Source organism: Micromonospora narathiwatensis (genome assembly GCF_900089605.1).
Classification (GTDB): domain Bacteria; phylum Actinomycetota; class Actinomycetes; order Mycobacteriales; family Micromonosporaceae; genus Micromonospora; species Micromonospora narathiwatensis.
The window spans coordinates 6195839-6611957 of the sequence record NZ_LT594324.1; the positions used below are offsets into that span (position 1 = coordinate 6195839).

Consider the following 416119-nt stretch of genomic DNA (forward strand, 5'->3'; position numbering starts at 1 on the left):
TGGGCTCTCGGTGGCGGTGATCGACGCGTTGCCCGAGCCGGGCGGCCAGGTGGCCGCCATGTACCCGGAGAAGCTCATCCTGGACGTCGCCGGATTTCCCGCGATCAAGGGCCGGGAACTGGTGGCGAACCTGGTCGCACAGGCCGCCCCGTTCCACCCCGAGTATCTGCTCGGCACCCGGGCGGAGAAGCTCGCCTACCTCGACGGGCGGCCGGTGCTCGGCCTGGCCGGGGGCGAGCAACTGCACTGCGGGGCGGTGCTGGTGACGGGCGGGCTGGGCAGCTTCACACCCCGGCCGCTGCCGGTGGCCGACGGATTCCTGGGCGCCGGCATCGTCTACTTCGTACCGCAGCCGGCCGAGCTGGCTGGCCAGGACGTGGTCATCGTGGGCGGCGGAGATTCGGCCTTCGACTGGGCGGTCACGCTCCAGCCGATCGCCCGGTCGGTGACCCTGGTGCACCGGCGGGAGAAGTTCCGCGCCCACGCCTCGACCGTCGCCCGGGTGCGGTCGCTGCCCGTCCGGGTGGTGGTCAACGCCGAGGTGACCCGCCTGTACGGCGAGGACCAGGTCACCGGCGCCGAGCTGACCGTACGCGGCGGCGTGGCGGAGAAGGTGCCGGCGAGCACCGTGGTCGCCGCGCTCGGCTTCACCGCCGACCTCGGGCCGCTCGCCGAGTGGGGGCTGACCCTGGACCGGCGGCACATCGTGGTGGACAGCACGATGGCGACCAACCTGCCCCGGATCTTCGCGGCCGGGGACATCACCGAATACCCGGGCAAGGTCCGGCTGATCGCCACCGGGTTCGGCGAGGCCGCCACGGCGGTGAACAACGCGGCCGTGACGATCGACCCGACCGCCCACCTCTTCCCGGGGCACTCCTCCGACGCCGGTTGATGCCGGATCCCCGCCGGGGCGTGGCCCGATCGAGACCGGCCGTCGCCACAGTGGACCGATGCAACGCTCGGACCCGCCCGTGCCGGACGCTGCCCGGGTCGCGCTGGCCTGGCTGGGTCATCCGCTGACGGTGCTCGCGCTGGTCGTCCTGGTGCTCAACGACCACGTGTTCAAGGCCGCCCAGCCCGGCTGGCTCACCGGCAAACTGAGCGACGTCGCCGGCCTGGTGCTCGCCCCGCCGCTCGTCGCGGCGCTCACCGCGCTGATCCTGCCCCGCCTTCCGGCCAGGGCCGCCGCCGGGCTCGGGCTGGGTCTGGTCGGCATCGGCTTCACCCTGGTCAAGACCAGCGGGTACGCCGCGGCAGCCGCCTCGGCGGCGTGGAGCGTGGTCAGCGGGCCGTCGCTGGTCCGGGCCGACCGTACCGACCTGCTGGCCCTGCCGGCACTGGCCCTGGCCGGCTGGAGCTGGTTTCGGGCCCGGCGCGATCCGGTGGAGCGCCGGTCGGCCCGGCTGGTCCGGCTGCTGGTGCTGCTGCCGGCGGCAACGCTCGCGGTGGCCGCGACCAGCGCGGTCTGGTACCACGACGCGGTCGGCGCGACGCTGGTCGACGGCCGGCTGGCCGCCGGCATCGGCGAGAGTTGGGGCGCGGACCTTCGTTCGTTCGCCCCGAGGTGGCGGGTGAGCGACGACGGCGGCGTGACGTGGCGTGATCCGACTGCTGATGAGAAGCAGGTCCTGGTTCCGCAGGTCCCGTCGCCGTCCGGGTCGCCCGTTGCCCCGTCGCCGTCCGCTCTCCCGTCCACGCCGACCCGGGAGGACTGCTCGGTCGCGACGCCGCAGCGCTGCTACCGGTTGGTAGCCGGGCGGATCCGGGTGGAGGAGAGCGACGACGCCGGCCGGACCTGGCGACTGGCCTGGGAGGTGACCGAGGAGCAGCGGGCGATCCTCAGCCGGCTGCACCAGGAGGCCGGGCCGCACGGGGGGCGGATCACCGGCCAGGAGTTGGCCGTCCTGGACGTCGACGGTGGACGGCACGTGGTGCTGGTGGCGAACGGCCGGGACGGCTTCGCCGTGCGCGGGCCTGACGGCGACTGGCGGCGGATCGGGTTCGCCGGCGCCTATTCCGCCGAGGACAGCCCTCCGCCGCTTGGCGCGAGTTCGCCCGCGGAGCGCCACTCGGATCCGCTTCGGGCCGTACTGCTGGCACTCGCCCTGGCCGCAGTGGTGCTCATCGTCTCCGGTGCGCGGGCCGGGATGAAGGTCGGGCGCGGCAGCTGGTTGCCGATCCTGCTCGGTACGCTCACGTTCGTCACCGCGCTGGTGCTGGTCGTGATCTGGGCCCTCGACGACTCCATTCTCCTCCTGGTAGCGGTCCCCGCCGGTGTCGCCCTGCTGCTCGGCACGCCGTGGCTCGCCCTGATCCCGATCTGGTTGAGGGACGCGCCGGGCCGGTGGACCCTTGAGGCGCTGTTGGCGGCCGGGCTCACGCTGGTGCTGGCCGGGCTGCCGCTGGCCGGGTGGCTCTACGGCCGTCCGGCGTACACCTCGACCGCGCTGGCGCTGGCCGGGTTGGCCACGGTGCCGGGGTTGCTGCTCGGCTGGCGGGCGGCCCGGCTGGTCGGGCCGTTCGAACCGCTCGTCGACCCGTCCTATCCGCTGCTGCCGCCGGTCGAGCCGCACGCTCCGCTGCCCGACCCGTCGCGTCCGGTGCCTGACCCGTCGGGTCCGCTCCGGCCAGGGGTGCCGGACGAACCGGGCCGTTGAGGTTCAGGGCAGGCCGATGAGGTCGGCCATCAGGGTGGTCTGGTGGTCGAAGTACTCGTCGCGATGCGGGACGGCCGGGTCCAGCCGGCCGAACAGGTCGAAGCTGATCAACCCGAAGAGCTGGGTCCAGCCGGCCATCCCCCGGGCCATCAGCGCCTCGGGCAGCCCGGGGAAGAACCCGGCGGCCAGCTCCGCGAGGTCGGCGCGGACCGGCTCGGGCAGGTCGTCCTCGGGCGGGCTGAGCCGGCCGTCGGCGAGACCGTCGCGCAGGATGCCGACCAGGACCAGCGGGGGCCGCGACGCCGGCGCGACGGTGTCCTCCGGGGCCGCGTACCCGGGGACGGGGCTGCCGTAGAGCAGCGCGTACTCGGCGGGGTGGGCCAGCGCCCAGGACCGGGCGGCCCGGCACACCGCGTGCCAGCGCCCGCGCAGGTCGGCCGGGTCGGCGGCGGCGTCGGCCGCCTCCACCACGTCGCCGAGCGCCTCGTACGCCTCCAGGATCAGCGCGGTGAGCAGGTCGTCGCGGCTGGGGAAGTAGCGGTAGATCGCGGAGGAGACCATGCCCATGTCCCGGGCGACCGCGCGCAGCGAGAGGTTCGCGCCGTCGGTGGCCAGGTGGCGGCGGGCCACCGCCTTGATCTCTTCGATCATTCCGGCGCGGACCCGGGCGCGGAGCGAGGGAGCGACCATGCCCCCACTCTGCCACGAATCGGTGCGCTGATTCAAATAGAGAGCACTGCTCTTGACGGTGAGCGGTGCAGGAGTCATGCTGGTGATGTCACCGCGAGAGCGCTGCTCTCGATATGGATCCCCGCTTCGAAGGGTGGCCCACCATGGCCCTGCACGTGATCGTCGGCGCCGGACCCGTCGGCACCGCCACCGCCCGCCTGCTCGCCGAGCGCGGCGACCGGGTGCGGGTGGTGACCCGCCGCGGCACCGGACCCGAGCACCCGGCCGTCGAGCGGATCGCCGCCGACGCCGCCGACGCGGCCCGGCTCACCGCGTTGACCGAGGGCGCGGTGGCGCTGCACAACTGCGCCAACCCGGCGTACCACCGGTGGCCGGTCGACTGGCCGCCGCTGGCCGCCGCGCTGCTCACCGCCGCCGAGCGGACCGGGGCGGTGCTCGCGACCGTCGGCAACCTCTACGGGTACGGGCCGGTCGACGCCCCGATGACCGAGGCGACCCCGCTCGCCGCGACCGGCGCCAAGGGGCGGGTGCGGAACCGGATGTGGGCCGACGCGCTCGCCGCGCACCGGGCCGGCCGAATCCGGATGACCGAGGTACGTGGCTCCGACTACGTCGGCGTCGGCGGCACCTCGCTGGCGATGATGGTGCTCCCCCGGGTGCTCGCCGGGCAACGGGTGTTCCTGCCGGTGGACTGGGACGCGCCGCACACCTGGACGTACATCCCGGATGTCGCCCGTACCCTGGTCGCCGCCGCGACCGACGAGCGGGCCCGGGGACGGGCCTGGCACGTGCCCAGCGCGCCCGCCGTGCCGATGCGGGACCTGGCCGCCCGCGCGGCGGCCGTGGTCGGCGCACCGGCGCCGAGGTTGAGCCGGATGCCCTACCCGGTGCTCTGGCTCGGCGGACTCGCCAACCCGATGGCCCGTGAGCTGCGGGAGACCGCCCACCAGTTCCACCGGCCGTTCGTGATGGACTCGACCGCCGCCACCGCCACCCTCGGCATCGAGCCGACCCCGCTGGACCAGGCGATCAAGGAGACGGTGGCGGGGCTGCGCGCCTGAGGAGTCAGCGGCGCGGCGGGCCGAGCGCCGCGACGAGGACCGCGACCAGGGTCAGTGCCGCACCGACCAGGGTGGTCGGGCCGGGGTGCGAGGCGGCGGTCGGCAGCAGCACGTCCAGCAGGACGGCCCCGACGACCTGCCCGGCGATGGTGGCCAGGCCGAGCAGCAGCACCCCGGTGAAGCGGACGATCGCGGCGGCCAACGCGATGAACACGATGCCGATCGGGCCGCCCAGGTAGAGCCACGGCTCGCTCGGGAAGCCGCCGGCCGGGCGGCCCCGGATCGCCACCTCCACGGCGAGGGTGGCGAGCAGCGCCAGCGTACCGACGGTGAAGTTGACCAGGGTGGCGGTCAGGGCACTGCCGGCCGCTCCCCGTACCCGGCCGTTCACCGCCTGCTGCCAGGCGATGCCCACCCCGGCCGCCAGCGGCAGCAGGGCCAGCGCCAGCGCACCCGGGTCGCCGAGCCGGTCGCTCACCGCCAGCAGCACGGCCAGCACGGTCAGCGCCGCGCCGACCAGGCGGTACGGGGTGACCGGCTGCCGCCCGGTCGGGCCGATGCCGGCCCGGTCGACCAGCAGGCTGCTGCCGGACTGCCCGGCCACCACGGCGACGGTGAACACGGCCACGCCGAGCGTGCCGATGGTCAGCCCCTGGGTGGCGACCAGGAGGGCGCCGCACACCCCGCCGAGGCACTGCCACGGCCGCAGCGAGCCCTCCCGCAACGCCGCCCGGAGGGCGGCCAGGCCCCGCCGGCCGCCCGGGGTGGCGGGGACCAGCACCAGCAGCACCAGCAGGCCCAGGCCGAACGAGACCACCGCGGCGGCGATCCCGTCGGCCAGTCGTACGCCCAGTTCGCCGTTGATCCGGGACTGTACGGCCACCGCGACCCCTGAGGCGGTGGCCAGCCCGACGCCGGCGACCCGCCGCCCGGTCGGCAGCGTGGGGGTTGTCGCCGTCGCGGTCGCGGTCACTCCTGCTCGGCCAGGGGCCGGCCGTCGAAGTCGACCGCCGAGTAGAGGGCGAGTTTCTCCAGCCGGTGGTACGAGTCGATCACCCGGATCGTGCCGCTCTTGGAGCGCATCACGATCGACTGGGTGTACGCCCCGCCGGCCCGGTAGCGCACGCCGCGCAGCAGGTCGCCGGAGGTGACCCCGGTCGCCACGAAGAAGCAGTTGTCCCCGGTGACCAGGTCGTCGGTGAACAGCACCCGGTCCAGGTCGTGCCCGGCCGCCAGCGCCTTCTCCCGCTCCTCGGCGTCCTTCGGCCAGAGCTTGGCCTGCATCATCCCGCCCATGCACTTGAGGGCGCAGGCGGCGGTGATGCCCTCCGGGGTGCCGCCGACGCCCATCAGCACGTCGACGTCGGACTCGCCGCGGGCCGCCGCGATGGCGCCGGCGATGTCGCCGTCCGAGATGAACCGGATGCCCGCGCCGGTACGCCGGATCTGGTTCACCAGGTCGTCGTGCCGGGGCCGGTCCAGCACGCAGACCGTCACCTCGGCGACGTCGGATCCCTTGATCTTGGCGATCCGGCGGATGTTCTCGGCCACCCCGGCGTTGATGTCGACCACGTCGGCGTACATCGGGCCGACGGCGAGCTTCTCCATGTAGAAGACGGCGCTCGGGTCGAACATCGCGCCGCGCTCGGCCACCGCGAGCACCGCGAGGGCGTTCGGCATGCCCTTGCTCATCAGTGTGGTGCCGTCGATCGGGTCGACCGCCACGTCCACCTCGGGACCGCTCCCGTCACCGACCTCCTCGCCGTTGAAGAGCATCGGGGCGTTGTCCTTCTCGCCCTCGCCGATCACCACGACACCGCGCATCGGAATCGAGTTGATCAGCTTGCGCATGGCGTCGACGGCTGCGCCGTCGCCGCCCTCCTTGTCGCCCCGGCCGACCCAACGGCCGGCGGCCATCGCCGCGGCCTCGGTGACCCGGACCAGGTCGAGGGCGAGGTTGCGGTCGAGGTTCTGTGGCGTCCGCGTCCTGGTGGTTGTCATGACGGGTTCCTCCTCGCGACGTTGCGGGGTGGACCGGCGGGATGCGGCCGTCGCCGCCGCCGGCTCTGTCGCTGATCCTCACACGATGGCGGCTCCCGCGCCGGGGCGGGGCGGAGGAGGCCCGGATGACGTCACCCGGACGGCTGCGACAATGGGCAGGTGGAAGCCGCACAGCCTGCCGACCGCGTACCCACCGACGCCACCCCGCCCGACGGCCAGCCGCCCGTCCGGACGACCGCCGGTCCGACCCCGCAGGCCGGGGAACCGGCGCTGGTCGAATCGGCCGGCGCCGCGCCGCTGGCCGATTCGGGCGAGCCGGCCCGCCACCCGGCCGCGCCCGCCGGCGGGGCCCGGGCGCGCTCCGAGCGGTCGCCGAAGGACATGGCGCTCTCGCTGCTGGTGCTGCTGGTCCCGATCGCGCTGCTGCTCGCCTTCTACCGGGGGTTCCTCGGTGGTGAGGAGCCGACCACCGTCGACCCGACGACCGCCGTCGAGCAGGCCCGGGAGGAGGCCGCGTTCCCGGTCAGCCAGCCTGAGGGGTTGGGCTCGGACTGGCGTACGGTGAGCGCCCGCTACCGGGCCGAGCCGGGCGGCGCGACGCTGCGGATCGGCTACCTGACCCCGGAGGGGCGCGGAGCGCAGCTCGTGGAGAGCAACGTGCCCGCCGACAAGCTGCTCCCGGCCGAGCTGAGCGGCGGCCAGCCGCAGGGGCCGGCCGCCCTGCCGGGCGGAAGCTGGCAGCGGTACACCGCCCGGAGCAACGAGCACGCCCTCGTCCTGCTGGAACCGACCCGTACGGTGATCGTGATCGGTGACGCCGGGGAGAACGAGCTGCGCGAGCTGGCCACCGCGCTGCGCTGAGCAGCGCACTTTCCCCGGCGGCCGAATGTCGGGCCGGTCGGTTAGGCTGCCCCGATTCGACAACCGGCACGACCGAAGTGTCCGGAAAGCAACTGGAAAAGAGATCGACGTGAACATTCGACGGTGGAGCGCCGGCGTCCTCGCCGCTGCCCTGTTCGTCCCGGGTCTGGCCGCCTGCAAGTCCGAGGCCGACTCGCCGGCCGCCGGCAGTTCGGCCGCGGCCGAGAAGCCGGCGGACCCGAAGGAGGCGCTGGCCGCTTCCACCAAGGAGCTCCAGAAGGGCAACTTCACCTTCGCGATCAAGGGTGGGGAGCTCAACGGCAGCGGTACCGTTCACCTGCCGTCCAAGAGCGCCGAGATGAAGATGGAGACCGGCCAGGCCGCCGAGGACCTGTCGATGTCCATGCACCTGGTCTTCATCGACAACGACAGCTGGGTGAAGCTGGAGCTCGGTGGGCCGATGGCCGACTCCGTCCCGGCCTTCAAGGCGATGAAGGGCAAGTACCAGCACCTGGACCGGAGCAAGCTCGACGGGGTCAAGGAGCTGAACTTCGACTTCGCCGACGTCGACCCGGCCGGTGCCGAGAAGATGATCAACGCGATCACCGACGTCAAGCAGACCGGTGAGGGCGCGTACGCGGGCACGATCGACGCCACCAAGGCGACCGACTCCGACCTGCTCGACGCCGACACCGTCAAGGCCCTGGGTGCCGGGGCCAGCGCTGTGCCGTTCACCGCGAAGGTCGACGCGCAGGGCCGGCTGACCGAGTTCGCCGTCGAGGTGCCCGCCGCCGACAGCGGCAAGGCGCAGACCCTGACCGTCACGTACGCCGACTACGGCTCGGCCGCCGCCGTCAAGGCGCCGCCGGCCGGTGAGGTCGTCGAGGCGTCCGACCAGCTCTACGAGATCTTCAAGGGCTGATACCGAGGCCGGTCGGGAACGGCGTACCCCGTTCCCGACCGGCATCCGGGCGCGGGAGACCATCCGCGAACCGGACGGGGATTGCGCAACGCCGCTTCAGGGAACAGAGGAGGGCACGAGCCCGCCGGGGCCGCCCCGCCGGCCGGACGGGGCTCGTGCGCCCGCAGCCGGGGGAGAGCTGCGGCGCCCCGCCTCCGGCGCCCTCGTGCGCCGGACGACCCACCTGGAGTGGTTCACGTGAAGATTCGACGCTTCAGCGCGGCGGCCTTCGCCGCGGCGCTGCTCAGCCCCGGCCTGGCCGCCTGCGACGACAACGGGACCGGCGAGGCGGGGGCCTCCGCGTCCCCGGCCGCCTCCGGCAGCATCGCCCCGAGCGGTACGTCCGACACCGGCGACGCCAAGCAGGCCCTGCTCAACTCCACCAACGCGATCCGCGACGGGAACTTCCGGTTCACCATCTCCGGGGCGGGCTCGACCGCCGAGGGACAGGTGCACGAGCCGAGCCAGAGCGCAGAGATGCGGATGACGATCGGCGACCCGTCGTCCGACCTGATGATGAAGCTGGACCTGATCCACTACAAGCCGGACAGCTGGGTGAAGCTGGAGCTGGGCGGCAGGGCCGCCGCCGGCGTACCCGGGGTGCGGCAGCTCAACCTCGGCAAGTACCAGCACCTCGACCAGACCCGGATCAAGGGCAACCGGGCGCTGGGCTTCGACTTCGACCAGCTCGACCCGGCCGGCAGCGCCGTGCTGACCCAGGGCGTCACCGAGGTCCGCCGGACCGGCGACGGCACCTACGAGGGCACGCTCGACGTGTCGAAGGCGGCCGAGGCCGGCTCGCTCGACCCGGCGCTGATCACCGCGCTCGGGACGCAGGCGAAGTCGGTGCCGTTCACCGCCGGCGTCGACCCGCAGGGTCGGCTCAGCGAGCTGGTGATGCGGGTGCCGGCCGCCGGCCAGAACGCCGCGCAGGAGATCAAAATCACGTACGCCGACTACGGCAACGCCACCGCCGCGCAGAAGCCCCCGGCCGACCAGGTCGTCGAGGCACCGGCGGAGTTCTACCACCTGTTCAACTGAGCACGACGACTCGACGGGACGGCCACGGCCGTCCCGTCGACCCGTTGCGGGGTTGGCCGGGCCCGGCCCGCAGAGCGCTCCGGCAGGGTCAGGCGTCGGTGCCCTGGCGGGCGGCGTCGATACGCGCCCGCGCGCCGTCCAGCCAGCGCTGGCAGGTCTCGGCGAGCTGCTCGCCGCGCTCCCAGAGCGCCAACGACTCCTCCAGCGAGGTGCCGCCGGCCTCCAACCGCTCGACCACGGTGGCCAACTCGGCGCGGGCCTGCTCGTAGCTGAGCCGCTCGTCCTTCTTCTCGTCAGTCATCGCACCCATCCTTGTGCAGAACCGTCAGCCGTCGACCGTCGCGGTCAGCTCGCCCTCGGCGAGGCGTACCCGCAGCGGGTCGCCCTTGGTCACGTCGCCGGCGGCGCGAACCACCTGGCCGTCGGCGCGCTGGACGATCGCGTACCCCCGGTCGAGGGTGGCCGCGGGGGAGAGGGCGCGCAGCCGGGCCAGGGTGTGTCGCAGGTCGTCGGCGGCGGCCCCGAGCCGGTGGTCCAGGCAGCGGCCCGTACGGTCGCGCAGGGCGGCGACGTCGGCGGCCCGCTGGTCGACCATCACCTGCGGGCGGGCCAGCACCGGACGGGAGCGGAGCAGGTCGAGGCGGTGCTGCTCCCGGTCGACCAGGTTGCGGACCGCCCGCTCCAGCCGGGACCGGGCCTGGCCGATGAGACGTATCTCCTCGGTGAGGTCGGGGACGATCCGCTTCGCCGCGTCGGTCGGCGTCGACGCGCGGACGTCGGCGACGTAGTCCAGCAGGGGCGCGTCCGTCTCGTGGCCGATCGCGCTGACCACCGGCGTACGGCAGGCGAAAACCGCCCGGCAGAGCGCCTCGTCGGAGAAGGGCAGCAGGTCCTCGATGCTGCCGCCACCCCGGGCAATGATGATCACGTCGATGGTCGGGTCGGCGTCGAGCACCTTCAGCGCGTCAACGATCTGCGGCACCGCGCTCGGGCCCTGCACCGCGACGTTGACCGTCCGGAACTCCACCGCCGGCCAGCGCCGCCGGGTGTTGGTCAGCACGTCCCGCTCGGCGGCCGAGGCGCGGCCGGTGATCAGCCCGATCCGCCCGGGCAGGAACGGCGGGCGACGCTTGCGGGCCCGGTCGAAGAGCCCCTCGGCGGCGAGCAGCTTCTTGAGCTTCTCCAGCCGGGCCAGCAGCTCGCCGAGCCCGACCTGGCGGATCTCGTCGGCCCGCAGGCTGAGCGTGCCCCGGGCGGCGTAGAACTCGGGCTTGGCGCGCAGCACCACCCGGGCACCCTCGCGCAGCTCCGGCGCGCCCGCGTCGAGCACGTCCCGGTTTGTGGTGACGGTCAGGCTGAGATCGGCCGACGGGTCACGCAGGGTGAGGAAGACCGTGGTCGCGCCGGGCCGGCGGCTGATCTGAGCGACCTGCCCGTCCACCCAGACCCAGCCCAGCCGCGCGATCCAGGCGCCGATCTTCTGGCTGACCACCCGGACCGGCCACGGCTCCTCGGACGTGCTCCGCCCCGCGTCGCTGCCGCCCTGCCCCGCCTCACTCACCCGCCCACCCTACGGCCCACCCCTGACGATCAAGAGATTTGCGTCCGGCGGCGGGCGTTTCCAGACACGAACCTCTTGATCAACGCGATCAGGCGAGGGCGGGGAGGGTTTGGGCGGTACCCGCCCGCGCCATCAGCTCGGGAGAAACCGGGCACGTACGATGGTCGGGTGACTGATGCTGAGACGACTCCCCGGACCGGCAAGCGCGTGCTCCTGGCCAAGCCCCGCGGCTACTGCGCGGGCGTGGACCGGGCGGTGCAGACCGTCGAGGAGGCGTTGAGGCTCTACGGCGCCCCGATCTACGTCCGCAAGCAGATCGTGCACAACAAGCACGTGGTGCGGACCCTGGAGGCCAAGGGCGCGATCTTCGTGGAGGAGAACGAGGAGGTGCCCGAGGGCGCCACCGTCATCTTCTCCGCGCACGGTGTCGCCCCCGAGGTGTACGAGCAGGCGAAGGCGCGCTCGCTCAAGGCGATCGACGCGACCTGCCCGCTGGTCACCAAGGTGCACCAGGAGGCCCGGCGGTTCGCGGCCGAGGACTACGACATCCTGCTGATCGGCCACGAGGGGCACGAGGAGGTCATCGGCACCGCCGGCGAGGCCCCCGCGCACATCCAGCTCGTGGACGGCCCGGACGGCGTCGACAAGGTAACCGTGCGTGACCCGAACAAGGTCGTCTGGCTCTCCCAGACCACCCTCTCGGTCGACGAGACCCTGGAGACCGTGGGCCGGCTCAAGCAGAAGCTGCCGCTGCTCCAGTCGCCGCCCAGCGACGACATCTGCTACGCCACCTCCAACCGGCAGCACGTGGTGAAGGAGATCGCCCCGGACTGCGACGTGGTGATCGTGGTCGGCTCGCGCAACTCGTCCAACTCGGTACGCCTGGTCGAGGTGGCCCTGGACGCGGGCGCCAACGCCGGGCACCTGGTCGACTTCGCCCACGAGATCGACGACGCCTGGCTGGCCGACGCCCGTACGGTCGGCGTCACCTCCGGTGCCAGCGTGCCGGACGAACTGGTCCAGCAGGTGCTCGCGCACCTGGCCGAGCGGGGCTTCACCGACGTCGAGGAGATCACCACCGCCAACGAGCGGCTGACCTTCTCGCTGCCGCAGGAACTCAAGCGGGACCTGAAGGCCGCCGCGGCCGCACGCGGCTGACGAGCCGGAACGAATCGCCCGCCTGGCACGTCCAACCACTCATGAAGACTCCGCGGATGGCGTTCGTCGCCCTGCTCGCCTGCGCCGCGCTGGGCGCCTGCGCCGGCCCGGGCACCGAGCCCGCCAGTTCCGGCCCGACGGGAGGCCCGGTGACCAGCACGCCCAGCCCCGATCCCAGCGCCACCCCGAGTGACCCGACCGCGCCGACCGGTCCGGTGTCGGCGTCGCCCGGCGCCACCACCCTCACCGGTACGGTGCAGGCCGGCGTGGAGCCGAACTGCCTGCTGCTGGACGGCAACCTGCTGGTCGGTGGGCCGCGTGACGTGCTGAAGGCGGGCACCCGGGTGACCGTCACCGGTCATCCCCAGCCGGATCTGATGACCACCTGCCAGCAGGGCACCCCCTTCGTCGTGGAGTCCGCGAAGCCGGCCTGAACGGCGACCGCGAAGCCGGCGCCGATACGGCGGGAGGCCCGCCCCCACGCGGGGACGGGCCTCCTGTCTTCTTCGCCGGACCGTCAGCCGACGTTCCTTACCACCACGTCACCGCTGCCGATCAGCAGGTTCGTGTCGGTCCGGACCTGCACCGTGCCGTAGAGCACCCGACCGCTGCCCGGCGCGGCGTTCGCCGTCACCGAACCGGGCACCGTCCACGAGCTGCCGCTGGGCCGCGACGCGTTCGTGTCCGTCACCGCGAGGGTGCCGAAGGCCGGGTTGGTGAAGACGTCGACATAGTTGTAGCTGGTCGAGCCGGAGGGCACCGAGTAGCCGTCGACGCGTACCTTCCAGGCGCCCGGCGCCGGGTTGTTGATGGTCACCGACTCCTCGGAGCTGCCGCCCGCGCTGCGGCCGGCCTCCACGCAGGTGCCCGACGTGCAGTTGAGCACGAACAGGTCCAGGTCGGCGGCCGGGTCGGAGGTGCCACCGATGGTGGCCCGCAGCTGGGTCGAGCCCGGGGTCACCGTCAGGTCGTAATCCTGGACCGCGCGGTTGCCGATGGTGAACGGACCCTGCCGGGCGCTACCCAGCGTGCCGCCGACCGCCCGGCCGCTGAACGAGCCGAGGGTGCTGGTCAGCGAGTACGACCGGGACACCGGCACGCCCGCCGTGGCGGAGTCGATCACGTCGGGGTTCGGGGAGACCGTCGCGCCGAGGACCGAGGCGGTCAGCGTGAACTTGGTCCACTCCGCGTCGGAGGTACGCCGGGCGTCCACCGTGACCTCCCACACCCCGGGAAGGGGGCTGCCGGTCGTCCGGCTGTTCGGCGAGCCGGTGGCGCAGGCGCCCGCGGCCGGGACGAAGCAGGACGTGGACGCGTTGTCGTCGATGTTGACGCCGTACGGGTGGTAGCGCAGGAAGCGCGCCTGCCCGGTGCCCGGCTCACCGGTCGGGCCGGTGAAGTCCACCTTCAGCGCCGGCGTGCCCGCCGGAACCTGGAAGAAGTAGCGCAGCGCCTGGTTACGGCCGACCTTGTCGTTGATCGTCACCTGGAAGTTGTCCGCCGCCCGGAAGGTGTACGGGACGACCACCAGGTTCATCGTCTGGTAGTCGACGCCGGTGGTCGCCGGGTCGTCCAGCCGCAGGATCGCCGAGTGCGCGCCCGGGGTCGCCGGGTCGATCGCCACGGTCACGTCGACCGGCTTGTTCAGCGGAAGGGCCACCGACGTGCCGGACGAGAAGGTGCCGTCGTTGCCCACCCACGACAGGTCGTAGGTGATCGCCTTCGACCCACCGGTGGTGCGGGTGAAGGTGTAGGTGCGGGTGTACCTCCGACCCGCCGTGACACCCTCACGGTCGTGGATGCCGACGCCGACGCCGGGGGTGGCGAGGTAGCCGGCGAGCACCGTGTTCACCGGCACCGACGAGGTGATGCCGACGGTCTTGATGTTCTGGCGCAGCAGCGCGTACGCCGCCTTGACGTCGATCAGGCCGGCGCCCTGCTCGAACGCCCCGACGCCGTCGAGGAACCGGGCCGAGGACATCATGGCCTGCCGGATCTGGTCCGGCTTGCGCTGGAAGCCCTCCGCCTTGGCGGCGCTGACCAGCAGCGCCCCGGCGCCCGCCGCCTGCGGCGAGGCCATCGAGGTGCCGTTGAGCATGGAGTAGCCCGGCGGCAGCGGGTACGTGCCGGCGACCGGCCCGCCCGACTGCCAGGTCGGCGTGGTGGAGATGGCCGAACCGGGGGCGACGACGTTGGGCTTGAAGCCGCCGTCCTCGCGCGGCCCACGGGAGCTGAAGTAGTGCAGGTTCTCCTGGTACGGCGAGCTGGAGCCGTAGTTCGCCCGCCAGGTGGCGTCGGTGATGTACGAGCCGACGCTCATCACCTTCTCGGCCACGGACGGGTCGCCGACGGTGTTGGTGCCCGGCCCGCTGTTCCCCGCGGAGATGAACATCTGCACCTTGTACTGCTCGATGAGGCGGTTGTAGAGCAGCGCGCGGGTGTTGTTGCCGTCGTTGAGCGACGGGAGACCGCCGATCGACATGTTGATGACGTCCACGTTCGCCTGCTTGGCGGCGTAGATCATGCCCTCGATGAGGGCGTGCGCGGTGCAGCCGCCGGCGAACATGCAGACCCGTACGGAGACCAGCTTGGCGCCCGGGGCGACGCCGGTCATCTTGCCGCCGAACAGCCCGTTGCCGGCGGTGATGCCGGCGACGTGCGTGCCGTGCTGGCCGGAGACGATGCCGATGTTGACGAACTTGTTCTTGCCGTCGATCTGCACGACGAACGGCATCGCCTCGACCACCGGGGTCGCCGGGTTGTCGGTGCCGAAGGTGCCGACGTCGTAGCGGACCTTGTAGTCGGTCATCGGGGTCTCGTCGGCGAAGGAGCCGTTCTGGTTGGTGTCGACCCAGACGGTCTTGTCGCCGTCCCACAGGACACCGAAGAGCCCGCTGCTGCCGGCCCGGTTGCCGTCGCGGTTGACGTCGTTGCCGACCTCGCCGCCGAGGCTCGCGGCCCGCTCGTTGAAGACGCCGAAGCGGTAGGAGCCCGAGCGCGGCGCGGTCCAGGTGCGGCTGTCGACGGTGAACGTGGCGCCCGACACCTTGGTCGCCATGCTGATCCAGGTCGGATCGCCGTCGTCGGTCGGCGAGGTCGCGGTGACCCAGTCGACGATCTTGCGCTCGCCGGTCGTGGTGGTCCGCAGCGCCGGGTGCGCCAGGTCGACGCCGGTGTCGATGATGCCGATGGTGACGCCGCGCCCGTCGAGTGTGGGGTGTTCGGCCACGAACTGCGCCGCGTTCATGTCCTGGATCGGCATGTACGGGTTGGCGGCGGGGGTGGCCGCGCCGGGTGCCGGCTGGGGTGCCGGCGACTCGCTGGCGTCCGGACGCGGGTCGGGCACGGCGAGCGCCGCGTCGATCTCGACCGTCTCCACGCCGCTCAGCTCGGCGATGCGGTCGGCCCGGTCGGTGGCCACGCTGGCACGCAGGTAGCCGAGGCTGTCGTCGCGGTAGTCGACGCTCGCGCCGAGCGCCGCGAGACGGTCGGCGACGGCGCTGGCCTGGCCGTCCTGCGCGCCGACCAGAACGTCGACGGTCTGCTGGCCCTCGGCCTCCGCCTGAGCCAGTCGATCCTGGTCGGTCGGGCTCCAGCCGGCCTTGGGAATGTCGGGGGACGACCCGGCGAGGGCCGGGGTGCCGGCGGACGCCAGGGTCAGTGCGCCGGCCGTGAGGGCGGACGCGACGAACCCGGCCGAGGCACGCCGGATCCAGGTTGGGGGCTTCTTCACGTTCTCTTCCTCCGATGAGAGAAAGCCGCCCAGAGGGGTCCAGGGCGAGTAGGAAGCGATCCTGTATGTGGAATCGGAGGCTGTCACTAGCATGCGGCCGGTTGTGACCCGCCTGTGATATGTCCGATCGGTGATGTAACAAAGGCGTGGCCAGCGGCGCTACAGCGCCGGAGAAGTGTCGCCTCCGGCCAGCTCCGGCGCCTGCGGCTGCCTCGGTGCCAGCTCCACCTGGGGCGGGGCCGGCAGCTCCTGGTCGGAGACGCCCAGCTCGGCCAGCTTGCGGGCGCTGACCAGCACTCGCGCCTCCAGCGAACCGACCGCCCGGTTGTACGCGGTCACCGCCCCGCCCAGCGACGCGCCCAGCTTGCCGACGTGGTCGCCGAGGGTGGACAGTCGCCCGTACAGCTCGCGGGCCAGCGTGTGCACGCTGGCGGCGTTGCGCGCCAACGCCTCCTGCCGCCACGAGTACGCCACGGTGCGCAGCAGCGCCACCAAAGTGGCAGGCGTGGCCAGCACCACGTTGCGGGCGAACGCGTGCTCCAGCAGCGTCGGGTCGCGCTGCAACGCCACGTCGAGGAACGGATCCGCCGGCACGAAGAGCACCACGAACTCGGGCGACTGGTCGAACGCGGCCCAGTAGGACTTGGCGGCCAGTGAGTCCACGTGTGCCCGCAGGTGCCGCGCGTGCGCGTCGAGGTGGGTGTCCCGCCCCCGCTCGTCGCGCGCCTCCATCGCGGTCAGGTACGCGTCGAAGGGCGCCTTGGCGTCGACCACCACCGTCCGGCCGCCGTGCAGCCGGACCACCAGGTCGGGGCGTACCCCCTGGTGGTCGGTGGCGGCGGTGACCTGCTCGTTGAAGTCGCAGTGCTCCAGCATGCCGGCCGCCTCGACGATCCGACGCAGTTGGTGCTCGCCCCAGCGGCCCCGGACCTGCGGGGCGCGCAGCGCCGCGACGAGCTGCTTGGTCTCGGTGCGCAGCTCGCCGGAGACCGTGCTCATCGCCCGCACCTGCTCACGCAGCTCGGCGTACGCGTCGACCCGGTCGCGTTCCAGCTCGGTGACGCGCTGCTCGTAACGCCGGAGGGTCTCGTGCAGCGGGGCCACCGCCCGCGCGACGGCCTCCTGGGACTGCGCGGTCGCCTCGTAGCTGAGCGCCCGCATCGACTGCTCCAGCCGCCCCTCACCCGCCCGGGCGGCGGCGAGGGTCGCCTCCAGTCGGGCGACCTCGGCGGCCGACCGGGCCCGGGCGGCCAGCCAACCCAGCGCGCCGCCCGCGCCGAGACAGACGATCACCACGGCCAGCGTTGCGAAGCTCGTCACCCTCCGAAGCTTGCCAAACGGGTGCGACGTGACCCCGATGGGTACCGTCGAGTCATGAAAGTTTTGCTGTGCCTCGTTCTGGTGCTGATGCTCGGAGGTGCGCTGGTGTTCTGGAGGTCGGGAAGCAGGTCGCGGCGGGCCACGGAGCTGGCCGATGCCCGCGCCGAGGCGCAGCGCTGGTACGAGCGGCTCGGCGGGCAGTTGATGAACCTGCACGGCGACGCCCCGGCGGTACGCCAGGCGCTCGCCGACGCGGGTGAGCGGTACAACGCGGCCGGCTCCCAACTGGAGCAGGCGCGCACCCCGCACCAGTTCGCGCTGGCCCGGGAGACCTCGCTCGAGGGGTTGGCGTACATCCGGGCGGCGCGGACCGCGATGGGCATCGACCCGGGGCCGGAGCTGCCGGCGCTGGCCGCCGCCCGGGGCGCCGGGATGCTGACCAAGGAGCGCGAGGTCAACGTGCAGGGGCAGACCTACCGGGCCGGGCCGCAGCCGGGCAACCAGACGCCGTACTACTACCCCGGCGGCAGCTGGCAGGGGCGGCGGGTGCCGGCCGGCTGGTACTCGACGCCGTGGTGGAAGACCGCGCTCGGTGCCGGCGCCGGAGTGATCGGCGGCATGCTCATCGCCGACGCGCTCTTCTCGCCGGCCTTCGCCGACCCGGGCCACGGCTACGACGCCGGCTACCAGGAGGGCTTCCAGGACGGCTTCGGCGACGGCCAGGACTACGGCGACCACGCCGGCAACGACTTCGGCGGCGACCAGTTCGCCGGCAACGACATCGCCGGCAATGATTTCGGCGGTGGCCAGTTCGCCGGTGGCCAGGGCGGCGGCGACTTCTCCGGCGGCGATTTCGGCGGCTTCGGCGGTGGGGACCTCGGCGGGGGCGACTTCGGCGGGGACTTCGGCGGCGGCGACTGGTGAGGCCCGGCCGCGCCCGGCGCGGTTGTCGACAGGGCCCCCTGCCACGCGAAATGCGTTGGCCGGGGGCCCTTTCCTACTCTCAGCCGGTGTTGCGCATGCCGGCGGCGATGCCGTTGACGGTGGTGAGCAGCGCCCGCTCCAGCGCCGTACCGTCGTTGGGGCCGCGTCGCCCGCCCGGCGCGGTCGCGACCGCTCGGCCGGCGGCACCGGAGTCGCGGTACTGGCGCAGTAGCGCCACCTGGAGGTGGTGCAGCGGCTCCAGGTAGGTGTCCCGTACGGCCAGGGTGCGCTGGAGCACGGGCGAGTTCTCCAGCAGGGCCGGCGAGGCGGTGACCGCCAGCACCTCCTGCTTGGTCAGCTCGTACTCCTGCCGGATCTCGTCGAAGATCGGGTGCAGCTTCTTCGGGACGAGCGTCTCCACGTACCGCTGGGCGATGCTCAGGTCGGTCTTGGTGAGCATCATCTCCACGTTCGACAGGAACGTGCGGAAGAAGTGCCAGTTGCGGTGCATCTCGGCGAGCACGTCCTGCAAACCGGCGGCCCGCGCGGCGGCCAGGCCGGAGCCCACGCCGAACCAGCCGGGCACGATCTGCCGGGTCTGGGTCCAGCCGAACACCCACGGGATGGCCCGCAGGCCGGCCAGGCCGGCGCCGGTGTTCGGCCGCTTCGCCGGCCGGGAGCCGATGTTGAGCGCCCCCAGCAACTCCGTCGGGGTGGAGGCCCAGAAGTATGCCGGCAGGTCCGGGTCCTCGACCAGCGACCGGTACGACCGGAACGCCGCCTCGGAAACCACGTCCATGGTGGCGTCCCAGCGTTCCAGCATCTCGGCCGGCTGTCGGGGCGCGGTGTGCAGCAGCGTCGCCTGGAGCACCGCCGCGACGGTCAGCTCCAGGTTCTCGCGGGCCAGCGCGGGCAGTGTGTACTTGTCGGAGATGACCTCACCCTGCTCGGTCACCTTGATCGCGCCGTCCAGGGTGCCGTACGGCTGGGCCAGGATCGCGTCGTGGGTGGGGCCGCCGCCCCGGCCCACCGTGCCGCCCCGACCGTGGAACAGCCGCAGGTGCACGCCGTGCCGGGCGGCCACGTCGCGCAGCGCGCGCTGGGCCCGGTGGATCGACCACTGGCTGGTGGTGATGCCGGCCTCCTTGTTGGAGTCGGAGTAGCCCAGCATCACCTCCTGCACGTCGCCCCGCGCCGCGACCAGCGCCCGGTAGGCGGGCAGCGACAGCAGCTCGTCCAGCAGCTCCCCGCCACTGTTCAGCTCGGCCGGCGTCTCCAGCAGCGGGACGAAGCCGATCCGGGCCCGGCCGCTGTGTACGTCGATCAGGCCGGCCTCGCGGGCCAGCACCACCGCGGCGAGCACGTCGTCCACGCCGAGGGTCATCGAGATGATGTACGACTCGATCACCTCGGCGCCGAACCGGTCCTGCACCTCGCGGATCGCCGTGAACACGTCGAACGTCTTCTGCGCGCCCTCGGTGAGCGGGCTGTCCAGGGTGGAGAGCGGCCGGCGGCCGGCCAACTCGTCGGCGAGCAGCTTGGTGCGCTCCAGCCGGGTCAGCGACGGGTAGTCGGACACCTCCCCGACCGCGCCGTAGAGCTGGGCGAGGACCGCGTGGTGCGCCTCGGCGTGCTCGCGGACGTCCATGGTCGCCAGGTGCAGCCCGAACGCGGACACCGTACGGATCGTCGAGGCGAGCCGGCCCACGGCGGTGAGCTGCCCGGAGTTGCGGGCCAGCGAGGCGCGCAGCAGCTCCAGGTCGGCGATCAGCTCGGCCGAGCCACGGTAGTCCCGCCCCGGCACGTGTGCGGTGCCGGTACGCAGCCGCTCCCGGGTGTTGGCCAGCTTCGCCTTCACGCAGCGCGCCTTGAGCCGGTAGGGCTCCTCGGCGTTGACCCGGCGGAACCGGGGCGCCACCTCGGGCAGCGCGTCCAGGTCGGCGGCGAGGCTGGCGGAGAGGTCCAGCGAGACCGCGCGCAGCCGGCGGGAGACGGAGACCTCGCTGATGAGCGCGTCCATCGCCTTCTCGGTGGCCTCGATGCCGTGCTCGTGCTGGATCCGCAGCACCTCCCGGGTGACCGCCGGGGTGACGAAGGGGTTGCCGTCCCGGTCGCCGCCGATCCAGGTGCCGAAGGTCAGCGGGCGGGCGGTCGGCGAGGTCTCCACCCCCAGGGTGCGCAGCGTGTCGGCGAGGTCGTCGAGGACCTGCGGAGCGGCCTCGGCATGGAGGTCGCGCAGGTAGTAGATGGCGTTGCGGGCCTCGTCGGTCGGGTCCGGCCGGTCCAGCCGCAGCTCGTCGGTCTGCCACATCAGGTCCAGCAGCTCGGCCAGCCGCCGGTTGGCCGGGCCCTCGTCGCTGGCCCCGTAGAGGATGGCGTTGGCGGTCTCGGCGTCCAGCTCGTCGGCCACGGCGCGCAGCTTGGACAGGATCGACCGGCGGGCCGCCTCGGTCGGGTGGGCGGTGAAGACGGGGCGTACCGCGAGCCGGCGGGCCACCGCGGCGATCTCCTCGGCCGGCACCCCCCGCTCGGCGATCATCCTGGCCGCCTGGTCCAGCCAGCCGCCGTGCACGGCCCGGCGCCGGCGCAGGTCACGGGCCCGGTGCACCTGCTCGGTGATGTTGGCCAGGTGGAAGTAGGTGGAGAAGGCGCGGGCCAGCTTGGTGCCGGTGGTGACGTCGAGCCCGGCGAGGCGCTGGGCGGCGGCCGGGGCGTCGGATCGGACCTGGGCGCGGATCTCCTCGACCAGGTCGAGCAGCGGTCGGCCCTCCTGCCGGGCGAGGGTCTGCCCGAGCAGCGTGCCGAGGCGGCGGATGTCGGCCCGCAGCGCGGCGTCCGGGCCGTCGTGGTCGTGCTGGTCGGTCACGGGTGCGCTCCTTACGAGAGTACGAAGGACAGCGCTGTCCGACTCCCTGGATCGTATCCGCGCGGGGCCGCCCGAGAGCAGGGGGACCGCGTGATGATCTGCACTCTGGGACAGGCGCGCCGGCTCAGCGTATTAACCCGCCATGCCGGGGATGAGTGCTTTCCGGGGCGGAAATCGCTGGTCCGACCGGATAGCGTCCGATCATGAGCAACCCCAGCTACCCGCCCAAGCCCCGGCCGGGCGACCGGGTCGCGGTCGTGTCGCCCTCCGCCGGCCTGCCCGGCCTCTTCCCCCACGTGTACGAGCTGGGCCTGCGCCGGCTCCGCGAGGAGTTCGGGCTGGAACCGGTGGAGTATCCGACCACCCGGCGGATGGGCGCCGACCCGCGGGACCGGGCAAGGGACCTGACCGCCGCCTTCGCCGACCCGACGATCACCGCCGTGCTCGCCACGGTCGGCGGGGACGACCTGATCACGGTCACCCCGTATCTGGACGACGAGGTGCTGCGGGCCAACCCGAAGCCGTACTACGGCTACTCGGACAACACCAACATCCTCAACCACCTGTACCGGCTGGGCCTGGTGGCGTACCACGGCGGGTCGGTGCTGGTGCACCTCGGCCGGCCCGGCAAGCCGCACCCGCTGACCTTCGACTCGCTGCGCGCCGCCCTGTTCACCTCCGGCTGGTACGAGCTGACCCCCGCGCCCGAGTGGGGTGACCAGCCGAACGACTGGCGGGACCCGTCCACGCTGGCGTACGAGCCGGTGATGTTCCCCGGCGAGGGCTGGCGGTGGCACGGGCCGGCCACCGTGGTGCAGGGCCGCACCTGGGGCGGGAACCTGGAGATCCTGCACTGGCTGATGGCCACCGGCCGGGTGCCGTCGGCGGCGGAACTGGCCGGGTCGGTGCTGGTCGTCGAGACGTCGCAGGAACTGCCCACCGCCCAGGAGGTCTTCCGGATCGTGCGGAACATGGGGGAGCGGGGCCTGCTCGCGGCCTTCCCGGCGATCGTGGTCGGTCGCCCGAAGGCGTGGGACTTCGACCGCCCGCACACGCCGGAGCAGCGGCGGGAGTGGGGCGGGGCGCAGCGGGAGGCGGTCACCCGGGCGCTCGCGGACTACGCCGACGACCCCGTGGTGGTCTTCGACGTCGACCTCGGCCACACCGACCCGCAGTTGATCATCCCGTACGGCGGGGAGGTCCGGGTCGACGCGGTCGAGCGGCGCATCTCGGTGCGCTACTGACCCTGGCCCACGCGCGTATCTGGAGTGGGCCGGCCTAGCCGTCGACGGCGGCGAAGGCGCGGACCGGGAAGGTGCCCATGCCGGCCACCATCGGCGGCACGGCGGTGAACCGGAACCCCTCCGGAGGCAGGTCGCCCAGGCCGGTCAGGTGTTCCACGATCGGGATGCCGGCGGCGAGCAGGGCACTGTGCGCCGGGCGCTCGCCGGCGGCGGCCGGGGTCATGTCGTCGATGTTGATCGAGTCGATGCCGACCAGGGTCGCACCCGCCTCGACCAGCAGGTCCGCGCCGTCCCCGGTCAGGTAGGGGGCATCGGGGGCGGCGTACCGGTCGGTGCCGAAGTGTCGGTCCCAACCGGTGTGCAACAGCACCGCCCGCCCGGAGACGTCGTACGGCGCCAGCATCGACCGATCCACCGCCCGGGTGCCGGCGGGCACCCGGACCACCAGCCCGGGCAGGTCGGCGAGGCGGTCCAGCGGCACACCGGTGAGGTCCGGCCCGTCGGCCCACCGGTGCGAGGGGGTGTCCAGGTAGGTGCCGGTGTTGGCGATCATGTCGATCCGGCCGACGTGGAACTCGACGCCCGGGGCGTACCTCGGTCGGGACTCCTCGCGGGTGAGCCAGTCGGTGATCCGGGGCGGCTGCCAGCCGGGCAGGGTGGTCATCCCGTCGGTGATCACATGGCTCAACTCGACGAACCGCGTCCGATGCTGCCCCGTCACGCTCTCAGCGCACCACGCCGGGCGGCCAGCGGTCAAGATCCGCGCGTCGGACCCGGTGCCGACGACCGGCCGGGAAGGCGGGCGGTGAGGTGCCGTACTGGGGGGAGCACGGCACCTCGGCGGGGCACGCCGAGAGGCGAGCCGCCAGGAGGTCCGGTAACGGGGGTCGGACCTCCCCGAACAGGCCCGCGTTCCCCTGCTCCGGCTCCCCCTCTCCCCGGCGGCCAGAGCCCGGACTGACGGAATCCATCCTCGGGGCGTGGCCGGCCCGGTTCTTGAAGAATCTTGCGCGGTTCGGGTGACCCGCGCTGCTCAGGCAGCGTCGGAGCCGGTGTCGTGGGCGGCGAACAGCCGGCGCAGCCGGGCCGGCGGGTGACCGACCTGCTCCCGGACCACCCGGGTCAGGTGGGCCTGGTCGGCGAAGCCGTGCGTGGCGGCGACCTCGCCCAGCGGAGGCCCGTCCCCGTCGGCCAGCACGGTCAGCACCGACCGCACCCGCAGCCGGTTCCGGTACGCGGTGAGGCTGTGGCCGGTCACCCGCTGGAACACCCGGCTCAGGTGGTGCGGCGAGCAACCCACCTGCTCGGCGACCTCGGTCAGCCCGATCCGGAAGTCGGAGGCGACCAGCACCTCGCGGGCCCGGTCGGCGAGCCGCCGGTGGGCGGCCAGGGTGGCCGGCCGCCGGCCGACGGCCCGCTCGATCTCCGCGCCCGGCTCGCCGACGCCCAGCGGCGTCCGGCTCAACAGCCGGCCCAGGAACCGGTGCAGCCGTTCGGCCACCTCGAACTGGTCGATGCCGCGCCGGCAGTGCGCCGCGAGCATCCGGTGTTCGAGATCCAGCCGCCCGTCGACGCTGCCCCACCAGCCGCGTCGGTGCAGCCACTGTTCGGTGTCCGGGCGCTCGGCGAGGACCTCCGGGGCGAGTTCCAGACAGCTGTAGACGTCGCCGTCACCGTACGGGTGGCTGCTGGCCATCTCGTCGCCCGGCCGGGTCAGCCAGATCGTGGTGGCGTCGGTGAGGATGAGCCGGTCGTTGAGCCGCACCTGGGCGCTACCCGCGCGGCCGAGGAAGAGTCGGTGGCCGACCTCGGGCGTCGGCCCGTGCCAGCCGGGGTCCTCGACGATGCACTTGACCTGATAGAACAACATGCCCCGCGGGGCGCCCAGCACCTGCCACCGTCCGGGTGTGGTCCGTCTCCTGGGATCACTACCGACCCGTTCCGGCATCGTTCCTCCCCTGTGCGCCGTACGCGGCGCCACCCGGATTGTCCCCGCCGGGGGATAGTCTCGACAGGTGCACCCCCCGTCCGGCTGGACGAGGGGCCCATCGCCGTGCGCCGACCCTGCACTGGAAGTGATCACAGATGCTCACCGGACTCTTCTCCGCCGCCCTGGCCGACCCCGGGCTGGCCCGGGCGCGTGACCTGGCGCGCTCCGGTGCCGCCCAGGTCGACGGACTCGACATCACCGCCCCGGCCGCGCTGCGCCCGTTCGCCGTCGCCGCCGTCGCCGCCGACGAGCCGGCCGGCGGCGCGGGACGCCCGGTGCTGGCGGTGACGGCGACCACCCGCGAGGCGGACGACCTCGCCTCCGCGCTGGGCAGCCTGCTGCCGCCGGAGCAGGTGGCCGTCTTCCCCTCCTGGGAGACGCTGCCGCACGAGCGGCTCTCGCCGCGTTCCGACACGGTCGGCCGGCGACTGGCCGTGCTGCGCCGCCTGGCGCATCCGGAGTCCGCCGACGCGCACGGGCGTACCGGGCCGGTGCGGGTGGTCGTGGCGCCCGTCCGGTCACTGCTCCAACCGCAGCTCAAGGGGCTCGGCGATCTGGAGCCGGTGCAGCTTGCCGCCGGCGACGAGGCGGACCTGGAGGAGGTCGCCCGCCGGCTCACCGACATGGCGTACGCCCGGGTGGACCTGGTCACCAAGCGGGGCGAGTACGCCGTGCGCGGCGGCATCCTCGACGTCTTCCCGCCCACCGACGAGCACCCGTCGCGGGTCGAGTTCTGGGGCGACGAGGTGGAGGAGATCCGCACCTTCGCCGTCGCCGACCAGCGCACCATCGAGCAGGTCGCCCAGCTCTGGGCCCCGCCCTGCCGCGAGCTGCTGCTCACCCCGACCGTGCGGAGGCGGGCCGCCGCGCTCGCCCAGGAGCACCCGGAGCTGGCCGAGATCCTCGACAAGCTCGCCGAGGGCATCCCGGTCGAGGGCATGGAGTCGCTCGCCCCGGCCTTGATCGGGCCTGCGCACGCGCCGACTCGCGGCGGGCCGCCCGAGGTGGCGGCCGCGCCAAGCGACTCGCCGCATGCGTCGATGGAGCTGCTGCTGGACTGCATGCCGGCCGGCACCCACGTCGTACTCTGCGACCCGGAGCGGATCCGCACCCGGGCGCACGACCTGGTGCGTACCTCGGAGGAGTTCCTCCAGGCGAGCTGGGCCGCGGCCGCCGTCGGGGGCCAGGCCCCGGTCGACCTCGGCGCCGCCGCCTTCCGCACCCTGGCCGACGTACGCGCGGCCGCCCGCGCCCTGCGCCAGCCCTGGTGGACCCTCGCGCCGTTCGGCCTGCGGGAGGCGGACGCCGCCCCGGCCCGGCAGCCGTGGGAGGATGCGCCGACCGAGGTCGACGTCACCCCCGACGACGCGATCGCGGTGACCCTGGCCGCCCAGCCGGCCCCGCTCTACCACGGCGAGACCGCCCGGTTGGTCGACGACCTCAAGCGCTGGGCCGGCGAGGGCTGGTCGATGGCGCTGGTCTTCGAGGGCCACGGCCCCGCCCAGCGGGCCGTCGAGGTGCTCCGCGACGCCGGCCTCGGCGCCCGGCTCACCGAGGAGGTGCCGACCGCGCCCGCCCCCGGCGAGCTGCTGGTCTCCTGCGGCTGCCTGACCGCCGGCTTCGTCGACGAGGCGTCCCGGTTCGTGCTGCTCACCGGCGAGGACGTGACCGGCGGCCGGGGCACCTCCACCCGGGACATGCGCCGGATGCCCAGCCGGCGGCGCAACACCATCGACCCGCTGGAGCTGAAGGCGGGCGACCACGTGGTGCACGAGCAGCACGGCATCGGCCGGTACGTCGAGCTGGTGCAGCGCACGGTGAACGGCGCGAGCCGGGAATACCTGGTCATCGAGTACGCCCCGAGCAAGCGCGGCCAGCCCGGCGACCGGCTCTTCGTCCCCACCGACCAGCTCGACCAGCTCTCCCGGTACGTCGGCGGGGAGCAGCCCACCCTGCACAAGATGGGCGGCTCCGACTGGCAGAAGTCCAAGGCGCGGGCCCGTAAGGCGGTCCGCGAGATCGCCGCCCAGCTCATCCAGCTCTACGCCGCCCGTAAGGCGTCCAAGGGGCACAACTTCGGTGCGGACACCCCGTGGCAGCGGGAGCTGGAGGACGCCTTCCCCTGGCAGGAGACGCCGGACCAGCTCGCCGCGATCGAAGAGGTCAAGCGGGACATGGAGCAGACCGTCCCGATGGACCGGCTGATCTGCGGCGACGTCGGTTACGGCAAGACCGAGATCGCGGTCCGCGCGGCGTTCAAGGCGGTGCAGGACGGCAAGCAGGTGGCCGTGCTGGTGCCCACCACCCTGCTGGTGCAGCAGCACTACAACACCTTCGCCGAGCGGATGAGCCAGTTCCCGGTCACCATCCGGCAGCTCTCCCGGTTCCAGACGCCGAAGGAGACCGAGCAGACCCTGACGATGGTCGCCGACGGCACCGTCGACATCGTCATCGGCACCCACCGGCTGCTCCAGGCGTCCACCCGGTTCAAGCAGCTCGGGCTGGTCATCATCGACGAGGAGCAGCGCTTCGGCGTCGAGCACAAGGAGCACCTGAAGACGCTGCGCGCCTCGGTCGACGTGCTGGCCATGTCGGCCACCCCGATCCCGCGCACGCTGGAGATGGCGATCACCGGCATCCGGGAGATGTCCACCATCGCCACCCCGCCCGAGGAGCGGCACCCGGTGCTCACCTTCGTCGGGGCGTACGACGACAAGCAGGTGGCGGCGGCGATCCACCGCGAGCTGCTCCGCGACGGGCAGGTGTTCTACCTGCACAACCGGGTGGAGTCGATCGAGAAGGCGGCCCGCCGGATCCGTGAGCTGGTGCCCGAGGCCCGGGTCGCGGTGGCGCACGGCCAGATGAGCGAGGAGGCGCTCGAGAAGGTGATGGTCGGCTTCTGGGAGAAGGAGTTCGACGTCCTGGTCTGCACCACGATCGTGGAGTCCGGCATCGACATCCCGAACGCCAACACGCTGATCGTGGAGCGGGCCGACCTGCTCGGCCTGGCCCAGCTGCACCAGATCCGGGGTCGGGTCGGCCGCGGTCGGGAGCGGGCGTACGCGTACTTCCTCTATCCGTCGGACCGGCCGCTGACCGAGAACGCGCACGAGCGGCTGGCCACCATCGCCCAGCACACCGAGCTGGGCGCCGGCATGTACGTGGCGATGAAGGACCTGGAGATCCGGGGCGCGGGCAACCTGCTCGGCGGCGAGCAGTCCGGGCACATCGAAGGCGTCGGTTTCGACCTGTACATCCGGATGGTCGGCGAGGCGGTCTCCGCCTTCAAGGGCGAGCAGCCGGAGGAGGAGTCCGAGGTCAAGGTGGATCTCCCGGTCGACGCGCACCTGCCGCACGACTACGTCGGGGTGGAGCGGCTGCGCCTGGAGATGTACCGCAAGCTGGCCGAGGCCCGCGACGAGGAGCGGCTGCGCGAGGTGGTGGCCGAGATGACCGACCGTTACGGCGAGCCGCCCGCGCCGGTGCAGAACCTGGTCGCGGTGGCCCGGTTCCGGCTGCTGGCCCGCCGGTACGGCCTCACCGACGTCTCGATGCAGGGCAAGCACATCCGGTTCGGCCCGCTGCCGTTGCCCGACTCGAAGCAGCTGCGACTCAAGCGCTACCACCCGGACTCGGTCTACAAGCAGGCGCTCGACCAGGTCAGCGTGCCTCGGCCGAGCACCCGTCGGGTCGGCGGCGAGCCGCTGCGCGACCAGGCGTTGCTGGAGTGGTGCGCCCAGCTCCTCTCCGACGTGCTGGGCGAGCCCGCGGCGCTGGCCGGGGCGGGGGCGCGGTGAGTCAGGCCGGGTGGGCGGCGTCACAGCCTCGTACGGGGCGTGAGAGAGTGGCCGACATGCGTGCACGCCGTCTCACCGCCGCCGCCAGCGTCGCGGCCCTCGCTGTCCTCTCCCTCGCCGCCTGCGGCCGGTCCGCGCCGGGCGTCGCCGCCTACGTGGGGGACCGGACGTTCTCCGTCGACCGGGTCAACGAGATCTACGACGACGCCCAGACGCAGTACGCCGACGCCGTCCGCAGCCAGCAGGAGCAGATGGGCGCCACGCCGGCGCCGGAGGAACTGCGCTCCTCGGTGACCCGGCAGGACGTGGTGAACCTGCTGGTCAGCGTCGAGCTGGGCAAGCGCCTGGCGGACGAGAAGGGGATCGAGATCCCCGACATGCTCACCCCGGAGCAGCTCCAGCAGCAGCTCCAGCTGCCGGCCAGCACCGAGTACGTCCAGCTCTGGGGCGAGTGGGTGGACATCTCCGATGCGCTCCAGAAGCAGCTGCCGCCGGCCGAGCTGAGCGACGACGCGGTGATGGCCGTCTACCAGGCCATCGCGCAGACCGGCGCGATCCGCGCGGGGCTGTCGGTCGCCGAGGTCCGGCAGGCGTTCGGCGAGGGCGGCTTCGTCCGTAGCGCCACCGCGCTCAGCTCGGCGCTGCGTGAGGAGGCCGAGAAGTCGGGCGCCTCGATCAACCCGAAGTACGGGCCGATCGGCGTGCCGTCGGTGGTCAGCACCGGCCAGTCGTTGGTCTTCTACTCGCTGCCCTTCATCAACCACGACGGCCCGGTCACCGACATCTCGACCCCCGAGGCCCCGGAGACCGGCGACCCGGTCACCCACTGAGCATGACCGCACGGATCGTCCTGCTGGTCACCTCGCCGCGGCTGCCGGCCGGCCTGCTGACCGCGCCCGCCTGGGACGTCGTACGTTCCGGGCCGGTGCTGGCCGGCACGGAGAGCGAGCTGGCCAGGGCGGTCGGGGCGGCGGGCGCCGAGGTCACGGTGGTGGCCGAGGGCGCCACCCAGGCGTTGCTCGACGAGGTGGCGGCGCACGGCACGGCGGTCTGGCTGGCCGGGCCGACCGGCGACGAGGCGCTGGCCCGGGAGCTGGGGCTGCGGCTGGCTCGCGAGCCGGGCCTGGCCGAGCTGGAGCTGATGTACGGCTCGTGGGACCCGCCGGGTGCCCGACTGCTCGACGCGGTCGAGGTGATGGATCGGCTCGCCTCCCCCGGCGGTGACCCGTGGAAGCGGGCGCAGACCCACCGCAGCCTCGCCGGCTTCCTGCTGGAGGAGTGCTACGAGGCGTACGACGCGATCAGCGCCGACGACACCGACGCGCTCCGCGAGGAGCTGGGCGACGTGCTGCTCCAGGTGCTGCTGCACGCCCGGCTCGCCGAGGAACTGCCGGAGGGCGAGCGGTGGACCGTCGACGACGTGGCCGGTGGCCTGGTCGACAAGATGGTCCGGCGCAACCCGCACGTCTTCGGCGGGGCCGAGGCCGGCTCGATCGAGGAGATCGAGGCGAACTGGGAGCGGATCAAGCGGGCCGAGAAGACCCGCGAGTCGGTGCTGGACGGCATCGCGTTGAGCCAACCGGCGCTGGCCCTGGCCGCGAAGATCCTGGACCGGGCCGGCCGGATCGGCCTGGCGGTGCCGCCGCCGCTGGCCGAGTCCCAGGTGGACCCGGAAGCGAGACTCGGCGCCAGCCTCCTGGCCACCGTCGCCGCGGCCCGGGAGGCGGGAATCGACCCCGAGGCCGCCCTCCGCCGCGCCACCCTGGCGTACGCCGACGCCGTGCGCGCCGCCGAACGCGCCGCCCGTCCCGCCCCCGACCCGGCGAGTTGATCAAGACATTCGCGTCCGGCTCACGCCGCTCGGCCGACGCGAACTCCTTGATCAACCGGAAGGTCGGGGGAGATCGGTAGGGTCGTCGGCATGGAATCGTTCGTGCCGCTGGCGGAGCGGATCGTCGAGGCGTTGCTGGAGAGCCGGCCGGGGCTGGCCACGTCGGCCGGGGACCACCGGTACGACGACCGGCTGCCCGACCTCTCCGCCGACGCCCTCGCGGCCGACCAGGCGATGCTGCGGGACGCGGCCGACGCGCTCTCCGAGATCGACCCGGACTCGCTCGACGTCGAGGAACGGGTCGACCACGCGCTGCTCAGCAGCATGGTCGACCAGGGGCTGTTCGAGCTGACCGAGATCCGCGCGCACGAGTGGGACCCGCTGCGGCACAACCCGGGCCCGCTGCTGCACGCCCTGCTGGCCCGCCCGTACGCGCCCGTCGAGGAGCGGCTGACCCAGCTCACCGGGCGGCTGGCGGCCGTACCGGATGCCCTGGCGACCGCGCGCGCGACGCTGCGGGACATGCCACGGATCCACGCGGAGACGGCGGTCGGGCAGTTCACCGGCACGGCGGCGCTGATCCGCGACGAGGTGCCGGCGCTGCTCGCCCAGGCACCGGCGCTGCACGACCGGGTGGAGCCGGCGGTGACCGCCGCGATCGCCGCGCTGGAGGAGTTCGTGGCGTGGCTGCGGATCGGGCTGGCCGCCGACGCCGGCCCGGGGCGCGACCCCCGGCTGGGCCGGCGGCGCTGGGAGGCGCGACTCTGGCACACCCTGGACACCGAGCTGAGCGCCGCCGAGATCCAGCGCCGCGCCTGGGAGAACCTGGACCGGGTGACCGCGGAGATCCGCGAGGCGGCCGTCGAGCTGGTCGGCGGCCCGGCCGACGACGAGACGGTACGCCGGGCGCTGGACCTGCTCGCCGCCGAGCACCCCGACGACGCCACGATCGTGGATCTCGCCTCGGTGACGCTCGACGAGGCGACCGACTTCGTCCGCGCGCACGACGTGGTCAGCCTGGTCGACGACCCGTGCGTGATCCAGGAGATGCCGGAGTTCGCCCGGGGCGTGGCGGTGGCCTACTGCGACTCGCCCGGCCCACTGGAGACGGCGGACGTGCCGACCTTCTACTGCATCGCGCCCACGCCGGTGGACTGGCCGGCGCAGCGGGTCGAGTCGTTCTACCGGGAATACAACGACCACATGATCCGGAACCTGAGCGTGCACGAGGCGATGCCCGGTCACTTCCTCCAGCTCGCCCACGCCCGCCGGTACGCCGGCCCGACCCGGGTCCGCGCGCTCACCGAGTCCGGGGTGTTCGTCGAGGGCTGGGCGGTCTATGCCGAGGAGGTGATGGCCGGCCTCGGCTTCGGCGGCCTGCCGGTCCGGCTACAGCAGCTCAAGATGCAGCTGCGGATGACCATCAACGCGCTGCTCGACCAGCTCGTGCACTGCGAGGGGATGCCCGAGGCGGAGGCGATGGCGCTGATGACCGGGCGCGGCTTCCAGGAGGAGGGCGAGGCGGCCGGCAAGTGGCGCCGGGCGCTGCTCACCTCCACCCAGCTCTCCACGTACTTCGTCGGGTACAGCGAGATGGCCGACATCGCCCGCGCCCGCCCCGACGGGGTGTCGGTCCGCGAGTGGCACGACGCGATGCTGTCGCACGACTGCCCACCGCCCCGGCACCTGCGTACCCTGCTGGGGATCTGACCGGGGTCCGCGCGGGTTCAGCGCCGCGCGCGGGCGGCGACGCCGTCGATCAGCCAGCGCGAGATGGAGTACGCCGGAGGCAGCTCCGCCGGCAGCGCGTCCACCGGGAACCAGCGCGCCTCGGTGACCTCCCGCGCGTCCACCACCGGCTCGGCGTCCGGGTCCGAGACGGTGGCGGTGAAGCCGGCGAGCAGGGTGCCCGGCCCGGAGATCGCCCAGGGCTGGCTGTCGACGTACGTGGGCCGCCCGATGGTCAGCCCGACCTCCTCGCCGACCTCCCGGTGCGCGGTCGCCTCCAGCGATTCGCCCGCCTCGACGAACCCGGCCACCAGTGCCCACAGCTCCGTCGGCCCGTACGCGTGCCGGACCAGGAGCAGCTCGTCGGGGCCGCCGGCCCGGCCGGGGCGGGTGATCGCCACCAGCACCGCTACGGAGAGCGGCACGAACACGGTCAGGCCGCAGTCGGGGCAGCGGCGGGCGGTCTCGTCCGGCACGTCGGTCAGCTCCGTCCGGCACGCCCCGCACCAGCGGTGCGTACGCCGCCAGGTGACCACCGCGAGCGCCCGCCCGGCGAGGGTGGCCAGCGGTTCCGGCAGCTCGGCGGCGATCCCCCGCCAGCTCCGCCAGCGTCCGGGCAGCGCCTCGGCGTCGGTCGGCTCGGCCGCCCAGGCCGGCGTACCGTCCAGCGTCCCGATCGGCACCCAGTCGAGGTCGGCGGGCAGCTCGCCGATCCGGTGCAACCGCCCGTCCGGCCCGGTCAGCAGCCTGCGTCCGGCCACCGGCACGGCCAGGTCGCCGGGCGCGGGCGGTCGGCTCCGGTCGGCGCCCGGGACGAATCCGCCCAGGCCGGTCGGCGCGGCGGGGATCACGACGTCGCCGTGCGGTTGTCCACCACCTTGGCCTCGGCCGGCACGTCGAAGGCGGTCGCCTCGACCGTGTCGGTGTACCGGCTCAGCGTGATCTCCGCCGGCTTGCCGTCCAGGGCCCCGGTGAAGCTGGCCAGCACGCCCTCGGTGGTGACGCAGGCGGTGAAGCGTTCCCCCGCGCGGGTGACGTCGACGCAGGTGGCGTGGTGCCCGGCCAGGGTGGTGTCGCTCTGTTCGATGCTCGCCTCGCGGTCGAGCGCGGCGTTTGTCAGCAGCCGGATCACCGCCGGCGGGGTGACCAGGTTGTGCTTGCGGGCCTCGGTGTAGACCACCACCGACGGCCTGCCGGCGGTCAGCACCGGTGGCGACACGACGCAGGAGGACCGCCCGTCGCTGGTGGTCTCACAGCGCGTCACCGCCTGCTGGGTCACCGTGATCTTGCCTTCCGGCCAGGTGTACGCGGAGCGGAGCGGCTCCATCGTCTGGGCGATCGAGGCGGTCCGGCCGCCCGGCAGTTGGTAGTCGGCGGCCCAGGTCTGCTCCAGGGCCCGGTCCATCCGGGCGGCGAGGTCGTTGACCAGGTCGGCCCGCCCGAGCGCGACCCCGGCGTCGTCGAGGGCCTGGCAGCCGGTGACCGTGAGCGACGCGATGACCGAGGCGGTGAACACGCGGAGAGTCGTCGAGGCGGCAGGCATGCGCCCCAGCCTTGTCGATCGGGTCAACCTCTCGCAAACCCGATGCCGGTTGACGCCCGAGAAACCGGGAATGTCCGTCCAACTCTCCGTAGGGTGCGGGTCCCGGCCCGGGATCCGTACCCCTGCTTGGCGCCGGGTGGAGGCGTGCGGCCGGGCGTCGCCCGATACGCTGCGTTCAACACCTGCCTCAGCCGCACCGTCGCGGCCCATCCGGACCGGAACACACAATCGAGGAGCGACTCAGTGGCAACCATCGAGGGAATCGTCGCCCGGGAGATCCTGGACTCGCGGGGCAACCCGACGGTCGAGGTCGAGGTCGGGCTCGACGACGGCACGATCGCCCGCGCCGCGGTGCCGTCCGGCGCCTCCACCGGCGCCTTCGAGGCGATCGAGCTGCGCGACGGTGACAAGGACCGCTACCTGGGCAAGGGTGTCGAGAAGGCGGTCGCCAACATCGAGGACAAGATCGTCGACCAGCTCATCGGCTACGAGGCCAGCGAGCAGCGGCTGATCGACCAGAAGATGCTCGACCTCGACGGCACCGACAACAAGGCCGAGCTGGGCGCCAACGCGATCCTCGGCGTCTCGCTGGCGGTGGCGAAGGCCGCCGCGGGCAGCGCCGAGCTGAGCCTCTTCCGCTACCTGGGCGGCCCGAACGCGCACCTGCTCCCGGTGCCGATGATGAACATCCTCAACGGTGGCGCGCACGCCGACTCCAACGTCGACATCCAGGAATTCATGATCGCGCCGATCGGCGCGCCCACCTTCCGTGACGCGCTGCGCTCCGGCGCCGAGGTCTACCACGCGCTGAAGTCGGTGCTGAAGAAGAAGGACCTGTCGACCGGGCTCGGCGACGAGGGCGGCTTCGCCCCGAACCTGCCGACCAACGCCGCCGCGCTGGACCTGATCGCCGAGGCCGTCGAGAAGGCCGGCTACCGGCTCGGCACCGACATCGTCTTCGCCCTCGACGTGGCCGCCACCGAGTTCTTCGACAACGGTACGTACACGTTCGAGGGCAGCGCGAAGACCGCCGAGGAGATGAGCAACTACTACACCAAGCTCGTCGGCGACTACCCGATCGTGTCCATCGAGGACCCGCTGTCGGAGGACGACTGGAGCGGCTGGGCCACCCTGACCGCGGCGCTCGGCGACCGGATCCAGATCGTCGGCGACGACCTCTTCGTCACCAACCCGCAGCGGATCGCCCGCGGCATCACCGAGAAGGCCGCCAACGCCGTGCTGGTGAAGGTCAACCAGATCGGCTCGCTGACCGAGACGCTGGACGCGGTGGACCTGGCCCACCGGGCCGGCTTCAAGTGCATGATGAGCCACCGCTCCGGCGAGACCGAGGACACCACCATCGCCGACCTGGCGGTCGCCCTCGGCTGCGGCCAGATCAAGACCGGCGCCCCGGCCCGGTCCGACCGGGTCGCCAAGTACAACCAGCTCCTGCGGATCGAGGAGGAGCTGGCCGACGCGGCGCGGTACGCCGGCGTCGGCGCGTTCCCGCGCTACCGTTCGGCCTGAGCCGCAAGCTCCGGGGAGGGGTGTGACGATGCAGCAGCGCCGCACACCGGGTGGTCAGCGTCCCGCCCATCGGCCGGGTCAGGCCGGTCGGGCGGGCGGGGCCCGGGTCCGGTCGTCGGTCCGCGACGGTGGCGTCCGCGCCGAGCCGCGCGCCGCCGGCCGGTCGCCCGGCGGCACCCGCGGCGCCGACGGCGTACGCTCCGCGAGCCGTCCCGCGGCCGCGCGGCGTACGGCGGCCGGCGGGGCGGTCAAGCGCCTCACCGCACCCCAACCCCGGCGCTTCACCGGGCGCGCCACCGTGCTCTTCGCGGTGCTGATCGCGCTCGCCCTCGCCTACACCTACCCGGTCCGGGTCTATCTGGACCAGCAGGCGGACATCGCGCGGATGGAGGCGTCCCAGGCCGATCAGCGCGAGCTGATCGAGGGCCTGTCGGCTGAGGCGGCCAAGTGGCAGGACCCGGCGTACATCGAGACGCAGGCCCGGCAGCGGTTCTTCATGGTCCGGTCGGGAGAGACCCCCCTGGTGGTGCTCTCCGACCCGGAGGGGGCCGCGAAGGACGCCGGCAAGGGGAAGCCGGGGCCGCCGAAGCAGCCCGACCGCTGGTACGACACCCTGTGGTCGAGCGTGCAGGCGGCCAACGCCGAGCGCCCCGCCAAGTGAGCAGCAACCCCAGCGCGAGGAGCGAGCCGGTTCTGCGAGCCCCGCAGTCGCGAACGAAAGGCGAGCCCGTGAGCGCGAGGAGCGAGCCGGTTCTGCGAGCCCCGCAGTCGCGAACGAAAGGCGAGCCCGTGAGCGCGAGGAGCGAGCCGGTTCTGCGAGCCCCGCAGTCGCGAACGAAAGGCGAGCCCGTGAGCGTCGTACCACCGCAGGATCCGGCGGCGGATTCCGTACCCCTGCCGGAGCGGCAACCGGCCACCGAGGCCGACCTGGCCGCGGTGGCCGCGCAGCTCGGACGCCCGCCCCGGGGCACCCGGGCGGTGGCCCACCGCTGCCCGTGCGGCCTGCCCGACGTGGTGGAGACGACGCCCCGGCTGGCCGACGGCACCCCCTTCCCGACGCTGTTCTATCTGACCTGCCCGCGTGCGACGGCGGCGTGCAGCCGGCTGGAGTCGGCCGGGCTGATGAAGGAGATGGCCGAGCGGCTCGCCGAGGATCCCGAGCTGGCCGCCCGCTACCGGGCCGCGCACGAGGACTACCTGGCCCGTCGGGAGGCGATCGGCCAGGTGCCGGAGATCGCCGGCATTTCGGCCGGCGGCATGCCCGGGCGGGTGAAGTGCCTGCACGTGCACCTCGGGCATGCGCTCGCCGCCGGGCCGGGGGTCAACCCGTTCGGCGACGAGACCCTGGCGCTGGTGGAGAAGTGGTGGGCCACCGGTCCGTGTGTGGACGTCCCGGCGGCGGAGTGAGATGACGGCCGACGAGATCGTGGTCCGTCGGGCCCGTACCTCGGACGTACGCGGCATCCGGCGGCTGGTCGACACCTACACCGACGATCGGCGGCTGTTGAGCAAGGCCACCGTCACGCTCTACGAGGACGTCCAGGAGTTCCGGGTGGCGGTGGCGCCGGACGGCGCCGTGGTCGGCTGCGGGGCGCTGCACGTGATGTGGGAGGACCTGGCCGAGATCCGTACGGTGGCGGTGGACCCGGTGTGCCGGGGGCACCGGATCGGGCAGCGGATCGTCGGTGAGCTGATCGACGCGGCCCGGGAGCTGGGGGTGGCCCGGATCTTCGTGCTGACCTTCGAGACCGGGTTCTTCGGCTCGTTCGGGTTCCGGGAGATCGACGGCGCACCGGTGCCGCATCCGGTCTACGAGCAGCTGCTCCGCTCGTACGACGAGGGCGTGGCCGAGTTCCTCGACCTGGAACGGGTCAAGCCGAACACCCTCGGCAACACCCGGATGCTGCTGCGCCTCTGACGACCGCTTGACCGGCTCGGGCATGCTGTCTGGATGCGGATCTTGGGGTGGGTCGGCCGGGGCGCGGGCGCGCTGGTGTCGCTCGCCGCCCTGATCGGGGTGGTCCGCCTCGTCGCGCCGGCCATCGCCGCCGGACCGAGCGGATCGCCGCCCGGGGTGAGCCGGCAGCTCACCTTCCTCCGCGCCGAGCTGGACCGGGGTGCGGGGGAGGACGCCCAGGCCCTGTTCCCCGAGGGGTGGTTCTTCGCGCACGTCCTCTACGGCCTGGCCCGGGTGGAGAGCGGCATGCGGCTGCCGGCGGGCGAGCGGGGCGAGGCCGTCCGGGAGGCACGCTGGGCGCTGGAGCGGCTGGAGTCGCCGGCCGGCCGGGCGCCGTTCAGTCCCGACCTCACCCCCGCCTACGGGGTCTTCTACCAGGGCTGGACGAACTGGTTGCGCGGCGGCGTGCTCGCCCTCCAGGCGCCCGAGCGGCGCGATCCGGCCGAGGTACGCCGCTTCGCCGACGTCTCGGCCGGCCTCGCCGCCGCCTTCGACGCCTCGGCCTCGCCGTACCTGGCGGCGTACCCCGGGCAGGCGTGGCCGGTGGACTCGACGGTGGCGGTCGCCTCGCTGCGGCTGCACGACACGTTGCTGCCGCCCCGCTTCGCGCCCACGGTACGGCGCTGGCTGGACGGCGTACGCCAGCGGTTGGACCCCCGGACCGGGCTGATGCCGCACCGCGTCGAACTAACCACCGGGGCGCCGGCCGAGGTGGCCCGGGCGACCTCGCAGAGCGTGATCCACCGTTTCCTCGGCGAGGTCGACCCGGCCTTCGCCCACGCCCAGTACCTGCGGTTCCGTTCGCTGTACGTGGTCACGCCGCTGGGCCTCGGCCCAGCCGTCCGCGAATATCCGCGCGGGATGGACGGCCCGGCCGACGTGGACTCCGGGCCGCTGCCGCTCGGGGTGAGCTTCTCCGCCACCGTGGTCACTCTCGGCGCGGCACAGGTACGCGGGGACGCGGCGCTGGCCGGAGCGCTGGCGAACTACGGCGAACTGGTCGGCCTGCCGCTGAACACCCCGCACACCAAGCGGTACGCCCTGGGCCTGCTCCCGGTCGGCGACGCCTTCCTGGTCTGGTCGAAGACCGCTCGCCCGTGGGTGGCGCCGACGCCCGACCCGCCCCCGCCGACCGTGTCCTGGTGGTGGCGGCTGCCGTTGCTGTCGCTGCTGGTGCTGGCAGGTGCGCTGCCCTGGTTGCCGTTCGCCCTGGCCCGATTCCGTCGCCGGTCCTAGCTCCCCCGGGCGCGCCTGTTGCGGCGCTGCCTGGCCGGCATGCCGCGGCGTGCGCCACGTCGCCGGTCCGGCGTGGTCGGAGCGGTCGGGATGCCGCGAGGTGGGCGACGTGCGGGCGCGGGCTTTCGGACCGCCACCGCCTCGGGGAGGGCCCGGCCTGCCGTAGGGTTGCTGCCGTGACGACGCGCGTGGCCGCCATCGACTGCGGGACCAATTCGATCCGACTGCTGGTCGCCGACCTGCCCGAGCCGGCGGCCGGCCCGCAGGCGCCGCTGGTGGACCTGTGCCGCCGGATGGAGATCGTCCGGCTGGGCCAGGGCGTCGACCGGACCGGCCGGCTCGCGCCGGAGGCGATCGAGCGGACCCGGGTGGCGCTCGCCGACTACGCGGCCGAGATCGAGAAGTTCGGTGCGGAGCGGGTCCGGATGTGCGCCACGTCGGCGACCCGGGACGCCAGCAACGCCGCCGACTTCCGGGCGATGGTCGAGCAGACCCTCGGCGTGCCGCCCGAGGTGGTCACCGGCGACGAGGAGGCCCGGCTCTCGTTCACCGGCGCGGTGCGCGGGCTGCCCGCCGACGCCAAGGCGCCGTACCTGGTGGTCGACATCGGCGGCGGCTCGACCGAGTTCGTGGTCGGCACCCGCGAGGGCGGGGTCCAGGCGGCCGTGTCGATGGACATCGGCTGTGTCCGGATGACCGAGCGGCACCTGCACGGCGATCCGCCCAGCCTCGACCAGGTCGCCGCCGCGCAGGCCGACATCGCCGTGGCGGTGGACCGGGCGCTGGAGGTGGTGCCGGGGCGCGAGGCGGCCACGCTGGTCGGCCTCGCCGGGTCGGTCACCACCGTCGTCGCCGTCGCCCAAGGGCTCCAGGCGTACGACCCGGAGCGCATCCACCACGCCCGGGTGTCGTACCAGCAGGTCGCGGAGGTCACCGCCGACCTGCTGGCGAAGACCCGCGAGCAGCGGCTGGCCATCCCGGTGATGCATCCCGGCCGGGCCGACGTGATCGGGGCGGGCGCGCTGGTGCTGCGGGTCATCATGGAGCGCGCCGGGATGCCCTCCGTCGTCGCCTCCGAGCACGACATCCTCGACGGTATCGCCTGGAGCCTCGCCTAGCCATCGGGACGGCATCGTCGGGAAGCATCGTGGGTGGTGCTGGGGTGCCCGGCGGTGGGACGACCGAGCACCCCTTGGGGACGCTGAGCTGTCAGCGGCTCTGGCGCGGCCAGTCCGACGATCGCTTGGGCCGGTCGCCGGAACCGCCCGACGACAGGGAGCCGGCCCAGTCCGAAGTGCTGGTCCAGTCCGAACTACCGGACCCGCTCGAAGTGCCGGCCCGAACCAACTCCGGCTCGGGGGTCCCGCTCGGTGTGCCCGGGCCGAGACCGTCCGCGCCCAGCGGGCGATCCCGTTGCGTTGTGGGCGAGAGGATCTCGTCTGGTTCCAGCGCCGCGGTATTGTCGGCCACGGGCTGCGGCCACCGCTGCCACCGGCGGACGCTGACCACCGCGACGAGCAACAGCGAGCCCACCAGCAGGGTCGTCCCGCTCCGGACCGGGGCTGCCAGGTCGACCTGCTGGCCGGCCAGGGTCGGTTTGTGGTTCACGAGCTTCATCAACGAGGTCGGGCTGAACAGCAGGCCCAGGTAGCTGGCCGAGTAGAAGAGGCCGGTCAGTGCCGCGCCCAGCGGCGAGAACCGGAGCGTGGCGATGATTCCGAGCAGGATCCCAGCAGCCGCCAGCACCAGCGCGGGGCGGACGAAGTCGCCGCTGTCCAGGACACCGCCGTCTTGTGCGTCCGCGAACGCCTGCGCTGACCGATCCTGGCCGAGGGCGAAGAGGACCCAGGCCAGCGGGCCCACGATGGCTGCGGCGATCACGGTTCCGATGTGTCGCATCGGGGCAAGGTACCGATCATCCTCGTGGATCAGCGGGCCCATAAGCGAAATTTAAGGGCCGGCACAGAACCGATCCGTCCGCGACCCGAGCGGCGCGGCCGTCGACGTGACCCAGCGCCACGAGTGAGCGAACTCAGGCGCTCTCCGCGGCGAGGCGGGCGCCGAAGCCGAGCAGGGCCACCCCGGTCAGCCCGTCGAGCCAGCGCCGCACCCGTCGCCGGGACAGCACCAGGCGGACCCGGTTCAGCGCCGTGACCAGCACCATCAGGTACGTCAGGCTGAGCACCGCGTGGCTGAACGCGAAGGCGAGCAGCACCTCCAGGGGCGCCGACGGGCCGACGAACTGCGGCAGCACGGCCAGATAGAACGCCAGCACCTTGGGGTTGGTGATGTTGGACAGGAAGCCCTGCCGGAAGCCGGTGAGCGCCTGTCCGGGCGTATCCGCCGCCTTGCCGGCCAACGGGGGGTAGCTGCCGCGCCAGGCCGAGCGCCACGCCTGCACCCCGAGGTAGAGCAGGTACGCCACCCCGGCCCAGCGGATCGTCTCGAACAGCGGCTGGGAGCGGACGACGAGCGCGCCCAGCCCGGCCGCCGCGGTGCCGCCCTGTACGGCGTTCGAGCTGGCCACCCCGATCGCGCTCCACCTGCCACGCCGGCGTCCGGCGGCCAGGGTGTTGCGGGTCACCACGGCGAAATCCGGTCCCGGGATCAGGACCAGCACCAGGGCGAAGACCAGGAACGAGGCGTAGCTGCTCCATGACATGCCCTCAACGTACGGCCGGTCCGGCGGAGAACTACTGTTTTCTTGACGGTACTCCGCAATCCACAGTACTGTGCCAGACGTGGATACGACGCAGCTCCTCAAGGGCGTGCTCGACCTGGCCGTTCTCGCCGTGCTCAGGGACGAGGACGGCTACGGTTACGACATCCTCCGCCGGCTGCGCGAGGCCGGCCTGGAGGAGGTCGGCGACGCCTCGGTCTACGGCACCCTGCGCCGGCTCTTCGCCGCCGGCCTGCTCACCACCTACGTGGTGCCGAGCGAGTCCGGCCCGCACCGCAAGTACTACGCGCTCAACGCCGCCGGCCGGGACCAGCTAGCCCGCTCCGGCAAGACCTGGCGCTCGTTCGCCACCACCATGGACGCACTGCTCGACGATCGGGGGATGGCGGCATGACCGTCACTGGGCAGGAGATCGCGGACTACGTCGACCGGGTGCGGGCCGCCCTCGCCGATCTACCACCCGCCGTCCGCGACGAGTTGACCGAGGACCTGCCGGAACACCTGGCCGAGGTGGCCGCGGAGGCCGACGGCACGCTGGTCGACCGGCTGGGCACCCCGGAGGCGTACGCGGCCGAACTGCGCGCCGCCGCCGGCGCCGACGGCGAGCGTGGACGCTCGTCGCTCGACCGGCGGTACAGCGCCCTCCGGAAGCGGCTCGCCGCCCTGTTGCTCGGCCTGGACACCCGGCTCGGCCCACTGCTCGGGTACGCCTCGGCGAGCGAGTTCCTCCGGCCGCTGCGCCCGGCCTGGTGGCTGGTTCGCGGCTGGCTGGCCGCGCTGCTGATCTCCGCCCTGCTCGGGGAGCCGTCCGGGCTGCTGCCCCGGCTCAGCGGCAACGTGCTGGCCGGCCTGTTCCTGCTCGCCGGCACGGTCCTCGCCTCGGTCTGGCTGGGGCACCGCTCCGGCGGCCTGCGGGGCTGGCCACGGCGGCTGCTGCGCGTCGGCACGGCCGCTCTGCTGCTCTTCGCCGTCGCCGCGTTGCTGAACGTGGACCAGCACGCCAGCTCGGACGAGTTCCGCAGCTACCACGAGGTCTCGGTGGGCAACCCGTACGACTCGATCCAGGACGTCTTCGTCTACGACGAGCATGGTCGACTGGTGCCCAACGCCCGGTTGTTCGACCAGAACGGCGTACCGATCCGGCTCGGCTATCCAACCTGCGACGACCCGCGCTGGCAGGCGGCGCCGCCGCGGAACGTCTACCCGTACTGCCCGGAGCAGGCTCCCTTCGCGCTGCCCATGCCGAGCGAGAGCGCCCCGCCCGCGCCGACCGACAGCCCGCCGGCCGAGAGCGCGCCGACCGACAGCGCGTCGCCCACGCCGACGCCGAGCGGAAGCGCGCCGGCGACGCCGACCGACAGCGCCCCGGCCGCGCCGACCGCGAGCGCGCCGACCGGGGCGCCGGAGCGGACTCCGCCGGAGCCGATCCCGACCCGCTGAGCCCGCCCGAGGGCGTCCGCCGACCGGCGGGCGCCCTCGCTGCGTCCACCATGGACAGAACGGGTGGGGTGGTGTGGCGGGGCCCGGAGTCGGTCGCTACGGTGGCGTCTGCTCCATCGACTCCCACGAAGGGACCGCCCGTGTCTGAGCAGGTTGCCCTCGCGCCCGAACCGCCGGAGATCGACGACGCCCCCGCGCCGCCCCCGCCGTCCCGCCTCGGTGCCGTGCTCGGGGTGGTGGTACTCCTGCTGGGCGTCGCGGCGGCCATGCTGGTGGGGCTGCTGATCCGGGTCGGGCCGGGCGGCGACCTGCGCGACGTGTTCGCCGGCGGCGACGGCACGGCCGAGGCGAAGGCCGGCGACTGCGTCGCGGAACTGCCCCGGGTGGCCGGCGTGGAGGCGAAGCCGGCCGACGACGCCCGGGTGGTCCCCTGCGGCTCCGCCGACGCCGCGTACAAGGTGGTCGGCCGGGTGCAGGACCCGGCGGCGGCGCGGAGCCGCTCGGCGAACGCGTGCGAGCCGTACTTCCGGCCGGGTGACGACGGGTACGTCCTCTACCGGGTCGGCGACGACGGCGACGGTTACCTGCTCTGTCTCGTCCACAAGACGAACGCGAGGTGAATGCCACTCTGCGCGCGTCTTCCGCGCGCCGGTCAGCGCGTGGCAGGCTACCCGCACGTAACACCCACTGTGCGACCAGCCGACGATGACTGACCGCTAGGAGGACGGGTCGATGGGCGAGATGGTGAGCTTCACCGGCAACGGAGGGACGAGCGAGGGGTATCTCGCGATACCCTCCGACGGTGCGGCCAGCCCGGCGGTCATCGTCATCCAGGACTGGTGGGGCCTGGTGCCCCACGTCCGGGCCGTGGTGGACCGCTTCGCGGAGGCCGGCTTCGTCGCCCTCGCGCCGGACTTCCGGCACGGCGGCCCGGCCAGCCGGCCGAGTGAGCCCCGGCAGATGCTGAACAGCACGCAGATGGACGAGGCGGCCACGGACATCGCCGCCGCCGCGGAATACCTCGCGGGCCGTCCCGAGGTCGCCGGCAGGATCGGGTGTGCCGGGTTCTGCGCCGGTGCCAGCCTGGCCCTCTGGTCCGGCGTGTTCTCGAAGCGGATCGTCGCGACCGCGGGCTTCTATCCGCGCCTGCCCTGGGAGGGCATGCGGACCGACTGGGCCGACTACGCGGGCAAGGCCGCCCTCATCCACTGCTCCGAAGCGGACGGCACCTCCGTCGCCGACGGGGTGCAGAGCGTACGCGGGGCCATCGAGGCCGCCGGAGGCGCCTGCCAGACGTACGACTACCCGGGCACCGCGCACGCGTTCTTCAACGAGGACCGTCCGGAGCACTTCGACCAACGGGCCGCGGCCACCGCCTGGGCCCGTACGCTGGAACTCTTCCGGGCCAGGCTTGGCTGAGCCGCGTACCCCGCAGGACGTGGTCGCCCGCGCCGCGCGGGCGACCGACCTGGCCGACCTCGACGGCGCGGTGAGCAACTGTTTCGCCTGCCCGCGCCTGGTCTCCTGGCGGGAGGAGGTCGCCCGGACGAAGCGGGCGGCCTTCCGTGACCAGGAGTACTGGGGGAGGCCGGTGCCGGGCTTCGGCGCGCCGGACGCGCGGATCGCGATCCTCGGTCTGGCGCCGGCCGCGCACGGCGGCAACCGCACCGGCCGGATCTTCACCGGTGACCGCTCCGGGGACGTGCTCTTCGCCGCGTTGCACCGCGCCGGGCTCGCCAACCAGCCGACCAGCGTCGCCGTCGACGACGGCCTCACCCTGCGCGAGACCCGCATCTTCGCCGCCGTGCGCTGCGCCCCGCCGGACAACAAACCCACCCCGGTCGAGCGGGACACCTGCGCGCCCTGGCTGCACCGCGAGGTCACGCTCATCCGGCCCACCCTGCGGGTCGTGGTCGCGCTGGGCGCGTTCGCCTGGGCCGCGTGGTGGCCACTGCTGCGCGATGTGTACGGTCAGCGCCCGCCCACACCTCGCCCCGCATTCGGCCATGGGGCACACTGGTCCGGCACGTCCGCACCGGCGCTGCTCGGCTGCTACCACGTCAGCCAGCAGAACACGTTCACCGGGCGGCTGACACCAACGATGTTGGACGACGTGTTCGCCCGGGCGAAACGGCTGGCGGGGGTGGACTGAGGAATGCGTGGGGCGGTGGGATGGACCTCGGCGTGCTGCGCAGGTGGTGGCCGGTCGCGGCGGTGACCCTGCTGCTGGCCGGCACCGCGCTGGCCGCCGGGCACTCCACGATCGGGGCGAGCCGGATCCCGCCCGCCGCGGACAACATCCCGTACGTGCCGGAATACCCCACCGCCGAGCCCGCGCCCTCGATCCCCGTCGAGCCACGGGACGTGGGCGAGCCCACCTCCGGCGGGATTCCCCAGTGGATACTCACCGCCGCGCTGGTCGTGCTGGGCCTGGCCATGCTGGTCGCCCTCGCGTACGCGATCTGGACGGTGGTCGGCGGGGTGCTGCGGCGGACCACCCGGGCCCTCCCGACGAAGCGGACCCGGCGTACCGCCGAGGGCACCGCACGGGAGGTGGTGGCCGCCCTGGACGCCGGCCTGGAGGAGCTGGACGACCGGTCCACCGACCCCCGGACCGCCGTGATCGCCTGCTGGGTCCGCCTCGAGGAGGCCGCCGAGGAGGCCGGGGTGCCGCGACTCGCCGAGGACACCTCCACCGACCTGGTCAGCCGGCTGTTGCGCGGCGACCCGGCGGCCGGCGTCCCGGCTATCGCCAGTGCCGACGTGCTGGACGGTTTCGCGCACGTCTACCGCGAGGCCCGGTACGCCACCCACACCGTCGACGAGCGGATGCGCGACCAGGCCCGGGCCGCGCTGCGCCGGCTGCGCGGCGAACTGACCAGCCTGGCCGGGGCCGGCGAGGAGCCGCGATGAACGAGCGAACCGGCAGGCTCGGCGCCGTGGGGACGACGGCGTGAGCACCAGCATCGACGACCTGCTGTCGTCCGAGGAGTACGCCGAGGAGCCGGCCCGGGAGCGGCGCGGCCGGCTGCGCTGGCTGCCGCGTGCGCTCCTGAGCACCGCGGCGATCGTGGCGGTGGTCGTGGTCGGCCTGCGCGCGGTGGGCCTCCAGGTCTCGCTCTGGATCATCGTGGCGGGCGTGCTCGCCCTGCTCGCCGTACGCCGGTTCACCGCCGCGCTGGCACCCCCGCCGCCGCCCCGGGCCGGCGGCCGGGCCCCGGCCGGCGAGGAGCCGGGCACCTGGAACTGGGGAGCCCGGGACGCGCTGCGCGCCGCGATCAACGGTTGGGAAACCCCGCTGGACTGGTCCGCCACCCGGCCCGAGCGGTTCACCAAGGTGATCCTGCCCCGGCTCGGTGAGTTGGCCGACGAGCGGCTGCGCCAACGGCACGGCGTCACCCGCGAGTCCGACCCGACCCGCGCCCGCGCTCTGCTGGGCGAGCCGCTGTGGACGTTCCTCAACACGACCCCCCGCCGCCGCCCCCCGTCGCCGCGCGACCTCGCGGCGATCGTCGCCGAACTGGAGAAGCTGTGATGAACGACGTGGACCGGAGCATGCCCCCCGCCGAGGTGGGCCGGCTGGCCCGGGCGGTGCTGGACGCGGTCGGCACGGTCGTGGTCGGCAAGCGGGAGGCCCTGGAGTTGGTTCTCGCCGGCATCCTGGCCGGCGGCCACGTGCTGCTGGAGGACCTGCCCGGCCTGGGCAAGACGCTGACCGCGCGCTCGTTCGCGCAGGCCCTCGGGCTGGACTTCCGCCGCCTCCAGTTCACGCCGGACCTGCTGCCCGCCGACGTCACCGGCTCCTTCCTCTACGACCAACGCAGCGGCGACTTCTCCTTCCGCGCCGGGCCGGTCTTCACCAACCTGCTGCTCGCCGACGAGATCAACCGGACCCCGCCGAAGACCCAGTCGGCGCTGCTGGAGGCGATGCAGGAGAAGCAGGTCTCGGTCGAGGGCGTGACGTACCGGCTGGACGAACCGTTCCACGTGCTCGCCACCGCCAACCCGATCGAGTACGAGGGGACGTACCCGCTGCCCGAGGCGCAGCTCGACCGGTTCCTGCTCCGGGTGTCGTTCGGCTACCCCGACCACGAGGAGGAGTGGGAGGTGCTGCGCCGGCGGATCGCCCGCCGCCGCGAGGAGGCCGAGATCAAGCCGGTGGTGGACGCCGCCACGGTGCGCGCCATGCAGGCCGCGCTGGAGGACGTGGTCGTCGAGGACTCCATCGGCCGGTACATCGTGGCGGTCACCGCCGCCACCCGCGAGCACCCCTCCGTGCTGGTCGGCGCCTCGCCGCGCGGCTCGCTGGCGCTGCTGCTGCTCGCCCGGGTCCGGGCGGTGCTCGCCAACCGCGACTACGTGGTGCCGGAGGACGTCAAGGCGGTGGCGGCGCCCGCGCTGGCCCACCGGATCACCCTGCGTCCGGAGATGTGGCTGCGTCGGGTCGACCCGTCCTTCGTCGTCGGCGAGGTCCTGTCGTCCACGTCGGCCCCGGCCAGCGGCGCGCTGCCCAGTTACGCGGCCGGGCCCGCCGGGCGCTGATGGCCGACCGTCACGAGCCGGCGAGCGGCTGGGCGCCCACCCGGGCGCTCGGCCGGGCCGTGCTGCTCACCGGGCTGCTGCTGGTCGCGGCCGTGCTGCTCGGCCGGATCGACCTGGTCGTGCTGGCCACCCCGTTCGCCCTGGGCACCGCGTACGGGCTGCGCCGCCGTCCCACCGCGCTGCCCGAGCTGGAGATCGCCACCGGGGAGGCGCACCTGGTCGAGGGCACGCCGATGACCGCCGCGGTCGCCGTCGCCAACCCGGACACCGTGTCGTACGACCTGGCGGTGGTGCGGACCCGGATGTCGCGCTGGCTGCGGGTCGAGAAGGCCGGCTTCGGCGGGGCCGGGGTGGACGTGAGCCGGTCCGGCGGGGCCGACCGGCCCTTCGCCACCTCGGTGCCGTCCGGCCGGGCGATCGACCTGGAGCTGACCGGGACGGCGCTGCGCTGGGGCCGGCACCCGATCGGCCCGGCCGGGGCACGGGTCGCCGCCGCCGACGGGCTGCTGGTCTCGCGGGCCGTGATCACCGATCCGGTCCGGATGCGGGTCTATCCGATGACCGAGCCGTTCGAGGCGGTGGAGGCGATGCCCCGGGCCGCCGGGCTGGTCGGCGCGCACCGCTCCCGACGGCCGGGGGAGGGCGGCGAGCTGGCCGGCGTACGGGTCTTCGCCCCCGGCGACCGGCTGCGCCGGATCGACTGGCGGGTGTCGCTGCGGGCCCGGCAGCTGCACGTGGCGGCCACCCTCTCGGACCGGGACGCCGAGGTGGTGGTGCTGCTCGACGTGCTGGCCGAGGCGGGCCGCTCCGGTGGCATCCGTGGCCCGGCCTCCGTGCTGGACACCACGGTCCGGGCCGCCGCCGCGATCGCCGAGCACTACCTGCACCGGGGCGACCGGGTGGCGTTGCTGGAGTACGGCCCGGCCGCGCGGCGGCTACGACCGGCCACCGGCCGCCGGCAGTACCTGACCGTGCTGGAGTGGCTGCTCGACGTGCGGGCCGAGTCCTCCCCGCACGAGCCGTACGACCAGGTCTTCGGTCACCAGGTGCTCTCCTCGGACGCGCTGGTGGTGGTGCTCACCCCGCTGCTCGACGAGCGGTCCGCCCAGATGCTGGCCCGGATGGCACGGGGCGGGCGGTTCGTGGTGGCGGTGGACACCCTGCCGGCCGACCTGCCGATGCCCCGGGAGCGGGGCTGGGCCGAGGTGGCGTACCGGCTGTGGCGGCTGGACCGGGACACGATGATCGGGCAGCTCCGCGAGCACGGCGTACCGGTGGTGCGCTGGGCCGGCGCCGGCAGCCTCGACCAGGTGCTGCGGGACGTGGCCCGGCTGGCCACGGCGCCCCGGGTCGGTGGCCGGTGAGCGCGGGCGAAGGCGGACACGCATGAACGAACTGGTCGAAGGGCTGCACGAGCGGGTCCGGGCGATGCGGTACGCGGTCAACCGGATCAGCCTCATCCCGCTCCTGGTGCGGGCCGGCATCTTCCTGACCGTGCTGGTCGGTCTCCTGGTCGCGTACCCGGCGCAGACGTTCACCCCACGGTCGCTGGTGGCGTTCGCGGTGGTGGCGGTGCTGCCGGCGGTCGGGCCGCGCCGGGTGTGGCCGACCTTCGCGGCGCTGGTCACGGTCGGCGGCTGGCTGCTCGCCACGCTGGGCTTCGGCCGGCCACCGGCGCTGTGGCGGCTGCTCGCCGTGGCGGCCCTGCTCTATCTGGCGCACACGCTCTGCGCGCTGGCCGCGCTGCTGCCGTTCGACGCGGTGGTCGACCCGGAACTGGTGGTCCGCTGGTTGGTCCGGGCCGGCGGGGTGGTGCTGGCCAGTGCGGTGCTCGGCGTCGTGCTGGCCTGGCTCGGCGGGGTCGGCGGGGACCGCGGCTTCCAGGCGGTGACCCTGGCCGGTCTGCTCGTCGCGGTGGCGCTCAGCGCGCTGCTCGGCTGGCTGCTGCGTCGCAGATAGCGGAACGTCTCGGGACGTTGCGCAGGTCACAAGGGTTGTGCTCCGTCACAGAACGGGGTCTCGAAAGGGATTAGCCGAGCCGCCCGGGGAAAGATGGATAGCGTGAATCCGAAGCGGATCCTTGTCGTGGGTGCCGGGCACGTCGGCCTGTACGCCGCGCTGCGCCTGTCCAAGAAGCTGAAGTCTCGTGAGGCTGAGGTCATCGTCGTCGACCCGCAGCCGCACATGACGTACCAGCCGTTCCTCCCCGAGGCGTCCGCGGGCAACATCTCGCCGCGGCACGCCGTGGTGCCCCTGCGCCGGGAGTTGCGCAGGTGCAAGGTCCTGGCCGGTACGGTCACCCGGATCGACCACGACCGCAAGACCGCCCTCGTGCAGCCGATCAGCGGCCCCACCCGGGAGGTGCGGTACGACCACGTGGTGGTCGCCCCGGGTTCGGTCTCCCGCACGCTGCCGATTCCCGGCCTGCATGAGCACGGTATCGGGTTCAAGACCATCGGCGAGGCGATTTTCCTCCGAAACCACGTGCTGGACCGGCTCGACGTGGCGGCGGCCACGACCGACCCGGAGGTCCGTCGGCGCGCGCTGACCTTCGTCTTCGTCGGTGGTGGCTACGCCGGCATCGAGGCGCTCGCCGAGATGGAGGACATGGCCCGGGACGCGCTGCGCTACTACCCGGAGCTCAAGCCGGAGGACATGCGCTGGGTCCTGGTCGAGGCCACCCAGCGGGTGCTGCCCGAGGTCGATCGGGACATGGGCGCCTACACGGTGCAGCAGCTGCTCAAGCGGAACATGGACATCCGCCTGGACACCCGGCTGGAATCCTGCGTCGACGGGATCGTGAAGCTCTCCGACGGCGACAGCTTCCCCACCGACACCATCGTCTGGACGGCCGGGGTCAAGCCGTCGCCGATGCTGGACGCGACGAACTTCCCGCGTGACGAGCGTCGCCGGGTCACCTGCCTGCCCACCCTCCAGATCGTCGACGGCGACCGGGTGGTCGAGGGCGCCTGGAGCGCGGGCGACTGCGCCGCGGTGCCGGACCTGACCAAGGAGCCGGGCAACTACTGCTCGCCGAGCGCGCAGCACGCGGTACGGCAGGCCGCCCGGATGGCCGACAACATCGTGAACGTGGTTCGCGGGCGGGAGCCGGTCAACTACAAGCACAAGCACGCCGGCAGTGTGGCCAGCCTCGGCCTGCACAAGGGCGTGGCGCAGGTCTACGGCGTGAAGATGACCGGCTGGCCGGCCTGGTTCATGCACCGCACGTACCACATGTCGCGGATCCCGTCGGTCAACCGCAAGGTCCGGGTCGTGGTCGACTGGACGCTGGCGTTCTTCCTCAAGCGTGAGGTGGTCGCGCTCGGCCAGCTGCACGACCCGCGCGAGGAGTTCGCCGAGGCGTCCCAGCCGGTCAGCACCCGCTGACTTCGTCGGCCGAAGGGCCCTTCCCGGACGGGAAGGGCCCTTCGGCGTATCCGTCTCCGGTCAGAAGCGCCAGGTCCAGGCGTCGGCGACCCGGGTACCCGGGCCGAAGAGCGCCTCCAGCGTCCGGCGCAGGGGCTCCGCGTGCGGCGCGTCGTCGGTCAGCGCCACGCAGGAGGCGCCCCAGAAGCGGATGTCCCGGGCGGCCTGCCGGCGCTGCTCGGCGCCGATCGCCGCCGGCACCCCCCGGGAGGCGACCTCGGTCAGCAGGGCCGAGGTGGGCCGCTGGTAGGTGCCGACGGACGCGGCGCCGTCGTTGCCGTACGGGCCGATGAAGAAGCCCTCCGGTATGCCGAACGCGGCGTTCGCGGCGGTGGCCCAGCGCATCGGCCAGGGGTCGGTCGGGCTGGCCGCCGGCACCGGGACCAGCACCCCGCCGGGGCGTACGCACTGCCGCCAGTGTCCGGCGGTCACGAACTCGGGCAGCGCCGGCCGGGGTGTGGTCGGCAGCGGCGCGGGAAAGACGCTGAGCAGACCCACGCCGACGGCCAGCGGCACCAGCCGCCGGGCCCGGCCGCGCCCCGCCAGGGCCCGGTCCACGGCGAGGGTCAGGATCGTTCCGGCCAGTGGCAGCACCGCCAGGCCGAACCGGGTGGGCAGCGCGTTGTCCAGCACCGGCAGCCCGACCAGCGGCGCGTACGGGGCGGGCAGCCCGCTCCGTACGCCGGAGACCAGCACCTCGGGGCCGAGCGACAGGGCGCCCATGACCACGGCGGCGGCCGTGCAGGCGACCGCCACCGGACGGCGACCGAGCCAGCCGGCGCAGCCGACGGTGACCAGCAGCAGGGGCCAGCCGAGGAAGGTGTTGAACTCGGCCGGGCCGGTGGTCAGCCGGGACGCGTCGCCGCCCAGCACGGAGAGCGGGGAGAACGTCACCCAGCTGGTCAGGTCGGCGGCGTAGTGGTGCGGGTCGAACAGCGCCCCGGAGACGGCCTGCGGACCGGCGAACTGGTACCAAATCGGGTACGCGAGCACGAACCCGGCCAGACCGGCGGCCAGTATCAGCCCACCGCCGAACGCGGGCAGCGCCCGCCGGAGCCGGGCCCGGTCGGCCAACCCGTACGCCGGTGCCATCACCAGCAGGGTGACCCCGGTCAGGAGGAGTACCTCCTCACCGATGAAGAGCTGGGCGGTGACCGCCGTGGCCAGCCCGACCGCCGAGGCGGCCACCCGCCGGCGGTCCGGCCCGCCCGTGCGTCCGGCCGGGTCGGCGGCCCGAAGCATCCTGACCACCAGCCACACGAGCACCGGGACCAGCCACTGCGCGGTCATGTGCAGGTGCGCGTTGCTCTGCGAGACCATGGCCGGGCCGAAGCCGCAGAGCGCGGCGCCGAGGCCGGCGGCGAGCGGGTGGGCGCGCAGCGTCCGGGTGAACAGCAGGTACCAGGCGACCGCCGTGCCGGCCAGATTGCCGGCGGCCAGCAGGGCGAAGGTGACCGGCGCGCCGAACGCGAACGTGACCGGGGCGAGCAGCACGCCGAGCGCGATCACCGTGGTGTTGGCCAGCAGGTTGACCCCGTCCGGTGCGTTGAGCCGGTCGGTGAGCAGACCGAAGTCGCCCAGCAGGGCGCGCGAGTCGACGGCCAGGAACCATTCGTAGAGGGTCTGGTCCGCCGGGTTGAGCGCGAGCACCCGCTGCCCCGGTGCCGGCCACAGGCCGTGGGTGAGCCATCCGGCGAGCACGGCGAAGAGGAGTCCGGCCAGCAGCCCCGCGCGGTGCCGGGCCACGGTGGCCAGCAGCCGGGCCGTGCGGGTCGGGCGGGCGACCGCCGGGCCGAGGCGGCCGGCCGGGCCGAGGGCCGTACGGGCGGCGCTGGTCACGGCTTCGACCATAACGGCGGGGCCCCGCCGGGTACGCCAGCTCGCCGCGCAACGGCTACGGTGAGACCTGCACCGCCGCGCGTCGAGGCGCGGGTGTCACCCGCCCGGGTGGTGGAACGGCAGACACGGCCGCCTTAAAAGCGGCTGCCGCGAGGCGTGCGGGTTCGAGCCCCGCCCCGGGCACCCAGACTCTCAGGTTTCCCACAGCTTCACTCCCGGCGCGGGGGTGCACGTCCCGTTTACCCTGGAGGGGCGCGTTCGCGTGCATCGACCCCCTGAGGGAGGCCTGAAAGTGAAGACCTCGAACCCGGTGCTCTCGCGGTTCGGCCAGGCGGCCGAACGCGAGCGGGCGGCCGGGTACGCCCAGCCCGGGCCGTACGGTCAGCCCGGATACCCGCAGCAGTACCAGCCGCACCCGCAGCAGCAGTACGCGACCGGTTACGACTCCCCGGTGACTCCGGCCACCGCGGCCCCGATGACCCTGGACGACGTCGTCGTCAAGACGGTCACCATGCTGGCGATCCTCGGCGGCGCGGCGGCGGCCACCTGGGTCCTCGTCCCGGACCAGCTGCTCGGGGCGGCCTGGCTCGGCGGCGCGGTGATCGGCCTGGTGCTCGGCCTGGTCATCTCGTTCTCCCGGATGGCGAACCCGGCCCTGGTGGTGGCGTACTCGATCATCGAGGGTGTCTTCGTCGGCGCGGTGAGCAAGTTCTTCGACAACCGCTACCCCGGCATCGTGCTCCAGGCCGTGGTGGCGACCTTCGGCGTCTTCTTCGTGATGACGATGCTCTACAAGGCGCGCGTCATCCGGGCCACCCCGAAATTCACCAAGATCATGGTCGCGATCATGGGCGGCCTCTTCGCCGCCATGCTGATCAACCTGGTGCTCTCGCTCTTCGGCGTCAACACCCACCTGCGCGACGGCAGCGGGCTGGCCATCGTCTTCAGCCTGGTCTGCATCGTGGTCGCCTCGCTGAGCTTCGTGCTCAACTTCGCGAACATCGAAGAGGGCGTCCGGATGGGCCTTCCGCAGCGCTACGCCTGGACGGCCGCCTTCGGCATCGTGGTCGGCCTGGTCTGGCTCTACCTCGAGGTGCTGCGCCTGCTCAGCTACTTCCAGGGCGACGACTGACCGTCGTTTGACCTCCGACGCCCGCCTGCCGCGACCGCGGCGGCGGGCGTCGTCGTTTTCCCGCCGTCGCCGAGCCGCCCGAGGCACAGTGAGGGCGGGTACGTCGGCGAGGAGGTCGCGGTGCGGAGTGCCAACCCGGTGCTGACCCGACTCGACGACGTCGGCCGGACCGAGCGTCAGGTGCTCGGCGCCGCCGACACGATGACCGTGACCGACGTGGTCAGCCGTACGGTCGGCCTGCTGCTGCTCACCGGGGCCACCGCGGCGGTCGCCTGGGTGGTCGTACCGCAGGCGGCGTGGATCCCGGCGGCGCTGGCCGGCAGTTCCCTGGCCAGCCTGGCGCTGGTGCTGTTCATCTCGCTGAGGCAGATCACCAACCCGCCGCTCATCGTCGGGTACGCGGTGCTCCAGGGGGTGTTGCTCGGGGTGGCCAGCCGGGCCTTCGAGCTGGTGTACCCGGGCATCGTGGTGCAGGCGGTGATCGGCACCTTCGGCGTCTTCCTCGGCATGGCGCTGCTCTACCGGGCCCGGGTGGTCCGCGCCACCCCGCGGATGGCCCGGCTGGTCGCCGGCACGCTGCTCGGGATCCTGGTGCTGAGCCTGGTCAACCTGGTCACGTACCTGTTCACCGGGCGGCAGGGGCTGGCGGTCTACAGCCTGACCGCGCGGGTGGGCTGGCTGCCGTACGTCTTCTCGGTCGTGGCGATCATCGCCGGCGCGTTCAGCTTCATCCTCGACTTCGACCTGGTCGAGCGGTCGGTGCGGGCCGGCCTGCCCCGCCGATACGCCTGGTACTGCGCGTTCGGGCTGCTGGTCGGCTTGATCTTCCTGTACTGGCAGATCCTCCGGCTGCTCGGCTACGCCCGGCGCTGACCGTTTGACAGCGCCAGCTCGGCGCGTCTGCAACCCCGCCACGACCTGGAGCCGTCGTAGACTCGCCGCGATGAGCGCAGCGGAACTGGACCGGGCGGTGGAGCTGCTGGTCCGTCGGGTCGGGCACTGGCAGCAGCCGCGCTGGTCGGCGACGGCCGAGGGCGGCAACGTCTCCCGGGCCGACCTGGTGCACAAGCTGGTGCAGGAGATCGCCAACCTGGCGGCGGACGCGGAGGGAGGGCCGCGCCGGGAGGTGCCCCGGCTCGCCGGCGACCTGGTGCTGCCCGACCAGCTCCGGGTGGTCGCCGCCGACCTGGTGGCGGCCGGTCCACCGGAGTCGGTGCTGGCCGAGGCCGCCACCGCGGTCGCCCGGACCCGCTCCGCGCTGTAGCCGGCGTCCGGGGCGCGGCCGGCCGGTGTGGCCGCTCCGCGCGCCCGGACGGGCCGTCGAGTCGGCTCAGCTCAGCCGTTCGAGCACCATGGCCATGCCCTGGCCGCCGCCGACGCACATGGTCTCCAGGCCGATGGTCCCGTCGTGCCACTGCAGGGCGTTGAGCAGGGTGCCGGTGATCCGGGCCCCGGTCATGCCGAACGGGTGCCCGACGGCGATCGCGCCGCCCATCACGTTCAGCTTCTCCTCGGGGATGCCGAGCTGCCGGTACGACGGGATCACCTGGGCGGCGAACGCCTCGTTGATCTCGACCAGGTCGACGTCGTCGATGGTCATGCCGGCCCGCCGGAGCGCCTGCTTCGACGCCTCCACCGGACCGAGTCCCATGATCTCCGGGGACAGCGCGGTCACACCGGTGGAGAGGATCCGGGCCAGCGGGGTGAGGCCGAGGTCCTTCGCCCGCTGGGCGCTCATCACGATCACGGCGGCGGCGCCGTCGTTGAGCGGGCAGCAGTTGCCGGCGGTGATCCGGCCGTCCGGGCGGAACACCGGCTTCAGGCCGGCGACGCCCGCCAGGGTCACCCCCGCACGCGGGCCGTCGTCGGCGCTGACCACGGTGCCGTCCGGCGTGGTCACCGGCGTGATTTCGCGGGCCCAGAAGCCGTCCGCGATCGCCTTCTCGGCCAGGTTCTGGCTGCGTACGCCGAAGGCGTCCATCTCCTTGCGGGTGATGTCGTAGACCTGGGCGAGGTTCTCCGCGGTCTGCCCCATGGCCAGGTAGATGTCGGGGAGCTGGCCGGCCTCTCGCGGGTCGGTCCACACCTCGGCGCCGCCCTGGGCGCGGGCCGCCGAGCGCGCCCGCGCCGCCGCGAAGCGGGCGTTCTCCCAGCCGCCGCCGACCGGCGCCTGCGCCTCGGGCGGCAGGGCGTCCGAGTTGCCGCGGGCGTACCGGGAGACGGTCTCGACGCCGGCGGAGATGAAGACGTCGCCCTCGCCCGCCCGGATCGCGTGCATGGCCATCCGGGTGGTCTGCAGCGAGGAGGCGCAGTATCGGGTGAGCGTGGCGCCGGGCAGGCCGTCCAGGCCCAGCAGGGTGGCGACCACCCGGGCCAGGTTGAAACCCTGCTCGCCGCCGGGCAGGCCGCAGCCCAGGTAGAGATCGTCGATCGTGGTGGGGTCGAGCGCCGGCACCTCGTCGAGGGCGGCCTGGACGATGGTGGCGGCGAGGTCGTCCGGGCGGACGTCCTTCAGGGATCCCTTGACCGCGCGACCGATGGGGGACCGGGCGGTGGCGACGATGACGGCGTCGCGGGGCGACTCAATCGGCATGACGCAACGTTAACTCGCGGGTAACTTGTGGCGGAAGCCGGCCACCGGGCGGGAAATGTCACGCCCGGCGTCGGGTCAGTGGTGTCGGGAGGCGACCGTCGCCGCCGCCTCGACCGCCGGCAGCAGGGCGTGCGCCCAGACCCGGTAGCCGTCGGCGGAGGGGTGGTAGCCGTCGTGGCAGAGCGTCCCCGCGTCCGCCCGGAACACCGGGCCGGTCTCGACGGCCAGGTCGACCACGGTGCCGCCGGCGTCCAGGACGGCCGAGGTCTGGGCCCGGGCGACCCGCCGCCCCGACCAGGCGAGCAGTTGCCGCAGCGGGGACGCGACCGCGCGTACCGCGCCGAGGTCGGGGCAGGTGCCCACGACCACCTCGACGTGGGCCTCGCGCAGCCGGCGTACCGCCGAGGCGAGGTATGCCGCGGCGTCCGTGGGCCGGGCCAGCGCGGTGGCGTCGTTGGCCCCGATCAGGATCACCGCCACGTCGGGGCGCTCACCGAGCAGGGCCCGGGCCACCTGGGTGGCCAGGTCGGTGGAGCGGGAACCGGAGACGCCCACGCTGGACAGCTGCACCCGCCGGCCGGCCGGCCCCTCGGCGAGCAGGTGGGCCAACTGGCCACCGATGGTCTCCTCGAAGCGTTCCACGCCGACGCCGAGCGCCGACGAGTCGCCGAGCAGCACCAGGCGCAGCGGCGGAGCGCCCGCCCGGCCGACCGTGGCGCGCAGTGCGAGGCCAAGCTCGGGCTGGGCGTACTGACGGCTGCGGGCGACGATGGCCTGGCCGGCGAGGATGGCCGCCCCGCCCACCGTGCCGGCGACCAGGGAGAGGGCCGCGGCCCGACCCAGCCGGACCACGAGCTCGTTACGCCCAGTCATGGCGACACCTCCCCGGGGCCGGCGCAGGGGCCGGCCAGCTTGCGAGGCGCGCTCATGTCGCGCCTGCGTTGTGCCTGATGATGCCCCTGCCACCCGCCCTCATGCCAGTCCCTCCAGGGTCGGAGAATCGGCGGTGGGCTCCGGGTGCGGCACCGGGCCGACACCGAAGAAGGCACGCCGCCGAAGCTGCGCCCAGCGACCACCGGGACCCCGGTCGCGCCCCCGAACCTGGGTGCCGCTGACCTCGGTGCCAGCGTGCCGGGCCGCCTCGTGGGCCGCCTCCGGGAGCGACCGTACGCCGGCCCGACCGGCGAGCGGGGCCCGGCGCTCCTGGCCGAGGCCCAGTGCGGAGAGCATGGTGGGCAGCAGGGCCGCCGCGGCGACCGCGTAGCCCTCGGCGGACGGGTGGAACCGGTCCCAGGCGAACATCCGGGCCGGCTCCGCGGCGAACCGGGGACCGAGCAGGTCGCCGAGGGAGACCGTCCAGCCGCCCGCCTCGACCACGGCCACCGTCTGGGCGGCGGCAAGCTGACGGCTCCAGCGGCGGGCCAGCCACCGCAGCGGCGGATGGATGGGCTGGATCGCCCCCAGGTCGGGGCAGGTGCCGACGACCACCTCGCAGCCCGCCGCGCGCAGCGTGCGTACGGCGTCGACCAGATAGCGCACCGCCACCGAGGGTGACGTGCGGTTGGTGACGTCGTTGCCGCCGATCAGGATGACCGCGATGTCCGGCTCGACCTCCAGGGCCGACTCGACCTGCGGCCTCAGCCCCGCCGACAGGGCGCCCACCACGGCGAACCGGTGCAGCCGCACCGGGCGGTGCAGCCGGCGGGACAGCCCGGTGGCCAGCAGCGCGCCCGGTGTCTCGCGGCGGCGGTGCACGCCGTAGCCGGCCGCGGAGGAGTCGCCGAGGAGGACCATGGTGACCGGCGGGCCGGGGAGCTTCGCGGCGTACACGCCGTCGCAGCGCGGCGGGGGCGCCTCGGCCATCGGGATGGTGCGGCGGGCCTGCCGGGCCTGGCCGAGCAGCACGCCGCCGGTCGCGACGGTGGCCGCCACGGTGGCACCCGTGCCGATCGCCGCCAGGCGGGCGATCCGCCGGACATCCCGCCAACCGGCCGGTGCGACGGAACCAGCGTCCCCCATGAACTGACATTATCGCGCCGCACCGACACCCCGCTCTCCCGCGATCGTGCGGCTGGGGAACCACGGTTCCGGGTACGTATGCCGACAGCGGCGCACACTTGCGCCGGGACCGCACGCTGGTGGCGGAAAGGGGCGACGAGAATGGCGAAGACGTTGAAGCGGAGCGCGGCGTTCGCCGCGCTGGCCCGGGCGCTGATGGTGGGGGCGCGGAGCGGCCCGTCGGTGGGTACGCGGTTGGCGGCCCTGCCGCGGATGATCCGGGCCACCGCGAAGGGCGAGTACGACGGCGGCCTGCGGCTGGCCCTGATGACCGCGGCCACGGCGTACATCGTCTCGCCGATCGACCTGATCCCGGAGTTCCCGCTGGGGATCTTCGGGCTGGCCGACGACGCCGTGATGGTGAGCTGGCTGGCCGGCAGCGTGCTCGCCGAGACCGAGCGGTTCCTGGAGTGGGAGGCACGTCGCAGCTCGGTCATCCCAGGGCATGTGGTGCCCTGACGACACGTACCCTGGGCGACGAACAGACGTCCGCCCGGCCCCCGGCGCCGGTGCCGCAACGAAGGGCACAACGAGGTGCAGTACTACGACAACGTCGTCGAGCTGATCGGCAACACCCCGCTGGTACGCCTGCGCAACGTCACCGAGGGCATCCAGGCGACCGTGCTGGCGAAGGTGGAGTACGTCAACCCGGGCGGTTCGGTGAAGGACCGGATCGCGCTGCGGATGGTGGAGGACGCCGAGAGGGCGGGGATCCTCAAGCCGGGCGGCACCATCGTCGAGCCGACCAGCGGCAACACCGGCATCGGGCTGGCCCTGGTGGCCCAGCTCAAGGGCTACAAGTGCGTCTTCGTCTGCCCGGACAAGGTCAGCCAGGACAAGCAGGACGTGCTGCGCGCGTACGGCGCCGAGGTGGTGGTCTGCCCGACCGCGGTCGCGCCGGAGGACCCGCGTTCCTACTACAACGTCTCCGACCGGCTGGCCCGGGAGATCCCCGGCGCCTGGAAGCCCAACCAGTACAGCAACCCGGCCAACCCCCGCTCCCACTACGAGACCACCGGTCCGGAGCTGTGGAAGCAGACCGAGGGGCGGATGACCCACTTCGTCGCGGGCGTCGGCACCGGCGGCACCATCTCCGGCATCGGCCGCTACCTCAAGGAGGCGTCCGACGGGCGGATCAAGGTCGTCGGCGCGGACCCGGAGGGCTCGGTCTACTCCGGCGGCACCGGGCGTCCCTACCTGGTCGAGGGGGTCGGCGAGGACTTCTGGCCGGAGACGTACGACCGGACCGTCGCCGACGAGATCGTCGAGGTGTCGGACAAGCAGTCCTTCGAGATGACCCGGCGGCTGGCCCGCGAGGAGGGGCTGCTGGTCGGCGGCTCCTGCGGCATGGCCGTGGTCGCGGCCCTGGAGGTGGCCCGCAAGGCCGGCCCGGACGACGTGATCGTGGTGCTGCTGCCGGACGGCGGCCGGGGCTACCTGTCGAAGATCTTCAACGACAGGTGGATGGCCCGGTACGGCTTCCTGGACAACGCGGGCGCCGAGCCGACCGTTGCCGACGCGCTCGCCAGCAAGCCGGGCGGTCTGCCCGAGCTGGTGCACGTCCACCCGACGGAGACGGTGCGCGACGCCATCGACTACATGCGCGAGTACGGCGTCTCCCAGCTTCCGGTGCTCAAGGCCGAGCCGCCGGTGGTGACCGGTGAGGTGGCCGGCTCGATCGCCGAGAAGGATCTGCTCGACGCGCTCTTCACCGGGCAGGCCCACCTGCACGACACGATCGAGCGGCACATGGCCGAGCCGCTGCCGATGATCGGCGGCGGGCAGCCGGTCAGCGAGGCGGTCGCCATGCTGGAGAAGGCCGACGCCGCGCTGGTGCTGGTCGACGGCAAGCCCAAGGGCGTGCTGACCCGACAGGACCTGCTCGCCCACCTCGGCGCGCGCTGACCTGGCGGCGGGGCCCCGGGCCGGGGTCCCGCCTCACAGCAGGCGGGTGTAGCGGAGCTGGGGGACCAGCGCCGAGCCGATGTGTTCGTCGCGTACCAGACCGGTGGCGGTCCAGCCGCCGCCCTCGTAGAAGCGGCGGGCGGGCCCGTTCTCCCGGAGCACCCACAGCGCCGCGCGGGACCAGCCGCGCGCCCGCATCGCGGCCAGGGCGTCGACCATCAGCGCCCGGCCGGTGCCCCGGCCCCGCTCCGCCGGCTCCAGGTGGATGGCGTTGAGCAGCCCGGTATCCGGGTCGTCGGCGTCGTCCGGCCCGAGGTAGCTGAAGCCGACCAGCCGGTCGTCGCGTACGGCCACCGTCATCCGGTGCTCCGCGCCCTCCCAGATCAGCCGCTCCACCCAGTACCGGCCCATCTCCTCCGGCGCCGGTCGGGCCAGCGCCTCCGCCGGCAGGAACGACGAGTACGCCGCCACCCGGGACCGCTGGTGCAGCGCACCGACCGCCATCAGGTCGGCCTCGGTGGCGGCGCGCAGCGTGATCGTCACCGGTCCGAGGCTACCCGTCGGGGCGGCACCGGCACGGTCATCAGGTCCTCGGCGATCACCAGCTCACCGGTGAAGTGCTGCCGGGCCTCGTCGGCGAAGCGGCGCGGGTCGGCGTACCGCTGGGAGAAGTGGGTCAGCACGAGCGTGCGTACCGCCGACTCGGCCGCCACCCGCGCGGCCTGCGCGGCGGTGAGGTGGCCGACCTCGGCGGCGAGCGCGGCCTCCGACTCCAGGAACGTCGACTCGATGACCAGCAGGTCGGCGTGCTCGGCCAGGGCCCACACCCCGTCGCAGAGCCCGGTGTCCATCACGAACGCGAACCGCTGCCCCGGCCGGGTCACGCTCACCTCGTCCCGGGTGACGCGACGTCCGTCCAGGTCCAGGTGGCCGTCGCGGAGCAACTCGCCGACCGCCGGACCGGCGATGCCGTACGCGGCCAGCTTCTCCGGCAGCATCCGGCAGCCGTCCGGCTCGACCAGGCGGTAACCGTACGTCTCGATCGGGTGCCGCAGCCGGCGGGCCTCCAGCGTGCCGATCCCCAGGGTGATCCGCTGCCCGTCGGCCCCGATCGGCTCGACGGCCAGCTCGGCGGTCTCGTAGAAGCTCGCCGCGTGGCGCAGCCGGGCGAAGTAGTCCGCGCCGCCGGCGGGGAAGTGGACGGCCACCGGGTGCGGCACCCGGTCGAGCGAGAGCCGCTGGATCACGCCGGGCAGCCCGAGGCAGTGGTCGCCGTGGAAGTGGGTGACGCAGATCCGGGTGAGGTCGGTGGCGGAGATCCCGGTGTGCAGCATCTGCCGCTGGCTGCCCTCGCCCGGGTCGAAGAGGAGCACCTCGTCGTCCCAGCGCAGCAGGTAGCCGTTGTGGTTGCGCTGTCGGGTGGGGGCCTGACTGGCCGTCCCGAGCACCACCAGCTCGCGCATCGACACGGCTCCTCCTGCCGCTGGCATGAAGCGACCCCCGGGGCTTCCGCGCTCGCGCGGGCCGGCTGGACTGGGCCGGCACCCCGGGGGTCGGGTGGCTGTCGTAGATTCGCCGCACCGCTGCCACACGGTCTCGACGATGGTGCCTGTGCCCGCCTCGCGGCGGACGGGATTACTGTCGAGGACAGCGGCTAGCGGACAGCCACCTCACGAGTCCGATTGCTATACAAAGCTGGACCACCTCCTTTCCCGTGTACCGTCACGCTATCCACTACCGCGTGACCCCGGCAACGGATTTGAATCACAGGATGCCGCGACCCGCCCGGACGTCGTGTGGGGCCGGTGAGGCGGGTCTGGCGGGTCTCCGCTCATCGGATGCCGCCCGCACCGGCCGGCGACCAGAGCCGCCGCGGCGCCCGGGTGCCGGGGAAGAGCAGGTCGACGAAGCGTTCGGCGGTCGGCTGCGGTTCGTGGTTGGCCAGCCCGGGCCGCTCGTTCGCCTCGACGAAGACGTGCTCCGGCCGGTCGGGGGCGGGCAACAGCAGGTCGAGCCCCGTGACCGGGATGTCCAGCGCCCGGCTGGCCGTCACGCACGCCGTGGCGATCGCCGGGTGCAGCTCGGCGGTCACGTCGTGGATGGTGCCGCCGGTGTGCAGGTTGGCGGTCCGGCGTACGGCCAGCACCTGCCCCTCGGGGAGCACGTCGTGCATCCGGTGGCCGGCCTCGGCCACCACCTCGCGGGTCATGTCGTCGACCGGGATCCGCGACTCGCCCCCGGTGGCGGCGGCCCGGCGCCGGCTCTGCCGCTCGATCAGCTCGGTGACGTCGTGCACCCCGTCCCCGGTGATCTGCGCCGGCCGGCGGACCGCCGCGGCCACCACCTCGTGGTCGATCACGATCACCCGCAGGTCCTCGCCCGCGCAGCGCTCCTCGATCAGCACGTCCGGGCAGCATCGCCGGGCCAGCTCGACCGCCGCCGTCAGCCCCTCCGGCGTACGCACCCCGACGGTGATGCCTCTGCCCTGCTCGCCCCGGGCCGGCTTGACCACCACCGGGCCGACGTCGGCCAGAAAGGCCAGGTCGTCGGCGTCGCCGGTGGCGGTCCGGCCGCGCGGCACGGGAAGCCCCGCCTCGGTGAGGACCCGCCGGGTCACCCGCTTGTCGTCGCAGCGGCTCATCGCCACCGCCGAGGTCAGCTCCGACAGCGACTCCCGGGTGTGGATGGTGCGGCCGCCGTTGACCAGGCGCAGCTCACCCCAGTCGGGATCGGTGACCTCCACCCGGATGCCGCGCCGCATCGCCTCGTCGGCGACGATCCTCGCGTACGGGTTGAGCTGGTCGTAGCCGGGCGGGGTGGCGGGGAGGAAGAGCCGCTCGTTGATCGGGTTCTTCCGCTTCACGCACAGCGCGCCGGTGCGGTGGAAGCCCAGCCGTTCGTAGAGCCGGATCGCGCCGGAGTTCTCGGCCAGCACCGACAGGTCCACGTACGCGCGGCCCCGCGCGTCGAGCCGGTCGGCCAGCGCGGTGAGCAGGGCCTGGCCGGTACCGGGCGGCGCGGTGTTGAAGTCCACGGTCAGGCACCAGAGGCTGGCCCCGTTCTCCGGGTCGGCGAAGACCGCGGCGTGGTCCACCCCGGTGATGGTGCCGACCACCTCGCCGGTGCTGTCCTCGGCGACCAGGTGCAGGAACCTGTCGCCGCCCGCGTTGTCGACCAGCACCCGTACCGGGGCGGTGACCATGCCGTTGCGGGCGTAGATCCGGTTCACCGCGTCCGCGTCGTCGGCGTCGCGCAGCGGTCGGATGCTCAGGCCGGGGACGTCGTCGCCCTCGCTGGCGGTCGGCCGGCGCTCGCCGAGCGGCAGCCGGTAGGTCAGCGACGGGTCGATGAACAGCTCGTCCGGCAGCCGGGAGACCAGCACGTGCGGGTCGCGCAGGTAGACGCAGATGTCCCGGGCGCCGGCCGCCTCCGAGCGCAGCACGTCGGCGACGGCGGTCTGCTCGGTGAAGGTCTGCCCGAAGACCAGCCGGCCCCAGCCGCAGTCCAGCACCACGCCGGCACCGGCGGACGGCCGCCGGCCGGGCTCGGGTCCGCCCGGCGCGACCGGGTCGCCGCCCGGGCCGACGCGTTCCCGGCGACTGCCCGACATCCATTCCCGGTCGAGGCGAGCCGTGCCGATGGCGAGGGTGTCGGTCATCCTCAGTCGATTCCGTGGCTCTGGAGCCACATTTCCAGGAGTCCGAGTTGCCACAGCTTGTTTCCGTTCAACGGGGTCAGTTCGGCGTTCGGGTCGGCGAGCAGCGCGTCGACGTACTCGGTGCGGAACAGGTCGCGGCGGCGGGCCCCGGGCGCGGTGAGGGCGTCGCGTACCCGGTCGAGGAGCTTGCCCTCCAGATGGGTGAGGCCCGGCACCGGGAAGTAGCCCTTCGGCCGGTCGATCACCTGGTGCGGCAGGACCCGGCGGCCGATCTCCTTGAGCACGCCCTTGCCGCCCTGGGCCAGCTTCAGCTCCGGCGGGCAGCTCGCGGCCAACTCCACGAACTCGTGGTCGAGGAACGGCACCCGGGCCTCCAGCCCGTGCGCCATGGTCATGTTGTCCACCCGCTTGACCGGGTCGTCGGTCAGCATCACCTCGGTGTCGATCCGCAGGCCGGCGTCGACCGCGGTCCGCGCCCCGGGCCGGGCCAGGTGCGCGGCCAGGAACTCCCGGGCCGGGTCGCCGTCGGCCAGCCACGCCGGGTTGAGCACCCGGGCCAGGCCGGCCGCGTCGCGGTCGAGGAAGGCTTCCGCGTACGTATCCAGCGCGCGCTCCCGGTCGACCTCGGCCAGCGGGGGATACCAGTGGTAGCCGCCCAGGATCTCGTCCGCGCCCTGGCCGGACTGGACCACCTTCACGTGCCGGACGACCTCCTGGCTGAGCAGCCAGAACGCCACACAGTCGTGGCTGACCATCGGCTCGCTCATCGCCGCGACGGCGGCCTCCAGCGGCGGCAGCAGGTCGCCGGTGGGCACCCTGATCCGGTGGTGGTCGGTGCCGAAGGTCTTGGCGACCAGGTCGGAGTAGCCGAACTCGTCGCCCGCCCGGCCGCCGACGGAGTCGAAGCCGATGGAGAACGTGGACAGACCCGACTGTCCCTCCCCGGCCAGCAGGGCGACGATCAGGCTGGAGTCGAGCCCGCCGGAGAGCAGTACGCCGACCGGCACGTCGGCCACCGTCCGGCGGCGTACGGCGGTGGTCAGCGACTCCAGCAGCGCGTCCTGCCAGTCCCGCTCGGTCCAGTCGGCCCGCTCGGCGGCACGGCTGAAGGACGGCTGCCAGTAGACCCGTTCCCGGGTCGAGCCGTCCGGCTCGTACACCCGGATCGTGGCCGGGGGGAGCTTGGCGACGCCGCGCAGGATGGTCCGCGGCGGCGGCACGATGCTGTGGAAGCTCAGGTAGTGGGCGAGTCCCACCGGGTCGATCGTCGTGTCGACGCCGCCACCGGCCAGCAGCGCCGGCAGCGTGCTGGCGAAGCGGACCACGCCCGGCGTCTCGGTCAGGTAGAGCGGCTTGATGCCGAGCCGGTCCCGGGCCAGTACCAGCCGGCCGGTGTCGCGTTCGCTGATCGCCACGGCGAACATGCCGGTCAGGTGGTCGACGAAGTCGAGCCCCCACTCGGCGTACGCCTTGACCACGACCTCGCTGTCCCCGGCGGAGAAGAAGTGGTGGCCCCTGGCCTGCAACTCCGCGCGCAGATCCCGATAGTTGTAGATGCAACCGTTGAAGACGGCGGTGAGGCCGGCGGCGGCGTCGACGATCGGCTGGCCGCTGGCCGCGGAAAGGTCGATGATCTTCAGGCGTCGGTGTCCCAGGGCGATCGGGCCCTGTGACCACACCCCGCTGTCGTCCGGTCCTCGGTCACTCATGGTGGCCGCCATGCGCTCCACTGCCGCCACGTCGGCGCGTGAACCGTCACGGCGGAACTCCCCAGCCAGTCCGCACATGCCGGCCCATGCTGCCAGAGGTCATCGCGGCTCGCCTGTTGAGCCGATGACGATCGGTGGCGGGGTTGCTAGAATGCCCGGCCGTTCCCTTTCAACGCTGCTCGGGCGCCGACGTTTCGTGTCCCGCCCGCTCGGGTGACCAGAATGGTCCGGGCCTGCGTTGTGACAAACACCGCAGGCCCGGAAACGGACATCGAGTCGGTCAGCCGGCGGTACGGGCCACGCCGACCGGGCAGCTCAACCCGTTCGGGCCGTGGTTGCAGTACCCGTTCGGGTTCTTGGTCGGCGCGAGGTACTGCTGGTGGTAGTCCTCGGCGAAGTAGTAGTCACCGAGCCGGGCGATCTCCGTGGTGATCTCGCCCTTGCCGGCCCGCGCCACGATCGGCGCGAACGCGTCCCGGGACGCCTGCGCGGTGGCGAGCTGCTCGTCGGTGCTGGCGTAGATCGCCGAGCGGTACTGCGTGCCGACGTCGTTGCCCTGGCGCATGCCCTGGGTCGGGTCGTGGTTCTCCCAGAAGACCTTGAGCAGGTCCTCGTAGCTGATCCGGGTGGGGTCGTAGACCACCTGGACCACCTCGGCGTGCCCGGTCATCCCCGAGCAGACCTCCTCATAGGTCGGGTTCGGGGTGATGCCACCCGCGTAGCCGGCCGAGGTGGTGATCACGCCGGGGAGGGTCCAGAACAGGCGCTCGGCGCCCCAGAAACAGCCCAACCCGAAGACGGCGACCTGCGAGCCCTCCGGGAACGGGCCCTTCAGCGAGGACGGCAGCACCTCGTGCCGGTCGGAGATCGGCATCGCGATCGACCGGCCCGGCAGGGCCTGGTCGGGGGTGGGCAGCTCGGCCTTCGTACGGCGAAGGAACACGGTGGGACTCCTCTCTTGCCTCTCCCAGCGTGCAACACCGCCGGTCCCCGCTTCCTTACCCGCCCGTGCCGCGCTCAGGCCAGCGCGGCGGCGATCCGGCGGGCGAAGCCCGTCGCCTCGGCGTCGTCGGTGTAGCGGGTACGCGGCCAGAAGAAGCCGCGCAGCCCGTCGCCCTTCGTACGGGGCACCACGTGGGTGTGCAGGTGCGGGACGGACTGGGACACCTTGTTGTTCACCGCCACGAACGTCCCGCCGGACCCCAGGCCGGTCTCCACCGCCACGATGATCTGCTGTACCAGCCGGAAGTAGCCGGGCAGCACCTCGGCCGGCAGCGTGTCCAGGGTGACCAGGTGGGTCCGTGGCACCACCAGCACGTGCCCTTTGAAGACCGGCCGGGTGTCCAGGAAGGCCACCCCGTCCGGCTCGTCGGCGACGACGAACGCGGGCACCTCGCCCGCCACGATCCCGCAGAACACGCACCCGCTCACCGAGCCAGGTTAGTACCGCCAGACGGATGCCTCTTACCGCCGACTCACTGCGCGTCGAGATAGGTGTCCCACTCCTCTTCCAGTGGTGGCCCGACCGGCCCGGTTTCGCCACTTGCCAGGCGGCGTCGGATGTCCGACTCCCACCGCAACGCCCAGCTCCGCAGCCCGTTGATGTCCAGCCAGCTCAGGCCATAGAAGCGGAAGGTGCGATTGTCACGTTCCACCACCGCGCCGAGGCGGTCGGCCAGCTCATCGAGGGAGAACCCCGCCGTGTGTCGTGCGCCGAGCGACTCCAGCTCGATCCAGCTGAGCCGCTCGTTGGCTGCGTGGATGTCGATGAAGTCCCGATGGGCGGCCCGGTCGTGCAGGGCGCGCACCTTGAGCCCGACCGCGTCCTCGAAGGCCAGGACCGGACCGATGCTCATCCGTGCGGGCGGCCCCAGCGCTTCCTTGAGGAGATCAATCTCGCAGGACGCCGCGTCGTCCGACACAAGCATCCGAGCCATGCGCGGAGTGGCCTCGATCACCTGGGCAGAGAACCCGGCACGGCCGTAGGCGTCGGAGAGCCGTTGGACCACCGTTGCAAGTGGCAGTGCGGTCGCTGTGGCGAAGTCAATGTCCTGCGACGGTCGGCTTACCAGCTCGTGGGCGCACATGGCGTATCCACCGGCGAGCACCAGCCCGAGATCGTCGCCTGCGGCGAACCCGATCTCGAGAAGGCGGCGATGCAGCGGGTCCATTCAGGCGGCGGACAGGTCGGGCAGGCGACGTTCCCAGAGAGCGACGACTCGGCGAGCCGTCAGGCGTCGGATGCGGGGCCAGTCCCGCCGCAGCAGCGTGGCGTTGACGTACCGGACGACGTCCTCGCGCTGCCCGCAGTCAAGCAGCAGGCAGTAGAGCGTGAGACGTTCACCTGGGTCGCTGACGTTGAAGGCCGTCGGTCCGGACCAGGCGAGGCGCAGTGGCAGACTCACGCTGCCGTGATCGGGGCCGGTCAGCTGCGCGAGCGAGGCCGGAATGCGCTCGGCCACGCCGATCAGGCGGGACGGCAGCGAAACGGTCGGGGTCACCCGGGAAGTATGGCCCAGCGGTACGACCGATGCCGGGTGCGACCCGGGTCGGGTTCCAACCCGCGGCGACAGCCGGGCCGACTAACGTCTCGGGCATGAGTCACGGCTTCGAGACGCTCGCCATCCACGCCGGCCAGGACCCCGAGGCCCGCACCGGCGCGGTGATCCCACCGATCTACCAGACCAGCACCTATGCCCAGGACGCGGTCGGCGCGCCCCGGCAGGGCTACGAATACAGCCGCTCCGGCAACCCCACGCGGGACGCGCTCCAGGAGTGCCTGGCCGCCCTGGAGGGCGGGCCGGTGGCACTCGCCTTCGCCAGCGGCCTGGCCGCCGAGGACACCCTGCTGCGTACGGTCTGCAAGCCGGGCGACCACGTGGTCATCCCCGACGACGCGTACGGCGGCACCTACCGGCTGTTCGCCAAGGTCGCCGAGCGGTGGGGCCTGGACTACACGCCGGCGAAGGTCTCCGACCCGGCCGCCGTACGGGCCGCGATCCGGCCCGGCACCACGAGGATCGTCTGGGTGGAGACGCCGACCAACCCGCTGCTCGGCATCGCCGACATCGCCGCCCTGGCCGCCGTCGCGCACGAGGCCGACGCGCTGCTGGTGGTCGACAACACCTTCGCCTCGCCGTACCTGCAGCAGCCGATCGCGTTCGGCGCGGACGTGGTGGTCCATTCCACCACCAAGTACGTCGGCGGACACTCCGACGTGGTCGGTGGCGCCCTGATCGCCGCCGACCGGGCGCTGGGCGAGGAGCTGCGCTACCACCAGAACGCGATGGGCGCGGTCAACGGGCCGTTCGACGCCTGGCTCACCCTGCGCGGCATCAAGACCCTCGGCGTACGCATGGACCGGCACTGCGACAACGCCGAGCGGATCGCGGCCTACCTGGACGGTCACGCCAAGGTCGGCCAGGTGCTCTACCCGGGCCTGCCGTCGCACCCGGGGCACGAGGTGGCCGCCAAGCAGATGCGCCGGTTCGGCGGGATGATCTCCTTCCGGGCCGCGGGCGGCGAGGAGCACGCCGTGGAGATCTGCAACCGGGCCAAGCTCTTCGTGCTCGCCGAGTCCCTCGGCGGCGTCGAATCCCTGATCGAGCACCCGGGACGGATGACACACGCAAGCGCTGCCGGCTCGCCGCTTGAAGTTCCCGGCGATCTCGTGCGACTGTCTGTCGGCATCGAGACGGTCGACGACCTGCTCGCCGATCTGGAGCAGGCGCTGGGCTGACCGCTGGCTGGGGAGGGTGGCCGTGCCGGACATCATGCCGACGACCTGGGTGGGGGCGACCGCCAAACAGATCGCCCGGGGCGTACGCCGGGGTGACGTCTCGGCCACCCAGGTCGTGGCCGACCACCTGGATCACGTCGCGCACGCGGACGCCGACCTCGCCGCGTTCCGGACGGTACGCGGCGGGGCGGCGATCACCGAGGCGGAGAAGGTCGACGAGCAGGAGGACCTGGCCAACCTGCCCCTCGCCGGGGTGCCGGTCGCGGTCAAGGAGAACACCCCGGTCGCCGGGCTGCCCACCTGGAACGGCTCGGCCGCGGTGCGTACGCCGGTGGCGGAGGCCGACCACGAGGTGGTCCGGCGGCTGCGCGGCGCGGGCGCGGTGATCCTCGGGGTGACCCGGATGCCGGAGCTCGGCCTCTGGGCGCTCACCGACGACGAGACCGGCGTCACCCGCAACCCCTGGGACCTGTCGCGTACCCCCGGCGGCTCCTCGGGCGGCGCGGCCGCCGCGGTGGCCGCCGGGCTGGTGCCGATGGCGCACGGCAACGACGGCCTCGGCTCGATCCGTATTCCGGCCGCGTGCTGCGGTCTGGTCGGGCTCAAGCCCGGCCGGGGGGTGATCCCCTACCAGCTCGGCGCGGACGACTGGTTCGGCCTCGCCGAGCACGGCGTGCTCACCGGCACGGTGGCCGACGCGGTGGTCGGCTTCTCGGTGCTGGCCGGGCGCCGCCCCGACAAGCTGGAGCAGCCGTCGCGGCTGCGGGTCGGGGTCTCGCTGCGCTCCCCGGTGCGTGGCGTCTCGCCGGACGCGCCCAACCGGGACGCGGTGGCCGCCGCCGGGCGGCTGCTCGCCGCCGCCGGGCACGACACCGTCCCCGCCGACCCGGTCTATCCGACCCGGCTGGGCCTGCAGGGGGTCGCCACCTGGTTCGCCGCGGCCGCCGCCGACGTGCGGGCCGCCGGGGTCCAGCGGCGCGGCCTCCAGCGGCGCAGCCGCCGGCACGTCGCGCTCGGCGACTGGGCGCAGCGCCGGGGGTACGTCCGGGAGGCCGACCGGAGCGCCTGGCGCGAGCGGTCGGTGGCCTTTTTCACCGACCACTCGATCGACCTGCTGCTCACCCCGGCGCTGGCCGGGCCGCCGCCGGAGGCCGCCGGCTGGTCCGGCCGGTCCTGGCTGGCGAACATGAGGGCCAACATCGGGTACGCCCCGTACGCCGCGCCGTGGAACATCGCCGGGCTGCCGGCGATCGTGGTGCCGGTCGGCCGCCGTCCGGACGGCCTGCCGGTCGGCGTGCAGTTCGTCGGCCCGCCCGGCTCCGAGCTGCTGCTGCTCGGCGTCGCCGGCCAGTTCGAGTTGCAGGCCCCCTGGCAGCGGCATGCTCCCGGCTATCCCCGGGTCGGCACGGGGTCGCCGGCCACTGCGTGATCGCCCAGCGTGTGCGCGCACCCGCGCGCCCTGGACGGTCCTCATGCCGGCCCGCCCGCCGGATCTGCCCGCCGTACCCGGCGCAGCCCGTCACCGGGCCGTCGCCGCAGGTGGCGACCGATGCGACGGGGACGTCGCCGCAGGTTTCCGCCGAGGCGGGTGGCACGATCGGGGCATGACGGAACTGGTCGGCCTCGCCGACGTACGGGCCGCGCGGGAACTGCTCGCCGGCGTCACCCGCACCACCCCGCTGGAACCCTCCCGGCCGCTCAGCGCGGCCCTCGGCGGGCCGGCGTGGCTGAAATGCGAGAACGTGCAACGCGCCGGGTCGTACAAGGTGCGCGGGGCGTACGTGCGGATCTCCCGGCTGTCGGCCGAGGAGCGGGCCCGCGGCGTGGTCGCGGCGAGCGCCGGCAACCACGCGCAGGGGGTGGCGCTCGCCGCCGGCCTGGTCGGTGCCCACGCCACCGTCTTCATGCCGGTCAACGCCCCGCTGCCGAAGGTGGCCGCGACCAAGGGGTACGGCGCGAGCGTCGAGCTGGTCGGCAACACCGTGGACGAGTCGCTGGTCGCGGCGCAGACCTTCGCCGAGCGGAGCGGCGCGGTGTTCATCCACCCGTTCGACCACCGGGACGTCATCGCCGGTCAGGGCACCGTCGCGCTGGAGATCCTCGAACAGTGCCCGGAAGTGAAGACCATCGTCACCGGGGTGGGCGGCGGTGGCCTGATCTCCGGCATGGCGGTGGCCGCCAAGGCCCTGCGTCCCGACGTACGGGTGATCGGGGTGCAGGCGGCGAGCGCCGCCGCCTTTCCGCCCTCGCTCAAGGCCGGCGCCCCGGTACGCCTGTCGTCGTTCTCGACCATCGCCGACGGCATCGCGGTGGGACGTCCCGGCGAGTTGACCTTCACCCACGTCCGCGAGCTGGTCGACGAGATCGTCACGGTGTCGGAGGAGGACATCTCCCGGGCGCTGCTGATGCTGCTGGAACGCGGCAAGCAGGTGGTGGAGCCGGCCGGCGCGGTCGGGGTGGCCGCGTTGCTGGCCGGGGCGGTCGAGGTCGAGGCGCCGGTGGTGGCGGTGCTCTCCGGCGGGAACATCGACCCGCTGCTCATGCTCCGGGTGATCGAGCACGGCCTCGCGGCGGCCGGCCGCTATCTGCGGGTCACCGTGCGCTGCTCGGATCGGCCGGGTCAGCTCGCCTCGCTGCTCAGCGAGATCGCCGAGCACCGGGCCAACGTGGTCGACGTGGAGCACCAGCGGGCCAACCCGCACCTGCGCCTCGGTGAGGTGGAGGTGGCGCTCTCGGTGGAGACCCGCGGCGTGGAGCACTCGGACACGCTGATCAGCGCCCTGCGGGCCAGCGGCTACCAGGTGGTGTTCGCCGGCGAGGCGTGATCCGGGCCGATACGACGCGACCGCCCCGGCCGGTGGGCCGGGGCGGTCGCGGGTGGCTCGGGTCCGACCGGCCTGTCAGCCCCGGTCGGGTGGTCGAACCCGGCCGGTGGTCGGGCGCGGAGCCCGTTTCTGGGCTCAGCCGGAGAACGGCTCGAACTTGACGATGGTCACCTTGATGTCGGCGCCGCTGGGCGCCGTGTAGGTGCAGTGCTGGCCCGCCTTGCCGCCGAGGATCGCCTTGCCGAGCGCGGACTCGGGGCTGTAGACGGTCAGGTCGGTGGTGGAGGCGATCTCCCGAGAGCCGAGCAGGAAGGTGTCGGTGTCGTCGGGGTCGTCGTCGAAGTAGATCGTGACGACCATGCCGGGCGACACCGCGTCGGCCGTCGGCGCCTCGCCGACCTTGGCCGTGCGGAGCAGTTCCTTCAGGTAGAGGATGCGGCCCTCCGCCTTGCCCTGCTCCTCGCGGGCGGCGTGGTAACCGCCGTTCTCCCGCAGGTCGCCCTCCTCGCGCCGGGCGTTGATCTCGGCGGCGATGACTGGACGGTTGGCGATCAGCTCGTCGAGCTCGGCCTGCAGACGGTCGTGCGCGTCCTGGGACAGCCAGGTGGCGGGCGCCTCGTTGTCATTGGTGGACACAGGCGTTCTCCTTGGTCGTGCGGTACCGGCTGACAGGTGAACCACCAAGTTACCAGTGCCGGACCTCTCCGGGTGCCGTAGATCACCCGGGGTACTGGCGGCGGGACCCCGGGTAGGCGTTCCGGCAGGTCGCGGTGGCCGCGCCCGGGCGACTCGCCCGCCGAGTCGCAGTGGTCGCGCTCAGTCGGCCGGCCGGAGAGCCCCCGTGGCGGCGCTCAGTCGGCCGGCCGGCAGCGCAGCACCTCGCCGATGAACGGGCGGGCGGTCGTGGGCACCTCGTGCCGGACGGTCACGTGCCGCTCGCCGGGCCGGGTGGTCACCGCGACCTCGGCGTGGCCCACCTCCGCGCCGTCGTGGGCGCGGGCGCGCAGCAGGCAGGTCGCCGAGCCGCCCGGCGGCAGGGTGACCCGGAAGTCGACCACCACCCGGGAGTCGGTGATCCCGGTGTAGGTGATCACGTCGGCCTGGTAGTCGGGGTCGCCGTACTGGGTGTAGAGCCTGGCGGCGACCAGACCCATGGCCGCCAGCAGGACGGCCACCAGGAGCGCCCGCAGGACAGGGCGACGGCGCCCCGGCTCCCGGCGTCGGCCGTAGCGGCCGGGTGGGAAGACCGGCGTACCCGGTGCGATTGTGGCGTGCGTCTCGCTCACCGGCGGGTATCTCCTGGCGTTGTTGTCGGCGGCATCGGCAAGAATGGCAAAGTCCATCTTCCCAGCCCGGCGCTGAGTCAAGGATGGCAGGTCGGCCCCGCCGCCGATCGGCCAGCACGGGGGCTTCACGGGCGCGGGGGAGGATTCCGGCAGGTCAGCCGGTTGGTCCCGGGTGGGCCCGGCCGGCGGGCACACACGAGGAGCGCCGAAGGTGGCAGAGCAACTGCGTCTCATGGCCGTGCACGCCCATCCCGACGACGAGTCGAGCAAGGGCGCCGCGACCACGGCGAAATATGTCGCCGAGGGGGTGGATGTCCTGGTGGTGACTTGCACCGGCGGCGAGCGCGGCAGCGTGCTCAACCCGAAGATGGACCGCCCGGACGTCTGGGCCAACATGGCCGACATCCGCCGTGCCGAGATGGACGCGGCCCGCGCGATCCTCGGCATCGAGCAGGCCTGGCTCGGCTTCGTCGACTCCGGGCTGCCCGAGGGCGACCCGCTGCCGCCGCTGCCGGAGGGCTGCTTCGCCCTCCAGGACGTGGCCGGCGCCGCCGTCCCGCTGGTGCGGCTGATGCGGCAGTTCCGCCCGCACGTCGTCACCACCTACGACGAGGAGGGCGGCTACCCGCACCCGGACCACATCATGACCCACAAGGTGACCGTCGCCGCCTTCGAGGCCGCCGGCGACCCGGCGCGTCACCCGGAGCTGGGCGAGCCGTGGCAGCCGCTGAAGCTCTACTACGACGTCGGCTTCTCCAAGGGCAAGATCATGGCCCTGCACGAGGCCATGCTCGCCGCCGACCTCGAGTCGCCGTACCAGGACTGGCTCAAGCGCTGGGACGACCGTCCCGACAAAGGCCCGCGGATCACCACCCGGGTCGAGTGCGCGGACTACTTCCCGGTCCGCGACGACGCCCTGCGCGCCCACGCCACCCAGATCGACCCGGACGGCTTCTGGTTCCACGTGCCGATGGAGTTGCAGAAGCGCGCGTGGCCGACCGAGGATTACCAACTCGCCCGGTCGCTGGTGGACAGCCCGCTGCCGGAGTCCGACCTCTTCGCCGGGGTCCGCGAGACGTGCCATGCCCGCTGATTACCCGGCGGGCTACGCTGGTCGGCAACCGCACATCGGAGGAACACCATGCTGACCACCGCCCAGGTGCTCGCGGAGAACAACTTCGGTGACACCCGCACGGGTGGTCTGGCCGGCCCGATGGGCCTCTTCCTCATCGTGCTGCTGGCCACCGCCACCATCCTGCTGATCCGTAACATGAACGCCCGGCTGCGTCGGTTGCCGGACCAGTTCCCGCGCCAGACGGGTCAGGCCGACCAGAATCGGGTCGAGACGACCGTCGTCGATCCGACAGACGGGATCGTGCCGCAGGAATCACGCACGAACGCTCCCAACGGCTCCCAGCAGCGCCGGAACGGGTAGTCGGCACGTGAATCACGTCGAACCCGGTGGTCGCCCCCTGTTGCGGCCACCGGCTTTGGCTTAGCCTTCCGCCGGGGGACCACTAGTCCTCGAGCCGTGCGCGGGAGGGGGCGTCGATGTCCGTGGCAGCAGTGGCCACCCGCCGTGCCCGCGGACCGTCGACGGGCAGGGTGGGCCCGTGACGCCCGGCAGGGGCGGCCACCCTCCCGATCGGCTGGGCCTGCGTGGCACGCCGACCGGGGTACTTCTGCTGACCTTCGCCGTCGCGGTCACCGCGCTGGTGGCCGCCGTGCTCGGCCTCACCGTCACGGCGTCCCTCCCGCCGGACGACCCGCTGCCGGCGCCCGCCCGCTTCGGCATCGCGGTCGCCACGTTCGCCGTGGCCCAGCTCGCCCGGCTGCGTTTCCGGACCGCGTCCGGGATGGTCAGCATCACCTGGGGCGAGGCCGCTCTCATCGTCTGCCTCTATCTCGTACCGGCCGGCTGGCTGCCGGGCGCGGCCCTGCTCGGCGTCGGGGCCGCCTGGGCCGCGATGTCCCTGCTCGCCGACCGGCAGCCCGTGCTGGAACTGGTCCGGATCACCGGTTCGCTGACCGCCGCCACCGCGCTTGCCGTTGCGGTCGCCAGCGCGCTCGGCCGGCCGATGCTCGCCGCGCCGACCCCCGAACTCGCCCTCGCGCTGATCGCGGGCTCGGTGACCTACCTGCTCACCACCGCCTGGCTCGGCGGTGCCAGCCTCGCCCTGCGGCACGGGATCCCGATCGGGCCGCCGCTGCTCGCCGCGATCCGCGGCAAGCTGCTCATGTTCGTCGGCAACGTGGCCGTCGGCCTGGTGGTGGTCACGCTGCTGGAGCTCGACATCCGCTGGCTGCTGCTCCTCCCGCCGCCGCTGTGGCTGCTCCAACAGACCTACCGGCACCGGCTCCGGGCCGACCAGGAACGGCGCACCTGGCGGGCGTTCGCCGAGGCCACCGCCGCGCTCAACCAGCTCGACGAGCGGGGTGTGGCGACCGCCGCGGTGACCGGGGCGCTCACCCTCTTCGGCGCCGAACTGGTCGAGGTGGACGTCGCCCGGGGCGACGGCCGGTGGCGGCGCTACCGGGGCGACACCGGCGGCCAGGTACGCGACCGCGAGGTGAAGTCGCCGGCGCGTACCGAGTCGGGTGAGCAGGAGCTGGTCCGGCCGTTGACCGTCGGCAGCACGGAGGTGGGCCAGCTGCGGGTCCACTTTCCCCGGTCCGCCCCGCCGACCGCCCGGGAACGGGACGGCGTCGCCGCCTTCGGCGACGCCCTGGCCGCCGCCCTGCACGACGCCGCGACCCACCGGGAGTTGCGGCTGGTCACCGCCCGTTCGTCGTACGAGGCGGTGCACGACCAGCTCACCGGGCTGCTCAACCGGGCCGCCATGCTCAGCAAGGGTGACCAGGCGCTGCGGCAGCTCGCCCACGACCACCCGGTGGCGCTGCTGCTGCTCGACATCAACCAGTTCAAAGAGGTCAACGACACGCTGGGGCACGCGGCCGGCGACCAGCTGCTGCGGCTGACCGGGAACCGGCTGGCCGCCCTGATCCGTCCGGGCGACCTGCTCGGGCGGCTCGGCGGCGACGAGTTCGCCCTGCTGCTGACCGCGGTCCCGGTGGTCGAGGACCGGGCCGCCCCCCTGGCGTACGCGCTGCGCCAGGCCCGGGAGATCGCCGAGCGGCTCGCCGCACCGACGGAGGTGGCGGGCGTACGGATGTCCGTCGAGGTGGCGGTCGGGGTGGTGGTCGCCGACGCGGGCACCGCCGACCTGACCGAGCTGCTGCGCCGGGCCGACATCGCCATGTACCAGGCCAAGGAGGGCGGCGGCAGCGTCGCCGCGTACGACAGCTCCCGGGACGCGGCGAGCACCGACCACCTGGCGTTGCTCGCGGAGCTGCGGGAGGCCCTGGCGGCCGACGACCAGCTGGTCCTGGCGTTGCAGCCGGCGGTCGACCTGGCCACCGGCGCCCCGACCGGGGTGGAGGCGCTGATCCGCTGGCGGCACCCGCGGCGGGGCTGGCTCGGGCCGGCCGACTTCATCCGTCCCGTGGAGAACAGCGAGCAGCTCGGCAGCTTCACCCGGTATGTGCTGGACAAGGCGCTCGGCGTGGCGGCCGGGTGGGCCCGCGAGGGGTTGGACCTGCCGATCTCGGTGAACCTGTCGGCGCGCAGCCTGCTCGACCCGCGGCTGCCGGCGGAGATCGGTGAGGCGTTGCGCCGGCACCAGGTGCCGCCGCACCGGCTGGTCCTGGAGATCACCGAGACGGTGGTGATGAGCGAGCTGGAGGTCATCGACGAGGTGCTCGCCACCCTGCGGTCGATGGGGGTGCAGCTCGCCGTCGACGACTTCGGGACCGGCTTCTCGTCGTTGACCTTCCTGACCCGGATCGCCGTCGACGAGCTGAAGGTCGACCGCTCCTTCGTGATCCGGATGGCCGACTCGCCGGAGGCGGCGGCGATCGTCCGGACCACCGTCGGGCTCGCCCACGAGTTGGGCCTGCGGGTGGTGGCCGAGGGGGTGGAGACCGCCGAGCAGCGGACCGCCCTGGCCGAGCTGGGCTGCACCGCCGCCCAGGGTTACCACTTCTTCAAGCCGATGCCGGCGGACAAGATCGGGGCGGTGCTGGGGTCGCTGTTGGACAGCGCCCCCGGCAACGTGTTCCCGCTGCGCGCCGACGGCGCCTCCTGATCGGAGCCGGGGCCGGCAAACCAGGAGCAGGCAGTGCGCCGGTCGGTCCGCTCCCGCAGCGCCGCCGTGCGCCTGCTGGATATGGTCGTCGGGTGAACCGACTCGCCAACGCCACGTCGCCCTATCTGCTTCAGCACGCCGACAACCCGGTCGACTGGTGGCCCTGGTGCGAGGAGGCGTTCGCCGAGGCGAAACGGCGCGACGTCCCGGTGATCATCTCGGTCGGGTACGCGGCCTGCCACTGGTGTCACGTGATGGCGCACGAGTCGTTCGAGAACGAGGCCGTCGCCCGGATGATGAACGAGGACTTCGTCCCGATCAAGGTGGACCGGGAGGAACGGCCCGACGTCGACGCCGTCTACATGACCGCCACCCAGGCGATGACCGGCCAGGGCGGCTGGCCGATGACCGTCTTCGCCGCCCCGGACGGCACCCCCTTCTTCTGCGGCACGTACTTCCCGCGGCCGAACTTCATCCGCCTGCTCGGCTCCGTCGCCACCGCCTGGCGGGACCAGCGGGAGGCGGTGCTGCGTCAGGGCGCCGCCGTGGTCGAGGCGATCGGCGGCGCCCAGGCCGTGGGCGGCCGGAGCACCCCGCTCACCGCCGAACTGCTGGACGCCGCCGCGGATCAGCTCTCCGGGGAGTACGACGAGGCCAACGGCGGCTTCGGCGGGGCGCCGAAGTTCCCGCCGCACATGAACCTGCTCTTCCTGCTCCGGCACCACCAGCGCACCGGCTCGACCCGGAGCCTGGAGATCGTCCGGCACACCGGTGAGGCGATGGCCCGGGGCGGCATCTACGACCAGCTCGCCGGCGGGTTCGCCCGCTATTCGGTGGACGGCCACTGGACCGTGCCGCACTTCGAGAAGATGCTCTACGACAACGCGCTGCTGCTGCGGGTCTACGCCCAGCTCTGGCGGCTCACCGGCGACCCGCTGGCCCGCCGGGTGGCCCGGGACGTCGCCCGGTTCCTCGCCGACGAACTGCACCGGTCCGGCGAGGGCTTCGCGTCCGCGCTGGACGCGGACACCCAGGGCGTCGAGGGCCTCACCTACGTCTGGACCCCGGCCCAGCTGGTCGAGGTGCTGGGGGAGGAGGACGGCCGCTGGGCCGCCGACCTGTTCGCGGTGACCGAGCAGGGCACCTTTGAGCACGGCACGAGTGTGCTCAAGCTGGCCCGGGACGTGGACGATGCGGACCCGGAGATCCGGGCCCGTTGGCAGGACGTGGTGGCGCGGCTGCTCGCCGCCCGGGACGCCCGCCCGCAGCCGCCCCGCGACGACAAGGTGGTGGCCGCCTGGAACGGGCTGGCGATCACCGCGATCGCCGAGTTCCAGCAGGTCGCCGCGCTCTACGCGAACCCGGACGACGAGGACGCGAACCTGATGGAGGGCGTCAGCATCGTGTCCGACGGCGCGATGCGCGACGCCGCCGAGCACCTGGCGACCGTGCACGTCGTGGACGGGCGGCTGCGCCGGGTCTCCCGGGACGGGGTGGTCGGCGAGCCGGCCGGCGTGCTGGAGGACTACGGTTGCGTGGCCGAGGCGTTCTGCGCGATGCACCAGGTCACCGGCGAGGGGCGTTGGCTGGCGCTGGCCGGTCAGCTCCTGGACGTGGCGCTGGCCCGGTTCGCCGCCCCGGACGGCGGCTTCTACGACACCGCCGACGACGCCGAACGGCTGGTCACCCGGCCGGCCGACCCGACCGACAACGCCACCCCGTCCGGCCGGTCGGCGATCGTCGCGGCGCTGGTCGCGTACGCGGCGTTGAGCGGTGAGACGCGGTACCGGGAGGCCGCCGAGGCCGCCCTGTCCACGGTCGCGCCGATCGTGGGGCGGCACGCCCGGTTCACCGGGTACGCGGCCACGGTCGGCGAGGCGCTGCTCTCCGGCCCGTACGAGATCGCGGTGGTGACCGACGACCCGACGGGCGACCCGCTGGTGGCGGCCGCCCACCGGCACGCCCCGCCCGGCGCGGTGGTGGTGGCGGGCCGCGCCGACCAGCCGGGCGTCCCGCTGCTGGCCGGGCGGCCGGCGCTGGACGGGCGCTCCACCGCGTATGTCTGCCGGGGGTTCGTCTGCGATCGGCCGGTCACCTCGGTCGACGACCTGGCCGCCCGGCTCGGCGGCTGAGTCACTCCGGCGGCCGGCCCGCTTCGCCCGCCAGGCTCTCGTCGCCGCCGCCTCGTCCGGGAGCGCGGCGGCGACCGGCAGGTGGCGGCCGAAGAGCACCGTGAGCAGCAGCGGGAACCGGATGTTCTGCTCCGCCGGTGGCTTCGCCGCCCATTCGGCGAACGGCGCCCGGGGCGGCCCGGCCGGGCGGCTCCGGCGTCCGCCCGGATAGGCTGGCGGCGCTATGGATTCCCGTACCGAACTGCCTGTCGTCGGCATGGTGGGCGGAGGGCAGCTGGCCCGGATGACCCACCAGGCCGCCATCGCCCTCGGCCAGTCGCTGCGCGTGCTGGCGCTCGCCCCGGACGACGGCGCGGCCCTGGTCGCCGCCGACGTCCAGTACGGCGACCACACCGACCTCGCCGCCCTGCGCACCTTCGCCAAGGGCTGTGACGTGGTCACCTTCGACCACGAGCACGTGCCCACCGCGCACATCCGCACCCTGGCCGGCGAGGGCGTGAAGCTCTTCCCGCCGGCCGAGGCGCTGCTGCACGCGCAGGACAAGCGGGTGATGCGCGAGCGGCTCGGCGAGCTGGGTGCGCCGAACCCGGCCTGGCGTCCGGTCGAGGCGCCCGCCGACCTGGTCGCCTTCGGCGCGGAGGTCGGCTGGCCCGTGGTGCTGAAGGCGGCCCGGGGCGGCTACGACGGTCGGGGCGTCTGGCTGGTGGAGGACGCCACCCGGGCCGGCGAACTGGCCACGACCCTGCTCGCCGGGGGCACTCCGCTGATCGTGGAGGAGCGGGTCGCGCTGCGCCGGGAGCTGGCCGTGCAGGTGGCCCGCTCGCCGTTCGGGCAGGTCGCCGCGTACCCGGTGGTGGAGACGGTGCAGCGGGACGGCATCTGCGTTGAGGTGCTCGCGCCGGCGCCGGGCCTGCCGGAGGAGCTGGCGGTCGCCGCCCAGCAGCTCGCCATCGACCTGGCCACCGCGCTCGGCGTGGTCGGCCTGCTCGCCGTGGAACTCTTCGAGACGGCCGCCGGCCTGGTCGTCAACGAGCTGGCCATGCGACCGCACAACTCCGGGCACTGGACCATCGAGGGCGCCCGTACCTCCCAGTTCGAGCAGCACCTGCGGGCGGTGCTCGACTACCCGATGGGCGACACCTCGCTCACCGCGCCGGTCGTCGTGATGGCCAACGTGTTGGGCGGGGAGCCGGGCGGGATGCCCATCGACGAGCGGCTGCACCACCTGTTCGCCGCCGAGCCGGGGGCCAAGGTCCACCTGTACGGCAAGCAGGTGCGCCCCGGCCGCAAGATCGGGCACGTCACGGTGCTCGGACACGACCTGGACGACGTACGGGCCAGGGCGGCGCGCGCCGTCCGCTGGCTGCGGGAGGGACGCGGGTGAGCGCGAGGAGTGAGCTTGCGAGCCCCGCAGTCGCGAACGAAGGGCAGGCCAGAGTGAGCACCGTCGGGCTGATCATGGGCAGCGACTCGGACTGGCCGACCATGCGGGCAGCCGGCGAGGCGCTCGACGAGTTCGGGGTGGCGTACGAGGTCGGCGTGGTGTCGGCGCACCGCACCCCGGGCAAGATGATCGAGTACGGACGGTCCGCCGCCGACCGGGGGCTCAAGGTGATCATCGCCGGCGCGGGCGGGGCGGCTCACCTGCCCGGCATGGTCGCCTCGGTCACCCCACTCCCGGTGATCGGCGTGCCGGTGCCGCTCAAGCACCTGGACGGGATGGACTCGCTGCTCTCCATCGTGCAGATGCCGGCCGGTGTGCCGGTGGCCACCGTGTCGATCGGCAACGCCCGCAACGCCGGCCTGCTCGCCGTCCGGATCCTGGCCGCCTCGGACGCGGTCCTGCGGCAGCGGATGGCCGACTTCCAGCAGAGCCTGGAGACCCTGGTGGCCGAGAAGGAAGCCGCCCTCCGCGCCACCCTCTCCTGACCCGTTTCATCTCATGCCGCGCAGGGCGGTCTGCAACCGCTCCTGGGCCCGGCGGCGGCGCTCGTTGCTCGCGCCGAGCGCCAGCAGGATGATGCCGACCGGGATCAGCACCAGCCACGGTCCGAGGCTGATCAACGCGTGCACCGCGGCCACCGCCGTGACCGTGGCGCCCACGATCACCGGTGCCTGCTGCCGGCTCATCGAGCCGAAGATCAGCACCGCCACGGCGCCGAGCAGCAGCAGTACCTGCCGCAGCATGCTGGTGTCGGTGGCCAGCACGATCGCCAGCGTCGGCAGGAACGCGGCGACCAGCGCCGGCCCGTACGCCACCCAGCTCGACTGGTCCGGCCGGTGCCGCAGTTCCAGCACCCCCACCAGCAGGGCGAGCGCCGCGAACGGCAGGGTGTACGCCTCGGGCAGCGCCACGTCGGCCGCCCGCATCAGGATCCACCAGGCGGTGATCTCGCAGCCCACCACCGACCAGAACAGGATCCGCCGCTCCACCGGCCGTCGGCCCGGGCGCCCGGCCGCCACCCCGAGTACGGCACCCCAGGCGGCCAGCAGCGCGGCGATGTGCCGGGGCGAGTCGTACGCCAGGGCCAGCGCGATGAGGGCGGCGGCGTAGCCGCTCCACTCCACGGTGGCCGCCTCCCGGTACGCCTCGGGCCGACGCAGCCGGGGGAGGGTGGCGGCGAAGACCTGGAGCGCCGCCCCGACCGCCAGCACCCCGAACGCCGACCAGACCGCGGCGAGCCCGGCGACCAGGCCGAGGGTGAGCACGAACAGTTCGGCCATGAGCGAGGCGAACAGCCAGCCGAGGATGCGGGCCCGCTGGGTGGTGCCGAAGAGCGCGGCGACCACGCCCACGCCGACCGCGCCGCCCAGGGTGAACAGGGTCAGCTCCCGGGTGGCGAGGCTGCCGGCCAACCCGGCGCCCCCGGCGGCCAGCCCGATCGCGAACACCAGTACCCGCGCGACCCGCAGCGAACGAGCCGGCTCGGCCAGCGACGGGGGCGGGGTCAGCGCCAGCCCCAGCATGGCGAGGGTGAAGACCGCCAACCCGGCCAGCGCGCTCTCCGGCCATCCGTGGCCGAGCGCCACCGGCGTGATCAGCAGGGTGACCGCCGCGCCGGGTAGCACCACCGGTACGGCCCGGGAGCGCCGGCCCCCGCTGAACCCGGTGGCGGCGAGCGCCGCCGTCGCGGTGAGCAGCAGCGCGGTCAGCACGTGGGTCGGATCGACGGCCTCGGCGGGCGGGGTGAGCAGTTCGGGTGGCGCGCCCCGCCAGATCCGCGGCAGCACCCGGAACGGCTCGACCAGGGCAACCAGCAGCGGCGTTGCCAGGCTGGCCAGGGCCAGCGCGGTCGGCGCCACGGCCGCCGCGAGCGCTCCGGCGGCGGGGGAGACCCGCCAGCGCAGCTCGGTGCCGTCGTCCGGCAGCCGGCGCATTGCCCCGTCGAGCAGCACCGACCAGCGGCGTACCGGTCGGGCCGAGTCGACCGGCGGGGTGGTGGCGGCCCGGACCAGTTCCGCGAGCACGCCGAGCAGCGCCGCCGCCGCGGCGTACACCCCGGAGGGCAGGTGGGTGAGCACCGCCACGACCGCGCTGAGGGTCGCGCCGCCCACCACGGCCACGCTGGCGTACGGGAGGTACTGCGGCACCTGCCGGCGGACCGCCGCCATCGCGGCGAGGCCGATGCTGGACGCGGCCAGCGCGGCGGTGAGCACCACCTGCGGTGAGCGGCCGAACTCGGCGGCCAGCGCGGCGACCGCCCCGGGCAGGGCGAGCAGGGCCGCGCCGGCCGCCGCGCCGCCCACCTGCACCAGATGTGGCGGCATCCCCTCGGTGCGGACGTCCTCGACGAACGTCGGCGCGAGCGCCCGGGCCAGGGCGGCCACCGCCACCCCGATCAGCGCGATGCTGCCCAGCGCCAGCGCGGTGGTCCACGGGCGGACCAGCCCGGCGCCGGCGGCGTGCAGGGCGATCACCCCGGCCACGACGGCCCGGGACAGCGCGGCCCGGGGGTCCACCGTGGCGACCGCCGCCATCCCGAAGATCGTGGCGGCCACCGCGCCCACCAGCACCGGTGACCACCAGGGCAGGTCGAAGGCGGCCGGGGTGCCGATGGTGGCGAGCACGGCGGCGGCACCGGCGACGTCGTACCGCCAGGGCGGCGGCAGCAGGATGCCGGCGGCCAACGCCAGCAGCGCCAGCGCGACGGGCGCCTGCCAGGCCGATCCGCCGGTCGGCGCGGCCGGCCAGCCGCTCAGGTCGCCGGCCCAGATCGGGCCGGGCGTGGCCAGGACGCCGACCCCGCCGCGCAGCGCGCTCCAGGCGGCGATCAGGCCGACCAGCGTGCCGCCGAGCGCGAGGCCGAGGACCGGCCCGCGCCGCCACTCCTCGGGCATCGCCCGGGCGGCGACGGCGACCAACAGGACCAGCCCGGCCGCCACCACGAGCTGGCCCCCGGGCGCGAGCACGGCGGCGATGCGGACCATGGTGGCGATCAGCGCCGCCGTGGTGGCGGCGAGCGCGAGGTCCGAACCGTCGAGGGACAGGTCGGAACGGCGGCCCGCGTCGACCCGTGGGGCCAGCGCCAACAGCGCGGCGGCGAGCAGCAGCAGCCCACCCACCCAGGCGTCGGCGGCGGTGGCGCCGGGTGCCCCGAAGCCGGCCGCGGCGACCGCCACCGCCCCGAGCACGGTGCCGACCGCGTGCGGCCCGCTGAGGTGCCGCTGCGCGACCTGGACGACGGCGGCATAGCCGAGGGTGACGCAGACGCCGAGGAAGCTCGCCGCGAGGATCGGGACGGTGACCTCGCGCAGGCTCGCCGGCGTCGGGGCCGGGTCGGTCGGCACGGTCGCCGCGACGAACGCGGCCACCGCTCCGGGCAGGGCGAACGCCGCGCCGCCGGCCGCCCAGCCGCAGACCGTGTCGGCCGCGGCGGCGGCGATCCGGACCCGGGGTGCCAGCGACACCAGCGCGCCGGCCAGGCAGAGGGTGGTCAGCGCGGCGGCGGTGAGCGCCGGCCGGGCGAGCGAGGCTCCGGCACCGATCAGGCCCAGCCCGGCGGCGGTGACCGCGTGGACCACGGCGGACCGTCCGGTGGCCGCGGTGAGCCCGAGTATGCCGATCCCCACCGCGGTCAGCAGCATCGGCCAGCAGGCCGCCGCCCAGCCCAGCCCGAGGGAGGCCGGCACGGCGAGCGCGGTCAGCGCGGCTCCGACCACCGCGAACTCGCGCCGGATCTCCGGGGGCAGGGCGACCACCGCGGCGATCGTGAGCAGCAGCGCGCTCGCCGCGAGCTGCCAGCCGCTCGGCCCGACCGCCGCGGCCAGTTCGGTTGGCCACCGGCTCAGGTCGGCCGACCAGGCGGGCAGCGCCGCGCGGACCGGTGCCAGCCCGGCCCGCAGCGCGCCCCCGGCCACCACCAGGCCGCTGACCGTCAGGGCCACCGCCGAGGCGAGCTGCGGACCGCGCCGGGCCGCCTCGGGTACGCCGCGGACGGCGAACCCGGTCACGGCGATGACCGCGGCGATGAGCAGCAGCGACCGGCCGGGAAAGGCGACCGAGGCGACCCGGCCCAGCGCGCCGATCACCGCGAGGGTGACGATGCCGGCGCCGACGTCGGGCAGCGGCGGCCGGCGCAGCGCCAGGCACCCGGCCAGCCCGACCAGCGCGGCGAGCAGCAGTACCGCGCCCCCGCCGGCGGCGGCCGGGACCGTCGCGGCGCGCAGCAGCGCGGTGACCGCGTACGCCAGGGCGACGACGATCGCCGCACCGTGCAGCGTCCAGGTCAGCTCCGGCAGCCAGGGCACCGGACGGGCGGGCGGGGTGTTCGGAGCGTCTCCGGGCGCGGCGAGCACCTCGGCGGACTCCTCGGGATCCGTCTCGGGTCGGCCGTCGGCGGCGGATTGCCCGGGCGGGGCGGGTACGGGCGGCGGGGTGGGCAGGTCCCGCCGGACCGGCCGTTCGACGACCACCGCCGAGCGGGCCAGGGCCAGGTCGACGACGGCCACCACGGCCAGCACCAGCGCCCAGCCGGCCGGCCCGGTGATCCGCTCGTACGCCAGCAGCGGCAGCACCGGTTGGGCGGCCAGCACGGTGGCGAAGCGCGGTGCCCGCAGCCCGGTCCACAACGCGTACCCGAAGGCGACGACGGTGGTGACCAGGAAGATCGACCCGGCGAAGGCCGAGCCGGAGGCGCCGCCACCGATCCGGTCCACGGCCCAGAGCGCGTACCCGGCCAGCGGCACCAGCAGCAGACCCACCGCGGCGATCGTCTCGGCGGTCGAGGTGAGCCCCCGGCGGGCCAGCACCGGCGGGGCGAGCAGCATCAGCACCGTCGCCACCAGCAGGACGGCGAGCCGGGCCAGCGCGTCCATCGAGCTGGTGGCGACCGCGGCGAAGACCACCGCGGCGACGCCGAGCAGCAGCGCGCCGAGCCCGAGCGGGATGTTCTGCACCTCCCGGGAGGACGCCTCCGGCGGGTGCTCCGGGTCGTCCACGTCGAGCCAGTGCGGCCTGGCCCGGGGCGGGAGGTCGTCGGGGCCGGGCGGCGGGGTGCCCTGCCGGGGGACCCGCGGCGGCGCGCCCGTGGTGGCCGTGGGCGGGCGGCGGCCCGGCTGCCGGCGGAGCACCCGGCGTGGCCGGCCGGCCTGCTTCTGCCGCTGCTCACCGGCGTGCGCGAGGATGTCCCGCTGGAAGAGCGCGGCCTGCATCTTGGCGGCGATCTGCCGCTGTTCGCGGGCGATCTCGGCGTCGCGTGCCTTCATCTCCGCGATGGAGCGTTCGATCTCCGTGAGGTGATCCGCCCACTGTGGCTGGTCGGCCCCGCAGTGCGGGCAGACGACGGCCGGCTTGATCTCCCGCCCGCACGAGGCGCACCTGAAGTCCTGCACCACACCCCTCCGTCCGGCCGGCCCACACTGTGGACCTCCACTGTCGCAGCATGCCTTGACCGGGCGCGGATTTCGACAGTTGCCGGCGCGTTCCGGGGCGACAAAAAACCGGCCGGCCGTGGAGCGGATCCACGGCCGGCCGGTCGACTGGTCCCGGGGCGTGGCGCGGCGCCAGTCGCGCCGAGCCGGAACGGTCAGTTGATCAGGGGCGGCCCATGCCGCGGTAGGCCCAGCCCGCCTGCGTCCACAGTGTGGAGTCGAGGCAGTTGCGCCCGTCGACCACCTTGCGCCCGTTGACCAGTTCGCCCAGGGCGACCGGGTCGGCGTTGCGGAACTCGGCCCACTCGGTGAGGACGCAGACCAGGTCGGCGTCGCGGACGGCGTCGTTCATGGTCGCCTCGTACGTCAGCTCGGGCACCGCCCGGCGCGCGTTCTCCATGCCCTGCGGGTCGAACACGTGCACGTCGGCGCCGGCCTTGCCGAGCAGCGCGGCGACCGCGAGCGCCGGGGCGTCCCGCACGTCGTCGGTGTTCGGCTTGAAGGTGGCGCCGAGCACCGCGATCCGGGTGCCGGAGAGGTCCGGACCGGCCGGCCCGGACCGGCGGCCGAGCAGGTCGGCGGCGACCTGCACCACCCGGGTACGCCGACGCAGGTTGATCAGGTCGACCTCGTGCAGGAAACGCAGCGCCTCGCCGGCGCCGAGTTCCTGGGCGCGGGCCTGGAACGCCCGGATGTCCTTGGGCAGGCAGGCGCCGCCGAAGCCGAGGCCGGCCTGGAGGAAGCGGTTGCCGATCCGGGGGTCGTACCCGATGGAACGGGCGAGCTGGGTGACGTCGCCGCCGGCGGCCTCGCAGACCTCGGCCATCGCGTTGATGAAGGAGATCTTGGTGGCCAGGAAGGCGTTCGCGGCGACCTTGACCAGCTCGGCGGTGGCGAAGTCGGTGACCACCAGCGGCACCTCACGGTCCTCGGTGGCGGCCAGGTCGAAGACGCCCTTGTGGGCGGCGTAGAGCATGCCGTTGGCCCACTCGCTCTTGACCCCGACCACGATCCGGTTGGGGCGCAGCACGTCGTCGACGGCGAAGCCCTCCTGGAGGAACTCCGGGCTCCACGCCACCTCGACGCCCAGGTCGGCCGGGGTGTGCTTGCCGACCAGCTGCTCCACCCACTCGGCGGTGCCCACCGGGACGGTGGACTTGCCGACGATCAGCGCCTTGCGGGTCAGGTGCTGGGCGAGGCTGGTCACCGACGCCTCGACGTACGACAGGTCGGCGCCCATGCCGTCGGCCCGCTGGGGGGTGCCGACGCAGATGAAGTGCACGTCGCCGAAGTCGGCGGTCTCCTGGATGTCGGTGCTGAACCGCAGCCGGCCGGCGGCCAGGTTGCGCCGGAGCAGCTCGTCCAGGCCGGGTTCGTGGATCGGCACCTCGCCGGCGTTCAGCTTGGCGATCTTGTCCGCGTCGACGTCGAAGCCGAGCACCTCATAGCCCAGCTCGGCGTAGCAGATGGCGTACGTCGCGCCGAGGTAGCCGGTGCCGAGGAAGGTCACCCGGGGCCGGGCCGCGCCCGAGGGCGGGGTCACCGCGGCGATGGCCGGCATCGGCTGGGTGTTCGGGTACGGGATGGTCACGCCTGTCTTCTCCGCTCGCACTGGCGGCGCTTCCTTGCGTCGCATTTGGCTGCGGCGCCTGGCCGGGCACCGGTGGGGGACTTTTTGCTGTGGTTCTGTGGTCGCTGGTCGGCTTCGACGCCCATCACGCACGAGCCTACGCGGCGGTAAGGAGCACCAGTTCCCAGGTCGCTATCCTTCACCTTGCGCGGCCGGCGGTGGTAAGGCACTCGGACTGCGCATTTTAGCGTTGAAGGGGAGGGGCCGACATGGCCGCAGAACAGTCGTTCGACGTTTACCGGTTGCCGGAGGAGCACGAGGCGGTCCGGGAAGCGGTCCGTGAGGTCTGTACGGCGAAGGTGGCCCCGCACGCCGCCGAGGCGGACGAGACCGGCGAGTTCCCCAAGGCGTCGTACGACGCGCTGCGCGCGGCCGACTTCCACGCCCCGCACATCCCCGTCGAGTACGGCGGCGCCGGCGCGGACGCGCTGGCCACGGCCATCGTGATCGAGGAGGTGGCCCGTGCCTGCGCGGCCTCCTCGCTGATCCCGGCGGTGAACAAGCTGGGCACCATGCCGCTGATCCTGGCCGGCTCGGCGGAGTTGAAGCGGAAGTACCTGACCCCGGTCGCCACCGGCGAGGCGATGTTCTCGTACTGCCTCTCGGAGCCGGAGGCGGGCAGCGACGCCGCCTCGATGACCACGAAGGCGGTCCGGGACGGCGACCACTGGGTGCTCAACGGCGTGAAGCGGTGGATCACCAACGCGGGCGTCTCCGAGTACTACACCGTCTTCGCTGTGACCGATCCCACAGCCCGCTCCAAGGGCATCTCGGCCTTCGTGGTGGAGAAGTCCGACCCCGGGGTCAGCTTCGGCGCGCCGGAGAAGAAGCTCGGCATCAAGGGCTCGCCCACCCGCGAGGTGTACTTCGACAACGTCCGGATCCCGGCGGACCGCATGATCGGCGCCGAGGGCACCGGCTTCGCCACCGCCATGCGCACCCTGGACCACACCCGGGTCACCATCGCCGCCCAGGCGCTCGGCATCGCGCAGGGTGCGCTGGACTACGCCAAGGGGTACGTCCAGGAGCGCAAGCAGTTCGGCAAGCCGGTGGCCGAATTCCAGGGCGTCCAGTTCATGCTCGCCGACATGGGCATGAAGCTGGAGGCGGCCCGGCAGCTCACGTACGCCGCCGCCGGGAAGTCCGAGCGGGGCGACGCGGACCTGACCTACTTCGGCGCCGCCGCCAAGTGCTTCGCCTCCGACGCCGCCATGGAGATCACCACCGACGCCGTCCAGTTGCTCGGCGGTTACGGCTACACCCGCGACTACCCGGTCGAGCGGATGATGCGGGACGCCAAGATCACCCAGATCTACGAGGGCACCAACCAGGTGCAGCGGATCGTGATGGCGCGCCAGCTCCTCAAGGGCTGAGCGGCCGGGCTGCGACGATCGGGCGGGCGGGCCGGGGTTCCGGCCCGCCCGCGGTCGTCATCGGGTTTCTGCGGTGCCCTCCGGTCGGGCCGTCGTACGCGGGGGCGCGGACCACGGCGACTCGCCGCCGACGCGGCGGGGCAGGGGTTCGGTGGGGGTGGTGTCGGAATAGCCCAGCGTGAGCGGGGCGGTGTCCCTGTCGTTCAGGTCGGACGGGGGCCAGTCGCCGAGCGGGTGGGTCTGCTCGGTCGGCTGGTCGGCCGGGGGCAGCTCCGTCTCGGCCGCCGGCTTCCCGGGCCACCGCCGCCACCGCTGCCCGCTGAACACGGCCATCAGCAGCAGCATGCCGATCAGGAACAGCGTGCCGTTCTCCAGCGGCTCGCGCAGTGGCAGCGGGTCCCCGAGCACCTTCCAGCCGTCCGGGATCTGGTCACGTACGGTGAACGGCGCGACGAACAGGCCGAGGTAGGGCACGACCAGCAGCAGCCCGGCCACGAGCGGCCCGAGCGGTGAGAAGCGCAGCGTGCCGAGCAGGCCGAGCAGGACGCCGGCGACGCCGAGGTAAACGGCCGGCTCGATCAGGTTGGGTGTGCTGTATGTACCGATCTCCACCCAGCGGTGCACGGTGCGTCCAGACCCGTCCTGACCGAGGGTGACGAGCACCCAGGTGACGGGCGCCACCACCAACCCGGCGAGGAAGCTCCACAGATGTCGCATCCGCGCACCGTACCGTTTCCGGCATGACAGATCATCCCTCCACCGGGCCGGCCGGCAAGCCGACCTCGTACTCGCGGGTCACGTTGAGCCGGATCATGACCGCTGTCGATGTCAATCTGTACGGGACCGTGCACGGTGGGGTACTGATGAAGTTCGTCGACGACGTCGCCGGGGCGGCGGCGGCCCGGCACAGCGGCGGCACCGCGGTCACCGCCTCGATCGACGAGATCGTCTTCTCCGAGCCGGTCCGGGTGGGCGACCTGGTGCACGCGCACGCCCAGGTCAACTGGACCGGGCACACCTCGATGGAGGTGGGCGTGAGGGTGATCGCCGAACGCTGGGACTCGGCCGAGGACGAGCCGGTCCGGGTCGCCACGGCGTACCTCGTCTTCGTGGGCGTGGACGTCGGCGGCGCGCCTCGCCCGGTCCGGCCGGTGCTGCCGGAGACCCTGGAGGACGAGCGGCGCTACCGGGAGGCGGAGATCCGTCGGGCCCACCGGCTGGCCCGCCGCCGGGCCATCCAGGCCCACCGCGCGGGCTGACCGTCCCCCGGCTCCCCGTGCTGACCGGCGGGTCGTACCGGCCGGGGATGGTCCGGCCGCGCCGCACGGCGGGTACCTTGGGCCGGTCCACATGCCGCGCGACGAGGACATGTGGGCCGGCCACGCGCCGTCTCCGGTGAACGGTGCGGACAATGGCCTCGCGAGGTAGGGCAAGATGGCGCCACGGCCCATGCACAGTGTCGTGACCGGGCCTGAGGAGGGTGGAGCAGTGGGTGACGTGCTGTGGACGCCGCCGGCCGACGTACGCGAGCGGTCCCGGATCGGCGACTACCTGCGCTGGCTGGCCGAGCACCGGGGGCTGGAGTTCGCCGACTACGACGCGCTGTGGCGCTGGTCGGTGACCGACCTCGACGCCTTCTGGCGCTCGATCTGGGACTACTTCGAGGTGGTCGCGCACACCCCGCCGACCGCGACGCTGGGTGAGCGGAACATGCCCGGCGCCCGCTGGTTCCCCGGGGTGACGCTCAACTACGCCGAGAACGTGCTGCGGATGCCCGGCCGGGCCGACGACGACCCGGTGGTGATCGCGTACGGGCAGACCCGCGCGCCCGAGACGCTGGCCGCCGCGCAACTGCGCGAGCAGGTCCGCCGGGTGGCGGCCGGGCTGCGCCGGCTCGGCGTCGGCCCGGGCGACCGGGTGGCGGCGTACGCGCCGAACATCCCGGAGACGTTCGTGCTGCTGCTGGCCACCGCCAGCCTCGGCGCGATCTTCTCGTCCTGCGCGCCCGAGTTCGGCACCCGCAGCGTCACCGACCGGTGGCAGCAGATCGAGCCGAAGGTCCTGGTGGCCGTCGACGGTTACCGGTACGGCGACAAGCCCGTGGACCGGCGGGGCGAGGTGGCCGCGATCCGGGCCGCCCTGCCGTCGGTGGCGTACACGGTCGGCATCGCGTACCTCGATCCGGCCGGCGAGCTGCCGGGCGCGATCTCCTGGGCCGAGCTGGCGGCGGAGACCGACGAGCCGCTGACCTTCACCCCGGTGCCGTTCGACCACCCGCTCTACGTGCTCTACTCCTCGGGCACCACCGGCCTGCCCAAGCCGATCGTGCACGGCCACGGCGGCATCCTGCTGGAGCACCTGAAGATGCTGGCCCTGCACCACGACCTGGGCCCGGCGGACCGCTTCTTCTGGTTCACCACCACCGGCTGGATGATGTGGAACTTCCTGGTCTCCGGGCCGGCGGTGGGCGCGACGATCGTGCTCTTCGACGGCAACCCGGGCCATCCGGACCTGGGCGCGCTGTGGCGGCTGGCGGAGCGGACCGGCACCACGTACTTCGGCACCTCCGCGCCGTTCCTGCTGGCCTGCCGCAAGGCCGGCCTGGTCCCGCGGGAGATCGCCGGCCTGTCCGCGCTGCGCGGCCTCGGCTCGACCGGCGCGCCGCTGCCCGCCGAGGGCTTCACCTGGGTGTACGAGAACGTCGGCGCCGACCTCCAGCTCCAGTCGCTCTCCGGCGGCACGGACGTCTGCACCGGCTTCGTCGGCGGGGTGGCGCTGCTGCCGGTGCACGCCGGGGAGATCACCTGTCGGGCGCTCGGCGCGAAGGTGGAGGCCCGCTCCGCCGACGGCACCCCGGTGATCGGGCAGCTCGGCGAGCTGGTCATCACCGAGCCGATGCCGAGCATGCCGGTCGGCTTCTGGAACGACCCGGACGGTGCGCGCTACCGCGAGGCGTACTTCGAGGTCTATCCCGGGGTGTGGCGGCACGGGGACTGGATCACGATCAACGAGCGGGGCGGCTGCGTGATCACCGGCCGTTCGGACGCCACCCTGAACCGGGGCGGCGTACGGCTCGGCACCGCCGAGTTCTACTCGGTGGTCGAGGGGCTGGACGAGGTCGTCGACTCGGTTGTGGTGCACCTGGAGGACGACCAGGGCGGCGCGGGTGAGCTGCTGCTCTTCGTGGTCCTCGCCGAGGGGCTGGAGCTGGACGACGAGCTGCGGAAAAAGATCTGCCGCGAGCTGCGCAACGCCCTGTCCCCCCGGCACGTGCCCGACGAGATCCACCAGGTGCGGGCGGTGCCCCGTACCCTCTCGGCGAAGAAGCTGGAGGTCCCGGTCAAGAAGATCCTCACCGGCACCCCAGTCGACAACGCCGCCGCCAAGGGCGCCCTGGCAAACCCCGAATCCCTCACCGCCTTCGCCACCTTCGCCCAACAACGCCGCACCCCCACCACCCACCCCACCCCAGCCTGACCCCCCCGTCCCCACCCCCCGCCCCGGCGATCTTGCAGTTGTGGTCCCCGTGAAAGGGGCACCAGGCCCCAAATCGGCGACCCGAACTGCAAGATCGCCGGGGTGGGGGCGGGGGTGGGGTGGGGTGGGTTAGGGGAGGGTGTGGGTGATTTTTTCGGAGGCTGTGCGGGAGTTGAGGCGGGACTCGTCGAGGTTGGCGCAGGGGACCAGGGTGGCGCCGGCCGTGAGCGGGGCGAGGAGCCAGTCGACCGGGTCCGGATGGCGTGTCACGTCGACCAGCAGGCGGTCGCCGAGGGTGAGGCAGAGCTCCGCGGCGCGGGCCTCCGCGCGGGCCAGCAGCTCCGCGTCCCCCTCGCCACCCTGGGGGTACGGGGTGAAGTGATCGCCGTGCCCGCGCACCGTCGAGACGAAGTCGGTGAACCCGGCCGGCACCTCGCGCATCGGCAGGGCGAACGGGTCGAGGGCGAGGGCGTAACGCTCGCCGGCCGACCAGGCCGCCGCCGCGTCGATCCCGCCGGCGGCGGCAAAGAGCACGTCCACGTCCCCTGGAACGTCGACCACGGTCAGCTTCGCCGACCAGCAGCCGAGCAGCACGGCGGCGGTCTGCCAGTGCGGGGGCAGCAGCGTGGCGGCCGTGTCGCCGGGGCCGAGGGCGGCCTCGTCGACCAGCATGTTGGCCGTCTTGGCCACCCAGTTCGCGAGCGTCGCGCCGGACAGTTCGGTGCGCTCGCCGGTGGCGTCGTCGTACCAGGTCAGCAGGGGTCGGGTGGGGTCGGTCGCGATCGCGTCGGCGAAGACCCGGGCAATGTTGTCGGCCATCGGCGCGAACGATACGCGTCCCGGTGCCGTACTCGATGACAACGACAAGTCGGCGTACCGTCGGGTCGCAGTCAACGCCGGGACCCGGGCCCGGCGTAGGCTTGCCGACAGTGTTGTTCCCCACAGATCGACAGCCTGAGGAGTCGCCCCGTGACCGCCGGTCGCCCGCCCCGCGTGCTCATCGACGCCACGAGTGTCCCCGCCGACCGTGGCGGCGTCGGTAGATACGTCGATGGCCTGCTCGGCGCCCTCGGCCGGGTCTGCGGCTCCGGCGTGGACCTGGTCGTGGTGAGCCTCCGCACCGACCTGGAGCGCTACACCCGGATGCTGCCCGGGGCCGAGGTGATCCCCGCCCCGGCGGCGGTCGCGCACCGTCCGGCCCGGCTCGCCTGGGAGCAGACCGGCCTGCCGCTGCTCGCCCAGCAGGTGGGCGCGGAGGTGCTGCACTCACCCTTCTACACCTGCCCGCTGCGGGCCGGCTGCCCGGTGACGGTCACCGTGCACGACGCGACCTTCTTCACCGAGCCGGAGCACTACGACAAGTCGCGCCGGACGTTCTTCCGCAGCGCGATCAAGACGTCGCTGCGCCGCGCCGACCGGGTGATCGTGCCGAGCAAGGCCACCCGGGACGAGCTGATCCGCCTCCTGGACGCCGACCCGACCCGGATCGACGTGGCTTACCACGGGGTCGACCAGGCCGCCTTCCACGCCCCCGGCGAGGAGGAGAAGGCCCGGGTACGCGCCCGCCTCGGGCTGGGCAGCAGCAGCTACATCGCCTTCCTCGGGGCCAAGGAGCCGCGCAAGAACGTACCCAATCTGATCCGCGGCTGGGCCCGGGCGGTAGCCGACCGGGAGGACCCGCCGGCGCTGGTCATTGCCGGCGGCCAGGGGCACGACGACGACATCGACCGCGCGGTGGCCGAGGTCCCGTCGCACCTGCGGCTGCTCCGCCCGGGTTACCTTCGCTACGCCGACCTGCCCGGCTTCCTCGGTGGCGCGCTGGTCGCCGCCTACCCGTCGTACGGCGAGGGTTTCGGCCTGCCGATCCTGGAGGCGATGGCGTGCGCGGCGCCGGTGTTGACCACGCCACGGCTCTCGTTGCCCGAGGTCGGCGGCGACGCGGTGGCGTACACCAGCGAGGCCCCGGACCAGATCGCCACCGACCTGGCCGCCCTGCTCGACGACGAGCAGCGCCGGCTCTCGCTGGCCAAGGCCGGTTTCGACCGGGCCAAGGAGTTCACCTGGGAGTCCAGCGCGGAGGTGCACATCGCCGCGTGGGGCCGGGCCCGGTCCTGAGCGGGGCGTCCCGGGTACCGCCGACCCCCCGTCCCAAGGGGGACGGTTCGGGCATGATGTGCTGATGTTCTACGCCGTCATTCCGGCAGGTGGCAGTGGCACACGGTTGTGGCCGCTGTCCCGGGCCGGCCATCCCAAGTTCCTCCACCCGTTGACCGGCACGCCGGCATCGCTGCTCCAGGCGACGGTGGACCGACTGTCACCGCTGACCACCCCCGAGCGGACGCTGGTGGTCACCGGTGCCGCGCACGTCGCGGCGGTGGCCCGGCAACTGACCGGCCTGCCGGAGGAGAACATCCTGGTCGAGCCGTCGCCGCGCGACTCGTGCGCGGCGATCGCGCTGGCCGCGGCGGTGATCGCGGAACGTGCCCCGGCAGCGGTGATGGGCTCGTTCGCGGCCGACCACCTGATCGGCGATCCGGCGCGCTGGGCCGAGACCGTACGCCAGGCGATCCGCGGCGCGGAACAAGGCTCGCTGATGACGGTGGGCATCACCCCGACCCGGCCGGAGACCGGCTACGGCTACCTGGAGACCGGCGAACCGACCGGCGACGGCCCGCTGCGCCCGGTGATCGAGTTCAAGGAGAAGCCGGCCGCCGAGGTGGCCGAGGGCTACGTCCGCTCCGGACGGCACCTCTGGAACGCCAGCATGTTCGTCTGGCGGGTGGACGTGTTCCTGGCCGAGCTGGCCCGGCAGCAGCCGGCCCTGCACGCGGGGATCACCGCGATCGCGGCGGCGTGGGGCACCCCCGAGCAGGATGACGTCCTCGGCACGGTCTGGCCGACCCTGCCGAAGATCTCGGTGGACTACGCGGTGATGGAGGGGGCGGCGACCGCCGGCCGGGTGGCGACCGTTCCGGGCGACTTCGGCTGGAACGATGTCGGCGACTTCCACACCCTCGGCGAGGTGCTCCCCGCCGACGGGGCCGGCAACGTGGTGCTGGGCGCGGACGCCAAGCCGGGTGTGCTGCTGCGGGACAGCGCCGGCCTGGTGGTGGTGCCGCACTCGGGCCGGCTGGTGGCGGCCCTCGGCGTACGCGACCTGATCGTGGTGGACACCCCGGACGCGTTGCTGGTCTGCCCCCGCGAGCGGGCCCAGGACGTCAAGAAGCTGGTCGACGAACTCAAGGAGCGCGGCGAGGAGGGCCTGGTCTGACCGGGCCGCGTCGGCCGGTCCGTCGTGCCCCGGCTCAGCCGGCGGCGCGGCGGGCCAGGGCGGCGAGGGCCGGCGCGACGAGCTGTTCGGTGGCGTGAGCCAGCGGCTCGGGCAGCCGGTCAGGCGGGAACCAGCCCAGCGCCTCGGACTCGGCGCTGACCCGCTCGCTGGCCCCGGCCGGGGCGAGTACGGCGAACCGTACGTCGTAGTGCAGCGAGTCGCCCTGGCAGGCGACCGGGTGGATGTCCACGTCGATCGGTTCCGGGTCGACGACCAGCCCGGCGATCCCGGACTCCTCGGTGGCCTCGCGCAGCGCGGCGGCGGCCAGGGCCCGGTCGCCGGGCTCGCAGTGCCCGCCGAGCTGCACCCACTTGCGGAACTTGCCGTGCAGGCAGAGCAGCACCCGCCGGCCGGTCGCGTCGAGCACCAGCGCGCTCGCGGTGACGTGCCCGGCGCGGTGGCCGCGACCCATCGCGACCGGCCCGGCGGTCAGTAGCTCCAGGGTTCGGTCCCGGGCCACGGCGGCGGCCGGGCTGGTCGGCGTCCAGCGGTTCAACAGCGCGGTGGCGTCGGCGTGCAGCTCGGCGTACGCCGGCAGGCCGGTGTGGGTGTCGGGCACTCCGACACTCTACGAGCGGGGTGGGACGACCGGATGGCACCTCTACGGCGAGTGCCGCAGACCCTCGTTGGTGTCGCCCGGCCGTCCGCGTCCCCCCGAACCCCCGTTCGCCCCGGCCCGGCCGTACGGCACACCGGACCCGACAGGCAACGGAAGTCTCGCCGACCGACCCGCTCGCCGTCGAGACCTTTCAGTCCACGCTTAAAGATGGAGATTAGTGCCGCCAGGTACAGTGCCAACGGTGGTGGGCGTTCCTGCCGTCCGCCCCAGGAGCGCACCATGCTGAAGGTCATTTTCACGAGCGAGGACATCCTGCGGACCAGGGTGGCCCCAACCGCGGATCCGGTCTGGGAGCTGGTCCTCAGCCTGCACCTGCTTCAGGGCCGCCGGAATGAGCCGCTGCTGACCGAGTGGCGCCGCAGCACGGCCCGCACCCTGCGGAAGGACAGCGCCGCCGAGCGGTTCCGCCTTCTCCTCGCCCTCAACCCGCCGCGCGGCTACTTCCCCGACTTCCTCACCCCGTACGCCAGCCGGGAGGGTTTCCAGGCGGGGCTGGCGGCCGTCCGGGGCACCCCCGTCGACATGCTGCACCGGGACCTGACCCGGCTCGCCGAGGAGAACCGGCTGCCCACCCCGGCCGCCGCGCTGGCCCGGGGCGAGCCCGAGGCGCTGCGCCACCTCACCGACTCGATGGCCCGCTACCACTCGCTCGCCGTCACGCCGTACTGGCCTCGGATCCAGGCGGCGGTGGAGGCCGACCGGGCGCGGCGGGCACGGGCGATGCTCGACGGCGGGCCCGAGGGCCTGCTGGCGAGCCTCCGGCCCGGCATGCGGTACGCGGGCGGGGTGCTGGAGGTCCTGGACTACCCGGACAGCCGGGAACTGCACCTGGACGGCCGGGGCCTGCTGCTGGTCCCGTCGTTCTTCTGCGCGCCGACCCCGGTCGCTCTGCTCGACCCGACGCTGCCGCCGGTGCTGGTCTATCCCGTGGACCGGCTCGGTGGCCTCGTCCCGAGGACGGGGCCGGGCGCCGGGCGGAACCCGGACGGCACCCGCGAGGCCCTCGGTGCCCTGCTCGGCCGTACCCGCGCCGCCGTGCTGGAAGCCGCCGACGACGGTTGCACCACCGGGGAGATGGCCCGCCGGCTGCGAATCTCCGCCGCCGCGGCCAGCCAGCACACCACCGTGCTGCGCAATGCCGGCCTGTTGGTCAGCCACCGGGACCGCAACACCGTGCTGCACACCCTCACCCCCCTCGGCCGCGCGGTCCTCGACGCCTGACCACCGCCGGCGTGCCGAGAAAGGGTCAGACGGCCAGGGCGGCGCTCGCCGTGCTGCCGGCCGGTGGCGACAGCAGTGCCGAGGAGATGCCCTCGGCGGCCAGGGCGGTCCGCAGGCGTTGCAGGTCGGCGCCGAAACGCACCAGATCCGCGGGGTCGACCGGGACCGGCGGGGTCCCGAGGACGAGCCCCCCGGCCGGCGCGGGCCAGCCGGGCACGGTGGCGATCAGGCCGGCGCGTACCGCCTCGTCGGTGACGTGGGTGAAGACCGTGCCGGGCGCCACCACCTCGGCGACCGCGGCGATCGCCCGGTCGACGGCGGCCGGGTCGGCCGGCGTCGGTCCCGGGCCGTCGGGCAGGACGGCGGCCTCCCGCAGCCCGACCGCCCTCGCCTCGGCGGTGCCGAGCGAGAACAGGTCCAGTTCGGCGTCGCGGATCAGCGCCCGTGCCCCCTGACCGTCGACGGCCCGCTCGACGCCCAGGTAGCCGCGGACGACGGCCACCGGCACCTGGTCGCACTTGCCCTTGATCAGCTCGGCGGCGCCGGCCAGCTCGTCCACCACCGCCATCTGGGTGAGCTGGAGCTCGTTGCCGTACGGGTCGATCTCGCCCCGGTGGTCGCGGATCGCCGGCATCCCGGCCACCCCGAGCGCGACGTCGGTGAGCCCGTTGCGCCACGGCCGGCCCATGGTGTCGCTGACGATGACCGCGACGTCCAGGTGGTAGTGCTCGCGCAGCGCCGCCCGGAGCGCCTCGGCGGACCCGTCCGGGTCCGTCGGCAGCAGCACCAGTCGGGTCTTGTCCACGTTCGACGCGTCGATGCCGGCGGAGGCCATTACGAAGCCGTGGTGGGTCTGCACGATCCGGGTCGCCCCGCGGGTGGCCACCACCCGGGCGGTCTCCGCGGCGAGCATCTCGTCCCGGGCGGCCAGCCGCTCGGGCCCGTCGGCGGGCACGTCGACCAGCCGGCCCTCCGCCTTCGACACGATCTTGCTGGTCACCACCAGCACGTCGCCGTCGCGCAGCCACGGCGCCGCGGTGGCGATCAGCGCCGCCAGGTCGTCGCCCTCGGTCACGTCGCCGATGCCCAGCACCGGCAGGATCTCCAGCTTCACATCAGCTCCAACGCGGCCCGGACCATCGCGGCCGTCGCCGCCTCGTCGGTCATCCGCAACGGTGCGGACCGTACGGTCACCTCCGGCACCAGCGTTCCCTCGTCCTCCGGCGCGACCAGCCAGCCGTCGAGCAGGCCACCGGCCGAGCGGCCACCGTAGAGGCCACCGACCCCGGCCGCGCTGCACTCCACGCCGAGCACGGCGAGGCAGCGGTCGGCCATGCCGCGTACCGGGGCGCCGCCGATGATCGGGGACACGCCCACCACGGGGGCCGGCCCGTCGGTGACCGCGTCACGCAGCCCCGGCACGGCCAGGATCGGCGCGACGCTCACCACCGGGTTGCTCGGCGCGACCAGCACCACGTCGGCCGAGCCGATCGCCGCCAGCACGCCCGGCGCCGGTTTCGCCGTCTCCGCGCCGACGAAGACGAACCGGTGCGTCGGGAGATCCGCCCGGTACCGCACCCACCACTCCTGGAAGTGGATCGCCCGCTGGCCGCCGTCCAGATCGACCACCACGTGCGTCTCCAGGCGGTCGTCGGTGGCCGGCAGCAGGCGTACGCCGGGCTGCCAGCGGGTGGCGAGCGCCTCGGTCACCTGGGACAGCGGATACCCGGCGTTGAGCATCGTCGTCCGGACCAGGTGGGTGGCGAGGTCCTTGTCGCCCAGACCGAACCAGCTCGGCTCGGCCCCGTACGCGGCCAGCTCCGACTTGACCGTCCAGCTCTCACCGACCCGGCCCCAGCCCCGCTCCGGGTCGGCGCCGCCGCCCAGGGTGTACAGCACGCTGTCCAGGTCCGGGCACACCTTGAGCCCGTGCAGCAGCAGATCGTCGCCGACGTTGACCACGGCGGTCACCTCGGCCCCCACCTCCCGGGCGTAGGCCCGGACGCCGAGCAGGAACCGGGCGCCCCCGATTCCGCCGGTCAGAACCACGATGCGCATGGTGTCCATCCTTCCGCACGCGCAGCCGTCGGTCGGCCGGTGGCCGGGGAGACTAGGCTCACGTCGGCAACTGTCCGCTTTCGTCCCCAAGGGGGAGTCCGTGACCAGCCCCGCCGAGCCCGCGTCCGGCGACGCCACGCAGGCCAGCCAGGTGACCAAGCCACTGCGCGAACTGGCCGCGCTCGTCCTGCTCGGCGCGAACGCCGTGCTGCTCTTCGTCGGCCTGCTGCGCCTGCTGGTGCCGATGGACGCCTACAGCACCATCGGCGGCCGGGCGGGCAGCACGTTCTTCGTGTTCGTCGGCGTCGAGTCGGCGGTGCTGCCGGTGCTGGCCGTCCTGCTCGCCACCCACGTACGGCCGGCGCTGCCCAAGGCCAAGCTGATCACCCAGGCGGCCCTCGGCGAGTACGCCTTCGCCGCGCTGTTCGGCGCGCTGACCTTCCTGATCTGGCTGGTCGGCCGGCTCGCCGAGGCCGAGGTGCTGGACGCCTTCCTCGGCCTGCTGACCCGCCTGGCCTGGGTGGCGATCTTCGGGGTGGCCGCGTTCGTCGTGTACCGGATCTGGCGCGCCCTCTTCTACGTGCCCAAGCCGAAGCCGCAGCCGGGCGTCTACGGCCAGGCCCAGCCGGGCTGGCCGCAGCAGCCGGGCGGCTACCCCGCGCCCGGCCAGCCCGGCGGATACCCGGCCCCGGGCCAGTACGGCCAGCCCGCGCCCCCGTTCAACACCGCCCCGCCGCACGCCCCGCAGGCCGCGCCCCCGTTCGGTGCCCCGCAGGCGGCTCCCCCGTTCGGTGCCCCGCAGGCGGCTCCCCCGTTCGGTGCTCCGCAGCCGGCGCCGCCGTTCAGCGCCCCGCAGTCCGCGCCCCAGTTCGGCGCCCCGCACCCGGCGCCGCCCTTCGGCCAGCCCCCGTCGGCCGACCCGACGCAGGCCATTCCGCGGCAGCCGGTCGAGCCCGGCCAGCCGGCCGCGGAGGACAGCGACCGCACCCAGCGCCTCGACCGGGACGACCCGAACCACCCGCGCTGATCGCCCGGCCGGGCTGATTCGGACCGGCCCGTGTGCCGGACGCGCGACAGTTGCCGGAAAGAGTGGCTTCCCCCTCCGGGGAGCCACTCTTTCGGCGCGTCTGCCGGCCCGACCGGCACGGTGTCCACGCCCGGGGCTCGGTCGTCGGCCGGTCGGCGGCACGCCCCCACCGTGCGGGGCCGGGCGGCGGCGGGCCACGCAGCGCATAGGCTGAGTGGATGGTTGATCGCAGGGAGTCCGTGCCGACCGAGGCGACCGTGCGGCGGGCCCTGAGCCGGGCCGCGACCGGCCGGGCGCTGGACGTCGACGAGGCGAGCGCCCTGTTGACCGCACGCGGGGCCGCGCTCGACGAGCTGCTGCGGATCGCCGGCGAGGTGCGCGACGCCGGGCTGCGGGAGGCCGGCCGCCCGGGGGTGGTCACCTTCTCCAAGAAGGTCTTCATCCCGCTGACCCGGCTCTGCCGGGACCGCTGCCACTACTGCACGTTCGCCACCGTGCCGCACCGGCTCCCGGCCGCGTACCTGGAGCGGGACGAGGTCCTCGCGATCGCCCGGGAGGGCGCGGCGCAGGGCTGCAAGGAGGCGCTGTTCACCCTCGGCGACCGGCCGGAGGAGCGCTGGCCGGCGGCTCGCCGGTGGCTGGACGAGCGCGGCTACGACTCCACCCTGGACTACCTGCGGGCCTGTGCGGTGGCGGTGCTGGAGGAGACGGGCCTGCTGCCGCATCTCAACCCGGGCGTGCTGTCCTGGTCGGAGCTGCAACGGCTCAAGCCGGTCGCGCCGAGCATGGGCATGATGCTGGAGACCACGGCGACCCGGCTCTGGTCGGAGCCGGGCGGCCCGCACTACGGCTCGCCGGACAAGGAGCCGGCCGTCCGGCTCCGGGTGCTCGACGACGCCGGCCGGGTCGGGGTGCCGTTCACCACCGGCCTCCTGATCGGCATCGGGGAGACCCTGGCCGAGCGGGTCGACGCGCTCTTCGCGATCCGCCGCACCCAGCGGGAGTACGGCCACCTCCAGGAGGTGATCGTGCAGAACTTCCGCGCCAAGCCGGACACCGCGATGCGCGGCATGCCGGACGCGGAGCTGCACGACCTGGCCGCCACGGTGGCGGTGGCCCGGGTGCTGCTCGGTCCGAAGGCCCGTGTCCAGGCCCCGCCGAACCTCATCGAGGGCGAGTACGACCTGCTGCTGCGCGCCGGCATCGACGACTGGGGCGGGGTGTCGCCGGTCACCCCGGACCACGTCAACCCGGAGCGCCCCTGGCCGCAGCTCGACGAGCTGGCCCGGCACACCGCGCGGGCCGGCTTCACCCTGCGCGAGCGGCTGACCATCTACCCCGAGTACGTCCGGGCGGGCGACCCGTGGCTGGATCCGCGCCTGCTGCCGCACGTCGCCGCCCTCGCCGACCCGGAGACGGGCCTGGCGGTCGAGGCGGCCCGACCGGTCGGCCGGCCCTGGCAGGAGCCGGACGAGGTCTTCGGCGGGCGTACCGACCTGCACGCCACCATCGACACCACCGGGCGGACCGGGGACCGGCGGGGCGACTTCGACAGCGTCTACGGCGACTGGGCCGAGGTCGCCGGCAAGGTGACCGCCGGGGGCGTACCGGTCGGGGTGGGTGACCTGGCGACCGGCCTGCGGCTGGCCGCGAACGACCCGGCGGCGCTGCTGGAGCCCCGGCACACCGACGCGGCGCTGGCGCTGTTCGCCGCCGACGGGCCGGCGCTGGACGAGTTGTGCCGGATCGCCGACGACGTGCGCCGGGACGCGGTCGGTGACGACGTCACGTACGTGGTCAACCGCAACATCAACTTCAGCAACGTCTGCTACGTCGGTTGCCGGTTCTGCGCCTTCGCCCAGCGGGAGAGCGACGCCGACGCGTACCGGCTCTCGGTGGAGCAGGTCGCCGACCGGGCCGAGGAGGCGTGGGCGGCCGGGGCGAGTGAGGTCTGCCTCCAGGGCGGCATCGACCCGAAGATGCCGGTCACCGGTTACGCCGACATCGTGCGGGCGATCAAGGCCCGGGTGCCGGGCATGCACGTGCACGCATTCTCGCCGATGGAGATCGTCACCGCGGCGGCGAAGGCCGGGGTGCCGGTGAAGGAGTGGCTGCGCCAGCTCCGCGACGCCGGCCTGGACACCATCCCGGGCACCGCCGCGGAGATCCTCGACGACGAGGTCCGCTGGGTGCTCACCAAGGGCAAGCTCCCGGCCGCCGCCTGGGTCGAGGTGGTGAGCACGGCCCACGAGCTGGGCATCCGGTCCAGCTCCACGATGATGTACGGCCACGTCGACCATCCCGGCCAGTGGCTCGCCCATTTCCGGGTGCTGGCCGGCGTGCAGGACCGCACGGGCGGCTTCACCGAGTTCGTGGCCCTGCCGTTCGTGCACACCAACGCGCCGATCTACCTGGCCGGCATCGCCCGCCCCGGGCCGACCTGGCGGGAGAACCGGGCGGTGCACGCGATGGCCCGGCTGCTGCTGCACGGGCGGATCGCCAACATCCAGTGCTCCTGGGTGAAGCTCGGCGACGAGGGCACGGTGGCGATGCTCCAGGGCGGCTGCAACGATCTGGGCGGCACGCTGATGGAGGAGACGATCTCCCGGATGGCCGGCTCGGGCAACGGTTCGGCCCGGACCGAGGAGCAGCTCAGGGCGATCGCGGCGGCGGCGGGCCGGCCGGCCCGCAAGCGGACGACGGCGTACGGTCACGCCGGCGCGTAGCGCCGAACCTTTCCCGATTCGCGTCGACAACGGCGGCGACGGTCATCGGCTTGTCACCAATCGTTTCGAATTCACCACCGGGATCACGAATCCGAGCAGTTTCCGCTGCGCGGTCCACTTCGGCCGGAGAACGGTCGCCATACCGTCTGGTGGGACGAGTGGACGGTTGCGACTCGATCGCGCGAGCACGCTCCCGGTCGCGTCGCGTCCATCATGTGGACGGATGTGCTCGGCGTCCGCCGGCTCGACGGGCGGTGCCGCGCCGGGCGGGTTAACCTTTTCCCCACCACAATGCTGATCTTGGACGGTGTCGCGACGGCCGCCCAGGTGCGGCCCGCCGGAGCCTCCGCCGGGGGTGTCCGCGCCGGTGCGCCACGGCAGAAAACTCGGGCAACTCGCCGGAGAGGGCGTTACCCGTCCGGGGTCTGAATCGATATGGCAGGTTGCGAGGCTCGGGCGGTGGAGATGACCGTCCGGAACGTGTCGGGAGGGCGACTCCATTATCAAGTTTGGCTTGACGGCGCACGCATTACACGCGTGTAATTTGAATGGGGTTGTTCGCTCGGAACGCAACAAATTGTGACCGGACGGACAAGCACGCCTTTCGCGTGGGGGGTTGCAGCGGCGATGACGCCGGTGCGCGACAAGGAGGCATTTGATGGACGGCCAGCTCGAGGTGGCCGACCTGCTCGGAAACGCGCCGGAGTGGCAGGAGCGGGCGCTCTGCTCGCAGACCGACCCGGAGGCGTTCTTTCCCGAGAAGGGCGGCTCGACCCGCGAGGCGAAGCGGATCTGCTCGCGGTGTGAGGTCAAGACGGAGTGCCTGGAGTACGCCCTCGGGCACGACGAGCGGTTCGGAATCTGGGGCGGGCTCTCCGAGCGGGAGCGGCGGAAGCTGAAGCGGCGGGTCGCCGCCTGATGCGGGACCGGGCCGGGGCGGTGGGGGCCGCCCGGCTCGGCCCGACCGCCCGGCCGGCGACGTGCGGCCGGAGGCGGCGGCGGGCGACCGGCTCAGGCCAGCTCGTCGGGATCGACCCCGAGCAGGTTCGCCACCTGCTCGATGATCACGTCGTGTACGAGATCCGCGAGGTCCTCGCGGTCCATGGCACGGAACTCCAGCGGTCGCCGGTAGAGCACGATCCGCGGTGGCACCTCCTGCCGGCCCGGGCGCCCCGGCAGCAGCCGGGCGAGCGGCACCTCGCCGTCCTCCAGCACGTCCGAGTCGTAGACGTTCAGATCCGGCGGTACGTCCTCGACGGCGAACTCGACGCCCGCCAGCTCCTTGGCGAAGCGGCGCTCCAGCGTCTCGACCGTGTCCAGCACCAGGTCGTCGAAGACCTCGGCCTTGGTCCGGGCCAGCGGTACGGTGGCCGGCACCAGCCGCCCCCGCAGCCCCCGCCCGTGCCGGTCGCGGTGGGTGCGCCGGCCGGAGCCGGGGCGGCGGTGTTCCGGGCTCGTCATGAGGCACAGGGTAGCCCCCACAACCGGGTCGCCCGCCGTTGCGCCACTGGTACGGCGTGCCGGTGATCCGATCGGACGAATTGTGATCACCATGACGGGCGTGTCGCAACGCGAAGCGGTGCGCCGGAGCCGGTAATGGAGATACCCTGCCGCCGTGAGGTCACCACGGCGCTGCTCCCGTAACGGCTGCCCCCGGCAAGCGGTCGCCACATTGACTTATGTCTACAACGAGTCGACCGCCGTGGTGGGCCCGTTGGCGGCCTTCGCCGAGCCGCACACGTACGACCTCTGCGAGCCGCACGCCCGCAGCCTGACCGCGCCGCGGGGCTGGGACGTGGTCCGGCACGAGGGCGAGTTCGAGCCCCCGCCGCCCACCACCGACGATCTGGTCGCCCTGGCCGAGGCGGTCCGCGAGGCCGCCCGCCCGGCGCCTCCGCGCCCCCCGGAGGACGACCACGCCGCCCCTCAGCACCCCCAGCAGACCGGCCGCCGGGGCCACCTCCGCGTCATCCCCCCCAACCACTGACCCGCGCCACCCACCACCCTGCCCCGGGGCAGGGGTCAGTGGCCGAGGAAGCGGGAGAAGGCGGCGGCGCGGCGGGAGGGACGCCCGGTGCGGAGTTCGGCCTCGTCGGCGGAGAACATCACCCGCAGGCCGGCGTTGACCGCCAGCCAACGCAGCGGCTCGGGCTCCCACCTCGGGGAGCGGTGGTTGACCCAGGGCAGCGCGGTCAGGTCGCTCGCCGCGCCCCGGATCAGGTCGGCCAGCGTACGCCCGGCCAGGTTGCTGCTGCCGACGCCGTCGCCGACGTAGCCGCCGGCCCAGGCCAGCCCCGTCGTCCGGTCCAGCCCGACCGAGGCGGACCAGTCCCGGGCCACGCCGAGCGGCCCGCCCCAGGTGTGGCTCACCGGCACCTCCGGCCCGATCATCGGGAAGAGCTCACCGAGCACCCGACGCAGCGCGGCGAACACCCGGGGCTCCCGGTCGTAGTCGGGGCGGACCCGGGAGCCGAAGTGGTAGGGCGCGCCCCGGCCGCCGAAGGCGAGCCGGCCGTCGGCGGTGCGCTGGCCGTAGATGATGACGTGCCGGTAGTCGGAGAAGGTCTCCCGCTCGGCCAGCCCGATCTCCGCCCAGGTCGCCTCGGAAAGCGGCTCGGTGGCGACCATCAGCGAGTAGACCGGTGCGACGGTGCGTCGCTGCCCCGGCAGGGCGGGCGTGAAGCCCTCGGTCGCCCGGACCACCACCGGGGCGCGGACCACCCCGGCGGGGGTCTCCGCGGCACCGGAACGCACCGCCGTGACCGGGGTCCGCTCGAAGATCCGTACGCCCCGGCGTTCCACCGCCCGGGCCAGGCCGCGGACCAGCCTCGCGGGGTGCACCGCGGCGCAGTGCGGGGTGTACGTGCCCCCGCGTACCCCGTCGGCGTGGCAGCGGGCGGCGGCCTCGGCGGCGTCCAGCAGCACCAGGTCCTCGTCGGCCAGTCCGTACTCCCGGGCCTCGGCCACGGCGGCCCGGGCCCGGCCGAGCTGGACCTCGCTGCGGGCCAGCACCACCGTCCCGCCGGCCCGCCAGTCGCAGTCGATCCCCTCGTCGGCGACCACGCGTCCCACCTCGCGGACGGTCTCCTGCATGGCCCGCTGCATGTCCAACGCCCGGTCCCGGCCGTGCCGGCGGGACAGCGCGGGCAGTGAGGTGGGCAGCAGCGCCGAGCACCAGCCGCCGTTGCGGCCGGACGCGCCGTACCCGGCGATCTCCTTCTCCAGTACGACGATCCGCAGCGACGGATCCGCGACCGCCAGGTAGTACGCCGTCCACAGGCCGGTGTAGCCGGCACCGACGATCACCACGTCCGCGTCGGCGTCGCCGGGCAGCCCGGGGCGCGGGGCAAGCGGCTCGTCCACGCTGGACAGCCAGTAAGACAGCTCCTGGTAGCGCATCATCACTCCGGCGGGGGCAGGTCGTGACGCAGCCGCGGATCGGGCTGCGGGGTCGGGTCGGTGCCAATGGTGCGGGGCCGGTCCCCGCCGTCGCGAGTCCCGGCCCCGTCCGAAGGTGAGCCGCTGCTCAGAGCCGCGCCCACGCCTCGGTGAGCACGGCACGCAGGATCTGCTCGATCTCGTCGAACTGCTGCTGCTCGGCGATCAGCGGCGGGGCGAGCTGCACCACCGGGTCGCCCCGGTCGTCGGCGCGGCAGTAGAGCCCGGCCTGGAAGAGCGCGCTGGAGAGGAAGCCGCGCAGCAGCCGCTCCGACTCGGCCTCGTCGAAGGTCTCCCGGGTGGTCTTGTCCTTGACCAGCTCGATGCCGTAGAAGTAGCCGTCGCCCCGGACGTCGCCGACGATCGGCAGGTCGTTGAGCTTCTCCAGGGTGGACCGGAACGCGCCCTCGTTGGCCCGGACGTGACCGACCAGGTCCTCGCGGGCGAAGACCTCCAGGTTGGCCAGGGCCACCGCGCAGGAGACCGGGTGGCCGCCGAAGGTCACCCCGTGGGCGAACATGCCGGTCTCGGTGAGGAACGGCTCCATCAGCCGGTCGCTGGCGATCATCGCGCCGAGCGGGGCGTACCCGGAGGTGATGCCCTTGGCGGTGGTGATGATGTCAGGCTGGTAGCCGTACCGGACGGCGCCGAAGTATTCGCCGAGCCGGCCCCACGAGCAGATCACCTCGTCGGAGACGAGCAGCACGTCGTACGCGTCGCAGATCTCCCGGACCCGCTCGAAGTAGCCGGGCGGCGGCGGGAAGCAGCCGCCCGAGTTCTGCACCGGCTCCAGGAAGACCGCGGCCACGGTGTCCGGCCCTTCCCGCTCGATGGCGCGGCCGATCTCCTCGGCGGCCCAGCGGCCGAACGCCTCCGGGGAGTCGCCGTGCTCGGGGGCGCGGTAGAAGTTGGTGTTCGGCACCTTGATGCCACCGGGCACCAGCGGCTCGAAGTCGCTCTTGATGCCGGGCAGGCCGGTGATCGACAGCGCGCCCATCGAGGTGCCGTGGTAGGCGATGTAGCGGCTGACCACCTTGTGCTTGTTCGGCTGGCCGGTGCGCTTGAAGTAGGCCCGGGCCAGCTTCCACGCCGCCTCGACGGCCTCCGAGCCGCCGGTGGTGAAGAAGACCCGGTTCAGGTCACCGGGGGTCAGCGAGGCGACCTTCTCGGCCAGTTCGACGGCCTTCGGGTGGGCGTACGACCACAGTGGGAAGTAGGCCAGCTCGCCGGCCTGCTTGGCGGCAGCCTCGGCGAGTTCGGTCCGGCCGTGGCCGGCGTTGACGACGAAGAGCCCGGCGAGTCCGTCCAGGTAGCGGCGTCCCTGCGAGTCCCAGACGTACGCGCCTTCGCCGCGCACGATCGTCGGTACCTCGCCGGCGGAGTAGCTGGCCATCCGGGTGAAGTGCATCCAGAGGTGGTCGGTGGCGTTGGCCATGTCAGCCCCATCGGGTCTCGGGCCGGTCAGGGGTGACACCGGCCGCTCTGCCCACGGTTATCCCACAGTCAGTGTCGATAACGCAAGCATCAGCCGTCCGGCGCAACGGATTCAGCGAGTGATGTTTGCAACCGCAACGGATTCCGCAGAGTCATCGTCTGGGTGGCTCTAGGTGGTCCAGGCCCTTTGGAGCTGACTCGTTCGCGATATCGCTCGCACCATGGGTGCCCCGAGGCGGGCTGACGGGACAGGTCCAGGGCCTTCGGCCGATGCTCCGTGGCACACCGGACTGGCCGGGCCGTTCATGCTCGCCCGGCTGCCCGGCTGCCCGGCTGCCCGGCTGCCCGGCTGCCCGGCTGCCCGGCTGCACGGAGGTGGCGTACCTGGACAACCAGCTCCGCGGTGAGATCGTGAGCGACCCTCTGGACATTGCTAGCCTGAGGCGCAGGTGGGAGGGCGTCGCCGGTGAGGCGTTCCCCCGCCGCCGGTCGATCGAGCTGATCAGGGAAGTGGCGACCACATGGAGACCGACGCCCGCTGGCGTACCGCCACCCGCAGCAGCAACAACGGCGGCGACTGCGTCGAGGTGGCCGACAACCTGCCCGGCCGGGTGCTGGTGCGGGACAGCAAGGACCGCGACGGTGGCACCCTCGATTTCGCCCCGGCCGCCTGGCGCGCCTTCGTCGACCTGACCAAGCGCTCCGCCTGATCCGGTCGCCGCCGCCTGACCCGGCCGCGTCGGCCCGGTCAGACCGCCGGTCCGGTCAGGCTGTGCCCCAGCTGTAGGTCTGCTTGCGCAGCTTGAGGTAGACGAACGCCTCGGTGGACACCACGCCGGGGACCGTACGCAGCCTCTGGAGGATCTCCAGCAGGTGCGCGTCGTTGCGGCAGACCACCTCGGCCAGCAGGTCGAACGAGCCGGCCGTGATCACCACGTAGTCGATCTCCTCGAATTCGGCGAGCCGGTCCGCCACGGACTCCAGGTCCCCGTCGGTACGCAGGCCGATCATGGCCTGGCGGGGGAAGCCGAGCTGGAGCGGATCGGTCACCGCGACGATCTGCATGACCCCCGCGTCGAGCAGTCGCTGCACCCGCTGCCGGACCGCCGCCTCGGAGAGGCCGACCGCCTTGCCGATGGTCGCGTACGGGCGTCGGCCGTCCTCCTGGAGCTGCTCGATGATCTGCTTGGCAACATCATCGAGCAGTGCGTGACTGGCACCTTCACGCACGGTGACCCGGCGTGCCCCGTTGCCGCTCTCCAGTTGCCGGTTGACCATCATGCGCTCCCCATGTCCGAATTCCTCGCGCTGAGCGTAGTGCCCGCCGCAGTCTGGCGTATTTCGTGGTCCATTGCTATTCCCGCAACGGAATCCCTTGTAAGGGAGGTCACCTCATGTCAGGATCAGTCGTCCATCGCCATTGACCCTCCCGTTGGCAGGCCCCCGTTCCCCCGCCGACGTCGCCCCCTTAGGAGTCGTCACATGCGTAGTCCCCTCCGGCCCCTCACCCGGCGTGGTCTGCTCACCGGCACCCTTGGCTCGGCCGCGCTGCTCGCGACGGCGGGCACCCTGGCCGGCTGCGGCACCAAGGGCGCTCAGCAGACCGAGGCTGGCTGTAAGAGCGAGGACCTCTCCGCGACGGAGAAGAAGCTGGCGTTCTCGAACTGGCCGCAATACATCGACGTCGACGAGAAGAACGCGGCCAAACGGCCCACCGTGGACGCGTTCGTCGCCAAGACCGGCATTCAGGTCACCTACACCGAGGACGTCAACGACAACAACGAGTTCTTCGGCAAGGTGCAGAACCAGCTCGCCGGCTGCCAGCCGACCGGGCGCGACCTCATGGTCCTCACCGACTGGATGGCCAGCCGGATGATCCGGCTCGGCTGGATCCAGAAGCTGGACAAGTCGAAGCTGCCGAACGTCGAGGCCAACCTGCTGCCGTCGCTGCGCAACGTGTCCTTCGACCCGGACCGTCAGCTCTCCGTCCCGTGGCAGTCCGGCCTCTCCGCACTCGCGTACAACGCCAAGGTGACCAAGGAGATCCGCACGGTCGACGAGCTGCTCACCCGCCCGGACCTCAAGGGCAAGGTGACCGCGTTGTCCGAGATGCGGGACACCATGGGCCTGCTGCTCCAGTCCAACGGCCACGACCCGTCGAACTTCACCACCGCGCAGTTCGACGACGCGCTGGCCAAGCTGAAACGGGCCGTCGACTCCGGGCAGATCCGCAAGTTCACCGGCAACGACTACTCCCAGGACCTCAACAAGGGCGACATCGCCGCCTGCATCTGCTGGTCCGGCGACGTGATCCAGCTCGGCTTCGAGAACGAGAACATCAAGTTCGTGGCCCCGGACTCCGGCGTGATGCTCTGGTCGGACAACATGCTGGTCCCGAACAAGGCCACCCACAAGGCGAACGCCGAAGAGCTGATCAACTACTACTACGACCCGGTGGTGGCCGCGAAGCTCGCGGCGTACGTCAACTACATCTGCCCGGTCAAGGGCGCGCAGGCCGAGATGGAGAAGATCGACCCGGACCTGGCCAAGAATCCGCTGATCTTCCCCGACGAGGCGATGCTGTCGAAGGCCAAGCCGTTCATGGCCCTGGACGAGAAGCAGGAGCGGGACTTCGAGGCCAAGTTCCAGAAGGTTATCGGGGCGTGAGAACGATGGGACACGAGACACCGGCCGGCGACCTGCGCCTGGCCAACCTGACCAAGCGGTTCGGCGTCTTCACCGCGGTGGACGACCTCAGTCTGACCATCCCGCAGGGCTCGTTCTTCGCCCTGCTCGGGGCGTCCGGCTGCGGCAAGACCACCACCCTACGGATGATCGCCGGGCTGGAGGAGCCGACCAGCGGGCAGGTGCTGCTCGGTGACCGGGACATCGCCGGGCTGCGACCGTACAAGCGGCCGGTGAACACCGTGTTCCAGAGCTACGCGCTCTTCCCGCACCTCGACATCCACGAGAACGTGGCCTTCGGGCTGCGTCGGCGCGGCATCCGCAAGGTGACCGAACAGGTCGAGCAGATGCTCGCGCTGGTGCAACTCGAAGGCTACGGCCGCCGCAAGCCGGCCCAGCTCTCCGGCGGCCAGCAGCAGCGGGTCGCGCTGGCCCGCGCGTTGATCAACCACCCGCAGGTGCTGCTGCTGGACGAGCCGCTCGGCGCGCTCGACCTGAAGCTGCGCCGGCAGATGCAGATCGAGCTGAAGCGGATCCAGACGGAGGTCGGGATCACCTTCGTGCACGTCACCCACGACCAGGAGGAGGCCATGACCATGGCCGACACCGTCGCGGTGATGAACGCGGGCCGGATCGAGCAGCTCGGCGCCCCCGCCGAGATCTACGAGTACCCGGCCAGCGCGTTCGTGGCGAACTTCCTGGGCCAGTCCAACCTGCTCGCGGGCGAGGCCGCCGGGCGTAGCGGGGACGAAGTGCTGGTCACCGCGCACGGCGCGCGCTTCTCGGTGCCCGCCGGCCGGGCCCGCGTCGAGCAGGGACCGGTCTTCCTCGGGGTACGCCCCGAGAAACTGCACCTGGTCGAGCACTCCGGCGCGGTCCCGGTCAACCACCAGCACATCGGCGGCGTCATCACCGACGCCTCCTACGTCGGCGTGAGCACGCAGTACCTGGTGCGGACGGCGTGGGGCAGCGAGTTGTCCGCGTTCGCCGCGAACAGTGGGGTCGACAGGTGGCTCCCGGTCGGCACGCCCGTGGTCGCGCACTGGGATCCCAGGCACGCCTTCCTGCTGCACCGCGAGGCCGGCGAGGACGACCAGACCACTCCGCTGCTCGACGAGCCGCCGGTGGGCGTGGCGTCATGACCGCCCTCGCTCACGTGCCGACCGGCTCGGGGCAGTCGGCCGCGCCGCCGGCGGCCCGCCGAGGGCGCTCCCGGCTGCTGCCGTACCTGCTGCTGCTCCCGGGCGCCGCCTGGCTGTTCGTCTTCTTCGCCCTGCCGCTGCTGCAACTCGCTGCGGCCAGCCTCTACGACCCGAGCGGATCACTGTCGACCGGGTACGCGATGACCTGGGCCTTCGGCAACTATCCGGAGGCGTTGCAGGCGTACTGGCCGCAGTTCGTCCGGTCGTTCGTCTACTCGGCGATCGCGCTGGTGCTGGCCCTGCTGATGGGCTACCCGCTGGCGTACGCGATCGCCCAGAAGGCCGGCCGCTGGAAGAACCTGCTGCTGGTCGCGGTGGTCGCGCCGATGTTCACCAGCTTCCTGGTCCGTACGCTGGCCTGGAAGACCATCCTGTCGGACAACGGCTGGGTGGTCGGTGTGCTACGCGACGTACACCTGCTCGGGCCGGACGGCCGGCTGCTGGCCACCCCGGTCGCGGTGGTGCTCGGCCTGACGTACAACTTCCTGCCCTTCCTGGTGCTGCCGCTGTACGCGAACCTGGAGCGGCTGGACCCCCGGCTGCTGGAGGCGGCGAGCGACCTGTACGCGAGCCCGCTGCGGGCGTTCCAGAAGGTCACCCTGCCGCTGTCGATGCCCGGGCTGATCGCCGGCACTCTGCTGTTCTTCATCCCGGCCACCGGTGACTACATCAACGCCGAACTGCTCGGCACGCCGAACGAATACATGATCGGCAACGTCATCGACTCGGCGTTCCTGGTCCGGCTGGACTACCCGCAGGGCGCGGCCCTGTCGTTCCTGCTGATGGCGGCGATCCTCGCGATCGTCTTCGTCTATCTGCGCAAGGCCGGTACGGAGGAGGTCCTGTGAGCGGGAGGAGTGCAGCGAAGCGGAGCCCCGCAGTCGCGAACGGAGGGCGGGCACTGTGAGACTGTCCCGTTGGCTGGCCGACCGCTGGGTGATGGGCGCCGCCCTGCTGGTCCTCGGCTACCTGTCGCTGCCGATCCTGGTGGTCGCCGGGCTCTCCTTCAACCGGCCGGCGAGCAAGCTGTCCTACGACTTCAACGAGTTCACCCTGGACAACTGGAAGCAGCCCTGCGCCACCGCCGACATGTGCGACGCGGTGGGCCGGAGCATGCTGATCGGCCTGATCGCCACGTTGGTCGCCACCGTCCTCGGCACGCTGATGGCGTTCGCCCTGGTCCGGCACGGTTTCAAGGGCCGGGCCGGGATCAACGGGCTGATCTTCCTGCCGATGGCGACCCCGGAGCTGGTGATGGGCACCTCGCTGCTCGCCCTCTTCGTCGCGGCCGGGGTGCCGCAGGGCTTCTGGACCATCGTCATCGCGCACGTGATGTTCTGCGTGTCGTTCGTGGTGGTCACCGTGAAGGCCCGGCTCGCCGGCATGGACCGGCGGCTGGAGGAGGCCGCCATGGACCTGTACGCCAGCGAGTGGCAGACCTTCCGGCGGATCACCCTGCCCCTGGTGCTGCCCGGCATCCTGGCCGCCGCGCTGCTCTCCTTCTCGCTCAGCTTCGACGACTTCATCATCACGAACTTCAACGCCGGCACCACCGTCACCTTTCCGATGTACGTCTGGGGCGCCGCCCAGCGGGGCATCCCGCCGCAGGTCAACGTCATCGGCACGGCGATGTTCGCGATCGCGCTGCTGCTCGTGGGGGCCAGCTCGTTGCAGGGCCGGCGGGCCCGACGCGCCGCCCTCGCGGCCACCGTCGCCGCCCGGCCGACGGCGAAGAGCGGATCATGAAACTCCCGCATACCGGCCGGGCGCTGGCCGACGCCGCGCCCGTCCCGTACTGGCTGGACCGACCGGAACGCCCCGACCCGCTGCCGCCGCTGACCGGTACGCACGAAGCCGACCTGCTGGTGGTCGGTGGCGGGTACTCGGGGCTCTGGACCGCGCTGCTGGCCAAGGCGGCCGAGCCCGACCGGGATGTGCTCCTGGTCGAGGCGGGCACCTGCGGCTGGGCGGCGTCCGGGCGTAACGGCGGGTTCTGCGCCGCCTCGCTCACCCACGGCCTGGCCAACGGCGTCGACCGGTTCCCCGGCGAGATCGACGAGTTGGAACGGCTCGGCCGGGAGAACCTGGACGCCATCGCCGCCACGATCGACCGGCACGGCATCGACTGCGACTTCGAGCGCACCGGCGAGCTGGCGGTGGCCGTCGAGCCGTACCAGCTCGCCGGGCTCGCCGAGGACGCCGAGCTGGCCGGCCGGTACGGCCACGACGTGCGCCTGCTCGACCGGGACGAGGTACGCGCCGAGGTGGACTCACCGACGTACCTCGGCGGGATGTGGGACCGGGACCGGGTGGCCCTGCTCGACCCGGCGAGGCTCGCCTGGGGGCTGCGCCGCGCCGCCCTCGACCTGGGCGTACGCCTGCACGAGCACACCCGGGTCACCGGCCTGCACCGCGACGGCACGGCGCTGCGGGCGGCCACCACCGGCGGCGCGGCGGCCACGCCCGGCAGCGTGCGAGCCCGGCGGGTGGTGCTCGGCACCAACGCGTTCCCGCCGCTGCTGCGCCGGCTGCGCGCCTGGCTGGTGCCGGTCTACGACTACGCGCTGATGACCGAGCCGCTGTCGGAGGAGCAGCGCAAGGCCGTCGGCTGGGCGAACCGGCAGGGGCTGGCCGACCTCGGCAACCAGTTCCACTACTACCGGATCACCGCCGACGGCCGGATCCTCTTCGGCGGCTACGACGCGATCTACCACTACGGCAACCGGATGGCCCCCGAACTGGAGCAGCGGGAGGCCACCTTCACCGCCCTGGCTCGGCACTTCTTCACCACGTTCCCCCAGCTTGAGGGCCTTCGGTTCAGCCACCGGTGGGGTGGCGTCATCGACACCTGCACCCGGTTCTGCCCGTTCTTCGGCACCGCGTACGACGGAAGGCTGGCGTACGCGGCCGGGTTCACCGGGCTCGGCGTCGGGGCGACCCGGTTCGGCGCCCGGGTGATGCTCGACCTGCTCGGCGGTGAGCAGACCCCGCTGACCCGGCTCGACCTGGTACGCGGCAAACCGCTGCCGTTCCCGCCGGAGCCGTTCCGGGCCACCGGCATCAATCTCACCCGCTGGTCGCTGGCCCGCGCCGACGCGCGCGAGGGTCGGCGCAACCTGTGGCTGCGTACGCTCGATCGTTTTGGTTTGGGGTTCGATTCCTGATGCGTATCCTGCTCGTCGGCGCCGGCGGGGTCGGCTCCGCCGCCGTCGCCATCGCCGCCCGCCGTTCCTTCTTCGAGACCATGGTGGTCGCCGACCACGACCTCGGCCGCGCCGAGCGGGCCGTGGCCGGGCACGGTGACCGGTTCGTCGCCGCCGCGCTCGACGCCTCCACGGCGGACGCGGTCACCGCGCTCTGCCGCGAGCACCGGATCACCCACGTGCTCAACGCGGTCGACCCACGCTTCGTCATGCCGATCTTCGACGGCGCGTTCGCCGCCGGGGCCGACTACCTGGACATGGCGATGTCGCTGTCCCACCCGCACCCGACCGTGCCCTACGCGGAGACCGGCGTGAAGCTCGGCGACGACCAGTTCGCCGTTTCTGAACAGTGGTCCGCCGCCGGCCGCCTCGCGCTCTGCGGTGTCGGCGTCGAGCCCGGCCTCTCCGACGTCTTCGCCCGCTACGCCGCCGACGAACTCTTCGCCGAGATCGACGAAGTCGGGGTACGCGACGGCGCCAACCTCACCGTCGACGGCTACGACTTCGCCCCGTCGTTCTCCATCTGGACCACCATCGAGGAGTGCCTGAACCCGCCGGTGATCTGGGAGGCCGACCGGGGCTGGTACACCACCCCGCCGTTCTCCGAGCCGGAGGTCTTCGAGTTCCCGGCGGGGATCGGCCCGGTCGAGTGCGTCAACGTGGAGCACGAGGAGGTGCTGCTCATCCCGCGCTGGGTGAAGGCACGGCGGGTCACCTTCAAGTACGGCCTCGGCGACGAGTTCATCGAGGTGCTCAAGACCCTGCACAAGCTGGGCCTCGACTCGACCCGGCCGGTGCGCGTACGCGGCGTCGAGGTCTCCCCGCGCGACGTGGTGGCCGCCTGCCTGCCCGACCCGGCCACGCTCGGCGACCGGATGCGGGGCAAGACCTGCGCCGGCACGTACGTGACCGGCACCGGCGTCGACGGCCGGCCGCGGCGGGTCTACCTCTACCACGTGGTCGACAACGAGTGGTCGATGCGGGAGTACGGCCACCAGGCGGTGGTCTGGCAGACCGCCGTCAACCCGATCGTCGCGCTGGAGCTGCTGGCCACCGGCGCCTGGTCCGGCACCGGCGTGCTCGGCCCGGAGGCGCTGCCGCCGAGGCCCTTCCTCGACCTGCTGACCGGCTACGGCTCGCCGTGGGGGATGGAGGAGCGGTGACCCGCTACGGTCCGATGTTCGGCCCCGACGTGACGTTCCTCGGGGTGCCGCCGTGCACCCTCGACGAGCCGGACACCTACGCGGACGCGGACGTGGTGATCGTCGGCGCGCCCTTCGACGGCGGCACCTCGCACCGGCCGGGCACCCGGTTCGGCCCGTCCGCCATCCGGCAGGCCTGCTACCTGCCGCACGACGGCTCCCGCCCGTCCCTGGCGCTGCGCGTGGACGGCCTGCGGGACCTGCGCGTCTACGACGCCGGCGACGTGGAGATGTTCTCCGGCGACATCGAACGGTCGCTGACCTCACTGGAGACCGCCGTGCACGCGGTCGCGTCCGCCGGTGCGATCCCGATCGTCCTCGGCGGGGACCACTCCATCGCCCTGCCCGACGCCACCGGCGTGGCCCGCCACCATGGGCTCGGCCGGGTGTCGTTGGTGCACTTCGACGCGCACGCCGACACCGGTGACATCGAGTTCGGCTCGCTGCACGGGCACGGCCAGCCGATGCGCCGACTCATCGAGTCCGGCGCGGTACGCGGCGACCGCTTCCTCCAGATCGGTCTGCGCGGTTACTGGCCCGGCCCGGAGACCCTGACGTGGATGGCCGGGCAGCGGATGCGCTCGTACGAGATGACCGAGGTGGTGGCGCGCGGGCTCGACGAGTGCCTGACCGAGGCGTTCGGGATCGCGGTGGACGAGTGCGAGGGCGTGTTCCTCTCCGTCGACGTGGACGTGGTCGACCCGGGCATGGCCCCCGGCACCGGCACCCCGGAACCCGGCGGGCTGACCTCCCGGCAGCTCCTCGACGCGGTCCGCCGCTGCTGCTACGAGCTGCCGATCGTCGGGGTGGACGTGGTCGAGGTGGCCCCGCCGTACGACCACGCCGACATCACCGCCTACCTCGGCAACCGAGTGGTCCTGGAAGCCCTGTCCGCGATCGCCCGCCGCCGCCACGACGCCGCCGGCGCCCCACCCTGGAACCCCCACCAACCCCTCCTAGACGCCCGCTAACCCCTCCCCGCCCTCCCCGCCCACCCTCCCTCCCCTCCCTCCCTCCCCACCCTCCCCACCCCTATCCGCGCGATCTTGCAGTTAGTGTCCTGGCATACCGTCACTAATCGGGCATGTAGCCGGCGCCAACTGCAAGATCGCGCGCGGAGGGTGGGGGCTAGCACGGGGGAGGGGGTGGGGTGGGGTTGTCCACAGGGGAGGTTGTTGTCCACAGGGGGTGGGGGTGGTGGGGCGGGGGCAGGTGTTGCGGGGCGCAGGGTGGGGGGATGTCTACCCAGTTGTGGCGGACCCGGGAACTGATGCGCGTCCTGACCGTACGGCGGATCCGAACCCAGGTGGACCGCGAAGAACTCGTACGGGTGCGGCGGGGCGTCTACGCGCCGTACGTGTGCGACGACGAGGACGAGCTGCGTGCCCTGCTGATGTGTCTGCCGGAGGGCGCCATGCTCGCGATGCAGAGCGCCGCCCGCCGTCACGGATTCGGCGTACTGCGCGAGGCGCTCGTACACGTCCAGCTCCCGCCGCAGATAGCCAAGCCCAGGCTCCCCGGTCTGGTCGTCCACCACTCGGTACTGCCGGCGCGTCCGGTGCTGATCGGTGGGCTGCCCTGCGTACCCGCCGCGCAGTGTGCCGTCGACCTGGCCCGTAGCGTTCGGCGGACGGACGCGCTGCCGGTGCTCGACGCCGCGCTCCGCTCGGGTGCCGTCACTCAGGACGACCTCCTGGTCGAGTTGGCCCTGCACCGGGCGCTGCGCGGTGTACGCCAAGCACGCGATCTGGTGCCGCGCGCGGATGGGCGCTCGGAGTGCCGCCAGGAGAGCCAGCTCAGGCTGCTCCTGCTCGACGCAGGGCTGCCGGTGCCCGAACCGCAGATGTGGGTGTACGACGAGTACGGCGTTCCACGCTTCCGCATCGATCTCGGGTACCGCGAACGGAGGGTCGGCATCGAGTACGACGGCCTGTCCCACCTTGACCGGGACCGGCTCCGCCATGATCGCGATCGGATCAACTGGTTGGACGCCAACGGCTGGCGGATGCGCTATTTCACCGACCGCGACCTCTACCGCCGCCCCTCCCACATCCTCACCACCATCCGAACCGCCCTAACCCCCTAACCCCCCACCCCCACCCCCGCCCCCCACCCCCTCGGCGATCTTGCACTTCCTTGCGGTGCAGAAGGCGTAAATGCGACATCAAGGCGACCCAAAGTGCAAGATCGCCGAGGAGAGGGCGGGGAGGGTGGGGAGGGTGGGGAGGGTGGGTGGGGAGGGAGGGTGGGTGGGGAGGGTTGGGGGAGGTGGGAGCGGGTGAGGAAGCGGAGGCCCTCGGGGGCTTCCAGGGAGAAGCCGCTGCCACGCCCCGGCACCACGTCGACCGTCAGCCTCGTGTGCTTCCACAGCTCCCACTGGGCGGCAGAGATCCAGAACTCCACGGGCTCGTCGACGCCGTCCACGGAGAGCGAGGCCAGCAGGACGTCGGAGGAGCCGGTGCGGAACTCGCCGGCCGGGTAGCACATCGGGGCGCTGCCGTCGCAGCAGCCGCCGGACTGGTGGAACATGAGTGGGCCGTGCTGCCCCCGCAGCGACCGGATCAGCTCGGCCGCCGCGGGGGTGAGGGTCACCAGGTCGCCCATCAGAAGAAGCCCAGCTTCTTCGGCGAGTAACTGACCAGCAGGTTCTTTGTCTGCTGGTAGTGCTCCAGCATCATCTTGTGGTTCTCCCGGCCGATGCCGGACTGCTTGTAGCCGCCGAACGCGGCGTGCGCCGGGTACGCGTGGTAGCAGTTGGTCCAGACCCGGCCGGCCTGGATCGCCCGTCCGGCCCGGTACGCGGTGTTGATGTCCCGGGTCCAGACGCCGGCACCGAGGCCGTACAGGGTGTCGTTGGCGATCTTGACGGCGTCGTCCAGGTCGGCGAAGGAGGTCACCGAGACCACCGGGCCGAAGATCTCCTCCTGGAAGATCCGCATCGAGTTGTCGCCCTCGAAGATGGTCGGTTCAACGTAGTATCCGCCCGACAGGTCGCCACCCAGGTCGGCCCGGGATCCTCCGGTCAGTACCCGGGCGCCCTCCTGCCGGCCGATGTCCAGGTAGGACAGGATCTTCTCCAGTTGGTCGTTCGACGCCTGCGCCCCGATCATCGTCTCGGTGTCCAGCGGGTGGCCCTGGCGTACCTGACGGGTCCGGTCGACCGCGGCGGCGAGGAAGTCCGCGTAGTGGCCCTGCTGGATCAGCGCCCGGGACGGGCAGGTGCAGACCTCGCCCTGGTTCAGGGCGAACATGGTGAAGCCTTCGAGGGCCTTGTCCAGGAAGTCGTCGGAAACCGCGCTGACGTCGTCGAAGAAGATGTTCGGGCTCTTGCCGCCCAGTTCCAGGGTGACCGGCCTGATGTTCTCGCTGGCGTACTGCATGATCAGCCGCCCGGTGGTGGTCTCGCCGGTGAACGCCACCTTGGCCACCCGTGGTGAGGACGCCAGTGGCTTGCCCGCCTCGACGCCGAAGCCGTTGACCACGTTGACCACGCCCGGCGGGAGCAGGTCAGCGACGAGCGAGAGCAGGTAGTGGATCGACGCCGGGGTCTGCTCGGCGGGCTTGAGCACCACCGCGTTGCCGGCGGCGAGCGCCGGGGCGAGCTTCCAGGTCGCCATGAGCAGCGGGAAGTTCCACGGGATGATCTGCCCGACCACGCCGAGCGGCTCGTGGAAGTGGTACGCCACGGTGTCGTCGTCGAGTTCGCCGAGCGAGCCTTCCTGGGCCCGGATCGCCCCGGCGAAGTACCGGAAGTGGTCGATGGCCAGGGGGATGTCGGCGGCCAGGGTCTCCCGTACCGGCTTGCCGTTCTCCCAGGTCTCGGCGACGGCCAGGGACTCCAGGTTCTCCTGCATCCGGTCGGCGATCCGGTTCAGGATCAGCGCCCGTTCGGCGACCGGGGTGCGGCCCCACGCGTCGGCCGCGCCGTGCGCGGCGTCGAGGGCCTTCTCGACGTCCTCGGAGGTGCCCCGGGCCACCTCGCAGAAGGTCTGCCCGGTCACCGGGGTCGGGTTCTCGAAGTACCGGCCGCCGTGCGGCTTCACGTACTCGCCGCCGATGAAGTGGTCGTAGCGGGACTGCCAGTGGGTGGGCGCGTCGTAGCGCGTCATGGGTACCTCCGCCGTCCGTTGGTGGTGGATGGCGGGACGTTAGTTTCCGCGACGTTGCAGGGACGTTGCGCGTGGCAGGTCGTACTCCTGGGCGAGCTGGCGGGCGCGGGCGACGGCGAGCGGCCGGCGGGGCGTGCCCGGCGGCAACGCCCGCGCCAGGGCCTGCCAGGCGGTGAGGTCGTCGGCGCCGGCGGGCGTCGCGGTCCACGCCGTGAGCAGCGCCGGGTCCGCGGCGGCCAGCACGGCCGCGCGGAGCTGACCGTCGAGCAGCTGGCGCAGTCGCGCCACTCCCGGCGCGTCGGAGGCGGGCAGCAACGACCCGGGGTACGCCTGGAGCGCCCCCGCCGGGTCGCCACGTTCCAGCAGCTCGGCGACGGTACGGAAGTCGGCGCGCACGGTGCCGCGCAGCCGGTACGGGCGGGAGTCGAGCAGTTCCTCGCCGAGCGCCCGGCGCAGCCGGGACAGTTCGGCGCGCAGGGTGACCGGGTGCAGCCGGTCGTCGCCGTAGAGGTCGAGGCCGAGCTGCTCGCCGGTGCGCCCCTCGGGATGGTGGAGCAGCAGCACCAGCAGTTCGCTGTGTCGTCGGCCGAGCCGGACACGCCGGCCACCGACCCGTAGCTCCGCCTCGTCGCGGCCGAGCGCGGCGACGTGCACCACGTCGGGCTCGGCGGGCGCGGCGTTGGCCAGGAACGCCTCGGCGGCCCGGGCGGTGGCCCGGACCAGGGCGAGGCTCTGCGGGTTGGCCAGGTGGTCGCCGCCGGTGATGTCGACCGCGCCGAGCAGCCGGCCCGTGGTCGGGTCGTGGATCGGGGCGGCGGCGCAGGTCCAGCGCTGCACCGGCCGGACGAAGTGTTCGGTGGCGAAGATCTGCACGCTGTGGTCGACGGCGAGCGCGGTGCCGGGGGCGTTGGTGCCGGCGTGCGTCTCGTCCCAGCGGGCGCCGGGGACGAAGTTCATCCGCGCGGCGTGCCGGAGCACCCCCGGGTGGCCCTCCACCCAGAGCAGCCGCCCGTACGCGTCGCAGACCGCCATCAGGTGCGCGCCGTCCTGGGCGATTCCGCCGAGCAGGTCGCGGAAGAGCGGCAGCACCCGGGCGAGGGGGTGCACGGCCCGGTAGCTCTCCAGCGCGTCGTCGGTGAGGTCGACCGGGGCGGTGGCCTCCGGGTCGAGCAGCGCGGACCGTTCCCACGACCGCCGTACCACCTCGCGGACGCGGTCCGGTGTCGCGCCGCCGGTGAGGAACGCCTCGTGGGCGGCACCGACCTGTGCGATCCGTTCCGCCGGATCGGCACCGAATTCCAGGGCGAGCCACGGGTCAGCCACCACCGACCTCCTCCCGCCCATGGTGACCCACCTCACCCGGATGAAGGAAGGCTCGGCTTGGCGGTTCCGGCTGACGGCCCGGCTGCGGGTCGACCGGCCCGGGCGGGGCGCACCTCCACCACCCGGGACGGTCGTCGGGGCGTTCGGCCCGGCCCGTCGACCGGTGGTTCCGCTCGCCGCGCTCCGCCGTCGGCCGAGGATCCGTGGCGGGCCGCCGGAGTCCATCAGACAGGGTAAACGGGCGATAAGCGGATAAAACTCGGATTTCTCCCCCCGGTTGGGCAACCCCCGCCTGAGGGATGGGTGGAACACCGCGGGTGCGATCGGGGGGATCGACGCCCGCGGTGTTCCACGATCAGGGGCCGACCACGGTCAGCCGAAGGCCGCGTCCAGGATGTCCAGGCCGCGCTTGAGGTCGTCGTCGGAGATGACCAGCGGGGGCAGGAAGCGCAGCACGTTGCCGTAGGTGCCACAGGTCAGGGTGAGCAGGCCGGCGGCGTGGCAGGCCGCCGAGACAGCCGCCGTGGCGGCCGGGTCCGGGGTCAGCGTGCCCGGCTGCACGATCTCCACGGCGAGCATCGCGCCACGGCCGCGTACCTCGGCGATCCGCGCGTCGCGGGCGGCGATCGCCCGCAGCCGGTCGCCCATGGTCGCGCCGATCCGTCGGGCGGCGGCGGCCAGGTCCAGCTCGTGCATGGTCTCGATGGCGGCCAGCGCGGCGGCGCAGGCGATCGGGTTGCCGCCGTACGTGCCGCCGAGGCCGCCCACGTGCACCGCGTCCATCAGCTCCGCCCGCCCGGTCACCGCCGCGAGGGGCAGCCCACCGGCGATGCCCTTGGCCAGGGTGATCAGGTCCGGTTCGACGCCCTCGTGCTGGCAGGCGAACCAGTCCCCGGTCCGGCAGAAGCCGGTCTGGATCTCGTCGGCGACGAAGACCACCCCGGCCGCCGTCGCCCACTCGCGCAGCGCCGGCAGGAACCCCTCCGCCGGTACGACGAAACCGCCCTCGCCCTGGATCGGCTCGATCAGCAGCGCGGCCACGTTCTCCGCGCCGACCTGCTTCTCCACCAGCTCGATCGCCCGGGCGGCGGCGGTCGCCCCGTCGAGCCCGCCGTCCCGCAGCGGGTACGACATCGGCACCCGGTAGACCTCCCCGGCGAACGGCCCGAACCGGTGCTTGTACGGCATGTTCTTCGCGGTCAGCGCCATGGTCAGGTTGGTCCGGCCGTGGTACGCGTGGTCGAAGACCACCACCGCCGGCCGCCCGGTGGCGTGGCGGGCGATCTTGACGGCGTTCTCCACCGCCTCGGCGCCCGAGTTGAACAGCGCCGAGCGCTTCTCGAAGCTGCCCGGGGTCAGCGCGTTGAGCTGCTCGCAGACGGCCACGTACGACTCGTACGGCGCGACCATGAAGCAGGTGTGGGTGAAGCGTTCGACCTGCGCCTGCACCGCCGCCACGACGCGAGGGGCGGAGTTGCCCACGTTGGTGACCGCGATGCCGGCGGCGAAGTCGATCCACTCCCGGCCGTCGACGTCGGTGATGGTGCCGCCGCCCGCGCGGTCCACGTACGCCGGGATGACGCTGCCCACGCCGCGGGCGACCGCCGCGCCCCGTCGCTTGTGCAGCTCGTCGGAAGAAGTCATCGGTAATCAGCCCTCGATGTTGTGCATGACGTGTTTGATCCTGGTGTAGTCCTCCAGGCTGTAGACCGAGAGGTCCTTGCCGTGCCCGGAGTGCTTGAAGCCGCCGTGCGGCATTTCCGAGATGAACGGGATGTGGGTGTTCACCCAGACGCAGCCGAAGTCGAGCCGGCGGGTCATCCGCATCGCCCGGCCGTGGTCCCTGGTCCAGACCGAGGCGGACAGGCCGTAGTCCACACCGTTGGCCCAACGCACCGCCTCGTCCTCGTCCGAGAAGCGCTGCACGGTGATGACCGGCCCGAACACCTCCTGCTGGATCACCTCGTCGGCCTGCCGCACGCCGGAGACCACGGTCGGGGCGTAGAAGTAGCCGCGCTCGCCGACCTGCGATCCGCCGGCCTCGACGTTCGCGTGGTCCGGCAGCCGGTCCACGAAACCGCGTACCCGGGCGAGCTGGTTGGCGTTGTTCAACGGGCCGTAGAGCACGTCCTCGTCGTCCGGCGCGCCGGTCTTCGTGTTGCGGGCCTGCTCGGTGAGGGCGGCGACGAAGTCGTCGTAGACGCCGGGGCCGGCGAGCACCCGGGTGGCCGCGGTGCAGTCCTGGCCGGCGTTGAAGTAGCCGCCCACCGCGATCGCCTCGGCCGCCGCCGCGATGTCGGCGTCGTCGAAGATCACCACCGGGGCCTTGCCGCCCAGCTCCAGGTGGGTCCGCTTCAGGTCCGGGGCCGCCGCCGCGGCGACCTCCATGCCGGCCCGCGTCGAGCCGGTGATCGACACCAACTGCGGGGTGGGGTGGGCGACGAGGGCACGTCCGGTGTCCCGGTCGCCGCAGACGACGTTGAACACGCCCGGCGGGAAGCACTCGGACGCGATCTCGGCCAGCAGCAACGTCGACACCGGCGTGGTGTCCGACGGCTTGAGCACCACCGTGTTGCCGGCCGCGAGGGCCGGGGCGATCTTCCAGACCGCCATCATCAGCGGGTAGTTCCACGGGGTGACCTGGGCGCAGACGCCGATCGGCTCGCGCCGCACGTACGAGGTGTGGCCCGCCATGTACTCGCCGGCCGACCGGCCCTCCAACAGCCGGGCGGCACCGGCGAAGAAGCGGAACTCGTCGACGGCCGGCGGCAGCTCCTCGTCGGCGGTGAGCTGGCGGGGCTTACCGGTGTTGCGCACCTCGGCGTCGACCAGATCGGCCGCGCGGGCCTCCACCGCGTCGGCGAGCTTGAGCAGGGCTTTCTGCCGCTCGGCCGGGGTGGTGTCGCGCCACGTCTCGAACGCCGTGGCGGCGGCCCGCATCGCCGCGTCCACATCCGCCGCGCTGGAGACCGGCGCCTGGGCGAAGACCTCGCCCGTGCACGGGTCGATGAGGTCGGCGTAGCCGCCGTCCACCGGGTCGACGTACTCGCCGTTGACGAAGTTGCGCAGCTGCTGCTGATCGCTCATCAGAAGTCTCCGAGGGATGGCCGGGGGGAAGGTCTGCGGAGGTTATCGCAATCTGACTGCCATCTTGGCTACTGAATCCGTAACAGACAAGGGCCAAGGCAACTGTTTCCGCGCGAGCCTGGCGTCGTCTACGCTGCCGATCGTGGAGCCGAGAGCCTTCTTTGTCGCCGGCCGCCCCGTCCACGGCGAGGGCGAGCTGACCGTCACCCACCCGTACGACGGCCGCGTGGTGGGGCGTACCACCGTCGCCACGCCCGACCAGGTCGAAGCCGCCGTCGCGGCAGCCGCCGGCGTGGCCGCGGCAGCCGCGGCCCTGCCCGCGCACGCCCGGGCGGCGGCCCTCGACCACGTCTCCCGGCGGCTCGCCGAACGCGCCGACGAGGTCGCGGCCCTGATCACCGCCGAGAACGGCAAGCCGGTCAAGTGGGCGAAGGCCGAGGTGGGCCGGGCCGTCTCCACGTTCCGGTGGGCGGCCGAGGAAGCCCGACGCTTCTCCGGCGAACTGCAACGCCTGGACACCGACCCGGCGGCCACCGGGCGGATCGCGTTGGTCCGGCGGGTGCCTCGCGGCCCCGTCCTCGGCATCGCGCCGTTCAACTTCCCGCTCAACCTGGTCGCGCACAAGGTCGCCCCGGCCATCGCCGTCGGTACGCCGATCGTCGTCAAGCCGGCCCCCGCCACCCCACTGTCGGCGCTGCTGCTCGGCGAGATCCTCGCCGAGACGGAACTGCCCGAGGGAATGTTCTCGGTGCTGCCGCTGCCCAACGAGCGCGCCGCCGAACTGGTCGCCGACCCCCGGCTGCCGGTGGTGTCGTTCACCGGCTCCGGGCCGGTCGGCGCCGCCATCCGGCGGGCCGCCCCCGAGAAGCACGTCACCCTGGAACTGGGCGGCAACGCGGCCGCCGTGATCTGCGAAGACTGGTCGTCGGACGAGGACCTCACCTTCGCGGCGCACCGGATCGCCACCTTCGCCAACTACCAGGCCGGGCAGTCGTGCATCGCCGTGCAGCGGGTGTACGTGCACGAATGGCTCTACGACGGCTTCCTGCCCCGGCTCGTCGCCGCCGTACAGGAACTACGAACCGGGGACCCGACCTCGGAGCTGACCGACGTCGGGCCGCTGGTCTCCGTCGAGGCGGCCGAGCGCGTCGAGGCGTGGGTGGACGAGGCGGTCGCCGCCGGCGCGACCATCGAATTCGGCGGCCGACGGGAGGGCGCCACCTACCCGCCGACGGTGCTGTCCGGCGTGCCGTCGTCCGCCAAGGTCTGCCGGGAGGAGATCTTCGGGCCGGTGCTGGTGGTCACCCCGATCGAGAACGACCAGGCCGCGTTCGCCGCGGTCAACGACTCCGCGTACGGGTTGCAGGCGGGGATCTTCACCCACAACCTGCAGACCGCCTTTCTGGCGTCCCGCACACTGGAGGTCGGTGGCGTGATCGTCGGGGACGTGCCGTCGTACCGCGCCGACCAGATGCCGTACGGCGGGGTGAAGGGTTCCGGCGTCGGGCGGGAGGGCCTGCGCAGCGCGATGGAGGACTACACCGAACCGCGCGTCATGGTGCTGACCGGGCTGGCGCTGTAGCACCCCGGCGCGCCCGGCCCGCGTCAGCGGCGTGGGGCTTCCCGGGGCAGGCCCCGTGCCCGCCCCGGGGCGGTCACCAGGTGCCGTCGTCGCGTACCCGGGCGGGGGCGCGGCCGAGCAGGAGGGTGGTCAGGGCGGCGTCGATGTCCGGGCCGAGGAACCACTCGCCGGCCTGGTCGAGCGCGAAGATCCGCCCGTGCTCGTCCACCGCGATGATGCTCTCCTGACGCTCCGTCCCGAGCGGAAAGAGTCGTACGCCGAGCACCGCACCGAAGTCGGCGAGCGTGTCGGCGCTATGCGCGCCGCGAAGCGGATTCGTGGTGAACCGGCTGATCCACACCTCCTGACCTGGCCCGCGTCGCCGGCTCAGAACTGCGGGAAACGCGGTCAGGGCCTGCACGGCTGCCGCGAAGACCTGATGTTCGTGGCGTCGGCCTGCGATCTCGCGTGTTTCCGCTATGGCGCCCAGCGCGAGCGCTTCGTTGAACATGCTGTCCTTCCAGCCGGCATCGACGAGCGCCTCAGCCACGCCGTCGGGGAAGCGCCCGGGTCGGATGAGGGACTGGGGTGGCGGGAGCCAATCCTCGCAGTGGGCGAGGTCGGACCACGGGAGCACGTTGAAGTGCACCAGAAAGTTGATGCAGGAATCGCAGGGCAGCTCCGCCGGTCCGCCTGCGGGGTCTCCGGATTCCCGTACGCGGAAGAACTCGGTCCGAGCGCTGCCCAGGATGGTTCTCGTCTCCTCGAGGGTCAGCAGGGGGAGGCCGTCGTTCGCTCGCCGGTGGTCGTGTTCGTGCAGTACGTCGGAGACGACGATCATCTCGGCGTGTCGCTCGCCGCCCCGAACCAGATGGCCGGGCGGCAGTTCGTCCAGATAGGACTCAACCAGCGGATGGTGGTGTAGTTCGACGTCTCCCTTCGCCCCGTGGGCAACATGGACGCGGCCGTCGAGGGTGAGATGCGCCACGCCCCCGGGCGTGGGCAGCCGGGTGATCTCGCGAAGCAGTTGGCTGGCTGGGTCCACCGTGCGCGGCGCGTGCGGCTCGGGCGACCGGCGCTGCCGGAACATCTGCGCGACGGCGGGGAAGGGCAGCCGTGGCCAGGTCGACACCTCGCCGGTCTCCCGGTCGATGATGGTGGTCGGCAGGTCGCCCGGTAGGGCGCGAGCGTCGGTGGAGACCGTGGACGTGATCAGGTAGCCCAGGTCGAACTCCTCGATCAGCGGCGTGCACGGGAATCCCAATCGCTCGGAATCCCGCTGCGCCCAGACGGCGGCGAGCTGCTCGGCCTGTTGTCGCTCGATCACAGCCTGAAACTACCGGACCCCACGGATCCGTGGCGCCCGGTATGGTCGGCCCTACTGACCGTGACGGTGACGGGGAGGGTGACGGTGGCCGAGAGCGCGGATCGGGACGCCAACCATGCGCTGCGTGCGCGCTTCGACGAGGTGTACGGCCAGTACCAGCGACTTCGGTCCGGATTGGACGAACTCCGGGGCAAGCTCGCCGAGCTGCGGGTGACCGAGCGCTCCGACGACGGCCAGGTCACCGCCGTGGCCGGGGCCCGGGGCGAGCTGATCGCCGTGGAGGTCGCGCCCTCGGTCTTTCACGACCGGGATGCCAAGGCGTTGAGCAGGAAGATCACCGCAACCGTGCTGCGGGCGTCCGCCACCGCGGTCGCCGCGACCCAGGAACTGGTCGCCGGATATCTGCCGCCCGGCGCACCGTCGGTGGAGTTCCTGCGTACGAATGACTTCGGCGCGCTGCTCGGCCGGGCGGACGCCGTCCTCTCGCGCGGCGAGTGACCACAATGGCCGATGGGCAGATCTGGCTCGACCCGGACCGCGCCCGCCGTGGCGGCGCCGATCTGACCCTGGCAGGGGAGGCGGTCAGCGCCTCCCGGCGCGGGGTCGGCGGTGAGATCGCGGCGGCGAGCGGGCAGCGGCCGTGGGGCCGGGACGACATCGGTGCCGCCTTCGACAAGCACTATCGCGGTTACGAGGAGACGCTGCTGGATGTCTGGGCGGCCCTGGGCCGCTCCCTCGAAGGGCTGGGCTCCGACGTGGTCCGGTCCGTGGCCGCGACCGTCGAGACCGACGAGACCAACGCTCGCCAGCTCGGCGAGATCCCGCATCGGCAACACACCCCGCATCGGCACCGGCGCTGACCTCCGGAGGATCCGCGCGTGAGCATGCTGCCCAGCCCGATCCCGCACCCGCTCGAATACTGCCCCTGGGACGTGCCCGGCTGGATCTACGAGGCGCTGGACTGGGTCGTCGGCGTGGAGTGGCCGGACGGGAACGAGCGTGCCGTCTGGAACCTCGCCGACCAGTGGTACGGCGTCGCCGACGTCCTCGCCGGCCCGCGTACCGACGCGACCGCCGCCGCCGGTGAGGTGCGCAGTGGCTACGGTGGTGTCGGCCTGGTGGCCGAGGCGTTCGATACCGCGTGGCACAAGGTGGCCGAGGGGCCGGATTCCCCGCTGTCCGTCCTGCTCGCCGTCACCGGCGAGCTGGGCAAGCTGGTCGACTCCTGTGGCTGTGACATCGAGGGCGCCAAGCTGGAGGCCTGGATCGAGCTGGGCATCCTGGTCATCGAACTGCTCTCGTTGGCGGTGGCGGCCGTGCTCACCGCCGGTGCCGCCTCACCGGCGGCAGGGGCGGCTATCGCCGCCAGCCGGGTCGCCGTGCAGCAGATCTTCAAGCGGCTCGTGGCGCAGCTGGCCCGCAAGGCTCTCAGGGAGGGGCTGAAGGAGGCCGGCGAGCGGGCCGCGAAGGAGATCGGCAAAAGCGGCGTACGAAAGCTCGCCCGACGTTCCGCGATCGGCGGTCTCGTCGAGGCCGGGCAGGAGGCGGGCACCAGCCTGGCGACCCAGGCGTACCAGAACTCCACCGGGCGCCGGGACGGTCTGGACCTGGCCGACGTGGGCATGTCGGGGCTCGGTGGCTTCGCCGGCGGCGCTGTAGCGCCGCTCGCCGGGATCGGGCGGCACGCCGACGGGCGTCTCGCGCAGGTCGGGGAGCACCTCGGGCGGGAGATGGTTGGCGAGACCCTGGCCGAGAGCGCCGCGAGGGTGGCCACCGGGCAGAACATCTCACTGGAGGACCTGGCCCGGGCGGCGGCCTCCGGTGTCAGCGGCTCCACCACCGGGCAGGCCGACGCGGCTCTGCACCACCGACTCGACGGGAAGCTGACCGGCCTGTCGTCCGCACCGATGGACCTGGCCCTTCCACCGCCCCCGGACACGAGCAGCGTCGTGCCAGCCCAGCGCGCGCCCGAACCGGTCGGGTCGATGCCCGCCCCGCCCATCGAGACCCTTGCGTCCGTGACCGGCGCGAACACTGTTCTTCACCCCGATGCCACGGACCCTGGTGTCGCGGGCACGGTTGGATCCCGGCGGCTGGACGATGGAGTTTCGGCGGCGCACCTCACCTCACCTGTGCACCCCCAGCAGTCGGCGGATGTCGCCGGGCGACCGGTGCACTCCGTTGACGAGGCCGATGCGAACCGGCCGTACCCCGAGGTGGCGGCCCGCCCCACGCTCTCCTCTGTGGTCGTCGACGCGCCGGTCGCGGGCGCTCACCCGGTCGCCACCGAGCCGAGGCCCGGGCCGGTCGCGGGAGCCGACGTCGCCACGCCGAGTCAGGCGGCGCCGGCGCAGGCGAGCGTGGCACCGACGGTGGCGAGCGGATCTCCGTCAGTCGGGGCGCACGCCCTGTCACCGCTCCCCGCCGACCGTCACTCGACCGGCACCCTGGCCCCGCACCCCGGACCTTCGAACACGCCACCGCCCAACCGACTCGCAGCAGATCCGATGGCCGGGCCAACGGTCACCGGCCCGGACACCCGGCCGATGCCGAACCCGCGTTTCCCGCTGCTGGAGGCGCTGGCCCCGGCCCCGCGCCAGCCCGCCAACAATCCGCCGCCGGCCCTACCGGGTCCCTTCGATCCGCTTCCACCTCGCCGGAACGTACCCACGCCCGAGGAGTTGGCAGCCCGGCGGGTTGCCGATCGGGAAGCGCTCGACCGACGTCGATACCAGGGCTACCTCAATTCCCAGCGGGAGTTGTACGAGGAAAACCGACGTCATGGCCGGGTGAAGGAACTACGCGAAACGGCGGAGCAGCATTACGAAGCCACGCGGTGGCTCCTCGGACGGGCTGATGAGCTTCGCGCGGTGGGGCAGCATGACCTCGCCGAGCAACACGTGCGAGAGGGACGGTTCAGGGACCGTCTCCACCACAAGGCTCTTGACGACGCCGAAGCGGTACTGAACGGCGAGTTGGTTCCGGCAGAGGTGATGGTCGAGAACGACGCCGACTTCTACCGGATCAACGACGACGTCGCCGACCTCGCACCCGGTGCCGTGGAAACGCCGGACCGATCCGCCCTCACCGGTGACGGTCGCCCCCCGCCGATCGACCGCTCCCGCCGCTATGGCGTACGTGGTGGGCTGCGTCCGCCGCTCGCGCTGCACCAGAGCGACCTGGAGCGGCAGATGCCCCGCAATCCGGACGGCACCGTGGTGCGTACCGCCGATCCCCGGTCTGGTGGCTGGTTCCGACTCGCCAACGACGGTGGACCGGAGGCGGACGCCACCCGAGGAATCAACTGTCTCGACTGCACCCTGTCGCTCTACGAGACCTGGATGCACGGCCGGCCGCGGGTCTCCGCGCCGCGTACCTTCGACGGCTACCTTCAGGGGGACGTCCGCAGCCCCGTCGACGGCGAGGAGGACGGGCCGCGCCGGGTTGAGGAGGTCACCGGCGGACGGTTCCAGAAGCTGTGCCCCGACGTCCCGCCCGCGACCGACCTCGGGGCGCGGCGGATGGTCGAACACGGCTATCAGGACCTGCACGGGCAACTGCTGGCGGGTGGCCACGGCAGCTACGCCTTCCTCATCACCAGTTGGCAGGGTGGGGGATCGCATGCCTGGGTGGCGCTGAACCAGAACGGTACGGTGCTCTACCTCGACCCACAGTCGGGCTTTGTGGCGGATCGTCCGCTCTACACCCACAGCGGCGTTTCGCAGAGCACCAACGCGGTCGGGATCGATGCCCTGGTGCTCGGACCGGACGGCCGGCCGATGCCGCTCGCCGGTCGGCTGCCCGGCGACTTCAACGTCCTGCCGGAGCCGGTGGATAGACCCGACCCGCCACGGCTGCCCGATCCGCCACCGCAGCTTCGCGGCGCGGACGACGTGCCGGACTTCAACCATGTCCATCTGCTCGGGGAGTCGACCACGTTCCACCGAGCGGACGACGCGTCGCTTCCCGGCAGCACACCGGCGCCGGACCTGGACGCCGTGCGGCAGGCACACCTCGACGCCCACAGCGAGCGGATCTCGGCCGGCTTGTTCGTCCGGGACGCGATCGCCGCGAGTACGAGCCTTGACGGGGTCTTCGCCGCCGGGGTCACCCCGGTCGAACTGGCGCAGCACCTGGACGGGCCGACGCTGCGCCGGCTGATGCCGGAACTGGACGAGGCCGCGGCCGGCGACGTGACGCGACTGCTCGATGATCCACGGGTCCGGCAGATGTTCGACCAGACGTGGGAGGCGCCGCCGCGCGGTGAACCGCTGCTGGGCGAACGGCTGCTACAGCAGCTGGCACAGCGCCCCGACCTGGTCCGGATGATCCTGGCAACGCCGGAACTGGCCAACTCGCTGACCGCGAGGCCGCTCACGCTGCATCACCTCGCCAGCCACCAGCAGGCGATCGACGTGCTCGGCGACGTTCTGGACGACATCGCCGAGCGCGGTCCGGATGCGCCTATCGAGGCGGAAGCGACGACACCGCGTACGACGCCCTTGACGGATGAGCAGTGCGGGCTCGGCGCTGAGGTGGCGGCCCGGAGGCAGGACAATCGACAACTTGGGTTCGATCGCACCCGACGAGACGACGAGGGCTATCGCCTCGCGTATGTGGAGAACCTCTATGCTGAGGCCGCACTGGTACAGCCGGAGTTGAACCGTATTGCAATCGACGTTGCGGGAGAGTGCGGGCGGCCAGATTGGCGGAGCCAACCAAAGGACCGCGAACGGGTGCTGGACAAACTCGTGGAGTATGGGAACGACGCATCGCGGCTGAAGGATCTTGCCGCGGCCAAGGTGGAGTTCGGCCAGCTCGACGACGTCTACCAGGCACTCGGTGGGCTGTCAGCTGACCCACGAGTGGTCATGCTTGACATCAAGGATCGGTTCCTGTCCCCGCAGAGCAGCGGATACCGTGACGTACTGCTCAACCTGAGCATGGCAAACGGACACGTCGTTGAGCTTCGACTGCAACTCGCCCCGCTTGAGTCCGTGGCGAAGTGGGAGCATGCGCTGTACGAGGTCCGACGAGATCTGGATGCACTGGCCGAGTCCGGCGGACGGGCGCTGACGAGGGCGGAGAGGGCGATCCGGGATGGCCTGCTGGTGCGCGTACAAGACATTTACTGGGCGGCGCTATCCGAAGGACTCCAAGAGGTGTCGCAACGATGACGCAGCTTAGAGGCTTGGTACTGCCGAAGTTCTTCATCTACTACGACTCACCCGTGAAGTTGGTGGAAACGCAAGACGGCGGGGTTGCCGGGTGGCGGATGTCAGCAGACACCGGCGGCTGGCAACCGGCCAACGATCTGATAGACAAATTGCTTTTTGTAGGCGGCGACGAGATTCACCAGATATCACGCGACGAGTTTGTCTGGCGAACGGAGCAGGACCGTGGCCGCAATCTGACCGGGGAGGAAGCGGTCTACGCGCTCTACGAGACCGTGCGGGCGCTTGAGGAGACCATCCGCCAGGAGCGCCGTTATCCGACGCCGCATGAGCAGGCGCTGATCGCGGGTATCCGACGGAGGACGTTCGTGCTGTTCGAGGAGCAGTTGCGGCAGGCCGGAGACCCGGGCGCCGACCCGACCATCGCGACCTCCTGACTGCGGTACGGCGTAAATGCGTTGCGGGCCGAGGGGCGGCGGGCGAGGGTCCGGGCATGGCTGACGCGCGTACGAGCACTGAGAACGGCCAGGCCGACCCCCAGTTCGCCTGGTCGAACATGTTCGTCCATCCCGACGCGGACCCGCGCTCCGACGGTGGCTTCGAGGGCGAGCGCGAGACTCTCGTCGGGTATCTGCGGGATCAGCGTCTCACCCTCGAACTCAAGTGTGCCGACCTCGACGCCGAGCAGATGGCCCGGCGGTCGGTGCCGCCGTCGAAGATGTCGCTGCTCGGTCTGGTGCGGCATCTGGCGGAGGTGGAGCGCGGCTGGTTCCGCCGGGTGATGGCGGGCCAGGACGCGCCCAAGCACTACTCACCGCCGGACGAGCGCGACGGTGCCTTCGACGGCGCGGTCGCGGACCCGGCGGTGGTGGCGGAGGCGTGGTCCACCTGGCGGGCGGAGGTCGCCTTCGCCGAGGAGTTGGTGGCCGCGACCGCGGATCTGGGCACCCGGGGCCGGATGTCCGACGGGGCGGAGATCTCCCTGCGTGAACTGCTGGTGCACATGATCGAGGAGTACGCCCGGCACAACGGGCACGCCGACCTGTTGCGCGAACGCATCGACGGCCGGGTGGGTCAGTAGGCGACGGCAGCGACGACAGGGCGGCCGTGGGCGGGTGCGCCGAGGAGGCCGGGCCGGCCGGGGGCCGATCGGCTGGCTACGGTGACGTGGTGACGAGGCCACCGGGCAGCGGGGGAATCCGGTACGAGCCGCCGGCCGACGTGGCGGAGGCGCTGCGCGTACAGGAGGAACTGCGGTCGCGGGTGGACCTGGTCGGGCCGGGTCCGGCCGCGCCCGCGACGGTGGCCGGGCTAGACGTCGCGTACGCGGAGAGCGGCGACCGGCTCGCGGCGGCCGTCACGGTGCTGGACGCCGCCACCCTGGCCGTGGTCGACGAGGCGGTCAGCGTGGGCCGGCCCGCCTTCGAGTACGTGCCGGGGCTGTTCGCGTTCCGTGAGCTGCCGGCGCTGCTGGCCGCCCTGGACCGGCTGACCGTGCGTCCCGAACTGCTGGTCTGCGACGGGCACGGGTTGGCGCACCCGCGCCGGTTCGGGCTGGCCTGCCATCTCGGCCTGGTCACCGGGCTGTCCGCGATCGGGGTGGGGAAGACGCCGCTGGTCGGCGAGTGGGCGGAGCCGGGACCGGAGCGGGGTGCCTGGACGCCGCTGCGCGACAGCGGTGAGGTGGTCGGCCGGGTGCTGCGTACCCGGGACGGGGTGAGGCCGGTGTTCGTCAGCGTCGGCCATCGGATGAGCCTGGCCAACGCCACCCGCCGGGTGCTGGCGTTGACGCCCCGGTATCGGCTGCCGGAGACCACCCGGACGGCCGACCGGCTGTGTCGTCGGGCACTGGCCGCCGCGCCCGCCTGACCTTCCGGCGTGTCGCGGCGCACATGCCGGCCGCTCGATGGGCGGGCGCCACCCCGAGCCGGTAGTAGCCTGACCCGGCGGACCCCCGGGCGGGGTGGAAAAGGTGAGGTGGAGATGTCGGTGAGACGGCACGCGGCGCGGCTGGCCACGGTCGGCGTGATGCTGGGCGGCCTGGTGGCCGTCGGGGCGTCTCCGGCGTTGGCCGACGACGACCGGGTGAATGTTCGTTCGGCCCGCAGCTTCTCCGCCGGCGGGTCACCGCAAACTGTCGCGGTCGAGGTGCGCAAGCGTACCGACGGGTGCGTGCACCTGCGTACCGTGGTGGGGCTGCGGCTCGACGGCGTCCGGCCCGATCAGGTCCAGGTGGAGGTCAACACCGGTGGAGAGTGGCACCCCGTCGGGGTCTCCGGCGGGAACGGCGGGGTGGCGACGGCCCCCGTCTCGCCCGACAAGCCGGAACTCTGCAAGGGCAAGGAGCGGACGGTCCGCTACCGGGTCGCTTTCGTGGCCGGCGCGCCGGGCGGTCGGCTGACCGTGCTCGGCGTCGCGAGCACCGCCTCCGGTCGGCTCCTCGGGCAGGGCGACGCCTCGGCCCGGGTGGTGGGCGCGGCGAGGGCGAGCTCATCGCCGACGCCGTCGCGGACGCCGTCGCCGACTCCGAGCGCCGAGGCCGTCCCGTCGCCGAGCGACGCCGACCCCCCGCCGTCCGTGGCCGCCTCGGTCGGTCCGGCGGTCGAGTCCCGCGCCGCCGCCGACTCGTCCTCGGGGAGTTCTCCCATCATGTGGTTCGGTATCGGCCTGGTGGTCGTCGGCGCCGCCCTGATCGCGCTGCTGGTCCGGCGTAACCGCGCCGAAAAGGGCGAGGAGCCGGTTGCCCATCCGCAGGTCCCGCTGCCCCGTGCGGCGGGTGGCAACACGTACCGCTCCGGGGGCCCGGCCGGACAGGTGTACGGGCAGCAGCCGGCCGCCCCGACCGTCTACGGCGGCTCCTCGTCGCCCCGTCCGGCCGGCAACGTGTACGGCGCTCCCGGGGCCAACCGGCCGACCGGTGAGCCGCCGGTGCCTCCGGGCGGCGACGCGACCAGCGTGCTGCCGCACGTGCCCCGCTGAGCCGGGGCCCGGCCGCCCGTCGAGGGTTACGGTGACGGTGTGTGGTGTCGACCTGACCGAGGTCGGTGCCACGGTGGCCGGTGGGCATCGACGGGTCGGGATGATCTCGCTCCGCGGCACGGTGTCCGTACCGGTTCGCCGATAAGATCGCGCGTGCGCCGGACGGCACCGCCGACCGGTGAGACCGCATACGTGGAAGGAGCCGCGCCGTGGCCCTGGACCCGCAGTTGCTCGAGATCCTCGCCTGCCCGGACACACACCACGCCCCGCTCGACTACGACCCGCAGGCGCAGACGCTGACCTGCACCGAATGCGGCCGGATCTTCGAGGTCCGGGACGACGTGCCGGTACTGCTGCTGGACGAGGCACGCGGTGGCCCCGCGGCGGACGACGCGCGCGGTGGCTCGGCGGCGCAGCGGTGATGGAGGGTACGGCCGGGGTCAGTGGGCACCGGCACGCCGACGAGTCGCTGCTCGACGACTCCGACCAGCTGGCCGAGCGGGACCCGGGCGGGATGCTCCGGTTCACCGCCTCCGGCGGTGCCCAGGTACGCGAGTCGGCCGCGCTGGCCGCCGAGGCGAACCTGAGCGTGCTCGCCGACGAGGGTCGGCCGCGGGCGGTGGTCATCGCCGGTATCGGCACCGCCGGGCGTACCGGGGACGTGCTGGCCACGGTGGCCGGGCCGCGTTGCCCGGTGCCGGTGATCCCGCACCGCAGCGCCGGGGTGCCGGGCTGGGTGGGTGCGGCCGATGTGGTGATCGCGGTCAGCGCCTCCGGTCGTAGCCCCGAGGCGCTGGGCGCCGCCGAGGCGGCGCACCGCCGGGGTGCCCGCCTGGTCGCCGTCGGCGCCCCGGACTCGCAGCTCCAGTCGGTGGCCGAGCGGGCCCGGGCGCCGTTCATCCCGGTGCCCCGGCGGGCCCCGGCCCGGGCCAGCCTCTGGGCGCTTACCGTGCCGGTGCTGCTCGCCGCCCGTACGCTCGGGCTGGTGAAGGTCAACGAGGCGGACCTGGCCGAGACCGCGGCCCGGCTGGACGCGGACGCCGACCGGTGCCGTCCCACCGCCGAGTCCTTCGTCAACCCGGCCAAGTCGCTGGCCCTGGGGCTGGCCGGGTCGATCCCGATCGTCTGGGGTTCGTCCCCGCTGGCCACCGTGGCCGCCCGCCGGTTCGGTGACACGCTCTCGGCGAACGCCCGCTACCCGGTGGTGACCGGGGCGCTGGGTGAGGCCGGCCGGGGTCGGGTCGGCCTGCTCGACGGGGTGTTCGGCGGGCTGGTCGAGGGGGAGCGGGACATCTTCGCCGACCCGGACGAGACGGTCGCGGACGCCACGCGGCTGCGGCTGGTGCTGCTGCGCGACGGTGGGCTCAACGCGGAGGAAGACACCGACGAGCCCCTCGCGGTGGAGGAGCGGCGGGCCGACGCGGTGCAGACCCTGGCCGAGCGGCGCGGGGTGCGCTGCGACGTGGTGACCGCCGAGGGTGGTTCCGCGTTGGAGCGGCTCGCCTCGCTGATGGCGGTCCCGGACTTCGCCTCGGTCTACCTCGCTCTGGCGCACGGGTTGGATCCGATGGCCGTTCCGGCCATCACGGAGATGAAGGAGCTGGCGAACCAGTGAGCGAGCGGAGCGAGCGAGCCAGGTGGCTCAGCAGCGGGGCGGCGGCGTGAGCGCCAACGGCGGGACGAGGGCGATCGTCGCCGCTCTCGCGGCCAACATCGGCATCGCCATCACCAAGTTCGTCGCGTTTCTGCTGACCGGCTCCTCGTCGATGCTGGCTGAGGCGATCCACTCGGTCGCCGACTCGGGCAACCAGGGTCTGCTGCTGCTCGGCGGCCGGCGGGCCAAGCGGGAGGCGACCCCGCAGCACCCGTTCGGCTACGGCCGCGAGCGCTACATCTACGCGTTCATCGTGGCGATCGTGCTGTTCAGCCTGGGCGGTCTGTTCGCGCTCTACGAGGGGTACCACAAGTTTTCGCACCCGGTGCCGATCACGAGCTGGCAGTGGGTGCCGGTGGGCGTGCTGGTGGCCGCGATCCTCATGGAGGGCTTCTCGTTCCGTACCGCGATCAAGGAGTCCAACCTGATCCGGGGCCGGCAGTCGTGGGTGCGGTTCATCCGGCGGGCGAAGGCGCCCGAGCTGCCGGTGGTGCTGCTGGAGGATTTCGGCGCGCTGGTCGGTCTGGTGTTCGCACTGTTCGGCGTGGGGATGACGCTGGCCACCGGCAACGGCAAGTGGGACGCGCTCGGCACCGCGATGATCGGTGTGCTGCTGGTGACCATCGCGATCATCCTCGCCGTCGAGACCAAGAGCCTGCTGCTCGGGGAGGGCGCCGAGCCGAAGGACGTGGCCGCGATCGAGCGGGCGGTCGCCGGTGGCCCGGAGGTCGAGCGGATCATCCACATGAAGACCCTCTACCTGGGTCCGGAGGAGCTGATGGTGGCCGCGAAGATCGCCGTGCCGCCGTGCGAGACGGCCGAGGAACTGGCCCGGGGCATCAACGCGGTCGAGGCGCGGATCCGCAGCGCGGTGCCGATCGCCCGGGTGATCTATCTGGAGCCGGACATCTACCGTGCGGCCGCCGACCGGGCGGGCGCGGAGTCGGAGCCGGCGGTGCGGTCGGATGCCCGGCCCGACGAGGTGGCCGGGCCCGGGAGCTGACCGTGGAGCTGTTGCAGGGCCGGATCCGGGACTACGCCTGGGGCTCCCGCACCGCGATCGCGCGGTTGCAGGGGCGTCCGGTGCCGAGTGACGGGCCGGAGGCGGAGCTGTGGCTGGGCGCCCATCCGGGCGCCCCGGCCACGGTGGACCGGGACGGCAGCCCGGTCAGCCTCACCGAGTTGTTGACCGCCGAGCCGGACCACTGGTTGGGCGAGCGGCTGGTCGGTCGGTTCGGGATCCGGTTGCCGTTCCTGCTGAAGGTGCTGGCCGCGGACGCCCCGTTGAGCCTGCAGGCCCATCCGGACGCCGAGCAGGCGCGGGTGGGGCACGCGGCCGACGCGGACCGGGTCAACTACGTGGACCCGTATCACAAGCCGGAGCTGCTGGTCGCGTTGTCGGAGTTCGACGCGCTCTGCGGGTTCCGCGACCCGGCCGAGTCGGCGGCGGCGATCGACGCGTTCGGCGTACCGGCGTTGGGGCCGGTGGTGGCGGCGCTGCGTGGCGGGCCGGCGGGGCTGCGCGAGGCCGTACGCCTGCTGTTGAGCTGGCCGGCGGCGGAGCGGTCCGGGCTGGTGGCGGACGTGCTGGCGGCGGAGGCCGCCGGCCCGGACGCGGCGCTGGCCCGTGGCCTGGCGGTGGACTACCCGGCCGACCCGGGGGTGCTGGTGGCGTTGCTGCTGCATCATGTGCGGCTGGCGCCGGGCGAGGCGATCTGGATGCCGGCCGGCAACCTGCACGCCTACCTGCGGGGCACCGGCGTGGAGATCATGGCGGCTAGCGACAACGTGCTGCGCGGCGGCCTCACGCCCAAGCGGGTCGACGTGGACGAACTGCTGCGGGTGCTGCGGTTCGAGGTGCTCGACGAGCCGGTGGTCGCGCCGGTCCCGGTGGGGCCCGGGGTGGTGACCTGGCCGGTGCCGGTCGACGACTTCGCGCTGCACCGGGTGGAGTTGGCGGCCGGCGGTCCGGGGGTGCGGCTGGCGCTGCCGGGGCCGCGCGTGGTGCTCTGCCGGGTCGGTGGTCTCACCGTCGATGACGGGGTGGGCACGGTCACGCTCGCGCCGGGGCAGGCGGCGGTGGGCGCCGCGTCCGCCGGCCCGCTGGTCATCGGCGGCGAGGGCGAGGCGTACGTGGCCACCTGCGGCCTGCGCTGACTCCGCTGTTCCGCCGCAGCCGTCGGGACGAGTCCGACTTTCCCGGAATAGCTTGACGAGCCCCTTGCTCGGTGTGACTCTATGGGTACGCAGCGTTGTCGCGACGAAGGTCTCGGTGACGCGCGGGGAACCAAACCGGGGGGATGCACGGGGCGGCCGGGCCGTGGGCGGAGAGTCCGTTCACGACCGACCGCCCCGTGCGCTGTCCGCCGACCGGGCCGTCCGTCGTCGGCCAACCGGGCCCGGCCGACGGGCTCCACGCGCGTAAGGTGGAAGGCTGCGCAGCACTTCGTTCGACAGGAGCTTCCATGACCAGCACCCTCCCGGCAGCCCCCAGCGGCGCGTCGTCCGGAGCCCGGCCGAGCACCCTCGCCGAGGGCGACTACAAGGTGGCGGATCTGTCGCTCGCCGAGTTCGGGCGCAAGGAGATCCGGCTCGCCGAGCACGAGATGCCCGGACTGATGGCGATCCGACGCGAGTTCGCCGACGCGCAGCCGCTCGCCGGCGCGCGCATCACCGGCTCGCTGCACATGACCATCCAGACCGCCGTCCTCATCGAGACCCTGGTCGCGCTCGGCGCGCAGGTCCGTTGGGCGTCCTGCAACATCTTCTCCACCCAGGACCACGCCGCCGCCGCGATCGTCGTCGGCCCGACCGGCACCCCCGAGGCCCCCGCCGGCGTCCCGGTGTACGCCTGGAAGGGCGAGAGCCTGGAGGAATACTGGTGGTGCACCGAGCAGGTGCTGACCTGGCCCGACGGGCAGGGTCCCAACATGATCCTGGACGACGGCGGTGACGCCACCCTGCTCGTGCACAAGGGCGCCGAGTTCGAGAAGGCCGGTGTCGTGCCGCCGGTCGAGTCCGCCGACTCCGAGGAGTACGCGGTCATCCTCGGGCTGCTGCACCGTTCGCTCGCCGAGGACGGCCAGCGCTGGACCCGGATCGCCGCCAGCATCAAGGGCGTCACCGAGGAGACCACCACCGGCGTGCACCGGCTCTACGAGATGCACCGCAACGGCACCCTGCTCTTCCCGGCCATCAACGTCAACGACTCGGTGACCAAGAGCAAGTTCGACAACAAGTACGGCTGCCGCCACTCGCTCATCGACGGCATCAACCGGGCCACGGACGTGCTGATCGGCGGCAAGATGGCCGTCGTCCTCGGCTACGGCGACGTGGGCAAGGGCTGCGCCGAGTCGCTGCGCGGCCAGGGCGCCCGGGTCGTGGTGACCGAGGTCGACCCGATCTGCGCGCTCCAGGCGGCGATGGACGGCTACCAGGTCGCCACCCTGGACGACGTGGTCGAGCAGGCCGACATCTTCGTCACCGCCACCGGCTGCTTCGACGTCATCACCAACGAGCACATGGCCCGGATGAAGCACCAGGCCATCGTCGGCAACATCGGCCACTTCGACAACGAGATCGACATGGCCGGCCTGGCGAAGCGCTCGGACGTCACCCGGGAGAACATCAAGCCGCAGGTCGACCTCTGGAAGTTCGACGACGGTCACGCCATCATCGTGCTCTCCGAGGGCCGCCTGCTGAACCTGGGCAACGCCACCGGCCACCCGAGCTTTGTGATGTCCAACTCGTTCGCCAACCAGACGATCGCCCAGATCGAGCTCTACACCAAGACGGACGAATACCCGATCGGCGTGTACGTGCTCCCCAAGCACCTGGACGAGAAGGTCGCCCGGCTGCACCTGGACGCGCTCGGCGCCAGGCTGACCACCCTCAGCAAGGAGCAGGCCGCCTACCTCGGCGTGTCCCAGGAGGGCCCGTTCAAGCCGGAGCACTACCGCTACTGAGCCACGCCCGGAAGGGACCGGGGTCGGCCGCCGCGCGGCCGTCCCGGTCCCTTCCGCGTACGCGGACACCCGCCTCCACCGGCGCTGCGCGCCGGCTCCCGCCAGCCGGGTGGGGCCGAACGACCCTGGTGACCCGTGCCACCTGCGGGAGAAGCTGGGGCGTCCGTCAGCCGCCGGACCGGGTGACGTTGTCGTGAACGACTTGACGCGATCCCTCATCAGGAGGAAGGTATGGCTGCCCTAAGTTAACTGAGGCGTGCCTAACCGACGACGGAGTACCGATGTTCGCCACGTACCTGATCGGCCTGCGGGAGGGCCTGGAAGCGACCCTGGTGGTCAGCATCCTGGTCGCGTTCCTGGTCAAGTCGAATCGCCGCAACCGACTGCCGCACGTGTGGCTCGGGGTCGGCCTGGCCGTGGCCCTGTCGGTGTTCTTCGGCTGGCTGATCGAGTACACCTCGACCGCGCTGCTCAACACCTCGAAGCAGCGCGAACTCTTCGACGCGATCACCTCCGTCGCCGCCGTGGTCTTCGTCACCTTCATGATCTTCTGGATGCGCAAGGCCGCCCGGAGCATCGCCGGTGAGCTGCGAGGCAAGCTCAGCGACGCGCTCGCCGTCGGCGCGTTCGCGGTGACCGGGATGGCCTTCCTCGCGGTCATCCGCGAGGGCCTGGAGACCGCGCTGATCTTCTACTCCGCCGCCGAGAGCGCGGCCGGCGGCGCGGGCCGCGGCCCGCTGCTCGCGATGATCGGCGGCATCGCCACCTCCGTGGTGATCGGCTTCCTGCTCTACCGCAGCGCCCTCAAGCTCAACCTGGGCAAGTTTTTCACCTGGACCGGCGCGCTGCTGATCCTGGTCGCCGCCGGCATCTTCAAGTACGGCGTGCACGACTTCCAGGAGGCCGGCCTGGTGCCCGGCCTGAACAACCACGCCTTCGACATCTCCTCGGTGCTCGACCCGAGCAGCTGGTACGCGACCCTGCTGAGCGGCATGTTCAACATCACCCCGACGCCGAGCATCCTCGAAATGGTCGCCTGGGTGGCGTACGCGGTGCCGGTGATGGCGCTCTTCCTGCGCAAGCCGGGCAAGCCGACCGCCCCGGCCAAGCCGGCCGCGACCGACGTTCCCGCCCCCGCCCCCCAGCGCGCCTGACCGCCCCGCTCACCTGTCCTGAGGAGACACCACACCGATGCGTACCAGTCGACTCGTCGCGCCCGCCGCCGCCGGGGTGCTCGCCGTCGCCGGCCTGGCCGGTTGCAGCGGCGACAAGAAGGACGCGAAGGCGGGCGGGCCGATCGTGGTCAAGGCCACCGACACCGCCTGCGAGGTCGGCGAGACCGAGATCGAGGCCGGTCAGGTGACCTTCTCGATCACCAATTCCGGGTCCAAGGTCAACGAGTTCTACGTCTACGCCGCCGGTGACCGGGTGATGGGCGAGGTGGAGAACATCGCTCCCGGGCTGAGCCGTGAGCTGCGCGTCGAGCTGACCGCCGGCACGTACGAGACGGCCTGCAAGCCCGGGATGAGCGGCCGGGGCATCCGGGGCGCGCTGAAGGTCAGCGGCACCGCCGCGTCCGTCGCGCCCGACGCCGCGTTGAGCCAGGCCACCGCCGACTACCAGCGGTACGTCAACAGCCAGACCGCCGCGCTGCTGGCCAAGACCGAGGAGTTCGCGGCCGCGGTCAAGGCCGGCGATGTGGCGAAGGCCAAGGCGCTGTACCCGGTGGCCCGCACCTACTTCGAGCGGATCGAGCCGGTCGCGGCGAGCTTCGGCGACCTGGACCCGAAGATCGACGGCCGGGAGGAGGTCATCGAGGAGGGCATGGAGTGGACCGGCTACCACCGGCTTGAGAAGGACCTCTGGACCACCGGCGACATCAGCAAGGACGGCCCGATCGCCGACCAACTGGTCACCGACGTCAAGGCGCTGGTGGAGAAGGCCAACGCCGAGAAGCTCACCCCGCTCCAGCTCGCCAACGGCGCCAAGGCGCTCCTCGACGAGGTCGCCAGCGGCAAGATCACCGGCGAGGAGGAGCGCTACTCGCACACCGACCTATGGGACTTCAGCGCCAACCTGGAGGGCTCCAAGGCGGCCATCGCCGCGCTGCGCCCGGCGCTGGAGAAGCGTTCGCCCGAGCTGATCTCCCAGCTCGACACCGAGTTCGCCAACGTCGAGAACACCCTCGGCAAGCACCGGGTGGGCGACGGCTGGAAGCTGCACACCCAGCTCAGCAAAGCCGAGCTGAAGGAACTCTCGGACAGCATCAACGCGCTGGCCGAGCCGGTCAGCAAGGTGGCCGCGGTCGTCGCCCGGTGACGACCCGTGGAGGTGGGGCGATGAGCGAGCGCAGCGAGGTGGCGGCATGAGCGAGCAGCGCAGCGAGGCGGTACCCGCCGAGGCGCCGCGAGGGGGCACCCTGTCCCGGCGGCGGGCGATCACCCTGGCCGGGGTCGGGGCGGCCGGCGTGGCCGGGGTGGCGGTCGGCGCGGGCGCGCTGGCGCGCGGCGGCGACCACGCGGCGGCCAGCGACACGGCCGCCGGGGCGGTGCCGTTCCACGGCGAGCACCAGGCCGGCATCACCACTCCGGCCCAGGACCGGCTGCACTTCGTCGCGTTCGACGTGATCACCAAGGACCGGGCGAAGCTGGTCGCGCTGTTGCAGGAGTGGACCGCGGCGGCGGCGCGGATGACCGCCGGCAAGGACGCCGGGCTGCTCGGCGCGGTCGGCGGCGTGCCGGAGGCCCCGCCGGACGACACCGGCGAGGCGCTCGGGCTGCCCCCGTCGCAGCTCACCCTCACCATCGGCTTCGGCCCGACGCTGTTCCGGGACGCTCAGGGCACGGACCGCTTCGGCATCGCCGACCGGCGCCCCGCCGCGCTGGCGGACCTGCCGCACTTCTCCGGCGACGCGCTCAAACCGGAGATCTCCGGCGGCGACATCTGCGTCCAGGCCTGCGCCAACGACCCGCAGGTGGCGGTGCACGCCATCCGCAACCTGGCCCGCATCGGCATGGGCGTGGTCAGCGTCCGCTGGTCACAGCTCGGCTTCGGGCGTACGTCGTCGACGTCGCGGGACCAGGCCACCCCGCGCAACCTGTTCGGCTTCAAGGACGGCACCGCCAACCTCAAGGCCGAGGACGCCAACCTGCTCCGCGAGCAGCTCTGGGCCCAGACCGGCGACGGGCCGGACTGGATGACCGGCGGGTCGTACCTGGTCAGCCGCAAGATCCGGATGCAGATCGAGACCTGGGACCGTAGCTCCCTGGCGGAGCAGGAGCAGATCGTCGGCCGGACCAAGGGCAGCGGCGCGCCGCTCGGCAAGGCCCGCGAGTTCGACGAGCCGGACTTCGCCGCCAAGGGCGACGACGGGCAGCCGGTGATCGCCGAGACGTCGCACGTCCGGCTCGCCCACCCCGGGCAGAACAACGGGGCGCACCTGCTGCGGCGCGGCTACAACTTCGTCGACGGCTCGGACGGGCTGGGCCGGCTCGACGCCGGACTCTTCTTCATCGCCTACCAGCGCGACCCGCGTAAGCAGTTCGTGCCGATCCAGACCCGGCTCGCCCGGCACGACGCGATGAACGAGTACTTGCGGCACGTCTCCAGCGGGCTGTTCGCCTGCCCGCCGGGCGTCCGCGACGCCGCCGACTGGTGGGGTCGCGCGCTCTTCTCCTGACGCCCCACACCCGGCACCGGCTCGGTCGGGGCGGTGCTCCGCGTCGACGAGGGGTCGGCCGGGGTGTCCGCGCGCCAGGTTTTGGCTCAGCCGGGCAGGCGCTCCGTGTTGATCGGGGCGGGGTGTCCGCGTACCGGATCGGGCTGGACGGGGACGGCGCGTGCCGGCGCGGCGGGCCGCAGCGCGATCGCGGCCGGCGCCGGCCGAGCGTGCGGCACCAGGGCGAGCGGCGGGGCCAGTTCCGGCCAGAGCGTCGCGGTGACCGCCCGGGTACGCCCCAGCCGGTACGCCGCCCGCCGGCCCCGCTCGGCCAGCACGGCGGCCAGGTACGCCGGCGCCGGCGCGACCCACGGCGGAGGCGGCGAGGTGACCGCCGCTACCTCGGCCCACAGCTCCCGCCCCAGCCGGGTCCGGTCCGGCTCGGCGAGCTGGTGCACCCGGCCGAGGTACTGCCGCACGGCCAGCGCCAACCCGTCGTCCAGCCGGGTCAGGTCGAGCGTCCCCGCCCAGCCGAGCAGCGGCGGTACGGCCGGCGGGGCGGGCCGCCAGATCCCGGCGCCCCGGGTGTGCACCACCAGGGTGCCCGCCACCAGGTCGCCCAGCCGCCGCCCGCGCGGGTCGGTCAGCATCACCGTCACGCTCGCCGCCCAGCTCAGCAGCGGCAGCACCAGCCCCGGCCACTCCACCGCGACGCCCACCAGAGCCCGGGTGAGCGACTGGCCGACCCCCACCGGACCGCCGTCGGCCCGGACCACCCGCAGCCCCACGGCCAGTTTGCCCAGCGTCCGGCCCCCGAGGAACCGCTCCATCAGCACCGGATAGCCGACCAGCACGAGGATCACCAGCACGGTCTGCGACGCGCCGAACAGGGCGCCGTCCACGACGTCGCCGAAGCTGAGCAGCGCCAGCGACAACCCCGCGCCGAGCAGCAGCGCCGCCACCAACTGGGACACCAGGTCGATCAGCAGGGCGAGCACCCGGGAACCCAGGCGGGCCGCCCGGACGTCCAGCTCGACGGCCTCGCCGCTGACCAGACCGGCGTCGGCCCATCCGGACGGTGGGGGAGGTTGCGCGCGCACTCCGACAGTGAACACTTTGGCATTATCCCCGCGCTATATAGGCGTGGGTTCCCGTGGTCGCCCTTGGGTTTCCTGCTTCACCGCCGGTCGCCTCGTCCGGGAGGACTCCCGTTGAGGTCTTACACCAGCTCCACAGGCAGACACCGCCAGCCCGGCGGCCGAAAGGTTGCGAGCCGCGTTGACGTCCCGGTCGTGGACCGCGCCGCACCGGCACGTCCACGACCGCACGGTCAGCGGCAGGTTCTCGGCCAGCGTGCCGCAGGCCGAGCACAGCTTGGAGGACGGGAACCAGCGGTCGGCAGCGATCACCTCGCGGCCGTACCAGTCGGCCTTGTACTCCAACATCGCGCGGAACTGCCGCCACGCCGCATCCGAGATGGCGCGGGCCAACGTGTGGTTCTTGACCATGTTCCGTAGGCTCAGATCCTCGATCACGATCGTTTGGTTGTCACGAACGAGACGAGTGGACAGCTTGTGCAGATAATCCCGTCGCCGGTCAGCGATCCGGGCATAAACCCGCGCCACCTTCAGGCGGGCCTTGGCCCGGTTCGCGGAGCCCTTCTCCTTGCGGAACAGGTCCCGCTGGGCGCGGGCCAGCCGCGCCCGGTCGGCGCGTTCGTGCCGCGGGTTGACGATCTTCTCCCCGGTGGAGAGGGTGAGCAGACTTTCCAGCCCCGCATCGACCCCGACAGCGGTGTTCACCGCCGCAGCGGCGGGGATTACGTCCTCGCACAGCAGGGACACGAACCACCGCCCTGCCGCGTCCTGCGAAACGGTCACCGTGGACGGCGTCGCTCCCTCCGGCAGCGGCCGAGACCACACGATATTCAACGGCTCAGCCATCTTCGCCAACGTGAGCTGGCCGTCACGCCATCGGAACGCGCTGGTGGTGTACTCTGCCGACCGCCGCGACTTCTTCTTCGACTTGAAGGTGGGGTAGCGGGCCCGCCTGGCAAAGAAGTTCGTAAGCGCCACCTGCAAGTGCCGCAGCGTCTGCTGCAACGGCACCGACGACACCTCGTTGAGAAACGCCAGCTCGTCGGCTTTCTTCCACGCGGTCAGCATCGCCGAGGTCGCGTTATAGGTGATCCGTTCCTGTCGCACTGTCCATGCCTCGGTACGCGCGGCCAAGGCCAGGTTTTAGACCTTCCAGACACACCCGCGTGCGCGAAAGTTCAGCCGACTGCGTGCCAGTCGGGTAGAAGCGGTACTTGAACGCCCGCTTCACCGCCCTGGCCATGACTCACATACTGGTATGCCAGCCAGTGAACCTTGGGGCGAGACGCGGGCAGACGCCGGCCCGCGCTGGCGACAGATCGGTTACCGTGACCCTCCTCCACAAGGGCTCTGTGCCCCATCCGGCCCGAAGGCCAGGCTATCCACGGAGGAATCTGATGAGCGCCGGACGGGGGATGGCGAGTGGATCTCGACGCGTACGTGGCGGCGCACGGCGCCGAGTGGCGGCGGCTGGAGCAGTTGACCGGCCGACGCCGGCTCGACGCGGCCGAGGTCGACGAGCTGGTCGCCCTCTATCAGCGGTCCGCCACCCACCTCAGCGCGCTGCGTAGCCGCTCACCCGACCCGGTGCTGGTGAACCGGCTCTCCCAGTTGGTGCTCGCGGCCCGGGCCCGGATCACCGGCCGGCCGCGGCCGTCCTGGGCGGCGGTGGGACGGTTCGTCGTCGCCGACCTGCCGGCCGCGCTCTACCGGGCGTGGCCCTGGTGGTGCGCGGTGGCCACCGGGTTCACCGTGCTGAGCGTCTTCCTCATGTGGTTCGTCGCCGGTCACCCGGACTCCGCCGCCGCGTTCGTCGGCGAGGACGCCGCGAAGGAACTCGTCGACTCGGGCTTCGCCGGCTACTACACCGAGTTCTCCGCGCCGACCTTCGCCTTCCACCTGTGGACGCACAACGCCTGGCTCGCCGCGCAGTGCCTGGCGTCCGGGGTGCTGGTGGTGCCGGTGTTCTGGCTGCTGTGGCAGAACGCGTTGAACATCGGCGTGGTCGGCGGCGTGATGATCTCGTACGGCCGGGCCGACGTGTTCTTCGGTCTGATCACCCCGCACGGGCTGCTCGAACTGACCGGGATCTTCGTGGCGGCCGGGGTCGGGCTGCGTACCGCGTGGGCGTGGATCGCGCCGCCGGCCCACCTGAGCCGAGGGCGGGCGGTCGCCGAGGCGGGCCGCTCGGCGATCGTGGTCGCCGCTGGCCTGGTCGGGCTGTTCGCGGTCTCCGCGCTGCTGGAGGCGTTCGTGACCCCGGCGCCGGTGCCGGTCGCCGTCCGCGTCGCCGTCGGCGCCACGGTCTGGCTGGCCTTCCTGTCGTACGCCCTGTTCCTCGGCCGCCGCGCCGCCGGTTCCACCCCCGCGCCCCCAGCGTCCTGAGGCGGGCGTCAGAGCTGGCCGAGGGACTTGAGGCGCAGGTAGGTGTCGGCGATCGCCGGGGCGAGGCGGTCGGCGGGGGCGTCCACCACGGTCACGCCGTGCCGGGACAGTGCGGCCCGGACGCGGTCCCGTTCGGCGAGCGCCCGCCAGGCCGCCGCGGCGGCGTACACGTCGTCCGGCCCGGTCGGCGGGGTGGTGGTGAGCCCGGTGAGCACCGGGTCGTGGGTCGCCGCGATCACCACCCGGTGCCGGGCGGCCAGCCGGGGCAGCACCGGTAGCAGGCCCTCGCCGAGCGGGCCCGCCTCCAGGGCGGTGAAGAGCACCACCAGGCTGCGCCGTCGCTCCCGGCGTAGCACCTCGCCGGCGATCAGCTCGAAGTCGGTCTCCACCAGCGCCGGCTGGAGTGGGGCGAGCGCGTCCACCAGCCGGGTGAGCAGGGTGGGGCGACCGCTGCCGGTCACCGCCGCCCGGACCGCGCTGTCGGCGGCGAGCAGGTCGACCCGGTCACCGGCCCGGGCGGCGAGGGCGGTGAGCAGCAACGCCGCGTCGATCGCGGTGTCCAGCCGGGGCTCGTCGCCGACCCGTACGGCGGAGGTGCGGCCGGTGTCCAGCACGCAGACCAGCCGCCGGTCCCGCTCCGGCCGCCAGGTACGCACCAGCACGTCCGAGTGGCGCGCGCTGGCCCGCCAGTCGATCGAGCGCACGTCGTCGCCGACCACGTACTCGCGCAGGGTGTCGAACTCGGTGCCCTGGCCGCGTCCCCGGGTCACCTGGACGCCGTCGATGATCCGCAGTTTCGCCAGCTTCTCGGGCAGATGCCGCCGAGAGTCGAAGCGGGGCAGCACGCGCAGCGTCCAGGGCGGCGTGGCGGGACGGCCGGTACGCTGCCGGAACGCCAGCCGCAGCGGCCCGAAGGAGCGTACGGTCAGCGCCGCCGCGGGGCGGTCGCCGCGCCGGGCCGGGGTGAGGCGGACCGGCAGTTCGGCCGTGTCGCCGGGCTCGACGGTCAGCACCTGTCCCGGCGGTACGTCCGGCCGGGCCCCCGCCGACGGCACCCACGCGTCGCGTACCCGGGCGCGCAGCGTACGACCGGAGGTGTTGGCCAGGTGCAGGGTGACCGTGGCGGTGCCGCCCAACCGGACCGTCCGGTCGCCGGTGCGGGTGGCGGTGAGCGCGTGCGGCGGCGCCGCGAGGGCCCAGTCGACGGCGGCGAGCAGCAGCACCGCGCCGGTCATCACGGCGACGCCGAGAAACGGCGCCGGCCAGGCCGGCAGGGTGGCCGCGCCCGCCGCGAGCAGCAGCGCCGCCCGCCAGGTCATCGGGGCGTCGGCACGGTGGCCAGCACCGCGTCCAGCACCGCGTCGACGCCCACGCCCTCCAACTCGACCTCGGGGCGCAGCCGGAGCCGGTGCCGCAGGGTGGGCCGGGCCACCGCCTTCACGTCGTCCGGGGTGACGTGGTCCCGGCCGGCCAGCCAGGACCACGCCTTGGCGGCGCTGAGCAGTGCGGTGGCCCCTCGCGGCGAGGCGCCCAGCTCCAGGGCCGGGGCGGCCCGGGTGGCCCGGCACAGGTCCACGATGTAGCCGAGCAGCGGCTCGGCCACGTGCACCCGGTGCACCGCCTCCCGGGCCGCGGCCAGGTCGGCGGCGGTGGCCACCGGGCGTACGCCGGCGGCGTGCAGGTCGCGCGGGTCGAAGCCGGCGTGGTGCGCGCGGAGCACGCCGAGTTCCTCGTCGCGGTTGGGCAGCGGCACGGTCAGCTTGAGCAGGAACCGGTCGAGCTGCGCCTCGGGCAGCGGGTAGGTGCCCTCGTACTCGACCGGGTTCTGGGTGGCGGCGACGATGAACGGCTCGGGCAGCGGGCGGCGCTCGCCCTCGACGGAGACCTGCCGCTCCTCCATCACCTCCAGCAACGCCGACTGGGTCTTCGGGGGCGTGCGGTTGATCTCGTCGGCGAGGAGCAGGTTGGTGAAGACCGGCCCTTCCCGGAAGGTGAACGCGGCGGTGCGCGGGTCGAAGATCAGTGACCCGGTGACGTCGCCGGGCATCAGGTCTGGGGTGAACTGGACCCGCTTGGACCGCAGGTCGAGCGCGGTGGCCACGGTCCGGATCAGCAGGGTCTTGGCCACCCCGGGCACGCCCTCCAGCAGCACGTGCCCGCGGCAGAGCAGCGCGATCACCAGGCCGGTGACCACGGCGTCCTGCCCGACGACGGCCTTGGCCACCTCGGCCCGCAGCCGGTGCAGGGCGGCCCGGGCGTCGGGCTGCGCGACGGCCGGCGCGGCGGCGAAGACGGGTCCGGTCACCGGGGATCTCCTTCGGTCGGGTGGACGAGGGTACGGGTCAGGGCGTCCAGGTCGCGGGCCAGTTCCAGCAGTTCCTGGTCGGTGGTCGGCTCGGCGCCGTGCAGCAGCTCCCCCACCCGCTCGACGTCCTCGCCGGCGTACTCGGCGACCAGGGCGGCCACCTCGGCGGGCGGTGTGTCGGCCGGCAGGTTCAGCCGGGGCCGCAGCCGGGCCAGCGCGGCGGCGCGCAGGGTCTCGGCGGCCGGTCCCCGGGCGCCGGCCCGTCGGTAGAGGCGGGCCCGACCGAGCACGGTCTCGGCGGAGCGGACGGTCACCGGTAGCGGCTCCGGCACGGGTGGGCCGAGCCGGCGGGCGCGCCAGAGCATCACCAGCAGCCCGGCCAGCGCGAGCTGGACCAGCAGGGCCCAGAACCAGGTCGGGAAGGCGTCCCAGAGCGGGTTGTCCTGGTGCTGCGGGCTGTCCGCCCGGTCGTCGGGACGCTGGGACGGGCGGGTTGGCCGGCCGTCGCCGTCGGTGCCGGGTGACCAGCCCGGCCCGCCGGGTGCGGGGGTCGCGCCGGGCAGGTCGAGCCAGACCAACGGGCGGTCGCCGCCGAGCAGGCCGGTGGCGAGGGCACGGTTGCCCCACTCGTCGATCCGGTCGTTCCGGAACGGGTCGCTGGTCCCGATCACCACCAGCTCGGTACGCCACCGCACCCGGACCAGCCCCCCGGAGTAGCAGCGGTCGGCGGTCGCGCTGCCCCGGGTCGCGTAGCGCTGCCGGTCGGCGGCGGCGGTGCCGGCGCGGTCGGCCTCGGCAAGGGGACACCTGCGGCCGTCGGCGTCCGGGCTGGTGGCCCGGGTGGCCCACCGGCGCTCGGCCGGCGTCAGCGGCACGTCCAGCCCCGCGAGCAGCCACCGGGACGGGTCCACAAGCACCAGCCGGCTGCCGGGCGGCAGGTTGGCCAGGGCGGCGACGGTGCCCGGGTGCACCAGGTCCGGGGCCGGTACGAAGAGCGTCGCCGGGCCGGCCTGGGCGGCGCGCAGCGCCTGCCGGATGTCGGTCTCGCGGCGTACGGTCACGCCCTGCGCGCGCAGCGCCTCGGCCAGCCGGCTGCCGCCGTCGTCCCCGGTGGCGGCCGGGGAGAGGAAGCCCCGGTCGGTGGCGTCGGGCTGGTCGACGGCGTGGAAGACCAGGGTGGCCACGATCAGCAGCACGGCCAGCCCGAGCGGGATCAGCAGCCGGTGCACGCGGCGCCGGGCTCGGGCCGGGGCGACCGGGCGGGGGTCGAGGGTGGCGGTCACCGGTGCTCACCGTCCCCGGTCAGCTCGCGGTGCAGGTCGGTGGCGAGGTCGCGCATCCGGTGGTCGTGCTCCCGGGTGGCCGGTCGTTGGGCGTACCAGAGGTCGGAGAAGATCGTTGCGGCGGCGTGCAGGGTGCGGTGCACCCGGGGCCGGACGTGGGCCGCCGCCGTGGTCAGCTCGGTGACCGTCATTCCGGGGCGTACCTCGACGACCCGCCGGTCGACCAGTTCGCGGACCATGTCGCGGAGCCGTTCCCGGACCGCCTCGGCGTACCGGCCCTCGGCGGCGAGCCGGTCGGCGCGGCTGCCGGGTGCGGCGGCCACCGGCTCGGGGGCGCGGGGCGCGGGCACCGGCGGCGCGTCGCCCGTCCACCGGGGCTTCGGCCGGCGCCGACGCAGCCGCGGCAGCCGCAACTTCGGCAGCCGCAGCCGCAGTCGGGGCAGCCGCATCCGGGGCAGCCGGAGTCGGAGCCGGGGCCGGCGCAGGCGGGGCAGGTGTGGCCGGGGCAGCCGGCTGGGCACCCAGGCCGGGAAGAAGTACCAGGCCAGGGCGGCCAGCAGCCCGGCGAGCAGCACGAGCAGGGCGGCCAGCGGCAGCGGTACGACGTCCCCGAGCGCGGCGACCGCCTCGGTCCACCAACGGCTCACCGCCGCACCGCCAGCAGGGCGGACTCCGGTGCCCCGCCCGGGGCGCGGGAGAGCCGGATGTCCAGCCCTTCGGTGCGCATCCGGGTCTCCAGGTGCAGCACCGCGTCAAGGCAGGCCAGCGCCGGGTACGCGAGCGCGTTCACGCCGGCCCAGGTGACCGTGGCGACCGGCAGCGCCCAGGCGGAGACGTCGAACAGGCCGAGCAGCCCGAGACCGTAGTAGGCGCCGAGACCGATGCCGAGCCGGATCAGCCACCAGCCGAGGTAGCCGAGGAGCCGGATGCCGGCGAACCGCCCACCGGCGCGTACCGCGAGCGTGAGCGCGCGCCCCGGCGCCCGGTACGCCGGGACCCGGTCCACCACCAGCGCCGGGACGGCGGCGCCGAGCAGCCCGTACGCGGCGAACCAGGTCGGCCCGGCCAACCCGGCGAGGCACACGGTGAGCCCGACCGCCGCCGCGATCAGCAGGGTCGCGCCCCACCGGGCCCCGGCCGGGCGCAGCAGCTCGCCCGGCCCGGCCCGGCGGCCGAGCAGCGCCGCTCCGGCGCCCCGGGCGGCCGGGTTGCCCAGCAGGGCGATGATCAGCGCTTCGGTCCCGGCGCCGACCGCCAGCAGCAGCCAGTACCAGCCGAGCCGGTCGGTCTGGAACAACCAGGCGGGCGCTCGGGCGTCGGCGAGCAGGCGCAGCGGGTACAGCAGCAGTTGCTCGCCGAGGGCCAGCAGGACGGCGAGCGGGATCAGCACCCGGCCCTGGCCGCGCAGCAGCAGGACCGCCGAGTCCAGCAGTTCGCCCACCGTCAGCGGGCGGCGCGGGAGCACCGCGGTCGGGCCGACGTCGGGCACGCGTACTCCTGGCGGACGAACGGTGGTGGCGGGCGGCGAGGCGCCCGAGGGATCATGGTTGCACGGCAGGTTCTGCCGCGGTGGACCCGACCACCGTGGCACGCCACGCGGGAGGTCCGCGCCCGTCAACTGTGGTGCGGGGGCGTGGGCCGCAGTACCGTGCCGTGATGACGTCGAACCCTTCGAATTGAACGGGGATGGAACGATAAACCCCATGAGAGCCCGGGTACTGGTGGTCGACGACGACCCCGCGCTCGCCGAGATGCTCGGCATCGTGCTGCGTAGCGAGGGCTTCGTGCCCTCCTTCGTCGCGGACGGGGAACGGGCGCTGGCCGCGTTCCGCGAGAGCCGGCCCGACATCGTCCTGCTCGACCTGATGCTGCCCGGTATGAGCGGAATCGACGTGGCCCGGGCGATCCGGGGCGAGTCCGGCGTGCCGATCGTCATGCTGACCGCCAAGAGCGACACGGTCGACGTGGTGCTCGGGCTGGAGTCCGGGGCCGACGACTACGTGGTGAAGCCGTTCAAGCCAAAGGAGCTGGTGGCCCGGATGCGGGCCCGGCTGCGCCGGGGCGAGGACGTGGCGCCCGAGCTGCTCACCATTGGCCCGCCGGGCAACCAGATCTCGATCGACGTGCCGGCCCACACCGTCAGCCGGGACGGCGAGGAGGTGAAGCTGACTCCGCTGGAGTTCGACCTGCTGGTCGCGCTCGCCCGCAAGCCGCGTCAGGTCTTCACCCGCGAGGTGCTGCTGGAGCAGGTCTGGGGCTACCGGCACGCCGCCGACACCCGCCTGGTGAACGTGCACGTCCAGCGGCTGCGCGCCAAGATCGAGCCGGACCCGGAGCGACCCGAAATCATCCTCACCGTGCGTGGCGTGGGCTACAAGGCGGGTACGGGATAGCCTGGTGGTCACTGTGGTGACCTCCCCGCCCCCCGGCTCGCCGAGCACCGCGTCCCGCTGGCTACGCGCGGCGCGGGCGTTGTGGCGTGCCCTCACCGGTTGGGCGGCCGGGGTGGCCGCCGGCATGCACGGGGCCTGGCGGCGGTCGCTCCAGCTTCGTGTGGTGACCATCACGCTGGTGGCCTCCAGCCTGCTCGTCGGCGGGTTCGCCTATCTGATTGCTGACAAGATCACCAGCATCCTGCTGGAGAACGCCGAGACCGACGTCCTGCAGCGGCTGCAGAACGGCAGCGAGTACGCCTCGAAGCAGTTCAACCTCTACAGCCGGGCGGAGGAGGCCCAGCTTCAGGACACCATCGACGGCACGGTGAACTACCTGGCCGGTGGTGACCCGACGCAGACCAACGGCGTGGTGGTGGCGATCACCGGGGACAACACCAACAGGGCCGTCGCGCCGCGTACCTCACCGGAGGTCGAGGTAGGCCCGCTGATCGGCTCGGAGCTGCGAGCCTCGGTCGCCGCCGGCAACGTGGCCCACCAGATCCGCACCGGGGTCCTGGGGGATCAACGCACCAAATACCTCGTGTACGGCTCGCCAGTGCCGACCCAGTTCGGGCAGTTGGAGCTCTACTACCTCGTGCCGCTGGCCCGGCAGGACGCCACCGCCGCCGACGCCCGGGCCACCGTGGTCGCCACCGGCACCGCTCTGGTCATCCTGCTCGGCCTGCTCGCCGCCCTGGTCACCCGGCTGGTGGTGACCCCGGTACGGGTGGCCGCCCGGACCGCCCAGCGGCTCTCCGCCGGGCTGCTCGACCAGCGGATGGCAGTCAATGGCGAGGACGACCTGGCCCTGCTGGCCGCCTCGTTCAACCAGATGGCGACCAACCTGCAACGGCAGATCCTCCGGCTGGAGGAGATGTCCCGGTTGCAGCGCCGGTTCACCTCGGACGTCTCGCACGAGCTGCGTACGCCGTTGACCACGGTCCGGATGGCCGCCGACCTGATCTTCGCCGAGCGTGACGGGTTCGACCCGGCGGTGGCCCGCAGCGCCGAGCTGCTCCAGGCCGAGTTGGACCGGTTCGAGGAGCTGCTCACCGACCTGCTGGAGATCAGCCGCTTCGACGCCGGCTTCGCGATGCTGGACGCCGAGCCGACCGACCTGGTGCCGGTGGTGCACCGGGTGACCGAGCGGCTGGCCGGGCTGGCCGAGCGGGTGGGGGTGACCATCGAGCTGGACGTGCCGGACCCGCCGGTGATCGCCGAGGTGGACCCGCGCCGGGTCGAACGGGTGCTGCGCAACCTGGTCGGCAACGCGGTCGAGCACGGCGAGGGCAGGCCGGTGCGGATCACCCTGGGGATGGACGAGAGCGCGGTGGCGGTCACCGTGCGGGACCACGGCGTGGGGCTCAAGCCGGGCGAGGAGAAGCTGGTGTTCAACCGGTTCTGGCGGGCCGACCCGTCCCGGGCCCGGCAGACCGGCGGCACGGGCCTCGGACTGTCCATCAGCCTGGAGGACGCCCGGCTGCACGGCGGTTGGCTGGAGGCGTGGGGCGCGCCCGGGCAGGGTGCCCAGTTCCGGCTGACCCTGCCGGCGCGGGCCGGCGACCGGCTGACGACCTCGCCGTTGCGGCTGGTGCCGGCCGACGCCCCGTTGCCGTTCGGTGGCCCCCGGGACGGTGGCTTGCTGGCCATCGGGCCGGGCACCGCGGGGGCGTTGGCCATCGGTCCGGTCGAGGACCCCACCCGGGCGGAGGTGGCGCCGTGAGCGCGAGGAGTGAGCCGGGGTTGCGAGCCCCGCAGTCGCGAGCCGAGGTGGCGCCGTGAGCGCGAGGAGTGAGCCGGGGTTGCGAGCCCCGCAGTCGCGAGCCAGCGAGGTGACGCCGTGAGGCGTGGGGTGGCGGCGCTGCTGGCCGGGGTGCTCCTGCCCGCCGGGTTGGCCGGCTGCGGCATCCCCCACGAGACCGAGGTGCAGGTGGATGGCCGCCCCTCGCGGGCGGCCGAGGCCGGCGCGCTCAACGGCACCGGCGCAGAGCCGCCCAGCCAGGCGGCCAGCAGCGAGCCCGCGCAGTTCATCCGCAACTACCTCTCCGCGGCCGCCGGCGAGCGCGAGCAGGCGTACGCCCGGGCCAAGAAGTTCATCGCGCCGGAGTCCCAGAACCTGCTGAAGGAAAAACCGCAGAGCAGCGAGGTCGAGCTGACCGTGGTCCGGCTGCGGGAGGAGCCGGTGGTCAGCCCGCCGAGCAACGACCCCTTCAGCGAGGTCACGGTGACAGTGCAGCAGGTCGGGGTGCTGCGCGCCGACGGCACCCTGGCGCCGCCGGTGGAGATCCAGACCAAGTACGTGTTCCATCTCCGCTCGGCCGACGCCGGCGGCACCGGGCTGTTCATCACCGACCCGCCGAAGGTGCTGCTGCTCAGCGACACCGCCCTGCGCAGGTTCTACGGCACGCACACCATCTACTTCTGGAACTCCGACCAGACCCGGCTGGTGCCCGACCAGCGGTATCTGCCGTCGACGGTGCCCACCGAGCGCCGGGTCACCGAGGTGGTCAAGTGGCTCGCCGGCGGCCCGCCCGACTGGCTCGCGCAGGGGGTGACCCGGCTGCCCGCCGGCACCACGCCGATCAACAACGCCACCGGGGCGGACGACCACTGGGAGGTCAACCTGACCATGCCCGGTGCGACCGAATTCCGGCTGGCCCGCCTCGCCACCCAGCTCGCGTGGTCGTTGCAGGATTTCACCGGCGAGCTTCAGCTCAAGATCCAGAACCAGAACCGGCGCACCGTCGACCTCAAGCAGGCGCGGGACGAATTCGCGCTGTACCCCCCACCCGGGGCTCCTGAGCGCTTCTGCGTCTACGACGGCGTGATCCACCCGGTTTCCGTCGCCGGTGAGACGTCCGGTCCGGTCCCGCTGTCGGAGAAGTTCAACAAGGGCGTCGTCTCGGCGGCGCTCAACCGCGTCGGCGACGAGGTGCTCGCGGCGCTGGTGGTCACCCGGTCGGACCGGCGGCAGCGGCTCATGGTCGGTTCCGACCCGGCTCCGGTCACCCTGCTCAACGGTAGCGGGGAGTGGTACGGCTCGATCGGCCGCCCGACCTGGCTCCGCTCGCTGGACCAGGATCATCCGACCGGTCTGGTGGTGGCCGACGGAGGGCTCTACCGGTTCGACGGCATGGCCGCGATGACCCCGATATCGCTGGGCGTCCCGGGCAAGGTCAGCGCGGTCGCCAGTTCCTTCGACGGGCACCGGATCGCGCTGATCATCGGTGGCGAGCTCTACGTGGCGCCGTTGAGCGTCGACGGGAACGCGGTCACGGTGAACCAGCCCCGCCGGCTGGCCACCCTGCTCACCGGGCTCACCGTGGTCGACTGGTACGCGGCGAACGAGCTGGTCTTCGCCGGCAACGAGGCGGGCCGGCCCGCGATCTACCAGACCACCGTCGACGGGGGGCTGGAGGCCCCGCTGAAGCAGCGGATCGGCGCCGAGGTGACCGAGCTGGCCGCGTACCCGGGCGGCACGGTCGGCGCGCCGCCCCCCGTCATGTACGAGACGAACAAGGCGGCCTTCCGGAACGACCCGTTCGAGATCATCAAGCGGGAGCAGGTGCTGGACCTGCCAGAACCGTCGGCGTCGCCAGGCGTCCGGTCACCCAACCCCACCGCACCCTTCTTCCTCTACTGAGGCGCCGGTGCGGGGGCTGGGCGGACTCTGGTCGGATCTGACGGATCTGGTGCTGCCGGCCGGGTGCGCCGGTTGTGCCGAGCGGGTCCCGGGCCTGACCCACGGCTTCTGCCCGCGCTGCGTCGGTGAGCTGGAGGCGCTGCGGCCCGCGCCGACCCGCCCCACCCCGGCCCCGCCCGACCTGCCGCCCTGCGTCGCTCTCGGGCCGTACGGGGGCGCGCTGCGGGAGGGGCTGCTGGCGTACAAGGAGCGGGGCCGGCACGGGTTGGCCCGGCCGCTGGGGGCGTTGCTCGCCGAGGTGGTGGCCGCGGCGGTGGGACCGGCCCGGTCGGTGAACCTGGTGCCGGTGCCGGACACCGCGCGGGCGGCGCGGGCCCGTTACGGCGACCATCTGGGCCGGTTGACCCGCCACGCGGCGGGCCGGCTGCGGGCGGCCGGCTGGTCGGTACGCGTGCTGCGGCCGTTGCGGGCGCTGCCCCGGCCGGACTCGGTGGTGTTGGACAGCGCCGGGCGGGCCGCTGCGGCCGAGGCGGCGTTCCGGCTGCGCGGGGCCGACGGGGTCCCGGTGGCCGGGCCGGTGGTGTTGCTCGACGACATCGTCACCACCGGGGCGACGTTGGCGGCGGTGAGCCGCATCTTGCGCTCTGTGGGAATGACGCCAAAGGCCGCGGCGGTGCTCGCCGCAACGCAAAAGCGACCCTTGCGGTGACGCTTCGTGTTTCCGTTTCACCCCTTGGTGTATGAGCTGTGGGAGTTCGAGGGCAGTTTCGACAACGAGGGGTGACTGCCGAGGGAACAGGAGTTAGCGTTCTTGTGTCGGGGGTAGGAGTTTTTCCAGCCACTCCCGGCGTGGGAAGGGAGGCGTAGCCGTACCAACCGGTCGACGCCGAGCGGGATGCTCCCAGTGGCGCGTCGGCCGAGGACCGGATCAACGACCGTCCGAACAAGGGAGGTCACGTGGACATCGTGGTCAAGGGCCGTAACGTCGAGGTGCCGGACCATTACCGGGTGCACGTAGCAGAAAAGCTCGCGAAGATCGAACGCTACGACCACAAACTCATTCGCGTGGACGTCGAGTTGTTCCACGAGCGCAATCCGCGCCAGGCCGATCACTGTCAGCGGGTGGAGATAACCTGCGTGTCGCGGGGCCCGGTGGTCCGGGCCGAGGCATGCACGAGTGATTTCTACAGCGCGCTGGACGCGGCCATCGCCAAGCTGGACACCCGGTTCCGCCGGGCGGCCGACCGGCGTCGGGTGCATCGCGGGCGGCACGCGCCGCTCTCCGTCTCCGCCGCCACCGCCGGCCTGCCGGTCGTCGACCTCGACGGTCCGGGGCTGGCCGCGCTGAACGGCGCGCGTTCGGCCACCGCGGTCGCCGAACGACCGGACGAGGCCACCCTGGTCGCCGAACGACCGGACGATGGCGGCGACGAGGTGTACGACGACGACCAGCCGTGGCACATCGCCCGCGCGAAGGTGCACCCGGCGGAGCCGATGACCGTCGACGACGCGCTGTTCCAGATGGAACTGGTCGGCCACGACTTCTACCTGTTCCAGGACAAGGAGTCCGGCCGCCCGAGCGTGGTCTACCGCCGGCACGCCTACGACTACGGGATCATCTCGCTCGACACCACGTTCTGACCACGAGTGCCAGGGGCCCCGCTGACGCGGGGCCCCTGCCCACCCGGCAGGTCCGACGCGAGCAGGCCGAAGAGGACCGAGTCGGTGCGGGTGCCGTCCGGGCCGGGGCGCCGGCCGCGCAGCAGCCCCTCACGCCGGAAGCCGATCTTCTCCAGCACCCGCTGGGCGGCGACGTTCTCGGGGCGGGTGCCGGCCCAGAGCCGGGCCAGGCCGATGTCGAACGCCCAACCGGCGACGAGCCGCATCGCCCGGGTGGTCAGCCCCCGGCCGCGCGCCTCGGGCAGCATGCTGCAACCGAGCATGGCCTGGCCGGTGGCCGGCTCGTCGTACACCAGCGCACAGCCTCCGGCCGTCGTGCCGGACGCCGCGTGCAGGATCACGAGGTCGGCCGAGCGGCCGGCCAGCCAGTGGCTCTCCGCCAGACGGCAGCGTCGCTCGATCGACTCCCGGGTCGGTGGGACCGGCGGCACCCGGTTCGCCACCACCTCGGGCAGGGTGTGCAGCCGGTGCAGCGCGTCCGTGTCGCCGGGGGCGACCCGGCGCAGGGTCACCACGCCGTCGGTGAGCCGACCGTCCGGCAGGTCGGGCAGCGGCCGGTCGGCCGGACCGGGCGGGTCGTCGGCGAGGCGTACCCAGGCGATCAGGTCGTGCCGGCCACCTCCTCGGCTCGGGTTGGCCGACCGGCGTACCCCCTCGTGCCGGAAGCCGGCGGCCAGGGCGACCCGCTGGCTGGCGGTGTTCTCCTCGTTGGTGAGCAGTTCCAGGCGGGCGCAGCCGGCGGCGAAGGCGTGCTCCGCGAGGGCGCGGGTGGCCGCGGTGGCCACGCCCCGACCGCGCGCCCACGGCGCCACCCAGTAGCCGATCTCCCATTGGTCGCGGGTCGGCACCGGTTGGCTGAGGCCGATGCTGCCGAGCAGCCGGTCGGTGGCGGGGTCCGCGATCGCGTACGCGGCGCCGCCGGTGGCCCAGGCCGCGGGCGCGCCCTCAGTGATCCACCACCGGGCGCTCTCCTCGGTGTACGGGTCCGGCAGGCCGGAGATGCCCCGCTGGGTGACCGGATCCGCGCAGCCGGCCACGGTGTCCGCGACGTCGTCGAGGTGGGACGGCCGCAGCCGCACCCCGTACGCCTCGATCGTCTTCGGCGTCACGCCAGGTCCTCGGGGAGCAGCGCGCCCACCCAGACGTCCTGTCGTTCGGCCCGGTGTTGGACGCCGCCGCGGAGGGTGCCCTCGACGACGAATCCCGCCTTCTCGGCCGCCCGGCGGGAGGCGGTGTTGCCCACGTTGGCCCGCCACTCGATCCGGGCCAGGCCGAGCGTGGTGAACCCCCAGGCGCAGAGCGCGGTCAGCGCGGCCGGCAGGTAGCCCCGGCCCCGGGCGGACGGCGCGGTCATGAAACCCACGTCGGCGACCAGTGGGTCGCTGGGCGAGATGCGCAGGTCGATCGAGGCGACGTAGCGACCGTCGGGGTCCGCGACGGCGTAGGAGGCGCCGGTGCCCCGGGCCCAGGCCGCCTGGGTCACGTCCCGCAGGAAGCCCTCGGCGTGTTCCCGGTGGTAGGGGTGCGGCACGGTGGTCCAGCGCACGGTCTGCTCGTCCTGGCAGGTGGCCACGACCGCGTCCAGGTCGCGCTCCTCCATCGGCCGCAGCCGCAGTTCCGTGGTGCCGCTGGTGGCGAACAGGACGGGCTGTGGGCGGCCGAACACGGCGGCCCGGCGGGCCGCCAGGGTGTCCGGGCCGGCGGGACCCGGTTCGTCGGGCGCGGGCACCTCGCCGGGGAGCAGCGAGCCGAGCCAGCCCTCCCGGCGTCCGCCGACCGCCGGCTGGGCGAGCCGCAGTTCGCCCTCGATCCGGAAGCCGGCGCGGAGCGCGACCAGCCGGGAGGCGTGGTTGCCGATCTCGGCCTGCCAGATCAGGCGACGCAACTTGGCAACGTCGAAGGCCCAGCGGGCGATCGCCCGGGTGGCCCGGACCGCGACGCCCCGGCCCCGCGCCCACGGCGCGGTCCAGTAGCCGATCTCCGCGCTGCCCAGGCCGGGGTCGATCGAGACCAGCCCGCAGGAGGCCAGCAGTTCGCCGGTCGCGGCGTCGCACACCGCGAACTCCGCCCCGCTGCCGTTTGCCCAGGCCGCGGGGCTGCTCCCGGTGACGAAGTCGACTGCGTGTTCGGGCCGGTACGGGCGGGGTACGGTGGTCCAGCGCTGGATGTCCGGGTCCTGGCAGGCGCGGTGGACCGCGTCGGCGTCCTCCGCCCGCCAGGGTCGTAGCAGCAGTCCGTCTTCGATGATCTCCACGGGCTCCACCCGAGCCATCGTGCCGGATCGTTCGCGATGGGCGTAACCCGATTAGCGCCAGCCGCCGCGCCGGAAGGGTGTTATGTCGGGTTCATCGGGCCGGACCGCCGGCACCACTGACCATCACCCCGATGGAGCGCCTACGATGGTTCGAGACCGTCTAGGGGAGCGTTGATCCGTGTCGATTCTGGAAAAGGTCCTTCGCGCCGGCGAGGGTCGCATGGTGCGTCGGCTCAAGGCCATCGCCGCCGCCGTCAATTCGATCGAGGACGACTACGTCAACCTCACCGACGATGATCTGCGCGCCATGACCGACCAGTTCAAGGAGCGGCTCGCCGACGGGGAGACCCTCGACGACCTGCTGCCCGAGGCGTTCGCGGTGTGCCGGGAGGCCGCCTCGCGGGTGCTCGGCCAGCGGCCCTACGACGTTCAGGTGATGGGCGGCGCGGCGCTGCACTTCGGCAACATCGCCGAGATGAAGACCGGTGAGGGCAAGACCCTGACCTCGGTCATGCCGGTCTACCTCAACGCGCTCGCCGGCAAGGGCGTGCACGTGATCACGGTGAACGACTACCTGGCCGAGCGCGACGCCGCGTGGATGGGCCGGGTGCACGAGTTCCTCGGCCTCACCGTGGGCGTGGTGCTGCCCAACCGGCCGGCCAGCGAGCACCGGGCCGCGTACGAGTGCGACATCACCTACGGCACCAACAACGAGTTCGGCTTCGACTACCTGCGCGACAACATGGCCTGGTCGCGGGACGAGCTGGTCCAGCGCGGTCACTTCTTCTCGGTGGTCGACGAGGTCGACTCGATCCTCATCGACGAGGCCCGGACCCCGCTGATCATCTCCGGCCCGGCCGAGCACTCCGCCCGCTGGTACCAGGAGTTCGCCGGCGTGGTGGCCCGCCTCCAGCCCGGCACCGACGGCGAGGGCGACTACGAGGTCGACTACTCCAAGCGCACCATCGCCATCACCGAGCGCGGCGTGGCCAAGGTCGAGGACCGGCTCGGCATCGACAACCTCTACGAGTCGGTCAACACCCCGCTGGTCGGCTACCTCAACAACGCGATCAAGGCCAAGGAGCTCTACAAGCGCGACAAGGACTACATCGTCAACGAGGGCGAGGTCCTGATCGTCGACGAGTTCACCGGTCGCATCCTGCACGGCCGCCGCTACAACGAGGGCATGCACCAGGCGATCGAGGCCAAGGAGGGGGTGGAGATCAAGCAGGAGAACCAGACCCTGGCCACCATCACCCTCCAGAACTACTTCCGGCTCTACGAGAAGCTCTCCGGCATGACCGGTACCGCCCAGACCGAGGCGGGCGAGTTCAACAAGGTCTACAAGGTCGGCGTGGTGACCATCCCGACGCACCGGCCGATGGTCCGCCTCGACCGCCCGGACGTCATCTACAAGACCGAGAAGGCCAAGTTCAACGCCGTGGTCGAGGACATCGCCGAGCGGCACGAGCAGGGCCAGCCGGTGCTGGTCGGCACGGTCTCGGTGGAGAACTCCGAGATCCTCTCCCAGTTGCTGCGCCGCCGCGGCATCCCGCACTCGGTGCTGAACGCGAAGTTCCACGCCAAGGAGGCGGAGATCGTCGCCCAGGCCGGGCGCAAGGGTGCGGTCACCGTCGCCACCAACATGGCCGGCCGTGGTACGGACATCCTGCTCGGCGGCAACGCCGAGTTCCTCGCCGCCAGCGAGCTGCGCCAGCGCGGCCTCGACCCGGTCGAGCAGCCGGAGGAGTACGCCAAGGCGATGGAGGAGGTCCTGCCCACCTGGAAGCAGGCCTGCGACAACGAGGCCGAGGAGGTCGCCGCCGCCGGTGGCCTCTACGTGCTGGGCACCGAGCGGCACGAGTCCCGCCGGATCGACAACCAGCTCCGCGGTCGCGCCGGCCGGCAGGGTGACCCGGGCGAGTCCCGGTTCTACCTCTCCCTGCAGGACGAGCTGATGCGGCGCTTCCGGGCCGGCGCCGTCGAGGCGGTGATGGAGCGCTTCAACATCCCGGAGGACGTGCCCATCGAGTCGAAGATGGTCACCCGCCAGATCAAGAGCGCGCAGGCCCAGATCGAGGGCCAGAACGCCGAGATCCGGAAGAACGTCCTCAAGTACGACGAGGTGATGAACAAGCAGCGCCAGGTGATCTACGCCGAGCGCCTCCGGGTGCTCAACGGCGAGGACCTCTCCGACCAGGTCCGCAACATGATCGACGACGTGGTGACCGCGTACGTGGTCGGCGCCACCAGCGAGGGTTACGCCGAGGACTGGGACCTCGACCAGCTCTGGTCCAGCCTCAAGCAGCTCTACCCGGTGGGCATCACCGTCGACGAGCTGGAGGAGGAGCTGGGCTCCCGGGCCGGCATGGACCAGGACTTCCTGCTCGCCCGCCTCAAGGAGGACGCGAACGGCGCGTACGACCGGCGCGAGGAGCAGCTCGGCGAGGAGGCGGTTCGCCAGCTCGAGCGGATGGTCCTGCTCCAGGTGATCGACCGCAAGTGGCGCGAGCACCTCTACGAGATGGACTACCTCCAGGAGGGCATCAGCCTGCGGGCGTACGCCCAGCGCGACCCGGTCATCGAGTACCAGCGCGAGGGCTTCGACATGTTCGCCACCATGATGGACGGCATCAAGGAGGAGACGGTCGGCTTCCTCTACAACCTGGAGGTGCAGGTCGAGGAGCCCGAGCCGGAGGCCGAGGAGGTGCAGCTGCTGGAGAAGCCGGTGGAGATCCGCGCCAAGGGCCTCAACCGCGCGCCGCAGCAGCAGGGCCTGCAATACTCCGCGCCCGCCATCGACGGCGAGGCCGGGCGGGGTGCGCCGGCGATCGAGCGGGCCGACGCGCAGGCACCCGCCCTGGGCATCGGCAACCCGGACAGCACCGCCCGCCCCGCCGCCCCGTCCCCGTCGGGCAACTCCCGGCGCCCGGCGGCCGCCGGGATGAGCGGCCAGGCGGTCGCGGCCAGCACCGCCCGCCGGGCCTCCCCGGGCCAGGTGGACGCCGGTGAGGGTCCGTCCCGCAACGCGCCCTGCCCGTGCGGCTCCGGCCGCAAGTACAAGCGGTGCCACGGCGCACCCAACGGGGGCAACTGACCCCACCCGCACCAGCGACGACGGGCCCCGGCCGGACATGGCCGGGGCCCGTCCGCGTCCCGGCCCTGACACCGGCTCGTGGTTGATGACCCACCCGGCCCGGGCAGGTGGGTGTCCGGGCCGCCGGATGCCGCGATGTGCGGCGGTGCTGGCGCCCGTCAGAGGACGTCGAGGGTGGTGCAGAGCCAGGCGGCGCGGCGGTGTTCCAGGCGTAGGGCGATCGCCCAGCTGGCACCTCCGGTGCCGGCGAGTACGGCGGCGGCCTCGACCGCGCCCGCGCGGGGTTCGCACACGCGCAGCCGGCGGAGCTGGAGGACCGGTCGGGCGGAACGGCGGCGTACGGGGCCGACCCGGCGGGCGGCCCTGGCCAGCTCGGTGGCCACCCGGGTCCCGGCGTCGGGCACGCAGAGCGGCCGGAGCTGCCCGGGCGGACGGTAGCCGTTGACGATCTCCAGGAAGGTACGGACGAAGCGGAAGGCGGCCCGGGTGGCCTCGGGGGTCGCGGTGACCAGGGCGGTTGCCGGTGAGCCGCCGGTACGCCGCCCCGGCCCGGTCGGTGCCGGCCGGATGTCCACGGGGCGGCCGGCGGGTCGGCCGGAGTCGCGGCGGCGAGAGCCGAACAGGTCGAGGGTGAGCTGATCGACATCACCCCAGGGTGAGCCCTCGTCGACGCAGGGCGGGTCGATCGGCGGGGCGGGGCGGAGGCGGACCGGGGGACGCGGTGCGAGCGGGCGGCGGGTGTCGGTCATCCTCAACCCCTGTTCGTTGCGTTTGCCTTCGTTTGCCTCCGACAGGGTCTCATTCTTAGGCAGGGCAACGCCTGTCGTCAATGCCGCTACGGCATCGGGCGGTCACTCCGGGTCGCGGTCGGCGAGTGGGTTGTCGCGTACCCACTCGGCGGTCTCCGCGTACTTGCGCTGGATGTACTCCTCCAGCCGGGCGCGTTCCACCCGCCACTGCCCACGGCCGCCGATCTTGATCGCGGGCAACTCTCCGCTCCGTACCATGTGGTAGACCTGCGAGTCCGAGACGTTGAGCTCGGCGGCCACGTCGGACAGCAGCAGGAACCTCGGCTCCACGGTGACTCCCCGGGTCGGCTTCGTTTGCCTAAGTTTGCCACCGGTCACCGTCGCGCCCCCAGCCTCCGTCGGGGCGATCCGGAACGGGACACAGGTGATCCGGATCGGGACACACCGGTGGGGAACTTCTCCCCGGCGGGTGCGGGGTGTATGACGGTCTCGGCGTACGGCATGATCGGCGCCCGGAGCCGGCTTCCGCCGGTCGGGCCTGAGCAGGGGAGAGACCGGTGGCCGACGAGCTTGTCCGGGTGTACGTGCCGGCGACCGTCCCGATGCTGGCGCGGCTGCGCGAGCAGGGACTCGCGGTCGACGAGGCGCACGCGGTCACCCCGGAGCTGCGCGAGTGGTACGCCGAGGGCGACGAGGAGGAACTGGAGTACGTCGCCTTCACCCGGGCCGCCCAGGACGCGCTGCTGTTGCTGCGGGCCGACCCGGCCGCACCCCGGCGACGGGTGGTCGTCTCCGCGGACCTGCCGGCGTCCTCGGTCGGCCGGGTCGACGGAGAACTCGGCTCCAGCGTCGTCCGGTTGGCCGGACCGGTGCCGGTGGCCACGGTGGCCGCGATCCACGTGGACGGGGCGGAGGCGATCGACGACGTGGCGGCGTCGGCCGAGGTGATCGCCGAGGCCCGGGCCGGCGACCCGGACGCCCAGTTCACCGTCGACGGGGCCGAGGACCACGAACTGGAGTGGTACGACGCGACCGAGCTGGACCTGCTGCTGCGCGAGGTCTCCTGACCGGTCGGGCGGCGGGCACCCGGGGCCGGCGCCGGCCGCCCGCCCACACGGGTCAGGCGGTGGCCTCCTCGGCCGGCTCGTCCTCGTCGAGAGCGGGACGCGGGCCGAGCGTGCGGCCGAACGCGACGAGCGCGGCGAGCGCTCCGACGAACAGCACCCAGATGGCATTGTCGATCCGCGAGGTGCCCAGCGCCGTCTGCGCCACCTGGTCCGCCTCGCTGAGGGCGGCGGCAAGGTCCAGCAGGCCGCGCCCGCCGATCCGGATGATCACCTCGGTGAGCAGCAGGAGCAGGCCCGGCCCGGCCCCGGCGATCAGGTACGCCGGCCAGCGCAGCGCCGACCCGCCCCGGTGGGCGGCGCGGCGGCGGGCCCAGGTCAGGTAGCCGAAGGCCACCACTCCGGCGATCAACCCGGCGAGCAGCGACTCCGTCCGGGACACCCACTTGGCGGCGTCGAGCATCGACTGCTGGGTGTCCCCGGCCCCGAACAGGTCGGACAGCGGATCCCGGACGCGGCTGAACAGCACCACGAAGACCTGCGCGGCCAGCGTGGCGGCGGCCAGGCCGCCCACCACCCGGGCGTTGCGGGCGCCGGCCATCGCGCCGCCGATGATGGCCGCCGCGGCGGTGGTGCCGGCGATGGTGTTGGTGGTCGCGTTGTCGGCGTACGTCAGGTTGGTGGCCACGGCGGCGGCGAGCCCGACCAGCAGGCCGGTGCCGACGGCGGCGAGGAAGCGCAGGGTGGTCCGGCCGAGCGGGTTGGTCGCCACCAGGGCGACCGCGGCCCCGGCGACCAGCGCGGCGGTGATGACGCCGGGCAAGGCGTACGCGGAGAGGCTGATCGCGGTGACGCCGGCCGCGGCGCTGTTGATCGCCGCCCGGGTGGACCAGAGCATCGCGGCGAGCCAGCCGACCGCCACCAGCGCCAGCACCACCGCGCCGGGGACGTACGCCGGCCGCCCGGCGTCCTCCGGCGTCGGGGCCGCCTCGTCGGCCGGGGCGGGTGTCGGCTGCTCCGGGGCCTCGGGGGCGGCCTCGGGCTGGTCCGGCTCCGCGGCCGTGGAGCTGCCGGGCTGCTTGCTCATCGTCTTCCCTTCGACGGACGCCGGACGGCCGCGACACGGCCCGGGGAGGTCACCGGCCATCCAGCGTACGCGCCGCCGTGGGCGCCGCTCCGAACCCGCCTCGCGGGTCCCGGCACCGGCAGCCGGCGGCGGCGGTGGGCGATTCGACCTGCTGACGGATCGCAGGTGAAAGGCGAATATCGCTGAGGGTTCGTTTGATCAGGGTCGGTTCCTGCCTACGGTCCGGTGTATGCGGGTGTGTCCCGGTCCTCGCCGGGTCAGCCGGGCGGGAGCGGCCGGACGAGGGGCGGCAGGGGTGGGTCGGCGGTGCCGCATGAAAGAATCGGCCCAGGTCCCGCCGCCGCGACCGGTCCGCCGCGCGGTGCCCGGCACCCGGCCGCCCGGCCGGTGCCGCGGGTCCGGTTTCGCCACCGCTGTCGAGATCGCACAGGAGCCGTGATGGACGCCGTGTTCTCCGTACCCGAGCCGCGCAACGAGCCGGTCCACGCCTACGAGCCCGGCAGCCCCGACCGGGAGCGGCTCCAGCGGCGGCTGGTCGAACTGGCCGCGGAGCAGATCGAGCTGCCGATGACCATCGCCGGCGAGCAGCGGATGGCCGGCGGCGAGCCGATCAACGTGGTCCAGCCGCACAAGCACGCGCACGTGCTCGGCGTCACCGGGCACGCCAACCACGACGACGCCCGGGCCGCGGTCAGGGCCGCCAAGGACGCCGCCCCGATGTGGCGGGCGCTGCCGTTCGAGGAGCGCGCCGCGATCTTCCTGCGCGCCGCCGACCTGCTCGCCGGCCCCTGGCGGGACACCCTCAACGCGGCCACGATGCTCGGCCAGTCCAAGACGGCCGTCCAGGCCGAGATCGACGCGGCCTGCGAGTTCATCGACTTCCTGCGGTTCAACGTGTACTTCGCCCGCAAGCTGCTGGCCGAGCAGCCGATGTCCTCGCCGGGCGTGTGGAACCGCTTCGACCACCGCCCCCTCGAAGGCTTCGTCTACGCGGTCACCCCCTTCAACTTCACCGCCATCGCCGGCAACCTGCCCTCGACGCCGGCCCTGCTCGGCAACACCGTGGTCTGGAAGCCGGGCCCGACCCAGCAGTTCGCCGCGCACTTCACGATGCGGCTGTTCGAGGCCGCCGGCCTGCCGCCCGGCGTGATCAACATGGTCACCGGGCGTGGCGAGGAGGTCTCCGACGTCGTGCTCGCCGACCCGGACCTGGCCGGCATCCACTTCACCGGCTCGACCAAGGTGTTCCAGCACCTGTGGCGGACCGTCGGCGAGAACATCGCCCGCTACCGGGGCTACCCGCGCCTGGTCGGCGAGACCGGCGGCAAGGACTTCGTGGTCGCGCACCCCAGCGCCGACGTGGACGCCCTGCACACCGCGCTGATCCGGGGCGCCTACGAATACCAGGGGCAGAAGTGCTCGGCCGCGTCCCGGGCGTACGTCCCGCGGTCGATCTGGGAGGGTGGGCTGCGCGACCGGCTGGCCGCCACCGCCGACTCGCTGACGTACGGCGACGTGACCGACTTCCGCAACTTCGGTGGTGCGGTCATCGACGACAAGGCGTTCGGCCGGCACACCGCCGCGCTGGAGCTGATCAAGGGCGACGACAGCTGCACGGTCCTGGCCGGCGGCACCGCCGACGACTCGGTCGGCTACTTCGTCCGGCCGACCCTGTTCGAGTGCTCCGACGCCGCCCACGAGACCTTCACCACCGAGTACTTCGGGCCGATCCTCGGGGTGCACGTCTTCGACGACGCCCGCTTCGACGACGTGGTGGCGCAGGCCGAGTCGATCGCGCCGTACGCGCTGACCGGGTCGATCTTCGCGACCGACCGCCGGGTGGTCGACCAGGTGGCCGAGAAGATGCGGTACGCGGCCGGCAACTTCTACATCAACGACAAGCCGACCGGCGCGGTGGTCGGGCAGCAGCCGTTCGGCGGGGCCCGGGCCAGCGGCACCAACGACAAGGCGGGCTCCTGGCACAACCTGGTCCGCTGGATGTCGCCGCGGACGATCAAGGAGACCTTCGTCCCGCCGACCGACCACACGTACCCCCACATGGGCTGAACCGGCGACGGCCGCCGGTGGCGCGCGGAGCGTCACCGGCGGCCCGGCGGTCACCACTGGTGACGGACGGGCGACGCGCCGACGTCCCCGGCGGACTGTCGTCCACCGACAGTGCACATCGGACGACCCAACCGGCGCCGAAAATGGCAAATCCTGGACGCCGGGTCGGGCAAAGTGGCAGCTTAGAGGGCATGGCGGAAACCGGAGTCAACCCGACAGCGGCGGCCCTGCTGGGGCTGCTGCACGAGGGACCGATGACAGGCGGCCAGCTGATGGCCGCCGCTGAGCGCCGACTGGCGCCGTACTGGTCGATGACCCGCAGTCAGGTCTACCGGGAGCTTCCGGTGCTGGCCGAGAAGGGCATGGTGCGACTCGGCAAGCCCGGGCCGCGGATGAGTCAGCCGTACGCGATCACGGCGGCGGGAAAACGGACATTTTCCCGCTGGCTGGCCGAGAACCCCGGCAAGGACACGATCCGTAACCCGGTGGCGTTGCGGATCGCCTTCGGCAGCCTGCACTCGGCGACTCAGCTCAAGACCCTGTACACCACGGCGAACGAATACCACACCGAAGCCCTCGCGGCGGCGCGCGAGCAGGTCAAGAACGCCAAGAAGGAAGGCGACAACTACGACGCCAGCGCGTTGGAGTTCGCCGTCGCCTACCATCGGGCGGCCCTGTCCTGGCTCAAGGCCGCTCCGGCAGGCGGGTGACTCCTCGCCGGTGACCGCGGGGGCTCGTAGGCTCGCTCCTCGCCCGCGCGGTGCTGACTTTTGCGCGGGACTGCGGGGCTCGCAAGCTCACTCCTCGCCCGCGCAGTACGCTTGTCTGTCGTGACCGCTGCCGATTACGCCGAACAGCTCAAGGAACTCGACGCCACCCTGCGCAACATCGAGGCGGTGCTCGACCTCGACAAGCTGCGCCAGCAGAAGGCCCGCCTGGAGCAGGAGGCCTCCGCGCCCGACCTCTGGGACGACCAGGCCAAGGCGCAGCAGGTGACGTCGCAGCTGTCGTACGTCAACGGCGAGATCACCAAGCTCGGCAACCTCCGCTCCCGGCTCGACGACGCCGGGGTGCTGCTGGAGCTCGCCCAGGACGAGTCCGACCCGGGCGCCCTCGCCGAGGTCGAGTCGGAGGTCGTCGGGCTGACCAAGGCCATCCAGGAGATGGAGGTCCGCACCCTGCTCTCCGGCGAGTACGACTCCCGGGAGGCGCTGGTCGCCATCCGGGCCGGCGCCGGCGGCGTGGACGCGGCGGACTTCGCCGAGATGCTGCTGCGGATGTACCTGCGCTGGGCCGAGCGGCACGGCTACCCGACCGAGGTCTACGAGACGTCGTACGCCGAGGAGGCGGGCCTCAAGTCCACCACCTTCACGGTCAAGGTGCCCTACGCGTACGGCACGCTCAGCGTCGAGTCCGGCACGCACCGGCTGGTGCGGATCAGCCCGTTCGACAACCAGGGCCGGCGGCAGACCAGCTTCGCCGGCGTCGAGGTGCTGCCGGTCGTCGAGCAGACCGACCACATCGAGATCCCCGAGAACGAGATGCGGATCGACGTCTACCGCTCCTCGGGCCCCGGTGGGCAGAGCGTCAACACCACCGACTCGGCCGTCCGGATCACCCACATCCCGACCGGCATCGTGGTCACCTGCCAGAACGAGAAGTCGCAGCTGCAGAACAAGGCCTCCGCGCTGCGGGTGCTCCAGGCCCGGCTGCTGGAGCGCAAGCGCCAGGAGGAGCAGGCGAAGCTCCAGGGCCTGAAGACCGAGGCCGCCGGCTCCTGGGGCGACCAGATGCGCTCGTACGTCCTGCACCCGTATCAGATGGTGAAGGATCTGCGAACCGAGCAGGAGACGGGCAATCCGTCCGCGGTCTTCGACGGTGAGCTGGACGGCTTCATCGAGGCGGGAATCCGCTGGCGGAAGCAGCAGCAGCTCAGCGCTGACGGTGTGTGATCGCTCTTGGACGCACCGCGTCATCGATCTCTGGCTGACCGGCTGAATCGATGACGCGACGCGCATCCCGGGGGCGGGGCGCTTGGCTCTCCGGTTACACCGCGTAGACTCACGACCCGTGATTCAGCTTGAGCAAGTGACGAAGACGTACCCGAAGGCGTCCCGGCCTTCGCTCGACAACGTGTCCGTCTCGATCGAGAAGGGCGAGTTCGTCTTCTTCATCGGTCCCTCCGGCTCCGGCAAGTCCACGATCATCAAGATGCTGCTGCACGAGGTCGCCCCCAACAAGGGGCGGGTCGTCGTCAACGGCAAGGACGTCACGTCGATGCGGTCCTGGAAGCGACCCCACTTCCGGCGTTCCATCGGCTGTGTCTTCCAGGACTTCCGTCTGCTGCCGAACCGCACCGCGTACGAGAACGTGGCGTTCGCCCTGGAGGTGATCGGCAAGACCAAGGCGGTGGCCCGCCGGGTCGTGCCGGAGGTGCTGGAGCTGGTCGGCCTCGGTGGGAAGGAGCACCGCTACCCCCACGAGCTCTCCGGTGGTGAGCAGCAGCGGGTGGCGGTGGCCCGGGCGTTCGTGAACCGGCCGCTGATCCTGCTGGCGGACGAGCCCACCGGAAACCTGGACCCGGACACGTCGATCGAGATCATGCGCCTGCTGGACCGAATCAACCGCACCGGCACGACCGTCGTGATGGTCACGCACGACTCCAACATCGTGAACCAGATGCGCCGTCGGGTCATCGAGATCGAGAGCGGCCGCATCGTGCGAGACCAGGCCCGTGGCGTCTACGGCTGAGCCGTTCCCGCTGACGATCCGTAGATCCTGACGACGAACACCTCACGCCGGAGAGCCGGAGGAATTTTCCGATGCGGATGAAGTACGTCCTGTCCGAGGTACTGGTCGGGCTGTGGCGCAACGTCACGATGACGATCGCGATGATCATCACGATGACGGTGTCGCTGTTCCTGCTGGGCTTCAGCGGCCTTCTCTACCAGAAGGTCGGCGACATGAAGGAGCTCTACTACGAGAACGTCGAGGTCTCGATCTTCCTGAAGACCGACGTCAACGAGCAGCAGCGCAACGACCTCCAGGCCAAGCTGGAGACGGACCAGCTGATCAAGGGCGTCACGTACGTCGACAAGCAGCAGGCGTACGAGCGCTTCCAGAAGATGTACGCCGACGCTCCCGATCTGGTGAACGCGGTCAAGCCCGACCAACTGCCCGAGTCGTTCCGGCTCAAGCTGGTCAACCCGGAGCAGTACAAGAACATCTACGACCAGTACAAGACCACCGAGGGGGTCGACGAGATCGTCGACCAGAGCAAGCTGCTCGACAAGGTCTTCGGCGTGCTGAGCGGGATCCAGAACTTCACGCTGTTCATCTCGGTCGTGATGGCCGCCGCCGCGTTGCTGCTGGTCGCGAACACCATCCAGGTCGCCGCGTACAGCAAGCGGCGCGAGGTCGCCGTCATGAAGCTGGTCGGCGCCTCCAACTGGTTCATCCAGGCGCCGTTCGTGCTGGAAGCCGTGGTCGCCGGCCTGATCGGCGCGATCCTCGCCCTGGGCGGGCTGATCGCCGGAAAGATCGTCATCGGAGGCGGGTCGCTCTCGGCTCTGGAGGGCTTGATCACGCCGATCTCCTGGTCCGAGATCCTCCTGAGCTTCCCGCTGATGGCCGGCATCGGCGGCCTGGTCACCGCGATCACCGCCTGGGTTACGCTCCGCTTCTACCTGCGGGTCTAGTCACCGCGACGGCTCTCCCGAGGGCCCTCCCACGCCGGAATAAACGGCGCGGGAGGGCCCTTGTTGTTCGGGTAGCATGATCCCGCTCCGTGACCGGTGGTCGCGGACCGATCGGAAGGGAGGTGGCGCCGATGCCACGGGAAAAGGGCCGCAAGGTGGTCGCCTCCAACAAGAAGGCGCGCCACGACTACGCCATCCTCGACACGTACGAGGCGGGCATGGCGCTGACCGGCACCGAGGTCAAGTCGCTGCGGGCCGGGCGGGCGTCGCTGGTCGACGCGTTCGCCCAGGAACGCGACGGCGAGCTCTACCTGCACGGCATGCACATCCCGGAGTACACGCAGGGCACCTGGACCAACCATGAGCCCCGGCGGACCCGGAAGCTGCTGCTCAAGCGGCTGGAGATCGACCGGTTGGTCGGCAAGACCCGGGAGAGCGGTCTCACTCTGGTGCCGTTGCAGGTCTACTTCCACGACGGCTGGGCGAAGGTGGAGATCGGCCTGGCCCGGGGTAAGAAGGCGTACGACAAGCGCCAGGACCTCGCCAAGCGGGACGCCGAGCGGGAGATCACCCGCGCGGTGGGCCGGCGCGGCAAGGGGATGGATGAGTGAAACGACCGGTTTGTCCGGGTGCCGGGCTTCGGTCGACCTCGGAATGAATCCGGTTGCGCCAGGCGTTAGGCTTGGTGGTGCTGCCGACAGGGGCAGCCGTCGAGGGGGTGACTGGTTTCGACTTCGTACGTTGCGGCAGGGGAAGCGAGCCGAGGAAGCCGACGTCGTCTCGAGAATCGTTCGTCGGAAAACAATAAGCGCCAAGAGCAATCGCGCTGACTTCGCTCTCGCCGCCTGAGGCGAGTAGCAAGTCTGTCGGCCTGGGATCGCCTTCGACCCAGCTAGCCGGCATCAGCTAGGAGGCTGGCCAATCGGACCCGGTCGCGGGGTCCGTGCGGCGAGATCAATCAGCGACTGGGCCCGTCACACCGACTCGCTCGCGTGATCGGAGGGGTCGAGTAGAGGCACAGCGAGCTGCGCTCGGAGAAGCCCTGACAAGGCGGCGAAGGACCCGGGTTCGATTCCCGGCACCTCCACCGTTGAGGCCCTGAGAGTGTCCGACACTCTCAGGGCCTTTTCATGCCCGACTTCCAGCCCGACTTTCGTGCCCGTGGCCGAGGTCCCCGGCCGGTCGCGGGGAGCCGTCGGGGACCGGCCCGGGGCGTGGGCACCCTGCGGGTCTGGGCTGCCGCCCGGGACGGATCTAGGCTGCGCCCTGTGACGAACGAGAGGATTCCACTCTCCGTGGGGGCCGGACCCGGCCAGCGGGCCTTCGCGGCGGTGGTGGGCGTCGTGTTCACCGGTTTCGGGGCGATCTTCGTGCTGCTGCCGATGCTGGCCGGCAGCCTGCTGACCCGGCTGACCGGCTACGGCGATCCCTTCCCGTCGTACGACGACGCGCGGGACCTGCCGCCCGGCATGCTCCCGCCGGACCTGCACGACGACGCCACCGTGCCGGCCGCGTTCCGGCTCGTCGGGCTGTGCGGCCTGCCGGTCGTCCTGCTCGGGCTCTATCTGTTGCTGCGGGTGCTGCGTACCGCCGCCTGGCTGGACGACACCCGGGCCTCCGTACGCGGCGCGTTCGGCACCCGCACCGTGGACCTGGCCACCGCCGAGGTCCACGGCGGGACCGTCGCCTACCAGGCCGGCCGGGACGCGGTGGCGCCGGTGCCGACGGTGGTCGCCCGCGACCGGGACACCGGCCGCCGGGTCACCATTCCGTTGCGGGGCATGGGGCTGGCCACCCTGCCGCCGTACGAGCTGCGGGCGCTCGCCGACGCGATGACCGCGGGCCGCCCGAACAGCGGCCGGGACGCCGACGCGCATCTCCTCGCCGGCCAACTGCGCGCCATGGCGGAGCAGCCGCTGGGCCGGTAGGGGCCGCTGGGATCCCTGGGGCCGATGGGACGGATGGGGCGAATGAGGCGTCCGCGGGGCCTGGACAGCCCCGTCCGTACGGGTCCACCATCGCGGTACGCGGTAGCGCAGCAGCGCGGGAGGTGCCCATGGTCACCGGTCCGATCCAGCAGCCGTCCACCGTCGCCGCGACGGCCCGCCCGCCCGCCGCGCGTCAGGCCCGGCCCAGTTTCCTCGGCGAGGTGCACGCCCTCGCCCGGGCGCTCGCCGCGCCGGCCGGCGAGCCGCGCTGGCGGGAGCGGCTGATCCTCCACCTCGGCCCGGTCGGGCAGGGCTTCGCCGAACACGTCCGGGTCACCGAGGGCCCCACCGGCCTCTACGCCGCGCTGCTCCACGAGGCGCCCCGGCTGGATCGCGGGGTGCGGCTGCTGACCGGCGAGCACACCGCCATCGTCGCGGCGATCGCCGCCCTGCAACGGGTGGTCGCGTTGCCCGCCGTGCCGGCCGAGGAGTTGCGGGACCGGGTGGGGCGGCTGCTGGAGGCGCTCGACCGGCACCGGCAGCGTGGCGCCGACCTGCTCTGGGAGGCGTACCAGGCCGACCTGGGCGGGGAGGACTGACGCCGGGAACCAGCGCGGCCGGTACGGCGTCAGAACCGACATGCGTCGCTCGATCGCCCTGCTCTGCCTGCCCCTCCTGGCCGCCGCCGGCTGTGCCCGGGCGGGATCGGATCCGACCCGGGTGGGTCCGTCGGTCGCGCCGCCGCCCTCCGGAGTGGACCACCGTTGGGAGGCGTTCTACCAGCGGGCCGGGGAGGTCGCCGACGCGTGGCGGCCCAGCGAGGCGTGGCGCGGCGGCTACGTGCCGATGCAGGACGCCACCGTGCTGATCGGCGATCCGGGCTTCACCGACGAGACCAAGGTGGCCTTCGGCTCCGGCTGGTACCGGGCGCGGATCGAGCTGCCGAGGGCCACCCCGGCCGACGGGACCATCCGGTTCCCCGACGGCACGCTGCGGGTGCCGCTGGTCAGCGCCGCCGAGGCGTACGCCCAGATTCACCAGGGGAACCCGCAGCCCTGCGACGAGCGGCTGGTCGAGCCGCCCGCCGCACCGCCCCGGAAGCCGGGCGGCGGGCCGACGATCGAGCCGGGCCCGGACGGCTGGGTCGGAGACCGGGTGAACACCCCCTGCGCTCCGCTGACCGTCACCGGGATGAAGCTCGGCCGCGCGTCCGTACGGACCAGCCGGGGCGTCGCCTCGGTGCCGGCCTGGCTCTTCACCGTGGCGGAGCTGCGGGCACCGGTGGCCCGGCTCGCGGTCGCGTCGCGGGCGGTGGGCGCCGTACCGGAGGGCGTGGCGCCGACACGGCAGGTGCCGGACGAGGTGGTCACCGTGGCGGGCCTCGACGCCGTGGACGGCGCCCGGCTCGACTACCGGGTCGGGCTGGGCGCGTGCGACACCGGTCTGACCCCGCTGGTGCTGGAACGCGACGACGTGGTGGTGCTCGGGGGCGGGGTGATCCGCTCCACCGGCCCGTGCACGATGCAACTGGTGCTGAAGCCGACGAGTGTCACGCTGCGGGCCCCGCTCGGCGACCGGGTGGTGCTGGACGTGGGCGGCGGCGGCCCGGTCCGGCTGGAACCGCGCCAGGGGCCTACAGGATGCCCGGCACCTCCGTGCTGATCGGCACCGGCAGCACGGTCGGCCGGTCCGCGGCCAGCGCGGTGTCGAGCGCGGCACCGAGGCCGTCCAGCGACTCCACCACCTCCGCCGCGCAGCCGTAGCCGCGCGCGATCGCGGCCACGTCCAGGCCGGGCAGGTCCAGCGCGGGCACCCCGGGCGTGTGCTTCAGCTCGGCGAACGCCTTGAGGATCGCGTACTGCTGGTTGACCGGCACCACGACGGCGAGCGGCAGGCGCAACTGCGCGGCGGTCCACAGCGCCTGCACCGAGTAGTGCAGTGAGCCGTCGCCGATCACCGCCACCACCGGCCGGCCGCGCCCGGTGTCCCGCTCGGCGAGGGCGATCCCGACCGCCGCCGGCAGGCCGAAGCCGAGACCGCCGCTGGCCATGGTGAAGTACGAGTGTGGCCGGCTCATCCGCAGCCGGCGGCGCAGCGCGGCCAGGTTGGACGGTGACTCCTGCACCAGCACCCCGTCGGCCGGCCAGTGCCCGGCGAGCGCGGCGAAGAGCGCGTCGGCGCTCGGTGGGGTGGTCGTCGCGGGGGGCTCCGGCGCCGGCCGGGCGGGCGGCGCCGGCCGGTCCGCCGGCGGCAGCAGCTCCAGCAGGTCGGCCAGCGCCAGCCCCGGATCGCCGAGCAGGCTCTCCCCGACCGGGGCGCGGGCCGCCTCCTCCGGGTCGTCGGTGACGTGCAGGAGCCGCGCCTCGGGCGGCAGGTAGTCGCCCGGCACGTGTGGGTAGTAGCGGAACACTGGGGCGCCGACCACCAGCACCGTGTCGTGCCCGCGCAGCGCCTCGGCCAGCGGACCGATCGCGTACGGCAGGACGCCCCGGAACTGCGGATGGTCCTCGGGGAAGACGGACCGTTCCGGTGCCGGCGCGGACCAGACCGGGGCGGCCAGCCGCTCGGCCAGCGCCACGGCGGCCGGCCAGGCGTCGGCCCGGTCCACCGCCGCGCCGAGCACCAGCGCCGGGGCGCGGCTGGCGGCCAGGATGGCGGCGAAGTCGCGCAGCCGGTCCGGGTCGGGAGCGAAGCGGGTGGCCACGGTGCGTACCTGCGGGGGCGGGTCGGCTGGCTGGTCCCAGTCGTCCATCGGCAGGGAGAGGAAGACCGGCCCGGCCGGTGGCTGCACCGCGGTGGCGTACGCCCGCATGACGGCGGCCGGGATGTCCTGGGCGCGGGCCGGCTCGTAGGCCCACTTGACGTACGGCTGGGTCAGCTCGGCCGCCCGGCGGCTGGCCAGCCGGGGCTCCAGTAGCAGCATGTGCCGGGTCTGCTGGCCGGCGCTGACGATCAGCGGAGTCTTGTTGTGCCAGGCGGTGACCAGGTTTCCCATGCCGTTGCCGGTGCCCGGGGCGGTGTGCAGGTTGACGTGCGCGGGGCGGCCGGTGGCCTGGGCGTACCCGTCGGCCATGCTCATCGCCGACGCCTCCTGCAGCGCGTGCACGTAGCGGAAGTCGGCCGGGAAGTCCCGCAGGAAGGGCTCCTCGGTGGAGCCGGGGTTGCCGAAGACGGTGGTCAGGCCCAGGTCGCGGAGCAGGTCGTACGTCGTGTCGCGAACCGTCGCCATCGCCGAGCTGCCTCCGTCGTCGCCCAGGCCGGAGACGGTGATCAGCTCTCCGGCAAGCCGAATGTATCGGGCATCGGCTGACTTTTCGGGGGCTTGCCGGGTTCGTGGTAGTAGGTGGTACCACGGAAGTGGATGGCGGTCAGGGCAGTGGGAAGGGCAACCTGATCCCGTCGAGCGCGTGCCGGCACGGGCAGGTCCGTTCGGCCGGCAGCGCGGCCACCGCGTCCAGCAGCACCCCACGCAGCCGGTCGGTGTTCTCCGCGAAGACCCGGAAGACCTCCTCCTGGGTGACCGACTCGCCCGCCTCGACGCCCGCGTCCAAGTCGGTGACCAGCGCGATCGAGGTGTAGCAGAGGGCCAGCTCGCGGGCGAGCACCGCCTCCGGGTGGCCGGTCATGTTGACCACCGTGCCGCCGATCGAGGTGAACCAGCGCGACTCGGCCCGGGTGGAGAAGCGGGGTCCCTCCACCACCACCACCGTTCCGCCGTCCACCGCCGGCACGCCACGCCCGGCCGCCGTGTCGAGCACCGTCCGCCGCCCCGTCGGGCAGTACGGATCGGCGAACGGGACGTGCACCGCGCCCCGGTCGTAGTAGGTCTGGGCGCGCCCGCTGGTGCGGTCGATGAGCTGGTCCGGCAGCACGAACGTGCCCGGTCCCAGCTCGGGCCGCAGCCCGCCCACCGCGCACGGGGCGAGCACCTGGCGTACGCCGAGGGAGCGCAGCGCCCACAGGTTCGCCCGGTACGGGATCAGGTGCGGCGGGTAGCGGTGGTCGCGTCCGTGCCGGGGCAGGAACGCCACCCGCCGGCCGCCCACCTCGGCGATCGTCACCGCGTCCGACGGCGACCCGTACGGCGTTTCCAGCACGTGCTCGGTGGCGCCGTCGAGCAGGGCGTACAGACCCGACCCGCCGATCACGGCCAGTTCCGCCGTGGGACCCATCCCCGGTCCTCCCTCGTTCCGGTAGCGATCACCTGCCGCTCAGACCTTAGCCAGCGGGCCGACCGCAGGCTATGGTGCGTGGCATGGCGTTGACAGCGCGGCTGTTCCACGGCGTCGGATCCGCCGCACCGGCGTACGGCTGACGGGTGTCGGACATGCAGGGTGAGGGACAGGCGATCGGTGGCCGAGCCATGGAGTCGATGACCGGGCGGCTGCTGGTGGCGACTCCGGCGCTGAAGGACCCGAACTTCGACCGTACCGTCGTGCTGCTGGTCGCCCACGAGCCCGGCGGCGCGCTCGGCGTGGTGCTGAACCGGGCCACCGAGGTGCCGGTCGCGGACGTCCTCGGCGACTGGAGCGACCTGGCCCGGGACCCCGCGGTGCTCTTCGAGGGCGGCCCCGTGCAACCCGACGCGGCCATCTGCCTGGCCCGGATGCGCCACCCGGTCAAGCCGGTGAAGGGCTTCCACCGGGTCTCCGGCGCGGTGGGCACGGTCGACCTCTCCGTCGACCCGGAGCGGCTGCGCGACGCCATCGGCGGGATCCGGGTCTTCGCCGGCTACTCGGGCTGGGGCGCCGGGCAGTTGGAGCAGGAGATCGAGGAGGCGTCCTGGTTCGTCCTCGACGCCCTCCCGGGGGACGCCTTCGTCGACCGGCCGGACGACCTCTGGCCGATGGTGCTGCGGCGACAGGGCGGCATGATGGCGGCGGTCGCCCACTTCCCACCGGACGTGGCGCTGAACTGATCCGGGGGCACCCCCGCGATATGACCATGCCGGCCGGCGTGTGTATAGTTCTCTGCGTGCCCGGGCGACCGGGGACGACAGCAAGGGGCCGTGGCGCAGCTGGTAGCGCACCACACTGGCAGTGTGGGGGTCAGGGGTTCGAGTCCCCTCGGCTCCACCCTTAACGACCAGGGCGTTCGTCGCGAGTGACGAGCGCCCTTCGTCGTTTCCCGGGTGTTTCATGCCGTCGTTCGGCCCGGGTCACCCCTGCGGAGGCGAGACGAAAGTCCTTCGAGCTGCCCAGCAGCGCGACGCCGGTGGCGAGGCCGACCTGCCGGAACGTCAGGTTGATGCCCGAGGCCATCCCCGAGCGCCGTGGCTCCACGACCCCGACCGCGGTGGAGGCCAGGGGTGGGTTGACGAGACCGACGCCCACGCCGGCCACGATCAGCCCCGGAATCAGGTGGGTCCACGACGAGGCAGCGGTCAGGCCGCGCATGAGCAGCAACCCGATGCCGACCAGGACGAGCCCTGGACCGATGAGGGCGCGGACCGGCACCTTCTCGCTCAGCCGTCCCGCCACGCCGCTGGCGACCAGGACGCCGACGGAGAGGACGAGCAGCCGCACGCCGGTCTGCAGTGCGCTGTAGTCGAGCACGTTCTGCAGGTAGAGGACCACGTAGAGCAGCATGGCGAAGATGCTGAAGGAGAGGCCGAACGCGGCGATGTCGCCGCCGACGAAGGTGGGCACCCGGAACAGGCGCAGGTCGAACATCGGGTGCCGACTTCGGATCTCGACCAGCACGAAGGCGATGAGCAGCACCGCGGCGGCGGCGAAGCAGGCGAGGACCGGTGTGGCCGTGAAGCTGCTGCGCCCGGATTCGATGAGCGCGTAGATCAGGCTGGCCAGTGCCCCGGAGAACAACACGAAGCCCAGCCAGTCCGGGCGCCTGGCCTGCTCGTCGCGGGACTCGACGACCCGCAGCATGGTCAGGACCAACGCGATGACACCGACGGGCACGTTGACGAAGAAGATCCACCGCCAGGACAGGCCCGAAACCAGGACGCCGCCGATGATGGGCCCGACGGCTGCGGCGACCCCGGCCAGGGCACCCCAGACGCCGAATGCCAACCCGCGTTCCGCACCGCGGAACGCGTTGGCCACCAGAGCCAGCGAGACGGAGAACATGATCGCCCCGCCGACGCCCTGGAGGCCGCGGGACAGTTCGAGCGCGAGCGAGGACTGGGCGACGCCGCACAGCGCTGATGCCCCGGTGAAGACGATCACGCCGATCAGGTAGAGACGGCGGCGGCCGTAGAGGTCGGCGAGCGATCCCGCGGTCAGCAGGAGCGCGGCGAGGGTCAGCGCGTAGGCGTCGACGACCCACTGTATGTCGGAGAGGGACGCACCCAGTGACGCCTGGATGTCCGGCAGTGCGACGTTCACGATCGTGAGGTCGATCAGAAGCATGAAGGTGCCCAGGCAGACGGCCGTGAGGGTCCACCATTTCGGGTCGACGCCGGAACGTGACGGCCGGTGCGGACCTGCGTCGGGCGTGCCGGTCCGGCGCGGCTCGGTCATAGGCCGGACGCTACCGAGGCGGACGCTTTTGTACGCATGTTTGTGGGTATGGGGTGACTGGCGGGGTTTACGGTGCTAAGCCGCGCGACGCGCCCTGGTGGGAACCGGCCCCACCAGGGCGTGTCGTCTGCCGATGCGCTCGGATCGCTACCTGTGGTTCAGGCGTCAGCAGCCGCAGGTGTAGTAGAGGATGTCCCAGTGGTTGCCCTCGTCGGTGTAGAGGTTGCCCGACGGGGCCCGCCACTGGTAACCCCAGCCGGATATGTAGCCCACGTAGGTGTACGCGCTGTTGATCCAGTTGTAGACGCAGGTTGTCTTGGCGATGTCGAGCTTGTAGCCGTTCCAGTGGCTGTATGTCCCGCCGGCGTGCCCGGTCTCGGTGCCGCCGGTGATGGTGATGGCGCAGCCGTTGGCCCGCTTGAAGGTGATGATGCCGTCGATCGTCGACTGCCGGATGCCCTCGAACGAGGTGCACGTCGGGTTGTTGCGGTCGCTGCAGTTGCCGCTGGAAACCCAGCCGATGCCCGCGTTGCGCAGCTGGGTGGTGGCGCTGGCGTGGGTGACCGCGAAGGCGGGGGTGCTGAAGCCGAGGGCGGTGACGACCGCCGCGACGCCCGCGAGGAGCAGGGTGAGCATGCGGCGGCGCAGGGTGTTACGGGTCGTTGACATGGCGTCTCCTGATTCGCGTGCTGGGTGAATATTTGCGAAGCGGAGGCCGGCCTTGGCAATTTCTATCACGCATTGATCGCCGTGACTAGATGATTGCGTGTTCGTGCATGTAGCGACCTACTTTTGGTGCGCCCTGGCCAGGGTGTGGTCGGTCAGCTGTATGGCAAATGCCATGCGTGTCGGCATTGTATGGGCCTGACACTAGGGCTGTTCCGGGCGCGTTTGCGACGGTTGGTGCATCGATGGACAACAATGTGAATTAGCGGATCAGCGGCGGCTCGAGCCCGGTCTCGCCGTGCCGCGCGACGGGGTCAGGGCCGCGCGGCACGGCGGCGCGTCACCGGGTACGGCGGGTCTTGGGCAGGTCGAACTGGTCGGCCTTGCGGCAGTCCTTCGGCCCGCCGACCGCGTTCGGGCCGAGCCGGTCCAGTTCCTGCCGGGCCCGGTACCGGCCCAGGTTCCAGGCGTACCAGGGGTCGGACTCGTCGAGATCGTCGGCGATCCAGCTCAGCGTGCAGCGGCGTACCGGATCGGGGAGCTTCGTCAGCGCGGGGGTGGCGTCCGCGGAGAGGGCCCGCAGGTACCACGCGTCGATCTTGCCGGTCTGCTCGTACCGGAGGACGTTGCGCCGCGCGGCGTAGTCCTCGGGGTTGAGCACCGCCAGGCCGAGCAGCATCGCCACGGCCAGGGCGACGGTCGTGCCGGGGATCCAGCCGCCGCGCCACCGGACACCCGCCGCCAGGATCATCAGGAAGATCACCCCGAGCAGCAGCTCGAACGCCATCACGAAGATCCGCTCGCCGGTGAAGCTGTAGACCTTCTGGTACGTCCACATCCGCGACAGCGCCGACACCACGATCACCACGCTGAGCGCGCTGAGCAGGCCGAGCAGGATCCGCAGCACGGTACGCTCGACCGGCTGTTCCCGGCTGGCCAGGCGACTGACCCCACCGAGCACGGCCAGCGTGAGCAGGGTGACGAAGAGCAACTCCCAGAAGCCGCTGCGGGCGTACTCGGAGTAGCTCAGCCCGGCGACCTTCTGGACGTGCCGGTCGCCGCCGAAGAGCACGGTGAACTGCACCGCGACGAATCCGGCGAAGAGCAGCGTCAGCGCCCCGATGGCAGGGGCCCACTCCAGCAGGCCGAGGCGGCGGCTGCTCGGCTTGTCCACCGTCGACAGGTCGGGCGGGGCGGCCAGGGTGTAGACCGCCGCGACGGCGATCAGTCCGCCGACGGCGGCCAGGAAGATCCAGCGGAACACCGTGCCGATGTTGATCTCGGGGACGATCGCGGCGAGCACCTCGGAGAAGGCCGCGTCGGCCGAGGCGAGCAGGGGGCCGAAGACCACCAGCACCAGCACGGTGGCGATCACCGAGCCGGCGACCCGGCGGACCATCCCGGCGTCGGGGGAGGCGGTGATGTGCCGGCGTACCCAGGGCAGGCCGCGGAGCGCCGCGAACGGCGTCGCGGCCAGGCCGAACAGAATCGAGCGGATCAACCGGCCGCCGATGATGGCCAGGGTCGCGCAGCCCAGCGCGCCGAGCACACAGAACGTCACCAGCCACCATGCGTTACGGAAGGCGAGGACGGCGAGCAGGGCCAGGGCCGCCGCCGCCCAGCCCCCGCGGATCAGGCGTTCGGTGCGGGGCAGGTCGGCGGTGCGCTGCCGTACCGCCAGCAGCACGCCGAGGGTCAGGGTGAGCCAGCCGAGGACCCAGCCGATGCCGACCCGGTTCAACGGTACGAAGAACGCGGTGCCGAGCGCACCGGCCAGGACCGCGAGCGGTACCGCACGCCCGGTGCCCTGCTTCGGCCCGGGCCAGCGTGCGTTGAGGAACGAGGTCCGGGGCGTCGGTGGGCGGGGCGCCCAGCCGCCCCCGGGGTGCAGCACAGGCTGTGTCACGACGTACGGCGGTGGATAGCCCGGGGGTGGGGCCGGCGCCGGCCTGGCAACGGTCTGCGGGGCGGTGGGCGGGATGGCGGGGGTCGGCGACGGCGTCGTGCCGGCTGCCGGGGTGCCTGCGGTGGCCGGTCCGTCGACTGCCTTCTCGTCGGCCGCCGTCCCGCCGGCCGCGCCGCGGCCGTCCGCCGTCTCCCCGTCCGGCGTCTCCTCGCTCGCCGCTGCGTCGGTCGTCGTTGCGCCGGTTGCCGCGGCGGCCGGGGCCGGACCTGCGGGTGGGGTGTCCGCAGCGCCCGCCTGGGTTGCCGGCGCAGCAGCGCCGGCCTCGGCGGCGGTCGCGTCCGACGCCGGTGCGGTGCCGGTCGGGCGCGGGGCCGGTGTGGCGCCGGTAGGGCTCGACGTCGGCCCGTTTTCGGTGCCGGCCGGTGTCGGAGCGTCACCCGTGCCCTCGACGGCCGGCGGGCTCGCCTGGGCGGGAACGCCCGGCGCGGGCACCATGATCCGGGGGGCGGCGGGCTGCCCGGGGACGGCGACCGGCTGGTCCCCGGCCGCCGGCAGCAGCGGCACGAACACCGCGTAGCCGCGGGTGCCGGGCGGCACGGTCACCGGGATCGCCCAGGCGGGCTGGCCCTCCTGGCCGGGCCAGACCATGCCAGGTGGCGCTCCGTCCACGGTGGGCATGACGAGCAGGTACGGCGTGACGTCGGACGGGACGTCACCGCCCACGGACCCGGACGCCGGGGTGGTCCGGGAAGAATCAGGCGCCGATGGCGTTTCGGACACGGCACGCTCCTTGATCACACAGGGTGCCGTCACTGTAGGGCCAAGCCCGATCCGGCGTTGCCCCGCGAGCCCCCCGGCGGACCGTTCGGTCAGCAGACCCGGGCCGGCCCGGTGATGTGCGCGTTCCGCCCGTGACCCGCCCCGGCCCGTGACCTGCTCCGGCCCGGCCCGCCCAGGCCGGAGCGGGGTCGCGGGTCAGCCCAGGTGGCGGTCGATCTCGGCGAGTTCCTCGGCGGTGAAGTCGAGGCGGTCCAGGGCCGCCACGTTCCCCTCCAACTGGCTCACGCTGCTCGCCCCGATGATCAGGCTGGTCAGCCGCGGGTCGCGCAGCGCCCAGGCCAGCGCGAGCTGGGCCAGCGACTGGCCGCGCCGCGCGGCGATCGCGCCGAGGTCCCGGATGGTGGCCATCCGCTCCTCGGTGAGGTCGCTCTCGTTGAGGAAGACGCTGGTGCGTACCCGGGAGTCCGTCGGGATCCCGTTCGCGTAACGGTCGGTGAGCAGACCCTGGGCCAGGGGGCTGTAGGCGATGCAGCCGGCGCCGACCTGCTCCAGCGTGTCCAGCAGCCCGTCGGCCTCGGTCCAGCGGTTCAACATCGAGTACGACGGCTGGTTGATCAACAGCGGCGTACCCAGGTCGCGCAGGATCGCCGCGGCCCGGGCGGTCTGCTCGGAGTTGTAGTTGGAGATGCCGACGTACAGCGCCCTGCCGGAGCGGACGATGGCGTCCAGCGCGCCCATCGTCTCCTCCAGCGGCGTGTCCGGGTCGAACCGGTGCGAGTAGAAGATGTCGACGTAGTCGAGCCCCATCCGGCGCAGCGACTGGTCCAGCGACGAGATCAGGTACTTGCGGGAGCCCCACTCGCCGTACGGGCCGGGCCACATGAGGTAGCCGGCCTTGCTGGAGATGACCAGCTCGTCCCGGTACGGCTTCAGGTCGGTGGCGAGCAGCCGGCCGAAGCTCTCTTCCGCCGTGCCCGGTGGCGGGCCGTAGTTGTTGGCCAGGTCGAAGTGGGTGATCCCGAGGTCGAAGGCGCGCCGGACGATGTCCCGCTGCCGTTCGTAGGGCCGGTCCGGCCCGAAGTTGTGCCACAGCCCGAGCGAGATGGCGGGCAGGCGCAGGCCGCTCCGCCCGCTGCGCCGGTAGGTCATCGAGTCGTAACGCTGATCAGCGGCGAGGTAGGTCACGATCACCGACCCTAGTCGGGGGTCACGGCGAGGTCGTGGCGGAGGCGGGGGAGGGTACGGCCGGTGGAGGGTGAGACGGAGGTGCCGGCGGGGACCGCGCCGACGTGCCGGTAGAAGGGTTCCGCGCCCGGGTCCGCGTCGATCCACAGGGTACGGGCACCGGCGGCGCGGGCCGTGGCCACGGCGTGCCCGTACAGCACCCGGCCGACGCCGGTGCCGATCGCCGGCGGGTCCACGAAGAGCATGTCCAGCGCCAACTCGGGCGGGGCGCCGGCGAGCACCAGCAGGCCGACGACCCGGCCACCCCGCTCGGCCACCGCCACCTGGCGGGACGTCATGTCCGCCGGGGCCAGCGTCAACTCCGTACGGCAGCGGGCCAGGAACTCGGCGTCGTATCCCCAGTGGCCCTTGGAGCGCATGGCCAGCTCGGTCAGGTCGGCCGCCTCGTCGGGGCGGGCGGGGCGGATGAGGAGATCCACCCGGCCATTGTGCCGGGACGCCGGAACGGGCGTGCCGGGGCCGTCACGGCGGGTAGCTTCGAGGCCATGCGCGTCGTGCGGCTCGACACTCCCAAACCCATCTCCAAGATCGGCCTCGGCACCTGGCAGTTCGGGTCGAAGGAGTGGGGTTACGGCGCCGAGTACGAGCGCCGGGCGGTGGACATCGTCCGGCGGGCGCTCGACCTGGGCGTCACCCTCTTCGACACCGCCGAGATCTACGGCTTCGGCCGCAGCGAGCGCATCCTCGGCGCGGCCCTGGGCGGGGACCGGGCCAAGGTCGTGGTGGCCACCAAGATTCTTCCGGTGCTGCCGGTCGCCCCGGTGGTGCAGCAGCGCGCGGTCGCCTCCGCCACCCGCCTCGGCGTCACCAGCATCGACCTCTACCAGGTGCACCAGCCCAACCCGGTGGTCGCCGACACCACCACCATGCGGGGTATGCGCGCCCTGCAGGACGTCGGGCTGGTCGGCGAGGTCGGGGTCAGCAACTACAGCCTGCGCCGCTGGCAGGCGGCCGAGGCGGTGCTGGGTCGCCGGGTGCTGAGCAACCAGGTCCGCTACAGCATGATCGACCGCGGCCCCGAGGAGGACCTGATCCCGTACGCGGAGCAGGCCGGCCGGGTCGTCATCGCGTACAGCCCGCTCGCACAGGGCTTCCTCGCCGGCCGGTACGACGCGAAGCATCCGCCGAGCGGGGCGGTGCGCCGGGCCAACCCGTACTTCCTGCCGGAGAACCTGGAACGCGGTGCCGCGCTGATCGCCACCCTGCGCGAGGTGGCCGCCGCGCACGACGCCACCCCCAGCCAGATCGCGCTGGCGTACCTGCTGCGCCACCCGAACGTGGTGGCCATTCCCGGCGCGTCCGGGGTGGAGCAGATGGAGCGTAACGCCGCTGCCGCCGAGATCGACCTGACCGACGGCGAGTACGCCGCACTGGCCACCACCGCCCGCCAGTTCCGGCCGGTCACCGGGGTGGCCGCCGTACCCGGGCTGATCCGCGCCCGGACCCGGCGGTGACCCGGTCATGGACGACATCACCGCGCTGATCCTCGACGACCACGCCGCCTTCCGGCGGGGTTTCGCCCGGCTCGACGACGCCCGCGACCCGACCGAGATGCTCGCCATCTGGGAGGCGCTCGCCCTGCACCTGGACATCCACGCCGAGGCGGAGGAGGCGATCCTCTACCCGCATCTGGTGCGGCACGGCGACGACGGCCCGGACGAGACCGTCGACGCCATCGGCGACCACAACAAGATCCGCGACGCGATCGCCGAGTCGAAGCGCCACGAGGTCGGCTCGGACGCCTGGTGGGCGGCGGTGTGGCAGGCCCGCCGGGAGAACAGCGAACACCTGGCCGAGGAGGAGGACGACGCGCTGCCGGACTTCCGCCGGCACGCCGACGTCGAGCTGCGCGCGCAACTGGGGGCGCGCTGGCTGAAGTTCTACGGCGAACACAAGAACGGCCGCAACCTGCTGTTCCGGGACAAGGATCCCGAACGGTACGTGCAGGAACACCGCTGAGCCACGACGATCTCCCCGTGGTGGGGGAGCCGGCGGGGTGGCCGGCCGCGCGATGATGGGGCGGTGACGGTCCGGGGGGTGCTACGGCCGCTGGTGCGCGCGAGCACCTGGCGGCGGGCGGTGTTCCTGCTGCTCGGCGGGGTGCTCGCGCTGCCGTACGCGCTGCTCGCGGCGGCCTTCGCCCAGGTGCTGGCCATCGACGACGTACCCCGGGCGGTGGTCTTCGGGCTGCTGCTGGTGGCCGTGGTGATCGCGGCGGTGCCGGTGTTCCTCTCGGGCAGCCGGGCCCTGGAGATCGCCGCCGCGCGGGCCCTGCTCGCGGTCGACCTGCCCGAGCCGGCGGCGGGTCACCGCATCGACCGGGAGACCCGGCTGCGCGCCGCGCTCTGGATCGCCCTGCACCTGCTCACCGGCGGTCTGGTGCTGTTCGCGGCGATCAGCGCCCTCCCGATGGCGCTCGTCTTCCTGGCCGGACCGGTCGGCCTCGATCCGGCTGCGAACCACGGCAACGGGTTCGGGCCGCTGATCGGGAACCCGCTCGGGGCGACGCTGACCGGGGTGGCGGTGCTGGTCGGGCTCGGGTACGCGGTGGCCGGGCTGGGGGCGTTGGCCGCGTCGATGGCGCCGGTGCTGCTCGGCCCCTCGCAGGCCGAGCGGATCGCCGCGCTGGAGGCCCGTGCCGCCCGGCTGGCCGAGCGGAACCGGCTGGCCCGCGAGCTGCACGACTCGGTCGGGCACGCGTTGACGGTGGCCACCCTGCAGGCCGGCGCCGCCCGCGAGCTGCTCGACGTCGACCCGGAGTTCACCCGGCGCGCGCTGCAGGCGATCGAGGAGACCAGCCGGCACGCGATGGACGACCTGGACCACGTGCTGGGGCTGCTGCGGGAGACCGAGCCGGGCCGTACGTCGGCCCCCACCGTCCCGCAGCCGACGCTGGTCCGACTGGACCGGCTGGTCGCCGACGCCCGGGCCGCCGGCCTGGTGGTGGAGTTGCGGGTCAGCGGGGCGGTCGGGGAGCTGCCCGCGACGGTGTCCCGGGAGGGCTACCGGATCGTGCAGGAGGGGCTGACGAACGCGGCCCGGCACGGCCGTGGCCCGGTGACGCTGCGGGTGGACGTACCCGGAAAGGCGTGTCCTGGCGCGGCGCCGGACCGGCCCGCACCCGGTCCGGAGCGCCGCCTGGCGGCGCGGCGGCCGGAGCAGGGCCGCCAGCCGGGCGAGAGCTGTCCCGAGTTGGAGATCGAGCTGGTCAACGGCCTGCGCGGCGCGACCGGGCCGGGGCGCGGCGGACGTGGGCTGGACGGCATGCGGGAGCGGGTGCTGCTGCTCGGTGGGTGGCTCACCGCCGGCCCGGACGGTGAGCGGTGGCGGGTCCGGGCGTCGCTGCCGGTGCCGAGGGGGGAGACCGGGTGAGCATCGACGTGCTGATCGTCGACGACGACGAGCTGATCCGGGTGGGGCTGCGGGCGATCGTCGACGCCCAGCCGGACCTGCGGGTCGTCGGCGAGGCGGCGGACGGGGCGGAGGTGCCGCCGCTGGTGGCGAAGCTGCGTCCCCGGGTGGTGCTGATGGACGTCCGGATGCCCGCCATCGACGGCATTCAGGCCACCCGGCGGCTGCTCGCCGCCCGCGCCGACCCGCCCCGGGTCCTGGTGATCACCACGTTCGCCAACGACGAGTACGTCTACGACGCGTTGCGCGCCGGGGCCAGCGGCTTCCTGCTGAAACGGGCCCGCCCGAGCGAGGTGGTGGAGGCGATCCGGGTGGTGGCGGCCGGCGAGTCGCTGCTCTTCCCGGCGGCGATCCGGCAGCTCGTCGGGGCGTACGGGGGCCGGGGCGGGGACGGGCTGCGCTCGGCGCGGCTCACCGAGCGGGAGGCCGAGGTGCTGCGGCTGATGGCCACCGGGCTGTCCAACACCGAGATCGCCGGGCAGCTGGTCGTCGGGGCGGAGACGGTGAAGACGCACGTCGGGAACGTGCTGGCCAAGCTCGGCGTACGGGACCGGACCCAGGCGGTGATCGCCGCGTACGAGTCCGGGTTCGTGGTGCCGAGCGGCTGACCGGCCGCCCGGCGGCCCTGGCCCGGCCTCCGGCGCCGGGGCCCGGTGGCGTCCCCGTGCGGTTGCGAAGACGGGCGAGGGGGCACTCGACCGCGCTAGCGTGTGTCGGGTGACTGCGCCCAACCAGGTTCCCCCGGTCCCGCCCGCCGACCTGCCCGGCACGCTCGGCGCGCTGCGGGCGTCCGGCCACCACTACCGCACGGTCAAGCAGGAGATCCGCGACAACCTCCTGGCCCGGATGCGCTCCGGCGAGGAGCGCTTCCCCGGCATCGTGGGCTACGCCGACACGGTGCTGCCCGAGGTCGAGCGGGCGCTGCTCGCCGGCCACGACATGGTGCTGCTCGGCGAGCGGGGCCAGGGCAAGACCCGGCTGATCCGCTCGCTGGGCGGGTTGCTCGACGAGTGGACCCCGGTCATCCCGGGCTCGGTGCTCAACGAGCACCCGATGCACCCGCTCACCCCCGCCTCCCGGGCGCTGGTCGACGAGCGCGGCGACGGGCTGCCGATCGGCTGGCTGCACCGGTCGATGCGGTACGGCGAGAAGCTGGCCACCCCGGACACCAGCGTCGGTGACCTGATCGGCGACGTCGACCCGGTCCGGCTCGCCCAGGGGCGTACGCTCGGCGACCCGGAGACGATCCACTTCGGGCTGGTGCCCCGGACCAACCGGGGCATCTTCGCCGTCAACGAGCTGCCCGACCTGGCCGAACGGATCCAGGTGGCGCTGCTCAACGTGCTGGAGGAACGGGACATCCAGGTGCGGGGCTACCAGCTGCGACTGCCGCTGGATCTGCTGCTGGTGGCCAGCGCCAACCCGGAGGACTACACCAACCGCGGCCGGATCATCACCCCGTTGAAGGACCGGTTCGGCGCGGAGATCCGTACCCACTACCCGGTCGAGCTGGAGCTGGAGCTGGCGCTGATCCGCCAGGAGGCCGACCTGGTCGCGCAGGTGCCGGAGCATGTGCTGGAGGTGCTCGCGCGGTTCGCCCGCGCGGTGCGGGAGTCGCCGTCGGTGGACCCGCGTTCGGGGGTCTCCGCCCGGTTCGGCATCGCCGCCGCGGAGACCGTCGCCGCCGCCGCGCTGCGCCGCTCGGGCCTGCTCGCCGGTGCCGCCGCGGCGGCGGCCGGCGGCCCGCCCCGGCTCGACGAGGCCGCTGTCGCCCGGGTCGGCGACGCGGTGTCGGTGACCTCGACCCTGCGAGGGAAGGTGGAGTTCGAGAGCGGCGAGGAGGGGCGGGAGATCGAGATCCTGGCCCACCTGCTGCGGACCGCCACCGCCGAGACGTTCCGGGACCGGCTGGCCGGGCTGGACCTGTCCGGGTTCACCGCGCTGGTCGCCGAGGGCGAGGTGATCGAGACCGGCGAACTGGTCTCCTCGGCCGAGCTGCTGCGCCAGGTCGGCACCGTTCCCGGGCTGGCCAAGGTGCTCGACCGGCTGGGCCTGGGTGACGCGCCCGGCCCGGAGGAGGCCGCCGCCGGGGTCGAGTTCGTGCTGGAGGGGCTGCACCTGACCCGCCGGCTGGGCAAGGACGTCACCGATTCCGGGCGCACCGTCTACGGCGGCCGGGGCTGACCGTGGCCGGCAACCGGTTCCGGTACGGGCAGTGGCGCGGCGGGCCCGACCCGCTGGCCCCGCCGTACGACGTACGGGCCGCGGTGGACGCGGTCGGCGCGGAGGTCCTCGCGGGCGGCAGCCTGCGGGAGGCGCTGCGCGACCTGCTGCGGCGCGGCCCGCAGGCGCGCGGCGGCCTCGACGAGCTGGCCGCCCGGGCCCGGCGGCTGCGCCGGGAGGCGCTGCGGCGGGGCGACCTGGACGGCGCGGTGACCCGGGCCCGGGCGCTGCTCGACCAGGCCCTGGCCGCCGAGCGGGAGGAGCTGCGCGGCCGGGACGGCGACGAGGCGCGCTTCGCCGAGGCGGTGCTGGACAACCTGCCCCGCTCGACCGCCCGTGCCGTGGAGGAGCTGTCCGGGTACGACTGGGTCAGCGACGAGGCCCGGGTCACGTACCAGCGGATCCTGGACGGGCTGCGCGGCGAGGTGCTGGAGCAGCGCTTCGCCGGGCTGCGGGACGCGGCGCGGGCCGCTGCCGACCCGGCCGTCCAGCGGCAGCTCGCCGAGATGATGCGTGACCTCAACGACCTGCTGGACCGGCACGCCCGGTCCGAGGACACCACCGACGCGTTCGCCGAGTTCATGCGCCGGCACGGGGAGTTCTTCCCCGAGCGGCCGAAGGACGTCGACGAACTGGTCGACGTGCTGGCCCGGCGGGCGGCGGCCGGGGAGCGGCTGATGCGGTCGCTGTCGGACCGGCAGCGCGAGGAACTGGCCGGGCTGATGCGCCAGTCCCTCGGCGACCGGTTGACCGGGGAGCTGACGCAGCTCGACGCCCAGCTGCGGGCGCTGCGCCCCGACCTGAACTGGCAGCGCGGTGAGCGGATGCGCGGCGACCGGCCGCTCGGCTACGGCGAGGCGGCCGGGGCGCTCGGTGAGCTGGCCGAGCTGGACGAGCTGCTCGACCAGCTCGACCAGGACCATCCGGGGGCCACCCTGGACGACGTGGACGTCGACGCGGTGGCCCGGACGCTGGGCCGGGACGCCGCCGACGACGTACGCCGGCTTCAGGAGCTGGAGCGGGAGCTGCGCCGGCAGGGTTGGGTGACCCGGGACGCCGACGGGTTGACGTTGAGCCCGAAGGCGCTGCGCCGCCTCGCCGGCACCGCGCTGCGGCGGGTCTTCGCCGACCTGACCGCCGGCCCGCGCGGGCAGCACGACCTGCGCTCGGCGGGTGCCGCCGGCGAGGTCAGCGGCGCGTCCCGACCGTGGGAGTACGGCGACGAGCAGCCCCTGGACGTGGTGCGTACCCTCACCCGGGCGGTGCGCCGGGCCGGTCCCGGGGTGCCGGTGCAGCTCGCGGTCGAGGACTTCGAGGTGGTGGAGACCGAGCGACGGGCTTCGGCGGCGGTGGCGCTCTGCGTGGACCTGTCGTATTCGATGATCTCGCAGGGGCGGTGGGGGCCGATGAAGCAGACGGCGCTGGCGCTGTCGCATCTGATGGCGACCCGGTTCCCGCAGGACGCGTTGCAGATCGTCGGGTTCGGCCGGGAGGCGATGCCGCTGACCCAGCAGGAGTTGGCGGCGGTGGAGCCGGACCTGCGGCAGGGCACCAACCTGCAGCACGCGCTGCGGCTGGCCGGCCGGCATCTGCGCCGGCACCCGGGCGCCGAGCCGGTGGTGCTGGTGGTGACCGACGGCGAGCCGACCGCCCATCTTGACCCGGAGGACGGGGAGGCCCACTTCCACTGGCCGCCGCTGCCGGAGACCATCGAGGCGACCGTCCGCGAGGTGGACAGGCTGACCCGGTACGGGGCGACGCTGAACCTCTTCATGCTGGGTGACGACCCGGGCCTGCGCCGATTCGTCGACGCGGTGGCCCGTCGCTGCAAGGGTCGGGTCTTCACCCCCGACCTCGACGACCTCGGCGAGTACGTCGTCTCCGACTACCTCCGCTCCCGTTCCTGAGCTTGCCTCGGCCATCGAGTTGTGGCACCCCCTCATCCGGGTGAATCGGGTGCCATAACTGCCTGTTCGACGCCCGTGGGCGGGGTTGGATGCGGGCATGGACGGGGTGGACGCCGGGAGGTTGCGGCTGGCGTACGAGGCGGTGCTCGCGGAGTTGGACGCGGGCGGGTTCGGCCCGCCGGGAGACGGTGAGCTGAGCGCCGAGCAGATCGTCGCGCACCTGGCGGCCAACGACGAGCTGATGAGCGAGGCGACGGAGGCGGTGCTGGCCGGCTCGCCGTTCGCGTACTACGACCTGGAGACCATCCACCGACCGCAGCTCGACGCGCTGGTCTCCGAGTGCGGCGGGCTGGACGGGCTGTCCGCGCTGCTGCGGGCCACCAGTCAGAAATTGTGTGTGCTCGCCGATCGGCTCGGGCCGGCCGCGGAGACCCCGGTCGACACCGTGCTGCGGGAGGGCTTCGACCTGGACGTTGACGAGTCCCTGCCCTGGGGCCGTGCCCTCGACCTGCACACCCGCATCCACCTCCCCATGCACCTGACCCAACTCCGCGCCCTCCGCCCCCACCCCCACCCCGCCTAGCCCCCTACCCCACCCCCACCCCCACCCCCCCACCCCCTCCCCCACCCCGGCGATCTTGCACTTGTGGTCGCCGAGAAGCGGTGCAAAGGGGACAAACAGGGGACCCGAAGTGCAAGATCGCGGAACGGAGAGGGAGGGAGGGGAGGGGGAGGGGAGGGGGAGGGGGAGGGAGGGACGGGGGTGGGGGAGGGTCAGTGGGGGTGGGGGCGGAAGGTGTGGCGGTAGGTGGTTGGGGGGACGCCGAGGCGGTGGTGGAAGTGCTGGCGCAGGGCGGCGGCGGTGCCGAAGCCGGCGTGGCGGGCGACCTGGTCGACGGTCAGGTCGGTGGTCTCCAGCAGTAGTCGGGCGTGATCGGTGCGCTGCTGGAGCAGCCACTGCGCCGGGCTGAGCCCGGTCTCGGAACGGAAGTGCCGGGTGAAGGTGCGTACGCTCATCCGGGCGTGCGCGGCCAGGTCGCGCAGGGCGACCGGCTCGTGCAGCCGCTGCCGGGCCCACTCGCGGGTGGCGGCGGTGCCGGTGGCCGTCGCGCGGGGGACCGGGCGCTCGATGTACTGGGCCTGGCCGCCGTCGCGCCACGGTGGCACGACGCAGCGCCGGGCGGACCGGTTGGCGACCGTGCTGCCGTGGTCGGTGCGGATGACGTGCAGGCAGAGGTCGATGCCGGCGGCCACCCCGGCCGAGGTGAGCACCCCGTCGGAGTCGACGAACAACACGTCCGGGTCGAGGTCGACGGCCGGGTGCAGCCGGCGGAAGCGGTCCGCGTACGCCCAGTGGGTGGTGGCTCGGCGGCCGTCGAGCAGGCCGGCGGCGGCCAGCACGAAGGCGCCCGTGCAGATCGACATGATCCGGGCGCCCCGTTCGTGCGCCGCGCGTAGTGCGGCCGTGACGTCGGGGTCCACCGTCCCGTCGACCATCGGTGGGCCGTCGTGGATGCCGGGGACGATCACCGTGTCGGCGGTGCCGGTCAGCTCCAGGCCGTGCTCGGGCAGCACCTGGAAGCCGGCGGTGCTGCGTACCGGGCGCCCGCCGGGGGTGCAGACCTCGACGGCGTACAGCGCTGCCCGGTCGTCGTCGCGGGCGGTGCCGAAGACCTGGGACGGGGTGCCCAGATCGAGGCCGACCACGCAGTCGAGGGCGAGCACCGCGATCCGGTGCGGGACAACGGTCATGGCCCGATTATTGCGCATGATGGCTTTCCGGCCACTCGTCGTGCCGGGCAACGCCTCCGAGACTCGGTGGGTGACCCGACACCGCCTCCACCCGGCCTGGCTCGTGGCCGCCGTCGCCTTCGTCGCGCTGGTCGGCGCGGCCGGCTTCCGCGCCACGCCCAGCGTGCTGCTGCACCCACTGCACGCCGAGTTCGGCTGGCCGTTGGCGACCATCTCCGCCGCCGTCTCGGTCAACCTGATGCTCTACGGGCTGACCGCACCGTTCGCCGCCGCGCTGATGGACCGGTTCGGCATCCGCCGGGTGGTGGCCGGCGCGCTGGCGCTGGTCGCGCTCGGCAGCGGGCTGACCGTCGGGATGACCACGAGCTGGCAGCTGATCCTCTGCTGGGGCGTCCTGGTCGGGCTGGGCACCGGGTCGATGGCGCTGGCGTTCGTGGCGACGGTGACCGGGCGCTGGTTCGTCCGCCGCCGGGGCCTGGTCACCGGGGTACTCACCGCGGGTGGGGCGGCCGGGCAGCTGGTCTTCCTTCCGCTGCTCGCCGTGCTGGTGCGCGACCACGGCTGGCGGGTGGCGGCACTGGTCGTCGCCGGCGCCGCGCTGGCGGTCGTACCCCTGGTGGTCTGGCTGCTGCGCGAGCACCCGGCGGATCTCGGCCTGCCGGCCTACGGCGCGACCGAGGTGGTGCCCGCGACGCCGCCGGCGGGCGGGGCGGCGGCCGGGGCGGTCGGCGCGCTCTCTGCCGCCGCGCGGACCCGGCCGTTCTGGCTGCTCGCCGGGGGTTTCGCGATCTGCGGCGCGACCACCAACGGTCTGGTCGGCACCCACTTCGTGCCGGCCGCACACGACCACGGCATGCCGGAGACGACCGCCGCGGGGCTGCTCGCCCTGGTCGGCATCTTCGACATCGTCGGTACGGTGGCCTCCGGCTGGCTCACCGACCGGGTGGACAGCCGACTGCTCCTCGGCGCCTACTACGCGCTGCGCGGCGCGTCGCTGCTGGTGCTGCCCAGCCTCTTCGCCGGCAGCACCGAGCCCAGCATGCTGGTCTTCGTCGTCTTCTACGGCCTGGACTGGGTGGCCACCGTGCCGCCGACCGTGGCGCTGTGCCGGGAGCACTTCGGCGCGTCCGGCGCGGTGGTGTTCGGCTGGGTGTTCGCCGCCCACCAGGTCGGCGCGGCGGTGGCGGCGACCGGTGCCGGGCTGGTCCGCGACCAACTCGGCGAGTACACCCTGGCCTGGTACGTGGCCGGCGCGTTGTCGATCGGCGCGGCCGGGCTCTCCCTGCTGCTGCGCCGCCGCGGCGGCGAGGCGCCGGTCGCGCTGCCCGTCACGGTCGGCCGCCGAGCCTGGAGCTACCGGGGCTGAGCCGCCAGCCCGGCGGGCCCGGGCCGAGCCGACCGCCGGTCGAGCGGTCGGCCGGGTGGGCCCGCCGGGGTCGTGCGGTCAGCCGAGCGCCCACTGCTGCTCGGCAGCGCCGGTGCACGGTGCCTGCTCAAGTGGGGCGCCGGGATCGGTGCCGGCGCCGGCGACCTGGGCGCACTTGCCGCTGTGCACGGCGACCAGCAGCACCGGGCCGGCGCCGGCCGGGGCGAGCCGCCACTGCTGGTTGACCTGCCCGTTGCAGGACCACTGCTGCACGGCCGTGCCGTCGTCGGCGCTCTGCCCGTAGACGTCCAGGCACTTGCCGCTGGCCGCGTTGACCAGGGTGAAGACGTCGCCGTCGACCGGCGTGGCCACCCACTGCTGCTCCGGGCCGCCGGTGCAGTCGGCCAGCGCCGCCCGTGCGCCCTCGGGGTCGTCGCCGGTCACCCCGACGCAGCGTCCGGAGGGCACCCCACGGAAGACCGTGGGTCCGCCCGCGGGGGGTGGCGGGGCGGCGGCTGTGGTCGGCTCGGCCGTCGGCGACGGTGGCGCCTCCGTGGTGGGCGTCACGTCCGTGGCGGGCTCGGCCTCGCTCGACTCGCCCGCCGGGCTCGACACGGCCGCGGGCACCACCGGCTGGTCGTCGCTGCCGATGCGGAGCACGCCGCTGACGAAGAACACCCCGACGAGTACGCCGACCACGGCGACGCCCAGCGCGATCCGCATCAACGGGTCCTGCGGCAGGCGCGGGCGGAACCCCCGGGTGCCGTAGACGGTGCCGGTCGGGTCGGTGCGTTGCTCGGACATGGGGGCATCCTGACCCACGGCCACCGCCGATGGCCAGCCGCCCCGATGTGAGCGTGACTCAGTCGACGACCCGCACGTCCTTCCAGAACGCCACCCGATCGCGGACCCGCTCCGCCTCGGGCTTCGGGTCCGGGTAGTACCAGACGGCGTCCGCGCTGGTCCGGCCCTCGTGTTCGAGGGTGTAGTAGGAGGCGGTGCCCTTCCACGGGCAGACCGTGTGGGTGGCGGAGTCGCGGATCAGGTCGGCGCGCAGCGCCGTACGCGGGAAGTAGTGGTTGCCCTCGACCAGCACGGTGTCGTCGCTCTCCGCGACGACCAGGTCGTTCCAGACTGCTTTCGGCATGCCCACCACGCTAGGCGGGTGCGGTCGAACCGGCCAGGCTCAGCGGGCCGGTTCCGGGTCGGTGACGTCGGCGACCGTCGCGCCGAGCGTGGCGAGGGCGGTGTCCGCGTCGACCGCCACGGCGACCCCGTGCTGGCCCGCGCCGAGGGTGATCTCCCGGCCGCGCAGCCGCTCGTCCGCGATCACCGGCCACGCGGTGGTCGAGCCGAACGGGGTGATGGTGCCCCGTTCGTAGCCGGTGGCCGTCCGGGCGGTCTCGGCGTCCGGCATGGACAGCCGGCTCACCCCCAGCAGGGCGCGCAGCTTGGGCCAGGAGATGACCCGGTCGCCGGGGGTGAGCACGAAGAGGTGGTCGTCCTCGCCCCGGCGTACCACGATGGTCTTGACGACGTCGGGGACCGCCACGCCCCGCGCCCGGGCGGCCTCGGCCAGGCTGCGGACCGGGCCGTGCCGGATCACCCGGTACGGCAGCGCGGCGGCGTCGAGGGCGGCGATCGCGGGGGACGACATGTCCGCCACGGTAGCGCCCTCGGCCGACCGGACGATCCAAAAAGGCCATGGTGGACATCCGGCCAAGGTGGCCGAGCAGGCGTAATGTGATCTCATGCGTGCGCAGCGTATGGATCATCGGGGTGACCATGATCGGGCGGTGGACACGCTGCGGCGGTCGTACGCCGCGGTGCCCGCCGGCGAGCCCGTGCGGCTGGCCAAACGCACCTCGAACCTGTTCCGTCCGAGATCGACGCCGCAGGCGCCGGGGCTGGACGTGAGCGGCCTGACCGGGGTGCTCGACGTCGACGCGGCCGCCCGCACCGCCGACGTGCAGGGCATGTGCACCTACGAGAACCTGGTCGACGCCACCCTGCCGCACGGGTTGATGCCGCTGGTCGTGCCGCAGTTGCGCACGATCACCCTGGGCGGTGCGGTCACCGGGCTGGGCATCGAGTCCACCTCGTTCCGCAACGGACTGCCGCACGAGTCGGTACGGGAGATGGACCTCCTCACCGGGGCCGGTGAGATCCTCACCGCCCGGCCCGAGGGGGAGCACGCCGACCTGTTCCGGGCCTTCCCCAACTCGCTGGGCAGCCTCGGCTACGCCACCCGGCTGCGCATCGAGCTGCAACCGGTCCGCCGGTACGTGGCCCTGCGCAACATCCGGTTCACCCGGTTGGAAGAGTTGACCGACGCGATCGGCGAGGTGGTCGCCAAGGGCTCCTGGGAGGGCGACCCGGTCGACGCCATGGACGGGGTGATGTTCAGCCCCGGCGAGGCGTACCTGGTGTTGGCCACCTTCACCGACGACGCCGCCACGGTCCGCCCGAGCGACTACACCGGCCAGGACATCTACTTCCAGTCGCTGCGCCGGCACACCCGCGACGTGCTCACCACCTACGACTACCTGTGGCGGTGGGACACCGACTGGTTCTGGTGCTCGGCGGCGTTCGGCGTGCAGCACCCGGTGATCCGCCGGCTCTGGCCGCAGCGCTACCGCCGCAGCGACTTCTATCACCGGATCGTCCGCTTCGAGAACCGACACCAGGTGGCCGCCCGGGTCGACCGCTGGCGGGGCCACCCGGCCCGGGAGCGGGTGGTGCAGGACGTCGAGATCCCGCTCGACGGCACGGCCGATTTCCTGCGCTGGTTCGCCCGGACGGTGCAGATGGCGCCGGTCTGGCTCTGCCCGCTGCGGCTGCGCGAGCCGGCCGGCCCCGGCTCCGCCCACGCCTGGCCGCTTTATCCGCTGTCGCCGGGCGAGACGTATGTGAACATCGGCTTCTGGGGGACCGTGCCGATCGCCGAGGGCGCCGCCGACGGCGACGTCAACCGGGAGATCGAGCGCGCGGTGTCGGAGGCGGGCGGGCACAAGTCGCTCTACTCCGACGCCTACTACGACCGGGCGGCGTTCGACCGGCTCTACGGCGGGGAGACCTGGCGCGCCGTGAAGGACCGCTACGACCCGGATCACCGGCTCACCGGACTGTACGAGAAGGCGGTAGCGCGAGCATGAGTCTGATCGACCGAGAACAGGGGGCGGCGAGCGTCCCGGCCGGCCCACCGGCGGGCGGCCGACGTACCGGACCGACCGTGGCGGACGTGATCCGCGCGGTCACCACCGGTGCTCTCCCGATCCGTATCACCGGGTACGACGGCAGCGCCATCGGCCCGGCCGACGCCGGCATCACCCTGGCCATCCGTTCCGAGCGGGGACTGTCCTACCTGCTCACCGCCCCCGGCGACCTGGGCATGGCCCGCGCGTACGTGAGCGGTGACCTGGGGCTGGAAGGGGTGCACCCGGGCGACCCGTACGAGGCGTTCACGGTGCTCAAGGACGAGTTGCACCTGCGGCTGCCGTCGGTGGGTGAGGCGCTGGCCCTGGTGAAGGGGCTGGGCTGGGAGCGGCTGCTGCCCCCGCCGCCCCCGCCGCAGGAGGCCGCGCCGCGCTGGAGGCGGGTGATGGACGGGCTGCGGCACTCCCGGCACCGGGACAGCAATGCGATCTCCCACCACTACGACGTCTCGAACGCCTTCTACGAGAAGGTGCTCGGCCCGTCGATGACGTACACCTGCGCGGTGTTCCACAGCCCGGACGACACGCTGGAGCAGGCGCAGCGGGCCAAGTACGACCTGGTGGCCGGGAAGCTGGCGCTCAAGCCGGGGATGCGGTTGCTCGACGTCGGCTGCGGCTGGGGCGGCATGGTCCGGCACGCGGCCCGGGAGTACGGCGTCAAGGCGCTCGGGGTGACCCTGTCGCGGGCGCAGGCGGAGTGGGCGCAGGCGGCCATCGAGCGGGAGGGCCTGGGGGATCTGGCCGAGGTGCGGCACCTGGACTACCGGGACGCTCCCCGGGAGCACTTCGACGCGGTCTCCTCGATCGGGCTGACCGAGCACATCGGGGTGCGCAACTACCCCGCGTACTTCGGGGCGCTGCGGGCCCGGCTCAAGCCGGGTGGGCGACTGCTCAACCACTGCATCACCCGGGCCGACAACCGGGCGCCGCACCGCTCCGGCGCGTTCATCGACCGCTATGTCTTCCCGGATGGGGAGCTGGCCGGGCCGGGCCGGCTGATCAGCGAGATCCACGACGCCGGGCTGGAGGTGCACCACGAGGAGAACCTGCGCCAGCATTACGCGCTGACGCTGGCCGGCTGGTGCCGCAACCTGGTCGAGCACTGGGACTTCTGCGTCGGCGAGGTGGGCCCGGGCACCGCCCGGGTGTGGGGGCTCTACATGGCCGGCTCCCGGATGGCCTTCGAACGCAACGAGATCCAGCTGCACCAGGTCCTCGCCACCCACAACGGTCCGCAGGGCGTCAACGGCTATCCGCTGCGCCCCGACTGGACGCCCTGACCTCCCTTCGATCAGCGAAAGGCCGCGCGGTTCGCGCGGCCTTTCGTCGTTATCGGGGCGGGTCCGGAGATTGGTCGGGGCGACCACTCAACCTTCCGTCCCCACCCGTCGTCCTTGGTGGCGACGAGAGGAGAGCCAGTGCGGCGGAAGAAACGCTTCGAGGGGCTGGACGCCCTTGTCGCCGAACGCGGCGGTGTGCTGCTCGCGACGGCGGTGCTGCTGACCGGCAGTCGGGCCGCCGGGGAGGACCTGGTGCAGGCGGCGCTGGAGCGGCTGATGCGGAACTGGAGCCGGGTGCACGGCGACAAGGAGGGATATCTGCGTCGCACGCTGTATCACCTGGCGGTCGACCGGTGGCGGCTGCGCCGGCGCCGGCCGGAGGTGCTGGCCGAGGTCGAGCCGCCGGGCCAGCCGGACGGCACCGACGCGCTGCACCTGCGGCAGGCGCTCATCCAGGCGTTGGCCCTGCTGCCGCCGCGGCAGCGGGCCGTGCTGGTGCTGCGCTACTGGGAGCAGCGCAGTGAATCGGAAGCCGCCGAACTGCTCGGCTGTTCGGTCGGCACCGTCAAGTCGTCCGCCTCCCGGGGGCTGACCCGGTTGCGCGAACTCACCGCCGACTGGGCGCTGGAAGGCGCGGGCATGAACGGAGCAGGAAGATGACGATTGACCTTGAGGACCAGCTGACGGCCGGGATGCGGGACGAGGTCTCCGGCCTGACGTACACCCGGGACGTGCTGGGGGACGCCACCCGGCGCCACCGGCGGCGTACGGTGCTGCACCGCAGCGCGTATGCGGCCGGCGTGGTCGGGGTGGCCGGCGCGCTGGCGGCGGCCCTGACCGTCGACACCGGTGTTCCCGCTGGCCTGGGCGGCTCGCCCGGGCCGATCGCCGAGCGGCCTTCGATCGCGGCGAGTCCGGAGTGGCCGCAGATGCGGCTGGCCGCCGCCGCGGCGGCCAGCGAGAACATCAGTTACCGGGTGAAGGTCACCACCACCAACAAGGAGAAGCTTCCGCCGAAGGGAGAGCTGCCTGAGCCGGTCGCCGAAAGGTGGGTGACGAAGGGCGCGTTCGATCCGGCGACGGTCACCGGTTACCTGGAGTCGCCGAACACCGGGCTGCGTCCGCCCATGTCGAGCTTCTGGCTGCAGGAGCGCCTTGTCGATGGCGTCCGGTACGTCGGCGGTCTGGACGGCGCCGACCCCGACAATGGAAAGATCGTGTGGTCTCGGTTTCCGGAGGGCAGGCAGACGGGCTTGAAATACGACGACGGGCTGGGCGCCTCGACGGATCCGCAGCAGCTGTTCCGGATGTTGCGGCAGGCCGGCGCCAAGGTGACCCAGAGCCCCGGCGGTGGCTACCACTTCGAGGTCACGATGCAGGATTCGACCCAGGGGGTCGCCGCCGACAGGCTGGCCGGTGACGTGACGATCGACGCGGACGGCCGGATCAGGACGGTGGCGTACGACCGTGCGGTGCGATGGAACGCCAAGGGCCCGGAACACACCTATCACCTGCACGTGCTGGTGGAACTCTCCGACTACGGCCTGCCGGTGAAGGTCGCCGTGCCGGCCAACGCACGCGTCATCGGCAGGTAGCGACGACAGGCCGCGCGGTTCGCGCGGCCTTTCGTCGAACCTATTGACAAAGAAGTTTTGTACGTACAAACTGATTTTGCCATGAGAGACGTCCTGTACCTGGAAGAACGCGAGCAGGCCGAAGCCCTGCTCAAGCCGCAGCGGATCGAGGTGCTGCGGCAGCTCGCCGAGCCCCGCACCTGCACCGAGGTCGCGGCCCGGCTGGGGCAGACGCCGCAGCGCGTCTACTACCACGTCAAGCAACTTGTCGCGGCCGGGCTGGCCGAGCAGGTGTCCGAGCGGCGGGTGCGCGGCATCACCGAGGGCATCTACCAGGCCGTCGCCCGGTCGTACTGGCTCTCGCCCCGTCTCGTTGGACGAATCGGCGGAGGACGCCGGGCGCGCGACGAGCTGAGCCTGGGCTACCTGCTCGACCTGATGGAGGAGGTGCAGGCCGACATCGCCGCGCTCGACCGGGCCGCGCCGGAGCTGCCCTCGATCGGGGTGTCCGGCGAGATCCGGGTGCCGGCCGAGCGCCGGCAGGAATTCCTGCACGACCTGCAGTCGACGCTGCAGGACCTGTTCACGCGCTACGGGGGCGCCGAAGGGGACGCCTTCAAACTCGCCGTGGCGTGCTACCCGAAAGGTGACAACCATGAGTGACCTGTTGACCATCCGGGCCCGGCTCGCCGCTCCGGCGCAGCGGGTGCGGCGTGCGCTGACCGACCCCGCCGAGCTGCGGGTCTGGTTCGCCGAGCACGCCGAGGTCGAGCTGCCGCACCGGTACGAGTTCTGGGGCCGCTACACGCCCGAGGGCGACGCCCCGCACCAGCGGTTGCTGCACGCCGACGAGCGGAGCCTGCGCTTCGCCTGGGTGCTCGACGGCGTGGAGACCACCACCGACATCGAGGTGACGCCGCAGGGGGACAACACCGAGCTGACCCTGCGGCAGAGTCACTGGGTCTTCACCGAGGCCCTCGACGGCAGCACCATCCGGGGCGTGCTCCAGACCTGGTGGAGCCTGGCACTGGCCAACCTCAACGCGTACCTGGAGGGGCGTGAGCTGCTGCCCCGCACCGACTTCACCTCGGCCGACCTGCGCGGTGAGCTGACCATCGACGCGCCGATGGAGCGGGTGTGGACCTCGCTGACCGACTCCGAGCAGGCCAGCGCCTGGTTCGGGTACCCGATCGGCATCGAGCCCTGGGTCGGCGGCCGGTACGCCATGGGCGGCTTCGACGCCGGGTACGCGGCCAAGGTGATCGACCTGGAGCCGGGCCGCAAGCTCTCGGTCGACTGGGGACCGACCGGCGTCATCACCTGGGAGCTGGCCGAGTCCGCCGGGAAGACCAGGCTGACCTTCGTGCAGAGCGGCTTCGACGAGGCCAAGCCGCCGTACGGGGCGTGGACCGGGTCGGTGGCGGGCCTTTCCGAGCTGCGCCGCTTCCACGAACTGGCCGACTGGCAGCCGATCTGGCTCGCCGAGGAGCTGCCGGCGAGCACACCCGCCGGCTGACGAGTTCATCACCATCCGCCTGAGCGACCGCCTGCACGCCGACCCGCGAGTGCTCCGGTAACCACCCGCTCACAGAAAGGGGCGGGTCAACGGTGGACCCGGGCAGACGACCTGCCTGCCCGGGTCCCCGGTGCGGCACTGCTCCCGAACCGGCTGGCCCGGCGGCACGGTTCGGCGCTCTGCCGGGGATCACCGGCTCAGCTCGTCGGCCCGGCGCAGCAGCGCCCGCCGCTCCGGTTCCGAGCCCACCGCCTCGGCGGCGGCCCGGAACAGGGCGACGGAGCGGTCGCGATCGCCGTGCCGGGCGGTCAGCTCGGCCTCCGCGGCCAGCGCCGGCGGGTAGCCGTCCAGCGCGCCGCCGGAGCGGGCCTCGGCGAGCAGCGCCAGCCCGGCCGCCGGACCGTACGCGTAGCCGTGGGCGACCGCCCGGTTGAGCCGGATCACCGGGGTCGGGTGCAGCCGGACCAGGTGGTCGTACCAGCCGGCGATGGCCGGCCAGTCGGTGTCGGCGGCGGTGCGGGCGGTGGCGTGGCCGGCGGCGATGCGGGCCTGGAGGGCGTACGGGCCGTGGCCGGCGTGGCCCAGCAGCGCCACGCCCTCGGCGATGGCGTCCCGGTCCCACCGGGAGCGGTCCTGCTCGTCGAGGGTCAGCAGATTGCCGGCCGGGTCGCGCCGGGCGGCGCGGCGGGAGTGGTGCAGCAGGAACAACGCGAGCAGCCCGGCCGCCTCCGGCTGCTCCGGCATCAGGCCGTGCAGCAGCCGGGCCAACCGGATCGCCTCGGCGGCGAACGCGGGCTCGCCGTCGGCGTCGTACCCCCGGGTGAAGAGCAGGTAGAGCACGGCCAGGACGCCCGGCAGCCGCTCGACCAGCGCGGGCCCGGTCGGCACCCGGTACGGGACGCCGGCCGTGGCGATCCGCGTCTTGGCCCGGGTGATCCGGCGGGTCATGGTCGACTCGCTGACCAGGAAGGCGCGGGCGATGTCGGCGGTGGGCACCCCGGCGATGGTGCGCAGGGTCAGCGCGACCCGGTCCGGCAGGGCCAGCGCCGGATGGCAGCAGGTGAAGATGAGCCGCAACCGGTCGTCCACCACGTCCCCCTCCGGTGGCGCCGGCTCGGGATCGGTGAGCAGCGCCAGGTCGCGCAGTTTGCGGCGTTCCACGCTGGCCCGGCGCAGCGTGTCCACGGCCCGGTTCCGGGCGACCGTCATCAGCCAGCCGCCCGGATTCCCCGGTACGCCGTCGCGGGGCCACCGCTCCAGCGCCGCGGCGAGGGCCTCCTGTGCGCAGTCCTCGGCCAGCGTCCAGTCCCCCGTGACCCGGATCAGGGCGGCCACGATCCGCGGGTACGCCTCGGCACCCGCGTCGGCGACCGCCCCGGTCGCGTCGGTCACCGGCGTCAGTCGAGGTCCACGAGGGGACGCAGCTCGATCCGGCCGGCGTACGCCATCGGGTGGGCGCGGGCCACCTCGACCGCCTCGTCCAGGTCGGCGCACTCCAGCAGGTCGAAGCCCACGATCAGCTCCTTGGTCTCGGCGAACGGGCCGTCGGACAGCAGCAGCTCGCCGTCGCGTACCCGGACCGTGGTGGCCGCCGACGGCTCGGCGAACCGGCTGCCGGTGACGCGCTGGCCGCTGGCGTCCCGCTCGGCCACCCACTTCTCGATGTCCGGCGCGGCGCTCGGGTCCTTGTCCGGCTCGGTGTCGGTGCAGACCAGCATCATGTACTTCATCGGACGCTCCTCGGTGTCGTGTGGTGGTTCCGCCCAGCTGACGAACGAAAGACCCGGATCCGGACACCTGCCTACCAGAATTTTTCGACGGTGACCTCCCGGTCCCGGCCGGGTACGCCGTGTGATCTTCGACAGGGCGCGGATCCCGCCGTCGGCTGCGCGAACTACGCTGGGGCGGCCGTCCGAACGGGGAGAATTCTTGCGTAATCACCCGGCCGTCGTACTGGTGGCCGTCCTGCTGTCCACCCTCGCGTTGCCGGTCTCGCTGACCGGCGCCTCGGTCGCGCTGCCCGACATCGGGCGTGATCTGCACGCCGGGCTGGCCGGCGTCCAGTGGGTGGTGAACGGCTACAACGCCACCTTCGCCAGCTTCATGCTCGCCACCGGCGCGCTGGCCGACCTGTTCGGCCGCCGCCTGGTCTACGCCATCGGGGTGGCGGTCTTCGTGGCCGGCGGGCTGCTCGCCTCGGTCGCCGACAGCATCGTGCTGCTCGACATCGCCCGCGTCCTCGCCGGTGTCGGCGCGGCCGCCGCGGCGACCAGCGCCTCCGCGCTGCTCGCCGGGGCGTTCCACGGCCGGGCCCGGGCCCGCGTCTTCGGCGTCTTCGGTACGACCATCGGCGTCGGTCTCGCCTTCGGCCCGTCGATCGCCGGGCTGCTCATCGAAGGTTTCGGCTGGCGGGCGGTGTTCGCCGTACCGGCGCTGGCCACCGGCGCGGTGCTCGCCCTCGTCCCACTGCTGCCGGAGTCCCGCCAACCGCACCCCGGCCGGGTCGACTGGCCGGGCACCGTCTCGTTCACCGCCGCGCTGCTGCTGCTCATCTTCGGCTTCGTGCAGGGCCCCGACTACGGCTGGACCGCCCCGGTGATCCTCGTCGCGTTCGCCGCCGCGGCGGCCCTGCTGGTGCTCTTCGTGCGGGTGGAACGCCGCCGCGCCGAGCCGATGTTCGACCTGGCCCTGCTGGCGAGCCCCCGGTTCGTCGGCATCTGCCTGGCGGCGGCCACCATCGTGGCGGTCCTGGTGCCGCTGCTGGTCTACCTGCCGTCGTACCTGACCACCGTGGTCGGGCTCAGCCCCGGCGCGGCCGGCGTCACGCTGATCCTGCTCACCGCGCCGACCCTGGTGCTGCCGCTGCTCAGCGGGGCGATGACCCGGCTGGTCCCGGCCACCGCGGTCACCGTCGTGTCGGTGGCCGTGGTCGCCGTCGGCGCGGGCTGGGCCACCGTGGTCGGCCCGCACGCCGACGCCGTGACCCTGGCCGGGCCGCTGCTGACGATCGGCGTCGGGGTGGGACTGTCGATCGGGCTGCTGGACGCCATCGCGATCGGCAGCGTCGCGCCGACCCGGGCGGCCACCGGCGCCGGGATGATCAACACGGCGCGGCTGGCCAGCGAGACGGTGGCCATCGCCGTGGTCGGGGCGGTGCTGGCCAGCACCACCGGCGGCCGGCTGGCCGATCCCGGCTTCACCGGCGGGCTGCGTACGGTGCTGTGGTCGATGGCCGGGATCGCGTCGGCTGCCGCCGTGACCGTCGCCGTGCTGGTCCGCCGCTCCCCGGCCCGCGCCGAACCGGAGCCGGTTCCCGTCGGTTGACCGCAGCGGCGCGGGGTGTGGACCCGGGCCGAATCGGCGGGCACCGCCTATCCTGGCGCATCATGACCGACACCGCGCAGCGCCTGGCCGGGATCCGGGGTGGCGTGCCGCCCCGGCGGCACAACGCCCGCACGATCGCCGCCCTGACCGGCAACCCGGGCTGCACCCGCCGGGCGGTGCTGGACAGCGCCGGGGTGGACAAGCCGAGGCTGGCCGAGCGGATCGGCTTCCCGGCCCGGTTCGGCCAGTCCCGGTTCGCCATCACCCGGGGCAACGCGTTCGAGGCCCAGGTCAAGGCCGACGGCGGGGTGGAGCTGCTGCGGCTGGTCGCGGAGCGGCTGGGCGTACCGGTGCCGGCGGGGGCGAGCTGGACGGACCTGGGCGGCGCGGACGACCTGCCGGACCGGCAGGAGCGGTCCCGAGCGGCGCTGACCGGCGGCGGCGACGGGCCGGCGTTGTTCGACCACCCGCTGCTCGCTCTGGAGGTGGCCGGCCGGCGGGTGCACCTGGAACCGGATCTGGTCGCCGCCCGGCTCGGCGGTCGGTTCCACGTGGTGGAGGTCAAGTCGTTCCCGGTGATCGACGGGCAGGCCGACCCGGCGAAGGTCGCCGCCGCCGCCATCCAGTCCGCCGTCTACGTGCTGGCGCTGCGCGAGCTGCTCGCCGCCGAGGGGCACGACCCGGACCTGGTGTCGCACGAGGTGGTGCTGGTCTGCCCGCGCGACTTCGCCAACCAGCCGGTGGCCAGCCTGCTCGACGTGCGCAAACAGTTGCTGGTGCTGCGCCGCCAACTCGACCGGATGGACCGGATCGACGACCTGCTCGCCGACGTGCCGGCCGGTTTCACCGCCGACCTGACCGCCGACCCGGCGACCCTGACCGCCGCGCTGTCCACCGTGCCGGCCCGCTACGCGCCGGAGTGCCTGGCCGCCTGCGAGCTGGCGTACTTCTGCCGGCACGAGGCACGCGACCACACCACCGCGCTGGGCCGGCCGGTGCTGGAGGCGCTGGGCGGCATCGCCGAGATCGGGGAGGTGCTGGCGCTGGCCGACGGCCTCCGCGCCCCCGATCCGGAGCAGGCGGAGGCCGCCGCGCTGCTGCGCGCCGCCGCCCGGCTGCGCGCCGACGCCCTCGCCGGCAACCCCGCATGAGTACGCTCCGCCGGCCCGGCCGGCCCGTCCCGCCCCGGAGGTCCCGGTGAGCACGCTGCGTGCCCTGGCCAAGGCGCGGGCGGTCGCCGCCGGGGTGGCCCAGCCGGTGGCCACCGTACGGCACCTGCATCTGTCGGACCGGCCGTTGGTGCTGGTGCCCCTGGCGATGGCGGGCGAGGCGAACGCCCCGCTCGCCGCCCTGGTCGGCGCCGCACCCGAGGAGGGGCGGCTGCTGGTCGTGCCGCAGCCCCGCAACCGCGACCAGCGGTTCGCGTTCGCCGCCGAGCTGGCCGCGATCGTGCTGCCCCACCTGGACTCGTTCCGTGGGGTCAGCGAGGCGGTGCCGGTCGACCGGGGTCGGGACGTGCGGTACCGGTACGTCGACGCGCCGCAGCTGCTGGTGCCGAACCCGGCCGGGGTCACCTTCCTGCGGCTGTTCGGCCGGTCCACCCGGTTCCGCCGCCCGGACGGCGACTATCCGGTGCACCCGTCGGTGCCGCTGCTCGGCCGCTGGCTGACCTTCTTCGCCGAGCGCGCCGAGCATCCGGGCTCGGCGGCGCTGGTGGCGATGACCGAGGCGCTGACCCTGCACTGGGCGACCGGGCAGAGCGCGGTGGAGGACCTGCACCTGCCGGCGCTGCTCGGCTGGATCGACCCACCGGCCGGGTCGACCGGCGCCGAGGCGGCCGCCCGGGCCGAGGACCCGTCGATCTGCCCGCCCGCCGGACCGGCCACCGACCCGGACTTCGACAACCGCCGCCTCGCCGCGGCGATGGCCGCGTACGCCGGGACCGAGGACGACCCGGTCGCCCGCGCGGGCGCGTACGCGGAGCTGGCGCGGCTGCTGCGCGACCAGCTCGCGCCCACCTGGGAGCTGATGTGGCGCGGCGTGGGGCTGCTGCGCGCGCTGCCGCCCGGGGCCCGGGTGGCCGGCCGGTGGGACGGCGACAAGGACGCCTTCACCGGGTACGCCGAGCACCTCGACGCCGGGGGCGGGCCGCAGCCACGCCGCGACGGGGCGGTGGCCGCGGCGGTCCGGCTGCACCGGCTGGAGCGGGCCCTCGCCTCGTACGCGGTGCAGCGCGCCTACGACGACCCGCTCGTGATGGCCGAGCACCGGCTGACCGGGGAGGCGTTCGTCGGCGACGTGACCCTGGCAGACCCGAAGCGGGTGGACGACTCGGGTAAACGGCCCGTGCTGCGCCCGCGGATCCAGGTGGTCACCACCGAGCCGGTGGCGGTGCCGGTCGGCGCGACGCTGTACTCGCCGGCCCGCCCGGCCCAGAAGGCGAAGGTGGTCTTCCTGACCTCGGGCGCGGACGGCAAGACCGAGGTAGTGCTGGAGCTCTCCGGCGGGATGGGACGCGGGCTGACCGCGCCGCCTGGCACCGTGCCGGAGGTGGGCGAGCGGCTCTGCCTCACCACCCTGTCGGACGCGTACCTGCCGGCCGGGAACTTCCCCGCCGCCGAGGAAACCCCGTGGACCCACGGCGGCCCGCCGGCCACCGCGTCCGAGGCGCCCGCCGCCCCGGACGGCGACCCGGCGGGAGGCGGTGCCGGCGACCCGGCCGAGGAGTGGTCCTGACCACGGCGCTGTCACGGCGCACGCGGGCGGCCCGACCGGCGGGCCACGGCGCCGCACGACGATCGGCTCTGGCGGCGGTACCAGGCGGTAGTTAGGCTTGCGCCGTTCGTCGTCCGCAACCGGTCCTCATCGTCGAGGTGCGCGTCTGGGAGAGAGCCGGAGCAGATCGTTGTGCCTCAGCAGGACGTGAGCCGCGCCGTGACGGCGGCGGCCCGTCGCCCGCTCTCCGGCCGCGTCGGGCTCGTCGCGGCCGCGCTCGTCGTACTCGTGGAAGCGACCTGGCTGGTCGCCGGCCTGCCGGGCGCGGCCCTGGTCAGCGACCTCGGCGCGGTAACGCTGTCGAGTTGGGCGGCGCTGGTCTGCGCCCGGGTGGCCCGGCGGCATCCGCTGCCGCTGCGGCGGTTCTGGGCGCTGCTGACCGTGACCATGGCGCTCGCCGCGATCGGCCGGATCGTGTGGACCGTCGAGCGCCTGGGCAGGCACGAGCTGCCGCACACGCCGCTGGTCGGCGTGCTGTTCACCGCCGGGATCGTCACCGGCACGGCGGCGCTGCTCTGCTCGCTGGCCGCCCCGCGCAACCTGGTCGGGCAGGCCCGGACCCTGCTCGACGGGGTGATCGTCGGGCTGGCCCTGATCCCGATCGGCTGGGTGGTGGTGTTCCGCGACATCGCCTCGGCCGACCTGGCCGACCCGCTGCGCACCTTCGGGCTGCTCTATCCGATGTTCGACCTGATGCAGCTCACCATCCTGGTGGCGGTGGCCGGGCCGTCGCGTCCGATGTGGCGGGCGCTCACCCTGATCGGGGTCAGCCTCGGCATCCGGGCCACCGCCGACGCGGTCTACGTCTCACTCGTGGCGCACCACACCTACGCCCCCGGCCATCCGATCGACGTCTGGTGGCCGCTGAGCTACCTGCTGATCGGCGCCGCCGCCGGATATCCGCCGCCGGCCGGCTGGGACGACGGTGAGGAGAGCAGCGAGTCGCCGCTGCCGCCGTGGTGGCGGGTCGCCCTGCCGTACCTGCCGGTGGGCGGGGCGATCGTCGCCGTGGTGCTGTCCCGGCGGCCCACCGGGCAGACCCCCCATTTGATCTTCGTCGGCATGATGGCGCTGCTCGGGGTGCTGGCGCTGCGGCAGGGCCTGGCCGCCAACGAGAACCTGCGGCTGGTCGCCCGGCTGCGCCGGCTGGCGTACTCCGACCAGCTCACCGGCCTGGCCAACCGGCTCACGTTCAACCGGCGGCTGCGGCGGGCGTTGCACGACGGCGGGCCGGTCGCCGTGCTGCTGCTCGACCTGGACGGCTTCAAGCAGGTCAACGACCGCTTCGGGCACGCCGCCGGGGACCGGCTGCTGACCACCATCGCGGAACGGATGCGGGACGCCGTCGACGGCGACGGGATGATCGCCCGGCTCGGCGGTGACGAGTTCGCGGTGCTGGTCAGCGGCGACCGGCCGGTGGTGCCGGAGCGGCTCGCCGAGCGGCTGCTCGCCGCCCTCGAACCGTTGCCCGGCGAGGAGGACCTCGGCGTGCACCCGTCGGCGAGCATCGGCATAGCCGAGTACGGCCCGCAGCACACCTCCTACACCGACCTGCTCCGCGACGCCGACATCGCCATGTACGCGGCGAAGGCGGCCGGCAAGTCGGCGTACCGGACCTGCACGCCGGGGCTGCGCGAGTCGGCGGTGAGCCGGGCCGAGCTGATCGCCGAGCTGCGCCGTGCGGTCGACGAGGGCCAGCTGCTGATGGAGTTCCAGCCGATCGTGGACCTGGCCACCGGCACGGTACGCAGCGCCGAGGCGCTGGTGCGCTGGCGGCATCCCCGGCTCGGGGTGCTTGCCCCGGCGCGGTTCCTGCCGCTGGCCGAGGAGACCGGGCTGATCCTGGCCATCGACCGGTGGGTGATCCACCAGGCGTGCCGGGCCGCGGCGACCTGGCGGGCGTACGCGCCCGAGGTGACCGTCGCGGTCAACATCGCCGCCGCCCACGTGCGCCGCCCCGACCTGATCGCCACGGTCACCGAGGCGACCGCCGCGGCCGGTCTGGCACCCCGCGCGCTCACCCTCGAACTGACCGAGTCGGCGCTGATCGACGGCAGCGAGGCGGTGCTGGAGCGGCTGCACCAGCTACGCGAGCTGGGCGTACGGATCGCCATCGACGACTTCGGCACCGGCTACTCGTCGCTGAGCTACCTGCACCGCATCCCGGCCACCGAGCTGAAGATCGACCGGTCCTTCGTGTCCCGGTTGGACGCCGGCGACCCGCGGGCGTACGCCACGGTGGAGATGGTCAACCGGCTGGCCGGCGCGTTCGACCTGGCGGTGGTGGCCGAGGGGGTGGAGACCGGGACCCAGCACGCGGCGGTCGCCGCGATCGGCTGCCTGCACGGCCAGGGCTGGCGGTACGGCCGCCCGGCCGGCCTGTCCGAGCTGCTGACCACGCTGACCCCGATCGATGTACCCCGCTGACCGGCCCGGCCGACGGGGGTCGAAAGTCCCGGGCGGGACAGGGGGTTCGGCCCTGATCTAGGGTGGCGGGAGCAGCGACGATTTAACTGTCACCGAGTAGAGATCACCTTCCACCCAGGAGCAGTCATGAAGCGTCGGACCTTGGATCTGCTGTTCAGCATCGGCGGGTTGGGCCTCGCGGTCCTGCTGCTTGTCGTGGGCATTGTGCTGACCACGAACGCCAACTTCGCCAACAGCTACGTGCACGACCAGCTCGCTGAGCAGCACATCACCTTCAAGCCGGCCGACCAGCTGAGCGACGAGGAGAAGAAGTCGGACTGCCTGCGCGAGTACGCCGGCAAGGCGATGACCACCGGCAAGCAGGCCGAGTGCTACGCCAACGACTTCATCGGGCTGCACCTGAAGGCGATCAGCGGCGGCAAGACGTACGCCGAGCTGGGTACGCCGGAGTCGGCGCTGAAGGCGCAGGTCGCCGAGGCCGAGAAGAACAACGCGGCGAACCTGGACGACCTGAAGCAGCAGCTCGCCCAGGCCAGCGCCCAGCGGGAGACCGTGTTCAAGGGCGAGTCGCTGCGCGGCATGCTGCTGACCTCGTACGGCTTCAGCGAGTTCGGTCGCAAGGCCGAGCAGGGCGCGCTGGCCATGTACCTCGGCGCGGCGCTGCTCCTGCTGCTGTCGATCGCCGGTCTGATCCACGCCTTCCGCACCCCGGCCAGCGAGGCGTTCGCCGCCCCGGAGAAGAAGCGGGAGCCGATCGACGCCTGACCCGCTCCGCGCCGGGCCCGACCGCCCCCGGTCTCCGCCGCCCCCCGAGGCGGAGACCGGGGGCGGTCACCTTTTCCGGCACACGATCGCCGGGCTGGTCGCAGAATCGGGCTTGACCCTCACGCCGCGGGAGGCGGGAGCCTTGGTCGCGGAAGGGAGGGAACATGGCGTACACGGTGGGTCAGGTGGCGCGGGCGGCCCGGGTGACGGTCCGAACGCTGCACCACTACGACGAGATCGGGCTGCTGTCGCCCAGCGGGCGTACCCCGGCCGGCTACCGCCGCTACTGCGACGCGGACCTGGAGCGGTTGCAGCTCGTCCGCGCCTACCGTGAGCTGGGGTTCCCGCTGGAGGAGATCGCCACGATCCTGGACGACCCGCAGGCGGACCCGGTGGCGCACCTGCGCCGGCAGCATGAGCTGCTCACCGGCCGGATCGGCAAGCTGCAGGAGATGGTCGCGGCGATCGAACTCGCGATGGAGGCGAGACGGATGAACATCGGGCTCACGCCGCAGGAGCGGTTCGAGGTGTTCGGGGACTTCGACCCGGAGGCGCACGCCGAGGAGGCGGAGCGGCGATGGGGCGGCACGGAGGCGTACCGGCAGTCGGCCGAGCGGGTCGGCCGCTACGGCAAGGAGGACTGGCAGCGCAACCGGGCGGAGAACGAGGACTGGGGTCGGCGGCTCGCCGAGCTGATGGCCTCGGGCGTCCCGGCGGACAGCCCGGAGGCGATGTCGCTGGCCGAGGAGCACCGGCGGCTGATCAGCCGGTGGTTCTACGACTGCTCGTACGAGATCCACACCGGGCTGGCGGACATGTACGTCGCCGATCCGCGCTTCACGGCGTACTACGAGCGGATCCGGCCGGGGATGGCCGCGTACCTGAACGAGGCGATCCACGCGAACGCGATCAACCGGGCCTGACCCGGTCGGAATGCCGTCCGGTGAGGGCTTCGAGTCGCTGGACGACGGTCTCGATGGGTGCCGAGGTGTCGATCTCGACGGTGGCGGTGGCCCGCAGCCGGGGTTCGACGGTGGCGAGGTGCCGCAGGATGGCGGCACGCTCGTCGGGCCGTTTGCCGTACGGGTTGTTCGTCCGGCTGGCGATGCGGGCCAGCAGCACGTCGGCGGGGGCGCTGAGCAGGACGACGTGGTCGAACTGCGGATAGAAGCGGCCCTGGTTGCTCTTGCAGCCGGCCACGAACAGGCTGCCGCCGTCGTGGCCGGCCAGCAGGTCGGCGATGGCCTGCTCGCGCCAGATCCAGTCCGGGGATCCGTCGGGCAGCCGCACCCAGTGGCTCCACCGGTCGGTGTCGGTGTCGACGGTGCGATGCCCGCGTGCGGCGAGGATCTGCAGCGCGGTCGATTTGCCGGTGCCCGACATCCCGGTGACCAGGACCTTCATGCCGTGAGCCTAGGGGGTGGTCGTGCGACATCTGGGGTTCGACGCCTTCGAGCTGAGTCGTCGGTGATATCGCTGGCCGGTCCCTGCTCGGCCGGGACGTGCCTGCGGGTCGGGTGGCGCCGTTTCGGCGACAGCCACTACCGTCGAGCGATGGATGATGCGGTGCGGGCGCCGGTGTCCGTGGGTCGGCCCGGTACGGGTCGGCCGGACCTGGGACTGTTAGGCGCCACGGTGGCGCTGCTGACCCTCGGCCTGGCGGCGGTCGCGTTCCTGCTGCTGATTCCGGGTTTCGTGCTGAGCTGGTTCGGCTATCCGTACGCCGACGCGGGCCGGCTCGCCGGCCTGCACGGGCTGCCGCTGCTGGCGCTGTGTCCGGCGTTGGTCGCGCTCGGACTGGTGGCCGGGCAGCGGATGGGCCGGGAGCGTCCGGGGACCGGGTCGGCCGGGTGGGTCCGGCCCGCCCTGGCGGTGCTCGCCGGGGTGCTGGCCATCGAGCTGATCGGCGCGTACGGCGAGGGGGCCGCGGCGGTGGCCGCGATCGTCGTGTGGGCGGTCGGCCTGGCCCCGATCGCCGCCGTGGTGACCCGGGTCGGTGCCCGCTCACCCGGGCCGTTGCCGTGGGTGGGCGTCACGCTGGCCGCGCTGGTCGTCGTCGATCTCGCGGTGACGGTCGGCCTCTGGCTCGCCGTCGGCCCGGCCGAGGCGCCCCGGACGTACGCCATGGCCTGGTTCCCGACCGTTCTCCTGGATCCGGCGCTCCGCCTGCCGTTGGGAACGGCAGAGGACGGCGCGGTCCGGTCCGCGCTGGTGGACGCCGCCGAGTTCCTGCCCCACGCCCTGCTGACCGCCGCCGCGTTCGGCCTCGCCTACCTGCGTGCCGGCGCCCGCCCCGCCATCTCGTCGCGCTGAGCACGCCCTCCGGCCGATCACGGGACGGGGGCGGTGGGTGGGGGCTCCGGCGGCCGGCTCGGCGTCAGCCGGCGCAGCGACGTGTACGTCGGCACGAGCGCGTCGTACAGCTCGGCGAAGAGCGGCAGCAGGGCGGCGTACGTGGCGGCGGAGGCGGGGTCGGGGCGTACCGTGTCGTCGATCCTGACCAGGTCGGCGGCGACCTCGATCGACGGGATCAGGCCGATGGCCTCCATGCCGAGCAGCGCGGCGCCGAAGCCGGATCCCTGGTGGCCGGCGGGGAACCGGACCGGCATGCCGAGCACGTCGGCGAGGATCTGCCGCCACAGCGGGCTGCGGGCGAAGCCGCCGCTGGCACGGACCTCGCGTACCTCGTTGCCGGTGGCCCGTACCGAGGCGAGGACCAGGGCGAGTTGCTGGCAGACGCCCTCCAGCGCGGCCCGGACCAGGTGTTCGCGCCGGTGGCCGTGGCTGAGCCCGACGTACGCGCCGCGGGGCACCGCGCTCCAGTGCGGCGCCCGTTCGCTGAGCAGGTACGGCAGCATGATCAGTCCGGCGGAGCCGGCGGGCGCCCGGGCGGCGAGGTCGAGCAGGTGCTCCTCGGCGTGCTCGCCGAGTTCGGGGGCGAGCGCCTCGCCGGCCCACTCCAGGACGATGCCGCCGTTGTTGATCGCGCCGCCGACGACCCAGCGGTGCTCGGTGAGGGCGTAGCAGAAGACGCCGCCGAGCGGGTCGACGCCGGGTCTTTCCACCATCACCCGCATCGCCCCGCTGGTGCCGATGGAGCAGGCGACCTCGCCGGGGTGCACCGCGCCGAGGCCGAGGTTGGCCAGCGGTCCGTCGCCGGCGCCGAGCACGATCGGGGTGCTGGCGGGCAGGCCGGTGGCCCGGGCCGCGTCGGCGGTCAGCCCGGGCAGTACGTGGGTGGTGGGCACGAGCCGGGGCAGGTGTTCCTCGGTGATCCCGGCGATGTTGAGGGCCTCGGCGTCCCAGGCCAGTCGGTGGATGTCCAGCAGGCCGGTGGCGGAGGCGAGCGAGTGGTCGGTGACCAGGGCCCCGGTGAGCCGCAGCAGCACGTAGTCCTTGATGCCCACCCAGTGGGCGGCCCGTTCGTGCAGCCGCGGCTGCTGCTCGGCGAACCAGACGAGTTTCGGCAGGGGCGCCATGGGGTGCAGGGGGGTGCCGGTGCGCTGGTGCAGGGCCAGCCCCGACGGTAGGGCGCGCAGCCGTTCGGCCTGGGCGCTGGCTCGGGAGTCGGCCCAGGTGATCGAGGGGGTGAGCGGGGTGCCGTCGGCGTCGAGCCCGATGAGGCTGTGCAGGGCGCTGCTGAACGACAGCCCGGCGACCGGGCAGGTCAGTTCGTCGACCACCGCGCGGACCGAGGCCACCACCGCGTCGAAGATCAGTCGGGGGTTCTGTTCGGCGTATCCGGGGTGCGGTTCGTCGAGGGGGTAACTGATCGAGTGGGTGGCGAGCTGCCGTCCGCCGGTGTCGAACGCGACGGCTTTGGTGCTGGTGGTGCCGATGTCCACGCCCACCACGACGGCCGGTCCGCCCACCGGTGCACCTCCTCGGAGCCGTCGGATCACGCTACGTGCCCGGCGGTACCGACGCCGGGTGGTTCGACCTAACGCGTTGGTCAATCACCCGATCGGTCAGATTGGCTGCTTTCGCGTGTCTTGCCGGCCCTCTCCGGCAGTTGACACCAATGACACCCAGTGGGCTCTGCGAGGCAGAGGAGTCGGCATGGCGATGACTGATTCGACGGGTTCCACCTGGCGGTACCTGTGGGCTCACCGGCAGAACGACCGGCGGCAGCGGGCCTTCCGTACGGCCGACGAGGCGTGGCATCGCCGCGACGACGAGCTGCGCCGGCTGCGTACCCTCGCCGTGTCCTTCCACGGCTCGGCCGAGGCCGGCGCGGGCCTGCCGATGGAACTCGGCCCCGGGGAAGTGGTCTTCTGGACGTTGCCGGCCGCGCAACTGGTCGAGGTACGACACACCGCCGTACTGCCGGCCCCCGAGCTGGCCGTCGAGGTCGACCCGCCGGTGCTGCGCCCGCGCCGCCCCGAGGGGGTCCGGGCCGTCGACGCCGGGCTGGCCGTGCTCACCAACCGGCGGCTGGTGCTGCTCGGCGGGCGGGGCCGGCGCGACTGGGCGTACGGGAGGATGACCGGACTGTCCCACGACCCGGCGGCGCCGGTGACACTGGTCCAGGTCCTCGACCGGCGGCGTACCTCCGGGCTGCTGCTGCCGACCGGCGCGGCGGCCGACTTCCGATTCAAGCTGACCCTGGCCTTCGCCGACGCGATCGAACAGCGGGCGGCGGTCGTCGCTCAGCTCGACGAGCTGATCGAGGAACACGCCGCCGCCCGGCCGGTCCGGCCGGCCATCCACACCCCGGCCCAGGCCCGGATCTCCGCGCGGGTCCCGGGTGGCCGGCGTACCGTCGCGGTCGCCGCGGCCCTCGCGCTGATCGTGCCGGCGATCCTCCTCGAATCCGAACCGCCGGTGCGGCCCGGCACCGAGCGGGCCTCCGCCGCCACCCCGGCGGCCACCGCCACGCCCCAGCCCCCGCCGCTGGCCCCCGTGGTGCGGGCCGCCGCGACCCCGCCGCCGAAACCCCGCCGCACCCGCGCCACCCCCACGACCGGGCCGGCGCGGGTGCCGCCGGTCGCCGAGCGGCGCTGCGGTGCCCCGGTCAACCCCTTCGGGTACGACTTCTGCGGCGGCCAGCGGATCCACCGGCCGGCCCGGGCAGTCTGCGACTGGTTCGACTGCGTCAACGGGTTCTGGTCCGGTAAGGGCTGGCTGGTGCAGTGCCGGGACGGGACGGTCAGCCTCACCGGCGGGCAGCGCGACGCGTGCACCGACCACCAGGGCTTCCGCCGTACGGTCTGGACCTGACGGGTCAGCCGAGGTCGGGCAGGGTCAGCGAGCCGTCCGGGCCGAGCGGGAAGCCCGGGTTCCAGGCGATCTCCCACAGGTGACCGTCCGGGTCGGTGAAGTAGCCCGCGTACCCGCCGTAGAAGGTCTCCCGGGCCGGGCGGGTGATCGCCGCGCCGGCCTCGGCCGCCACCCGCAGCAACTCGTCGACCTCCTCGCGGGTCCGCACGTTCTGCGCCAGGCTGAGCCCGCCGAAGCCGTCCGTACCCCGGTCGGTCAGGCCGGCGTCGTCGGCGAGCTTGTCCCGCCCCCACAGCACCACGGCCAGGCCCCCGGCCTGGAAGAAGACGGTTTCCTCGACCTCCTGGCCGCGCCAGCCCAGGCGCTCGTAGAAGGTGCGGGCCCGGGCCAGGTCCGCCACGCCGAGAGTGATCAGGCTGACGCGCTGCTCCATGGTCGGACCGTACCCCGGTCAGTGCCGGCCGAGGGGGACGAGGCCGGCGAGGACCAGGGCGGCGCCGATGGGCAGCAGGTCCAGATTCACCGCGATCGACCCGAAGCCGACCAGCACCAGAATTGGCGCCCACGCCGGCAACAGCCGCGCGACGGCCGTGCGGACCAGCAGCGTGAGCACGCCCAGCTCGAACAGCGCCGGCCCGCCCAGCAGCACCAGGTCCGGCGTGGCCACCGCGTCGGCGAAGCGCGGGAACAGGTCGCCGAGGATCACCCACACGAAGGCGGTCGCGCCGACCAGGCCGGCCACCGCCGCCACGTCGTCGAGCACCCCCAGCCGGGGCGAGGTGGCACGCAGCAGGCTGTGCAGGCCCACGATCACCGCCCCGAACGCGACGATGCCGAACAGGAACAGGGTGTGTCCGACCATCCAGGGCCACGCCGACCTGTCGCGGGGCCCGTCCAGGCCGCCGATCAGGCGCAGCACGCCGTAGCCGAGCAGCAGCAGCGCCGCCGTCACGGCCACCGGCCGCAACCAGGCGTACGGGGACGCGGTCACCCGGGAATCGGTAGTCGTCATTGCCTCAGCCTGCCAGTGGGGCGAGGCCGGAACATCGGGGACGAACCCGTAGCGGCCCCGGAGGCGTGCGCCTGAGCCGGCTCGGGGACCGCCGGTCACGCGCGGCTCGCCCCGATCCCGTTCGTGGCCGGCAACCCCCGTCGATAACCGCTAGCCGTACGGCGGCGGCGCGGTTAGCGTCTCGGCCGTGTCCCGCACCGTGACCCTCGTCCTGGTCGACGACGCCGGCGTGTCGCTCGGCGCCCTGCCCCCGTACGAGGTGCCCGAGCCGTGGTGGCAGCAGGTCGCCGCGATCGTCGACGAGGCCCGCCACCGTCATGGCGTCGAGGTGGCCGTGCTGCGGCTGCTCACCGCCGACCGGCCGGAGCCGCCCGGCGGCCACCTCACCTACCTCGGGCAGGTCGCCACGCCCCCGGCCGTACCCCTGGAACCGGTGTCGGTGGACCTGTCGCCGCACCCGTTGCGTGCCCCCTGGGCGCAGCCCGGCGGACCGGCCCGCAGCCTCGCCTGGGCCGCCGGCGAGCTGCACCGCCTCGGCCGGCCGGTGGCCGGCGTCGCCCAGCAGCGCACCTGGAACCTGTCGGCGATCTGGCGGCTCGACGGCCCGCACGGCGGCGCCTGGCTCAAACAGGTACCCGCGTTCTTCCGGCACGAGTCCGCCGTGCTGCGCTGGCTCGCCTCCGCCGCGCCCGGCACCGGGCCGGCCCTGCTCGCCGCCGACGACACCGGCCGGATCCTGCTCGACCACATCCCCGGCGAGGACCGCTACGCCGCCGACCACACCGAACGCGCCGCCATCGCCGCCGACCACCACACCCTGCAACTGTGCGCCGCCGACCACGCCGAGCGGCTGGTCACGGCCGGCGTACCCGACCTGCGCGGGCCGGCCCTCGCCGGGTGGGTCCGCGACCGGCTAGCCCCGCACGACCGGTCCGCCGTCGCCGATCTGCTCGCCGGCCTCGACGACCGGCTCGACCGGGTACGCGACTGCGGTCTGCCCGACACCCTCGTCCACGGTGACCTGCACCCCGGCAACGTGCGCGGCGACGGCCGGCGGCGGGTGGTCATCGACTGGGGTGACGCGTTCGTCGGGCACCCCGCCTTCGACATCCTGCGGCTCACCGAGACCCTCGATCCGGCCGCTGCCGCGCCGCTGCTCGACGCGTGGGCCGCCCGGTGGCGGGCCGACGTGCCCGGCAGCGACCCGGAACGTGCCGTCGACCTGCTCCGCCCGGTCGCGCCGCTGCGGCTGGCCGCCGTGTACGCGATGTTCCTCGCCAACATCGAACCAAGCGAACACCCGTACCACGCGAACGACGTGCCCGCCTGCCTCGGCCGGGCCGCCGCCGAAGCGGAGCGGATGATCCTGCCGGGCTGACCCCACTTGTATCAACTCCTTGACACAATCATGGCGTTGCGGTCATGCTCGCTTGTGTCAAACGCTTGATACAAGGAGGGCGTCGCCGTGGTTGGCACATGGATCGTGGGGCTCCTGCTGGTACCGCTGCTCGGCGTCGCGCTGGCCGGCCCCTCCGCGGCGGGCGAGCCCGCAACCGAACACATCCGGCGTACCACCTGGCGCTGGCGGTGGGCAGGCGTGGCCTTCGGGGCGGTGGCCGCCGCCGTCGCGGCCCGCGCCGACCCGCTGGGACGCGGAGTCCTGCTGGCCGCCCCTCTGTTCGGGCTCTGCGTGCTGGCCGGGGTGGTGGCGGGAGAAGGCCGCGTCGTCGCGCGCCCCGCCGGCACCACCCGCCAGGCGGCCCTGGAAACCCGGCAGGTCCGGCACTACCTGCCACGCCGACCGTTCCGGGCCGTGGCCGCCGCCGGCGCCGCGCTGGCCGTCCTGCTGGCCGCGACCACCGCCGCCGGCTCCGCCGACGACCTCGGCCGCGCCGGCCGTTCCCTGGCCTACGCCTGCGGCGAGTTCACCGCGGCCCACGGCCCGTGGGCCGGCTCCTTCTACAGCCTCCCGCTCGCCCTGCTGGTCGGCCTCGGCGTGCTGATAGCCACGCTGGCCCTGCGCCGGCTCGTCGGGCGTCCCCGCCCGCAGGCCCCCGCCGGCGCCCTGGTGCACGACGACGCCGAGCGGCGCCGCTCCGCCACCGCCGTCACCGGCGCCTGCGGCGTGCTGATCACCATCCCACTGATCGGGGTCTCCCTGTTCACCGCGACCGGGCTGCTGTCCAACCCGTGCCGGCCGGCGTGGTGGACGGCCGCCGCCTGGGGGCTGCTCCTGTTGCTCCCGGCCTGGACCGTCCTGCTGGCCTGGAGCGCCGTCGCCGTCCTTCGCCCCGGCCAGCGCGCTGACCGGCCCGCCCCGGTGACGGCGTGAGCGCCCCGACCCTGCGGGTCGACACGCAGGACCCCACACCCCCGTACGAGCAGTTGCGCCGGCAACTGATCGACCTGATCCACACCGGAGCGCTCCAGCCCGGCGACCGGCTGCCACCGCTGCGGCAACTCGCCGGCGACCTCGGCTTGGCCGTCGGCACCGTGGCCCGCGCCTACCGCGAACTGGAGACCGCCGGGCTGGTCCGGTCCCGACGCGGCGGCGGCACCCGCGTCGCGGAGCAGGCACCCGCGCCAGCCGCCGAAGAACGCCGCCAAGCGCTCGACCGGTACGCGGTCGCCTACCTGCGGCAAGCGCGGCTGCTCGGCGCCGACCGGGAGGCCGCCCTCGACGCCGTACGCCGTGCCTGGCCCGCCGACGCGTGACACCGATCAGGCCCGTCGCACCGGAATCCACAACTCCGCGTCGGCCCGCGTGCCGTCCGTCGACACCCGCACCTTCGACATCTCCGGACCGGGGCGACCCTCGTACGGGTTCGACGGGAACCACTGGGTGGACACGTCCCGCCACAGGTACCGCACGTGCTCCCTGCGGTGACCGGGCCGGTATTACCTGGTGCGACTCCCTCCGGCTTCCTGAGTTTGACCTCCACAAGCCGCGCCACCGACGCAGGTTTCCTGACGCTCGCCGACCTGTCGTCGATCGCGACCGCACTTGAGCTGGATCACCGGATCGTCGGCGGACAAATGGTCACTCTGCTCATCGCCGCACATGGTGTCGCCAGGCAGGTCGATGCGGGAAACCCTTGACACCGACTTCGCCGCGCTGCCTGCTGTCATCGCCGATCCGCGGCTCCCTCGAGCCTTGGCCGAACGCGGCTACCAACGCGGGGATGCGGCAAACCGTTTCGTCCGCAGCCACCAAGACAACCGCGGCCCGCTGAACCTGGTCGTCGACATCCTTGCCCCGTCCTTTGAGAGCAGGTTAGTGCCGAACCAACGCCACGGTGATCTGACCGTGGACGAGGTACCCGGACTCATCCTCGCGCTCTACCGCCCGCCTGTGGTGCTCCATCTGGAGGTTCGTCTGACGAACGCTGGATCGCTTGCGTTCGGGTCGACTTGCCCGACGTGACCTCCGCGCTCTGCTTGAAGGCGCTGGCGTACCGGGGCCGTTTTGCCGCAAAGGACGCGGTCGATCTCTGGCGCCTCCTCCATGCCGCTCGCGCGTCGGGATTGACTGCGGATACCTGGCCGACAAGTGCAGGCGCTGGTGAATCGCGTGGTCGCCCGGCGCGAATAGGTCGTGGTCGTCTGCGGCGATCACGCGCTCTATCACCGGGCCCGGGGTGCCTCCACCCGCCACAACTCCCACGCCAGCCAGAGCGAACCGATCGCCACGAGCACGCCGTGTCCGATCCGGCCCGCCGGGGGCAGGAAGAACTGCGGGAGGAAGAGCGCGAAGCCGACGCCGAACGGGATGCCGCTGTAGCGCGGCAGCACCCGCGAACGCCAGACCGCGAGGGCGGCCAGCACCGGCCCGACGCCGAGCGCCACCAGGCCGACTCCGAACATCGTGGCAGCGGCCGGGCTGAAGCGGATCGACTCGACCAGGTCGAGCAGGTCAAGGGGCTGGCCGGCGGCGGCCTTGCTGGCGATGGCGTTGAGGGCGAAGTCCTCGGCACCGTAGTAGGGCAGGACCAGGCCCGCGCCGATCCAGGTGACGACGAGCGCGGTGAGGGCCCTGCGCTCCACCCCGGTCCTGCTCAGTACGCGGTGCAGCGCGAGCAGACCCAGCGGTACGAGGATGAAGCCGATCATGGCGAAGAGGTGCGAGGCGACCCACGCTCCGGAACCCAGCGCGGCCGTCGCGCCGGCGGTGGTGGACTCGTCCTCCCAGGGGCGTACGGCGGGGTAGAGGACGAACAGCACGCCGGCGACGGCGAGGGCGACAGCGCCGAGGCGCACACGCGTGAGTGACGCGGACATCATTCTCCTCGGGGGCGACGAAGTCGACGGTCAGTCAGGAACGCACCGGCTGACACAAGTGATCATCATCCTGCATCGGCCGCCGGAGCGGGGGCGAAAACCGAGTGGCCTTGGTCATCGGGAGGCCAGGTGGCCGGGTCACCTCCGGCACGGGACGGTGGCGTGGGTATCGCACCATGGCTTCGTGTTCAACCTCAGGCGCAAGCGGCACCGCAAGAAGAAGCGCGACTCGGGCCGCGGCGGCTGCGACGTCTGTGACTGTGACGGTCCGGACTGTTGCGACTTCGGCCTGTTCTCGTTCCTGCTGACCCTCGGCTCGGTCGCCGCCACCACTGCTCGTACGCCCGTCGTGGACCGCGCCGGCCGGGCCGCCATCCTCGGCTATCGCCGCTGGCTGTCGCACCGCTGGCCCGGCCGGTGCCGCTACTCGCCCACCTGCAGCGCGTACGGGCTGGCGGCGGTGGAGAAATACGGACTCGCGGTGGGCGGGCGGATGGCCGCCGACCGGGTACGCCGCTGCAAGCCGCACGTGCCGCGCGGCAACCACGACCCGCTACGGTGACCGCCCGCCTGTCGACTACCCGGGGCGGTGGCAGACGGCCTCGACGTTGTTGCCGTCCGGGTCCCGGACGAACGCGCCGAAGTAGGTCGGGTGGTATTCCGGCCAGACGCGGGGCGCGTGCAGCACCTCCGCGCCGGCCGCGACCGCGGCGTCGTGGAACGCCTGCACCGCGGCCCGGTCCGGGGCGGTGAAGGCGATGTGCGCTTCCAGTGGCTCGGTGCCGGCGGATGCGGGCACCAGCCAGAAGTCGGGACTGTCGACGCCGTAGCCGATCGGGCCGGGTTCCATGATCCGGCGGCCGCCCAGCGGGGCGAGGACCTTGTCGTAGAAGGCGGCGCTGGCCGGCAGGTCGCGCACCTGGACGGAGAAGTGGTCGAGCACGGTGTCCTCCCTGCGGTTGGTCGTGACCGGGTCAGGTTAGGCGCGGGCTACGACACCTTTTCGCTATCGGCTGGCGAGTTCCGGCTGTGCTCCGCTCTCCGCCCGGGGCGGCAGGCCGCCGACGGCCCGTGGGGTGGTGAGTCGCCGGCTGGCAAGGATCCAGGCGCACCCGGCCGCCATTGGCGCTGCCACCAGCAGCATCACGGCGATTTCGTCGAGTCTCCCATTCCCCGTGAGCAGCAGGCCGGCGAGTAGCGAGAGAACCATGTTGTTTCCCGCGTGAGCCAGGCTCGACGGCCAGATGCTGTCGCTGCGGGACCTGAGCCAGGCAAGGATGATTTCCTGCAACAGGAAGCTGACTGTCCAGACCAGCAGGCCAAGGAGGACGTTGGTGAATTCGATGTAGCCGAAGAAGGCGAGTGGATAATGCCAGATCGCCCAGATGAGCCCGGTCGCGATGACCGACAGAAGCGGGTTGTCCACGAAGAGGCGAAGCCGCAGGTAGCTGGTCCAGCCGAACTCCTCACCCCAGTACAGGGGCGTGAGCAGCGGAACGACGGTCATCAGCAGGGCAACGAACGCCCATCCCGGAAGCCCGGGAACAGCGTCGTCCAGGCTGGTCAGTTCTGGACTCCATGATCCCAGCACCGCCGCCAACCCGACGGCGGCGACGACCAGCGTCAGTGGGCCGAGCCACGCGATGAGGTAGGAAGGCCATTCGCTTCGAAAGCGGAGCGCAAGCCCCGCGTCGTGGAACCCTTCCCTGGTCACCCAACGGCGTACGACGATGGCGGCGACAGCCGGGGCGAACCCGAAGGGAAGCTGGACGAGCGGGTTCACCAGTGAGAGGCCCAGGCCCAGCCGCGCGGCGAGCAGCCACGCCCAGGACGTGCCGAACGTAATGGCGAGAAATGCCAGTACGCCCTTCATTCTCGTCGTCACAGAACCCGCCCTTCTCCGGTCCGTTGAACGCGGAAAACAGGAGATCATGTGGCTCGCGTGGTGGTCACTGGCGTTGGTAGGCGTAACGCGGGTATGGCCAGGCATACCCGATGCCGGCAGCCAGGCGGATGGGGACGACCCCGGCGGGGCGCGACCGGTGCCGGCCGCAGCCGCGCCAGAATTCTGGTCGCCGAGCAGCAGCAGCGGCGGCGGGGCCGGCGTCTGTATGGGCATGAGTGAGCAACGCGAGCACGGGCGCGATCCGGCGGGCAGGCCCGGTCGGCGCGGCGGGATGCGCGGTGTCCCGCACCTGGTGGCCCGGTCGCGCCTACCGGGACCTGTCACGATTCCGCACGCGCGGAGGTCAGGTGGACGCTGAGACCGAGCGTGACTTCGTTTCTTTCGTCGAGGCGCGGTCGCACGTGCTGTTCCGCACAGCACTGACCCTGACCGGGGATCGGCACCAGGCGGAAGACCTGCTCCAGACGGTCCTGGCGAAGGCCCTTCGGCGCTGGAAGCACATCCATGGGTCGCCGGAGGCGTACCTGCGCCGCGCGATGTACCGCCAGCAGGTGAGCTGGTGGCGGCGGCCGGGGCACGGCCGTGAACTGAGCACGGATCGGGTCCCGGACAGCCGGGCGGTGCCGGACGCCACCGCTCAGCTCGATCTGCACCTGGCCCTCCAGGACGCGCTGCGCCGGCTCGCGCCGAAGCACCGTGCGGTGCTCGTGCTGCGCTACCTCGAGGACATTCCCGACAACGAGATCGCTCAACTGCTCGGCTGCAAACCGGCGACGGTCCGCAGCCAGATCGCGCGGGCCCTCAGCCGGCTACGCACCCTCTGCCCAGACCTCGACAGCCTTGCCGTGAAGGAGGCTCACAGATGACCACCGACCTGGACCGAGCACTGCGCGACGCGTTGGAGCGAATCGGCGACGCACCAGCGCCGGTCGGTGTCGCACCCGCCGTCGTACGCAAGGTGCGTCGTCAGCGTCGAGTGCGCATAGCCCTGACCACCGGCGCTCTCGTGGCGCTCGTCGCCGTCGCGGCGCCCTTGGGGATCCGGGCGGCGGGTGGGCAGAACGCACAGTTCGGCGCCGGCGAACCGAGTTGTTCGCCGGTCGTGACCGCCTACAGCGGAGTCGGCCAGCAGGATGAGCCGAGATCGCTGCTGCGCGACGATGCCGGCCGGTACCAAGACCTGCGGTACCACAGCGCGGTTCCGTCTCCGGACGGATCCCGGGCGCTGGTGCGCACGGGCGAAGACACCCCGACCAGCCCGCGGCGCAGCGGGATCCTCGATCCGGCCAACCCGTCCGTGGTGCGGTGGATCGACAGCTACACCGGGGAGGGCAGCTGGTCGCCCGACGGCAAGGAAATTCTGTTCACCGTACGCGAGCGTCTGAGCGAGAAGGGCTTCGCGATCGTCGACGCGGCGACCCTGAAGGACACCTTCGTGAAGGTTGACTTCTACGCCGGCAACACCGGTGGGCAGGACTTCGTCTGGGCACCCGGCGGCCGGGAGGTCGCGCTGTCGGTGTCGCGGAACGCTGGCGACGAGAGCCAGAGCGACCAGGTGACCGGGATCCGCTTCTACAACCGCTCGGGGCAGTTGGTGCGCGCCATCCCGGCGACCGCCGCTCTTCACTCGGCGCAGGCGTTCTCCCCTGACGGGACCCGGATCGCCCTGCACGACATGCTGTCCGACGCCCCGGTCAGGATCGTGGCGGCGGCGACCGGCGCCGTCCAGCAGACCATCGCGCTGCGCGGCAACAACCAGGTCCTCGCCTGGGCTGACGACGAGCATCTCGTCTTTCGCTACTGGGGTGACGATGTCAAGGGGTCGGCGGTGCGGGTCGTCGACCTGACCGGACGCGTCGCCCAGGTCGTACCGCTGGAGGCTGGCGCCGAGAACGCGATCGACCTCTCCGTCGCCTGCGCGTAGGCGACAGAACGGGCGATCTTCGCTGGTCGGGGGTGGCGGCGGCACGGAACCGCCGCCACCCCCGGCCGGCGAGCGGTTGACGACACCCGGTTACCGCGGTGTCGGACCGGGCTGGTGTCATGGGACCCATGGGGGAGTCGGAGGTGCGGCGCACCGTCGAGGCGGTGTGGCGGATGGAGGCCGGCCGGGTCGTCGCCGGGATCGCCGCGATCGTCCGTGACGTCGGCCAGGCCGAGGAACTGGCCCAGGACGCCCTGGTCGCCGCCCTCGAACAGTGGCCGCGCGACGGCGTACCGGCCAAACCCGGCGCGTGGCTGATGACCGTCGGCAAGCGCCGGGCCGTCGACACCGTGCGCCGCCAGCAGACCCAGCAGCGTACGCTCGCCGAACTCGGCCGGGACCTCGACGAGCAGGTCAGCCCCGACTTCGACGCCCGTCTCGACGAGCCGATCGAGGACGATCTGCTGCGGCTGATCTTCGTGGCCTGCCATCCGCTGCTGTCGCCGATCGCCCGGGCGGCGCTCACCCTGCGGCTGCTCGGTGGCCTGACCACCGGCGAGATCGCCCGCGCCTTCCTCACTTCCGAGTCCACGGTCGGGCAGCGGATCACCCGCGCCAAGCAGACCCTCGCCGACGCCCGCGTCCCGTTCGAGGTGCCCGGCCGGGCCGAGCGCACGGAACGGCTCGACTCGGTGCTGGAGGTCGTCTACCTGATCTTCAACGAGGGGTACGCGGCCACCGCCGGCGACGACTGGATGCGCCCCGCCCTCAGCCAGGAGGCGCTGCGGCTGGCCCGCCTGCTGCAAGGGCTGATGCCCGACGAACCCGAGGTGCACGGGCTGGCCGCGCTGCTGGAGATCCAGGCATCGCGTACCCACGCACGCACGGCACCCGACGGCACACCCATCCTGCTCAACGACCAGGACCGCAGCCGCTGGGATCAACTGCTCATCCGCCGGGGCCTCGCCGCCCTCGACAAGGCCCACACCGGCCAGCCCGGCCCGTACGTGCTCCAGGCCGAGATCGCGGCCTGCCACGCGCGGGCGCGTACCCCGGGGGAGACCGACTGGGCGCGGATCGCCACCCTGTACGCGGAGCTGGCCCGGCTGGTGCCCTCGCCCGTGGTGGAGCTGAACCGGGCCGTCGCCGTCGCGCAGGCCGACGGGCCCGCCGCCGGCCTGGAACTGGCCCGCGCGCTGGCGGACGACCCGGCGCTGGCCACCTATCACCTGCTGCCCAGCGTGCTCGGTGACCTGCTCGCCAAGCTCGGCCGGCACGACGAGGCCCGGGCCGAGTTCGAGCGGGCGGCGGCGCTCACCGGCAACGCCCGCGAGCGGGCGCTGCTGCTCGACCGGGCCGCCGCCTGCCGCCCGTAAAAAATCTTGAAACGGGATGTCGGATCCCGGTCGCCCCGATCGACGCGTCAGTGAGAACCGACGACAAGGAGATCGAGATGACGAGTGTCACGCTGACGCAGGCCGGTGCGACCCGGCATGTTCCGACCGCCGGCCTGCTCGCCGCGGGGGCCGCCTCGGGACCGCTGTTCCTCGCGGTGTCCCTCGCGCAGGTGCTCACCCGCGACGGCTTCGACCTGAGCCGGCAACCACTGAGCCTGCTCTCCCTCGGCGACCACGGCTGGATCCAGATCGCCAACTTCGTCCTCTCCGGGCTGCTGGCCCTGGCCGGTGCCGCCGGGCTGCGGCGCGCGCTGCGCGGCGGGCCGGCCGGCACGTGGGGTCCGGCGCTGGTGGCGGTCTCCGGTGTCGGCTTCATCGTGGCCGGGGCGCTGCGGGCCGACCCGAGCATGGGCTGGCCGGCGGGCGCCCCCGAGGGCAGCCCCGAGACGATGAGCTGGCACTCCGTCGGCCACGGGGTCGGGGCGATGCTGGCGTTCGGGTCGCTCACCGTCGCCTGCCTGGTGTTCGCCCGCCGCTTCCAGCGGCTCGGCGAGCGGGGCTGGGCGCTGTTCTCTGTGCTGTGCGCCCTGGCGACCGTCGTCGTCATGGCCTGGCCCGACGAGGGCAGCATGAGCATCCGGCTGGTCCTCAGCTCGGTCTCCATCTTCGGCTGGCTCTCCGCGGTGTCCGTCCGGATCCGCGGCAACCTTTCCTGAAAGGATTTTGATCAATGCGCTACATGCTGATGCACAAGCTGGACGAGAGCGTTCCCGGCACCTTCGACCCGAGCCCCGAGTTCATGCAGCGGATGGGCGCCTTCATCGAGGAGGTGGCCAAGTCCGGGTCGCTGCTCGCCGCCGAGGGGCTGCACAAGAGCAGCAAGGAGGACGCGGCGCGGATCACCGCCACGAAGGCCAAGACCACCATCATCGACGGGCCGTTCACCGAGACCAAGGAACTCATCGCCGGGTTCGCGCTGATGGAGGTGCGGTCGAAGGAGGAGGCGGTGGAGTGGGGCAAGCGCTTCGCGCAGGTCTTCACCGACAGCGGGGTTGACGTCGAGGTCGACGTCCGCCGGGTCAACGAGGGCCCCGGCGCCTGAGCAGTCCGTCGACTGGACCCGTCCCGTAGCGGACGTCACGGGTGGTGCCGGTTTCCGCCGGCACCACCCGTCTTTGGTCTCCCCGCCCCGCCGCTGCGGGACGAAACTCGTGCGCGAACGGCGAACAGACATGATGTGATGAGCCGCTGTGAACCAAGGGAAACAGCCCCTCGGGGGTCGCTCGGACCTGATGACCGCGATGGAGCAGAACCTCGCCGAACATGCCTGTCACCTGCACCGGCACATGACGGGCTCGACCGTCATCGAGACCAGCGACCTGCTGATCGCCGACAGCGGCCTGGACGACGACACCTTCAACATCGTCGCGGCGGCGCGTCTCACGCCGGACACCGCCCCGGCCCGGATCACGCAGACCCTTCAGACCCTGGCCACCACTGGACGCCCCTTCTCCTGGTGGGTGGGCCCGGCCTCCACGCCGACGGATCTCGCCTCACTGCTGCAAATCGCCGGTCTGCAGGCATCCGAGACCGAGACCGGCATGTGGCAGGACCTACCTGCGGCCCCACCCCGGCAACCCGCTGGGGATCTGGACATCCGCCAGGTGAGGAGCCCCGAACAGCTCGCCGACTACTCGACCGTCCTGGCGGCGAACTGGAACCCACCGGCCGCCACCGTACGCCGCTTCTTCGCTGATGCCGCCGACTGGGCTCTCGCCCCCGACTGCCCCGCTCGCTACCTGGTCGGCTACGTCGACGGCCGCCCCGTCAGCTCGGCCGAGGTCTTCTTCCACTCGGGAGTCGCCGGGATCTACAACATCGCCACCCTGGCGACCGACCGCCGGCGCGGTTACGGCAGCGCCATGACCCTGGCGACCTTGCGCACCGCGTACGGCGCGGGCTATCGCACTCTGGTCCTGCAGGCATCTTCTGCGGGCGAACCCGTCTACCGCAGGCTTGGGTTCCACTCCTGCGGCCGGTTCACCGAGTACGCCGTCGCTCCCTGAAACCGTCCGGGGGATCGTTTGTCGCCGCCGCTGTCGACCGGGCGGCGGCGGTCGGCCGAACGGACCCTGGCAAGTCACATCGGCGGCCGTCGGCCCGTCCCGCCAGCATGAGAGCACTGGTACGTGGGGTGGCCGCGCTGCTCGGCGCGGCGTCGGCGGTGGTCGGGGTGTGGGCGTTGGCCCGCCCAGCCTCGTTCAGCTCTGCCGTGGGTTTCCCGCCACACGAGCATTTCGTGCACGACGTCGGGGCATTCCAACTCGGCATCGGGGCGACCGTTCTGCTGGCATTGGTCTGGTCGGACGCGCTGGCCGTCGCCCTGGCCGGGTACGTCGTCGGCGCGGCGGCACACACGGTGTCGCACGTCCTAGACGCGCACGCCGGCGGCAGTACGGCGCAGACCTGGGCGGTCGGGCTGTCGGCGGGCCTGGCCCTGGCCGCGCTCGTCGCCCGGCTGCGGGAGCTGAGCTGGGTGGTCGGGTACGTCGATCCCGCCCCGGCCACCGTGTGGGCGCCGCTGGTACGGCAGAAGACGGTCGTGCTGACGACCTTCAAGCGGGACGGGACGGCCGTGCCGACGGCGGTGAGCGTCGCGGTGGCAGGGGAGCGGGCGTACGTGCGCAGCTTCGACAAGGCGTGGAAGACCAGGCGGATCCGCAACAACCCGCGGGTGACCCTGGCGCCGTCGACAACACTCGGGAAGCCGACCGGGGTGGCGGTGGAGGCGGTCGCCCGGCGGTTGAGTGGGGCGGAGTATCGGGCGGCCAGCCGCGCGTTGGCCCGCAAGCACCCGATGCTGCACGGGGTGCTGGTGCCGTTGACGCACCGGCTCGGGCGTCGCAGGACCGGCCGTACCGTCCATTTCGAGTTGATCGCGGTCAGGCCCTAGTCGTGGGACTCGCGCTCCTGGACCACCCGGTCGATGCGGCGGTCGGGTACGACCCACATGATCGCCACGGCGACGAAACACGCCAGGGCGAGCCCGACTCCGACACGGCCGCTCCGGTCGATCAGCATGGCGCTGAGGATCCCCGCGATGTAGAGCACGGGGGAGACCTTGCCCTTGATGTCGGCGCCGACGGCCCGTCTCAGTACCGACGCCGGCCCCTGCTGCCGGATGATCACCGTCTGGAGCACGAAATACGCGATGGCCGCGCTGAGCAGGTTCAGTCCGTAGATGACGACCGGGGTCGGTTCGAACCGTGAGTCGTCGATCCAGGCTGTGGTCAACGGGAACAGCGACAGGCAGAACAGCAGTCCCAGGTTCGCCCACAGCACGCCGCCGCTGACCTGCCGTACCAGGTGGAACATGTGGTGGTGGTTGTTCCAGTAGATGCCGACATAGACGAAGGTGAGCAGATAGGTCAGGAGCCCGACGCCGGTGGTGTGCACGAGGTCGGTGAAGTCGTGGCCTTCCGGGACCTTGAGCTCCAGCACCATGATCGTGATGATGATGGCGAGGACGCCGTCACTGAACGCCTCCAGCCGGTTGGTCGGCACCGCACCATCCCTCCTGCTTCTTTCCGCGGCGCGGTCATGCGCCGCGACCTGCCAAAGAACAAGCACAACAGGCACTGCGGCGCGACGCCTGCTGCCGGCCCGGTCGAGATTCGTGTCGTACCGTACCGCCCCGCCGTCAGCTCCTGCCCGATCAAGCCGTGTCGATATACCCCGGGGATATATACGCGAGGTATACGCTCGGGGTATGTTGTCGGGCATGAGCGTTCCCATGACCCTGCTCGGCCTGCTCGAACGCGAGCCCAGCCACGGCTACGACCTCAAGCGCGACTACGACTCCTTCTTCAGCCGGGGCAAGCCGCTGCCGTTCGGCCAGGTCTACGCGACCCTCGGCCGGCTCACCCGCGACGGGAAGATCGTGGTCGGCGAGGTCGAGCCGGGCGTCGGCCCCGAACGCAAGCGCTACGTCATCACCGACCGGGGCGCGACCGAGTTCGAGTCGTGGCTGACCGAGCCGGTCGACGCCGAGCCCAACCTGCAGAGCGTGCTGTTCACCAAGGTCGTGCTGGCGCTCATGCTCGACCGCCCCGCCGAGGAATACCTCGACATGCAGCGCGCCACCCACCTGCTGCGGATGAAGGAGCTCACCGACCTGCGGCGCGGCGGCGACCTGGTCGACACCATGCTGGCCGACCACGGCCTGTTCCACCTCGACGCCGACCTGCGCTGGATCGACACCACGATCGCCCGGCTGGACTCCCTTCGGAAGGTGGTACGCAAGTGAAGGCGATCGAGGCGCGCGACGTCGTGCTGTCCTTCGGCGAGACGCAGGCGCTGCGAGGGGCCAGCGTCTCGGTGGCCCCGGGCGAGATCGTCGCTATCATGGGCCCGAGCGGCTCCGGGAAGTCGACTCTGCTGCACTGCCTGGCCGGGATCCTGGTCCCCGACGCAGGAGAGATCCACTTTGATGGCCGCCGGATCGACACGCTGGGCGAGCACGAGCGCAGCATGCTGCGCCGCGACCAGTTCGGGTTCGTGTTCCAGTTCGGGCAGCTCGTGCCGGAGTTGACGGCGGAGGAGAACGTCGCGCTGCCGCTGCTGCTCGGCGGTGTCAAGCGCGCCGCCGCGCTGAAGCAGGCGCGGCCCTGGTTCGAGCGGCTCGGCCTGGCCGGGCTGGAACGCCGCCGCTCCGGCGAGCTCTCCGGCGGTCAGGCGCAACGGGTCGCGCTGGCCCGCGGCCTGGTCGCCCGGCCCGGGGCGCTGTTCGCCGACGAGCCGACCGGGGCGCTGGACTCGCTCACCGGCGAGCAGGTCATGGACCTGCTGGTCGCCTCGGCCCGTGAGGAGGGCACCACCGTCGTGCTGGTCACCCACGAGGCCCGCGTCGCCGCGTACGCCGACCGGCAGGTCATCGTGCGCGACGGCAAGGTGAACGCGCTGGTGCTCTCATGATCCGGTTCGGTCTGCGGCTGTCCCTGGCCGGTGGGCGGGAGGCCGCCACCCGGCTGGTCATCATCGCCGCCGCGGTGGCGCTCGGCGTCGGCATGCTCCTGACCACGCTCGCCGGCATGAACGCGGTCGGCGCGCAGAACCAGCGGTACGGCTGGCTCAACACCGCCACCGCCCCGGCGACCTCCCCCGAAGCGTCGGCCAGCCAGCTGTGGTGGCTGCTGCGGGAGGACTACTACCACGGTCGGTCCATCGGCCGGCTGGACGTCGCGGTTACGGGCCCGGACGCGCCCGTACCGCCGGGCATCGCGCACCTGCCCGGGCCGGGCGAGTACTACGTCTCGCCCGCCCTCGGCGAGCTGCTGCGGGCCACCCCGGCCGCGGAACTCGGCGACCGCTTCCCCGGCCACGAGATCGGCACGATCGGCCCGGCGGCGCTGCCCTCGCCCGAATCGCTGCTGATCGTCGTCGGCCGCACCCCGGCAGAGCTGGAGCCGCTCGGGGCCCGGAAGGTCCCCCAGATCATGGCCCTCCCGCCGAGCCACTGCAGCAGTGGCTGCCCCATCGGGATCAACCAGGCCGGCATGACGCTCGTGCTCTCCGTCGTCGCCGCCGCGCTGCTCTTCCCGGTGCTCATCTTCATCGGCACCGCGACCCGGTTGGCCGCCACCCGTCGGGAGCAGCGCTTCGCCGCGATGCGGCTGGTCGGCGCCACCCCGCGGCAGATCTCCCTCATCTCGGCCGTCGAGTCGACCCTCGCCGCCTCGGTGGGCACCGCCGTCGGGTTCGGCCTGTTCTTCGCCGCCCGGCCGGGACTGGCCATCATCCCGTTCACCGGCGAACCGTTCTTCCCCGGCGACCTGTCGCTCACGATCGTCAACGTCCTGGCGGTCGCGCTCGGCGTACCGCTCGGTGCCGTCGTTGCCTCCTGGCTCGCGCTGCGCCGGGTGCAGATCTCGCCGTTGGGCGTGAGCCGACGGGTCACCCCGAAACCGCCACGCGCCTGGCGGCTGATCCCGCTGGTCGCCGGGCTCGCCGAGATGACGTACTTCATCGGCCGGCGACCGGCGACGACCAACGGCCAGATCACCGCGTACCTCTCCGGGTTCGTGCTGATCATGATCGGGCTCGTCGTGGCCGGGCCCTGGCTGACCATGATCGGTGCCCGGGTGCTGGCCGGGCGGGCCAGCCGACCCGCCACGCTCATCGCCGGGCGACGCCTCGCGGACAACCCGCAGGCCGGCTTCCGGTCGGTCAGCGGGCTGATCGTGGCGCTGTTCGTGACCAGTGTGGCCACCGGTACGATCACCACGTTCGTCGCCAACCGTGGCGCACCGCGCACCGACTCGGTGGCCGCGACCTCACTGGCGAAGATGTTCAGGCCCGAAGAGGGCCCCGCGCCGACCGCGGACCAGATCCCGGCCGGGCTCAGCACGATCCCCGGGGTACGCAGCGTGACCCTGGTCCACACCAATCCTGTCGATCACCCACCGGTCCAGACGATGACCAAGTCGACGGATTCCCATCCCGCCTCCTACGACCAGTGGTGGCCAGGCGTCGTCACGTGCGCCGAGCTGGACCGCCTGGCCGTGTTCGGCACCTGCCCCGGCGGCGCACAGGTCGCGGCCGTGCCCGACGACCTCATCGGCATGCGCGCATTCGACCTGACCAATAACGCCTACGTCTGGACCGCCGCCGACATCGCCCCCGCGGAGGTCGACCGGCAGCCGATCCGGTCGGTGGTCGTCAACACGACCAGCCGCTCCGCGTTCGAGCAGGCCCGGACCATGCTGATCAACGCGTTCCCGCAGGGACGCTCCCCGGCGAGCGTCGGCGAGTGGGAGTCGAACAGCAGGCGGCAGATGAACCAGTTCCAGCAGCTGGCCAACGTGATCATGCTGGCCAGCCTGCCGATCGCCGGCTGCAGCCTGGCTGTCAGCGTGGCCGGCGGGCTCAGCGACCGGAAACGGCCGTTCAGCATGCTGCGCCTGACCGGGATGCAGCTGCGTACGCTGCGCCGGGTGGTCGCGCTGGAGACCGTCGTGCCGCTGCTGCTCGTCGCCGTGGTGGCGATCGGGATGGGTTTCCTGGCCGCGTACCTGTTCCTGCGGTCGCAGCTGGGCTACACGCTGCTGGCACCGGGCTCGTCGTTCTATCTCATGGCCGGCGGCGGGCTGGCCGTGTCGCTGGGCATCGTCGCCCTGACGCTGCCGCTGCTGCGCCGGATCACCGGCCCGGAGACGGCCCGCAACGAGTGAGCGCCGCTGGGTGGGCCCGGCGACACCGCCGGGCCCACCCAACCCGAGTCACCCGAGCGGCACCTGGACGGCGACGTCACGCTTCGGGTAGTACGCCTCCACCTTGTTCGCGCCGTACTTGTCGCGGAACAACTGCACGATGTGCCGGACCCGATCCGAGTCGGTGATCGCGGTGGCGCTCGAACTCAACGCCGTACCGTTCGCGGCCACCTGGATCATCGGCGTCTGCCGTACGTTCTTGTACCAGTCGCTGTTCGACCCGGTCACCGGGACCAGGAACACGCTGTCCTCCTCCCGCACGAACCACACCGGGTGCGAGATCTGCCGCCCGCTCTTGCGCCCGGTAACGGTGATCTCGACCTCGTTGACGCCTTCGAGAGCGTCCCTGATCGCGTTGGCCACGATGCCTCCCGACAGCTTCCCGACCTGCTCCCACCTGCCAGGCTATGAAGCTTCGCGCCCGTTGGCCGCCGGTTCGCGGGACCCGGCGGCACCAATCGCCACCGGCCCCTCGGGAGACGCGCGGCCCGCGACCAGGCGGCCCCGAATGAGGTACGCCTGCGCAACGCTCCTCCTCCGCCCACTGCACGCCCTTACGCTCGGCGCGGACACGGACGAGTTCCGAGGAGGCGGCGGTGGCACAGTCGTACCCCCAACCGCCTGTGCCGACGACGGTCCGGCGGCCGTGGCTGCGGATCTTCTGGGTGGGCCTGGTGTTGTGGCTGGCCACCGTGGTGGTCGTCTTCGCGACCGGCAACCCCGTCCTCGTGCCGACCCTGGTGCTGCTGGGCAGCTTCCTGGTGCCCGTGACGTTCGTGGTCTGGGCCTTCCAACGCCGAGAGACCGGTGAGCTCACCCCGGGCCTGATCCTGAGCACGTTCCTGGCCGGCGGCGTGCTCGGCGTGCTGGCCTCCTCGCTGCTCGAGTCCTACCTGCTGCGCCCGTCGTGGTGGCTGTTCTTCGGCGTCGGACTCATCGAGGAGGCCGTGAAGCTGGGGGTGCTGGCGTTCCTGACCCGGCACCTGCACCACAAGGCGGTACGCGACGGGATCATCCTCGGCGCGTCGGTCGGGTTCGGCTTCGCGGCCCTCGAAACCGCCGGCTACGCCTTCACCGCGCTGTTCACCGCCCATGGGCTGTCGGTGACCCAACTCGTGCAGACCGAGCTGCTGCGCAGCGTGATCTCCCCGTTCGGGCACGGCCTGTGGACGGCGATCCTCGGCGGGGTGCTCTTCTCGTCCAGCACCCGGGAGCACTTCGTGATCACCGGGCGGCTGATCCTCGCCTACCTCGGCGTCTCCCTGCTGCACGCGTTCTGGGACGGCTCGCGGGTGATCGCGCTGCTCCTGACCCTGCTGTTCACCGGCGCAGAGGTGTCCAACGGCAGGCTCGTGCGGCCCACCAGCGGCCAGGTGGCGCTGTTCACCGCGCTGCAGTGGATCGGGCTCGCGATCGTGGCGATCATCGGGCTCCTGTGGCTGTGGGCGCTGGTACGGAAGGCGCGCCGCGCCCCGCACCCGCCCCCGCCTCAGTACGGGGGCTGGCGGGTGCCGATCCGCCCTCCCGGCACCTGAGATCAGCCCATCGAATGATTTTGCCGCCCGTCTCAAAGGGCTACAGCAGGTGGCGGCTACCCGTGTACAGAGAAACGACGGCAGTCTGGCGCGCTGGATGCGAGGAACAGTCCTGTCCGGCATCTGACACCGGTGGGCATCAATTGCTGCACATAAGCGGGCTTTCTCCATGAAAGGCGCGCCTGCCTGGGGGTGAGCGGATGCCGCCCGCCTGGATTGCTCGCTAGGGTTTCGGCTTTGCCCCATTCACCTCTTAGGACAAACGTGGGAATCCTCAAAGAGATGCAGCGGGCGCATGCACGCCAGTTACGCACCCAGCGGCAGGCGCAGGCTGCGACATACCGGCACCAGCAGCAACTGCGCCGTGAGGCGGAGCGAGCTATGAAGGCAGCGCAACGTGCTCAGGCGGCGGATGAGCGGGAGCGCAAGCGGCTCTATGCCGAGGCGCGCGGTGCCGAAGTGGCGGCTGCGAACTCTGATCTCCAAGTCCGCCTTGAGGAGTTGGAGAACCTGCTTGTTGCGACGCTCGACGTTGACGACCACATCGACTTCCATCGGCTGAAGAAGTCGGTTACCCACCCACCTTTCAACCCTGGAGCGCTGGGCGCACCGCTGGCCCCTCCAGATTGGCGCCGCTTCGAGCCGCCTGCTCCAACCGGCCTGGCAAAGATGTTCGGGGGACAAGCCAAGCACCAACAGCAGATTGCCGCAGCCCAGCATGCGTTCGCGCAGTCTCAGGCGCAGCACCGGGCCACTGAGGCCGACCGTCAGCGACGACTTGCCGTCGCGCACCAGAGCTATCAGACTCACTGCGCCAAGGTTGACGCGGAGATCGCTGCGCACAACGCCGAGATCGAACGATTTGCTACGGCGTTCGCCGCCGGCGATCCGGCAGCTGTCGTCGAATACTTCAGTATGGTGCTCGGTAACTCGGTCTACCCTGACGACTTTCCCCAGCAGTACCGGCTGGCGTACGTCCCGGAATCCCGACAGTTGGTCGTCGAGTATCGCTTGCCGACGTTGGACGCTGTCCCCGCGGTCCGAGAACATCGCTACGTCAAAACCCGCGATGAGATCACCTCGACGGCTCGGCCGGCGAAGGAGATCAAGGATCGATACACGAATCTGGTCGCTCAGCTGACCTTGCGGACCGTGCATGAGCTCTTTGAGTCCGACCGCGCCACGCTCGTGGACACGATCATCTTCAACGGCATCGTCGACACCACCGATCCACGCACCGGAGCCGCCGTTCAGCCGTGCCTGGTGACGCTTCGAACGACCCGCGAGGTATTCGGCGAACTCAACCTTCGCATGGTCGACCCCAGCGCATGCCTGCAGCACCTCAATGCGTCGGTATCGAAGCGGCCAGCCGAGCTCGCACCGGTCCGCCCCGTGTTGGAATTCGACATGGTCGACAAGCGGTTCGTTGACGAGGTCGATGTGCTCGCCGACCTCGACCAGCGACCGAACCTGCTCAAGCTCACCCCAACGGAGTTCGAGAGTCTGATCCAGAACCTCTTCGCCAAAATGGGACTAGACACAAAACAGACCCGCCCGTCGCGCGATGGCGGAGTGGACTGCGTCGCCTTCGACCCCCGACCGATTTTCGGTGGCAAAGTTGTCATCCAGGCCAAGCGTTACCGCAACACGGTCGACGTCTCCTCCGTGCGAGACCTCTATGGCACGGTTCAGAACGAAGGTGCGTCCAAGGGCATCCTGGTGACCACGAGTGGCTACGGCGCGGCGTCGTACGAGTTCGCATCCGGCAAGCCGCTGGAGTTGATCGACGGCTCCAACCTGCTCTACTTGCTCGCCGAGCACGCGGAGGTGAAAGCCCGGATCGACCCGAACGAGCTGGACTGATCCGTGGCGGACATGATCAGGCAACCGCAGCCGACCTTGATCATGCACTTCACCCACATCGACAACCTGTCGGCCATCCTCAAGGCCGGCAGGTTGTTCTCGGACAGCAGCGTGGGTCCGCAGTTGGCAACGAACGTGGGTGCCGTGGAAATCAAGGCACGCCGACGGGAACGGCCCGTGCCGTGCCCTCCGGGCGGCTTCGTCGCCGACTATGTGCCGTTCTACTTCGCCCCACGCTCACCAATGATGTACCGGATTGCCTGTGACCATCGGGACGGGAAGCCTGGGTGCTACCTCGGCGGGGACGATCCGCTCGTCTACCTCGTGAGCTCGGTCGAGCAGGTGCACGCAGCTGGGCTGAGCTGGGTGGCAAGCGACGGAAACTGCGCCGTCGGGCTGACCACCTTCTCGATCGAGTTCGACGAGCTGGCGACTCTCGTCGATTGGCCTCTGCTGCAGGCGGAAGTCTGGAAGAACATCCCCGAGGACATGGACCGAATGCGCCGCCGTGCAGCCGAGTTCCTGGTGCATCGTGAGTTTCCTCTCGACCTGCTGGCCGGTTACGCCGTACGGACGGCGGAACGGCAGGAACAGGTGAGGCAGGTCTTCCGCGACGCTGGCATGATCGAGCCGTACGTTGCTGTCAGACCGGACTGGTACTACGGGTACATGCGGAGGGAGGTGCGCAGATGATCATCATCAGTCACGGCAACCTGTTGACCGCTGACGCGGACGCGTTGGTCAACACAGTTAACACCGTCGGAGTGATGGGCAAGGGGATCGCTCTTCAGTTCAAGCGCGCCTACCCGGCCAACTACGCGGCCTACCGGGCTGCCTGCGCTGCCGACGAGGTCAAGCTGGGCCGGATGTTCGTTTTCGACTCGGCACGCCTAGGCCCGCGTAGATATGTGATCAACTTTCCCACCAAGGGTCACTGGCGGGCGAACTCGAAGTTGCCCGACATTCAGGACGGCCTTGCTGATCTCGTCCGTGTGGTACGCGAGCGGCAGATCACGTCGCTGGCTGTACCAGCTTTGGGCTGCGGCAACGGTGGACTCATCTGGGACGATGTCCGACCCGTTATCGAGCGCGCGTTCGCCGAGATCCCCCACGTTCGAGTGCTGCTGTTCCCGCCCGAGGGAGCGCCGGACCCCGCCGACATGCCGGTGGCCACTGAGAAGCCCCAACTGACCCCGGGGCGGGCGACCCTGCTGCGGGCGATCGACCGCTATCTGCAACGGGCACGAGCACTCGAACCGCGCGACGGGATCACCCTTCTGGAGATCCAGAAGATCGCCTACTTCCTCCAGGTGTTGGGCCAGCCACTACGCCTTCAGTTCGGCCGAGGCCGATATGGCCCGTACGCCGAGAACCTCAACCACGTTCTCGACCGGCTGGAAGGGCACTACCTGACGGGCTTCGGTGACCGGTCGGCACGGGTCGAGGAGCTTCAACCGATCCGGCTGACTGACGGCACGGTCGAGGCCGTCGCGGCATGGTTCGGAACTCAGGGCTCGGCATCCTGCGACGCGCTGGATCGGCTGGCCCATCTGATCGACGGTTTCGAAGCGCCCTACAGCCTTGAGCTGCTGGCCACCGTGCATTACGCGGCCGGGTCACATCCAGCGACCAGCGATCTCGACGAGTTGACCGAGCGGGTCCGTAACTGGAGTGGCCGCAAGGCCCGCCTCTTCACAGCTGCGCACATCCGGCTGGCTTACGGTCGGCTGAAGTCAGCTGGTCTGCTACCCGCCTTCAGCCTTGCGTGAGTCGTCTCCCCTGCAAGACGCACTCGGACGATGAAGGGCCGCCAGCACCAACGGCACCACGAGCCGGTTCCCGGTCGACCGTCCGTTCCTCGTCGATCGGGCGCGCGGTCTCTCCGCCACCGAGGGGCCTGTACCTAGGCGGCAGCCGGGGGCGCGGGCCGGCTCCGTAACAGGGCGTCCAGGGCGTCCATGATCCATTCCCAGGTCTGCGCGGTGTCCGGGGCGCTGTGTTCGAACCCGCCGCCCAGCTCCAGGCTGACGTAGCCGTGGAAGACGCTGCCCAGCAGCCGGACGGCGTGTGTCTGGTCCGGCTCCGTCAGGTCGTAGCCGCGCAGGATCGCCCGGGTGAGCTGGGCGTGCCGGCCGCCGGCACTGGCGGCCGCCGTCTCCGGGGCGAGCCGGAGTTGGGCCGCGGCGTAGCGGCCGGGATGCTCCCGGGCATAGTCCCGGTAGACGTTGGCGAGGGCGGTCAGGGCGTCCCGGCCGGCCCGCCCGGCCACGGCGTCGGCGGCGAGGGCGGCCATCTCGTCCAGGGCGAGCAGGGCGATCCGGGTCCGCAGGTCCTGGGAGTTCCGTACGTGCGAGTACAGGCTCGCGACCGTGACGTCGAAGCGCCGGGCGAGCGCCGAGACGGTCACCTGGTCGAAGCCGACCTCGTCGGCGAGCTCGGCGCCCGCCAGGGTCAGGCGTTCCGCGGTCAGCCCTGCGCGTGCCATGGTCCTCCTCACACTGCCAAAACCAATTATGTGTTTGCCTAAAGCCTTTAGGCAAGCTAGCTTAGCCGCTCATGACGCCCCTCACCGAGCAGGACATCCGTGCCGCCTTCGTCAACTGCAGCAAGGGCGAGGCCAAGCGCCTGACCGTCCCACGTGATCTGGCTGACCGGCCCTGGGACGACCTGGACTACCTGGGCTGGCGAGATCCGCGGGCGCCGGACCGCGCCTACCTGGTCACCGTCCTGGACGGCCGGCCGACCGCCCTCGCGCTGCGCTGCCCCACCCCCACCGCCCGGCAGCCACGACGCACCATGTGCGCGATGTGCCTCACCACCCCGACGAGCGGCGTCTCGCTGATGGTCGCCCGCAAGGCCGGGAAGGCCGGGCAGCAGGGCAACTCCGTGGGCACCTACCTCTGCAGCGACCTGGCCTGCTCCCTCTACCTGCGCGGCAAGAAGGACGCCGGGGCCGGCGCGCGGCTCCCCGAGTCGCTCACCCTGGAGGAGAAGATCCAGCGAACCATGGGCAACCTCGCCGGCTTCATCGCCACGGTGACCGCGTGACCCCGGGCGACCGTGCTGACGAATCCGGGCGCCGACCGTACCTTCGCGGGTACGGTCGGCGCCCGGCGGACGCCTACGACGCCGCCGGTATCCGCTCGACCGGCGGGGCCGCGACCGGCCGGACCGCCGGCCGGGCCAGGGCGCTCGGCCACCAGGTACGGCGGCCCAGGTGCAGCGCCAGCGCCGGGACGAGCAGGCTGCGGACCAGGAACGTGTCGAGCAGCACCCCGACGCCGATGATCACGGCCGTCTGCACGGACGGCACCAGCGGCAGCACGCTCAGCGCGCCGAACGTGGCCGCGAGGACCACGCCCGCGCTGGTGATCACCCCACCGGTCACCGTCAGCGCGTGCAGCACACCCCGGCGGTGCCCGAGCCGCGCGGTCTCCTCCCTCGCCCGGGTGCTCAGAAAGATGGTGTAGTCCACGCCGAGGGCCACGAGGAACAGGAACGTCTGTAGCGGGATCCCGACGAACAGCTTCGGGTAGCCCATCGCGTCGAGGATCAGCCCGGCCGCGCCCAGCGCGGCGACGTAGGACAGGACCACGCTGGCCAGCAACAGCAGCGGCGCGACCAGCGCCCGCAACAGCACCACCAGGATGACGAGGACAACCGCCAGCACCAGCGGCCCCACGAGCCAGTTGTCCCGGTCGACGGTCCGTTTCTCGTCGATCAGGTACGCGGTGTCCCCGCCGACGACGGCCTGCGCCCCCGGCACGGCGTGCACCGTGGCACGTAGCCGCCCGACGGTGTCCAACGCCGCGTCGCTGTCCGGCGTGTCCACTAGGACCGCCGCGATGCGCACCCACCGGCCGTCCGCCGAGGGTTCCGGCTCGCCCACCTCGGCAACCCCCGGCACGGTACGCGCGGCGGCCACCACCTGCCCGGCCGGTCCGGCGGCGGCCAGGATCTCCGCCGGGGCGACCGACCCCCTCGGGTAGTGCGCCTCGATCATCCGCTGGCCGGTGACCGAACCGACCTCCTTGGTGAACGACTCGTCGTGCGGCATGCCGATGCTCAGGTTCACCATGCCGAAGCTCAACGCCACCAGCACCGCCGCCGTACCCAGCCACACCGTGCGGGGGCGCCGGCCGACGAACCCGGCGATCCGCCGCCACACCCCGTGCTCGGCCGCCACGTCGAACCCGACCGCGTCCGGTGAGTAGCGCGGCACGAACGGCCAGAACAGCCACCGACCGAAGAGGACCAGCACGGCCGGCAGCAGCGTGGTCATGGCCAGCAGCGCCGCCACGATCCCGACCGCGCCGACCGGCCCGAGCCCCCGGGTGGACGGCAGTTGCGCGGCGAGCAGACACAGCAGCCCGAGCGCGACGGTCGCCGCCGACGCGCCGATCGCGCCGACCGACCGGCGCAACGCGACCGCCATCGCCGCGTGCCGGTCGACGTGCCGGCGCAGCTCCTCCCGGTAGCGGGCGATGAGCAGCAGCGCGTAGTCCACGCCAACGCCGAAGACCAGCACGGTCAGGATGCTCTGGCTCTGGAAGTCCACGGCCAGCCCGGCATGCTTGGCCAGCAGGTACACCACCGCGCTGGCGAGCTGGTTGGCCAGCGCCACCGTGACCAGCGGGATCAACCACAACACCGGACTGCGGTACGTGACGAGCAGCAGCAACGCGACCGTGGCGGCGGTCGCCAGCAGCAGCGTGGTGTCCATGCCGGCGAACGCGTCGAAGACATCGTCCTCACCGCCGGCCGGACCGGTCAGCGCCGTCCGCAAACCCTCGGGTACGCCATCGGTGAGCCGCTGCTTGATGTCCGACACCGCGTCGGCGCGCTGGTCGGCGTCCCCGGCGACGGGAAAGGAGAGCAGCAGCGCCCGCCCGTCGTCGCTGGCCATCGGCGGGGACACCTGGCCGCCGTCGGCGTACCCGGAAAAGGCCGCGCGGTCGGCGTCGACCTTGGCGCGGTCGGCGGCGGTGAGCCCGGCCTCGCGGACGTAGACAGCGACGGCCAGGGGCTTCCGCGAATCCGGGAACGCCTGCTCCGCCCGTTGCACCGCCCGGCTGGCCTCGGCGGTGGCGGGCAGCGCGCCGAGGGCGTCGTTGTCCTGCACCTCGGTCAGCTTCAGCGCCAACGGCCCGGCCACCGCGACGAGGACGAGCCAGAAGACGAGCACCGCGTACTTGCTGCGGCGGCCGGACGGCACGCCAGCCAGCCCGGTCACCTTTTGCCTGGTCGTGGTCATGACGTCGATCCTTCGGCCGGCAGCGGTCGAAAACAGCAGTGCCAGATCCCGAACGCCGGTGGTGGTAGCACCACCGGAGTTCTCGTGCCCAGGCGCAACCCGCGGAGCAGGACGTGGCGTGACTATCTCGAATCGGGGATAGGAGGCTCGCATGAGCGATCGCGACACGGCGTTCGCGGAATATTTCGCCGCGAGGTCGGACGCGATGCGTGGCACCGCGTACCTGCTGTGCGGGGACTGGCACCGGGCGCAGGACCTGGTCCAGACCGCGTTCACGAAGCTCTACCTGGTCTGGAACCGGGTTTCCCGGCATGAGGTGCTCGACGCCTACGTACGGCAGATCCTGGTCCGGACCTTCCTCGACGAGCGGCGGCGGGGCTGGTGGCGCCGCGAACGGGTGGGCGCGGAGGACGCCGAACGACCCGCACCGCCCGAATCGCCGGAGAACCGGTTGGTGATGCTCCAGGCGCTTGCCGCCCTGGCGCCACGCCAGCGGGCCGTGCTGGTGCTCCGCTACTGGGAGGACCTGTCGATCGAGGAGACCGCAGCGCTGCTGGGCTGCTCGCCCGGAACGGTGAAGAGCCAAGCCGCCCGTGGCCTCGAAAACCTGCGCGGCCTTCTACAGCCCACGTACAGCGCGATCGAAAAGGGGGCCCGATGAACGGGCAAGAGTTGCGCGAGGCGCTCCGCCACGAGATGGCGTCCGTCGCCCCGCCGCCACCACTGGACACGGCCGCCGCGCTCGGCGCCGCACGGCGTGCCCGCGCGCGTCGGCGTACCGGATGGGCCTGCGCCGGGAGCGCGGCCGTGGTGCTCGCGGTCGCTGGCGTCGCCACAGTCGGCACCGCCGGGGCCGGCATCCCCGCGGGTGCCGGCGGCGCGAATCCGGCACCCATTCCGGGCCCGACCGGCGAAACCGCCGAGCCGTGGCCGACCGGACCGGACGGCCGCCCGCAGCAGGACCGGACGGCGAAGGCCGGCGACCGGTACGAGCAGGGGGTTCGGCTGCTCAACGAGCTCATCGCCGTGGTGCCGGACGGGTACACCGTGCCGGAGAATCCGGCGACCCCGCCCGTCGGCGAAGATCCGCCGCGCAGCAGCCAGGCACAGTTCGAGGAGAAGGCGAACGGCATCGAGGTGTGGAGCTACACGTCCGCGGCCACCGTCGCCAAGGGAGACCGGACCGGGCGCGTGCTCGTCAAGGTGTACACCCACGGGAACACGCTCAAGACCGAACCGTGCGCGCTGGCCCGGCAGTTCTGGGGCATGGCGGGCCAGTGCCAGGTGGTGACCGTCGGCAGCGCGAAGATCGGGGTGGTCGTCCGTCCCACCATCGACCGGCGCTTTGAACAGTGGTCGGCCTACCGGCACCCGGACGGGGTGGTCACCTTCGTCGCGCAGAGCCTGTTCTACGGCAACCCCGAGCAGGGGCTGGAGGAACTGCCGTTCACCGTGCCGCAACTGGCGGCCCTCGCCATGGACGAACGGTTCCACCTCCAGTGACCAGGTGACAGCCGACGCTGTCCATCGTGGGGTTCTCCTCGTCGGGCGGCCACCAGAGGGTTGAGCCCGGCGAGGAACCCGGCTTCACGAAGCCACGTGAGGGCGGCACCACGGGCAACGGGGGCGGTAGCACCACCGATTTCGGTGCCCAGGTGGGCGCAGAATAGCCCGGTGGACAGCTCCCTCCGTACCGTCTGGCAGCAGATCAGGCCGGGCGCGGTCGCCGCCGTGCAGGGCCTGGCCGTGGCCCTGCTCGGCCTGACCGCCAACGTGGCGCTGTTCGTGCTGTCGGTGGTCTCCCTCGCGCTCATCCCCGTGTTCGGCATCGGGTTCGCGCTGTTTCCGGCGGTGACCGTGCTGGTGCGGGCGTCGCTGACCCTGCAACGGCGGCTGAGCCGGTGGGGGCCGGTGCCGATCGCGTCGCCGTACCGGCCGGTGCCCGCCGGTGCCCGGTTCGGCACCTGGCAGCGCTTCCGGTGGGTGGTCACGGACGTGGCGACCTGGCGGGACTTCGCCTGGCTGATCCCCGGCGCGATCACCGGCGGCGCGTGCCTGCTGGCGTTCGCGCTGCCCGTGTACGGCCTCGAAGGCGTCCTGCTCGTGCCGCTGGCGCTCTACCTGACCATCGACTGGTACGGCTACGGCGTGTTCTGGCCGATGGACAACATCGTCAAGGCGTGGCTCGCCGCGCCGCAGGGCTTGCTGATCCTCGCCGGCGGGCTGGCCGTCGCACCCTGGCTGCTGTGGCTGCACTTCCGGTTCGCCGGCTTCTTCCTCGCCCCCACCCGGGCGCAGGAACTGGCCCTGCGGGTCGAGCACCTCGCCGCCACCCGCGCCGACACTATCGACACCCAGGCCGCCGAGCTACGCAGAATCGAACGCGACCTGCACGACGGGGCGCAGGCCCGGCTGGTCGCGCTGCGGATGAGCATCGGCCTGGCCGAACAACTCATGGCCGACGACCCGGCGGCGGCGCAACGGCTGCTCAGCGAGGCGCAGGAGAGCAGCGGCCACGCCCTCGCCGAGCTACGCGACCTCGTCCGCGGCATCTACCCGCCCGTACTCGCCGAACGGGGTCTGGACGGGGCGGTGCAGGCGCTCGCCCTGGCCGTACCGCTGCCCGTCGACGTCGAGGTGCGGCTGCCCGGCAACCCACCCGCGGCGGTCGAATCCGCGGCGTACTTCGCGGTCGCCGAGGCGTTGACCAACGTCACCAAACACAGCGGCGCGGGCCGTGCGTGGATCCGAATTCTCTTTGAGAACGGCTTGCTGACCATGCTGGTCGGCGACGACGGTCGCGGCGGGGCCACCGTGGACGTGGGGACCGGCCTGGCCGGGGTACGCCGCCGGCTGGCCGCCTTCGATGGCACGATGAGCGTGACGAGTCCGCCCGGCGGACCCACCGTCGTGACCATGGAGCTGCCGTGCGAGTTGTCATCGCCGAAGACCTCGCCCTCCTCCGGGACGGGCTGACCCGCATCCTCGACGCGTACGGGTGCAAGGTGGTCGAGGCCGTCGCCGACGGGCCATCCGTGCTGCCGGCACTCACCCGGCACCGCCCCGACGTCGCCGTCCTCGACGTACGCCTGCCACCCACCTTCACCGACGAAGGCCTACAGGCAGCACTCGCGGCCCGCGCGCAGATCCCCGGGCTGCCGATCCTCGTGCTGTCCCAACACGTCGAGCAGCTCTACGCGCGGGAACTCCTCGCCGACCGGGCCGGGGGAGTCGGCTACCTGCTCAAGGACCGGGTGTCCAACGTCGGCCAGTTCATCGACGCGGTGCAGCGGGTGGCCGGCGGCGGCATGGTGATGGACCCCGAGGTGGTGTCGCAGCTGCTGGCGCGCAACAGCGGGGCGGAGCGGCTTTCCGGTCTCACCGCTCGGGAGCGGGAGGTGTTGGGGCTGATGGCCGAGGGGCGGTCGAACGCGGCGATCGCGGGGCGGATGTTCGTGACCGAGAAGGCGGTCAGCAAGCACATCAACAACATCTTCAGCAAGCTGGGAATGCCGCCGTCGGAGGACGACAACCGGCGGGTGCTGGCGGTGCTCGCGTACCTGAACGGATGAGAGTCAGGCGGCCAACGGAACGCCCTTGAACACCTCGCGTCGGTGCCAGGTGACGTGCGCGATGTTGGAAACCTACGGCATCGCTGTTGATGCGAGATTGAGCCGGAGTTCCTCGATCACGGCCAACGCTTCCTCCTCTTCGACGTGGTTAGCCCACTGGAGGCGCCACGCCGACTCGTCCGCGAGGATCACATTGAGCGCCTGTATGGCCAAGCCTCGGAGCGATGGGTTGACCCGACTGCCCCCTCGGCCGAGGAGAAAGCGTGGAGCGTAGGCCGATTCTGAGACCGGCGTACCGGTGAGCAACTGAAGTGCGGTTGCGGCCGCCGCGACCGCCCGAGCGGCCTCGCCCGCCGTGAGGGCCCGCCCGGCCAAGACGGCTGTGTCGAGGGTGCGGCGCACAAGCTCGGCGCGTTGGCCATGAGGTGCCGCCTCGAGGGCGGCGCACCACTCGACCGCGTCGTCGTTGTCGAACGGACCGAGCTGCCAGGTCGCCATCGTTCCTCCTCTGACTGCCGTAACCAAACCACATCCACGACGGGCGCTTACGTCCTGGCTCGGTTGTGGCTCGGCCTCGTTTCGGCCGCGCTAGCGCGCCGATGCTCTCGGTGAGCCTATTTTCAAGATCGATAACTCCGCGGTATGCTCCTGCCATGTCTGAACAGCCAGGAAAGCCGATCAAGGACCGCACCTCGGTGGAGCTTTTCGCGGGCGGCGGCGGTCTGGCGATGGCTGTTCATCGAGCGGGTTTCCGTCCCCTCTTGGTCAACGAGCTCGTCAAGTACGCATGCGACACCCTCAAGGCCAACGCGGCCACTCCGAGGGGCGAGGGGGAGCGAATCCCCTCCCCCGGTGAGAGGTGGCCACTGGTCGAGGGGGACGTGCGCAGGGTCGAGTTCGACTACCTATGGGATCGCGTGGACCTACTCGCCGGAGGGCCACCCTGCCAGCCGTTCAGCCTGGGTGGCGTCGCCAAAGGCGACGAGGACAAGCGCAACATGTTCCCGGAGATGTTCCGCGCCATCCGCAAGATTCAACCCAAGGTCGTTATGTGCGAGAACGTCCGTGGTCTGCTACGCCCGTCCTTCAAGCCATACTTTGACTACATTGAACGGGAATTGCGACTGCCGTTCGAGGAACGCGACGGCGACACCACGTGGCGTGAGCACGACGAGGTGCTGCGGACGCGACTGGACGAGGAGCCGTCAGACCCGAAGCGGCGGTATGAGGTCGTAGTCACGAAGGTGAACGCCGCTGACTATGGCGTCCCCCAGATCCGTAACAGGATCATTATCGTGGCCTTCAGGTCAGATCTCGGCGTCGACATCAAACGCTTCGAGGAGGCCGTGAGCCCGCGGTACTCGGAAGCCGCGTTGATCCGGTCGATGTTGGACGGCTCCTACTGGGAACGGCATTTGGACGTCCCCGGCCACGTGCGTGAGCGCGTCATGTCACGGTTGCCGGATACTCCTCCGAAGAATGACGGGAAGCTTCCGTGGCGCACTCTGCGAGATGCCATCAAGGGGCTTGACGGACAGCGCTCGCTGCCAACGGTGCCTTGGGACCGACTTGATCGCCGAGAGTACGGGCTGGGTGGTTTCACCGGTCACATCGGTTGGCCGGACGCGCGTATCTACCCGGGCCACACGCCGAACGAGCTAGACCGACCCGCGAAGACAGTCAAAGCCGGTGTGCATGGGGTGCCCGGGGGAGAGTCGGTGCTGTTGACCGACGATCTGCTACCCGAACCACATGAGGGGTCGCCCTACGCCTACCGACACCGATACATGACGGTGCGGGAGACAGCACGAGTCATGACCTTCCCCGATGATTGGGAGCTCGCAGGCCCTCGCGGCGAGCAGATGCGCCAACTCGGCAACGCCGTCCCCGTCATGCTTGGCGAGCTCTTCGCCCGTGCTATCGCCAGCGCGCTCGACGAGGCCGAGAGTAAGCCGTGACGCCAACGCCGGCCCGGTCCGATCAGCGCTGGGCGGACAAGCCCCCGGATCCGAGAGCGTGGAAGGGGCGACAAGGCCGCAGCCGACGGGCGGCGTCGGCTGAACAGGATCGGGCTGCGGGCGGCGCGGAACGACGATGGGTCGACCTCGGTGACGGGCGACGGGCTCGGGCGTCCGTCGAACTCAAACTGCTGCCGCGAACTCGGCGGATCCGCGCCTACCTGCGGTGGTCGGATAGCGGACGCTCACCTGCTCGCTACCTAGGCGAGGTCGAGTACGCCACCCGAGCCAAGAATCTCGCCGAGGGATGGCGGCTCGCTTGGGGCCGGGGGCTCCTCGCCGCGCCCGATACCAATGCCACCTCGTGGGCGAAGAGCCCTGCCGTGCGGGCCGTGATGCGCGGCAACAAGGCCCGCGACACCGCCCCCGAACGACGACTACGGTCGCTCCTGCACAGGGCAGGCATGCGATACCGGGTCAACACTCGACCATTACCCGGCGTTCGCCGCACTGCGGACGTGGTGTTCCCTGCTGCCCGTGTGGCTGTATTCGTCGATGGCTGTTTCTGGCATGGATGCCCCGACCATTATCGTCCCGCCCGAGTCAACGGCCAGTTCTGGCGAGAGAAGATCGAACGGAACCGCGCTCGTGACCGGGAGACCGATCGGCTAATCGCTGACGCCGGGTGGAGGGTGATCCGCGTTTGGGAACACGAGGACACCCAACTGGCCGCAGAGCGGGTTGCTCAGGCTGTACTCGCTATGAGGTCCTCGCCTGCGACCTCGACTATTGATCCCTAAATTACTTCTCAAGATCGAAAACCATCTCCTCCTGGTCCATCGCCTCTTGGACTTCGTCGTCAATAACCGGAACTGCGTCCAGGTCGGGGATCCTGAACCTGGAAAGGTGGGCGTTTACCTCGTACCGAAGCTGGTGAGGGCTCTTCTGGGCCTCGGGGCGCTGTGCCGCCCATGCCCGGCCCGGGTGCAGCATGTCCCACAGCGATCGAGCCTGCGTCGTTCGGCCCCTGCCGGGGTCGTGGTTGCCGAAGCCGTCGATGAGTACGTTCCAGACCGGTCGGTAGTGCCCGATCAGCAACGCCTCCGCGAGTGGCACCCAGATGTCATCCGCGACGAGGTAGCGGCATCTGAAGTCCTCAAGGCGCAGCCCTGGCTCGCCGTGCTTGACGCTGTGCTCCTCGGCCAACTGCACCGACTTGGCGTGCTGCCTGAGCCGAGTAAACAGGGCGGGCTCGTTGGTGGTGCTCTGCAATCCGAGTGCTCCCTGCCTCGCGCCAGGAGCGCTGGCACGTCCGACGTAGATCGGAATTTCGCCGGCCTTGCGGGCTGGTGGTGCGATCAGTCGGTACAGGTCGAGCGAACCCAGGTAGTAGATGGCGTACAAGCCGGCACCGGGAAAGGATGCCGCCGGCGGAAGTGGACTTAGCGGCCTCGCAAGCAGTGCACGTTCGACGCTCCTGCCTAGCTCGACGCGATCAAGAGGGTTATAGGGCTTTAGCGGCTCTGGCATGGATGCGAGATTAGCGTCAGGCGATCTTTCTGCAAAGCCGCAGCGCGCGTTGCAAGATCACCTCGAGTCCAAGAGTGGCCTGGCCAGGTTGCGGCTGGCCCATCGGTGGTTTCGGTGATTTCGCGGCGTCGGCCCAACCCCCGGCCACCGTCGCTGCGAGAGCCAGGACCACCGCGACGGCTGCTCCCACCCCGTGACGACGCCGTCCGAGACCCCGAACAGTAACGCCAGGAGGCCCGCACGCTCGCCCAGGACAGTAGGTTGATCTGAGGTTCGGGGGAGGGCGGAGTTTCCCGATGGCTGTTTAGTCGGTACCGATCGGAGAGATTGCATCCAGTGCTTTGGTCAGGACCATGAATGTTGGCGCGTGGTCCCAGGCCGGCCGGAGGCTGGTCACGGACTGCCAGCCCCAAGTGTGATAGGCGTTCCGAGCTGCGGTGTTGTCGGGACGAACCAAAAGGGTGGCACGCTCCTCACCCCGGCCGCTAATCAGCTCGGCATGCAGATCGCGGGCGACTCCACGACGCTGCCACCTGCGGCGCACCACCAGCTCGCTAACCGCGAAGGTTCGCCGCCCATCTTCTTCTGTGAAGCCGGCAGGAATCGGTTCCTGGATGCCGTCCCACCATCGCGTGTCCGGTGTTAGCGAAAACCCGTAGGTGTACCCAACCAGCTTCCCGCCGACCGTCGCCGCGACCAACTCCCAGCCAGCCCGAGGCATGTGCATCGTGAGCTGTCGCCGGTACCGCTCCGCGTTGTAGAGGGACCCGTCCTCGGCGTGCGCGTCTAGATACACATCAACGAGCTGGTCTACCAGCTCCTCTGCCTGCTCCGCCGTGTAGTGCCGCAGTCGCAGGTTCTCCAACATCAGACCACCGCCATGTCATAGGCCTCGACGAACTCGCGAGCCTGCGGAGTCGAGCGGCCTGCTAAGGCAAGGTGGGACCGCACATCAGCGAGCAGCCGAAACACTCGGCCCGACCGCACCCGGCCCACCTCCGGCAAGACGCTCATTCCCGCCCGTGCAGCGTCGCTGGCATCACCTTGCCGGCTCGCCGCCCGGGCGAGCTGCACTGTGTAGTAGACCTGGTTCCGCCGATGAGTGGGGGAGGGATCGGCCGTCACGGAACGGAAGCAGCCGGCGGCGCGGTTGGCTCGGTCAAGGGCGAGGTAGGACAGCCCTTGGATGCCGGTGACCTCCTGAGCGGTCACGAACGAGATGAACGGCAAATCATCCTCATGGCTGCCGCCCTCGAATGCCCGTCGTGCACTGGTCATCTCGCGCTCGAAGCTGAATGCGTCCCTGAGCGTGGCGTGCGCGTAGGCCGCCCGCAGATGCAGAAGCGTGCTCAACCTCGGCGTAGCCCAGCCGGCAGAGGCCCGTAGAGCGGCATCGGCGCAGTGCACTGCCTCCCCCGGGCGGTCCTCGCGCAGCAGCAACGACATGCAGGCCAAGGCACGCACCTCGACCCGCGAGTCGTCGGCGATCCGCGCCCGGGCGATCGCCTCGTTCAGATAGGGCCGTGCCTCCGTTCGGCGGTCCGCGTCGATGGTGAGCCAGGCCGCCTGGATGGCCAGATCGGCCAAAGCGCTCTGCAATGCGTCACCTACTGACCGGCTGTAGGCCGCCTTCGCAGCCCAGGTCGACAGCCGCTCATGCACCTGCATGGCGATGTCGCAGAGCCGATCGGCGCCTACCGCCGCGTCCGCCTTGCGGAACCCATCCACGAGCGAGGCCGCGTACTGCACCTGCTCCATGCCGACACTCCGTGGGGGATCGGCCTGCGGCGCCAGCAGGTTGAGGCAGCCGCTCGCCTGGATCCCTGCCAGGGCGGCAACGGCGTGGAACTGTCGCCGGTTCGTGGAGCCACCTTCTTCTTGAACGATCGTTGATGGCTCGGCCACCACGGAGGACTGCCGGGGGAGCGCGAACCAGAGCCGGAACGCCGGGATTCCCAGCATCGCTGCCCAGTGACTCAGCCTATCCAGGTGTACCAGCGGCGGCCCGTTCTCCACCCGGCTCAACTGTGCCTGCGTAATGCCCAGCCACCCCGCAACCACGGTCTGCGGCAGCGGGTTCCGCCCGTGGTACGGGTGGTACCGGTACGCCCGGATCACCCGCCCGAGATGCCGCTCGGCGAGTGCCTGGCGTACCGGCTCGTGCTCCCAGAAGCTCGCCGGCACTGCGGGCGGGCTGCTCAGGCGGTCGCGTTCGGCAGCCTGGCAGGGTGCGCAGCGTCCGCTGTCGTTGTCGCGGGCCAGGCGTCCCCCGCAGCGGGGGCAGTTCGCACGTGTCACCGGCAACCTCGCCGCTCGCGGGTGGCTGTGTTGATGGTGCTCAGTCGAGCCTATCCATTCAAACCGTTCTGCGGGCTCGCGGTATACGTGGCGCGCATATCGACCATTCTCGCGGCGTCATGCGATCCGCAGCCGGCCCCACGCGGCCTGTATGGAAGACAACCGCACCGCTGACGGAAGGAGCAGGATGCTCACCATCGACCGGGTCAGCACCGGCCGGGCGCTCGTCCCCGACGAGCTGTTCGCCGTGCTGACCGCCCGCATCGCCCGCGACCATCCCGAGCTGGCCGCCGACCTGCCGGCCAGGATCATGGACCAGGCGCTCGCCTTCCTCGCCGCCTGCGCCACCGCCACCGAGCCGCTCGGCCCGAGTGACCTGGTGGACATCGGCTGGCACACGTTCATCCTGGACACCCGCGAATACGCCGACTTCTGCCAGCGTCTCGCCGGCCGGTTCATCCACCACCAGCCCGACCCGCCGCCCGACGAGACCAGCCCCACCGCCCCGGAACCGCTCGGCGTGCCGATATCCCGGGCGGTCGCCCTGATCCGTGCCGCTGGCTTCGCCGTCGATCAGGAGCTGTGGGGCGGGGCGACGGCGGAGTGCGAGGCCAAGTGCAACCAGCGCCACGCCGGCTGCCACGACAGCCCGACCCGCTGACGCCTCCTGCGGTTCCAGGCATACGCTGTCTGGGACCGCCGCTCGGGAGGGCTCACCAATGCCGCGCCGCCATCACTGGCACGATCTCCCCCGCAGGGGTGCAGCGCGTGGTCGATCGGAACACCGGCAAGGTGGGCATGCCGAGTCGCTGCTTGACGGGGCATCCTGCGAACTCGCCGTCACCCTCCACACCCCCACCGGGCGGGTCTTCTGCAAGGGCGGACAGACAAACGGCCCAAGTACCTGGCTCTACCGCAAGGAAGCCCGGATCAATCCATGGCTCTCCGACGCGGCAACTCGACTCCGCTGGACCGTCGAGCGCGACGGGTGGCTCCTGCTCGGATTCGAGCACGCACCCGGCCCGCACCCCCATGCTGGAACCCGGTTCACCGGATCTGGATGCGGTCGCTGATCTACTGGCGGCGCTCGCCCAGGAGCTCACTCCCTGCCCGCCCCTCGACGTGCAGCCGTTCACCGATCGCTGGCGCGGACTCATCGCCCCCGATTTGGTCGACGGGGACACCCTCCTGCACACCGACATGACGCCCCGGAACTTCCTGCTCGGCGACCGGCTCCGGCTGGTCGACTGGTCCGCCCCCTCCCGGGGCGCCGCCTGGATCGACAGCGCGTTCATGCTGGTCCGGCTCGTCCGCGCCGGCCACAGCCCGGCCGAAGCCGAGCAGTGGGCGGCCCGCATCCCCGCCTTCGCCGAGGCCGATGGTGAGGTGGTCACCGCCTTCATCGCGGCCCTGGTCCGCCTCTGGGCGCGGACGCAGCGCACTGCCCCGGCGCCGCACCGTGGCCCGCTCCTCGACGCCGCCCGCCAGCGGCACGCCCACCGGCTGGGCCGGCAGCACGTCTCAGTCCGTTCGTCGTAGCCGTTCGTATACGGATCGTGCATGCCGGTCACGATCATCCCGGCATACCAGCACCCCCAAGCTGAATCGACAGTGAGCGTATGGCCCGGGGCGGGTGCTGGGCTCCAGCGGCACCGCCCTCCCCCGATCGCGGATTCGCTGTCCCCGCCCGCCCCGGTGCCGCTGCACGCAAACGCTGGAGGCGCCCACCGATGTCCGCCGTACTCGCCGACTTCCCCGTCCTAACCCCGGTCACCGACGAGGACCTGGCCCTCGCCGCGCGGGCCGTCCGCGTCCACACGCCGGAGAGTTGGCCGCACGGCCTGCTCTGCCGCAGCGAACGCGTCCCATACCCGTGCCGCCTGGCCCGCTGGGGCCACGCCACCCTCGAAGCCGCCGGCCTCACCGAACTGCAGGCCGGGGCGATGGTGGACGCGGCACGATGACGGTGCCGGAGGCACGTGAGGCGGTTGGCCGCTGGCTGAGCCTGGTGGCGGCGGACGTGGAGTTGTCCGCGTATCTGATCGGGGTGGACTGGGATCGGCTGAAGGCGCACCTGGCGCGGTCGCTGACCAGCGGGACCGGCGGCGAGGTCGAGATTCCGAACCTGGGCTGGTCGGAGGCGCAGCACCGGCGCGCGGTCGACTACCTGGCGGGGGTCCTGAAAACGCACCACGAACGGAGCGCCGCAAGCTTCTGGGAGGCGGTGGAGGTCCGCTGCCCGGGTCTGCTGCCGGAGCGGGAGGCCCCGTTGCTCCACGCCGCGCTGCGGCAGCTCACGGCAAAACATGACCGCCCGAACAGGTTGGCGCTGCTGGCGGTGCTCGGCCGCGCGTACCGTCGCTATGGCCTGCGCCCGGAGCACGCCGCCGTCATCGACGGCGCCCTACAGGCCGCGGTGCCCTGGCAGAAGGTTGAGCGGGCCGCCGGGCTGATGGGGGACGGCCCGGCCTGGTGGCCGGCCGAGGTGGTCGGCCACGACCGGGCCTGCGACGGGGTCGCCATCCTGACGGTACGGCCGTGGCGGCGGCTGCCGTTCCGGCCCGGCCAGGCGGTGCCGGTGTGCACGCCGCGCCGGCCCGGGCGGTGGCGCTGGCTCTGTCCGGCGAACGCGCCGCGCCCGGACGGCACCGTCGAGCTGCACGTCCGCGCGGTCCCCGGCGGCACCGTCTCCACCAGCCTGGTCCACGAGGTACGCCCCGGAGAGCTGCTCCACCTCGGGCCGCCCGTCGACACCGGGCTGGGTCTGGTCGGCGGTGACCTGCTGCTGGTGGCCGGCGGCACCGGGCTGGCCCCGCTGCGCGCACTGGTCGAGCAGGTCGCCGCCGACCCGGACGGCCGGCGGGTGACCCTGGTCGTCGGAGCCCGCTCGGTGGAGAGCCTGTACGACGCGGTCACCCTCGACAAGCTTCAGCAAACCCACCACTGGCTGACGATTGTGCCGGCGCTCTCGCATGATTCGTCGGCCGACCCGGGGGAGCGGGGCGACGCGCTCACCGTCGCCCTCGATCACCTGCGCCCCGACCAGGCCGTGTACGCGTGCGGACCGCCGGCGATGCGGGCCGGGTCGCGGCTGCGGCTGCTCGCCGCCGGGGTGCCCGCCGAGCGGATCCACCTGCCGGAACGGATCCCGTGGCGATGACCGTCTACCGCAGCCGCAACGCCCTGCGCGGCCCGTTCACGCCGGACCGGATCGCCGCGCTGTCGCTCCCGGTGACCAGGCGCGGCTATCGGATCGACGAGGTGGACGCGTTGCTGCACCGGCTCGCCTTCGAGCTGGGGGAGCGGACCCGCCAGCTCACCGAGGTATGCGCCGAGAACCGGCAGATCAAGGACGCCCTGCGGAGCTGGCAGTCGGCCGAGGCGGCGCGGCGGCTCGGTGAATGACTCGCCGGCTCGCGCTTTGGGCCGGAAACCGTCCGGTATGCCGGTGGCTTCGCCATCGTTCGCCCGATGTGGTCGCCCGCAGGGGTTAATCGGCGATCTCGACTGCTACGTTCCGCGCACTATCCGTTACTGACCGCAGAATCAAGTCTTGATCGGCGCATCTCCAGCAATCTATGTTCTGGTCGCCTCGACTGAGTGGCCGAAACGGGGAGGGCCTGTGCCGACGCACCGCTGGCAGTCTCGTGTGTTCATCAATCTGGCTGGCGGAAGGTTCGCCGGTTCGGTTCGCCGGTTGGCGATCCTGTTGGCGTTGGTCCTGGTGGCGACGTTGTCGGAGGTGCCGGCACGGCCGTCCCTCCCGGCGCAGGCGGCACCTTCTGCGGCGCCGGCGCCGAAGCCGAAGTGCCCCGATGACCGGCCGGACGAGGTGTCGGCTGCGGTGTCGGCGAAGCTGTGCGGTGCCCGGGTAGAGGTCGCGGGCCGGCGGTCGGAGACGACGCAGGTGTTCGCGAACCCCGACGGCACCCTGACCGAGGAACGGTCCCTCGCCCCGGTGCGGGTGCGTGAGGGCGACCGCTGGGTGCCGGTCGATCTGACGTTGGAGCGCCGGGCGGACGGGTCGGTCGCGCCGAAGGCGCACCCGCGCGGTCTCACCTTCTCCGGGCCCGCATCCGGTGCGGGCGAGCACGAACTCGTCGCGGTCGGTGAGGGCGACGAGCGGGCGGCCCTGGCGTGGGCGGGACCGCTGCCGGAGCCGGTGCTGGACGGCCGCACGATCACGTACCCGGACGTGCTGCCGGGTGTGGACCTGGTGTTCCACGCGCACGCGACCGGCTACGAGCAGCATTTCGTGGTGAAGGACCGGGCGGGGCTGGCGCGGGTACGCAAGCTGAGCGTGCCGATGCGGACCGGCAAGCTGAACGCGGTCGGTGACGGCATGGGCGGCCTGGTCCTGAAGGACAAGGCCGGCCGGCAGGTGGGGCGGGCGCAGACCCCGTTGATGTGGGACGCCGAGGTGGCCCCGCAGTCCCTGGAACACGTCAACCGTGGCCGGGTCGGGCTCCGTACCCTCGCCAAGGGCGCCGGTCGTACGGTCATGGAGCTGACGCCCGACGCGGCCTTCCTGGCCCGCACGGACCTGTCCTTCCCCGTGACGATCGACCCGCCGACCTCGCTGTCGCCGTCGTTCGACGCGTTCGTGCAGAACAGCTACAGCAGCGACCAGTCCGGTTCGGCGGATCTGAAGCTGGGCTATTCCGACGACGGTGGTTCGTTCACGGCGCGGTCGTACCTGCGCTTCAACACCACCGGGTTCGCGGGCAGCCGGATCATCACCGCGAAGCTGCGGCTGTGGAACTACCACTCGTGGTCCTGCACGGCGGCGTCGTGGGAGGCGTGGCGCACCGACTACGTGGACTCGTCGGTGCGGTGGACGAACCAACCGGCCGCGCGGGCGAAGGTCGGCACGTCCACGGAGACGAAGGGCTACAACTCGTCCTGCAGCGACGGCTACGTCTACATCGAGGTCGGCGGGGCGTTGCAGTACGCCGCCGACAACAACCAGACCAGCGCCAGCGTGATGCTGCGCGGGACCAGCGAGACGAACCACCTGTCGTGGAAGCGGTTCGACTCCGCCGAGGGCACCCACCCGCCGCTGGTGTCGATCACCTACAACAGCGCGCCGGGCACCCCGTCGACACTGGCGGTCGCACCCTGCTACACGCTGTGCGGGGCAGGCGCACGCACCTCCGCTGTGCGGCCGACGCTGTCGGCGAAGCTCGCGGACGCCGATGCCGGGCAGACGCTGCAGGCCGAGTACGAGGTGCGGAACAAGACCACCCAGGCGACGGTCGCCACGTCCGGTCTGCTCTCGGGTAACCCGGCGTGGACGAACGGGTCCACCGCAAGCTGGCAGGTACCGGTCGACCTGGTCAACGACACCGCGTACGAGTGGCGGGTACGGACCAAGGACCCCTACAGCTACGGCGCCTGGACCGGGTGGTCGACGCTGACCGTCGACACCGTCAAGCCCGGGGTGCCGTTCGTGACGGCCACCATCTACCTCAACGACGGGCAGCCGCACGGCGGCGCGGAAGCGCCCGACACGTTCACGTTCACCCCGGCGTCCGGCACCAACGACCTCGCGGCGTTCGTCTACAAGCTCGACTACGAGGCGTCGGCGACGACGGTCGCGGCCACCGGTGCGACGTTGGTGACGTTGCGCCCGCGTGACGGGCGCCGCACGCTGACGGTGCAGGCGAAGGACTCCGCCGGCAACCTGTCCAGCGCGAACCTGTACGTCTTCGACGCGGGCAACGCGGCGCTGGCGCAGCCGCTGCCGGGGGCGACGATCGTCAAGCGCACCAAGCTGCAGATCACCACCCCGGTGGCCGGCTACACCCGGGCGTACTTCGAATACCGGCGCGGCCCGGGTGGGGCGACCCTGCCAGTCCCGTCGGCGAACCTGACCTCGGCCACCGGCGCCCCGATCACCGCCACCGCCGCCAGCCCGGTCACCTTGTCCTCGCTGGGCGGGTACGCGATCTGGAACGCCACCGACACCCTCGGCCTGGTCGGCGGCGTGGTCGAGATCCGCGCGCAGATCTACACCGCCACCGGCGGCACCCCCGCCTACACCACCCCATGGGTACGGGTGTCGGTCGACTCCAGCGGTGACGGCGCGGCGAGCGACGACATCGGGCCCGGATCGGTCAACCTGCTCACCGGCGACTACGCACTGTCATCGACCGATGCGGACGAGTTGGGCCTGGCGGTGGACCGGTCGTCGTCGTCGCGCAAGCCAACGAACGGTTACCAGCCGATGGGGCAACTGCTGACCGCGAATCAGCAGCAGGTCTCCACAGATCTGACCGGGTTCACCGTGCCCTCCACCTCGTCGGCGGCCCGATCGACGGCGTTCGGCCAGGGTGAGGTGACCCCGGTCGCCTCGCTGGAGATCACCCCGGTCACCACGACCAGCAACGACACCTACGTGGCGGTCGGCGGGGACGGCGGCGGCATGCGCCTGGGCATGGTCGCGGGCAGGACGTATCGGGCGACGGGGTGGATCTACGTGCCGGCCGCGACCGGTCTGGTGCCCGAGTTCGGGGCGCGGGGTCTGCGGATCGTCGGCTTCTACAAGGTCGGGACCGCCTACACCGAGGTCGCCTCGCCGATGGCCGCCTACACCGACGGCTGGCAGGAGCTGTCGGTGGACATGACCGTCCCGGCGGGGGCGACCGAGGCGTTCTTCCGCCTCTACAACGGCACCCAGGGTGGATCCGGGAAGAAGGTCTACTGGGACAACCTGTCGGTCAACGAGATCGTGGCACCGTTCGGCCCGGCCTGGTCCGGCGGCGCGACCGGCGGGGCAGCGGACGTGGACTACACCACCGTAACCCTGCCCGAGCCGTCGCTGGCCCAGGTCAACACCATTGGCGGCGACTGGATCACCTTCGCCCGCAACCCCGACGGGGTCAGCTACACCCCGGAGCCGGGGTCCGAGGGCATGGTGCTGGCCAAGGTCGGCAGCGCGTACCGGCTGACCGAACTCGACGGCACAATCACCGAGTTCACCGCGCAGAGCGGGATCTGGGCGGCCACGTCGTCATGGACTCCGGAGTCCGTCAGCACGACCCGGTACCTCTACGACACCGCTGGTGGTCGGCTGCTGCTCAAGAAGGTGATCAACCCGGTCGAGCCGGGGGTCGACGACACGAACAACTGCACCACCGCGACCCCGGCCCGTGGCTGTGAGGTCCTCGAATACGAGTACGCCACGACGACCACGTCGGGGCTGAGCCAGACCGTGTTCGGTGACTACACCGACCGGGTCTCCGGCGTGAAGTTGTGGACCTGGGATCCGAACACCTCCGCGATGACCGCCACCCAGACCGCGAAGTACGCGTACGACAACCTGGGCCAGCTCCGCGAGGTGTGGGACCCCCGCGTCACCCCGGCCCTGAAGACCAGCTACGAATACGTCGCAGGTCGGGTCAGCAAGGTCACCCCGGCCGGTGAGCTGCCCTGGCAGTTCGACTACGGCAACGCCGACGTCGACGCCGCAGCACTGCGTTACGACCTGGACGCCGGCTCCGGCACCACCGTCACCGACTCCTCGGGCAGCGGCCGCACCGGCACCATGGCCAGCGGCGTCACCTGGGGCCAGGGCAACGACCCGGACAACCCGGCCGACAAGGCGGCGTTGTTCACCGGGACGTCGGGCCAGCAGATCACCGTGGCCGGCACCGCCCTGTCGAACACCTCCTCCTACACCGTCTCCGCGTGGGTGCGGTTGACCGACAAGTCCGTCAACCGCACCGCGGTGTCCAAGAACGGCTCGTACACCAGCGGTTTCTTCCTCAACTACGTCCAGGCCACCGACCGGTGGGCGTTCTCCCGGATGGACACCGACAGCTCCACGTCGCTGCCGATCCGCGCCTCGTCCAACACCTCCCCGGTGCTCGGCCGGTGGACCCACCTCACCGGCGTCTACGACACCGCCACCGGCAAGATGACCCTGTACGTCGACGGCGTTCCGCAGTCGACCACCGCCGCGACCGGCGGCTGGAACGCCACCGGCCCGTACGTGATCGGCCGGGCCCAGTGGAACGCTACCTTCACCAACACCTGGCACGGCGGCATCGACGACGTCCGCATCTACGGCAAGGCCCTCACCGCCGACCAGGTCGCCACCCTGGCCGGGGACGAGAACGCCGGCCGGCTGCTGAAGGTCCGCCGCGCCGCCTTGCAGCAGGGCTCCAAGACCGTCACCGACGGTGAGCTCGCCACCAACGTCGTCTACAACGTGCCGCTCACCCAGGCCGCCGGCGGCCCCTACAACCTCGGCGCCGCCTCCATCGCCACCTGGGGCCAGGTCGACCTGCCCACCGACGCCACCGCCGTGTTCGGGCCGGAGAACAACCCGGGCCGCAACCGGGCCACGCCGAGCGCCCCCGGCACCAGCGGCTACCCGTACGCCACCGTCCACTACCTCTCCGCGGGCGGTAAAGAGGTGAACACCGCCACCCCAGGCGGGCACATCGACACCCAGGAGTACGACCGGTTCGGCAACGTGATCCGGAGCCTGGAGGCCACGGACCGGGCGCTCGCGTTGGGCACCCTGCCCAACGCCAGCACCTACCTGGCCGAACTCGGGTTGGCCGGCTCGGACACCGCCAGCCGGGCCCTCTCGCTGTCGACGGTGAATACGTACAGCTCCGACGGCATCGACCTGATCGACACGCTCGGCCCGACCTCGCTCATGGTGTTGGAGAACCCGGTGGCCGACCCGGACGGGGCCGGACCGCTGGAAGCGATCTCGGCCGGCGAGACGGTGATCGGCCGGGCGCACGCGGTCAAGACCTACGACGAGGGCAAGCCGGACGGCGCCACCTACCACCTGGTGACAACCGAGAGTGAGAGCGCGCAGATCGTCGGCTACCCCGACGCCGACGTACGGGTCAGCAAGCACGGCTACGACCCGCACAACGGCGGCACCTCCGGCTGGGTCCTGAAGACCCCGACCAAGGTGATCGCGGACGCCGGGCCGGGTGGCCGGAACCTGACCGCCTACAGCGTGCACGACAGCGCGGGCCGGATCCTGAAGTCCTGGGGCATCGGATCGTCGGGCTCGGACGCGAAGGGCAGCCACACGATCTATTACACGGCCGGCCCGAACGCCAGCCAGGCATCGTGTGGGAACAAACCGGAGTGGGCGGGTCAGGCGTGCGTGACCAACGCCAACGGTTCGATCACCGGACACGACTCGGCCCGGATGCCCGGCAGCCTGCCGTGGCGCAACATCGAGCGGTACAACCGGTGGGGTGACCAGGAGAAGGTCGTCGACCACGTCGAGGGCGCCTACCGGGTCAGCGTCACCAACTACGATGCGGCCGGCCGGGTCATCTCCACCTGGGTCTCCAACGACCTCGGCGGATCCCTGGGCTCAGTCACCACGGTCCACGACACCGCCACGGGCAACGTGGTGCAGACCCTCTTCGACGGCACCACCATCACCCGCGAGTACGACCTGCTGGGCCGGCTCGCCGCATACACCGACGCGGACGGCGGCCGGACCGTCAACGAGTTCGACCGGTACGGCAAGCCGTCGAAGGTGTCCGACCCGACCGGCTACTCCACCTTCACTTACGACCGGGCGGCCGAGCCGCGGGGCCTGCTGACCAGTGTGACCGACAGCGTGGCCGGCACGTTCAACGCCAAGTACTCACCCGACGGGCAGCTCACCGAGCTGCAGTACCCGGGCGGCCTGACCCGCACCGACCGGCTCAACGCCAACCTGCAACCGGTGGAGCGCACCTACACCCGCGACTCCGACGGCGAGACGATCTACTCCGAGTCGGTGGTGGCGAACACCGCCGGCCAGTGGGTGAACCACTCCTACACCGGCGGCGCCAAGAACTACGGCTACGACCGGCTCGGCCGCCTGCTGAAGACTCGGCATGACAGCGCCATCACCGGCGGCTGCGTCACCCGCACCTACACCTACGACGACCGCTCCAACCGCACCCGCAAGTCCACCTACGCCCCAGGCGGGGACGGCACCTGCCAGGAGGACACGGCCGACGCGGAGGACGACCATAGCTACGACACGGCCGACCGCCTCATCGACCCCGGCTACGTCTACGACAAGTTCGGCCGCACCACCGCCCTGCCCAGCGGGCTGGCCAACACCTACTACGCCAACGACCTGATCAAGCAACAGCAGCTCGACGACACCCGGCAGACGTGGACCCTCGACCCCGCGTACCGGTTCCGGGCTTTCAGCACCGAAACCCTGGTCGACGGGACCTGGACCAACACCACCTCCAAGCTGAACCACTACGGCGACGACTCCGATGAACCCCGCTGGATCGTCGAGGACACCAGCCTGGGCAGCCTCACCCGCAACGTCTCCGGCCCCGGCGGAGACCTCGTCGCTACCACCTCGGCCACCGGGGACGTACGCCTGCAGTTGACCAACCTGCACGGCGACATCGGGGTCACCGTCGACCCCGGCCTGACCGAACCCGAGTTCTTCGACTACGACGAGTTCGGCGTGCCGATGGCCGGGCAGGCCAACCAGCGGTACGGCTGGCTCGGCGGCAAACAACGCTCCGCCGAAGCCCTCGGGGACGTCATCCTCATGGGCGTCCGCCTCTACAGCCCGGCCCTGGGACGGTTCCTGCAGGTCGATCCCGTCGATGGCGGTAACGCCACCGCGTACGACTACTGCGCCGGCGACCCGGTCAACTGCACCGACCTCGACGGCAAATGGGGCTGGGGCAGCATCAAGAAGGGCCTGTCCAAGGTCGCCCAGGTCGCCTCGTACGCGTCCATGATCCCCGGCCCGATCGGCACCATCGCCGGCGTCGTCTCCGCAGTCTCCTACGCCGCCACCGGCAACTGGAAAGAAGCCGCCTGGGCCTTCGCCGGAGCCGCGGCGGCTGTCGTCGGCGCCGGGGCAGCAGTCAAGGGCGCCCGCCTCGCCGTCACCGCGATCCGCGCATCCAGCAAGGGCGGCAGACTCGCCTCCGCCGGACAGAAGGTTGCCCGCGCGTTCGGGAAATGCAACTCCTTCGCCGCTGACACACCGGTCCTGATGGCCGACGGCAGCCATGTGCCGATCGCCGCCATCGACGTCGGGGACCGGGTGGTTGCAGTTGATCCCGCCACCGGCGAGCGGTCTTCGCGGTCCGTACTCGCGATCTTCGTCGGGCAGGGAACCCGGCACCTCATCGACATCGACCTCGACGGCGACGCCCGCGACGTCCTCACCGCGACCGCCGAACACCCCATCTGGGTCGACGGCAAGGGCTGGACCAACGCCGCACACGTCGTAGTCGGAGACGTGATCATCGGCAGCCACGGCGAACGAGCCCCGGTTCAACATGTCCTCGATCGAGGCTGGTTGTCACAGCAAACCGTCTACAACCTCAACGTCGGCGACACCCACACCTACGTCGTCGGCGTGGACGGCCACGACGTGCTCGTCCACAACGCCAGCTGCAAGGTCGGCGGTGTCTACGTACTCACCGGCAAGAGCGGAAAGGTATATCGAGTCGGCCAGACCGGCAACCTGGCCAAGCGAATGTCGAAGCACAAGGCCAAGTTCCCAGAGCTAGAATTCAAGGTGGTCTACCGCAGCAATAAATACGCGACGCGTCGCGGTCTCGAGGAGATGGTGCAGCGCCGGTATACGCCGCTGCTGGACCGGCAACGTGCGATCAGCCTCAAGAACAGGAAGCGACAGCAATACCTCAAGGCGGCACGCGACTATCTGCGGCGCGGCGGGCGGGACTGACGACGTCCGGCCTTCCGGGACGGGCAAACGCCCGAGCGGCCCGGCCCGGAAGGCCGTACGCGACGGGAACCAGCAGCCACGCCGCTACAGTAGGGCCATTGCGAGCGCCAGGGAGGCCGGGATGACAGGGCCATACATGATGCCAGCCGGCCGGTATGCCGTGGACATCGCTGCCCTCAAGGCGCTCAAGTCGGTCTACTGGGGGCAGCAGGGCTGGCGCGAGGGTGCAAAACCGGACGAGGCGACGGCAGCCCTGCTCAGGGCTGCCGGCCTGTGGACCGACCTGGCACACCGAGAGTTGACCCACGACCACATCGTGACGGCTGCCGTGGAGGTTGCCGCGCGAACAACACCGGCCGACGTGCGGTCGGCGTTCGTGGGTAGTCTTCGCAGCCGTAGGCTGGATCTGCGGTCCGCGCTCGCGTCCCTGGCCTACGTGCGGCACATGCCGGCGCACCGGTTCAGTCCGCTTGCTGGCGCGGACGGGCCGTGCCGCATTTGTGGCACAGCGGATACGTTCGAGCTCGCGGAACCGAATTTGCTGAACTTTGAGCGCTTCAACTGGGGCGGCGTGCGCCGCGACGAGCTTGAGTACTGTGTGTTCGACCTGTTGCAGTTCGCGCGTGCACCGCAGGCCGCGCCGGGCGACGAGGACTACGCACTGCTCGCCGAGATCATCGACACGCTCCGGTCGCTGCCGCCCAGAACCACGGCGAACCGAGCGGCCGCTGCTCTGACGATGCTGCCGGGGAACAAGGACGAGCGGACAGGGTTCTTGGAGATCCTCGCGGTCTGCGGGATCCTGCAGACGGCGCGTTGCCCCGGCTTCGGTGCCGCGTTTGTTGCTTGGGAGCACCGTCCGCAGCCCGAGGGCAAGAACGATCTCGGTTATCCCTTGTGGTGCTGGACCGCTGGTGACGGTGTCGACAGCGAGAACCTTGCCGCGCTACTGCCTTCCCTGGCCGAACCCAGGAATGGGTAATCGGCCCGCGAAGGTATCCGCGCTGGGGCGACCTGTCGCTACGTGAAGGGGAGCGAGCGCACGGGGTTGCTGCGTGGAGAGATCTGAGGTCGAAGGTGCTGGAGGACGCTGAGTTCTGGGAACTTGTAGGGCGGCTCGGTGGGCGACCGGAGCTGCAAGATGATCGGCCCTACGAGGAGCTGACGGCGGAGCTGGCTCAAGGGCCGGTGGAGCGAATTCTAGAGTTCGCCGAGACCCTGGCGTACAAGCTGTACCAGCTTGACCGACGATCCCTTGCTGAGACCTTGATTCCCGGTGAGGACGAGTCAGGCGAGCGCCTGTCGGATGACGGGTTCCTGTACGCACGCTGCGCGGTCATTGTGGCGGGTCCTGCTGCTTTTTCGGCGGTCCTCCGTGACGGTTCGGTGTTCCGGCACTACGTAACCGTCGAGGCCGCGCATGCCGAGTCGATCTTGGATATTCCATCGAACGCCTACGAGGTGCTCACCGGCAACAAATGGGATTACGTCGAAGAGTATGACTACGAGACGGCGTCGAACGCCGAATGGTGGTAGCTGGTAGGGGTTGAGGCCTAGACATTGGCCGTTCAGGTGCTGATCGCGGAGTCAGGTGTCGGTGCCGAATTGCGGGCCCTGCGCCGCGCCGGTTGCCGACGGGCCAGCACCCGACTTGGGAATCTGACTATCGATCAGTCCGCAGTTAAACGATACGACCAAGAATCAGGACGAGCGTCTCGTGTCGACCACCAAAGGGTGGTATGCGCGTTGAGAAGTGCTTTGTTGGGCAGGCCTGCGAGCATAACTCTGGTAACCGCATTATCGGATGTGCCCTGGTGGCCGCGGATTGTCTCGGATGTCCGCGGGCGGCTCGATGGGAACGAGTGAGTTATCGCGGCATACCCCGTTCATCAATAGAGTCGGTGTTACTGTGACCGCGTGGGAGTGGACGTCGAGTTGCGAGCGGCGAGTCAGAGGGGCATGGGCCCGAGACGCCGGAAGAGTGTGCTATTGCTCGAAGTCGGCGACCCTGATGATTCGTTCGCGAGAATCCTGAGGCGTGTCTGCCATCTTGGTCGAACTCCGATGCTTGACCGGGTGGATCCCTATGGCTCATTAGAACTCACTTCCGCAGATATGCCCCAGCTCGTTGAGGAGCTGGATTATGCAATGACTGAGAGTCGCGCTGTCGAAGAGGTGGAGCTTCTTCGCAGAATTGTTCAGCTGGCCGAAAAAGCTCGCGTTGATCCGCAGTTGTCCATGTCCTTCATCGGTGATTAGATCTGAGTGGCCACCGGTTCGAGGGATCCGCTGTCGGACCCGGCGATCGTCTTTTACGCCTCATGGTCGGTCCGGTTGTCTCGTTGAACCAAGCAGTATGGAGCCAAGAAGTTGCCCGCGCGGTCTTTTGAGCCAAAATCAAACGGGGAAGGTCGATCTCTTCTGCGGCAAGTGGAGGTAGGGTGGCGGCAGGCTCAGATGAGCTGGCGGAGCGGATTACGCGAAGGGTCCGCTCCTTGGGTCTCGCGCCGGAAGTCGAGCTCCGCCCGTACCTTGACGAACCGCGAATCGTGGACATCTGGCTGAGTGTCGGTGACGGAGATCGACCCGAAGTGTGTGTCAGCTACGTGGCTGAGCAGCCGTGGTGCCGAGTGCTCGTCGATGACTTCGTCTTCGACAGCGTAGAGATCGACTACGTGCCGGAACTCGTAGGGAAGGTTTTCGCTCAAGACATCGAGGTGCACAGCCGCCGGCGACTGTCGAAAACCGAATTACGGTTGGAGGTAGTTGTCGAAGCCGAGAAGTTCGTTGCGCAAGTGCGGCGAAGCGGAGCTCGGATAGCAGGCTGGGAAGCGAGGGCCCTGGTCGATGGTGTCTCCTGAATCTCCGCGTTCGGGTCTGGCGCCTCGTCGTTCCCGATCGGCGACAGCCACGTACGTGACTCCGTGAACTGTCGGCACACCGGGCGGACGGCGGGTGTCACGCCGCCTGGGCATCGAGCAGTTCCGCCGTGCGCTCCCACAGGCGCGTGGCCAACTGGTCGTCCTTGGCCTGCCGATGGACGGGGCCATCGGGCTTGAGGCCGTCGTAGTAGACGCCGTTGGCCGCCTGCGGGTCGGGCATCGTGGCCAGGTGGACCAGCGGCGCGGCGCCCTGCTCGACGGTGCTCACCTTGCCCAACAGGCGATACCGGGCCAGCGTGGCCATCAGCGGGCTGTCCCGGTTGATCCCGGTGGCGGCCACCACGCCGGGGTGGAACGCCGTCGCGGTCAGCCCGCTGCCCCGCGTACGCCGGGCCAGTTCGCGGGTGAACAGGATGCCCTGCAGTTTCGTCATCCCGTACCGGAGCATGCCGGATCGTTGGCGGGCGCCTTCGAGGTCGTCGAGGTCGACGCCGCAGGACCGGTTGGCCTTGCTGGAGGTGGTGATGACCCTCGCCGGCCCGGCGGTGGTCAGCCGATCCAGTAGCAGGTTGGTGAGCAGGAACGGGGCCAGGTAGTTGACCTGGAACATCGTGTCGTAGCCGTCCTCGGTGCGGATCCGCTTGGGCAGGACGATGCCGGCGTTGTTGGCCAGGACGTCGATGCGGGGGTAGCGGTCGAGGAGAGTTTCGGCGAGCGCGCGTACGTCCGCCAGCCGGGCGAAGTCGGCGACCAGCGGCTCGGCACCGAGCTGGTGGGCGACGGCGGCGGTCTTCTGCGGTGACCGGCCGACCACCGCCACGGTCGCGCCCCGGCCGGCCAACCGGCGGGCCGCCTCGGCGCCGAGGCCGTCGCTGGCCCCAGTGATCACGACGGTCCTACCTTGCATGATCCGATCGGTCAAGGCACTCACCCTCGCGAATGTGACGTCGGAACATGCTAGGCGCGCGGCGTCGCCGCTGTCATGCGCGGGCCGTCCGCGGGGATGGGACACCGCAGCGAACTGCGAGGTTGGCGGGCCGCCTCACATTTTCGGCGGCGGTGTCGTCGGACTAACGGGGCCAGCCCTCAGAACACCGCCGAGATTTGGGAGGGAAACCCATGTCCACGTCCGCGACGACCACGCAGAACGACCTCCAGTCGCGCCTGCCCGACCCCATGCAGTTCTTCCCCGAGATGGCGGCGATCGCCGGCGCCATGGCCAAGGCCACGCTGAACGGTTCGATCCCGCAGAGCACCATCAGCCTGGTGCAGCTACGCGCCGGGCAGATCGTCGGCAGCACGTACCACACCGTCCGGCAAGCCGGCGGCCTCCGTCAGGCCGGGGAATCGGAGGAGCGCATCACCGCCGTGGCGTCATGGCGCGACGCCCCCTACTTCACCGACGCCGAGCGGGTCGCGCTGGCGCTCGTGGAGGCCGTCCTGACCTCGAATCCGTTCGGGGAGCGCGTCCCCGACGAACTGTACGCCAGGGCATCCGCCCACTACGACGACAAGGCGCTGTGGACGCTCACCCTGGCGATCAGCCAGATCTGCTTCTTCATCCCCGTCGCTCTCATCGCCAAGCCGATCCCCGGTAGGGCCCTCGGGGAGAACTACAGCAAGTAACGCCAGCGTAAAGGCCGTAGGCGCAGTCGAAGCTTCTTCGGCCGTGCCTGCGGCCACGCGCGTCAGGCCGGCGATCCCACGTGCCGTCAGCGAGACCCTAAGCTGACGCGATGCCGGCAGAGGATGGCGTAATCGACCTGGACAAGCACGACGGTGCACAGGCTGGATCTGCCAGCGTCGAGCCCGGCCGACGCGCGGCAGGACACCCGACGACGCTGCGCCTGGCCGCTGCCTTCGTGGTCGGTGTCGTGCTCGGCGGCGTCGGCGTCAACGAGCTCCGAGACTCGCGTGAACACCGGGAGCGGAGGATCTCACTCGTGGCCATGCCTGCGACGACCAGTGGCATGGGCACGAACTCCTCGGGCCGGGTCCGGCTGGACGGTCAACTGGCGCTGATCAACGCCGGCCCCGCGCCGATCACGGTCCTCACGGCCACCGGGCAGCGGCCGGACGCGCGGATCCGTTACACCGGCCAGCCCCGGCCGATACCACCCGGCAGCACCGCGCTGGTCGACGTCGAGGTGCGATTCGAGTGCTCGATCCCGATCGAGCAGGAGCCGCTGCCGGTACGGTTCTCGATCAAGACCGGCGACAACCGAAACAGGGAAGTCAACGCTCCCGTCGGCCTGTTGTTCAGCGTCTGGTACCGGGATCTGCTGCAGGCATGCGGGCGCCTGGGCTGACGCCCGGGTGCCGTCCCCTGGGGGCCACCCCCGGGTCGAGCTGGTGGTCTTCCCCGATGTCCCGAGCGGCGGACGTCACTAGCGTCAGTCGGCAATGGACAGTCGACAGACGGGGAGGACGTCCGATGTCCCAACACCATCAACGACGGGTGCGCCGATGAGGCCGCGCCGGCTGGCCGCCGCGGCCACCGCCGTCGGCCTGGTCGCCGCCGGCCTCACCGCCACCACCGGCCCCGCCGCCGCCCACTCCGGCGGCTACTCGGCCCTCATCCAGCGCGCCTCGTACGGCGTACCGCACATCACCGCCCAGGACTTCGCCGGCCTCGGCTACGGCGTCGGCTACGTCCAGGCCGAGGACAACATCTGCATCATCGCCGAGTCGATGGTCACCGCCCGCGCCCAACGATCCCGCTGGTTCGGTACGACCGGCGATGCCGCCGCCAACGTCACCAGTGACCTGTTCCAGCAGAAGGTCATCGACGACCGGGTCGTCGAACGGCTGCTCACCGGCCCCCGCGACGGAGTGCACTCGCCCTCGAACGAGGTACGCGACCAGATCCGCGGCTTCGCCGCCGGCTACAACGCATACCTGCGCCACACCGGGGCGGCGCACCTCACCGATCCGGCCTGCGCCGGCAAACCGTGGGTGCGGCCGATCACCGAGCTGGACCTGTGGCGGGCCCACTGGACGAACATGGCCCGAGCCGGCTCCGCCGCGCTCGCCGACGGCATCGTCGCCGCCGCACCGCCCGCCGGCACCGCCCCGGCCCGCCCCGGCGAGCTCACCGGCCAGCTCCCCGCCCCCGAGGCCGCCGCCGTGGTCGCCGCCCCCGACGGCGCGCCGGCCGGGGTGGGCAGCAACGCGTACGGGCTCGGCCGCGACGCCACCGCCAGCGGAGCCGGCATCGTGCTGGCCAACCCGCACTTCCCGTGGGACGGCCCGGACCGGTTCTACCGGATGCACCTGAAGGTCCCCGGCCGCTACGACGTCGAGGGCGCGGCCCTGGTCGGCGACCCGCTGATCGAGATCGGCCACAACGGCCGGGTGGCCTGGAGCCACACCGTCTCCACCGCCCGCCGCTTCGCCTTCCACCAGCTGACCCTTGCGCCCGGCGACCCGACCAGCTACGTCTATGACGGCAAGCCCCGCAAGATGACCGCCCGCACGGTCACCGTCCAGACCCCGGGCGGGCCGGTCAGCCGTACCCTCTACGACACCCACTTCGGCCCCGTCGTCGTGGTCCCCGGCGCGTTCGACTGGACCACCGACACCGCGTACGCGATCAGTGACCCCAACGCGGCCAACAACCGCGCGCTCGACGGCTGGCTGGCCATGGGCCGCGCCAAGTCGGTGGCCGACCTGCGCACGGTGCTGGACCGGCGGCAGTTCCTGCCCTGGGTCAACGTCATCGCCGCCGACAGCGACGGCAAGGCCCTCTACGCCGACCACTCCGTCGTGCCCCGGGTCACCGACAACCTCGCCGCCGCCTGCATCCCCGCCGCCTGGCGCGACCTGTACGCCGGCAGCGGCCAGGCCATCCTCGACGGCTCCCGCTCCGCCTGCGAGCTGGGCCGGGACCCGGACGCGGCGGTGCCCGGCATCCTCGGCCCGGCGCACCTGCCCACCCTGGTCCGCAGCGACTACGTGACCAACTCCAACGACAGCTACTGGCTGGCCAACCCGGCCCAGCCCCTGGAGGGTTTCCCCCGCATCATCGGCAACGAGCGCACCGAGCGGAGCCTGCGTACCCGGCTCGGCGTCCACCAGGTGCGGCAGCGCCTCGCCGGCACCGACGGGCTCCCCGGCACCCGGTTCACCCCCGCCAACCTGTGGTCGGTCACCCTCGGCAACCGCGCCTACGGCGGCGAGCTGGTCCGCGACGACCTGGTGAAATCGTGTACGGCCCACCCGGTCGCCACCGCCTCCGACGGCACCCGCGTCGACCTGACCGCCGCCTGCGCCGCCCTGCGCGGCTGGGACCTGCGGGTCGACCTGGACAGCCGGGGCGCGCACCTGTTCACCGAGTTCGCCCGCGCCGGCGGGATGCGGTTCGCCGACCCGTTCGACCCGGCCGCCCCGCTCACCACGCCGGGCCGGCTCGCCGTCGACGACCCGGCGGTCCGCACCGCCCTGGCCGACGCCGTCCAACTGCTCGACGGCATCCCGCTCGACGCCCGCCTCGGCGACATCCAGACCGAGCCGCGCGGCACCGAACGCATCCCGATCCACGGCGGCTGGCCCGAGGCCGGCGTGTTCAACATGACCATCAACCTGCTGGAACCCGGCGTCGGCTACCCGAAGGTGGTGCACGGCACGTCGTTCCTGATGGCCGTCGAACTGGGCAGGAACGGGCCGTCCGGCCGGCAGATCCTCACCTACTCCCAGTCGGCCAACCCGAACTCGCCCTGGTACGCCGACCAGACCCGGCTGTACTCGGGCAAGGGCGCGGACACCATCAAGTTCACCGAACGGCAGCTCAAGGCCGACCCGAACCTGGTCACGTACCGGGTAGGGGAGCGCCGCGACTGACCGGCCGGGCGTGAACGGTGCGGGTCGGTGGCCGTGGGCCACCGGCCCGCACCCCCTTGGGGCTGGCGTGCCGGACCGGCCCCGCACCGCCTCAGGTGTCCGCCCTGGCGGTGCGCGACTAGGTTGGAGCGATCACCGAGGAGGATTCATATGCGGCGCTGGGGGCCCGTCATCGCGTTGCTCGCGGCGCTGCTGGGCTCGATGGTCGCGGCCGCACCGGCCGGCCCGTCGACCGAGGCCACCCCGGCGACGCTGCGGACACTCGCCGCCGTGCGGGGCATCAAAATCGGCTCGGCCGTCAACATCACCGCACTCGCCACCGACGACAGGTACCGGGACACGCTGCACCAGCAGTTCGACTCCGTCACGGCGGAGAACGCGATGAAATGGAGCCGGCTGGAGACGGCCGGCGACGACGCGTACGACTGGAGCGCCGCCGACTACCTGGTGGAGACCGCCGAGTCGTTCGGCCAGAAGATACGGGGACACACCCTCGCCTGGCACAACAGCAACCCCACCTGGACGTCGAACCTGAGCGCGGCCGAGCGCGACGCCGCCATGCTGGAGCACGTCCGGACGACGGTGTCCCGCTACGCCGGCCGCGTCGACGTCTGGGACGTCGTGAACGAGCCGATCTCCGACAAGGACGACGCCCGCCTCCGCGACTACTGGACCGACCTCGGCGGCGAGGACGCGATCGTCCGCGTGTTCGAGACCGCTCGGGCCGCGGACCCCACCGCCCGGCTCTACCTCAACGACTACAACGTCGAGCACGCCGGCGCGAAGAGCGACGCCTACTACGCGCTCGCCGCGCGCCTGAAGTCGCGGGGGCTGCTCGACGGCGTCGGTTTCCAGACGCACCTGACCACCCGGGTGAACGAGGCCACCGGATTCCGCGCCGTGCTGCAACGCTTCGCGGACCTCGGCGTCGAGGTCGCCGTCACCGAGCTTGACGTACGCGTCCCGATGGCGCCGACCGCCGAGGACAAGATCAAGCAGCGGCTGCTCTTCCGCCGGGCCACCAACGCCTGCCTGGCGGTCTCCCGCTGCGTATCGGTGACAGTGTGGGGCTTCACCGACAGCTACTCGTGGGCGAACGCCGACGACGACCCGGAGTACGGCAACGCCACCCTCTACGACACCGCCATCGAGGCGAAGGGCACGTACTGGGCGGTGTACCGGGCGCTCGCCCGCCGTGACGTCGACACGCAGGCGGTGGCGGGGCACTCGGGCCGCTGCCTGCACGTGGTCAACGGCAGCACCGAGCCCGGCGCGAAACTACAGCAGTACACCTGCACCGGCAGCACGTCCCAGGTGTTCCGGTTCCGGCGGCTCGCCCCGCGAACGTTCCAGATCACGAACACGGCCAACGGGCTCTGCCTCGGCATCGACGGCGCGAGCCGAGCCGACCGGGCGAAGGTCATCCAGGAGACGTGCGTCGAGGGCGCACCCGCGCAGACGTTCGTGCTGCGCCCCGCGACCGGGGACGGTGCGGGCGACGGGCGGCAGTACCAGATCGTCGCCCAGCACAGCGGAAAGTGCGTCGAGGTGCGCGGCGGGAACCTCACCAACTCCGGGCGGGTCGAGCAGTCCGCCTGCCACCGCGACCCGGCCCACACCGACAACCAGGTCTGGACCGTGCTCTGGGGGCATCTCTGAGTCACCGCCACTCACCGTGTTCATGCCACCTCGACGCACGGCTGAGCGGAGCGGCGCGTGACCGGCCCGGACCGGTAGGGTGCCGGGGACGCCAGGTCGGGAGGTGAGGAGTCGATGGTCGGCGGACTCGCGGTGCCGCCCGCGGTCGAGGCCGAGCGGGTCATCACCGCCGTGCTGGCCGACCTGCGCTCCGGCACGCACCGGGGCGTGGTGGTCGACTCCCCGCCCGGCGCCGGCAAGTCCACCCTCGTGGTGCGCGCCGCCGTCGAACTGGCCGCCGCCGGCGAGCCCCTGATCATCGTGGCGCAGACCAACGAACAGGTCGACGACCTCATCGACCGCCTCGCCCGCAAGGCCCCCGAGCTGCGTATCGGCCGGCTCTCCGCCGCGGACTACCGGCCGTCGCAGCGGGTCGAGGGCCACGAGACGGTCCGGGTCGCGGCGAAGGTCGCCGACCTCGCCGCGTCGGCCGTCATCATCGGTACGGCCGCCAAGTGGGCCACCGTCGCCGAGGGCGTCTGGCCGTGGGCGATCGTGGACGAGGCGTACCAGATGCGTTCGGACGCCCTGCTGCGGGTGGCCGGCCGGTTCGAGCGGGCGCTGTTCGTCGGTGACCCCGGTCAGCTCGACCCGTTCTCCACCGTCGAGACCGCACGTTGGACCGGCCTGAGCTGGGATCCGATGCAGTCGGCCGTGGCCACGCTGCTGCGGCACAACCCGGACCTGCCGGTGCACCGGCTGCCGGTGTCCTGGCGGCTGCCCGCCAGCGCGGCGCCGGTGGTGGCGGAGGCGTTCTATCCGTTCACCGGTTTCCGGGCCGGCACCGGGCCCACCGACCGGGCACTGACGTTCACCGAACCCGGGCCCGGCGACGCCTACGACGCGACCGTGGACGTGGCCGCCGCCACCGGCTGGGGGCTGTACGAGCTGCCGGCCCGGCACACGCTGCGTACGGATGGCGAGGCCGCGGCGGCCTGCGCGGCCCTCGCCCTGCGGGTGTTGCGGCGTGGCGCGGTCGCGGTCTCCGAGCAGGCGCCCGACGGCGCGCCCGTCACGGCGGACCGGATCGCCGTCGGCGCCGCCCACCGCGACCAGGCGGCGGCGATCCGGGCCCGGCTCGGTGAGGCCGGCGCGGGCATCACCGTCGACACCGCCAACCGGCTCCAGGGCCGGGAGTACGACGTGACGATCGTGCTGCACCCGTTGTCCGGGCGGCGGGACGCCACCGCGTTCCACCTGGAGTCGGGGCGGCTGTGCGTGCTCGCCTCCCGGCACCGGCACGCGTGTGTCGTGGTGGCCCGGGCCGGGATCGCCGAGCTGCTCGACGCGCACCCGTCGACCGAGCGGGTGCACCTGGACCTGCCGGTGAAGTTCCCGGACGGCTGGGCGGCCAACCAGGCCATGCTGACCCACCTCTCCCGACGTTCGATCGGCGGGGCCTCCTGACCCGCTCCCGATGTGAATCCCGGCAAGCCTTACAGGGGTCGATGTATCGACGTTTTCTGTCGTAGCCTGAGAAGAGGGATGGTAAGTGAACTCCGGATAGCAGGAGCGCCGATGAGTCGACGAGTGCTCGTGGCGGGCGTGGGCATGGTCGCGTTCGCCACCCCGAGGACCAGCCAGACCTATGACGTGCTCGGCGAGCAGGCGACACGAGCCGCGCTCGCGGATGCCGGAGTCGACTACGCGCACCTGCGGCAGGCGTACGTCGGCTACGTGTACGGCGACTCGACGTGCGGGCAGGCCGCGCTCTACCGGGTCGGCCAGACCGGCATCCCGATCGTGAACGTCAACAACAACTGCTCGACCGGTTCGTCCGCGCTGTTCCTGGCCCGGCAGGCGGTCGAGTCCGGCGCGGCGGACTGCGTACTGGCGCTGGGGTTCGAGCAGATGCGGCGGGGCGCGTTGACAGCGCAGTGGTCGGACCGGCCCACCCCGTTCGACCGGTTCGACGAGGTCTCGACCCGGATCCAGGGCGGCAGCGACGCCCCGATGGCCGCCCGGTACTTCGGAGGCGCGGGTGCGGCATACGCCGCGCGGTTCGGCACCCGGCCGGAGACCTTCGCCAAGATCGCGGTCAAGGCCCGCCGGCACGCCGCGAACAACCCGTACGCGGTGTTCCGGGATCCGGTCACCGTCGAGGAGGTCCTCGCCTCGCCGCCCATCTACGGTCCACTGACCCGCCTCCAGTGCTGCCCGCCGACCTGCGGGGCGGCGGCCGCGGTGCTCTGCGACGAGGACTTCGCCCGCCGCCACGGCCTGCGTACCGACGTGGCGATCAGAGCGCAGGCGATGACCACCGACCAGCCGTCGACGTTCGACAGCGGCGACCCGCGTGCCCTCGTCGGCTACCACATGTCCCGGGCCGCCGCGAGGCAGGTGTACGAGAGCTCCGGCGTGGGCCCCGAGGACCTGCGCGTAGTGGAACTGCACGACTGCTTCACCACCAACGAACTGCTGACCTACGAGGCGATCGGCCTGACCCCGGAGGGCACCGCCGAGAAGTTCATCGACGACGGCGACAACACCTACGGCGGTCGGGTGGTGACCAACCCCTCCGGCGGCCTGCTGTCGAAGGGGCACCCGCTGGGCGCGACCGGGCTGGCGCAGTGCGCCGAACTGGTCTGGCAACTGCGCGGCCAGGCGGGGGCGCGGCAGGTGGCCGACGCCACCGTGGCGTTGCAGCACAACATCGGCCTCGGCGGCGCCGCCGTCGTGACCCTTTACGAGAAGCTGAGCTGACCGATGCCCGTCGACCCGGACCAGGCCAGGGCGCTGACGTTCGCGCCGATCACCGTCACCGTGGAGCGCGGCCGGCTGCGGTCCTTCGCCAACGCCATCGGCCAGACCGACCCGGTTTACGTCGACCTGGACGCCGCCAGGCAGGCGGGCCACCCGGACCTGCCCGTACCACCCACGTTCTTCTTCAGCCTCGAAATGGAGGGGCCGGACCCGTGGGGCTACCTCGCCGAGCTGGGCGTCGACCTGCGCCGGGTCCTGCACGGCGAGCAGTCGTTCACCTACCACTCGATGATGCACGCCGGTGACACCGTCGCGCTGCGCACCCGGATCGACGACGTGTACGCCAAGCGGGGCGGCGCGCTGGAGTTCCTGGTCCGCAGGACCGACGTCATACGCGACGGCGACCTGGTGGCCGAGGCGACCTCTGTGATCGTCGTACGCAATCCGGAGGTGCCCCGATGAGCACGGCAGACATCCGGGTCGGCACCGAGCTGCCGCCGCTGCGGATCCCGCCGGTGTCCCGGACCACGCTGGCGCTCTTCGCCGGCGCCTCCGGCGACCACAACCCGATACATATCGACATCGATGTGGCCCGCTCCGCCGGGCTCGACGACGTGTTCGCCCACGGCATGCTCTCCATGGCGTACCTCGGGCGGCTGCTGACCGGGTGGGTGCCGCAGGACCGGATCCGCTCCTACCGGGTGCGCTTCTCCGCGATCACCCCGGTGCACGGCGAACCGACCTGCACCGGCCGGGTCGTCGCCGTCACGGACGGCCTGGCCACCATCGAACTCGCCGTAACCCTCGCCGACGGCACCACCACGCTGACCGGCGAGGCGGTCATCGACGTCACCTGACATCCGCGAACGAAAGGCGTGCGGCTCATGGCAAAGCTCGACGGAAAGGTCGCGATCGTCTCCGGCTCCGGCCGCGGCATCGGCCGGGAGATCGCCCGCAAACTCGCCGCCGAGGGCGCCGCGGTCGTGGTCAACGACCTCGACGAGGCACCGGCCGAACAGACCGTCGCCGACATCGAGACCGCCGGCGGCCGGGCGGTCGCCTGCGTCGGCAACGTCACCGAGGACGGCTTCGCGGAACGGTTCGTCCGCAGCGCGGTGGACCGCCTCGGCGGCCTCGACATCATCGTCAACAACGCTGGCTACACCTGGGACACAGTGATTCAGAAGATGACCGACGAACAGTGGGACGCCATCCTCGACGTGCACCTCAGGGCGCCGTTCCGGATCCTGCGCGCCGCCCAGCCGGCGATCTCCGCCGCCGTCAAGCGGGCCCAGGCGGCCGGCGAACCGGTGCCCGTCCGCAAGGTCGTCAACATCTCCTCCATCGCCGGGCTCAGCGGCAACGCCGGCCAGGTCAACTACGCGGCGGCCAAGGCGGGCGTCACCGGCCTGACCAAGGCGCTGGCCAAGGAGTGGGGCCGCTACCACGTCACCGTCAACACGGTCGCGTTCGGGCTGATCAGGACCCGGCTCACCGACACGGCCGCCGACGGCGACAGCACCATCGACGTGCAGGGCCGGCGGATCAGGGTCGGCGTCAACCCCGACCTGCTGTCGGCGGCGGAGCGCATGATCCCGCTCGGCCGCGCCGGCACGCCGGCCGACGCGGCCGGCGCGGTCTACCTGCTGACCATCCCCGAGTCCGACTACGTCACCGGTCAGACCCTGGTCTGCGGCGGCGGCCTCACCCTCTGACCTCCCGTCGTGGCACCGCAGACCGCCGCGCCCGCCCGGGGCACCCGGCCCCGCAACCGGCGGGCGCTGATCCTCGCCGCCGCCACCGACCTGTTCCACCGGCGCGGCTACGACCGGCTCACCATGGGCGACCTGGCCGAGGCGGTCGGCATCGGCCCGTCCGCCCTGTACCGGCACTTCAGCGGCAAGCAGCACCTGCTGCGCGAGGTCCTCACCGACGGCCTCGCGCCGGTGCGGCAGGTCCTGACCGAACTCGACGTGACCGACCGGGCGGCCGCCCTGCGCCGCCTGGGCGCCCTCGCCGTCGACCACCGGCCGCTCGGCGTGCTGTGGCAGCGGGAGGCCCGGCACCTGACCCGCGAGGACCGGACTGCCTTCCGCGGCGAGCTGCACGAGATCGGCGCGCTGCTCACCGGCCACGTACGCGCCCTGCGCCCGGCACTCGACCCGGCCGGCGCCGAATTGCTCGCCTGGTCGATGATCGGCGTCCTGACCAGCATTTCCTTCCACCGGGTCGAGCTGCCCCGCCCCGACTACGACGACCTGCTGGCCCACCTGGCCGGCGCCGTGCTGGACACGCCGCTGCCGGCCGGCTTCACCGCCGCGCCTCCGCCCCGGCCCGGCCCGGCCGCCCTGGTCCCGGCGTCGCGACGCGAGGCGCTGCTCAACGAGGCCGTACGAATGTTCGCCGTCCACGGCTTCACCGAGGTCGGCATCGAGGAGATCGCCGCCGCCGTCGGCATCACCGGTCCGAGCGTCTACCACCACTTCCCCAGCAAGCTCGACCTGCTGGTCACCGCCCTCCGGCGCGGTGCCGCCGTCCTGCTCACCGACCTCTCCGCGGTCCACCGCACCGCCACCAGCGCCAGCGACGGGCTCGGCGCGCTCGTCCGCTCCTACCTCGGCTTCACCCGGGCCCACCACGAACTGGTCGACCTGCTGATCACCGAGGTCGACCACCTGCCGGACGACGAACGCCGGCACAGCCGGCAGACCCAACGCGACTACCTCGACGAATGGGTGCACCTGCTGCGCGCCGTACATCCCGGCCTCGAACCCGCCGCCGCCCGGATCCGGGTCCAAGCCGTGCTCACCGTCGCCAACGATGCCGCCCGCACCCCACGGGTACGCGCGAACCCGGCCCTCCCGGCGGCGCTGGAAGCCATCGCCACACGGCTGCTGCACCTGCCCGGGTGAGCGCGGACCTGCCCGGCCACCAGGGCGTTCCTGGTGGCCGGACAGACGTACCCCGATCCGCCCGGCCGGGTCAGCGGGAGATCTCCTCCAGCGCGCGGCGGCGGGTCTCGATGCCCGCCGTCACCACGACCACGAGCGCGACCGCCGACGCGATCACGAACGACAGGAACACCGACCCGGCGCCGAGGCTGGTCCCGAGCAGCGCCCCGACCAGCACCGGCGAGAGGATGCTCGCCAGCCGGTTGATGCTGCTGCACGCCGAGGTGGCCCAGGCGCGCATCCGGGTGGGATACAGCTCGGCGGTGTACAGGTACAGCGTGCTCGTCGGGGCGGTGGCGCCGACGGCGAACAGCGCCGCCGCCGCGAGCAGCATCGGCCACCCGTGCACGCCCATGAGCCCGACGCCGACGAAGCCCACCAGCGCGCCCGCGGTCATGATGACGAAGCCCCAGGTCAGCAGCGGCTTACGTCCGACCCGGTCGGCCAGGAACGCGGTCACGTAGACCATGGCCAGTTGCAGCACGCCGACCAGCACGGTCAACGCCAGCGCCTGCGTCGTCCGCAGGCCGCCGACCCGGACGTACAGCGTCGGCATCCACACGGCGTACCCGTAGCCGACGAAGAAGGTCAGGAACCAGATCGCCGCCAGCATCAGGGTGCGCCGCCGGTAGGCCGGGGCGAGGAGTTCACCGAGCCGCAGGCTGCCGCGGGCTGCCGGCGGTGCCGCCCGGGGTGGTGCCAGCTCGACCCCTCGCTCCCTGGCCTGCTGTTCCATCCGCGCCACGTACGTTTCGGCCTCGGCTCGGCGGCCCCGCTCCGCCAGCCAGCGGGCCGATTCCGGAAGCCGCAGCCAGGCGTAGACCGCGACGATGACCGGCAGGGCGCCGACCGCGAGCAGCACCCGCCAGCCGGCGTCCTCGCCGAAGCTGCGCAGCGCGATGATCCCGACGATCGGGGCCGCGAGCAGCCCCCAGTTGAAGGTGGACTGGTAGGCGACCGCGACCCGACCCCGGTTGCGGGCGCCCAGGTACTCGTTGATGAGGGTCGCCGCCACCGGCACCTCGGCGCCGAGGCCGAGGCCCTGCACCGCGCGGAGCAGGCCGAGGCTGGTGGCGCTCCAGGCGATCGCGCACACGGCGGAGAAGACGCCGAAGGTGACGAGGGACAGGATGAACGCCGGCCGTCGCCCGAACCGGTCGGCGAGCGCGCCGATGACCAGCGCCCCGAGGAACTGCCCCAGATAGCCGGCGGCGACGAGGACGCCGGCCTCGGCGGTGCTGATGTCGAAGTACGCGATGACGACGGTCAGGATGACCGCGATGCTGGTCGAGTCGAACCCGTCGAAGAAGGTGCCGACGCCGAGTGTGCCGGCGAGCCGGTAGTGGAAGGGACCCACCGGGATGCGTTCGATCCGGGCGGGGATGTCGTCGGTTTCCGGGGAAGCGCTGGCTGTCGGTACGTCGGGGACCGAATCTGTCTGTCGAAGCTGACCTCTCTGCTGCATCGGGGGCTCCTTGCGCTGGGTGGTGGCGCTACACCCGGCGCGCCTGCCCGGCCCAGTACTCCTCGCGCAGCTCGCGCTTGAGTACCTTGCCGACGGCGGACCGGGGAAGTTGACGGAACAGGACCTCCTTCGGGGCCTTGACGCTGCCGACGCGTTGCCTGCACAGTGCGATCAGGTCCGCGGCGTCGACCTCGGCGCCGGGCTTGACCTCGACGACCGCGGTGACGCGTTCGCCCCACTTCTCGTCCGGGAGCCCGATCACGGCGCAGTCCTTGACCGCCGGATGGGCCCAGATGACCTGCTCGACCTCGCTGGGGAAGACGTTGAAGCCGCCGGAGATGATCAGGTCGCGCTTGCGGTCGACGAGGTAGACGTAGCCGTCGTCGTCCAGGTAGCCGACATCGCCGGTGGCCTGCCAGCCGCCGTCGAGCTGGACCGCGGCGGTCTGCTCCGGCTCGTGGAGGTAGCCGCTCATCCGCAGCGAGCTGCGTACGACGATCTCGCCGGGCTCCCCCGTGGGGCAGAGGCCGTCATCACCCATGACGGCGACGTCGGCGACCACGGTCTGCCGTCCGCAGCTGGCCAGCCGGCGGTGCAGGGCCGGGTCGGCCACGGCCTCGGCGTGCTCCTCCGGGCTGAGGAAGGTGCACATCATCGGCAGCTCGGTCTGCCCGTAGAACTGGGCCATGACCGGCCCGAAAACGTCCAGCGCCTCCGCCAGCTTGGCCACCGACATCGGCGCCGCGCCGTACAGCAGGTAGCGCAGACTCGACAGGTCACGGCGGCGTACGTCGGGATCGGCGAGGAGGGCGTAGACAGCCGTCGGCGGCAGGAACAGCCGGGTGACCCGGTTGCGTTCGATCGAGTCCAGGATCTCGCCGGGCACGACCGTGCTGTGCACGATGTTGGTGCCGCCCACGGTGAGAACCGGGAACACCACGGCGCCGGCGGCGTGCGTCATCGGCGCGGCGACCAGGTGCACCGGGTCCCGCTCCGGCATGTGGGCGTGGAACGCCGCGACCATCGTGGCGAAGGCGCGGTGGGAGATCCGCACCACTTTCGAGCGGCCGGTGGTGCCGCCGGTGCCGATCAGCGCGGCGATCGCCTCCTCGTCGAGCGGGGGCAGGGGCACCCGGCTGTCCGCCGGTGCCAGCCAGCTCTCCAGGGTGGGATCGTCGTCGACCGCCGCGTCCATCGCCACGAAGTGCTCGATGGACGGCACGGTCTGTCGTACGTGCTCCACCGCCGTGCCGGGCCCGCCCGCGTAGAGCAACGCGCGGGCCCCGACGGTGCTCAGCAAGGTCGCGATCTCCTCGGGAGTCGACCGGGCGTTGACCGCCACCCAGGTGCAGCCCGCCCGCAGCACGCCGAGCACGCAGGGGAAGACGATCGGGGAGTTGGGGCTGGCCACCGCGACGGGGGTGCCCGGCGCGACGCCGTCGCGGCGCAGCGCCGCCGCGACGCGGTGGGTGATGACCTCCGCCTCGGCGTACGTGACGGCGCCGGACCCGTCGGGGCGGACGAACGCGGTCCCGCCGGGATTGAGTCGTACGCCGCGGTCGAAGAACTCGATCAGGTGCATCGGATTCGAACCTCCACTTGCTCAGGCCGCGGTCGACCCGACGCACCGGTTGGCCTGCTCGCCGAGGCCCGCGATCGCGGTCCGCAACGTCTGGCCGGCGGAGAGGAACACCGGGGGCTTGCGGGCCGCGCCGATCCCGGCGGGCGTGCCGGTGGCGATGAGATCCCCTGGTACGAGGGTGATGATCGAGCTGACGTAGGAGATGATCTCGCCGACCGGGAACAACATGGCGGCGGTGGTGGACTTCTGCACGACGCTGTCGTCCACCGCGCAGGTCATGTCGAGGTCGCGCGCGTGGTCGACCTCGTCCGGTGTGACCAGGAACGGACCCACCGGGGTGGACGCCTCGAAGGTCTTGCCTTGCAGGAACTGCGAGGTCCGTAGCTGCCAGTCACGCATCGTGACGTCGTTGACGACGGTGTAGCCGGCCACGGCCGCCAGGGCCTGCTCCGCGTCGGCGTGCCGCACCGGGCTGCCGATGACCACGCCGAGTTCGACCTCCCAGTCGACGGCGTGCGACTGCGGCGGCAGCAGGATGTCGTCGTACGGGCCGATGAGGCTGCGGCTGTACTTCGCGAAGATCGTCAGGTGTTCCGGCGTCGGCAGTCCGACCTCGGCGATGTGATCGGCGTAGTTGACCCCGACGCAGATGATCTTTTCCGGGCGCGGCGTGAGGGGCGCGAACTCGACCTCCGCCAGCGATACGGTCGGCGCGGCGGCGCCCGCTGCGCGCTCCTGCCAATCCGGTCCGGACGCGAGGAGTTCGCCGACATCCCGGAACGGCAGCAGGATGACCCGGTCGCCGGTCACCCGGCCGGCGTACGTGCCCCCGTCCAGGCGGATCGTCGTCAGTCGCATGCTCTGTCCTTTCTGGCCGCCACGGGGCGGCTACCGGTGGCGGCAGGCGGCGGATGGATCCAAGGCTGCACATGCTTGACGGTGAACTGTAGACGAACAATCGGGATCTGGATACAGTTGCGGCTCGATCGGATGCAAGCCTTGCTGGCGGGAGTGTCGAAGGAGACGACATGCCGATCAGAGCCGCAGTCGACATCGGAGGCACGTTCACCGACGTCGTCGCCTACCACGAACACACCGGCGAACTGCTCCTGGGAAAGGCCCTCAGCACCCCCCGCGACCTGATCCAGGGGGTGTTCGACGGGCTCACCGCCGCCGAGGTGCCGCTCGACGAACTCGCCGTCCTGATCCACGGCAGCACCATCGTGGTGAACGCCCTGATCGAGCGCCGCGGCGCCCGTACCGCCCTGGTGACCACGGCTGGCTTCCGCGACGTCTACGAGATCGGCCGGATCAACCGCCCCGACGCCTTCAACCTCTCCTTCACCAGGCACCGACCACTCGTGCCCCGCGACCTGATCTTCGAGGTCCCGGAACGGATGGCGGCCGACGGCACGGTCCTGCGGCCGCTGGACGAGGACCAGGCCCGGGCGACCGCCCGTAGGCTGGCCCGGCTCGGCGTCGAGGCGGTCGCCGTGCTGCTCCTGCACGCATACCGCAACCCCGCGCACGAGCGCCGGCTCGGCCAGATCCTGCGCGAGGAACTGCCCGCGAGCTACGTCACGCTGTCGCACGAGGTCAGCCGCGAGTACCGCGAGTTCGAAAGGACCTCCACGGTCGTCGCCAACGCCTTCGTCGGGCCGATCGTCAGCGACTACCTCGGCCGCCTGGCCGGGCGGCTACGCCGGGAGGGCGCCCGTACCTCGCTGGCGGTCATGCAGTCCAACGGTGGGGTCACCGACGTGGCCACCGCGTCGTCGCAGTGCGTGCAGATGCTGGAGTCCGGTCCGGCCGGCGGCGTCGTCGGCACGATCGCGCTCTGCGAAGCCCTGGGCTACCGCGAGGCCATCGCGTTCGACATGGGCGGAACCACCGCCAAGTCCGCCGTCATCCGGGACCTCACCTTCCCCGTCGCCAGCGACTACTTCCTGGGCGGATACCGCACCGGGCTGCCCATCCGCATTCCCTGCCTGGACATCGTCGAGGTCGGCACCGGTGGTGGCAGCGTCGCCTGGCTCGACGACGCCGACGGGATCCACGTCGGGCCGCGCAGCGCCGGCGCCGAACCCGGCCCGGCCTGCTACGGGCGCGGCGGCACCGAACCGACCATCACCGACGCCGCCGTGGTCCTCGGCCACCTGGCACCGGACGGCCACCTCTCCGGCGGCCTGCCACTCGACGGCACTGCCGCGCACCGCGCGGTACAGGGGCTCGCCAGCAGGCTCAGCCTCGACACCACCACCACGGCCGCCGGAATCATCGCCATCGGCGCCGCGGCCATGGCCAACTCGGTCCGGGCGGTCACCACCGAACGGGGACTGGATCCGCGCGACTTCGCCCTGTTCGCCTACGGCGGCAACGGGCCCCTGCACATCTCACTGGTGGCCCGCGAACTCGCGATCACGCGCGTCGTCATCCCGCCCATGCCGGCGCTCTTCTCCGCGCTCGGCATGCTCATGGCCGACGCCCGGCTCGACTTGGTGCAGACCGGGGTGCGGACGCTCGACGGCACCGACGCCACCGAGATCGAGGAGGCGTACCGGAGCTTGGAGGCCGAGTGCGAGCGGACGCTGCACGCGAGCGCCATCGACGTCGACCAACTGGACTTCCTGCGCGCCGCCGACATGCGCTACGTCGGCCAGGAACACACCGTGACCCTGCCCGCGCCGCCGCTGCTCCCCGGCGTCGACGGTGCCGACGCGCTGAAGCGGGCCTTCGACGCGGCACACGAGCAGCGCTACAGCCACAGCGCCCCCGGCGAGCCCGCCCAGGTGGTCAGCCTGCGGGTGTCGGTGGTCGGCAAACTCAGCAAACCCGACATCGCCAAGGTTGCCGCAGGGGACACCGCCCCACCCCCGCAGGCCCACAAGGGTACCCGCGACGTGGTGTTCCACCCGGGCGACGGCGCGGTGCCGACCGCCGTGTTCGACCGCGCGAAACTCCTCGCCGGCAACCGCGTCACCGGCCCGGCCGCTATCGAGGAGCCGACGACCACCGCGCTGCTACGGCCCGGCGACCGCGCCCGCGTCGACGAGTTCGGGAACCTCCTGGTCGAGATCGGAGCCTGACATGATCCCACTCGCCACCGCCACACCCGGGCCGGCCGGGGTCGACCCGATCACCGCAGAGATCATCCGGGCCGGCTTCGTCTCCATCACCGAGGAGATGAAGACGAATCTCATGCGCACCGCCTACAACCTCATCATCTACGAGGCCCAGGACTTCACCGTCGGCCTGTTCGACGCCCAGGGCCAGCCCATCTCCATCGGGCTCGGCCTGCCGATGTTCATGGGCGGCCTGTCCGACGCGATCAAGGCGAAGCTTGCCTTCTACGGGCCCGACGGCATCAACCCCGGCGACATCCTGCTCACCAACGACGCCTACATCGTCGGCAGCCACCTCAACCACATGATCTTCACGCTGCCCGTCTTCCACGACGGCGAGCTGATCGCCTTCGCCTCCTCGATGGCGCACTGGATCGACGTGGGTGGCGTGCTCGGCGGCACGACGACGGACATCTACGCCGAGGGCCTGCAGGTCCCGATCGTGAAGATCTTCAAGGAGGGTGTCCAGGACGACGAGCTGACCCGGCTGATCGCCACGAACGTCCGCTTCCCCGACCTCGCCATGGGCGACCTCCGGGCACAGGTCGCCGCCATCCGCACCGGCGAGACCCGCCTGCGCGCCATGCTCGCCCGCTACGGCGCGCAGGCGGTGAAGGCGAGCATCGCGGACCTCTTCCGCCGGAGCGAGGAACTCGCACGACGGGCGGTCGCCCGCATTCCCGACGGGATGTACGAGGCCGAGGCGTTCATGGACGACGACGGGGTCAACCCCGGACGCCGCATCCCGGTACGCGTCCGGGTGCTCGTCCGCGACGACACCCTCACCGTCGACCTCAGCGACATGAGCCCCCAGGTCGCCGGATACTTCAACTCCGGCGCCACCGCCGGGCGCTCCGCGGCCCAGGTCGCGTTCAAGTGCCTCACCTCGCCGCTCGAATCGCCCATCAACGAGGGCTCGCTGCGCCCGCTGGAGGTGATCCTGCCGCCCGGGACCGTGGTCAGCGCCACCAAACCGGCGGCGATGCGGTGGTGGATGACCTACCCCATGACCGTGGTCGACTGCGTCTTCCGGGCGATGGCCGACGTGCTGCCCGACATCAGCATCGCCGGCCACCACGCCGAACTCGGCATGACCCACACCTACGGCGTCGACCGGCGGACCGGACGGTTCTTCCAGTTCGTCGGCGGACCGCAGGGCGGCGGCTGGGGCGCCACCTCGCGGGCGGACGGCCAGAACGCCACGATCTGCGTCAACGACGGCGACACCCACAACGCTCCCGTCGAAGTGGTCGAGGTCAAGTATCCGATGATCACGATCGACGAGTACGCCCTGCGCGAGGACTCCGGCGGCGCCGGACGCTACCGAGGCGGCCTGGGCACCCGACTGCGCGTACGCATGAACACGCCCGCACACGTCGACACCTGGATCGAGCGCACCGTGTGCGCCCCCTGGGGGCTCGCCGGCGGCCGGGACGCCGCGCCGAACCGGGTGTGGATCGAGCGGGCCGACGGCGAGACGGTCGAGTTCGCCGGCGGAAAGGTCACCGCCCTGGGGCTGGCCGCCGGAGACAGCCACGTCGTGGAACTCGGTGGCGGCGGTGGCTTCGGGGTGGCGCACCAGCGCCCCGTCGAGGAGGTCCTCGCCGACGTCCGCGCCGGCTACGTGTCGGTGGACGCCGCGCGCACCGCCTACAGGGTCGCCGTCGTCGGCAACGGAGACGACGGCTTCGACGTGGACCACGCCGCGACCGATGGCCTCCGCAGTGCCGCAAAGGCCGGCCGTGCCGAGAACCGCCGAGCGGCGTGAGCAGGGGTTGCGGCTCTTGTATTCACGATCCACAGAGGTGCGTACAATTGGTCGCCGACGAGGTCCGGTCCGCTCATGGTCCAGGGAGGTACCCAGCCCGTGGGTACGGTGACAAGCTCAGGCGACCCCACGACCGCCGACGACAAGGCGGGATCAGGCGCCGGAACGCGCACCGTCTACGACGCGCTGCGCCGGCTCATCCTCGACGGCGAGCTTGAGCCCGGCACGGAGATCTCGCAACCAGAACTCAGCCGCCGGCTCGCGGTGAGCCGCACACCGCTGCGCGAGGCGCTGCGCCTGCTGGAACGCGAACGGCTCGTCGTCGACACCGGCCCCTACCGCTCGATCAGGGTCAGCTCGCTGAGCCCGGCCGACCTCGACGACCTCTACGCCCTCCGGGTCATGGGGGAGGGGCTGGCGATCTGGCTGACCGTGCCGATGCTCCGCGCCGCGGACATCGAACGGCTGGAGCAGGACGCCGAGCTGAGCGCCGCGGGGGACGCCGAGGCCCACCGCCGCTTCCACGCCGGCCTCCGGATCGGCGCGGGGCCCCGGCTGGCCGAGCACCTTGAGCAACTCTCCGACCACGCCGAGCGCTACCAACGCTTCTTTGTGAAGCACGAGCCCGACCGGGCGTTCGTCGCCGCCAAGCTGGCCGAGCACCGCGACATCGTGGCCGCCTGCGCGGCGGGAGACCGTCAACGCGCCCGCGAACTGCTCGTCGACCACATCGCCGGCACCGCGATGGCGCTGCTGACCGCGGAACGGCACGCCCCGTTCACGCTGCCGTCCGCGGTGGCCATGGCCAAGGGCGCCTGACCCGATCCGAGCCCGCGGGCGACCCGACCGGGCGCGGCGGCGGCATCAACTGATTTCGCGAGCCCGACGCCCCGGTGCGGCCATCGCGCACCGGGGCGTCGGTGGATCCTCAGCCGGCCCGGTAGGCCCGGATGATCGTCTGCTCGATCCCGCTGCCGCCGTCGGCGCTCACCTTGACCCGCAGCGACACCGCCTGCCCGGCACCCGGCGTCGGCAACGTCGCGGTGAAACCGCCGTCGCCGCCGGCCCGTACGGGGACCGGCCGCCAGGTGCCGCCGTCATCGGTGGAGGTCCACAGCTCGAACCCCGTCACCCGCTGCTTCGCCACGCCGTACGACTGGTGCACGGTGAAGCCGGCCGTGCCGCCGGTCGGGTGGTTGGCGGCGTCCAGCGGCAGCGCGTAGTCGACCGACAGCAGCGGCACCGGGATGCTGCTGTGGTCGGACGGCCCGGTGGACCGGAACGTCCAGGCGGTGCTCACCTTGCTCGACACGGGCAGCAGCCCGTTGGTGTCCAGGTCGTAGCTGAGCCGGTAGTCACCCGCCTGCTGCGGGATGGTGAAGTCGCCGGACGATCCCGCGTATTCGCCGACCAGGCGCCCGTCGCGGTGCAGGGTCAGCTTCCGCTTCGCCAGTTCCTCGAACTCGTCATAGCCGAGGCAGTCGAAACGCTGGTGCTGGTCGGCCAGCTCGACCAGGTCGACGCGCAGATTGCCCCGGGTACGACGGATCGGCTGCGGCTTGCAATCGCTGTACGACGTCGCGGGATCGTCGTACCAGTCCGGGCGCAGCGGCTGGCGCACCCAGGTCTTGGTGTGCCGGCTGCCCGGCGCGTACTGCCGATGCGCCTCCTGCGTGACCGCCTCGTAGTCGCTGTTCGGACCGGAGTAGAACGCCTCGTCGTCGTAGAAGAAGCCCGGCGGGAGGTAGTCCACCCGGTTGACCGGCACGTTCTCGGTGTAGGCGTCGAGGAGGTTCAGGCCGTCGGCGGTCCAGGCGTACCGCTTGTGGCTGGTGGTCGAGCCCGGCTTGTCCAGCTGATGGAAACGCTGGTTGATCCGGGCGAACGTCGCCAGCTCGCTGGCGGTCACCCGGTGTGTCAGATTCGCGGGAATGCCGCCGGGCAGCGCCCGGATCACCTCGTAGACGAACGGGCTGGGCCGCTCACCGGGCGCCCGCAGGCTGGCCGTCGTGTACGCCTCGAACCTGCCGACCTTCGGTTGGGCCATCGGCACCGCGTACACGCCCCAGTCGCGGGCCTCGGCACCCCAGGCGTACGCGAAGTCCTCGCTGACCAGGGTGCCGTTCGGCGCGTACTGCTGGTAGGTGACGCCCACCTGGCTGGCCTCGGTCGACACCCCGTCGACGCTCGCCCGCACCTGCTCGGCCCGCCCGGCGTCGGCCACCAACGCGATGTCGCGGTCGACCAGCACCTCCGGGTCGCCGACCAGCGCCATCCGGCTCGCCCAGGTGTCCCAGTCGATCTCCATCTGGGCGCCCACGACGGTGTACCGGCCGGCCGGCACCCGTACGGTCGCCGGCTCGCCCGGCGCCACGTTGGTGAACTCGGCGAAGAGCGTCGGGTCGTCGAGGTTCACCACCTGCACTCCGCCGAACTGGTCGACACCGTCAGCCGCGTCGGGCAGCGTCGTCGCGCTCAGCGTCAGGTCGTAGCTCCGCGGTTCCACGTAGAACGTGACCGGGGTGACGGCCGTGAACCCGCCGGCGGCCCGGGCGGTGACGACCGCGGTGTACAGCCCCGGCTTCGTGGCGAGCCGGGCCCGGTCGATCCGCAGGGTGACCCGCGCGGTGCCGCGCGCGGAGACCGTCACCTGACTGGCCGACAGCGCCCCGGCGGCGGCCGGCGCGGTCGTGCCGTCGCGGTGCCGGATGGTCAGCCCCAGGTCCAGGCGCAGCGCCCGCCCCTCGGTGTTGCGCCAGGCCAGCGCCGTCGACGCGGTGCCGGACTGCGGGTAGTCGAAGGTGCCGAGGTTGACCACGTCCTGCCCGGCGACCACACCGGTCAGCGCCCGCGCGGCGTTGAGCCGACCGGCGCCGACCGCGTAGCTGTCCGCGCCGGGCAGCGGGTCGGCCGCACCGACCAGGGCCGCCTTGAGCTGGTCGGCCCGCCAGTCCGGGTGCCGTTGCCGGAGCAGCGCCGCCGCCCCGGCGACGTGCGGGGTGGCCATCGAGGTGCCCGAGGCGCTGGTGTACCGGGCGTCGAGCGCGCGGCCCATCAGGGTGCCCGCGGCCCGCGCGGCCACGATGTCCACGCCCGGAGCCACCAGTTCCGGCTTGGCCGCACGGGTGTTGACCAGCGGCCCACGGCCGGAGAAGTAGGCCAGCGTGTCGTTGCGGTCCACCGCGCCCACCGTGAGGGCGGTGCTCGCCGCGGCGGGTGCGCCGATCCAGCCGTCGGTCGGTCCGTCGTTGCCGGCGGCCACGACGAACAGCGTGCCGTGCTGCCGGGTCAACTCGTCGACGGTGAGGGACATCGGGTCGCTGCCGTCGCTGGGCCGGTCGCCGCCCAGGCTCAGGTTCACCACGTCGGCCCGCGTCGCCGCCCATTCCATCCCGGCGATGACCTGGGACTCGGTGCCGTACCCGTCGTCGTCGAGGACCTTGCCGATCAGGAGCTTCGCGCCGGGAGCGACACCGCGGCGCTCGCCGCCGGCCGCCGCGCCGGTGCCGGCGATCGTCGCCGCGACGTGCGTGCCGTGCCCCATGCGGTCCACGGCGTCCCCGCCCGGCGTGCCGAAGTCCGCCCGCTCCACCACCTGGCCCACCAGGTCCGGATGGGTGAAGTCGGCGCCGGTGTCCAGCACCGCCACCCGGGCACCCGTCCCGGTGACCCCGGCCTGCCACGCCGTCGGGGCGGCGATCTGGGTCAGGTTGCGGTCCAGGCCACCGGTTGTCGGCGTCCCGGTGACCGGTGCGGTGGCGAGCGGCGGGGCCGCGACGGTCACCCCGGTCGCGCGTACCCGTCGGTCCAGCCACACCCGGGGGCCCGCCTGCGCGGCCCGCGCGGCGTGCTGCCCCGCCGTCCGCGACCTCAGGGTACGGATGAGCGTCGCCCCGCCCTGCTTCGGCTGCCGCCCGGCCACCGCGCCGATGCTCGGCAACGCCCGACGCCGGCCCATGCCGGCGGTCAACGGATCCGCGGCGAGCGTGCCCGTCCCGGCGTCGCCCGACCGCACGATCAGGGGCAGTTCCCGGCTGTGCGCGTCGTCGTAGCCGTTCATGATCAGCGCCGTCACGTCGAACAGCGACTCGTCGAGCACCGAACCGAGCAGCCCGGCGACCTCCGCGGGCACGACCCGCAGGTGGCCGTCCGGCCCGCAGCCGCGATACTGCACCCCGCGCGGTTTCGCCGGCCGTACGGTGACCGCTGGGCAGGCCGAGCCCCGCCCGGAGACGGTCACGACGTCACCGGTCAGCAAGGTCAGCTTGTACGTCCTGCCGACCGGCAGCACCGGCCCGTCCCGATCGGTGCCGGCCTGCGGCCGCGTCGGGGGCTGCGTCGGGGGCTGCGCCACCACGCCGCCACCGCCGACACCGAGACTCAACACGACCGCGCCCGCGACGACCCCGAGACGCCGCGGGAACATCCGTCTACGTCCTGTCAGCAAAGCTTCCTCCGCATCTGCCACTCCTGGGTGGAGACTCCACATAGGAGACGTGGCCCGCGCTCGATCGGTTGTACGACCCGATCGTGCGTACGCGGAAGCTCAGGTCGCCGTACCTACGCCGGGCGGGCCCGCCACGCCCCGGCGAACGGCCTCGGCGGCCAACTGCGACCGACGCCGGTCATCGTTCGTGACCAGGCCGAACTTGTCGTAGAGGCGGGTCAGGTGCTTCTTGACCGCGCTCTCGCTCACGCCCAGCGTGGTCGCCAGGAAACGCACGGCCGGCGGCTCGGGGAAAGCGCTGCCGCCGGCCACGTACGGGCGGCAGAGCACGTCCAACAACTCCCGCTCCCGTCTGGTCAGCGCCGGCGGCGCGGGCGGCGGCTCGACGCCCACCGTCCGGGTGCCGGCCAACCGCCCGGGAGCGTGGAACACCAGCCGGGCCGGGCCGATCTCCACCCGGTCACCGTCGTGCAGCGTGCGTGCCTCCCGCAACGGCACCCCGTTGAGCGTCGTGCCGTTGGTGCTGCCCAGGTCCCGGATGATCCAGCCGGACGGGAAACGCTCGACCAGCGCGTGCAGGCGGGACACCGTCTGGCTGCCGATCGGCACCTCGTTGCCGGGCGCCCGGCCGATGGTCAGCGTGTCCGCGCTGAGCGGCACGAGCCGTACCGCACCCGTCCCGTGGACCTCGAAGTAGCCACCCGTCACCGATCGCACCACGGCTCGGTGGTCGCGCTGGTCACGGCACCCGAGCGGGCCGCGGTCACCGTCGCCGACGCGGTCACGCACCGCCCCGCCGACGGGTACGGCTCCGTCCACAGCTCGAACGGCTGCCCGGCCGCCCGCTGCCGGACGCCGGGCCCGCCGGCCTGAACCGACAGGTCGATCGCCCAGGTGTCGCCGCCGGTCGCCACGTTGTCCCGGTACTGCTTCCACACCCACACGTACGCCATCGTGGCGCGGCAACTCGGTGACCAGAACTGCTTGACCGAGATGGCCCGCAGGCCGCCCGCGTATCCGTAGGCCGAGGCGCCGATCTGGTAGGCGTCGCCGTAGCAGGGGCCGGGCGGGGCGTCGTCCTGGCTGGCTCTGCGGGGCACCGCCGTGCCGATGATCGCGGTGTCGAGCCGCCGGCCGGCCACGGTCAGCTCCAGCAGGCCCCGGACCGGCCCGGTCGTCCTTGGCACGACCACCAGCCGCACCTCACACCGCGCGCCCGGACCGAGCCGGTGCGACCCGCACCCGTCCGCGACGATCCGCAGGTCGTCCCGGGACGGCCCGCCCACCGTCACCCTGCCCACCGAGACCGGGTGGTCGGCGCGGTTGCGCACGGTCACCACCCGCACCGCCGACTCGGAGTTCAGCGTCAGGTCACCGAGCGCCAACCGATCAGGCAACGTGACGGGAGCGGGCGCCGGCGGGGCCTGCGAGTATCCGGTGGTGAGCACCGCCACCCCGGCGGCGAGCAGGCCGACCGACCGGCGCAGCGCGTGTCGACGTACGCCGGACGGTTGCTCGACGGTCGCGGACAGCGCGAGGGCCGCGCGCCGCCGCGCGGACAGCGACGGCGCCGGCGTGAGCCCCGGGGCCGTCGCCGCCGCGACGTCCTTGGGCGCGGCCACGTCGCCGAGCACGAACGGGGTCTCCGGCACCCCGGCCGCCGCCTGCGCCGCCCGCAGCTCCGCGGCGAACCCGGCGGCCGAACCAGGGCGGCACGCCGGGTCCTTGGCCATCGCGCGCTCCAGCGCGGCACACACCTCGTCGGGTACGCCGAGCGGGCGCAGGTCGGGCACCGGGTCGGTGGCGATCCGGCGCAGCAGCGACGTCGGCTCCTCGTCCGTGGGGGCGAAGGCCGGTGCGCCGCGGATCCAGTGCAGCACGGTCGAGGCCAGCGCGTAGACGTCAGCGGCCACCGAGGCCGGCTCGCCCCGCAGCACCTCCGGTGCCGCGTGCAGCACGCTCGCGGTGACCGAGGCCCGTACCCCGGGCCGCTGGGTCCGTGCCCGGGCCTGGCCGAAGTCGGCCAGCTTCACCTCCCCGTACCCGGAGACGAGGACGTTCTCCGGCTTCACGTCGCGGTGCAGGATGCCCGCCCGGTGGGCGGTCTCCAGGGCGCCGGCCACGGCGATCCCCCCGGCGACGGCCTCCCGCCAGTCACCCGCCGTGCCGTCACGCAGTCGATCGCCGAGCGACCCGCCCTCCTCGTACGCCATCAGCAGGTACGGGTTGCCTGCGGCGGTACGGCCGGCCTGGTGCAGGGTGACGATGTGCGGGTGGTCGGAGAGCCGCCCCAGCGTCTGCAACTCCCGTTCGAAGCGGGCGCGGGACGGGCCCGCCCAGTCGGCGGCGAGCACCTTGACCGCGACCCAGCGGGAGTAGTCGGTCTGCCAGGCCCGGTAGACCACGCCGAACCCGCCCCGCCCGACCTCGACCGCGTCGGTGCACCCGTCGATCCCAAGGGCGACATCCGGGTCGGAGCCGAACTCCGGGCGTCGTGTCACGAACCGCTCACTGTGGACCATCGCCGTCGAATGCTACCGATAGGCCGCGACGCGCTCATGTCCCGTTCCCGCCTCCGTCACCCGCCGTCACCCGGAACGCCGACGGTCCGCGCCCTGAGCAGGGCACGGACCGTCGATATCAGTTCCGGCAGGGACTGCGCCGTCCCCGTTGTCAGGTCAGCCGCAGTGGACGCCGGTGTAGCCCTGACCCGAGCCTCCGCCGGACGTGTCGAAGCCGCCGACGATGTCGATGCAGTTGTGCGGGGCGTAGACGTAGACCGGCCCGGCGTACTGGGTGAAGTGCTGGCCCGCCTTGTCGCCGTCCCGCACCCAGGTGCCGCCGCTCGGGCGGGCCCCGACGTAGATGTCCCAGGCGCTCTTGATGACGCTGTCGTTCGTGCGGGCGATGACGCAGTTGTAGCCGTTCGAGCTGTTGTAATAGACGTCGATGTAGCCCCCGGGCAGGGTCCGCCATTCGATGGTCCAGGACTTCAGGAACCCGTAGGAGCTGCCGCAGTAGTTGGTCCGGGGGATGGCGTTGGCCGGACCGGCCGAGAGACCCACCAGGCCGCTGGTGGCCAGCGCGACAGCGCTGAGCATGGCGGCGGCGCGGGTACGCAGGGTGCCGGCAGAGGCGCGGCGCGAGTTCGACATGGACGTCCTTCCTGGTTGGGACGGTTGACGTGGACGTGACCGCGGTGACGGCCAGCACGGCGGCTGACGCCGTCTCGGGGCCGACCGGGTCGACCCGGCCGGCCCCGCCCCCTTAGACGGTCAGCAGACGGTGCTGGTCGAACCGCCCGTCCCGTTCAGGTAGCCGGTGACGTGGGTGCAGTGCATCCAGGTCGGGGCCGGGGCGCCCCACAGCTCGGAGCGGGTGGTCTTGGTCGCCTGACCCACCCCGTAGTCCGTGCCGCTGTCGGAGTGATCGATGACGTGGACGTAGAGGTCCCAGTTCGAGTGGGTGTTGCGGTACTGCTCCCACACGTAGATGTAGGCGTAGTTGGCGCTGCAGCCGTAGTACTGCTTGACCGAGGCCGCCTCCATCCCGCCGACCGTCAGCACCCGGGTCGTGCCGATCTGGCGGACGCTGGAGCAACTGGCCGGCGTGCTGGCCAGCGCCGGGGACGCGTTGACCAGCACGGCGGCGCCGGCGGCGAGGACGGCGGTGGTGGTGGCGAGGGTACGGCGGAGCGTCGACATCAGGCCCTGCTTTCTCTGGTGATCCCGTCGCCAGAGAGACAACCAGGGGCGGGACGCGGCCGACAGGTGACGAAACGGGGAGGGTTTGCTCCCCGTTCACCCGTTCTTGCGAAGACCGGCGAACTGCAGGCCGGTGAAGCCGGCGACCACGACCGCCTGCACGATCACCAGCGCGGTGCCGAGGCCGGACAACGGGAACCAACCGGCGATGGGCAGTTCGACGCTCACCACCACCCAGGCGGCGTTGACCGCCATCACGGCGCCCACCGCGGCCCTGCTCACCCTCGGCCGGGCGGCGATGATGAGCAGGGCGGCGGCCCAGGCGACCAGGAACACCCCGACCGGATAGAGGAGGACGGAGGGCAGGCCGAACATCTCACCGACGACCGCCGCGACGACGACGCAGACGACTCCGATGGCACCGGAGCCGATCGCATCCTGCTTCAGGGCGAAGCGCAGCAGTTTGGCGTCGGTGGCAGGGTGGACGTTGCTGGCGACGGTGGCCATCTCGATGGTCCCTTCGTAGTGCTGGCGTGCGGTTGATCACGAAGCTACGGAGGAGCGCGTCAGGCCGAATCAGTCACGATGACGGTAGGTTCCGGACGTGTTGTACGGACGAGCCGGGGAGCAAGCGAAGGTCGAGCGACTCCTGGCGGAGGCCAGGGCTGGCCGGAGCGGAACCCTGGTTGTCCGAGGCCCGGCGGGGATCGGTAAGTCCGCGATCCTGAACCATGCCGCCGAGCGGGCGGAGGACATGCGCGTGTTACGCGGCGTCGGTGTCGAGTCCGAGGCCACGTTGCCCTTCGCCGCACTCCACCTGCTCCTGCGTACCGGTCTCGGCCGGATCCACCTGCTGCCCGACGCGCAGGCCGCCGCCCTCAACGGCGCCCTCGGGTTGGGCGACATCGCTCCGCGCAGCCGGTTCCTGGTCGGGCTGGCCACGCTGAGCCTGCTCGCCGACCTCGCCGGAGATGGCGCGCTGCTCTGCCTCATCGACGACGCACAGTGGTTCGACCAGGCGTCCCTCGACGCGCTGATGTTCGCCGCCCGCCGCCTCGAGGCCGAAGGCGTCGTCATGATCTTCACCGCCCGCGAGGGTTTCCCTGCCGTCGGGCTGCCCGAGCTCCGGCTCAGCGGGCTGGACGGCGCAGCCGCCGCCGCCCTGCTCCCCGCCGACCTTCCACCCCAGGTGCGAGAGCGCCTCATCGAGGAATCGGACGGCAACCCGCTGGCGCTCATCGAACTGCCCGCCGCGCTCAGCGCCGAGCAGCGGGCGGGACGACTGTCACCGGTTGGTGCGATGCCCGTCGCCGCCCGGGTCCAGGACGCGTTCCAAGCACAGATAGCCGCGCTTGCCGAGCCCGCACGAACCGCGCTGCTGATCGCGGCGGCGGACGGCTCCGGTGAGCTGGAGACGCTGGTAGCCGCAGGAGCCACCCTCGACGGGCTGGGAGCGGCTGAGCAGAACCGGCTGATCGAGATCGCCGGAGACGCGGTCGGCTTCCGGCACCCCCTCATCAGGGCTGCCGCCTACCAGAGCGCGCCGACCGCCCGGCGCCTTGCCGTACACCGGGCCCTCGCCGACGCGCTCACCCGCTCGTCGGCCATCGACGCGGCCGACCGGCGAGCGTGGCACCTGGCCGCCGCCGTGCTCGGTCCCGACGAGGGCATCGCCCGGGAGTTGGCGCAAGCGGCGGAGCGGGCCCGTAGCCGTGGGGGCCACACCGCGATCGCGGCCGCCTACGAGCGGGCCGCCGAGCTAAGTGTTGACCCGATCCGACGATCCGGACGACTGGCTGCGGCCGCGCTGGCCGCAAGCGACGCCGGGCTGATGGATCGGGCTGCCCGGCTCGCCGACCGCGCCACACCCGATGTGGACGACCCGGAGATCACCGCCGCGCTGGTCCAGGTACGCGCCCATCGCGAATTCGAACTGGGCACACCACTCGCGGCGGGCCGGATCATCATGGACGGCGTCCCCCGCGTGGCCGCCCGCTCCGCCGAGCGAGCCACCTGGCTGCTCGTGGAGGCCATCCGCTGCGCCTGGTTCGCCGGGGACACAACGCTGGCGGAGGAGGCCGCCGCCGGACTCCGTGCGCTCCCCGCGATCGAATCGCCGCTGGTCACCGGGGCGCTCGGGCTGGCCCGCCTGTTGGCCGGGGACATCGACGGTGGAGTCCCGCTCATGAGCGAGGCGGTGGACGAACACCGGCGGGCCGGGCTGGGGGTGCCCGGACTGACCTTCACCGCCGCGCTGTCATTCGCGCTGGGCCGCGCCGCCCTCGCCGCGGAGATCACCGGCGGCGTCGTGACGGACTGCCAGCAGAGCGGGATGATCGGCTGGCTCGCCCACGCGCTGCAGGATCACGGGCTGGCCCTGGGCCGGCTCGGCCGCTACGGCGAGGCCACCGCAACGCTCAACGCAGGGCTGCGACTGGCGACGGACCTGGGCCACGAGCACCGGGTGAGCTACCTGACGTGCACCCTCGCCTGGGTCCTCGCACACCTCGGGGATCGGCAGGGATGCCGCGCGAGGGCCGAAGAAGGCGTGGCGAACGCCGACAAGCAGGGCATGATTCTCGCGGCGTCCACCGGGCGCTGGGCACTGGGCGTGCTGGAACTCGGCCTGGGCCGGCCGGACGCAGCCCTCCGGCAGTTGCAGGCCATCCCGGTCACCAGCATCGCCGTCCTGTCCGCCCCGGACCAGGTCGAGGCCGCGATTCGCAGCGGCCAGCCGGAACTGGCACAGGAGCCGCTCGCCCGCTACGTCGCCTGGGCGCGGCAGGTCCGTCAACCGCCGTCGGACGCGATCGCCCTGCGCTGCCGCGCTCTCGTCCAGGAGGACGAAGCGCATTTCGCGCAGGCCGTACACCTGCACGGCGACGCTCAGCCGTACGAGCTGGCGAGGACGCGGCTCGCCTACGGTGAGTGGCTGCGGCGGGCACGACGGCGGGCAGATGCCCGCGTGCAGTTGCGGGGCGCACTGGAGATCTTCGATCGACTCGGTGCGCAGCTGTGGGCCGAACGCGCCCGCGCGGAGCTGCGCGCCACCGGAGACGTGCCGGCGGCGCCGCGCCAGGCCGGTGACCCGCTCAGCGTGCTCACCCCGCAGGAACGCCAGGTCGTACGGCTGGCGGCTGGCGGCGCGTCCAACCGCGACATCGCCGCGCGGCTCTTTCTCAGCCCGCGGACCGTGGGCTACCACCTCTACAAGGCGTTTCCCAAACTCGGGGTCACATCCCGAGCCCAACTGGCGGCGATCGCACACCTTCCCGACTGACGCCATCCTCGGCGGAGCATGCTGGCCCGTACAACCGTTTCCGACCGGCGGCCGTCTGTAGGGGGGACCGACGGAGGTAACCGGATGCCCGACGCTTCGGAACAGGAATACGTCGAGTACATCAGCGCGCGGCTGCCGATGCTGCACCGGCTGGCGTACTCGCTGTGCGGCGACAGCGACCAGGCCGACGATCTGGTGCAGGAGACAGCGGTCCGGCTCTTCGAGCGCTGGTCCCGGGCGTCACGTGCCGACCAGATCGACGCGTACGTCAGGACGATCCTGGTGCGGCTGTTCCTGGACAGCCAGCGCAAGGGCTGGTGGCGGATCCGGCTCTTCGCCGCGCCTCCGGACGTACGCCGCACCGAGGACCACGGCACCGAGGATCGGACGGTGCTGCGCGACGCGTTGGCGAAGGTGCCGCCGCGTCAGCGGGCCGTCCTGGTCCTGCGATTCCTGCACGACCTGTCGGTGGACGAGGCGGCCCGCGTCCTGGGCTGCTCGGCCGGCACGGTGAAGAGCCAGACCGCGCACGGCGTTGCCGCGATGCGCCGACTGCTCGGCGACCGGGATTTGATGGAGACGGGAGCGCTGTGATGACATCAGATGAGAAGCATTTCGCCGAACTGCTGCGCCAGCTCGACGACGGACCCGACCGCCCGGCTCGCGTGGACCTGGCCACGGCGGTACGCGAGGCACGCCGCCGCCGTCGCAACCGCCGTACGCTGACCGCTTCGGTCGCCGGGTTGGCGACGCTGGCGGCGGTGGCGGTGCCGCTGGCCGTACGGGCCGGTCAGCCGGCCGAGCAGGGGCCGCCGATGGCGGCGGGTACGCCGACCAGCGCCAGCACTCCGCCGCCGGCCGGGCCAACCACCTGCACGGTCGAGTTGCTGCCCATCCCCGGCGGGTACGGCAAGAGCGTGGTCACCGGCGGCGACCCGACCGGCCGGTACCTGCTCGGCCGCTCGTACCCGAACGACGGCTTCTCGCACCCGGTGATCATTTGGGACGGCGACCATGCCCAGGAGGTGCGGCTGCCCGGTACCGACCAGCAGTTGGTCGACGTCAGCCCGTCCGGCATCGCCGTCGGTGCCGCCTGGACCGGCGGCCGGCCGCAGCCGTACGTGGTGCGGTCCGGCAGGGCCACCCGGCTGCCCGGGGTGACGGCGGGCGAGGCGAGGGCGATCAGTGACGACGGCCGGATCGTCGGGGCCCGGCAGGACGGCGACCGGCAGCTGCCGGTGCTGTGGTCCGGGCCGGACAGCCCGGCCGTCGACCTGCCGGTGCCCGGCCCGACGTGGCAGGGGAGCGCCGTCGGCGTCGACTCGGACGGCACGGTCGTCGGCAAGGTCCAGAACGGTCCACACGGCAGGTTCCAGGCGGCCGTCTGGCGCTCCGGCGGGAAACCCGAGCTGCTACCGCTACCGCAGGTCACCGGCGGCACGGCGACCGACTTCGTGCCCAGATCGTTCAAGGGTGGGTGGATCACCGGCACGACACTCGGAGGCGAGGGCGGCGCAGACCGCAAGGATCCAGCAGCGCATGGCCCGGGGCAGTCGCATGCTGTCCGCTACCACCTGGCCCGCGGCGAGTACGTGCCCTTGCCGGCCGAACTCATCGTGGACTCAGGCAACGGCCAGGGCTGGGTGGTCGGCTCAATCAACTTCACCGACGCCGCATTCGTGACCGACGCCGGGCTCGTGCGGCTGCCGGACCTCGACGGGCGCACCGGCCGGTACGGCGCGATCGCGGTGAGCCTGAGCGATGACGGGCGGGTGATCGGCGGCCAGCTCGACACGAGGCCGGGCGGGCGGGACGCCGTTATGCGCGCGGTCCGCTGGCGCTGCCACTGACCGGCCCTCCGGCGCCCGGGGGAAGCACCCGGGCGCCGGAGCCGTCCTACGAGCACCAGCCGACACCGCTGACTAGGGCCTCCTCGTGTACTGGTTCACCTTCCGGCTCCCCTTCCATGACGCCGTCAAGGAGCATCCCGGTGTGGTGGACCTTTATCAATACGTGGTAGGCGGATCCACGCCGTGACCGCGTCCACCGCGTTGACCCCGCCGCGCGGACAGCATGACCTGGCGGGTTGTGGCCGGTGACCGACCACAACCCGCCAAGCCGCCGAACGCCCGGTCAGGGCGTGGCGAGCGCCTCGGTCGGGGCGAGGCGGGAGGCCCGGATCGCCGGGTACAGCCCGGCGAGGGCACCGATCAGCAGGGTCGCACCGACCCCGCCGCCCACCGCCCACGCCGGCACCACCGTCGGCCACGACTGCGAGAACGCGTAGCCGGCGGTCACCCCGCTGCCCAGCAGCACCCCACCGAGCCCGCCGAGGGCGGACAGCAGCAACGACTCGGCCAGGAACTGGGTGCGTACCTGGCCGCGGGTCGCGCCGAGCGAACGGCGCAGGCCGATCTCCGGCCGCCGTTCCAGCACCGAGATGACCATCGTGTTCGCCACCCCGACGCCGCCGACCAGGAGGGCGACCGCGCCGAGACCGAGCAGCAGCCCGGTGAACGCCTCGTCGGTGGCCTGCTTCGCGGCGAGCGCGTCGGAGGGCCGGGACACCTTCACCTCGTTCGGCGCCTCCGGGTTCGCCGTCGCGCCGAGCACCGCCCGGACCGCCTCGACCGCCGTGTCCGCCGTCCGGGCGTACACCGTGGTCGGATGCCCGTCGAAGCCCAGGTACGACGCGGCCGCGTCCCAGCCGACCAGCGCGGACAGGTCCAGCTCCGGGGCCAGCGGCGCGGGAGCCAGGATCCCCACGACGGTGAACCAACGCCCGCCGAGCTGCACCTGCACGTCCGGCCCGGCGGCGCCGACCCCGAGCCGCCGCGCCGTGGTGGCGCCGAGCACCACCGCCGGGTAGCGGGCGGTCGCCGCGTTCAGCCAGGTGCCGCTGACCACCTCCAGCCCCACCGTGTCCCGCAGCTCCAGGCTGACCGCCCGGGCGGCGATCCCACCGCTCTCACCCCGGGCGATCAAATCCGACCGGTACACCCTCGAATCGGAGAGCAGCCCGGTGGCGGCGACCGTACGCACCGGCCCGATCCGCCCGATCATCGCCACCGACTCCGTCGGCAACTGGGCGTCGCCGCCGAAGAGCCCGCTGCCCGGGGCGACGGTGAGCAGGTTGGTGCCGAGCTGCGCGAGCGTACGGTCCAGGTCCGCCCGCGACGACGCGGAGATCCCGACGACCGAGACCATGGCGGCGATCCCGATCGCGATGCCCAGCGCGGACAGGACGGCCCGCAGCGGCCGGGTACGCAACCCGACGCCGCCGACCCGCACGATGTCCCGCGGCCGCATCCGGGCGGGCACCAGCCTGACCCGCTCGCTCATGCCGGCACCCCCACGGAACGCTGGTCGGCCACGATCCGGCCGTCCCGCATCTGCACCCGCCGGGGCAGCTCGGCCGCGATCTCCAGATCGTGGGTGATCACCACGATGGTGGTCCCGGCCTCGTGCAGCTCGCGCAGCAGCGCCAGCACCCCGGCACCCGACGCGGAGTCCAGGTTGCCGGTCGGCTCGTCGGCCAGCAGCAGCGCGGGCGCACCCACCACGGCGCGGGCGATCGCCACCCGCTGCCGTTCGCCGCCGGACAGCTCGTGCGGCCGGTGGTCGAGCCGGTGCCCCAGCCCGACCCGGACCAGCGCGGCCTCCGCGCGCCGCCGCCGCTCCCGCAGGGGTACGCCCGAGTAGAGCAGCCCGTCGGCCACGTTGTCCCGCACCGGCACGTTCGCGGCGAGGTGGAACTGCTGGAAGACGAAGCCGATCCGGGACGACCGGAGCGCGGAGAGCTGTCGATCGGCGAGGCCCGCCACGTCGTACCCGTCGATGCGTACCTGGCCCGAGGAGGGCCGGTCCAGGGTGCCGATCAGGTGCAGCATGGTCGACTTGCCTGACCCGGAAGGGCCGACGATGGCGACCAACTCGCCGTACCGGACGGTCAGCGAGACCCCGTCGAGGGCTCGTACCCCGCCGGGGTAGACCTTGCTCACCTCGGCCAGCTCGACAACCGCGCCGCCGGTCACGTCGGCATCCCCACCGTCGCGCCCTCGGCCAGCTCGGCACCGGAGACCTCCACCCGGCCGGACGCGAACAGCCCGGTCTCGACCGCGACGATCCGGGTGCTGGCGCCCTCGACCAACTGCACGCCGTACCCGCCCTCGGCCAGTGCCAGCAGCGCGGCGACCGGCACGGTCAGCACGTCCGGACGCTCGGCGGCGGTGAACGCCACCTTGGCCGAGGCCTGCTCGAAGCCGGTCAGCGCCTTCGGATCGGCCACGGTCACGGTGACCTCGATCTTGGTCTCCGGTTCGCTGGAGCCACCCGCCCCGCCGCTGCCGGTCTCGATCACCGTCTCGGTGCCGGTGATCGTTCCGGGAACCTCCTTGCCGTTGGGGAGCGAGACGCTCACCTTGGCGCCCCGCTTCGCCAGCCGCTCGTCGTCGACGGCCAGGGAGACCGTGACCACCCGGGCGGTGCCCGTGTAGCTGAGCACCGCCTGGCCGGGCTGCGCCGGGTCGCCGAGTTCCGCCTTGTGGCTGTCCACCCGGACCGCCCCGTCGGCGTAGACCACCCGGCCCAGCTCGACCCGGCCGGTCTCGGGCAGGCCCAGGTCCTCCTGCCAGTGCCGCACCGCGTCCGCCGTGGCCGAGGTGTAGTCGTCGTCCACGGTGAACCCGGTGTAGCCCAGCGCCTTCAGGTTCTGTTCGAACTGCCGCACGTCGGCGCCGGACATGCCGGGCCCCAGCGTCCGGTACGCCGGCAGCGAGCCGTACAGCAGCACCACCTTGGCGTCGTCGACCGCGAACAGCGGCTTGCCCCGGGTCACCTGGCTGCCGGTGGCGGCCAGCGAGGTGAGGGTGCCGGCCGTGCGCAGCGTCGCGCTGTGCGTGGCACCGTAGCCGAGTTCCCCGTCGAAGCTCTCCGAGTCGACCAGGGTCTGCCGGGTGACCTGGGCGGTCGCCGGCGGCAGCCCGCCGCTGGCCGCCGTACCCCCGGTGCGCCCGTCGGCCCCGACCGCGACCGCGGCCCCCGCGGCGGCGGCGACCACCACCGCGGAGGCGATCACCAACGGGGTACGCGCGCGGCGGCGGCGACGTTTCCGCCCGCCGCCCACCAGCGCCGTTCCGGCCGGCGCGGTCGTGGCCGGTGCCAGCTCGGCCGGCATGGTGGTGCCGGCGCTCACTGAGCCCTCGGTTCGCGACTGCGGGGCTCGCAGACCCGGCTCACTCCTCGCGCTCGCGGTGTCGGTCTCCGTTCCCGACTGCGGGGCTCGCAGACCCGGCTCACTCCTCGCGCTCACTGGGTCCTCTTCATCATCAGCGGCGTGTCGCCCTGCCGGCACTTCTCCAGCGCGGCCTTCGCCGTCGGGCTCTCCGGGTCGAAGCCGGCGTCGCCCTTGATTTCGAGGGCGCCGTCGGGACCCGGGTCCGGGAAGTTCGGCACCCCGTTCTCCCGCATGCACCGGGCGAGCTGGCGCACCCGCTCCACCTGCTCCGGGTCGAGCTTGACCGCCTTGCCCCCGTTGGGCATCAGGTCGCGGCACTTCTCCACGGCCGCCTGCGCCTTCTCCCGGTCCTGTCCGGCCGGAATGCGGATGCGGAATCCGCCGCCCTCGCCGGGCTCCGGGTCCGGGAAGTCGGGCATCCCGTTCTCCCGCATGCACTTGGCGAACTCGCGCTGCCGGTCCTCGTCGCTGACCTGCACCACGCTCGCGCTGGGCGAGGCAGTGGCGGTGCCGCCGCCGGCCGTGGCCACCTGCTCCCGGTCCTGATCGGTACCCGCGCAGCCGGTGACCGAGAGCCCGAGCAGCAGGGGCAGGACGAGCAGTGATCTTGACGCCCGTAGGCGCATGGCACAACTCCTTCCTCGCGGTCGGCGCGGATCGCCGGCCGGTAGGGACGAGTTGACCGCAGCGGCGGTATCCGGGGCGTAACCGTCGGCGTTAACGGCGGTGTTATCCAGGACCGGGGCACCATGGGACGGTGCGAGTGCTTGTGGTCGAGGACGAGACGCTGCTGGCCGACTCCATCGCCGAGTGGCTGCGCCGGGAGTCGTTCGCGGTGGACATCGCGTACGACGGTGACGCCGCCCTGGAACGGCTCGGCGTCACCGACTACGACGTCGTGGTGCTCGACCGGGACCTGCCGGTGGTGCACGGCGACGACGTCTGTCGGGCGGTGGTGGACAGCGGCGTCGAGACGCGGGTGCTGATGCTGACCGCCGCCGCCGCGGTACGCGACCGGGTGGCCGGCCTGGCCCTGGGCGCCGACGACTACCTGGTCAAACCGTTCGCGCTGGTCGAACTGTCGGCCCGGGTGCACGCGCTGAGCCGCCGGGCCCGGCCGGCGGTCCCCCCGAAGCTGAGCCGGGCCGGCATCGTGGTCGACCCGGCCCGGCGGGAGGTCCACCGCGACGGCCGGTACGTCGCGCTGTCCCGCAAGGAGTTCGCGGTGCTGGCGGAGCTGGTACGGGCCGGCGGTGCGGTGGTCTCCGCAGAGCAGTTGCTGGAGCGGGCCTGGGACGAGCACATCGACCCGTTCACCAACGTGGTGCGGGTGACCGTGATGAAGCTGCGCCGCAAACTCGGCGACCCGCAGGTGGTCGAGACGGTGCCGGGAGTGGGGTATCAGATCCGGTGAAGCGACTGACCATCCGCGCGCGCCTGACCCTGGTCCACGGCGGCCTCCTGCTGCTCGCCGGCACCATTCTGCTCGGCGTCACGTACGTTCTGGTCGACCAGCGGCTACGGCAGCCGTTGAACGGTGTCTTCGCCCGGGCCCAGGTCGTCCAGACGAACCCGCTCGGCAAGCTGCCCAACCCGAGCGGCGCGGCCGAACAGGTGCGGATCCTGCTCCAGGAGGCCCAGGACGAGGCCAAGCGGACGGCCCTGGAGTCGCTGCTCACCCAGGGTGGCGTCGCGTTGCTGCTGATCTCTGCGGTCGCCCTCGGCTTCGGCTGGTTGATCGCCGGGCGGGCGCTGCAACCGCTGCACCAGATCACCGGCACCGCCCGGCGGATCGCCGATGCCGGCGCGGCCGGGCGGGGCCTGCACGAGCGGATCGCGCTGCACGGCCCCCGGGACGAGGTGAAGGAGCTGGCCGACACGTTCGACCTGATGCTGGAGCGGCTCGACCGGTCCTTCGACGGCCAGCGGCGGTTCGTGGCGAACGCGTCGCACGAACTGCGTACGCCGCTGGCGCTCAACCGGTCGCTGCTGGAGGTGGCGATGTCCCGGCCGGGCGCCCCGGCCGAGCTGCGGCAGCTCGGTGAGACCCTGCTGGCGATTAACGAACGTCACGAGCGGCTCATCGACGGGCTGCTCACCCTCGCCGACTCCGAGCAGCAGGTGGTCGACCGTAACCCGGTGGACCTCGCCGAGATCGCCGGACACGTCCTCGACCAGGCGGCCGGTGCGCCGGAGCTGACCGTACGCCGGCGGCTCGCGCCCGCCCCCACGGTCGGTGACCCGGTGCTGCTGGAGCGGCTGACGCAGAACCTGGTGGAGAACGCGGTCCGGCACAACCTGCCGGCCGGCGGCGAGATCGAGGTCAGCACCGGCCTTGTCGACGGTCGCGCCACCCTGGTGGTCGCGAACACCGGCCCCGTGGTGCCCAGCTACGACATCGAGACGATCTTCCAACCGTTCCGGCGGCTACGCCACGAGCGCGTGGCCGGCCCTCGGTCGAACGCCGACCGCGGCCGCGCCGACGACCGGGCCGGTGCCGGACGCGGTTTCGGGCTCGGCCTGTCGATCGTGCGGGCGGTGGCCCAGGCGCACGGCGGCACCGTGCACGCCTACCCCCGTAACGGCGGTGGACTCGTCGTGACCGCGATCCTGCCACCGCCGAACGCGAGCGTTCCCGCGCAACCGGCGCGACCGCTGCCCGCCGTGACCCACGGCTGACGGCCGCCACCCGCACCGACCGGTGCCGCCCATCCTGGACCGGCGCGGTGGTGTGCCGGCCGGACCACAGGCAGGGCGGCGGACCCGAACCGGATCCATGTAACGGACTTATCCGTAAGGTCCACCTTGACTGGCGTAAATCGGGCCACCGTTGCTAGCCTGACGCATGGACCGGCGACGTTGCCATGTGGTCGCGACGGCAGGAGACAAGCATGGCGAGACGATGGAAACCGCATCCCGCTGCCACCATCGGCCGGCCACTCGGCCGCCGGCCGCTGAGGTCGGATCCGGTGCCCCCGTGGTCACCGGACGCCGCCTGACCGACACCTGATCCGGGCGTCGCCCCGGCCGGCATCGACGTCGGCTGACTGCCTCCACCGGGCTTCGGGCACCGCGACCGCAGGTGCTCCGGTCGGCCGCCGGTACGCCCGCAGCGTCGTGGGTCCCGGTGACGCCATCTCAACGTTCACCGGCGGGTCGAGCGGCCGTAGCCCGGCCGGGTGCCATCCAACTGGGCCGGGCACATCCGCCCGTGATCCCGGCTCGCATCTTGCTCGTCCGTATCCGGCTCGCTTTTCGCGGGTGGCTGTCGCCGTCTTCCGGTGACCCTCCACTGGCAGAAGAAGCGGGCCGGGCACACCCAGAGAGGGGAAGGAACCATGACCGGTCAACTTGCCGGCAGGAACGTCATCGTCACCGGAGGAACCCGGGGCATCGGTCGGCAACTCACCCTCGGCCTGGCCGCCGCCGGAGCGAATGTGGTCGCCTGCTACCGGACCGAGGGTGGGCACATCGAAGCGCTCGCCCAGCAACTGAAGGAGACGCCCGGCGGCCATCGGCTGATCCGGGCCGACGTGACCGACGCGGAGGACGTCGACCGGCTCGCCGACGAGGCGCGGAGCACCTACCGGACGATCCACGGTGTGGTGCACAACGCAGGGGTGATCAGCCAGGTGCCGTTCGGCGAACTGACCTCCCAGGAGTGGCGTCGGGTGGTGGACACCAGCCTCACCGCGGCCTACCTCGTTGTCAACAAGGTGCTGCCGCTGATGACCGCGGGCTCCTCGGTGGTGGTCATCGGCTCCCGGGCGGCCATGGTCGGGATCCCGCGGCGGGCGCACTACACGGCGGCGAAGGCCGGCCTCGTCGGGCTGATGCGCTCGCTGGCCAAGGAACTGGGCCCGCGGGGCATCCGGGTCAACGTGGTCTCCCCGGGCACGATCGAAACCGAGGAGGCGGCGCGGGACTCCTCGGAGCAGCGCCGGGCGCAGGTCGAACGCCACACCCAGATGATCGCGTTGCGGCGCTACGGACGGCCGGAGGAGGTGGCCAACGCGGTGATCTTCCTGCTCGGCGACCAGTCCTCGTACGTCGCCGGAGAGACCCTGCACGTCGACGGCGGCATCTGAGCGGGCCGCGCTGGCGCCGAAAACCGGTTCACGCCGCCGCCAATCATCGACACTTCTGTCAACCTGCCGTCACGCAACGCATTGAACTGATCAGTCTCGATCGATAGCATTCGGACCCCTGCGTCACCTCGATGATTCGCGCTGACCGGAACCGGACGCCCCACGGCCGCCGCCGGGCCGCCTTCCACAGCGCTTCCACAGCCTGCCGGCACAGTTGGCGTCAGTCGCTCTCAATCCCGGCTGGGGAAGGACGGATGTTCAACGTCACCACCGTGCGCCAGGGCACCCGGTCGACCCTCGCCACGGGCGGCCACAACCTCGCCTACCGGCCGCTGCACCAGCACGACGACAGCGTCCGGGCGCGGCGCGACCAACTGCTCAGCGGGCCGTTCCAGCAGCGGTTCGACGCCGGCGCGGGCACGCGGGCGGGCGTCGCGGCGACATCCGACGAGGTCGACAAGGAGGCCACCGACTGAACACTCCCGACGACCTCGTCCACCCGACGGTGCCGCACCTGGGGACGGGGGGGTGCGGCACCTCACGGACGGCCCTCACAACTCCTCGGTGAGCAGCGCGCGGACCCGCGCGGCATCCGGATGCTCGATCTCGGTGAGGATGTCCAACGATCGCCGCCAGGATCGCCGGGCGGCAGCACGGTCACCGGACGCGTGCTGGGTCTCACCCAGATAGCGGAGGGTGATCGCCTCGTTGGGGCGGTCGCCGAGCCGCTCATAGAGCGCGAGCGCCTCCCGGTAGCAGGCGATCGCCTGCTCGATGTCGAGGTGCCGGTAGGCGTACCCGAGGCTGTCCCACGCGCCGGCCATGCCGACCGGGTCGCCGACGCGCTCCAGCAGGGTCAACGACCGCCGGCAGTGCACGATCGCCTGTTCGTGCTCGCCGAGCAGCGCGTGGCACCAACCCACCGAGTTGAGCGTGCTCGCCACCCCCCGCTCGTGGCCGGCGCGCTGGAACAGCTCCAGCGCCCGCCGGTCCTGGCGCAACGCCTCGCCGATGTCGCCCCGCTGCTCGTACAGCCAGCCCAGGCTGCGGTGGGTGAACCCCTGCCCGACCAGATCGTCGAGCCCCGCGAACAACTCCAGCGCCTGCCGGTAGTGCTCCCGCGCGGCGTCGAACCGGTGCAACCGGACGTAGGCGCCACCCACGGTCCGATGCGCCTCCGCCTCGGCGGCCCGGTCACCCTGCCGCCGCGCGGCGGCCACCCCGGCCTGCCCGGCCCGTACCCAGTCCGACCAGTGGCCGCGCCGGGCGAAGAAGTTGGTGGACGCCCACGCCAGCGGCCACACGTACCGGTCGAGCCCGTGGCGCGCCGCCTGCTCCAGCCCGGCGAGCAGCGCCGCGTGCTCCGCGTCGAACCACGCGAGCGCCGCGGGCTGGTCCGCGAACCCCTCGACGGCCACCCCGGCGGCGACCGGCGGCACCTCCAGCGGGTCGCGGTGCGGCCAGAGCAACCGGTCGGCGGCGAGCGCGGCGGCCAGGTAGTGCTCCACCGCCCGCTGCCGCGCCGCCGGCAACTCGGGGTCGTCGCGGCCCAACTCGGCGGCGTACATCCGGAGCAGGTCGTGCAGCAGCAGCCGGCCCGGAACATGCTCCACCACCAGGTGCGCCGCCGCCAACTCCCGCAGCGCCGGCCGTACCTCGTCGGCGGCCTGACCGGCGAGGCTGGCCACGGCGGCAACCGCGAAGTCCGGGCCGGGGTGCGCGGCCAGCAGCCGGAACAGCCGGGCCGCGCCCCGGGTGAGACCGTGGTACGACCAGGAGAAGACGGCCCGTACGTCGGTGGTGGTGTCGCCACCGGTGAACGCGTCGAGTCCACCGCCTGGCGGCAGCTCCGCGGCGAGCGCCGCGAGCGTGAACTCAGGGTGGGCGGCGGCCCGGGCGGCCACGATCGCCAACGCCAGCGGCAGCCGCCCGCACGCGTCGATGATCGCCTCCACCGCCGCCGGCTCCCCGGCCAGCCGCGTGGCACCCAACCGGCGGGCCATCAGCTCCCGGCACTCGTGCGTGGGCAGCGGCGCCAGGCGCAGCGGCCGGGCACCCTCGGCGACCACCAGATTGGAGAGCTGGTTGCGGCTGACGACCACCGCCGCGCAGCCGGCCGCGCCGGGCAGCAGCGGACGGACCTGCTCGGCGTCGCGGACATTGTCCAGCACCACCAGCACCCGCCGGTCGGCCAGCAGGCTGCGGTAGAGCCCGGCCTGCGCCTCGATCGTGGCCGGCACCCGATCGGGCGGCACACCGAGCGCGTCGAGGAAGCCGCGCAGTGCCTCACCGGCCGTGACCGGCGTCCCGGTCGGATCGAACCCGCGCATGGTGACGAACAACTGCCCGTCCGGAAAGTCGTCCAGGACCGTGTGCGCCAGCCGTACCGCGAAGAGGGTCTTGCCGACGCCGGCCGGTCCACCGACGAGCACCACGGGGGAGCCGTCCGGCGCGGAACGCAGCAGCTTCCGACCCTGGGCGAGGTCGTCGGCGCGGCCCACGAACTGCGGCGGGTCGGGCGGCAGCAGGCAGGGCCGCAGCGGCTTGCCACGGTCGGCCGGCGGCGGTCGCGGCGGCAGCCGCCGGTGCAGGATGTCCCGCTGAAGCTCGTGCAGCTCCGGCGCGTCGAGTCCACGCTCCTGCAGCAGCACCAGGCCCTCGCGGCAGACCTCGGCCGCCTCGTCCACCCGCTGCTCGGCATAGAGCGCCAGGGCGAGCAGCCGCCGCACGGCCTCGTCGTACGGGTCGTCGACCAGCGCGCCGGAGAGTTGCGCGATCGCCTCGGCGTGCCGGCCGAGCGCGCTGAGCGCCTCCGCGTACCCGCGCCGCGCGGTCCGGCGTGTCGCGTCGAGCCGGGCGACCTCCGGCAGCACGAACGAGCGGTCCGCCACGTCGGCGAAGGCCGGGCCACGCCACAACGCCAGCGCGCGATCGAGCAGCGCGGCGGCGCGTTCGGTCAGATCCGGCTCGCCCGTGTCGAGCAGCCGGCGGCCCTCCGCGCACCAGCGCTCGAACCGGCGGTGGTCGACCGAGTCCGCCGGCACGTCGAGCCGGTACGCCGCACTGGCGCCCGAGCCGACCGTCACCACGACCGGCCCGTCCGCGTCGCCCAGCGCACGGCGCAGGTGGGACACGTGGCTACGGAGCGTGGCCCGCGCGCCGGGCGGTGGCGTGGTGCCCCACAGCAGCTCGACCACCCGGGACGCCGGCACCGCCGAGCCCGCCTCGACCAGCAGGATCGCCAGCAGTTCCACCAGTTTCGGGCCGAGCCGGACGGGCCGCTGCCCGAGCGTCACGCGCACGGGACCGAGCACGCCGATGCGCAACACCCAGGCTCACGCTCCCCACTCGGTCAGCCGTCCGAACCACCGTAGTGGATCGTCGGCTGTCCATGAGTGGGCCGAGCGTGGCCATCCCGGATGGCGGGTCGGTCGCCGCGATCGATCTCCCGGATCAACCGCCGGGGGCCTGGTATGGCGGCTTCGTCCGGGTCGCCTCGTCGACCTCCTCGGGCGTCAGCACCGGGACGATCCGGGTGTCCACCCCGCCCGCCGCCCGGATGGCGATGACCAGCGCCGCCGCGGCCTTGTGGTCCGGCAGGTCACACACCACGTAGGTGTCGTACTTGCCGAACGAGAAGTACAGGGATTCGATCCGCCCGCCGCTGCCCTCGATCGCCTTCCGAGCAATCTCGGCCCGCTTGGTACCACCGTCGGCGACCAGCCCTTTGACTCCGTCGGTGGTGTAGGTCGACTCCAACAGAAATTTCGGCACCTCGATCACCTCACCCGTCTACTGGCGTTTTGGATCAGCCGCGACGCGCTCAGCGCGTTCCCTGGCGTTGGATCCGCTCGCCGCGCTCGACCTTGGCCCGGCCGTGGTCGCGTTCGGAACCCGAGGTCCCGGTCGCGGCCCGCAGGTGCCGCCGCTCCGGCGAGCGTTCGACCTCCGAGCCCTGCCGACCCCGGGCACCGCTGCCGGGATTCCGCCCCGCACGTGCCGATTCGCCGCCGGGGTCGTGCTTGTTCGGCTTGTGACTACCCATGCGCCCGGCGTACCCGCTGCGCCGGCCGCTAGTCCCGCGGGAAGCGGTCAACCCGCCGTAACGCGTAGAGATGAGGAGGAGCGCGCCAACGACTGGCGGATCGACCTCACCGGCGGGGCCGGGATGTGACAGGGCTCGGCGGCTCAGGGGCGGCCGGCCCCGGCGGCGGGTCGTCGCGCCGCCGCCGGGGCCAGCCTGGAGAACGACGGTCCTCCGGTCTCTTACCGAGACCGGCGAACCTTCGGGACGATGCGCATCAGAGCCGACCCGGCAGCCACCATCGCGAACCCCGCGAGGACGATCCAGAGGGTGCTGGCCCCGGTGAGGGCCAGGCTGCCGGAGGTAGCCGCACCGGCAGCCGCAGGGGCGGTCACATTGTTGTACATTTTGTTACCAGTTCCTTTCTCGGCGAAAAACAGAATCCGCGTATGCCTTCGCATGGACAAATTGAAGGAAGATGTCGAGGACCAACTCGTACATCGTCGCCGAAGCGAGCATGTACTTCCAGCCGCGATAGCGAATGGTCACCACCCGTTCAACAACGAAGATGCCGGTAACCGCCATCCAGAACGGCTGGATGTGGATCCCCCCGAGTACGGCCACGCTGTACACAAGAGATCCGAGGTACGCGAACGTGGTGAGTACGCCGAGCAGCGTTACCAACTGCCTGCCCCAGTACGGCCATGTCACCCGCGTGAGCCCGTACTGCAGGCAGTTCTCCACGGCGCCGCGCTTCCAGCGGAGGCGCTGCCTCCAGAGATCGCCCCACGTGGTCATCACCTCGGTGACCAGGGAGCATTCCTTGGGCGAGAGCACCGTGTAGCCGAGATGACGCAGGGCGAAGGTCATCTCGTTGTCCTCGGTCAGCACCGTGGTGTCGTAGACGCCGCCGACTCCGTCGCCTGCGGGAAGCTGGCCGCTGAGTCTCGCCGCCGACACCTCCATCAGCGTGCCGGCCCTGAACACCGCCGCCGTGCCGGTGACCACCAGGCACTTCCCGTTCAGCCGTGCGACGTCCCGGGCGTACCGCATGTACTCGTTGCGTTGCAGGTGACCGACGAAACCGCTGCCGCTGCTGCCTCGGAACACACCCCCGACGGCACCCAGCCGCCGGTCGGCACTCAGCTTCGCCACCGCGTGATTGAGGAAGTCCGGGTCCAGGACCGAATCGGCGTCCACCACCATCACGTAGTCGTCAGCCGTGAGTTCCGGTAGCAGCCGCGCGAGCGCCTGGTTCAGCGCACCCGCCTTCTTGTGCTGGTTCCCGCGGGTGGTGAAGACGCGTGCGCCGGCCCGTGCGGCGAGGCTGGCCGTCGCGTCCCGGCAATTGTCGGCGACGACCACCACCAGGTCGGGCTGGTAGGTCTGCCGCAGCAGGGCGGTGACCGACTCGCTGATTCCCTCGGCCTCGTTGTGTGCTGGCACCAGCACGTAGAGTTCCCCGGGCAGCCTGGCGCTGCCCCGGGCGGCAGCCGCGTTCGTCCGCGTCGAGCGTCCCGCGTCGCGCCGGTCGCCGTCGCGCCCGCGCCGCCGGTGCCGACCCCGGTACGCGGGCATGACCCGGTCAGGTCGGTCGGTGCTCATGGGATGCGAGGTGTCCGTTCCTGTTCCGTGCCTGCGCCGTCCCGGTACGCCGACAGCCATCGGCCCCCAGGTCACCTACCAGTATTCGGCGACCCTGACCAGCGCAGCCATGGCAAAGCGAACGGATCTTGTCGGCTGACTATCCGGTCAGTCAGACCCGGCTCGCCCGACTCACCGACGGGACGGCCACCGCCCCCTGCACCGACGGCGGGCGCCGGCGTACCGGTGCGGGTGGCCGGTCCGCGCGGACGGCCGGACCGGTTCAGCCGAACGGCGGATCGCCGCCCCCTGTGGCTCGACCGGTCCCTGGTCGGGCGGGCACCGGCCCACCCGACCAGGGACACCGTCATCGAGCCGCGTCCAGCCGGGCCCGCTGCTCCGCGGTCAGCGCCAGGTCGACCGCCGCCAGGCTCTCGTCGAGCTGCGCCACCGAGGACGCGCCGACCAGGGCGATCGCCGGGATGTCCCCGCCCATCAGCCAGGCCAGCACCACCTGGTTGACCGTCGCGCCGGTCTCCGCCGCCACCGCCCGCAGCGCGGCCAGCCGGGCCGGAGTGCTCGGCAGGTCGTACTCGACGCCCAGCCGGTCGGGCCGGGCGTACGCGCCCTTCAGCAGCGGCGAGTACGCGACCAGCGCGAGCTGCGGCTCGGCCCGCAGGTAGCTGGCCAGGTCCGGGCCGACCCAGCCGACGTCGCCGTCCGGGTCCAGCTCGATCGGCAGGTCCACCCGGCTCGGCAGGTAGCTGCGGTGGTACTGGAGCACCTCGTACCCGGGCAGCCCGGCCGCGGCGGCGATGCCCCGGGCCCGCTCCACCCGCCAGGCGCGGTGGTTGCTCGCGCCCAGCAGCCCCACGGTCCCCTCGCCGACCAGCTCCGCGAACCCCTCCACGGTCTCCCGCAGCGGCACGGTCCGGTCCTCGATGTGTGCGTAGAGCAGGTCCAGCCGGTCCACGCCGAGCCGCTCCCGGCTGCGCTCGGCCGCCTCGCGGATCACCTTCGCCGACAGGCCCTCCGGGTTGTCCACGTAGCTGGTCCCCGGGGCGAGGGGCCGCGCGCCGAGCTTGGTGGCGATGACCACCTCCGCGCCGATGCCCCGGCTGCGCCGCCAGCGGCCGAGCAGTTCCTCACTCTCCCCGCCCTGGCCCCCGTTCTGCCAGAACGCATAGTTGTCCGAGGTGTCGATGAAGGTGCCGCCGGCCTCGACGTAGCGGTCGAGGATGGCGTACGAGGTGGCCTCGTCGGTGGCGGTGCCGAAGAGCATCGCGCCGAGGCTGAGCACGCTGACCTCGCGGCGGGTCGCCGGGTCGATGCCGATCGTGCGGTATCGCATGGGTCCTCCCCGTGGGATGGGCGCCGTCGCCGACCACCTTCGGCCTTCGAGTGCGCTGGAAGTCAACCCCTCACCACGGAAGCGTTCCGTATCCGCCGCCGGCGTCCATCTGGTAGCCCCACAACAGCCCGCTCGGCCCGTCCGCCGGCAGCGTCGCCAGGTGCACGCTCACCTCCGCGCCCTCCTCCGCCGTACGGAAGCCGGAGTGGTGGTTGAAGTCGGTGGCGCAGTAGCCGGGATTGGCCGCGTTCACCTTGATCGCGGTGTCCCGCAGCTCCTTGGCGTACATCGCGGTGACCATGTTCAGCGCCGCCTTCGACGACGGGTACGGCACCGACGTCAGCTCGGACAGGGCACCCTGCGGGTCGGCCATTGCCGCGATCGAGCCGACCTCGCTGGAGACGTTCACGATCCGCGCGGCCGGAGCCTTGCGCAGCAGCGGCAGGAAGGCGTTGGTCACCGCGACCACGCCGAAGACGTTCGTCTCGTACACCTCGCGCAGCGTGGCGAGGGTGGTCTCGCTGGGCGACGCCGAACCGTCGGCCCGGACGATGCCCGCGTTGTTGACCAGCACGTCCAGCTGGCCGTACTCCCGCTCGACCAGCTCGGCCGCGGCGGCGACCGACGCCTCGTCGGTGACGTCCAGCGGCACGAACCGGGCGTCCGCGCCCTCGGCCCGCAGCACGCGTTCCGCCTCCCGCCCCCGGGCGGCGTCCCGCGCGGCGACCAGCACGGTCCACCCGCGCGCCCCGAACTGCCGGGCCGTGGCCAGCCCGATTCCCCTGTTGGCCCCGGTGACCAGGGCGATTGTCGTCGTCATGGCACCGAGGCTGCCGCCGCGACCGGGCCGGCGGGAGGGGCCCGCCGAGGCTGGTACCGGCGGTACCACCCTGGGTGGCTGGGGTTGCGGCAGGCTGGAGGGTATGACGACGCTGCGCCGCGACGAGCTGGCGGACTTCCTGCGCACCCGCCGCGCCCGGTTGCGCCCCGCCGAGGTCGGCCTCCCCGAGGGGGTACGCCGCCGCACGCCGGGCCTGCGTCGGCAGGAGGTCGCCCAGCTCGCCGGCATGTCCATCGACTACTACATCCGGCTGGAACAGGGCCGGGGCCCGCACCCGTCCCGGCAGGTGCTGGCCGCGCTGGCCCGGGCGCTGCTGCTCGGCCGCGACGAGCGGGCGTACCTGTTCCGGATCGCCGGGGAGAGCCCGCCGGAACCGACCGGGCCGAGCCGGCAGGTGCCGCCGGGGCTGCGGCACCTGCTGGACGCGATGACGGAGACGCCCGCCTACCTGGTCGACGCCGCGTACGAGATGCTGGCGTGGAACCGGCTGGCCACCTGGTTCGTCGGGGACCTGTCGGCGGTGCCCGCCGAGCAACGCAACATGATCCGCTCGATGTTCGGGCGGAAGGTCCCGCAGTCGTACCGGGACGACGCCGAGATGCTGCGTTTCGCCCGTACCACGGTGGCCGACCTGCGGGCCGCGTACGGCCGCTACCCGGCCGACCCGGCGATCTCCGCGCTGGTCACCGAGCTGCTCGGGACGTCACCGTGGTTCGCCGAGCTGTGGGCCGGGCACGAGGTGGGGGAGCGTCGCCCCACCGTCAAACGGGTCGACCACCCCGAGCTGGGCCCGTTGGAGTTCGAGTGCCGGGTGCTGCACGTACCGGAGACCGACCAGCGGCTGATCGTCTACGTCCCCGAGCCGGGCTCGCCGACCCAGGCGGCCTTCCGCCGGGTCGGCGAGCGCACGCGCGTCGGTCAGTAGCCGGTGACGAAGGAACGGGAGACGGTCTGCCCGTTCCCGCTCGCCGTGAGGGTGCCGATCGCGGCGGGGGACAGGTTGGCCGCCCCGACGATCGGGAAGACCGCGCCCGGGCTGCCCGCCGGGATGTCGACGGTTCCGGGCACGCTCACCCCGGCCAGGTCGACCGAGAGCGCCACCCTCGTGCCGTCCGGGTTCGGGGCGTTACCGATACCCACCACGCCGGTGACCGTGCTGCCGACCCGGACGAACCCCGGCCCGACGGCGAAGGCGGGCGGCACGGCCGCGACCGGCGCGCTGTCCCAGGTAGCGCCCAGGGACGCGCTCGGGTTCCCCTCGTTCGGTACGCCGTCGCCGTACACCGGCACCGTGAAGCTGACCTTGGTGGCACCCTCGGGCACCACGACCAGCTGCGGCACCGACACCCGCACCCCGCCGTACGCGCTGTTGGGCGAGAGGTCGACGTTGAGGCCACCGGCCAGCGCCGGGGCAGTCAGCTCCACCGTCCCGGTCACGGCTTGCCCCTCGATCACGACGCGCCGGTCGAACCGCAGGTCCTTGACACCCTGCACCGACGGGTCGGCCGGGACGACGGTGACGATCCCAGCCGGGACCAGCCCCTGCCCCGGCGCTTGGGCGTAGAGGGTCCTGACCTGCGTCTGTGCCACGCTCGCGGAGAGCCGGATCGGGAAGGTGACGCTGTTGCGCCCCTGCGGCACGTACACCTGGCTGCCCACGAAGGTGTCGTAGACCACGTCGGCGTAGAGCGAGACCCAGACACCGCCGGCCGGCGCCGGACCGGAGAGGGTGATGGTCTGGGTGGCGAGCTGCCCGGCGCTGATCGTCGCCGGGCTCACCGTGCCCCACGACACCACGGGTGTGCCGGTGCCGCTCGTGGGACTCGCGGTCGGGCGCGGGCCGGGCTTGCCGGGCTGGCCGCCGGGTGCGGCGCCGGCGGCGATGGGGGTGAGGGTGAGCAGCGCCACCGCCACCGCGGCGGCGCCCACTGGTCGGAGCAGAGAGGACGGTCGCATCCGGGAACCCCGTTCGGGAAGGGACAGAGATCCCTTGACCCAACCTGCCCCGGCGGCCCCGGGCCACCCCCACCAGGATGCCGTAGCAGTCTCGTAAGAAGTGTCGGGGCCCGCTCCGCCAGGTCAGTCCGGTACGTAGTCGAAGGTGTCCGGGTTCGGGCCCTGCCGGCCGGCCTCGCCCCGGTCCAGGCCGCGGATCCGGTCCATCGTGGCGTCGTCCAGCGCGAAGTCGAAGATCTGGAAGTTCTCCCCGATCCGCTTCGGAGTGGTCGACTTCGGGAAGACGATGTCGCCGCGCTGCACGTGCCAGCGCAGCACGACCTGCGCCGGGGTGTGGCCGACCTCCTCGGCGATGTCGACGATCGTCGGGTCGTCGAGCACCTTGCCCTGCGCGATCGGCGACCACGCCTGGGTGAGGATGTTGTGCGTCGAGCCGTACGCGCGCACCTCCTCGTTGCCGAAGTACGGGTGCGCCTCCACCTGGTTCACCGCCGGCGTCAACTCCGCCTCGGCGGCCAGCCGTTGCAGATGCGGCACCTGGAAGTTCGACACGCCGATCGACTTCGCCCGGCCGTCGCGCTGGAACTCCTCCAGCACCTTCCACGTGGAGACGAAGTCGCCGTCGTAGCGGGTGGGCAGCGGCCAGTGGATCAGGAACAGGTCGAGGTAGTCGAACTTCAGCGCCTGCAACGTCGCCTCGAACGCCCGGCGGGCGTCGTCGGGGCGGTGGAAGCCGTTGTTCAGCTTGCTGGTGACGAAGACCTCGCCGCGGTCGAGCCCGGCCGCCCGGATCGCCTGCCCCACCTCGGCCTCGTTGCCGTACATCTCGGCGGTGTCGATGTGCCGGTAGCCGGCATCGAGGGCCCTGCCGACCGCCTGGGCGGTGTTGTTCGGCTCGATCTGGAACACACCGAAGCCGAGCTGCGGGATCATGTTGCCGTCGTTGAGGGCGATGTTGGGAACGGTGTTCACGGCCATCAAGCCTCATCTCCCGTCGTCGGAGCCCGGGAACGCTTCCACGCGGTCGCGCCCGGACCTGCTGCCACCGGATCCTCCTACCCGATCCGACCGCTTCCTCACCGTACCGACGGGTGATCCGCGACAACTCGATCATGACACCTGAAGTTCACCCAAGGTTGGCCGTCTCGTTGGTTCACCCCTGCTACCAAGACCTCGATCCGGATGCGGTCCTCGACAGGACAGGAACGAGGTACAGGTGCGGGCCAGAAGACTCCCGGCGCTGATCGTGGCAGCAGCGATGCTGCTCACCGGCTGCACGACGAGCGAGCCGACAAGCGAGCGGACCGGCGCGCCGACCAGCGGCACCCTGCGGGTGGTCGCCGGCAGCGAGCAGCAGAGCGTCGTCGAAACGATCGTCAAGCCCTGGTGCGCCAGCCGGCACTACCGCTGCGAGGTCACCTTCAAGGGCTCGGTGGACCAGGCCCGGCTGCTCGCCGCCGGCAGCCCCGACTACGACGCGTACTGGTTCGCCTCCAGCGTCTTCCTCCAGCTCGGCGACCGGGCCAGCACGCTGCGGGACGTCCAGCCCATGTTCCTCACCCCCGTGGTCTTCGCCGCCTGGCGCTCCGAGATGGACAAGCTCGGCTTCGCCGGCCGCTCCGACGTCCCGATCGCCGACATCCTGCGCGCCGTCGAGTCCGGCCGGACGAAGGTGTGGATCACCAACCCCACCCAGTCCAACTCCGGCGCCACCGTGTTGTTCGGCTTCCTCAACTATTTCGCCGGCAACGGCCCCGGCACGCCGTTGACCCAGCAACAGCTCGACTCGCCCGCCGTCGAGCAGGGCGTCAGCCGCTTCGTCAAGGCGATGGACCAGACCCCGCCCTCCACCGGCACCCTGATGACCGACTGTCTGGCCCACCCCGACCAGTGCCGGGCCATGTTCACCTACGAGGACCTGGTCATCGAGCACAACGCCGAGCTGGTCAAGGCCGGCAAGGAACCGCTGCTGGTGGCCTACCCCCGGGGGTCCCTGGCGGTCAGCGACGCCCCGCTGGGCTTCCTGCCGCAGGCCGGCAACGACAGCGCCCACCAGATCTTCACCGAGCTGCAGAACCACCTGCTCAAGGACGCGGACGCGCAGGCCGCCCTGCTCAAGCTGGGCCGCCGACCGGCCAGCGGCGTCGGGCTCACCCTCGACAAGCCCGACGCGAACGTCTTCAACCCGGCCTGGGGCATCCAGGCCACCATCAACGAGCAGGCCATCCAGTTCCCGGCCGCGTCGGTCATCCAGGCGGCCCTGGACCGCTACCAGACCCGCTACCGCCGGCCGGTCGCCGTCCACTACTGCCTCGACGGCAGCGGCTCGATGGGCGACAACGACGGCTGGACCGGCGTCCAGGCCGCCGCCGGCCAGATCTTCGAACCCGACCAGGCGGCCCTGAACTTCCTGCAGACCCACCCGCAGGACAGCACCACGGTCAGCATCTTCAACGGCGACATCACCGGCGGCAGCCCCTGGACGGTCCAGGGCAACGACGCGGCCGCGCTGCGCGACCTGGCCCGCAAGGTCACCGGCTACCGCCCCGACGGCGGCACCGACATGTACGCCTGCCTGCTCCGCGCGGCCAACGAACTCGCCCGGCCCCAGCCCGACGACCGCAAGCGGCTGGTCGTGCTGATGACCGACGGGCAGTCCGACACCCGGCGGCGCGAACCCGCCGTCGCCGCGCTGCGGTCGGCCGGCGTACCGGTGGTCGCGATCGCCTTCGGCCGGGACGCCGACCCGACCCAGCTCAAGGAGGTGGCCGAGGCCACCAACGGGACCTTCGTCCGGCAGGACGACCTGGTGGCGGCCCTGCGGCAGGCGGCGGGGTACAAGTGAGGCACCGCCTGGCCGCACCGCTCGCGCTGGCCGCCGCCGTCGGCGGGTTCGCGCTGGTCTTCGCGCTCACCGGCAGCCTGCTCTGGTCGCCGCTGCTCGCCGCCGCCACCGGGCTCGGGCTCTACCTGATGCTCGACGACCGCACCGCCGTCCGCGCCCGCCAGGACGACTACGCCGACGAGGCCCGCGACCGGGTCGACGAGGCGCTGCGGGTGCTGCGTGGCATCGAGCGGCTCACCCGCGACGTCCGCCAGCCGGAGGCCCGCCGCGCCCTGGAGGACGCCTGCCGGTACGTCCCGGAACTGTTCGACCGGGTCGGCGACCGCTCACCGGACAGCCTCTACTCCACCGCGGCCCGGATGGGCGGGCACCTGCGCAGCCTCGACGGCGCGGTGCGGCAGTACCTGGACATCCAGCGCCAGCCGGTGCTCTACCACGACCCGGAACGCCTGCGCCGCGACGGCGAGCAGGCGTTCCGGCGGTTCGCCGACTTCGCCCTGGAAAGCGTCCGGCTGGTCAACCAGGGCGACATCGCGCAGTACACGGCCAACCTGGACACCGTCGCCCCACCGACCATGCCCGAACTGGGCCGATGAAGGAGTCACGTTGAGACTGCCCAGTACCCGGTTCCTGATCGGGCTGGTCATGGTGATCGTCGTCTGCGTCGCCGCGGCGGTGCTGTGGCGCCGCTACTCGGACACTCCGGCCACCGCCGCCGCCCCCACCATCGTCACCTGCGTGGGCGGCTCGGAGAAGTCCGAGCTGATGGCCGACGACGAGGTCAAGCGGATCCTGCGCGAGAACTACCGGCTGGAGGTCGCCTTCCAGCCCCTGGGCTCGTACGACCAGGTGCAGCTGAGCACCGACGAGATCAAGGCACGCAAGCTGGACTGCCTCTGGCCGTCCAGCGCCAGCGCCCAGAGCGTCTTCGAGGCCCAGCACGCCGGGGCCTTCCCGGACTACCGGGCGGAGAACCTGCTCCAGTCGCCCGAGGTCATCTACGCCGGCCCGCGCGGCACCGACGCGCTCGTACGCAAGGGCATCGTGCAGCGCCGCGGCGACCGCTACTTCGTCGTCGACATGAAGGGCCTGCTGCTGAACCACGTCATCAAGCGCGGCACCTGGGAGGCGCTCGGCGCCGCCGACCTGCGCGGCCCGATCACCGTGGCCAGCACCGATCCCGCCAAGTCCAACAGCGGATTCACCCTGGCCCAGCTCGAACTCAACATCATCGCCACCGCCGACGGGTTCTCCGCCCCGAGCCTCGCCCAGGCCCGCCAGGCGTTGCCCACCATGCGTGCGCTGCACGACGCGCAGGGCCTGCAGTCGCGCAGCTCCGACTCCGGGTTCCGGGAGTGGCTCACCCAGGGTGGCGAGTTCAAGGCCCCGCTGTACGCCGGATACGAGAACCAGATCATCCAGCAGGTGGTGCAGAGCGGCGACAACAGCGCCAACCTGCTGAAGAACGTCCGGGTGCTCTACCCCGATCCGACCATCTACAGCGACCACCCGGTGCTCGCCCTGGACCCGGCCGCCGGCCGGCTCATCGACGCGCTGAAGGACCCGAAGATCCAGACCATCGCCTGGCAGCGGTACGGGTTCCGATCGGCCGTGCGGGTCGGCGCGAACGACGTCGGCGACTTCCCGGACATTCCGCTCGCCGATCAGGTGCGGGCCGCACCCGCGCCCGCCGCCGACGTGACGCTCGCGCTGCTCAGCTGCATGAAGGACGCCACCACCTGCAAGTGAAAGGGACCCATCCGATGAGCGAGGGACTTCAGATCGACTTCGGCAGCATCGTCGGCGGCCCGGCCGATCCGCCTGCCGGCGCCGCCGACTCGGCCATCAGCACCGCGCTGGCCACCGCCGAGCCGAAGACCTTCTCCTGCGCGGCGCTGCTCACCACCGCGCAGCGGGAGCAGGCCGCGCAGGCCGCGCGCCAGCTCTACCCGACGATGCTGGCCAACACCGACGCGCTGGCGAACTTCGGCAACCAGGCGCTGGACCAGGTCAACGCGCAGGTCAGCCGGATCTTCCGGGAGGTCGGCCGGGTCGACATCCCGGAGCTGACCAGCATCATGCACGAGATCAACGACCGGATGCGCAGCTTCCGCCGCAAGTACGACCCCAGCGACCCCAAGGTCCGGGAGACCTTCAACAAGTTCTCCGACGCCATCCGGGGTCTGTTCCGCAAGGGCCGGGACCTGCTGGAGATGCTCTTCGAGGAGGCCCGCAGCGTCGAGCAGCAGCTCGACCGGGTCGCCGGGCAGCTCAGCGACAAGCAGATGGAGCTGCGCCGCAACGTGGTGCTCTGCGACGAGCTGTACAAGGCCAACGAGGCGGCGATCGGGCAACTCGTCGGCGCCGTCGCGGTGATGGAGCTGATCCGCGACGTGGCCCTGGCGGACGCCCGGTCCATCACCGTCACGCCCGGCGCGCCCGACGAACGGGACCAGCAGGAACGGCTCTCCCTGGTCACCGAGTTCGTGCAGGCCCTGGAGGTGCGGATCAACGAGTTCCAGCAGCGCCTCTTCGTCGCCTGGTCCACCTCGCCGCAGGTCCGCAACATCCGTACCCTCAACTACGGCCTCGGCCAGCGCCTCGCCCTGCTGATGAACCTCACCATCCCGACGATGAAGCTCACCATCGCCCAGTGGGCGCTGCTGTTGCAGGCCAACCAGGCCGCCGACATGCAGCAGGCGGTCGCGGACGGCGCCAACGACGTGCTGTCGGCGTACGCGACGGCGTCGAAGACGGCGGTGCCGCAGATCGCCAAGGTGATCCAGACCCCCACCATCCGCCCGGAGACCATCATCGAGGTCGCCGACTCGATCGACGCGCAGGCCAGGGGCCTGGAGGAGGCCGTCCGCTACGGCCAGCAGAAGCGGGCCGAGGTGGTCACCGCCATCGTCACCGCCAACCAGTCCATGTCGGAGTCCTCGCAGCGGCTCAGCCGTACCGTGGTCGACCTGGTCACCCGGGCCAAGGAGCCGGTGGCGCTGCCCGCCGGGCCGCAGCTCCCGGCGGCGGTGCTGGAGCAGGCCCCGGCGGTCGTCCCCGCCCCGCGCTGACCCGTCGCGGCCACGCCCCCGGCCGGTCAACGGTCGGGGGCGTGGTCGGTCTCGAACAACACCGGCCACGGTCCGGCCGCCGGCGCGATCACCGCGGCCGGGTGCTGGTGCCCGAGTACCACATGGCATACCACTTCTGACCGTAAATGGCCCGCGACCCGTGCGTCGGTCGCGGGCCATCCGGTCCGGGTCTCGAAAGAATATGCGCCGACGACCGTGGCCATAGACGAGTTATGGGCCCCGCATTCCCGATTACCGCCCTTGTCGTCGATTACCGAACAAATGTCGACGTCGAGCCCCGAATGTCTTTTCACGCGGCGCCCCGACCAACAGGCATCCACAGATCGGCGGGCACCCGGCACGCGCGACGCTCGGGTATCTTGAGGCGCAGCGCCCTTCGACCATCCTGTTTGGACATAGACGGCTCGACGACACCGCTGCTCCGAGCCGGCACGGCCGCGACCAGGAGACCGGTCAGGAGCGAGATCCTCGTACGGCCGTCAGGAGGATGAGACCGAGGTGCTGAGGCTGGACCAGGCGGCAGCCGCCCCGAACGAGAGTGACGGCACACCGGCCGGGCCGGACACCGCGATTCCGGCGAACCCGATGCGGCCACCAAGCGCCGGCACACCGGCCGAGTTGGTCACCGCGATGCGCGTGCTCAAGGAATGGACGGGCCTGACCTACCGGCAGTTGCAGCGCCGGGCGGCCAATACAGGTGCCGTGCTGCCGCACAGCACGATCGCCGCCGTGCTGAGCCGCACCACGCTGCCGCGTGAGGATCTGCTCGCCACGTTCGTCCGCGCCTGTGGTGGCGATGACACCACGGTCGAGGGCTGGCTGACGGCACGTCGCCGTATCGCGGTCGCCGCCACCCTGCCCGGTCCGGACAACACCGGTACGCCGCCGCAGCAGACAGTGCCGCGGCAGGCAGCCCCCGAGCCGGGCGCGGTCGCGAGGGCCGAGGGCGGTCAACCGCCCGACCCGGCAGCGCCCCCAGCGGCCGTACCGGATCGGGGGTCGGCCGCGTCGCCGGCGAGGGTTGGTGACGGTGTGGCCGGGCAGCCGGACAACCCACCGCCGGCGGCTCCCGAGCCCGGCCCGCCGATCGCCCCGCAGGCGGCCACCCCACCGGCACCCGCCGCCCGCCCCGTGCCCGACGCGGACAGCCCGCGACCGGTCATCGCTCGCACCGACGACGCCTGGGAAACGGGGCTACGATCCGCCACCGAACCCGACCCGAGCGCGCTGGCCTCGGCGACGGCGCAACAGCGGCAGTGGCGCTGGCGGGGGATCCACCGCCACGACCCGGCCGACGAGGTCCCCCGCCCCGAGGGACTGCGGTGGCTGGTGCCGCCGATCATGTACCGCACCGGCTGGGCGGCCCGTGTCCTGTCGGGCGTACTGGTGCTCCTGCTCGCCCTGGTCGCCGTGGCATTCGTGGCCAGGCTGATCCGCGACCGGGACGACCGCCCGGTTCCCGAGCCCACCCCGACCGGGCTGGTGGTCGAGACCGAGGAGGCCGGCCCGCCGCTGCCGTCGAATCCGCCGCCCACCACCAAGCCCAAGCCGTCCCCGACCAAGGCTCCGGCGAAGGACCAACCGTCCGCCAGCACCCCGCCGGCCAGTCCGCCCGCCAGCCCGACGCCCAGCCCGACCTATCCCGCGGCCGGACCCGAGACCACGCACCGCGACTGCGACCGCAATGGCTGCAACCCCTACCGCGACACACCACGGTTCACGCAACCCACGCCGGAGAGTACGAGCAACTGCCAGTACCCGTGCGTCGAGATCACCACGTACGACCCTTAGGCCAGCCGTACGGCGGTCCGGATCAGCCCGCCGTCAGGTCCCGCAGGGCGCACACCGACTTCCAGTTACGGGTGGTGGCCACCACGCCGAGCTTCTTCTCCAGGTACGCGTTGGTGAACTTCGTCCGGCCGTACCCGCCGTCGGGGAAGTGCAGGAAGATCTCCCGCCCGACCACCGCGTACTCCAGGTTCTCGCCGCCGGGGACGGTCAGCGCCGCCACCTTCGCCTTCCCCGGCGCGGCGGACAGGAACGCCACCAGCAGCCGGGTCGGATCCTCCTGCCGGCCGGCGTACGGGTTGCCGTCGGCCACGGCCGCCAGTTCGGCGCCGCTGCGGACCAGCACCGGCACGGTCAGCCCCAGCTCGGCCGTGATCACCCGTTCGACGCCCTCGGCCAGGATCTCCGCCCTCGTCGGCGGGCTGGTGAAGACCACGTTGCCGCTCTGCAGGTAGGTCTGCACGTCCTCGTGCCCGAGGCCGGTGACCAGGCGACGCAGGTCCGCCATCGAGATCCGGGTGGTGCCGACGTTGACGCCCCGCAGCAGGGCGGCGTAGCGGATCATCTGGGCCTCCTCGCCTCAACGTCGCTGGTGCCCAGCCTATGGCGCGCGGCGCTGTCCGGCTGGCCGTGGCGACCGCACGGAGGCGCGTCGTCGCTTCCGCCGGCCGGGAGCGGGACATGACTCGCGGCACGCGATGCCAGGCGCGCCGGGGCGACGCGCGTCAGCGCTGGCGGATGGCGGTGGAGTCGAGGCGGAAGCCGATGGTGCGGTCGACGATCCGTTCGACCAGCTCCGCCTTCCGCAGCCCGGCCACCCCGCGCAGGCCGGCCCGGGCGGCGAGGGCGCGCAGGTCCCGGGTCGTCCAGGACTTCAGGTACGCCGTACCGTCGTCGCGCCGCGACATGGCGGCGAGCGCGGCGTGGGCCCGCTCGACATCCATCGCTTGCGGCGCGGACGAGCCGGTGCGGGGGACCGGTGCGGCGGCGGTCGGCGTGCCGCCCGTCGTGACGGGCGAGTCGGAAGTCGGCAGCAGGGCCAGCCGGGCGCGTCCCTCGGCCAGGGCGGCCACGTCCGTGGCCGAGAGACCGGCCAGGAACTCGGCCACCCGGGCCAGCACCGTACGGGTCGGGTCGGTCATGCGCTCGCCCCCACGGGCTGAAGGTTGGCCAGGAACTCGGTGGTGATCTGCCGCAGCTCCTCGCGTACGGCCGGCGCGGTGACCCGGTCCCGCAGCACCACCGGCACCCCGCGCGGGGTGTTCGTGGCGAAGAGCGTCACGTTCTCCCGCAGCGCGGTCGCGAACACCGGTACGCCCAGCGCGCGGACCTGATCCATGTACCCCTGGTGCGCGGCGATCGGCCGCTGCGCCATCAGCTGGATCATCGTGAACACCACGCCCGCGATGCCCGGGGCCACCTTGTGGTGGCGGCGGATCTTGGCGAACCGGCGGGAGTCCGCGTTGTACCTGTCGACCAGCTCCCGCACGTTGCCGTGCAGGTAGTCGATGCCCAGGGTGGACAGATAGTCGGCCCTGGCCGGGATGAGCAGGTGGTCGCTGGCGATGATCGCCGACTGGGTGACCACGTTGAAGTTCGGCGGGCAGTCGATGAGCACCAGGTCGTACGGGTCCAGCGCCGGGTCGTGCAGGCCCTGGTCGAGCGAGCCGCGGACCCGGAACAGCTCGGCGTCGTACTCGTCGCCGTCGGCGACCCCGCGGGCCAGCGCCAGGTCGATGTCGACGAGTTGCAGGTGGGACGCGATCAGGTCGAGCCGCCCCGTGCCCTTGAGGTGGGCGTTGGCCGGGCCGGGGGTGACCACCAGCTCGCCGAGGGCCGGCGCCGGGTCGTCCCCGCGCAGGCCGTCGTACCAGCGTTTGACGGTTCGGCCGTCGCGCAGCCGGTCCCGCCAGTCGTCCGGCTCGTAGAAGCTGAACGTCAGGCTGGCCTGCGGATCGAGGTCGATCAGCAGCACCTTCATCCCCCGGTTGGCCAGCTCGGCCCCGAGATTGGCGGTCATCGTGGTCTTGCCGACCCCGCCCTTGTAGTTGATCACCGATACGACGTACACGGCACCTCCCCGACCGGGAACGGTAACGGGCGGCCGGCGCCCGCGCTGCACCTGCCCGGCGACAAGGATCACCGCGCGTCGCCCCGCCCCTCGCCGTCCCCGCCCGCGTGGCGCGGGACCAGCCGCCAGTGCTGCCGCTTCTGCTCGTCGCGGACCACCACCCCGAGCCGCGCCAGCTCGCCGCGCAACTCCCGGGCCTCCCCGCCCCGGCCGCTGTCGAGCGCCCGCTGCCGCGCCCGCAGCACTGCCTCCGCCCCCACCGGCAGCCCCGGCAGCCCCTCCACCCACCGCCGGTACGCCGCCTCGTGCGGGTCCCGCTCCCGCCACGGCCAGCCCTGGCCGGTGAACGCGCTACGCAGCTTCCCGTGGTCCAGGTCCGACCTCTCCCGTGCCAGTTCCCCGCCGTCGGCGTCGAGCAGCACCAGCGCCTTGCCGTCGAGGAAGACGCCCGCCACCGCGGCCCGGGCGATGTCCCGGCCGTGGCCGTCGCGGTGCAGCCGCACCTCGCCGCGGCCCACCGTCACGGTCAACCGCTCCCGTACGCCGAGGTATGCGAAAACCAGCCCGGCCAGCGCCGTGACCCCCGCCCCGCCCGGGTACGCCCGCTCGGCCGGCAGCCGGGCCAGCAGCTCGAACCAGCGCTGCCACGGCACCCAGGGCAGGTCGGCCAGCCAGCCCGACGCGGCGGTGAGCGCGATGCCCAGACCGGCACCGAGCAGCGGAAACCCGACCCACATGACCACCAGTTCGCCGGTGCCTCCGCTGACCACCGTGCTGCCGCCGTACCCCCGCGTCGACATGGTCAGGACACCTCCCGCCGCAGCGTCCGGACCAGCCCGGCCGCCAGCGGTACGACCACCCAGACCAGCAGCGACACCGCCAGCCGTCCCCACTGCCCGGCGGTCACGTCCGGCCCGAACAGCGGCTCCATCGTCGCGGTCGTGTCCAGCCAGCGCGCCGGTCCGCGCAGCGCCGAGATCATCCCGCCGAGGATCGACCAGAGGGTGGGCAGCAGCAGGTAGGTGACGATCGCCAGCGGGGTGTTGAGCAGCAGCAGCCCGAACGCCGCGCCCATCAGCACGCTGGCGACCTGGAGGACGGCCGCGTGCAGGAGTAGGGACGCGTCGAACGACCAGCCGCCCGTGCCCCCGGTGGCCCTCGCGAGCAGCGTGGCGACGGCGGCCACGGCGAGGCTGACCAGCACCGAGGCCAGCGCGGCCAGCACGATCGCGGCGAGCTTCGCGAGGATCACCCGGTGCCGCCTCGGCACCAGGGTGAACGTGGTCAGCGCCGCCCGCTGCGACCATTCGGCGGTGATGGACAGGATGCCCAGCACCGGCAGCAGCAGCCCGACCGGTAGCAGCGACGGGACGAAGAAGTCGGTGAAGTTCTGCAACTCGTCGTCGAGGACGAAGAGCTGCACGGTGACGATGGCGGCGGCGAGCAGACCGATGACGATCAGCAGCCAGTAGCCGGCCCGGGTGTCGGCGAGCTTGCGCAGCTCCACCTCGGTCAGCCGGAGCAGGGAGGGCGGGCGCCGTACGGCCCGATGGGCGACGGCGGGGGCGGCGGGTGCGGGTGCGGTGGTGGTCATCGGAGGTCCTTGCCGGTCGACGCGTCGGAGGTGAGGGTGAGGAAGAGCTGTTCGAGGCCGGCGCTGCCGGCCGGCCGCAACTCGGTCAGCGCGACGCCGGCGTCGGCGGCGGCCTGCCCGACCGCCTCGGCCGCGGCAGGGACCAGCAGGCCGTCGGTGACCTTGGCGGCGTCGAGCCCGGCCCGGTCCAGGGCGACGCGCAAGGCACCCCGGTCGCGGGCCCGGACCAGGGTGCCGGCATCGGCGAGCAACTCGTCCTTGCCGCCCTGGGCGACGACCCGGCCGTTGCCGATCACGACCAGCCGGTCGGCGACCGCCTCCACCTCCCGGAGCAGGTGCGAGGAGAGCAGCACCGTGCCGCCCCGGTCGGCGAAGTCGCGCAGCAGGCCGCGCATCCAGACGATGCCCTCCGGGTCGAGGCCGTTGGCCGGCTCGTCGAGGATCAGCACCCGGGGGTCACCCAGCAGGGCCAGCGCCAGGCCGAGCCGCTGCCGCATCCCCAACGAGTACGCCCGGACCCGGCGCTTCGCCGCCGCCGTGCCCAACCCGACCAGGTCGAGCTTCGCGGCGACCTCCCGCCGGTCGACCCCCATGGTTCGGGCGGCCACGGTCAGCACCTCCCGGCCGGTTCGGCCGGCGTGCTGCGCCGACGCGTCGAGCAGTACGCCGACCTCCCGGCCGGGGTTGGCGAGCTGCCGGTAGGGCAGCCCGGCGACGGTGGCGCCGCCCGACGTCGGCGGGGTCAGGCCGCAGACCATCCGCATGGTGGTGGACTTGCCGGCGCCGTTCGGGCCGAGGAAGCCGGTCACCGTGCCCGGCTCGCAGCGGAACGAGACGTCGTCGACGGCTCGGTGGGAGCCGTACCGCTTGGTCAGGTGTTCGACGGTGATCATGCCGATCAGCCTGCCGGCGCCACCCGGGCACCCGCTGCGGCCGGCGGTCGACAGCCGAGCTACCTCGGTCTAGGGGTAAGTCTCGACTTTGGTAGCTGTCCGGCCCGGGGCGGGGGTTCCTAGCATGGGGGGATGACCAGCGCGGCCGTACCGGAATATCCCTGGCTGCTGCCGGGGGCCCTCGCCTCACCGACGAGGGTGGCGCGGCGGACGACCCGGGACTGGCTGGTGGACACTCTGTGCTTCCTGCTCGCCGTCGGCTGGCTGCTGTTCGCCGTCGCCGACGCCCGGCGGTCCGCGCCCCAGATCGCGCTGAACAACGGCCCGGCCTGGCTCATCGAGGTCGACGTGGTGCTGGGCGTGCTGGCCGTCGTGTCGCTCTGGTTCCGCCGGCGCTGGCCGGTCGGCCTGGCCGTGGCCATCCTGCCGTTGGCCCTCTTCTCGGTCACCGCGACGATGGCGCTGCTGATCATCATCTTCACTGTCGTGGTGCACCGGCCGTTCCCGATCGCGGCGGCGCTGGTGGGCGCGCATCTGGTCACCACCGTCGTCTTCAACCGGCTCCGTCCGGATCCGACCATGCCGTTCTGGCTGGCGATGATCTGGACCCTGGTGTTCATCGGCCTGGTCGTGGCGTGGGGGATGTTCGTCCGGGCGCGTCGTCAGCTGGTGCTCTCCCTGCGGGACCGCGCCGAACGGGCCGAGGCCGAGCAGCAGTTGCGGGTGGCACGGGCCCGGCAGCTGGAGCGCACCCGGATCGCCCGAGAGATGCACGACGTCCTCGCGCACCGGATTTCGCTGCTCAGCCTGCACGCCGGGGCGCTGGAGTTCCGTCCGGACGCGCCGCCGGAGGAGATAGCCCGGGCGGCCGGGGTGATCCGGGGCAGCGCGCACAGCGTCCTGCAGGACCTGCGTGAGGTGATCGGCGTGCTGCGTACGGACAGCGACGGCGTGGAGTCGCCTGTCCCCGAACGACCGCAGCCGACCCTGGCCGGCGTGCCGGCGCTGATCGACGAGTCCCGGGCGGCCGGCGTACGGGTCACCCTCAGTGATCTCGTCGCCGCCCCGGATACGGTGCCCGCGGCGGTCGGGCGCAGCGCGTACCGGATCGTGCAGGAGGGGCTGACCAACGCCCGAAAGCACGCGGCGGGCACCGCGGTCGCCGTACGGCTGGCCGGCGGACCGGGCGACGGCCTCACCGTCGAGATCCGCAACCGGTGGCCGGTCGGCGACGCCCCCGGACCGGGGATTCCCGGTGCCGGGACCGGCCTGATCGGCATCGGCGAGCGGGTCAGCCTGGCCGGCGGCCGCCTGGAGTACGGGCGCGACGACTCGGGCGACTTCCGGCTCGCCGCCTCGCTGCCGTGGCCGGCGTGACCCCCGACGCCGGGACCGGCGCGGAACCGGTGCGGGTGCTGATCGTCGACGACGACGCACTGGTCCGGGCCGGCCTGTCGATGATCCTCGGCGGGGTGCCGGACGTCCGGGTCGTCGGGGAGGCGAGCGACGGCGCGGAGGTGCCGGCCGCCGTCGAGGCGTACGCGCCGGACGTGGTGCTGATGGACATCCGGATGCCCCGGGTGGACGGGCTGACCGCCACGGAGACGCTGCGGGCGTCGCCCCGGTCGCCCGAGGTGCTGGTGCTGACCACGTTCGACGCCGATGACCAGGTGCTGCGGGCGCTGCGCGCCGGAGCCGCCGGCTTCCTGCTCAAGGACACGCCACCCGCCGAGATCGTCCAGGCGATCCGCCGGGTCGCGGCGGGGGAGGCGACCCTGTCACCGGCGGTGACCCGCAAGCTCATCACGCACGTGACCGCCGCCGCCCCGACCGGGGTCGGGCGGGACCCCCGCCGGGACCGGGCGCTGCGGCTGCTGGACGGGCTCAGCGAGCGGGAACGGGAGGTCGCGGTCGCGGTCGGGCAGGGCCGGAGCAATGCCGAGATCGCCGCGGAACTGTTCATGAGCGTGGCGACGGTGAAGGCGTACGTGTCGCGCCTGCTGACCAAGCTCGACCTCAACAACCGGGTGCAGGTCGCCCTGCTCGTCCACGACGCCGGCCTGGTCTGACGGCGTTCCCGGCTCCGCCGTCCGGCTGCGGGGCCCGGCCTGTCCAACGAGGCGAGCGCGCGAAGAATGCACTCACGGATGATAGTTTCATTCCTGGTTGTTTCGATGGAGAGGGCTTCGAAGGAGGGGCGTGGACGGCTTCGTTGGCCGGCTGAGGGAACTCGCCCTGCTGGACGGGATGCTGGCTCGCGTCGCGCGGGGTGGGCGGGCCGGCCGGCCGGGCCGGGCTCTGCTGATGCGCGGGCGCCGCCGGGTGGGCAAGTCTCGCCTGGTGGAGGAGTTCGTCGAGCGGGCCGGGGTACCGCACCTCTTCTTCACCGCCTCGGCGCAGCCCACGGTCACCGCCGACCTGGCGCTCTTCGTCTCCGCGGCGGCCGGCTCGGCGCTGCCCGGTGCCGATCTGTTCGCGGCGCAGTCGCCGCGAACCTGGGACGCCGCGCTCGCGCTGCTCGCTGCCGCACTGCCCGCCGATCGTCCGAGTGTCGTCGTGCTGGACGAGCTGCCGTACCTGATCGCCACCGATCCCGGCTTCGAGGGCACGTTGCAGAAGGTCTTCGACCGTGAGTTGTCCCGCCGACCGGTCCTGCTGATCTGCATCGGTTCGGACCTGGCGATGATGGAGGCACTGAACGACTACGGACGGCCCTTCCACCAGCGGGCCACCGAGATGGTCGTGCCGCCGTTGAGCCCACACGAGGTCGGGGAGATGCTCGGCCTTCCGCCGGCGGAGGCCTTCGACGCCTACCTCGTCTCCGGCGGCCTGCCGCTGATTCTCGACGAATGGTTGCCGGGCGCCACCCTGCACGACTACCTGGCCGAGGCGGTCACCGACCCCACGTCCGCGCTGCTGGTCAGCGGAGAACGCGCGCTCGCCGCCGAGTTCCCGGCGCAGTCCCAGGCCGGCGTGGTTCTGCGGGCGATCGGGTCGGGGGAGCGGACCTTCTCGTCGATCGCGCGGGCCGCGGGCGGGATGCCGCAGGCATCGCTCACCCGTGCGCTGCGGCTGCTCGGCGACAAGCGGATCGTCGACGTCGCGCTTCCGTTGTCCACGCGACCCTCCCGGGAGACGCGGTACCTGGTGTCCGATCCGTACCTGCGCTTCTGGCTGTCGTTTCTCGGCCCGCACCTGCCGGAGATCGAGCGGGGGCGAGGCGACCTCACCCTCGCCCGGATCAGGTCCTCGTGGACGTCCTGGCGCGGGCGGGCCATCGAGCCGGTGGTCCGTGAGTCGCTGCGCCGGCTGCCGTCGGGTCACCTGCCACCGGAGACGGCCGTGGTCGGCGGCTACTGGACCCGCACCAACGATCCAGAAATCGATCTCGTAGGTGCCGACCGGACGCCGGTGGCGAAGCGCATCACCTTCGTCGGTTCGGTGAAATGGCTGGAGAACGGGCCGTTCGACGACCACGATCTGGGCCGGCTCCTGATGCACCGCGCCCAGTTGCCCGGCGCCGACGAGCGGACCCCGCTGGTCGCCGTCTCACGCAGCGGCGTGGCGGTTGACGGCGTGGCGGTGCTCACCCCGGCGGACCTGTTGACCGCGTGGCCGGATTGAACTGCTGCCGGCCCGGAGCCGTACCAGTCGGCGAGGATGCGGTGCGGCGGGTCGGTCGTACCGCTGCCGAGCTGCGGGAGGCCTGCCGTGCGAGTTGGTGAGCAGTCGACGGATCCCATCGAACAGGTCCTGGGCGAGGTGCCGGTGCCGGCATCGTTGACGCCCGAGGATGTCCGACTCGCGGTCCGGGCGGTGGTGGTGCATGCCGCCGAGGAGTGGCCCGCCGGACCGAAGTGCCGCAACGACGGCGTCGCGTACCCGTGCCGGCTGCACCGGTGGGGACGGCGGGTGCTGGCGGCGCACGGTCTCAACGAGCGCCAGATCGACGCGCTGGTGCGGCACGGCAACCCGTTCGTGCACGTGCCGTTCCCGTTCGTGGTGACCGGGCCGACGGGCGGCCCTCCGGCGGCCCAGCCCCCGCACGCCCAGACCGGCCGGGTCGCCGCGCCCGCGATCCGGCCCGGCGGTACCGGTCGGCCGGTGGCACCCCCCGCCGCCCGGCCGCGCTGGCCCCGGGCGAGCTGACGACGCTGACGACTGCTCCGGGCCGACGGACGGCGACCCGGCCGCAGGAGGTCCCCAATCCTGCGGCGGGACGCCGTCGCCGTCGGGTCGGCCGCCTGCCGGTTCAGATTCCGCAGCGTGCGGCGGACCAGGTGGTGGTGTTCGCGCTCTTGTCGGCGTTGTTCTCCCGGCGCGCGTCCACGTGGACGTGGGTGCTGTGGCCCGGGTAGCCGGGGCCGAAGATGCCGCTGAAGCCGTGGTTGCGGGCCTCCCTGGCCAGCCGGCACAGCGACGAGGTACGCGAGGTCAGGTCGGCCGCGTTGCCGTAGAGGTGCTGGCTGTCCGACACGCCGCCGACCTGCCGGTTGCAGGTGTAGCTGCGGAAGCCGCTGTTCACGTAGAGGGGCTTGTCGCCGAGGCTGTGGCGCAGCGCCTCCAGCTTCCACATCAGGCGCAGGGCGTACGCCCGGGTCGCGCTGGGGGAGAGGGGGCCGCCGGTCCAGCCGCCCGTGCGGCAGCCGTTGTCCAGCTCGCTGTAGCTGAAGTGCTTCGGGGTGCAGTCGGTGTTCTGCAACTCGTAGAGCTTGGCGAAGGTCTGTGGGCCGGCGACGCCGTCGACGCGTACCCCGTACGCCGACTGGAAGCGCCGGACCGCGGCCGTCGTCTCGGCGTTGTACCTGCCGTCGACGTGGACGATGCCCCGGTACGCGGCCCAGCCGGCCACCCGGATCTGCAACTGGCGGACGTCCTCCCCGGAGCTGCCCGGTGCCAGGGGTCGGTGCCAGGTGTAACAGCCATCGGCGTGAGCCGCCGGCGCGGCGACGACCGTGGCGATCGCCGCCCCGGGCAGGGCCAGCGCGAAGGCGACGACGATCCGTTTCAGCGTATTGACGAGCACAGGAGTTCTCCCGACTGGAGTGCGATTGGGTGCGATCAGGGCATCGACCGGGACGCTCTGGCCCATCTACCCTGGCACTGTTCTGACCCGATATTGGGCATTTATCCGAATTGCTCTCATAACCGCAGTTCAGGGGCGGTTAGTGCAAGTTGCATCAAATGGGGAAGGGCTCATTCGGCCGCACGGCACGCGCGCGTGCCCAGAAGTGACGGAGCCGGCCTTGCGACGGTACCCAGGGTGATGTCGCCGGGCGGCCCGCAGGCGGTAACGTCTGCGCCGGAGGCCGGGGACGGCTACGTCGGCGACCGCGCGGTCGGGGAGGTGGGCGTTGGCGCGAGGTGGCGTCTTCTGCGTCGAAGGACAGTGGCACCGGGACCTCAACGAGCGCGGTTCCGTCCTGCCCACCCTGGAACTGCTCGAACGGCTGGGCCGGATCCGCTTCATCCACAAGGACGCCGCCACCCGCGACGAGCTCTTCTACTTCATCGACCGCTGGCTGCTCAAGCAGTACGCCGACTACCGGGTCGGCTTCTTCGCCATGCACGGCGAACCCAGCCGGCTCTGCCTCACCGACTGGGATTCGGTGGAACTGGCCGACGTCGCCGAGCGGATGGCCGGCCGCTGCGAGGGCCGGCGGCTCTACTTCGGCAGCTGCTCGGTGCTGCGCGCCTCCGACGCCGCGCTGCGGGACTTCCTCGACGTGACCGGGGCGGCGCTGGTCTGCGGCTTCACCCGGGACGTCGACTGGGTCGAGTCGGCCGCGTTCGAGACCGTGCTGCTCGACGTGCTGGCCAACGGGCAGCGGCACAACGCCGCCGAGCTGCGGATGGGCTCCGCGCACTGGGCGCCCCTCGCCTCGTACCTCGGTTTCCGGGTGATCTACGCCAACGGCCGCGCCTGGCGGCCGACCGCGCGGCCCCGGGTGCCCGCCCAGCAGGCCCCGGGCCGGGCTGCCGCCCGCCCCCGCTGACGCCCGGCGCCGCCACCAGCCCCCGGCCGCTGCCCGACGTGGAGGCGGGCCTGGTAGAACCGACGCATGGCACGCACGATCGCGACCAACACCCGGGTCGACCGGGACGCCCTGATCGAGTTCCTCCGCCCCCGGCACCAGGTCCTGCTGATGACGACCCGCGCCGACGGCCGGCCGCAGTCCTCGCCGGTCTCCTGCGGGGTCGACGCCGACGGTCGGCTGGTCATCTCCACCTACCCCGAGCGGGCCAAGGTGGCCAACATCCGCCGCGACCCCCGGGTCTCCGCCTGCGTGCTCTCCGACGAGTGGAACGGGCCCTGGGTGCAGGTGGACGGCACCGCCGAGGTGCTCGACCTGCCGGAGGCCCTGGAGCCGCTGGTGGAGTACTTCCGCAGCATCTCCGGCGAGCACCCGGACTGGGACGAGTACCGCCAGGCCATGGTGAAGCAGGGCAAGTCCCTGATCCGGATCACCATCGACGCCTGGGGGCCGATCGCCACCGGCGGCTTCCCCGCCCGGCTGGCCGACTGACCCGCGTCAGCGCGCCCCGACTCGCCTCAGTACGCGGCGGTGAAGCGCGCGTTGCTGAACCGAGGCTTCTCGATCTCGTCGACGATCGCCACCGCCAGGTCCTCGTACGTGAGCACCGACCGGCCCTGGTCATCGGTCACCGGATGGTCGGTGCCGGTGCGGTAGTGGCCGGTCCGCTCGCCCGGGTGGAACTCCAGCGGGGGCGGGGAGACGTACGTCCAGGTCACCCCGTCGGCCGAGGACTGATAGACGGCCAGCGCGTCGGCCTGGCCCAACGCCGCGTCCCGGTACTCCTCGGGAAAGTCCGGCTCGTCCAGGTACGGGGTGCCCTTCGGCGTCAGCAGCGTCGCCCCGCCGCCGACGTGGATCACCCGGGGCGGGTCCGGCACCTCGCGCAGCGTGTCGACCAGCGTCCGGGCGGCGTCGCGCCACAGCTCCCGCTCGCCGCCGCCGATCGCCACCACGAACACGTCGGTGTCCTCGGCCAGCTCACGTACGCTGCGCGCGGACGTCACGTCACCCGTCACCGTACGTACGCCGGCCGGGAGGTAGCTGGTCGCCTCCGGGCGGCGTACCGCCGCGGTGACCCGGTGACCCCGCTCGACCGCCTCGGCGGCGATCCGCGAGCCCGCGGTCCCGCCGGCCCCGAACACGACGACGTTGCCCATGGCCTGACCGCCCTTCCGCCCGACGTGCCTCACCCCTCATCAGGCTAGGGAGCGGAACGTCCGGCCGGTGCCGGATCGGCCATCCCGGCCGCCGCCCGACGACCGGAACGGCCCGGGCGACGTGCCGGCGGCGCGCCCCGCGTCGGGTCAGTCGATCAGCGCGGAGTAGACCAGCTGGCGCAGCTGCGAGCGCAGCGGGTACGTGCTGGACGGCATGAGCTGGGTGAACAGCAGCGCGGTGACCTCCTCCACCGGGTCCACCCAGAACGCGGTGCTGGCCAGCCCACCCCAGTAGTACTCGCCCACGCTGCTCGGCACCCGGGCCGGCACCGGGTCCAGCACCACCGCGAAGCCGAGGCCGAAGCCGATGCCGTCGAGCACCGTCTCGGCGAAGCCCTGCGGCTCGAACGAGGCCAGGTCGCGCCCGTCGGGCAGATGGTTGCGGGTCATGAAGCGCACCGTCCGGGGCCCCAGCAGGCGTACCCCGTCCAGTTCGCCGCCGCGCAGCAGGAACTGGGTGAAGCGGTGGTAGTCGGCGGCCGTGGAGACCAGCCCGCCACCGCCGGAGAACCAGCCCGGCTCGGTCAGCGCGGCGCGGCCGATGCCGTCCTGACGCATCGTCTGCCCGGTGCTCGGGTGCGGCGCGTAGAGCGCGGCCAGCCGCTTGGCGTCCGGCTCGTCGACCCACCAGCGGGTGTCGGTCATGCCCAGTGGCCGCAGGATCCGCTCGGCGAAGAAGGTGTCCAGGCGCTGCCCGGAGACCACCTCGACCAGCCGACCCAGCACGTCGGTGGAGACCCCGTAGTTCCAGCTCGTGCCCGGCTGGAAGAGCAACGGCAGCCGGGCCAGGCCGGCGGAGGCCGCCGCCAGGTCCATGCCGGGAGGCACGCTCAGGTCGAAGCCCGCCGCCCGGTACAGGCCGTCGACCACCGTGCTCTGCGCGAAGCCGTACGTCAGGCCGGCGGTGTGGGTGAGCAGGTGCCAGACCCGGATCGGCTCGACCGCGGGCGCCGTGTACGGCTTGAGTACCGAGCCCTTGTCGTAGACCCGGACGTCGGCGAACTCCGGCAGCCAGCGGCTGATCGGATCGTTCAGCTCGAACCGCCCCTCCTCCCACAGCATCATCGCCGCGACCGAGGTGATCGGCTTGGTCATCGAGTAGATGCGCCACAGGGTGTCCGGCTCGACCGGCGCGCCGGCCTCCCGGTCACGCAGCCCGTACACGGTCGAGTGGGCGATCTCGCCCCGGCGGGTCACCACGATCTGCCAGCCGGCGAGCCGGCCGTCATCGACGTACCTGCCGAAGTGCTCGTCGATCCGCGCCAGCCGGGCGGGGTCGAAGCCGATACGGACCGGGTCGGTGCTCACTGCGACGCTCACGACGCCGAACCTACCGGCCGGTACGCCCACCCGGGAAGCGTCGGCGGGCCCCACTAGTCTGGCCTGATGCCGCAGCTCACCGAGGACGTCACCTACCGTGACGAGGACTGGTACGCCGAGGAACTGGTCGAACGGCACTTCGTCCGCTGCTCCTTCTTCCACGTCGACCTCACCGAGGCGGTCAGCCAGGGGGCCGTCTTCACCGAGTGCGTCTTCGGCAACGTCGCCCTCAACGCCTCCCGGCACACCGACTCGGCCTTCACCCGCTGCACCTTCAAGCGGTGCAACCTCTTCGAGGCCGAGTTCACCGGCTGCAAGCTGGTCGGCAGCAGCTTCGAGGAGTGCGATCTGCGCCCGCTGCGGGTCAGCGGCGGCGACTGGTCCTTCGTCGCCATGCCCCGGGCCGACCTGCGCGGGGTACGCGTCACCGACGTACGCATGCGCGAGGTCGACCTGACCGGCGCGGACCTGACCGGGGCCACCGTCACCGGGGTCGACCTCTCCGGCGCCCAGTTGCACGCCGCCAAGCTGGTCCGCGCCGACCTGCGCGGCAGCGACCTGACCGCGCTGGATCCGACGACGGTCGAGCGGGCCGGGGCGGTCATCGACGTCGGGCAGGCGATCGTGCTCGCCCAGGCGCTGGGCTTCGAGATCCGGTGACCCGGCGCGGGGCCGGCCGGCACCCCGGTCCGACCTGGACCGCGGCCCGGGAAGCGACCTCGCCACCCGTTGGTGGAAAGGTGGAAACGGGCACCGCCGACAGGTGGCGCAATCGCCGCCCTCGATGTAAATGTGAAGCGGTCATTCCCCCGCCCGCCCCGGTGACCGGAACGGGCCGGGGCGGGCGGGCGGGAGCGGAGGTGCGGTGGGGCGGCAGGACCACGGTGGTGACGCCGGTCGGACGTCGTACCCGTACCGGCACAACCGTTCGGCGTTGCGCCGGATGGCGCGGGCCCGGCAACGCCGCCGCTGGCTCCTGGAGGCGCTGGTCGCCGTGACCTGCCTGGCCGCCGTCGTCGGATCCCTGGGAACCGAGCGGCACGGGACGCCCCGCGAGGAGGAGAGCGGCGTGCTGCCCGCCCCGCCGATCGGCCGGCCGGCCGCGCCGTCCCCGAGCGGTCCCGACGCCGGCGGCGGGATCGTCTCCCCTGGGCTGCGACCCCGACAGCACTCGCCGACACCGAGCCCTTCGCCGAGCCTGTCGCCGTCAACTCCGGCCGAGCCGACTCTCGCGGTCGGCCAGGCCGACGTGCCGGCGCAGGTCGATCTCAGCACGGTCGGCCGGGTCGACTGGACCCACTGGGGGCTTTCCGACGCGGGCACCCCGGTCCGCAAGCGCGGCGGCTCCGGCGAGATCCGCGACGAGGGCGGCCGAGGCGAGCGGGTGAGCTACAGCAACAACCCGGAGGCGTACTCCTGGCACGACGGCGCACCGGTCCGGTCGGCCGGCGGCACCCTCTCCGGCGTGTACACCTGCGGCGAGGGCACCGGCTTCAACCTTGCCGTGGCCGCCGACGGTCAGCCGCGCACGGTGCACCTCTACGCCGGGCTCTGGATGGCCCGCGGTCGCCTCGACCTGCGGCTGTCCAGCGGAGGGCCGACCAGCACGGTGCGCCTGGAGGACCCGCACACCATGCGGACCGCCGACCTCACCGTCCGGTTCCGCGCGCCCCGGGGCGCGAAGCTGCTGGTGAGCTGGACGGTGGAGGAGTCCTTCGGGGACTGTGGCAACGTCAGCCTCCAGGCCGTCGCGCTGCGCTGAGCCGCCGTCGCCGGCCCGGCCGCGCCTCGACCGTCCACACCGGTCGGAACTCCCGGGACAGTTTGTCCGTCGCGGGCACGCTGCGCCGTCGTACCTTTCCGGTTGTCCCGATCCGACCATCCCCTGTGGAGGCTCGCCCAATGAGCAGGAGTGCGCCCGTCGTCCGTCCCGTCGCCCCGGCCGGCGAGGTGCTGCGGGAGATCCCGCTGCCGCCGTACGTGACCGGCGAGGACGCGCAGTTCGCGGTCCGGGCGGTGGTGGTGCACGCGCCGCGACGCTGGTCCGGCGGGACGATCTGCCGCAACGACGCGAGCCCGCACCCGTGCCGGCTGCACCGCTGGGGGCGGCGCGTGCTCGCGCTGCGCGGGCTGCCGCCCGCCGCGATCGACGCGCTGGTCGAGCGCGGCGACCCGAGCGCCGACCCGGAGCCGCACCGTCCGGGCGCCTGAGCCGGGGCCCTGTTCCGTCCCGGGGGACAGGGCCCCGGCTCAGCAGACGATCGGCTTGACCCAGGAGCACTCCAGGCCGTCCGGCACGTGCGGTGATTCGGTCGTCGTCGGCCCGACCAGCCGCGTCGTGGTCGCCCCCTTCTCCGTGTACGACGCCAGGGCGATCGCGATCTGGTCCTCCAGCGACTTGACCGACGAGGTCAGGTAGTTGTTCAGCACGATCGAGAAGGCCAGCAGGTGGCCGTCGGCGTCGGTGACGTAGCCGGAGAGGCTGGACACCCCGGTCAGGCTGCCCGTCTTGGCGTGCACGTTGTTCGCCGCGGGAGTGCCCCGCATCCGGCTGCGCAGCGTACCGCCGACGAAGCGCTCGGCGTTGCCGGCCAGCGGCAGGGCCGCGTACCAGGTGTCGAACCACGGCTCGGCGCGGGCCGCCACGAGCAGCGACACGAACTGGGCCGGCGGGACCAGATTGCGCCGGGAGAGGCCCGAGCCGTCGCGCTGGCGCAGCGTCCCGGTGTCCACGCCGGCGCCTCCGACGTAGTTGCCGATCGCGGCGAGGCCGGCCGACCAGGTGCCGGAGCCGGACAGGACCCGCCCCAACTCCTTGGTCAGCACCTCCGCGTGGCCGTTGTTCGAGAGCTTGAGGAACGGCACCATCAGCTCGGCCAGCGGCATCGAGTCGTGCCGGGCGACGGTCGCCGCGTCGTGCGGGGCGGCCTCGCCGAGCACGGTCCGGCCGAGGACGCGTACCCCGTGCCGTCGCAGGGCCGACCGGAAGATGTCGGCGGCGTACCCGGTCGGCTCCCAGACCGTCATCCATTCGCTGGTCGGCTCGTCGCCGACGGCGATCTGCCCGGTCACCACGATGGTGTTGGCGCCGTGCTCGCGTTCGAAGGAGAGGGTGGTCTGGCCGGTGGCGACCGTCTCGGCCCGGTTGTCGACGCGCAGCCAGCCGTTGGGCGGCGTCATCGTCACCGCCGGTGGCGAACCGGGGCGGGCGGCCGGGGCGGCGTGCACGATCACGGTGCCGGCGTCGTAGTCGGTGTCCGGGGCGACGGTCAGCGCGGAGACCTGTGCCGCGTAGTAGTAGGACTCGTCGTCCCAGGTCCAGTCCGGTCCCAGCCGGGTCCGGTCGTACCGGGTGTCGTCGGCGACCAGGTTGCCGGTCACCACCCGTACGCCCCCGGTCGCGACCTGCGCGGCCAGCCGGTCGTAGTCCTCGGCCAGCGTGGTCGGGTCGCCGCCGCCGCGCAGGTACAGGTTGCCGGAGAGCAGCCCGCCCCGGCGTACGCCGTCGCTGACCACGTCGGTGGTGAAGCGGTGACCCGGTCCGAGCAGTTCCATCGCCGCCGCCGAGGTGAGCAGCTTGGTGTTGGAGGCGGGGATCAGCCGTCGGCCGCCGTTGCGGTCGTAGCGGGTCTGCCCGGTGGCGGTGTCCACCACGACCACGCCCGCCTGTGCGCCGTCCAGCCGGGAGTCGGCGAGGATCGCGTCGATGGTGGCGGCCAGCCGGATCCGCGCGGGGGTGGGCGACTCGGCGGTGGCGGTGGGGGCGCCGGTGGTGGCCGCGGTGGCGACCAGGACCAGCACCGCGAGCGCCTGGGAAAAACGACGACGATGCATGCGTTGATGCTCGCATGGCGCTTTCCTCCAGAGAAGGGCAACGCTCGAAACTTATTGCCAGGATCGGCCGATCTCCTGGCTGGTGCCGAAACCGGGCGGTGCCGAACCGGTACGGATACCCGGCGGAGAGCCTGGGAAACACCGGTCCGGCACCCGCGTCATTCGTTCGGGGACGGTTCCGGCGCCCCCGGTGTCGACTGACTCCGCTCTATTTGACGGATGCCCGGACAGGGGGCACCGTAGGCCATGAGGGGCATTCGACCTGCCCCGTTTTGTGTGGCGAGGACCGAATCGCCATTCCGGGTCCGGACCGGCCGCGCGGGCCGCGTCGACCCGCCCGCGATCCCGAAGCAGTCACGAGGAGTTCCGCGATGCTGACCATGACCGACAACGCCGTCCTGGTGATCCGCGACCTGACCGAGCAGCAGGACGTCGCCGATGGCGGCGGGCTGCGCATCGCCGCCGACGCCGCGGCCGGCTCGCTCTCCATCGAGCTGGTGCCGCAGCCGGTGCAGGGCGACGAGGTGGTCGACAACCAGGGGGCCCGGATCTTCCTCGACGCCGACGCCGCCCAACTGCTCAACGACACCTCCGTCGACGCGGTCGTCGACGAGGAGGGCATCGTGCAGTTCGGCTTCACCGCGAAGGAGTGACCGCGCCGGCTCACCCGGCCCGTCGCGCCGCCCCGCCACGCGGGTGGCGGCCCCGCTCCGGCCCGTACTGACCGGCGGGCCACGGCCCACCGCGCTGCTCCCACCCGGGACGTCGCAGCGCGGCCAGCACGTGCGCCAGGTGGTGGGACGTGCTCCAGGCGAGCCAGTTGGCCGGCGAGCCGGCACCCGCGCCGTGCCGGGCCCGCCGCAGGATCTCGTGGTCACCCCAGGAGAAGCCGGCCCCGGCGGCCGGCCAGTGCGGGGCCGACACGAGCGTGCGGCACAGGTCGGCGAACCGCTCGTCGCCCCGGCCACCCCGCCGCGACCAGCGGTAGATCCACCACGCGTCGTCCGTGGCGTACCGCAGCGTCGGCAGCCGGTCGGCCGGCCCGTCCGAGCCGGGCACCGCGCAGTCGACGCCGTAGTCGCCGTACCCGACGCCGAGGTCGGACAGCCGTTGCCAGAGCCGCCAGTCGAAGCGGTCGAGGCGTACCGGCTCGTCGGTGGGCAGGCGGGCCAGCGTGGGCGGTATCCCGCCGGCGAGCACGGTGACCGAGCGCCAGGCGTGCCGCCGGGACCAGTCGGCCAGCCGCCGGATCCGGGGCTCGGCCAGCCGTACGTCGGCCGGACAGCACACGTCCCCCGCGTCGATCAGCAGATCGCACTGCTCCGGCACCAGCCGGGCCAGCCGCCAGACGCGCTCCACCGCGCCGGTCGTCGCGTCCGGGCCGGCCCGATCCTGCCCGGTCCGCAGCCGCACCACCGCCCGCCGGGCGTACGCGCGCGCGGCGGCGCCGTGCGCCACCAACCGCCGGTGGTGCTCCGCCAGCCCGATCACCGGCACCAGCGGTACGCCCCAGCGGACCAGCTCGCTCTCCGGACCGTCCGGCAGCGCCGAGACGTCGACGGCGGGGAGCAGCCCGGCGGGCAGTCGGCCGAGCAGGTCCATGGTGTACGGATCGAACGCGTGGACGTCGAGGACCGGAGCGAGCAGCGGAGCGGTGGCGTCGTCGAGATGGGCCAGTGCCTCCAGCGCACCCCGGCGACCGACCAGCACGGGCTGGTAGACCGGTTCCGCCGCCCGGCCGTCGTGGGCGGGCACCATAATTCAATGTAGCGGGCCGGTCGCGTCCCGTTCAGGTCTTCCGGGACGGCGTTGACAGCCATCGACCGGGGGTGATGGCATGGGCGGGCGGACGCAGCCGGGCATGGATGGGCACCCATGACATCTCCTGAGTCGGCCCTGTCCAGGGTCGACCCGCCCGGAAGGCTTTCCCATGTCGACCTCGCGCCCCCGCCTGCGACTCGTCGCGGCCCTGGCCGCCGCCGCGACGGCGCTGCTCGTCGCCGGCCAGCTCCCCGCCCTCGCCGTCGGTGACCCGCCCGCCCCGGTGACCGGCAACGCCACCCACTTCGACGGCCTCGGCTCCCCGTACGGCGGCTGCGGCCTCCCGCAGTCCGAACTCGACAGCCAGGACTTCGTCGCGCTCAACGTCTACAACATGCCCGGCGACTACTCGTCCTTCCCGACCCGGCCGCTGCCACCGGCGCAGGCGAGCCGGATCGGGCTGTGGAACAACGGCCTCAACTGCGGCCGGTACGTCAAGGTGACCGTCGGCGACTACTGCACCGGGGTCAACGACGGCGCACCCGCGCAGCCGTTCTGCCGCAACGGCTCCTGGGTGGCCGACGGGTACAACGGCGCCACCCTCACCATGGTGGTCGCCGACTCCTGCGGCGACGGCAACGCCTGGTGCCGGGACGACCCGTACCACCTGGACCTGGTCACCGCCTCGCTGAACCGCTTCGCCCGCAACGGCACCCCGGTCGGGGACATGTACCCGAACCACTGGAACAACCGGCACGTCTCGTGGTCGTTCGTGCCCGCGCCGAACTACACCGGCGACATCCGGATCGGCTTCCTGCGCGGGGCGCAGCGTTACTGGCCGGCGATCGCGGTGTCCCACCTGGCCAACGGACTCCACAGCGTGGAGTATCTGGCCGACGGGGCCTGGAAGGCCGCCACGATGAACAGCGACATGGGTCAGTCGTACGTCATCGGGGCGACCACCTCGGGCGGCACCGACTTCCAGATCCGGGTCCGCGACGCCGCCGACACGCTGATCAACAACGGCCGGGTGTACCGGTTCTCCCTGCCCAGCTCCTGCGGCGGCACCTGCTCGGCCGCGTACACCTCGGTCAGCTACACCACCTCGGACGGCCCGACGCCGTCGCCCACGGCCACGCCGACCGGCACGGCCTCGCCCACCGCCTCGCCCACCGCGACGCCGACCCGCACGCCGCCGCCCGCCGCCGGCTGCGCGGCCGACTACCGGGTGACCGGGACGTGGGCCGGCGGCTTCCAGGCCGAGGTGGGCGTCCGCAACACGGGTACGACCGCGATCGCCGGGTGGACCACCGCCTTCGGCTTCCCGGGCTCGCAGCGCCTGTCCAGCGCCTGGAACGCCACCGCGAGCCAGTCCGGCCAGCAGGTGACCGCGACCGATGCGGGCTGGAACGGCAGCCTCCCGCCCGGCGGCACGGCGAGCTGGGGGTTCGTGGCGACCGGCGACAGCCAGCCCCCGACCGGGCTGCGCTGCACCGCCCGCTGACCGGCAGGGGTCCGGGCGGAAACCTCCACCCGGACCCCTGACCCGCTGCCGGCGCGCTCAGTCGTCGCCGTGGTCGTCGGAGCCACGGCGGTCGCCGCCGTGGTCGTCGTACCGGTCGTCGTCGCTGCCGCCGCGGGTGCCCCCGTGGTCGTCGGACCGGTCGCGGGCGCCGCCGCTGTCGTCGGTCCGCTCCCGCTCGCTCTCCACCACGGCACCGTCGCCCCGGTCGACCTTCACCTCGTGCCGGACGCCGGCGTCGACCACCTTGACGCTCCACACCGGACGGCCGTGCTCCGTCTCGGCCTCGATCTCCACGATCCGGCCGCCGCCGGCACGGGCGAGCGCGATCTCGCCGGCCCGCTCCCGGCTCACCGTGCCGCCGGCGGCGGTACCGCTCGGCGTGGCCCCGCCGTGCGTCGCGTCGTCGTCCGGCTTGGGGTTGTCGTCGCTGGTCGGGCCGGCTGTCACCGCCGTGAGCGCGGTACCGCCCGCCGGCCGGTCGGCCGCGGTCACGCCGAGCGCCACGCCGGTCACCGCGAGCACCGCGGCGCCGCCGGCCGCCGCCAGCATCAGGGAAGTTCGTCGCATCGTCTTCACCTCTCCTCGGTTGTGCCATCGAGGATCGGCGCGACGGGGATAGCGGCGCGCTGCCCGGCGGATAAGCCCGGGTTAAGGCTGCGGCGGCCCGAGGCGGAGCAGCGCGACCGTGCCACCGTCGGGCCCGCCGCGCAGCTCCAGCCGGCCGCCGCCGGCCCGGGCAGCCCGGTCGGCGATGTCCAGGCCCAGCCCGGTCGACCCGGCCCGGCTGGCGCCCCGCCGCACCGGTCCGGCCGGCATACCCGGGCCGGAGTCGGCCACGGTCAGCGCGACCTGTCCCGCGTCCCGGGCGAGCCGGACGGTGAACGGGGTGCCGTCCGGCGTGTGCGCGAAGACGTTGCCCAGCAGCGCGTCCACCGCGGCGGCCAGCTCGTCGTCGGCCACCCCCACCGGCAGCGGGCCGGGCGCGAGATCGAGGGTGACCGTACGGCCGGTGTCCTCGGCGAGGACGGACCAGAACGCCACCCGCTCGCCGACGACCGCCGCCGCGTCGCAGCCGCCCCGGCCGTCCCGCGTCGAGCTGCGCCAGCGGGCCTGCCGGATCAGGCCGGTGACCGCCCGTTCCAGGCCGTCCACCGCCGTGGTCAGCCGGGCCGCGTCGTCCGGGTCGCGCAGCGACTCGGCCTCCAACCGCAGCACGGTCAGCGGGGTACGCAGCCGGTGCGACAGGTCGGCCACCTGCTCCCGTTCCTCGCGCAGCAGCACCTGGATCCGTCCGGCCAGGTGGTTCAGCGCCCCGGCGACCTCCCGCAGCTCGGCGGGCCCGGCCGGGGTGACCCGGGCGTCGAGTTCGGCGCTGGCGAGCCGGTGGGAGACCGCGGAGAGTTCGGTGATCGGCCGCACCAGGGTCCGGGCCAGCCGGTCGGCGACCACCAACCCGACCAGCACCAGCAGCACCCCGAGCAGGGCGAGCACCAGCCAGGCCCGGGTCACCCCGGCGGTGAGCTGGGACCGGGGGACCACCGTGCGGATCACCGCCGTCCCGTCCGGGCGGCCCTGGACCGCGATGACCACCTCCCGGCCGTCGGCCGACTCGGCGGTCAGGCTCTGCCCCCGCGCGGCGAGCGCCACCGCGGGCGTACGGGGCACCGGGGCCCCGAGCACCGTGCCGTCGGGCAGGAACACGCTGATCGGCCGGCCCGACTCCGCGGCGAGCTGCTCGACGGTCAGCCGGACGGTCTGCGGGTCGGCCGTGCCGACCACCGGCACCAGGCTCTGCGTCTCGGCGGTGGCCCGCACGGTCGCCCGGTCCGCGGCGACGGTGCGGACCAGCAGCGCCAGCGGCACCAGGAAGGCGGTCAGGACGAGCACGCCGACCGCGGCGGCGAGCAGCGCCAGGCGGGCCCTCACCCGGTGCCTCCCGGCGCCGCCAGCCGCACCCCCACACCCCGTACGGTGTGCAGGTAGCGCGGTTGCTGGGCGCTCTCGCCCAGCTTGCGTCGCAGCCAGGACAGGTGCACGTCGACGGTCTTGTCGGCGCCGCCGTACGGGATCCGCCAGACCTCGGTGAGCAGCTCCCGTTTGGTGACCACCTGTCCGGGCCGTCCGGCGAGGTGGTGCAGCAGATCGAACTCGCGCGGTGTCAGCTCCACCGGTACCCCGTCCAGGCTCACCTGCCGCGACCGCGGGTCGATCCGCAGCCCGCCGACGACGAGCGTCGGGTCCCCGGTCGCGGTGTCCCCGGCCGACCGGCGCAGCACGGCCCGGACCCGGGCGTCCAGCTGCGCCGCCGTGAACGGTTTCACCAGGTAGTCGTCGGCCCCGGCGTCGAGCAGCCGGACGATCTCGGCCTCGTCGTCGCGTGCGGTGGCCACGATGAGCGGCACCGAGCTGACCGCGCGCAGCATCCGCAGCAGCTCCCGACCGTCCAGATCGGGCAGTCCCAGGTCGAGTACGACGAGGTCGGGCCGGTCGTCGAGCGCGTCGCGCAACCCGGTCATCGCGGTGGAGGCCGCGGCGACCGCGTGGCCGCGCTCCCGCAGGGCCCGGATCAACGGGGTACGGATCGTCAGGTCGTCCTCGATGAGCAGCAGCCGTGCCACAGGTTGCACGCTAGTCGCCGGTCCGCTCCAGGTCATTCCTCGTCCGGTTTGCGGAGGCGGTCCGGTCTCCGGCACGAGGGTCCGATCGCGCCCACACACGTAACGGTTGGGTTAAAGATGCGGTTCAAGCTGGTCGGATCAAGGACGTGGCGGTGCGGACAGCCGGGGCGGGATGATCGTTTGGTTCGGTCGGGACCATTGTCCGCCCTGCTGACATTGATCTTGACAGCTCTTGAGAGTCGGATCACACTTCCCGCCAGCTATGGCTGCCGAGGTCGTGCCGGGACCCCCACCGGGTCGGCCATCGGGACCTCCCTGCCAGGAAGGACTCTCATGAGGAGTACAAGGAAACCGATCAGGCGGGGCCGCTTGCTGGCTCTGCTCGCCCTACCGCTGGCGCTCGCCGTCAGCGCGCCCGGCCTCGCGAATCCGACGACGGACACCGCGGTGGCCCCCGACAGGACGTCGAGTGGCGAACAGAACGGCGTCGGTCTGATGCGGATCGTGGTCGCCGACAAGTCGGGCATCGACCGGCTCAACGAGCTGGGTGTCGACCTCGCCGAGTACGTCAAGCCGGTCGACAACGGCATCGAGGTGCACGCGATCCTCAGCCCGGAGGAGAGCCAGTCGCTGCGCGACATGGGCTTCGACGTGCAGGACGCCATCTCCGACCAGAGCGACTACGCGGAGAACGTGGCGGAGCGGTCCACCACGGTCCGGGCCCTGCAGGCCCTGGCCGCCAGCACCGACACCCTGACCGTGCTGCGGTCCGAGTGGTTCACCAGCCTCGACAACCAGCTCTTCCTCAACATCGAGGTGAAGTCGAGCGCCGGCAGCGACTCGACCACGGTGCTGACGGTGAGCTACGACAGCGGAGCGGGCACGGAGATCGGCTCCGGCGGCACCGCCACCCTGTCCCGGTTCACCGACGCCGGCCAGTACATGTACCACCGGTTCAGCAACCCGCTGGCCATCGACAAGGCGCCGGCCAAGGCCACCATCACCAGCAACAAGGGTGGCTCGGTCACGGTCGACGTGGCCAAGTGGCTGGGCAGCCCGCGCAAGGTCACCGGTGACCACCCGTACGTGTCGGACTTCGTCGACCACTACATGGACCCGACCGAGATCACCGCCCGGTTCACCTCGCTGGCCGCGGAGTTCCCGAAGCTCACCCAGCTGATCGACCTGCCGTACAAGACGAACGGCTACCGGCGTCAGGCGCAGGCGCAGTTCGGCACCGCCACGGCGAGCATCGTCTACGTCACCTCCAAGGCGTACGGCTCCGAGGGCGGCAACGACATCACCATGTCGCTGGTCAACCCGGGCGCGGCGAACGCCCCGCTGACGGTCGGCGTCTCCGGCAAGGCCGTCACGGTGAACCTGGCGACCAACGGTTCCGGCGCGATCACCAGCACCGCGGCGCAGGTCGCCAACGCGGTCAACGGCAACGCCGACGCCGCCAAGCTGCTCACGGCCAGCACCTACCGGGGCAACGCCGGCGCGGGCGCCGTGGCCGCGGCCGCCGCCACCAAGCTGACCGACAACCTGAAGGCGCCGGCGAGCGTTTCCCGCGACCCGTTCCAGATGAAGGTGCTGCGGATCGGCAAGCACCGGGACGGCTCGAAGGTCGGCGTCTTCCTCTACTGCCAGGAGCACGCCCGGGAGTGGGTGACCCCGCTGGTCTGCGTGGAGTCGGCCGAGCGGCTGCTGCGCAACTACGCGCAGGACCCGAACACCCGCAAGATCGTCGATGACCTGGACATCTTCATCCTGCCGGTGGTCAACCCGGACGGCGCGCACTACAGCATGTACGACTACAACATGCAGCGCCGGAACATGACCAACTACTGCCCGGCGTCCTCGGCGGACCCGGCCAACCGCAACGCCTGGGGCGTGGACATCAACCGGAACTTCTCGGTCGGTTCCGTCTACGACGGCTACAACGGCGGGTCGACGAGCTGCACCAGCGACACGTACTCCGGGCCGAGCAAGCTGTCCGAGCCGGAGGCGCGTAACGAGGTCTGGCTGGTCGACAACTTCCCGAACATCAAGCTCTCGATGAACACCCACTCCTACGGCGGCTACTTCATGTGGCCTCCGGGCGCGTACAAGACCGCCGGGCGTGAGGTGCTGCCGCGGGTGGACCAGGGTACCGAGGCGTTCTTCTGGACCTCCTCGGACTACATCCTCTCCCGCGTGCAGGAGTACCGGGGCACCGCGATCTGGCCGGGCCGTACCGGACCGGTGACCGACGTGCTCTACTCGGCGGCCGGCAACAGCGCCGACGAGCACTGGTACAACCGGGGCATCATCGGCTGGGACTTCGAGGTCGGCGCGGACGTCTACAACCCGACGACCAAGCGGTTCACCGCGGTCGGCTTCCAGCCGACGTTCGCCGAGGGCCACGAGGAGGCGATGGAGTTCGCCAACGGCAACATCGGCATCCTCGAGGTCGCCCGGGCGTACGCCACGGACAAGATCCAGCCGAAGAGCACGGTGAAGATCGTCAGCCAGCAGCCGGGCGCCACGACCTTCACCTTCACCACCAGCGAGCCGGCGAACGTGTACTACACGCTCGACGGCAGCCGGCCGACGTTCAACTCGCCCAAGCTGGCCCTCGCCGGCATGCGGGAGGGTGTCCAGAACCTCACGGTGAACAGCAACACGACCATCAACTGGTTCTCCGTCGACATCGCCGGCAACGTGGAGAGCAACTACAAGCCGGACGGCAACGGCAAGAACTACAACAAGCAGACCGTAACCGTCAACTAACCAGTCCTGACCGAACAGCGGTGGCCGTCGACCCCAGGTCGGCGGCCACCGGCCTTATCCGCGACCACCCCGCTCGCGCCTCATCTCCGCCTCTCACCCGGAGCAACCGATGCACACCCACACCCGGCCCGTACCCGCGCCGCCGGTCGACCCGTCGCGGGACGCCGCGCGCCGTCGCCGGACCCTGGTGCTCCTGACCCTGATCGTGGCGCCGATGGCCGCGGCGACCCTGCTCGGGATGGCGCTGCTCTGGCCGGCCGGGAAACCGGAGAACACCAGCGCCACCGCGAGCGCCCGTAGCCTCAGCCACCCCGAGGCGACCGTGCAGAGCGTGTCGACGTACGACTGCCCCGCGGCCAACCAGCGGCCCGGCCCGGACGGCCAGCAACAGCTGGTGACCTGCGCGTCGGTGCAGGCAAAGCTGGAGACCGGGCCGGAGAGCGGCGCCAGCGTGACCGTCGACGTGTCGGCGGAGGCGTACCGCGCCGGCCTCGGACCGGGCGACCGGATCAAGGTGATGCGCGTCTTCAACCACCAGAGCGGCCCGGCCGTGTACGCCTTCTACGACTACTCGCGGAGCCTGCCCCTCGCGCTGCTCGCGGCGGCCTTCGCCGCGGCCGTCATCGCGGTGGCCAGGATGCGCGGGCTGAAGGCCCTCATCGGGCTCGGCGTCGCCTACCTGGTCATCGTCAAGTTCATGCTGCCCGCGTTGCTGGCCGGTGAGTCCGGCCTGCTGGTCGGCGTGGTCGGCGCGGCGGCGATCATGTTCGTCGTCATCTATCTCGCGCACGGCTTCTCGGCCCGCACCACCACCGCGCTGATCGGTACGCTGTTCGGCCTGCTGGCCACGGCCGGTATCGGGCTCTGGGCCGCCACCGCCGCCCACCTGACCGGCCTCGGTGACCACGACAGCACCGTGCTCGCCCTGTTCGACACCCGGATCAGCCTGCCGGAGATCGTGCTCTGCGGCGTCATCGTGGCCGGACTGGGCGTGCTCAACGACGTCACCATCACCCAGTCCTCGGCCGTGTGGGAGCTGCACGAAATGGGCTCGGACAGCTCCGCCCGCACCCTGTTCGGCAGCGCCATGCGGATCGGCCGCGACCACATCGCCTCGACCGTCTACACCATGGCCTTCGCGTACGCCGGGGCCGCCCTGCCCGTCATGCTGCTGATCAACGCCTACGACCGTCCGCTGCTCAACGTGCTCAGCACGGCCCAGATAGCCGAGGAGATCGTCCGGACGCTGGTCGCCTCCATCGGTCTGGTGCTCGCGATCCCGCTCACCACGGCGGTCGCCGTCGCGGTCGTCAAGGCCGTCGGAGTCGCGACGCCCACCCCGGCCCCGATCGGCGACGAGTCGCCGGCGGCCACCGGATGACCGACCCGGCCGCGCGGCCACAGCCGTCGCCGGAGCCGCACCGACTCTCTTAACCTTCCCCGGTGCCGGGCTTAACCTTCCTTCGGGGACACTCGGCGCATGGGCCGTCGACCGCTCCTCGCCGCCGTCGGATGGTTGGCCACCACCGTCGCCGCCACGCTCGTCGGGCTGGGCGCGATCCGGCTGGTCGGCGACGGCATCACCGGCACCCCTGGCGGCGTACGCGACCAGCGGGAGGTCGCCAGCGCACTCGCGTCACCCGAGCCGGCGCCCCCCGCGTCGGGCGGCCCGACCGGGAGCCCGACACCGACGGCCGCCCCGGCGAGCCCGACGCCGACCGTCAGCCCGACCGCCACCGCCGCCCAGCGAAGTTTCGCCACCCCCGGCGGTACGGCGGTCGCCGAGTGCGGCCCGGCCGGGGTACGCCTGGTCACCTGGTCGCCCCGCCAGGGCTACTGGGTCAAGGAGACTCCCGACCGGGGGCCGGACGACCACGTCGAGGTCCGGTTCGAGGGCCCGGCGGGTGAGCACGAGCTGAAGCTGCGGTGCGTCGGCGGGCAACCGGTCGCGGAGAGCCACGACTGAGTCCGGCGCGGACAGTCCCGGGTGGGAACGAGCGCACGGCGCCGCCCGACCTGGGTCGTAACGTCGCCGCGCTCTGGCCGTCTCCCACCACCGCAGCCGTACGGCGGTACGACAGCGGGGACTTGGCTCGACCGGCCCAGTGTGAACCGGTCCTGGGGGACCTGATCCCCGCCGAGGAGGGATCCAAACCACGGAGAGTGGCAAATTCCACCATCTGCGCGTCCCGGCTTCACCGCCCCGTGGACCGGGTATGTGCGCGCCATGGAGCATTTCACGATCGCGACCGCCGCCGAGAAGAGTCCGGAGTTCCGTCGGGTGCTGTGGACCGGAGGACACACCCAGCTGGTCATCATGACGATTCCGCCGGGCGGGGAGATCGGCGAGGAGGTCCACGAGGGCATCGACCAGATCCTCACCTTCGTCAGCGGCACCGGCGAGGCCCGGGTCGCCGGTGAGCGCAAGGAGGTCGTCTCCGGTGACCTGGTGGTCGTACCGGCCGGGACGAAGCACAACTTCGTCAACACCGGCCCCAACCCGCTCGTCCTCTACACCGTCTACGGCCCGCCCGACCATGCCGACGGGGCCGTGCACCGGACCAAGGAGGAGGCCGAGGCGGCCGAGGCGGCCGGCCAGGACGAGCCGCCCACCTCCTGACCGGCACGGCTGAACGCGACGGCTCCGGGTACCCGGAGCGGGTGCACCAGCCGGCGATCTCCGACTACGGATTCCTCTCCGACTGCCGCTCCGGGGCCCTGGTCGGCCGGGACGGATCGATCGACTGGTGGTGCCCGGACCGGTTCGACGCCCCGTCGGTCCTGGGCCGGCTGCTCGATCACCGTCGACGGCCTGGTACGGCGCTGGAGCACCGACCCGGCGGGCTTCGTGCTCTGCTCGTTCTGGCTGGTGCACTGCCTGATGAAGGCGGGAGAACCGGAACGGGCCCGGGTGCTGTTCGAGAACGTCCTCGGGCACGCCAACGACCTGGGACTCTTCGCCGAGCAGATTGACCTGGACAGCGGTGCGCAGCTCGGCAACATGCCCCAGGCGCTGTCGCACATCGGCATGATCAACGCGGCCTGGCGGCTGACCAACCCGACCGCCGAATGAGCCGGGTCACACCAGCGGCACGCCGGAGACGTCCACCGTCTCCGGGTACTTCAGCCCCGCGCCGGTGTTCAACACCACCACCCGCTCGTCGGCCCGGATCCATCCCCCGGCGCGCAGTTGCCGGGCGGCGGTCAGGCAGGCGGCCCCCTCCGGGCAGAGCAGCAGGCCCTCCCGTCCGGCGAAGTCGCGCAGGTCGGCGAGGATCTCGGCGTCGTCGACGGCGATCGCGGTCCCGCCGCTGTCCCGCAGCGCGGCGAGGATCAGCTCGTCGCCGAGCGGGGACGGCACGGTGATGCCGAACGCCAGCGTGCGCGCGTCCGTCCACGGGGTGGCCCGCGGCTCGCCGGCCGCGAACGCCCGCACGATCGGGGCGCAGCCGGTGGACTGCACCGCCACGAGCCGGGGCAGCTTGTCCTCCACCCAGCCCAGCTCGCGCAGCTCGTGCAGCGCCTTGTGGATACCGATCAGCCCGACCCCGCCGCCGGTCGGATAGATGATCACGTCGGGCACCTGCCAGCCGAGCTGCTCGACGATCTCGTACCCCATGGTCTTCTTGCCCTCCAGGCGGTACGGCTCGCGCAGCGTGCCGGCGTCGAAGATCCGCCCGTCCGACTCGGCGACCAGCCCCGCCACCCACCGCCCGGCGTCGCTGATCAGGCCGTCCACCAGGCGCAGGTCGGCCCCGGCCGCGACGCACTCCCGCCGGCAGATGGTGGGCGCGTCGAGCGGCATGGCGATGGTCGCGCCCATTCCGGCCCGAGCCGCGTACGTTGCCCAGGCCGCCCCGGCGTTGCCGTTGGTCGGCATGGCGATCCGCTCGACGCCCAGCTCCCGGGCCCGGCTCACCCCCACCGCCGCGCCCCGGGCCTTGAACGACCCGGTCGGGGTCAGCCCCTCGTCCTTCACGATCAGTTCCGCGATCCCGATCTCGGCGCCGTACGCGGGGGCGCGCAGCAGCGGCGTCCAGCCCTCGCCGAGCGTGGTGACGAAGCGGGGATCGGCCACCGGCAGCAGCTCCCGGTAGCGCCACAGGTCGGCCGCGCGGAGGCCGAACTGCTCGGGGGTCACCGACGCGGCCACCGCGGCCAGGTCGTAGCGGGCCAGCAGCGGGGAGCCGCAGTCGCACAGGTTCTGCAACGTCGCCGCCGGGCGCTCCCGGCCGCAGCGCGGGCACTCCAGGTGCGTCAGGTGCACGATGCTCCTCAGCTCGTGTCGATGCTCAGCCAGTGCCGGCTGCGCCGACCCGGCTCGTACGGGGAGTCGAGGCGCTTGGCCACCACGCCCGGGAGCCCCTGCTCGCCGGCGGTCCGCAGGGCGTCCGCGCCGACACCCGGGAACCACGGCGGAGTCTGCCAGTGCCGTCCGGTGAGCGCCAGACCGTCGAGCAGCTCGCGGCGCTGGGCGTACGGCACGTCGAGGGTGGTCACGCCCTCCAGCCAGAGCAGGTCGACGGCGAGGAACTGGCCGTCCCGCTTGGTGGGCGCCCTGACCCGCCCGGCCGGGTCGATACGGACCAGCACGCCGTCCAGCACCGCCTCGGTGGGTGCCAGCTCCTCGGCCATCGCGCGCAGCCACGGGTACGCCCCGGTGATCTCCTCGTCGGCCTCGTCCAGCAGTCGCAGCCGGCCGCCCGAGACGTACGCCAGCGCCCGTACGCCGTCCCAGCGCAGCTCGTAGCCCCACTCCGCCCCGTCCTTCGGGAGCCGTTTCCCGGGTGTCGGACGCATCGGGCGGACCAGTTCGGGCATCGGCGTCCAGCCCTCCGGCGCCGGGTCGGTGCGCCGGACCATCCAGTCCCGGCCCCGGCCTCCGGTGGCGAACAGCACGTACCGGCCGTTCGTCCGCTTCCCGTCGAGCACCACGATCACCTCGTCGTCGCGCCACTTCTCGGCGCGGTAGGTGCCGGTGTCGTGGATGGTCATCCGTCCGCCGCCGTACTCGCCGGCCGGGATCTCACCGTGGAAGGTCAGGTACTCCATCGGGTGGTCCTCGGTGTGCACGGCGAGGTGGTTGCGGCCGGGGTCGCGGGGCAGGCCGCGCGGCACCGCCCAGGAGGCGAGCACGCCGTCGTGTTCCAGGCGCAGGTCCCAGTGCAGGCTGCGGGCGTGGTGCTGCTGGATGACGAAGCGGGGCCTGCGCCGGGAGGGCCGCCTCCGCCGTGGGCCCTGTTCCGGCAGAGGCTCGGGGGTACGCGCCGCGTCCCGCTTCCGCCGGTACTCCTCCAGCCGGTCAGCCACTCCCGCATTGTCCGGCACACCGGGGGAGTCGGCACGGCGGATCGTCCGGTTCCTGCCAGGGCGTAACGGTCCGCGGCCCTGCCGGTGAGCGGCGGCATGGCTGGGGCGATCACGGGTAGAACAGCCGCCATGACCAGCCCTGAACAGCCCACCGTCCTGCTTCCCGGCGAGGTCCGGATGCCGCTGCTCGGTTTCGGCACCTGGCAGGCCACCGGCGAGGCCGGGTACGCCGCCGTGCTCGCCGCCCTCGACGCCGGCTACCGGCACATCGACACCGCCACCATGTACGGCAACGAGCGGGAGGTCGGCCGGGCGGTCAAGGAGAGCGGGCTGCGCCGGGAGGACGTCTTCATCACCACGAAGCTGCCGCCTGAGCGGGTGGGCCGGGAGCGGGAGACCATCGAGGCGAGCCTGGCCGCCCTGGACACCGACCACGTCGACCTGTGGCTGATCCACTGGTCGCCGACCTCGCCGGGCGAGGGCATCCCGGTCTGGCGGGAGTTGCTCGCCGCCCGCGACGAGAACATGGCGCGGGCCGTCGGGGTGAGCAACCACAGCATCAGCCAGATCGACGAGCTGATCCAGGCCACCGAGGAGAATCCGGCGGTCAACCAGATCCGGTGGAGCCCGTCGCTCTACGACCGGCAGGTGCACGCCGCGCACCGGGACCGCGGCGTGGTGCTGGAGGGCTACAGCCCGCTCCGGACCACCGACCTGTCCGATCCGGTGCTGGTCCGGATCGCCGCGGCGCACAACGTCTCGCCCGCGCAGGTGGTGCTGCGCTGGCACATCGACCACGAGACCGTGGTCATCCCCAAGTCGGTGACGCCGGACCGGATCCGGGCCAACGCCGACGTCTTCGGTTTCTCGCTGACCGCCGAGGAGATGCGGGACATCGACGCTCTCGGCGGCTGACCTCGGCGGACCGGGCCGGCGGCTGCTGTCGGGAGGCCCGCCGGCCCGGTGCGGGGCGCGGTCGACGGACCGCGCCCCGTTCCGTTCGTCGCCCGGTCAGGACCGGGCGCAGGCGACGCCGTTGAGGGTGAAGCTGGTCGGCGACGAGTACGTGCCGTTCAGCGTGCCCTGGTAGCCGAAGGCGGTCGAGGCGCCCGGCGCGAGAGTGCCGTTGTAGTTGAGGTTCTTGGCGGTCACCGCGGACCCGCTCTGGGTGACGGTGGCGTTCCACGAGCTGGTGATCTGCTGTCCGCTCGGCAGGTTGTAGGTGAGCGTCCAGCCGTTGATCGTCGACGAGCCGTTGTTGGTGATCTGCACGTCGGCGGTGAAGCCGTTGTTCCAGGAGTTCGGGGTGTACTTCACCGCGCAGCCGCCGGCCGGCGGGTTGGTGGTCGGCGGGGTCGTGGTCGGGGGCGCGGTGGTCGGCGGGGCCGTCGTCGGCGGGGTGGTGCTGCCGCCGGTGTTGACGCTCTGCGAGAAGGAGCTGACCGCCAGGCCCACGCCGCCCTGCCACGGCTCGAAGCCGGCCTGGATGCTGGTCAGATACCAGTCGCTGGTGATCGCGCCACGGCTGCGGGTGTCGTTGATGAACGCCATGGCGTCGAAGCTCAGGCTGGGGATCGCCGACGAGGACACGTACGAGATGACGTTGTTGGAACCGTTGCTGCCCCGCCAGACCTCCCAGCTCCGCCCGGCGAGCGTGGTGTTGCCCACCACGGAGCCGATCGGCTGGATCGGGCCCTGCCGGTTGAACCAGATCATGATCTCCATCTGGTTCACCCCGTCCCGCTTCGGACTGGGGTCGAGCCAGATGTCGTACGCGGCGTCGTAGGTGGCGCCGCTGACGTAGTTGTAGCTGATGCTGCTCGGGGCGCTGCTGATGTTCTTCACCTGGACCGGCAGGTTGGTGCCGGGCGAACAGTTCGTGTAGTGGCAGCCCACGAAGATCGACGGGTAGGAGACCGGGGCACCGCTGGTGTTGCCCACCCCGTCCTGCCGGGTGATGGAGAAGCCGGTGGAGGTGACGTTGATGCAGTGCTGGGCGGTGGTACCCCAGCGGTTGTTCTGTACGACGTACTTGCCGCCGATGGTGGTGGACCCGTACTGCTCGCAGATCTGGGTGTCGGCGGAGGCGGTGCCGCCGAGGACGACGGCGACGAGCGTGCCGGCGGCCAACAGACCGGCGGCCGCGAGGGCCCTCAGGGGACGCTTCATGATGCTCCTTGGCTTCGGCGCGCGGCGCCGGATTTCGGGTCGGGACAGGCGCCGGGAGCGCTCCCACGCTCCGTAATCACATTTACATGCTTGAAACTGTGGCGCAATGGGACGGGTCAACGGAACGAAAGATTCGTTCACCGTTGCGAACGGCGGTCTAGAAGCAACGCCGTTCAGTTAGGGCGGTGGCTGGTTGGTCAAGGGTCGTTGCTGATGACGTCGATGCTGGTGGTGGCTTTGTAGGTGCGGCGGTCGATGTTCGGTCCGCGGGCCTGGTACTTGGAGTTCGAGCGTTTGATCATGCGGGTTTTCGTGCGGATGCGGCGGTCGGGCAGCAGGTTGGCCAGGACGCGTTCGCCGATGACGCCGACCAGGTCGATGACGGTGTCGGCGATGACGCCGGCGGCGTGCATGATCTGGTCGCGGGCGGCGTGGAGGGCGGTGGTGAAGCTGGCGCGGTCCGGGTCGAGGCCGGGGCGGCTGTCGGTGGCGTCGACCATGGCGGTGCGTAGTAGTTGGTAGACGATCAGCAGGGCGTGGATCTCCTGGTCGACGCCGTCGGGAGTACGGGCGCGTAGGACCCGGCCGCCGAGGATGGTGGACTTCAGTTCCAGGTAGGCGGTCTCGATCTCCCACCGCTGGTGGTAGAGGCCGACGAGGTCGGCGGCCGGGTAGTGACGCGGGTCGAGCAGGGTGGTGATGAGCCGGTAGTCGCCGGTGTGGCTGCCGGCCGTGGTGGTGATGCTGATCCGGGCCTCGATGATCCGTACTGGCCGGCTGCCGATGACCGACAGCCAGGAGCCGTCGTGGTAGCGGCGGATCAGCGGGAGTTTCCGGCCGTTCTTGCAGCGGATCAGCAGGTCCGCTCCGGTCGCGGCGAACGCGGTGATCAGGTCGGCGGCGGCGTAGTTGCGGTCGGCCAGTAGCAGCATCCCGGCGCGTAGGCTGCGGACGAGCTGCCGTGCCTGGACGGTCTCACCGGTGGTGCTGGGGTCGAACACGGCGTCGATGACCGAGCGGGTGCCGCAGGTCAGCAGCGCGCTCAGCCGCAGTGTCGGGTAGCCGGAGCCGCCGTTGTTGCACCGGTGTTTGACGTAGCGACGCAGGTTGGCCGTCGAGTCCGCGACAGCGAGCACGGTGCCGTCGACGACGACCGGCAGGAGGCCCCGCCACCACACCTGTCCGACAGCGCTGGTCGCGGCCGGGCCACGAAGCACGTCGAACAAGGCTCGCAGCGGGGCTACGCCGAGTCGTTGCCGGGCCTGCCGCAAAGCGCTGACGCAGGGGTCGGCCACCGGCAGCCCGTGCAGGCCGGCCACGAGTTTCGCCCACACCTGCCGGTAGCCGAGATCGGCGAACAAACAGCCGGCCAGCAGCAGGTACACCACCACCCGGGCTGGCAGCAACCGGATCCGTCGCTGCGTACGCCGAGTCGCGGCCAACACGTCATCGACCATCTCGAACGGCAGCAGACGGGTCAGTTCACCGAGGTGACCGGCCGCGAACGGCCCGGCAGCTACCGTGACCGTCCGGGTTATGGCAATCTGATCCACCGAGCGGGGTTCCTGGTTCGGGTTGTCTTGGAGTGACAAACCTTGATACCGGAACTCCGCTTCTCACTTCCTGATCAACACACCCCTTGACCAGCCCCGCCCACGCCTAACTGAACGGCGTTGGGTCTAGAAGTCCTCGCCGAGCAACGCCCGCGCCGCGCGTACCTGGGCCGCCGCGGCGCGCAACGCCGCCGCCACCCGGCGCTGCGTCGCCGGCCCGAGCCGGCTGACCGGCGCCACCACCGCGAGCGCGTCCACCGCGGGGTCGCGCAGGGGTATCGCCACCGCCACCCCGGCCAACCCCGGCCCGCTCTCCTCCTCCTCGACCGCCCAGCCCCGCCGGCGGACGGCGGCGAGTTGGGCGCGCAGCTCCTCGGGACGGGTGGTGGTCCGCTCGGTGAGCGCCGGCAGCGGCCAGCTGAGCAGCCGATCCACCGCGTCGTCCCGCAGCTGGGCGAGCAGCGCCCGACCGGCCGCGGTGGCGTGCGCCGGCAGCCGGGCGCCGAGCGGGACGTGCGGTCGCAGCGCGTGGACCGACTCCCGTTTGGCCAGCACCACCACCGTGTCGCCGTCGCGCCGGCACAGCTGCACCGTCTCGCCGAACCGGGCGGCCAACTGGTCCAGCAGCACCCCGAGCGATCCGCCCGCGTCCGCCCCGGCCAGATAGGCCGCACCGACCTGGAGCGACCGCAGGCCCAGGCCGAAGCGGGTCCCGGTGGAATCGGCCGCGATCCAGCCGCGGCCGAGCAGGGTCTGCAGGATGCCGTGCAGGCTGCTCTTGGGGATGCCCAGGCTCCGGCTCAACTCCACCAGCGACCGCGGCCCGGCCGGGTCGGCGAGGGCCTCCAGCACGTCGAGGGCACGACCCGCCGACTTCACCGGGTGCCGTGCCTCGCCCACCGCCACGGCGGCCACTCTAGTGACCATCGATACGTCCGGGGAGCCTCCGGCGCTGACGGAACGACGTTCAGCAGGCCGGTCAGGGTTTCCGGAAGGCGGGAGAGGCGGTCGGGCTGAGCCGATTGGCCCTGGCGTGCACTGATTGCGACGAGTAATGTCTTGCCTCCAACGCGTGCCGAACCCCTCCGGAGGCGTACCCAACGATGGGTGGTTTCCCCCTGCGCATCCTCGTCGTCGGCGCGGGCATCGCCGGTCTCGCCGTGGCCCGGGCACTGCGCCTGGCGGGGTTCCGACCCGACGTCACCGAGAAGCTGCCCCCCAGCGAGCGGGGCGACGTAGGCCTCTACCTGCCGGGTAACGCGGCGCGGGCGCTGCGCCGACTCGACCTGGACGGCCCGGTGCGCCCGCTCGGCCACGTCATCCACCGCCAGCGCTTCCTCGACGCCGCCGGCGCGCCGCTCTGCGAGGTCGACCTCGACGCCCTCTGGGCCGAGGTGGGCGAGTGCCGGGCGCTGCCCCGCGCCGAGCTGCACCGGGTCCTGCTCACCGGGGCCGGCGGCGCCGTCCGGCACGGCGCCGAGATCAGCACCGTCGAGCCGCTGCCCGGCGGCGTCGCGGTCGGCTTTACCGACGGCACCTCCGGGGAGTACGACCTGGTCATCGGTGCCGACGGGCCGCGCTCGACGGTGCGTACCCTGGCCGCGCTCGGCGGGCCGCCCCGCCCCGTCGGGCAGGTGGTCTACCGGGCGGTGGTCCGGGGCGGCCCGCCGGTCGCCGACTGGACCGCCCTGCTCGGCGAGCGCGCCGGCTTCCTGGTGGTGCCGATCGGCGCCGGCCGGCTGCACTGCTACGCCGACGAGGCCGGCACCGCGTTGCCGGCCGACCCGCTGGCCCGGCTGCGCGAGCTGTTCGGCGACTACGGCGGCCCGGTCCCCGACGTCCTCGACGCGCTGGACACGGTGCACGCCGAGCTGACCGAGGAGGTCGAGCTGGGGCGCTGGTTCCACAATCGGGTGCTGCTCGTCGGCGACGCCGCGCACGCCACTGCGCCGACCCTGTCCCAGGGTGCCGCGATGGCGCTGGAGGACGCCGTGGTGCTCGCCGAGTCGCTGCGGGCCGCCGGCAGCGTGGAGGCCGCGCTGATCGCGTACGAGAGCCGGCGACGGCCGCGTACCCGCTGGGTGCGGGACCGGACCCGGGACCGCAACCGGACCCGGGACGTGCCGCCCGCGCTGCGCGACCCGTTGCTGCGCGGACGCGGCGGGCGCATCTTCCAGGAGCACTACCGGCTTCTGGTGGACCCGCTCTAGGTCGACCGGCAGGGCGGCGGTGATCGTAGCCGCCCACCCCCGGCGGCGCTGCCACCTGCCGGGGACTATCCTCCTTGCGGATGACGGCTGCGCAGATGACCAGCGCGTGCCGAGCGGGACAACCCAGAACCGGAGGCCACTCGTGACCACCGTCGCACCCAAGCCGGTCGTGACCCGGCCCTGGCCGGTCCGCGAGCCGGTCAAGGGGTCGGCCCTCGCGCGGCTGCTGCGTACCACGGACGCGAAGCAGATCGGGATCATGTACATGGTCACCGCGTTCGCGTTCTTCATGATCGGCGGCGCGATGGCCCTGATCATGCGCGCCGAGCTGGCGCGGCCGGGCCTGCAGTTCCTGTCGCCCGAGCAGTACAACCAGCTCTTCACCATGCACGGCACGATCATGCTGCTGTTCTTCGCGACGCCGATCGTGTTCGCTTTCGCGAACTACGTGGTGCCGCTGCAGATCGGCGCGCCCGACGTGTCGTTCCCCCGCCTGAACGCGTTCGCCTACTGGCTGTACCTGTTCGGCGGCACCATGGCCACCGCCGGCTTCATCGCCCCGGGTGGCGCGGCCGACTTCGGCTGGACGGCGTACACGCCGCTGAGCACCGCCGAGCACTCGCCGGGCGTCGGTGGCAACCTGTGGGTGGTCGGCCTGGTCGTCTCGGGTCTGGGCACCATCCTCGGCGCGGTCAACCTGATCACCACGATCCTGACCCTGCGCGCCCCCGGTATGACCATGTTCCGGATGCCGATCTTCACCTGGAACATGCTGGTCACCAGCCTGCTGGCCATCCTGATCTTCCCGCTGCTGGCCGCCGCGCTGATGGCGCTCGCCGCGGACCGCCTGATCGGCGCCCACGTGTACGACCCGGCCACCGGTGGGCCGATGCTCTGGCAGCACCTGTTCTGGTTCTTCGGGCACCCCGAGGTCTACATCATCGCGCTGCCGTTCTTCGGCATCATCTCCGAGATCATCCCGGTCTTCTCCCGGAAGCCGATCTTCGGTTACAAGGGCCTCGTCGCCGCGACCATCGCCATCGCCGCCCTGTCGATGAGCGTGTGGGCGCACCACATGTTCGCCACCGGCCAGGTGCTGCTGCCGTTCTTCAGCTTCCTCAGCTACCTGATCGCCGTGCCGACCGGTATGAAGTTCTTCAACTGGATCGGCACCTTGTGGCGGGGCCAGATCACCTTCGAGACGCCGATGCTCTTCGCCGTCGGCTTCCTGGTCACGTTCCTCTTCGGCGGTCTGACCGGCGTGCTGCTCGCCAGCCCGCCGCTGGACTTCCACATCCACGACTCGTACTTCGTGGTGGCGCACTTCCACTACGTGCTCTTCGGCACGATCGTGTTCGCCGTGTTCGGCGGCATCTACTTCTGGTTCCCGAAGATGTTCGGCCGGATGCTCGACGAGCGGCTCGGCAAGATCCACTTCTGGCTCACCATGATCGGCTTCCACACCACCTTCCTGGTGCAGCACTGGCTCGGCGCCGAGGGCATGCCGCGGCGGTACGCCGACTACGCGGCCAACGACGGCTTCACCATGCTGAACACGATCTCCACCGTCGGCGCGTTCATCACCGGTATCTCGACCCTGCCGTTCATCTGGAACTGCTGGAAGTCGTACAAGGCCGGTCCGGTGGTCGAGGTCGACGACCCGTGGGGCTACGGCAACTCGCTCGAGTGGGCCACCACCTCGCCGCCGCCGCTGCGCAACTTCGACCGGATGCCGCGGATCCGCTCCGAGCGGCCGGCGTTCGACGTCAAGTTCCCGGAGCTGGCCGCCGGGGTGCACGCCCTGGCCGGCCCGCCGGAGGGCGGCGCCAAGCCGCTGACCAGCGAGGCCGACGGTGGTGCCAGCTACGTGGAGGACACCTCCGGCAACCGCGACCAGCGCTGACACCGAGCGTCGGGCAGGGGCCCCTTCTCACCGGGAACGGTGGGACGGGGCCCCTCTCGTGTTCCGGCCTGCCGCCGGCGAGCCCGGTCGCGGCCCCCGGCCGGACGCGGGACCTGCGGGTGGCGAACACTCAGGCCGGCGGGGCGTAGCTGTCGAGGAACTGGGTCACCCGGTCGCGGAGCTCGACGCTGCCGGTCTCCGGGTTGAGCAGGTTCACCCCGTGGGCGCTGGTCGGTACCAGCACCAACTGCCGCTGCGTGGTCGATGGAGTGGCGGCGTACATCTGCCGCGCCGACTCCGCGAAGCTCGTCTCCAGCTCACCCGCGCCGTAGAGCACCGGGACGGTGATCTTCGGGGCCGCCGCGGCGGCGTCCGCGTCCTGGTAGCCGGTGGGCGGTGACAGGGCGACGACCGCGACCGGCGCCGGGCTGAGAGTCGGCGCGGCGGCCAGCACCGCGGCACCGCCCATCGACCCGCCGGCCAGCACGATCCGGCTGGCGCCGTCAGCGCGCAACGCGCCGGCCGCCGCCTCGACCTGCCGGCCCAGCGGCACCCCGTGGCCCCGGGAGACACCGGACCCGGCGAAGTCGAAGGCGAGCACGCGGTAGCCCCGGTCGGCCAGTTGCTGCCCGTAGGGCAGCCACTGGCAGACGTCGCCGCCGGCCATGTGCGCCAGCACCACCCCCGTGCTCCCGGCGCCGAGGACGACCCCGCCCAGTTCGGCGTCGATCTCCCCGCCGAACTCGATCTGCCGGCCGCTCCCGGCGAACTCGGGGCAGCCAGTGCCCGCGTTGAGCCCGGTCGGCTTCGGCGCCGGCGGGGGGTCGTCGGTGCAGGAGACCAGCCCCACAGCGAGGGCCACGGCGATCAGGCGTTGGGCGGCGAGCTTCATGGCGGCTCCTCGAGGAGGTGATGGAAGCGCTCCCAATCCTCCCGGCCGCAAGCTCCTCGTGGGATCCCGCTCCCGCCTACCGTGTCGAAGCCGTTACCGCCGGCCCGAGCGGCTCCGGCCCGGCCACCGGCTCCGCCGGCACCGCCGCCTCGCCCGGCCGGTCGGCCGACATCCGCCGCTCGCGCAGCTCGACGAGCAGCACGACGAGCGCGACGAGCAGCCCGATCGCGCCGGTCACCGCGAAGCCCCAGAGCGGCGCCGAGGCGTCGATCACCGCGCCGGCGAGCGGGGCACCCACCGCGATCCCGACCGTCACGGCCGAGCCGTGCAGGCCCATCGCCTCACCGCGTACGGCGGCCGGGACGAGCCGGCTGACCGCGTCGGAGGTCGAGGCGATCGTCGGCGCGCAGAGCGCCCCGGCCGGGACCAACGCCAGGCAGAGCAGCCACCAGTGCGCCCCGCCCAACCCGACCGGGATCGTGGTGAGGCTGAGCACCGCCATCAGGGCCAGCGGGGAGAAGGTGCGGCTGACCGCGCCGTAGGCGAAGCCGCCCACCAGCGACGCCACCGCCCACACGGTCAGCACGGCACCGGTCCACCCGACCTCGCCACCGGCGCGCAGCACGGCGACCACCGCCACGTCCGTGCCGCCGAGCACCAGGGTGGCGGCCAGGCTCACCGCCAGCACGGCGAGCAGCCGGGGCGTCAACCACTCGCGGCGGGGCACCTTCCGGTACGGGCCGGCCGGCTCGTCGGCACCCCGGGTCGGCGGGTTGAGCAGCCAGAAACAGATCCCGGAGGAGACGATCCCGGCGCCGACCGCCCACATGGTGAAGCGGGAGGAGACGGCGGTCGCCAACGCCACGGCCAGCGCCGGACCGACCATGAACGACAGCTCCACCGACATCGAGTCCAGCGCGTACGCCGGGCGGCGCCGCTCGGCCGGAACCAGCGCGGCGACCGACTGCCGGACCACCGAGAAGACCGGCAGCGCGACCAGCCCGGCCAGGAACGCGGCCGGCAGCAGCACCGCGTACGACAACGCCGGCGCGGCGGCCCAGAAGACACCTTCGGCGATCGTGGTCAGGACGAGCACCGGGCGCAGCCCGCGCCGGTCGACCAGCCGCCCGAGCAGCGGGGAACCGAGCGCGGCGCCGACGGTCGACGCGGCGCCGACCAGCCCGGCGGCACCGTACCCCCGGCCGAGGTCGAGCACGACGTGGAAGGTGAGCGTCACCCCGGTCGCGGTGAGCGGGATGCGGGCCAGCACCGACACCAGCAGCAGCGACCGGAGACCGGGCAGGGCGAGCGCCTCACGGTAAGGTTTCAAGTTCACGACGGTCCGTACCTCCGGCGGCCATCCTCGGTCCGGGGTACGACAGTCGCAAGCGATTAGCCGGTCAAGCGGTCCTGATCACAGGATCACCGACCATGGTCACCCCGGCGCCCGCCAACGCCCGCAGCGCCACGTCGAGCGTCTCCGGCGCGACCGCGGCGGTGAGATCCAGCAGCACCGTGGTCCGGAAGCCCTCGTGGGCGGCGTCCAGCGCGGTCGCCCGTACGCAGTGGTCGGTCGCGATCCCGACCACGTCCACCCGGTCGACGTCGTGCCGGCGCAGCCAGTCGGCCAGGCACTCGCCGTCCTCCGCGTGCCCCTCGAAGCCGGAGTACGCGGCGGCGTGCTCGCCCTTGTGGAAGATCGCCTCCACCCGCCCGGTGTCCAGGTCGGGGTGGAACTCCGACCCCCGCGTGCCCACCACGCAGTGCCGCGGCCAGGTGTCGACGTAGTTCGGCGGGTCGCCGAAGTGCGCCCCCGGGTCGACGTGGAAGTCCTTCGTCGCCACCACGTGGTCCCAACGGCCCGGCTCGGCGGCGAGCAGCCGGGAGATGCCGGCCGCCACGCCCGCCCCGCCGGCCACCGCGAGGGAACCGCCCTCGCAGAAGTCGTTCTGCACGTCCACGACGATCAAGGCGTTGCTCACCGCGTCCTCCTCAGTCTGCTGGTACGACGGTCACCGGGACGGCCGGATCGCCGCCGGACAGCTTCAGACCCTCCCAGGGGATGGAGATCAGGCACTGCCGCAGGTGCTCCCGCGACTCGTCCAGGGTGGGGCGCGCGACCGGCTCGCCCTCGACGATGAAGGAGCGCTGGAGCAACCGGTCGTTGGGCTGCCGGTCCGGCACCCCCTGCGGCACGACGATCTCCTCGGTGGCGGTGCCGCTCGGCTTGTGCCGGCGTACGGCCACCTTCCGGCCGCCGATGGTGGCCTTGTGCTCCGAGCGCTTGACCACCGCGCGCCCGTCGACCTCGACCAGCTTGTAGACCAGCCCGGCGGTCGGCGCGCCGGAGCCGGTCACCACGGCGGTGCCGGCGCCGTACATGTCGACCGGCTCGGCGGCGAGCGCGGCGATGGCGTACTCGTCGAGGTCGCCCGAAACGATGATCTTCGTCTCGGTCGCGCCGAGCGAGTCGAGCAGTTCCCGGCACTGCTGGGCGATCACCGCGAGGTCGCCCGAGTCGATCCGGACCGCCCGCAGTTCCGGCCCGGCCACCGCGATCGCGTTGCGGATGCCCTCGCTGATGTCGTACGTGTCGACCAGCAGCGTGGTGTCCTTGCCCAGCGTGGCGACCTGCGAGGCGAACGCCGCCCGCTCGTCGTCGTGCAACAGGGTGAACGCGTGCGCGGCGGTGCCGGCGGTCGGGATGCCGTACCGCTGGCCGGCGGCCAGGTTGGAGGTGAACCGGAACCCGGCCAGGTACGCCGCCCGAGCGGCGGCCACCGCCGCCTCCTCGTGCGCCCGGCGGGAGCCCATCTCGATCAGCGTCCGGCCCCGGGCGGCGGTGACCATCCGGGCGGCCGCCGCGGCGACCGCGCAGTCGTGGTTGAGCACCGACAGCACCAGCGTCTCCAGCACCACGCACTCGGCGAAGCCGCCGGAGACGGTGAGCAGCGGCGAGTTGGGGAAGAACAGCTCACCCTCGGCGTACCCGTCGACGTCGCCGGTGAATCGGTAGTTGGCCAGCCACTCGGCGGCCCGGTCGTCCACCACCCCGGTACGGCGCAGGAAATCGATCTCCTCGGCGTCGAACCGGAACTCCCGGATCAGGTCGATCAGCCGGCCCGTACCGGCCACCACGCCGTAGCGCCGGCCCGCCGGCAGGCGCCGGGTGAACACCTCGAAGGCGCAGTGACGGTCGGCGGTGCCGTCGCGCAGGGCGGCGCTGACCATGGTCAGCTCGTAGTGGTCGGTCAGCAGTGCGGGGCGAACGGTGCTCACGGTACCCAGCCTAGGGTTCAGGCCGGATCGGTGCCGTCCTGGCCCGGTAGCGACCACAGCGCGGCCCGCAGCTCGCCCCGACCGGCCACCCCGAGCTTGGTGTAGACCCGCTGAAGGTGGTTCTCCACCGTACGCGTCGACAGGAAGAGCCGCTCGGCGATGGCCCGGCTGGTCTCGCCCTCGGCGGCGAGCCGGGCGATCTCCAACTCGCGTTCGCTCAGCGCCGGTCGGAGCAGCCGCAGCGCCGGCGTGTCGACCTGGTCGCAGCGGCGCAGCAGGGCGGCGAGCCGTTCCCGGGCCGGGCCGGTCGCGCCGGCGCGGTCGCGCATCCGGTGCAGGGCCATCGCGGTCGCCTCGGCCGCGTACACGGTCAGGTCCCGGGCGGTGAAGTCGTCGGCGACGGCGAGCAGGTCGTCGGGGGAGTCCTCGGCCGCGGCGCGGGCGTACCGGGCGACCAGCGGTGGCAGCATCCCGTCGATCCGCTCGGAGAGCTCGGCGAGCCGCTGCGCCACGGTACGCCGGCCGCCGTCGGTGCAGGTCGGACCGACCGGCGCGGTGGCCCGGTCGAGGCGGACCAGGTCGAGCAGAACCAGCAGTTCGTGACCGGCGAGGCCGTCCTCGCGCAGCCGGTCGGCCAGCGCGCTGAGCTGCTTGGTGGCCGCCGGCAGGTCGCCGGCGACGGCGTGCACCGCGCCCCGGGCCTGTTCCAGCCACGGGTACAGCACCGCCATCCCCGGCGCGTGGGTGCGGTCCGCTTCGGTCATCGCCTCCGCCGCGTGCGTCGCGTCGCCGCGCAGGGCCGCCGCCTGGGCGCGCTCGGCGTGCGCCAGCCCGGCGTAGACCCGGCTGGTCGCCAGGACCGCGCACGCCCCGAGGCTGGTCTTGAGCGCCTCGTCGCCGCGCCCGCGCAGCCGTGCCGCGTACGCCTGGAGGATGGCCAGGTAGCCGGTGCCGAGCCGGAAGTCGCCCGCGCCGGCCAGGTCGGCGAACTCGTCGGCCACGATCGCGTCGATGCCGGCCAGGTCGGCGGAGAGCGCCAGCCGGGTACCCCGGGCCAGTTCCATCGCGAGTTGGAGGTACGGCATGTCGCCGCGCCAGCGCGTCGCCTCCGCCTGCACCCGGGCGATCGCGGTGGCGCTGCGCCGGTACTGGCCCTGCGCGGAGTGCAGGTGGGCGATCGTGCACCGGGCCAGTTCCCGGGCGGCCATCGGCGAGGCCGGCCGGTCCAGCACCGCCTGGGCGAGCCGCAGCGCGGTGCCGGTGTCCAGCCGGTGCAGCCGCATGATCGCCTCGAAGGCGCGGACCCGGGCCTGGTCGGCCGAGTCGGTCAGCGTGTCGCCGCGCGCGGCGATCTCCTCCACGGTGGACTCCCGGCTGAGCCCCCAGTAACTGACCATGCCGCGGACGGTCAGCCAGCGGCTGTGCCGCGGGCCGTCGCGGACCTCCCGGGCGACCGAGTCGAGCACCTGGATCGCCTCCTCGGGCTGGTCGCCGAACATCAGGATGGTGGCGAGCAGTTCGGCCGCGTCGGGACCGCCGTCGGCGTCCAGCGCCGCGCGGGCCAGCCGGGTCGCCAGCGGCACGTCGTACCGGCCGAAGGCCTGGGCCGCCGCGCCGAGCAGCAGCGCCGGGTCCTGTGCCGTACCCGAGTCGAGCCGCCACACCGCGACCCGCAGCAGGTCGTCCCGGCGGCGGGTGCCGACCTGCTCCAGCAGCCCGGCCAGGGTGGCCTGCAGCCGCCGGGTACGGCTGACCGGGCACTGCCGGCGCATCACCTCGCCGTAGAGCGGGTGGGCCAGCCGGACGTCCAGCCGCCGGTCGTCGTGCACCAGGCTGATCAGGCCACGTTCCTCGGCGGCCTCGACGTCGGCCGGGTCGACCGCTTTCTCCAGCAGTTGCAGGCCGAGCGGCTCGCCGAAGGCGACCAGCTCGACCACCGACCGCACGCCGGAGGTGAGCTGGCCGATCCGGGTGTCGATCAGGTCGGTGAGGCTGGGTGCCAGCTCCAGCCGGCCGGTCCACTTCCAGATCCCGTACGTGCGGCTCAGCTCGTCGCCGCCGGAGGCGGCCAGCACCAGTTCGCGCAGCAGCAGCGGGTTGCCCGCGGAGAGCCGGAACAGCCGCTGGGAGGACTTCGCGTCGACCGGTCCGCCCAGGATCGCGGCGAGCAGCCCGGTGGTCTCGGTCGGGCCCAGCGGGTCCAGCTCGATCAGGTCGACCAGGTCGTCGGTCCACAGGGCGCGGATCGGCAGCGGGATCTGCTCACCGTCGCGTAGCGTGCCGATCACGGTGGCGTTCTCCGCGCGGGCGATGAGGTGGACCAGCGCCGCCGAGGGCGGGTCGAGCAGGTGTACGTCGTCGATGGCGAGCACGATCGGCCGGCCGGCGGCCTGTTCCTGGAGCAGGTCCACGGCCCAGCGGAGGATGCCGGCCGGGGAGAGCCCCTGCGGCTGCTCGGCGGGGAGCACCTGGACCAGCCCGCCGAAGGGCAGCGTGGCGGTGGTGGCGCTGGCCGAGACGGACCAGACCGCGTACCGGTCGGTGGGGAGGTTGGTCACTCCCTCGCGCAGCAGTCGGCTCTTGCCGACCCCGGCCTTGCCGCTGAAGAGCAGTCCGCGTCCCTCGGGGTCGCCGACCGCCGACAACAGACGGTTGAGCTCATCCGTTCGGCCGACGAAGTCCCACCGACTCATCGGTGCAGCATATCGACGGTAATCCGTCCGCGCGCGGATCGTCACGCAACGAAATTGAGTAACCTGTTCATTACCCATAAGTATCTGGAGTGTTCGGTGTCGGGTGTCCGACACCCGTACTCTTCCGGCATCCGGGCGAAGTGACCGGATTTCCCACGCGACCGGCCCGCAACCCGGTCGCCTGATCGGGAGGCCGCGTGATGAAGCCGGGTTCTCTCCCCTCGGCTGGCGTGCCCCGACCAGCCGAGTTGTCGCCCTGGGCGCCGCTGCCCAGCCGGCCCGGGGCGGCCGGCCCTGGCCCCGACGATCCGCTGGCCGTCGTCGTCGTGGGTCCGGCCGGTGCCGGCCGCCGGCAACTGCTCGCCGGCCTGCTCGGGCTGGAGCCCGGGATGCTGACCGTGCCGGCCGGCAGCTACCTGCTCGTCAACCACGGCAAGGCGCCGGCCCGCGCCGCGTACGTGCCGGGCTACCGCCAGCCGCACTCGTACGGCCCCGGTCCGCTCGCCCCCGGTCCGGCGCTCGCCCGCCCGCCCCGGCGGGTGGAGCTGAGCCTGCCCGACCCGCTGCTGCGCCACTTCGCGTTGCTCGACACGCCGGACACCGGCTCGCTCGGCGTCGCCGCCACCCGGGTGCTGCTCGACGCGGTGAGCCGGGCCGGCGCCCTGCTGTTCGTGATCTCCGCCGACCAGGCGTTCACCGCCGCCGAGCTGGACCTGCTGGCCGAGGCGGCCCGTGCCCGGGTCGAGGTGGTCTTCGCGGTCACTCCGGGGGCCGCCGGCTGGGCGACCGTGGCGGACGGCCCGACGACGACGGACGACACGGGGGCGTCCGTCGCGTCGGCCGGCCCGCCGGCGCCACGGGTGGCGGGGCAGCTGTTCGACCCGGTGCAGGTCTCGGTCGGGACGCACCGCGCCGCCGTGCTGTCCGCGGTGCCCGCCCTCGCCGCGGCCCGCTGGTACCCCGTGCGGCAGGTCGACGACCAGGCCCTGCGCTTCGCCCTGGTGGGCTGGGCGGCGGACGAGGGGCTGCGCCGCGGCAGCGCCCACCCGCCGGAGCCGCCGGGCGCGTACGGCCGGGTGTCCGTCGTGCCGGGGCTCGACGCCGGCGACGTCGCCGAGCGCCTGGACCGCCAGGTCCGCACCTGCGCCCAGCGGATCCGCCAGCACCTCGCGCTGGAGTTGGCCAACATCCACCTCCGGGTGGTGCAGGAGATCGTCTTCGGGGTCGGCTGCGCCGGTCTGCCGCAGCTCTTCGACCAGGAGATGGAGGCGCTGTCGCAACTCGCCACCGCCCGTTGCGACGCGGCGGTCCGCGGCATCGTCGACGACGCGGCGGCCGGGGTCTTCGGCGCGCCCCTGGCCGAGGGGGTGCGCCGCCGGATCATCCACGCCGTCCGATGGGGCCTCGCCGACCACCCGGCCGGCCGGGAGCTGGACCGGGTGCTCCTGGTCACCAGCACGGCCGGGGTGGCCGGGCTGGCCGGCGACGGCGCGCTCGACGCGCTGGTCTCCTTCCCCGGCGCGGTACGCGACGAGGCGCTGCCTCCGGTCGGGGTGGCCCTGTCCGGCGGCTGCTGGCAGCAGTGGCGCGTGCCCGGCGGCGACGACCCGAACGCCGCGCGTTCCTGGGCGCAGCGGGCGTTGCGCGAGGTCGAGCTGGAACTGACCCGCGAGGTGTCGCGGCGCTTCGAGGCGGTCCGGCTCTCATTCGGCGCGGTGCTCACAGATGCTGTCGACCACGGCATTCTGCTCGCCTGAGGTGGGCGTCGCCGGCCGGTCGCCCGGGTCGCCGTACGCGGCCCGGGTGGGTGAACCGGGCCGGCCCGGCGTTCCGATTCATCGGTCGCCCGGATCCGGTGGCACGATGGGGGGCATGGCGGCTCCGCAGGTTGCGCCGGTCGAGACGCCGGACACCGATGAGGTGCCGGTCTCCGACCGGCCGTGGGTGACGATTGTCTGGGACGATCCGGTCAACCTCATGACGTACGTCACCTGGGTCTTCCAGAAGCTCTTCGGCTACAGCCGGGAGAAGGCCGAGCAGCTCATGCTGGACGTGCACCACAAGGGCAAGGCCGTGGTCTCCAGCGGGGCCCGCGAGCGGATGGAGCACGACGCGTCGCAGCTGCACGCGTACGGGCTCTGGGCGACGGTGGACCGGTCGTGAGCGAGCGTGGCAAGCGAATCATCAGACTCGACGCGGTGAAGGCTCACGCCGGCGCCGACCGCAGGGAGGCGTTGGCGTGAGCATGTTCCGCCGCTACGGCGACCGCTACGTGGCCACCTTCGCCGTGGACGAGGTGCGCGTGCTGCGCAAGGTCGCCTCCGAGGTGGTCGGCCTGCTCACCGACGGCTTCGACCACGGCGATCCGGTGGTCGGCCGGCTCTTTCCCGAGGTCTACCCGGAGGACGCGGCGAGCACCGCGGAGTTCCGCCGCTACACGGAGGGCGACCTCAAGACCGCCAAGATCGACCAGGCCGGCGCGATCCTCGCCGCGCTGCCCGGCGGGGAGGTCGGCGGCGAGGTGCGCCTGGACGCCGAGGCGGCCGAGGCGTGGCTGCGCGCGCTCAACGACGCCCGGCTGGCGATGGGGGTCCGGCTGGAGATCAAGGACGGCACCGACGTGGGGGAGGAACTCGACGAGGCGGTGGCCGTGGATCCGACCTCCTCCAGGGTGTTCCAACTGTCGGTATACGCGTACCTGGGATATCTGCAGGAATCCCTGCTCAACGCCCTGATCGACTGAGTCGTGACGGTTACCACCTCGCCGCCCACGACCGGCAGAGGCTAGGCTGGTCGGCGTGCTGAGCATCGACCGGTCGATCATCGACGCGATCGTGGCCCACGCGCGTCGGGACCACCCGGACGAGGCGTGCGGCGTGGTCGCCGGCCCCGCCGGCAGCGACACCCCGACCCGGCACATCCCGATGGAGAACGCCGCCCGCTCCATGACGTTCTACGAGTTCGACTCGATGGAGCAGTTGCGGTTGTGGCGGGAGATGGACGACCGCGACGAGGAGCCGGTCGTCATCTACCACTCGCACACCGCGACGGAGGCCTACCCGTCCCGTACGGACATCTCCTTCGCCGGCGAGCCGGGGGCACACTACCTGCTCGTCTCGACCCGCGAGCCCGACACGGAGGAGATCCGCTCCTTCCGCATCGTCGACGGCGTGGTCACCGAGGAGCCGGTCCGGATCGTGGATGCCGCCGTGGACCCGCACGCCGTCCAGTCCTACATGTTCGGGCAGAGCCCGGCGACGGTCGACTACGAGTGTTCCGGCAGCTGACTCCCCAGCGCCGGCACCTCTTCTCTCTTCCCGTCACCTGGCACGACCCGAACAAGGAGCACAGCATGGCCATCGAGGTTCGCATCCCCACCATCCTGCGTAGCTACACCGGCGGCGCCAAGGCCGTCGAGGGCGCCGGCGACACGCTGGCCGACCTGCTCGCCGACCTGGACAGCCGGCACGCCGGCCTGAAGGCCCGGCTGGTCACCGACGCCGGCGCGCTGCACCGGTTCGTCAACGTCTACGTCAACGACGAGGACGTCCGTTTCCTGGGCGCGCTCGACGCCAAGCTCAACGACGGCGACAGCGTCACCATCCTGCCGGCCGTGGCCGGCGGCGCGTTCGGCTTCGCCGCGGCGGCGGCGATCGCCCAGCACAGCGCCGCGGCCGGCGCGATCGCCCGGCACCCCGCCGCAGCACGTACCCGCTGAGGGCGGCGCGTCATGGCGCGGTACGACAGCCTGCTCGACGCGTGTGGCGGCACGCCCCTGGTCGGGCTGCCCCGGCTCTCGCCGACGGTGCCCGACGGGGCACCGCCGGTGCGGCTCTGGGCGAAGCTGGAGGACCGGAACCCGACCGGCAGCATCAAGGACCGGGCGGCCCTGCACATGGTCCGCGCGGCCGAGGAGGCCGGCCGGCTCCGCGCGGGTGACACCATTCTGGAGCCGACCAGCGGCAACACCGGCATCTCGCTGGCCATGGTGGCGAAACTGCGCGGTTACCGGCTGGTCTGCGTGATGCCGGAGAACGTCTCCACCGAGCGGGTGCAACTGCTGCGGATGTACGGCGCGGAGATCATCTTTTCGCCGGCCGCCGGCGGCTCGAACCAGGCCGTGGCCACGGCGAAGCAGATCTCGGCCGAGCACCCGGACTGGGTGATGCTCTACCAGTACGGCAACGAGGCGAACGCCCGGGCGCACTACGAGACGACCGGGCCGGAGCTGCTGCACGACCTGCCCACGATCACCCACTTCGTGGCCGGTCTGGGCACCACCGGCACGCTGATGGGCACCGGGCGCTACCTGCGGGAGAAGGTGGACGGCATCCAGATCGTCGCCGCCGAGCCCCGCTACGGCGAACTGGTCTACGGCCTGCGCAACATCGACGAGGGCTACGTGCCCGAGCTCTACGACGCCGGGGTCCTCTCCCGGCGTTTCTCGGTCGGCACCCGGGACGCGGTGCTGCGGACCCGGCAACTCGTCGAGGTGGAGGGGATCTTTGCCGGCTTCTCCACCGGCGCGATCCTGCACGCCGCCCTCGCGGTGGCGCACGAGGCGGTACGGGACGGCCGTGGCGCTGACGTCGCGTTCGTGGTCGCCGACGGCGGCTGGAAATACCTCTCGACCGGGGCGTACGGCGGCACCCTCGCGGACGCCGAGGAGGCCCTGGAGGGGCAGCTCTGGGCCTGACGGTCCTCGGCTCGGGTCGGTCGGCGGCACCCCGTCGGCCGGCCCGACCTCTTTCGTGCCCGGGGACGAGACGCGTACGGGTGTCACGTTGATGACAACTTCCGTTAGATGATTCTTGCCGACCGGGACCGACGCGTAGGCTGCGCACCGTGGCGCACGCGTCGGTAAAGATCATCGGCGGGGCGACTGCCGGCGTGTCGGCTACGAAGCGTGACATCGAGGCAACCGGATGCGACTGACGGTCCTCGGCTGCGCGGGCAGCTTCCCCGGCCCCGAGTCCCCCTGCTCGGCATACCTGCTGGAGGCGGAGGGTTTCCGGCTCCTGATCGACTTCGGTTCGGGGGCGCTCTCCACCCTCCAGCGCTACGTCGGGCTGCACGCCCCCGACGCCATCCTCCTCACCCACCTGCACTGCGACCACATGCTCGACGCGGTGTCGTACGTGGTGGTGCGCCGGTACGCCCCGGACGGCCCGTACCCGCCCCTGCCCGTCTACGCCCCCTCCGGCGCGCCGGACCGGATCGCCGCCGCATCCGACACGTACGGGCAGAACGACAGCACGGTCGAGGACGTCTACCAGTTCTACGGCCTGCAGCCGGGCACCTTCCCGATCGGCCCGTTCACCGTCACCGTCGACCGGATGAACCACCCGGTCGAGACGTACGGCGTGCGGCTGGAGCACGGCGGCCGGGTGTTCTGCTACTCGGCGGACACCGCGCCGTGCGAGGCGCTGCTGCGCCTCGCCCAGGACGCCGACCTGTTCCTCTGCGAGGCCAGCTACCTCGACGGCGTGGAGAACCCGCCGGACCTGCACCTGACCGGCCGCGAGGCCGGCGAGGCGGCGACCAAGGCGGGGGTCGGCCGGCTGCTGCTCACCCACCTGGTCGCGGCCTGGGGCAGCGAGGCGCTCACCGTCGAGGCCGCGGCCGGGGCCTACGCGGGACCGCTGGAAGTGGTCCGCGCCGGCGCCTGCTACGACGTCTGACCTCGCCGTCGGCGCGTCGCGTTGCCGCAGTGTTCGCCGGCCGGTCAGCGGCCAGTCGCCTGGCGCATTCGTCCGGGCCGCACCCTCGGGCCATGCGGATCGCCATCGTGACCGAGTCGTTCCCGCCGGACGTGAACGGCGTGGCGCACTCCGTCCTCCGGACCGCCGAACACCTCCTGACGCGGGGCCACGAGCCGCTCGTCATCGCCCCGGCACCGGCCGGCGGCCGACGCCGGTCGGTGGAGCGCCACCCCTATCCCGTGGTGCGGATCCCGAGCCTGCCGCTGCCGCGCTACCAGGGCTTCCGGCTCGGCGTACCGGCCGCCGGGCTGGCCGACGCGCTGCTCGGCCACCAGCCGCACGTCGTCCATCTCGCCAGCCCGTTCATCCTGGGCGGGGCGGGCGCCACCCTGGCCACCCGGCACGGCCTGCCCACCGTCGCGGTCTACCAGACCGACGTCGCCGCCTACGCCCGGGCGTACCGGGTGGGCTGGGGTGAGGCGGCGGCCTGGCGTCGACTCCGCGAGATCCACAACTCGGCGCAGCGCACCCTCGCCCCCTCCACCCGGGCCGCCGCCGACCTGATCGCCAACGGGGTCCAACGGATCTGGCTCTGGCGGCGCGGCGTCGACGCCGACCGGTTCCACCCGACCCGGCGCAGCGAGTCCCTGCGCCGGACCCTGGCGCCCGGAGGCGAACTGCTGGTCGGCTACGTGGGACGCCTCGCCCCGGAGAAGCGGGTGGAACTGCTGGCCGCCGCCGCCCGGCTGCCCAACGTACGGATCGTGGTCGCCGGTGACGGCCCGGACCGCCGCCAGCTCGAACGCGCCCTGCCGGGGGTGCGCTTCCTCGGCGTCCAGCAGGGTGCGGCGCTGGCCCGGCTCTACGCCAGCCTCGACGTCTTCGTGCACACCGGACCGCACGAGACGTTCGGGCAGACGCTCCAGGAGGCCGCCGCCAGCGGGGTACCGGTGGTGGCCCCGGCCAGCGGCGGCCCGGTGGACCTGGTCGAGTCGGGCGTGACCGGCCTGCTGGTACCGCCCGGCGACGCGGACGCGCTCGCCGCCGCGGTCGCGGAACTCGCCGCCGACCCCGCCCGCCGGGACGCGTACGGCCGGGCCGCCCGGGAGGCGGTCAGCCGGCGTAGCTGGAGCGCGGTGGGAGACGAGTTGATCGGGCACTACCACGCCGTCGTCGCCGGTATGCCGGCCGCCGGCCTCGCCGCGCACGGATGAGCGGCCGGGCGATGCGCATCGTCCGGGTGGCGAACTTCGTCACCGGCCGATCCGGTGGTCTGCGTACCGCGCTGCGGCACCTCGGCGAGGGCTACCTGGCCGCCGGCCACGAACCGGTGCTGGTGTTCCCCGGCGAACGGTACGGCGACACCCGCCGGCCGTGGGGCCGGGAGATCACCCTGCCCGGGCCGGAACTGCCCGGCAGCGGCGGCTACCGGCTGCTGGCCGGCCGGCGCCGGCTGGCCCGGGTGCTCGCCGACCTGGCTCCCGACCGGCTGGAGGTGTCGGACCGGAGCACCCTGCGGTGGACCGGCGGCTGGGCCCGTGACCACGGGGTGCCGTCGGTGATGGTCTCCCACGAGAGTCTGACCGGGTTGCTCGGGCAGTGGCGGGTGCCGGCCGGCGCGGCCCGCCGGATCGCCGACCGGCTCAACCGGGAAACCCTGCACCGGTACGACCAGGTTGTCTGCACCACCCGGTGGGCGGCCGAGGAGTTCCAGCGGCTGGACGCCGCGCCCGTCGCGCTGGTGCCGCTCGGCGTCGACCTGGACACGTTCCACCCCGGGCGCGCCGACCCGACGCTGCGCGAGCGGTACGCCGACCACACCGAGGTGCTGCTGGTGCACTGCGCCCGGCTGTCGGTGGAGAAGCGCCCCGAGTTGGCCGTGGCCGCCCTCGCCCGGCTGCGCCGCGACGGCGTACCCGCGGTGCTGGTGATGGCCGGCGACGGGCCGCTGCGGTCCGCCCTGGCCCGGCGCGCGGCGGGCCTGCCGGTGCACTTCACCGGCTTCCTGCCCGACCGGACGCGCCTCGCCGCGCTGCTGGCCAGCGCGGACGTGGTGCTGGCGCCCGGTCCGGTGGAGACGTTCGGCCTGGCCGGGTTGGAGGCGCTCGCCTGCGGCACCCCGGTGGTGGCCAACGCGGCCAGCGCCCTGCCCGAGGTGATCGGGTCGGGCGGCCTCGCCGCCTACGGCACCCCGTCGGCGATCGCCGAGGCCGTCGCGCGGCTGCTGGCCCGCCCGGAGGCCGACCGGCGCGAGGCGGCCCGGCGCCGGGCCGAGGAGTTCGGCTGGCCCGCGGCGGTCGCCGGCTTCCTCCGCGCGCACGGCGTCGATCGCGCACAGCCGCCCGGCCCGCCCCGCGAGCCCGCACAGCCGTCGGGCGTCACCCCACCGGAGGCGTCCGCCACGCCCTGATCCGTGGCACGCCCGTCCGCGCCCTTCGGCGGTCGCCGGCCGGGCCGGCGCGCGGGCGCCGACGCCCCGGACCCACCCCGCAACGGACCGGGCCGGGCACCACATAGGGTGCAGGCATGGCGCGACCTGACGGGCGGCAGCCCGACCAACTCCGACCGGTGACCCTGACCCGGGGCTGGAGCACCCACCCGGAGGGCTCGGTCCTCGTCGAGTTCGGGGCGACCCGGGTGCTGTGCACGGCGAGCGTGACCGAGGGGGTGCCCCGCTGGCGCAAGGGTTCCGGGCTCGGCTGGGTGACCGCCGAGTACGCGATGCTGCCCCGGGCCACGAACACCCGCTCGGACCGGGAGAGCGTCAAGGGGAAGATCGGCGGGCGTACCCACGAGATCTCCCGGCTGATCGGCCGCAGCCTGCGCGCCTGCGTGGACCTGAAGGCCCTCGGCGAGAACTCGATCGTGCTCGACTGCGACGTGCTCCAGGCCGACGGCGGCACCCGGACCGCCGCGATCACCGGCGCGTACGTGGCGCTGCACGACGCGGTGACCTGGCTGGCCGAGCGCAAGGCCCTGACCGGCAAGGTGGAGAAGGTGATGCACCGCTCGGTGGCCGCGGTCAGCGTCGGCATCATCGAGGGCGAGCCGCGGCTGGACCTCTGCTACGCCGAGGACGTGACCGCCGAGGTCGACATGAACGTGGTCTGCACCGGGACCGGCGACTTCGTCGAGGTGCAGGGGACGGGCGAGGCCGGAGTCTTCGCCCGTGAGCAGCTCGACGCCCTGCTGGACCTGGGCGTCATGGGCTGCCTGGAACTGGCCGACGCGCAGCGGAAGGCGCTCTCATGAACAAGGTGCTCCTCGCCACCCGCAACCGCAAGAAGCTCGTCGAGCTGCAGCGGATCCTCGACGGCGCGCTCGGCGCGCACCGGATCGCCCTGCTCGGCCTCGACGACGTCGAGGCGTACCCGGAGCTGCCGGAGACCGGCCTGACGTTCGGCGAGAACGCGCTGATCAAGGCCCGGGAGGGGTGCCGGCGTGCCGGCCTGCCGACCATCGCCGACGACTCCGGGCTGGCGGTGGACGCGCTCAACGGCATGCCGGGCGTGTTCAGTGCCCGCTGGGCCGGACGGCACGGCGACGACCAGGCCAACCTGCAGCTCGTCCTGGACCAGATCGCCGACCTGCCGGACGAACACCGTGCCGCGTCGTTCGTCTGCACCGTGGCGCTGGTGCTGCCCGGCGGCAAGGAGCACCTGGTCGACGGCCGTCAGGCCGGCCGGCTGCTGCGCGCGCCGCGTGGCGACGGCGGTTTCGGGTACGACCCGATCTTCCTCGGCGAGGGCCAGGAGCGGACCAACGCGGAGCTGACCCCGGAGGAGAAGGACGCGGTCAGCCACCGGGGCAAGGCGCTGCGCGAACTGGCCAAGCTGGCCGCCAAGGTGCTCCCGCCGGTGGCCTGACGGCACCGACCCGAGATCGCGCTCGATCCGCGAAGTAGTGGCATCCCATCGCCAGGGAGGCCACTACTTCCGCGCCAGGTCGAGGACGAGTAGATCCATCGACGGCCCCCAGGGGAGGGCGGATAGACCTACCTGCCGCCATCCGTTGCGCGCGTACATCGCGCGGGCCGGCGACCGCGGGTCGGACGCGAGCGTGGCGTACCGCTCGGGTCGCTCCCACAGGAGCCGGCGCATCAGTTCGGCACCGATTCCCTCACCACGGCGGTGCGGACGGACGATCCACTCCATGATGGCGATCTTGTCGGCGTCGCGTACCTCGGCGGGCGGGTCGGTATTGGCGCGGGACCACCAGCGGCCGGCCGGCATGGTCCACCCGTACGCCGCTCCGACCAGGGTCCCGTCGTCCTCGGCGGTGATGAGGGTGAACCCGGGCCGGGCGGCCTCCTCGGGCAAACCGGCGCGGAACCGAGCGACGTGCTCGGGACCCTCCTGATACGGCGGTGCTGCGTAGACGAGCGCATACAGATCGGCGAGAAAAGTAAACACGCGCGTTGCTGAGCTCGCCCGGTGGGTGGCATAGACAAGTATGCCCGGATGCTACGGAGCTAAGCCCGCACCCGCTCCACGAGGTCCCCATATGCCGGCCGCTGTTGCTCGCCCTCCGGCACGGCAGCGACTACGTGGCCGGCCACTGCCCTCACGAGTTGGTTCTGCTGCTCGCTGGGTAGCTGGTCAAGCAGGTCGGCAGCCATGCGCAGCCCGTCAGGAATGTGCCCGCCCCGGATCAGCGCCGCCGCCTGGTGCAGTTGTACCTGCGTGCGCAGCCGCGCCTGCGACGCCGGGTACAACTGCAGCGCTCGTTCCTGCGCGGCGGTGGCCGCCTGCCGGTTGCCGGCGTGGGTGTACACCCACGACTCGGTGTGCCGCAGCCGATGCTCTGGCCATCCCCACAGCGACTCCACGTCGGCGGTCACTGCATCGGGCAGCGCGTCCACATGCTCGGCCAACTGCCGCACGGCGACCACCGCGTCGTCGTGCCGGCTGGCGAGAGACAGGGCCTGGGCTCGCCCGGCGAGCAGCCCGCACGTGGCCGCCGACGGGGCCGCGTCCACGAGCGGCAGCACTTCGTCGGACAGCGCAACCACGGCGGCCGGGGCGCGGCCGTCGTAGCAGCCGTTGACCACGTCCCACGCGCGCGTGAGCACCCGCGTTTCGGCATCGCCGGACTCGTCGGCGGCCCGCTGGGCGCTGGCCCACCACCGCCTGGCAAGCAGTGCCTGCCCGGATGCGACCAGGCTGAGCGCGACGATCACCGACAGGTGGCCGGCGGCGCGCAGCAGCAAGGGTCGACGCCGCCCGCTGTCGGCGGCGACCTGGTGCTGCAACACCATCAGGTCCCGCCCGAGCTGGGTCATCAACTGGTCGTGCGGCTGGAGGTAGTAGCCACGCTCGTAGCCGGCGACGATCTCCGCCCACTCGTCGAAGTCGATATTGACGGCGGCGCTGAGCCCTTGCCGCAGGGCTTCCCAGCCGACCATTCGGTCCACTGCGGGTGCTGCGGCGAGCGCACCCATCGCCTGGAGGATCGCCCGTCTGCGCATGTCCTTGTCGCCTGCCTGCCTGCTCGCGTACGCGGCTTCCAGTGCACCGTCGGCGGCCAACACTCGGTCGTAGGCGGCGACCACTTCGGTGCTCGCCGGGCGGGTGCCGCGCTCGATTTGCCCCAGGTAGCCGAAGTCGTACCTGGTCAGCTCGGCGAACTCCGCAGCGACCAGCCGGCTGCCTTGCGGTGTCGCCTGAGTATCTCTCCGAAACCGTGCATCTCGCCTCTCAGCCTGTGGGCTGCCGCGTGGGCCCACTGCTCACGGCTGCCGTATTCACAGCGTAGTGGGCACGCTACCCATATCGGTCGATCATTTCGGCCGCCGCGAAAGGAGTGCGAGCGGCCACCGCCCCGAGGCACGGAATTCCGGTACGAATTCGCCCCGCGAGAGGTGCAGGACTTTCTCGACCGGGTCGCCGGTGACCTGGCCGCCGTTTACGACGCGCTCGGGCAGAGCCGGCGGGAGACCGATCGGATCAGGGCCGCGTTACGCCGTTGGCAGTCCGAGCAGGCCCGTGCCCGCAACGAGCGGAGCCAGGGGTGATGACCGAACGTTGGGTGATCCACCTGCCGGTGGTCGTCAACGACCTGGTCTCCGCCCAGCGGCTCGCCCGGGTGGTGGCGCACTGGACCCACGCGTTGCCACAGACCGAACCCGGCGGCACCACGGTCTCACCTGAGGACGACCAGAACGTACGCCACTGGGTCTTCTGCGACCAGGTCCTCCCTGGCGGCCGGCGCTGCCTGCTGCGGCCTGACCACGACGGCGAGTGCTCCCGCCGGCCCCGGCCACGATGAGCGTGTTCCACCGGCCGGGGCGTCGGTGTCCTGCCTTCCAGTGTGGTGCGCCGCAGCGTCCGAGGCGAGGCCCCGCTCAGCCGAGCGGGCCGACCTCCCGTTCGATCGCCGCGCGCAGCTCGGGCCCGCGCAGCACCTCCCGGGCGGCCTCCATCAGCGGGGCGAGGAACACGTCCGGTCCGGGCCCGCCCACCACGTCCGCGAGGGCGGCCAGCGCGGCCCGGCCGGCCGGCGACGGGGTCAGCGGCGCCCGGAGCTGAAGCCCGCGTACGGCGGCCAGCAGCTCCACCGCGAGCAGGCTGGCCAGGTTGTCCAGCACGGTACGCAGCTTCTTGGCCGCCGCCCAGCCCATCGAGACGTGGTCCTCCTGCATGCCACTGGTGGGCAGCGAGTCCACCGACGCGGGCGCGGCGAGCCGCCGGTTCTCCGCGACGATCCCGGCCGCCGTGTACTGGGCGATCATCAGCCCGGAGTTGACCCCGGCGTCGGGGGAGAGGAACGCGGGCAGGTCCCGGGAACGGGTGACGTCGAGCAGCCGGTCCACCCGGCGCTCGGCGATGGCGCCCACCTCGGCGGCGGCGATGGCCAGGTAGTCGGCGGCGAAGCCGAGTGGCGCGCCGTGGAAGTTGCCGGTCGACTCGACCCGCCCGTCCGGCAGCACCACCGGGTTGTCCACCACGGACCGCAGCTCCCGCCCGGCCACGGTCGCGACGAAGTCGAGGGTGTCCCGGGCCGCGCCGGCCACCTGCGGGGCGCAGCGCATCGAGTAGGCGTCCTGCACCGCGTGCGCCAGGTCGTGGCGGTGCGAGTCCATCACCGCCGAGTCCTGCAACAGCTTGTGGATGTTGGCCGCCGAGGTCTCCTGGCCGGGGTGCGGCCGGATGGCGTGCAGTTCGGGCAGGAACGGCCGTTCCGAGCCGAGCATCGCCTCGATCGCCAGCGCGGCGGTCACGTCGGCCATGGCGAAGAGGTGCCCGGCGTCGTGGATGGCCAGCAGCAGCATGCCGAGCATCCCGTCGGTGCCGTTGATCAGGGCCAGCCCCTCCTTGGCGGCCAGCTCGATCGGCGCCAGGCCGACCCGGCGCAGCGCCTCGCCGCCGGGGATCCGCTCCCCGGCCGGGCCGAGCACCCAGCCCTCGCCGAGCAGCACCAGCGCGCAGTGCGCCAGCGGGGCCAGGTCGCCGGAGGCGCCGAGTGAGCCGTGCTCCGGCACCCACGGGGTGACCTCGTGGTTGAGCAGGTCCACCAGCGCCTCGGCGACCAGCGGCCGGACCCCGGAGCGGCCCAGGGCGAGCGAGCGTACCCGCAGCAGCATCATCGCGCGGACCACCTCGCGGGGCATCGGCGCGCCCACCCCGGCGGCGTGCGAGCGGATCAGCGCGTGTTGCAGCTCGGCCCGCCGCTCGGGCGCCACGAAGGTGTTCGCGAGGGCCCCGAAGCCGGTGGAGACGCCGTAGACGGGCCGCCCGGCCGCCTCGATGCCGTCCACGATGGACCGGCTGGCCGCCATCGCCTCCACGGCGGCCGGGTCGAGGACGACCTTGGCGGCGCCGCGGGCGACGGCGAGCACGTCGGCGGGGGAGATCCCGGTGGGCTGGATGGTCACGGTCATTGCGGCACTCCGTTGTGCAGAACCTGGCGGATCAAGGGGACACCGGGCCGGTAGGCCAGGTGCAGGTGGGAGGGGGCGTCGAGGATCATGAGGTCGGCCCGGGCGCCGGGCCGCAGCCGCCCGACGTCGTCGCGGCGTAGTGCCGCCGCCCCACCGGCGGTCGCGGCCCACACCGCCTCCGCCGGGGTCATCCGCATCTCGCGTACGGCGAGCGCGATGCAGAACGGCATCGACGACGTGTACGACGACCCGGGGTTGCAGTCGGTTGCCAGCGCCACGGTCACGCCCGCGTCGAGCAGCCGCCGGGCGTCCGGGTACGGCGACCGGGTGGAGAACTCCGCCCCGGGCAGCAGGGTGGCGACGGTGCTGCTCTCCGCGAGCGCGTCGATGTCGGCGTCGGTCAGGTGGGTGCAGTGGTCCACGCTGGCCGCGCCCAGTTCCACCCCGAGCTGCACGCCCGGCCCGGGACCGAGCTGGTTGGCGTGCACCCGCACGCCCAGCCCGACCGCCTGCCCGCAGGCGAGGATCGCCCGGGCGTGGTCCACGTCGAACGCGCCCCGCTCGCAGAACACGTCGATCCACCGGGCGTACGGCGCGGCGGCGGCCAGCATCGGCCCGCACACCATGCCGACGTAGTCGTCGGGGCGGTCGGCGTACTCGGCGGGCACGACGTGCGCCCCGAGGAACGTGGTGTCGTCGGTGAACTCGGCGGCGATCCGCAGCGAGCGGGCCTCGTCGGCGACCGTGAGGCCGTACCCGCTCTTGATCTCGATGGTGGTGGTGCCCTGCCGCATCGCCTCGGTGTGCAGCCGCTGCACGGTGGCCCGCAGCTCGTCGTCCGAGGCGGCGCGGGTGGCGCCGACGGTGGTGCGGATGCCGCCCCCGGTGTACGGCTCGCCGGCCATCCGGGCGGCGAACTCGGCGGCCCGGTCCCCGGCGAATACCAGGTGGGCGTGGCTGTCCACGAAGCCGGGCAGCACGGCGGCCCCCGCGGCGTCGATCCGCCGGTCGGCGGCCGGGGCGTCCCGGGCCGGCCCGATCCAGCCCACCAGCCCGTCCTCGACCAGCAGGGCGACGTCGCGGCGCAGACCCAGCGGCCCGCCCGCGCCGCCGGGGGAGTTGGTGACCAGCTCCCCGATGTTGTCCACCAGGAGGCTGCCCGAGTGTCGCACCGCCCGCCGAACCGGTCCGTCCGGCCGCATCGGGAAGCCGGTCATGCGGTCACCTCCGCGATGGCCGCGTGCAGCTCGGCCGGCACGTCCACGGTCAGGTGCCGGCCCCCGGCCACGACGGTCCGTCCGTCGACCACCACGTGCGTGACGTCGGCCGCGGTGGCCGCGAAGAACGCGCCGACCGGCGGCACGCCGGCCGTCCGGGCGCTGTCCAGCCGTACGGTGACCAGGTCGGCCCGGTCGCCGACCGACAGCCGGCCGGCGTCCCCCCAGCCCAGCGCGGCGTGTCCGCCGACGGTGGCGGCGGTTACCAGCTCGGCGGCGGTGAAGTGCCCCCGCCGGCGGGTACGCAGCCGCTCGTCCAGCTCCACCGCGCGGGCCTCCTCGAAGAGGTCGACCACCGCGTGGCTGTCGCTGCCGAGGCTGAGCGGGCTGCCCGCCTCGGCCATCCGGCGGGCCGGCCCGATCCCGTCGGCGAGGTCCCGCTCGGTGGTGGGACAGAGGCAGACCCCGGTCCGGCTCTCCCCGAGCAGGGTGACGTCGGCGCCGGTCGGGTGGGTGGCGTGCACCGCGGTGGTGTGCGGGCCGAGCACCCCGTGGTCGGCCAGCAGCCGGGTCGGGGTGCAGCCGTGCACGGCCCGGCAGGCGTCGTTCTCGGCCGGCTGCTCGGAGAGGTGCACGTGCAGCGGCACACCGGCGCGGTCGGCCAGATTGGCGACGGTGGCGAGCTGCTCCGCCGGCACGGCGCGGACCGAGTGGATGGCTGCGCCGACGCGGGCGTGGTCGTCCTCCGGGCGGAAGGCGGCCACCCGCTCGGCCCAGCGCAGCGCGTTACCGTCGCCGAACCGCCGCTGCGGCCCGACCAGCGGATCCCCGTCCACCGTCGCGGTCAGGTACGCGGTGTCCAGCAGCGTGATCCGGATGCCGGCCTGCCCGGCCGCCGCCACCAGCGCCGCCGACATCGCGTTCGGGTCGGCGTACGGGGTGCCGTCCGGGCCGTGGTGCAGGTAGTGGAACTCGCCGACGCAGGTGATCCCGGCGAGCGCCATCTCGGCGTACGCGGCCCGGGCCAGGGCCAGGTACGAGTCCGGGTCGAGCCGGGCGGCCACCGTGTACATGACGTCCCGCCAGCTCCAGAAGTCACCCCGCCCGCCGTGGGTACGCCCGCGCAGCGCCCGGTGGAAGGCGTGCGAGTGGGCGTTGGCCAGGCCGGGCAGGGTGAGCCCGGGCAGGCGTACCGCGTCGCCCAGCACCTCGACGCCGGCGGCCGGCCTACCCGCGCCGACCAGCGGGGTGACCGCGGTGATCCGGCCGTCCTCGGCCTCGATCAGCACGTCGGGCGTGGGTTCGGCGTGCTCGGGCAGCCAGGCGTACTCGGCCAGCCAACGGGTCACCGTCCTCGCCTCCTTTCGAGCTGAGTCGTACGCGACATCGCCCGGTTCCGGGTCGGTCGGTCCGTCGTCGTCACCACTCGACCACGTGCCGGCCGAGTCGGCCGCGACATCAGCTCGAAAGGCGTCGCGCCCCCTCGTGCCATCGGCGTCCGGGGCATCGCCGGCGCCGTCCCGGTCAGCGGCATGCCAGCTCCTCCAACACCCGGGCCAGGGCGACCACCCCGGCGGCGCAGTCGGCGTCGGTGGCGGACTCGGCGGGGGAGTGCGACACCCCGCTCGGGTTGCGCACGAACAGCATCGCGGTGGGCAGGTGCGCGGCGAGCACCCCCGCGTCGTGCCCCGCCCCGGTGGGCAGCACCGGCGCGTCCAGCAGCGCCGCCAGCCGGTCGGCCAGCCCGCCGTCGAACGCGACGAGGGGGGTCGCCGACTCCTGCGTGCAGGCCAGTTCGGTGCCGTCCCGGCGGGCCCGCTCGGCGGCCTTGGCCCGTACCGCCTCGACCAGGCCGTGCAGCGTCTCCGGCTCGGCGGCCCGGGCGTCCAGCCAGCCGGTCACCCGCGCCGGGATCGCGTTGGTGGCGTTCGGCTCGACCGACACCCGGCCCACGGTGGCGTGCGCGTCGCGCAGCCGGGCCTCCTTGTTCGCCGCGAGCACCGTGAACGCGTAGGTGAGCATCGGGTCGCGGCGGTCGGCCATCCGGGTCGTACCCGCGTGGTTGGCCTCGCCGTGGAAGTCGAACCGCCAGCGGCCGTGCGGCCAGATCGCGCTGGCCACGGCGACCGGCGCGGCCCGGTCGACCAGCGCCCGGCCCTGCTCGACGTGCAGCTCCACGAAGGCCGCGAAGCGGCCGAGCAGCGCGGGGTCGGCGCCCGCCGGCCGGTCGCCCAGCGCCTCGGCGAAGCTCACCCCGGCCGCGTCGCGCAGCTCGGCCGCGCGGTCCACCGCGATCTCCCCGGTGAGCAGCCGCGACCCCAGGCAGGGTACGCCGAACCGGGCCCCCTCCTCCTCCACGAACGCGGCCACCGCCACCGGCCGGACCGGGGCGATTCCGGCGGCCCGCAGCTCGTCCACGGCGAGGAACGCGCTGACGATGCCGAGCGGCCCGTCGTACGCCCCGCCGTGCGGCACCGAGTCGAAGTGGCTGCCGGTCAGCACCGCGTCCCCGGCGTCCGGGTCGCCCCACCAGGCGAACAGGTTTCCGTTGCCGTCCTCGGCCACCGGCATGCCCCGCCGCGCGGCCTGCTCCCGGAACCAGTCCCGCAGCCACAGCTCCGGCTCGGTGAACGCGTACCGTAGGTAGCCTCCGCTGCCCGCGCGTCCCACCGGGGCCAGCTCGTCCCACAGCTCCCGGAACCGGCCGGCCAGGTCGCTCACGCCGTTCTCCCGTTGTTCGCGACTGCGGGGCTCCGCTGCGCTGCACTCCTCGCGCTCACGCCGTGCCTCTGATGTTCGCGACTGCGGGGCTCCGCTGCGCTGCACTCCTCGCGCTCACGCCGTGCCCTCCGCCATCGGGACGCGGACGCCGGTGCGGGCGGCGACCTCGCGGGCGTCGTCGTAGCCGGCGTCGACGTGCCGGATGACGCCCATGGCCGGGTCGTTGGTGAGCACCCGCTCGATCTTCTGCCCGGCTAGGGCGCTGCCGTCGGCGACGCAGACCTGGCCGGCGTGGATCGAGCGGCCGATGCCCACCCCGCCGCCGTGGTGGATGGACACCCACGACGCGCCGCTGGCGGTGTTGACCAGCGCGTTCAGCAGCGGCCAGTCGGCGATCGCGTCGGAGCCGTCGGCCATCGACTCGGTCTCCCGGTAGGGGCTCGCCACGCTGCCGCAGTCCAGGTGGTCCCGGCCGATCACCACGGGCGCGCTCAGCTCGCCGGAGGCGACCATCTCGTTGAACCGCACCCCGGCCTTGTCCCGCTCGCCGTAGCCGAGCCAGCAGATCCGGGCCGGCAGGCCCTGGAACGCGACCCGCTCACCGGCCAGCCGGATCCACCGGGCGAGGGACTCGTTCTCCGGGAACAGGTCGAGGATGGCCCGGTCGGTGGCCGCGATGTCGGCCGGGTCGCCGGAGAGCGCCGCCCAACGGAACGGGCCCTTGCCCTCGCAGAACAGCGGCCGGATGTACGCCGGCACGAAGCCGGGGAAGTCGAACGCGCGCTCGTACCCGCCGAGCTTCGCCTCGCCACGGATCGAGTTGCCGTAGTCGAAGACCTCCGCGCCCGCGTCGAGGAACCCGACCATCGCCTCGACGTGCTTGGCCATCGACGCCCGGGCCCGGTCGGTGAACTCGGCCGGCTTCGCCGCCGCGTAGTCGCGGGCGTCGGCCAGCTCCACCCCCTCCGGCAGGTACGACAGCGGGTCGTGCGCGCTGGTCTGGTCGGTGACGATGTCGATGGCGACGCCCCGGCGCAGCAGCTCCGGGAAGACCGTGGCGGCGTTGCCCACCACGCCGACGCTCAGCGCCCGCCGGTCCCGCTTCGCGGCCAGCACCCGCTCGACCGCGTCGTCCAGGGAGTCGGCGATCTCGTCCAGGTAGCGGTCGTGCGCCCGCCGCTCCAGCCGGCTGCGGTCCACGTCCACGATCAGGCAGGCGCCGCCGTTCATGGTCACCGCGAGCGGCTGCGCCCCGCCCATCCCACCGCAGCCGCCGGTCAGCGTCAGCGTGCCGGCCAGCGAGCCATTGAACCGCTTGGCCGCGACGGCGGCGAACGTCTCGTAGGTGCCCTGGAGGATGCCCTGGGTGCCGATGTAGATCCAGGAGCCGGCGGTCATCTGACCGTACATGGTCAGCCCGAGCTGCTCCAGGCGGCGGAACTCCGGCCAGGTGGCCCAGTCGCCGACCAGGTTCGAGTTGGCCAGCAGCACCCGGGGCGCCCACTCGTGGGTACGCATGACGCCGACCGGGCGGCCGGACTGCACCAGCATCGTCTCGTCGTCGCGCAGCTCGGTCAGCGTCCGGACCAGCGCGTGGTACGACGGCCAGTCCCGGGCGGCCTTCCCGGTGCCGCCGTAGACCACCAGGTCCTCGGGGCGCTCGGCCACCTCCGGGTCGAGGTTGTTCATCAGCATCCGCAGCGCGGCCTCCTGCGGCCACCCCTTCGCGGTGCGTGTGGTGCCGCGGGCGGCGCGGACGGGCTGGTGCATCTCGTACTCCTCTCAGCCGAGGAACAACTGGCGGCGGGCGGCGGACGACTCGAACGCCTCGAGCCGGGCCTGGGTCTCGGCCGGGGTGGCGTCGCAGATCGCCTGGAGCACCACCATGGCCAGGGTCATCGGGGCGGTGTGCAGGTCGAAGACCAGGTCGGTGCCGACGGCGGCGGGCAGCACCACCTGGGCGTGCTCGGTGGCCGGGCTCACCGGGGAGTCGGTGATCGCCACGACGGTCAGCCCGGCGTCGCGGGCCTCGCGCAGCGCGTCCAGGGTCTCCCGGGGATAGCGGGGCAGCACGAAGGCCAGCAGCCCGGTCGCCCCGGCGGCGGCGGCCTGTTCGAGCCGGTCGGCCAGGAGGCTGCCGCCGTCGTCGAGCACCCGCACGTCCGGGTGCACCTTCGCCGCGAAGTACGCGAAGTACGCGGCGAGGGGCGCGGCGGCGCGCAGCCCGAGCACCGGTAGCGGACGGCTGGCCGCGAGCAGCTTGCCGACCTCGGCGATCCGGTCGGCGTCGGCGAGCTGCCCGGCGAGCCGGTCGAGGTTGCCCAGCTCGGCGCGGACCGCCCGTTGGAGGGCGTTGCCGGCGTCGGTCGGGTCGGTGCCGCCGGTGGCGGAGAGTTCCCGCAGCCGGCGGCGCAGCGCGGGGTAGCCGTCGTGGCCGAGCGCCATCGCGAACCGGGTCACCGACGGCTGGCTGACCCCGGCCAGCTCGGCGACCTCCGCCGCCGACAGGTACGCCGCCGCGCCCGCGTGCTGCACCAGGCAGTGCGCGATCCGGCGCTGGGTCGGGGTGAGCCGTACGCCGTGGAACAGGTCGAGCAGGCGGTCGGTCGGTGCCGCACCGCTTTCATTCATGCGGTGACTCTATGCATGAAAACTTTCAGAGCGCAACCGTCGGACGGCCGCAGGACGACAACGCGCGCCGCCGTCTCTGTACTATCCGCACCGCGGGTGAACAGAGGAGTGGGGGCATGCGGCCGGTGACAGCAGACCCTCCGGCCGCGCCACCGCCGGCGGCCGGCACCGGCGCGCGCCCGCGTCGCGGCTTCCGGACGGACATCGAGGGCCTGCGCGCCCTCGCCGTCCTGCTGGTCGTGCTCTGGCACGCGGGCGTCCCGTTCATCTCCGGCGGATTCGTCGGGGTCGACGTCTTCTTCGTCATCTCCGGATACCTGATCACCAGCGGGATGGTGGCGGAGGTGGCGGCCCGCGGGCGCCTGTCGCTCGGCGGATTCTGGGCGAGGCGGGCGAAGCGGTTGCTGCCCAGTTCCGCGCTCGTCCTGCTCGCCTCCCTGGTCCTCACCTACCTCTTCCTGCCGGACATCCGCTGGAAGGACACGGCGTGGGACGCGGTGAGCAGCGCCATCTACATGATCAACTGGCGGCTCGCCGGCCAGTCCGTCGACTATCTCGCCGCCGAGCAGGCCCCGAGCATCGTTCAGCACTTCTGGTCCCTCGCGGTCGAGGAGCAGTTCTACCTGCTGTGGCCGGTACTGCTGGTGGCCGTCGCCTGGGTGGCGCGGCGGCGGGGCGCGACGCTCCCACGGTTCGGCCGGCTCGCCCTGGCGGTGGTGGGCGTCCTCTGGCTGGCCTCCTTCGTCTGGTCGGTGCTGCTGGTCCAGGCCGAACCCGGCCGGGCCTACTTCGTCACCACCACCCGGATCTGGGAACTCGCGGTCGGCGCACTGCTCGCCCTGTGGCCGTTCCGGCGGCTGGGCGGTGCCGCGGCGTCGGCGTCGGGGTGGATCGGCATCGCGGCAATCGTGGGCTCGGCGGTGGCACTCGACAACTCGATGCCCTTCCCGGGCGCGCTGGCGCTGCCCGCGACCATCGGGACCGCACTCGTCATCGCGGCCGGCCCGGGCGCCCGGTACGGCCCGGTGGCGGTTCTGCGCGTGCCGCCGATGCAGTTCCTCGGCGGCATCTCGTACACGCTGTATCTCTGGCACTGGCCGCTGATCGTGGCGTTCACCGCGCCAACGGACGATCCGGGCATCGTGTTGCCGGCCGCCGCGGTGGCGCTCTCGATCCTCCTCGCGTACCTGACGAGCCGGTTCGTGGAACGGCCGGTCTGGCACTCGCGGAAGCTCTCGGTGCGGCCCCGGGCCGCGCTCGTCGTCGGGTTGTCCTGCACCGCGCTGTCGGTCTGCGCGGGCGTGGTGTTCCACCTCGTCACCGCGGTGAGCCCCACGGATGGCGCGACCCTGCTGAACGCCCGGGGCGCCGCCGTGCTGACGCCGGGCGACACCACCGGAGCGGGCACTCCCGTCAACCACGTAGCGTCGATCGTGCCCGAGCCCGCGGCGGCCCGTGACGACATTCCCTCGGTCTACGCCGATGGCTGCCACGGCGCGCCGGACGAGAGCAAGGTCCTGCGCTGCACGTACGGCAACCCCGACGCCGGGTTCACCGTCGCCCTGATCGGTGACTCCCACGCCGCCCAGTGGGTGCCCGCCCTGCAATCCATCGCGGAACGGCGGAACTGGAAGCTGCTGACGTACACGAAATCGGGCTGCCCCGCCATGGACGTCGTGGTGGCCACGGGCGCCGACGAGCGCCCGTACGAGACGTGCGTGACCTGGAACCGTTCGCTGCGCGGCGCGGTCGCCGACGACCACCCGGACCTGATCGTCACCACCAGCTACGACTACTCCGTCTATCGCGACGGCAGGGTGTTGCACGGGGCACAGAACCGGACGGCACTGGTGGAGGCGATGCGCCGGACCTGGCAGGGGCTCGCGGAGGTGGCACCCGTGGTGGTCGTGCGGGACACCCCGACGCCGCGCCGGGACATCGCCGAGTGCGTCTCCACCCACCGGGAGGAGCTGACCAGGTGCGCCGTGCCCCGGGACGAGGCCCTGGCCGGCATCGGCCCGGCGCAGGTCGACGCGGCCGAGGGCCTGACCGGCGTACGCCTGGTCGACCTGAACGACGCCATCTGCCCGGCCGACCGGTGCGCGCCGGTCATCGGTGGGGTGCTCGTCTACCGCGACGCCCACCACCTGACCGCGACCTACGCGCGGACCCTCGCCGACCGCCTCGACGAGCAGTTGCGGGTGGCGACCGGATAGCGGCCGCCGGGTGCCGACCCGACCGTCGGTAGTGGCTGGTCGGCGCGCATCCCACCAGCGACCGGCGGCAGTGGAACAAGCGTCACCTCTGTACTATCCGCACGGCGGATGAGCAGAGGAGTTGTGGCATGCAACCGGTCGGTCCGTACAGGTTCACCGAGGCACTCGGCGTCTGCCAGGTGGGCACGGCCTGGTGGGCCGTCGACGGTCAGGATCGGCTAGTCACGGTGGCGGTGCTCGCCGGTGCCGCGGCGACCGACCAGCCGTGGCGGGAGGCCTTCGCGAACGCGGCCAACGCCATGGCGCTGACCCCGGGCGGCCAGCGATACGCCAACGCCGACTTCGCGGCCGCCGAGCCGTGGGTGGCGTACCCGTCGGAGGAGGGGATGGGCGCCCAGCGTCTGTTCCAGACACTCGGCATGGAGTTGCACCCGGCGGAGTCGGAGGCGGAGGTCCTGATCACGGAGACGGGCGCGGCCGCCGACCTGCCGCAGCCGTCCCCCGAAGCGCCGACCTCCGGCGCGCCGAGCCCCACCTCCGGATCGCCGCTGCCGTGGGCGATGCACGCCGCGGTGCCCCAGCAGGTGTCTCCGGCGCCGCTGCCGGTTTCCGCCGCACCACAGCAGGTGTCCCCCGCGCCGATGTCGGGGCACCCGCAGCCGGTGAGCGTTCCACCGCCGGACCCGTTCAGCACGCCCGTCCGCCGGATCACGCCCTCCGCCCCACCCCGACGTCGGACCGGACTCTGGATCGGGATCGCGGCCGTCGTGCTGGTGGTGCTTGCCGGTGCCGGTGGCCTGGCCGTGCTGACGAGCTCGGGTGACGACAAGGAGAAGCCGGAGAACACGGCCAGTGCCAGCAGCGCACCACCGCTGTTGCCGACGACGCCGCCGGAGTCGCCCGGCGTCGAGCCGCCGAAGCCCGGTGCGTGGCCGACCCAGTGGCCGAAGTTCAAGGAGCGGGACACCGTACGGACGTTGAACCTGGACGGTCTGGGCTTCCCGGTGAAGATGCCCACGAACTGGCAGTGCACGCTCGCCGGTCGCGCCGAAGGGTTCGTCAAGTACCAGTGCGGTACGTCCGCGACGGGCGACCAGGCCGTCGGCGGAGAGGTGATCGTGCGCAACTGCCCGCAGCCGTGCAACGAGCAGTGGCAGAGCGCCATGCGCGGTGTCGAGGAGGCGTGGGGCACGCAGTGGATCCGTAGTGGCGAGTACGCCAGCTACGCCGAGAAGATCCTCGACGTCGACGGCGGGCAGCGGCACGGCCTGATCGTCGTGGCCTACTTCCGCAGCGGCGAGGACGGAGCGATCGATCGGCAACTGGTGATCCGGATGACCTCGCCGGTGCCGGAGGCGTACCAGTTGCGGCGCTTCGCCAACTACGTCCGCGACGTGGTCGTCTTCTGAGGACGGTGTCCGCCCGGTGAGCCTCGTCTCCTCCACCTCCGACGCCTCACTCCGCCCCCTCACCGACCGCTCCGTCGCGCTGGTCCACGAGTGGTTCGGTGCCACCGGCGGTTCCGAGCAGGTGTTCCTCAGCATGGCCGAGGTCGTGCCGCACGCGGAACGATTCGTGCTCTGGAAGGACCACGACGCGACGGTGGACCAGGAACTCCACGAGTCCTGGCTGGCGAGGACGCCGTTGCGGCGCAGCAAGGCGCTCGCGCTTCCGCTCATGCCGCTCACCTGGCGCACCCTGACCCGCAAGCACTACGACGTCGTCGTCTCGTCGAGTCACGCCTTCGCGCACACGGTCCGCATCGGAGACCCCGACCGGACCCGGCACCTGAGCTACGTGCACTCACCCGCCCGCTACGTCTGGAGCCCGGAGCTGGACCAGCGGGGGGCCAACGCGATGCTCGCGCCGATGCGCGCCGTGCTCCAGGCGGGCGACAAACGGCTGAGCCGGCACGTCCACAGCTACGCGGCGAACTCGCGGGAGGTCCAGGCACGGATCCGCCGCTTCTGGGGACGCGACGCCAGGGTGATCAACCCGCCGGTGGAAGTCGACTACTTCGGGGCGGCCCCGGCGCAGGTGCGCGACCAGGATCGTCGTTACCTCCTGGGCGTCGGCCGCTGGATCCCGTACAAGAACTTCGACCTGATGATCGAGATCGCCGCGGCGGCCCGCCGGCCGCTGGTCATCGCGGGCGGAGGGCCCGAGGAGGAGAACCTGCGCCGGCTCGCCGCCCGCGTCGACGTACCGGTCGAGTTCGAGATCAGGCCGACGAGGGAACGACTCCGCGAGCTGTATTGGGGAGCGGTGGCGTTGCTCTACCCGGCGCTCGAGGATTTCGGCATGATCCCGGTGGAGGCGCAGGCCTGTGGCACCCCCGTGGTGGGGTGGGCCCGCGGTGGGCTGCTGGAGACCGTGACGACCGGCGAGACCGGCTTCCTCCTCAACGCCACCGACCCGGCCGACTACATGGACCCGATTCGTCGGGCGTCGGAGCTGTCCGCCCAGGCGGCGATGACCAATGCCCGGCGTTTCACACCACAGGTCTTCCAGGCGAACGTGGCCGAATGGCTGACCGAACAGGGGTAGGCACGGACACGGGTCGCCGGACCGGCCAGGAGTGCCGGTATTGGCCCGGACCGGAGAACCCACGCATACTCTTGCCGGGCTCAGTGCACTGCGAGCGGGGGATGACTTCATGGTGACGGCGTCGCCCGTGCCGAATGTGCTGATGTTGGGTACCGCGGAATGGGACTCCCCGATCGCGACGAACCAGCACTACGTCGCGCGTGAGCTCGCGCAGGGCACGAAGGTGACGTTCGTCGAGTCACTGGGGCTGCGTCGGCCCAGGTTCAGCCGGGACGACCTCGTCCGGATGGCCTCGCGGGTCCGGAAGGCGGCCGGCGGTCGGGAAGCACCGGCACACCGCCCCCGGCCGGCCGGGGCACAGATCGTGTCGCCGCTCGTGCTGCCGGTGCATCGGACGCCGACCCGCCCGCTCAACCGGGCCCTGCTCAGGCGCGCCACCACCAACTGGCTCAGCAGCTCACGTCCCCGGGTGCTGTGGACGTTCACGCCCGTCACGTACGGCTTGGAAGAGGCGGCGGACGTCGTCGTCTACCACTGCGTGGACCTCCTGGCGACCTTCCCCGGCGTGGATGCCGTTGCCGTGGCTGGCGGGGAGAGGTCGTTGTCGTCGCGTACCGCCGTCGCCATCGCCACGAGCAAGGCCGTCCAGGAGCATCTCGTCACCGCCGGCTTCCCCCGGGTCGAACTCCTGCCGAACGTCGCGGACGTGTCGGTCTTCACCGCGGCGAGCAGGCCGGCGGCCGACCGTCGGCCCACCGTTCTGTTCTCCGGCAATCTCACCGTACACAAGCTCGACGTGCGACTTCTCGAATCGGTCGCCGTCGCCCTGCGCGGGCACGGGGAGCTGCTGCTCGCCGGTCCGCTGGCGGCCGGTGGGGGCAGTTTCGACGCGGAGCTGCGGCGGCTCGAAGAACTCGGCGCCCGCCACGTCGGCACGCTCACCCCCGCCCAGCTGGCCGAGCTGGCCGGGACCTGCGCCGTCGGGCTCATCCCGTACGAGATCAACGACTACACGCGGGGGGTCAGTCCCCTGAAGTGCTTCGAATACCTGTCCTCCGGGCTGGCGGTGCTGAGCACCCGGCTTCCGGCGGTCACCGAACTCGCGCTGACCAACTCCCACGTGGCGGTGACCGAGGCCGACGGCTTCCCCGCTCGCCTGCTGGATCTGCTCCAGCCGGTCACCGACGCCGTCGTGGACGATCGGATGGCGAGCGCGGCGGAACACGGTTGGGCAGGCCGCGGCACGTTGCTGCGCGATCTGCTGGAGACCGAACTGGTCCGTGGACGATGAAGCGGGTACTCGTCGTCAGCGTCGAACCGCCCTGGCCGGCGCAGCACGGGGGCCGCATCCGTACCGCACGCGTGGCCGAGGCGCTGAGCAACCACGTGGACGTGCTGGTCACCTTCCCCGATCACGGCAAGCGGCAGCCGGACGGGCCGGTCCCCACCCGCCCACTGCCCTGGTCACCGCCGTCCGCCGTCCGTACCCGGGCGTCGGGCCGTCCGCACCTGGGCGGGCACTACCTGGTGCCGGTCGCCGACTCCCTCGGTGCGCTCTGCGACGAGTTCCGGCCCGACGCGGTGTACTGGTCCCACTCCTACCTGGCGGCGTGGGCACCTCCGTCGTCACGACAGCAACCGCAGGTCGTCGAATTCGCCAACATCGAGAGCCGACGCCTGCGGACGCTGGTGACGGCGGCCCGTGGGTGGCAACGGATGGCCCGCCGCGCCGAGGCGACCAAGGCCGCCTTCTGGGAGCCCAGAGTGGCCGCACGCGCCGCGCTCTGCGTCGCGCTCTCCCAGCCGGACGTGGACGTGCTGCGCGGCTGGGCCCGCGATGTCGTCCTGGCCCCGAACGGTGTGGACGGATGGCCCTACACCCCCTCGCCACCGGACGGATACGTCCTCGCGCTGGCCTCGTACGACTACGAGCCGAACGTGCTGGCACTGCGCGCGTTCGTCCGGGACAGCTGGCCACTCGTCCGCGCCGAGCGTCCGGCGGCTCAACTGGTGGTCGCCGGCCGGCGTAGCGAAGCGTTGCGCCACGAACTCGCCGCCGTTCCCGGGGTGACCGTGCTCGGCACGCTCGACGACGTGGCCGACGCCTACGCGGGAGCCGCACTGACCGTCGCCCCCGCCACCACCGGCGGTGGCTCGCAGCTCAAGCTGACCGAGTCGATGTCGCGTGGGCGTTCCGTGGTCATGAGCCCGTTCGCGGCGCAGGGCCTGCCGCACGTCGTACGCGGCGTCGACGCCTGCCTGGTCGCCGACGAACCGGGTTCCTTCGCCGACGCGGTCGTCGACGGGTTGCGGGACGTGTCCGCGCGGCAGGCGCGGGAGCGTGCGGGATGGCAGCGCTGCGCGGCACTCGGCTGGCCCGAGGCGGTACGCGAGCTGGTCGCCTCCATCTCGGCCCTCACCGACCGGGAGGCGGCGCGGTGATCCGGCGCGTTCATCTGATCGAGTCAGGAGGCCGGGGCGGGGTCTTCAACCACGCCGTCGAGGTTGCCGCCGGTCTGACCGCACTCGGCGTGGACGTCGTCGTGCACACCGCCGACGACTGCGACGAGGCGCCTGCCCCGGTGGTCCTGTGCCGATGCGTCACCTGGCACCGGGCCTCGCCCAACCGGGTCGTCCGCCAGGCCCGGACATCGGCGCGCTATCTCCTGCGCACCCTGCCGCACCTGCACCGGGTGATCGGTCCGGAGGACATCGTCCATGTCCAGGGCATGTTCGCGCTCACCCCGGAACTCGTCTCGGTGGCCCGGCGCCGCGCCGCGACCGTCGTCGCCAGCCCGCACAACACCTTCGTCCGGTCGAACGCCCCCGGAGGCGGACGGGCCTTGCGCAGCGCGCTCCAGGACGCCGACCGGGTCCTCGTCTACTCGGAGGCCGACCGGCAGAGCCTGCTCGCCCGGGGCGTGGCCAACGTCGGCCGGGTTCCCCTGGTGCAGTGGACCCCACCCGTGCAGCCGGCACTCGTCGAGCACTGGCACCGGGAGCTGAAGCCGGACGGCGGCAGGCTGGCCCTCCTGCCCGGTCAGGTCCGGGCGGACAAGAACCCGGCGGTGTTCGTCGAGGCCGTGGCGCGGTTGCCGGGCTGGCGGGGAGCGGTGGTCGGGGCGGATCTCGGACCGGGCCGGCAGGTCGACGCGCTGGTCGAACAGACCGGGGCGGCCGTGACGACCGCCTACCGCTATCTGGACGTCGACGAGTTCACCGCGCTGGTCGCCGCCGCCGACGTCGTCGTCGCCCCGTACGAGGTCGCCAGCCAGTCCGGCGTGCTCGCGGTGGCGGCCAGGCTGGGCGTACCGACCGCGGTGGCTCCCTGCGGTGGTCTGGGCGAGTTGGCCACCGCCGTCGCCCGCGACAGCGGCGCCGCGGCGATCGGGGAGGCCATCGTCGCCGCGTACGACCTCGGCGCGAAGCCGATCGACACGGCGGACGCCGCCATCCGCTTCCTTCACGAGTACACCGCCACCCAGCAGAGCCGGGCCGACGGCAAGACGCGAAGCCGCTGAGGAGAGGACCGTATTGTCCAGGTTGACCATCACGATGGTCTCCGTCTCGGATAGCGCCGGCGGTGCCGAGGCGCACACCGTCGCGCTCGGCCAGGGAATGCGGGATCGCGGCCACGACGTGGTCCTGTACGGCCGGTGCCCGGGGTGGGACGAGCACAGCCTGACCCGACGAGAGATCGGGCTCGGCCCGAAATGGTCGCGTCGGACGATGGCCACCGGCCTCCTACGGGTGCCCATCGAGCGACACCGGACGCGGACCATCGCCGACTCCTCGATCTACCACCTCCAGTTCAAGCGGGAACAGATCGCCCTGACCGCGCCCCTGTCCCGCCGAGCGCCGGTGGTCTGGACGGAGCACGGGCGGTGGATGGGCGGTCCGGCCGGCCGGCTGCTGCTCGCGGGTTACGCGCGCGCGGCCGAGCACGTCTCCCGGGTGGTCTGCGTCAGCGCGGCCGTGGCCAGCGACCTGGAACCCGTGGTCGGCCGGGACAAGCTCGTCGTGGTCCCGAATTCGATCGACACCCGGCGCTACGCCGCCCCGTCGGCCCCGGCGCGGGCGGCGTTGCGCCGACAGTTGCTGCCGAGCCACCTCCAGGACCGCCGGGTCGCCGTCCTCGCCGCGCGGCTGCACGCCGCCAAGCGGCACGACCGGGCCATCGCGGCGGCAACGGCCAGCGGAAGCGCCCTGCTCGTCGTCGGCGACGGGCCCGACCGCGAGCGGCTGGAACGGCTCAGCGCGGGCAACACCGACGTGCACTTCACGGGCCACCGGGAGGACGTACCCGACCTCCTCGCGGCCAGCGACTTCTACCTCTACTGCGGGGCCGAGACCGACGGCACGCCGACCTGCGTGCTTGAGGCGACCGCCGCCGGGCTGCCGGTCGTGGCGTTCCGGGGTGATCCCGGGACGGAACTGGTCGCCCGCTGCGGTGGCCTCGTGGTGGAGGACCCGTCAGAACTGACGGCCGAGCGGGCATCGGCGATGCTGGAACTCCGCGGCGGCGGCGTCGCATACGTCGAGCAACAGCACGGCCGCGAGAGCTGGCTCGACGGGTATGAACGCATCTTCGGGGAGTGTCTCCGTTGACCTCTCCTGGACAGACCACGAACACGCCGGGGGACCTCGGCACCCGGGCGGGCACCGTAGCGGCGGATTCCGAAGCGACCGGACCGCCAGCGGGCTCGCGGTCGGCGCGCGGGCTCAGCATGGCCACGGCCGTCTCTCTCGGCCTCCGGCTTCTCGGCATGGCCGTCGGCATGGCGACCAACTCCGTCCTGGCCCGCTATCTGAACCCGGACGGGTACGGTGTCTTCGCCCTCGCGCTCACCCTGGGCACGGCGGCGGCACAGGTCGCCGACATGGGCACGACGATCACCGTGAGTTCCCGGATAGCGCGGGAGAAGGCGTCCGCCGGCCGAATCCTGAGTACCGGCCTGGTCATCCGCACGTCGGTGGCGCTGGTCGCGACCGTCGTCCTGCTCATCGCCGCCGCCCGAGGGCTTTTCGGAGAGTCCAGCTCGGTCGTCGGCGTCGTCGCCGTGGCGACGCCGCTGTCCGCGGCGTCGGTGCTCACCGCCGGCGCGACGGCCCGCTTTCGTCCCGAGGTGTCCTCGGTCCTCGCCCTCATTCAGGGCGTCCTCTGGCTGATCGCGGTCGTGGCCATCGCCCGCACCGGCGGCGACGTCGTGCTGCTCGGCTGGTTCTTCGTCGCCGTCGTCGCGGTGCAGACCTGCGTCGGCGTGCTGATCAACCGAAGGCTGGTGCCACTCGGCCGACCGTCGTGGGCGGAGGCGGGTCGGATCTTCGCGCTGAGCTGGCCGCTCGCGATCAGTGCGCTGGCGGTCATGGCCTACTACCGGCTCGGCTCGGTGATCCTGTTCCACGTCCGGGGCGCCGCCGAGGTGGGCTACTACTCGGCCGCGTACAAGTTCCTCGACGTCGCCCAGCTCGGCCCGGCCATGTTGGTGGCTCCCCTGCTCCCGATCGTGGCGACCAGCTTGTCCATGGACGCCCAGCGCCGCAATCTGATCTTCAGCCTGGCGACGCGCACCGGCGCCGTGATCGGCGCGGGTACGGCGGTCATGCTGATCGCCCTCGCTCCCGCCCTGGTCGGCTATCTCTACGGAGACGACTTCGCCCCGGCGGTCAGGCCCCTGGTCCTGCTCGCCGTGGCCTTCATCGGCATCACCCTCGGCTATGTCGGCACGACGATCTGCTCCGCGCTGGGCGTCGTACGGCCGATCGCGGTGTTGACCGTCTCGGTGGCGGTGGTCAACCTCGCGGCACAGTTCTGGGCCTGCGCCCGATGGGGAGCCACGGGTGCCGCCGCGGTCGCGGCCGCGACGGAGTTCGTCATCGGCGTCACGACCTGCTTGTTGGCGGCGCGGGCGATGACGTCGCGACTGCCCGTGCGGGAGATGGCGGCCGTCCTCGCCCTCGGCGCCGCCACGATTGTCGTGTTTTGGCTGGTCCGGCTTCCGTGGCCGGTCGAGGCAATGTTGGCCGCCGGCATGTTCGGCGCCGCGGTGCTGGCCTCGCGGGCGATCACCCCCGTGGACCTCAGGCGCGTGCTGTCCCGCAAGGCCTTGTGAGTACGCCGACGGCGAAGACCTCACCGCAGCCGATCAGTAGGTGGCGCCGGTCTGGAGGTGCTGCCAGGTCAAGCCGGTACACACCACCGGCCCTGTGCCGCACGGCAGGCGAGCGTTGGTGTTCGTGGCCCGGCTACCGTCCACCCTGACGAGTTCGCTGACGTCGACCGCCAGGTCCGGTGCGTACGAGACCACCGAACCGCCGCTGGTCACCGCCACTCCTCGTGAACCGGGCGCGGAACGTAGCCCGTCGCCGCGGACCACCACGGCGCCCGACCCGCGCACCTTCGCGAACCCGCCGGTGCTGTCGTCGATGGTCACCTTCGACAACAGCAGCTCGGTCTCGGTGTTGAGGTCGGCCAGCCAGACCATTCCGGTCGTCTGCACGTCGTCGACGACCAGCCGCGGCAGGGTGTGCGTGGCCGCCGGTGCGGTGACCAGGCCGCCGCCATTGCCGACGCCCCGCACACCGGAGAGAGTCGCCTGCCGGACCGTGGCCTTCGCCGCCCACTCAGGCAGTTCGAGCAGGTGACTGTCACCGGTCGCCGCCACGGTGATCGTCCGTAGGGTCAGGTCGTCCACCGCGCCGGCGATCCGGATGGCCCTGGCACCGGACGACGTGCCGCCGACGGTCAACCGCTCCACCCGCAGACTCCGGACCGTCGCCTTCGCGTCGATCGACAGGAGGGAAGCGGTGCCGAGCCGCGTGACGTCGACATCCTCGACGGTGAGGGCGTCGACGGCCGTGGGAGTGGACGGGGCGACGTGCACCAGCGGCCGGTTCGCGCCGGGACCGTCGACCGTCAGCCCGCGAAGGTGGACGCGACCCACGGACGAGCCGTCGATCCGTACCACGCCACCCCGACCGGGCAGGGTGGCCGCACTGACCCGCTCCACGACCAGTTCGTCGACGCGGCCCCCGGTGGTGCGCCAATCGGCGGTGTCGTCGCCGATCCAGAGGACGCTGGTGCCGGCGAGACCGGTGACGCCCCGGACAGTGGTGCGTGACGCCACGGTCTCCGGCGACCCGCCGAGCACCTTGACCAACGCGGCGAGTGAGGCCGCGCTGACGTCCTCGATGACCGTGTCGGTCACCGGCCCCCACACGTCGTCGTAGGCCTGCCAGTCCCGAGGAGTGATGGCGACCGTGTCGTCGCCCGTCGATCCCCGGATCCCGGAGATCCTGGTCCGTGCGGCAGGGCCCTGGATGTGGACTCCGTCGGAGTGCACGGCGAACCTGATCCGGGTGACCGTGGTGTCGGTGACGTCACCGAGGGAGATGGCGTACTTGTCGCTGGCGGTCTCCACCGCCAGACCGTTGAGCGTCAGCCCGTCCACGCGTCGCCACCGCAGGGTGTGCAGGTCAGGCCCGACTCCGCCGACGCCTTCCGCGCGGACCCAGGTGCCGCCGAGGACGGTGATGTCCCGGTCGCGACCGCCGGCGGTGGCCGCCTTGTTGATGAGGAGGCTGCAGGCGCTGCCGGCGGCCAGGGTTACCGTGCACCCCGACATGAGCAGCACCGTGCCGCTGTGCACCACGAGCGGCGCGCTGACCTGGTAACGGGCGCCGTGCGGCCCCTGGACCAGGCCGCCCGCTCCGGCGCGGAGAGCGGCGTTGAGCGAGGCGGTGTCGTCGCCACCAGAGGGGGGCGGCAACCGTACGGTGCCCGCGTGGGACGAGCTGTCGCCGGAGAGAAGCGTGCCGCCGGCGAGGACCATGGTGCCAGCGCTGGCGAGGAGGGTGCGGCGGGTGATCATCTGCGGCTCCGGGGGGTGACCCCGGACGACCCTACCGAACGGCGGCCATCGACGGCGAGCGCGTACGGTTCCCGCCGTCGCGCCCGTCCGGACGAAAACGCATACATCACATCGGCTCCGGCGCACGCCCGTCCCGATTCGCGGTGATCTTCCGGTCGCGCCCCCGATCGCCTTTCCTGATACTGTGAGCCGCGACGGCCGCGTGGCTGTGATGTTCGATCTGCCACATTGCACGGCCGCCCTCCTCGCGGGCTGCTTCGGCGGTGGTCGTCCCGCGACTATCACGGCTTCCGGTTCGGCGTTGTTGTCAGCAGGGTTCTGTGTCAGCGAAGGCCGGCGGAACCTGATCTCGGGGCAAGGGCAGCGATGGGTTCCAGAGGGACTTCGACGGCTTCGGGCACGGATGACGCGCAGATTCGTCCTCCCCGACAGCCCCTGGACCGACCGGACGTCCCCGGCGAGGCTGGAGGCCGACCGCACCGGGCGCGCATCCCCGCCTGGATCACCGGTTCTCTCGCCGCCACCGCACCTCGGCCGATCGCCTGGGCTTCCTGGGCGGTAGCGGCGCTCTCCGCCGTACACATCGCCTGGACGCTGCGATCGCCCGTCGGGATCGTGCTCGCGCTGGCACTGCCGTTGCTGGTGCTTCGCCTTCCCGTGACCGGCATCGCGCTCGTGGCCGTGCTCGCCCAGGAGATCAAGCCGAACGGGCGCTTCGGCGAGTTGACCACGCTGGGCCACCAGGTTTTCATCAGCTCCGGGAAGATCCCGCTCGCCCTGCCGCTTGCGTTGGCCGCCGTGCTCGCGGCAGCCGCACGATCGTGGCCACCGGCGCGACCTCGTCTCCGTTCGGCTGGCGGCGTGCTGCTCGGGGTGGCCGCCGCCCTCGTGGTCCTGAGTGTCGTCAGCGGTCTGGTCCACGGGCAGTCGCCCTTCTCCGCCGTCAACCAGAACGCCCGCCCCTTCGTCCTGCTGCTCCTGGGCCTCATCATCGGAATGAGCCTGCGGCTGCTTCAGGACGACCGGAAGTCGCTGGAAGTGACGGTAGGAGCGGCGCTGTGCGTCCTGCTCGCCGCGGCGGCCATCGCGATTCCCCTCGGCGAGATCGCTGACGACCGGCTCAGCGACTATTTCGTCTACTACGACTCGGCACTGCCCGCGATCGCGGCGGCGGTGTTCATCGGCGTACTCGGTGACGACCGGTGGCGCTGGGACTGGCGGCACCTGAGCGTGGTCGCAGCCGCCCCGCTACTCGTCCTGATCAGTTTCCGGCGGAGCGTGTGGCTCGCGGCGCTGGCCGCCTTCGTCGTGGTCCTCGTGCTGACCTGGCAACGGTGGAAGCGGGTTGCCCGACAACTCGCCTTCGTGGTTCCCGCGCTGGCCGTGATCGTGTTCGCCGCACCGGGCTTCGCCGCGGATCTCGGCCTGCGCAGCGCGGGAAGCTTCGAGCTCAGCAGCAGCCCGAGCGGCACGCCCAGCCCGAGCAGCACGCCGACGGTGAGCACCGCGCCGAGCCCGAGCGACACACCGAGCGCGAGCACCACGCCGACCGCGAGCACCACGCCGAGCGCGAACAGCGGACCGGTCGCGAGCGGCACACCGACGGCGAGCAGCACCCCGAGCGCGAACAACGCGCCGACCGCGAGCAGTACGCCAAGCGCGAGCAGCGGACAGGACGGGCCTTCCAGCCCGCCCACCAAGGCCGCGCCGACCCAACGGACCCAGGAAAGCATCAAGCACCAGGCGGAGTCGACGACCGGACACCTCAGCGACCTGCGGCTCGGGTGGGAATACGTCCAGGCGAATCCCTGGACCGGGGTGGGTCCCCAGTCACCCCAACTCCCGGGCCTCGCTGCCGGCGACTCCACCCGGGTGTACGTGCACAACGAACTGCTGCAGGACTGGCTGCGCTACGGTCCGCTGGCACCGGTGCTCGTCATCCTCTTCCTCGTGGCCGCCGGTCTGGCCGCACTGAAGGCGGTGCGGGACCCTGACAGCGACGTGGTGGTCCGATCTGCGGCCGCGTTCTGTCTGATCGCACCCCTGTGTCTGATGACCGCGCCATTCCTGGCCGAGACGAGCCGATGGCCGCTGGTGGTGGGCATCGCGGCCGGGATCGTCGCGCCGTTCCTCCTGCCCCGTGGCCGGCCCGATCGGGGAACCGGGATCGGCTCGCCGTCCGAGGTCATCGACAAGGCCGCCTAGGATGACCGACTCCTCACCACGTACGCTGCGGCTCGCACTCTGGGCCCAGCGCCAGGCGCACGTCGTCCCGAAGCCGCTGCGTCGGATGGCCGGACGTACCCTCCGGCTGTTCACCAATCCCGGCGCCGCCGCGTCGGGTCCGAGTGAGGACTGGTCGGTCCCGCTCGTGCGCAACCGAGGCGGGGGCGACCTGGAGGCATTGCGGTCGCCCGCCACCGATACGCGGCGGTCGAGCCCTCCGCCCACCGCCGAGGTGACCGAGCGCCGGCAGGTGCGCTGTGCGGTCGCCGTGGGCGTGCTCGACGTCGGGGGTGCGGAGGAGGTCGCCGCGTTCCTCGCCCGCCGGCTCCCCGCCCACGCCTTCGAGACCGTGGTCGTCTACGCGGACACGCGCCTGCCCGGACAGGAAGGCGAGGGTGGACGGCTCGCCTCGGCTCTCGCCGCCGAGGGCGTCGCGACACAGCGGCTCACGCCCGAGGACGCCGGCGCCTGGATGCGTTCGTGGCGGCCCGATGTGGTCAGCGCCCACAACGCCCGCGACTGGCTGTTGGACGCGGCCACCGAGGCCGGTGTGCCGTGGGTGGAGACGCTGCACGACATGCATCGCTTCTACCACCCCGAATCCTGGGCACCGGAAGCGCAGCGGGCACGGCGGGTCTCCGCGCAGATCGCGGTCAGCGATCTCGTCCGTCAGCAGTACCTCGCCCGCGTACCGACCTATCCCGGCGACCGGGTCGTCACCGTGCCGAACGGCGTGGACGGATCGCGCGTCCTCCCCGTGGACCGGGCGCAGGCCCGCGCGGCACTGGGGCTGACGGACGAGTTCCTGTTCGTCTCGCTGTCGCGATACTGCCTGCAGAAGAACACCTTCGGCCTGGTGGCGGCCTTCAGCGACGTGGCGGCCCAGCACCCGGACGCTCACCTGCTGGTGGCGGGTCGCGCCAACGACGACCTCCTTTACTACGAGCAGACCCGGCAGCTCGCGGCGTCCCTGCCGGGCACCGAGCGGATCCACCTGCGTGGACACTGCGCCAACCCGTCGGCGCTGCTGGCGGCGGCGGACGCCTTCGTGCTCGACTCCTTCTTCGAGGGTTGGTCGCTGTCGTCGATGGAGGCCCTGGTGGCCGGAGTCCCGGTCGTGCTCACCGACGTCGGTGGGGCCCGCGAGCAGTTGGGCGACGGCCGGCGGGGTCACCTGGTCGCCAACCCGGCCGGGAATGCCGAGCTGGTGGACTGGCCGGTGATCAACGACCTTCGGTACCGGCCGCAGGGGAACCGACCGGAGCTGGTCTCGGCGATGTCTTCGATGATCCGCGAACGCGCGGCCTGGACAGCCGCCCGCCCGCGCCTGCGCGACGAGGCGATCAGGCTCTTCTCCCCAGACGAGTCCCTGGCCGGGCACGCGCGGGTGCTGCGCGCCGTGGCGCTCGGTGAGCCCGTGTCGACCCACACCGGGCAGGCCAACGTCGGCTAGGGTTCCGCGCCGTCTGGTCAGCCACCGCCGGCGCGGAAGACCTCGGCAACCGTACGCAGCACGATCTTGAGGTCGAGCCAGAGCGACCAGTTCTCCACATAGTAGTTGTCGAACCTCGCCCGATCGGAGATCGGCGTATCGCCGCGCAGGCCACTGACCTGCGCGAGCCCGGTCAATCCCACCGGCACCCGGTGGCGCATCGCGTAGTTCGGGTACTCGGCCGAGAACTTCTCCACGAAGTACGGCCGCTCCGGACGCGGCCCGACCACGCTCATCTCCCCTCGCAGGATGTTCCAGAGCTGAGGCAACTCGTCCAACGACGTCCGGCGCATGAACCGCCCGATCGGTCCGACCCGCTGGTCGTGGGCGATGGACCAGTTCGTCTGCGACTCGTGCTCGTCCACCGGGCGCATCGAGCGGAACTTGAGTACCTGGAACGGCTTGCCGTAGCGGCCGATGCGCTCCTGACGGAACAAGACGCCCCGGCCGCCGTCCAACAGCGTCGCGATCACGCAGAGCAGCAGCAACGGGCTCAGCACGATCAACGCCAGCGCGGCGAACGCGACATCCGAGGCGCGCTTGATGGCCCATCGTGGGCCGGTGAACGTGATGTCTCCGATCTGCACGATCGGGATTGCGCCGACATGGTCGGGGTAACGGCCGTGGGTGCGAGAGCCCCAGAGGCGGGGCACCGCCCAGAGGTCGCAGCTCGCGCTGACCGGGTGAAGCAGATATTCGATCAGCGCCGACTCAGGACAGTCGGAATCGGCGATGACGAGGACCTCACAGTCCAGCAGCCGGACGAGATGCTCCAGGTCGTCGAGGGTGCCGACGAGCGGAAGTCCGCTGACGTCCTGCCGGGACGCCGCGTCGACGCAGCCGACGAACCGCAGCCCGTACCGGGGGTAACGGCGGAGCAGCCGGGCCAGTTCCCCGGCGATCGGACCGCTGCCGATGATGATGGCATTGTGCTCCAGCCAGCGGCGCTTACGCGCGGCGATGATGAGCGCCCGGGTGCAGGTCCGACCCACGATCACCAGGCCCGCCGAGAGCGCGACGTCGTGCATGAACCCGCTGACGTACGGCACCGAGTCGTGGCGGTAGGCCGCGATGATGGCCACCACCGCGCCGCAGGCCAGCAGCCGCCCGCAGATGCCCGGCAGTTCGTCCAGGATGCTCAGGTGGCGGCGGGCCCGATAGAGCCCTCCGGCCGCGAAGACGGCCATGGCGAGGCCGGCGTTGGTCAGCGTGCCACGCCAGTAGTTCTGGCTCAGCAACAGGGGAGCCAGCAGTGCGGCGAGGTCGACGGGAACGGTCAGCATCCAGGCCCGGAGCCGGCGCGTCCGCTTCGAGGTTCGGGAACTGGCGTACGGCAGCACCGCGGTCGTGTCCAGACCGATCCGCGCCGGAGCGGTGACCGCGGCCTCGCCGGCCAGTTGCCCGGCGGGGAACACGGCGAGTATCCCCTCGTCGTCGTCGGCCGCGTCGGGCGGCGATGCCGCGATGGGTCCTGCTTCCTCAAGCTGCGTCGCGGTCGCAGCCGGGTCCCTCGTCGCCGAGTGCCCTGACATTGTCGATCCTCCCCCGTGACCGCCCGGTCCGCGCATGACGCGGGCTCCGGGCGATCGCAGGATACGAGCGACTCCGCCGCGCCGCCAGAGCCGGCCCGACAGAGCGAGTTCCTACTTTCCGGCGGAAGTGATCTCCGGAACCGAGTCGCGGCGGACCGCGTCGAACAGCTCCTTGGCCCTCGCGGTGTCCGCGAACACCACGCTCTCGCTGCCGACCCGGCCAGTTCCCTTCACCGGGCAGGTGTAGAAGCCGAGATTGCCGCTGCGCAGGTGGCGCATCTCCATCGCGAGATCCACAAGAGACATCGACTTGTCCACCGCGACGGAGCTGGCCGTGGCCCGTACGAACGAGTTCAGCTTGGTGGGGCTGCTCAGCGTGCCGCCGGAGGCGGCCTTGTCGAGGATCGCCTTGATCACCTGCTGCTGGTGCTTGATCCGGGTGAAGTCGCCGTTGGCGAAGGCGTAGCGCTCCCGGGCGTAGTCCAGCGCGGCGGCCCCGTCCATCGTCTGCCGGCCCTTGACGAACTCCCGGCGGCCGTCCGGGTTGAGCGAGTGCCTCGACGTGAAGCTCTGCTCCACGTCGATCTCGATGCCGCCCAGGGCGTCGACGATCTCCTTGAAGCCGGAGAAGTCGACCATCGCCACGTGATCGATGCGGACGCCGGTGAACTTCTCCACGGTCTGCACCATCAGCGGCACGCCGCCCCACGCGTACGCTGCGTTGATCTTGGCGTCCCGGCCGCCCCGACCCTCCTTCGACCGGGGGATCGGCGTCCAGGTGTCCCGAGGGATCGAGATGAGCTGGGCACTCTGCCGGTCCTTGGGCAGGTGGACCAGGATGATGGTGTCGCTGCGGGACCCCCCGGTGTTCTCCGGGTCGCGGGAGTCACTGCCCAGGATCATGATGTTCATCGCGCCCTTGGCCACCACCTGGGGGCGGGACTCCTCGGGCACGTTCTCGAACGCGTCCACCCGGTCGATGGAGGAGTTGACCGAGCGGTAGTACAGCCCTCCGGCGAGGACGCCGCCGCCGGCGAGCAGCACCACCACCAGCAGCACGATCAGGGCGATACGCCGACCCCGGCGACGACGCGGAGCCGGGGTGGACGGCTGCTCGGCACCGTCCGAATCCACTCCAGATGCTGGGGTGGGCGCTTCGTGGTCCGCGAGCTGCTGACGATCCGACATGTGCGCGATGCTACTGACTCGCTCTCCGACACGGTGACCCTCGTCCGGCGAGCCGGTCGGTAGCTGGAAACTTTTCCTGTCGGTCACCGCCCGGAACTGGTACAACCGCACTCGTGGACGCAACGAAGCTCCGTCGGGCCATCGCCCGTACCCCGCTGGCGCCGGTCGCCGCCTTTCCGAAGCGGCTGGCCAAGGTCGCCCGGTACGACAGCCGGGTGCTGGGCACCTCAGCCCGCTGGCTGTTCACCTCGCGGGAGCATCACAACTACACGTACGACCTGACCAAGCTGAGCCGACAGCATCTGGCCTGGTTCGTCAGCGTCGCCTGCGACGTGCCGGTCGGGCAGGTGCGGGGTTGGTTCGCCGAACTGGAGGCCGACGAGACGCTGCGCGGGCACATCGAGGCCGCCACCGCCGCCTCGGCCCGGCGCGGCCTGGCCGACCGGCAGGTCCGCTACGCCCGCCGGATCGGCTGGTACGCGATGGTCCGCGCCCGCCGGCCCGCACACGTCGTCGAGACCGGCGTGGACAAGGGGCTCGGCAGCTGCGTCCTGGCCGCCGCGTTGCTGCGCAACACCGCCGAGGGGCACCCCGGTCGGCTCACCTCGCTCGACATCAACCCCGAGGCCGGCTATCTCGCCCGGGCCACCCCGTGGGCCGACGTGGTCGACCTGGTCATCGGCGACTCGATCGCCTCGATCCGCGCGCTGGACCGCCCGGTCGACATCTTCCTGCACGACAGCGACCACAGCCGGGGACACGAGAAGAGAGAGTTCGACGCGGTCGAGGCGAAGCTCGCCCCGGGGGCGCTGCTGCTCACCGACAACGTCACCATCACCAACGTGCTCGCCGAGCACGCCGAGCGGACCGGCCGGCGCTTCCTCGCCTACCGGGAGACCCCGGCCGGGCACTGGTATCCGGGTGACGGCATCGGCGTGGCCTGGTAAGCAGGACTCCTGCGGCCGTCTTAGCTTTCGCTTAGCCCGCTTGTCCGGCGGCGGGCAGATCCGGCAGCATCGACCGGCGTGACCGCCGGCAGCGCTCCCAGCGCCCCACCCTCGCCCGTCGACGCCGCCCGGCCCGCGCGACGCGGTCCGGGACGCCGCCGGGCCGCTGCCCACCCACGCCGCTGGTTGGCCGCCGGCGGCATCGCGCTCGCCGCCCTGCTCGGGGTGGCCCTCGCCGTACGCGGCGGCGCCGCCCCCGCCTGCGCCGCGCCGCCCGGCGCGCTCGCCGGGCCGCCGCTCGGTGGCACCGTCCACAGCGGGAAGGCGACCTTCTACGACTCGAAGGGCGCCGGCGGCAACTGCTCCCGGCCGGCCGCGCCCGCCGACCGGCGCTACGTCGCCCTCGGCCCCACCGAGTACGCGGCCGGCGCGGCCTGCGGCGGCTTCCTCGACGTCACCGGCCCGAAGGGCACCGTCCGGGTCCTCGTCATGGACCAGTGCCCGGAGTGCGAATCCGGCCACCTCGACCTCTCCGCCGAGGCGTTCGCGCGGATCGCCGACCCGGTGCAGGGCGTGGTCAAGGTCAGCTACCGCGCGGTGGTGGATCCGCCGCTGCCCGGCCCGCTCACCTTCCGGATCAAGGAGGGCGCGTCGCAGTGGTGGTTCGCCGTCCTCGTCGGTGACCACGGCAACCCCCTGCGCTCCGTCGAGGTACGGCAGGGCGGCAGTTGGCGCGCGACGGTCCGCCAGGACTACAACTACTGGCTCATCGACTCCGGCGCCGGGCCCGGGCCGTACACCATCCGGGTCACCGACGTGTACGGCCACCGCGTCACCGCCACCGGGGTCCGGATGCTCCCCGGCCAGGTGCAGCGCAGCAGCGTGCGGATGTACGGCGGGGCCGGCGCCACCCCGTCCCGGTCGGCGACGCCGTCCCGTACGCCGTCCGCCCGGCCGACCCCGCGGCCGTCCGCCTCGGCCAGCGCGTCGGTGGCCCCGACCACCGGCGCGGCCGTGCTGGACGCGGCCGCCGCCCCACCGTCCCTCGACGTGACGCCCGCCGCCTGTGGCTGACGGCGCGCGCGGCCACCTGCCGTCCGAGCCCGACGGCCGGCACGCCCGGCGGGCGGTGGGTCAGGCCACGGCGCGACCGGTCAGGTCGAGCCACATGAAGATCTCGTCCCGGTCGTCGCCGGGAGCCAGGCGTAGCGCGGCGGGCAGCCGCCCGACCTCCCGATAGCCGAGCCGGCCGTAGAACGCGCCCAGGCCCTGGCCGCCCCGGACCGTCACGTGCAGCGCCTCCAGGCCCAGTTCCCGCCCGATCCGCTCGGCCTCGCGCATCAGCGCCGCCCCGTACCCACGGCCCTGGGTGTCCGGGTGGACCATCACCCGCTTGAGCACCCGCCAGTGCGCCTGTAGGTGGACCGGTTGTCGGCGATGACCAGGAAGGCGACCGGCCGATCGCCCTCGTAGCCGACCAGCAGCCGGTCCAGTCCGTCGCCGAGGCCGGCGAAGGTCTGCTCGGCGACGGGCCGGACCTCGGCCGCGGTGACCGGTGCGACGAAGCCGACCGCGCCGCCGGCGTTGGTGACGTCCACCCACAGGGCGAGGATCTGTTCGCGCAGCTCAGGAGTGAGGGCGGGATCGAGGACGAAGCGCAGTTTCACGCCCGCCATCCTGCGTGAACGACGCCGCCCGAAGCTGCCTTCGTGACCTTCACGACAGTGCTGCTGGTGCGGGAGAGGGGAGTCGAACCCCCACGTCCTTTCGGACACGGGCTCCTAAGGCCCGCGCGCCTGCCTGTTACGCCACTCC

General features: G+C 72.5%; 367 protein-coding genes, 2 tRNA genes, 1 other RNA gene and 4 pseudogenes (1 of these 374 only partly in view). 230 read left to right on the top strand and 144 right to left on the bottom strand.

Features of this window, described 5'->3' with window-relative positions; genetic code table 11:
- Together GA0070621_RS27445 and GA0070621_RS27450 are read left to right on the top strand one after the other, a co-directional pair.
- Window positions 1-895, top strand: the 3' portion of a protein-coding gene (locus GA0070621_RS27445; RefSeq protein ID WP_091201160.1) for an NAD(P)/FAD-dependent oxidoreductase. Its footprint begins 74 nt before the window's first position; the window shows 895 of its 969 coding nt (coding positions 75-969); its start codon lies off the left edge, out of view; the stop codon is at window positions 893-895.
- A gap of 58 nt (window positions 896-953) precedes the next feature.
- On the top strand, window positions 954-2660 hold the full coding sequence (locus GA0070621_RS27450; protein ID WP_091201162.1) for a hypothetical protein: 1707 nt from the start codon (window positions 954-956) through the stop codon (window positions 2658-2660).
- A 3-nt stretch (window positions 2661-2663) separates the two neighbouring features.
- Here the strand turns inward: GA0070621_RS27450 and GA0070621_RS27455 are convergent, their stop codons facing one another.
- Complete coding sequence (locus GA0070621_RS27455) at window positions 2664-3350, bottom strand: TetR/AcrR family transcriptional regulator (protein ID WP_091201165.1); 687 nt, start codon at window positions 3348-3350, stop codon at window positions 2664-2666.
- A 143-nt stretch (window positions 3351-3493) separates the two neighbouring features.
- Between GA0070621_RS27455 and GA0070621_RS27460 the strand changes: the two genes are divergently transcribed.
- Entirely contained in the window at window positions 3494-4411 is a 918-nt protein-coding gene (locus GA0070621_RS27460) for an NAD-dependent epimerase/dehydratase family protein (RefSeq protein ID WP_091201167.1), read from the top strand.
- A gap of 4 nt (window positions 4412-4415) precedes the next feature.
- Here the strand turns inward: GA0070621_RS27460 and GA0070621_RS27465 are convergent, their stop codons facing one another.
- Complete coding sequence (locus GA0070621_RS27465; protein ID WP_091201169.1) at window positions 4416-5384, bottom strand: DMT family transporter; 969 nt, start codon at window positions 5382-5384, stop codon at window positions 4416-4418.
- Window positions 5381-6412 (bottom strand): class II fructose-bisphosphatase, encoded by a 1032-nt coding sequence (glpX, locus tag GA0070621_RS27470; protein WP_091201172.1) that lies wholly within the window; start codon window positions 6410-6412, stop codon window positions 5381-5383. The genes GA0070621_RS27465 and glpX overlap by 4 nt, the downstream gene beginning before the upstream one ends.
- 159 nt (window positions 6413-6571) lie before the next feature.
- Here glpX and GA0070621_RS27475 point away from each other — a divergent pair, with 159 nt between their 5' ends.
- The 3 genes from GA0070621_RS27475 to GA0070621_RS27485 all read left to right on the top strand — a co-directional run bounded on the left by GA0070621_RS27475 (window position 6572) and on the right by GA0070621_RS27485 (window position 9275).
- Window positions 6572-7273: a DUF4245 domain-containing protein gene (locus tag GA0070621_RS27475; RefSeq protein ID WP_091201174.1), complete on the top strand. Its 702-nt coding sequence runs from the start codon at window positions 6572-6574 to the stop codon at window positions 7271-7273.
- Between the two features lie 109 nt (window positions 7274-7382).
- Window positions 7383-8195 carry a hypothetical protein gene (locus GA0070621_RS27480; protein ID WP_091201176.1) on the top strand — a complete coding sequence of 271 codons (813 nt, stop codon included), beginning with the start codon at window positions 7383-7385 and terminating at the stop codon, window positions 8193-8195.
- Window positions 8196-8432: 237 nt separating this feature from the next.
- Window positions 8433-9275 (top strand): hypothetical protein, encoded by an 843-nt coding sequence (locus GA0070621_RS27485; protein ID WP_091201178.1) that lies wholly within the window; start codon window positions 8433-8435, stop codon window positions 9273-9275.
- Window positions 9276-9363: 88 nt separating this feature from the next.
- Here GA0070621_RS27485 and GA0070621_RS27490 read toward each other — a convergent pair whose 3' ends face one another.
- Together GA0070621_RS27490 and xseA are read right to left on the bottom strand one after the other, a co-directional pair.
- Window positions 9364-9576 (bottom strand): exodeoxyribonuclease VII small subunit, encoded by a 213-nt coding sequence (locus GA0070621_RS27490; RefSeq protein ID WP_091201180.1) that lies wholly within the window; start codon window positions 9574-9576, stop codon window positions 9364-9366.
- Between the two features lie 24 nt (window positions 9577-9600).
- Window positions 9601-10836, bottom strand: coding sequence for an exodeoxyribonuclease VII large subunit (gene xseA, locus GA0070621_RS27495; protein WP_091201182.1), 1236 nt, complete (start codon window positions 10834-10836; stop codon window positions 9601-9603).
- 168 nt (window positions 10837-11004) lie between these two features.
- On the opposite strand from xseA, the gene GA0070621_RS27500 reads away from it, so the two are divergent.
- Together GA0070621_RS27500 and GA0070621_RS27505 are read left to right on the top strand one after the other, a co-directional pair.
- A complete protein-coding gene (locus GA0070621_RS27500; RefSeq protein WP_091201184.1) occupies window positions 11005-11994 on the top strand; it encodes a 4-hydroxy-3-methylbut-2-enyl diphosphate reductase in 990 nt (329 codons plus the stop codon).
- A gap of 41 nt (window positions 11995-12035) precedes the next feature.
- Window positions 12036-12428, top strand: coding sequence for a hypothetical protein (locus tag GA0070621_RS27505; RefSeq protein ID WP_091201186.1), 393 nt, complete (start codon window positions 12036-12038; stop codon window positions 12426-12428).
- An 83-nt stretch (window positions 12429-12511) separates the two neighbouring features.
- On the opposite strand, the gene GA0070621_RS27510 is transcribed toward GA0070621_RS27505, so the two are convergent.
- A complete protein-coding gene (locus GA0070621_RS27510; protein ID WP_167667499.1) occupies window positions 12512-15727 on the bottom strand; it encodes a S8 family serine peptidase in 3216 nt (1071 codons plus the stop codon).
- Between the two features lie 159 nt (window positions 15728-15886).
- Window positions 15887-17047, bottom strand: coding sequence for a DNA recombination protein RmuC (rmuC, locus tag GA0070621_RS27515; RefSeq protein WP_091201190.1), 1161 nt, complete (start codon window positions 17045-17047; stop codon window positions 15887-15889).
- A gap of 54 nt (window positions 17048-17101) precedes the next feature.
- Between rmuC and GA0070621_RS27520 the strand changes: the two genes are divergently transcribed.
- A complete protein-coding gene (locus tag GA0070621_RS27520) occupies window positions 17102-17971 on the top strand; it encodes a DUF2076 domain-containing protein (RefSeq protein WP_091201193.1) in 870 nt (289 codons plus the stop codon).
- 79 nt (window positions 17972-18050) lie between these two features.
- Here GA0070621_RS27520 and ppc read toward each other — a convergent pair whose 3' ends face one another.
- On the bottom strand, window positions 18051-20837 hold the full coding sequence (ppc, locus tag GA0070621_RS27525; RefSeq protein WP_091201196.1) for a phosphoenolpyruvate carboxylase: 2787 nt from the start codon (window positions 20835-20837) through the stop codon (window positions 18051-18053).
- Window positions 20838-21040: 203 nt separating this feature from the next.
- Between ppc and GA0070621_RS27530 the strand changes: the two genes are divergently transcribed.
- The gene (locus GA0070621_RS27530) at window positions 21041-22081 is read left to right on the top strand and encodes a S66 family peptidase (protein WP_091201198.1); all 1041 of its coding nucleotides are present in this window, start codon (window positions 21041-21043) and stop codon (window positions 22079-22081) included.
- Window positions 22082-22115: 34 nt separating this feature from the next.
- On the opposite strand, the gene GA0070621_RS27535 is transcribed toward GA0070621_RS27530, so the two are convergent.
- The gene (locus GA0070621_RS27535) at window positions 22116-22802 is read right to left on the bottom strand and encodes a cyclase family protein (protein ID WP_231920974.1); all 687 of its coding nucleotides are present in this window, start codon (window positions 22800-22802) and stop codon (window positions 22116-22118) included.
- A 312-nt stretch (window positions 22803-23114) separates the two neighbouring features.
- Window positions 23115-23972: a helix-turn-helix domain-containing protein gene (locus tag GA0070621_RS27540; protein ID WP_157740079.1), complete on the bottom strand. Its 858-nt coding sequence runs from the start codon at window positions 23970-23972 to the stop codon at window positions 23115-23117.
- A 194-nt stretch (window positions 23973-24166) separates the two neighbouring features.
- On the opposite strand from GA0070621_RS27540, the gene mfd reads away from it, so the two are divergent.
- The 4 genes from mfd (at window position 24167) to GA0070621_RS27560 (ending at window position 31409) form a co-directional block, all read left to right on the top strand.
- Window positions 24167-27868, top strand: a complete 3702-nt coding sequence (gene mfd, locus GA0070621_RS27545; protein WP_091201203.1) for a transcription-repair coupling factor — start codon at window positions 24167-24169, stop codon at window positions 27866-27868.
- 56 nt (window positions 27869-27924) lie between these two features.
- A complete protein-coding gene (locus GA0070621_RS27550) occupies window positions 27925-28698 on the top strand; it encodes a SurA N-terminal domain-containing protein (RefSeq protein ID WP_091201204.1) in 774 nt (257 codons plus the stop codon).
- Between the two features lie 2 nt (window positions 28699-28700).
- Complete coding sequence (locus tag GA0070621_RS27555) at window positions 28701-29699, top strand: nucleoside triphosphate pyrophosphohydrolase (RefSeq protein WP_091201207.1); 999 nt, start codon at window positions 28701-28703, stop codon at window positions 29697-29699.
- 90 nt (window positions 29700-29789) lie between these two features.
- A complete protein-coding gene (locus GA0070621_RS27560; RefSeq protein WP_091201209.1) occupies window positions 29790-31409 on the top strand; it encodes a DUF885 domain-containing protein in 1620 nt (539 codons plus the stop codon).
- Between the two features lie 17 nt (window positions 31410-31426).
- Here GA0070621_RS27560 and GA0070621_RS27565 read toward each other — a convergent pair whose 3' ends face one another.
- Together GA0070621_RS27565 and GA0070621_RS27570 are read right to left on the bottom strand one after the other, a co-directional pair.
- Window positions 31427-32278: an NAD(+) diphosphatase gene (locus GA0070621_RS27565; protein ID WP_167667502.1), complete on the bottom strand. Its 852-nt coding sequence runs from the start codon at window positions 32276-32278 to the stop codon at window positions 31427-31429.
- Entirely contained in the window at window positions 32275-32970 is a 696-nt protein-coding gene (locus tag GA0070621_RS27570) for a hypothetical protein (RefSeq protein ID WP_091201211.1), read from the bottom strand. Before GA0070621_RS27570 ends, GA0070621_RS27565 begins: the two co-directional genes overlap by 4 nt.
- A gap of 243 nt (window positions 32971-33213) precedes the next feature.
- Here GA0070621_RS27570 and eno point away from each other — a divergent pair, with 243 nt between their 5' ends.
- The 6 genes from eno to GA0070621_RS27600 all read left to right on the top strand — a co-directional run bounded on the left by eno (window position 33214) and on the right by GA0070621_RS27600 (window position 38808).
- Window positions 33214-34497 (top strand): phosphopyruvate hydratase, encoded by a 1284-nt coding sequence (eno, locus tag GA0070621_RS27575; RefSeq protein ID WP_091201213.1) that lies wholly within the window; start codon window positions 33214-33216, stop codon window positions 34495-34497.
- 28 nt (window positions 34498-34525) lie between these two features.
- A complete protein-coding gene (locus tag GA0070621_RS27580) occupies window positions 34526-35158 on the top strand; it encodes an FtsB family cell division protein (RefSeq protein ID WP_091202917.1) in 633 nt (210 codons plus the stop codon).
- Window positions 35159-35346: 188 nt separating this feature from the next.
- Complete coding sequence (locus GA0070621_RS27585) at window positions 35347-35904, top strand: DUF501 domain-containing protein (protein ID WP_091201216.1); 558 nt, start codon at window positions 35347-35349, stop codon at window positions 35902-35904.
- A 1-nt stretch (window position 35905) separates the two neighbouring features.
- Window positions 35906-36415: an amino-acid N-acetyltransferase gene (locus GA0070621_RS27590; RefSeq protein ID WP_091201218.1), complete on the top strand. Its 510-nt coding sequence runs from the start codon at window positions 35906-35908 to the stop codon at window positions 36413-36415.
- Between the two features lie 33 nt (window positions 36416-36448).
- Window positions 36449-37690 (top strand): hypothetical protein, encoded by a 1242-nt coding sequence (locus GA0070621_RS27595; RefSeq protein ID WP_091201220.1) that lies wholly within the window; start codon window positions 36449-36451, stop codon window positions 37688-37690.
- Between the two features lie 188 nt (window positions 37691-37878).
- Window positions 37879-38808, top strand: coding sequence for a Ppx/GppA phosphatase family protein (locus tag GA0070621_RS27600; RefSeq protein ID WP_091201222.1), 930 nt, complete (start codon window positions 37879-37881; stop codon window positions 38806-38808).
- A 91-nt stretch (window positions 38809-38899) separates the two neighbouring features.
- Here the strand turns inward: GA0070621_RS27600 and GA0070621_RS27605 are convergent, their stop codons facing one another.
- Both GA0070621_RS27605 and GA0070621_RS27610 read right to left on the bottom strand, forming a co-directional pair.
- The gene (locus GA0070621_RS27605; RefSeq protein WP_167667511.1) at window positions 38900-39589 is read right to left on the bottom strand and encodes a hypothetical protein; all 690 of its coding nucleotides are present in this window, start codon (window positions 39587-39589) and stop codon (window positions 38900-38902) included.
- 133 nt (window positions 39590-39722) lie between these two features.
- Window positions 39723-40352: a LysE family translocator gene (locus tag GA0070621_RS27610; protein WP_091201225.1), complete on the bottom strand. Its 630-nt coding sequence runs from the start codon at window positions 40350-40352 to the stop codon at window positions 39723-39725.
- A 79-nt stretch (window positions 40353-40431) separates the two neighbouring features.
- On the opposite strand from GA0070621_RS27610, the gene GA0070621_RS27615 reads away from it, so the two are divergent.
- The 11 genes from GA0070621_RS27615 to GA0070621_RS27665 all read left to right on the top strand — a co-directional run bounded on the left by GA0070621_RS27615 (window position 40432) and on the right by GA0070621_RS27665 (window position 49739).
- Entirely contained in the window at window positions 40432-40764 is a 333-nt protein-coding gene (locus GA0070621_RS27615; RefSeq protein WP_091114372.1) for a PadR family transcriptional regulator, read from the top strand.
- A complete protein-coding gene (locus GA0070621_RS27620; RefSeq protein ID WP_091201227.1) occupies window positions 40761-41810 on the top strand; it encodes an HAAS signaling domain-containing protein in 1050 nt (349 codons plus the stop codon). The genes GA0070621_RS27615 and GA0070621_RS27620 overlap by 4 nt, the downstream gene beginning before the upstream one ends.
- A 140-nt stretch (window positions 41811-41950) precedes the next feature.
- A complete protein-coding gene (locus GA0070621_RS27625; RefSeq protein ID WP_091201230.1) occupies window positions 41951-42430 on the top strand; it encodes an LppU/SCO3897 family protein in 480 nt (159 codons plus the stop codon).
- 112 nt (window positions 42431-42542) lie between these two features.
- On the top strand, window positions 42543-43229 hold the full coding sequence (locus tag GA0070621_RS27630) for a dienelactone hydrolase family protein (protein ID WP_091201231.1): 687 nt from the start codon (window positions 42543-42545) through the stop codon (window positions 43227-43229).
- Entirely contained in the window at window positions 43222-43962 is a 741-nt protein-coding gene (locus tag GA0070621_RS27635) for a uracil-DNA glycosylase (protein WP_167667513.1), read from the top strand. Before GA0070621_RS27630 ends, GA0070621_RS27635 begins: the two co-directional genes overlap by 8 nt.
- A 20-nt stretch (window positions 43963-43982) precedes the next feature.
- Window positions 43983-44723: a DUF4129 domain-containing protein gene (locus GA0070621_RS27640; RefSeq protein ID WP_091201236.1), complete on the top strand. Its 741-nt coding sequence runs from the start codon at window positions 43983-43985 to the stop codon at window positions 44721-44723.
- 40 nt (window positions 44724-44763) lie between these two features.
- A complete protein-coding gene (locus GA0070621_RS27645; RefSeq protein ID WP_091201238.1) occupies window positions 44764-45345 on the top strand; it encodes a hypothetical protein in 582 nt (193 codons plus the stop codon).
- Window positions 45345-46352, top strand: a complete 1008-nt coding sequence (locus tag GA0070621_RS27650; protein ID WP_091201240.1) for an AAA family ATPase — start codon at window positions 45345-45347, stop codon at window positions 46350-46352. The genes GA0070621_RS27645 and GA0070621_RS27650 overlap by 1 nt, the downstream gene beginning before the upstream one ends.
- Window positions 46352-47716 (top strand): DUF58 domain-containing protein, encoded by a 1365-nt coding sequence (locus GA0070621_RS27655; RefSeq protein WP_091201242.1) that lies wholly within the window; start codon window positions 46352-46354, stop codon window positions 47714-47716. Before GA0070621_RS27650 ends, GA0070621_RS27655 begins: the two co-directional genes overlap by 1 nt.
- A gap of 22 nt (window positions 47717-47738) precedes the next feature.
- Entirely contained in the window at window positions 47739-48311 is a 573-nt protein-coding gene (locus GA0070621_RS27660) for a VIT1/CCC1 transporter family protein (RefSeq protein ID WP_091201244.1), read from the top strand.
- A 102-nt stretch (window positions 48312-48413) separates the two neighbouring features.
- Complete coding sequence (locus GA0070621_RS27665) at window positions 48414-49739, top strand: NAD(P)/FAD-dependent oxidoreductase (protein WP_091201246.1); 1326 nt, start codon at window positions 48414-48416, stop codon at window positions 49737-49739.
- Window positions 49740-49799: 60 nt separating this feature from the next.
- On the opposite strand, the gene GA0070621_RS27670 is transcribed toward GA0070621_RS27665, so the two are convergent.
- Window positions 49800-51617 (bottom strand): hypothetical protein, encoded by a 1818-nt coding sequence (locus GA0070621_RS27670; RefSeq protein WP_167667515.1) that lies wholly within the window; start codon window positions 51615-51617, stop codon window positions 49800-49802.
- Between the two features lie 102 nt (window positions 51618-51719).
- Between GA0070621_RS27670 and GA0070621_RS27675 the strand changes: the two genes are divergently transcribed.
- From GA0070621_RS27675 to GA0070621_RS27690, 4 genes are all read left to right on the top strand, one after another.
- Window positions 51720-51800, top strand: a tRNA-Leu gene (locus GA0070621_RS27675).
- A gap of 109 nt (window positions 51801-51909) precedes the next feature.
- Window positions 51910-52749 carry a Bax inhibitor-1/YccA family protein gene (locus GA0070621_RS27680; protein WP_091201249.1) on the top strand — a complete coding sequence of 280 codons (840 nt, stop codon included), beginning with the start codon at window positions 51910-51912 and terminating at the stop codon, window positions 52747-52749.
- Window positions 52750-52869: 120 nt separating this feature from the next.
- Entirely contained in the window at window positions 52870-53622 is a 753-nt protein-coding gene (locus GA0070621_RS27685; protein ID WP_091201251.1) for a Bax inhibitor-1/YccA family protein, read from the top strand.
- 70 nt (window positions 53623-53692) lie between these two features.
- Window positions 53693-54013, top strand: coding sequence for a hypothetical protein (locus GA0070621_RS27690; RefSeq protein WP_091201253.1), 321 nt, complete (start codon window positions 53693-53695; stop codon window positions 54011-54013).
- A 66-nt stretch (window positions 54014-54079) separates the two neighbouring features.
- Here the strand turns inward: GA0070621_RS27690 and GA0070621_RS27695 are convergent, their stop codons facing one another.
- The 3 genes from GA0070621_RS27695 to GA0070621_RS27705 all read right to left on the bottom strand — a co-directional run bounded on the left by GA0070621_RS27695 (window position 54080) and on the right by GA0070621_RS27705 (window position 57361).
- A complete protein-coding gene (locus GA0070621_RS27695) occupies window positions 54080-55342 on the bottom strand; it encodes an acetyl-CoA C-acetyltransferase (RefSeq protein WP_091201255.1) in 1263 nt (420 codons plus the stop codon).
- A 75-nt stretch (window positions 55343-55417) separates the two neighbouring features.
- Window positions 55418-56215, bottom strand: a complete 798-nt coding sequence (locus tag GA0070621_RS27700) for an SGNH/GDSL hydrolase family protein (protein ID WP_091201257.1) — start codon at window positions 56213-56215, stop codon at window positions 55418-55420.
- Between the two features lie 99 nt (window positions 56216-56314).
- Window positions 56315-57361: an SGNH/GDSL hydrolase family protein gene (locus GA0070621_RS27705; RefSeq protein WP_091201259.1), complete on the bottom strand. Its 1047-nt coding sequence runs from the start codon at window positions 57359-57361 to the stop codon at window positions 56315-56317.
- Between the two features lie 141 nt (window positions 57362-57502).
- Between GA0070621_RS27705 and GA0070621_RS27710 the strand changes: the two genes are divergently transcribed.
- Together GA0070621_RS27710 and GA0070621_RS27715 are read left to right on the top strand one after the other, a co-directional pair.
- Window positions 57503-57859: a YkvA family protein gene (locus tag GA0070621_RS27710; protein WP_091201261.1), complete on the top strand. Its 357-nt coding sequence runs from the start codon at window positions 57503-57505 to the stop codon at window positions 57857-57859.
- 75 nt (window positions 57860-57934) lie between these two features.
- A complete protein-coding gene (locus tag GA0070621_RS27715; RefSeq protein ID WP_091201263.1) occupies window positions 57935-59305 on the top strand; it encodes a cystathionine beta-synthase in 1371 nt (456 codons plus the stop codon).
- 33 nt (window positions 59306-59338) lie between these two features.
- Here the strand turns inward: GA0070621_RS27715 and GA0070621_RS27720 are convergent, their stop codons facing one another.
- From GA0070621_RS27720 to GA0070621_RS27755, 8 genes are all read right to left on the bottom strand, one after another.
- On the bottom strand, window positions 59339-59848 hold the full coding sequence (locus GA0070621_RS27720; RefSeq protein WP_091201265.1) for a GNAT family N-acetyltransferase: 510 nt from the start codon (window positions 59846-59848) through the stop codon (window positions 59339-59341).
- Window positions 59845-60774 (bottom strand): ribonuclease Z, encoded by a 930-nt coding sequence (locus GA0070621_RS27725; protein ID WP_091201267.1) that lies wholly within the window; start codon window positions 60772-60774, stop codon window positions 59845-59847. Before GA0070621_RS27725 ends, GA0070621_RS27720 begins: the two co-directional genes overlap by 4 nt.
- A 362-nt stretch (window positions 60775-61136) precedes the next feature.
- A complete protein-coding gene (ngg, locus tag GA0070621_RS27730) occupies window positions 61137-62963 on the bottom strand; it encodes an N-acetylglutaminylglutamine synthetase (RefSeq protein WP_091201269.1) in 1827 nt (608 codons plus the stop codon).
- Between the two features lie 2 nt (window positions 62964-62965).
- A complete protein-coding gene (locus GA0070621_RS27735; RefSeq protein WP_091201271.1) occupies window positions 62966-64750 on the bottom strand; it encodes an N-acetylglutaminylglutamine amidotransferase in 1785 nt (594 codons plus the stop codon).
- Window positions 64751-64952: 202 nt separating this feature from the next.
- A complete protein-coding gene (msrA, locus tag GA0070621_RS27740) occupies window positions 64953-65615 on the bottom strand; it encodes a peptide-methionine (S)-S-oxide reductase MsrA (protein ID WP_091201273.1) in 663 nt (220 codons plus the stop codon).
- Window positions 65616-65689: 74 nt separating this feature from the next.
- Window positions 65690-66103: an HIT family protein gene (locus GA0070621_RS27745; protein WP_091201275.1), complete on the bottom strand. Its 414-nt coding sequence runs from the start codon at window positions 66101-66103 to the stop codon at window positions 65690-65692.
- 44 nt (window positions 66104-66147) lie between these two features.
- Entirely contained in the window at window positions 66148-66843 is a 696-nt protein-coding gene (locus GA0070621_RS27750; RefSeq protein WP_091201277.1) for a nucleotidyl transferase AbiEii/AbiGii toxin family protein, read from the bottom strand.
- Entirely contained in the window at window positions 66844-67173 is a 330-nt protein-coding gene (locus GA0070621_RS27755; protein WP_091201279.1) for a hypothetical protein, read from the bottom strand.
- A 95-nt stretch (window positions 67174-67268) separates the two neighbouring features.
- Here GA0070621_RS27755 and GA0070621_RS27760 point away from each other — a divergent pair, with 95 nt between their 5' ends.
- From GA0070621_RS27760 to ilvA, 3 genes are all read left to right on the top strand, one after another.
- Entirely contained in the window at window positions 67269-68411 is a 1143-nt protein-coding gene (locus GA0070621_RS27760; RefSeq protein ID WP_091201281.1) for a cystathionine gamma-synthase, read from the top strand.
- Window positions 68412-68427: 16 nt separating this feature from the next.
- Window positions 68428-69840, top strand: a complete 1413-nt coding sequence (locus GA0070621_RS27765; RefSeq protein ID WP_091201284.1) for an amidase — start codon at window positions 68428-68430, stop codon at window positions 69838-69840.
- Between the two features lie 175 nt (window positions 69841-70015).
- Entirely contained in the window at window positions 70016-71236 is a 1221-nt protein-coding gene (gene ilvA / locus GA0070621_RS27770) for a threonine ammonia-lyase (RefSeq protein ID WP_091201286.1), read from the top strand.
- Window positions 71237-71371: 135 nt separating this feature from the next.
- Here the strand turns inward: ilvA and greA are convergent, their stop codons facing one another.
- Both greA and GA0070621_RS27780 read right to left on the bottom strand, forming a co-directional pair.
- Window positions 71372-71872, bottom strand: coding sequence for a transcription elongation factor GreA (gene greA / locus GA0070621_RS27775; protein ID WP_091201288.1), 501 nt, complete (start codon window positions 71870-71872; stop codon window positions 71372-71374).
- A gap of 215 nt (window positions 71873-72087) precedes the next feature.
- Window positions 72088-72522 (bottom strand): DUF4307 domain-containing protein, encoded by a 435-nt coding sequence (locus GA0070621_RS27780; protein WP_091201290.1) that lies wholly within the window; start codon window positions 72520-72522, stop codon window positions 72088-72090.
- Between the two features lie 211 nt (window positions 72523-72733).
- Here GA0070621_RS27780 and mca point away from each other — a divergent pair, with 211 nt between their 5' ends.
- The 6 genes from mca (at window position 72734) to purE (ending at window position 80728) form a co-directional block, all read left to right on the top strand.
- Window positions 72734-73615, top strand: coding sequence for a mycothiol conjugate amidase Mca (mca, locus tag GA0070621_RS27785; protein ID WP_091201292.1), 882 nt, complete (start codon window positions 72734-72736; stop codon window positions 73613-73615).
- A gap of 48 nt (window positions 73616-73663) precedes the next feature.
- Window positions 73664-73957, top strand: coding sequence for a hypothetical protein (locus tag GA0070621_RS27790; RefSeq protein WP_091201294.1), 294 nt, complete (start codon window positions 73664-73666; stop codon window positions 73955-73957).
- A gap of 214 nt (window positions 73958-74171) precedes the next feature.
- Window positions 74172-76667 (top strand): putative bifunctional diguanylate cyclase/phosphodiesterase, encoded by a 2496-nt coding sequence (locus GA0070621_RS27795; RefSeq protein WP_231921105.1) that lies wholly within the window; start codon window positions 74172-74174, stop codon window positions 76665-76667.
- 92 nt (window positions 76668-76759) lie between these two features.
- Window positions 76760-78799 (top strand): thioredoxin domain-containing protein, encoded by a 2040-nt coding sequence (locus GA0070621_RS27800; RefSeq protein WP_091201297.1) that lies wholly within the window; start codon window positions 76760-76762, stop codon window positions 78797-78799.
- A gap of 223 nt (window positions 78800-79022) precedes the next feature.
- Entirely contained in the window at window positions 79023-80183 is a 1161-nt protein-coding gene (locus tag GA0070621_RS27805) for a 5-(carboxyamino)imidazole ribonucleotide synthase (protein ID WP_091201299.1), read from the top strand.
- 53 nt (window positions 80184-80236) lie between these two features.
- On the top strand, window positions 80237-80728 hold the full coding sequence (purE, locus tag GA0070621_RS27810; RefSeq protein WP_091201301.1) for a 5-(carboxyamino)imidazole ribonucleotide mutase: 492 nt from the start codon (window positions 80237-80239) through the stop codon (window positions 80726-80728).
- 6 nt (window positions 80729-80734) lie between these two features.
- Here the strand turns inward: purE and GA0070621_RS27815 are convergent, their stop codons facing one another.
- On the bottom strand, window positions 80735-85630 hold the full coding sequence (locus GA0070621_RS27815) for a zinc ribbon domain-containing protein (protein ID WP_091202919.1): 4896 nt from the start codon (window positions 85628-85630) through the stop codon (window positions 80735-80737).
- Between the two features lie 202 nt (window positions 85631-85832).
- Window positions 85833-87260 carry a UDP-glucose dehydrogenase family protein gene (locus tag GA0070621_RS27820; protein ID WP_091201303.1) on the bottom strand — a complete coding sequence of 476 codons (1428 nt, stop codon included), beginning with the start codon at window positions 87258-87260 and terminating at the stop codon, window positions 85833-85835.
- A 248-nt stretch (window positions 87261-87508) separates the two neighbouring features.
- Between GA0070621_RS27820 and GA0070621_RS27825 the strand changes: the two genes are divergently transcribed.
- Window positions 87509-88672: an acyl-CoA dehydrogenase family protein gene (locus tag GA0070621_RS27825; protein ID WP_091201305.1), complete on the top strand. Its 1164-nt coding sequence runs from the start codon at window positions 87509-87511 to the stop codon at window positions 88670-88672.
- 57 nt (window positions 88673-88729) lie between these two features.
- Here GA0070621_RS27825 and GA0070621_RS27830 read toward each other — a convergent pair whose 3' ends face one another.
- Window positions 88730-89389, bottom strand: coding sequence for a hypothetical protein (locus tag GA0070621_RS27830; RefSeq protein ID WP_091201308.1), 660 nt, complete (start codon window positions 89387-89389; stop codon window positions 88730-88732).
- Window positions 89390-89412: 23 nt separating this feature from the next.
- Here GA0070621_RS27830 and GA0070621_RS27835 point away from each other — a divergent pair, with 23 nt between their 5' ends.
- Together GA0070621_RS27835 and GA0070621_RS27840 are read left to right on the top strand one after the other, a co-directional pair.
- Window positions 89413-89931, top strand: coding sequence for an acyl-CoA thioesterase (locus GA0070621_RS27835; RefSeq protein ID WP_091201309.1), 519 nt, complete (start codon window positions 89413-89415; stop codon window positions 89929-89931).
- Window positions 89932-90160: 229 nt separating this feature from the next.
- Window positions 90161-92149, top strand: coding sequence for an acetoacetate--CoA ligase (locus GA0070621_RS27840; RefSeq protein ID WP_091201311.1), 1989 nt, complete (start codon window positions 90161-90163; stop codon window positions 92147-92149).
- 129 nt (window positions 92150-92278) lie between these two features.
- Here the strand turns inward: GA0070621_RS27840 and GA0070621_RS27845 are convergent, their stop codons facing one another.
- Window positions 92279-92968, bottom strand: a complete 690-nt coding sequence (locus GA0070621_RS27845; protein WP_091201313.1) for a TIGR03089 family protein — start codon at window positions 92966-92968, stop codon at window positions 92279-92281.
- 150 nt (window positions 92969-93118) lie between these two features.
- Between GA0070621_RS27845 and GA0070621_RS27850 the strand changes: the two genes are divergently transcribed.
- Window positions 93119-94264: a glycosyltransferase family 4 protein gene (locus GA0070621_RS27850; protein WP_091201315.1), complete on the top strand. Its 1146-nt coding sequence runs from the start codon at window positions 93119-93121 to the stop codon at window positions 94262-94264.
- A gap of 64 nt (window positions 94265-94328) precedes the next feature.
- A complete protein-coding gene (locus GA0070621_RS27855; protein ID WP_091202921.1) occupies window positions 94329-95420 on the top strand; it encodes a mannose-1-phosphate guanylyltransferase in 1092 nt (363 codons plus the stop codon).
- Between the two features lie 34 nt (window positions 95421-95454).
- On the opposite strand, the gene GA0070621_RS27860 is transcribed toward GA0070621_RS27855, so the two are convergent.
- Window positions 95455-96039, bottom strand: a complete 585-nt coding sequence (locus GA0070621_RS27860) for an NUDIX hydrolase (protein WP_091201317.1) — start codon at window positions 96037-96039, stop codon at window positions 95455-95457.
- Window positions 96040-96318: 279 nt separating this feature from the next.
- On the opposite strand from GA0070621_RS27860, the gene GA0070621_RS27865 reads away from it, so the two are divergent.
- Window positions 96319-97320 carry an ArsR/SmtB family transcription factor gene (locus tag GA0070621_RS27865; protein ID WP_091201319.1) on the top strand — a complete coding sequence of 334 codons (1002 nt, stop codon included), beginning with the start codon at window positions 96319-96321 and terminating at the stop codon, window positions 97318-97320.
- A gap of 25 nt (window positions 97321-97345) precedes the next feature.
- Here the strand turns inward: GA0070621_RS27865 and GA0070621_RS27870 are convergent, their stop codons facing one another.
- Window positions 97346-98434, bottom strand: a complete 1089-nt coding sequence (locus GA0070621_RS27870) for a coenzyme F420-0:L-glutamate ligase (RefSeq protein WP_091201321.1) — start codon at window positions 98432-98434, stop codon at window positions 97346-97348.
- On the bottom strand, window positions 98431-99378 hold the full coding sequence (gene cofD / locus GA0070621_RS27875; RefSeq protein ID WP_091202922.1) for a 2-phospho-L-lactate transferase: 948 nt from the start codon (window positions 99376-99378) through the stop codon (window positions 98431-98433). Before cofD ends, GA0070621_RS27870 begins: the two co-directional genes overlap by 4 nt.
- 100 nt (window positions 99379-99478) lie before the next feature.
- Between cofD and GA0070621_RS27880 the strand changes: the two genes are divergently transcribed.
- From GA0070621_RS27880 to GA0070621_RS27890, 3 genes are all read left to right on the top strand, one after another.
- Entirely contained in the window at window positions 99479-100405 is a 927-nt protein-coding gene (locus tag GA0070621_RS27880; protein ID WP_091201323.1) for a hypothetical protein, read from the top strand.
- Window positions 100406-100623: 218 nt separating this feature from the next.
- Entirely contained in the window at window positions 100624-103131 is a 2508-nt protein-coding gene (locus GA0070621_RS27885; protein ID WP_091201325.1) for a bifunctional FO biosynthesis protein CofGH, read from the top strand.
- A gap of 658 nt (window positions 103132-103789) precedes the next feature.
- On the top strand, window positions 103790-104050 hold the full coding sequence (locus GA0070621_RS27890; RefSeq protein WP_013284161.1) for a WhiB family transcriptional regulator: 261 nt from the start codon (window positions 103790-103792) through the stop codon (window positions 104048-104050).
- A 92-nt stretch (window positions 104051-104142) separates the two neighbouring features.
- Here GA0070621_RS27890 and GA0070621_RS27895 read toward each other — a convergent pair whose 3' ends face one another.
- Complete coding sequence (locus GA0070621_RS27895) at window positions 104143-104592, bottom strand: metallopeptidase family protein (RefSeq protein WP_088963879.1); 450 nt, start codon at window positions 104590-104592, stop codon at window positions 104143-104145.
- A gap of 154 nt (window positions 104593-104746) precedes the next feature.
- Here GA0070621_RS27895 and GA0070621_RS27900 point away from each other — a divergent pair, with 154 nt between their 5' ends.
- On the top strand, window positions 104747-105118 hold the full coding sequence (locus tag GA0070621_RS27900; protein ID WP_091201327.1) for a DUF3499 domain-containing protein: 372 nt from the start codon (window positions 104747-104749) through the stop codon (window positions 105116-105118).
- Window positions 105119-105153: 35 nt separating this feature from the next.
- On the opposite strand, the gene GA0070621_RS27905 is transcribed toward GA0070621_RS27900, so the two are convergent.
- The gene (locus tag GA0070621_RS27905) at window positions 105154-106533 is read right to left on the bottom strand and encodes an NAD(P)/FAD-dependent oxidoreductase (protein ID WP_091201329.1); all 1380 of its coding nucleotides are present in this window, start codon (window positions 106531-106533) and stop codon (window positions 105154-105156) included.
- 124 nt (window positions 106534-106657) lie between these two features.
- A complete protein-coding gene (locus tag GA0070621_RS27910; RefSeq protein ID WP_091201331.1) occupies window positions 106658-108004 on the bottom strand; it encodes an aspartate aminotransferase family protein in 1347 nt (448 codons plus the stop codon).
- A gap of 520 nt (window positions 108005-108524) precedes the next feature.
- Here GA0070621_RS27910 and GA0070621_RS27920 point away from each other — a divergent pair.
- Window positions 108525-108713, top strand: coding sequence for a DUF397 domain-containing protein (locus GA0070621_RS27920; RefSeq protein WP_091201334.1), 189 nt, complete (start codon window positions 108525-108527; stop codon window positions 108711-108713).
- 55 nt (window positions 108714-108768) lie between these two features.
- Here the strand turns inward: GA0070621_RS27920 and GA0070621_RS27925 are convergent, their stop codons facing one another.
- The gene (locus GA0070621_RS27925; RefSeq protein WP_091202924.1) at window positions 108769-109281 is read right to left on the bottom strand and encodes an Lrp/AsnC family transcriptional regulator; all 513 of its coding nucleotides are present in this window, start codon (window positions 109279-109281) and stop codon (window positions 108769-108771) included.
- A gap of 204 nt (window positions 109282-109485) precedes the next feature.
- Between GA0070621_RS27925 and GA0070621_RS27930 the strand changes: the two genes are divergently transcribed.
- From GA0070621_RS27930 to GA0070621_RS27965, 8 genes are all read left to right on the top strand, one after another.
- On the top strand, window positions 109486-110670 hold the full coding sequence (locus GA0070621_RS27930; protein WP_091201336.1) for an ABC transporter substrate-binding protein: 1185 nt from the start codon (window positions 109486-109488) through the stop codon (window positions 110668-110670).
- A gap of 5 nt (window positions 110671-110675) precedes the next feature.
- Complete coding sequence (locus GA0070621_RS27935; protein WP_091201339.1) at window positions 110676-111830, top strand: ABC transporter ATP-binding protein; 1155 nt, start codon at window positions 110676-110678, stop codon at window positions 111828-111830.
- Complete coding sequence (locus tag GA0070621_RS27940; RefSeq protein WP_091201341.1) at window positions 111827-112738, top strand: ABC transporter permease; 912 nt, start codon at window positions 111827-111829, stop codon at window positions 112736-112738. The genes GA0070621_RS27935 and GA0070621_RS27940 overlap by 4 nt, the downstream gene beginning before the upstream one ends.
- Before the next feature lie 55 nt (window positions 112739-112793).
- Window positions 112794-113636, top strand: a complete 843-nt coding sequence (locus tag GA0070621_RS27945; RefSeq protein WP_231920975.1) for an ABC transporter permease — start codon at window positions 112794-112796, stop codon at window positions 113634-113636.
- Window positions 113633-115054 (top strand): NAD(P)/FAD-dependent oxidoreductase, encoded by a 1422-nt coding sequence (locus GA0070621_RS27950; protein WP_091201344.1) that lies wholly within the window; start codon window positions 113633-113635, stop codon window positions 115052-115054. The genes GA0070621_RS27945 and GA0070621_RS27950 overlap by 4 nt, the downstream gene beginning before the upstream one ends.
- Window positions 115054-116256 (top strand): saccharopine dehydrogenase family protein, encoded by a 1203-nt coding sequence (locus GA0070621_RS27955; protein ID WP_091201346.1) that lies wholly within the window; start codon window positions 115054-115056, stop codon window positions 116254-116256. The genes GA0070621_RS27950 and GA0070621_RS27955 overlap by 1 nt, the downstream gene beginning before the upstream one ends.
- The gene (gene speB / locus GA0070621_RS27960) at window positions 116253-117266 is read left to right on the top strand and encodes an agmatinase (protein ID WP_091201348.1); all 1014 of its coding nucleotides are present in this window, start codon (window positions 116253-116255) and stop codon (window positions 117264-117266) included. The genes GA0070621_RS27955 and speB overlap by 4 nt, the downstream gene beginning before the upstream one ends.
- Window positions 117267-117532: 266 nt before the next feature.
- Window positions 117533-118381 carry a DUF559 domain-containing protein gene (locus GA0070621_RS27965; RefSeq protein WP_091201350.1) on the top strand — a complete coding sequence of 283 codons (849 nt, stop codon included), beginning with the start codon at window positions 117533-117535 and terminating at the stop codon, window positions 118379-118381.
- 179 nt (window positions 118382-118560) lie between these two features.
- On the opposite strand, the pseudogene GA0070621_RS27970 reads toward GA0070621_RS27965, so the two are convergent.
- From GA0070621_RS27970 to GA0070621_RS27990, 5 genes and pseudogenes are all read right to left on the bottom strand, one after another.
- Window positions 118561-118899 (bottom strand): annotated as a pseudogene (locus tag GA0070621_RS27970) (DUF779 domain-containing protein); the annotation flags it as partial.
- Window positions 118899-120404 carry an aldehyde dehydrogenase gene (adh, locus tag GA0070621_RS27975; protein WP_091201352.1) on the bottom strand — a complete coding sequence of 502 codons (1506 nt, stop codon included), beginning with the start codon at window positions 120402-120404 and terminating at the stop codon, window positions 118899-118901. The pseudogene GA0070621_RS27970 and the gene adh, both read right to left, overlap by 1 nt.
- Before the next feature lie 39 nt (window positions 120405-120443).
- Window positions 120444-121727: a helix-turn-helix domain-containing protein gene (locus GA0070621_RS27980; RefSeq protein WP_091202926.1), complete on the bottom strand. Its 1284-nt coding sequence runs from the start codon at window positions 121725-121727 to the stop codon at window positions 120444-120446.
- Window positions 121728-122099: 372 nt separating this feature from the next.
- Entirely contained in the window at window positions 122100-123371 is a 1272-nt protein-coding gene (gabT, locus tag GA0070621_RS27985) for a 4-aminobutyrate--2-oxoglutarate transaminase (RefSeq protein ID WP_091201354.1), read from the bottom strand.
- A 6-nt stretch (window positions 123372-123377) separates the two neighbouring features.
- On the bottom strand, window positions 123378-124814 hold the full coding sequence (locus GA0070621_RS27990) for a gamma-aminobutyraldehyde dehydrogenase (protein WP_091201356.1): 1437 nt from the start codon (window positions 124812-124814) through the stop codon (window positions 123378-123380).
- A 142-nt stretch (window positions 124815-124956) separates the two neighbouring features.
- Between GA0070621_RS27990 and GA0070621_RS27995 the strand changes: the two genes are divergently transcribed.
- Window positions 124957-126396, top strand: a complete 1440-nt coding sequence (locus tag GA0070621_RS27995) for an aldehyde dehydrogenase family protein (protein ID WP_091201358.1) — start codon at window positions 124957-124959, stop codon at window positions 126394-126396.
- 73 nt (window positions 126397-126469) lie between these two features.
- On the opposite strand, the gene GA0070621_RS28000 is transcribed toward GA0070621_RS27995, so the two are convergent.
- Window positions 126470-127702 (bottom strand): SUKH-3 domain-containing protein, encoded by a 1233-nt coding sequence (locus GA0070621_RS28000; protein ID WP_091201360.1) that lies wholly within the window; start codon window positions 127700-127702, stop codon window positions 126470-126472.
- 84 nt (window positions 127703-127786) lie between these two features.
- Here GA0070621_RS28000 and GA0070621_RS28005 point away from each other — a divergent pair, with 84 nt between their 5' ends.
- From GA0070621_RS28005 to efeB, 15 genes are all read left to right on the top strand, one after another.
- Window positions 127787-128200, top strand: coding sequence for a YbaB/EbfC family nucleoid-associated protein (locus GA0070621_RS28005; RefSeq protein WP_091202927.1), 414 nt, complete (start codon window positions 127787-127789; stop codon window positions 128198-128200).
- A gap of 5 nt (window positions 128201-128205) precedes the next feature.
- A complete protein-coding gene (locus tag GA0070621_RS28010) occupies window positions 128206-128562 on the top strand; it encodes a hypothetical protein (protein WP_091201362.1) in 357 nt (118 codons plus the stop codon).
- 24 nt (window positions 128563-128586) lie between these two features.
- The gene (locus tag GA0070621_RS28015) at window positions 128587-132879 is read left to right on the top strand and encodes a toxin glutamine deamidase domain-containing protein (protein WP_456237998.1); all 4293 of its coding nucleotides are present in this window, start codon (window positions 128587-128589) and stop codon (window positions 132877-132879) included.
- Window positions 132876-133313 carry a hypothetical protein gene (locus GA0070621_RS28020; RefSeq protein ID WP_091201367.1) on the top strand — a complete coding sequence of 146 codons (438 nt, stop codon included), beginning with the start codon at window positions 132876-132878 and terminating at the stop codon, window positions 133311-133313. The genes GA0070621_RS28015 and GA0070621_RS28020 overlap by 4 nt, the downstream gene beginning before the upstream one ends.
- 56 nt (window positions 133314-133369) lie before the next feature.
- Window positions 133370-133957: a DinB family protein gene (locus GA0070621_RS28025; RefSeq protein WP_167667531.1), complete on the top strand. Its 588-nt coding sequence runs from the start codon at window positions 133370-133372 to the stop codon at window positions 133955-133957.
- An 89-nt stretch (window positions 133958-134046) separates the two neighbouring features.
- Window positions 134047-134745 (top strand): deoxyribonuclease V, encoded by a 699-nt coding sequence (nfi, locus tag GA0070621_RS28030; protein ID WP_091202931.1) that lies wholly within the window; start codon window positions 134047-134049, stop codon window positions 134743-134745.
- A 114-nt stretch (window positions 134746-134859) separates the two neighbouring features.
- Window positions 134860-135855 carry a hypothetical protein gene (locus GA0070621_RS28035; RefSeq protein ID WP_091202932.1) on the top strand — a complete coding sequence of 332 codons (996 nt, stop codon included), beginning with the start codon at window positions 134860-134862 and terminating at the stop codon, window positions 135853-135855.
- Window positions 135856-136064: 209 nt separating this feature from the next.
- The gene (locus GA0070621_RS28040) at window positions 136065-136277 is read left to right on the top strand and encodes a Trm112 family protein (protein WP_091201369.1); all 213 of its coding nucleotides are present in this window, start codon (window positions 136065-136067) and stop codon (window positions 136275-136277) included.
- Window positions 136274-137470, top strand: coding sequence for an SIS domain-containing protein (locus GA0070621_RS28045; protein WP_091201372.1), 1197 nt, complete (start codon window positions 136274-136276; stop codon window positions 137468-137470). Before GA0070621_RS28040 ends, GA0070621_RS28045 begins: the two co-directional genes overlap by 4 nt.
- A 46-nt stretch (window positions 137471-137516) precedes the next feature.
- Window positions 137517-138512 (top strand): cation diffusion facilitator family transporter, encoded by a 996-nt coding sequence (locus GA0070621_RS28050; protein WP_091202934.1) that lies wholly within the window; start codon window positions 137517-137519, stop codon window positions 138510-138512.
- Window positions 138513-138514: 2 nt separating this feature from the next.
- Entirely contained in the window at window positions 138515-139666 is a 1152-nt protein-coding gene (gene manA, locus GA0070621_RS28055) for a mannose-6-phosphate isomerase, class I (protein WP_091201374.1), read from the top strand.
- Window positions 139667-139974: 308 nt separating this feature from the next.
- Window positions 139975-141474, top strand: coding sequence for an adenosylhomocysteinase (ahcY, locus tag GA0070621_RS28060; protein WP_091201376.1), 1500 nt, complete (start codon window positions 139975-139977; stop codon window positions 141472-141474).
- A gap of 281 nt (window positions 141475-141755) precedes the next feature.
- A complete protein-coding gene (gene efeU / locus GA0070621_RS28065; protein ID WP_091201378.1) occupies window positions 141756-142628 on the top strand; it encodes an iron uptake transporter permease EfeU in 873 nt (290 codons plus the stop codon).
- A 37-nt stretch (window positions 142629-142665) separates the two neighbouring features.
- Window positions 142666-143793, top strand: a complete 1128-nt coding sequence (gene efeO / locus GA0070621_RS28070; RefSeq protein WP_091201379.1) for an iron uptake system protein EfeO — start codon at window positions 142666-142668, stop codon at window positions 143791-143793.
- A gap of 46 nt (window positions 143794-143839) precedes the next feature.
- Window positions 143840-145153, top strand: coding sequence for an iron uptake transporter deferrochelatase/peroxidase subunit (efeB, locus tag GA0070621_RS28075; protein ID WP_091201381.1), 1314 nt, complete (start codon window positions 143840-143842; stop codon window positions 145151-145153).
- An 86-nt stretch (window positions 145154-145239) separates the two neighbouring features.
- On the opposite strand, the gene GA0070621_RS28080 is transcribed toward efeB, so the two are convergent.
- The 3 genes from GA0070621_RS28080 to GA0070621_RS31320 are packed head-to-tail and all read right to left on the bottom strand — an operon-like array spanning window position 145240 to window position 147472.
- Window positions 145240-146232, bottom strand: coding sequence for an RDD family protein (locus GA0070621_RS28080; RefSeq protein ID WP_167667535.1), 993 nt, complete (start codon window positions 146230-146232; stop codon window positions 145240-145242).
- A 33-nt stretch (window positions 146233-146265) separates the two neighbouring features.
- Window positions 146266-147363 carry an RNA-guided endonuclease InsQ/TnpB family protein gene (locus tag GA0070621_RS28085; RefSeq protein WP_231920976.1) on the bottom strand — a complete coding sequence of 366 codons (1098 nt, stop codon included), beginning with the start codon at window positions 147361-147363 and terminating at the stop codon, window positions 146266-146268.
- A complete protein-coding gene (locus tag GA0070621_RS31320; RefSeq protein ID WP_167667537.1) occupies window positions 147311-147472 on the bottom strand; it encodes a helix-turn-helix domain-containing protein in 162 nt (53 codons plus the stop codon). The genes GA0070621_RS28085 and GA0070621_RS31320 overlap by 53 nt, the downstream gene beginning before the upstream one ends.
- 179 nt (window positions 147473-147651) lie before the next feature.
- Between GA0070621_RS31320 and GA0070621_RS28090 the strand changes: the two genes are divergently transcribed.
- A complete protein-coding gene (locus tag GA0070621_RS28090) occupies window positions 147652-148614 on the top strand; it encodes a stage II sporulation protein M (RefSeq protein ID WP_091201385.1) in 963 nt (320 codons plus the stop codon).
- Between the two features lie 8 nt (window positions 148615-148622).
- Here GA0070621_RS28090 and GA0070621_RS28095 read toward each other — a convergent pair whose 3' ends face one another.
- From GA0070621_RS28095 to GA0070621_RS28115, 5 genes are read right to left on the bottom strand one after another with little or no spacing between them, the layout of a single operon-like run.
- The gene (locus tag GA0070621_RS28095; RefSeq protein WP_091201387.1) at window positions 148623-149933 is read right to left on the bottom strand and encodes a DUF58 domain-containing protein; all 1311 of its coding nucleotides are present in this window, start codon (window positions 149931-149933) and stop codon (window positions 148623-148625) included.
- Window positions 149930-150919, bottom strand: a complete 990-nt coding sequence (locus tag GA0070621_RS28100) for an AAA family ATPase (RefSeq protein WP_091201389.1) — start codon at window positions 150917-150919, stop codon at window positions 149930-149932. The genes GA0070621_RS28095 and GA0070621_RS28100 overlap by 4 nt, the downstream gene beginning before the upstream one ends.
- The gene (locus GA0070621_RS28105; RefSeq protein WP_091201391.1) at window positions 150916-152202 is read right to left on the bottom strand and encodes a DUF4350 domain-containing protein; all 1287 of its coding nucleotides are present in this window, start codon (window positions 152200-152202) and stop codon (window positions 150916-150918) included. Before GA0070621_RS28105 ends, GA0070621_RS28100 begins: the two co-directional genes overlap by 4 nt.
- Window positions 152199-152849, bottom strand: coding sequence for a DUF4129 domain-containing protein (locus GA0070621_RS28110; protein WP_091201393.1), 651 nt, complete (start codon window positions 152847-152849; stop codon window positions 152199-152201). Before GA0070621_RS28110 ends, GA0070621_RS28105 begins: the two co-directional genes overlap by 4 nt.
- On the bottom strand, window positions 152846-153691 hold the full coding sequence (locus tag GA0070621_RS28115) for a hypothetical protein (RefSeq protein ID WP_091201395.1): 846 nt from the start codon (window positions 153689-153691) through the stop codon (window positions 152846-152848). The genes GA0070621_RS28110 and GA0070621_RS28115 overlap by 4 nt, the downstream gene beginning before the upstream one ends.
- A 214-nt stretch (window positions 153692-153905) precedes the next feature.
- Between GA0070621_RS28115 and mtrA the strand changes: the two genes are divergently transcribed.
- The 5 genes from mtrA to hpf all read left to right on the top strand — a co-directional run bounded on the left by mtrA (window position 153906) and on the right by hpf (window position 159921).
- On the top strand, window positions 153906-154595 hold the full coding sequence (gene mtrA / locus GA0070621_RS28120; RefSeq protein WP_091114656.1) for an MtrAB system response regulator MtrA: 690 nt from the start codon (window positions 153906-153908) through the stop codon (window positions 154593-154595).
- A gap of 124 nt (window positions 154596-154719) precedes the next feature.
- The gene (mtrB, locus tag GA0070621_RS28125) at window positions 154720-156360 is read left to right on the top strand and encodes an MtrAB system histidine kinase MtrB (protein WP_091202935.1); all 1641 of its coding nucleotides are present in this window, start codon (window positions 154720-154722) and stop codon (window positions 156358-156360) included.
- A gap of 117 nt (window positions 156361-156477) precedes the next feature.
- Window positions 156478-158280 (top strand): LpqB family beta-propeller domain-containing protein, encoded by a 1803-nt coding sequence (locus GA0070621_RS28130; RefSeq protein ID WP_167667539.1) that lies wholly within the window; start codon window positions 156478-156480, stop codon window positions 158278-158280.
- Window positions 158281-158287: 7 nt separating this feature from the next.
- The gene (locus GA0070621_RS28135; RefSeq protein ID WP_091201399.1) at window positions 158288-158989 is read left to right on the top strand and encodes a ComF family protein; all 702 of its coding nucleotides are present in this window, start codon (window positions 158288-158290) and stop codon (window positions 158987-158989) included.
- 248 nt (window positions 158990-159237) lie between these two features.
- Window positions 159238-159921: a ribosome hibernation-promoting factor, HPF/YfiA family gene (gene hpf, locus GA0070621_RS28140; protein ID WP_091201402.1), complete on the top strand. Its 684-nt coding sequence runs from the start codon at window positions 159238-159240 to the stop codon at window positions 159919-159921.
- On the opposite strand, the gene GA0070621_RS28145 is transcribed toward hpf, so the two are convergent.
- The gene (locus GA0070621_RS28145; protein ID WP_091201404.1) at window positions 159888-161069 is read right to left on the bottom strand and encodes a GNAT family N-acetyltransferase; all 1182 of its coding nucleotides are present in this window, start codon (window positions 161067-161069) and stop codon (window positions 159888-159890) included. The genes hpf and GA0070621_RS28145 overlap by 34 nt on opposite strands.
- Window positions 161066-162214, bottom strand: a complete 1149-nt coding sequence (locus tag GA0070621_RS28150) for a GNAT family N-acetyltransferase (RefSeq protein ID WP_167667540.1) — start codon at window positions 162212-162214, stop codon at window positions 161066-161068. The genes GA0070621_RS28145 and GA0070621_RS28150 overlap by 4 nt, the downstream gene beginning before the upstream one ends.
- 178 nt (window positions 162215-162392) lie before the next feature.
- Between GA0070621_RS28150 and secA the strand changes: the two genes are divergently transcribed.
- Window positions 162393-165311 carry a preprotein translocase subunit SecA gene (secA, locus tag GA0070621_RS28155; protein ID WP_091201408.1) on the top strand — a complete coding sequence of 973 codons (2919 nt, stop codon included), beginning with the start codon at window positions 162393-162395 and terminating at the stop codon, window positions 165309-165311.
- A 158-nt stretch (window positions 165312-165469) separates the two neighbouring features.
- Here secA and GA0070621_RS28160 read toward each other — a convergent pair whose 3' ends face one another.
- Window positions 165470-166060: an Rv3235 family protein gene (locus GA0070621_RS28160; protein WP_091201410.1), complete on the bottom strand. Its 591-nt coding sequence runs from the start codon at window positions 166058-166060 to the stop codon at window positions 165470-165472.
- Window positions 166061-166162: 102 nt separating this feature from the next.
- Window positions 166163-166390 carry a helix-turn-helix domain-containing protein gene (locus tag GA0070621_RS28165; RefSeq protein WP_091114674.1) on the bottom strand — a complete coding sequence of 76 codons (228 nt, stop codon included), beginning with the start codon at window positions 166388-166390 and terminating at the stop codon, window positions 166163-166165.
- A gap of 227 nt (window positions 166391-166617) precedes the next feature.
- Between GA0070621_RS28165 and GA0070621_RS28170 the strand changes: the two genes are divergently transcribed.
- On the top strand, window positions 166618-167127 hold the full coding sequence (locus tag GA0070621_RS28170; RefSeq protein ID WP_091201412.1) for a DUF6912 family protein: 510 nt from the start codon (window positions 166618-166620) through the stop codon (window positions 167125-167127).
- A gap of 52 nt (window positions 167128-167179) precedes the next feature.
- Here GA0070621_RS28170 and GA0070621_RS28175 read toward each other — a convergent pair whose 3' ends face one another.
- On the bottom strand, window positions 167180-168211 hold the full coding sequence (locus tag GA0070621_RS28175) for a hypothetical protein (protein WP_091201414.1): 1032 nt from the start codon (window positions 168209-168211) through the stop codon (window positions 167180-167182).
- Between the two features lie 438 nt (window positions 168212-168649).
- Here GA0070621_RS28175 and pruA point away from each other — a divergent pair, with 438 nt between their 5' ends.
- From pruA to GA0070621_RS28225, 10 genes are all read left to right on the top strand, one after another.
- On the top strand, window positions 168650-170278 hold the full coding sequence (gene pruA, locus GA0070621_RS28180) for an L-glutamate gamma-semialdehyde dehydrogenase (RefSeq protein WP_091201416.1): 1629 nt from the start codon (window positions 168650-168652) through the stop codon (window positions 170276-170278).
- Between the two features lie 191 nt (window positions 170279-170469).
- Window positions 170470-170988 (top strand): PadR family transcriptional regulator, encoded by a 519-nt coding sequence (locus GA0070621_RS28185; RefSeq protein ID WP_091201417.1) that lies wholly within the window; start codon window positions 170470-170472, stop codon window positions 170986-170988.
- 120 nt (window positions 170989-171108) lie between these two features.
- Complete coding sequence (gene prfB, locus GA0070621_RS28190; RefSeq protein ID WP_091201419.1) at window positions 171109-172230, top strand: peptide chain release factor 2; 1122 nt, start codon at window positions 171109-171111, stop codon at window positions 172228-172230.
- 118 nt (window positions 172231-172348) lie between these two features.
- Window positions 172349-173029 (top strand): cell division ATP-binding protein FtsE, encoded by a 681-nt coding sequence (gene ftsE / locus GA0070621_RS28195; RefSeq protein WP_091201421.1) that lies wholly within the window; start codon window positions 172349-172351, stop codon window positions 173027-173029.
- Window positions 173030-173100: 71 nt separating this feature from the next.
- Window positions 173101-173976, top strand: coding sequence for a permease-like cell division protein FtsX (gene ftsX / locus GA0070621_RS28200; RefSeq protein ID WP_091201423.1), 876 nt, complete (start codon window positions 173101-173103; stop codon window positions 173974-173976).
- A 131-nt stretch (window positions 173977-174107) separates the two neighbouring features.
- The gene (smpB, locus tag GA0070621_RS28205) at window positions 174108-174587 is read left to right on the top strand and encodes an SsrA-binding protein SmpB (protein ID WP_091202939.1); all 480 of its coding nucleotides are present in this window, start codon (window positions 174108-174110) and stop codon (window positions 174585-174587) included.
- Between the two features lie 103 nt (window positions 174588-174690).
- Window positions 174691-175066: a transfer-messenger RNA gene (gene ssrA / locus GA0070621_RS28210) on the top strand.
- 178 nt (window positions 175067-175244) lie between these two features.
- A complete protein-coding gene (locus tag GA0070621_RS28215) occupies window positions 175245-175904 on the top strand; it encodes a hypothetical protein (protein WP_157740080.1) in 660 nt (219 codons plus the stop codon).
- A gap of 128 nt (window positions 175905-176032) precedes the next feature.
- Window positions 176033-176503, top strand: coding sequence for a hypothetical protein (locus GA0070621_RS28220; RefSeq protein ID WP_091201427.1), 471 nt, complete (start codon window positions 176033-176035; stop codon window positions 176501-176503).
- A 40-nt stretch (window positions 176504-176543) separates the two neighbouring features.
- Window positions 176544-177566 (top strand): hypothetical protein, encoded by a 1023-nt coding sequence (locus GA0070621_RS28225; protein ID WP_091201429.1) that lies wholly within the window; start codon window positions 176544-176546, stop codon window positions 177564-177566.
- Here the strand turns inward: GA0070621_RS28225 and mdlC are convergent.
- Both mdlC and GA0070621_RS28235 read right to left on the bottom strand, forming a co-directional pair.
- The gene (gene mdlC / locus GA0070621_RS28230) at window positions 177538-179133 is read right to left on the bottom strand and encodes a benzoylformate decarboxylase (protein ID WP_091201431.1); all 1596 of its coding nucleotides are present in this window, start codon (window positions 179131-179133) and stop codon (window positions 177538-177540) included. The two genes, GA0070621_RS28225 and mdlC, sit on opposite strands and share 29 nt — an antisense overlap.
- 139 nt (window positions 179134-179272) lie before the next feature.
- Window positions 179273-180076, bottom strand: coding sequence for an S-methyl-5'-thioadenosine phosphorylase (locus GA0070621_RS28235; RefSeq protein ID WP_091201433.1), 804 nt, complete (start codon window positions 180074-180076; stop codon window positions 179273-179275).
- A 155-nt stretch (window positions 180077-180231) separates the two neighbouring features.
- Between GA0070621_RS28235 and GA0070621_RS28240 the strand changes: the two genes are divergently transcribed.
- Together GA0070621_RS28240 and GA0070621_RS28245 are read left to right on the top strand one after the other, a co-directional pair.
- On the top strand, window positions 180232-180822 hold the full coding sequence (locus GA0070621_RS28240; protein WP_091202941.1) for a YqgE/AlgH family protein: 591 nt from the start codon (window positions 180232-180234) through the stop codon (window positions 180820-180822).
- 84 nt (window positions 180823-180906) lie between these two features.
- Window positions 180907-180979: transfer RNA gene (locus GA0070621_RS28245), tRNA-Ala, on the top strand.
- Between the two features lie 3 nt (window positions 180980-180982).
- On the opposite strand, the gene GA0070621_RS28250 is transcribed toward GA0070621_RS28245, so the two are convergent.
- The 5 genes from GA0070621_RS28250 to GA0070621_RS28270 form a co-directional block, all read right to left on the bottom strand.
- On the bottom strand, window positions 180983-182383 hold the full coding sequence (locus tag GA0070621_RS28250) for an MFS transporter (protein ID WP_091201435.1): 1401 nt from the start codon (window positions 182381-182383) through the stop codon (window positions 180983-180985).
- Between the two features lie 165 nt (window positions 182384-182548).
- A complete protein-coding gene (locus GA0070621_RS28255; protein ID WP_167667542.1) occupies window positions 182549-183052 on the bottom strand; it encodes a hypothetical protein in 504 nt (167 codons plus the stop codon).
- A 337-nt stretch (window positions 183053-183389) separates the two neighbouring features.
- Window positions 183390-185678 (bottom strand): DUF4153 domain-containing protein, encoded by a 2289-nt coding sequence (locus tag GA0070621_RS28260; protein ID WP_167667543.1) that lies wholly within the window; start codon window positions 185676-185678, stop codon window positions 183390-183392.
- A gap of 252 nt (window positions 185679-185930) precedes the next feature.
- Window positions 185931-186926: an L-glyceraldehyde 3-phosphate reductase gene (mgrA, locus tag GA0070621_RS28265; protein ID WP_269455360.1), complete on the bottom strand. Its 996-nt coding sequence runs from the start codon at window positions 186924-186926 to the stop codon at window positions 185931-185933.
- Between the two features lie 5 nt (window positions 186927-186931).
- On the bottom strand, window positions 186932-187399 hold the full coding sequence (locus GA0070621_RS28270) for a GNAT family N-acetyltransferase (protein ID WP_231920977.1): 468 nt from the start codon (window positions 187397-187399) through the stop codon (window positions 186932-186934).
- A gap of 66 nt (window positions 187400-187465) precedes the next feature.
- Here GA0070621_RS28270 and GA0070621_RS28275 point away from each other — a divergent pair, with 66 nt between their 5' ends.
- From GA0070621_RS28275 to GA0070621_RS28305, 7 genes are all read left to right on the top strand, one after another.
- A complete protein-coding gene (locus GA0070621_RS28275) occupies window positions 187466-188434 on the top strand; it encodes an aldo/keto reductase (protein WP_091201439.1) in 969 nt (322 codons plus the stop codon).
- A gap of 7 nt (window positions 188435-188441) precedes the next feature.
- The gene (locus tag GA0070621_RS28280) at window positions 188442-188939 is read left to right on the top strand and encodes a hemerythrin domain-containing protein (protein WP_091201441.1); all 498 of its coding nucleotides are present in this window, start codon (window positions 188442-188444) and stop codon (window positions 188937-188939) included.
- Between the two features lie 63 nt (window positions 188940-189002).
- Complete coding sequence (locus tag GA0070621_RS28285) at window positions 189003-190352, top strand: sensor histidine kinase (RefSeq protein ID WP_091201442.1); 1350 nt, start codon at window positions 189003-189005, stop codon at window positions 190350-190352.
- Entirely contained in the window at window positions 190349-190999 is a 651-nt protein-coding gene (locus GA0070621_RS28290) for a response regulator (RefSeq protein WP_091202947.1), read from the top strand. The genes GA0070621_RS28285 and GA0070621_RS28290 overlap by 4 nt, the downstream gene beginning before the upstream one ends.
- A gap of 100 nt (window positions 191000-191099) precedes the next feature.
- On the top strand, window positions 191100-192575 hold the full coding sequence (locus tag GA0070621_RS28295; protein ID WP_091201443.1) for a sigma 54-interacting transcriptional regulator: 1476 nt from the start codon (window positions 191100-191102) through the stop codon (window positions 192573-192575).
- A gap of 2 nt (window positions 192576-192577) precedes the next feature.
- On the top strand, window positions 192578-194521 hold the full coding sequence (locus tag GA0070621_RS28300) for a VWA domain-containing protein (protein WP_091201445.1): 1944 nt from the start codon (window positions 192578-192580) through the stop codon (window positions 194519-194521).
- 97 nt (window positions 194522-194618) lie between these two features.
- Window positions 194619-195104: a hypothetical protein gene (locus tag GA0070621_RS28305; RefSeq protein ID WP_091201447.1), complete on the top strand. Its 486-nt coding sequence runs from the start codon at window positions 194619-194621 to the stop codon at window positions 195102-195104.
- A 191-nt stretch (window positions 195105-195295) separates the two neighbouring features.
- Here the strand turns inward: GA0070621_RS28305 and GA0070621_RS28310 are convergent, their stop codons facing one another.
- Window positions 195296-196273, bottom strand: a complete 978-nt coding sequence (locus GA0070621_RS28310; protein ID WP_167667545.1) for a GlxA family transcriptional regulator — start codon at window positions 196271-196273, stop codon at window positions 195296-195298.
- Window positions 196274-196343: 70 nt separating this feature from the next.
- Here GA0070621_RS28310 and GA0070621_RS28315 point away from each other — a divergent pair, with 70 nt between their 5' ends.
- The gene (locus tag GA0070621_RS28315; RefSeq protein ID WP_091202949.1) at window positions 196344-197639 is read left to right on the top strand and encodes an MFS transporter; all 1296 of its coding nucleotides are present in this window, start codon (window positions 196344-196346) and stop codon (window positions 197637-197639) included.
- 78 nt (window positions 197640-197717) lie between these two features.
- Here the strand turns inward: GA0070621_RS28315 and GA0070621_RS28320 are convergent, their stop codons facing one another.
- The 3 genes from GA0070621_RS28320 to GA0070621_RS28330 are packed head-to-tail and all read right to left on the bottom strand — an operon-like array spanning window position 197718 to window position 199296.
- On the bottom strand, window positions 197718-198443 hold the full coding sequence (locus GA0070621_RS28320) for an RICIN domain-containing protein (protein ID WP_091201451.1): 726 nt from the start codon (window positions 198441-198443) through the stop codon (window positions 197718-197720).
- A 58-nt stretch (window positions 198444-198501) separates the two neighbouring features.
- Window positions 198502-198786: a DUF427 domain-containing protein gene (locus tag GA0070621_RS28325; RefSeq protein ID WP_091202951.1), complete on the bottom strand. Its 285-nt coding sequence runs from the start codon at window positions 198784-198786 to the stop codon at window positions 198502-198504.
- 39 nt (window positions 198787-198825) lie between these two features.
- Window positions 198826-199296: an aminoacyl-tRNA deacylase gene (locus tag GA0070621_RS28330; protein WP_091201454.1), complete on the bottom strand. Its 471-nt coding sequence runs from the start codon at window positions 199294-199296 to the stop codon at window positions 198826-198828.
- Between the two features lie 109 nt (window positions 199297-199405).
- Here GA0070621_RS28330 and GA0070621_RS28335 point away from each other — a divergent pair, with 109 nt between their 5' ends.
- From GA0070621_RS28335 to GA0070621_RS28360, 6 genes are all read left to right on the top strand, one after another.
- On the top strand, window positions 199406-200794 hold the full coding sequence (locus tag GA0070621_RS28335; RefSeq protein ID WP_091201456.1) for an FAD-binding oxidoreductase: 1389 nt from the start codon (window positions 199406-199408) through the stop codon (window positions 200792-200794).
- Entirely contained in the window at window positions 200791-202134 is a 1344-nt protein-coding gene (locus GA0070621_RS28340; RefSeq protein ID WP_091201458.1) for a class I SAM-dependent methyltransferase, read from the top strand. Before GA0070621_RS28335 ends, GA0070621_RS28340 begins: the two co-directional genes overlap by 4 nt.
- Window positions 202135-202272: 138 nt before the next feature.
- Window positions 202273-202794: a SigE family RNA polymerase sigma factor gene (locus GA0070621_RS28345; protein WP_167667547.1), complete on the top strand. Its 522-nt coding sequence runs from the start codon at window positions 202273-202275 to the stop codon at window positions 202792-202794.
- Window positions 202791-203729: a hypothetical protein gene (locus GA0070621_RS28350; RefSeq protein WP_091201460.1), complete on the top strand. Its 939-nt coding sequence runs from the start codon at window positions 202791-202793 to the stop codon at window positions 203727-203729. The genes GA0070621_RS28345 and GA0070621_RS28350 overlap by 4 nt, the downstream gene beginning before the upstream one ends.
- 81 nt (window positions 203730-203810) lie before the next feature.
- Window positions 203811-204371, top strand: a complete 561-nt coding sequence (locus tag GA0070621_RS28355; RefSeq protein WP_091201462.1) for a winged helix-turn-helix domain-containing protein — start codon at window positions 203811-203813, stop codon at window positions 204369-204371.
- Entirely contained in the window at window positions 204364-205224 is an 861-nt protein-coding gene (locus GA0070621_RS28360; RefSeq protein ID WP_091201464.1) for an SRPBCC family protein, read from the top strand. Before GA0070621_RS28355 ends, GA0070621_RS28360 begins: the two co-directional genes overlap by 8 nt.
- Before the next feature lie 189 nt (window positions 205225-205413).
- Here the strand turns inward: GA0070621_RS28360 and GA0070621_RS28365 are convergent, their stop codons facing one another.
- Both GA0070621_RS28365 and GA0070621_RS28370 read right to left on the bottom strand, forming a co-directional pair.
- Window positions 205414-206616 (bottom strand): RNA polymerase sigma factor, encoded by a 1203-nt coding sequence (locus GA0070621_RS28365; RefSeq protein ID WP_091201466.1) that lies wholly within the window; start codon window positions 206614-206616, stop codon window positions 205414-205416.
- 5 nt (window positions 206617-206621) lie between these two features.
- Window positions 206622-206954: a YciI family protein gene (locus GA0070621_RS28370; protein ID WP_091201468.1), complete on the bottom strand. Its 333-nt coding sequence runs from the start codon at window positions 206952-206954 to the stop codon at window positions 206622-206624.
- 199 nt (window positions 206955-207153) lie between these two features.
- Here GA0070621_RS28370 and GA0070621_RS28375 point away from each other — a divergent pair, with 199 nt between their 5' ends.
- From GA0070621_RS28375 to GA0070621_RS28400, 6 genes are all read left to right on the top strand, one after another.
- Entirely contained in the window at window positions 207154-208548 is a 1395-nt protein-coding gene (locus GA0070621_RS28375) for an MFS transporter (RefSeq protein ID WP_091201470.1), read from the top strand.
- Between the two features lie 62 nt (window positions 208549-208610).
- Window positions 208611-209699: a hypothetical protein gene (locus GA0070621_RS28380; protein ID WP_091201473.1), complete on the top strand. Its 1089-nt coding sequence runs from the start codon at window positions 208611-208613 to the stop codon at window positions 209697-209699.
- Window positions 209700-209745: 46 nt separating this feature from the next.
- Window positions 209746-211284, top strand: coding sequence for a hypothetical protein (locus GA0070621_RS28385; RefSeq protein WP_167667548.1), 1539 nt, complete (start codon window positions 209746-209748; stop codon window positions 211282-211284).
- A gap of 171 nt (window positions 211285-211455) precedes the next feature.
- Window positions 211456-213750, top strand: coding sequence for a putative bifunctional diguanylate cyclase/phosphodiesterase (locus tag GA0070621_RS28390; protein WP_167667549.1), 2295 nt, complete (start codon window positions 211456-211458; stop codon window positions 213748-213750).
- Between the two features lie 126 nt (window positions 213751-213876).
- Window positions 213877-214515, top strand: coding sequence for a hypothetical protein (locus tag GA0070621_RS28395; protein WP_091201475.1), 639 nt, complete (start codon window positions 213877-213879; stop codon window positions 214513-214515).
- A gap of 164 nt (window positions 214516-214679) precedes the next feature.
- Window positions 214680-215438, top strand: a complete 759-nt coding sequence (locus GA0070621_RS28400) for a MerR family transcriptional regulator (protein WP_091201477.1) — start codon at window positions 214680-214682, stop codon at window positions 215436-215438.
- Here the strand turns inward: GA0070621_RS28400 and GA0070621_RS28405 are convergent.
- Window positions 215425-215919, bottom strand: coding sequence for an AAA family ATPase (locus tag GA0070621_RS28405; protein WP_091201479.1), 495 nt, complete (start codon window positions 215917-215919; stop codon window positions 215425-215427). The genes GA0070621_RS28400 and GA0070621_RS28405 overlap by 14 nt on opposite strands.
- A 150-nt stretch (window positions 215920-216069) precedes the next feature.
- Between GA0070621_RS28405 and GA0070621_RS28410 the strand changes: the two genes are divergently transcribed.
- Window positions 216070-216828 (top strand): hypothetical protein, encoded by a 759-nt coding sequence (locus GA0070621_RS28410; RefSeq protein WP_157740081.1) that lies wholly within the window; start codon window positions 216070-216072, stop codon window positions 216826-216828.
- Between the two features lie 17 nt (window positions 216829-216845).
- Here GA0070621_RS28410 and GA0070621_RS28415 read toward each other — a convergent pair whose 3' ends face one another.
- Window positions 216846-218387: a gluconokinase gene (locus GA0070621_RS28415; RefSeq protein ID WP_091201483.1), complete on the bottom strand. Its 1542-nt coding sequence runs from the start codon at window positions 218385-218387 to the stop codon at window positions 216846-216848.
- Between the two features lie 187 nt (window positions 218388-218574).
- Between GA0070621_RS28415 and GA0070621_RS28420 the strand changes: the two genes are divergently transcribed.
- On the top strand, window positions 218575-219735 hold the full coding sequence (locus GA0070621_RS28420; RefSeq protein WP_091201484.1) for a hypothetical protein: 1161 nt from the start codon (window positions 218575-218577) through the stop codon (window positions 219733-219735).
- A gap of 4 nt (window positions 219736-219739) precedes the next feature.
- On the opposite strand, the gene GA0070621_RS28425 is transcribed toward GA0070621_RS28420, so the two are convergent.
- Both GA0070621_RS28425 and GA0070621_RS28430 read right to left on the bottom strand, forming a co-directional pair.
- The gene (locus GA0070621_RS28425) at window positions 219740-220168 is read right to left on the bottom strand and encodes a VOC family protein (protein ID WP_091201488.1); all 429 of its coding nucleotides are present in this window, start codon (window positions 220166-220168) and stop codon (window positions 219740-219742) included.
- Between the two features lie 18 nt (window positions 220169-220186).
- A complete protein-coding gene (locus tag GA0070621_RS28430) occupies window positions 220187-220747 on the bottom strand; it encodes a hypothetical protein (RefSeq protein ID WP_091201490.1) in 561 nt (186 codons plus the stop codon).
- Between the two features lie 187 nt (window positions 220748-220934).
- On the opposite strand from GA0070621_RS28430, the gene GA0070621_RS28435 reads away from it, so the two are divergent.
- From GA0070621_RS28435 to GA0070621_RS28445, 3 genes are all read left to right on the top strand, one after another.
- A complete protein-coding gene (locus GA0070621_RS28435; RefSeq protein WP_091201492.1) occupies window positions 220935-222125 on the top strand; it encodes a phosphotransferase family protein in 1191 nt (396 codons plus the stop codon).
- Window positions 222126-222212: 87 nt separating this feature from the next.
- On the top strand, window positions 222213-223079 hold the full coding sequence (locus tag GA0070621_RS28440) for a hypothetical protein (RefSeq protein WP_167667551.1): 867 nt from the start codon (window positions 222213-222215) through the stop codon (window positions 223077-223079).
- Window positions 223076-223462 carry a GntR family transcriptional regulator gene (locus GA0070621_RS28445; protein WP_091201496.1) on the top strand — a complete coding sequence of 129 codons (387 nt, stop codon included), beginning with the start codon at window positions 223076-223078 and terminating at the stop codon, window positions 223460-223462. The genes GA0070621_RS28440 and GA0070621_RS28445 overlap by 4 nt, the downstream gene beginning before the upstream one ends.
- A gap of 6 nt (window positions 223463-223468) precedes the next feature.
- Here GA0070621_RS28445 and GA0070621_RS29685 read toward each other — a convergent pair whose 3' ends face one another.
- Window positions 223469-223618 (bottom strand): hypothetical protein, encoded by a 150-nt coding sequence (locus tag GA0070621_RS29685; protein WP_167667552.1) that lies wholly within the window; start codon window positions 223616-223618, stop codon window positions 223469-223471.
- Between GA0070621_RS29685 and GA0070621_RS29690 the strand changes: the two genes are divergently transcribed.
- Both GA0070621_RS29690 and GA0070621_RS29695 read left to right on the top strand, forming a co-directional pair.
- Window positions 223619-223846 (top strand): hypothetical protein, encoded by a 228-nt coding sequence (locus GA0070621_RS29690; RefSeq protein WP_157740082.1) that lies wholly within the window; start codon window positions 223619-223621, stop codon window positions 223844-223846.
- On the top strand, window positions 223830-224171 hold the full coding sequence (locus GA0070621_RS29695; RefSeq protein ID WP_157740083.1) for a hypothetical protein: 342 nt from the start codon (window positions 223830-223832) through the stop codon (window positions 224169-224171). The genes GA0070621_RS29690 and GA0070621_RS29695 overlap by 17 nt, the downstream gene beginning before the upstream one ends.
- Before the next feature lie 200 nt (window positions 224172-224371).
- Here GA0070621_RS29695 and GA0070621_RS28450 read toward each other — a convergent pair whose 3' ends face one another.
- Entirely contained in the window at window positions 224372-225004 is a 633-nt protein-coding gene (locus GA0070621_RS28450) for a hypothetical protein (protein WP_091201498.1), read from the bottom strand.
- Window positions 225005-225209: 205 nt separating this feature from the next.
- Between GA0070621_RS28450 and yidD the strand changes: the two genes are divergently transcribed.
- A complete protein-coding gene (gene yidD / locus GA0070621_RS28455) occupies window positions 225210-225587 on the top strand; it encodes a membrane protein insertion efficiency factor YidD (RefSeq protein WP_167667553.1) in 378 nt (125 codons plus the stop codon).
- Between the two features lie 15 nt (window positions 225588-225602).
- Here yidD and GA0070621_RS28460 read toward each other — a convergent pair whose 3' ends face one another.
- Complete coding sequence (locus tag GA0070621_RS28460; protein WP_091201502.1) at window positions 225603-225968, bottom strand: VOC family protein; 366 nt, start codon at window positions 225966-225968, stop codon at window positions 225603-225605.
- 63 nt (window positions 225969-226031) lie between these two features.
- The gene (locus GA0070621_RS28465) at window positions 226032-226898 is read right to left on the bottom strand and encodes a CPBP family intramembrane glutamic endopeptidase (RefSeq protein WP_167667554.1); all 867 of its coding nucleotides are present in this window, start codon (window positions 226896-226898) and stop codon (window positions 226032-226034) included.
- A 380-nt stretch (window positions 226899-227278) separates the two neighbouring features.
- Here GA0070621_RS28465 and GA0070621_RS28470 point away from each other — a divergent pair, with 380 nt between their 5' ends.
- From GA0070621_RS28470 to GA0070621_RS28500, 7 genes are all read left to right on the top strand, one after another.
- Window positions 227279-227797 carry a SigE family RNA polymerase sigma factor gene (locus tag GA0070621_RS28470; RefSeq protein ID WP_091201506.1) on the top strand — a complete coding sequence of 173 codons (519 nt, stop codon included), beginning with the start codon at window positions 227279-227281 and terminating at the stop codon, window positions 227795-227797.
- The gene (locus GA0070621_RS28475) at window positions 227794-228855 is read left to right on the top strand and encodes a TolB-like translocation protein (protein WP_157740084.1); all 1062 of its coding nucleotides are present in this window, start codon (window positions 227794-227796) and stop codon (window positions 228853-228855) included. The genes GA0070621_RS28470 and GA0070621_RS28475 overlap by 4 nt, the downstream gene beginning before the upstream one ends.
- Before the next feature lie 128 nt (window positions 228856-228983).
- Window positions 228984-230231: an RNA polymerase sigma factor gene (locus GA0070621_RS28480; protein ID WP_091201510.1), complete on the top strand. Its 1248-nt coding sequence runs from the start codon at window positions 228984-228986 to the stop codon at window positions 230229-230231.
- A 77-nt stretch (window positions 230232-230308) separates the two neighbouring features.
- On the top strand, window positions 230309-230968 hold the full coding sequence (locus tag GA0070621_RS28485) for a DUF998 domain-containing protein (protein WP_091202956.1): 660 nt from the start codon (window positions 230309-230311) through the stop codon (window positions 230966-230968).
- A 14-nt stretch (window positions 230969-230982) separates the two neighbouring features.
- Window positions 230983-231354, top strand: coding sequence for a YciI family protein (locus tag GA0070621_RS28490; RefSeq protein WP_091201511.1), 372 nt, complete (start codon window positions 230983-230985; stop codon window positions 231352-231354).
- A gap of 190 nt (window positions 231355-231544) precedes the next feature.
- Window positions 231545-232318 carry a GNAT family N-acetyltransferase gene (locus GA0070621_RS28495; RefSeq protein ID WP_167667555.1) on the top strand — a complete coding sequence of 258 codons (774 nt, stop codon included), beginning with the start codon at window positions 231545-231547 and terminating at the stop codon, window positions 232316-232318.
- A 107-nt stretch (window positions 232319-232425) separates the two neighbouring features.
- Window positions 232426-233205, top strand: a complete 780-nt coding sequence (locus tag GA0070621_RS28500; RefSeq protein WP_091201513.1) for a PPOX class F420-dependent oxidoreductase — start codon at window positions 232426-232428, stop codon at window positions 233203-233205.
- Here the strand turns inward: GA0070621_RS28500 and GA0070621_RS28505 are convergent.
- A complete protein-coding gene (locus GA0070621_RS28505) occupies window positions 233202-233816 on the bottom strand; it encodes a TMEM175 family protein (protein WP_091201515.1) in 615 nt (204 codons plus the stop codon). The genes GA0070621_RS28500 and GA0070621_RS28505 overlap by 4 nt on opposite strands.
- 217 nt (window positions 233817-234033) lie before the next feature.
- Between GA0070621_RS28505 and GA0070621_RS28510 the strand changes: the two genes are divergently transcribed.
- Genes GA0070621_RS28510 through GA0070621_RS28520 form a run of 3 tightly spaced genes read left to right on the top strand, consistent with a single transcriptional unit; the run spans window position 234034 to window position 237481 of the window.
- Complete coding sequence (locus GA0070621_RS28510) at window positions 234034-234558, top strand: PadR family transcriptional regulator (protein WP_091201517.1); 525 nt, start codon at window positions 234034-234036, stop codon at window positions 234556-234558.
- Window positions 234555-235226, top strand: coding sequence for an ABC transporter ATP-binding protein (locus tag GA0070621_RS28515; RefSeq protein WP_091201519.1), 672 nt, complete (start codon window positions 234555-234557; stop codon window positions 235224-235226). Before GA0070621_RS28510 ends, GA0070621_RS28515 begins: the two co-directional genes overlap by 4 nt.
- Complete coding sequence (locus GA0070621_RS28520) at window positions 235223-237481, top strand: ABC transporter permease (protein ID WP_091201523.1); 2259 nt, start codon at window positions 235223-235225, stop codon at window positions 237479-237481. The genes GA0070621_RS28515 and GA0070621_RS28520 overlap by 4 nt, the downstream gene beginning before the upstream one ends.
- Before the next feature lie 48 nt (window positions 237482-237529).
- Here the strand turns inward: GA0070621_RS28520 and GA0070621_RS28525 are convergent, their stop codons facing one another.
- Window positions 237530-237883 (bottom strand): nitroreductase/quinone reductase family protein, encoded by a 354-nt coding sequence (locus tag GA0070621_RS28525; protein WP_091201525.1) that lies wholly within the window; start codon window positions 237881-237883, stop codon window positions 237530-237532.
- Between the two features lie 233 nt (window positions 237884-238116).
- Here GA0070621_RS28525 and GA0070621_RS28530 point away from each other — a divergent pair, with 233 nt between their 5' ends.
- The 4 genes from GA0070621_RS28530 to darG all read left to right on the top strand — a co-directional run bounded on the left by GA0070621_RS28530 (window position 238117) and on the right by darG (window position 242687).
- The gene (locus GA0070621_RS28530) at window positions 238117-239055 is read left to right on the top strand and encodes a PrsW family intramembrane metalloprotease (RefSeq protein ID WP_091201527.1); all 939 of its coding nucleotides are present in this window, start codon (window positions 238117-238119) and stop codon (window positions 239053-239055) included.
- A gap of 264 nt (window positions 239056-239319) precedes the next feature.
- Window positions 239320-240918, top strand: a complete 1599-nt coding sequence (locus GA0070621_RS28535; protein WP_091201528.1) for a restriction endonuclease — start codon at window positions 239320-239322, stop codon at window positions 240916-240918.
- Between the two features lie 12 nt (window positions 240919-240930).
- Window positions 240931-241611: a type II toxin-antitoxin system toxin DNA ADP-ribosyl transferase DarT gene (darT, locus tag GA0070621_RS28540; RefSeq protein ID WP_231921106.1), complete on the top strand. Its 681-nt coding sequence runs from the start codon at window positions 240931-240933 to the stop codon at window positions 241609-241611.
- Window positions 241608-242687, top strand: a complete 1080-nt coding sequence (gene darG, locus GA0070621_RS28545) for a type II toxin-antitoxin system antitoxin DNA ADP-ribosyl glycohydrolase DarG (RefSeq protein WP_091201532.1) — start codon at window positions 241608-241610, stop codon at window positions 242685-242687. Before darT ends, darG begins: the two co-directional genes overlap by 4 nt.
- A gap of 134 nt (window positions 242688-242821) precedes the next feature.
- On the opposite strand, the gene GA0070621_RS28550 is transcribed toward darG, so the two are convergent.
- Entirely contained in the window at window positions 242822-243403 is a 582-nt protein-coding gene (locus GA0070621_RS28550; RefSeq protein ID WP_091201534.1) for a TetR/AcrR family transcriptional regulator, read from the bottom strand.
- A 71-nt stretch (window positions 243404-243474) separates the two neighbouring features.
- Between GA0070621_RS28550 and GA0070621_RS28555 the strand changes: the two genes are divergently transcribed.
- Window positions 243475-243966 (top strand): FBP domain-containing protein, encoded by a 492-nt coding sequence (locus GA0070621_RS28555; protein WP_091201536.1) that lies wholly within the window; start codon window positions 243475-243477, stop codon window positions 243964-243966.
- A gap of 73 nt (window positions 243967-244039) precedes the next feature.
- On the opposite strand, the gene GA0070621_RS28560 is transcribed toward GA0070621_RS28555, so the two are convergent.
- Complete coding sequence (locus GA0070621_RS28560; RefSeq protein ID WP_091201538.1) at window positions 244040-246172, bottom strand: MMPL family transporter; 2133 nt, start codon at window positions 246170-246172, stop codon at window positions 244040-244042.
- A gap of 151 nt (window positions 246173-246323) precedes the next feature.
- Between GA0070621_RS28560 and GA0070621_RS28565 the strand changes: the two genes are divergently transcribed.
- From GA0070621_RS28565 to GA0070621_RS28580, 4 genes are all read left to right on the top strand, one after another.
- On the top strand, window positions 246324-246833 hold the full coding sequence (locus GA0070621_RS28565; protein ID WP_091201540.1) for a SigE family RNA polymerase sigma factor: 510 nt from the start codon (window positions 246324-246326) through the stop codon (window positions 246831-246833).
- Window positions 246830-247675, top strand: coding sequence for a hypothetical protein (locus GA0070621_RS28570; protein WP_091201542.1), 846 nt, complete (start codon window positions 246830-246832; stop codon window positions 247673-247675). The genes GA0070621_RS28565 and GA0070621_RS28570 overlap by 4 nt, the downstream gene beginning before the upstream one ends.
- A 171-nt stretch (window positions 247676-247846) precedes the next feature.
- Complete coding sequence (locus GA0070621_RS28575; protein WP_167667556.1) at window positions 247847-249148, top strand: sensor histidine kinase; 1302 nt, start codon at window positions 247847-247849, stop codon at window positions 249146-249148.
- Window positions 249100-249744 carry a LuxR C-terminal-related transcriptional regulator gene (locus tag GA0070621_RS28580; RefSeq protein ID WP_091201544.1) on the top strand — a complete coding sequence of 215 codons (645 nt, stop codon included), beginning with the start codon at window positions 249100-249102 and terminating at the stop codon, window positions 249742-249744. The genes GA0070621_RS28575 and GA0070621_RS28580 overlap by 49 nt, the downstream gene beginning before the upstream one ends.
- Window positions 249745-249816: 72 nt before the next feature.
- Here GA0070621_RS28580 and GA0070621_RS28585 read toward each other — a convergent pair whose 3' ends face one another.
- Entirely contained in the window at window positions 249817-250242 is a 426-nt protein-coding gene (locus GA0070621_RS28585) for a DUF4259 domain-containing protein (RefSeq protein ID WP_091201545.1), read from the bottom strand.
- A gap of 155 nt (window positions 250243-250397) precedes the next feature.
- On the opposite strand from GA0070621_RS28585, the gene GA0070621_RS28590 reads away from it, so the two are divergent.
- Both GA0070621_RS28590 and GA0070621_RS30590 read left to right on the top strand, forming a co-directional pair.
- A complete protein-coding gene (locus GA0070621_RS28590; protein ID WP_091201547.1) occupies window positions 250398-251702 on the top strand; it encodes a DNA cytosine methyltransferase in 1305 nt (434 codons plus the stop codon).
- Window positions 251703-252097: 395 nt separating this feature from the next.
- Complete coding sequence (locus tag GA0070621_RS30590) at window positions 252098-252502, top strand: very short patch repair endonuclease (RefSeq protein WP_091202961.1); 405 nt, start codon at window positions 252098-252100, stop codon at window positions 252500-252502.
- Window position 252503: 1 nt separating this feature from the next.
- Here the strand turns inward: GA0070621_RS30590 and GA0070621_RS28600 are convergent, their stop codons facing one another.
- The 3 genes from GA0070621_RS28600 to GA0070621_RS31035 all read right to left on the bottom strand — a co-directional run bounded on the left by GA0070621_RS28600 (window position 252504) and on the right by GA0070621_RS31035 (window position 255416).
- Entirely contained in the window at window positions 252504-253232 is a 729-nt protein-coding gene (locus tag GA0070621_RS28600; RefSeq protein ID WP_091201549.1) for an Eco29kI family restriction endonuclease, read from the bottom strand.
- Window positions 253233-253536: 304 nt separating this feature from the next.
- Entirely contained in the window at window positions 253537-254100 is a 564-nt protein-coding gene (locus GA0070621_RS28605; protein WP_091201551.1) for a GNAT family N-acetyltransferase, read from the bottom strand.
- The gene (locus GA0070621_RS31035; protein WP_167667559.1) at window positions 254100-255416 is read right to left on the bottom strand and encodes a hypothetical protein; all 1317 of its coding nucleotides are present in this window, start codon (window positions 255414-255416) and stop codon (window positions 254100-254102) included. The genes GA0070621_RS28605 and GA0070621_RS31035 overlap by 1 nt, the downstream gene beginning before the upstream one ends.
- A 301-nt stretch (window positions 255417-255717) precedes the next feature.
- Between GA0070621_RS31035 and GA0070621_RS28615 the strand changes: the two genes are divergently transcribed.
- The 10 genes from GA0070621_RS28615 to GA0070621_RS29705 all read left to right on the top strand — a co-directional run bounded on the left by GA0070621_RS28615 (window position 255718) and on the right by GA0070621_RS29705 (window position 270098).
- Entirely contained in the window at window positions 255718-256191 is a 474-nt protein-coding gene (locus tag GA0070621_RS28615; protein WP_091201554.1) for a glycine-rich domain-containing protein, read from the top strand.
- A gap of 371 nt (window positions 256192-256562) precedes the next feature.
- Entirely contained in the window at window positions 256563-257069 is a 507-nt protein-coding gene (locus GA0070621_RS31040) for a hypothetical protein (protein ID WP_167667560.1), read from the top strand.
- 191 nt (window positions 257070-257260) lie between these two features.
- Window positions 257261-257494, top strand: coding sequence for a hypothetical protein (locus GA0070621_RS28625; RefSeq protein WP_091201556.1), 234 nt, complete (start codon window positions 257261-257263; stop codon window positions 257492-257494).
- Complete coding sequence (locus GA0070621_RS28630) at window positions 257491-258690, top strand: FAD-binding oxidoreductase (protein WP_091201558.1); 1200 nt, start codon at window positions 257491-257493, stop codon at window positions 258688-258690. The genes GA0070621_RS28625 and GA0070621_RS28630 overlap by 4 nt, the downstream gene beginning before the upstream one ends.
- Window positions 258687-258935 (top strand): DivIVA domain-containing protein, encoded by a 249-nt coding sequence (locus tag GA0070621_RS28635; RefSeq protein WP_167667561.1) that lies wholly within the window; start codon window positions 258687-258689, stop codon window positions 258933-258935. Before GA0070621_RS28630 ends, GA0070621_RS28635 begins: the two co-directional genes overlap by 4 nt.
- 439 nt (window positions 258936-259374) lie before the next feature.
- Window positions 259375-267237, top strand: coding sequence for a LamG-like jellyroll fold domain-containing protein (locus GA0070621_RS31150; RefSeq protein ID WP_091201562.1), 7863 nt, complete (start codon window positions 259375-259377; stop codon window positions 267235-267237).
- A gap of 121 nt (window positions 267238-267358) precedes the next feature.
- Complete coding sequence (locus GA0070621_RS28645; protein ID WP_157740085.1) at window positions 267359-268219, top strand: hypothetical protein; 861 nt, start codon at window positions 267359-267361, stop codon at window positions 268217-268219.
- Window positions 268220-268314: 95 nt separating this feature from the next.
- The gene (locus GA0070621_RS28650; protein ID WP_157740086.1) at window positions 268315-268773 is read left to right on the top strand and encodes a DUF4240 domain-containing protein; all 459 of its coding nucleotides are present in this window, start codon (window positions 268315-268317) and stop codon (window positions 268771-268773) included.
- 540 nt (window positions 268774-269313) lie between these two features.
- The gene (locus tag GA0070621_RS29700) at window positions 269314-269496 is read left to right on the top strand and encodes a hypothetical protein (RefSeq protein ID WP_157740087.1); all 183 of its coding nucleotides are present in this window, start codon (window positions 269314-269316) and stop codon (window positions 269494-269496) included.
- A 290-nt stretch (window positions 269497-269786) separates the two neighbouring features.
- Window positions 269787-270098, top strand: a complete 312-nt coding sequence (locus GA0070621_RS29705) for a hypothetical protein (protein WP_157740088.1) — start codon at window positions 269787-269789, stop codon at window positions 270096-270098.
- Between the two features lie 97 nt (window positions 270099-270195).
- Here the strand turns inward: GA0070621_RS29705 and GA0070621_RS28660 are convergent, their stop codons facing one another.
- Window positions 270196-271008 (bottom strand): SDR family NAD(P)-dependent oxidoreductase, encoded by an 813-nt coding sequence (locus tag GA0070621_RS28660; protein ID WP_167667562.1) that lies wholly within the window; start codon window positions 271006-271008, stop codon window positions 270196-270198.
- Window positions 271009-271238: 230 nt separating this feature from the next.
- Between GA0070621_RS28660 and GA0070621_RS28665 the strand changes: the two genes are divergently transcribed.
- From GA0070621_RS28665 to GA0070621_RS28715, 10 genes are all read left to right on the top strand, one after another.
- Entirely contained in the window at window positions 271239-271745 is a 507-nt protein-coding gene (locus tag GA0070621_RS28665; protein ID WP_091201571.1) for a carboxymuconolactone decarboxylase family protein, read from the top strand.
- Between the two features lie 110 nt (window positions 271746-271855).
- On the top strand, window positions 271856-272428 hold the full coding sequence (locus GA0070621_RS29710) for a hypothetical protein (RefSeq protein ID WP_157740089.1): 573 nt from the start codon (window positions 271856-271858) through the stop codon (window positions 272426-272428).
- A gap of 157 nt (window positions 272429-272585) precedes the next feature.
- The gene (locus GA0070621_RS28680) at window positions 272586-274958 is read left to right on the top strand and encodes an acylase (protein ID WP_091201579.1); all 2373 of its coding nucleotides are present in this window, start codon (window positions 272586-272588) and stop codon (window positions 274956-274958) included.
- Between the two features lie 150 nt (window positions 274959-275108).
- Entirely contained in the window at window positions 275109-276617 is a 1509-nt protein-coding gene (locus tag GA0070621_RS28685; RefSeq protein WP_091201581.1) for an endo-1,4-beta-xylanase, read from the top strand.
- Window positions 276618-276731: 114 nt separating this feature from the next.
- Complete coding sequence (locus GA0070621_RS28690) at window positions 276732-278063, top strand: AAA domain-containing protein (protein WP_091201583.1); 1332 nt, start codon at window positions 276732-276734, stop codon at window positions 278061-278063.
- A 111-nt stretch (window positions 278064-278174) separates the two neighbouring features.
- Window positions 278175-279359 (top strand): lipid-transfer protein, encoded by a 1185-nt coding sequence (locus GA0070621_RS28695; RefSeq protein WP_091201585.1) that lies wholly within the window; start codon window positions 278175-278177, stop codon window positions 279357-279359.
- A 3-nt stretch (window positions 279360-279362) separates the two neighbouring features.
- Window positions 279363-279821 carry a MaoC family dehydratase N-terminal domain-containing protein gene (locus GA0070621_RS28700; RefSeq protein WP_091201586.1) on the top strand — a complete coding sequence of 153 codons (459 nt, stop codon included), beginning with the start codon at window positions 279363-279365 and terminating at the stop codon, window positions 279819-279821.
- A complete protein-coding gene (locus GA0070621_RS28705; RefSeq protein WP_091201589.1) occupies window positions 279818-280216 on the top strand; it encodes a MaoC/PaaZ C-terminal domain-containing protein in 399 nt (132 codons plus the stop codon). Before GA0070621_RS28700 ends, GA0070621_RS28705 begins: the two co-directional genes overlap by 4 nt.
- A 27-nt stretch (window positions 280217-280243) precedes the next feature.
- Window positions 280244-281074 (top strand): SDR family NAD(P)-dependent oxidoreductase, encoded by an 831-nt coding sequence (locus tag GA0070621_RS28710; RefSeq protein ID WP_091202965.1) that lies wholly within the window; start codon window positions 280244-280246, stop codon window positions 281072-281074.
- A 9-nt stretch (window positions 281075-281083) separates the two neighbouring features.
- Window positions 281084-282271: a TetR/AcrR family transcriptional regulator gene (locus tag GA0070621_RS28715; RefSeq protein WP_091201591.1), complete on the top strand. Its 1188-nt coding sequence runs from the start codon at window positions 281084-281086 to the stop codon at window positions 282269-282271.
- A gap of 70 nt (window positions 282272-282341) precedes the next feature.
- Here the strand turns inward: GA0070621_RS28715 and GA0070621_RS28720 are convergent, their stop codons facing one another.
- Genes GA0070621_RS28720 through GA0070621_RS28730 form a run of 3 tightly spaced genes read right to left on the bottom strand, consistent with a single transcriptional unit; the run spans window position 282342 to window position 286215 of the window.
- Entirely contained in the window at window positions 282342-283775 is a 1434-nt protein-coding gene (locus tag GA0070621_RS28720; RefSeq protein ID WP_091201593.1) for an MFS transporter, read from the bottom strand.
- A gap of 28 nt (window positions 283776-283803) precedes the next feature.
- Entirely contained in the window at window positions 283804-285357 is a 1554-nt protein-coding gene (locus tag GA0070621_RS28725; RefSeq protein WP_091201595.1) for an AMP-binding protein, read from the bottom strand.
- 21 nt (window positions 285358-285378) lie between these two features.
- On the bottom strand, window positions 285379-286215 hold the full coding sequence (locus GA0070621_RS28730) for a fumarylacetoacetate hydrolase family protein (protein ID WP_091201597.1): 837 nt from the start codon (window positions 286213-286215) through the stop codon (window positions 285379-285381).
- 170 nt (window positions 286216-286385) lie between these two features.
- Here GA0070621_RS28730 and GA0070621_RS28735 point away from each other — a divergent pair, with 170 nt between their 5' ends.
- The 3 genes from GA0070621_RS28735 to GA0070621_RS28745 all read left to right on the top strand — a co-directional run bounded on the left by GA0070621_RS28735 (window position 286386) and on the right by GA0070621_RS28745 (window position 291066).
- Complete coding sequence (locus GA0070621_RS28735; protein ID WP_091201599.1) at window positions 286386-288443, top strand: hydantoinase/oxoprolinase family protein; 2058 nt, start codon at window positions 286386-286388, stop codon at window positions 288441-288443.
- A 1-nt stretch (window position 288444) separates the two neighbouring features.
- Window positions 288445-290247, top strand: coding sequence for a hydantoinase B/oxoprolinase family protein (locus GA0070621_RS28740; protein ID WP_091201601.1), 1803 nt, complete (start codon window positions 288445-288447; stop codon window positions 290245-290247).
- A 99-nt stretch (window positions 290248-290346) separates the two neighbouring features.
- Window positions 290347-291066, top strand: coding sequence for a GntR family transcriptional regulator (locus GA0070621_RS28745; protein ID WP_167667563.1), 720 nt, complete (start codon window positions 290347-290349; stop codon window positions 291064-291066).
- 109 nt (window positions 291067-291175) lie between these two features.
- Here GA0070621_RS28745 and GA0070621_RS28750 read toward each other — a convergent pair whose 3' ends face one another.
- The 6 genes from GA0070621_RS28750 to GA0070621_RS28775 all read right to left on the bottom strand — a co-directional run bounded on the left by GA0070621_RS28750 (window position 291176) and on the right by GA0070621_RS28775 (window position 298905).
- Window positions 291176-294673, bottom strand: coding sequence for a S8 family peptidase (locus GA0070621_RS28750; protein WP_091201605.1), 3498 nt, complete (start codon window positions 294671-294673; stop codon window positions 291176-291178).
- 120 nt (window positions 294674-294793) lie between these two features.
- Window positions 294794-295402, bottom strand: a complete 609-nt coding sequence (locus tag GA0070621_RS28755; RefSeq protein WP_091202966.1) for an FHA domain-containing protein — start codon at window positions 295400-295402, stop codon at window positions 294794-294796.
- Window positions 295399-297195: a serine/threonine-protein kinase gene (locus GA0070621_RS28760; RefSeq protein ID WP_167667564.1), complete on the bottom strand. Its 1797-nt coding sequence runs from the start codon at window positions 297193-297195 to the stop codon at window positions 295399-295401. Before GA0070621_RS28760 ends, GA0070621_RS28755 begins: the two co-directional genes overlap by 4 nt.
- Before the next feature lie 177 nt (window positions 297196-297372).
- Entirely contained in the window at window positions 297373-297849 is a 477-nt protein-coding gene (locus GA0070621_RS28765; protein WP_091201609.1) for a hypothetical protein, read from the bottom strand.
- 120 nt (window positions 297850-297969) lie between these two features.
- Complete coding sequence (locus GA0070621_RS28770) at window positions 297970-298398, bottom strand: hypothetical protein (protein ID WP_091201610.1); 429 nt, start codon at window positions 298396-298398, stop codon at window positions 297970-297972.
- Window positions 298399-298494: 96 nt separating this feature from the next.
- Window positions 298495-298905: a hypothetical protein gene (locus GA0070621_RS28775; RefSeq protein WP_091201612.1), complete on the bottom strand. Its 411-nt coding sequence runs from the start codon at window positions 298903-298905 to the stop codon at window positions 298495-298497.
- Between the two features lie 97 nt (window positions 298906-299002).
- Between GA0070621_RS28775 and GA0070621_RS28780 the strand changes: the two genes are divergently transcribed.
- From GA0070621_RS28780 to GA0070621_RS28790, 3 genes are all read left to right on the top strand, one after another.
- Complete coding sequence (locus tag GA0070621_RS28780; RefSeq protein WP_091201614.1) at window positions 299003-301678, top strand: ATP-binding protein; 2676 nt, start codon at window positions 299003-299005, stop codon at window positions 301676-301678.
- A gap of 84 nt (window positions 301679-301762) precedes the next feature.
- Window positions 301763-302272 (top strand): SigE family RNA polymerase sigma factor, encoded by a 510-nt coding sequence (locus GA0070621_RS28785; RefSeq protein ID WP_091201616.1) that lies wholly within the window; start codon window positions 301763-301765, stop codon window positions 302270-302272.
- Window positions 302272-303528: a hypothetical protein gene (locus tag GA0070621_RS28790; RefSeq protein ID WP_157740090.1), complete on the top strand. Its 1257-nt coding sequence runs from the start codon at window positions 302272-302274 to the stop codon at window positions 303526-303528. The genes GA0070621_RS28785 and GA0070621_RS28790 overlap by 1 nt, the downstream gene beginning before the upstream one ends.
- A 283-nt stretch (window positions 303529-303811) precedes the next feature.
- Here the strand turns inward: GA0070621_RS28790 and GA0070621_RS28795 are convergent, their stop codons facing one another.
- The 4 genes from GA0070621_RS28795 to GA0070621_RS28810 form a co-directional block, all read right to left on the bottom strand.
- Window positions 303812-305020 (bottom strand): ABC transporter permease, encoded by a 1209-nt coding sequence (locus tag GA0070621_RS28795; protein ID WP_091201622.1) that lies wholly within the window; start codon window positions 305018-305020, stop codon window positions 303812-303814.
- The gene (locus tag GA0070621_RS28800) at window positions 305017-305712 is read right to left on the bottom strand and encodes an ABC transporter ATP-binding protein (protein WP_091201624.1); all 696 of its coding nucleotides are present in this window, start codon (window positions 305710-305712) and stop codon (window positions 305017-305019) included. Before GA0070621_RS28800 ends, GA0070621_RS28795 begins: the two co-directional genes overlap by 4 nt.
- Window positions 305709-306872, bottom strand: coding sequence for a peptidoglycan-binding protein (locus GA0070621_RS28805; RefSeq protein WP_167667565.1), 1164 nt, complete (start codon window positions 306870-306872; stop codon window positions 305709-305711). The genes GA0070621_RS28800 and GA0070621_RS28805 overlap by 4 nt, the downstream gene beginning before the upstream one ends.
- A 113-nt stretch (window positions 306873-306985) precedes the next feature.
- The gene (locus GA0070621_RS28810) at window positions 306986-307540 is read right to left on the bottom strand and encodes a hypothetical protein (RefSeq protein ID WP_091201626.1); all 555 of its coding nucleotides are present in this window, start codon (window positions 307538-307540) and stop codon (window positions 306986-306988) included.
- A gap of 131 nt (window positions 307541-307671) precedes the next feature.
- Here GA0070621_RS28810 and GA0070621_RS28815 point away from each other — a divergent pair, with 131 nt between their 5' ends.
- The 4 genes from GA0070621_RS28815 (at window position 307672) to GA0070621_RS28830 (ending at window position 311478) form a co-directional block, all read left to right on the top strand.
- Complete coding sequence (locus GA0070621_RS28815; RefSeq protein WP_167667566.1) at window positions 307672-308328, top strand: response regulator transcription factor; 657 nt, start codon at window positions 307672-307674, stop codon at window positions 308326-308328.
- A complete protein-coding gene (locus GA0070621_RS28820; protein WP_091201629.1) occupies window positions 308325-309593 on the top strand; it encodes a sensor histidine kinase in 1269 nt (422 codons plus the stop codon). The genes GA0070621_RS28815 and GA0070621_RS28820 overlap by 4 nt, the downstream gene beginning before the upstream one ends.
- A gap of 659 nt (window positions 309594-310252) precedes the next feature.
- Window positions 310253-311002, top strand: a complete 750-nt coding sequence (locus GA0070621_RS28825) for an SDR family NAD(P)-dependent oxidoreductase (RefSeq protein WP_091201631.1) — start codon at window positions 310253-310255, stop codon at window positions 311000-311002.
- A gap of 254 nt (window positions 311003-311256) precedes the next feature.
- Entirely contained in the window at window positions 311257-311478 is a 222-nt protein-coding gene (locus tag GA0070621_RS28830; RefSeq protein ID WP_091201633.1) for a hypothetical protein, read from the top strand.
- Window positions 311479-311553: 75 nt separating this feature from the next.
- On the opposite strand, the gene GA0070621_RS28835 is transcribed toward GA0070621_RS28830, so the two are convergent.
- From GA0070621_RS28835 to GA0070621_RS28860, 5 genes are all read right to left on the bottom strand, one after another.
- The gene (locus GA0070621_RS28835; RefSeq protein ID WP_091201635.1) at window positions 311554-314331 is read right to left on the bottom strand and encodes an AfsR/SARP family transcriptional regulator; all 2778 of its coding nucleotides are present in this window, start codon (window positions 314329-314331) and stop codon (window positions 311554-311556) included.
- 124 nt (window positions 314332-314455) lie between these two features.
- Window positions 314456-314776: a GYD domain-containing protein gene (locus tag GA0070621_RS28840; RefSeq protein ID WP_091202970.1), complete on the bottom strand. Its 321-nt coding sequence runs from the start codon at window positions 314774-314776 to the stop codon at window positions 314456-314458.
- 661 nt (window positions 314777-315437) lie between these two features.
- Entirely contained in the window at window positions 315438-316604 is a 1167-nt protein-coding gene (locus GA0070621_RS28850) for a glycosyltransferase family 2 protein (protein ID WP_091202973.1), read from the bottom strand.
- A 373-nt stretch (window positions 316605-316977) separates the two neighbouring features.
- Window positions 316978-317961 (bottom strand): aldo/keto reductase, encoded by a 984-nt coding sequence (locus GA0070621_RS28855; RefSeq protein ID WP_091201639.1) that lies wholly within the window; start codon window positions 317959-317961, stop codon window positions 316978-316980.
- Between the two features lie 70 nt (window positions 317962-318031).
- On the bottom strand, window positions 318032-318781 hold the full coding sequence (locus GA0070621_RS28860) for an SDR family oxidoreductase (protein ID WP_091201641.1): 750 nt from the start codon (window positions 318779-318781) through the stop codon (window positions 318032-318034).
- Between the two features lie 103 nt (window positions 318782-318884).
- Between GA0070621_RS28860 and GA0070621_RS28865 the strand changes: the two genes are divergently transcribed.
- Window positions 318885-319727: a helix-turn-helix transcriptional regulator gene (locus GA0070621_RS28865; protein WP_091201643.1), complete on the top strand. Its 843-nt coding sequence runs from the start codon at window positions 318885-318887 to the stop codon at window positions 319725-319727.
- On the opposite strand, the gene GA0070621_RS28870 is transcribed toward GA0070621_RS28865, so the two are convergent.
- Both GA0070621_RS28870 and GA0070621_RS28875 read right to left on the bottom strand, forming a co-directional pair.
- Window positions 319721-320758, bottom strand: coding sequence for a hypothetical protein (locus GA0070621_RS28870; RefSeq protein ID WP_157740091.1), 1038 nt, complete (start codon window positions 320756-320758; stop codon window positions 319721-319723). The genes GA0070621_RS28865 and GA0070621_RS28870 overlap by 7 nt on opposite strands.
- A 123-nt stretch (window positions 320759-320881) precedes the next feature.
- Window positions 320882-321736, bottom strand: coding sequence for an aldo/keto reductase (locus GA0070621_RS28875; protein ID WP_091201647.1), 855 nt, complete (start codon window positions 321734-321736; stop codon window positions 320882-320884).
- A 238-nt stretch (window positions 321737-321974) separates the two neighbouring features.
- On the opposite strand from GA0070621_RS28875, the gene GA0070621_RS28880 reads away from it, so the two are divergent.
- From GA0070621_RS28880 to GA0070621_RS28895, 5 genes are all read left to right on the top strand, one after another.
- Window positions 321975-323603, top strand: coding sequence for a vWA domain-containing protein (locus GA0070621_RS28880; RefSeq protein WP_167667567.1), 1629 nt, complete (start codon window positions 321975-321977; stop codon window positions 323601-323603).
- Entirely contained in the window at window positions 323600-324199 is a 600-nt protein-coding gene (locus GA0070621_RS31050; protein WP_167667568.1) for a hypothetical protein, read from the top strand. Before GA0070621_RS28880 ends, GA0070621_RS31050 begins: the two co-directional genes overlap by 4 nt.
- Window positions 324200-324209: 10 nt before the next feature.
- Window positions 324210-325352, top strand: a complete 1143-nt coding sequence (locus tag GA0070621_RS28885) for a hypothetical protein (RefSeq protein WP_231920978.1) — start codon at window positions 324210-324212, stop codon at window positions 325350-325352.
- Between the two features lie 14 nt (window positions 325353-325366).
- Window positions 325367-326674, top strand: a complete 1308-nt coding sequence (locus GA0070621_RS28890; protein ID WP_091201653.1) for a toxic anion resistance protein — start codon at window positions 325367-325369, stop codon at window positions 326672-326674.
- A 519-nt stretch (window positions 326675-327193) separates the two neighbouring features.
- A complete protein-coding gene (locus GA0070621_RS28895) occupies window positions 327194-328486 on the top strand; it encodes a hypothetical protein (RefSeq protein ID WP_091201655.1) in 1293 nt (430 codons plus the stop codon).
- A 22-nt stretch (window positions 328487-328508) separates the two neighbouring features.
- On the opposite strand, the gene GA0070621_RS28900 is transcribed toward GA0070621_RS28895, so the two are convergent.
- The 6 genes from GA0070621_RS28900 to GA0070621_RS28925 form a co-directional block, all read right to left on the bottom strand.
- A complete protein-coding gene (locus GA0070621_RS28900) occupies window positions 328509-329048 on the bottom strand; it encodes a DUF1697 domain-containing protein (RefSeq protein WP_091201657.1) in 540 nt (179 codons plus the stop codon).
- A gap of 160 nt (window positions 329049-329208) precedes the next feature.
- Window positions 329209-329625, bottom strand: coding sequence for a Rho termination factor N-terminal domain-containing protein (locus GA0070621_RS28905; protein ID WP_091201659.1), 417 nt, complete (start codon window positions 329623-329625; stop codon window positions 329209-329211).
- Complete coding sequence (locus tag GA0070621_RS28910) at window positions 329622-330554, bottom strand: ParA family protein (protein ID WP_091201661.1); 933 nt, start codon at window positions 330552-330554, stop codon at window positions 329622-329624. The genes GA0070621_RS28905 and GA0070621_RS28910 overlap by 4 nt, the downstream gene beginning before the upstream one ends.
- A gap of 68 nt (window positions 330555-330622) precedes the next feature.
- The gene (locus GA0070621_RS28915) at window positions 330623-331354 is read right to left on the bottom strand and encodes a YqeB family protein (RefSeq protein WP_091201662.1); all 732 of its coding nucleotides are present in this window, start codon (window positions 331352-331354) and stop codon (window positions 330623-330625) included.
- A gap of 2 nt (window positions 331355-331356) precedes the next feature.
- A complete protein-coding gene (locus GA0070621_RS28920; RefSeq protein ID WP_091201664.1) occupies window positions 331357-332148 on the bottom strand; it encodes an ABC transporter permease in 792 nt (263 codons plus the stop codon).
- Window positions 332145-333041, bottom strand: a complete 897-nt coding sequence (locus GA0070621_RS28925) for an ABC transporter ATP-binding protein (RefSeq protein WP_091201667.1) — start codon at window positions 333039-333041, stop codon at window positions 332145-332147. The genes GA0070621_RS28920 and GA0070621_RS28925 overlap by 4 nt, the downstream gene beginning before the upstream one ends.
- 132 nt (window positions 333042-333173) lie before the next feature.
- Between GA0070621_RS28925 and GA0070621_RS28930 the strand changes: the two genes are divergently transcribed.
- The 4 genes from GA0070621_RS28930 to GA0070621_RS28945 all read left to right on the top strand — a co-directional run bounded on the left by GA0070621_RS28930 (window position 333174) and on the right by GA0070621_RS28945 (window position 337190).
- Window positions 333174-334418, top strand: a complete 1245-nt coding sequence (locus tag GA0070621_RS28930) for a sensor histidine kinase (RefSeq protein ID WP_091201669.1) — start codon at window positions 333174-333176, stop codon at window positions 334416-334418.
- Complete coding sequence (locus GA0070621_RS28935; RefSeq protein WP_091201671.1) at window positions 334406-335110, top strand: response regulator; 705 nt, start codon at window positions 334406-334408, stop codon at window positions 335108-335110. The genes GA0070621_RS28930 and GA0070621_RS28935 overlap by 13 nt, the downstream gene beginning before the upstream one ends.
- A 130-nt stretch (window positions 335111-335240) precedes the next feature.
- Window positions 335241-336665 (top strand): ATP-binding protein, encoded by a 1425-nt coding sequence (locus tag GA0070621_RS28940; RefSeq protein ID WP_167667570.1) that lies wholly within the window; start codon window positions 335241-335243, stop codon window positions 336663-336665.
- An 87-nt stretch (window positions 336666-336752) separates the two neighbouring features.
- Window positions 336753-337190: a hypothetical protein gene (locus GA0070621_RS28945; RefSeq protein ID WP_091201673.1), complete on the top strand. Its 438-nt coding sequence runs from the start codon at window positions 336753-336755 to the stop codon at window positions 337188-337190.
- 103 nt (window positions 337191-337293) lie between these two features.
- Here GA0070621_RS28945 and GA0070621_RS28950 read toward each other — a convergent pair whose 3' ends face one another.
- On the bottom strand, window positions 337294-338067 hold the full coding sequence (locus GA0070621_RS28950) for a D-Ala-D-Ala carboxypeptidase family metallohydrolase (RefSeq protein WP_091201674.1): 774 nt from the start codon (window positions 338065-338067) through the stop codon (window positions 337294-337296).
- 328 nt (window positions 338068-338395) lie between these two features.
- On the opposite strand from GA0070621_RS28950, the gene GA0070621_RS28955 reads away from it, so the two are divergent.
- Together GA0070621_RS28955 and GA0070621_RS28960 are read left to right on the top strand one after the other, a co-directional pair.
- Window positions 338396-339037 (top strand): DUF6642 family protein, encoded by a 642-nt coding sequence (locus GA0070621_RS28955; RefSeq protein WP_091201676.1) that lies wholly within the window; start codon window positions 338396-338398, stop codon window positions 339035-339037.
- A gap of 66 nt (window positions 339038-339103) precedes the next feature.
- Complete coding sequence (locus tag GA0070621_RS28960) at window positions 339104-339568, top strand: PPOX class F420-dependent oxidoreductase (RefSeq protein WP_091201678.1); 465 nt, start codon at window positions 339104-339106, stop codon at window positions 339566-339568.
- A 26-nt stretch (window positions 339569-339594) separates the two neighbouring features.
- Here GA0070621_RS28960 and GA0070621_RS28965 read toward each other — a convergent pair whose 3' ends face one another.
- Both GA0070621_RS28965 and GA0070621_RS28970 read right to left on the bottom strand, forming a co-directional pair.
- A complete protein-coding gene (locus GA0070621_RS28965) occupies window positions 339595-340236 on the bottom strand; it encodes an NAD(P)-dependent oxidoreductase (RefSeq protein WP_091201680.1) in 642 nt (213 codons plus the stop codon).
- A 147-nt stretch (window positions 340237-340383) separates the two neighbouring features.
- A complete protein-coding gene (locus GA0070621_RS28970) occupies window positions 340384-341616 on the bottom strand; it encodes a serine hydrolase domain-containing protein (protein ID WP_091202977.1) in 1233 nt (410 codons plus the stop codon).
- 66 nt (window positions 341617-341682) lie between these two features.
- Between GA0070621_RS28970 and GA0070621_RS28975 the strand changes: the two genes are divergently transcribed.
- The 3 genes from GA0070621_RS28975 (at window position 341683) to GA0070621_RS28985 (ending at window position 343827) form a co-directional block, all read left to right on the top strand.
- Window positions 341683-342276, top strand: coding sequence for a pentapeptide repeat-containing protein (locus GA0070621_RS28975; protein ID WP_091201682.1), 594 nt, complete (start codon window positions 341683-341685; stop codon window positions 342274-342276).
- 205 nt (window positions 342277-342481) lie between these two features.
- Window positions 342482-343378 (top strand): hypothetical protein, encoded by an 897-nt coding sequence (locus GA0070621_RS28980; RefSeq protein ID WP_167667572.1) that lies wholly within the window; start codon window positions 342482-342484, stop codon window positions 343376-343378.
- Window positions 343379-343518: 140 nt separating this feature from the next.
- Window positions 343519-343827, top strand: coding sequence for a hypothetical protein (locus GA0070621_RS28985; protein WP_091201686.1), 309 nt, complete (start codon window positions 343519-343521; stop codon window positions 343825-343827).
- 39 nt (window positions 343828-343866) lie between these two features.
- Here the strand turns inward: GA0070621_RS28985 and dacB are convergent, their stop codons facing one another.
- Window positions 343867-345450, bottom strand: a complete 1584-nt coding sequence (dacB, locus tag GA0070621_RS28990) for a D-alanyl-D-alanine carboxypeptidase/D-alanyl-D-alanine endopeptidase (protein WP_091201688.1) — start codon at window positions 345448-345450, stop codon at window positions 343867-343869.
- A 371-nt stretch (window positions 345451-345821) separates the two neighbouring features.
- On the opposite strand from dacB, the gene GA0070621_RS28995 reads away from it, so the two are divergent.
- On the top strand, window positions 345822-346103 hold the full coding sequence (locus GA0070621_RS28995) for an iron-sulfur cluster biosynthesis family protein (RefSeq protein ID WP_091201690.1): 282 nt from the start codon (window positions 345822-345824) through the stop codon (window positions 346101-346103).
- 10 nt (window positions 346104-346113) lie between these two features.
- Here the strand turns inward: GA0070621_RS28995 and GA0070621_RS29000 are convergent, their stop codons facing one another.
- Window positions 346114-347208: a beta family protein gene (locus GA0070621_RS29000; protein ID WP_167667573.1), complete on the bottom strand. Its 1095-nt coding sequence runs from the start codon at window positions 347206-347208 to the stop codon at window positions 346114-346116.
- Window positions 347209-347380: 172 nt separating this feature from the next.
- Between GA0070621_RS29000 and GA0070621_RS29005 the strand changes: the two genes are divergently transcribed.
- A complete protein-coding gene (locus GA0070621_RS29005) occupies window positions 347381-348715 on the top strand; it encodes a cellulose binding domain-containing protein (protein ID WP_091201692.1) in 1335 nt (444 codons plus the stop codon).
- Window positions 348716-348772: 57 nt separating this feature from the next.
- Here GA0070621_RS29005 and GA0070621_RS29010 read toward each other — a convergent pair whose 3' ends face one another.
- From GA0070621_RS29010 to GA0070621_RS29020, 3 genes are all read right to left on the bottom strand, one after another.
- The gene (locus GA0070621_RS29010; RefSeq protein ID WP_091202982.1) at window positions 348773-349303 is read right to left on the bottom strand and encodes a PepSY domain-containing protein; all 531 of its coding nucleotides are present in this window, start codon (window positions 349301-349303) and stop codon (window positions 348773-348775) included.
- A gap of 81 nt (window positions 349304-349384) precedes the next feature.
- Window positions 349385-350662, bottom strand: a complete 1278-nt coding sequence (locus GA0070621_RS29015) for a sensor histidine kinase (RefSeq protein ID WP_091201694.1) — start codon at window positions 350660-350662, stop codon at window positions 349385-349387.
- Window positions 350659-351354: a response regulator transcription factor gene (locus GA0070621_RS29020; RefSeq protein WP_091201696.1), complete on the bottom strand. Its 696-nt coding sequence runs from the start codon at window positions 351352-351354 to the stop codon at window positions 350659-350661. Before GA0070621_RS29020 ends, GA0070621_RS29015 begins: the two co-directional genes overlap by 4 nt.
- Before the next feature lie 369 nt (window positions 351355-351723).
- On the opposite strand from GA0070621_RS29020, the gene GA0070621_RS29025 reads away from it, so the two are divergent.
- The 5 genes and pseudogenes from GA0070621_RS29025 to GA0070621_RS29045 all read left to right on the top strand — a co-directional run.
- Entirely contained in the window at window positions 351724-354126 is a 2403-nt protein-coding gene (locus GA0070621_RS29025) for a M14 family zinc carboxypeptidase (RefSeq protein ID WP_167667575.1), read from the top strand.
- Window positions 354127-354235: 109 nt separating this feature from the next.
- Window positions 354236-355507 carry a YibE/F family protein gene (locus GA0070621_RS29030; RefSeq protein ID WP_091201700.1) on the top strand — a complete coding sequence of 424 codons (1272 nt, stop codon included), beginning with the start codon at window positions 354236-354238 and terminating at the stop codon, window positions 355505-355507.
- Window positions 355508-355606: 99 nt separating this feature from the next.
- Entirely contained in the window at window positions 355607-356092 is a 486-nt protein-coding gene (locus tag GA0070621_RS29035) for a septum formation initiator (protein ID WP_091201701.1), read from the top strand.
- Between the two features lie 261 nt (window positions 356093-356353).
- Complete coding sequence (locus tag GA0070621_RS29040) at window positions 356354-356746, top strand: cupin domain-containing protein (RefSeq protein WP_091201703.1); 393 nt, start codon at window positions 356354-356356, stop codon at window positions 356744-356746.
- A 189-nt stretch (window positions 356747-356935) separates the two neighbouring features.
- A pseudogene (locus tag GA0070621_RS29045) lies at window positions 356936-357199 on the top strand (glycoside hydrolase family 15 protein); the annotation flags it as partial.
- Between the two features lie 6 nt (window positions 357200-357205).
- On the opposite strand, the gene GA0070621_RS29050 reads toward GA0070621_RS29045, so the two are convergent.
- Together GA0070621_RS29050 and GA0070621_RS29055 are read right to left on the bottom strand one after the other, a co-directional pair.
- Complete coding sequence (locus tag GA0070621_RS29050) at window positions 357206-358393, bottom strand: threonine synthase (RefSeq protein ID WP_091201705.1); 1188 nt, start codon at window positions 358391-358393, stop codon at window positions 357206-357208.
- Window positions 358394-358401: 8 nt separating this feature from the next.
- Complete coding sequence (locus GA0070621_RS29055; protein ID WP_091201707.1) at window positions 358402-359436, bottom strand: DNA polymerase ligase N-terminal domain-containing protein; 1035 nt, start codon at window positions 359434-359436, stop codon at window positions 358402-358404.
- A gap of 129 nt (window positions 359437-359565) precedes the next feature.
- On the opposite strand from GA0070621_RS29055, the gene GA0070621_RS29060 reads away from it, so the two are divergent.
- Window positions 359566-360351, top strand: a complete 786-nt coding sequence (locus tag GA0070621_RS29060; protein ID WP_091201709.1) for an aldo/keto reductase — start codon at window positions 359566-359568, stop codon at window positions 360349-360351.
- A gap of 96 nt (window positions 360352-360447) precedes the next feature.
- Here the strand turns inward: GA0070621_RS29060 and GA0070621_RS29065 are convergent, their stop codons facing one another.
- The 3 genes from GA0070621_RS29065 to GA0070621_RS29075 form a co-directional block, all read right to left on the bottom strand.
- Complete coding sequence (locus tag GA0070621_RS29065; protein WP_091201711.1) at window positions 360448-361605, bottom strand: GH12 family glycosyl hydrolase domain-containing protein; 1158 nt, start codon at window positions 361603-361605, stop codon at window positions 360448-360450.
- Window positions 361606-361802: 197 nt separating this feature from the next.
- Window positions 361803-363158 (bottom strand): IS4 family transposase, encoded by a 1356-nt coding sequence (locus GA0070621_RS29070; RefSeq protein ID WP_091201713.1) that lies wholly within the window; start codon window positions 363156-363158, stop codon window positions 361803-361805.
- 126 nt (window positions 363159-363284) lie between these two features.
- On the bottom strand, window positions 363285-364085 hold the full coding sequence (locus GA0070621_RS29075; RefSeq protein WP_091201715.1) for an IclR family transcriptional regulator: 801 nt from the start codon (window positions 364083-364085) through the stop codon (window positions 363285-363287).
- A 176-nt stretch (window positions 364086-364261) separates the two neighbouring features.
- On the opposite strand from GA0070621_RS29075, the gene GA0070621_RS29080 reads away from it, so the two are divergent.
- The gene (locus tag GA0070621_RS29080) at window positions 364262-365368 is read left to right on the top strand and encodes an FAD-dependent monooxygenase (protein ID WP_091201717.1); all 1107 of its coding nucleotides are present in this window, start codon (window positions 364262-364264) and stop codon (window positions 365366-365368) included.
- 142 nt (window positions 365369-365510) lie between these two features.
- Window positions 365511-367271: an aa3-type cytochrome oxidase subunit I gene (gene ctaD, locus GA0070621_RS29085; protein ID WP_091201719.1), complete on the top strand. Its 1761-nt coding sequence runs from the start codon at window positions 365511-365513 to the stop codon at window positions 367269-367271.
- Between the two features lie 130 nt (window positions 367272-367401).
- Here the strand turns inward: ctaD and GA0070621_RS29090 are convergent, their stop codons facing one another.
- From GA0070621_RS29090 to GA0070621_RS29110, 5 genes are all read right to left on the bottom strand, one after another.
- A complete protein-coding gene (locus tag GA0070621_RS29090) occupies window positions 367402-368163 on the bottom strand; it encodes an alpha/beta hydrolase family protein (protein ID WP_091201721.1) in 762 nt (253 codons plus the stop codon).
- 76 nt (window positions 368164-368239) lie between these two features.
- A complete protein-coding gene (locus GA0070621_RS29095) occupies window positions 368240-369499 on the bottom strand; it encodes an MFS transporter (RefSeq protein WP_091201723.1) in 1260 nt (419 codons plus the stop codon).
- A 64-nt stretch (window positions 369500-369563) separates the two neighbouring features.
- Window positions 369564-370145 (bottom strand): isochorismatase family protein, encoded by a 582-nt coding sequence (locus tag GA0070621_RS29100; protein ID WP_091201725.1) that lies wholly within the window; start codon window positions 370143-370145, stop codon window positions 369564-369566.
- Between the two features lie 10 nt (window positions 370146-370155).
- Window positions 370156-371442: a nicotinate phosphoribosyltransferase gene (locus tag GA0070621_RS29105; protein ID WP_091201728.1), complete on the bottom strand. Its 1287-nt coding sequence runs from the start codon at window positions 371440-371442 to the stop codon at window positions 370156-370158.
- Window positions 371443-371459: 17 nt separating this feature from the next.
- The gene (locus GA0070621_RS29110; protein WP_091201729.1) at window positions 371460-374135 is read right to left on the bottom strand and encodes a LuxR C-terminal-related transcriptional regulator; all 2676 of its coding nucleotides are present in this window, start codon (window positions 374133-374135) and stop codon (window positions 371460-371462) included.
- A gap of 230 nt (window positions 374136-374365) precedes the next feature.
- Here GA0070621_RS29110 and GA0070621_RS29115 point away from each other — a divergent pair, with 230 nt between their 5' ends.
- The 11 genes from GA0070621_RS29115 to rdgB all read left to right on the top strand — a co-directional run bounded on the left by GA0070621_RS29115 (window position 374366) and on the right by rdgB (window position 383703).
- On the top strand, window positions 374366-375892 hold the full coding sequence (locus GA0070621_RS29115) for a P-loop NTPase family protein (protein ID WP_167667578.1): 1527 nt from the start codon (window positions 374366-374368) through the stop codon (window positions 375890-375892).
- A 115-nt stretch (window positions 375893-376007) separates the two neighbouring features.
- Complete coding sequence (clpS, locus tag GA0070621_RS29120; protein WP_091201734.1) at window positions 376008-376298, top strand: ATP-dependent Clp protease adapter ClpS; 291 nt, start codon at window positions 376008-376010, stop codon at window positions 376296-376298.
- A gap of 82 nt (window positions 376299-376380) precedes the next feature.
- On the top strand, window positions 376381-376878 hold the full coding sequence (locus GA0070621_RS29125; RefSeq protein WP_197674122.1) for a DUF2017 domain-containing protein: 498 nt from the start codon (window positions 376381-376383) through the stop codon (window positions 376876-376878).
- A 55-nt stretch (window positions 376879-376933) separates the two neighbouring features.
- Window positions 376934-377422: a Mov34/MPN/PAD-1 family protein gene (locus GA0070621_RS29130; protein WP_091201738.1), complete on the top strand. Its 489-nt coding sequence runs from the start codon at window positions 376934-376936 to the stop codon at window positions 377420-377422.
- Between the two features lie 65 nt (window positions 377423-377487).
- On the top strand, window positions 377488-377853 hold the full coding sequence (locus GA0070621_RS29135) for a MoaD/ThiS family protein (protein ID WP_091202983.1): 366 nt from the start codon (window positions 377488-377490) through the stop codon (window positions 377851-377853).
- A gap of 12 nt (window positions 377854-377865) precedes the next feature.
- Window positions 377866-378831 (top strand): PLP-dependent cysteine synthase family protein, encoded by a 966-nt coding sequence (locus tag GA0070621_RS29140; RefSeq protein ID WP_091201740.1) that lies wholly within the window; start codon window positions 377866-377868, stop codon window positions 378829-378831.
- Between the two features lie 229 nt (window positions 378832-379060).
- A complete protein-coding gene (locus GA0070621_RS29145; RefSeq protein ID WP_091201742.1) occupies window positions 379061-379816 on the top strand; it encodes an MBL fold metallo-hydrolase in 756 nt (251 codons plus the stop codon).
- A 92-nt stretch (window positions 379817-379908) separates the two neighbouring features.
- Complete coding sequence (locus GA0070621_RS29150) at window positions 379909-381051, top strand: glycosyltransferase family 4 protein (protein ID WP_091201744.1); 1143 nt, start codon at window positions 379909-379911, stop codon at window positions 381049-381051.
- Between the two features lie 11 nt (window positions 381052-381062).
- The gene (locus GA0070621_RS29155) at window positions 381063-382247 is read left to right on the top strand and encodes a glycosyltransferase (protein WP_167667579.1); all 1185 of its coding nucleotides are present in this window, start codon (window positions 381063-381065) and stop codon (window positions 382245-382247) included.
- A 116-nt stretch (window positions 382248-382363) separates the two neighbouring features.
- Window positions 382364-383089, top strand: coding sequence for a ribonuclease PH (gene rph, locus GA0070621_RS29160; protein WP_091201748.1), 726 nt, complete (start codon window positions 382364-382366; stop codon window positions 383087-383089).
- Window positions 383086-383703, top strand: a complete 618-nt coding sequence (gene rdgB, locus GA0070621_RS29165) for an RdgB/HAM1 family non-canonical purine NTP pyrophosphatase (RefSeq protein WP_091201750.1) — start codon at window positions 383086-383088, stop codon at window positions 383701-383703. The genes rph and rdgB overlap by 4 nt, the downstream gene beginning before the upstream one ends.
- Before the next feature lie 63 nt (window positions 383704-383766).
- On the opposite strand, the gene GA0070621_RS29170 is transcribed toward rdgB, so the two are convergent.
- Both GA0070621_RS29170 and GA0070621_RS29175 read right to left on the bottom strand, forming a co-directional pair.
- Window positions 383767-384249 (bottom strand): GNAT family N-acetyltransferase, encoded by a 483-nt coding sequence (locus tag GA0070621_RS29170; protein WP_167667580.1) that lies wholly within the window; start codon window positions 384247-384249, stop codon window positions 383767-383769.
- Between the two features lie 59 nt (window positions 384250-384308).
- On the bottom strand, window positions 384309-385388 hold the full coding sequence (locus tag GA0070621_RS29175) for an XRE family transcriptional regulator (RefSeq protein WP_167667581.1): 1080 nt from the start codon (window positions 385386-385388) through the stop codon (window positions 384309-384311).
- Between the two features lie 300 nt (window positions 385389-385688).
- Here GA0070621_RS29175 and GA0070621_RS30605 point away from each other — a divergent pair.
- Window positions 385689-385850 (top strand): annotated as a pseudogene (locus tag GA0070621_RS30605) (DivIVA domain-containing protein); the annotation flags it as partial.
- Window positions 385850-386104: a hypothetical protein gene (locus GA0070621_RS29185; protein WP_091201753.1), complete on the top strand. Its 255-nt coding sequence runs from the start codon at window positions 385850-385852 to the stop codon at window positions 386102-386104. The pseudogene GA0070621_RS30605 and the gene GA0070621_RS29185, both read left to right, overlap by 1 nt.
- A gap of 76 nt (window positions 386105-386180) precedes the next feature.
- On the opposite strand, the gene hutH is transcribed toward GA0070621_RS29185, so the two are convergent.
- The 6 genes from hutH to GA0070621_RS29215 form a co-directional block, all read right to left on the bottom strand.
- Window positions 386181-387716, bottom strand: a complete 1536-nt coding sequence (hutH, locus tag GA0070621_RS29190) for a histidine ammonia-lyase (RefSeq protein WP_091201755.1) — start codon at window positions 387714-387716, stop codon at window positions 386181-386183.
- Window positions 387713-388933: an imidazolonepropionase gene (gene hutI / locus GA0070621_RS29195; RefSeq protein WP_231920980.1), complete on the bottom strand. Its 1221-nt coding sequence runs from the start codon at window positions 388931-388933 to the stop codon at window positions 387713-387715. Before hutI ends, hutH begins: the two co-directional genes overlap by 4 nt.
- Window positions 388930-390282, bottom strand: coding sequence for a formimidoylglutamate deiminase (locus tag GA0070621_RS29200; RefSeq protein ID WP_091201756.1), 1353 nt, complete (start codon window positions 390280-390282; stop codon window positions 388930-388932). The genes hutI and GA0070621_RS29200 overlap by 4 nt, the downstream gene beginning before the upstream one ends.
- 175 nt (window positions 390283-390457) lie before the next feature.
- Entirely contained in the window at window positions 390458-391654 is a 1197-nt protein-coding gene (locus GA0070621_RS29205) for an allantoate amidohydrolase (RefSeq protein WP_091201759.1), read from the bottom strand.
- Between the two features lie 114 nt (window positions 391655-391768).
- Complete coding sequence (gene hutU / locus GA0070621_RS29210; RefSeq protein ID WP_091201761.1) at window positions 391769-393424, bottom strand: urocanate hydratase; 1656 nt, start codon at window positions 393422-393424, stop codon at window positions 391769-391771.
- 12 nt (window positions 393425-393436) lie between these two features.
- A complete protein-coding gene (locus GA0070621_RS29215; RefSeq protein ID WP_091201764.1) occupies window positions 393437-394285 on the bottom strand; it encodes a MurR/RpiR family transcriptional regulator in 849 nt (282 codons plus the stop codon).
- Window positions 394286-394401: 116 nt separating this feature from the next.
- Between GA0070621_RS29215 and GA0070621_RS29220 the strand changes: the two genes are divergently transcribed.
- The 8 genes from GA0070621_RS29220 (at window position 394402) to GA0070621_RS29255 (ending at window position 405161) form a co-directional block, all read left to right on the top strand.
- Window positions 394402-396501, top strand: coding sequence for an acyltransferase family protein (locus tag GA0070621_RS29220; protein ID WP_167667583.1), 2100 nt, complete (start codon window positions 394402-394404; stop codon window positions 396499-396501).
- 128 nt (window positions 396502-396629) lie between these two features.
- Window positions 396630-397910 carry a hypothetical protein gene (locus GA0070621_RS29225; protein ID WP_091201769.1) on the top strand — a complete coding sequence of 427 codons (1281 nt, stop codon included), beginning with the start codon at window positions 396630-396632 and terminating at the stop codon, window positions 397908-397910.
- A 16-nt stretch (window positions 397911-397926) separates the two neighbouring features.
- Entirely contained in the window at window positions 397927-399048 is a 1122-nt protein-coding gene (locus GA0070621_RS29230) for a glycosyltransferase (protein ID WP_091201771.1), read from the top strand.
- Window positions 399049-399190: 142 nt separating this feature from the next.
- A complete protein-coding gene (locus GA0070621_RS29235; RefSeq protein WP_167667584.1) occupies window positions 399191-400339 on the top strand; it encodes a glycosyltransferase family protein in 1149 nt (382 codons plus the stop codon).
- Window positions 400336-401490, top strand: coding sequence for a glycosyltransferase family 4 protein (locus GA0070621_RS29240; RefSeq protein WP_091201777.1), 1155 nt, complete (start codon window positions 400336-400338; stop codon window positions 401488-401490). The genes GA0070621_RS29235 and GA0070621_RS29240 overlap by 4 nt, the downstream gene beginning before the upstream one ends.
- Window positions 401487-402569, top strand: coding sequence for a glycosyltransferase (locus GA0070621_RS29245; RefSeq protein WP_167667585.1), 1083 nt, complete (start codon window positions 401487-401489; stop codon window positions 402567-402569). Before GA0070621_RS29240 ends, GA0070621_RS29245 begins: the two co-directional genes overlap by 4 nt.
- A gap of 22 nt (window positions 402570-402591) precedes the next feature.
- Window positions 402592-403656, top strand: coding sequence for a glycosyltransferase family 4 protein (locus GA0070621_RS29250; protein WP_091201781.1), 1065 nt, complete (start codon window positions 402592-402594; stop codon window positions 403654-403656).
- Window positions 403657-403775: 119 nt separating this feature from the next.
- Entirely contained in the window at window positions 403776-405161 is a 1386-nt protein-coding gene (locus tag GA0070621_RS29255) for an oligosaccharide flippase family protein (RefSeq protein WP_091201783.1), read from the top strand.
- A gap of 33 nt (window positions 405162-405194) precedes the next feature.
- On the opposite strand, the gene GA0070621_RS29260 is transcribed toward GA0070621_RS29255, so the two are convergent.
- On the bottom strand, window positions 405195-406919 hold the full coding sequence (locus GA0070621_RS29260; protein ID WP_091201785.1) for a hypothetical protein: 1725 nt from the start codon (window positions 406917-406919) through the stop codon (window positions 405195-405197).
- Window positions 406920-407534: 615 nt separating this feature from the next.
- Between GA0070621_RS29260 and GA0070621_RS29265 the strand changes: the two genes are divergently transcribed.
- Window positions 407535-409124 (top strand): O-antigen ligase family protein, encoded by a 1590-nt coding sequence (locus GA0070621_RS29265; protein WP_157740092.1) that lies wholly within the window; start codon window positions 407535-407537, stop codon window positions 409122-409124.
- Window position 409125: 1 nt separating this feature from the next.
- Window positions 409126-410598 carry a glycosyltransferase gene (locus GA0070621_RS29270; RefSeq protein WP_091201790.1) on the top strand — a complete coding sequence of 491 codons (1473 nt, stop codon included), beginning with the start codon at window positions 409126-409128 and terminating at the stop codon, window positions 410596-410598.
- Window positions 410599-410615: 17 nt separating this feature from the next.
- On the opposite strand, the gene GA0070621_RS29275 is transcribed toward GA0070621_RS29270, so the two are convergent.
- Entirely contained in the window at window positions 410616-412169 is a 1554-nt protein-coding gene (locus tag GA0070621_RS29275) for a sugar transferase (protein ID WP_167667587.1), read from the bottom strand.
- Window positions 412170-412280: 111 nt separating this feature from the next.
- Entirely contained in the window at window positions 412281-413357 is a 1077-nt protein-coding gene (locus GA0070621_RS29280) for an LCP family protein (RefSeq protein WP_091190036.1), read from the bottom strand.
- Window positions 413358-413470: 113 nt separating this feature from the next.
- On the opposite strand from GA0070621_RS29280, the gene GA0070621_RS29285 reads away from it, so the two are divergent.
- A complete protein-coding gene (locus GA0070621_RS29285) occupies window positions 413471-414304 on the top strand; it encodes a class I SAM-dependent methyltransferase (RefSeq protein ID WP_091190040.1) in 834 nt (277 codons plus the stop codon).
- A gap of 78 nt (window positions 414305-414382) precedes the next feature.
- Window positions 414383-415378 (top strand): expansin EXLX1 family cellulose-binding protein, encoded by a 996-nt coding sequence (locus tag GA0070621_RS29290; protein WP_091190043.1) that lies wholly within the window; start codon window positions 414383-414385, stop codon window positions 415376-415378.
- 60 nt (window positions 415379-415438) lie between these two features.
- Here GA0070621_RS29290 and GA0070621_RS29295 read toward each other — a convergent pair.
- A pseudogene (locus GA0070621_RS29295) lies at window positions 415439-415971 on the bottom strand (N-acetyltransferase family protein).
- Window positions 415972-416119 lie beyond the last annotated feature (148 nt).

Coding starts and splice junctions, on each gene's coding strand:
- GA0070621_RS27450 (WP_091201162.1), top strand. CDS start 954: ATGCAACGCTCGGACCCGCCCGTGCCGGACGCTGCCCGGGTCGCGCTG.
- GA0070621_RS27455 (WP_091201165.1), bottom strand. CDS start 3,350: ATGGTCGCTCCCTCGCTCCGCGCCCGGGTCCGCGCCGGAATGATCGAA.
- GA0070621_RS27460 (WP_091201167.1), top strand. CDS start 3,494: ATGGCCCTGCACGTGATCGTCGGCGCCGGACCCGTCGGCACCGCCACC.
- glpX (WP_091201172.1), bottom strand. CDS start 6,412: ATGACAACCACCAGGACGCGGACGCCACAGAACCTCGACCGCAACCTC.
- GA0070621_RS27490 (WP_091201180.1), bottom strand. CDS start 9,576: ATGACTGACGAGAAGAAGGACGAGCGGCTCAGCTACGAGCAGGCCCGC.
- GA0070621_RS27505 (WP_091201186.1), top strand. CDS start 12,036: ATGAAGACTCCGCGGATGGCGTTCGTCGCCCTGCTCGCCTGCGCCGCG.
- GA0070621_RS27520 (WP_091201193.1), top strand. CDS start 17,102: ATGAAAGTTTTGCTGTGCCTCGTTCTGGTGCTGATGCTCGGAGGTGCG.
- GA0070621_RS27530 (WP_091201198.1), top strand. CDS start 21,041: ATGAGCAACCCCAGCTACCCGCCCAAGCCCCGGCCGGGCGACCGGGTC.
- mfd (WP_091201203.1), top strand. CDS start 24,167: ATGCTCACCGGACTCTTCTCCGCCGCCCTGGCCGACCCCGGGCTGGCC.
- GA0070621_RS27550 (WP_091201204.1), top strand. CDS start 27,925: ATGCGTGCACGCCGTCTCACCGCCGCCGCCAGCGTCGCGGCCCTCGCT.
- GA0070621_RS27555 (WP_091201207.1), top strand. CDS start 28,701: ATGACCGCACGGATCGTCCTGCTGGTCACCTCGCCGCGGCTGCCGGCC.
- GA0070621_RS27560 (WP_091201209.1), top strand. CDS start 29,790: ATGGAATCGTTCGTGCCGCTGGCGGAGCGGATCGTCGAGGCGTTGCTG.
- GA0070621_RS27570 (WP_091201211.1), bottom strand. CDS start 32,970: ATGCCTGCCGCCTCGACGACTCTCCGCGTGTTCACCGCCTCGGTCATC.
- GA0070621_RS27580 (WP_091202917.1), top strand. CDS start 34,526: ATGCAGCAGCGCCGCACACCGGGTGGTCAGCGTCCCGCCCATCGGCCG.
- GA0070621_RS27590 (WP_091201218.1), top strand. CDS start 35,906: ATGACGGCCGACGAGATCGTGGTCCGTCGGGCCCGTACCTCGGACGTA.
- GA0070621_RS27595 (WP_091201220.1), top strand. CDS start 36,449: ATGCGGATCTTGGGGTGGGTCGGCCGGGGCGCGGGCGCGCTGGTGTCG.
- GA0070621_RS27605 (WP_167667511.1), bottom strand. CDS start 39,589: ATGCGACACATCGGAACCGTGATCGCCGCAGCCATCGTGGGCCCGCTG.
- GA0070621_RS27610 (WP_091201225.1), bottom strand. CDS start 40,352: ATGTCATGGAGCAGCTACGCCTCGTTCCTGGTCTTCGCCCTGGTGCTG.
- GA0070621_RS27620 (WP_091201227.1), top strand. CDS start 40,761: ATGACCGTCACTGGGCAGGAGATCGCGGACTACGTCGACCGGGTGCGG.
- GA0070621_RS27630 (WP_091201231.1), top strand. CDS start 42,543: ATGGGCGAGATGGTGAGCTTCACCGGCAACGGAGGGACGAGCGAGGGG.
- GA0070621_RS27640 (WP_091201236.1), top strand. CDS start 43,983: ATGGACCTCGGCGTGCTGCGCAGGTGGTGGCCGGTCGCGGCGGTGACC.
- GA0070621_RS27650 (WP_091201240.1), top strand. CDS start 45,345: ATGAACGACGTGGACCGGAGCATGCCCCCCGCCGAGGTGGGCCGGCTG.
- GA0070621_RS27655 (WP_091201242.1), top strand. CDS start 46,352: ATGGCCGACCGTCACGAGCCGGCGAGCGGCTGGGCGCCCACCCGGGCG.
- GA0070621_RS27660 (WP_091201244.1), top strand. CDS start 47,739: ATGAACGAACTGGTCGAAGGGCTGCACGAGCGGGTCCGGGCGATGCGG.
- GA0070621_RS27690 (WP_091201253.1), top strand. CDS start 53,693: ATGAGCGCAGCGGAACTGGACCGGGCGGTGGAGCTGCTGGTCCGTCGG.
- GA0070621_RS27695 (WP_091201255.1), bottom strand. CDS start 55,342: ATGCCGATTGAGTCGCCCCGCGACGCCGTCATCGTCGCCACCGCCCGG.
- GA0070621_RS27700 (WP_091201257.1), bottom strand. CDS start 56,215: ATGACTGGGCGTAACGAGCTCGTGGTCCGGCTGGGTCGGGCCGCGGCC.
- GA0070621_RS27705 (WP_091201259.1), bottom strand. CDS start 57,361: ATGGGGGACGCTGGTTCCGTCGCACCGGCCGGTTGGCGGGATGTCCGG.
- GA0070621_RS27710 (WP_091201261.1), top strand. CDS start 57,503: ATGGCGAAGACGTTGAAGCGGAGCGCGGCGTTCGCCGCGCTGGCCCGG.
- ngg (WP_091201269.1), bottom strand. CDS start 62,963: ATGACCGACACCCTCGCCATCGGCACGGCTCGCCTCGACCGGGAATGG.
- GA0070621_RS27735 (WP_091201271.1), bottom strand. CDS start 64,750: ATGTGCGGACTGGCTGGGGAGTTCCGCCGTGACGGTTCACGCGCCGAC.
- GA0070621_RS27750 (WP_091201277.1), bottom strand. CDS start 66,843: ATGGACCCGCTGCATCGCCGCCTTCTCGAGATCGGGTTCGCCGCAGGC.
- GA0070621_RS27760 (WP_091201281.1), top strand. CDS start 67,269: ATGAGTCACGGCTTCGAGACGCTCGCCATCCACGCCGGCCAGGACCCC.
- ilvA (WP_091201286.1), top strand. CDS start 70,016: ATGACGGAACTGGTCGGCCTCGCCGACGTACGGGCCGCGCGGGAACTG.
- GA0070621_RS27790 (WP_091201294.1), top strand. CDS start 73,664: ATGCTGACCACCGCCCAGGTGCTCGCGGAGAACAACTTCGGTGACACC.
- GA0070621_RS27805 (WP_091201299.1), top strand. CDS start 79,023: ATGGATTCCCGTACCGAACTGCCTGTCGTCGGCATGGTGGGCGGAGGG.
- GA0070621_RS27825 (WP_091201305.1), top strand. CDS start 87,509: ATGGCCGCAGAACAGTCGTTCGACGTTTACCGGTTGCCGGAGGAGCAC.
- GA0070621_RS27830 (WP_091201308.1), bottom strand. CDS start 89,389: ATGCGACATCTGTGGAGCTTCCTCGCCGGGTTGGTGGTGGCGCCCGTC.
- GA0070621_RS27835 (WP_091201309.1), top strand. CDS start 89,413: ATGACAGATCATCCCTCCACCGGGCCGGCCGGCAAGCCGACCTCGTAC.
- GA0070621_RS27845 (WP_091201313.1), bottom strand. CDS start 92,968: ATGGCCGACAACATTGCCCGGGTCTTCGCCGACGCGATCGCGACCGAC.
- GA0070621_RS27855 (WP_091202921.1), top strand. CDS start 94,329: ATGTTCTACGCCGTCATTCCGGCAGGTGGCAGTGGCACACGGTTGTGG.
- GA0070621_RS27865 (WP_091201319.1), top strand. CDS start 96,319: ATGCTGAAGGTCATTTTCACGAGCGAGGACATCCTGCGGACCAGGGTG.
- cofD (WP_091202922.1), bottom strand. CDS start 99,378: ATGCGCATCGTGGTTCTGACCGGCGGAATCGGGGGCGCCCGGTTCCTG.
- GA0070621_RS27885 (WP_091201325.1), top strand. CDS start 100,624: ATGGTTGATCGCAGGGAGTCCGTGCCGACCGAGGCGACCGTGCGGCGG.
- GA0070621_RS27890 (WP_013284161.1), top strand. CDS start 103,790: ATGGACGGCCAGCTCGAGGTGGCCGACCTGCTCGGAAACGCGCCGGAG.
- GA0070621_RS27895 (WP_088963879.1), bottom strand. CDS start 104,592: ATGACGAGCCCGGAACACCGCCGCCCCGGCTCCGGCCGGCGCACCCAC.
- GA0070621_RS27905 (WP_091201329.1), bottom strand. CDS start 106,533: ATGATGCGCTACCAGGAGCTGTCTTACTGGCTGTCCAGCGTGGACGAG.
- GA0070621_RS27910 (WP_091201331.1), bottom strand. CDS start 108,004: ATGGCCAACGCCACCGACCACCTCTGGATGCACTTCACCCGGATGGCC.
- GA0070621_RS27920 (WP_091201334.1), top strand. CDS start 108,525: ATGGAGACCGACGCCCGCTGGCGTACCGCCACCCGCAGCAGCAACAAC.
- GA0070621_RS27925 (WP_091202924.1), bottom strand. CDS start 109,281: ATGGTCAACCGGCAACTGGAGAGCGGCAACGGGGCACGCCGGGTCACC.
- GA0070621_RS27930 (WP_091201336.1), top strand. CDS start 109,486: ATGCGTAGTCCCCTCCGGCCCCTCACCCGGCGTGGTCTGCTCACCGGC.
- GA0070621_RS27935 (WP_091201339.1), top strand. CDS start 110,676: ATGGGACACGAGACACCGGCCGGCGACCTGCGCCTGGCCAACCTGACC.
- GA0070621_RS27940 (WP_091201341.1), top strand. CDS start 111,827: ATGACCGCCCTCGCTCACGTGCCGACCGGCTCGGGGCAGTCGGCCGCG.
- GA0070621_RS27950 (WP_091201344.1), top strand. CDS start 113,633: ATGAAACTCCCGCATACCGGCCGGGCGCTGGCCGACGCCGCGCCCGTC.
- GA0070621_RS27955 (WP_091201346.1), top strand. CDS start 115,054: ATGCGTATCCTGCTCGTCGGCGCCGGCGGGGTCGGCTCCGCCGCCGTC.
- GA0070621_RS27965 (WP_091201350.1), top strand. CDS start 117,533: ATGTCTACCCAGTTGTGGCGGACCCGGGAACTGATGCGCGTCCTGACC.
- adh (WP_091201352.1), bottom strand. CDS start 120,404: ATGACGCGCTACGACGCGCCCACCCACTGGCAGTCCCGCTACGACCAC.
- gabT (WP_091201354.1), bottom strand. CDS start 123,371: ATGACTTCTTCCGACGAGCTGCACAAGCGACGGGGCGCGGCGGTCGCC.
- GA0070621_RS27990 (WP_091201356.1), bottom strand. CDS start 124,814: ATGAGCGATCAGCAGCAGCTGCGCAACTTCGTCAACGGCGAGTACGTC.
- GA0070621_RS28010 (WP_091201362.1), top strand. CDS start 128,206: ATGGCCGATGGGCAGATCTGGCTCGACCCGGACCGCGCCCGCCGTGGC.
- GA0070621_RS28015 (WP_456237998.1), top strand. CDS start 128,587: ATGCTGCCCAGCCCGATCCCGCACCCGCTCGAATACTGCCCCTGGGAC.
- GA0070621_RS28020 (WP_091201367.1), top strand. CDS start 132,876: ATGACGCAGCTTAGAGGCTTGGTACTGCCGAAGTTCTTCATCTACTAC.
- GA0070621_RS28025 (WP_167667531.1), top strand. CDS start 133,370: ATGGCTGACGCGCGTACGAGCACTGAGAACGGCCAGGCCGACCCCCAG.
- GA0070621_RS28035 (WP_091202932.1), top strand. CDS start 134,860: ATGTCGGTGAGACGGCACGCGGCGCGGCTGGCCACGGTCGGCGTGATG.
- ahcY (WP_091201376.1), top strand. CDS start 139,975: ATGACCAGCACCCTCCCGGCAGCCCCCAGCGGCGCGTCGTCCGGAGCC.
- efeU (WP_091201378.1), top strand. CDS start 141,756: ATGTTCGCCACGTACCTGATCGGCCTGCGGGAGGGCCTGGAAGCGACC.
- efeO (WP_091201379.1), top strand. CDS start 142,666: ATGCGTACCAGTCGACTCGTCGCGCCCGCCGCCGCCGGGGTGCTCGCC.
- efeB (WP_091201381.1), top strand. CDS start 143,840: ATGAGCGAGCAGCGCAGCGAGGCGGTACCCGCCGAGGCGCCGCGAGGG.
- GA0070621_RS31320 (WP_167667537.1), bottom strand. CDS start 147,472: ATGGCCAGGGCGGTGAAGCGGGCGTTCAAGTACCGCTTCTACCCGACT.
- GA0070621_RS28095 (WP_091201387.1), bottom strand. CDS start 149,933: ATGACCTGGCGGGCGGCGCTGCTGCTCGCGGCGGGCGCGGCCACCCTG.
- mtrA (WP_091114656.1), top strand. CDS start 153,906: ATGAGAGCCCGGGTACTGGTGGTCGACGACGACCCCGCGCTCGCCGAG.
- mtrB (WP_091202935.1), top strand. CDS start 154,720: ATGCACGGGGCCTGGCGGCGGTCGCTCCAGCTTCGTGTGGTGACCATC.
- GA0070621_RS28160 (WP_091201410.1), bottom strand. CDS start 166,060: ATGACCGACACCCGCCGCCCGCTCGCACCGCGTCCCCCGGTCCGCCTC.
- GA0070621_RS28175 (WP_091201414.1), bottom strand. CDS start 168,211: ATGAGCAAGCAGCCCGGCAGCTCCACGGCCGCGGAGCCGGACCAGCCC.
- pruA (WP_091201416.1), top strand. CDS start 168,650: ATGGACGCCGTGTTCTCCGTACCCGAGCCGCGCAACGAGCCGGTCCAC.
- GA0070621_RS28185 (WP_091201417.1), top strand. CDS start 170,470: ATGGCGGAAACCGGAGTCAACCCGACAGCGGCGGCCCTGCTGGGGCTG.
- ftsX (WP_091201423.1), top strand. CDS start 173,101: ATGCGGATGAAGTACGTCCTGTCCGAGGTACTGGTCGGGCTGTGGCGC.
- smpB (WP_091202939.1), top strand. CDS start 174,108: ATGCCACGGGAAAAGGGCCGCAAGGTGGTCGCCTCCAACAAGAAGGCG.
- GA0070621_RS28220 (WP_091201427.1), top strand. CDS start 176,033: ATGGTCACCGGTCCGATCCAGCAGCCGTCCACCGTCGCCGCGACGGCC.
- GA0070621_RS28225 (WP_091201429.1), top strand. CDS start 176,544: ATGCGTCGCTCGATCGCCCTGCTCTGCCTGCCCCTCCTGGCCGCCGCC.
- mdlC (WP_091201431.1), bottom strand. CDS start 179,133: ATGGCGACGGTTCGCGACACGACGTACGACCTGCTCCGCGACCTGGGC.
- GA0070621_RS28235 (WP_091201433.1), bottom strand. CDS start 180,076: ATGGGTCCCACGGCGGAACTGGCCGTGATCGGCGGGTCGGGTCTGTAC.
- GA0070621_RS28240 (WP_091202941.1), top strand. CDS start 180,232: ATGCAGGGTGAGGGACAGGCGATCGGTGGCCGAGCCATGGAGTCGATG.
- GA0070621_RS28250 (WP_091201435.1), bottom strand. CDS start 182,383: ATGACCGAGCCGCGCCGGACCGGCACGCCCGACGCAGGTCCGCACCGG.
- GA0070621_RS28255 (WP_167667542.1), bottom strand. CDS start 183,052: ATGTCAACGACCCGTAACACCCTGCGCCGCCGCATGCTCACCCTGCTC.
- GA0070621_RS28275 (WP_091201439.1), top strand. CDS start 187,466: ATGCGCGTCGTGCGGCTCGACACTCCCAAACCCATCTCCAAGATCGGC.
- GA0070621_RS28280 (WP_091201441.1), top strand. CDS start 188,442: ATGGACGACATCACCGCGCTGATCCTCGACGACCACGCCGCCTTCCGG.
- GA0070621_RS28305 (WP_091201447.1), top strand. CDS start 194,619: ATGGACGGGGTGGACGCCGGGAGGTTGCGGCTGGCGTACGAGGCGGTG.
- GA0070621_RS28310 (WP_167667545.1), bottom strand. CDS start 196,273: ATGACCGTTGTCCCGCACCGGATCGCGGTGCTCGCCCTCGACTGCGTG.
- GA0070621_RS28320 (WP_091201451.1), bottom strand. CDS start 198,443: ATGTCCGAGCAACGCACCGACCCGACCGGCACCGTCTACGGCACCCGG.
- GA0070621_RS28325 (WP_091202951.1), bottom strand. CDS start 198,786: ATGCCGAAAGCAGTCTGGAACGACCTGGTCGTCGCGGAGAGCGACGAC.
- GA0070621_RS28330 (WP_091201454.1), bottom strand. CDS start 199,296: ATGTCGTCCCCCGCGATCGCCGCCCTCGACGCCGCCGCGCTGCCGTAC.
- GA0070621_RS28335 (WP_091201456.1), top strand. CDS start 199,406: ATGGATCATCGGGGTGACCATGATCGGGCGGTGGACACGCTGCGGCGG.
- GA0070621_RS28340 (WP_091201458.1), top strand. CDS start 200,791: ATGAGTCTGATCGACCGAGAACAGGGGGCGGCGAGCGTCCCGGCCGGC.
- GA0070621_RS28350 (WP_091201460.1), top strand. CDS start 202,791: ATGACGATTGACCTTGAGGACCAGCTGACGGCCGGGATGCGGGACGAG.
- GA0070621_RS28355 (WP_091201462.1), top strand. CDS start 203,811: ATGAGAGACGTCCTGTACCTGGAAGAACGCGAGCAGGCCGAAGCCCTG.
- GA0070621_RS28360 (WP_091201464.1), top strand. CDS start 204,364: ATGAGTGACCTGTTGACCATCCGGGCCCGGCTCGCCGCTCCGGCGCAG.
- GA0070621_RS28370 (WP_091201468.1), bottom strand. CDS start 206,954: ATGAAGTACATGATGCTGGTCTGCACCGACACCGAGCCGGACAAGGAC.
- GA0070621_RS28380 (WP_091201473.1), top strand. CDS start 208,611: ATGACCGACACCGCGCAGCGCCTGGCCGGGATCCGGGGTGGCGTGCCG.
- GA0070621_RS28395 (WP_091201475.1), top strand. CDS start 213,877: ATGAAGCGTCGGACCTTGGATCTGCTGTTCAGCATCGGCGGGTTGGGC.
- GA0070621_RS28400 (WP_091201477.1), top strand. CDS start 214,680: ATGGCGTACACGGTGGGTCAGGTGGCGCGGGCGGCCCGGGTGACGGTC.
- GA0070621_RS28405 (WP_091201479.1), bottom strand. CDS start 215,919: ATGAAGGTCCTGGTCACCGGGATGTCGGGCACCGGCAAATCGACCGCG.
- GA0070621_RS28410 (WP_157740081.1), top strand. CDS start 216,070: ATGGATGATGCGGTGCGGGCGCCGGTGTCCGTGGGTCGGCCCGGTACG.
- GA0070621_RS28420 (WP_091201484.1), top strand. CDS start 218,575: ATGGCGATGACTGATTCGACGGGTTCCACCTGGCGGTACCTGTGGGCT.
- GA0070621_RS28425 (WP_091201488.1), bottom strand. CDS start 220,168: ATGGAGCAGCGCGTCAGCCTGATCACTCTCGGCGTGGCGGACCTGGCC.
- GA0070621_RS28430 (WP_091201490.1), bottom strand. CDS start 220,747: ATGACGACTACCGATTCCCGGGTGACCGCGTCCCCGTACGCCTGGTTG.
- GA0070621_RS29695 (WP_157740083.1), top strand. CDS start 223,830: ATGCGGGAAACCCTTGACACCGACTTCGCCGCGCTGCCTGCTGTCATC.
- GA0070621_RS28465 (WP_167667554.1), bottom strand. CDS start 226,898: ATGAAGGGCGTACTGGCATTTCTCGCCATTACGTTCGGCACGTCCTGG.
- GA0070621_RS28475 (WP_157740084.1), top strand. CDS start 227,794: ATGACCACCGACCTGGACCGAGCACTGCGCGACGCGTTGGAGCGAATC.
- GA0070621_RS28480 (WP_091201510.1), top strand. CDS start 228,984: ATGGGGGAGTCGGAGGTGCGGCGCACCGTCGAGGCGGTGTGGCGGATG.
- GA0070621_RS28485 (WP_091202956.1), top strand. CDS start 230,309: ATGACGAGTGTCACGCTGACGCAGGCCGGTGCGACCCGGCATGTTCCG.
- GA0070621_RS28490 (WP_091201511.1), top strand. CDS start 230,983: ATGCGCTACATGCTGATGCACAAGCTGGACGAGAGCGTTCCCGGCACC.
- GA0070621_RS28495 (WP_167667555.1), top strand. CDS start 231,545: ATGACCGCGATGGAGCAGAACCTCGCCGAACATGCCTGTCACCTGCAC.
- GA0070621_RS28500 (WP_091201513.1), top strand. CDS start 232,426: ATGAGAGCACTGGTACGTGGGGTGGCCGCGCTGCTCGGCGCGGCGTCG.
- GA0070621_RS28510 (WP_091201517.1), top strand. CDS start 234,034: ATGAGCGTTCCCATGACCCTGCTCGGCCTGCTCGAACGCGAGCCCAGC.
- GA0070621_RS28520 (WP_091201523.1), top strand. CDS start 235,223: ATGATCCGGTTCGGTCTGCGGCTGTCCCTGGCCGGTGGGCGGGAGGCC.
- darT (WP_231921106.1), top strand. CDS start 240,931: ATGATCAGGCAACCGCAGCCGACCTTGATCATGCACTTCACCCACATC.
- darG (WP_091201532.1), top strand. CDS start 241,608: ATGATCATCATCAGTCACGGCAACCTGTTGACCGCTGACGCGGACGCG.
- GA0070621_RS28550 (WP_091201534.1), bottom strand. CDS start 243,403: ATGGCACGCGCAGGGCTGACCGCGGAACGCCTGACCCTGGCGGGCGCC.
- GA0070621_RS28555 (WP_091201536.1), top strand. CDS start 243,475: ATGACGCCCCTCACCGAGCAGGACATCCGTGCCGCCTTCGTCAACTGC.
- GA0070621_RS28560 (WP_091201538.1), bottom strand. CDS start 246,172: ATGACCACGACCAGGCAAAAGGTGACCGGGCTGGCTGGCGTGCCGTCC.
- GA0070621_RS28565 (WP_091201540.1), top strand. CDS start 246,324: ATGAGCGATCGCGACACGGCGTTCGCGGAATATTTCGCCGCGAGGTCG.
- GA0070621_RS28570 (WP_091201542.1), top strand. CDS start 246,830: ATGAACGGGCAAGAGTTGCGCGAGGCGCTCCGCCACGAGATGGCGTCC.
- GA0070621_RS28585 (WP_091201545.1), bottom strand. CDS start 250,242: ATGGCGACCTGGCAGCTCGGTCCGTTCGACAACGACGACGCGGTCGAG.
- GA0070621_RS28590 (WP_091201547.1), top strand. CDS start 250,398: ATGTCTGAACAGCCAGGAAAGCCGATCAAGGACCGCACCTCGGTGGAG.
- GA0070621_RS30590 (WP_091202961.1), top strand. CDS start 252,098: ATGCGCGGCAACAAGGCCCGCGACACCGCCCCCGAACGACGACTACGG.
- GA0070621_RS28600 (WP_091201549.1), bottom strand. CDS start 253,232: ATGCCAGAGCCGCTAAAGCCCTATAACCCTCTTGATCGCGTCGAGCTA.
- GA0070621_RS28605 (WP_091201551.1), bottom strand. CDS start 254,100: ATGTTGGAGAACCTGCGACTGCGGCACTACACGGCGGAGCAGGCAGAG.
- GA0070621_RS28615 (WP_091201554.1), top strand. CDS start 255,718: ATGCTCACCATCGACCGGGTCAGCACCGGCCGGGCGCTCGTCCCCGAC.
- GA0070621_RS31040 (WP_167667560.1), top strand. CDS start 256,563: ATGCTGGAACCCGGTTCACCGGATCTGGATGCGGTCGCTGATCTACTG.
- GA0070621_RS28625 (WP_091201556.1), top strand. CDS start 257,261: ATGTCCGCCGTACTCGCCGACTTCCCCGTCCTAACCCCGGTCACCGAC.
- GA0070621_RS28630 (WP_091201558.1), top strand. CDS start 257,491: ATGACGGTGCCGGAGGCACGTGAGGCGGTTGGCCGCTGGCTGAGCCTG.
- GA0070621_RS28635 (WP_167667561.1), top strand. CDS start 258,687: ATGACCGTCTACCGCAGCCGCAACGCCCTGCGCGGCCCGTTCACGCCG.
- GA0070621_RS28645 (WP_157740085.1), top strand. CDS start 267,359: ATGACAGGGCCATACATGATGCCAGCCGGCCGGTATGCCGTGGACATC.
- GA0070621_RS28665 (WP_091201571.1), top strand. CDS start 271,239: ATGTCCACGTCCGCGACGACCACGCAGAACGACCTCCAGTCGCGCCTG.
- GA0070621_RS29710 (WP_157740089.1), top strand. CDS start 271,856: ATGCCGGCAGAGGATGGCGTAATCGACCTGGACAAGCACGACGGTGCA.
- GA0070621_RS28680 (WP_091201579.1), top strand. CDS start 272,586: ATGAGGCCGCGCCGGCTGGCCGCCGCGGCCACCGCCGTCGGCCTGGTC.
- GA0070621_RS28685 (WP_091201581.1), top strand. CDS start 275,109: ATGCGGCGCTGGGGGCCCGTCATCGCGTTGCTCGCGGCGCTGCTGGGC.
- GA0070621_RS28690 (WP_091201583.1), top strand. CDS start 276,732: ATGGTCGGCGGACTCGCGGTGCCGCCCGCGGTCGAGGCCGAGCGGGTC.
- GA0070621_RS28695 (WP_091201585.1), top strand. CDS start 278,175: ATGAGTCGACGAGTGCTCGTGGCGGGCGTGGGCATGGTCGCGTTCGCC.
- GA0070621_RS28700 (WP_091201586.1), top strand. CDS start 279,363: ATGCCCGTCGACCCGGACCAGGCCAGGGCGCTGACGTTCGCGCCGATC.
- GA0070621_RS28705 (WP_091201589.1), top strand. CDS start 279,818: ATGAGCACGGCAGACATCCGGGTCGGCACCGAGCTGCCGCCGCTGCGG.
- GA0070621_RS28710 (WP_091202965.1), top strand. CDS start 280,244: ATGGCAAAGCTCGACGGAAAGGTCGCGATCGTCTCCGGCTCCGGCCGC.
- GA0070621_RS28720 (WP_091201593.1), bottom strand. CDS start 283,775: ATGCAGCAGAGAGGTCAGCTTCGACAGACAGATTCGGTCCCCGACGTA.
- GA0070621_RS28725 (WP_091201595.1), bottom strand. CDS start 285,357: ATGCACCTGATCGAGTTCTTCGACCGCGGCGTACGACTCAATCCCGGC.
- GA0070621_RS28730 (WP_091201597.1), bottom strand. CDS start 286,215: ATGCGACTGACGACGATCCGCCTGGACGGGGGCACGTACGCCGGCCGG.
- GA0070621_RS28735 (WP_091201599.1), top strand. CDS start 286,386: ATGCCGATCAGAGCCGCAGTCGACATCGGAGGCACGTTCACCGACGTC.
- GA0070621_RS28740 (WP_091201601.1), top strand. CDS start 288,445: ATGATCCCACTCGCCACCGCCACACCCGGGCCGGCCGGGGTCGACCCG.
- GA0070621_RS28750 (WP_091201605.1), bottom strand. CDS start 294,673: ATGTTCCCGCGGCGTCTCGGGGTCGTCGCGGGCGCGGTCGTGTTGAGT.
- GA0070621_RS28765 (WP_091201609.1), bottom strand. CDS start 297,849: ATGTCGAACTCGCGCCGCGCCTCTGCCGGCACCCTGCGTACCCGCGCC.
- GA0070621_RS28770 (WP_091201610.1), bottom strand. CDS start 298,398: ATGTCGACGCTCCGCCGTACCCTCGCCACCACCACCGCCGTCCTCGCC.
- GA0070621_RS28775 (WP_091201612.1), bottom strand. CDS start 298,905: ATGGCCACCGTCGCCAGCAACGTCCACCCTGCCACCGACGCCAAACTG.
- GA0070621_RS28785 (WP_091201616.1), top strand. CDS start 301,763: ATGCCCGACGCTTCGGAACAGGAATACGTCGAGTACATCAGCGCGCGG.
- GA0070621_RS28790 (WP_157740090.1), top strand. CDS start 302,272: ATGACATCAGATGAGAAGCATTTCGCCGAACTGCTGCGCCAGCTCGAC.
- GA0070621_RS28795 (WP_091201622.1), bottom strand. CDS start 305,020: ATGAGCGAGCGGGTCAGGCTGGTGCCCGCCCGGATGCGGCCGCGGGAC.
- GA0070621_RS28810 (WP_091201626.1), bottom strand. CDS start 307,540: ATGCGCCTACGGGCGTCAAGATCACTGCTCGTCCTGCCCCTGCTGCTC.
- GA0070621_RS28825 (WP_091201631.1), top strand. CDS start 310,253: ATGACCGGTCAACTTGCCGGCAGGAACGTCATCGTCACCGGAGGAACC.
- GA0070621_RS28830 (WP_091201633.1), top strand. CDS start 311,257: ATGTTCAACGTCACCACCGTGCGCCAGGGCACCCGGTCGACCCTCGCC.
- GA0070621_RS28850 (WP_091202973.1), bottom strand. CDS start 316,604: ATGCCCGCGTACCGGGGTCGGCACCGGCGGCGCGGGCGCGACGGCGAC.
- GA0070621_RS28855 (WP_091201639.1), bottom strand. CDS start 317,961: ATGCGATACCGCACGATCGGCATCGACCCGGCGACCCGCCGCGAGGTC.
- GA0070621_RS28860 (WP_091201641.1), bottom strand. CDS start 318,781: ATGACGACGACAATCGCCCTGGTCACCGGGGCCAACAGGGGAATCGGG.
- GA0070621_RS28865 (WP_091201643.1), top strand. CDS start 318,885: ATGACGACGCTGCGCCGCGACGAGCTGGCGGACTTCCTGCGCACCCGC.
- GA0070621_RS28870 (WP_157740091.1), bottom strand. CDS start 320,758: ATGCGACCGTCCTCTCTGCTCCGACCAGTGGGCGCCGCCGCGGTGGCG.
- GA0070621_RS28875 (WP_091201647.1), bottom strand. CDS start 321,736: ATGGCCGTGAACACCGTTCCCAACATCGCCCTCAACGACGGCAACATG.
- GA0070621_RS28890 (WP_091201653.1), top strand. CDS start 325,367: ATGAGCGAGGGACTTCAGATCGACTTCGGCAGCATCGTCGGCGGCCCG.
- GA0070621_RS28900 (WP_091201657.1), bottom strand. CDS start 329,048: ATGATCCGCTACGCCGCCCTGCTGCGGGGCGTCAACGTCGGCACCACC.
- GA0070621_RS28905 (WP_091201659.1), bottom strand. CDS start 329,625: ATGACCGACCCGACCCGTACGGTGCTGGCCCGGGTGGCCGAGTTCCTG.
- GA0070621_RS28915 (WP_091201662.1), bottom strand. CDS start 331,354: ATGTCGACGCGGGGGTACGGCGGCAGCACGGTGGTCAGCGGAGGCACC.
- GA0070621_RS28920 (WP_091201664.1), bottom strand. CDS start 332,148: ATGACCACCACCGCACCCGCACCCGCCGCCCCCGCCGTCGCCCATCGG.
- GA0070621_RS28925 (WP_091201667.1), bottom strand. CDS start 333,041: ATGATCACCGTCGAACACCTGACCAAGCGGTACGGCTCCCACCGAGCC.
- GA0070621_RS28930 (WP_091201669.1), top strand. CDS start 333,174: ATGACCAGCGCGGCCGTACCGGAATATCCCTGGCTGCTGCCGGGGGCC.
- GA0070621_RS28960 (WP_091201678.1), top strand. CDS start 339,104: ATGGCACGCACGATCGCGACCAACACCCGGGTCGACCGGGACGCCCTG.
- GA0070621_RS28965 (WP_091201680.1), bottom strand. CDS start 340,236: ATGGGCAACGTCGTCGTGTTCGGGGCCGGCGGGACCGCGGGCTCGCGG.
- GA0070621_RS28975 (WP_091201682.1), top strand. CDS start 341,683: ATGCCGCAGCTCACCGAGGACGTCACCTACCGTGACGAGGACTGGTAC.
- GA0070621_RS28985 (WP_091201686.1), top strand. CDS start 343,519: ATGAGCAGGAGTGCGCCCGTCGTCCGTCCCGTCGCCCCGGCCGGCGAG.
- dacB (WP_091201688.1), bottom strand. CDS start 345,450: ATGCATCGTCGTCGTTTTTCCCAGGCGCTCGCGGTGCTGGTCCTGGTC.
- GA0070621_RS28995 (WP_091201690.1), top strand. CDS start 345,822: ATGCTGACCATGACCGACAACGCCGTCCTGGTGATCCGCGACCTGACC.
- GA0070621_RS29000 (WP_167667573.1), bottom strand. CDS start 347,208: ATGGTGCCCGCCCACGACGGCCGGGCGGCGGAACCGGTCTACCAGCCC.
- GA0070621_RS29005 (WP_091201692.1), top strand. CDS start 347,381: ATGTCGACCTCGCGCCCCCGCCTGCGACTCGTCGCGGCCCTGGCCGCC.
- GA0070621_RS29010 (WP_091202982.1), bottom strand. CDS start 349,303: ATGCGACGAACTTCCCTGATGCTGGCGGCGGCCGGCGGCGCCGCGGTG.
- GA0070621_RS29030 (WP_091201700.1), top strand. CDS start 354,236: ATGCACACCCACACCCGGCCCGTACCCGCGCCGCCGGTCGACCCGTCG.
- GA0070621_RS29035 (WP_091201701.1), top strand. CDS start 355,607: ATGGGCCGTCGACCGCTCCTCGCCGCCGTCGGATGGTTGGCCACCACC.
- GA0070621_RS29040 (WP_091201703.1), top strand. CDS start 356,354: ATGGAGCATTTCACGATCGCGACCGCCGCCGAGAAGAGTCCGGAGTTC.
- GA0070621_RS29060 (WP_091201709.1), top strand. CDS start 359,566: ATGACCAGCCCTGAACAGCCCACCGTCCTGCTTCCCGGCGAGGTCCGG.
- GA0070621_RS29065 (WP_091201711.1), bottom strand. CDS start 361,605: ATGAAGCGTCCCCTGAGGGCCCTCGCGGCCGCCGGTCTGTTGGCCGCC.
- GA0070621_RS29075 (WP_091201715.1), bottom strand. CDS start 364,085: ATGGTCACTAGAGTGGCCGCCGTGGCGGTGGGCGAGGCACGGCACCCG.
- GA0070621_RS29080 (WP_091201717.1), top strand. CDS start 364,262: ATGGGTGGTTTCCCCCTGCGCATCCTCGTCGTCGGCGCGGGCATCGCC.
- GA0070621_RS29090 (WP_091201721.1), bottom strand. CDS start 368,163: ATGAAGCTCGCCGCCCAACGCCTGATCGCCGTGGCCCTCGCTGTGGGG.
- GA0070621_RS29110 (WP_091201729.1), bottom strand. CDS start 374,135: ATGAGTCGGTGGGACTTCGTCGGCCGAACGGATGAGCTCAACCGTCTG.
- clpS (WP_091201734.1), top strand. CDS start 376,008: ATGGCGGCTCCGCAGGTTGCGCCGGTCGAGACGCCGGACACCGATGAG.
- GA0070621_RS29125 (WP_197674122.1), top strand. CDS start 376,381: ATGTTCCGCCGCTACGGCGACCGCTACGTGGCCACCTTCGCCGTGGAC.
- GA0070621_RS29135 (WP_091202983.1), top strand. CDS start 377,488: ATGGCCATCGAGGTTCGCATCCCCACCATCCTGCGTAGCTACACCGGC.
- GA0070621_RS29140 (WP_091201740.1), top strand. CDS start 377,866: ATGGCGCGGTACGACAGCCTGCTCGACGCGTGTGGCGGCACGCCCCTG.
- GA0070621_RS29145 (WP_091201742.1), top strand. CDS start 379,061: ATGCGACTGACGGTCCTCGGCTGCGCGGGCAGCTTCCCCGGCCCCGAG.
- GA0070621_RS29150 (WP_091201744.1), top strand. CDS start 379,909: ATGCGGATCGCCATCGTGACCGAGTCGTTCCCGCCGGACGTGAACGGC.
- GA0070621_RS29155 (WP_167667579.1), top strand. CDS start 381,063: ATGCGCATCGTCCGGGTGGCGAACTTCGTCACCGGCCGATCCGGTGGT.
- rph (WP_091201748.1), top strand. CDS start 382,364: ATGGCGCGACCTGACGGGCGGCAGCCCGACCAACTCCGACCGGTGACC.
- rdgB (WP_091201750.1), top strand. CDS start 383,086: ATGAACAAGGTGCTCCTCGCCACCCGCAACCGCAAGAAGCTCGTCGAG.
- GA0070621_RS29185 (WP_091201753.1), top strand. CDS start 385,850: ATGACCGAACGTTGGGTGATCCACCTGCCGGTGGTCGTCAACGACCTG.
- hutH (WP_091201755.1), bottom strand. CDS start 387,716: ATGACCGTGACCATCCAGCCCACCGGGATCTCCCCCGCCGACGTGCTC.
- hutI (WP_231920980.1), bottom strand. CDS start 388,933: ATGACCGGCTTCCCGATGCGGCCGGACGGACCGGTTCGGCGGGCGGTG.
- hutU (WP_091201761.1), bottom strand. CDS start 393,424: ATGCACCAGCCCGTCCGCGCCGCCCGCGGCACCACACGCACCGCGAAG.
- GA0070621_RS29215 (WP_091201764.1), bottom strand. CDS start 394,285: ATGAATGAAAGCGGTGCGGCACCGACCGACCGCCTGCTCGACCTGTTC.
- GA0070621_RS29220 (WP_167667583.1), top strand. CDS start 394,402: ATGCGGCCGGTGACAGCAGACCCTCCGGCCGCGCCACCGCCGGCGGCC.
- GA0070621_RS29225 (WP_091201769.1), top strand. CDS start 396,630: ATGCAACCGGTCGGTCCGTACAGGTTCACCGAGGCACTCGGCGTCTGC.
- GA0070621_RS29235 (WP_167667584.1), top strand. CDS start 399,191: ATGTTGGGTACCGCGGAATGGGACTCCCCGATCGCGACGAACCAGCAC.
- GA0070621_RS29240 (WP_091201777.1), top strand. CDS start 400,336: ATGAAGCGGGTACTCGTCGTCAGCGTCGAACCGCCCTGGCCGGCGCAG.
- GA0070621_RS29255 (WP_091201783.1), top strand. CDS start 403,776: ATGGCCACGGCCGTCTCTCTCGGCCTCCGGCTTCTCGGCATGGCCGTC.
- GA0070621_RS29260 (WP_091201785.1), bottom strand. CDS start 406,919: ATGATCACCCGCCGCACCCTCCTCGCCAGCGCTGGCACCATGGTCCTC.
- GA0070621_RS29270 (WP_091201790.1), top strand. CDS start 409,126: ATGACCGACTCCTCACCACGTACGCTGCGGCTCGCACTCTGGGCCCAG.
- GA0070621_RS29275 (WP_167667587.1), bottom strand. CDS start 412,169: ATGTCAGGGCACTCGGCGACGAGGGACCCGGCTGCGACCGCGACGCAG.
- GA0070621_RS29280 (WP_091190036.1), bottom strand. CDS start 413,357: ATGTCGGATCGTCAGCAGCTCGCGGACCACGAAGCGCCCACCCCAGCA.